The organism is Streptomyces pluripotens, from assembly GCF_000802245.2.
GTDB classification, from domain to species: Bacteria; Actinomycetota; Actinomycetes; order Streptomycetales; family Streptomycetaceae; genus Streptomyces; species Streptomyces pluripotens.
In genome coordinates this window covers 2,527,919-2,989,291 of sequence record NZ_CP021080.1, presented here as the reverse complement: position 1 = coordinate 2,989,291, position 461,373 = coordinate 2,527,919, and the positions used below count along the sequence as shown (strand labels likewise).

Below are 461,373 nucleotides of genomic sequence, written 5' to 3'. Positions count from 1 at the left end.
ACCCGGACCAGCCGCTGGGCTCGCTGGACGAGGTGAGGCCGCGGTACGACAGGGCCGAGGCGTGGATCAACACGCAGGTGCCCGCCGACCAGCGGACCATCGTGCGTGACGAACCCGACGCCGAACTGCTGAAGTCCCTCGACGAGGCGTCCGGGCAGTCGGTGCGGCTGCTGCTCGACGGGCTCGCCGAGCACTGGTCGCTGGATGGGCTGACCCACCTGGTGTACGGCGTGCCGAAGGTCCAGGCCGGGTTCCCCGCCGATGCGACGCCGAAGGAGTTGCCGCCGGAGATCAAGACGGCTCAGCGTTCGTTCTTCGCGCTCCTCTACCACCTGCTGGTGGGCCGGGACACCGGGCCCCGGCTGCCCACGCTGCTGCTGGCGGTCGGGCAGGACCGGGTGCGGGCCCTGCTCGGGGGGTAGGACCGCACGACGACCCATATGCACCCCTGCGGATCCGCGTGAATCCACAGGGGTGCGTGCCGACTGGCGCGGACCGGCGCCGACCGGCATGGCATGACATGCATCCGCATGCAGAAGGGGCCCTCTTCCGGGGCCCCTTCTGCATGCGGTGGTCAGGTCCTGTCATGCGGGTTCAGGCGATGTGGTCTTCCTGCAGCTCCGCCGTGTGGCGGTTGGTGAAGCGGTTGACCATCCGTTCGGCTTCGCGGTGGGGGAGCGTCATGCCGAAGGTGGCCTCCACGTCGCCGCCGAACTGGCCGGCGGTCGGGTAGCTGCCGTCTATCGACTTGCGGAAGACCTGGTAGTAGGCCTCCTCATCCGGTTCCGGCTCCTGGGGGCCGCTGCCCCCACCGAGTTCCCGGGTGCGGTTCGGGCCCACCGGGATGGGGAAGCTTCCGGTCTCCTCGGGGAAGGGCTGCTGGAACTGCTCGGGAGGCTGCTCCTCGTACCACTCCTCGTACTGCTCCTCGGGCTCGTACTGCGGGTCCGGGGGCGGCTCGTAGGCGGGGTCGTAGCCGCCGTGGTACTCGATCTCGCGCTGAGCCTGGAACCAGGGGCTCTCCTCGTCCACGGGAGGCTCGGGATACTGCTCAGCGGGGGCCGCGGCCGACTGCGCGTCGGGTGCCGGTGCCACGGCACGGCCGTGCGCGGCGGCGGGGGCCACGGCGGCCACGGGTGGTGTGGGGGGCAGGAGGGCCGGCTCGATTCCCGCTGCCGCCAACCCCGCGGGAGCCGTTTCCGCCAGCGGCACGCCGTACCTCGCCAGGCGCAGTGGCATCAGGGACTCCACCGGGGCCTTGCGGCGCCAGGCCCGGCCGAAGCGGGAGCGCAGGCGTGCCTGGTAGACGAGGCGTTCTTGCTCCAGCTTGATGACCTGGTCGTAGGAGCGCAGTTCCCACAGCTTCATGCGGCGCCAGAGGAGGAACGTCGGCAGCGGGGAGAGCAGCCAGCGGGTGATGCGGACACCCTCCATGTGCTTGTCGGCCGTGATGTCAGCGATCCGGCCGACGGCGTGGCGGGCCGCTTCGACGGCGACGACGAACAGGACCGGGATCACCGCGTGCATGCCCACACCCAGCGGGTCCGGCCAGGCGGCGGCTCCGTTGAAGGCGATCGTCGCCGCCGTCAGGAGCCAGGCCGTCTGGCGGAGCAGCGGGAACGGGATGCGGATCCAGGTCAGGAGCAGGTCCAGGGACAGCAGGACGCAGATGCCCGCATCGATGCCGATCGGGAACACATAGGAGAAGGCCCCGAAGCCCTTCTTGATGGCCAACTCACGGACGGCCGCGTACGAACCGGCGAAGCCGATGCCGGCGATGATCAACGCGCCGGTCACGACAACGCCGACGAGAACGCGGTGCATCCGGGTCAGCTGCAGTGGCGCGGCCACTCGTACTCCCCTCCCCTTGCGTGTTGTTGCGCGCAACAGAGTGGCACACGTGTGTGGGGAACGTGCTGCCGGTAGGGGCTTCCGATGTCCCGTTGAGACCTTCCGGTCAGCCCTTCTTGGTGGCCGACGCGGACGCGGACGCGCTGGGCGAGGGGGACTTCGACGCCGTCTGGGACGGGGTGGCGGAGGAGGTCGACGGTGAACTCGCCTGTGTGCCCTTGCCGTTGGCGGCCAACACCGCGGACACCGCGTCCTGCGCGGCCTTCTTCGCCGCCTTGGACAGGTCGTCGGGGTCGGGCGACTTGTCGCCCGCGAGCCCGGCACCGTTGTAGTCGAGCGTGACGACGACGTTCTCCAGGCGGACGACGACCTTCTGGTCCTTGAAGTCGCCTTCCTTCCGCTTCTCGTGGTAACGCACCAGGTAGGCCTCGTCGCCCATCCCGCTCACCGACTGCTTGCTGGACTTCGAGTCGCTGGCCGTGCTCTCGGCCTTGTCGATCTGCTGGTTGAGGAACGTGCGGGCCTGCTCGTTGGCGGAGCCGGTGACGACGCCCGACTCGAAACGCAGCAGGGAGACGCTCAACCAGCGAAACTGGGAACCCTTGACGCCGTTGTCGTCCAGGCTGCTCCAGGAACAGGAGGAACGCGACGACGGGTCGTCGATCTTCCCCTTCTTGCCCGACTTAGCGCCCTTGGGTACCAGATCGACCAGGGTCTTCTTCGGCAGTGCCGAGCACGGATCGGGGAGCTTCTTGTACACGGCGGGCTGCAGGGTCGGGGACGCGCTCGCCGACGGCTGTGCGCTGCTTGCCGCGGGCTGCGGGGTGGCCTTGCCGGTGTCCTTGGCCTTGGGGTCGCCCGAGCCCGAAGAGCATGCGGCGGTGATCAGCAACGCGGGAACGGCCGCCGCGCAGACAAGGGCACGGCGAAGGTGCTCGGCTCGCCGGTCACTTCCCCACCGCCTGAACAGCGTGGGAGGTACCCCCTGGGCACGGTCGTCTCGCTGGGCTGCTCGCTGCATGGTTCCTTCACTCATGACTCGAATGATCGTGCGGGTTCCTGCGGGGCCACGGTACGCGGTGAAGGAGCGGTGCGTTTTCGGTTCGGGCGCTTTGCGGGGGGGGGCGGTGGCGGGGCCCACACCCCTCAACCGTTGAGTGCGTCGGCCAGTTGGGAGGCCAGATCACGGGCCCTGTCCTGCAATTCCTTGCTGTTCGGAACCGTTCCGGTGGCCGTCGGCTGCTCCTCGTACTGGATGGTGACGATGACGTTGGACGTGCGGAACACCACAGTCACCGTCCGCTGTGCGGCCGTCGGACCGGAGGTGCCGAGCTGGTCGTCGAGGTACGCCTCGTCACCGAGATCGGAGAGGGCGCGAGGCTGGAGGTCGGCTGGGAGGGCACCGGAGGATGAGCCGGAGGGGGACCCGGAGGCCGGGGCGGAAGCGGGGGCGGAGGCCGGTGCCGAGGCGGTGCCGGAGGAGGCCGGGTGCGAGGGAGCCGCCGTGTCGCTCGCGGTGCCGGTGGAGGCCGCAGCGGTGGTCGGGGACGGGGGCGTTGCCGAGCCGCTGCCCGGATGGGGCAGGCCGGCGGCCGTTTCCTCGTGCTGGAACAGCTTCTGCGCCTCGTCGTCGTCGCTGACCGTGTTGTCGTACGACACCACGCGCTCGAAGTCGATGGAGAGGCGGTCGGTGGCGTGGGCGGACTCGACCTTCCAGCGGCAGCCGACCTTGCGGTCGGTGTCGTAGGTCAGTGCGGCCTTGCCCCGGTAGGCCTTGTCCCGCTGGTCAGGGTCGGAGATCTGGGCGATGCCCGGTAGCAGTGAGTCGAGGGCGTCGTGGTCGACCGCACCGCAGGGTTCGGGCAGGGTGCGGTACTTGCCGGGCTGTGCGGCGGCTGCGGTCGTGCCGCCGTCGCCCGGATTGGCGTCGTCCGTCGAGCCGTCGCCCCCGGTGCCGCTCGTACAGCCGGCCAGTAGTACCGCGAGGAGGGCGGCGGTACCGGTTGCGTACGCCTTCCGCTGCACGGTCGGGCTCCTCTCGACGGTGGGTGGTCCAGGGCGGCAGTTCGCCTGGTGCTCCAGTGTCCCCGCTGGTTATTCGCTTGCTCCGGCGGGGCGCCCCCCGGAGACAATGTGTATCGCACGCATCGCCGCGACCGCTGGCCCGTGGTGCCTTTTCGGCGGACTCGTCATTGATTTTGCGTTGTGCTGTTTTTGATCCTTTGTTATTGCTTTCGGGGGAATGGGGAAGTCGTGTCGTACGTGGAGATGCCGGGTGCCCGGGTACCGATCCGGATGTGGACGGACCCCGCGGCCGTCGAGGACGTGGCTCTTCGTCAGCTCCAGAACGTGGCCACCCTGCCGTGGATCAAGGGCCTGGCCGTGATGCCGGACGTGCACTACGGCAAGGGCGCGACGGTCGGGTCGGTCATCGCGATGCGGGGCGCGGTGTGCCCGGCCGCGGTCGGCGTGGACATCGGGTGCGGGATGTCGGCGGTGAGGACGTCGCTGACGGCCAACGACCTGCCCGGGGACCTGTCGAGGTTGCGGTCGAAGATCGAGCAGGCGATTCCGGTGGGGCGGGGGATGCACGCGGACCCGGTTGAGCCCGGGCGGTTCCACGGGCTGGCCACCAGCGGGTGGGACGGGTTCTGGGAGCGGTTCGGCGGGATCGCCGAAGCAGTCCGGTTCCGTCGGGAGCGTGCCACGAAGCAGATGGGCACGCTGGGCAGCGGCAACCATTTCATCGAGGTCTGCACGGACACGGACGGTTCCGTCTGGCTGATGCTGCACTCCGGCTCCCGGAACATCGGCAAGGAACTCGCCGACCACCACATCGGCGTGGCCCAGAAGCTCCCGCACAACCAGGACCTGATCGACCGCGACCTCGCCGTCTTCGTCACGGACACCCCGCAGATGGCGGCCTACCGCAACGACCTGTTCTGGGCTCAGGAGTACGCCACGTACAACCGCATGCTCATGATGGCGCTCCTGAAGGACGTGGTCCGTAAGGAGTTCAAGAAGGCGAAACCGGTCTTCGAGCCGGAGATCTCCTGCCACCACAACTACGTGGCGGAGGAGAGGTACGACGGCGTGGACCTGCTCGTGACCCGCAAGGGTGCGATCCGGGCGGGTTCGGGTGACTACGGGATCATCCCGGGCTCGATGGGCACGGGGTCGTACATCGTCAAGGGCCTCGGCAACGAGCACGCGTTCAACTCGGCCTCGCACGGTGCCGGTCGGCGGATGAGCCGCAACGCGGCCAAGCGGCGCTTCTCGACGAAGGACCTCCAGGAGCAGACGCGGGGCGTGGAGTGCCGCAAGGACTCCGGCGTCGTGGACGAGATCCCGGGTGCCTACAAGTCGATCGACCAGGTCATCGACCAGCAGCGGGACCTGGTCGAAGTGGTGGCGAAGCTGAAGCAGGTCGTCTGTGTGAAGGGCTAGTGCCGCGACGGGGCGAACGTCGCCTGTTGCGGCACTAGGTCTACCGACCCGCGCCGGTTCGCGGCCGGGCGGTGCTACTTCGCGTGACGGACGGCGTAGATCATGACGAACGCCACGAAGTGGATGCCGAAGAGGAAGTAGGCCAGGAAGTACCAGACCTTGCGTTCGTCCTTCGTCTCCTGGGCCAGACGGCGCTTCTCCAGATCGGGGTCGGGACCCGCGGTGAGGTCCCGGTTCGCCGGAGAGTCGTTCTCGGACATCACAGCTCCCTGTGGACCTTGGTGTTGGAGGCTTGTGCGCGCGGGCGCAGGACGAGCAGGTCGACGTTGACGTGGCTCGGGCGGGTGACCGCCCAGGTGATCGTCTCGGCCACGTCGTCCGCGGTGAGGGGCTCGGCGACGCCTTGGTAGACCTTGGCCGCCTGCTGAGCGTCCCCGCCGAAGCGGGTCAGGGCGAACTCGTCCGTCTTGACCATGCCGGGCGCGATCTCGATGACGCGCACCGGCCGGCCGACGATCTCCAGACGGAGGGTCTCGGCGAGCACATGGGCGCCGTGCTTGGCGGCGACGTAGCCCGCGCCACCCTCGTAGGTACCGTGGCCGGCGGTGGAGGACACCACGACGATCACGCCGTCGCCGCTCGCCACCAGCTTGGGGAGCAGCGCCTGGGTGAGGTTCAGGGTGCCGATGACGTTGGTCTCGTACATCGTGCGCCAGTCCGCCGGGTCGCCGGTGGCCACCGGGTCCGCGCCGAGGGCGCCGCCCGCGTTGTTGACCAGGACACCGATCGTCGTGAAGGCGGTCGCGAACTCGTCCACGGCCGTGCGGTCGGTCACGTCCAGCTGGTACGCCACCGCGGAATGGCCCGCCTTGGTCAGCTCCTCGGCCAGGGCCTCGATACGGTCCTTGCGGCGGGCGGTGAGAACGACGCGGTAGCCGGACTCGGCGAGCTGCCGGGCCGTTGCGGCGCCGATGCCGCTGCTCGCACCGGTGACGACGGCGATGCGGGATGCGGCGGACGGGACTGCGGTGGCCATGGACTGCTCCTGGGGTCGGTCCGGGGACGGTCCCGTCCAGCGTATGCGAGCCTCAGGCTCCGTTCCGCGGCGCCCACATGATCACGGCCATCCCCGCCAGACAGATGAGCGCCCCGGCGATGTCCCAGCGGTCGGGCCGGTAGCCGTCGGCGACCACGCCCCACAGGATCGATCCGGCCACGAAGACCCCTCCATAAGCGGCGAGGACGCGCCCGAAGTGGGCGTCCGGCTGGAAGGTCGCGACGAACCCGTACGCGCCGAGGGCGAGCACTCCGCCGGCGGCCCAGAGCCAGCCGCGCTGCTCGCGCACCCCCTGCCACACCAGCCAGGCGCCGCCGATCTCGAAGAGGGCTGCGAGGAGGAAGAGGGCGGCGGAGCGGAGGACCGGCATGTCGCCAGCCTCGCATGCCCGGACGCGGCCGCTGCGACCGCGCCGGGAGCCCGTCACCTGTTGGAAGGCGCCTGGCGAGCGACTCGCGTGGCATACATCCGTACAACACACGGGGAACCCGATGGTGAGACGGCGAGGAGTGGTGAGCGGCGTGCGGATGCGGACACGGGTGTGGTCGGCGGTGTTGCTCGGGGTGCTGCCGGGGATCTGCGGCGGCGCCGTTCTGGGGTCGGGGCCCGCCGTGGCCGCTCCCCTGCCCGAAGCGGACCTGGCGTTCCACGGGTCGGCGGTGATGGACGGGGACCGGGTGGAGGTGCGGCTGACCCCGCGCAACAACGGACCTGCCGCGGTCGCCGACGCCACCGTCCGGCTGCGCTGGTCGGCAGTGCTGGCGGACCGGCAGCAGTTGCCCGCCGGGTGCGTCCGGGAGGACGACCGGACGGTGCTGTGCGGAACCGGGGCGCTGGCCGCCGACGGGGCGGGGGAGCAGGTGCGCGTGGCGGTACGGCTCAGGGAGCGGCCGTCGGAGGTGATGCTGGAGGTGGACACCGCGTGGAACGGGGGCGTGCTGGACAAGGACCGGTCGAACGACCGGCTGACGGTGCTCGTCCTGGCCACCGGGGACGCGTACGCGTTCTGAGCCGGGCCGGTCGCTTCTGAGCCGGGCCGGTCGGGTCGGGTTCACCACGGTGGCGTCCGCGACCCGCGCCTACCTGGGCGGTGGGGTCCGCACGCGTTCTTCACCGTGCCGGGCCGGCCCGGGAACCGGCCGGACGCGGCAAAGAGGACGGCAGGGGCCGACCCGGGTTGCCCCTGTGACGGTGAGAGGCCGGTAAAAAGGCCGATCGTACGCCCGCCCGCCCCGACCGGACCGCCGCGGGCCTTGGCAGACTGGAGGCGTGCCCCAGACTGTGCTGCTCGCCGAAGACGACCGTGCCATCCGCAATGCCCTTGAGCGTGCCCTGACCCTGGAGGGGTACGAGGTCACGGCGGTCGCCGACGGCGTCGAGGCACTGGCGCAGGCCCACCGGACCTCGCCGGACGTCCTCGTGCTCGATGTGATGATGCCGGGCATCGACGGCCTGCAGGTCTGCCGGGTGCTGCGTGCCGAGGGCGACCGGACCCCGATCCTCATGCTCACCGCGCTCGTGGAGACGGCCGACCGCATCGCGGGCCTGGACGCCGGAGCCGACGACTACGTGGTCAAGCCCTTCGACGTCGAGGAGGTCTTCGCCCGGCTACGCGCCCTGTTGCGCCGCACCAGCCCGGTTCCCGGGGCGAGCGGCGGTGAGTCCGGTCGGACGGACGCCCAGGTCTCCGGCCGGCAGCTGGAGGCCGCAGGCGTCCGCATGGACCTGCAGGCGCGCCGGGCCTGGCGCGGCACGCGGGAGCTGGAGCTGACCCGTACCGAGTTCGAGCTGCTGGAGCTGCTGGTACGCAACGCGGGCATCGTGCTCGACCACTCCACGATCTACGACCGGATCTGGGGCTACGACTTCGGCCCCGGCTCCAAGAACCTCGCCGTGTACGTCGGCTACCTGCGCCGCAAGCTGGACGAGCGCGGGGCCACGCAGCTCATCCACACCGTGCGGGGCGTGGGCTACGTGCTGCGGGAGGACTGAGTGCGCCGCCTGCCGCGGCTGCCGGTCCTGCACCGGCCCAAGCTCGTCTCCCTGCGCACCACCTTCGCCGTCTCCTTCGCGGCCGTCACCGCGGCCGTCACCATCCTCGTCGGCATCCTGTCCTACGGATCCGCGGCGCGCCTGGTCCGCGTCGACCAGCAGTCGGTGTTCACCCAGGTCGTACAGGACGTGCGGGACGAGGTGCGGCAGCACCAGATGGGCCCGGAGGACTTCTCGTCGGCGCGTCCCGGGCACGACCTGGTGCGGCCGGCCCGCACCGATGTGCAGGTGCTGGGCGCGCGGGGGCAGATCGTGGACCACGGCAGACCCGTGCTGCCCGTCACCGCCCAGGACACGTCCATGGCCACCGCACGGCCTGCCGGGGCGGTCGTCCAGTACAAGGACGTACCAGTCGACGAGGACGTGTTCCGCATCGCCACCGTCTCGCTCGGCGGCGGGCGCGGGGCGGTCCAGGTGGCGCAGGAGTTCAGCGACACCGAGGATCTCCTGCACGCGCTGCAGCAGCGCACGCTCATCCTGATGTCGGCGGTCGTGGTGGCCGCCGGGCTGTTCGGCTGGTGGCTGGCCCGGCGGATCACACGGCGGCTGGTGATCCTCACCTCCGCCGCCGAGAACGTGGCCCGCACCCGGCAGCTGGGCATCGAGGTGCCGGTTGCGGGACTGGACGAGGTGGGGCGCCTCGGCCGTGCCTTCGACCGCATGCTGGGGCGCCTCGCGCAGTCGGAGGAGGACCAGCGCAGGCTGGTCCAGGACGCGGGGCACGAACTGCGGACGCCCTTGACGTCGCTACGCACCAACATCTCCCTGCTGCGGCGGATCGACGAACTGCCGCCGGCGACACGGGAGGAACTGGTCGCCGACCTGACCCAGGAGGCCCGCGAACTGACCGACCTGGTCAACGAGCTGGTCGACCTGGCCGCCGGGCAGTCCGACAGCGAGCCGCCGCAGCGGGTGGACCTGGCCGACATCGCAGAAGACGTGGTCGGCCTGGCCAAGCGCCGCACCGGCCGGCAGATCGTGCTGCGCGCCAGCGGTGACACGACGGCCGAGGGGCGGTCCGGAATGCTCCAGCGGGCCATGTCCAATCTGGTGGAGAACGCGGCCAAGTTCGATCGGGGCGGTGAGGCGCCGATCGAGGTTAGGGTCACCGGCCCGGCGCGGCCGGGCACCGTGCGCGTGGAGGTGTTGGACCGGGGCCCCGGCATCGCCGACTGCGACCTGATGCGCATATTCGACCGTTTCTACCGGGCCGCCGACGCGCGCTCCCTGCCAGGGTCCGGCCTCGGGTTGTCCATCGTGCGCGAGGTCGCCCTGGCGCACGGCGGAGCGCCGTTCGCCTCCCGGCGGGAGGGCGGCGGGGCGGTCATCGGCTTCACGGTGGGCGGGGCCGCCACGGAGAGCGCGGGCGTGCGCGGCGGGGGCTGACGTCCCCGTGCGGATACCCCGAGCCGTGCGGGCGGCCCGGGCCGACGGCGTGCAACGACCCCGGGGGCCGGGTGTCCACGCCGGTTACGACCGGCCCCCCATCCCGGGGAGCGTGAGGAACCCCTCCGCGCGGGCGCTCGCCAGGCCGATCCGCGGAATGTCGCTGCTCTTGGCGAAGAGCAGGAAGCGGGGCTCCCAGACCGGCCGGTACTTGGCGTTGGCCCGGTAGAGGGACTCGATCTGCCACCAGCGGGAGAAGAAGGTCAGGATCGAGCGCCACAGGCGCAGGACGGGGCCCGCGCCGAGGCGGGCTCCGCGTTCGAAGACGGAACGGAACATCGCGAAGTTGAGGGAGACGCGCTGGATGCCCATCTCCTTCGCGCGGAGCAGGAGTTCCACGACCATGTACTCCATCAGGCCGTTCTCGCAGTCGCGGTCGCGGCGCATCAGGTCCAGTGAGAGGCCCTGTTCGCCCCAGGGGACGAAGCTGAGCAGGGCGCGGGGGGCGCCGTTCGCGTCCAGGCACTCCAGCATGACGCAGCGGCCGTCGCCCGGGTCGCCGAGGCGGCCGAGAGCCATGGAGAAGCCCCGCTCGGTCGCGCCGTCGCGCCAGTGGTCGGCGTGGTCGACGAGCAGAGCCATCTCCTGGTCGGGGATGTCCTCGTGGCGGCGGATGCGAACGGTGTAGCCGGCCCGTTTGACCCGGTTGTGGGCCTGGCGGACCACGCGCATGGCGCGGCCTTCGAGGGTGAAGTCGGCGAGGTCGACGAGTGCCTCGTCGCCGAGTTCGAGGGCGTCCAGGCCGTGGCGGGCGTAGATCGTGCCCGCTTCCTCGCTCGCACCCATGACGGCGGGTGTCCAGGCGTGCCGGCGTGCCTCGGCGAGCCAGGCGTCGATGGCGCCGGGCCAGGCCTCGGGGTCGCCGATGGGATCGCCGGAGGCGAGGCTGACACCGCTGACGACGCGGTAGGTGACGGCGGCCTTGCCGCTGGGGGAGAAAATGACGGCCTTGTCGCGGCGCAGGGCGAAGTAGCCCAGGGAGTCGCGGTCGCCGTGCCGGTCGAGGAGGGACCGCAGCCGCTCCTCGTCCTGTGGGGAGAGCAGGCACTCCCCGCGCGGGGCGCGGAAGCAGGCGTAGAGGACGAGGAGGAAGACCGCGGCGATCAGGATGTTGACGATCACATCCGCCCAACGGGGGGCGTCCACCGTGGACGCGTGGTCAGCGAGCGGGCCGACGCTGATTCCGCGCACCAGGGTGTAGGCGATCTCGTCGGTGAGGGAGGCACCGGGGAGCTTGTTGGTCGCGTGGACCAGGAAGGTGCCCAGGGTGCCGCTGACGAGTGTGCCGCCCGCACCGACGGCGAGGGCCAGGCGCGGGTTGTAACGGTCCCCGATGGCTTCGAACTCACGCCGGCCGATGAGCAGGGCGGCGACGAACAGGCCGGTGAGGGAGGCGGAGAGCCAGTTGAAGGGGTGTTCGCGGAAGGGGGCGCGGGTGAGGGCCACGGCGTAGAGGCAGAACAGGGGGCCGGCCAGGAGGAGGTTGAAGACCCAGGCGGCCCGTTTGCGCCGGCGCATCACCACCGCCAGGAACAGTGCGAGCGCCGCCGAGACCAGTCCGGCGGTGGCCAGGTAGGGGGTGAAGAACTCGCCCGCGTTGTGCTCGTGCACTTCCTCGCGGAAGGGGAGCGACATGACCCCCACGAGGTTCAGGACCACCATGAGCCGCAGGTACCACACGGTGGCCGCGGCGGCGCGGCTACGCAGCCGACTGCCGCCGGCCGGGCGGAAGCGGGTCGGGAGCAGGCGGATGCTGCGGCGGGGGTTGTGCCGAGCGGGCACCTGTGAGGAGATCAGGGTCGGCTGTCTCGCAGGCATGGTGACTGGTCACCTTGGAAGAAGGGGACGGGGCAAGGCAGACCCTACATCTTGTAGGACAGCATGGACACGGGATGCACACAGTCGGTGCACAGCATCCCATCCGTCAATCGGCGGTGCGGCGCCGGGCCGCCGCCAGCAGCCAGGCGAGGTTGCCCGCGGCCGCTCCGGCCGCCACTGCGGCGACGATCACCCCCGCGGTGGCCAGGCCGTCGCTGAACAGGTGCGGGCGTCGGTCGAGGCTGTGCAATCCGAAGCCGCACAGCTCGTACACGCCGACGGCGGCGATGGCGAGGCTGACGGCCAGGAGGGTCAGCGTCGGCGCGAGGCTGCGTACGCAGACGGGTTCGCCGGGTCCGGTTTCGGTGTCCTGCACGAGTCCCCCGTGAACAGTCGTATGAGTCGTGTGCGTCATCTGGAAAGCTGCGTGAAGCGGCGGAGCGGGTATGCGATGGGCGCGTGGATGGCCCTGCGGCTGTCGGCGGTTGGGAACCTACAATACGTAGGGTTGGTCGGGGGGTGTCGTGCGGATCTCCATCAGCGTGGACAGGGAAGGCGTCACCGGACTCGTCGACGCCGACGACGTCCAGCCGGGCGGCCGGGACTACGAGCGTGGCCGCTCCATGATGGCCGAGGGCGTGAACGCCGCCGTGCGCGGCACGCTGGCGGGGAGGGGTGCTGTCGGCAGCTGGGTTCAGCCGGTTCGGTCGGCCGTTCCGGCCCGGCCGGTGCGGCGGGCGTAGGCGCGGGCCGCCCGTGCGCGGTCACCGCACCGGGTGGAGCACCAGTGGCGGCGGCCGTGGCGGAGCAGGTAGCGGTTGCACGGGGGTGAGCCGCAGGCGGTGAGGCGCGCGGCGTCGGCTCCGGTGAGCAACTCGGCGGCGTCGGCGGCGAGGACGGCCAGGGCGTGCTCGACGATCTGGGTGGTGGGGTGGGCCGCGGCCCGGTACAGCCCGCGGTCTGGGGCCCAGTGCAGCAGGGAGGCGGCCGGGGCGTGGGTGAGTGCGTCGTTCAGGGCGGTCAGGGCATCACTCGGGGCGGGCCGTCCCTCGACCTGGGAGGCGAGCACCCTGCGGATGTGTCCGCGCAGGGTGCGCAGCCGGTCCGCGCAGGTCTGGTGCAGATCGGTGTCGGTGGGAGCGAGTGCACGGTCCACCAGCCAGCGTTGCGCTTCGCCGGGCGTGCCCAGGAGGTCGGCCGATTGGCCGCCGGGCAGGGTGATGGCGCTGTTGGCGAGGTCGAGGGCGGGGTACTGCTCCGCGCCGGGCGCGAGGGGGAGGGGCGGCTCATCGCTCTCTTTCACAAGTCTCATGGTACGGCTTGCGCTCATCCGTGAGGAAGGACTAGCGTCTCTCACGGATGAAAACACTTCTATCCATGAGGTGAAGGGTTGTGGCTGCTGTGTCTCCCGGGTCTTCCGGCTCTTCCGGCTCTTTTGGGTCCGTCGCCGGTGAGCGGATCCCCGTCCGTGTCCTCGGCGGTCCCACCGTGCTCATCGAGTACGGCGGAGTCCGCTTCCTCACCGATCCGACCTTCGACGGCCCCGGCGACTACCCCTCGCCCAGCGGCCGGACCCTGACCAAGACGGCCCCGCCCCGGATGACCCCCGCCGAACTCGGCCCAGTGGACATCGTCCTGCTCTCCCACGACCAGCACGCCGACAACCTCGACCACTCGGGCCGGTCCCTGCTCACCCGCGTGCCCCGCACCTTCACCACACCCGCGGCTGCGGAGCGCCTTGGCGGCACCACCGAGCCGCTCACCCCCTGGCAGTCCGTCGACTTGCCCCGCCCCGACGGCGGTGTGGTCACCGTGACCGCCGCCCCCGCCCTGCACGGCCCGGAAGGTTGCGAACCGCTCGTCGGTGAGGTCACCGGCTTCCTGCTCACCTCCGCCGACCTGCCCGGCGTCTACGTCAGCGGCGACAACGCCTCCCTGCGCATCGTCGAGGAGATCGCCGCCCGGTGTGCCCCCGTGGACACCGCTGTCCTCTTCGCCGGCGCACCCCGCATGCCGGTCCTCGACGACGCCCTCCTGGTGCTCGACGGCAGCGGCACAGCGAGCGCCGCTCGACTCCTCGGTGCCCGCCGGGTGGTCCCGGCCCACTGCGACAGCTGGGCCCATTTCACGGAGACCCGGGAGGACGTGGTGCGGGCGTTCCAGGAGGCGGGCCTGGCGGACCGCCTGCAACGGGACTGACCGTGGCTGCCCTCAAGCCGGGTGCGGACCCGCTCCCGCGGTACGTCCCGCCCTCGCCCCGACCCCGAGGACGTCGAGCATCGCCCGGGTGGCCGGGCTGGGGTTGAACCGGCTCCAGGCCAGGTACTCGACGCGATGCGGCCCGTCGGCCACCGGCACCAGTGAGAGTCCGGGATCCCCGGCGGCCAGTGGCCGGATGAACGCCGACGGCAGCAGTGCGACGCCGAGTCCGCGCGCGATCAGTCGGGTGATCAACTCGACGACGCCCGCCTCGTACGCGACCTCGCGGACCAAGCCGGCGGCGGCGAACGCCTGATCGGACTGGGTGCGGCCGGGTGTCCCGGCCGCGAAGTCCACGAACAACTCTTCGGCGATATCCCGCAGTTCGACCCGGGGTGCGCTCGCCAGTCGGTGTCCGGCCGGCACCACCAGTACGTGTTCGTCGTGATCGAGCACGACGGTTTCCACGCCGAGCGGCGGTTCGCCCTCCGGCAGGCCGAGGAAGGCGATGTCCAGCTCGCCGTTCCGGATCGCCGCCGTCAGCTCGTCGCTGCGTCCGGACCGGAGCACGACATGGACGTCCGGATGCGCGGCGCGGTACCGCTGCAGCAGCTCGGGTACGTCGATGGCGGCCGTGGTCACGATCACGCCGACGGCGAGTCGGCCGCGTACCGCGCCGGTCGCGGCGGCGGCATCGGCGACCGCGCGATCGGCGGCAGCGAGGCACTCGCGCGCGCCGTCGAGGAACGCCGCTCCGGCGCTGGTCAGTTCGACGCGGCGGCTCGACCGGGCGAACAGCCTGACCCCGAGCTCCCGCTCCAGGGCGGCGATCCGGTGGCTGAGTGAAGACTGCACCACCGAGCAGCGCTCGGCGGCGCGGGTGAAGTTGCGGGTCTCGGCGACGGCGACGACGTACCGCATCTGCTGCATATCCATCCGGACAATGGTTCTCTTTCATAGTTGCCATCGCAACCATGCTTTGGAGACATGGACGCCTGCTGGCGAGACTGCATGCCATGCAGATGCGTCCCATCAACTCCCCGACCGGGCGGTCGCCGGGCCCGTCGCGGACCTCGTCCGCGCAGCAGGTGGCGACCGTAGGGCTGACCGCTCTCGCCCCCGTCTCCTGGGGCACCACCTACGCCGTGACCACTCAGCTGTTGCCGCCCGGGCATCCGTTGTTCGCAGGTCTGATGCGCGCCCTGCCCGCCGGGCTGCTCGCGCTGGCGATCAGCCGGGTGCTGCCGAGCCGCGACTGGTGGTGGAAAGCTGCCCTCCTGGGCATGCTCAACATCGGTGTCTTCTTCCCCCTGCTGTTCCTGGCTGCCGAACGGCTTCCCGGTGGTGTCGCCGCCACCCTCGGCGCTGTCCAGCCGTTGCTGGTCGCGGGGCTGGGTGTCGTGGTGCTCCGCGACCGGCCGACCACCTGGCGGCTGATCTGGGGCGTGATCGGCGTGGTCGGCGTCGGTTGCGTGGTGCTCGGGCCGGCCGCCCGGCTCGACACCGTCGGGATACTCGCCGGCCTCGGCGGTACGGCCACCATGGCCGGCGGGGTGGTCCTCACCAAGCGCTGGGGTCGTCCCCCAGGGGTCGGCCCACTGACCCTCGCCGGCTGGCAACTGACCTTCGGCGGCCTGCTGCTGCTTCCGCTCGCCCTCGCGGTCGAGGGAGTGCCGCAGGGGATCGATGCCGGATCGGCCGTCGGCTACCTGTGGCTCGGCAGCATGGGCGGGCTGATCGCGTACACCCTGTGGTTCCGCGGGATCGGAAAGCTGCCGGTAGGTGCATCGGCACCGTTGGTGCTGCTGTCTCCGCTGGTCGCGACCATCCTCGGCGTCGTACTGGGCGAATCCCTGGGCCTGCTGCAGTGCCTCGGGTTCGCCCTCGCCCTGACCGCATTGCTCGCGGCGCAGTTCAACCGGCCGAAGCCGTCCGACCGCAGGACGTCGGACGGGCCGCGGGTGAGTGGAGCGGGCGGAGGGCGGCCCTCAGGGGAGTGGGTGCGGGGAGAGCGGATACCAGAAGGACGGAGCACGTGACAGTGGAGTCGGGAACGGCGCACTCGACGGCGCCACATTCAGCAAGGGCGGATTGGGGGACGGTGGAATCAGTGGCGGTGGAATCAGTGGCTGTCGGTTCGAGGACGCCCCGTTCAGGGAGAGCGGATTGGAGGGAGCTGGGCACGAGCCTGACGATCGCCGTGCTCGGCGCGACCGGGATGGTCGGCAGCCGGGTGATCGACGAGGCCCGTACTCGCGGACACCGGGTGCTGGCCCTGTCCCGGAAGCCCGCGAACCTGGACGCGGGCCCGGACCTGACGGCCATCGCCGTCGACGCGCGTGACCCGGCCGCCGTACGCGAGGCGTTCGCCGGCTCCGCCGCCGGCGGCGCCGTCCCGGACGCCATCGTGCTGACGGTACGGACCGAACCGGTCGATCAGGCGTTCCTGATCGGCGTCACCCGTACTGCGCTGGACGTCTCTGCGGAACTGGGGGCCCGTCTCCTCGTGGTCGGCGGCGCCGGCACGTTGCGCAGCCCCGGCGGCCAGGAACTGCTGGTCGCCGACGACCCGGTGTACGTGCCCGCCCAGTGGAGGGCCGTCGCCACCGCGGGGATCGCCCAACTGCGCACCTGCCAGGCGCACGCCGGCGCTGACTGGGCTTACCTAAGTCCGCCGGCGCTACTGGAACCGGGTGCGCGGACCGGCCGCTACCTGCGGGGCGGCGACACCCTGCTCACCGGTACCGACGGTCGATCCTGGATCAGTGCCGAGGACTTGGCCGTCGCAGCGGTCGACGAGATCGAGACACCCGGCCCCGACCGCCACCTCACCGTCGTCCACCGGGGCGAGGGCTGAGGACCGGCCGGAACTCCACTCACACCGCGGCCGCGTGGTCAGACTGCCGCGGCAGGGCGCGGCTCGCCCTGGAAGACCTGGCGGGCGTGCCCATCGCGGAGCGACATTGACGATGGGGGTATCCATCACCACGACGACGATGCTGGCGCAACAGATCGCCAGCACCAGGGTCTTGCGGCGCGGGCTCAACTCGGGGGCCGCGGCTGGAGACAGCACTGATGGAGTCATGGCCACGACGCTAGGGTTTGGAGCGTGCTCGAAACCAAACCGCAGTCAGCATCCGATGCCGTCGGGCCGAAGGCGCGCTTCAGCACCCTGCCCGCGGAAGGCGTGACCATCGCCGAGGCAGCCCGCCTCACCGGAGTGAGCGTGCACACACTCCGGTACTACGAGCGTGCCGGCCTGGTCATCAGTCCCGTTGACCGCACCAGCGGTGGCCGGCGCCGGTACCGGGAGCTGGACCTCAAATGGATCGTCATCTGCACCAAGCTGCGCGCCACCGGCATGCCCATCAGGGGCATCCGTGAGTACGCCGAACTGGTCGCCGCCGGACCGGGCAACGAGGCGGAACGCCTGGCCCTCCTGGAGGCCCACCGTGCCGACGTGCTGGCCAAGCTGGCGGAGATGCAGGAGAACCTGAAGCTCATCGACCGCAAGATCGACGTCTACAAAGGCAGCCTTGCCGCCGGTGACGCCGACCGGCTCTGGGCACCCGTCATGGGCACGGCCGACCGGCGCCGAGGCGCCAGATAGGCGACGCCCACCGCCCTGCCCCTTGAGGCCAGGCCACATCCAGGGCACATGAGCCGGGGAAACGACGCCGACCACTGGACTCTCCGTGGCGGAGGCGTCCTCATCGAGCGCGCTCGATGAGGACGAGGTCCGCTTCAAGGGCCGGTTCGAGGGCTCGAAGGACTCGAAGGAGGGGAGGAGCGGTGCCCGGCTGCACCCGCCGGCGGCGGTGCACGAGCATCTGGCCGACGGGCACAGCCGTGAGCGGGCGTCGCCCGGTCTCCCACCCCGCGACCGTGTCCGGCGAGACCTCCACCTGCTCGGCGACCTCCTCCTGCGTGGAGCCGGGCTGCTTCCGTATGACCCGGAAGACGCACCCCGAGATGAAGCCCGCACGGGGGGCGTGGCCGCATTCCCTGACCGCCGGTCAGGGCGTGTCGTGAGCTCGGCCGCAGAGGAGTCCCGTTCCCGGAGGTTCGCGGCAAACCACCTGTACGCGCGGTCACTTCGGAGGCTGAGCACGGATTTCCCCGGCCTGGTTGCACGATGCAGGGGCCCGGGCCCGGGCCCGGGCCCGGGCCTGGGCCTGGGCCTGGGCTATGGACCCTCCCTGGCCCCGGGCTCACCGTTTCCCAGGCTCATGTGCCCTGGACGTGCCCTCGCGCGTGCCGCTGTCCGTCGCGGTCGTCACGCCTCTCGCTCGGCGTCGATCTCCGCGATCAGGGCCTCGATCCGCTTCCTGATCTCGTCGCGGATCGGGCGGACGGCCTCGACGCCCTTGCCCGCCGGGTCCTCCAGGGCCCAGTCGAGGTACCTCTTGCCGGGGAAGATCGGGCAGGCGTCGCCGCAGCCCATGGTGATGACGTAGTCAGACCCCTGGACGGCCTCGGTCGTGAGGATCTTGGGCTGCTGGTCGGCGATGTCGATGCCGACCTCACTCATCGCCTCGACCGCGGCCGGGTTGACCTGGTCTGCGGGCACGGAGCCGGCGGAGCGGACCTCGATCCGGTCACCCGCGAGGTGGGAGAGGAAGCCGGCGGCCATCTGCGAACGCCCGGCGTTGTGGATACAGACGAACAGCACGGAGGCGAGCGGGCTGGAGGGCATCGGTTCTTCCTTCGTCAGTAGATCAGCCCAGGCTGGTATCAGCCAGGAATGATGTGAAAGTATCAGTCCATGCTGACGTCAGTCGACACTGATCTGTTGCGGGTCCTCGCGGACCCGCTCCGCCTCCAGATCGTCACCCTGCTTGCCGAGGAGACGCTCTGCACGACGCACCTGATCGAGGAGACGGGGGCCAAGCAGACCAACCTCTCCAACCATCTGAAGGTGCTGCGTGAGGCGGGGGTCGTGGAGACGGAGCCGTGCGGCCGGTTCACCTACTACCGACTCAAGCCCGACGTCATCGCCTCGCTTGCCGGTCAGTTCGCCGACCTCGCGGAGACCGCGCGTGCCACCGCCGAGCACCGCGTGAAGCGGTCCTGCCCTTGATCCCCCGCCTTGACGGCGACACCTGCACCGAGGAGTTCCTGTTGACCGCCACCGAGGCCACCCAGCACGGCAGAACGGGGGAATCCCCCATAGCCCCCGCCGCCGAGCCGCAGCCCGCTCCGGGCGCGACTCCGCCCCGGCGTCCTCCGCTGCTCGCCAAGGCCGCCGCCGAACTGGTCGGCGCGGCGGCGCTCGTCGCGATCGTGGTCGGCTCCGGCATCCAGGCCACGGAACTGACCAAGGACGTGGGGCTGCAACTGCTGGCCAACTCCACGGCCACCGTCTTCGGGCTCGGCGTCCTGATCGCCCTGTTCGGCCCCGTCTCCGGTGCGCACTTCAACCCGGCCGTCACCCTGGCCGAGTGGTGGACGGCCCGACGCGGCGGCCCCGGCGTCACGCTGCGCGAGGCGGCGGTATACGTCCCTGCTCAGATCGTCGGTGCGGTCGCGGGCTCGGTGCTGGCCGATGCGATGTTCGGCGAACCGCTCGTGAAGTGGTCCACCCACGACCGATCCGCCGGGCATCTCCTGCTGGGCGAGGTGGTCGCGACCGCCGGACTGATCCTGCTGATCTTCGGCCTGGCCCGCACCGACCGCCTGCGCTTCGCGCCGGTGGCCGTGGCTTCGTACATCGGTGCTGCGTACTGGTTCACCTCGTCCACATCCTTCGCCAATCCAGCGGTGACCATTGGCCGCGCCTTCACCGACACCTTCGCCGGCATTGCGCCGGCTTCGGTCGCGGGGTTCATCGGCATGCAGCTTGTCGGAGTTGTGGTCGGACTGGCGCTGGTGGCGCTCGTGTTCATGCCCGGCCGGGAAGTCACCGAATGACGCGGACGGCTCCGGTCGTGGTGATCGGGGGTGGCCAGGCCGGGCTTGCCGCCGGCTATCACCTGCGCCGCCTGGGCGTCGACTTCGTCATCCTCGACGCCCAGGCCGCTCCGGGAGGCGCCTGGCAGCACGCCTGGGACTCGCTTCGCCTGTTCTCCCCGGCCGCGTACTCTTCCCTGCCCGGTCGCCTCATGCCACCGCAGAACGGTGCGACCTACCCCGACGCGCAGCACGTGGTGGAGTACCTCGCCGACTACGAGAAGCGGTACGAGTTGCCCGTTGAGCGGCCCGTACGCGTCCTTGGCATCCACCGGGACAGTCGACTGCTGCGGGTGGAGACCGCCTCCGGCACCTGGCCGGCGGCAGCGGTGATCAGTGCCACCGGCACCTGGTGGCGCCCCTTCCTGCCCGCGATCGCAGGCCGCGGAGACTTCGGCGGCCGTCAACTGCACACCGTCGACTACCAGCGACCGCAGGATTTCGCGGGCCGCCGTGTGATCGTGGTCGGCGGCGGCAACTCCGGCGCCCAGATTGCCGCCGACCTCGCCTACGACACCCAGCTGACCTGGGTCACGCAGCGGGCTCTCCGTTTCCTCCCCGACGACGTCGACGGACGCGTTCTGTTCGACGTGGCGACCGCCCGCCGGCGGACCCTCGACGAAGGACGCACGGACACAGGCGGTGTCGCCTCACTCGGGGACGTCGTCGCCGTACCGCCGGTCCGAGAAGCCCGCGACCGGGGCCTGCTCAGGTCGGCGCCGATGTTCACGCGGCTCACTCCCACTGGGCTCGAATGGGCCGACGGCACGTGCGCCGAGGCAGACGCGATCATCTGGTGCACCGGCTTTCGGCCGGCGCTGTCCCACCTGGCGCCGCTCCGGCTGCGGGATTGCCGTGGTCACATCGCTGTCGAAGGCACGCGTGCCGTGGACGAGCCACGCCTGCACCTGCTCGGTTACGGCGACTGGACCGGGCCGGCCTCGGCCACGCTGATCGGGGTCGGGCGGCCGGCTCGGGAAGCCGCTCGTGACATCGCTGCCTCGCTCGGGTAGGTGCCAAGTCCTCCACGGTCAGTGACATTTCGTGTGCGTTCCTGGGCGGGGCGTCAAACAGGGCGGTGGCGCACGTAAGGACCCACAGCCCTCGGTGTGGACCGCCGCCGTCACCGTGGACGGCGACTTCCACGACCGGGCGTACTCCCGGGGGCGAGGTCAGGCCTCCGCCGGCGCGATGGTCAGCAACGTGCCCATCGCGGCCAGCGCGGATGGCTCGACCCGGTAGTACACCCAGGTGCCGCGCCGCTCGGAGGTCAGCAGGCCGGCCTCCTTGAGCTTCTTCAGGTGGTGGGAGACGGTCGGCTGGGAGACGCCCACGTCGGAGATGTCGCACACGCACGCCTCGCCGCCCTCGTGCGAGGCCACCGCTGAGAAGAGCCGCAGCCGCACCGGGTCGCCCAGCGCCTTGAACATCCGCGCGGCCGTCTCGGCCTCGTCCGCGGTGAAGCGGCGCTCGGTGAGCGGCGGGCAGCACGGCGCCACGGCGTCGGAGTGGGGCTCGACCAGCGGCAGCACCTTGGTGTTCGACATGCATCTATGTTGACACATGTCGAACCAGGCGAGCGAGGGGTCTCGGTCGACGGGTGGGGGTGCGGGGTTTGTTTCGATGAATGTCTATGTTGACGCTCATCGAATCAGGTGCCATGCTGACCGCATAAGCCATCGACAAACGTCGAAACGAAGAGGGAACCGTGAACGCATCCGCCACTGGCCAGTTGCCCGTTGTCGTCATCGGCGCAGGCCCCGTCGGCCTCGCTGCCGCCGCCCACCTCGTTGAGCGCGGCCTCGAACCGCTGGTCCTGGAGGCCGGCCCCTCCGCCGGCACCGCCGTGCGCGACTGGGCACACGTGCGACTGTTCTCCCCGTGGGAGGAGGTCATCGATCCAGCGGCTGAGAAGCTCCTCGCCGCCGTCGGCTGGATGCGCCCCGACGGCGCGACGTACCCCAGCGGCGGTGAGTGGGCCGAGCAGTACCTGCAGCCGCTCGCCGGCGTCCTCGGCGACAAGATCCGCTACGGCGCCACCGTGACGGGTGTCGCCCGCGCCGGCCGTGACCGCATTGTCGACGCCGGCCGCGACGAGCAGCCCTTCACCGTGCACATCGAGCTGGCGGGCGGTCGCGAGGAGCGCATCGCCGCCCGCGCTGTGATCGACGCCTCCGGCACCTGGTCCATCCCCGGTCCGATGGGCGCCGATGGGCTCCCCGCCCTCGGCGAGAGAGCGGCGGCCAACCGCATCTCCTACCGCGTGCCCGACCTGCGGGACCCGGGGGTTCGGGCCCGGTACGCGGGCAAGCGCACCGCGGTCATCGGCTCCGGCGCATCCGCCTTCACCGCGCTGGCCTACCTTGCCGACCTGGCCAAGGAGGAGCCCGGCACACGTATGGCATGGGTCCTGCGGCGCGGTATCGGCGCGAACACCTTCGGCGGCGGTGAGGCCGACCAACTCCCCGCCCGAGGCGCCCTGGGCCTGCGTGCCAAGGCGGCCGTCGACGACGGCCACGCGAGTGCGGTGACCGGCTTCCGCACACAGGCTGTGGAACGTGACGGCGACCGGCTCGTCCTGGTCGCCGAGGACGGCCGCCGCCTGGACCCGGTCGACGAGGTCATCGTGCTGACCGGTTTCCGCCCCGACCTGTCGTTCCTCTCCGAGGTCCGTCTCGGCCTCGACGAACGCCTCCAGGCCCCGACCGCACTGGCCCCGCTGATCGACCCGAACGTCCACTCCTGTGGCACCGTTTACCCGCACGGCGTCAACGAGCTCGCCCACCCGGAGCAGGACGTCTACCTGGTCGGCATGAAGTCCTACGGCCGAGCGCCCACGTTCCTCGCGATGACCGGCTACGAGCAGGTCCGCTCCATCGCCGCCGCGATCGCCGGCGACCGCGATGCCGCCGAGCGTGTCGAGCTGACCCTGCCGGAGAGCGGTGTGTGTGGTGGTGCCGGCCTCTACGACGACCCCGACGTCGCCCAGGTCGGCGAAGGCGGTGGCTGCTGCGGCGCCCCGGCCACCCTCCAGATCGGCGTCGGCGTTCCGGCCGCCTCCTCCGGCGGCTGCTGAACTCCCCGCCCAGCCAAGGAGACAGGTGTCCCCCACTCTCGCCCGGCCCAGATCACCGTCGTGGTGTGGCAGGCCAGGAAGAGCCTCGATGGTGTGTACGACGCCGGGAGGGGAAAACCATCGGCGTCATCACGGAGTACTGCCACAACCAGCGAGGAAACACGTGTCCAGCATGGGCGAAGCTCTCACCGCATCCGAGCAGAGGCAGGAGCAGGCGGCACTGTGTCGTCTTCTCCTGCACTACACCGCATGTCCTGTCGCGCCGTATGCGTGGCTGCCCGCCTTGGCCGGAGGGGCTGCGGGTGGCTGTGCATTGCGGTGAAGGGACGGAAGGGATCGACTTCCTGTACGAGCTGCCGTTCGGGATGGTGCCTGCGGCGGTCCCGGGCGTGCTCGCTCAGGTAGTGAACGGCTTGCAGCTGTACTCCAGCTCCGAGGTGAAGGAGGTGATGGGTATGCATCATGTGCGCCTGGACGGGGAGAAGATGCCGCCTGTGCCCCTGGGGCAGGAGGCGCAGGCCGTGGAGGTGCTGCGGCAGTTGGCTGAGGTGTATGACGAGGGCGAGCCGTTCCTGCTCGGATTCCTGATGCGTTCGGCGTCTACACTCCGCCTCTACATCAACTCGCCTGAACGTGAAGTGTGGGGGGTGGATGTGCCGTTGCCGCGTACGGGGCCCAGCTTGTTGGGGGCTGTCCAGTCTCCGGGGTACCTGGATAATCCCCATCTGCATCGACCGTCCGATGACCCGCACGCCGACGTTCTCATTGACCTGACCGAGTACTGATGTAGAGCTCAGCGCCCGCATGAAGGAGCTCCCGCCGGTCGAAGTCACCCTGCCCTGGGCCAAGCCGGACGGCGGGCCGAAGACCTTCCGCTTTCTCTTCGCCGACGAGAAGGGGCGGGCCCACGACGCACGATCGTGCCAGGGCCCGGCTCTGGGTGGGTACGGCGCTGAACAAGGAGGGCGACAACGAGTACGCGACCGGCGTCATGATCGAGGCCACCCGCTCCTTCGAGGACCTAGGCGAGCCGGAGGACTGGTCGGTCGCCCACCAAAAGCTGGCCCTGGCTCACCGAGGCGCTGGCGACCTGAAGTAGGCCCTGCACCGCATCGACATCGCGCGCACCACCGGCACGGTCGACTCCCCCGATGCAGCGGGTGCGGCTGGACACCGCCTACGGGCACATCCTTCTGTCGGACGCGGCGGCCCGGAATGATGGGCTGTCCGACCTCGATCAGGCGGCGCAGGTGGCTCGGCAGTACGGGCTGAGCCACCAGCTGCGCAGCATCGAGAGCATCCGAAGAGGCCAGCAGGGATGAGCCAGGGAGTGCCAGTGCCGCAGCACGAGCAGCGCCAGATCACCGACGAGCAGTTCCACGACGCGACGCTGATCTGGAACTACCACCAGATGGGCCACGAGCAGCGGCCCTGCTCGGCAGCGATCGGCCTCGGCAGCCACGACCTGGGCGTGGCCACCACAGCCGCCGACCTCTACCGTGCCGGCCTCTTCCCGGTCGTGGTCTTCAGCGGCGGCAACAGCCCCACCACCCGCGCCCGCTTCCCGCGCGGCGAGGCCGTCCACTATCGCGAGCATGCCCTGAGCCTGGGCGTTCCGGACGAAGCAATCCTGGTCGAGTCGAAGGCGGCCAACACCGGCCAGAACATCACCTTCTCCCGCGAGCTGCTGGCCGAGGCCGGCATCGCGGTCGAGTCGCTGCTGCTGATCTCCAAGCCGTACATGGAGCGCCGTTCGTACGCGACCTGCCGCAAGCTGTGGCCCGAGGCAGAGGTTGTCTGTGCCTCAGAGCCGCTGGAACTGGACGACTACATCAAGTCCATCGGCGACGAGAAGCTCGTCGTCGACATGCTTGTCGGGGACCTGCAACGGGTGATCGAGTACCCGAAGCTCGGCTTCGCCGTCGAGCAGCACGTACCGGGGGATGTGTATGACGCGTACGAGCGTCTCCTGGGAGCCGGCTTCGACAGCCGCCTCATCAGCACCTGAGTTGTCCCATGTCCGCTCGTCGGGCGGGGTGTGCGCGATCCACCAGCCGAACCTGTTCCCACGGCTGTCCACGTTGGCGAAGCTCTTCGCCGCCGACCGATGGATCGTCCTGACCGACGTGCAGTTCGCCCGGCGCGATTTCCAGCACCGCGCCCGATTGGCCGCCTTGGACGATCCTGGTCGGCAGCAGTGGCCCACGCTCCCGACGCACCTTCCACATGGGCGCCCGACGCTGATCAGCCAGGCGCGGCCCAAGACCTTCCGGCTGCTTTTCGTCGACGAGAAGGGCCGGGCCTACAACCGCAGCGTCTTCAACATGGGTGCCTGGAAGCGAGCCCTGGCCGCCGCCGGCGTGATCCCTCCGTGCGAGCGCGGGGCGAGGTACCTCCAAGAGGCCCCGGAAGACGGCATGCACGCGCCCTCCGGCACGCGTACGCCTCTGTGCTCCTGGACGCGGGGGAGAGCATCAAGGCGCTCTCCGAGCACCTCGGCCACCCGGACCCGGGCTTCACGCTCCGGACGTACACACACCTGCTGCCGTCCAGCGAGACCCGCACCCGCAAGACGATCGACGACGCCTTCACAGGCGCGCCGCCGTCGGAAACCGGAGAGCCCCAGGGCACATCACCGCCCCCAGCAAAACCAATGTGCCCTCGCCGCCTGAAGGCTCCTCCCAGGCACGGAAGGGGCGAGGCCCCGAAGACCCCGCTCGACCCCCAAGAAACCCCGCTCAGGGCCACACCAGGCAGTAGGGCTGGTGCCCCGCCTCGTGCAGCCGGTGTGAGAAGTCCTGCCACTCGTGCAGCGACTGGTGACGGGAGGGCGCTGGCCTCGGATTTCGCAGGGAAATGTGCGTTGACCTGGGAAAACTCCTCTCGGAAGTTCTCATGGTTCAACGCCTCTTCCCAGGCTCATGTGCCCTGGATGTGCCCTCGTGGCCTGCGGCCTTCCCTGGTCATCGGTCGGGGGCCGAGAGCAGGCGGGCCAGGGTGGGAATCACCGTACGCAGGTCACCGGCGTCCACCGCAGTCGTTGCCGCCGCCCAAGCCGCTGCTGAGGCGTTGAACGCCACGCTCAGTCCGACGGACGCGAACAGCGGCAGGTCGGACCTGCTGTCACCGATGGCGCCGCACGCGTGAGGGGCCAGGCCCAGGTCCCGTGCCCAAGCGGACACCATCTCACTCTCAAACCAGTCCCGCCCTTCGTGGCGCAGGTTCACGCAAAGACCGGTGCGACAAGCCGCGGCTCGATGTGACGGGACATCCGCGATCCAGATGGTTCAGATGGGCCGAGACTGGGTCGCTGGGCAGACCCATGGCGAGAGCGATGTGGCGCCGACGAGAATGACTGGATGGATCATCGTTTCGTCGGTATCCCGGAGTTGACGGACGTTCCGCGCGTTGCTGTTGTCGTCGACGTGATGCGGGCCTTCACCGTGGCTGCCTGGGCGTTTTCGCGGGGTGCAGAGAAGATCGTCCTGGCCCCGTCCGACGCCGAGGCGCTGGCCTTGAAGGAGAATTGCTCGGGCTGGCTGGCCCTGAAGGACGGTGCCCCAGCAACGGGCTTCGACACGGTGAACTCGCCCGGTCTGATCAGGTCACTCGATCTGGCCGGTCGCACTCTGGTGCAGAAGACGACGGCCGGAACCGTCGGCGCGCTGGCCGTTTCGAGCGCGCCGCTGGTTCTGTGCGCGAGTTTCGTCGTGGCCGGTGCGACAGCGCGCTTTCTGAAGATGGATGGTTCCGGGCCGGTGACGTTCGTGATCACCGGCGACGATGGCCAGGCCGCTGAGGACCTGGCCTGCGCTGAATACATCGGTCAGCGTCTCGCCGGAGTCGATGCTGAGGCAGCCCCGTTTCTCCACCGTGCGAGAACCTCCTGGGCAGCCACCGATCTCGACGACGGGGTTCGACGTGGATACCAGGGCGTTCACCCCGACGATGTCGACCTGTGCCTGCAGGTGGACAGGTTCCCCTTCACAATGGTCGCTAGTCAGGAAGATTCCCTGACGGTGCTGCGTCCCGTTGCGCTGCCTGAGGAGTCAGCCGGAGCCAGCTGACCTGCTGCCCGGACTGGTCGACATCTGCCAGGTCAGTCCAGAAGGTGCTGTCCCGACTATTGCTCGTATGCCCAGGCCCTGCCGGTCTGCCGGTACTCCTCCACGGGGATCGGGGCGACGCCGGTGCGCATGCGGGCGGTGTAGAGCAGGCCGTCGAGGTGGTCGATCTCGTGGTGGATGAGGCGGGCGAGGCCGCGTTCGTACACGGTGGTGATGGTCTCGCCGGTCAGGGTCGTGGTCTCGACGGTGATCTTCAGGGGGCGGGGGACGAGGCCGCGGACGTCGAAGAAGCTCAGGCAGCCCTCGTACTGCTCGTCCAGTTCGTCGGAGCGGTCGGTGATCTTCGGGTTGAGCAGGATGACGGCGGGTGTGTCGCCGGGCGGCTGGACGACGGCGGCGGTGCGGCCGATGCCGATCTGCGGGGCGGCGATGCCCATGCCCTTGGCGAAGGGGTGGACCTGGCCGATCCGTTCCATCGCGGCGAACAGTTCGTCGGTGATGCGCTCGGCCTCGTCGCGCTCGGCGGGCAGGGTGAAGGCGCGGGCCGGTTCGGCCAGGATGCCGGCGCCGTGCTGGACGACTCCGAGGTCGCGCATCTGTTGGCTGGGCCGCACGTCAATCACCTGAAGTCCCCTTGTTCCGTGTTGTGTTCGGGCCGTGCCCGGAACCTCCACTCAAGACGGTACCGAGCGTGGAGGGCGGGCGTGGTCGTGATCCAGGTGAATTGCCTCAGTTCACCGTCGTCGCTGCGGACGGGCGGGGTCCGCAGGGGTGAGGCTTCCGCGGTCATGGAGGTCTCGGTGCCCCACACGACGGGGTCGAGGGCGGCGGGGAAGGCGAGCTGGACTTCGAGTTGTTCGGTGGGCAGGCGGACGGCCCGCTGGAACCAGTTGCCCCATTTGTCGTCGCCGACGGTGTAGGCGTACTCGATCCACACGGACTCGCCGGGGTAGAGCGGGAAGCGGCCGTGTTCGTTGTCGAACAGCAGCCAGACCTCCTTGAAGGCGTCGCGGTCGTGCTTGGCCTGCCAGCGCATCGCCTCGCCGCGGCAGGTGGCGGTGAGGGCGAGTTCGTCCCAGGTCAGCGGGTGGACGCGGTAGTGGGCGTTGGACTGCTCGGGGTCGCCGGGGTAGCGGTCGACGGAGACGCGGATCAGGTAGCGGGTCACCGGGTCGTCGCCGGTGTTCCGCAGGAGCCGTCTCATGGTGAGCCGGTAGGAGTGGCCGTCGTACTGGAGGCGGGCGGCGTCGTGTTCGACGACGAGGGCGGACCCGGTGGCGTACGGCTGCTCGGGCCTGCGCTGGGCCGGTGGGGTCGTGGGTTGGCGCCTGGATTTCGTGCGGGCCTGCTCGTAGTCGCACCAGCGCCGCCAAATCGCCTTCCCGGCGTTCAGGTGCTCGTCGGCGAGCCTGGCGAACTCCTCGGTGGGCTTGTGGCGGCCGGACTCGACGTGGCTGACGTAGGACGGGTCGAAGCCCATGGCCAGCGCTAATGCCCGCTTGGACATGCCGCGTACTTCCCGCCATCTGGCTACCTCGGCCGCGAAGTCCTCGGCCGCCTGCTCGACGGTGATCTCTTCGCTGTGCGCGTCCATCGAAAGACCTGCCCCGCGTCATGGTCAGTGAGCATGAATGAACCGTGAGTGATCCAAGTTCATCATCCCGTCACGGTGTGCGTCGCCGTTTTCCTTCCCTCAGTTGCCCGGATCGACCCCCGGGCGGATGAGGGAGGCGAAGCAACCATGCGCGTGCTGTACCTGCTCAACATCTCCAACCCCGACCGGTTGTCGGCGGATTCGGGGTGGATCTTCGCGGATCTGCTGGCCCCGTCCCTGGCCGACGCCGGGGCGGAAGTGACCGTTGCGGCCCCGGCTGCGGCCGGGGATGCCCGCTGCGGATTCCACCGGACGAAGGTGCCCGGAACGAAGTACCGGGCCCGGTTCTCCGCGGACATCGACGAGTTGGTGGCCCTGATCGGTTCGGAGAAGCCGGATGTGGTGGTGGCCAACCAGATCGAGGAGGCCCCGGCTGTCCGCACGGCTCTGCTGGAGGCCGGGTCGGATGCGCTGCTGGCCGGGTACTGCCACTACCTGCCGTTCTCGTTCGCGGGCGGTGGGCAGATGCTGCTCGACCCGTCGCTGGACGACGCGGGGCTCGGGCGGCCTGTGCTGCTGGCGTTCGCCGCGGGCCTGGCCGCGTGCGACCGGGTGATGGTCCACTCCGCCACGGCCACCTCGTGGGTGTCGGCCGCCGCTGCCCGGATGACGGTGGACCTGGGCGACCGGCTGCGGGTGGTGCCCGCACCGCGTGACGAGCGTCTGGTCCGCGATCCCGCCACGGTTCAGGCTGCCTCCGGCACGGTCGGCGCCATCGGTGTCTACAACCACCGGCTGTACGCGCACTACGGCACCGAGCAGTTCGTGGACCTGGCCCGCCGACTCAGTGACTCCGGTGCGGTGCGGCTGCGGGTGATGGACCTGTTCGGGCAGCGCCGGGCCGAGCGCAAGGGTCTGGACGACAGCCCCGAGAAGATGCGCGAGAGGCTCGCCGCGCTGCCGCACGTGCAGGTCGTCTCCGACCGGGCCGACCGCGTCCGCTACAAGAACCTGCTGGCCGGCGCCCGCTTCGGCATCGCCCCATTCAGGCCCGGCTGCCCATGGTCGATGAGCGTGATCGACTGCCAGGGCATGGGCCTTCCGGTCATCTCGCCCCGCCTGGGCTGGCTCGCTGAGCACGTCGACCCGGAGCTGTGCTTCTCCACCCCGGCCGAGGCCGTCGCCCTGGCCGAGCGATTGGCCACGGACGACGAGTTCCACGCCGTCCACGCCAAGCGGGCGCACGCCTCCACTGCCGACTTTGCCCCCGCCCTGGTCGCTGCCCGCTACCTGGAGGCGATCTCGTGACCGGCTTCGACGCCGTGTTCCTGTCGTACGACGAGCCGATGGCCAACTCCCTGCACTCCCGGCTCCAGCGGACGATGGGCGGCACCGTCAAGCGCCTGCACGGGGTCCACGGGATGCGCCGGGCCTACCGGCTGTGCGCCGAGGTCGTCGAGCGCGAGCAGTTCTTCCTCGCCGACGGAGACTTCGCCATCGACACCGACTTCGATCCGGCCACCGTCGAACTGCTGGAGGAGGGCGTCTCCATGCGGGTGTGGCGGGCGGTCAACCCGGTCAACGGTCTGACCTACGGCTACGGCGGCTTGAAGCTGATCCGCCGCAGTGCTCTGCGGGATATGGGCGAGGCCGTGGACGTACTTGCCGCTCTGCCCGGGCGGATCGAATTCACCGAGCACGCTGCCGGGATCACGCGGTTCAACCAGAGCCCCTTCCACACCTGGAAGGCCGGTTTCCGCGAGTGCGCGATGCTCGCCCGCGGCAGCGAGCACAGCATGGCCGACGACGACGCCCACCAGCGTGTCGATGCCTGGATGCTCAGCCGCAGCGGCGAGTTCGCCGCCTACGCCGCTGCCGGGGCCAGGGAGGGCGTCTCCTTCGCCCGCCAGGCCGCGCGTGACCCGCAGCAGTTCGACCACCTCAACGACCCCACCTGGCTGCGGGAGAGGTTCACCGCCGCCCACGGGGACCAGGCGGTGTCCGGATGACCGGCCCGCTCGTACTCATCGAGCCGTACGCGAACCGCCTGGGCGGGCACCACCAGCGCACGCTGGTGGCCCTCGCCCAGGCCCGGCCCGGCAGCCTCGTCATCGCACCGCACGGGATCGCCTCCGAGGTGGTACGTACCTTGCGCGAGGCGGACGCCGGGCTGGTGACCGCACCGGCCGGGGCGGCGGCAACCGTGCTGGGGGCCTTCGCCCGGCTGGCGGCCGGGCTCTCCTCGGCCGGGCAGCGGGTCCTCTGTTCGCGCCGCTGGCCTGGCCGTCTGCGGAGGGTGCCGCACCAGATCACCCTCCTCGCCCGCTGCCTGGCCGAGGCGTCCGCCCTGCGGTCCGCTCGTCGGTTGGAGCCCGGCGCCGACGCGGTGGTGATCCTGACCGCGAGCGAGGCCCTGCACGGGGCCGCCGCCCTCCTCGGCGGGCAGCCGCACCTGCGGTTCGTCCACGAGGCGGTCACCACTGAGGACGCCGTGGTGCGGCTGCTGGGCCGGCTCGCCCGCCGGGGCGAGCAAAGGGTGATCGCCGTGTACCCGACGCAGGCTGTTGGCGATCAGTTCGCCGCGACCTTCGCTGACCTGCCCGCGGTGGTGGGTGCCTTCGCGGTCGATGACGGCCGCTGCCTGAGCGACGCCGAACGCGACGGAGGCCGGGCCGCGTTCGACATCCCCGCCTCTGAGGCCGTGGTGTGCCTGGTCGGCGGCTGGTGGCCCTACAAGGACATCGCCGTCGTCGACGCCGCCCTGGACCGGCTCAAGGAGCCCCTGCACCTGGTGGTCACCGGTTCCCCGCTCGACGAGGCCGTCGTTGAGCGATGGCGGTCCCTGCCCGATCTGCGGGTGCACACCGTGCCCGGTCCGGTCAGCGAGTCAGTGCTGCGGCTCGTGTACGCCGCCGCCGACGCCGCTCTCGTCGCCCGCCGTCCCGGGACCGGAAAGGAGTCCGGACTCGTCATGGACGCCGCCCGCCTCGACATCCCCCTGGTCATCTCCGAACACGACGACGCCCTCACCGCCCGCCTGCACGGCCAGCCCTGGGCCCTGACGTTCCCCGCCGGCGACCCGGACGCCCTCGCGGACGCCCTGCACACCGTCATCCGCCAGCCACCCCCACTGCCCGGACCGGCGGCCCCGGGCCTGTTCGGGATGCGGTCGGCCGCCGAGCAGGCCGACTTCCTCACCCGCACCTTCGCTCCCCTGCGCACGAAGGAGTCCTGAATGCCGAGCACGCCTCCCGCGCTGATCGCCGTCGTCGGCCCCGTCGAGCCGCCGCTGCTGGCCGCCTGGGCCCGCCACTACCGGTGGCTGGGCGTCGAACGGTTCCTGATTGCCTTCCACCTCCCCGACCACGTACCCGACCGGCAACGACATGAGCTCCAGGCCGCCGCCCGCGAGCTGGGCATCATCCCCACCGGCACCAGCACCAGCACCGGCCCGTGGCACGAGCACACCAACACCCAGCTCCGCGACGCCCTGCGGCACCGGGCCGGTCCCGGCTGGCACCTGCTGGCCGACGCCGACGAGTTCCAGCAGTACCCCGCCCCGCTGAACGAGGTGATCGCCCAGGCCGACAAGTCCGGACACCGGGTGGTGGGCGGTCTGATGCTCGACCGCGTCGCCGCGAGCGGACGCCTGACCGGCTGGCGGCCCGAAGGCGGCCTCGATCTCGCCTATCCCCTCGGCGGCCACCTCACCCACCGGCTTCTGCACGGTGACCCGAGGAAGATCGTCCTCGCCCGCCACGACGTCACCGTCTCCTCCGGCAACCACCGCTCTCCGGGCCACCGGCCCGACGCGGACCGCATCTGCGCAGTTCACCATTTCAAGTGGCGCTCGGGCGTCCTGGACGACCTTCGCCGACGGGTCCAGCACTTCACCACCGGCACCTGGCAGGAGCACACCCCGGCCGTCCGCGACGAGGCCGGACGCCTGCTGGCCCACGTCGGCCAGCACGGCGGCGTGATCAACACCAGCGATCCGCGGTTCGCCTTCCGCCGGGCAAGTCTGGACCGGATGCCCTTCAGCTGGCCCTCCGAGGCCCGCAACATCTTCACCACCTGGCGTCCGCATGCCCACAGCGGCCAGGATTGACAGGCAACGCTCGCACGCGCGGACAGCATGTCGCGGAAGGAAGCCCCCCGTGCCACTCGCCGTACTCCTGGCCGGTCTCACCGGCTCCGGAAAGACCACCGTCGCCCAGGCCCTGGCCGCCCGCGGCTACCTGAGGCTGTCCGTGGACGAAGAGGTCCACCGCCTCCACGGCCGGTACGGCGTGGACTACCCCGAGCACACCTACTTCGAGCGCGAACGGCCCGTGGTCGAAGCGACCCGGGACCGGTTCATCAAGGAGATCGAGGCCGGCAACGACGTCGTCCTGGACCACGGCCTGTGGCGCCGTGCCGAGCGCGACGTCTGGCGGCAGGCCGCCCGCGAAGCGGGTGGCCTGCCCGTTGTGGTCTACCTCCCCGCCGACCGCGACGAGCTGCTGCGGCGCCTGGCCGAGCGCAACGCACGCGAGGACGCCAACGCGCTGACCGTCACCCCCGAAGCCCTGGACGACTTTTTCGCCCGCTTCGCCCCTCCGGCCGACGACGAGGACGTGATCGTCTACACCGGCGACCTGGACGTGCTGGTGACGGCACTCACCGAGGCCCGGGGGCGGTAAGGCCGCCAGCGCCGTCTTTGTGGGCGGGCTCGCGGACCATGGCCCGCACGGCGCCGCGCAGGGCGCGGGCGTGCTGGTCTCGGCCTGGATGCGGGAGCGAGTGGCGCGCTCGAACGCCTCGGCTGCCTGACGGAGTTGGGGCTGAACTGCCTGGGGTGCGCGAAGGGGCAGGGCGTCGAGGGCTTCACCGAAGGCAGCCACGTGGGCTTGGGCCGCTGTGTCTTCACTGTGCTCAGGCGATGGGGGATGCGTTCCGCGGCGGCGGTGGCCTGGTGCCACGGGTTGGTCTTGCGCGGGACTGGTTGCGGTTCGGTGGCGTCGAGGCGCTTGCGGATCTTGGGAAAGGACAGGTCTGGGGAGAGCTCGGAGCCGGAGTACCAGACCGGCTGCTGCTTGCCGTTCGTGTCGTTGGCCATGGCGACCGTGTAGCCGCGGACGTCCCCGGACGGGAAGTGCTTGATGTCGAGGAGGATGCCGTTGGTGTGCTGGAGAAGGTGGACGAACTCCTCGGTGCTGGTGGCGGCGGCCACGGCGGTACGGAGCGTGGTGCGCAGGCGTTCGCGGGCGGTGCGCTTGGCCTTCTCCTGCTCGGCACGGGTAGGGCGCTTGGCGGCGGTGCGGTCTCCTCGCATGATCTGGTGCAGGCCGTACTCCTTCTCGATGGCTGCGAGTTCGCGGTCGGCGGTGAGGTAGTCGTTCCAGTGGCGGGCGGTGCGTAGGTCGGGACGGACCTTGGTGGCGGCGATGTGGATGTGGTCCGGTGCGTGCCGTACGGCGACCCAGCGGCAGCCGTCGGGATCACCGTCGGGGGCGATGCCGGTGGCGGCGACGACACGGCGGGCGATGTCGGCCCACTCCTCGTCGCTGAGGTGGCGGTCGGTCTCGGCGGCGCGGATCGAGCAGTGCCACACATGCTGCTTCGGTGCGCGGCCGAGGCGCTCGGCTTGCTTGACGTGCAGGTCGAGGCCGGCGACGAGGAGTTTCTTGGTGGCGTTGAAGTCGGCGGTGCGGCCGGGGTCGGGGGCGAAGCCGTCCCAGGAGGCGACCAGGTGGGGGTCGGTGTGGTCCTTGGCCTTCCTGGTGTCGTACAGGTAGCGGATCAGGCCGGCGGCAAGCTCGCCTTCGGCTGCGGCCTGCGTCAGGGCGAGGTGTTCGGCTTCGCAGCCGAGGACATCGACTTCAAGGGCGGCTGGATCCACGTCAACCGCCAGGTGCGGCTCGTCGGCACAAAGCCCGTCTTCGCCCTGCCCGAGGGCAACAGGATCCGGTCCGTGCCCCTGTCGGCTCAGCTCGCCTCGGCCCTCAAGGCTCACATGAAGGAGTTCCCGCCCGTCGAGGTCACCCTCCCGTGGGCCAGGCCGGGCAGTGAGCCGAAGACCTTCTGCCTTCTCTTCGTCGACACGAAGAGCTGGGCGTACAACCGCAGCGTCTTCAACATGGGTGACTGGAAGCGCGCCTTGGCCGCCGCCGGCGTGATCCCTCCCCGCGAGCGCGGTGCGCGCTACCTCCGGGCGGCCCCGGAGGACGGCATGCACGCCCTCCGGCACGCGTACGCCTCTGTGCTCCTGGACGCGGGGGAGAGCATCAAGGCGCTCTCCGAGTACCTCGGCCACTCGGACCCGGGCTTCACGCTGCGGACGTACACGCACCTGCTGCCGTCCAGCGAGATCCGCATCCGCAAGGCGATCGACGACGCCTTCACGGAAACGGAAGCGGAAACGGGAGCCGAGGCGGAGGAGGGAGTGGAAGACGACGGCGGCCCGCCCGCAACCCAGGGCACATCACCACCCCCGGCAAAGCCGATGTGCCCTCAATGTGCCCTGGCCGCCTGACGCCCCCGCCCCGGCACCAAAAAGGGCGAGGCCCGAAGACCCCGCCCAAGCCCCAAGAAACCCCAGCTCAGGGCCACACAAGGCAATACGGCTGATGCCCCGCCTCATGCAACCGGTGGCTGAAGTCCTGCCACTCGTGCAGCAGTTGGTAGACGTTGAACGCGTCCCGCGGGCCACCCCGGTCGGGGACCGTCGACCAGATGAAGGCCGCCGCTCCGACCGCCTCCTCGCCGATGCCGCGCAGGGGGTCGACGACCGTCATGGGGAGTCTGACGACCGCGTAGTCGGGGTGCAGGACGACCAGTTCGAGGGGCGGCACCCTGTGCAGGGGCACACCCTCGATGCCGGTCAGCACCATCGCGGCCATCGTCTCTGGCTTGATCTTGGTGAACATGCCGTTCATGCCCAACTCGTCGCCGCCGAGTTCCTCGGGGCGCATCGAGATGGGGACGCGGGCCGCGGTCGCGCCGTCCGGCGCGCCGAAGTACTTGTACGTCACCCCCACCCGGCCACCATTCCCGCTCCCCGCCCGCAGGCGGTCCACCCGTTCTTCCACCCGGTAGTCCAGCCGGCGTTCGACCGGCCGGTCCGCCTGCCGGTCAAGCGGTCGGTCCGCCCGCCGGTCAACAGGCCGGTCCGCCTGCTGGTCCAGAGAGCGGTCCAGTTGCCGGTCGATCTGCCGGTCGATCTGCCGGTCGTGTCGCTCGGGGTCGCTCGGTACACCCTGTGCCTGACGTGAGTCAGTCTGACGTGCTTCGGTCGCTTCCTCCGCGTCGCGCCGGTGCCTTCCCCGCCGGGCACGCCGAGGACCCAGGTCGTCAGTCCCCTCGCCCAGTCCGCCACCGCGATGCATATCTCCACCCGACTGCTTTTCTAGGACGCGTGGCCCCCGCCGCGCAACCCGATCATCGTGTCAGTGACCTCCCCCACGGCCGCACGCCGAAACGTGCGGTGGAACAACAGTCCGGGGGGATCTTCCCGGTCTCTGATCATTACGTGCGTATGAGCTGTGTGTATCAGCTCTCAGTCTCGCAGATGGCGGATGGCGCCGTTTTGATCTCGAGGCCGACCGCTGCCCCGCCGGGGCGCGGCCTACCCTGAGGAGGTCACCCCGCAACCGGAGTCCGAGAAAGCCGGAGAAGCCGCACGTCATGAGTGCCCTGAGCGAAACGCCCTATCCCTACGATGCGCCCGGCTCCCAGGCGCTCTTCGACCGTGCCTCCGTCGTCACGCCCGGCGGCGTGAATTCGCCGGTGCGCGCCTTCCGCGCCGTCGGCGGCACCCCCCGCTTCATGGCGTCGGGGAAGGGGGCCTATCTCACCGACGTCGACGGCCGCGAATACGTCGATCTCGTGTGCTCCTGGGGGCCGATGATCCTCGGCCACTCACACCCGGAGGTCCTCGCCGCGGTCCAGGAGGCCGTCGCACGCGGTACGTCCTTCGGCACGCCGGGCGAGGGCGAGGTCGCGCTCGCCGAGGAGATCGTCGACCGGGTGCAGCCGGTGGAGCAGGTGCGGCTCGTCAGCAGCGGGACCGAGGCGACGATGTCGGCCATCCGGCTCGCCCGCGGGTTCACGCAGCGGTCCAAGGTCATCAAGTTCGCCGGGTGCTACCACGGGCACGTGGACTCGCTGCTCGCGGCGGCCGGCAGTGGTGTGGCCACCTTCGCGCTGCCCGATACGCCTGGTGTCACCGGTGCCCAGGCCAGAGACACGATCGTGTTGCCGTACAACGATCTGGAAGCCGTGCAGGAGGCCTTCCACCGGCACCCGGGGGAGATCGCCTGCGTGATCACGGAGGCCTCGCCCGGGAACATGGGTGTGGTGCCGCCGGCCCCCGGGTTCAACCAGGGGCTCAGGGACGCCTGCCGGAAGAACGGTGCCCTGTACATCTCCGACGAGGTCATGACCGGGTTCCGGACCAGCCGGAGCGGCTGGTTCGGGGTCGACGGCGTCGCGCCCGACCTCATGACCTTCGGGAAGGTCATGGGTGGTGGGTTCCCCGCGGCAGCGTTCGGCGGCCGGGCCGACGTCATGGCCCACCTCGCGCCCGCCGGGCCGGTGTACCAGGCCGGCACGCTGTCCGGGAACCCGATCGCCACCGCCGCCGGGCTCGCCCAACTGCGGCTGCTCGACGAGGCGGCCTACGACAAGGTCGACGCCGTCTCCGCGCAGATCCAGTCCCTGGTCACCGAGGCGCTGAGCAAGGAGGGGGTCGCGCACCGGCTGCAGACCGCCTCCAACATGTTCTCGGTGTTCTTCACCGACCGGCAGGTGCGCACCTACGAGGACGCCAAGCGCCAGGAGTCCTTCCGCTTCACCGCGTTCTTCCACTCGCTGCTGTCGAACGGCGTCTATCTGCCGCCGTCGTCCTTCGAGTCCTGGTTCGTGTCCACGGCCCACGACGAGCGGGCCATCCAGATGATCGCCGACGCCCTTCCGGCGGCGGCCCGGGCGGCTGCGGAGGCCACGGCGTGAGCAACAGCACCGACAAGAAGGACGTCACCGTCGTCCACGTCATGCGCCACGGTGAGGTGGACAACCCGGACGGCATCCTCTACGGGCGACTGCCCGGGTACCACCTCTCCGAACTGGGCCGGAAGATGGCCGATCGGGTCGCCGAGCACCTGGCCTCACGGGACGTGACCTACGTCGCCGCCTCTCCGCTGGAGCGGGCGCAGGAGACCGCCACTCCGATCGCCAAGACGCACGGTCTCGACCTGGGCACCGACGAGCGGTTGATCGAGGCCGCCAACGTCTTCCAGGGCAAGACCTTCGGGGTCGGCGACGGCGCGCTGCGCAAGCCGGACAACTGGAAGCACCTCGTCAATCCGTTCCGGCCGTCCTGGGGCGAGCCGTACATCGACCAGGTCGTACGGATGGTGGGCGCGCTGAATTCGGCCAAGGACCAGGCGCGTGGGCACGAGGCGGTGCTGGTCAGCCATCAGCTGCCGATCTGGATCGTGCGGTCGTACGTGGAGCGGCGGCGACTGTGGCACGACCCGCGCAGGCGGCAGTGCACGCTGGCCTCCCTGACGACCTTCACCTACCAGGGTGACCAGATCGTGTCGGTCGGTTACAGCGAGCCCGCCATCGATCTCGTGCCGGCCCATCTGCGCGCAGGCGCCAAGCAGCAGAAGGGCAAGGGTGCGGCCCAGGGCAAGGCCTTCGGCGCCTGAGCAAGGGGCCTGACGGCCCGTTTGGCATGACTCAAGACCTCTTACCGGGAGTACTACGAAAAACATAAGAAATAGCGGAACCTCCCCGATCGTCGCGTCCCTCTGAGTGAGTGACCACCAGTAGGTACGACGATCGGGGATTTCCATGCGCACCGTCTCCCGGACCTTCTCCAGGAGGGGCGTACTCGGCCTCGGGGCGGGCGCGGTGGCCGCCGGTCTCGTCGGCTGCGACAGCTCCCAACCGTCGGACGGCGCCGGGCGCCCGGACGGTGCCGGTCAGGGCAAGGGTGGGCGCGGGGGCGCGAGCAGTGCGCATCCGGCCCGGCCCATCGGCGACGGCTCCACCTCCTTCACGGGCAGGCAGCCGCATCAGCCGGCCAAGCCCGAGCCGCTGGAGCCGGGCCAGACCCCGCCGCAGTTCGTGGTCTTCTCCTGGGACGGCGCCGGCGAGGTCGGCAACGGCCTCTTCCCGCGCTTCCTGGACCTCGCCAAGGAGCACGGTGCGAGCATGACCTTCTTCCTCTCAGGGCTGTACCTGCTGCCCGAGTCGAAGAAGCGGCTGTACAACCCCCCGAACAACCCGCGTGGCGCCTCCGACATCGGCTACCTCACCGACGAACACATCAAGGCCACGCTGGCCAATGTGCACCGGGCCTGGTCGGAGGGCCATGAGATCGGCACCCACTTCAACGGGCACTTCTGTTCCGGTCACGGCACGGTGGCCAACTGGACCCCGCAGCAGTGGAAGAGCGAGATCCAGCAGGCGAAGGCGTTCGTGAAGCAGTGGCGGACCAACACCGGCTGGACCGAGCTGCCTTCGCTGCCGTTCGACTACGACAAGGAGCTGGTCGGCGGCCGTACGCCCTGTCTGCTCGGCCAGAACAACCTGCTGCCCACCGCGCGCGAGCTGGGCTGGCGCTACGACGCCTCCTCGCCGGGCGGCCGGCAGGTGTGGCCGGCGAAGCGGCTCGGCATCTGGGACCTGCCGCTGCAGCAGATCCCTTTCCCGGGGCACTCCTTCGAGGTCCTGTCGATGGACTACAACATGCTCGCCAACCAGTCCGTGAACTCCACCAAGGCACCCCCCGCCAACTACCCGGGTTGGCGGAAGCAGTCCGCGGCGTCGTACATCGCCGGCTTCGAGCGGGCATACAGGACAAATCGCGCACCGTTCTTCATCGGCAACCACTTCGAACAGTGGAACGGCGGCATCTACATGGACTCCGTCGAGGAGGCCTTCCAGCACATCGCGCGGGAGAAGGAGAAGGGTGCCGATGTGCGGCTGGTCTCCTTCCGCCAGTTCGTGGACTGGATGGACGCGCAGAAGCCCGAGGTGCTCGCCAGGCTGCGCACACTGGAGGTCGGGCAGCGGCCCGCGGGAGGGTGGAAGGAATTCCTGCACGGCGCCGGAGCCTCCGGTGGGGGGTCGGCTTCCTAAGGCGCCCCGAGTGTCCCCGCATGCCGCCCGAGAGTCTGAAATGTCCTGTGTAAATACGCCCTGAAATGCGGTTTTCCGCCCGGCAGGGGGGCGCGCGAGATCGTCGGAACAGGCATGCGAAACTTTTCACATGAGTACCCGAAGCCGCGCCGTCCTGCTCAGCGCCGTGGCCGCCGTCGCGGCCCTGACCATGTCCGCGTGCGGTAAGGGCGGCACCTCCGGCGGCGGTGGCCACACCGGATTCGTCACCGGCGACAACGGCATCGACACGGCCCCCGTGGGCCAACGCGCCACCGCCCCCGACCTGTCCGGCAAGACCATCGACGGCAAGACCGCCGACGTGGCCGACTACAAGGGCAAGGTCATCGTCGTCAACGTCTGGGGTTCGTGGTGCGGGCCGTGCCGGGAGGAGGCGAAGTACTTCTCCAAGGTCTCCAAGGAGTACCAGGACAAGGGCGTGCAGTTCGTCGGCATCAACACCCGCGACACCAGCACCACCCCCGCGGTCGCCTTCGAGAAGGACAACGGGATCACCTACCCCAGCCTGTACGACCCGACCGGCAAGCTGATGCTCCGCTTCAAGAAGGGCACGCTCAACCCGCAGCTGATCCCCTCCACGCTCATCATCGACCGGCACGGGAAGATCGCCGCGCGGGCGCTGCAGCCGCTCGACGACACGGCCCTGCTGAAGATGCTCAAGCCGGTCCTCGCGGAGAAGTGACGTGAGTGCACTGCTGACGCTCGCGGCACAGAACGAGACCGTGCTCCACGGAGCCCTGCTGGTTGCCGTGCCGGTGGCCCTGCTGGGTGGGCTCGTCTCCTTCTTCTCGCCCTGTGTCCTCCCGCTGGTCCCCGGCTACCTCTCCTACGTCACCGGAATCGCCGGGACCGACCTGGGCGAGGCCAAACGGGGACGCATGGTCGCCGGGGCCACCCTGTTCGTGGTCGGGTTCAGCGCCGTCTTCGTCTCCGGCGGGGCCCTGTTCGGCTTCTTCGGCTCGACCCTGCAGGAGTACAAGGACCCACTGGGCAAGGTGCTCGGCGTGCTCATGATCCTCATGGGCGCGTTCTTCATGGGGCTCATGCCCTGGTTCACCCAGCGCGAGTTCCGCTTCCACAAGCGGCCGACCGCGGGCCTGATGGGGGCGCCCGTCATCGGCGCCCTCTTCGGCATCGGCTGGACTCCCTGCCTCGGCCCGACCCTGTCCTCGGTGAACTTCCTCTCCTGGCACGAGGCGAGCGCCGGGCGCGGCGCCCTGCTGGCGGTGGTCTACTGCCTCGGCCTCGGAGTGCCCTTCGTCCTCACTGCGGTCGCGTTCCGCAGGGCGCTCGGCGCCTTCGGCTGGATCAAGCGCCACTATGTCTGGGTGATGCGCATCGGCGGCACGATGATGATCGTGACCGGTGCGCTGCTGCTGACCGGTGCCTGGGACAGCCTGGTACAGCAGATGCAGACCTGGTCCGACGGCTTCGATGTGGGGATCTGACCGATGAGCAAGACCACGGCCGACAACTCCCCGAGTGGAGCCGAGGACCAGGAGCAGGAGGAACTGGGAGCTGCGGGCTCACAGCTGTCCACCGCGCCGCGGGAGGAACCGGTAAGTACGCCCGGCCTCGGCGTCATCGGCTGGGTCCGTTGGTTCTGGCGGCAACTGACCTCGATGCGGGTCGCACTGCTGCTCCTCCTGCTGCTCTCGCTCGGCGCGATCCCGGGTTCACTGATCCCGCAGACCGGCGCCGACATCAACAAGGTCCAGGCCTTCCGCGACGCCCACAAGACGCTGGCGCCGATCTACGACAAACTCGGTCTGTTCCACGTCTACAGCTCGGTGTGGTTCTCCGCCGTCTACATCCTGCTGTTCGTCTCCCTCATCGGCTGCATCGTCCCGCGCACCTGGCAGTTCGTCGGCCAGTTGCGCGGCCGTCCGCCGGGCGCGCCCAAGCGGTTGGACCGGCTGCCCGCCTACACCACCTGGCGCACCACCGCAGACCCGGAACAGATCCGCGAGGCTGCGCTCGCCCTGCTCAAGAAGCGCCGCTTCCGCGCCCACGCGGCCGGTGACGCGGTCGCGGCCGAGAAGGGCTACGTGCGCGAGTTGGGCAACCTGGTCTTCCACGTCGCCCTGATCGTGCTGCTGGTCGCCTTCGCCTCGGGCCAGATGTACAAGTCCGACGGCACCAAGCTGATGGTGGAGGGCGACGGCTTCTCCAACGCGCTGCCGATGTACGACGACTTCAAATCCGGCAGCCTGTTCCGGAACGACGACCTCGTGCCGTTCAGCTTCGACCTGAAGGACTTCAGGGCCACCTACGAAGTGACCGGCCCCAACCGCGGCACCGCGCGCACCTTCGAGGCGAAGATCGCCTACAGCAAGGGCGCGTACGGCAAGGAGCGGCCGACCACCATCAAGGTCAACGAGCCGTTGAAGATCGACGACGCCAAGGTCTACCTCGTCAGCCACGGCTACGCGCCCGTCATCACCGTTCGCGACGCCAAGGGCAAGGTCGTCTACCACGATGCCGTGCCGCTGCTGCCCCTCGACGGCAACGTCACCTCGCAGGGTGTCATCAAGGTCATGGACGGCTACCGCAACGCCCAGGGGAAGAAGGAGCAGCTCGGCATCAAGGCGTTCTTCCTGCCGACCTACGGCGGTGGCGACTCGGTGCTCTCGGAGTTCCCGGCGCTGCTGAACCCGGTGCTCCACCTGGAGCCGTACCACGGCAGCCTCGGCGTCGACGCGGGCATCCCGCAGAGTGTCTACCAGCTCGACAAGACCCATATGAAGGACTACAAGGACGCCAAGGGCAAGCAGTTGCTGGCGAACCTGCGGCCGGGGCAGACCATGAAGCTGCCGGGCGGCGCGGGGTCCGTGACCTTCGGGAAGACCGTCAAGGAATGGGCCGGCTTCGAGATCGTCCAGGAGCCGGGCAGCGGCTGGGCGCTCGGCGGTGCCCTCGCCGCGATCTTCGGTCTGGCCGCGTCCCTGTTCATCCAGCGCCGCCGGGTGTGGGTGCGGGCGGTGCGCGGCGCCGACGGCGTCACGGTGGTCGAGATGGCCGGGCTCGGCCGCAGCGAGTCCGCCAAGGTGCCCGAGGAGCTGGGCGACCTCGCCGGAACCCTCTACGACCAGGCGCCGGGGGCAGTCGACCCCGACGACCCCTCAGCGTCCAACGAAGCATCCCCCGCCTCCCAAGTCGTACCTGCCGAAGGGGCTGAGAAGTGACTCTCGCCGCCGCAACCGAGCTCGCCGCCGCGACCAACGAACACCTGGCGAGCATCAGCAACACGCTGATCTACTCGTCCATGGCCGTCTACACACTGGCCTTCTTCGCCTATATCGCCGAGTGGCTGCTCGGCAGCCGCAGCAAGGTCGGCCGAACGGCCGCCGCGCTCACCGCCGACAGTGCTCAGCGGGCGAGCGGTCCCGCGGTCACCGTGAATCGGGCCGGCGGGACTGCCGTGCTGGAGCGGCCCAAGGTGGTCGTCCGCTCGACGTCCGGCGCGCGGGACGTGCCGGACGGGCCCGGTGCGCACGGCGGGGACGCGCAGGGCGACCTCTACGGGCGCATCGCCGTCTCGCTCACCGTGCTCGCCTTCCTGGTGGAGCTGGGCGGCGTCGCCGCCCGCGCGGCCTCGGTGGAACGGGCGCCGTGGGGCAACATGTACGAGTTCAACATCACCTTCTCCACGGTCGCCGTCGCTGTGTACCTCACGCTGCTGGCGCTGAAGAAGAACGTGCGCTGGCTCGGACTGTTCCTGATCACCACGGTCCTGCTCGACCTCGGTCTCGCCGTCACCGTCCTGTACACCGCGAGCGACCAGCTGGTTCCCGCGCTGCACTCGTACTGGCTGTACATCCACGTCTCCACCGCGATCTTCTGCGGTGCGGTGTTCTACGTCGGTGCGGTCGCCACGATCCTGTACTTGTTCAAGGACTCGTACGAGACCAAGCTGCAGGCCGGTGGCAAGCCCGGCTCCTTCGCGACCTCCGTCCTGGAGCGGCTGCCCGCTTCCGCGTCCCTCGACAAGTTCGCCTACCGGGTCAACGCGGCCGTCTTCCCGCTGTGGACGTTCACGATCATCGCGGGCGCGATCTGGGCCGGTGATGCCTGGGGCCGCTACTGGAACTGGGACCCGAAGGAGACCTGGTCCTTCATCACCTGGGTCGCCTACGCCTGTTACCTGCACGCCCGCGCCACGGCCGGCTGGAAGGGGCGCAAGGCCGCCTATCTGGCGATGATCGCCTTTGGTTGCTGGCTTTTCAACTATTACGGCGTCAACATCTTCGTGAACGGCAAGCACTCCTACGCGGGCGTGTGAGCGCCCGGTCGGTGACACTGGTGCCATGAGCGGTTCCATCGAACAGGGCACCAGCCAGACGCACGGGAACACGCACATACTCCACTTTCTGGTGCGCATCCCGCGCCGCATGGAAGACGTCTGGTCGGCGGTGGCCACCCCCGAGGGGCTCGGGGAATGGTTCACCGCCGTCGACGTTCTCGAACCCCGGCTCGACGGCCCGGTCGTTCTGCGCGATCTGGGCGCCGGGCGGATCACCGCCTGGGACGTGGACCGGGTCGCGGAGTACACGGTGGGGGAGGGCGGCCGGATCCGGTTCCACCTGGAGCGGGACGGCGACGCGGCGAGCGTGCTGCGCTTCACCCGGGAGTTCCAGGGGGAGAGCGCGGGTGAGTCGGAGTCCCACTGGCGGACCAGATTCGAACGGTTGATCGAGAAGATGGGGTCTGTGTAATCCAGACCGTCGCGGTCCCGGGCCCGGGACGATGGCGGGCCCCCGTTCCGGTCAGCGGTGCGGAAAGGGGAGCCGGTTCCGGTCGGGGCGGGTGACGTCCACCGGATCACGGCAGGGCCGGGCCGCCGCGTGCCACCGAGGCGATGTGGTCCCGCAGTCGCTCGGCGTACAGCCCAAGGTTCTTCGCCGCCGTGTCCGTGTCCGGGTACCGGCTCGCCAGCCACAGGCCTTCGGGCAGCCGGTTCACCCACACGCACACCTGGTCCCCGTACGACACCCGCAGCAGCGCGTGCGCCTTCAGCTCCGCCCACCGCTCGGCGCCGGGGATGGCCCGGGCGTCGAGGTAGGAGACGATCGAGTAGAGGTCCGGTGAGGTCGGCCGGAAGTCCGCGCCGAGCAGGCTCAGCACCCGAGCCAACGGCATCCGGGCCAGGGAACGGTTCGCCCGCAGCTCGGCGCGCACCGCCCGCAGGGTGTCCGGGAAATCGGGGGAGCGACCCACGGGCACCTCGATGGGTGCGCCACCCACGTACCACCCCACCGAGTCGCCCCATCGGGACTTCATCCGGGTGTGGAACGGCACCACCGTCCGGTACACGGGTTGTCCGCCCAGCTCGTGGACGGTGAGCGCGGTCGCGGCCAGCAGGCCGGCCAGGCTGCCGCCGTAGGGCCTGCAGTACGCCTCGAAGGCCGCTGCCTCGTCGGCGTCCGCCAGTGGCTCGCACAGCATCCGCTGGCGGGGCAGCCGGCCGCCCGGCTCCAGGCCCAGGTCGACCGGGAAGCCCGGCAGTTTCCCGTCGCAGCGGCGGATGAACTCGCGCCAGCGGCCCACGATCGCGTGCCGGTCGTCGATGCCGTCGGCGTCCGCCCGCTCGATCTGGCAGAAATCGACGTAACTGGCCGCCGGGACACGGCAGTCGGGTTCGGCCCCGGTCAGCCCCGTCGTGTACAGATCGTGGATCTCGGCGGCGATGCGGTGCAGTGAATAGGCGTCGACGTTGCTGTGGTCGAAGGCCATGTACACGCTGGCTCCGTCGTCCCGTACCACGGCCGTGTAGATCAGGTTCGGCCAGCGCAGTGCGTCCGCGACCGCGTCGAAGCGGTCCTGGAGGTGCCGGACGAGGTCGTCCGCGTCGGAGAAGTCGCCGACCACCTCCCGGCACAGGGACACGTCGGCGGGGTCGAGCGTGAACCGGCGCAGTTCGTCGCCCGAGCGGCCGGTCCAGCGGAAGCCGCTGCGCAGCGTCTCGTGCCGCACCGTCCAGGCACGCAGCGCCTCCTGCAGCAGATCGAGGTCGACCGGACCCGGCAGGTCGAAGGCGGAGCCGAGCCACGTCGGCACGAACAGGCCGTCGTCCCGGACGCACTTGGCCGTCCTGATGTGCGACTCCTGGATGTAGGCGGGTGGCCGGGAGTCCTCCGGCAGCGCCGCTGCCGTCGCGACGGTTGCCGGGCTCAGCGTCCACTCGACGAGCCGTCCCGGCCGGACGTCGCAGCGCTGGATGTCAGTGATTCGCACGCGTCTCCCATCGCAGAGGGGGCTCTTGGATGCGGGCCCCCTCAAGGCAATGGCGTGAGACGCGGCCGGGATGTGCCCGGCCGGTTCATTTCAACGGAACGGATGGCAGGCCGAACGCGGAAGTGATTAACCGATGGTGACCGGCCCGGCGACCGCCGGCCGGCACACACCGGCGCGACGGGGACTACGCGCCGATGTCCTCGTGCCACAGGGCCGGGTTGCGCCCGATGAAGTCACGCATCATCTCCACGCACTCCGGATCGTCCAGGAGCACGATCCGCACCCCGTGCCGGGCCAGCCAGTCGTGGCCGCCCCGGAACGTCCTGGCCTCACCGATCACCACGTGCGAGATGCCGAACTGGCGGACCAGACCGCTGCAGTACCAGCAGGGGGAGAGGGTGGTGACCATGGTCGTGCCGCGGTAGGTGCGCTGCCGCCCCGCCGCGCGGAAGGCGGCCGTCTCCGCGTGCATCGAGGGGTCGTCGTCCTGGACGCGGCGGTTGTGGCCGCGGCCGAGCAGGGCACCGTCGGCGCCGTAGAGCGCGGCGCCGATCGGGATGCCGCCCTCGGCGAGTCCGGTGCGGGCCTCTTCGACGGCGGTGGCGAGCCAGGTACGGGCCTGCTGTTCTTCCACGGTCCCACTCTGCGGTGAGCGGAGTGTCGTGGCAATGTCCGTGGCCGAAGCTCCACGGGTCAGTCGTGGCTCTTCGAGTCGTCGCCCTTGTCCCCCGTGCCCCCTTCGTCCCCGGCGTTCCCCATGCGCCCCTTGGGCCCGCCGTCCTGCCGGTTCTCCGTGTTCAGGGACTTGAGGAACTCGGGGTTGTCATCGGGAGCGACCCAGTTCTCGGCGGCGTCGCGATGCCACTCCGAGGGGGTGGAGCCATCCGCCGGGGCGAGTCGCGCCCTGCCCGTCAGCAACCAGGCGACCGGGCCGACCAGGACCTCACCGAACAGCAGGATGATGATCACCCATCCCAGCTTCGGCAGGTGGCGCACCTCTTCCTCAGGGGTGTTCAGACAGTCCACGAAGGCGTAGATCCACAGTGCCAGGACCAGCAGGAACGGCAGATACCTGAGCATGCGTGTGCGCTCTCCCGACGATGTGAGACGGCCCCGGTGATCGGGCCAGGTTAGCGGGTGGCCGTGACGGGCTGTCCTGGAACGGGGGAAACGGAGAGGGCTCGGTGCGCGTCCCGGCCGCCCCGGTGACGGGGCCGGGGCAGTGGGTGGCCGATACTGTGACACATGGCTTACGACGATCTTCGCTCCCTGCTGCGGGCGCTGGAGCGCGAGGGAGACCTCAAGCGCATCAAGGCCGAGGTCGACCCCTCTCTGGAAGTCGGGGAGATCGTCGACCGGGTGCAGAAGTCCGGTGGACCGGCGCTGCTCTTCGAGAACGTCAAGGGGTCCGCGATGCCCCTGGCGATGAACGTCTTCGGCACCGACCGTCGGCTGCTGAAGGCGCTGGGCCTGACGTCGTACGGCGAGATCTCCGAAAAGATCGGCGGTCTGCTGCGGCCCGAGCTGCCGCACGGTTTCGTCGGCGTGCGCGAGGCCTTCGGGAAACTGGGCGCGATGGCCCACGTGCCACCGAAGAAGGTGAAACCCGACAGCGCACCCGTGCAGGAGGTCGTCCTGCACGGCGACGAGGTCGACCTGGAGCGGTTGCCGGCCCTGTTCACCTGGCCGAAGGACGGTGGCTCCTTCTTCAATCTGGGCCTCACCCACACCAAGGACCCCGAGAGCGGCATCCGCAACCTCGGCCTGTACCGACTGCAGCGCCACGACAAGCGCACCATCGGCATGCACTGGCAGATCCACAAGGACAGCCGCAACCACTACCAGGTGGCGGCCCGGCGCGGTGAGCGCCTCCCGGTCGCGATCGCCTTCGGCTGTCCCCCCGCCGTCACCTACGCTTCCACCGCCCCGCTGCCGGGAGACATCGACGAGTACCTCTTCGCGGGGTTCATCGCGGGCAAGCGGATCGAGATGGTCGACTGCAAGACGGTCCCGCTGCAGGTGCCCGCGAACGCCGAGGTGGTCCTGGAGGGCTGGCTGGAACCGGGCGAGATGCTGCCCGAGGGTCCCTTCGGCGACCACACCGGTTTCTACACCCCGCAGGAGCCGTTCCCGGCGCTGAAGATCGACTGTGTGACGATGCGCAGGCGTCCGTTGCTCCAGTCGATCGTCGTGGGCCGCCCACCGACGGAGGACGGCCCGCTCGGCCGCGCCACCGAACGCTTCTTCCTCCCCCTGCTGAAGATCATCGTTCCGGACATCGTGGACTACCACCTCCCCGAGGCGGGCGGCTTCCATAACTGTGCGATCGTCTCGATCGACAAGAAGTATCCGAAGCACGCGCAGAAGGTGATGCACGCGGTGTGGGGGGCACACATGATGTCCCTGACCAAGCTCATCGTGGTCGTGGACGCCGACTGCGACGTCCACGACCTGCACGAGGTCGCGTGGCGGGCCCTCGGCAACACGGACTACGCCCGTGACCTCACGGTCGTCGAAGGCCCCGTCGACCACCTCGACCACGCTTCCTACCAGCAGTTCTGGGGCGGCAAGGCGGGGATCGACGCCACGCGGAAATGGCCGGAGGAGGGCTACACACGCGACGGGGGCTGGCCGGACATGGTGGAGTCGGACCCCGGCACGGCCGAACGGGTGACCCGGCGCTGGAAGGAGTACGGACTGTGAGGGACGTCGACATGGTGGGGTGCGGCAGCGCGGGGACGGGGTTCCCCCGCCGCGGGTGTGAACCGGGGTACGGCCGGTGAGCAGCGCCTCCGCAGCGATTCCGCAGCCCGGTCGCACCAAGGCCTTCCTACGCCTGGTGATGATCGAGCACTCCGTCTTCGCCCTGCCCTTCGCCTACATCGCCTCCCTCACCGCGATGTACGAAACGGACCGGCACATCCACTGGGGCCGGCTGCTGCTGGTCACCGTCTGCATGGTCGGGCTGCGCACGTTCGCGATGGCGGTCAACCGGATCATCGACCGCGAGATCGACGCCCGTAACCCCCGGACGGCGCACCGCGAACTCGTGACCGGTGCGATGACCGTCCGTCACGCCTGGACCGGTGCCCTGATCGCCCTGGTGGTCTTCCTGGGCGCTGCCGCCCTGCTCAACCCGCTGTGCCTCGCCCTGGCGCCGGTCGCGGTGATCCCGATGGTGGTCTACCCCTACGGCAAGCGGTTCACCAACTTCCCGCAGGCCATCCTGGGGCTCGCCCAGGCCATGGGGCCCATCGGCGGCTGGCTCGCGATCTCCGGCTCCTGGTCCTGGGAAGCAGTGATCCTCGGACTCGCCGTGGGCGTCTGGATCGGCGGCTTCGACCTGATCTACGCCTGTCAGGACGTCGAGGCCGACCGCGAGATCGGCGTCCTGTCGGTCCCGGCCCGATTCGGCGTCCCGGCGGCCATCTGGGGTGCCCGAGCCTGCCACACGGTCACGACGGCCTTGTTCGTCTGGTACGCCCTGATCACTGGAGCCGGTGCCTTCTTCTGGTTGGGCCTGGTGGTCGTCGCGGGCGCGTTCGTCTACGAGCACCGCATCGTGCGCCCCCACGATCTATCCCGCCTGAACCGGGCGTTCTTCTCGGTCAACGGCTTCATCGGCATTGCACTGTTCGTGTGCGCGTTGCTGGACCTCCTGCTCCGCGGACTGACCCTCTGAAACACGGTGCGGCCCACCCCGTGCCGTGCCCCGCTCCCCTTCCTGTCCCCTTCCTGTCCCCTTCCTGTCCCTCTCCTGCCCCGGGCACCCCGACCAGGACGGGCCCGGGGCGGGGCGGTTGCCCAGGCCAGGCCGTGCGTGCCCGCGGGGACGGGTGGCCGAGGGCGACGGGTGGCCGTGGAGGCGGACAGGGTGCCTTCCGCTGGACACCGGCCGTCCTCTGGTGGCCCCCGGGGCCGCCGACCGGTCCTGAACCCGCGCCGACCCCCCGGTACGCTCAAGGTGTGAACGCAGGAGAAACGCAGCGCGCGCCTTGGATCGTGGGGGTGTCCGGAGCTTCCGGGACGCCATATGCGGCGGCTGTGCTGCGGGCCCTGCTGGGGGCGGGGGAGGCGGTGGACCTGGTGGTCAGCCGGGCCTCGCGGCTGACGCTGCTGGACGAGACCGGGATCTCGTTCCGGGACGCCCACTGGCAGGACGACCTGCGGCAATGGTTGGCGCAGGGGGCCGACGGCAAGCCCGGAACCTTCGACGTGGACGTCAGCGGGGTGCGGTACTGGGCCGCGGGAGACCTCGCCGCCGGCCCGTCCTCGGGGTCGTACCCGGCGAAGGGGATGCTCATCGTGCCCGCCTCCACGGCCTGCGTGGCCGGGGTGGCGCTCGGCCTGTCCAAGGATCTGCTGCAGCGGGCGGCGAGCGTCACGCTGAAGGAGCGCCGGTCGCTGGTCGTCGCGGTGCGGGAGACCCCCCTCGACGGCCGGACACTGCGACACCTCGTGGCGCTGGACGATGCCGGTGCCACCGTCGTCCCGGCCTCTCCCGCCTTCTACGCGGGAGCCACCCACATCCAGGATCTGGTCGACTTCGTGGCCGGGCGGGTCCTGGACGCGGCGGGCGTGGGGCACGGGCTGTACCGACGGTGGCGGGGTGAACTGGGCGGCGGGAGGCCGGACCGGTAGCGCCCGGCAGGACAGGCGGCGCTGCCCGTCCTCACTCAGGAACTCTTCAGCAACTCAGGAACTCTTCAGCGGAAGGCTTTGAACGCATGGACGCGGTGGACAGGCAACTCATCCAGGCCCTGAGGGAGAACGGCCGGGCCTCCTACGCGGAGCTGGGACGCCTCGTCGGTCTGTCGGGGCCCAGTGTCACCGACCGCATCAACCGGCTGGAGGCGGCCGGTGTCATCACCGGTTACCGCGCCACGGTGGACGCGGCCTCGCTCGGTCTCGGCGTCACCGCGCTGATCGGCATTTCGCTCTCCGACGCCGCTGACCACGAGGACGTGGCCCAGCGGTTGCGGGACCTGTCGGAGATCGAGGACTGCTGGTTCATCGCCGGTGACGACTCCTTCATGCTCAAGGCCCGGGCGGCGGACGTGGACGGTCTGGAGAAGATCATCCGACGGCTCAGCGGAACCAAGGGAGTCTCCCGGACCCGCACCACCATCGTGCTCTCCACCAAGTGGGAGAACCGGGTCGGAGAACTGCCGGACGAGGTGTAGCGATACCGTTGGTCAGGCTGTCGTGGAAAGGTGTTGGCATGGACGTCGGGCTCAAGCGCGAGCTGGAGGAGAAGGTCCGCTCCGGTGAGCGGCTGACCCGCGAGGACGGCATCGCCCTGTACGAGTCGGACGACCTGGCCTGGCTGGGCGGCCTGGCCCACGAGGTGCGGCGCCGTAAGAACGGCGATGTCGTGCACTTCAACGTCAACCGGCACCTCAACATGACCAATGTGTGCACGGCCTCCTGCGCCTACTGCTCGTTCCAGCGCAAGCCGGGCGAGAAGGACGCGTACACGATGCGCATCGAGGAGGCCGTCAGGCTCGCCAAGACGATGGAGTCGGAGAACCTCACCGAGCTGCACATCGTCAACGGCCTGCACCCCAACCTGCCGTGGCGCTACTACCCACGATCGCTGCGGGAACTGAAGGCCGCCCTCCCGGGCGTCTCCCTGAAGGCCTTCACCGCGACGGAGATCCACCACTTCGAGACGATCTCCGGGCTGAGTGCGAGCGAGATCCTGGACGAATTGATCGACGCGGGCCTTGAGTCCCTCACCGGTGGTGGCGCCGAGATCTTCGACTGGGAGGTCCGACAGCACATCGTGGACCACCGAACCCACTGGGAGGACTGGTCCCGTATCCACCGTCTGGCGCACGAGAAGGGGCTCAAGACCCCGTGCACCATGCTCTACGGTCACATCGAGGAGCCCCGGCACCGCGTCGACCACGTGCTGCGGCTGCGTGAGCTGCAGGATGAGACCGGTGGTTTCCAGGTCTTCATCCCACTGCGTTACCAGCACGACTTCGTGGACATGAAGGACGGCAAGATCCGCAACCGGCTCCAGGCCCGGACCCGGATGGCGACCGGCGCCGAGGCACTGAAGACCTTCGCCGTCTCCCGGCTGCTGTTCGACAACGTCCCGCACGTGAAGGTGTTCTGGGTGATGCACGGTGTGCAGACTGCCCAGCTGGCCCTCCAGCACGGTGCCGACGACATGGACGGCTCGGTCGTCGAATACAAGATCACACACGACGCGGACAACTACGGCACCCCGAACAAGCTGACCCGCGAGGACCTGCTGGAGCTGATCCGGGACGCCGGCTTCCGCCCGGTGGAGCGCAACACCCGCTACGAGGTCATCCGGGAGTACGACGGCCCGGACCCCCTGCGCCGGGAGTCGCCGCAGCCGATGCGGGTGTGAGCGAGCGGAGGTGCCCGCCGTCGAGGACGCTGGGTTCCCTCGGCCGAGCCGTGCGGGCACCGGATCTGACCCGCAAGACGCCGGGCCTGCGCGAGCCGACCGCGCGCGGGCCCTGGCCTGTGGTCGGCCCGTGGCGGCCGAGCCCCGACCGAAGGCGGCCGGTGACACCCTCTGGTAAGGGATAACATTCGACAATGCCGCTTACCTTCACCCTGGATCCCGCCATCACCCCGGTTCTGCGAGACGGCATCCTCGATCTGTGGGCGGACGTTTCCAACGCGGGCGGTGCCGTGGGCTTCGTACCCCCGGTGTCCAGGGAGGAGATCCGGCCGGAGCTGCTGCGTCACTTCGTCCAGCTGGCCGAGGGACGTTGTCGACTGCTCGTCGGGCACGACGAGAGCGGTGAAGTGGCCGCGACTGCCTTCCTCACCCGCAACGCACACCGGCTGATGACCCACTGGTTGTGGCTGTACACGGTGATGGTGCACCCGCGGCACCAGGGCAAGGGCTACGGCCGCGACCTGCTGGCCGCTGCCGCGGACGCGGCCCGGGGCATCGACGGCATCGAGGCGATACGGCTGACCTGTCGGGGCGGGCTCGGCCTGGAGCGCTTCTACGCGTCCTGCGGCTACAAGGAGGTCGGCCGGGTGCCCGGCGCCATCCGTGTCGCCCCGGGTGACGACCGCGAGGACGTCATCATGCTGCTCCCCCTCGGCTGACCCCCCTGCATGATCGCCTGTCGGTCGTGCTTCACTGGATGACGACCCTTTTTGGAATCGGACGAGTGGATTGAGATGCTCCGCTACACGCTGATGCGCCTCGGCATCTACGTCGGCTGCCTCGTGGTCGTCTGGGGAGCCGTCTACTCCGGCATCTTCCCGCGCGGTTTCGGCAACTCCAACTTCCTCTGGGTCCTCTTGCTCGCCCTGGTCCTCTCGGCACCGATCAGCTGGGTCGTGCTACGCAAGGAACGGGACCGGGCCTCGGTGCAGATCGTGGGCAAGGTCGACCGGATGAAGGCCAACCTGGAGGCCAACCGCAACCAGGAGGACGCCGTGGACGACTCCGCGCGGGCACAGGGTGGGGCGACCTCGCCCAGCTAGTCCTACCGCAACTGGTCTCGCCGCCCTGGAGGCGTCAGGGCCAGGTGGTTGCCGAGGGCGGTGCAGGAGCCTCAGCCGCTCGACGCCGCCGCACGAAGTCTCCGTGCGTGCGGCTGCGTGGCCGCCTTGACGGACCAGATGGCCGAAGTCGCGGGTGTCCCCATTCCGTTGCTCTGTCCACACCACGGTTCCGGCAGGATGCCTCCACCCGCGCTCCCCGGGGTAGTCGGTGAGCGGAGCACGCCACAGGTCCGCCCTGGATGCCGTCCCCACCGGTGGTGCTGGGGCGGCCCGGCACCGGGCGGCGATGCGGTTGATCCGGTCCGGACCGGTCGTGGACTGCGATCCGGCCACCGGTAGCGCCGCCGTGATCAGCCGTGCGCCCTGCCCCTTCTCCGACCAACAGGCCGACCAGGCCACCACCGTGACCTGCCCCCTGTAGCCCGCCCCGCTCCTGCAGCCAGCGCGCCTGGCCGAGTCCGAGGGCGAGATCCACGGCGCCCGACCGCAGGACGTGGCCGATGCCGCCGGGGACATCACCTGGTTCTCGGCGTCACCTGGCTCTCAGTGTCTGGCCCCAACTTTCGCGCGGCACGTCCCACATTGCCTACTCGGGAGTAAAGTTACCGGAGGTAAGTCCGTGTCGCGAGTGAGGAGCCGAGGGTGAGAGCCCGTTGCCGCCACACCGCCTCCGAGGGTGCGCACCTCTGGCCCCGGTCGCCCACCGGACCCGCACGAGCCGCCCACCGCAGGCCCGGACGAACGCCTGCCTGACCGCCGGTACCCCCCTTTCTGCGGCCCGCCGCCGGTGAACACCCGGGTGTGTGAGGCGCGTACGTCATGCAGCAAGCAGTGCATCACCCACACCGCTGCACGTTCGAGGAGCCGCCCGTGCCCACTCCGTACCCGAACACCCCCGCCTCCTCCGGCGCACCCGTCAGCGGCACCGACTACGACGGCCGCCCGGTCCTGGTGGAGCCCGAGGTCCGGCGGCTGGACGGGGTCGTGCGGGAGGCGTCCGTCCCGCCGTTCGCGCTGCGGGTGGCCCGTGGATCGCTCGCCGACCTGCCGTTCGAGAACGCCGGAACGGCTCCCGGCGCGGTCGTGTTCGGCCGCCGGACGCCCGACGGCCGCTGGACGGACGTGACGGCCGCACGGTTCGCCGAGCAGGTGCTGGCGGTGGCCAAAGGGCTGATCGCCGAGGGGCTGCTGCCGGGCGACCGGATCGCCGTCATGGCCCGCACCCGGTACGAGTGGACACTGCTCGACTTCGCCGCCTGGGCCGCCGGCCTGGTCACGGTGCCCGTCTACCCGACCTCCTCGATCTTCCAGACCCGCTGGATCCTGCACGACTCCGGCGCGGTCGCCCTGATCACGGAGACCGCCGCCCAGGCCTCGGCCATCGGCCCCGAACTGCAGCGGCTGCCAGACCTGCGCCACCTGTGGGTGATGGACGAGGGGCACGTGGAACAGCTGGCCGAAGTGGGCGTGCGGGTGCCGGACGGTGAAGTGGGCGTACGCCGGGGAATGTCCGGCCCCGACACGCTCGCCACGCTCATCTACACCTCAGGTACCACCGGCCGCCCCAAGGGCTGTGCCCTCTCGCACGGCAACTTCTTCGCCGAGGTCGACAACGCCATCGAACTGCTCTACCCGGTCTTCAAGGCGCAGGACGAGGAGCCCTCGGTACTGCTGTTCCTGCCGATGTCGCACGTCTTCGGGCGGATGGTGGCCATCGCCTGCGTCCGGTCCGGAGTCCGCCTGGGCCACGCACCGAGCCTGGCGGCCGAGGACCTCCTGCCGGATCTGGCCGCTTTCCAACCGACCTGCCTGCTGACCATCCCCTACATGCTGGAGAAGGTCTACAACTCCGCGCGGGCCACGGCGGAGGCGTCCGGCCGGGCAGCGGTCTTCGACCGCGCCGCGGCCGTGGCCCGCCGGTACGGCGAGGCGGTCGAGATGCGGCAGACCGGCACCGGCCCGGGACCGGGCCGCGCCCTCAGGACTGCCCGCGCCTTCTACGACCCGCTCGTCTACCGCCGGATCCGCACCGCCATGGGCGGCAGGGTCCGTCACGCGGTCTGCGGTGGCTCCCCGCTCGGCCGGCAGCTGGCCGCGTTCTACGCCGGTGCCGGCATCGAGATCTTCGAGGGGTACGGCCTGACGGAGACCACGGCCGCGTCGACCGTCACCCCGCCGCTGAGGCCGAGACTGGGTACGGTCGGTTGGCCGTTGCCCGGCACCCGGGTGCGGATAGCGGCCGACGGCGAGATCCTCGTCGCCGGCGACCACGTCCTGCGCGGTTACTGGGACCCGCAGGCAGGCGGAGTCGTGCCCGCCACGCGTGATGGCTGGCTGCCCACCGGCGACCTCGGAGCATTGGACGACGAGGGATACCTCACCATCACCGGCCGCAAGAAGGAACTCCTGATCACAGCGGGCGGCAAATCGGTGGCACCGGCCCCACTGGAGAACTGGCTGCGCCAGCACCCGCTGATCTCCCAGGTGATGCTGGTCGGCGACGGCCGACCGTATGTCGCCGCGCTGATCACCCTGGACCCCGACGGCATCACCCACTGGCGCCGGATGATCGGCAAGCACCCGGTTCCCCCGGAACTCCTCTGCAGGGACGACGAGCTGACGGCGGCTCTGCAGCGGGCCGTGGACGAGGCGAACAAGCTGGTGTCCCGCCCCGAGTCCATCCGCCGCTTCACCGTCCTGGCGACGGACTTCAGGGAGGAACAGGGCCACCTCACCCCCTCGATGAAGCTCCGGCGCGAGCAGATCATGCGGGACTTCGCCCAGGAGGTGGAGGCGCTGTACGACCACTGACGGAGCGGTGTGGGGACGCGTGCGCGCGGGCCTCGCCGTGCCTGCGGGCCTCGCCGTGCCTGCGGGCCTCGGCCGCGGCATGGTCGAAGACCACCGCCCGCCCGGCCGGCCGTCTCCGCCGTGGTTCGGTCGGCACCCGCTCCCCACCGGTCCCGCCTCCGTCCGGACTCAGCGGGGGCGCGGAGCGGGTTGCCGCCTGGGTCGGTCGCGGCCCGTCCACGATCCTGGTACGCCCCCTGAACACAGTCAATCCTTGGGTTTTCTCGTCAAACCCAAGTGCTAGCTTGGGGGTTGTGACCCTGGACGACCTCCGTGTGTTCGTGGCCGTGTGCCGGGCCGGAAGCCTCAGTTCCGTGGCCCGGAACCTCGGCTGTACCCAGTCCGCCGTCAGCCAGCACGTCAAGCGGCTGGAGCGGGAGACGGGCGTGGCCCTGCTGGAGCGCCAACCGCGCGGGGTTGCACCCACCCAGGCCGGCCGGGTACTGGAAGCAGCCGCGGCCGAGGGGATCTCCGGCCTCGACCACGCCGTACGGCACCTGCGCGACCTGATCGACGGGCACAGCGGACACGTTCGCGTCGCCACCGGTGCCACCACGGTCCGTCACTTCATGGCCGACGCCGTCGTCACCTTCCGCAGCCGCCACCCCAAGGTCAACCTCGACTTCCGCACGGTCAGTTCGGGGCGCGGCACCTTCGACGCCCTGGCTGACGGCACCCTCGACCTCGCCTGGATCACGCTCGGCGCGCCGGTCCGGGGCATCGAGCAGCGGATGGTGGTGGAGCTGCCCTGGGTGCTTGCCGTGCGTGCCGACGACCCCTTGGCCGGACGGCCCGTCCTAGACGCCGCCGAGCTGGGCGACGTACGGCTCGTCCGGCTTCCCCCCAACTCAGCTTCCGCGGCCCACCTGGACACCGCCTGCGCGGAATTGGGCGTCCGGTTCAGTTACGACACCAGTGTCGCCGACTGGGACACGGCCCTGATGCTCGCCGAGCTGGGGGTGGGGCGGGCCGTCGTTCCCGCCGTTCCCGGGCTGCCGGTGCCGGGGGAGGGCGAACTGCGTCTCGTCCCCCTCCCCGGCCTGCGGTCTCTCCCCGTCGGCTGGGCCGTCCGCCGCTGGGAGGCACTCAGCCCTCCCGCCCGGGCTTTCGCGGACACGGTCGTGGAGTGCCGGGCCGCCGCCAGCCCTTCAGCCTTCCTTCCGAGCCAGCAGGAAGGCCTGCGGGACTGACTCCGCCAGCGCCTCGTCCGGCTCGCGTACGGTGCTGGAGCGCAGCGCGAATCCGGCCTCGCCCAGCAGCTCCGCCATCTGTTCGGGGCGCCGCCGGTGGAAGTCGAGTGCCACCGGGTGCCCCCACGGGCGGTCGTGGCGGCGGGGCCGCTCACCCACCTGGAAGGCCAGCAGGAGGTGGCCGCTTGGAGCCAGTACGCGGTGGAATCCGGCGAAGAGGGCGGGGAGCTCCTCCAGGGGCGTGTGGATGCTGGAGTACCAGGAGACGACACCTGCGAGCGAACCGTCGGTCAGGGGGAGGTCCAGCATCGAACCCTGTGCGAAGCGCAGCTCCGGGTGTTCGCGGCGGGCGACCGCGAGCATGGACTCGGACAGGTCGAGCCCGAACACGTTCAGACCGAGGGACGCCAGGTAGGCGGCGACCCGGCCGGGGCCGCAGCCGAGGTCGACCACGGTCCCGCCGGGTCCGACCAACTCGGCGTAAGCGACGAGGAGTGCCCGCTCCAGCGGTGTGCGGACGATCACGTCCCGGAAGTGCTCGGCGTAGTCGTCGGCGACGGCGTCGTAGAAGGTGCGGGTGGCGGTCAGGGAGTCCTCGGTCTCGATCACGGTGGGGACGGTAGCGAACCCCGCCGACAGTCGGGGCCCCGCTCCCCACCCCCGTCATCCGTAGCGCCGTCGTCGCCGCACCCGGGGACCGTGTGCTCCCGGTCTCCTGGCCGTCCTGCTCTCCGCATGCCCGCCCGGTGCGCGCGGGGACCGGCATTCCGGGTGGCTGGAGCCCGGGGCCGTACGGGATTCCGGACCCCGCATTCCGGGGATCCCGAGCACCTTGTGGTCACCGAGGAAAAGGTGGCGGCCGGGCCGTGCGGAGAAGGCGTCGGACCGAGGCTGGGAGGACGCATGCCCGTACCGGGGTGCTGTGCCCCGTGGACAGGGGAGCGTGTCGCTGGAACGGCGTTCGTCCCAAGCATGGAGGACATCCGAACAGCAGGTGGACGGAACACCCGGACGGGAAAAGGCAGGAGCCCCGTCGCCGAGCGGCGCGGGGCTCCTTGGGTACTGCACTCAGGTTCTGCGATCAGGTGGCGATCATGCGGTCAGGCAACGATCAGCCAGTGATCAGACGGGGGTGACGTTCTCCGCCTGCGGGCCCTTCGGACCCTGGGTCACGTCGAAGCTCACCTGCTGGTTCTCCTCAAGGGAGCGGAAGCCGGTGGCGTTGATCGCGGAGTAGTGAACGAAGACGTCGGGGCCGCCGCCCTCCTGGGCGATGAAGCCAAAGCCCTTTTCGGCGTTGAACCACTTAACGGTTCCGGTAGCCATAAGCCCTCCTTGGGCTCACAAAGGGTTTGCCCTGCTCCAGAACCTGCAAGTGTGAAACGGTGCTGCACAACTGCATATGTCTGAAAACGACGAGAGCCCGCGGTCACATGCTCCGCAGGCTCTGTACTGCAAGGGAAACCAAACTGCAACTTGCGGCGAGCCTAGCACGCAGGCAGCCGAAAGCAATAGAGGCCAAGATCACTTCACTCGAAGGTTTGAAGGTCCACTGGCCCGTTTGACGGGCGGGGTCGGTCGAGCACCGTACCGCACGGGGGGCTAGTCTCGCGATGTGGACAATTCTCGCACCCGGCCGCGCGTCGGCCACATCCAGTTCCTGAACTGCCTGCCCCTCTACTGGGGGCTCGCGAGAACCGGCACGCTCCTCGACTTCGAGCTGACCAAGGACACCCCGGAGAGGCTCAGCGAGCAGCTCGTGCGCGGCGGTCTCGACATCGGGCCCATCACCCTCGTCGAGTTCCTGCGCAACGCCGACGACCTGGTTGCCTTCCCAGACATCGCCGTCGGCTGCGACGGTCCCGTGATGTCCTGCGTGATCGTCTCCCAGGTACCCCTCGACCAGCTGGACGGCGCCCGGGTCGCCCTCGGCTCGACCTCCCGCACGTCGGTCCGGCTCGCCCAGCTCCTGCTCGCCGACCGGTACGAGGTCCAGCCCTCTTACTACACCTGCCCGCCCGACCTCAGCCTGATGATGCAGGAGGCGGAGGCCGCCGTCCTCATCGGCGACGCCGCGCTGCGCGCCAACCTCCACGACGGACCGCGCTATGGCCTCCAGGTGTACGACCTCGGCACGCTCTGGAAGGAGTGGACCGGCTTGCCGTTCGTCTTCGCAGTGTGGGCGGCCCGTCGGGACTACGCGGAACGCGAGCCGCTCATCACCCGCAAGGTCCACGAGGCCTTCCTCGCCTCCCGCAACCTCTCCCTGGAGGAGGTCAGCAAGGTCGCCGAACAGGCGGCCCGCTGGGAGGCCTTCGACGAGGCGGCCCTGGAGCGGTACTTCACCACCCTCGACTTCAGCTTCGGTCCGCCGCAGCTGGCGGCCGTCGCCGAGTTCGCCCGCCGGGTGGGTCCGACGACGGGCTTCCCGGCGGACGTGAAGGTGGATCTGCTACAGCCGTAGGCGGAGCCGGGAACCCGTTTCCGCCTACCCTGCTGCTGTGTCCTCTGGGGGCCTGAGGGGCCCGTGGAGGGGAGGGCGGGGCGCCGCGCAATCGCTGGGAGGTGCAAAGCCCGCTTCACAGTGGACTCCCCACAAGACAGGAGTTCAGTCAAGAAGACAGAAGTTCAGTCAAGAGCACTGTCGCTACTGAACTTGAAAGAGTGATGTCGGCTCCTTGGAAGGTGGTCACCGCTTGCGGCTGGGGTTCCACTCGTAGGTTCCTGGAGCCGTCTCGACGACTTCGCGGGGCCAGGCCAACCGGACCTGTTCCAGGCGCGCACGGTGCTCGGCTGTCCTGGCCGCGCGGGTGACGTGGCTGAGGCCGGCGGCGAGGTTGCCGATGTCGCGCTTGACCAGGGACCACACATCCTCGGCTGGGTTGAGGTCGGGCGCGTAGGCGGGCAGCTGAACGATGGTAAGGGCCTTGTCGGCCTGGCCCAGCACGATGTTCGTCAGGTTGTTCGGGGACGGACCCGCACCCCAGCACCCGCTGGGTGCGTGGCCGATCGAGCGCCCGTCGCCGGTACCGAAGGTCCGACCGCCGAAGGCTGAGGATGTCGGGTCGTTGCCGAACCTGATGTGATGGTCGTCGTGCCGTTCAAGCGGATTGAGTGCCGCGGACACCTCGGGAGCGGGGTCGAATTTCGCCTTGCCCGCCTAGACGTGATGGGGATCGAGATGAAGATCGGAAGCCTTGCCGACCGTGACCCCAGGCGCCCCTGCGAAGATGACGTCGTCAGCTTTCCTTCCCGAATGCGTGAAGGCGTCGCCGACCCTGGTCGCACCAGAGCGGTGGTCGATGAGTGTCATAGGCCCAGCACTGATGTGATCGGGTTTCAGAGGGTTGACACACGTCGCCAACTTGGGTGCTCCGGCGTCCGCGTTGCTCTGCGAGGCAGGGCCAGCACGGACGCGCTGGTCCTCGTCCGTGGCCCGTTGCTCGCGGACCGCCCCGAGAGCCGCTACGGCTGGCTCTCCAACGAGATCATCGATGCGCAGCTCCCTCTGCTGGTTGCAGACATCGGCCTTGCGCTCTCGGCGTTCCACATGGAGAAGAACCGCACGGAGAAGGCGACCGAAGCGCTCGAAGCGGCGCTGAAGACCGCTCTGGCGGATGAGCGGCTGTGGAACGAACTCCTGCGCGTCGTCCACGCCGCAGGTGACCCGGACCTCCTGCGCTCGCGCGCTGCCGATCTCCTCTCCCGCAGCGGGGTACGCGGGCTCCCGCCGCGCACCGAAGCCCTCCTCGACGAACTCCTGCCCACGTGGCGCGAGGGCGTCACCGCGGCCGGATGAGCGACGAGCTGCTGTGGGCCGCCGCCGCGCTGTGGGGCGCCGTGGCGGGAGCACTGCTCCCCAGGGCCGCCTACCGCTTCGCGGTCCCGGCGGGGGAGGGATGGCGCGACCGGTGCCCGCGGGGACACGCGCTCCGGGGCTGGTTCGGACCGGCGCGCTGCGGTCAGTGCGCACCCGGTGGCTCGGGGGAAGCCGCGTCGCCGGGTGCGCAGGGGACGTCCGGTGCGGACGGGCCGCCGTATGTCCCCTCCGCCCCACTCCTCTCCGCGGTGACCGCACTGGTCTGTGTCGCTTTGGCCGCAGCCACCGGTACCCGCCCCGAGCTGGCGGTCTGGCTGCTGCTCGCCCCGGTCGGTGTGGTGCTGGCAGTCGTGGACTTCCGGGTGCAGCGCCTACCCGACCCGCTGACCCTGCCCCTCGCGGCCGCCGCGCTCGTCCTGCTGGGCCTCGTCGCGCTGCTGCCCGAGCACGCTGGCCACTGGCTCACCGGGCTGTACGGCGCCCTGGCCCTCGGTACCGGCTATTTCGCGCTGTTCCTCATCAATCCGGGTGGAATGGGTTTCGGCGACGTGAAACTGGCCGTGGGGATGGGCGCCGTGCTCGGCTGGTACGGCTGGCCGACCGTGCTGCTCGGCACCTTCGCCGGGTTCCTGTTCGGCGCGCTCTACGGCGGTGTGCTCGTCGTCGTCCGGCGGGCCGGGCGCAAGACGGCCATCCCGTTCGGCCCGTTCCTCATGGCGGGCGCCTACACCGGGCTGCTGCTCGGCGCCTACGCGGCCTGACCTCGGCGGGCCGAAGGGGCTGGCGTAGGCTGGTGCGGTCCGTCCACAACCCTTACGAACCCTGCGAAAGGGACGCCGGTGACCGAGAAGGCCGACCTCCAGTCCGTCCTCGACCGTGCTGCCGCCGGTGGGCGGATCACCCCCGAGGAGGCGCTCGACCTCTACCGGGACGCCCCGCTGCACGCGCTGGGCGCCGCCGCCGACGCCGTACGCCGTCGCAAGTACGCCGGCACCGAGCACATTGCGACGTACATCATCGAGCGCAACATCAACTACACCAACGTGTGTGTCACGGCGTGCAAGTTCTGCGCCTTCTACGCGGCTCCCAAGGACACCGCGAAGGGCTGGACCCGCGACCTCGACGACATCCTGCGCCGTTGCGCGGAGACGGTCGAGCTGGGCGGTACCCAGATCATGTTCCAGGGCGGGCACCACCCGGACTACGGCGTCGAGTACTACGAGAAGCACTTCCGCGCCATCAAGGAGGCCTTCCCGCAGCTGGTGATCCACTCGCTGGGCGCCTCCGAGGTCGAGCACATGGCCCGGATCAGTGGGGTGTCCGTCGAGGAGGCGATCACCCGGATCCACGAGGCGGGCCTCGACTCCTTCGCCGGCGCCGGCGCGGAACTGCTCCCCGAGCGCCCCCGCAAGGCCATCGCGCCCCTGAAGGAGTCCGGCGAGCGCTGGCTGGAGATCATGGAGATCGCGCACGGGCTGGGCGTGGAGTCCACCTCGACCATGCTGATGGGCACCGGGGAGACGAACGCCGAGCGGATCGAGCACCTGCGGATGATCCGCGACGTGCAGGACCGTACGGGCGGCTTCCGCGCGTTCATCCCGTACACCTACCAGCCCGAGAACAACCACTTGAAGGGCCGTACCCAGGCGACCCTCTTCGAGTACCTGCGGATGATCGCGATCGCCCGCCTCTTCCTGGACAACGTCCAGCACATCCAGGGTTCGTGGCTCACCACGGGCAAGGAGGTCGGCCAACTGTCGCTGCACTACGGCGCGGACGACCTCGGTTCGATCATGCTGGAGGAGAACGTGGTCTCCTCGGCCGGTGCCAAGCACCGGTCCAACCGCCTGGAGATCATCGACCTCATCAGGAGGGCGGGCCGGGTCCCCGCGCAGCGCGCCACGACCTACGAGCACCTGGTCGTGCACGACGACCCGGCGAACGACCCCGCCGACGACCGTGTGGTCTCCCACATCTCCTCAACGGCGATCGAGGGTGGCACGGCCCACCCCGAGCTGAAGCTGCTGGCCTCCAACTGAGCTTGCCGTGCTGACGATTCACGCCGACTCCAGGGGCGACGCCCTCGCCGTCGAGGGCGAGGGGATCGCGGCTGCCGGACCCCTGGCGGAACTGGTCGCGGCCCACCCGCGTGCACGCGTGCGCAACTGGCCCGGCATCCTCACGCCGGGGTTCGTCAACCTCTACGGGAACGAACTGCTGGAGGCGACCTACCACCCCGATCCCCGTGAGGCCGACACCCTCGGCACCGAGCCGCTGTCCGGGGACGCGCTCTCCACGATCGTGCTCGACGACGCACGCTGGGGTGCGAGCGCCCGCCGCGGGGTGCAGCGCATGCTCGCCCACGGTACGGTCGCCGTGGCCTGTGAACCGCTGCGCAACCGCGCGGTGCGGGACGCCGTGCGGCGCACCGGCCTGGGGGTGGTGGGCAGGCTCGGGCACCCCGGCGGCAAGCCTTCCCTGGACCCGCTCGCCACCGGCGACCCGGAGCCCATGGTGCCGCCCGCGCGTGAGCCCGGTTCCGCCGCCCGGTTCGCGGTGTTCGACGTCCGCGACGAGGCAGAGCTGGCCGAACGCGGAGCGGGAACGTGCGTGGCGACGGTCGTGGCGGGACGGCTGGTGTTCCGCCGCCGCTGAGACGTCGTCGGCCGGTGGACGGGCGACCGCCGGTCCAGCCGGAGAGCGTCCTCGCGCTGTCGTGCTTCCGGATCGGCTTCGTTCGGCTCGCGAACGGGAGGAGGACGTTGCGGCGCGCAGGAAGCCGAGGCTCCTACCGTGAGACCGGACCACGCTGCAACAATGGGTGGGTGACCCGCGCATCCCTGGACAAGCAGCCGCACGAAGTCGCCTCGATGTTCGACAACGTGGCGGAACGGTACGACCTGACCAACGACGTGCTGTCGCTGGGGCAGGACCGGCGCTGGCGCAAGGAGGTGGCGAGGGCGGTTGACGCGCGTCCCGCGCAGAAGATCCTGGATCTCGCGGCCGGTACGGCCACCTCCTCGCTGCCCTTCGCGCAGACCGGCGCGTACGTCGTCCCCTGCGACTTCTCCCTCGGAATGCTGCAGGTCGGCAAGCGGAAGCACACCTGGTTGCCGTTCACGGCGGGCGACGCGACGAAGCTGCCGTTCAGGGACGACACCTTCGATGCCGTGACGATCTCCTTCGGGCTGCGCAACGTGCAGGACACGGACGCGGCCCTGCGGGAGATGCACCGGGTGACCCGGCCCGGGGGGCGCGTGGTGATCTGCGAGTTCTCGCACCCGGCCTGGGCGCCCTTCCGGACGGTCTACACGGAGTACCTGATGCGGGCGCTGCCGCCGGTGGCGCGCGCGGTGTCCTCGAACCCGGACGCGTACGTCTACCTCGCCGAGTCCATCCGGGCCTGGCCCGACCAGCCCGCCCTCGCCGAACGGTTGCGCAAGGCGGGCTGGTCCAAGGTGGCCTGGCGCAACCTCACCGGCGGCGTGGTCGCGCTGCACCGGGGCTTCAAGGAGGGCTGAGGGCGGGGCGTGTCACTGGTTGATCGTCTCGAAGGCGTCCCCGGGCTCGCCCAGTTCACGCTGCATCCCGCCCGTGGGCGGTCGTGGGATGCGTGGTTCACGCACGCCTCCGCCGCCCTCTCCCTCGCCGAAGTCGAACCACACGTAGACCATCGAGTCCGGCGGCACCTCGGCGCCGGGCTGCGGATACTGGCGTACGACGTAGTCGACCACGGTGCGGTGGAAGTCCGGGCGGTCCGGTGCGTGGAGGAGCAGGCCCCGCGCCCGGGCTGTTTCGCGCGCATCCACAGCCATCAGACCGACCAGGCGTGGAACGCGCACTTCGGGTGTTTCGGGTGTTATACGCACGGATGTCACCCCCAGCGGTACTGGCAGGGTAACTCCCGTGCGGCCCCATCAGGAAGGCGCCGATGTCTTTCTGTGACAGTTGGTTACCGTGCGTGTTCGAGAAGGAGGCGGAAACAGCGCACCGGCTCGTCCAGCGGGGGACGTGTGTAGGTCTCCGCAGGCTCCATGCCGAGCCGCCGGGTCACAGCGATCGACCGCTCGTTGCCCGGTCGCACCATCGCCACCACATTCGGGACGCCGGCCGCCCGTACCCGTTCCAGTGTTTTCCGTGCAGCCGCCGTGACGTACCCCTTGCCCCAGTGCGCCCGGCCGAGCCGCCAGCCGATCTCTATCTCGCCGACCGGGCCCCAGTTGGGCCGCCAAGGTTGGGCGCCGGTGAAGCCGATGACCCCACCCGACTCGTCCAGCAGGGTCCACAAACAGAAACCGCGCTCCGCGTCGTGCCGCCGCTGGCGCGCGGTGAGTTCCTCGTAGACCGACAGCGCCGCCGGTCTGCCGCCCTGGAACTCCATCACCTCGGGGTCGTCGAAGGCCCGGTGCCAGGCGACCGCGTCCTCATGGGTGGGAACGCGCAGCCGTACTACGGGGAGAGGTCCGTTCACGGGGCAGCCCTTCAGCCGGGTGATCAAGTCTGCTGAATAGACTGCCCGTGTCCAGTGCCGGTCGGCACGCAGATTTCGAACCTTGGGGAGATCCCGCCGTGACCGAGCCCCTCTCCGGCCACACCGCCGATGTGATCGTCGTGGGTGCGGGGCCAGCCGGCTCCACGACCGCGTACCACCTCGCCAAGGCCGGTCTAGACGTCCTGCTCCTGGAGAAGACCGAGTTCCCGCGCGAGAAGGTCTGCGGGGACGGTCTCACCCCGCGCGCGGTCAAGCAGCTCGTCGCCATGGGCATCGACGTCTCCGAGGAGGCCGGCTGGCTGCGCAACAAGGGCCTGCGCATCATCGGCGGTGGCGTCCGCCTCCAGCTGGACTGGCCGGAACTCGCCTCCTTCCCGGACTACGGCCTGGTCCGCAAGCGCGACGACTTCGACGAGCAGTTGGCCCGCCAGGCCCAGAAGGCGGGCGCCCGGTTGTACGAACGCTGCAACGTGGGCGCTCCGGTCGTCGACGAACGCACCGGCCGGATCACCGGCGTGAACGCCAGGATCGGCGAGGAGAAGCGCGCGGTCACCTTCCACGCGCCGCTCGTCGTCGCGGCCGACGGCAACTCCACCCGCCTGTCCCTCGCGATGGGCCTGCACCGCCGCGAGGACCGCCCGATGGGCGTTGCGGTGCGGACCTACTTCACCTCCCCGCGCCACGAGGACGACTACCTGGAGTCCTGGCTGGAACTATGGGACCGGCGCGGCCCCCAGGACCGCCTGCTGCCCGGCTACGGCTGGATCTTCGGCATGGGTGACGGCACCTCCAACGTCGGCCTCGGCGTGCTCAACACCTCCGCCGCCTTCAAGGAACTGGACTGGCGCGAGGTCCTCAAGGCTTGGTGCGCGTCCATGCCGCAGGACTGGGGCTACACCCCGGAGAACATGACCGGCCCCATCCGCGGCGCCGCTCTCCCCATGGCCTTCAACCGTCAGCCGCACTACACGCGAGGTCTGCTGCTGGTCGGTGACGCCGGCGGTCTGGTGAACCCCTTCAACGGCGAGGGCATCGCCTACGCCATGGAGTCCGGCCAGATCGCCTCCGACGTCATCGTGCAGGCCCATGCGCGGGCCACGCCTGCCCAGCGCGAGATTGCCCTGCAGCGCTACCCCCGGATCCTCAAGGACACCTACGGCGGCTATTACACCCTCGGCCGGGCCTTCGTGAAGCTCATCGGCAATCCGAAGATCATGCAGATCGCCGCCCAGCGCGGCCTCACCCACCCGATGCTGATGAAGTTCACCCTGAAGCTGCTCGCCAACCTCACCGATCCCACGGGCGGCGACGCGATGGACCGCATCATCAACGGCCTGAGCAAGGTGACTCCGAAGGCGTGAGCCCGTCCTGGGCGCGGCTCAGGATCTCGGCCCCGGCGGCCCGGCGGGCGTACACGTCGTCACGCCGGGCCGTCACCTGCCGGAGCGTTTCCGCCTTCTCCCGCTGGGAGAGCCGGTCCAGATGGACGTACCCGTGCGCGTGGTGGGTTTGGTGGGCGAGACAGCGCGCTGCCGCCTTCGCTCGTGGACGGACCGCGGCCCAGCGGCGTGCGCCTGAGGTGCCAGTCAGGGCGCGGGATGCGTCAGGGGGAGGCAGAGCGGCTCGGGGCGGCGCCGCGGCGTACCGGGAAGCTGCCGGGGCGGCCTGAGAAGACGTCGCGCCGGGCCGAGAAGACGCCAGGGCCGCTGCCCCCGAGCGGCTGCGGCCCTGCGCGCGTGAGAGGGGTGCGGGTGCGCTCAGAGCACCCGCACGGCGCCGGTCGGCGGGTCGTACGACAGCGGGTGCTCGACGACACCGCTGGACGGGTTCTGCGCTCCGATGAACATACCGCCGCCGATGTACACCGCCACGTGGTACGCGCTGCCCGCGCTGCCCCAGTACAGGATGTCGCCCGGCTGCAGGTTGCTCAGCGAGACCTGGTGGCCGGCGGTCGACTGGTTCTGGGAGACCCGCGGCAGGGTGATGCCGACCTGCTTGAACGCCGTCTGCACCAGGCCGGAGCAGTCGTAGGCGGAGGGGCCGGTGGCACCGGACACGTAGGCCTTGCCCAGCTGCGCCTTGACGAAGCTGATGACGGCCGCGGCGGAACCGGTGGCCGTGGAGGTGCTGGTGGGCGCGGAGGTGTGGGTGGAGGTGCCGGCGGACGTGCTGGTGCTGGTGGAGGTGTTCGCCGTGGTGGAGAGCGTCGTCCGCTGTGCGCTGCGCGAAGCGCGTGCGGCGGCCTCCTTGCGGGCGGCCTCCTCGGCCTTCTTCTTGGCCTCCGTCGCCTTCTTCTTGGCCTCCGCGAGGTCTGCCTTGGCCTGCTTCGCGGCCTTTGCGGCAGCCGCGTCACGCTCGGCCTGGAGCTGGTAGTTCGCGGCGGCCTGCTCAGTGGCGTCCGCCGACCTGGCCGCCTGCGCGGCCAGGTCGGCCGTCAGGGTGGGCAGTTCAAGGGTCTGCGTCACCGGCTCGGCAGCGTTCGCCGAACCGGACGCACCGGCGACGGCCAGGGAGCCGAGCACGCCGCCGGTGACTCCGGCCCGCACGGCGAGGGTCGACGCGCTGCGGCGGGGCTTCCGGTGGCTGCGTATGTGAGCGGTGTGGGACATGGGAACAACCGGTACCAGGGGCTGCTTCATATCTTCAAGAAACGTGTGGTGCGCCACAGTTGTTCAATCGAGACCCTGAATCCCGGGCGTGTCACTCTTTATTGACGCCGTAACGGACATTGTGGACGTCGGTGATCAAGCCCTTGATCACGGTCTTTGATCATTACGTCCGAATTGCCCCTCGCCTACCACTGGTTGAGGTCATTGGCCAAGCCCGGTTCTCATGGATCTCTCATCGATGTGGCGGAGGTCACGGAACGGTTACCGGGAGGGCCGCGTCTCGCGTGTGCGGAGCTCGTGAACGCGTGCACGCGCCCGTGCTCGCGTCCACATCTGGGCTCCCCCCTCCTTCTGATGTGTGAATGCGGCCTTTTATCAATGCCGTGCACCTAGGGCCAATTTGCATGCAGCGGAACCTTCTTGATATTGAGACGACCCTTCTGGCCTGCAGTGACAGGCGGAAATGTCACTTCTAGTGATCAACTGAACGCTTCGCGTATGAAGATCACCCATCATCCGACTTCATGATCCTTCGTCAGGTGGTGGAGATCACAAAGCTTGTGGAATACCCCGTGTCGCAGATCACAGAGCGACGGGCATAAGATGCGAGGCAACTGGGCTTGTGACCTGCTTCACATGTTCTCGATCTTCGCCGGGGCGGGCGGAGTTCGTGGGACCAGTGGGGTGGATGTGAGCCCAGTGCAACCGCCAGCAGTCAGTGCCGACTGAGAGGAGCGAGGAGCGGTGAACGCGTATGCGCCCATCCTCGTACTGGGAGCCCTCGGGGCAGGCTTTGCGATCTTCTCCGTGGTCATGGCCACGCTGATCGGTCCGAAGCGGTACAACCGCGCCAAGCTCGAAGCCTACGAGTGCGGCATCGAGCCGACCCCCACGCCGGCCGGCGGCGGGCGCTTCCCCGTCAAGTACTACCTGACGGCGATGCTCTTCATCGTCTTCGACATCGAGATCGTCTTCCTCTATCCCTGGGCCGTCACCTTCGACGCCCTGGGGATCTTCGGGCTCGTGGAGATGCTGCTCTTCGTGCTCACCGTCTTCGTCGCGTACGCGTACGTATGGCGGCGCGGCGGCCTGGAATGGGACTGAGGGGCTTTAGGACATGGGACTCGAAGAGAAACTGCCGAGCGGATTCCTGCTGACCACCGTCGAACAGGCCGCGGGCTGGGTGCGGAAGGCGTCCGTCTTCCCCGCGACCTTCGGCCTCGCCTGTTGTGCCTTCGAACTGATGGCGACGGGGGCGGGCAGGTACGACCTGGCGCGGTTCGGCATGGAGGTCTTCCGCGGATCACCGCGCCAGGCCGACCTGATGATCGTCGCGGGCCGGGTCAGCCAGAAGATGGCGCCCGTCCTGCGGCAGGTCTACGACCAGATGCCCAACCCGAAATGGGTGATTTCCATGGGTGTCTGCGCCTCCTCGGGAGGCATGTTCAACAACTACGCGATCGTCCAGGGCGTCGACCACATCGTTCCCGTCGACATCTACCTTCCGGGCTGCCCGCCACGTCCCGAAATGCTGATGGACGCGATCCTCAAGCTGCACCACAAGATCCAGACCTCGAAGCTCGGGGTCAACGCGGAGGAAGCGGCCCGTGAGGCCGAGGAGGCTGCGCTCAAGGCCCTGCCGACGATCGAGATGAAGGGGCTGCTGAGGTGAGCGACGCGAACGGCACCAACGGCGTGAACGGTTCCGCGAACGGGGTGAACCCCGAGAAGGACCTCTCCGCCTCCAACCTTCCCGGCCGGCGCGGCCAAGGGGGCGAGGAGATCCGCGTCCAGCGTGGCATGTTCGGTGCCAACAACGGCGGCGACACCTCCGGTTACGGCGGGCTGGTCCGCTCGGTCCGGCTCCCGGGAGCGGCGAGCCGCCCCTACGGCGGCCCGCGGTCCGAAGGCGAGTACGGAGAGTTCGATGAGGTCGCCGACGAGTTGGAGGGCGCCCTGGAAGAACAGGGACTCCTCCCGGAGAACGCCATCGAGAAGACGGTCGTCGACCGCGGTGAGCTGACCTTCCACATCGAACGCGAGCACCTCCTCCGCGTGGCCCGCACCCTGCGCGACGACCCGGCGCTGCGCTTCGAACTGTGCACGGGCGTCAGCGGTGTCCACTACCCGCACGACAAGGGGCGCGAGCTGCACGCGGTCTACCACCTGCGCTCGATCACCCACAACCGGCTGATCCGCCTGGAGGTCAGCACCCCCGAAGAAGACCCGCACATTCCGTCGCTGGTCTCCGTGTATCCGACGAACGACTGGCACGAACGCGAGGCCTACGACTTCTTCGGAATCGTCTTCGACGATCACCCGGCCCTGACGCGGATCATCATGCCGGACGACTGGCAGGGCCACCCGCAGCGCAAGGACTACCCCCTCGGCGGCATCCCCGTCGAGTACAAGGGCGCCCAGATCCCGGCTCCGGACCAGCGGAGGTCGTACTCGTGAGCACGCAGTCAGCATCCGCCGCGTCCGAGGCTTCGGGGCGCGAGACCACTGAGGGCACCGTATACACGGTCACCGGCGGCGACTGGGACGAGATCGTCCAGTCCGCGGCCCGGGCTGACGACGAGCGCATCGTCGTCAACATGGGTCCCCAGCACCCCTCCACCCACGGAGTGCTCCGTCTGATCCTGGAGATCGAGGGCGAGACGGTCACCGAGGTCCGCTGCGGCGTCGGCTACCTGCACACCGGCATCGAGAAGAACCTTGAGTTCCGCACGTGGACGCAGGGCACCGCCTTCGTCACGCGCATGGACTACCTGACGTCGTTCTTCAACGAGACCGCCTACTGTCTCGCCGTCGAGAAGCTCCTCGGCATCGAGGACGACATCACCGAGCGAACCAAGATCATTCGGGTGCTCCTGATGGAGCTCAACCGGATGTCCTCCCATCTGGTGTGCGTCGCCACCGGCGGCATGGAGCTGGGCGCCACCACGGTCATGATCTACGGATTCCGTGATCGTGAAATGATTCTCGACATCTTCGAGCTCATCACGGGCCTCAGGATGAACCACGCGTACATCCGCCCCGGTGGACTCGCCCAGGACCTACCGCCCGGTGCGGTGGACCAGATCCGCGAGTTCGTGAAGACGATGAAGAAGAACCTCCCGGAGTACGACAAGCTCGCCACCGGGAATCCCGTCTTCAAAGCGCGCATGCAGGACGTCGCCTACCTCGACCTGGCCGGCTGCATGGCACTCGGGGTCACCGGTCCGATCCTGCGCTCCACCGGCCTGCCGCACGACCTGCGCAAGACACAGCCGTACTGCGACTACGAGACGTACGACTTCGACGTCCCGACCACGGACACCTGCGACGCCTACGGCCGCTTCCTGATCCGCCTGGAAGAGATGCGCCAGTCGCTGAGGATCATCGAGCAGTGCCTGGACCGGCTCCAGCCCGGCCCGGTCATGGTCCCCGACAAGAAGATCGCCTGGCCCGCCCAACTCGCGCTCGGGCCGGACGGACTCGGCAACTCCCTCGACCACATCAAGAAGATCATGGGCACCTCGATGGAGGCCCTGATCCATCACTTCAAGCTGGTCACCGAGGGCTTCCGGGTTCCACCCGGACAGGCCTACACGGCCGTTGAGTCACCCAAGGGCGAACTCGGCGCGCACGTCGTCTCCGACGGCGGCACCCGCCCCTACCGGGTCCACTTCCGTGACCCGTCCTTCACCAACCTGCAGGCCATGGCGGCGATGTGCGAAGGCGGCCAGGTCGCCGATGTGATCGTCGCCGTGGCGTCCATCGACCCCGTGTTGGGAGGCGTCGACCGGTGACCACCTCTTCTTCGGACCGGAGCGTCGGCCTGGGCATGCCCGAACCGCCCGCGCCCGCCTACCCGGACGACGTCAGGGCCCGGCTGGAGGGGGACGCGCACGAGGTGATCGCGCGCTACCCGGACTCCCGGTCCGCCCTGCTGCCGCTGCTCCACCTCGTGCAGTCGCAGGAGGGCCATGTCACGCGCACCGGAATGCGGTTCTGCGCGGACATGCTCGGCTTGACCACGGCCGAGGTCACCGCGGTCGCCACCTTCTACACCATGTACCGGCGCAAGGCGTCTGGCGACTACCAGGTCGGCGTGTGCACCAACACGCTGTGCGCAGTGATGGGCGGCGACGCGATCTTCGAGACCCTCCAGGAGTACCTGGGCGTCGGCAACGGGGAGACCACCGACGACGGCAAGATCACCCTGGAACACATCGAATGCAACGCCGCCTGCGACTTCGCGCCGGTCGTGATGGTCAACTGGGAATTCTTCGACAACCAGACGCCCGGCAGCGCCAAGCACCTGGTCGACGACCTCCGCGCGGGCCGGACCGTGCAGCCCACGCGCGGGGCGCGGCTGTGCACCTTCAAGGAGACCGCCCGGATCCTGGCCGGCTTCCCCGACGAGCGGCCGGGGGCGGTCGAGGAGAGCGGCGGCGCGGGGCCGGCTTCGCTGGTCGGCCTGCGCCTGGCAAGGGGAGAAGCCGCACCCGTGCGCGTGGTGCACCCGCGCGACGGCGATCCGCACGAGGAACCGCAGGACCGGGAGGTGCACGAGCCGCCGCCGGCCGGGCGCCATGGCCGGCAGGAGGTGCCGCAGGAGCCAGCGGCCCCCGACCCCGCCCACCCGTCACCCACCACCCGTGACGCAGGGGCTCCGCCCCGCGGCCTTGACGCGGCAGGGCCTACCGCCGAGGAGGGGGAGTGATGACCGTGGCACCCGAACTCAAGGACACGGGCCCCGAGAAGCTGCTGGCACCCGTGCTGTCGGCCTTCTGGGACGAGGACCGGTCCTGGACCCTGGACGTCTACCAGAGGCACGAGGGGTACGAGGGCCTCCGCAGGGCGCTCGCCATGACACCCGACGACGTGATCGCGTACGTCAAGGACTCCGGGCTGCGAGGCCGCGGCGGCGCAGGATTCCCCACCGGAATGAAGTGGCAGTTCATTCCGCAAGGTGATGGAAAACCACACTATCTAGTCGTCAACGCCGATGAGTCGGAGCCCGGGACCTGCAAGGACATCCCCCTCCTCTTCGCGAACCCGCACAGCCTCATCGAGGGCATCGTGATCGCGTGTCACGCCATCCGGTCGTCGCACGCCTTCATCTATCTGCGCGGTGAAGTCGTCCCCGTACTCCGGCGGTTGCACGAGGCCGTGCGCGAGGCCTACGCGGCGGGCTACCTCGGCGAGAACATCCTCGGCAGCGGACTCGACCTCCACCTCACCGTGCACGCCGGCGCCGGCGCCTACATCTGCGGTGAGGAGACCGCACTGCTCGACTCGCTCGAAGGCCGCCGGGGCCAGCCGAGGCTCCGTCCCCCGTTCCCCGCGGTGGAAGGCCTCTACGCCTGTCCGACTGTGGTGAACAACGTCGAATCGATCGCGTCGGTTCCCGCCATCCTGCAAAACGGCAAGGAATGGTTCAGGTCGATGGGCAGCGAGAAGTCCCCGGGCTTCACGCTCTACTCGCTCAGCGGACACGTCGCCAGCCCCGGCCAGTACGAGGCACCGCTCGGTATCACGCTCCGTCAGCTCCTCGACATGAGCGGTGGCATGCGACATGGCCACCGCCTCAAGTTCTGGACTCCGGGCGGCTCCTCGACCCCCATGTTCACCGACGAGCACCTCGACGTCCCCCTCGACTACGAGGGCGTGGGTGCCGCCGGCTCCATGCTCGGCACCAAGGCCCTGCAGTGCTTCGACGAGACGACCTGCGTGGTGCGGGCCGTGACCCGCTGGACCGAGTTCTACGCGCACGAGTCCTGCGGCAAGTGCACGCCCTGCCGGGAAGGGACGTACTGGCTGGTGCAGTTGCTGCGGGACATCGAGGCGGGCAAGGGCACCATGCCCGACCTCGACAAGCTCGCCGACATCGCCGACAACATCAACGGCAAGTCGTTCTGCGCGCTCGGCGACGGCGCCGCGTCCCCGATCTTCTCCTCGCTGAAGTACTTCCGCGAGGAGTACGAGCAGCACATCACGGGCCGGGGCTGCCCCTTCGACCCGGCCAAGTCGACGGCCTGGGCGGACCGCCCGGAGGTGAACGCATGACCGTGACCACGAGTGCTCCCTCCGGAGGGGGAGAGGCATCGGTCCCGCCGGAAGACCTCGTCACGCTGACGATCGACGGCATCGAGATCAGCGTGCCCAAGGGCACCCTGGTCATCCGGGCCGCCGAACAACTCGGCATCGAGATCCCGCGGTTCTGCGACCACCCCCTCCTCGACCCCGCCGGCGCCTGCCGACAGTGCATCGTCGAGGTCGAGGGCCAGCGCAAGCCGATGGCGTCCTGCACCATCACGTGCACCGACGGCATGGTCGTGAAGACCCAGCTCACCTCACCGGTGGCCGAGAAGGCCCAGCACGGGGTGATGGAGCTGCTGCTCATCAACCACCCGCTGGACTGTCCGGTGTGCGACAAGGGCGGCGAGTGCCCGCTGCAGAACCAGGCCATGTCGCACGGCAACGCGGAGTCGCGTTTCGAAGGCAGGAAACGGACCTACGACAAGCCGGTGGCGATCTCCACGCAGGTCCTCCTCGACCGCGAGCGGTGCGTGCTGTGCGCCCGCTGCACCCGCTTCTCCAACCAGGTCGCGGGCGACCCGATGATCGAACTCATCGAGCGGGGCGCGCTCCAGCAGGTCGGCATCGGAGAGGGCGACCCCTTCGAGTCGTACTTCTCCGGCAACACCATCCAGATCTGCCCCGTCGGCGCCCTGACCTCGGCGGCATATCGTTTCCGCTCCCGCCCCTTCGACCTCGTTTCCTCGCCCTCGGTCTGCGAGCACTGCTCCGGCGGCTGCGCCACCCGCACCGACCACCGGCGCGGCAAGGTCATGCGGCGGCTGGCGTCCAACGACCCCGAGGTCAACGAGGAGTGGATCTGCGACAAGGGACGTTTCGCGTTCCGGTACGCACAGCTCAAGGACCGCCTCGACACCCCGCTGGTCCGCAACGCCGAAGGCGTCCTGGAACCCACCTCCTGGCCGCAGGCACTGGAAGTGGCGGCCCGGGGGCTGGCGGCCGCCCGGTCCCGGGCCGGTGTCCTCATCGGCGGCCGGCTGACCGTCGAGGACGCCTACGCGTACAGCAAGTTCGCTCGCGTGGCGCTCGACACCAACGACATCGACTTCCGGGCGCGCGTGCACAGCGCCGAGGAGGCCGACTTCCTGGCCGCCCGGGTGGCAGGCCGCGGCCGAGACCTCGACGGCAGTGGTGTCACGTACACCAGCCTGGAGAAGGCGCCCACCGTCCTGCTGGTCGGGTTCGAGTCGGAGGAGGAGGCACCGTCCGTCTTCCTGCGGTTGCGCAAGGCCTGGCGCAAACACGGCCAGCAGGTGTTCGCCCTGGCCACGTATGCGACCCGGGGCCTGGAGAAGGCGGGCGGCACGCTGCTGGCGGCGGCTCCGGGCACCGAGACCGAGTGGCTCGACGCCCTCGCGAGCGGCGTCGGTCTGGAAGATCCCGGCGCCCGCGCCGCGCAGGCGCTGCGCGCCGAGGGTGCGGTGATCGTCGCGGGGGAGAGGCTCGCCGGAGTCGCCGGTGGGCTCACCGCCGCCCTGCGCGCCGCCACCGCCACCGGGGCTCAGCTGGTGTGGATCCCGCGCCGAGCCGGCGAGCGCGGCGCCGTCGAGGCGGGAGCGCTGCCCTCGCTGCTGCCGGGTGGCCGTCCGGCGACCGACCCGCGTGCTCGGGAAGAGGTCGCCGCCGCCTGGGGGCTCGCCGAACTCCCGCTGGGGTACGGCCGCGACAGCCGTCAGATCATCGAGGCCGCCGCGGGCGGAGAACTCCCGGCACTCGTCGTCGCCGGTGTGGAGGTGGCCGACCTGCCCGACCCACCGCGTGCCCGGGAGGCCCTGGCGAGCGTCGGCTTCCTGGTGTCGTTGGAGCAGCGGCCCAGCGAAGTCACCGAGCACGCCGACGTCGTCCTGCCGGTGGCCGCGGTCGCCGAGAAGGCGGGTTCCTTCCTCAACTGGGAAGGTAGGGTCCGCTTCTTCGAGGCGGCACTCAAGCCCGACCAGATGACCCGGCGGCTAGCCCCGACCGACGGGCGCGTGCTCCACATGCTGGCCGACACCATGGACGTCCACCTGGGCCTGCCCGATCTGCGTACCACGCGCGCGGAGATCGACCGGCTCGGCCCCTGGGAAGGCCAGCGCGCATCCGACCCCGTGGAGTTCGCGGGCACGCTCGCCCGCCCGGCCGGCGGCGAGGCCGTACTCGCCGGCCACCGGCTGCTGCTCGACCGGGGTGTCCTGCAGGAGGGCGACGAAGCGCTCGCTGGAACCCGGCACACCGCCCACGCGCGCGTGTCGGCCGCGACGGCCGCTGAGGCGGGCGTCGAGGACGGCGGCACCCTCGCGGTCACCGGCCCCGCCGGCACCGTGGGGCTCCCGCTGCAGATCACCGAGATGCCCGACCGGGTGGTGTGGCTCCCGCTGAACTCCGTCGGCGCGGGCGTCGCCTCCGACACCGGCGCACACCCCGGCTCCCTCGTCCGCATCGGCCCGGCGGCAACCGCCGAAGAGGCCCCCAAGGAGGTGGAGGCATGAGCCCGTACCTCGCCGTTGAAGACCTCTCGATGTTCGGCCGCGACCCCTGGTGGCTGGTTGTCGTCAAGGCCGTCTTCTGCTTCGCCTTCCTGATGGTGACCGTGTTGTTCGCCATCGTCTGGGAACGCAAGGTCGTCGCCTGGATGCAGCTGCGCATCGGCCCGAACCGGCACGGCCCCTGGGGCATGCTCCAGTCGCTCGCCGACGGCGTGAAGCTGATGCTCAAGGAAGACATCATCGTCAAGCGCGCGGACAAGGCGGTCTACCTCCTCGCGCCGATCGTCGCGGCCATCCCGGCCTTCATGGCGATCGCCGTGATCCCCTTCGGCCCGGCCGACAACGAGATCTCGATCTTCGGTCAGCGCACCACGATGCAGCTCACCGACCTGCCGATCGCGATGCTCTACATCCTCGCGGTCGCCTCGGTCGGCATCTACGGCATCGTCCTGGCGGGCTGGAGCTCCGGATCGACGTATCCGCTGCTGGGCGGCCTGCGCTCCTGCGCCCAGATGATCTCCTACGAGATCGCCATGGGCGCCGCGTTCGCCTCCGTGTTCCTGTACTCCGGGTCGATGTCGACCTCCACGATCGTCGAACAGCAGCACGACCGCTGGTACATCCTGCTGCTGCCGGTCTCCTTCATCCTCTACATCGTCACGATGGTCGGCGAGACCAACCGCGCCCCCTTCGACATGCCGGAGTCCGAGGGAGACCTGGTCGGCGGCTTCAACACCGAGTACTCGTCGATCAAGTTCGCGATGTTCATGCTCGCCGAGTACGTGAACATGGTGACGGTCTCCGCCGTCTCGACCACCCTGTTCCTCGGCGGCTGGCGCGCCCCGTGGCCGATCAGCGGCTTCTGGGAGGGTGCGAACCACGGTTGGTGGCCGCTGCTGTGGTTCAACGTCAAGGTCCAGTTGCTGCTGTTCTTCTTCATCTGGCTGCGCGGCACGCTCCCGCGGGTGCGCTACGACCAGCTGATGAAGCTCGGCTGGAAGGTCCTCATCCCGGTCTCGGTGACCTGGCTGATGCTCGTCGCGACCGTACGGGCCCTGCGCAACGAGAACTACGACTTCGCCGACATCGCCCTTTACGTCGGCGGTGGTGTCCTGGCCCTGCTGCTGCTCTCCTTCGTCGCCGACATGTTCCGCGAGCGGGCGAAGACGGCCGAGCGAGCCCCTGTGGAGCAACCCGTGTTCGACCCCATGGCGGGTGGATTCCCCGTACCCCCGCTGCCCGGACAGGAGCTGCCGGCGGCGCCGAGGCGCCGGCCGCGGTGGGGAGAGCGGGAGCTGATCGGCAGTGGCGGCCCGGACACCGTCAGTGACGGAACTTCGGATGGAAAGGAGGCGTCCGATGGCTGAGGAGCCCAGGGAGGCCGGGCCGTCGAAGCCCGGCTTCCAGAACCCTGTGGCCGGCTTCGGCGTGACCTTCAAGGCCATGTTCAAGAAGCGGCTGACCGAGCAGTACCCGGAGCAAAAGAAGACCACGGCTCCGCGGTTCCACGGACGGCACCAACTCAACCGCCATCCGGACGGTCTGGAGAAGTGCGTCGGCTGCGAGCTGTGCGCCTGGGCCTGTCCCGCCGACGCCATCTACGTGGAGGGCGCCGACAACACCGACGAGGAACGCTACTCGCCGGGTGAACGGTACGGCCGCGTCTACCAGATCAACTACGCCCGCTGCATCCTGTGCGGCCTGTGCATCGAGGCGTGCCCCACGCGCGCGTTGACGATGACCAACGAGTTCGAACTGGCCGACTCCAGCCGTGCCAACCTCATCTACACCAAGGAGCAGCTGCTCGCAGGTCTCGAAGAGGGCATGGTCGACACCCCGCACGCGATCTTCCCGGGTGCGGACGAACAGGACTACTACCGGGGCCTGGTGACGCAGGCAGCACCCGGCACGGTCCGGCAGGTGGCCGTCTCCAAGGGAGAGGTCCCCGAGGAGACCGCCGCCACCTCCGGTGAGGACGAGCCGGCCCCGGAGAACGCGGGGGAGGTGATCGGCCGATGAGCGCACAGCAGCTTGCCGCCTACACCACCTCCACCGGTGAGGCGTTCCAGTTCTGGGTCCTCGGTACGGTCGCGGTCATCGGCGCCCTGGGCACCGTCTTCATGAAGAAGGCTGTGCACAGTGCGCTCTCGCTCGCCGGAACCATGATCGTCCTGGCGGTGTTCTACCTGGCCAACGGGGCCTACTTCCTCGGCATCGTGCAGATCGTCGTCTACACCGGCGCGATCATGATGTTGTTCCTGTTCGTGGTGATGCTTGTCGGCGTCACGGCTGCGGACTCGCTGAAGGAGACCATCAAGGGCCAGCGCTGGCTGGCCCTTCTGTGTGGGGTCGGCTTCGGCGTCCTGCTGTTCGCCGGCATCGGCAACGCCGCCCTGAAGGAGTTCGACGGCACCGGCCAGGCGAACGCCAACGGCAATGTGCAGGGCCTCGCGTCGCTCATCTTCACCAAGTACGTCTTCGCCTTCGAGATCACCGGCGCACTGCTGATCACGGCCGCCGTCGGCGCCATGGTGCTCACCCACCGCGAGCGCACCGAGCGCGCCAGGAGCCAGCGCGAGCAGGCCGAGCAGCGTGTCCGGGAGGGCGCCTACATTCCGCCGCTGCCCGCCCCCGGCGTCTACGCCCGGCACAACGCCGTGGACATCGCGGGCCTGCTCCCCGACGGCACCCCGTCCGAGCTGACCGTCAACAAGACGCTGCGTGAACGCGGCCAGATCCGTGACGTGTCCGCGGAGGCGCTCAACGACCTACGGGCGCTGGAGCAGCGCTCGCAGGAGCGCCTGGAGCGCACGGAGATCGAACCGGAGACGTTCAAGCGGCCCGAGGAGGCGTCGAAGTGAACCCGGTCAACTACCTCTACCTCGCCGCCCTGTTGTTCACGATCGGAGCGACCGGCGTACTGATCCGGCGCAACGCCATCGTGCTCTTCATGTGCATCGAGCTGATGCTGAACGCCTGCAACCTCGCGTTCGTCACCTTCTCCCGGATGCACGGCAACCTCGACGGCCAGATCATCGCCTTCTTCACGATGGTCGTCGCCGCCGCGGAGGTCGTGGTGGGCCTCGCGATCATCGTGTCGCTGTTCCGTACCCGCCATTCGGCCTCGGTCGACGACGCCAGCCTGATGAAGCTGTAAGGGGTCGGAAGAATCGTGGACAACCTGATCGCGCTGCTCATCGCGGCGCCCCTGCTCGGAGCGGCCGTCCTGCTGCTCGGCGGCCCCCGCCTCGACCGCGTCGGCCACTGGATCGGCACGCTCATGTCGGCGGTCTCCTTCGTGTTCGGTCTGGTCCTCTTCGCCGATCTGCTCGGCAAGGACGCCGGGCACCGCACCCTGATCGAGCACCTGTGGACCTGGATCTCGGTCGGCAGCTTCCAGGCGGACGTCACCTTCCGCCTCGACCAGCTGTCGATGACCTTCGTCCTCCTCATCACCGGCGTCGGTTCGCTGATCCACCTGTACTCGGTCGGGTACATGGAGCACGACGAGCGGCGCCGTCGTTTCTTCGGCTACCTCAACCTGTTCCTCGCAGCGATGCTGCTGCTCGTCCTCGCCGACAACTACCTGCTGCTGTACGTCGGCTGGGAGGGCGTCGGCCTCGCTTCCTACCTGCTGATCGGCTTCTGGCAGCACAAACCCAGCGCCGCGACAGCCGCGAAGAAGGCATTCCTGGTCAACCGTGTCGGCGACATGGGCCTGTCGATCGCGATCATGCTGATGTTCACTACCTTCGGCACCTTCGCCTTCGGCCCGGTCCTCAGCCACACCGGCGACGCGTCCGAGGGTCGGCTCACCGCGATCGCGCTGTTGCTGCTGCTCGCCGCCTGCGGCAAGTCCGCGCAGGTGCCGCTGCAGTCCTGGCTCGGGGACGCCATGGAGGGTCCGACCCCGGTCTCGGCCCTGATCCACGCGGCGACGATGGTGACCGCGGGCGTCTATCTGATCGTCCGTTCCGCCGCCGTCTTCAACGCCGCTCCGGACGCGCAGCTGGCCGTCACCGTCGTCGGTGCGGTCACGCTCTTGTTCGGTGCGATCGTCGGTTGCGCCAAGGACGACATCAAAAAGGCGTTGGCCGGCTCGACCATGTCGCAGATCGGCTACATGATCCTCGCCGCGGGTCTCGGCCCGATCGGCTACGTCTTCGCGATCATGCACTTGGTGACGCACGGCTTCTTCAAGGCCGGACTGTTCCTCGGCGCCGGCTCTGTCATGCACGGCATGAACGACGAGGTCGACATGCGGCGGTACGGCGGCCTCCGCAGGTACATGCCGATCACCTTCATCACCTTCGGTCTCGGCTACCTCGCCATCATCGGCTTCCCGGGCCTGTCCGGCTTCTTCTCCAAGGACAAGATCATTGAGGCGGCCTTCGCCAAGGGAGGCACCGAGGGGTGGATCCTCGGCGGCGCGGCCCTGCTGGGCGCTGCCATCACCGCGTTCTACATGACACGCGTCATGCTGATGACGTTCTTCGGTCAGGAGCGGTGGCGCAGCGCCCCGTCCCCGGCCGGACCGGGCGCGGAGCCCGTCGGCGAGTACGCGGAGCCGCACCCGCACGAGTCGCCCAAGGTCATGACCATCCCCATGGTCGTGCTGGCCGTGGGGTCAGTGGGCGCGGGCTTCTTCTTCAACCTCGGTGACCGCTTCCTGCACTGGCTGGAGCCGGTCACCGGTTACAGCGAGGGCGACTCCCCGGTCGGCGCCGGGGCGATCACGGCCGCGACGATGGCCTGCCTGGTCATCGGAGTCGTCATCGCCTGGGCCCAGTACGGCCGCAAGCCCATTCCGGCCGTCGCTCCGCATGGCTCGCTACTCACCCGGGCAGCCCGTCGCGACCTGCTCCAGGACGACTTCAACCACATCGTCCTGGTGCGCGGCGGTGAGCACCTCACACGCTCCCTGGTGTACGTCGACCACACCCTGGTCGACGGGGTCGTCAACGGCACGGCGGCCGGCTTCGGCGGCCTGTCCGGCCGGTTGCGCCGGCTCCAGAACGGCTTCGCCCGCTCCTACGCGGTCTCGATGTTCGGCGGTGCGGCACTCCTGGTCGCCGCGACCCTGCTGATGAGGGCGGTCTGATACCGATGTCCTTTCCTCTGCTGACAGCGACGGCGGTGCTACCGGCTCTGGGGGCGGTCGCCACGGCCGCCGTCCCGGCCGCCCGGCGCACTGCCGCCAAATGGCTCGCGCTGGTCGCCTCACTCGCCACCCTCGGCCTGGCGATCGCGGTCCTGGTCCGCTTCGACCCTGGCGGCGGCCGTTACCAACTCACCGAGTCCCATCCCTGGATCAAGGCCTTCGGGGTTCGCTACGAGCTGGGCGTCGACGGCATTGCGGTGGTGCTGATCGCCCTGACCGCCCTGCTGATTCCGTTCATCATCCTCGCGGGTTGGCACGATGCCGACCCGCTGGAGACCGGCAGCCGCCGCTGGCGCCCCACTCAGGGCTTCTTCGCGCTGATCCTCGCCGTCGAGGCGATGGTGATCATCTCGTTCGAGGCCACCGACGTCTTCCTCTTCTACATCTTCTTCGAAGCCATGCTCATCCCGATGTACTTCCTCATCGGCGGCTTCGGGGACCGTGCGTACGAGCACGGTGAGGCGGCGGCGGCCACCCAGCGGTCGTACGCGGCGGTCAAGTTCCTGCTCTACAACCTGGTCGGCGGTCTGATCATGCTGGCCGCGGTGATCGGGCTCTACGTGGTGGCCGGGAACTTCTCCCTCCAGCAGATCGCCGAGGCCCGCGCGAGCGGTTCGCTGCACATGGCGACCAGCACCGAACGCTGGTTGTTCCTCGGCTTCTTCTTCGCCTTCGCGGTGAAGGCGCCGCTGTGGCCGCTGCACACCTGGCTGCCCAACGCCATGCAGGAGTCCACCGCCCCGGTCGCCGTCCTCATCACTGCGGTCGTCGACAAAGTGGGCACTTTCGCGATGCTCCGCTTCTGCCTCCAGCTGTTCCCCGGGGCCAGCAAGTGGGCGACGCCGGTCATCCTGGTACTGGCCCTGATCAGCATCGTCTACGGTGCGCTGCTCGCCGTCGGTCAGCGTGACATCAAGCGTCTGGTGGCGTACGCGTCGATCTCGCACTTCGGCTTCATCATCATGGGCGTCTTCGCGATGACCAGCCAGGGGCAGTCCGGTGCCACGCTGTACATGGTCAACCATGGCATCTCCACGGCTGCGCTGATGCTGGTGGCCGGGTTCCTGATCTCCCGGCGCGGCTCGCGGCTCATCGCCGACTACGGCGGCGTGCAGAAGGTGGCCCCGGTACTCGCCGGCACCTTCCTGATCGGTGGCCTCGCCACCCTCTCGCTGCCCGGACTCGCTCCGTTCGTCAGCGAGTTCCTGGTCCTGGTCGGCACGTTCACGCGCTACCCGGTGATCGGCATCGTCGCCACCTTCGGCATCGTCCTCGCCGCGCTCTACACCCTCGTCCTGTACCAGCGGACGATGACGGGCCCGGTGAAGCCCGAGGTCTCGGCGATGCCCGACCTGCGCGCGCGGGAACTCGTGGTCGTCGCCCCGTTGATCGTGCTGCTGATCTTCCTGGGCGTCTATCCGAAGCCCGTCACGGACATCGTCAACCCGGCGGTCAAACAGACCCTGTCCGACGTACACAAGAAGGATCCCCAGCCCGAGGTGGAGGCGGCCAAGTGAGCGCAGTAGCCGTCCACAGCCTGTGGACAACCGCGGCCGGCTCGATCTCGAAGATCGACGCGCCGAAGATCGAATACGGACAATTGTCGCCGACGCTGATCGTCATCGGCGCCGCACTGCTCGGGGTGCTGGTCGAGGCCTTCGTTCCGCGCAAGTCCCGTTATTTCGCACAGGTGTTCGTGTCCGCCGTGGCGCTGTGCGCCGCGTTCGCCGCCGTCGTGGCGCTCGCGGCCGACGGATACGGCACCACCAAGGCGCACATCGCGGCCATGGGGGCGATCGCGGTCGACGGCCCGTCCCTCTTCCTGCAGGGCACGATCCTGCTGGCCGGTCTGGTCGGACTCTTCACGTTCGCCGAGCGGCGGCTGGACCCGGCGGCACACGGCAACCGGGTGGACTCCTTCGCCGCGCAGGCCGCGTCCGTGCCGGGCGGTGACAGCGAGAAGGCCGCGGTCAAGGCCGGTTTCACGACCACGGAGGTCTTCCCGCTGCTGCTCTTCGCGATCGGCGGCATGCTGGTGTTCCCCTCGGCCAACGACCTGCTGACGCTGTTCGTGGCCCTGGAGGTCTTCTCCCTGCCGCTGTACCTGCTGTGCGCGCTGGCCCGCCGCAAGCGGCTGATGTCGCAGGAGGCCGCGGTCAAGTACTTCCTGCTCGGCGCGTTCGCCTCGGCGTTCACCCTGTTCGGCATCGCGCTGTTGTACGGCTACGCGGGCTCGGTGTCGTACGCGCGGATCGCCGAGGTCGTCGACGGCACGGTCCGCACCGTCGATCCGGCACTGGCCAACACCATGGGCAACGACGTACTGCTGCTGATGGGCGCCGCCATGGTCACGATGGGGCTGCTGTTCAAGGTGGGTGCGGTGCCCTTCCACATGTGGACGCCCGACGTCTACCAGGGTGCACCGACCCCGGTGACCGGTTTCATGGCGGCGGCCACGAAGGTCGCGGCGTTCGGGGCGCTGCTGCGCCTGCTGTACGTCGTGCTGCCCGGCATGCGCTGGGACTGGCGTCCGGTCATGTGGGCAGTGGCGATCATCACCATGCTGGGCGGTGCGATCCTCGCCATCACGCAGACCGACATCAAACGGTTGCTGGCGTACTCGTCCATCGCGCACGCCGGGTTCATCCTCGCCGGTGTCATCGCCACGTCCAAGGACGGGGTGTCGTCCGTCCTCTTCTACCTGGCCGCGTACTCCTTCGTCACGATCGGCGCGTTCGCCGTGGTCACGCTGGTGCGCGACGCGGGCGGCGAGGCGACCCACCTGTCGAAGTGGGCGGGGCTCGGCCGCCGGTCGCCGCTGGTGGCGGCCGTGTTCGCGGTGTTCCTGCTGGCCTTCGCCGGCATTCCGCTGACCTCAGGGTTCACCGGGAAGTTCGCCGTGTTCAAGGCGGCGGCGGACGGTGGGGCGGCCCCGTTGGTCGTGATCGGTGTGATCTCCTCGGCGATCGCCGCGTTCTTCTACATCCGTGTCATCGTGCTGATGTTCTTCAGCGAGCCGAGGCCGGAGGGGCCGACCGTGGCCGTGCCCTCGCCCCTGACCATGGCGGCGATCGGCATCGGCGTGGCGGTCACGGTGGTGTTCGGCGTGGCGCCGCAGTACTTCCTGGACCTCGCGGGCCAGGCCGGGGTGTTCGTTCGCTGACGCGCTCTTGGACACGCCGCTGCCCGGCACCCGCCTTCCGGTAGGTGCCGGGCAGCGGCGTGTCCGGCGAGGTCATCGATCACCGTCACGGCGTTCCGTGATCTGCGTCAGGTCGAGGTCCACCGGGAACGGCACGTCCCGCTTCATGCGCGCGCGGAAGACGCCGGTGCCGGTGGAGGCCCGGTGGTCGGCTCCAGCTCGAAGGCGTTGCACTGCGGCAACGGCCCTCTTCGCTGAGGCCCCCCGAAGATGCGCACGAGGACGGTGTCCCCGACGGGGAACGCGGGGGTGATCCTGTGGACAACTCCAGTACGGTCGGTCCGGCCCCCTATCGTGGAGGCAGCGGTCGAGGGACGACGACGGGGGCGAGACGATGGGCGGGACGGGCGGTATCACGGACATGCCAGTGACGGAGAGCGAGGCGCTGGCCACGCTGCACCGGGTCTTCGGATACGAGGTCTTCCGGGGCGAGCAGCAGGCGATCATCGAGCACGTGGTGGCGGGCGGCGACGCCCTCGTCCTCATGCCCACCGGTGGCGGCAAGTCGCTGTGCTACCAGATCCCGGCCCTGGTACGGCCCGGCACCGGCGTGGTGATCTCACCGCTGATCGCGCTGATGCAGGACCAGGTGGACGCCCTGCGCGCCCTGGGCGTGCGGGCCGGATTCATCAACTCCACACAGGACTTCGACGAGCGGCGGATGGTCGAGGCCGAGTTCCTGGCCGGCGAGCTGGACCTGTTGTACCTGGCGCCGGAGCGGCTGCGGGTGGAGGCCACGCTCGACCTGCTCTCCCGCGGCAAGATTTCCCTCTTCGCGATCGACGAGGCGCACTGCGTGTCCCAGTGGGGCCACGACTTCCGCCCCGACTACCTGGCCCTGTCGCTCCTCGGGGAGCGCTGGCCGGACGTCCCGCGGATCGCCCTCACCGCCACGGCCACCCACGCCACCCACCAGGAGATCACCGGGCGGCTCGATCTGCCGACGGCCCGGCACTTCGTCGCCAGCTTCGACCGGCCCAACATCCAGTACCGGATCGTGCCCAAGGCCGACCCCAAGAAGCAGCTGCTCGCCTTCCTCAGGGAGGAGCACGCGGGCGACGCCGGTATCGTGTACTGCCTTTCGCGTAACTCGGTGGAGCGCACCGCGGAGTTCCTCACCGCCAACGGCATCGAGGCGGTCCCGTACCACGCGGGCCTGGACGCGGCCACCCGTGCCGCGCACCAGTCCCGGTTCCTGCGTGAGGACGGCCTGGTCGTGGTGGCGACCATCGCCTTCGGCATGGGCATCGACAAGCCGGACGTGCGCTTCGTCGCCCACCTGGACCTGCCCAAGTCCATCGAGGGCTACTACCAGGAGACCGGCCGCGCGGGCCGTGACGGCCTGCCGTCCACAGCCTGGATGGCGTACGGTCTGAACGACGTCATCCAGCAGCGCAAGCTGATCCAGTCCGGTGAGGGGGACGAGGCGTTCCGCCGCCGGGCCGCCAACCACCTCGACGCCATGCTCGCGCTGTGCGAGACCGCCCGGTGCCGCCGCGGTCAGCTCCTCGCCTATTTCGGCCAGCAGCCCGGTGCGCAGGGCTGCGGCAACTGCGACACCTGCCTCGTCCCGCCGGAGACCTGGGACGGCACGGTCGCCGCGCAGAAGGTGCTGTCGACGGTGGTGCGGCTGCAGCGAGAGCGCGGACAGAAGTTCGGTGCGGTACAGATCATCGACATCCTGCTCGGCAAGCGCACCGCCAAGGTGATCCAGTTCGATCACGACCAGCTGTCCGTCTTCGGGATCGGGCAGGACCTCACCGAGGGCGACTGGCGGGGCACCATCCGCCAGCTGCTGGCCCAGGGACTGCTCGCGGTCGAGGGGGAGTACGGCACGCTGGTGCTCACCGAAGCGAGCGGCTCGGTCCTGCGGCAGGAGCGCGAGGTGCCGCTGCGTAAGGAGCCGAAGAAGCCGGCCGGCTCCAGGTCCCGGACGGCTGGTTCCGCCGGCGGCGACCGCACGGCGAAGACCGCCGTGCCGGAACTGCCCGGCGAACTGCTCCCGGCCTTCGAGGCCTTGCGTGCCTGGCGCGCCGAGCGGGCCCGGGAGCAGGGTGTCCCGGCGTACGTCATCTTCCACGACGCCACTCTGCGGGAGATCATCACCCGGTGGCCGGCGTCGGTGCGCGAGCTGGGCACGGTGAGCGGAGTCGGCGAGAAGAAGCTGGCGACGTACGGGGAAGGGGTCATGGAGGTGCTCGCCTCTCTGCGCGGCTCGGACCCGGCGGGTGGCTCGGGCGTGTCCGGCGGCTCGGACCCGGCGGACATCGGGTCGGCGGACATCGGGTCGGCGGAGGGGGACTGGCCCGAGCCGGAGGACGGGCCGGAGCCGGAGGACTGGGCATAGCCGCACGCGCCGCAGTGCCGGCGTCACTACGGCCGGCCGTGGTGCGCGTCAGGACAGCGCGGTGAGTCCCGGGGCGAACGTGATCAGCAGCGGCAGTAGGGGAGCCAACGCGGCCACGGTCGTGGTGAGCGCCCGGTGGCTACGCAGCAACCGCGGTGGGGGTTCCAACAGGCGGTCCACACGTTCGCCGAGGAGGCGGTGGCTGGAGGCGCAGGAGAGGACGCCCCGGTGCTGGTTCAGTTCGATCAGTGCGAGAGCCGTGGTGAGGTGACCACAACGCCGGGATGCCGCGTCATCGGCCGCTAGCTCGACCAGGCGGTGCGTCTGTTCACAGAAGTGGGTGAAGAGCGGCACGCGCGGGAAGCCCGCGGCGAGCGCGGTCGACAGATGCAGCAGCCAGTCGTGGTGCGCGCGGGCATGACCGCGCTCATGCGTGAGGACGGCGTCCAGCTGACGGTCTGTGAGGCGCTGCAGTGCTCCCGTGGTGACGACCAGCTGCGGGGGATGGCCCGGCATCCACCAGGCGTCCGGGTACTCCTCCTCCAGCACCAGCATCGGCCCGCGCGCCACGGGTAGCCCGGCCGGAAGCTCGGGGGCGCGCTCGCGCAGATGCGCCCGGGCTTGTCCCCGGCTGCGGCGGGCCTCGACGAGTTCCCGGGCCAGCACCGCGGTCGTCCAGGCGGCTCCGCAGGCCAGCAGCCCGGTGAGGGTGGTGGCCCATACCGGCGCGGCGGAGAGGTCGTAAGCGGCGGTGACGGCGGGCGGCGCGGGGGCGAACACATGGTCACGGACGGTGTGGAAGACGGCTGCCGTGCCCAGCACGAGTGAGGCCAGGCAGCACAGCAGGACGGACGCGACGAGGCACTGCCACACCCACAGCGCGACCACGGGTTCCCGCTCGGGCCAGGCGGCCCGGGCCAGCGCGCGCGGCGCCGGCACGGCGGCCGTCAGGGCGACGGCACTTAGCAGGAGCAGGCAGACGGTCATGCCGGGGGTCCGGTTCCTGGTCAAAGGGGGACGTGGGTCTCGGTGGTGCCTGGAGCGCGGCACGCGGATGCGTGTCGCAGATGGTGCGTGTCCCTGCCAGTATGACGAAGACCGGCGCCATGGGGCAGCTGCCGGCGGTGATCCCCAGCTGTGCCGGGGCCTCAGTCCGGTACTGATCGGCGCGGCGAGCCGGGCACGGAGCCGTTCGTACGGCGGGACCGGACCGGTGGCGCGGCCGGCGCGGTGCTCCCGCTCACACCGCCACCGGGGCGTCCTCCGCCAGCAACTCCCGTGTGCAGTCCCGGACCAGGCGGTGGAAGGAGTAGCGGGCCGGCGACTCCTCCCGGATGAGGTTGTTCTCGACCAGCACGTCGAAGTGGTGCTCCACGTCGGCTGCGGGCAGCCCCGTGATGGCGGCGGCGTGCGGAACGTCGTACGAGGAGGACGGGTGAAGGCTGATGAGGCGGCTGAACTTCCTTTCAGATTGGGTGAGTTGGTTGTACGACACCCGCAGTGCAGCCATCAGGTCGCGGTCGGCGGTGCGTAGGCAGCGGGAGCGCTGTGCTGTGTCGGCGAGGCGTTCGACGAGGTCGGCCACCGCCCATGACGGACGGTCGCGCAGCCGGGTCGCGGCGATGCGCAGGGCGAGGGGGAGTCGGCCGCACAGCTCGACCGCTTCGGTGGTCCGCGCGGGGTCGTGGGCGGCGCGCGGCTTGCCGACGATCCGGGTGAAGAGGGTGACGGCGTCGCCATGGGGCAGGACGTCGAGGCAGAGCGGCTGTGCGCCGTCCAGTGCGGTGAGCTTGCGGCGGCTGGTGACCAGCACCAGCGAGCCGCCGGTGCCCGGCAGCAGGGGAGTGACGTGAGCGCTGTCGGCGGCGTCATCGAGGACGATCAGGCAGCGCCGACCCGCCAGGCGCGAACGCCACAGGGCGCTGCGTTCCTCCAGGGTGTCCGGGATCTCCTTGGGGGCGAGTCCGTTTGCCTGGAGGAGCAGGCCGAGGGCGCGTTCGGTCGGCATCGGTGACCGGGTGGCGCTGAACCCGTGCAGGTTGATGAAGTACTGGCCGTCCGGGTAGTGCGGGGTGACACGGTGGGCGAGGTGTACGGCGAGTGTGGTCTTGCCGACGCCGCCCATGCCGTCGATCACGACCATGACCGGTGAACGGCTCTGCTCTCCTCCGGTCACGGCCAGCACGGCGTCCACCTCGGCGGCGCGGCCCGTGAAGTCCACGAGGTCGTACGGCAGGTAGTTGCGGGGGGCGCCGGGTGCCGCCGGGGCGCGGTCCTGCGGGGACTGGGAACGGCTGGTCGCGAGGTCGGAGGTGCCGGCGCCGTGCACGTTCGGCGAGTTGGCGAGGATCGCGGCGTGCAACGCACGCAGTTGGGGGCTCGGTTCGAGGCCGAGCGCGTCCACCAGGAAGCGGCGGCCCTCGTTGTAGACCGCGAGGGCGTCGGCCTGTCGCCCGCTGCGGCACAGCGCGATCATCAGGCTGGCGCGGAGGGAGTCGCGCAGCGGGTATTCGGCGATCAGTGCGTGCAATTCGCCGACCAGGGAACTGGTCTCGCCGATCCGCAGACGGAGCGCCATGAGGTCCTCGATGGCGGTCAGTCGCTGCTCGTTGAGTTTGACGGCAGCGCTGGTGATCGCCGGACACTGGATGCCGGCGAAGGCGTCGCCCCGCCAGAGGTCCACCGCTGCCTGGAGCAGCCGGATGGCCTCGCCGCACCGGCCCTCCCGCTCCGCCACCTTGGCGGCGCGGACGCGGCTGGTGAAGCGGTGGGCGTCGATGGCGTCCTCGCGTACGACGAGCCGGTAGCCGACGTTGACCGTGACCAGGCTGGCGCCGCCGGTGGCGGGGAGGATGCGACGCAGGTCGCGGATCGCGTTGTGGATCTGCGGGCGGGCCGAGGAAGGGGGGTCCTGCCACAGTTCGTCCACGAGCACGTCCACCGGGACGACCCGATTGGCGTTGAGGAGCAGCAGGGCGAGGAGCCGCTGCTGGCGCATGCCCCGGACGGGGATCGGTTCGCCCGATTCACGCGTTTCCAGAGAACCCAGGACCAGGAATTCCATGTCTTCTTCTGCCACCTGACACGCTCACCTTGGTTCGGCACCGGTCACCGGGGCTTCTCAGCTGCCCCAGGTTATGTCGGCGAGGATCTCGTCGGCATGGGCCTCCAGGCCGGTCGCCGCGGTGTGCGTGGCGTTCCTGGTGGGGCTCGCGGAGAAACGGGTGCCCATCGTGAATTTCCTTCTCGTTCACCGGCAATTGCTTGCGCGCCGCCGCTCTGCTCCACGGAGTCGAATGCTCCGGGCTGCTTCGCCGTTCCCTTTCCCGGCGCTGTCCCCACTGTGGGCGACCGTGGTTCCGGAAGGAACGGATTCCGGGTGGACGGAACATGCAGTGACCTAACCCGTCCACCCCGACCTGGGGTGACGTGGAGGTCAGGAGTTCCACCAGGGGCCGGGTACCAGGGCGGCGCCGACGCTGAGGATGGTGTGTCCGTGCAGCTCGGCGTGGCTGCTCAGGGCCCGCGCGACGAGCCGTGCCGCTGATTCCTCGGCGATGGCGAGGCTGCCCGCCAGGAGAAACAGGCCCAGGGTCACCTCCCCCAGAACGCGCCGGTGGACGGAAACGTGCTCCAGCCCGTCCGCCTCCTCGGCGTACGAGGAGATCAGTGCGGCGAGTCGGGAGCGTTCCGGACCTCCGAAAGGGGATCTCAGGCGCACGTGGATGAGATGCATGACTTCATCTTCGATTCACGCTCGGCACGATGGAGGGGCCCGCCCTGGACGCTTTGTGCCATGGCATAAAACGTCATCCCCGTGGCCTTCTCGGGAACACGAATGGTCCAGCCTGCGTACCCGCCCGCACCGACCCGGTATTGATTGAATTCCGAACCGTTGGCTTGAAATCGACCCATCGTCCTGGACCGTTCGCGCTCCAAGGTCAGTAAGCTCAGGGCAACAATTTTTCGAAGATCGTATGTGCGATATGTGGCGGTGTCGTACAGGGGGATCCCATCATGTTGGACGTTTTGGGCCTCGACTCCGAGGCTGAAGCCATCTACCGGGGGATGCTGACCAATCCCCGGGATGGCGTCGCATGTCTGGCGGCCCGGCTGGGCCTGGCTGAGGAAAGGGTCCGGTCCGGTCTGGACCGGCTCAGTGAACTCGCTCTGATCCAGCCGTCGGCCCGCGAGGGAATCGGGTTCCGGGCGATCGGCCCGGAGGCCGCGATGAAGATCCTGCTGGCCCGCCAGCAGGCAGAACTGGTGGCACAACAGATGCGCGTGGAGGCGTCCAGGGCCGCCGCGGCCCAACTGATCGCCGAGTGTTCGTCACTGCGGACGGTCGCCAAGGAGAGCGAATCAGAACAGCTGACCGACCTGGAGGCGATCCGGGAGCGGCTGGCGGAGCTCGCCCAGTTCGCGCAGTACGAGGTCGCCACCTTCGCGCCGGGCGGCGCGCACCTGCCCGACGATCTCGCGACCAGCTGGGCGCCGAACCCCGCGCTGCTCAACCGGGGTGTCCGCACGCGGACCATCTACCTGGACAGCATGCGCAACCACCCGCCCACGCGGGACCACGCCCGTTGGCTGCACGCGCGTGACAGGCAGGTGCGTACCGCGCCCGACCTGCCGATCCGGATGATCATCTTCGACCGGAGCCGGGCGGTGCTGCCCATCGACACCGACGATGCGCGGGCCGGCGGGGTGGTGCTGAGCGGCGCCGGTACGGTCGTCGCCCTGTGCGCCCTGTTCGAGAGCGTGTGGAGTACGGCGACACCGCTGGGGGCCGCCCCGAAGCACGAGGCGAACGGGATGCCGCCGCAGGAGCGCGCCGTCCTCAAGATGCTCGCCCAGGGCTCCACCGACGAGTCCATCGCCAAACGCCTCGGTGTCTCCCCACGCACGGCCCGACGCATCGCGGCGACCCTGATGGAACGCCTGGACGCCCGCAGCCGCTTCGAGGCGGGGGTGCATGCCGTCCAGGACGGCTGGCTCCCCGCCACGCGCTGACCGGAGCGTCCCCACCGGTGCCTACGCTTCCGCTCCGCTCAGGCGGGCCTCCCTGCGGTCGGCGAGGAGAAGCGCCAGAGCAGGCAGCAGGGTGACGGCGTAGATACCGAGGAGCCAAGCGAAGGAGTGGGCGAAGGCGCCCGGCACCAGCCCGTGGAGCCGGCGCGCCGCCTGCTCCAGGAACACCGTCACCACGGCCAGGGCCAACGCGCCGCCGATCCGCTGGATCAGGTTCAGCTGCGAGGAGGCGTCCGGGATGGACTCGGGCCGGATCGACTGGAAGGCCCGGGTCATCGCCGGCACGATCGTCAGACCGGTGCCCAGGCCCCGCACCACCAGACTGGCGCACAGCATGACGTACGACGAGTGGCCGGACAGCGTGGTCAGCGGCGCCGTCGCGAGGATCGTCAGGACGATGCCCGCCAGGACGGTGCCGCCCCCGCCGATGCGCTTCATCAGGACCTGGCACAGCCAGGCGGCCGAGACCACGCCGAGACCGCCCGTGGACATCAACAGGCCCGTGGTCACGGCGCTCTCACCGCGCGCGGTCTCGAAGTACAGCGGGATCAGCATCATCGGTGAGTAGAGGACGAAGCCCAGGCAGAAGATGTTGATGGCGGCCGTGCGGTAGACCCGGTTCGCGAACAGGCGTACGTCCAGCAGCGGGAACCTCGCACGCAGCTCCCGCACGACGAACACGGCACCGCTCGCCACGGCGAGGGCCAGCGGGACCAGGAAGGCCGCCGTGCCCTCCAGGGCATGGCCGGAGAACTCGTGGATGGCCAGCACCATGCACACCGTGCAGGCACCGGAGGACAGCAGGCCCACCACGTCCAGCGGTTTCGCGTTCCCGCCGGCCGGGGTGTCCTTGGGCACCCTCCACAAGGTGACCGCGAGCAGGGCGGCACACAGCGGGATGTTGACGACGTACACGGCGGACCAGCCGCCCGCCTGGACCAGCAGGCCGCCGACGGTGGGGCCGAGGAGCGGGCTGATCAACATGACAGTGCCGTTCAGGCCCTGCACGCGGCCCAACTGTTCACGGGGCACGCCACGGGTCAGCAGGATCGTGGAGACGGGCGTGAGGACACCGGCCGCCGCGCCGGACACGCCCCGCGCGGTGATCAGTTCCGGCAGGGTCTGGCTGAGCGCACAGCTCGCCGAGCCCAGCGCGAACAGCACGGTCGCACCGGCGAAGACACGCCGCACACCGAACCGGGTGGCCAGCCAGCCGGTGGCCGGCATCGTCGCCGCCAGGGCGATCAGATAGGTGGTCACCACCCACTGGACATGGCCGATGTCGCCGAAGCGGACCGTCGTGTCGTGCAGGGACACGTTGACGATCGTGGTGTCGAGCAGGGCGAGGAAGCCGCCGGTGATGGCCGCGGCGAGGGTAATGAGGGTGGGGCCGGAGGGCCCCGACGGCGGACTCGGGGCGTCCTCTTCGGTCTGTTCGGTCAGGGACATGGCTGGGTGTCCTTAGCGGATCGAGGGATCAGAGGGCTGTTACGGCGGTCGGGTGCGGCCGTGAGGTGCGTCAGTGAGGTGCAGCTGGTCGGGTACGCCTTCCCGGCGCGGCTCTCAGAGCGCGTCGGTGAGCGCGCGCTCGACGTCGTCGAGCACCGCCTCGCCTGCCTCGCGCGCGCCCGGGCGTTCGCGGCAGGAGAGCGTCAGCTCGGTCTCGTCACCGATCTGGCAGGTGCTCAGGAACATCTCGGCGTACGGCACGAGCATCGGCAGCGTGTAGAACGCGGTGGCGGTGAAGCCGCCGGTGCTCAGTTCAGCGGTGTCGACCCGGCCGTGGTCAGTGATGATCGCCGTGCACGGGAAGCGGGTCCCGTCCAGTTCCCGGGCCTCCCGCAGGGAGTTGGCGAAGGGGTTGGAGCGCAGGAAGTCCCTGCCGAGCGAGGCGATCTCGCGCTTGCCGAGCAGGGCGCGGACGACCTGGCCGTGCAGCCGTCGCCAGTTGTCCTCACGCCGGATGTCCAATACCAGCTGGGAGGTGAGGTTGGCGGTGGAGCGGATCGTCCGGTCATGGCGGCGCAGGTCCACCGGGATGATCAGCCGGCCCGCATCGGCGGCCAGGTGCCGGGAGAGGGCGGCGGCCACCCGGGCGGTGACCGCGGACGGAGCGGCCCGCACCCGGCGCCGGATCCACAGCGGGGTGCCGTCGGCGGGGCCCTGGCCCAGGATCGCGGGCAGGCCCGTCAGCCGGGCAGGTGGCTCGGCGGGCGGCACCTCGCCCGCCGCGGCACGGAAGTGGGTGTCATCGACCACAGAGTCGGCGCCCACCGGATCCTCCCCGCGCAGCACCCGGAACACATCCGCGATCCACTGCCTCAGCCCTCGGCCGTCGGTGACAATGTGGCTGGCCCGGACGACGAGCCGGGTCGACGGGCCGTCCACCAGGCCGACTTCGCACACCGGCCCGGTACGGACATCGAGGTCGCGGTGGAAGAAGGGGGCATCGGAGTCCGTATGGGGAGGGAGCTCGACGACCGGCGGGATCGGGCCGTCGGCTCGCCAGGAGGCCGCGCGCCGTCGCACCGCGAGGCCCGGGGAGGCGAGGGTCGCGACCCGCACGGCCTCCCGCAGCGCCTCGACCTCGATACGGCCCTCGCCCTCGACGACCATCTGTATCAGCTGCGGAGTACCGGTGGCCGCCGCGTTCAGGTATCCGCGTTCGATCTGCGAGAGACGGCGGGTGTAGGGCCGTGTGGTGCTCGCTGTCTCTGTGTCTGTCATGCCGGCTCCAGGGGCGGGACGGGGGTACGAAGGGCGGGCTCGGTGGGGCTGCGGCGCCACCACCAGCGGACCCGGGCGGCCTCCTCGGCCGCCAGGGCGAGGTGCATGCCGGGGCCGACGACGGTGGAACACACCCGGAATGTGGGGACGTTGGTGAGTCGCCAGCCCGGCTGCCAGTCGGGCAGCCGGACACCGGTGAAGGTCTCCTTGGTGACCCAGGAGGCCTTGATCAGGGCCTCGCACTCCGCGAAGTCCCGGATCACAGCAGGCTCCTGACGACCGAGCAGGTCGCCGAGCCAGCGCATGGCCGCAGGGCGGTCGCGCTCGTCCTGCAGGTCCACGCCGACCTGCGGGCCGGTCGACAGGACGACGGCGCTGTGGTCCTGGCAGTGCGCGACGGAGACGGCGAGACCGTGCGACGGGATGCTCCAGCGCTTGTGGGCGTCCCGGGCGAGATCGCGCGGGACGACCTCGACGCCGTGGACCCGCCGGACCGCCTCGATGATGAGGGAGCGCCCGGAGCCGTTGAGGCGGTGGCCCATCCGATCCCGGGGAAGGTGGGGATGCTTGGTGACGAGGCAGTCGATGGACACCTCGCCACCCGCGTGCCGCACGGGCCGTGCCGGCCCCTCCTGGCCCCGGTGCCACGTCACGAGCCCCGTGGCCCCACCCATCACGCCCCCGCGTCGAATACGGCGGCCGCGTAGCTGCCGCCGTAGGCGAAGCTGGACAGGAGAACGTTGCCGCGCGGCTCCGGGGCGCTCAGGGCCGCCACCAGGCCCAGGGCGCCGGCACTGCCGTAGGTCTCGCCCAGGAGCGCCTTCGGGGTGAGCAGCGGGCGGTCCGCGAGGCCCGCCAGGCGCAGGGCGCGGGACTGGGCGATGTCGACCAGGCTGTATCCGGAGGCCGCGGAGACCACGGTGTCGATCTCGTCCGGCGCCGTCCCTGCCTCGGCCATCGCCGCGCGCAGCGAGCGCGACCAGGCCTCGCCGTCCCGCCCGAGCCGGCCGATGCCCACGGCCTCGCCGGAGGCGCCGTAGCCCCTGACCGCGGCCAGGACCTCTGCGCCGCGGGCGTCGGCCGAGGCCCGGCTCTCCACCAGGATCGCGGCAGCGCCCTCGCTGAGCACCTGTCCGGTACGGCCGCCCGGCACCACGTGCGGGGAGCGGGCGTAGCCGGGGAGGCCGGCCTGCGTGGCAAGGGCCTGCTCGGGGAACTCGTCAGCGATCACGACCATGATGCGCTCGGCCATGCCGCGCGCGATCACCCGGGCGGCGAGCTGGAGCGCGAGCACCGAGCTGGTACCGCCGTTCGCGATGGTCGCCGTGTAGCCGCGGTAGCGGTGGAGCATCGCCACGTGTCCGGCGGCGGCGTTGACGACCGTGTTGGCGAACAGCGCCGGGTTGGCCCCGCTGATGCCCTGCTGGAGGACGCCCTTGTGGAACCGGAGGACGGAGGTGACGGGGCCGTATCCGGTGGCGAAGACGATTCCGGTGCCCTCGGCCTCGGCCCGGGAAGGCTTGCCGTGGCGGCCGTAGAGGTCCGCGACCGCGGCGGCGGCCAGCAGGCTCAACGGGTCCATACGCCGGGCACGGCTCGGGTTGACCCCCCTGGACGCGGACTTGACGTCCACCCGGCCGACCGGGACCTCGCCGACCCCGGCGACGTGCTCCAGACCGGCGAAGACCGGACGCTCCTCGTCCAGGGCCGCGACCAGGTCGGCGGTGGTACCGGCCGAGCCCGCCAGCCCGGCGACGCCGGTGACGACGACTTCGTGGACCTGTTCGGTGCGGCGCGGAGCCGAACCGGGCCTGCCGGGCCGGTTCAGCACGACGGAGGCGTTGTTGCCGCCGAAGGCGAAGGAGTTGGAGATGACCACCTCGGGCCGGGCCGCACGGCCGGTCTCGGGGATGATGTCCAGGCCGGCCGGGGAGTCCATGCCCCGGGTGTTGATGGTCGGCGGCAGTGTGCCCCGGTCGATGGCGAGGGTGCTGACGACGGCCTCCACTGCCCCGGCGGCGCCGAGCGTGTGGCCGACGATGGACTTGGTGGAGCTGGCCGGCGGGATGTCCGTGCCGAACAGCAGCTTCACCGCCTTGGGCTCGGAGGCGTCGTTGGCCGGGGTGCCGGTGCCGTGCAGGTTGAGGTAGTCCACGTCGTCCGGGGTGAGACCGGCGGTCTCCAGGGCCTGGGCCATGGCGGCGCGGGCGCCCTTGCCGCTGGGGTCCGGAGCGGTCTGGTGGTAGCCGTCGCAGGACAGGCCGTAACCGCCGAGCTCCGCGAGGACCCGGGCACCGCGGGCGGCGGCGCGGTCCGACGGCTCCAGCACCATGAACCCGGCCCCCTCCCCGAGGGTCAGGCCCGTGGACGCCGACAACGGCGAGCAGGGCTCCGGGTCGAGCGCACCCAGCGCGCTGAACCCGTACGCCGACAGTGAGGCGAGGGGGTCGACGCCGCCGCAGACCACGTAGTCGACGTCCCCCTTCCACAGCAGCTCGGCCGCGTAGCCGAGCGCCACCGCGCTGGCCGCACAGGCGTTGGAGAGGACCACGCGCGGGCCGCGCAGATCGAACTCGGCAGCGATGTAGTCGCCCACGCAGGACAACTGCGAAGCGGCTGCCTGCTCCGCGTCCAGCTTCCCCTCGTGGACCAGGCCCGCGTGGACCCCCTCCAACGTCGGCATCGCGCCGAGGCTGGAACCCACCACGACGGCGACCCGGTCACGGTCCACGGTGTCGAGGTCGAGGCCGCTGCGCCCCAGGGCCTCCCGGATGGCGGTTGCGGCGAGGCCGTAGCAGCGGTCGAGGTCCTCCGGCTGCTCGCCGGTGACCATCCCCGCCCAATCGGTCAGCAACTCGGAGGTGTCGAAGAGGGTGTTGGTGCGGATGCCGGAGACCCCGGACGAGATGGACGACCAGCACTTCTCGACGTCGTCCCCGGCACCGGTGATCAGCCCCAGGCCCGTGAGGGCGATTCTCGGCGCGGTCATCAGGAGATCCTCGTGCTGAGCGAACGGGCGATGACACGGGGCAGGGTCGCGGTGCGCAGTGGACGCTCGGCGTCCTGCTCGTCCCGGGCGGCGAGTTCGAGGCCGGGAACCCAGAAGGGACCGTCCAGGAGGGCGAGGACCAGCTCCTCCTCCGGGTTGGCGGCGGGCGCCTGCCACAGGACTGTGCCGACCGTCTGCCCGGCCGCGGTCACCTGCGTGCCGGCCGTGAAACGGCTGTCGGCGGGGGCGGCCAGCGCGGCCAGCCTGGCCGCTTCGGTCGTCGGCCTCACCAGGTCCTCGGAGCCGTGGAACTCGCCGATGCGGTTCCAGTCGATCATCCAGGACAGGTCAGCCTGGTTCACCGTGAGATCGGCGAACCCGCAGGCGTAGACGCCCATGCCGGCCTCGGCCTGTACCCGGGCCAGCCCTTCGGTGCCGACCGGTGCACCGCCCTGCTCCTCGACCGCGGCCAGCACGGACGCGTGAGCGGTCCCGGGAGCATCGGTGATCAGCAGGTAGCCGTACTCGCCGGTGGTGCCGACGCGGGCCAGGTGGGCCACGGCGGCCGAGTCCTCGGGTACCGCGGACTCGGTGACCGCGTGCAGGGTCAGACCGGAGATGTCGAAGTCGACGAACTTCGCCGCCACCGACCAGGCCGTCGGCCCCTCGAACGCGGTGGCCCCCCAGCCCTCCGGCTCGATCTCCACCTCGACGCCCGCCGGGCACTCCAGCTCGCCGAGGTACGCCCGCAGTTCGTCGGCGCCGACCCGGGTGCGCGGCAGCAGCCAGGAGTCCTCGCCGATCTCGAAGTGCAGCAGGATCGCGAACGGGGTCCCGTCGGCGTTCAGCGCCAGCACCTCACGGACGGTGTCCGGCTCGACGTAGTCGCTCGACTTGGCCAGGAACAGGTCCAGCAGCTCCGGCCGGTCGTCGCCGGAGATGCGCACCAGCGGGGCCTCGATCCGGTAGGCGCCGACGGAGGTGCGCAGGGTGGCGTAGTCGTCCGCGTGGGTGCGGAGGGCGGCGGCGGTGGTCGTGGTCATGATGTGAGGTTTCCTTTCAAGGACGGTGAGTCGAGAGTCAGCCGGTGTGGACGGCCAGGTGCCAGGAGGTCCCCCGCGCTGCCGGCGAGACACAGCCGATCAGCAGGCCGCTGGAGGTGGTGCGCAGGACGAGTTCCGCGTGCTCGGCGCCCGGCCCGGCGGGCCGGCAGTCCAGCCAGCTGCCGTCGGACAGTCGGACTGAGGCCGAAGCGGCCCACACCTGGCGGAAGTCGGAGGAGGCCAGCTCCCAGCGAGTGCCGGCGGAGTCGAGGACCACGGTGGTCTTCCGCGGGGTGTTCGGGGTGAGCCAGAGGACGATCTCCTCCTCGCCGTCCGGAGCCTGGATGTCGACGCGTACCGGCTCGGCCGGGTCCTCGGGGGCGATGACCTCCCAGCCGATGCGCTCGCGCGGGGCGAACAGGGCGAGCGGGTGCTTCTCCTCCCAGCCGCCTGCCGTCCGCACCCCCCAGCCGAGACCACTGGCGCGGCTGAACCGGCTGTGCTCCGTGGTCACCCACATCCCCGCCGACCAGCGCGGGTTGCAGCCGAAGGCGCGGGTGCGTGGATACGGGCTGCGCAGAACCTTGGTGGTGCCCTCCTTCCACGAGGTGACGCCGGCGGAGGCGGCACTGAGCTCCACCCGGCGGACCGCGCCGCCCTTCGGGGCCGTACGGGAGGTGGCCGCGGTCCGGACGGCTGCCGTGCCGCGGAACTCGGTGCGCAGGCGCGCCACGCCGTCCGCGCCGAGGGTGAGGCCCCGCTCCAGCAGTCCGCTGTGGATCAGCCGGGCCGGTTCGTGCACCGGCATGCCGATCTCGACCGAGGCGCCGTGCCAGGCCAGCCGGGCACCGACGGGCACGGGTTGGGCCGCGGCGACCACCTCGGAGGCGTCCCGGACACCGAGGCCGAGACCGATCGGATGGTGCTGTCCGTCGGGGTGGACGAAGGTGCCCTGACGCAGTCCGACGGACTGGAAGATCCGGCCCGGCTGGTCGGTGAAAGCGAAGACCTGGTGCAGGACGCCCCCTTCGAGGGTGACGGTGCCCACCACCTCCTTGTCCCCGCACCGCTCGGTGACCCGGACCCCGCCTTCGACGGGCACCACGTCCAGATCGCGCGGCTCGCCCTCCCGCCAGCCCGCCGGACGGTTCGCCCGGCAGCTGGGCCAGGTGGAGACGAGCAGCGGCCCGTGGTGGCCGTCGGCCAGCACCCGCAGGGTCCCGTCATCGCCGTCCAGCTCGCACACCAGCCCGTCCGACCCGAACCGGTGCGGTGTCAGCCGCCGCGTGGCGCGCACCTGGTAGGGCGGTTCGGTGAGCCGCAGGGAGCGGGCGGCGCCGTCGGGGCCGGTGACCGCCGCCTCGCGCACCACGCCCCGGTCGACGTCCACGCTCGCGGTGAGCCGGAACTCGCCGAGGGCCAGCTGGTAGTCGACGGTACGGACCCCGTCCACCGGACGGACGTCGGAGCGCAGCTCGCCGTCCCGGGACTCGGTGACGGTGCCGAAGCTGCTCAACTGGCCGAGCGCCGCCCTGACCTCGTCGCCGAGGTCGGCGAAGACGCTGCGCAGGATCAGCGGGATGTAGTTGTGCAGTTCGACGTTGCCGTCCTCGCCGGGCACGGTGTGCCCCACGGACACACAGCCGACCCGCCGGTAGAGCTTGAACGCCACCGAGTTGGCCGGGTTGACGGTGAGCCGCAGCACGAGGCAGCCGGACTGCACCATCCACTCCACGGCCTCGGTGAACAGCCGTCCGGTGATGACGCCGTTGCGGTAGGCGGGGGCCACGAAGAACATGTCGGCGATGAGCTCACCGGCGCGGGCCGAACGCCGGCCAGTGGTGTGGAACAGGCCGAAGGTGCCCACCACACGCCCGTCGTCGACGGCCACGAGGAACCTGTCCGTGTCCCGTTCGGCCAGCTCGCGGTCCAACTCCTCACCGCTGACTCCGCCGGCCACCGGGTTCGGGTTGTCACGGTGGCGGTTGTAGAGCTCAGCGATGCCGTACGCGTCGTCCTGCTGGTACGGGCGGATCGTGATGGACATTCCTCACCTCCTCCTTGTCGGGGTTCTTCGGATTGCTATGAATTGCTGGGATTGTTGGGGAATACCGGGGTTTTTCCGGCTGCGCACCCGCCGGCACTAGGCCTTGCGGCCAGTGGTGACGATCAGGGAGCCGGAGGCGGCGAGCTCGGAGCCGACCTTCGCCCGCACCGACACCTGCCGCAGCGCGCCCAGGCGCTGCCCGAGCTTGGCCTCCAGCGTCAACTGGTCACCGGGGACGACGAGCCGGGAGAACTTCATCGAGCTGATCGACCCGAGGTAGCCGACGCTCTCGGACGGATCACCGGCGGCGGCCTCGCTCTCGGGAGCCTCGATGATCTCGGCGACGTACACCACGGCGACCAGCTGGGCCATGGCCTCGACGATCATCACACCCGGCATGATCGAGTGGTCCGGGTAGTGGCCCGCGAAGAAGGGCTCGTTCACCGAGACGGCCTTGACCCCGAGGCCGGAGACGCCCGGGACGACGTCGTGGGCGCGGTCGATCATCAGCATCGGCCAGCGGTGCGGGAGCATCCGCTTGATGTCGTCGGAGGAGTAGGAGAACTTCTTCTTGGCGGGGGCCTCGGGACGAGCCGTCACCTCAGACCTCGCGGGATTCGACGAAGTCCACCAGGGCGTTGATGGAGCCGAAGGCCTCGAAGTCGTCGTCGCTGATCAGCACGTCGTACTCGTTGTTGACCATGACGACGATCTCCAGGGTGTCCAGCGAGTCCATCTCCAGACCGCGGCCGAACAGCGGCTGGTTGTCGGAGACGACGGCCGGCTCGACGTCCAGGCCCAGCCGGTCGATGATCATCGACTTGACCTTCATGTTCTTCTCCAGGCGCGCCTCGGCCTGGCTGCGGATGTCCTCGAAGGTGGGGACGGACATGAGCGGTTTCCTTTCTGTGGGTGAGTCGCACGGTGGGCTGATGCGACTAGTTCGGGATCATTCCGCCGTCGACGGTGAGCACCTTGCCGGTGATGTAGGAGGCGGCGGGGCTGGCCATGAAGGCCACCGCCTGGGCCACCTCGGAGGCGGCTCCCACCCGACCCATCGGGATGGCCTGGAGGGCTTCCTTCATCTGGGCCGGCGGCACTTTCTTGACCATGTCGGTGTCGATGAAGCCGGGCGCCACCACGTTGACTCGGATGCCGCGCGGGGCCACCTCGTACGACAGGGTCTTGGCCATGGAGATCACCCCGCCCTTGCTGGCTGCGTAGTTGGCCTGCCCGGCCCTGCCGGCGATGCCGCTGGTCGAGGCGATCAGGACGATCGCGCCGCCGCTCGCGTACATCTGTTTGGTGGCCTCGCGGGCGGTGAAGAACGTGCCGGTCAGGTTGGTGGCGATGACCTCCTGCCACTTGGCGCTGCTCATCGCGGCCAGGTGCCCGTCGGCGGTCACACCGGAGTTGAGGACGGCGACGTCCAGGCGGCCCCAGGCCGACTTCAACTCCTTGTACATGGCGGCAACTTGGGCCTCGTCCGAGACGTCGGCCCGAATGGGCAGGGCCTCCCGGCCCAGGGCTCGGATCTGTTCGGCGACCTCCTCCGCCTTCGCGGCCTTGGAGCGGTAGTTGAGCGCGACGTCACAGCCGTGCCCGGCCAGCGCGACCGCGACCGCCGCGCCGATGCCCCGCGAGGCGCCGGTGACCAGGGCCTTGGTGCCCTCGGGGAACAGGGGGCTCATGACGCCCTCCCTGCCATCACGGAGGTCACCCGGTGGCTGCCCGGGTCGAAGCCCTCGACCTCGGTGCCCAGACCCGCCTCGACAGCGGTACTGAGCACGACCTGCGCGACCGCGAGGTCCAGGATGCCCAGGCCGAAGGGCGAGAAGACGATCGTGCGGTCCGTCGCCGGCGGCTCGGAGCGGTCGAGCACGGAGGCGATCTCGGCGTGCACGAACGTCCGGTGCCCCACCTCCTGCTCGGCCCTGTGCAGCGAGGTCTGCTCGCGGATCACGTGCTCGACGTCGTCCACCACGTTGTACGCGCCCAACACCGAGGCCGTGTTCAGGTCGCGCAGCGACAGGTGCAGGACGACCTGGTGGTCGGGGCGGCCGGGGTGCGCGGCCAGGTCCAGCCAGTACGTCGAGTCGGTGGTCGCGATGCTCACCGTCTCGGCGCCCAGCGCGTCGCCGACCTCACCGGTGCGGAACTTCAGCGAGGGGTACTCGTCGGCGAGTTCGGCGGCGAAGACCTCTGCGCGGCCCGGGACCACATCCTGCAGGATCACGGTCTCTAGCTCCGGGTGGGTCAGAGCGAGGAACGCCAGTACGCGCTGGTTGATCGTGCCACAGCCGATGAACCCGGCCGTGTGCACCCGGCGTTCGCCGTGCAGCGCGCCTGCAGCCAGGGCGGCACTGGCCGCCGTACGCGAGGCGGAGATCTGGCTGCCTTCCAGCAGGGCCAGCGGATAGCCGGTGTCGAGGTCGTTGAGGATCTGGACGGAGGAGGCCCGCTGGAGGCCCTGCTCGACGTTCGCCGGGAAGGACGATATCCACTTCAGGCCCATCACGGGCTCCGGGCCGCCCAGATAGGCGGGGAGCGAGATGATGCGGGAGCCGGCCGGCCGCGGCGGGCGCAGGAAACTGGAGAACGGCACCTGCGAGTGGCCCTGGCCGTGCAGCACGTACGCGCTGCGCACGGCTTCGAGGACGGTGGGTTCGAGACCGGTCATGGCGGTGCGGACATCGTCGCGGCCGAGGATTCTCACGGCTCGTTCCTTTCTTGTTCGATGGCGTCGTCGGGGGTGTCGATGTCCGGGAAGTGGGTCTCCACCCAGGCGTCGCAGTAGATGGTGTCGAGGTAGCGGTCACCGCCGTCGGGAAGGACGGCGACGCAGGTCGCGCCCTGTTCGATCCCCGGGGCGGCGCCGAGCAGGGCGGACACGACGGCGCCGGAGGAACCGCCGGCGAGGATGGACTCCCGGGCCAGGAGTCGGCGACAGCCGCGGACGCAGTCGGCGTCGGTGACCTTGACGACCCGGTCCGCGAGGCCCGGCCGCAGTAGCGGGGGCACTACCGCCGCCCCGTGCCCGGGGATCGTGCGTTGGTGCGCCAGCTCCCAGGGCTCGGGCGGACCGAAGATCGCGCTGTTCACCGCGTCCACCGCGACCACCCGGGTGTCCAGGCCGTGGCCCTGGATGTACTCGGCACAGCCGCGCAGGGTGCCGACCGTGCCGGCCGCGAGGAAGAGGTAGTCGGGGGCCTCGGGCAGGGCCTCGCAGATCTCCCGCATGGTGTGGTGGTGGGCGCGGGCGTTGTGCTCGTTGGCGTACTGGTTGGGCCAGTAGGCGTCCGGGACGCTGTCCAGCAGCTCCTGCACCCGGGCGATCCGGGCCGGTAGGTACTCGCCGGTGGCCGGGTCCCGGTCGACCACCTCGACCCGCGCTCCGTAGGCCCGCATGATGGCAACGTTCTGTGCGGTGGTGCGGGGGTCGACCACGCAGATCAGGCGGAGCTGGTGGAAGTTGCACAGCTGGGCGAGGGCGATGCCGAGGTTGCCGGAGGAGGACTCCACCACTGTGGACACACCGGGGAGGAGCTTCCCGGTCTCGATGGCGTGCTCGATCATCGACCGGGCGGCGCGGTCCTTGACGGAGCCGCCGGGGTTGAAGCGCTCGCACTTGGCGTAGACCTGGAACCGGGCGGGTGGGAAGAGTCGGTCGAGGGCGACGAGCGGGGTTCCGCCGATCGTCGCGATGATGTCGGGGTCCCGGGAGCGGACGGCGCGGTTCCGCAGGGCCGCGCCGTCCGAGGCGAGGACGGTCATTCCGGCACCTTTCTGCTGATCTGGAGCCGCAGTTCGCTGACGTAGCGCTCGCCGTCGCCGTCCGGCAGCCAGGAGTCGTCCGGCGCCGGCAGCGGCTCGCTGAGGGCGACGACCGCGTCGGGGTCGAGCCGGCGCGCGGTGCGGACGAGGTTGGCGAAGGACAGCGCCAGCGTGGGGCTGGTGAAGTCGACCAGGGAGGGCTTCGTCTCCTCGGGGAACTTGACGAAGAGCAGGTCGGGCAGGGCGTGCTCGGCCACCCACCGGCGTACGGCCAGGTAGTCGCACTCCCGGTCCGCCTTGTCCGGCAGGGCCACCGAGGCGACCGGCAGCCGCCAGGTCTCCCGGAACAGCACCAGGTCGTCGAGGGTCACGCGCGGGGCGTGCGCCCGGTCGAGGCCGACCTTGAAGGCGTCCGCGGCGATGATCGACACCGGCACTGCGAGCAGCTCGGGGACGCTCCAGGAGCGCCCGTCGGGTGTGGTCGCGGTGACCGTGCCGTCCGTCTCGGAAAGCCGGACCGCCGCCGCCGGGTCCACGCGGGTGCGGTCGTCGTACGGTGCCCGGGTGAAGCCGAGCAGCCGGTCGCCGGCGCCGATCGGCGCGGGGACCATACGGCCGCTGTTGCGCTTCCATTCGACCGGCAACAGCGGCACCAGCCGCCGGGCACCGATCGCCGCGTTGACCTTGTCCCTCAAGGACCCCTGATCAGTGGTCCAGTCGAGGAACGGCAGGTCCAACGTGGCCAGGCAGGCGTGCAGCTCACCGAGGACGGCGGTGTACCGACCGGCGTTGATCGCCGCCACGGATGGCGCCACCACCTGGAGGTCGGGGCTGTGCACGGCGAGATGGGGCGAGCGGACCGGGCCGGTGGCGAAGGTCGCGCGGGCCCGGTCCTCGATGTCCTGGACCCGGATGCGGACCCGGCGCTCGGTGCCGACGTCCAGCACTTCGCGCCACTTCTCCCCGAGTTCGCGGGTCGCGGTGTGCACCGGGGTGGCGTTCGCACCCCAGAACAGGGCGAGCACCTGCGTCCATACGTCGGCGAGCGTGACGTCCCTCCGGCGGGCGGCGGCCTTGCGGACGAACCCGGCTACCTCGGCCTCCACCAGTTCGGCGAGCCGGTTGCCGAACCAGTCGGCCGCGTCCGCGACCAGGGCCAGTGGCCGGCCGATGCCGTCGAGGAAGTCGCGGCCCAGGTCCATCCGGCAGTCCCGGAGGGAGTCCTGGTAGCAGAGGGTGCGCCCGGCGTAGGCCTTGCCTTCCTCGCGGGAGGCCGCCTGACCGGTCGTACGGACGAAGAATTCGTCGAGCCGGTCCAGCGCGCCGACCAACTCCTCGGCGCTGCCCGCGCGGTCGATGTCCGCGCGCAGCCGGTCCACTTCGGTGAGGACGGTGTCGAAGCGGACGAACAGCTCCGGGTCGCCGATCGCGGTCACGCGCCGGCGCAGGACCTCCTCGGCACGTACGTCCACGGGGATGTTGGGGTCCCAGGTCAGAACCCGCTGTCGGAGCAGCCGGTTCAGGGCCTTCTCCACCCGCTCCCGTGCCGTGGCCGGGTCCCAGCCGGTGGCCTGAGTGATGGCCTCGGCACTGCGGTCGCCGTCGGCCAGCCGCAGCACTTCGGCGTCGTCCTCGCGCAGCCGCACGGTACGGCCGCCCTGCATGACGAGTCGGTCACCGTCGAGGTGCACATCGGGGCGGAGCATCGGTGGGAACCACCAGCGGGCGCCCGGCTGCTCGGCCATCCAGTCGGCGAGGGCGGCGACGGTCCAGCGTTCCAGGGAGGTCCGGTCGGCGGCGGTGAGCGCCGGGCCGGCCTCGAAGTCGACGGCCCGCTGCCCCTGGCCGACGGAGATCCAGGCCGCCGGGCCGAAGAAGCCGATGGTCTCGGCCTTGGCACAGTAGCGCAGCCAGTACATGGCGAGGGTGCGCTCGCGCCGACGGCGTTTGGACTCCGGCCCCTTCCCCGCCGCGACCGAGTCGAGGAGGCGGTAGACGGTGCGGTTCTGCCAGGCGATCGCCCGGCGGAACCGGTCGTCGGCGGCCAGCTCGGCCAGCCGCTCGGACTCGGCGGCGGTGTCGGCCCGGTAGGCGGCGCTGAAGGCGTCCTGCCCGTCGGTTCCCACCCGTGCCGCGGCCCGTGCCGCCCGCGGTCCGCCGATCAGGCCGAGTCCGGAGACCGGGAATCCGGCCCCGCGCAGCAGCCCGACGCCCCACACCGTCCAGGGGGAGTCGCCCAGGCGGTACGACGGTCCGAAGGCCGTCCAGTCGAGGGCCCGGGTGGTGTCGAGGGTGCCGGTCATGTTGCCGCCCCCTGCTGGAACGCGGACGCCAGCCGGGAGATCCCCTCGGCAATCCGCTTCTTGGGCACATGGCTGAAGCACAGCCGCAGCGCGTCCGCGTGCTCCCCGCCGAGTCCGAAGTGGCTGCCGGGCACGAAGGAGACCCCCTGCTCGGCCGCCGCCGCGACGAAGGTGCCGGTGTCCACTCCCTCACGGTGGCGCAGCCAGATGTAGAAGCCGCCCTCCGGCCGTTCCCAGGTCCACGGGCCCTGGGTACCGAGTTCGGCTTCCAGCGCGTCGGCCATCAGCGCCGACCGCTCCCGGTAGCTGGCGCGGTAGCCGTCGATCAGCTCCGTCCAGCCGTTGCGGGCGTGGAAGGCGGCCAGCGAGGCCTGGGCCAGCGCGGACGGCGACAGCGCCATCACCTCGGTGGTACGGCGCAGGGCGTGCGCCACCTCCTGCGGCGCCGCGATCCAGCCGCAGCGCAGGCCCGGGGCGAACACCTTGGAGAAGGTCCCGAGGTAGACCACGTGCTCCGGGGCGAGGCCCTGGAGGGTGTCGGCGGTCTGCCCGTCGAAGCCGAGCAGACCGTACGGGTTGTCCTCGACGACCAGGAGGTCCAGCTCCCGTGCCACGGTGAGGAGTTCCTCGCGGCGTGCGAGGGAGAGGGTCGTGCCGGTTGGGTTCTGGAAGGTCGGGTTGCAGTAGAGGAGACGGGCGGTGCGGCCCTCGGCGCGCAGCCGGAGCACCGTCTCGCGCAGGCCGGCCGGGGCGAGGCCGTCGGCGTCCTCCGGTATGGAGCACAGGTCGAGGCCGGCGGTACGGAAGGCCGCTGCAGCCCCCGGGTAGGCAGGGGTCTGGACCAGGACGGTCTGGCCGGGGGCCGCCAGACCGAGGGCCACCGCCATGAGGCCCATCTGGGAGCCGTTGGTCGGAACCAGGTTCTCGGCCGTGGTGGCTGCGCCCTCCCGGGCCATCAGGTCGGTGATCGCCGGGACCAGGGCCTTGGCGACATGCGGGGTGCTGTACTGGAAGGCAAGCTTTCCGCCGAGCCGTACCAGTCGGGAGAGCTGGGCGGAGATCGTCTCCAGCGGAAGGACGTCCAGGTCGGGCAGTCCTCCGGCGAAGGAGATCAGGTCACCGCCTCGCTCGAACAGTTGCGGCATCTCCACCGCGGGTCGGGTGTCGGTCCACATGGCGGTCATCTCGCGGAGTCCGCCGGCAGGTCACCGGACAGCTTTTCCTGCACGGAGTGCCACAGGAGCGCCGAGGTGGTGAGTTTGGGGTCGGCCAGCACCTCGGGGTCGATCTCGACGCCGTACCGTTCCTCCACGGCCATCACCAGGGCGACGGTGTGGAGCGAGTCCACACCGAGATCCACGAGTGGGGTCTCGGCGTCGGTGACCTTGACCGAGCAGATCTGCTCGACGAGCTGGTCAAACTGCGACTGAGTCATGGGCGCTGGTCCTCGTCTGTGTCGTCGGTGCCGTCGGTGTGTTTTGTTCTTCCGGCTGCTCCGGCTGCTCCGGCTGCTCCGGCTGCTCCGGCTGCTCCGGCTGCTCCGGCTGCTCCGGCTGCTCCGGCTGCTCCGGCTGCTCCGGCTGCGCGTCGGCGGCGCTCGGTGCGTCGGGCGCGCGGACCAGCAGCCAGGCCGCCTTGCGGTCCGGCTTGCCGTTCCCGGTCAGCGGTACGGCCTCGATCCGGGTGATCACATCGGGCATCCGGTTCCGGTCCAGGTGCGAGGCCAGCTGAGTGCGCACCTCCTCCGGCGCGAGCGGGGACTGCACGGCCAACTGCAGGTGGCCACCCTCGGAGTCCGGTGCGAAGGCCACCGCCGCGGTCACACCCGGGATCTGCTCGGCGGCGTCCTCGATCTCGGTCAGGCTGAGCCGGATCCCGTTCCGCTTGACCATGTCGTCATCGCGGCCGACGAAGTAGAGCCGCCCGTCCTCGTCGAGGAAGCCCTGGTCGCCGGTGTGCAGTTCCAGTGAGCCGTCGGCTCTGCGGACGTAGCGTTGCTGTGCCTCCATCGGGGTCCGCCAGTAGCCGGCCATCACGGTGCTGCCCCAGACGACGATCTCTCCGGTCCGGCGCGGGCCGAGCTCGACTCCCTCGCCATCGACGATGCGGACCTGGTCGCCGGGGATGGGCCGGCCGACGGAGTCGGGGTGGGCGGCGTACTCGGCGGGGTCGAGGATCGAGACGCGCTTGCACTCGGTCATGCCGTACATCGAGGCGAAGGCCGATCCCGGGAAAACCTCCAGGAGTTGGGCCATGACCGACCGTCCCGGCCGTGCGCCGGTGTTGGTGAACAGGCGCACCGCCACCGGTCGGCGCTGCTTGCTCTGCAGCAGGGTGAGCATCTGGGCCAGGGCGGGCATCAGCGGGACGATCGTCACGCCGTGGCGTTCGATGACGCGCAACAGGCTGACGTCGCCGCCGCGTTCGGCGAGCACCAGGGTGCCGCCGGTCATGTGGCACATCAGGGCCTGGTAGAGCCCGTAGTCGAAGGAGAGCGGCAGACGGCACAGGACCACGTCGTCGGGGCCGTATCCGAGACGGGAGTTGATCGACTCCGCCGCCGCGACCATCGGACGGTGCGGGCAGACCACGCCCTTCGGGCGGCCGGTGGTGCCCGAGGTGTAGATCAGCATGGCCACGTTGTCGGCGGACACGTCGGCGGTGAAGCCGTCGGCGGAGGTGCTTTGGATCTCCTCCCAGGCCTGCTGCACCGTCACGGTGTCTCCGGCCCGTTCTCCCGCGCCGGGCGAGGCGATCGCCAGGGCGGCCGAGCAGTCGTCGACGACATGGCACACCTGCACGTCCGTCAGTCCCGGGTGTACCGGGACGAAAACGGCACCGATGCGGAGGGTGGCGTAGAACAGGGCGAGGAAGGCACGGTGGTTGCCGCCGGTGTAGACGACACGTTCTCCGGGGGTGATGCCCCGGGTGCGCAGCCAGCCGGCCGCCCGGTCGACGGCGGTGCCGAGTTCGGCGTAGCTGAGGGTGCCTTCGGAGTCGATCAGGGCGGGGTGGGCGGCGCGCGGGGCGCGGCTGCGCTCGAAGAGGTCAGACACCTGCACGGATGGGTCCCCCCTCGGCGGACTCGGTCGCCTCGATGCGGGCGAGCGCCTTGCTGATGTCCCGGGCCGAGCCGACCGGGACGACGGAGAGTTCCGGGTACTGGCGTCGGACGATGTTGGCCAGTGTCTTGGCGGGCGGCAGGGACACCGTCACCCCGGGGGCGAATCGGGCCAGGCCGCGCAGGCACAGGTCCCAGCGGACCGGGCGCACCACCTGGTCGACGAGTCGCTGCCGGACCGCCTCGGGTGTGGCGAGCGCCTCGCCGTCGGCGTTGGAGAGCAGGACCGTGCGCGGTGGGGCGAAGTCGATCCCGGCGGCGGCTGCAGCGACGGCCTGCCGTGCGGATTCCATGTATGCGGTGTGGAAAGCGCCCGCGACCGTCAGCGGCTTCACCGTCGCCGAGGGAGGCGGGGCAGCGGCGAGCCGCTGGAGGTCCTCGGTGAGGCCGGCGGCAACGATCTGGCCGGGCCCGTTGAACGTGGCAGCGGTAAGGCCGTGTTCGGCGATCCGGGCGAGCACCGCCGGCTCGTCACCGCCGACCACGGCCGCCATCGAGGTGGGAGCCTCGGCGCAGGCGGCGGCCATCGCCCGGCCGCGCACCGCGGCGAGTCGCACCGCGTCGGTGGGCGTGAGGACTCCGGCGAATGCGGCGGCGGTGAGTTCGCCGACCGAGTGGCCGACCGCCACTGCGGCGCCCTCCGCCACCGCCGTGGCCAGCGCCTGGTGCGCCAGCAGGCCCTGGGCGACCAGGAGGGGCTGGGTGTTCTCGGTTCGGGCGATCTCCGCGGCCGAGGCCTTGGTGCCCAAGTGGGCGAGGTCGCAGTCCGCCGCCTCGGACCAGGCCTGGACGCGCTCGGCGTGGACCGGGTCGCGCAGCCAGCCGGCCAGCATGCCGGGAGTCTGGGACCCTTGACCCGGTGCCATGATTGCGAACATGTGTTCTATCCCCCTTTCGTGTTGAACCCCTCGCACGGCGCGGGGCCGGCGGGCGCGGTGGTCGTGTGACGAGGTGGTGCGCGCTACTGGCGACCGGTGCTCTTCGTGAAGCGGCGGATCGCCGCGAAGGAGAAGCCCGCGAACCAGGCGACGATGTTGACGACGGCGCCGAGCAGGCTGGAGTGCTCACCACTGAAGCTGTAGCCGTCGGTGAGGGCGTAGCGGGCGAGTGTCGAGACGCCGTACATGGGGGTGTACCGCGAGATCTCCAACATGGTGCCGCTGAGCGGGATGAACAGGTTGCCGAGGAAGGCCAGCGCGGTCATGGTCAGGCCCGGCATGTGCAACACGACGTCGGGCTTGAGGGCCAGGCCCAGCAGGATGCCGAGTGCGGCGAAGACGGCGGCCCCGAGCCAGGCGACCAGGAGCGAGGTCACCCAGACCTTGGTGTCTGCCTGCGCACCGGTGAGCCAGCCGAGCACGCCGACGATGGCCACCGGCACGGCGGCCATCACCACCGAGCAGACCACCTTGACCAGGAGGTATCCGGGCGGGGCGAGCGGACTCAGCGCGATCGTGCGCATCCAGCCCACCGACTTCTCCACCGAGATGGTGGCGGACGCACTGGTCGCGGCCATCGCCGCGCCGTACACCGCCAGGCCGATCATCATCCAGGCGGCGAAGTTGCCGTGCGGCAGCGTGCCGTGGGACGGGGCGGTGCGGAACAGCGCGAGGTAGAGGACAGCCGGAAGCAGGAGGGTGAAGATCGTGGTCTGGCGGTTGAAGCGCCGACGCAGCTCGTAGCGGAGGAAGGTGGGGTTCACCCCGCTGAAGGAGGACGAGGAGTGAGGGCGGTCGGTCGGTGCGGTCAGGGTGCTCATCGCGGGCCTTCCTGGGCGCTACGGCCTTGGTTCGTGATGGCCATGAAGGCCTCTTCGAGGCTTCGGGGGGCGACTTCGATCTCGGTGGCGGAGGTCCGGGTGACCAGGAGCCGCAGCAGGGCGTCGGAATCGGTGCAGTCGAAGTAGTAGCGCTCGCCGCGGGCGACACAGGCGCGGACCCCCGGGGAGGCGGCCACCGCGGTGGCGTCCTGCGGGGCGATCAGGGCGGAGACCGTACGACCGCTGATCCGGGCGCGGATCGAGGAGGCGGAGCCGTCGGCGACCACGCGCCCCTCGTCGATCATGAGTACCCGGTCGGCGAACTGGTCGGCCTCCTCCATGTAGTGCGTCGCGAACATGACCGTCATACCGTGCTGGGTGTCCTCGCGGACGGTGGCCCAGAAGTCGCGCCGAGCCGCCACGTCCATGCCGGCGGTCGGCTCGTCGAGCACCAGGAACTCCGGGTTCGACAGCAGCGCCACGGCGAACCGCAGCCGTTGCTGTTCGCCGCCGGAGCACTCGGAGACCCGGCGGTCCCGCAGCCGGGTGATCCCGGCCCTGCCCATCACGGTTTCGGGGTCGGCGCCAGGGTGCAGCGAGCCCAGCATGCGGACAGTGGCTTCGACGGTCAGGTCCGGCAGCAGCCCACCCGACTGCAACACGGCGGCCACCTGCCCGGCGCGCACCGCCTGCCGGGGCGCCTGCCCGAACAGTGTCACGTCTCCCGAGTCCGGCCGGGTCAGGCCCAGCAGCATGTCGATGGTCGTCGTCTTGCCCGCACCGTTCGGCCCGAGGAATGCCAGGACCTCACCGCGCCGGATCCGCAGGTCCAGCCCGTTGACGGCGGTGAACTCCTCGCCCTTGGCGTTGGTGAACCGCTTGACGACCGCGTTGAGTACGGCCACATCGGAGGGCGTCACCCCCCTCGGTGTCGGTCGGGGCTGGGTTTCGGTCATCATCAAGTCCTCACGATTCGGTGGGCGGGCTGGCTCGGCCGCTTTGGCGGGAACCACTGTGTCGCCCCCTGCTATCCCCCCGAACCGCCGCCGCTATCGACTCTCTATCGGCTTCGCGAAGACCGCAGGTGGCGAAGTGGCGGCGGTGGCCATCCCGGCTCCACCGGGGCGCCGTGTGCGGTGGCTGGTCGCTGTCGATTTGGCCGGAAGTGACCGCTTGGCGCGCAATCGGGTCAGCGCACTGGCCTGTGGCTTCGGGGCCGTCATGTCGTCCGGCTTCTCATCCTCTTGGGCGCCCCGCGCACCCCGGTGCTTGGGAAGAGGTGGGGCACGAAGTGCAGAAGGCGGCGGCCGGTTGGGGGCGCGACCCACCGCATCAACAACCGTGAGCGCCTGAGGCCCCGACGTCCCGGGGTGACCGCTCGGCGACCACTGCGCGCACCGGGTGCCGCGCGCCCGCTTCCGGCCTCACGCCCCGATCGGGGCTGTTGCGGGTGGACTTTCGCCGTTACTCGGGCAGGACCGTGGGGCACCGCGCCCAGTGCCTCCGGGCCGGCCGCGCCCGGTTTCCGTGCCTGTGTGACGAACTCGCCTGCTGGCGAGCCGAGTTCGCATCGGATCTGGGTGGTGCGCGCGTGTCGGCGGGGGAGCCGCGCGGGTGCCCGCGCGGCGTCGGGTCCGGATCAGGGACGCCGTCTCCAAGTCCGCAGTGGGTACGAGCCGCGGTGCCCGTCGTCAGCCCAGTTCGGCGGCCAGGTGCCGCACCGTCGGCAGCCGTTCGCCCTCGGCCAGCCGCCGGGGTTGACGGGTGCGGCGAGCTGGGAGCGGATCCGTTTGTACGGCGGGACCGGACTGGTGGTGTCAACCCGCGCGGCAGCGCCGCTCACCGGCCGTCCTTTGGAACGGGCTGGTCCGCCTGCCTGCTGAAACCGCACCTGCTGAGACTGTGCCCAGCGTGGTCCCCTTCGCCGGCCTCCCGCCGGTCCAACGGGTGTGGCGGTCGACGGGCCTGCGGGACGCCGGGCCTTCCGCCCCGCCGGATCCGATGCGAGAGCGTGCTGTTCCGATGCGAGAGCGTGCTGTCGACCATGACGAACCCCGGTGAAGGCACAGGCTCGTACTCACCCCTTGTATCAAGGGGTGAGTACGAGATGCCGCCCGTGCGGGTTTCGTGTCAATCGCTTGTCACGCATGACCGGCGTGAGTCGGGGCGCTCACGGACGGGACGGGATTCACCCCGATACGATTCGCCCGCTGACCTCCCCCAGGCCCACTCGGCGCCCGTCCGCCCCGGGGGCCCACGCCGACAGGGTCACCACGTCCCCGTCCTCCAGGAACGCCCGCTTTCCGTCTGGGAGTTCGAGTGGGTCGCGGCCGTTCCAGGTCAGCTCCAGCAGTGAGCCCCGCTGGCTCTCCTCCGGCCCGCTCACCGTGCCCGAGCCGTACAGGTCACCGGTGCGCAGCGAGGCCCCGTTGACCGTCATGTGGGCGAGCTGCTGGGCAGCGGTCCAGTACATGGTGGAGAACGGCGGCTCCGACACCACATGGCCGTTGATCGCGACGGAGATGTGCAGGTCGTAGCCGCCGGGCTCGGTCTGCGGTGTCGAGTCGTCCAGGTAGGGCAGCAGCGGGTGGGTGCGCTGGGGAGGCGCCACGCGTGCGTGCTCCAGCGCGTCCAGCGGGGTGATCCAGGCCGACACCGAGGTGGCGAAGGACTTGCCGAGGAAGGGGCCGAGAGGGACGTACTCCCAGGCCTGGATGTCCCGCGCGGACCAGTCGTTCAGTAGGCACAGGCCGAAGACGTGTTCCCGGAAGTCGCCGAGCCCGACCTGCTTGCCGAGCTCGGAGGGTGCGCCCACGACGAAGCCGACCTCGGCCTCGATGTCCAACCGGATCGACGGGCCGAAGACGGGCGCGGGGTCGCCCGGACCCTTGCGCTGTCCGGACGGCCGCACGACGTCCGTGCCCGAGGCGATCACCGTGCCGGCGCGGCCGTGGTAGCCGATCGGCAGGTGCTTCCAGTTCGGGGTGAGGGAGTCCTCGGCGTCCGGGCGGAAGATCTGGCCGACGTTGCGGGCGTGGTTCTCCGAGGCGTAGAAGTCGACGTAATCCGCCACCTCGAAGGGCAGGTGCAGGGTCACCTCGGACAGCAAGTAGAACAGCGGTTCGACCGTTTCGCGGTGGGCGGGGTCCGTGACCCAGGCCGTCACGGCGTGCCGCACCTGTGACCATGTCGGGCGGCCGGCAGCCAGCAGGGCGTTCAAGGTGGGGCGCGCGAGCAGCGGATGGTGTGGCGAGCGCAGCGCGGCGGCTGCGGCGCCCGCGTCGAGGACGTATTCCCCGAGCCGGACACCGACCCTGCGCTCCGTGCTGCCCGAGGGCGAGAACACGCCGTAGGGAAGGTTGTGCGGGCCGAAGGGGTCACCCTCGGGGACGTCGAAGGGGGGCATGGGGTACTGCCTCACTCTCATCCGGGCCTGGCATGGCGATACGTTCCATGTGGTTGCGCCACACGTTACGGCCGGGATGCGTGTCTTGGGCAGTGCTCCGGGGTGTGCCCCCGAGGGCGACCGAAAAGGTTGCCGAGGAGTGATCGAAAGATTGCTCGGATAATGACTAAAGAGCTCTTAATGTCCTAATAAGCCTTGTCAGGTGGGGTAGTTCCGACTTAGCGTCCTTTGGGGACGCGGACGGCGTGGGCCCGTTCCCATGAGGGGACACGTGGGGGCCATGGTCAAGAACACCGTCAGCGTGCCGTTCGAGGCCGACCGCGACGTGCCGGGGCTGATCGTCAAATTCGGCGATTACCCGCTGCACCATGGTGGTGTCGGCGCCATCCGCAGCCTCGGCCGACTGGGTGTGCCCATGTACGCCATCACGGAGGACCCGTACACTCCGGCGGCCTCCTCGCGCTATCTCAGTAGGGCGTACGTCTGGCCGACGACCGGCGCGGAGGAGCCGGGCCGCCTGGTCGAGGGCCTGCTGCGCATCGGTCGTCGGATCGGCCGCCCCACCGTCCTGATCCCCACGGACGAAGAGGCCGCCGTGCTGATCGCCGAACACCAGGACGCACTGGCCGGCCCCTTCCTCTTCCTGCGGGTCGAGCCGGCGCTGCCCCGCCGGCTGGCCAGCAAGCAGGGGCTGCACGAACTGTGTGCGGAGCACGGCGTCGCGAGCCCGGCTGCCGCGTTCCCGCGGTCGTACGACGACGTCGCCGCCTTCGCGGAAACGGCCCGTTTCCCGGTGGTGGCCAAGAACCGCGAGGCGTTCCTGCGGCGTGCACGGCCGGCCGTGCACGGCACCACGAGGATCCGCACCCGCGACGGCCTGCTCGCGCTCGCCCGCGACTGGGGTGAGGTACCCGGCGTGATCCTCCAGGAATACCTGCCGCGGGAGGAGGCCGAGGACTGGATCGTGCACGCCTGTTTCGGCGCGGACTGCGAACCGCTGGCGATGTTCACCGGAGTCAAGGTCCGCTCCTGGCCGCCGCACGTTGGCATGACGGCGAACGCGTACGTCGTCGACAACCCGGAACTCGCCGACCTCGCCGCTCGTTTCGTCAAGCAGATCGGCTTCAGCGGCATCGTCGACCTCGATCTGCGTTTCGACCGGCGCGACGGACAGTACAAGCTCCTCGACTTCAACCCGCGCATGGGGGCCCAGTTCAGGCTCTTCGAGAACGAGCCGGGCGTGGACGTCGTCCGTGCCCTGCACCTGCACCTGACCGGCCGCCCGGTTCCGGAGGGAAAACAGCGCACCGGTCACCGCTACATCGTGGAGAACATCGACCTGCCCGCCCTCCTCGCCTACCGCCGTAGCGGCTACACGACACCGCACGCGCCGGCGAAGGCGAGCGGTACGGAGCTGGCCTGGCTCGCGGGTGACGACCCGCTGCCGTTCCTCACGATGCTCGCCCGCTTCGTGCGCCCGGGCGCGAAGCACCTCTACCAACTGTGGCGGACCAACCGCCGGGGCAGTCGCACCTCCATGAAGGAGGCAAGGCCACACAGGTGGCGCACCGCGTCCTGGGGAGGGACTTCGTGATTCGACCGGTAGCAGTCATCGGGGCCGGGCCGTTCGGCCTGTCCACCGCCGCCCATCTGCGGGCGCGCGGCATCCCCGTCCGCGTCTTCGGCGACCCCATGGTGAGCTGGCGGGACCACATGCCCGAGGGGATGCTCCTCAAGTCGACGCCCGCTGCCTCCAGCCTCGACTGCCCGCAGTCCGGTTACACCCTTGCCGATTACTGCGACGCGGCCGGAACCCGCCGTCTGGTGACCGACGAGGACATCATCCCGGTGGAGACCTTCACCGCCTACGGCGAGTGGTTCCAGCAGAAGCTCGTCCCCGGCCTGGAACGGGTCCGTGTCGTCTCGGTGGACCGCGCCGACAACGCGGGCTTCGCGCTCACACTGGAATCGGGGGAGTCGTTCACGGCCCGGGCGGTCGTCGCCGCCACCGGCCTGTCGGGCCTCGCGCATCTCCCCGCCGAGCTGGCCGTGGCGGCGCCCGGCGGACCCGCCCCGACGGGCCCGGTCTCGCACAGCTCCCAGCACCACGACCTCAGCCGCTTCGTGGGCAAGGAGCTGATCGTCGTCGGCGCGGGACAGTCCGCGCTGGAGACGGCGGCGCTCGCCGCCGAGGCGGGCGCCACGGTGCGTGTCGTCTCGCGCGGACGCGGCCGGGTCGCCTTTGGCTCCCCGCCCTGGAAACAGCCCAGGTTCAGGCCCGCGTCCCCGTTCGGACGCGCCTGGTCGCTGTGGGCGTTCAGCTACTACCCGCACCCCTACCGCTACCTGCCCGATGCCACCCGCCACTACCTGGTCCGCCGGGTCCTGGGCCCGCTCGGGGCCTGGTGGCTGCGTGAACGCTTCACGGACCGGGTGCAGGTCCACGAGGTCGAGCGGGTGCTGGGGGCCGAGTCCCGGGACGGCACCCCCGTCCTCACGGTCCGCACGCACGCAGGCCGGACCGAGCGACTCACCGCGGACCACGTCATCGCCGCCACCGGCTACCGCGTTGACATCGCGGCGATGGACTTCCTCGGGTACGAACTGCGCACCCGGCTCGCGGTGAGCCGCGGTACGCCGAAACTGGGACCCGGGTACGTCTCCTCCGTACCGGGCTTGTACTTCACCGGCCTCTCGGCGGCGTCCTCCTACGGCCCGGTGATGCGCTTTGTCTGCGGCACCGAGTTCGCCTCCCCGCGGCTGGCGGAGCACCTGGCCGCAGCCCATGGCTGAAGGCGGCGAAGCCGCCTGGGCCGGGCACGGCTCCCGTTTCGGCGTCTCACCACCCCGCTCACCGACGCGTTCAACCGCAACCTCACCGCCATCGAGGGGCTCGCGGGCCTCACTTGAGGCCGAGCAGTGCGTAAGTGCGCGGCAGAACAGTGAAGTCGGCGGGGCTGCGGTGTCCGTATTCTCTGATCATGGCACCCACCCCCGCATATGCACTGATCGCGACCGACCTGGACGGGACGCTGCTGCGCGGCGACGACACCGTCTCCGACCGGTCTCTCGCCGCGCTCGCCCGGGTGGCGCGGGCCGGAGCCCGGCACCTCGTCGTGACGGGCCGCCCGGCCCCGCGGGTGCGGTCGTTGCTGGCCCAACTCAGCTGCGCGGGCCTCGCGGTGTGCGGGCAGGGGGCCCAGGTCTACGACGCCGGAAACGACTGCCTGCTGTGGTCGGTCCGGCTGGACCGCGAGCTGGCCGAGACGGCGCTCGGCAAGATCGAGGCCGAAGTGGGGCAGGTGTTCGCGGCCGTCGACCAGGACGGTGTGGACGGGCTCACGCTCATCGAACCCGGATATCGGATGCCCCACCCGACCCTGCCCGCGGTGCGGGTCGGACGCCGCGACGACCTGTGGTGCGAACCCATCAGCAAGGTGCTGCTGCGCCATGCCACCTTGTCCGATGACGAGTTGGCGGCCGTGGCGTGCGCGGTGGTGGGCTCGCTGGCGACGGTCACCATGTCGGGGCCGGGAACCGTGGAACTCCAGCCGCGCGGGGTGACCAAGGCGACCGGGCTGGCGCTGGCCGCCGAGCATCTCGGCACTGGTCCCGAACGGGCCTTGGCCTTCGGTGACATGCCCAACGACATCCCGATGTTCGACTGGGCCGCGCACGGGATCGCCATGGCCAACGCCCATCCCGAACTGAAGGCCGTGGCCGACGAGACCACCTCGTCGAACGAGGACGACGGCGTCGCCGTCGTCCTCGAAAGACTCTTCCTCGCCGGCTGAACCAGCTGAACCAGCTGACCGGCTGGCTGGCGCATCAGCGCGACGCTGTCCGACGGGAAGCCGGTGCGCACCGGGTCGTCAGGTGCCGGTGCGCACCGGTCCGTCAGCGGTGGGGCGCCGGTCCGTCAGTGGTGGGGCGCCGGTGGGGCAACGGGGGTGTGCCGGTGGGGCAGCGGCGACGCGCCGCTCTGCCGGCTGTCAGTACGCGCCGTACACGTTGTCGATCGACCCGTACCGCGCGGCCGCGTAGTTGCAGGCGGCGGTGATGTTGGCGACCGGGTCGTAGGGGTCGAACGAGGTGCCGGCCACGTGGTACGCGGCGAAGGTCGGGTCGATGACCTGGAGCAGGCCCTTGGACGGGGTACCCGCGGCGGCGTTGGAGTCCCAGAGGTTGATGGCGCGGGGGTTGCCCGAGGACTCCCGCATGATGTTGCGGTAGATGCCGTTGTAGGTGCCCGGGATGCCCTTCTGGGCCATGATCGCGAGGGACTCACGGATCCAGCCGTCGAGGTTGTTCGGGTACCCGGCGATGGTGGTGGCCGCCGCCGTGGCAGGACCGGTGGCCGCGGAGGCGGACGTGGCGCCGATGAGCGGCACCGCGAGGACGGCGGCGCTGGTGCCGAGCACGGCGAGGGTGCGGACGAGCCGGTTGTTCCGGGAACGGCGGTACTGAGCGGCAGCAGGCATGGGGAAGTTCCTCTCCGACGCCTGCGAGGTGAGCTGTCGGGTTCGGGCGGGGAGGTGCCCGGCCGTGCCCTGGAGGAGGCACGGCTTCACCCCTAGCCGTTCCGGTGCGGCATGTGCCGTCCGGTCAGGCGACTTACCTGGGTCCCCCGCTCCTGCCGTACGAATGAGTTCGTCGATGGGTTACGCGGGCGGCGGCAGGATTCGGCGTCCGCCCGACGGCCGGGAACGTATGCGAGGGCACATGTCGGGAACAAGTGCCGGATTCACACAACGCACTATTTGACCTTGGTCTGCGCGTTATGGGGTGCTTGATCCTTTTCGGCCGTCTGCCCCCAACTCGCCGACGGGTAGAGGGAGAAGGGGCGTCGGCGGCCGGAGTGGGACGATGATGGTGCGTGACTCAACTCACGAAATGGCAAAGTGCAGCAAATCAGACAAGGGGTATTCAGGGTATTCGGGGTGTTCGGGGTATTCGTACCGGATCCGGATCCGGATCCGGGTGAGGGTGGGGTCTGTGATGTGAGGCTCTGGTGGCGGTGTGGGCGTTACTCCACTTATCACACATTTCGCGACAAAGTGAATGTATTGCCGCTAAGTCAACGAATGTCCGTTCTTATCAACCGATCAAAACCATAGCGATCATGATCCAATACCGCCCGGGCTGGACCGGTGGGCGCTATCGGTGATCGAAACCGGACCGGATACGCTGACTTGAGTGAGGGCAGCGACCTATCGACAAACCGTGTAATCGCCAGCAGGCACCAGCAGACAGGAGACCTCTCGTGACCGTCGTCGGGCCGTTCGGGCTGAACGTGCGGGACCAGGCGCTGGAAGCCGATGTCCAGGCCGGATTGGTGGCTGTCGAAGAAGGCTTGCTCGAAGCCACCAAGAGCGAGGTCCCTTTCATCACCGAGGCCGCACAGCACCTCGTGCGGGCCGGCGGGAAGCGGTTCAGGCCGCTGCTCGTCATGCTCGCGGCGCGATTCGGTGACCCGTCCGCGCCGGGCGTGGTGCCGTCCGCGGTCGTCGTGGAGCTGACCCACCTCGCCACGCTCTACCACGACGACGTCATGGACGAAGCGGCCGTGCGACGTGGCGTGGACAGTGTCAACACCCGCTGGGACAACTCCGTCGCGGTCCTCACCGGTGACTTCCTCTTTGCTCGCGCTTCCCAGATCCTCGCCGACCTGGGCCCGGAGGCCGTCCGGGTGCAGGCGCTCGCCTTCGAACGGCTGGTCACCGGTCAGATCCTGGAGACCGCAGGTCCCGTGGACGGCCGCGACCCGGTCGAGCACTACCTGGAGGTGCTCAGCGGCAAGACGGGCGCGCTGGTGGCGGTGTCCTGCCGGTTCGGCGCCATGATGTCCGGCGCCGACGAGCAGGTCGTCGACGTGCTCACCCAGTACGGCGAACGTCTTGGGGTCGCCTTCCAGCTCGCGGACGACGTCCTGGACATCGCCTCCGACTCCCACGAGTCCGGCAAGACCCCCGGCACCGACCTGCGGGAGGGTATCCCGACGCTGCCCGTGCTCCACCTGCGCGAGCAGGCGGCCCGGCTGGGGCTGCCCGAGGACGTCGCCTTGTGCGAACTGCTGGACTCCGACCTCAGCGACGACACCCGGCACTCCGAGGCGCTGGCCGCGCTGCGCGCGCACCCCGCGCTGGAACAGGCCCGCCGGGACACCGTCCGGTACGCGGAGGAGGCGCGGGCCGCCCTGGCGCCGCTGCCGGACTGCGACGCCAAGGCGGCGCTGACGGAGCTGTGCGACGCGGTGGTGCACCGCGCCGGCTGATGGCCCGCGCGGGACGGTGCCGTGCACGACCCCTACGGGACCCCGAGCCGCCACACCTGCGTGTCATACCGCAGGCGTAGACGGAGTTGCCTCCGAGGACTGACGCTTCCTCACGGCCGGTCTGGTCAGATGGAGACCAGGGACATCACCACTCCTCACCGATTCGGGTGAGAATGGCGGCTCAGGTGGACCAGCGTGAGGACGGCCGCCGCCGACAACGGAGGTAAGGCACACATGGCACCGTACGATTCCGACGAAACAGCGGTCGCCGCGAGGGACGAGCACTCGGGCTCCGGTCGGCGCAAGGCCGCCCGGTACGCCGTCCCCGTGGCGGTGGTGGGGGTGGCAGCGGCCACGATCGGACTGGTCCCGGCGCTCGCCGACTCCGGTGACCCCAACCTGCCGAAGATCACCGCGCAGCAGCTCATCGAGAAGATCGCCAAGTCGGACGTCCAGCAGTTGTCCGGCACCGTGAAGATCAACACCGACCTGGGCCTGCCCAACCTCGGAGGCCTGGAGAACAGCATCGCCTCCCGGGTGGCCAAGGGCTCCGGTGACGGCTCCTCTGCCGACCCGCAGTCCAAATTCACCGAACTGCTCTCCGGCACGCACACCCTGCGCGTCGCCGCCGACGGCCCGGACCGGCAGAAGGTGTCACTGCTGGAGCAAGGCGCCGAGTACAGCCTCATCCACGACGGCAAGGACGTGTGGGGCTACGACAGCAAGAGCAACGAGGTCTACCACGGCACCGCGGCCGACTCCGGCAAGCACCACAGGGCCGAGCCCCCCGCCACGCCCAAGGACTTCGCCGACAAGGCGCTGAAGTCGGTGGACGACACCACCTCCGTCACGGTCGACGGCACCGAGCGGATCGCCGGCCGCGATGCCTACCGGCTGCTGATCCGGCCCAAGCAGTCCGGCACCACGGTCGGCGCGATCAGCATCGTCGTGGACGCGAAGACGGGTCTGCCGCTGAAGTTCACGTTGACCCCGAAGAGCGGGGGCGCCGCGGTCGTCGACGCGGGCTTCACCCAGGTCTCCTTCGCCGAGCCGGCCTCCTCCACCTTCGACTTCACCCCACCCGAGGGGGCGAAGGTCACGCAGGAGAAGCAGCGGACCCAGGCACCCCGGCACGAGCGCGGCTCCGGCCGCGAACTGGCCGAGGGCGCCCCGGGGGCCGACGTCCTCGGCAAGGGCTGGACGTCCATCGCCACCTTCGACACCGGTGCCAAGGGAGGCCTGCCGGCCGGCTCCCGGGGCGGTGACCTCGGCGGCTTCCTCGGTTCGCTCGGCGATCCGGTGTCCGGCAAGTTCGGCAAGGGCACTGTCCTCACCACCCGCCTGGTCAACGCGCTGATCACCGACGACGGCAAGGTCTACGCCGGCGCGGTGACCAAGGGCGCCCTGGTGAAGGCGGCCGACGCGGGGAAGTAACCCTTCCCGAGCACGATGAGTCGAGGGGGAGCCGATGGACGCACCGTCCGCCACGGACCGGGAGGGCCCCGGTGGGGAACGCGCCGGCGGGGAGAGGCCGGACAGGGGAGCACCGCGCCCGGAGGCACGGCACCCGGAGGGACCGGGTGCCGAGAGTGCACCGGAGCGCGTCCCGGGACAGACGCAGACGAGCGTCATCGCCACGCGCGGCCTCACCAAGCGCTACCACGGCGGACAACTTGCCGTCGACGGTCTCAACCTGACCGTCCCGGCGGGCAGCGTCTTCGGTTTCCTCGGCCCGAACGGCTCGGGCAAGACCACCACCATCCGCATGCTCATGGGCCTGATCGAGCCGACCGCGGGCACGGTCCGGGTGCTCGGCCTACCCATGCCCCGGGCTGTCCGCACCGTCCTCCCGCAGGTCGGCGCGCTCATCGAAGGCCCAGCGCTGTACGGCTTCCTCTCCGGCCGCGACAACCTGCTGCGCTACGACACCGCCGACCCCACCGCAGACCCACGCACCCGGCGCGCGCGCGTGGCCGCGGCACTGGACCGGGTGGGCCTGACCGCCGCCGCGGGCAAGAGGGCCAAGGCCTACTCGCTCGGCATGAAACAACGCCTGGGGCTGGCCACCGCACTGCTCCAGCCGCGCAGGCTGCTCGTCCTGGACGAGCCGACCAACGGCCTCGACCCGCAGGGGATGCGCGAGATCCGCAGTTTGATCAGGGAACTGGCCGCCGACGGCACGACCGTCTTCCTCTCCTCCCACCTCCTCGACGAGATCGAACAGGTCTGTACCCACGCGGCGGTGATGGCTCATGGCCGGCTCGTCATCCAGGGCGCGGTGGCCGACCTGGCGGCCGGGGCGCGCGGCCGGCTGGTGGTGACCACCCCGGACGCGGCCGAGGCGACCCGGGTGCTCAAGGAGCAGGGCGTCGGGGACGTCACTGCCGACGGCGACCGGGTCACCGGTGAACCGCCCGCGCGGGACCTCGCCGAGGTCACTGCGGCCCTGGTCACGGCGGGCGTCCGGGTCCGGGGCCTTACGCTCGAACGAGCGTCGCTGGAAGACACGTTCGTGGCACTGACGGGGGAGGGATTCGATGTCGCGGGATGAGGCCGTCGGTTCGGCCGGGGCGCGGCGTCCGAGTCCCCTGTGGACCTTCGGGCTGCTGCGCAGCGAACTGGTCATCACCGTCGGCCGCTGGCGCACCCTCGCCCTGCTCGGGGTGCTGGCCGCGGTGCCGGTACTGGTCGGGATCGCGGTGAGGACCGAGACGCGGGGCGGCCCGGGAGCGGGTCGGGGCGGTGGCGCGGGCCCGGCGTTCATCGCGCAGATCACCAACAACGGCCTCTTCCTGGTGTTCACGGCGCTGGCCGCGACCCTGCCGTTCTTCCTCCCGATGGCCGTCGGTGTCGTCGCCGGCGATGCGATCGCGGGCGAGGCGAGTGCGGGCACCCTGCGCTATCTGCTGGTCGCCCCGGCCGGCCGCACCCGTCTGCTGCTCACCAAGTACGCGACCGTGATGGCCTTCTGCGTGCTGGCCACCCTGGTCGTCGCCGTTTCCGCGCTGATCGTCGGCGCGCTGCTCTTCCCGCTCGGCGATCTGACGACCATTTCCGGCACCCGGATCAGCTTCGCCGAAGGGCTGGGGCGGGCCCTGCTGATCGCCCTGGTCGTGGCCGTCTCACTGGTCGGCGTGGCGGCCCTCGGCCTGTTCGTGTCGACCCTCACCCAGAGTGGCATCGCGGCGATGGCGACCACCGTGGGGCTGCTCATCACCGTCCAGATCCTCGATCAGATACCCCAGCTGCACGCGATCCAGCCGTACCTCTTCTCGCACTACTGGCTGTCCTTCGCCGACCTGATGCGCGACCCCGTCTACTGGGACGGCCTGGTCCGGAACCTCGGTCTCCAGGCGCTGTACGCGGGTGTGTTCGGCTCGGCGGCCTGGGCACGGTTCACGACGAAGGACATCAGTGCGTAGGCCCTTTCCGCGCCGCACCGGTGTGCCCCACGGTGTGGCTGGTGCGAGGCTGTGACGTCGCGGTGACGCGGATGGCGGCCGGAGCCGACAGACTGGTCGGCAGGTCGTGGAGCACCGGATCGTGACGCCGGGGGAATGAGGGGAAACCGATGTCTCGACTCAGCTTTGAGAAGCAGCGGGCGCAACGGCCCGCAGCGCATCTGGAGGAAGTCCCCGTCCGGGTGTTCGGCGCGGGAGGCGCGTCGGTGGGCGGGGTGTCCGTTGTGGCGGCGCCGGGCGAGGAGATCCAGCAGGCCGTCTTGAACCACCTCCAGCGCCTGGCCATCAGCCTCGGTGCCCCCATACGCACCACCATCCACGACGACCGCGCGGGCTGGGTCGTGTCCCTGGAGGTCTCGGCGAACGGCTCCAGCCGGGTGCTGGGACAGCCGGTGCGGGTGACTGCGGTACCGGAGGAGCCGGTCACCGTGGAGCCGGCTGTCCTGGCGGGGCCGAGTGCTGCGGGTGCGGTTCTCCCGGCGGGGCCCAGCACGTCGGGTGCGGCGCACCCGTTCACTCCTGCACCGGCCATCGACCTGCCGGTGAGCCGCGTCGACGTGCCGCCGACCGGGACCGAAGCAGGGCTCCACACGACTCCGCCCACCCCCGCCGGGCCCCGGGGTTTCGACGCCGTTGCTGAGGAGGTGCTCGGCGACGGGCCCCTGATCGAGACCGTGGAGGGCGCCGATCTACTGACCGAGCCGATGAGGCAGATCTGCGAGGCCGTCCGCACCGGCCGCATCGAGGCGGCGGCGGACCTCGCCGACCGCACGGTCACCGGGGCGACCGCAGCGCTGGGCCTCCGTCATCCCGAGGTACTGCACCTGCGTGAACTCGTGGCCTACATCGCCTATCTGGCGGACGACCCGGTCCGGGCCTGCGGGCTGTCCCTGGACCTTGCCCGCCTGCGCCGCCGGGCCTGGGGCGCGGAGGTCGCCCACGGCAATGTGCAGAGCGCGGCGACGGCCTGGCGCGCGGTGCGTGACCCCGAGGAGGGGCTGCGACTGGGCCGCGACCTGATCGATCTGTGGACGGACCTCGCCGCGGAACCCGGCCCCGCCGCCGAGGACCCGCGCCCCCTGGAGTCCGCCCGCGCCCGCATGGTCCGCCTGGCCGACCGGGCGGCGCGGGCCAGGCAGCCGTAACCGGCGGGCCCGGCAGGCCGGCCGGGGCCCGGGTGCCTCAGAGACTTCGCTGACCTGACCAACAGCCCTACTCCACAAACGGATTAAAAAATTCACGCTTGAATTTCACTCCATTCTCATGGAGTTGCCGAGTCGCTCCGCGCTGTACCGGCTGGTGGGAGCGGTCTCCGGAGCCGGCCAAAGTCAACGGAACCCTCCACATCAAGTCCGATATCAAGTTCAAGATCTCTGAGTCGGGGTACGGAAAGCACAAGAATGGGGATCTCACGAACTCCCCGTTCGAGGACCCCACCGGATACGGCTATCTGCAAGCGGCCTACAGTCCTCTTGATCCCGGCGTGGCCTGCTGACCGTTCGCCGGGTCACCGCTCATGGCCGCCGCTTACGGTCGGGGCGGCTGTCGGACGGGCTGGTTGTGCGCCGGCCCCCGCGGCGCGCGCCGGTCATGGCCGGGCGGCTTCGGCGTCCGGCTCGGGTCCGCAGGGCAGGGTCGTCGCCTCCGTCCGCGGCACGGCTCGTACCGCTTCGGTGGCCATGGCGGCGCCCGGCGTGCCGGTCTTGCTCGTGAGGGTGCGGGCCGCGCGGCGCGCAGAGCGCAGCGCGTCGCCCGTGAGCAGGATCAGCGCCAGCCAGACCAGCCCGAATCCGGCCCACCGCTCGGGCGGCATGGCCTCACCGAAGTAGAGGACACCGAGCAGGAACTGGAAGGCGGGGGCCAGGTACTGCAGCAGGCCCAGCGTCGACAGGGGCACCCGAATGGCCGCCGCGCCGAAGCAGACCAGCGGCAGCGCGGTGACGATACCGGTGGAGGCGAGCAGCGCGGCGTGCCCGGTGCCTTCGTTCACGAAGCTGCAGTCGCCGTGCGCGGTGAGCCACAGTAGATAGCCGAGTGCGGGCAGGAACTGGATCGCGGTCTCGGCGGCCAGCGATTCCACACCGCCGAGGCCGACCTTCTTCTTCACCAGGCCGTAGGTGGCGAATGAGAAGGCGAGACAGAGCGAGATCCACGGTGGGCGGCCGTAGCCGACGGCCAGGACGACGACGGCGACGAGGCCGGTGCCGACCGCCACCCACTGCACGGGCCGTAGCCGCTCCTTCAGGATGAGCACGCCCATCGCGATGGTGACCAGCGGGTTGATGAAGTAGCCGAGGGAGGCCTCGACGACATGGCCCGAGTTCACGGACCAGATGTAGACGCCCCAGTTCACGGTGATGACAGCTGCGGCCACCGCGACGAGCCCGAGCCTGCGTGGCTGGCGCAGTAGTTCCCCGGCCCAGCCCCAGCGCCGTACGAAGAGCAGGGCGACGGCCACGAACGCCAGGGACCACACCATGCGGTGGGCGAGGATCTCCACTGCCCCGGCGGGTTTCAGCAGCGGCCAGAACAGGGGGACCAGCCCCCACATGCCATAGGCGGCGAAGCCGTTCAGCAGGCCTATTCGCTGCTCACCCTTGGACATCCCGGCCACGGGCTCCTCCTTATTCGCCGCACCCACGCTCGCCGTGCCACGCACGCGGGAACGAAGGTAGCGCCGAGCACCCCCGCGTGTCATGCCCGTATCGCCATACGGTCATGACACGCCGGGGTGGGATGCCGGTCGGAGCGGGCTCAGTCCTTGAGGGCGACCGTGACGGCCTCCGTCAGCGGCGTGGACGGGCGGCCGATCAGGCGGGCCAGGTCGCCGGAGGAGACCACCAGTTCGCCCTTTTCGATCGAGGCGTCCACGCCGGCCAGGAGCGCGGCCAACGGGGCGGGCAGGCCGGCGCCGGCCAGGACGCCGGTGAGCGCCTCGACGGACACCGGGTGGTACGCGATCTCCCTGCCGGTCTGCCGGCCCAGTTCGGCGGCGTACTCGGGGAAGCTCCACGCTTCGTCGCCGCCGAGCTCGTAGGTCGTGTTCTCGTGGCCCTCGCCGGTGAGCACCGCGACCGCGGCTGCGGCGTAGTCGGCGCGAGACGCCGAGGAGACGCGGCCGTCCCCGGCGGCCTGGACGACCGCGCCGTGCTCCAGTACCGGGGCCAGGTTCTCGGTGTAGTTCTCGTGGTACCAGCCGTTGCGCAGCAGCGTGTAGGGCAGGCCGGAGGCGAGCAGCGCCTCCTCGGTGGCCCGGTGGTCGTCCGCCAGCGCGGCCGTCAGGGTGCTCGGGGCGCTCGTGTACGCGAGCAGGGCCACACCGGCCGCCTTCGCCGCGTCGATGACGACCCGGTGCTGCTGCACCCGGCCCTTGTCGAACTCGGTGCCGGAGATCAGCAGGACCCGGTCGCCGGCGGCGAACAGCCTGGCGAAGGTGTCCGGCGTGTTGTAGTCGGCGATGGCGAGTCGTACACCGCGGGCCGCGAAGTCGGCGGCCTTCCCTTCGTCGCGAACGACCGCGGTGATCTGCTCCGCCGGAACCTTCTCCAGTAGCTGCTCGACGACGTGACGGCCGAGGTGTCCGGTGGCTCCGGTGACGACGATGCTCATGATGCGGGACTCCTTGGGTGTGGGACCGGGATGCCGTGTGACACTCACCCTAGAGATGGCGCTAACTTTATGAAAGTACCCACTTTGAAGTAAGGTACTGGCATGGAGGTAAGTGTGAAGCGGATCGTGGACGCCGAGGCCCAGTGCCCGTACCGGCTCGTCCTGGAGCACCTCACCAGCCGCTGGGGCGTCCTCGTCCTCATCGAACTGCTGGAGCGCTCCTACCGGTTCAGTGAGCTGCGCCGGGCCGTCAGTGCCTACGGAGGCCGTGGCGTCAGCGAGAAGATGCTCACCCAGACCCTCCAGACCCTGGAGCGTGACGGCCTGGTCCACCGGGATGCCAAGCCGGTCATCCCACCCCGCGTCGACTACTCGCTCACCGGCCTCGGTCGCGAGGCGGCGGAGGAGGTACGCTCCCTCGCCCGGTGGACCCATGACCGCATGGGCCAGGTGGAGACCGCACGCCAGGCATACGACGAGGCCCGGGACGCTCGGTCCCGGGCCTCGTGAAAACGGCGAAGTGGACTCAGCCGACGACCGTCCACGTGTCGCCGCCGGCCAGTAGCGCGGCCAGGTCGCCCTTGCCCTTCTGCTCCACCGCGGTGTCGAGCTGGTCAGCCATCGCCGTGTCGTACACCGGCCGTTCCACCGAGCGGAAGACGCCGATCGGGGTGTGGTGCAGGGTGTCCGGGTCGGCGAGCCGGGAAAGGGCGAAGGCCGTCGTCGGGGAGGCGGACCGCGCATCGTGGACGAGGATGTCCGCCTCGTTCTCCGGAGTCACCGTCACCACGTCCAGATCGCCGGTGATCCGGTCGCGTACGACGCCGCGCGAGCCGTCGGGACCGAAGCGGATCGGCTGCCCGTGCTCAAGGCGGATCAGCGCCTCCTCGGCCCGCTGCTTGTCCTTCAGGGCGTCGAAGGCGCCGTCGTTGAAGATGTTGCAGTTCTGGTAGATCTCGATCAGAGCCGTGCCCGGATGATCGGCCGCGGCACGCAGCACCCCGGTCAGGTGCCTGCGGTCGGAGTCGATCGTGCGCGCCACGAAGGACGCCTCCGCACCGATCGCCAGCGAGACCGGGTTGAACGGCGCGTCCAGTGAGCCCATCGGCGTCGACTTGGTGATCTTGCCGACCTCGGACGTCGGGGAGTACTGGCCCTTGGTCAGGCCGTAGATCCGGTTGTTGAAGAGAAGAATCTTGATGTTGACGTTGCGGCGCAGGGCGTGGATCAGGTGATTGCCGCCGATGGACAGGGCGTCACCGTCACCGGTGACGACCCACACGCTCAGATCCCGCCGGGACGTGGCCAAGCCGGTGGCGATCGCCGGGGCACGGCCGTGGATGGAGTGCATCCCGTAGGTGTTCATGTAGTACGGGAAGCGGGAGGAACAACCGATCCCTGAGACGAAGACGATGTTCTCCCGGGCCACCCCCAGTTCGGGCATGAACCCCTGGACGGCGGCAAGGATGGCGTAGTCACCACAACCGGGGCACCAGCGCACCTCCTGGTCCGACTTGAAGTCCTTCATCGACTGCTTGCTCTCCGCCTTGGGAACCAGCTGCAGCAGTCCGTTGGTGGCGTCAGTCATCAATGGCCTCCTTCAGCGCCGCGGCGAGCTGTTCCGCCTTGAACGGCATGCCGTTGACCTGGTTGTAGGAGTGGGCGTCGACCAGGTACTTCGCCCGGAGCAGGGTGGCGAGCTGCCCGAGGTTCATCTCCGGGACGACCACCTTGTCGTACTGCTTCAGCACACTTCCGAGGTTGCGCGGGAAGGGGTTGAGGTAGCGCAGGTGGGCCTGCGCGATCGACTCGCCTGCCCGGCGCAGCCGCCGCACCGCGGCCGTCACCGGACCGTACGTCGACCCCCAGCCCAACACCAGCGTCTTCGCGCGGTCGGGGCCCTTGCCGCCCGAAGGCGGTTGAGGACTCCGGGAAGGGTCGTCCACCTCGATGTCCGGGACGTCGATGCCGTCGACCTTCGCCTGGCGGGTGCGGACCATGAAGTCGTGGTTGGCCGGGTCGTAGGAGATGTTGCCCGTGCCGTCCTGCTTCTCGATGCCGCCGATGCGGTGCTCCAGACCGGGCGTGCCCGGGATCGCCCACGGCCGGGCGAGGGTCTGCGGGTCCCGCTGGTACGGCCAGAAGACCTCGGTGCCGTCCTCAAGGGTGTGGTTCGGACCTGAGGCGAACTGCACCCGCAGGTCGGGCAGCTCGTCCAGGTCCGGGATCCGCCACGGCTCGGAGCCGTTGGCCAGATAACCGTCGGAGAGCAGGAAGACCGGGGTACGGTACGTCAGCGCGATCCGGGCCGCCTCCAGCGCCGCGTCGAAGCAGTCCGCCGGAGTGCACGGAGCGATCACCGGAACCGGCGCCTCGCCGTTGCGGCCGTACATCGCCTGCAGCAGGTCAGCCTGCTCGGTCTTGGTCGGTAGACCGGTGGACGGGCCGCCGCGCTGGATGTCGACGATCAGCAGCGGCAGTTCCAGAGAGACCGCCAGACCCACCGTCTCGCTCTTCAATGCGATACCGGGACCACTCGTCGTCGTCACCGCCAGCGAGCCGCCGAAGGCCGCGCCCAGTGCCGCGCCGATGCCCGCGATCTCGTCCTCCGCCTGGAAGGTGCGCACGCCGAAGTTCTTGTGCCGGCTCAGCTCGTGCAGGACGTCCGAGGCCGGCGTGATCGGGTACGAGCCCAGGAACAGCGGCAGATCCGCCTGCCGGGAAGCGGTGATCAAACCGTAGGCCAGGGCCAGGTTGCCGGAGATGTTCCGGTAGGTACCGACCGGGAACGCCTTGGCGGCCGGGGCGACCTCGTAGGAGACGGCGAAGTCCTCCGTCGTTTCGCCGAAGTTCCAGCCCGCCCGGAACGCGGCGATGTTGGCCTGTGCGATGTCCGGCTTGTTGGCGAACTTCGACTTCAGGAACTCCTCGGTGCCCTCGGTGGGCCGGTGGTACATCCAGCTCAGCAGGCCCAGGGCGAACATGTTCTTGCTGCGCTCGGCCTCCTTGCGGGACAGGTCGAACCCCTTCAACGCCTCGACGGTGAGCGTGGTCAGGGGCACCGGGTGGAGGCTGTAGCCGTCGAGTGAGCCGTCCTCCAGCGGCGAGTTGTCGTAGCCCACCTTCTGCAGGGCGCGCTTGGTGAACTCATCCGTGTTGACGATGATCTCGGCCCCGCGCGGTAGATCGCCGACGTTCGCCTTCAGCGCGGCCGGGTTCATCGCGACCAGCACGTTCGGGGCGTCGCCCGGGGTGAGGATGTCGTGGTCGGCGAAGTGGAGCTGGAACGAGGAGACGCCGGGCAGGGTGCCGGCGGGGGCGCGGATCTCGGCGGGGAAGTTCGGGAGGGTGGAGAGGTCGTTGCCGAAGGACGCGGTCTCCGAGGTGAACCGGTCACCGGTGAGCTGCATGCCGTCACCCGAGTCCCCCGCGAACCGGATGATCACCCGGTCCAGGCGCTGCACGTCCTTGGCGTCGCCCGGTTTGCGCTGCTCTCCCACGACGGTTCCGTCGGTCTGCTCCGCTGGGCTGCTGACCTGGCTGGTCACTGAACTGGACCTCCTTCGAGGCGGCTGTCCGGGGTTTGGTCGTCCCACGGACCATCCCAGGATCAACCCTACGTCGGTTAGGGTCGCCTTCCCGAGGCCATCCGGGGAACGGACGGCAATTCGGGGCGGCCTGTCGCGCTGGTTTCCCATGATGTCCCGCAGTACCGCTCAAGCGCCGGTCGAGGGACTTCCCGCGCGTCCTCGGTTCCCTCCTTCCGCACCCTTCCGGGTACCCGTCCTGCTGAGAAGACGGCGCACAGGACGCGGGGGTCGGAAGACGGCAGGGTGCGTACCGCGCGACCGGGGAACCCGGATCCTGGATACGGAGGACGGCATGTCGCATGCGGTGCCCGGTGTTCAGGTTGGCTTCAGCAGCCTTGCCCCTCGCACCCGTGCGACGCCGCCGGACGCTCAAGAGTTCAGATACGTGAGGACCGCGAGAACCCGCCGGTGGTCGCCGTCACTCGGAGCCAGACCGAGTTTGAGGAAGATGTTGCCGACGTGCTTCTCCACGGCGCCGTCACTGACCACCAGTTGCCGGGCGATCGCTGAGTTCGTACGTCCCTCGGCCATCAGCCCGAGCACCTCGCGTTCCCGCGGGGTGAGCCCCGCGAGCACGTCCTGCTTGCGGCTGCGGCCGAGCAACTGCGCGACCACTTCCGGGTCCAGCACCGTGCCCCCCTCGGCCACCCGCACCACCGCGTCGACGAACTCCCTCACCTCGGCGACCCGGTCCTTGAGCAGATAACCCACACCCCGGCTGGAACCGGCCAGCAGTTCGGTGGCGTAGCGCTCTTCCACGTACTGTGACAGCACCAGTACCCCGAGTCCCGGGTGCGCCTTGCGTAGCCGTACCGCCGCTCGCACGCCCTCGTCGGTGTGCGTCGGCGGCATGCGTACGTCCGCCACCACCACGTCGGGCAGCGCGTCCTGGGCGTCCAGGTCGGCGATCTTCTCCACCAGCCTGTCCGCGTCCCCGACGCCTGCCACCACGTCGTGCCCTAGGTCGGTCAGCAGCCGGGTCAGGCCCTCCCTGAGCAGCACTGAATCCTCGGCGATGACCACTCGCACCCTGTTCATCACAGTCTTCTGGCCCCCCACAGCCCGATTCTGCGGCGACGTCCTTCCGCGACGTCCATCTGCGGCGTCCGCCCGTACGGAGGTACAGCATTCCAGCATTCGGGCCGTAGTGCCGTCGTGCCCGGAGAACATCACCGGGGCCATGCCGAGCCGGGCGGACCGACCGGGATCGTCGTCCGCTCGGGTCGGCCGTCACACGGAGGTACGCCAGGGGAGTTCCGCGATCACTCGGGTGGGGCCGCCGACCGGCGAGTCGACGACGAGGACGCCGTCGACGGCGTCCAGACGTCCGGCGAGTCCGGCCAGGCCGGAGCCGTGGGAGACGTCCGCGCCACCTCGGCCGTCGTCCCGGACCTGGATCAGCAGGCGGTTCTCCGAGCGCCACACGTCGACGGAGGCGGAGCGGGCGCGGCTGTGTTTGCTGATGTTCTGCAGCAGTTCGGAGACGGTGAAGTAGGCGATGCCCTCGATGGCCGGGGCCGGTCGGGTCGGCAGGTCGACGTCGACCTTCACCGGTACCGTGCAGCGGGAGGCGACCGAGGACAGGGCCGCGTCCAGGCCGCGGTCGGTCAGTACCGCGGGGTGGATCCCGCGGGCGAGATCGCGCAGTTCCTGAAGGGCCAGCTTCACCTCGCCGTGCGCCTCCTCCACCATCGCCGCCGCGGAGTCGGGGTCCTCCAGCAGCTTCTCCTTGGCCAGACCGAGTCCCATGGCCAGGCTGACCAGCCGGGCCTGTGCCCCGTCGTGCAAGTCCCGCTCGATCCGGCGTAGATCGGCCGCCGCGGTGTCGACCACGATCCCGCGGTCCGACTCCAGCTCCACCACACGTACCGAGAGCAGTGACGGCCCGAGTAGTCCCCGTACCAGCAGCCCGTCCACGGTCGTCAGCGCCCGTACGAGCCATGGTGTGGTCAACGTGAACAGCAGTCCGGCCAGGCCGGCCAGGGCGATCTCGAACGGGTTGTCGAGATAGATGCTGTGGTGTCCGTCCCCGTACAACTGCAGACCGCTCTGTCCGACGTACATCGGGAACACCCAGAACCACAGGGGGTAGGTCAGCAGTGTCCAGCCCAGGGACCAGAAGCTCACCGCCACCGAGAAGGAGAACACCGCCCACGGAAACTGCACCAGCGTGTACAGCATGTTCCGCCAGGATGCGCCGCTCTTGAGGACCGCGCCCATCCAGGTCAGCGCGCCCGGCTGACGTATCCGTAGCGGCTCCGGGGCTGCCACGTCCAGCCGGAGCAGTCCGCGAGCCCGTGCCCGCTCCAGCGCGCCGAAGCCCCGACAGCCAGCGAGCGCCGCCGCCAGCACCGGGACACCGATGAAGGTCACCAGCAGGCCCGCGCCCAGCGACACCATCGTCACTGACCAGGTGAACAGGAGGACGGAGACCGGAAGGCTCAACAGGACGTAGCCGAACTCGCGCCAACTGCGCGGCTCGAACGGCGCCCGCAGCACGGCGGGCAGCGCGTGACCAGTCCCGGTCGCCCGCCCGAACCCCTGCTCGTGTCCCCGTCCGTACTCCCCTCGGTACTCCCGTCGGCACTCCTGCCGGTACTCCGTGGCCATTGAATGTCGCCCCGTCCTCGTTGTCTTCGGCTGTCTCAAGCTCAAGCCGTCTCAGCCATCTCAACCGGCACCAGCCGTCTTCGGCTGTCTCCGGCTGCGTCGCGCGCGTCTGGTCGTGCCCGGCCGTTTCCCCACTGTTCGAACAGCGATCCGGCCGAGTCCCCAGGGTCGTCCGTCACGCCTGGCCGAGCCATGGAGGCCGTCGGCGTCTTGGACCGGGGGTTTCCCCCACCCCCACGGCTCGCGAGGGAGGAGGGCTTCGGACACCCGGAGCCGGGCAACCCCGTGTTCCTCGGGGCGGGGCGGTTGTTCTCGCTCCCCAGAGGGTGCGGTCAGGTGCCCCGGAGGGTGCTGCTACGCCTCCCGGTCCCGCCACGGCAGCTCCGCGGTGACCACCGTCGGGCCGCCGACCGGCGAGTCGACCACGAACAGACCGTCCACCGCGCCCAGCCGCTCCGCCAGTCCGCGCATCCCGCTTCCTGCGTCCAGCTGGGCGCCACCTCGGCCGTCGTCCCGGACCTGGATCAGCAGGCGGTTCTCCGAGCGCCACACGTCGACGGAGGCGGAGCGGGCGCGGCTGTGTTTGCTGATGTTCTGCAGCAGTTCGGAGACGGTGAAGTAGGCGATGCCCTCGATGGCCGGGGCCGGTCGGGTCGGCAGGTCGACGTCGACCTTCACCGGTACCGTGCAGCGGGAGGCGACCGAGGACAGGGCCGCGTCCAGGCCGCGGTCGGTCAGTACCGCGGGGTGGATCCCGCGGGCGAGATCGCGCAGTTCCTGAAGGGCCAGCTTCACCTCGCCGTGCGCCTCCTCCACCATCGCCGCCGCGGAGTCGGGGTCCTCCAGCAGCTTCTCCTTGGCCAGACCGAGTCCCATGGCCAGGCTGACCAGCCGGGCCTGTGCCCCGTCGTGCAAGTCCCGCTCGATCCGGCGTAGATCGGCCGCCGCGGTGTCGACCACGATCCCGCGGTCCGACTCCAACTCGGCGATGCGGCGCTCCAGTTCGTCCGAGGGTGACAGCAGCACGCGCACCATCGCCCGGTCGGCGTTCGCGAGCATCCGTGCGAGATACGGCAACACCGGCCACAGCACGAGCAGCGAGGTCAGTACGGTGCAGAACGTGAGGGTGCCCCAGGGGAGCCGGATCACCCCGTAGAGCAGGGTCCGCCAGCCGACCGGGTCCTTCAACGCCATCCACAGCCGCTGAAGCAGCCCTCCGCCCCTGGCGAGCGGCAGCGGCGTCGGCTCCTCCACCCGCACCCCGAGCAGCGCCCGGGACCGAGCTCGTTCCGCCTTCCCCAGCTGCCGGGCACCCAGCAGGGACAGCGCGAGCAACGGAAGCCCGATCACCGTGAGTGCGAGGGCACCCCCGGTGACCAGCGTGACGATCGCGTAGACGGAGCCGAACACCGCCACCGGCAGGTTCAGTAGCAGATGCGCGATCTCCTGCCAGGTGGTCACGTCGTAGGCTGGCCGCGGCGAGGGCAGATGGTCGATGCCGTCGTGCCGAAGGGCACCGTCGACCCGGCCGGGCGTCGAGCTGGGAGCGGTCATGCCGGCAGCCTGCCGTGCCTGGCCCCCTGCGCGCCATGCGGTATCCCGCCCACGGCCGGCGGGGGAAATCCCCACCACGCCCCACCGTCGCTCCGTCCCCGCGTCTCACGGCGTGACGGGCTGCTTACCGGTTCTTTATCAGGGCCTAGACTCCCGTGCGTACAGATCGCCGAATCACGTTGCATCACAGAGTCCGCCAAGGACACGAGGTCAGGGAGCGAGGGACGAGACGGTGCGGGAGACGTTGGGGGACCCAGCAGCCACCGCCGCGAACGTCATCGCGGCCGGCTATTTCCGGTCCTACTCGGTCGTGGGACTGCTCGCCCTCGTCGGCGTGCTGTTCGTCGTGGTCGCGTTCGGCGCCGGCCGCCTGCTGCGGCCGGTCGTTCCGACCCCCGAGAAACTCCTGACCTACGAGTGCGGCGTCGACCCCGTCGGTGAGGGCTGGGCCCACACCCAGGTCCGCTACTACGTCTACGCCTTCCTCTATGTGATCTTCGCGGTCGATTCGATCTTCCTGTTCCCCTGGGCGACGGTCTTCGCCGCCCCCGGCTACGGCGCGACGACTCTCGTGGAGATGTTCATCTTCCTCGGTTTCCTCGCCGTGGGCCTGCTGTACGCATACAAGAAGGGCGTCCTGGCATGGACGTAAACCCGGACCCCGTTGACCTGCCGGAGCCGAAGCGGCTGGGTGCTCTGGCCCGCCTGGCACCCGAACCGATGAAGGTGGTCCTGAACTGGGGCCGCCGCTATTCGCTCTGGGTCTTCAACTTCGGTCTCGCCTGCTGTGCGATCGAGTTCATCGCCGCGTCGATGGCCCGCCACGACTTCATCCGGCTCGGAGTCATCCCCTTTGCGCCGGGTCCTCGTCAGGCCGACCTGATGGTCGTTTCCGGAACGGTCACCGACAAGATGGCCCCGGCGGTCAAGCGCCTGTACGAGCAGATGCCCGAGCCGAAGTACGTGATCTCTTTCGGGGCCTGCTCCAATTGTGGCGGGCCGTACTGGGACTCGTACTCGGTCACCAAGGGCGTCGACCAGATCATCCCGGTGGACGTGTACGTCCCCGGCTGCCCGCCGCGACCCGAAGCGCTTCTCCAGGGCATCCTCAAACTCCAGGAGAAGATCGCCCGCGAGTCGCTGGGGGAGCGGTACGGCGCCGGTACTGCCCGGCCGTCCGCGGCAGCCCTGCAGAGCGACCTGGTGAAGCCGCCGGCCCCGGCCACTGAGGGGGATGCCCGATGAGCACGGCAGGCTGGCTGCCCGCGCCGACCGAGGAACTCTTCGGTGCTCAAGCCACGGCTGAGGAGTCCTACACCGTCCTGACCGTGGACGTGCCGCCGTCCTCCTGGCTGAGCGCCTTGGAGACGGCCCGTACGGTCTTGTCCTGCACCTACTTCGACTGGCTGAGCGCGGTCGACGAGCCGGGCACCGGTCTTCGGGTGTCCGCCCACGTCGTCGCGCTGCACCCGGTCCGTCGGCTCTTGGTCCGCACAACGGTCCCGTACGGGGCACCGGTTCTGCCGTCGGCCGTCGGCGTCTACGCGGGTGCCGCCTGGCACGAACGCGAGACCCACGAGATGTTCGGCGTCGTCTTCGAGGGCCACCCAGGGTTGGAGCACCTGCTGCTCCCCGAGAACTTCGAGGGGCACCCGCTGCGCAAGGACTTCGTCCTCGCCGCCCGTGTCGCCAAGGCCTGGCCCGGCGCCAAGGAGCCCGGTGAGCCGGCGGCGGGTGGCGCCCACGGCGGCCCCAAACGCCGCCAGACGCTACCCCCGGGCGTGCCCGATCCGAACGAGTGGGGCCCCCTCAAGGGGCAGCTCCCGCCTGCCCCGGCCCGCCCGTCGCGGGCGGCGGGGCGGGCGGCTGGCGAACGGCCCGCCCGCGCGGCCGGGGAGCGCCCGGTCCGGCGCACCCGTACCGCGGCGCAGGGCTCCGCCAGCCAGATGGGCCAGATGGGCCAGACGGGCGGGACTGCCCGGACGGACCAGCCCGGGGAGGGCGCCGCCGCGGGAGCGGCGGGTGCGCAGACCGGAGCCGGGGCCGGTGCGCCGGCCCAGCCGCGTCGGATGAGGAGTGCGAGCGAAGGCTCGGTCAGCCAGACCCCACCGCCGGCCGACGACACGGAGACGCGGAAGCGATCGACAGCCGAGCACGGCACCGACCAGGTGGCAACCGAGGGGGTGGCCGACGAGGCCTCCGCGGCGCACGAGCGCGGCGCCGCGCAGGCGCCGACCGCGCCTGCGCGGCGCGCACGCAGCGTCTCTGAGGGCTCGGCCTCGCAGCGGGCCCGGACTGCCCCGGAACCGGACCGCACCCCCTGGGAACCGGACTCGTTGGAACCGGACTCGGCCGAGCAGGCTGCGGTGGTTGAGCCGACGCACCAAGCCGAGCCGACGCAGTCGGCCGAGTCCGCGCCCGCGGAAGAGAGCGCAGCCGCGCAGCCGCCCCGCGCGGCTCAGCCGAGCACGGTCAGGCGCAGCCTGGACGCCCCGTGGCACCATGCCCGCCCGGCTTTCGGCGAGCCGGAGTCGAAGTCCGAGCCGGAGTCGAAGTCCGAACCGGAGTCCGCGTCGGAGCCGGAGTCCGAGCCGGAGTCCGCGTCGAAGGCTGCACGCGAGCCGGAGCCGGAGTCCGAGCCGGGGGCTGCACGCGAGCCGGAGCCGAAGCCCGAAGCGACGGTTGTGCCGAACACCGAGACACGCTCCGAGGATTCCGCAGGATCCGCGGAATCCGGGAAGCCCCCTGCAGGGCCCGGGGAAACCTCGGTGGCACGCGGGGAACCGCGGAAAACCCGAAGCGAGTCCTCGGAGCCTCGCGCTGAGCCGCGGGAAGCCCCTGCTGGACCTTCGGAGTCCACCGCGGAGTCCCGGGAAACCCCGGGGGAGCCCCGCAAGACCGGGGGGCCCAAGGAACCTGGTAAGCCCGGCAACCCTGGCAAACCCGGCCACTCCAGTAACCCCGGTAACCCCACAGGAGGTCCGCAGTGAACGGCGCGCTGGACGTCGCCCTGCGACTCCTCGTCGTGTTCGTCGTCTTCCTCACCTTTCCCCTGATCGTGGGACAGACCGAGCACAAGGTGATGGCGCACATGCAGGGTCGGCTCGGCCCGATGTATGCCGGCGGATTCCACGGCTGGGCCCAACTCATCGCCGACGGAGTGAAGTTCGCGCAGAAGGAGGACGTGGTTCCGGCAGGCGCCGACCGCCGCGTCTTCCAGATCGCCCCCGCCGTCGCACTGCTGCCCTACCTCCTCGTCCTGCTCGCCATCCCGATCGGCCCGGGCGAAGGCGCCGTCGGTCAGGTCCTGGACGCTGGCGTCTTCTTCGTGCTCGCGGTGATGGGCGTCGGTGTGCTCGGTTCGCTCATGGCCGGCTGGGCCAGCGCGAACAAGTTCTCCCTGCTCGGTGGCCTGCGTACGGCCGCCCAGCTACTCGCCTACGAACTCCCCATGCTGCTGACGGCGGCCTCGGTCGCGATGGCGGCGGGCACGGTCTCACTCCCGGGCATTCTGCACGCCTTCCACTGGTGGTGGGTGCCCTGGCAGATCGTCGGCGCGGTCGTCTTCTTCGTCGCCGGCCTCGCCGAACTGCAGCGCCCTCCGTTCGACATGCCCGTCGCCGACTCGGAGATCATCTTCGGTGCGTACACCGAGTACACGGGCCTGCGCTTCGCGCTGTTCCTGCTCGCCGAGTACGCCGGAATCATCGTCCTGTGCGGGCTGACCACGGTCCTCTTCCTCGGCGGCTGGCACGGCCCCTGGGGTGCCGACGGACTCGGCTGGCTCTGGACGCTGCTGAAGACCGCACTCCTCGCCTTCCTGGTCATCTGGCTGCGGGTCACCTATCCGCGGCTGCGCGAGGACCAGCTCCAGAAATTCTCCTGGACCCTCCTCGTCCCCCTCGCCCTCGCCCAGATCGCCCTCACCGGCATCGTCAAGGTGGTGATCTCCTAGTGGCTGAGTCCCTCCCGCCCACCCGGTCCCGCTTTCCGGGCTCCGGCCTCGCCAAAGGCCTGGCCGTCACCCTGCGCACGATGACGAGGAAGACCGTCACCGAGCAGTACCCGGACGTGCTGCCCGAGCTGCCGCCCCGTACCCGCGGGGTGATCGGCCTGTTCGAGGAGAACTGCACGGTCTGCATGTTGTGCGCCCGTGAGTGCCCCGACTGGTGCATCTACATCGACTCCCACAAGGAGACGGTCCCGCCGGCCGCTCCCGGCGGCCGTGAGCGCAGCCGCAACGTGCTCGACCGGTTCGCCATCGACTTCTCGCTGTGCATGTACTGCGGTATCTGCATCGAGGTGTGTCCTTTCGACGCGTTGTTCTGGTCGCCGGAGTTCGAGTACGCCGAGACCGACATCCACGACCTCACCCACGAGCGGGACAGGCTCCGTGAGTGGATGTGGACCGTCCCGGCCCCGCCCGCCCTGGACCCCGGCGCGGAGGAGCCCAAGGAGATCGCCGCCGCCCGCAAGGCCGCCGAGAAGCTGGCGGCCACACAGGCCGAACCGAAGGAGGACAGGTCGTGAGCCTCGCCGCAGCACAGCACGGTTTCCTGTCCCCGACCGGGGTCGAGATCGCCTTCCTGCTCGTCGGTCTGGTCACCTTCGGCGCCGCCCTCGTCAGCGTCACCACCCGGCAGTTGGTGCACGCAGCCCTGTGGCTCGTGGTCGCCCTCGGCGGTCTCGCCGTGGAGTACCTGCTGCTCACCGCCGAGTTCATCGCCTGGGTCCAGGTCCTGATCTACGTCGGTTCCGTCGTCGTCCTCCTCCTGTTCGGTCTGATGCTCACCAAGGCCCCCATCGGCCGCTCTCCGGATGCTGACTCCGGCAACCGCTGGGCCGCCCTGACCGTTGCGGTCGCCGCCGCCGTCGCCCTGGTCTGGGTGGTGGTGGACGCCTTCCGTGCCACCTGGATCGCACTGGACGGCCCGCCCGCCGGCAGCACCCGAGTCACCGGCGCGAGCCTGTTCCGGCACTGGGTACTGCCCTTCGAGGCACTGTCCGTCCTGCTTCTGGCGGCCCTGGTCGGTGCGATCGTCCTGTCCCGCAAGGCCAAGGCGGGCTCGGACACCCCGGACGCGGTCACCGCCGGTCGGGCGGCGACCGTGGACACACCCGGCGAGAAGGAAGGCGCCCGCTGATGCACCTCGCCTATCCCGCCGTTCTCGCCGCCCTGCTCTTCTGCACCGGCCTGTACGGCGTCCTCGCCCGCCGCAACGCGATCCTGGTCCTGATGTCGGTCGAGCTGATGCTCAACGCAGTCAATCTCAACCTGGTCGCCTTCGATGTATGGCTCAGCCGGGCTGCCGAGGAGACGCTCCACTCCGGCCAGGCGCTGACGCTGTTCACCATCGCCATCGCCGCCGCCGAGATCGGCATCGGCCTCGCGATCGTGCTCGCCGTCTACCGCAACCGCGGCACCTCCGACATCGACAGACTCCGCGACACCACCGAAGGACCCGAGACCGAGCGCCCCGGTGCCCCCGCGGTCGAGAAGGCTGAGGCCACCGCGTGACCACGACCACCCTCGCCGTCCTCGTCCCCCTTCTGCCGTTCCTGGGAGCCACGGCCGGCCTGCTGCTCGGCCGCACCACCCCCGGCTACGTCCGTCCGCTCGCCGTGCTGCCGCCGCTCGCCTCGCTGGTGCTGGCCGCGCTGGTCGCCGTGCGCCAGGGCGGCGGCCAGGCCGTCGACGCCCACACCGAACTGACGCCCACCGGGTCCGTTCCGATCGATCTGGCCCTGCACATCGACGGCTTCGCCGCGCTCGTCGCCATCCTGGTCGCCTTCGTGGCGACCTGTGTGCAGATCTACTCGACGGGCTACCTGCGTGACGACCCGCGCTACCCCTCCTACGCCGCTCTCGTCTCCCTGTTCACCTCCGCGATGCTCCTGGTCGTCTACTCCGGCGACCTGATCGTGCTGCTGGTCGGCTGGGAAGTCATGGGCATCTGCTCCTACTTCCTGGTCGGCCACTACTGGGAGACTCCCGAGGCCCGTGCCGCCTCCCTGAAAGCATTCCTGGTCACCAAACTCGGCGACGTGCCGTTTCTGATCGGCCTGTTCGCGTTGGGCACCGACGCCGGCTCCTTCCGCATCACCCGTGTCCTCGGCACCGTCGCGGCCGGAGGCCTCCACCACCCGACGCTGGTCGCCCTGCTGCTACTCGCGGGTGTGGCCGGCAAGTCGGCGCAGTTCCCGCTGCACACCTGGCTGCCGGACGCGATGGCGGGCCCCACGCCCGTCTCGGCGTTGATCCACGCCGCCACGATGGTCGCCGCCGGCGTCTACTTCATCGCCCGTCTCCTTCCCGTCTTCGAGGCGTCCTCGGCGGCGATGGTGGTCCTCGCCGTCATGGCCGCCGTCACGATGACCGGCTCGGGTCTCGCCGCGCTCGCCCAGGACGACATCAAGCGCGTCCTCGCCTACTCGACGATCGGCCAGCTCGGCTACATGACCGGCGCCCTCTCCGTCGGCGCCCGCGGCGCCGCCGTCTTCCACCTCCTGTCCCACGGCGCCTTCAAGGCGCTGCTCTTCCTCGCCGCCGGTGTGGTCATCCACGCCGCCGGCACCAACTCGCTGGCCGCCATGTCCCGCATGCACGGTCTGCGGGACCGCGTCCCGGACGCCTACTGGACGATGACCGTGGCACTGCTGGCGCTCGCCGCGGTCCCGCCGTTCAGCGGCTTCTTCTCCAAGGAGTCCGTCCTCGGCGCCGCCGAGGACGCGGCCACCGGTCACACCGGGCACGCGCCCGGCGCGGCGGGCTGGCTCGTCCTCGTCGCGGGCCTGGTCACCGCCCTGCTCACCGCCGCCTATGCCACCCGGCTGTGGCTGCTGGCCTTCTGCGGGCGGGGTGCCGAGGCCCCCGACCACGGCCGCCAGCCGCGGACGATGACCGTGGTGCTCTGGGTCCTCGCGGTGCCGTCACTCGCCTTCGGCGGGCTCGCCTACCGGGCGCTGCCCGACTGGTTCGACGGCCGTGATCTGACCCCGACCCTCCTCACCTCGATCCTGGGTACGGGCCTGGCCCTGGTCGGCGGACTGCTCACCTACGGCGCCTGGCAGCGCACCAGCGTGCTCGCCGCCCGCACCCCGCTCGGCGCGGTCGCCGCCCATCCCGAAGGGGACGCCGGACTGGTCGAGGCCGAGGCCATCGCCACCCACAAGCCGGCCTACGGCGACATCGCCTACGCCCCCGATCCGGCGGACCCCGGGCGACTGCTACTCGGTCCGCTGCACCGGCACGCGGCCATGGACTTCCATCTGGACGCCGTGTACGCGGCACTGTTCGTCCGTCCGGTCCAGGCCGGGGCCAGCCTGGTCCGGTTCCTCGACCGTGAGGTCATCGACACCTACGTCCGCGGCGCCGCGGCCCTGCCCCGGCTGCTCGGGGCCGCAGCGCGGCGAGCCCAGACCGGCAATGTGCAGACCTACGTGAGCGCGCTGCTCGCCGGCACCGTCGTCCTGGCGGTCGCCGTCGTCCTCGCCGCCACGGGAGCGTGAGCAGGCGTGATCGATATCAACGAGTCCGTGATGCAGTTCCTTCTGGCGTTCGTCGTCCTCGGCCCGCTCATCGGTGCCGTCGCCGCTCTCCTTCCGTCCCGCCCGTCGTCCGACCACCGCCCTTCGACGAGCCACTCCGCGACGCCCCCTCCCGCCACCAGACTGGAGGGGAAGACACCCGAGCAAGCCGTGCTCCGGCGCGGGGTGACCGCGACCGGCGCGGTTCTCGTCGCCGCGCTCGTCCTCGCGCTCGGCTTCGACCTCGACCATCCGTCGACGATGCAGGCCACGACCGACATCAGCTGGATCCCCGCACTCGATGTGCGGATCCACCTCGGCATCGACGGCATCTCCCTCCCCCTCCTGGTCCTGACCGCGCTGCTGACCTTCCTCTGCGCGCTGTACTCCTACTTCAAGCCGCCGTCGGGCCCGTCCCCGAAGGCGTTCGTCGCGCTGCTGCTCCTCCTCGAAACCGGCACCCTCGCGACCTTCGCTGTCCTCGACCTGCTGCTCTTCTTCCTCGCGTTCGAGACGGTGCTCATCCCCATGTACTTCCTCATCGCCCGCTGGGGCGGCGAGGGCCGGACCCGGGCGGCGTGGAAGTTCATCCTGTTCACGCTGCTCGGCTCCGTCATCATGCTGCTGGGCCTGCTCCTGATCGGGATCAAGGCCGGCACCTTCGACATGGTGGCACTCGCCACTGACAACGGCTCGTCACTGACCACGCCCGTGCAGGTGGCCGCCGTACTGGCGATCGGGATCGGGCTCGCGGTGAAGACGCCGATGTGGCCGCTGCACAGCTGGCTGCCGGAAGCCCACACCGCCGCGCCGACCGTCGGCTCCGTCCTGCTGGCCGGCGTCCTGCTGAAGATGGGCACGTACGGGTTCGTCCGCATCCTGTTGCCGGTCACGCCGAACGGCTTCCACACCTTCGCGCCCTATCTCGCCGCCTTCGCCGTCATCGGGATCATCTACGGATCCCTGGCCTGCCTGGCCCTGGCCAAGCCGGGGGCGAAGGGCGACCTCAAGCGGCTGATCGCCTACTCCTCGGTCGGCCACATGGGCTTCGTCCTGCTCGGCATCGCCACCATGACCCCGACCGGGGTGAACGGCGCGCTCTTCGCCAACATCGCCCACGGCCTCATCACCGGCCTGCTGTTCTTCCTGGTCGGTGGGCTCAGGGACCGAACGGGCAGCACCGACCTCGACACACTCGCCGAGGAGACCGGTGCCGCTCTGTACGGCAGGGCACCGCGCCTCGGCGGGCTGCTCGCCTTCGGCGCGGTCGCTTCGCTCGGTCTGCCCGGACTCGCCGGGTTCTGGGGCGAGATGCTGGCCCTGTTCGGGTCGTTCGAGCCCGCCGCAGGCCTCAGCCGCCCCGCCTACCTGACCTTCATGGCGATCGGCGCGTTCGGCACGTTGCTGACGGCCGCGTACATGCTGATCGTGGTCCGCCGGATCTGTATGGGGGCCGCGGAGCGGGAAGTCCCGGCCCTCGCCGACGTGCACGGGTACGAGTTCGCCGCCTGGACCCCGCTCGTCACCCTCACCGTCGTCGCCGGACTGTGGCCGAAGGTCCTGCTCGGCCTGACCGACCCGGCCGTGCAGCAGCTTCTCGCAGGAGGCACCCGATGAGCGCCCTGGCCCAGCCGCTCGCCCAGTCGGTGGTCCAGTCCGTCGACTGGCTCGCCATCGCTCCGCCCACGATCGCCGCCGCCGTGGGCCTCGTCGTCCTCGTCGCCGACCTGTTCCTGCCCGAGGCCAGGAAGACCGTGCTCGGCTGGATCTCGATCGCGGGCCTGGCCGCGGCGGCCCTGCTGCTCCTGCCGCTCCTCGACGGCGACCGCAGCACCTTCTGCCTGACCGGCCAGGCGCGCGTGTGCAGCTACACCGCCGACCGGTTCACGCTCGTCATCCAGTTCCTGGTCCTCGGCGGCGCGCTGCTGGCGGCCCTGCTGTCCGTCACCAACCTCGACGACGAGCGCCGGCGGCTCCCCGCGGGCGAGTTCTGGTTCCTGCTGTTGTCCTCAGCGGCAGGCGCCGCGCTGCTGCCCGCCTCCCGTGACCTGGCCACCCTGGTCGTGGCCCTGGAGGTCGCCTCGCTGCCCGCCTTCGCCCTCGTCGGCATCCGACACGGCGACAAACGGTCCTCCGAGGCCGCCCTGAAGTTCTTCCTGTCCTCGGTCACCGCCACCGCGGTCAGCCTGATGGGCATCAGCTTCGTCTACGCGTCCACCGGTTCCCTCTACCTCACCCAGATCGCCGAGCGCCTGCCCCACGTCGACGGACAGCTGCACAGCCTCGCCCAGACCGGTGTCGTCCTCACCCTCGTCGGCTTCGCCTTCAAGACGGCCGCCGTGCCCTTCCACTTCTGGGTGCCCGACACCTACGTGGGCGCGCCGCTGCCCGTCGCCGCCTACCTGTCGGTGGTCGGCAAGGCGGTCGGTTTCTCCGGCCTGATCCTCGTCACCGTCGTCGCGTTCCCGTCGTACGCCGACGTCTGGGGGCCCGCGCTCGCCGTCCTGGCCGCCCTCACCATGACCATCGGCAACGTCGGCGCCCTGCGCCAGCAGGCCACGCGCGCGTACAGCGCCGTGCGGTTGCTCGCCTGGTCCTCCGTCGGCCAGGCCGGCTATCTGCTGGTGCCGATCGCCGCCGCCGGTTACGCCGAGGCCCCCCGGAAGGTGATCGGCTCGACACTCGCGTACGCCCTGATGTACGCCGCCGTGAACCTCGGTGCCTTCGCGGTGGCCGCCCTGGTGGGCCGCAGCAGGCCGTTCAACCGGATCAGCGACTACCGGGGCCTGTCCGCCGCCAACCCGCTCACCGCGCTCCTCCTGGCCTTCTTCCTGCTGTGCCTGGCCGGGTTGCCGCCGGGGGTTATCGGCCTGTTCGCCAAGGTCACCGTGTTCTCGGCGGCCGTCGACGCGGGCCTGGGTTGGCTGGCCGTCGTCATGGCCGTCAACGTCGTGATCGCCCTCTTCTACTACCTGCAGTGGACGGCCCTGCTGTTCCGAGCCCCCGAGGGCGAGCCTGCCCGGCACCGTTCTCCGGCCCCCCTCACGGCCGCCATCGCCCTCACCGGCGTGCTCGGTGTCGTCCTGTCCGGAGCACCCGAGCTCATCCTCCGCTTCACAGTCACCGGATTGTTCTGAGGAGCCGGCACGCGCGCGTGGACACCGCTGCCGCCATGCGCGCGCGGCCGAACGTGCACGTCACCCGTACGGCTGAGCCGCACCACCGTCGGCACCGGGGAACTCGCGGTCGTCGCCTGGCGTTGTCAGAAACGGGAGGGTCCACTGGACCAAAGTGTTCCCCAGCTGCACGATTTGGAGGGCGCACGGTGCACCGCCGGCACAACGGGCTCAGGACCGCGGTACTTCTCGGGGGACTGTCCGCACTCATCATCGTCATCGGCAGCTTCTTCGGTCGCACCGGACTGATCATCGCCGTCCTGATCGCCCTCGGCACGAACGCGTACGCGTACTGGAACAGCGACAAGCTGGCGCTGCGCGCGATGCGGGCCCGACCGGTCAGTGAGTTCGAGGCCCCGGCGCTCTACCGGATGGTGCGCGAGCTCTCCACGCAGGCCCGCCAGCCCATGCCCCGGCTGTACATCTCACCGACCGAGGCGCCCAACGCCTTCGCCACGGGCCGCAATCCACGCAATGCGGCCGTCTGCTGCACCGAGGGCATCCTTCGCCTCCTGGACGAGCGCGAACTGCGCGGCGTCATCGGCCACGAGCTGAGCCACGTCTACAACCGGGACATCCTCATCTCCTCGGTTGCCGGAGCCCTCGCCTCGGTGATCATGTTCCTGGTGAACTTCGCCTGGCTCATCCCGGTCGGCCGCTCGGACGACGACGACGGCCCCGGCCTGATCGGGCTGCTGCTCATCATGATCCTGGGCCCGCTCGCCGCCTCCCTGATCCAACTGGCCATCAGCCGCTCCCGGGAGTACGAGGCGGACGCCTCGGGCGCCCAGCTCACCGGCGACCCGCTCGCCCTCGCCAGTGCCCTGCGCAAACTGGAGAGGGGCACACAGCAGCTGCCGCTGCCGCCCGAACCCCGGCTCGAGACTGCGAGTCACATGATGATCGCCAACCCGTTCCGTCCCGGTCAGGGACTAACGAAGATGTTCTCCACCCACCCACCCATGGCGGAGCGCATCACCCGGCTCGAAGAGATGGCAGGTCGTTACCAGTGAAGACCATCCTGAATGTCATTTGGCTCGTCCTGAGCGGCTTCTGGCTATTCCTCGGCTATCTGCTCGCGGGCGTGTTGCTGTGCATCACGATCATCGGCATCCCCTTCGGGATCGCCGCGTTCCGCATCGGCGTCTACGCCCTGTGGCCCTTCGGCTACACCACGGTCGAGCGTCGCGACGCAGGTGCCCCGTCCTGTATCGGCAACGTCCTGTGGCTGGTCCTGGCCGGCTGGTGGCTGGCGCTCACCCACATCGTCACCGGCGTCGCCCTGTGCCTCACGATCATCGGCATCCCGTTCGGCATCGCCAACTTCAAGCTGATCCCGGTCTCCCTGCTGCCGCTGGGCCGCGAGATCGTCCGGACGGACCAGCCGTTCGCGACCCGCTGAGCAGGCCGGCGGGCCCGGAGTCGGTGGAGATCCGGCACGGTGGTGTGAGACTTCGGCCGGAGCCGGAGCCGGAGCCGGAGCCGGAGCCGGAGCCGGACCCGGAGCCGGGGCCGGGGCGATCCGGTGGCTCTGCCTGCCGGTGTGAGGCCCCCGCCGAGTCCGGAGGCTTTGCCGGCGTGGAGACCGGGCAGGCCACGGGAAGCCGCCGGCCTGTCACGTCACGTCTCGTCACGTCACGCGGCGGCGTGCCGCCCTGTCCACCAGCGCTTTGCGGCATAGGCCCCCACGCCCACTGCCAGCACACCCGTTCCCACGGTCACCGAGGCCGCGGGCAGCGCGAACGCCAGCGTGGCGCAGCCCAGCAGGCCCACCACCGGCACCACGCGGGAGGGTGTGGTCCGGCTCAGCGTCCACGCTGACGCGTTGGCGACGGCGTAGTAGACCAGCACGCCGAAGGAGGAGAAACCGATCGCGCCGCGTACGTCCACCGTCGCAGCCAGCACGACGACCACCGCGCCCACGGCCGACTCTGCCCGGTGCGGAACCCGGAACCGCGGGTGCACGGCTGTCAGCGCCCCCGGCAGGTGCCCGTCCCGGGCCATGGCGAGCGTCGTACGGGACACTCCGAGGATCAGTGCGAGCAGCGAACCCATGGCGGCCAGGGCTGCCCCCACCCGCACCACGGGCACCAGCCCCGGTGCCCCGGCCGCCCGGACGGCTTCGGCCAACGGAGCAGCCGCGAGCCCCAGCCGATTCGCGCCGAGGATGCCGAGCACTGCGACGGCCACGCTCGCGTACACCAGCAGGGTGATGCCCAGGGCCAGCGGGATCGCGCGTGGAATCGTCCGCGCCGGCTCGCGGACCTCCTCACCGAGGGTAGCGATCCGCGCGTACCCGGCGAACGCGAAGAACAACAGCCCGGCGGCCTGGAGGACACCGCCGGCGCCTGACGGCAGTCCGATGTCCAGCCGCCCGGCATCGACCCGCCCAGAGGCGAGACAGGCGACCACCACGGCCGCGAGAACAGTCAGTACCACGGTCACGATCACCCGGGTCAGCCATGCCGACTTCTGGATGCCGCCGTAGTTGACGGCGGTCAGAGCCACCACCGCCGCGACCGCCACCGTGTGCGCCTGCCCTGGCCAGACATACGCGCCCACCGTGAGTGCCATGGCCGCGCAGGAGGCCGTCTTGCCGACCACGAACGCCCATCCGGCGAGATACCCCCAGAAGGCGCCCAGCCGCTCCCGCCCGTATACGTACGTGCCGCCCGAGGCCGGATAGTGCGCAGCGAGACGGGCCGAGGACATGGCGTTGCAGTAGGCCACCACGGCGGCGACGGCCAGACCCGGCAGCAGCCCCGACCCGGCCGCGCGCGCGGCGGGCCCGAACGCCGAGAAGACGCCCGCCCCGATCATCGAACCGAGGCCGACGACGACGGCGTCCCGCACTCCGAGGGTGCGTCGCAGTGCAGTGCCGGAGCTTGTCATGTGCCGCACCCTACTGACCGCCGCAACCAGGTGGCGGACCCCTGGCGTCTTCTTCACCGACGCGGTACGAACAAGCGCACGACGCACAGGGTGTCCTCACGGAAAACTCAAGGGCCGAACAGTGCGGGCACAGCATGGAAGGGCAGGCTCACGGCATGAGCATCATCGGTTGGATCATTCTGGGACTGCTGGCCGGGGCCATCGCCAAAGTCCTGCTGCCAGGCCGCGACCCCGGCGGTTTCATCGGCACGACCCTCATCGGCATCGCGGGTGCGTTCATCGGCGGCTGGATCTCGGCCCGCTGGCTGCACCACCCAATCACGAAGAACTTCTACGACGGTGCCACCTGGGCCGCGGCGATCGGCGGTTCCCTGGTGTTGCTGATCATTTACCGCGTCCTCTTTGGTAACTCACGCGACTGAGCGCGGCCCCCGTTATGTTCTTGGCGGTCCTGCAAGAGGACCGCTGGCCTCCGGGCCCGGCATGACTGTGTCCCCCTGTCGAACGGATGACCTGGGGGGTGGTGTCACCGGGCCCGGGAGGTGTTCGTCGGAGACGCTGATGAGAGGTCCGGCCACCGTCCGGTCCGGCGCAATGCCGGGCAGTTCGCGGGCGGCAGGTCTGCATAACGTGGATGCGCGCGTACGACACCGCTGCCGAGGTCGGCACGTTCAACTCCCTGGGAAGGGCGCGATGTTCGACACCGAAGACGTGGGCGTGTTCCTCGGCCTGGACGTCGGCAAGACGACCCACCACGGCCACGCGCTCACGCCGGCCGGCAAGAAGGTCCTCGACAAGCAGCTGCCGAACAGCGAGCCGAAACTGCGGGCCGTGTTCGACAAACTGGCCGCGAAGTTCGGCACCGTGCTGGTGATCGTGGACCAGCCCGCCTCCATCGGCGCCCTGCCCCTGACTGTCGCCCGGGACGCAGGCTGCACCGTCGCCTACCTGCCCGGACTCGCGATGCGGCGGATCGCCGACCTCTACCCGGGCGAAGCCAAGACCGACGCGAAGGACGCCGCGGTCATCGCGGATGCGGCCCGCACCATGCCGCACACCCTGCGCTCGCTGGAGCTCACCGACGAGATCACCGCCGAACTCACGGTCCTCGTCGGCTTCGACCAGGACCTCGCCGCCGAGGCCACCCGCACCAGCAACCGGATACGCGGACTGCTCACCCAGTTCCACCCCAGCCTGGAGCGCGTTCTGGGTCCCCGCCTCGACCACCAGGCCGTCACCTGGCTGCTGGAACGCTACGGTTCCCCGGCCGCACTGCGCAAAGCCGGACGCCGCAGGCTCGTCGAGCTCATCCGGCCCAAGGCCCCGCGCATGGCCCAGCGGCTGATCGACGACGTCTTCGAGGCATTGGACGAGCAGACCGTCGTGGTCCCGGGCACCGGCACCCTCGACATCGTCGTGCCCTCCCTGGCCCGCTCGCTCGCCGCTGTCCACGAACAGCGCCGGGCCCTGGAAGCCCAGATCAACGCCCTGCTGGAGGCCCACCCTCTTTCCAAGGTCCTGACGTCGATGCCCGGCGTCGGCGTCAGGACCGCCGCCGTCCTGCTGGTCACCGTCGGCGACGGCACCAGCTTCCCCACCGCCGCCCACCTGGCCTCCTACGCGGGCCTGGCCCCGGTCACCAAGTCGTCCGGAACGTCGATCCACGGCGAACATGCCCCCAGAGGCGGCAATCGGCAGCTCAAACGCGCGATGTTCCTGTCCGCGTTCGCCGCCCTGCACGACCCCGCCTCCCGCACCTACTACGACAAGCAACGCGACCGCAACAAGACCCACACCCAGGCCCTCCTACGCCTCGCCCGCCAACGCATCAGCGTCCTGTTCGCGATGCTCCGCGACGGCACCTTCTACGAACCCCGCGATCCGAAGGACGTCGAGCTCGCCGCGTGACCCCAGCAACGCCAAACCACCCAAACCCGACACAGGCGCCTTGACGAAAGACATAGAGGCACCCCCCCCCGCAGCGCCGCAGCGGGGATCGCAGAAGGGTGGGCACCCGGCCGCGCGTTCGGCTCCAGGTGCCCACCCTCTCCGCTCATGTCCCTCTGTCCCCGGCCGGAGCCGGACCCCGCCGGGGACCGTGGGAGTCCTAGCGGTAGTTCACGAACTTCCCGCCATGATCGTCTGACCTGGGCAGACGTCAGAATAGGCGCTCTGACCTGCGGTAATCACTTTCGGTGGTTGCCGCAGGTTTTCGTGTTTTTCTGAGGCCATGTGCCCTCGCTGTGCCCCCGCCCGGACGGGGGACGCCGCCGCTCGGTGTTGCGGCGGCATGAGGCGGGAACGCTCATCTGAGGCCGGGTGCCGAGTGCGCCCTGCCCTGCGTCTGTTCCGTTCGCCCCGGGCGCCCGGGTGTCGGGACCTACCATCGGAGTTATAGCAGCCTGAGCAAACGCACTGGGGTGATCGTGAGCAACTGGGCCGACCTTACGAACGGGCAGCGCATCAAGCACCTCCGGGGCTCCGATCTGACGCAGCAGGGACTCGCGGACGCCGCGGGGGTTTCGCTCGCCCTGGTGCAGAAAGCCGAGCAGGACCGCGGCGAGCTGTCGGTGGGTTCGCTGCTCAAATTCGCCCACGCGCTGAACACGGACGTATCCGTGATCCTGGGACAGCAGGCACCGCGCCGGGGCATGGACCAGGGCGACCGCGCCGCCCTGCGCCAACTGTCCGACGCCGTGCACGAGAGCGCCCTCGGCGAGTGGGAAGCCATCGAGGACCCGAGCACCGCCGAGGACTTGAGCGAGGCCCGCGACCGTGCGTGGGACGCCTACTGGGCGAGCGACACGACGAAGGTCAGTAGCTACGCCTCCAAAGTCCTCATGGAAGGACAGGTCCGGTACGCGAGCGCTACGGGCAGCGAGCGCGAGCAGTTGGGATCGATCCTGGCGAGCACCTACCGCGTAGCCGCGTCCTGCTCGAACGGATTCGGGCAACGCGACCTTGCGTTGAGCGCGCTCACGTCGGCGAAGCACCTCGCGCGGGAAGTCGATGACCCCGTGATGACGGCACTGCTGGAGTCCACGCTGTCGTGGATCTACCTGCGCGGCGCCAAGCTGCCGCGCGCCGTCGCCGTGGCCGAGCGGGCGGCACTGGCAATCGAGCCGTCGTTCAGCAACGGGTCATGCCCGTAGTTGCTCGCATACGGGCGGCTGATGATCTCCGCGGCCGTGGCAGCGTCGCGGCGGGAGAACGAGAGCGCGGCCGACGACTACATCTCACAGGCGCACGCCGCAGCGGCGAGGCTCGGACGAGACGAGAAGGTGTACGGGACCAGCTTCGGCCCAACGGCGGCGAAGACCGAGGCGGTTGGAATCCACGTCGCCCTGAAGAACTACGGGCGCGCGCTGAAGCTCGCCAGTCACCCCGACATGAAGAAGCTGCCCAAGTCCATGTCGAAGGTGGCCCGCAACCGCTACAAGCTCGACGTCGCCCTTGCCCAGTGCGCGGCCGGCCTTCACGACCAGGCCGGAGACACGCTGATCGAGGTAGCGCTCGACGCTCCGGAGTGGGTCAAGCATCAGGCGTTGCCGGGCGTCATCGGTAAGCGCCTTGCGAAGGTGTCCACGGCGCGCGTGCGGAACATCAGCGCACTCATCGGCATGCCCTTGATCGCGTGAGTCCTACGGAGCGTAGGAGCGCGAGCCCGCCAACCACGCCCGGTCGTACGCCTCATCACTTCACCGTGGGTGATCGCACGGGCACGATTGATGCATGGTCAGTGTCGAGAGCGGACAGAGGCAGGGGCGGGCGAGGGTCCGCCGAACCGAAGGCGACCTGAGACGGCGACAGGCACTCGCGGACGCGGCAGCGGGCATCAGGCCGGGTGAGGCCGACGTGCCGGCCGAGGCGGCGAAAGTCGAGCGGTTCCGCTGCGTGATCTACCTGTGTGGTGCCCCCAACACGGACATCACGGCGCCTCGCCAGCACCGCGAAGTAGTCCGCCGCGGCGCCTGGTCGCAGGTGTGGGGGAGGACACGCAGGCTCGCAGCCGACGCGCTCGCCGAGGCGTACGACACCGCGCACACGGCGTGGGTTCGCAGTGGCAAGCCCGAGGGCCGCGAACCGGCCCGCGTCACCATTCCCGACGGCGCCAGCCTGCACGACCTACGGCACTTCTACGCGTCGCTCCTCATCAAGCACGGGGAGAACGTCAAGACCGTGCAGAAGCGCCTCGGGCACACCAAGCCGTCGATCACGCTCGACACGTACACGCACCTGTGGCCCGACGAGGAGGACCCAACGAGGGCGGCGGTCGAGGCCGTTCTCGGCGATGTGCCCCCGTTGTGCCCTGCGACGTCTGCCTAACTCCGTCTGTGCAGGTCAGACCGGTTCATCACCGGTAGTTTACGAACTGCAGGGCGAAATCGAAGTCCTTGCCCTTCAGGAGGGCGATCACGGTCTGCAGGTCGTCGCGGCTCTTGGAACTGACCCGCAGTTCGTCACCCTGGACCTGGGCCTTCACACCCTTGGGGCCCTCATCGCGGATGATCTTCGCCACCTTCTTGGCGTTCTCCTGGGAGATGCCCTCCTCAATCGACGCGAAGATCTTGTACTCCTTGCCGGAGAGCTGGGGTTCGCCCGCGTCCAGCGCCTTGAGCGAGATACCGCGCTTGATCAGTTTGGACTGGAAGACGTCGAGGACGGCCTTCACCCGGTCCTCGGAGTTCGCCTCCATGAGGATCTTGTCACCGGACCACGAGATCGAGGCACCCACGCCCTTGAAGTCGTAGCGTTGCGAGATTTCCTTGGCGGCCTGGTTGAGGGCGTTGTCGACCTCCTGCCGCTCGACCTTCGAGACGATGTCGAAACTGGAGTCGGCCATGTCCTGTGGCTCCTTGTATCGGGGTGCGTATCGGGTGCGTGCCGGCGTGCGCGGCGGCGGTCGCCGGTCCGGCAACGTGCCGGGCCGCATCCGCACCAGCCTAGCCACCGGACGCCCCCAGGGGTGGAGATCAACCGGGTGGCGAAGCACCCCTGGGCATCGGGTATTGTTTACGTCGTTGCCAGGGAGCACCGCCCCGAGCGGGACCCATGGCAGCACAACCCGGCGGTGTGCCCGAGCGGCCAAAGGGAGCAGACTGTAAATCTGCCGGCTCAGCCTTCCCAGGTTCGAATCCTGGCGCCGCCACATTAGGGAAGACCCCTCCTGACCAGCCATCATGGTAGGTCAGGAGGGTTTTCTCGTTAGTGATCCCCGTTCGATTCATCATGGACGGGACGCGGGCGCGTCTCACCTCGTACCGCCTGTATCCCACTGTCGATCAGTGTGCGTCCCCCAGGTGTCCCCGGGGGAGAGCGTGATCACTCCGGCTCGTTCCACTCCCGTAGAGCCGCATCGATCCGGCTGTTCGCGCGCTCCAGGGTCTGTTCAAGCACCTTGGCGTACACCTTGTGCAGCACTGCGATGCTGTGGCCGGCGCGGCGGGCGCACTCCATTGCGTCCACGCCGGAACTGAGCCAGAACGACACCCCAGCATGCCGAAGGTCGTAGGGGCGACGGGCCAGCAGTGAGGCTCACGGCCGGCATCATGCCGCTCGAACATCAAGCATCACGTCACGTGGGACAGCCTTCTATGCCTTGACTGATGCGGCCGATCTGGCGGCCTGCTCGATCTTCATGCAGTAGGCGGTGCGGGCGTCCTCATCGATCTGCATCTCGTGTTCGGGGCGCATCCCGGTTCGGCCGTCCACGCCTTCGCGCAGGATGTCGGCGTGCCCGGCGTGCCGGTTGGTCTCGCCGAGGACGTGGACCAGGATGGCGAACAGGTTCGTGTTGGCATAAGGTTCCGGCCACCACGGCACGTGGCCGGGGGCATCGAGGGAGAGCTCGTCGATCGTCGTGTCCGAGTGTTCCCACGTGCGCCGGTAGGACTCGATGATCTGATCGCGCGCCTCGTCCTCAGCAGCCCACAGATCGCTGCCGTCGTGGTCCTGCCACCGGGGCAGCGGTTCCGGAGACGGCCGGTTGAAGACTTCGCCCAAGTACCTGGCCTCGACGCTGGCCACATGTTTGACCAGGCCGAGGAGGTTGGTCCCGGTCACTGTCAAAGGTCGACGGGCGTCATATTCGGACAGGCCGTCGAGTTTCCAGAGCAGCGTCTTGCGGTCCCGCCGCAGTCTCCCGTGCAAGGTGCCCTTAGCGAATTCATCGATCACGCGGCATGAGCCTGCCATGGGTTACTCGTGACCTCAAGATCCAGTACGTGGCCGCACCGACCGGCAGAGCCGAAGCCTGGCCATGGCCACCGCGGCGAGCTACTGAAGAAGCTCGCGGAACTTCAGTTGCCACGTGAGACAGCCTCTGAGGCTCGATCACGATTCAGTCACTCCGGGCCAATGCAGTGCTAGGGCCTGCTATCTAATGGGGGATCGACAGCCGGGGGGATCAAATGGACGTGCTGAGCGCGGGAAGCATGAGAGCGGCGACTGCGGGCACGGTCACACTGGATTCGAGCAAGATCAGCTCTCTCGTAGATCTGAAAACGGTCCTCGTTACTGCTGCTGTCACGCTCGTCCTCACCCCATTGATCTACATGGTGGCGCGTCGCATCAGCATATTCCTGCGGCAGAACGTTCGTATGTGGCTGGAAGCCGCTCTCTTTCGACTCGCCAAGTGGTCACGCAGTTCGCTCGCTAGGCGGGTGAGTCTCAAGGAGTACTGCCGCTACGGACTCGGCAACCCGCATACCCGGTTCCTCCAGGTGCCCGGCCGTGACGAAGCCGGTCACCTAGAGGCTGACCGTGCGTTTGTCTCCTTGAAGCTTGAGAACGGCGCAGCATCTTTTGTGTACTCCGGTGACGTCACCGAGATTCAGGACATGTCCCGGGTGCGGGTAGTTGGCGACCCGGGTTCGGGTAAGTCCTCGTTGGCGAAGAAAATGTTTCGGGACGCATGCCGAGAGGCGGAGGCGATCCGGCCCGGACACCGGTTGCCAATCTTGGTCGAGTTGAAGCGCTTCACCCCGCCGAAGAATGTAAGCAGCGACAAGACCATGGCCAATTGGGCCGTGAAGTTTCTGCGCGACCATGTTGCCAAGGTTCAGGGCTTTGACATGGGTGAGCTGTTCGACTCGTATATCAGGGGCGATGGTCTCTTCCTCATCCTCGACGGACTTGACGAGGTCGCCGGCAGCGACTACCTGCGTGTCGCGGCTACCCTGCGTGCGCTCAGCGGACGGCTTGCCTCCGACAGTCCGCATAACTCCGTCGTCCTCACTATGCGCTCGCAGTTTCACAGCCAGGTCAGCGACCATTTGGAGGCGGACTTTCCGCCGGTCTTCCACGTTCGGCCGTTCTCGCCTGAGGATATCTACGTATTCCTTACGAAATGGCCGCACTATGCTAAGGACAAGCGTGCCGAGATCCTGCGTCTCTACAACAACCTGACAGATCGCCCCACTCTCCGGGAGATGTGCAGTAATCCGCTGGTTCTCGCGATGTACGTCAGCCACGATCAGCATGGCGCCAAGGGCGTGGCAATTGACACCCGAACGGCGTTTTATTCGAAGGTCGTTGAGGAACTCCTTGTCGCTCGGCGTGGCAGGCAGTTGGAAATGCCCGCAAAGAGTCTGCTGCGGGAACAACGGGAAACTATCTTTGGGCGACTTGCCTTTGAGCACATGTGCGACCCGGAACAAGCGGCGAACTCGCTGTCCTGGACGCGTGCGGTGGAGGTCGTGGCGGGCATCTACCGGTGTGGCAAGAAGGAGGCTGAGCAGCGGTTCCGTGACCTCGCAAAGGAGACTGGCTTGGTTTCAGAGGAACGCATTGGAGAGAGCTTTCGTTTCATCCACCTAACTTTCTGTGAGTTCTTCGCTGCCAAAGAGGCCGCAGAGGGTCGTACCCATGGTTGGGCGGAACTCATGACGGCCCACCGTGCCTTCTCCGCGAACCCGGATGCTTTTACGGCTTCCCGCCTTGAAGAGGTCATCCCCTTCGCCTTGGCCTTGCTGCCGAGGGCCCGTCGCGTTGATGCCCTGCGGGAACTGAGCGATTGTGGTGCCGACAGCTTGGTCGTCGGCCGTTGCTTTCTGGAGACCCAGTTGTACGACCACCCGTCGTGGGCGGCCTACGCGGCAGCCGAGTCGACGTTCCTAGCCCAGACTCCGGCTGGTTCCTGGGACGGCGTCTGGCTGCGGAGGCTGCATTTGTTCAACGTCGTACTCAAAGAAGCTGAGGAATGGCTGACCGCGTACGGGCGAAGGCCTCGGATTACACTTGAAAACCTTTTCCGGGACCTGGTCCAGGACGACCGTGAACGACTGATTCAGCTCTTCAGTAGCTACGCTGCCGTCGATGTGCCGGCCGCGATGCGGCTCGCCGCGGCCACGGGGGTGGACCTTGTTGCAGAGCAACCTGGGTTGGTGGTGGCGAACATGTCGTATCCGCCGTTGCGGGCCATGATCCTGGAAATGGTCCAGACAGGATCGAACCCCTCCGATGAGTTGATTCTACTGGTCGCCGAGGCGGGGCTGCGCCATCAGTCAGCGGCGGTGGAATGCGCCGAGGAGGGGGCGCCCGAGTGGCTTACCGACAAGGTGAACACAATTGACGCCCGCCAGGCCTGGTTCAAGCGGGACGTTGTTCTATGGAGAGCCTATCGGCCGTCCTTGTATACGCATTGCCTGAGCTGGTCGGTCGAACTGGCGAGGAAGGGCGCGGTTCGCCATGCTGTCGAGTTCCCAGGAGTGTTGGCTATCTCGGGTGTGCCAGCTCCCGGCAGGTTCGGGGCGGGGTTCTTTTTTTCCTTACCCTTATTCTTTGCGACGCTGGCCTATATTTATTCAGTATGGTTTGTGTTCATTCCGATTCTGTCTTCTTCTGATGTTCATGGCAATGAGTCGGGTTTTTTGGCTCGGATGGGCATCGTCGCCTTGACGATGATCGTGTCCCTATATTCTATGGATCTTTCGCTCGTTCCGCGTCTTCGGTGTGACATTTACGTGGCCTTGGTAAATCTCCCCAAGCGCGGGTCCCGTAATCCTAAGCGGATTCAGAAGGTTCCCTTCGAGACTTTCCTTTTCGATACCCTGCTGATCACCATTCCGGTGCGGATCAGTTCTTTTTGGTTGCGGCATTTCTCCGCACCGCTTCTCGTAGCCTCCCGCAATCTGGAGCGCGAACTCCCCAGGCAACTCCGGCCGCGTAAGCGCCTTTTGCCCCTCTGATCCGGGTGCTGACCAGTTCGTGTGGGGCAGGCGTGGGGCAGCTCCCGGGCCTCCTGGCTGCCGTTCTCACGCGCCTGTTCGATGCGGCGTTCGCCGTGCCGGCACCCCCGTCCAGGCATTTCGCAGACAACCGGAACAGTACGGCCAGGGAATGGCCGGAGCGCGCGGCTACCTCTGCGGTTCCACCCCAGAACTGAGCCACGTGGACACGGCAGCATGGCGAGGCCATATGGGCGCATCGCGAGTAGTGACGCGCACTGAGCGCACGTGAGAGCACGCGTGCGGGCTTTCCGCCCTCACCTCGCCGTACCCGGCGTCCTGGACGGGTCCGCCGCGTTGCGTCCGGAACAGCCGCAAGAAGTGGTGCACCGAGCGGTGACAGTCTGTCGTTTGGATCAGGCCGTGGGAGAGCGGCGGGCGTAAAGCCAGTGGACGCCCTTCACGGCGTAGACGGCGGCCATGAGCGCGAAGCCGGCGATGGTGAGCCAGAACCAGGATTCCGCTACTGCGAGGCTCAGCAGAATGCCGCCGAGGAGCAGCAGGGAGGCGACGATGTCCAGCAGGTCGAGGCGCGCCTTGAAACGCACCGAGGAGTCGGATCCGCGCAGTCGACGGATGGCGGGAATGAGGCCGAGGGCCTGCAGGGCGGCCAGACCGAGAGCGATCCAGACGAACCAGCTGGGTATGTCCACGGCGCGCACTGTATCGCGTCCTCGGGACCCTCGAGTGTCCACCTGCGTGACACCACAGATGAACAACGGCGGGCAAGCGCGGACGCCTGCGGACCATCAGCGCAGGGAGGAGCCACAGCAGGGAGGAGCCACAGCAGGGAGGAGCCACAGCAGCCCAGGACTCCGCCCCACCCCCAAGGTGCTTCGGGACGAACCGAAGGCGGTCGAACGGCCCGGGCAGATAACGCCCTTGAGGGCCTACCGAAGTGCCTCGGCGTGCAGTTGCTTCGCAGTGGCAGAGAGCCGGCGGCGGAGCTTCTCCCGGTTGACGCCGTAGGTTTTGAGGGCGTGGCAGTTGGGACACAGGGCGATCATGTTCCACGGAACGTCAGGGCCACCCTTGGCTAGGTCGTGCACGTGATCGACCTGCAAGATCGGCTTGCCTGCCGTGGTGCGCTCCTTGGGGTGGCCGTCGCACTGGGGATTCTCGCAGCTGTCGTTGCAGCGGCGGAGAACTGCTGCCCGTGCGCTGGGGTCGCGGACGAACCGGTCGGCGAGCGACGGCCTCTTCAGCTGTCCTCGGCGGTTGGCGTTGGCTTCCGCGCTCCGGGAGAGACGTCGGTACGCGTCCTTGTCACTCTCCGCGGTGTCCTGCACTTCGGGGTCCACGTCACTTGGGCGGTAGGTGCCGGTGTCGTCGTGAAGCGCGCCCGTATCAGCGTCCAGTGCCTCCGAAACCTCAGCTGGCCACGTCTCGCGTTCCGGAGAGGGAACGGGGGCCAGGATCCAGAGGAACTCCCGGCGCCACTTCTTGTCTTCTCCGACCCCCCACCGTAGTCGGCGTTGGACGATGACCGCCCAGGTCTCGAAGCTGAACTGCCCCTGATACGGCTTGTGCCAGTAGCGGAGAGGGCGTCCCGTGGCCTGGTATGCGGCCATCAGCTCGTTGCCGTCGGTGATCTGCTGGTCGCCGGAGAGGCCGTCTCCCACGTAGGCGATCCAGTTCGTGTCCGGGATGCGACGGTCGTCGTAGGGCCCCTTTTCGTCCGAGAAGGCACTGAGGATGCCATCGGCGAGGCAGCCGATGCCCGCCATCTTCTGACCGCCGTAGGCGCGCCAGATGGCATCGCGGTCCTTGAAGCTCTCGCCCAGTTGGGGGCGTAGTGCGTCGGCCCACCGGCCAGCGAGTAGTTCGTGCAACCCGAAGTCTCCCAGCAGATCGGGATGCAGCGGGTAGAAGTAGCGCAGGATGAGGCCGGCAGCAGCAGAGGCTGCGGCTTCGGGACGCGACTGCAGCAGAGCGTAGTCGTCTTCACGGAGACCCCCGGCGGGGTCGACCTGGTTCAAGGACTCCACGGTGGGACGCCGCCCACGGCTGGTGAGGGTGAGATCCTCTGCACGGTCCAAGGTCCACAAGTCATCACGCGTGAGTGCCCAAAAGGGGTATCGCGCGCCATCCACGCCGTCATCGACGTGGGCGTACTTCTCCATCAGCGGGGCTACAGCGTCGCGCGTCGTTGACCACGATCGCATGCGTGGGGCGCCGACCACCGCCTGTCCGATCGCCCAGAGCAGAAGCACGGGCCGGTGCAACGCTGTCCCGTCCGTGCGACGTGCAGGACGCACGTCCCCCACGCGTCGGTGAAAGGTCTTGGGCGGCTCCACGACAGTGAAGCCCTCCCGTCTCAACCACGCCACCGCGTGCTTGAGACCGCCACTGAATCCTGGAGTTGAGGGTTTGAGCGCCACACCAAAGTCGTACAGGTGGGCAACACCCGCTATGGCTTTTGAGTCGTACTGCCGCCCCTCGTGAACGAGTAGGTACTTTGCAGCCGCGTGGTAGCCGTACTCGGCACGGAACGCTTCGGGCCCGAGCCGGTCACACTCAGCAATCGCCCGCAGGATCCCCGCGCGCGTGATCTCGGAAGGTGGCATGGGGGACACCGTAGATCAGAGCACTGACATGGATGCCGACTGCTGCTTCGTCAGTTCCGAGCACGGAACTGCTGGGCCGAGCCGCACCTCCTCATGACCCGCCCCTGGGGAGTCTGGCGGTTTCGCCGAGGCGGGCCGATCCGGTGCCGGGGGTGGCTCGTGGCGGCCCGTCAGGCGCGGCTCGACGCCGACTCCGGCTCTGAGGGGAGCGCCGCCGCACGGTGGGGGAGCAGCAGCGGGGTCGCCAGCAGGAACACGCCGGCCAGGCCGATGGCCGTACGCGGGCCGAGCACGCCACCCAACACGCCCCAGACGGCCGTCAGGGCTGCGGTCGAGGCCTTGGTCGTCACCGCCCAGGCGGACAGCATGCGGGTGACCCGGTCGGGCGCGGTGCGCTCCAGGCGGTAGGTGGCGTGGACGGGGTTGAAGACCCCGCAGCAGAAGATGAGCCCGAGTTCGACGCCCATCACCAGCAGCAGTCCTGCGGTGCCTGACCCCGGGAAGGCCAGGCCGACGGGCCAGATCGCCCGCATTGTCCCGGCCATGACCAGGGCCCGGCGCTGCCCGAGCCGGGTGACGAGTGGTCGGGCCAGCCGCGAACCGAGTAGCCCGCCGATCGAGGGCGCGGCGAAGGCGAGGCCGTACTGCCACGGTGCGAACCCGAGTCGGCCGAGCATCAGGACGGCCAGCAGCGGCGAGGCGGCCATCACCAGGCCGTTGAACAAGGCGGTGTGGAGAAACAGCGGACGCAGCGTCGCGTCGGCGAGGATGTGCCGCCAGCCGTCCAGGAGGTCCCGGGCCCGCAGGCGTACGGCCTCCCGGCGCTCGGGCAGTGGCTCGTGCCCGCCCATCGCGCCGATGCCCAGGGCCGAGAGCAGGTAGCTGACCGCGTCGGCGGCCACCGTCGCCACCGGACCGAGCAGCCCGATCGCGGCGCCACCGAGCGGCGGTCCGATGATCGTGGTCGTCCATGCCGTTGACTCGAACCGGGCGTTGGCGACGAGCAGGTCCGCGGCCGGCAGCAGCGTCTTCAGGTGCGCGCCGGAGGCGGCGCGGAAGGTGATGTCGGCCGCCGCGACGACCACCGAGACCAGCAGGAGCTGGAGGAACGTGAGTGCGCCGAGCGCGTACGCGACGGGGACCGTCAGCAGCGCCGCGAACCGCACCAGGTCCATCGCGATCAGCACCGGCCGTTTGCGGCGGAACTCCACCCATGGGCCGAGCGGCACCGCCACGGCCGCGCCCACCGCAGACCCTGCTGAGGAGAGCGCGGCGACCTCGGCCGGTCCGGCGTCAAGTACCCGCACGGCGATCAGCGGGAACGCGCCGAAGGCGAGCCAGGTGCCGAGCGCGCTGGTCCCGTACGCTCCCCAGAGCCACCCGAACCGCCGCCCCAGTCGCTGCCCGCTCCTCACGCCCGACGCCCCCGCTCGTACAACTGATCTGCGATCGGCAGCATCAAAGCGAGCACCGTGAGCAGGGATCAAACAACCACAAGGCCGTCAGTCACAACCCATGGTTGTAGTCGTAGGGTCTCGGTATGGACCTCGACACTGTCCGGACCTTCGTCACCGCCGCCGACGCGGGGCAGTTCCAGGAGGCCGCCGCCGACCTGGAGGTCACCCAGCAAGCCGTCTCCAAGCGCATCGCCACCCTGGAGCGCAACCTCGGGGTGCGGCTGTTCACCCGCACCCCGCGCGGTGCCGAGCTCACCATCGACGGACAGGCGTTCCTGCCCCACGCACGCGAGCTGCTGCGCGTCGCCGAGCGCGCGGTCGCGTCCGTGCGTCCCGGCCGCCGTCCGCTGCGCGTCGACGTGATCGCTTTGCGTGGTGCGGCGTCGGGCCTGATGCGCGGCTTCCACCGCGCGTATCCCGAGACCGACCTCGACGTGGTGACGCTGTTCGACATCGAGGAGGCCGTCACCGCCATCCGCTCCGGTGCGATCGACGCGTCCTTCCGTGCTGTCGTCGCGCCCGGCCGGCCCCTTCCCGAGGACATCGAGTCCGTCCGGGTGCTCGACGAGCCGCTCCAGTTGCTCGCCGGCCCCGCCCACGCGCTGGCGGGCGCCCGGTCGGTGACCGTCGCCCAGCTCTCCGGGCACCGGATCTGGATGCCCGGCATCGCCCCCGGTACCGAGTGGGGCGCCTACTACGACGCCCTCGTCGCCGAGTTCGGCCTCACGATCGAGGCGACCGGCCCCAACTTCGGCTCCGACGCGCTCTTGGACACCATCGCCGACACCCCGGCCCTGGCCACCTTCATGGGCGGGCACACTCGCCTCATCTGGCCGGCCGACCACGGCCTGCGCCGCATCCCGGTGACCGATCCGACGCCCGTCTACCCGCACTCGCTCCTCTGGCACCGCGACAACCCTCACCCGGCGCTGGCCATCCTCCGCGCCCACCTCGCAGCCACAGCGGCCGGCCACGACACCGCCGGGACCTGGGTGCCGGACTGGGTGATTCCGCGCGGAGCGCCGAAGCGTCCGTGATCGACGTGGCCGGATCGGCGGACAGCGGCCCGGGCAGGCGTGGCCATCAGGGTGCGTCCGTCGCGCCGCCCCGAGGTTGCGGCAGCGCGGCCGGATCGGCTGGAGGGTGACCGTCGGTGGCGGTCGGCCGGGAGCAGACGATGTGCGCGCTCACCGAGGCAGGCGTCATGGCGTGCCCGCTGTGCCGACCGGACACCGTGCCGGGCCTTCTCGAATGAACGGTCCGGGTGCGGCTCCGGGCGGTCCGGACGATGCTGGAGCCATGGCCGGGAAACGACCCATCGTCGTGCACCTGCCGTCCCCGACCGGCGGCCGTCGAGTCCGGGTGGACGGCGAGATCCTCGGTCTCGCGCACAACGTGCGAGACCTGGTGGAGTTCCTACGGCGGGCCGGGCTGGAGATCGAACCGGAACAGGTGGCCGACTCGCCGCTGATCGACTGGCGTGGAGTGGGCCCGGAGCGCTGGGAGGCGGAGACCCGGACCTGACTCCGGTGCCGCCCCGCCCTGCTGTGGGCACAGCGGCGTCACGCCCTCCCGACGCAGAACCTGCCCGGTGTGCAGCCGCGGAACCGCCGCCGCAGCGGGCCGCTTCGCGCGCCACGACCCTTCCGGGATGGGGGCAGGGCGCTCGTCTCCGGCGCCGGATCCCGGCAGCAAGCCGCAACCCGGCCCCGTCCAGCCGGCGTTGGACGGCTGTGTCGTGCCGGTCATCGTCAGGCAACTGTCACCGTTCTGAAAACGCCCGGTCCCTGACGGAGCGGCAGCGCGCTGCGCGGGGAGGCCTCGTCCGTCGGCCGACGGCCGGACTCAGTTCCCGGCCACCGACTTCACCGCCACCGGAACCGGCACCGAACCGCCGACGAGCTCCAGGACCAGGCCGGCCGTCGACGACGTGTCCACCAGCTCCGCGAGGACGGCTGCCACATCGTCCCGGGGCACCGCTCCCCGCCCGGTGTGCGCCTCCAGCCGGACCAATCCGGTACCCGCGTCGTTCGTCAGGGAGCCGGGCCGCAGGATCGTCCAGTCCAGTGCTTCCTGCCGGGTGACGTACGCGTCGGCCTCGCCCTTGGCGCGCAGGTACACGTCGAAGACGTCGTCGCCCGGGTGCGCGGGATCCGCGCCCATCGAGGACACCACGACGAAGCGGCGGACCCGCGCGCGGACCGCCGCGTCCGCGAACAGCACCGCCGCGCCGCGGTCCACCGTCTCCTTGCGGCCTACGCCACTGCCCGGACCGGCGCCGGCCGCGAACACGGCCGCGTCCGCACCCTGCAGATGCGCCGCGACCTCCTCCACCGAGGCGGACTCCAGGTCGAGCAGGATCGGTTCGGCTCCGACCGCCCGCAGGTCGTCGCCCTGTTCGGCCTTGCGGATGATGCCCGCGGCCTCGTGCCCGTGCGCGGAGAGCAGGCGCTCCAGCCGCAGCGCGATCTGACCATGACCACCAGCGATAACAATGCGCATGGTTCCGACCGTACGCCCGACGCACCACATCCGCTGCACGAGGTGACCGGCTTGGGCTTGGGCCGCTTCACGAGGGGTCCTTCCGCCCCTGCCGCGGCAGCCCGGCCTCGGTCGCCGCCGCCGAGTTGCAGTACTCGCGGACCGCGCTGGTACGCGCCACGACCCGGCCGCGGTGCACCACGATCCGGCTGTAGGCCAGGGAGAGCGCGCCGGCCAGGTGGTCGCCGCGTACGGCCAGGAGCTCCGCGGGGAATCCCGCCTCCACCCGCACGTCGGCCAGGCCCAGGACCGCGCGGGCCGAGGCGCTCACGACGTCGTAGGCGTCCTGCGGGCGCAGGCCGTGCACGGAGGCGAGGAGGTAGGCCGCTTCCAGGGGGTCGCCGCGGCCGACGGGGTTGGACGCGTCCCGCAGGGCGCCGCTTCCGGCCGTCACCCGCACCCCGGCCGCGTGCAGCAGCCGCACCGGTGCCGCGCCTCGCCGGTCGGCGCTGCCGCAGCCGCCCTGGGGCAGGCACACCACCGCCACGCCGGCCGCCGCGAGCTGGTCCGCCACACGGCAGGCGACCTCGGTGGGCAGGCGCGCGAGACCGGCGCACGGGCCGATCGTCACGCCGGGACGCAACCCCCCCGCCATGGCTGCGAGCCGGGACAACCGGGCCGGGTCGGCGGCGTCCGTGTGCAGGTCCACCGGGCAGCCGTGCTCGGACGCGACCTCCAGGACCGCTTCCACATAGCCCGTGGGGTCCGGATCCAGATCCGGGCAGCCGCCCACCACGGAGGCACCCATCTTCACCGCGTCCCGCAGCATTGCGAGCCCGTCGGCTCCGGCCGCCCCGGTGAGCAGCCTGGGCATCGCCACCGTCGTCAGTTCCGCGAGCCCCCGCAGCGACCGCCGTGCCTGCAGGACCGCACCCAGTGCGCCGAGCCCCTGGACGTCGCCCACGCGCACGTGCGCGCGCACGGCCGTCGCCCCGTGCCCGAGTTGCAGCAGGGTCGCCTCGGTCGCCCGACGCTGGACGTCCTCGGGGGCGTACGACACCGGGCCGGGGCGTTCGCAGGACAGCGCGGTGTCGCCGTGGGCGTGCGGTTCGGCCGGTGCGGGCAGGAGCAGGTAGCCGTTCAGGTCCACGCGTGAGGCGGCTGCCCGCACCGGTCCCGGCGCGAGACTGCCGACCGTGCCCACCGCCTCGATGCGCCCGTCGCTCAGCCGTACGTCCACGGTCCGGCCGTCGGTGAGCCGTGCCCCGCACAGCAGCAGGGAGGCCGGGCGGGCCGGCCCGGACGAACCCGACGGGTTCGACGGCGGGTGGGGCTGCGGCTGGCTGTCGGGCATCGCACTCCAGGTCGGGAGGTCGGGCCGGGGCTGGGGAAAGGGATGCGTGGAGACTCGCGGAAGGGGGCTTCGGGCGAAGGGTCCGGGGAAAGGCTCGGGGAAGGGGTTCGGGGGCGGGACGGGCAGGTACTCCGTGGGGGACGCCGCGGGGGGACTCCGCGGCCGGGACAACCCAAGATCACCCAGAGTGAGTCGAGCCTAGGGCGGCGAGGTACGCGAAGCGCGTAGGAGCGCAATAGTCGTACCGGCGTGGTCCGCCTCAGGGGGTACACGTGTCGACCGCACGCGTGTCACCGCCGCCTGCGGTGACGCCGTGGCGCCCCCGCTCTCTTCGGTGTGTCGGAGACTCAGGAGGCGGCTGGGAAGGCGGCGAACCGGGTCGCACGGGGCGGCCGGATACGGATTTGGGTGAACGGCTGCGGACCGTGTAATGTCTTCATCGCTCGCCCCAATAGCTCAGTCGGCAGAGCGTCTCCATGGTAAGGAGAAGGTCAACGGTTCGATTCCGTTTTGGGGCTCTGATGTGAGAGGTTCCCGCTGCAAGGCGGGACTGAACTCATCAAAGCGGTGTAGCTCAGTCGGTAGAGCAAGCGGCTCATAATCGCTGTGTCACCGGTTCAAGTCCGGTCACCGCTACTAACAGTAGCCGATTGCGGGGTCGGTCCTTCGATCGGCTACTCTTTCTTGCGTTGAATCAGTCCACCCGTTCGTCATAGGAGCACTCACGTGGCTGCCACCGACGTCCGCCCAAAGATCACGCTGGCCTGCGTGGAGTGCAAGGAGCGGAACTACATCACCAAGAAGAACCGGCGTAACAACCCGGACCGTCTTGAGATGAAGAAGCACTGCCCGCGTTGCAACGCGCACACTGCGCACCGCGAAACGCGATAAATAGGCTCGTTCGTGAGGCCGTCCCCTTCCGAGGGGGCGGCCTCACGGCGTTTCGCCGGCCGGGTGGCACTCCCGTGCTCCACTCGTTCGCCGTCCTGCCTCACCGGTTCCATCGGACGATCTCCGACTGGTTTCCGGCTAGTTTGGGCCAACACAGCAGACATCAGGAGGTGCCGGGCCATGGCGCTCGACCAGTCCTTCGTGGGGCGGACCTATCCGCCCACCGCGCCCTATGAGGTGGGCCGGGAGAAGATCCGCGAGTTCGCCGAAGCGGTGGGCGAGACCAACCCGGTGTACACGGACCCGGAGGCCGCGAAGGCGTTCGGCCACTCCGACGTGATCGCCCCGCCGACCTTCGTGTTCTCCATCACCTTCCGTGCCGCCGGAGAGGTCGTCGAGGACCCGCAACTCGGGCTCGACTACAGCCGTGTGGTGCACGGCGACCAGAAGTTCGCGTACAGCCGTCCGGTCCGGGCCGGCGACAGGCTCACGGTCACCTCCACCATCGAGGCGATCAAGTCCCTCGCGGGCAACGACATCCTGGATGTCCGCGGCGAAGTGCACGACGAGGCGGGCGAGCACGTCGTGACGGCCTGGACCAAGCTGGTGGCCCGCGCGGCCGAGGAGGCGTGAGACCTGATGACGGCGAAGATCGCGTACGACGACGTCGAGGTCGGCACGGAACTGCCGACGCGTACCTTCCCGGTGACCCGTGCCACGCTCGTGCGCTACGCCGGTGCCTCCGGGGACTTCAACCCGATCCACTGGAACGAGAAGTTTGCCAAGGACGTCGGCCTGCCCGACGTCATCGCTCACGGCATGTTCACCATGGCCGAGGCGATCAGGGTGGTCACCGACTGGACCGGCGATCCGGGTGCGGTCGTGGAGTACGGCGTCCGCTTCACCAAGCCCGTCGTCGTCCCGAACGACGACCGCGGTGCCTTGATCGAGGTCAGCGGCAAGGTCGCGGCGAAGCTGGACGACAACTCTGTACGGGTGGACCTGACGGCGACCAGCGGCGGTCAGAAAGTGCTGGGCATGTCGCGGGCGGTCGTACGGCTGGCCTGACGGCAGGTCCGGGGGCGGCCCGGAGACTCCGGGCGACGGACCGGTCGTCCCCGGACCTTGACCCCATTAGTGATTGAGTACTAACTTACTTTCATGCCCAGGATGAGCGCACAGGAGCGGCGCGAGAGTGTCATCCGCGCGGCGACCGCCGAGTTCGCACGTGGTGGCTACCACGGCACCTCCACCGAGGCGATCGCCAAGCGGGTCGGCGTCTCGCAGCCGTACCTCTTCCGGCTCTTCCCGGGAAAGAGGGCCATCTTCCTCGCGGCGGCCGAGCGCTGCGTGCAGGACACCGTCCGGACCTTCGAGGAGGCCGCGGAGGGTCTGCAGGGTGAAGAGGCCCTGCACGCCATGGCGGACGCGTACACCACGGTGATCGCCGAACGCCCCGAACGGCTGATGATGCAGATGCAGATGTACGTGGCCGTGGCGGCCGCTGAGCAAGAGGGCGACCACGAGTTCGGCGAGAGCGTACGGGATGGCTGGATGAGGCTGTGGGACACCGTGCGTCTGGCGCTCGGTGCGGACGTCGGCGAGACGACCGACTTCCTGGCGTGCGGGATGCTCATCAACACCCTCGTGGCCATGGGTTTCCCGCCCGAGCACCGGGTGTGGGAGGGGCTCAGCCCGGCGGTGCGGCTCACGGGCCGTTCAGCGGTGTAGCGCGAGCGGACGGGGAAAGCGTCGCCGCTCTTCACGGCCGTGAAAGTTAGTCATCAATTACTAACGATTCAGTCCCCTGGGGGGAACAATGTCAGAGCAGACAGCAGCACCCGGCACCAGCACGCCGCGCGGGGCTGCCGTATGGGCCCTGGTCATCACCAGCGTCGCCGGATTCATGGCGGCCTTGGACAACCTCGTCGTCACCACCGCACTCCCCGCCATCCGCAAGGACCTCGGCGGCGCGCTGGACGATCTGGAGTGGACCGTGAGCGCGTACACGCTCACCTTCGCCGTCCTGCTGATGTCCGGCGCCGCGCTCGGCGACCGCTTCGGACGCCGCCGGCTCTTCATCGCCGGACTCGCCGTCTTCACCGGCGCCTCCGCCGCCGCGGCCATGGCCCCCGGCATCGGCTCCCTGATCGCGGCCCGCGCGGTCCAGGGCGTCGGTGCGGCCGTGATGATGCCGCTCACCCTGACCCTGCTGACCGCGGCCGTGCCCGCCGCCAGGCGCGGCACGGTGTTCGGCATCTGGGGTGCCGTCAACGGGCTCGCCGTCGCCTCCGGACCGCTCATCGGCGGGAGCCTCACCGAGCACGTCTCCTGGCACTGGATCTTCTGGCTGAACGTCCCGCTCGGCCTGGCTGTGCTGCCCCTCGCCCGCCTGCGCCTCGCCGAGTCCTACGGTGCGGGCGCCCGGCTCGACGTCCCCGGCACGCTGCTTGCCAGCGGCGGGCTCTTCGGGATCGTGTACGGCCTGGTCCGGGGGCCGGCCGACGGCTGGACCGACTCCGTGGTGCTGACCGCACTGATCGCGGGCGGAGCACTACTGGTGGGCTTCGTGCACTACAGCTCCCGTGCCGCCCGGCCGATGCTGCCCATGCGGCTGTTCCGCTCCCGTGCCTTCTCCGGGATCAACGCGGCCAGCCTGCTGATGTTCGTCGGGATGTTCGGCTCGATCTTCCTGCTCAGCCAGTACATGCAGGGTGTCCTCGGCTACTCGCCCACCGAGGCCGGCCTCAGAATGCTGCCGTGGACCGGTATGCCGATGCTCGTCGCGCCCGTCGCCGGCATCCTCTCCGACCGCGTCGGCGGCCGGCCGGTCGTCGCCGCGGGCCTGTTCCTGCAGGCCGTCGGCCTCGGCTACATGGCCTGGGTGGCCACCGTGGACGCCTCCTACGCCGTCCAGTTGCCCGCCCTGGTCATCAGCGGCGTCGGCATGGCCCTGTACTTCGCCCCGGCCGCCAACCTGGTCATGTCCAGCGTCCGCCCGCAGGAGCAGGGCATAGCCTCCGGGGCGAACAACGCGCTGCGCGAGGTGGGCGGAGCGCTCGGGATCGCGGTCATGTCGTCGATCTTCTCCGCCCAGGGCGGTTACGGCAGCGCGCAGGACTTCGTGGACGGCCTGCGGCCCGCCCTGGTCACCGGTTCCGCGGTGGTCGTTCTCGCCGCTGTCGCGGCCCTGCTGATACCGGCCCGCCAGAGCAGCGGCCGGTTTGCCGTGGCGGCCGAGCAGGTCCCTGGCCAGGTTCTGGAGCCCACCACCCACTGAGCAGGGATCTTTGCGCGCGGAGCCCGGGGCGCCCACGCCTGTTCGGTCCGTGCCCGGCAGCCCGCCGCAGGGCACCGAGGTGGCACGGCGGCGTCCTCCACGGCATCCGCTTCGTCGGGTTCGCCACCCACCGCCCACCACCCACCGCCCACCACCCACCGCCCACCGCCCACCGCCCACCATCCACCGCCCACCATCCACCATCCACCACCCACGGCCCGCCGGTCGACGCGACCGGCGGGCCGTGGGCCCGTGTGTTCCGCTGCGTCCCGCACCCGCACGCGGGCCACGGCAGGATCACCGCAGGACCACCGCCGCGGGACGGCCGGCAGTGTCGGCCCGCGGGCACGGCAGGCGGACGGCGCTGCCTGAGCCGTCTCGTAGTCTTGGGCCCGTGCAGGTACTCCACGACGCTCCCCTTGCCCCGCTGACCACCTTCCGCCTGGGCGGTCCCGCGCAGCGGCTGGTCACCGCATCCACCGACGCCGAGGTGATTGCCGCGGTCCGAGAGGCCGACCACAGCGGCACGCCGCTGCTGATCATCGGCGGCGGATCGAACCTGGTCATCGGTGACGACGGCTTCGACGGCACTGCCCTGCGCATCGCTACGCGCGGTGTCGGACTGAGCGGCACGACGCTGGAGCTGGCGGCCGGCGAGGTGTGGACGGATGCCGTCGCCCGCGCCGTCGAGGCAGGGCTCGCCGGGGTCGAGTGCCTTGCGGGCATCCCCGGTTCCGCGGGTGCCACGCCGATCCAGAACGTGGGCGCCTACGGTCAGGAGGTCTCCTCGACCATCACCGAGGTCATCGCCTACGACCGGCGGTCCGGCGAGACCGTCACCCTGACGAACGGGGAGTGCGCGTTCGCGTACCGCCACAGTCTCTTCAAGTCCGACCCCGAGCGCTACGTAGTGCTCCGCGTCCGCTTCGAGTTGGAGGACGCGGGCGGGCTGTCCGCACCCGTCAAGTACGCCGAAGCGGCCCGCGCCCTCGGCGTCGAACCCGGCGACCGGGTGCCGCTGGCCGATGCCCGCGAGACCGTGCTCAAGCTGCGCGCGGGCAAGGGCATGGTTCTCGACCCCGAGGACCACGACACCTGGTCGGCGGGGTCCTTCTTCACCAACCCCATCCTCACCGAGGAACAGTTCGCCGCCTTCCGCGCGTGCGTGCGCGAACGGCTCGGGGCGGGCGCCGAGCCGCCCGCCTACCCGGCGGGCGAGGGCCGTACGAAGACCTCAGCCGCCTGGCTGATCGACAAGGCGGGTTTCACCAAGGGCTACGGCACCGGGCCCGCCCGCATCTCCACCAAGCACACGCTCGCGCTCACCAACCGGGGCGGCGCCGGCACCGAGGATCTGCTGGCCCTGGCCCGCGAGGTGGTCGCCGGGGTCCGTGAGGCCTTCGGCATCACCCTGGTCAACGAGCCGGTCACGGTGGGCGTCAGCCTGTAGCAGAGCCCCGCACCGCCGCTCCCGGTCTGCGGTGGAACCCTCCCGTGTGGCTGCCGCACCTGCCCGGGACACGGTTGGAGTGCCTTCACGGTGATCGCATAGGCTCGGCTCCTGTTGTCTCAGGGGAGGGAAACCCGATGCGAGGGGGACGGAGCCGCCGTACGGGCGCTGTCGTGGCCGCGGCGATCACGGCGGGGATGCTCGTCACGGGGTGTGGCCGGCCTGCCGCCGACACCGCCGGCAAGAGTGCTTCGGCACGGATGTACTCGGACGTCCACCAGCTGCCGGAGTCGATCGCGCCCGACGGCACCACCATCCGGGTGGGTTCCCCGCGTGCGAAGACCGTGGTCCGTCTCTTCGAGGACATGCGCTGTCCGGTCTGCAAGGAGTTCGAGACGGGGGGCGGCGGCGAAGCTCTGCGCGAGCTGACGCTGAGCGGCGCGGTCCGCGTCGAGTACACGTTGGCCACGTTCCTCGACGGCCGGCTCAGTGGGCAGGGCTCGGAGAAAGCCGCCAACGCCCTGCGGGCCGCACTGGACGCAGGGAAGTTCACCGAGTACCACGAGGTGCTCTTCGCCCACCAGCCCGAGGAGACCACCGACGGCTACACCGACGCATTCCTGCTCCGCATGGCCTCGAAGGTGAAGGGCCTGCGCAGCGAGAAGTTCGACGCCGCGGTCAAGGGCATGAAGTACCGCGACTACGCGACCGCCTCGCAGAAGGCGTACCAGAGTTCCGGAGCGCCGGGCACGCCGACCATGAAGGTCAACGGCCGGATCGTCGGCCAGGGGCAGTTCAGCAGTCTGTTCGACAAGGACACACTGCCCCAGGTCATCCTCCTCACGGCCCATTCCTGACGGCGGCGCCCGGCGCGGCCGTCAGCCGGCCAGCCAGTCGTCCACGCCCGACAGCAGCTTGGCCCGTACGTCGTCCGCTGCGGCACAGGCGCGGATCGACTGCCGTGCCAGCTCTGCCAGCTGCTCGTCCGTGAAGCCGTGGTGGCGGCGCGCGATCTCGTACTGCGCCGCCAGCCGCGAGCCGAAGAGCAAGGGGTCGTCGGCCCCCAGCGCCATCGGGACACCCGCCTCGAACAGGGTGCGCAGGGGTACGTCCTCCGGTTTGTCGTAGACGCCGAGCGCCACGTTCGACGCCGGGCACACTTCGCAGGTCACGCCCCGGTCGGCGAGCTGCCGCAGCAGTCCCGGGTCCTCCGCCGCCCGCACGCCGTGGCCGATGCGGCTGGCGTGCAGGTCGTCCAGGCAGTCCCGCACTGACACCGGGCCGGTCAGCTCGCCGCCGTGCGGCGCCGCCAGCAGGCCGCCCTCCCGGGCGATGTGGAAGGCGCGGTCGAAGTCCCGGGCCATGCCCCGCCGTTCGTCGTTGGACAGCCCGAAGCCGACTACGCCCCGGTCCGCGTACCGCACCGCCAGCCGGGCCAGCGTGCGCGCGTCCAGCGGGTGTTTCATGCGGTTGGCGGCGACCAGGACGCGCATCCCCAGGCCCGTCTCCCGGGAGGCCGTGTCCACCGCGTCCAGGATGATCTCCAGCGCCGGGATCAAGCCGCCCAGCCGGGGCGCGTACGACGTCGGGTCCACCTGGATCTCCAGCCAGCCGGAACCGTCCCGGACGTCTTCCTCGGCGGCTTCCCGGACCAGGCGCCGGATGTCCTCGGGCGCGCGCAGGCAGGAACGTGCCGCGTCGTACAGGCGCTGGAAACGGAACCAGCCCCGCTCGTCCGTCGCCCGCAGCTTCGGTGGTTCGCCACTGGTCAGGGCCTCTGTCAGCGCGTCGGGCAGGCGTACGCCGTACTTGTCGGCCAGCTCCAGCAGGGTGTCCGGTCGCATCGAGCCGGTGAAGTGCAGGTGCAGATGGGCTTTCGGAAGCTCAGAGAGATCACGTACACGCTCCATCCCAGGATCCTGCCGCACGCACCCGCTGGTCCGGTAGCCGTTTCCACGTTCGTGCTCCCGCCCGCACAAAGAAACAAAGTACCTGGGAACGTTCCCAGGTACTTTGTCCGGAAAGACTGAAAGGTTGGTGCGGGGGAGGGGGTTAGTCCCGTGCTTCCGCGAGCAGCTTCTGCATCCGGCTCACGCCCTCGACCAGGTCCTCGTCACCGAGGGCGTAGGACAGCCGCAGGTAGCCCGGCGTGCCGAAGGCCTCGCCCGGGACCACGGCGACCTCGGCCTCCTCCAGGATCAACGCGGCCAGCTCGACCGTGCTCTGCGGGCGCTTGCCGCGGATCTCCTTGCCGATCAGGGCCTTGACCGACGGGTAGGCGTAGAAGGCCCCCTCGGGCTCCGGGCAGACCACCCCGTCGATCTCGTTGAGCATCCGCACGATGGTCCGGCGGCGCCGGTCGAAGGCCTCGCGCATCTTCGCCACGGCTGCCAGGTCACCGGAGACCGCCGCCAGGGCGGCCACCTGGGCCACGTTGGAGACGTTCGAGGTGGCGTGCGACTGCAGGTTGGTCGCGGCCTTCACGACGTCCTTCGGGCCGATCACCCAGCCCACCCGCCAGCCGGTCATGGCATACGTCTTCGCCACGCCGTTGACCACGATGCACTTGTCGCGCAGCTCGGGCAGGAGCGCCGGCAGGGACACGGACACCGCGTCGCCGTAGACCAGGTGCTCGTAGATCTCGTCGGTGAGCACCCACAGGTCGTGCTCGACGGCCCAGCGGCCGATCGCTTCGGTCTCGGCCTCGGAGTACACCGCGCCGGTCGGGTTGGAGGGGGAGACGAAGAGGACGACCTTGGTCTTCTCCGTGCGTGCCGCCTCCAACTGCTCCACGGTCACCCGGTAGCCGGTCGTCTCGTCCGCGACGACCGGCACCGGGACGCCGCCCGCGAGGCGGATCGACTCCGGGTAGGTCGTCCAGTACGGCGCCGGGACGATGACCTCGTCGCCCGGGTCCAGGATCGCCGCGAAGGCCTCGTAGATGGCTTGCTTGCCGCCGTTGGTGACGAGGATCTGCGAGACGTCGGGCTCCCAGCCGGAGTCGCGCAGCGTCTTCGCGGCGATCGCGGTCTTCAGCTCGGGCAGGCCGCCGGCCGGTGTGTAGCGGTGGTACTTGGGGTTCCTGCAGGCTTCGACGGCCGCCTCGACGATGTAGCCCGGAGTCGGGAAGTCGGGCTCACCGGCGCCGAAGCCGATCACCGGACGTCCGGCGGCCTTCAGGGCCTTGGCCTTGGCGTCCACGGCGAGGGTGGCGGACTCGGAGATCGCGCCGATTCGGGCGGAGACCCGGCGCTCGGTGGGTGTGGTTGCAGCGCTCATGGGCCCATCGTTCCAGACCGGAAACGCGCCCGGCACGCCGGTTTCACTCAGGAGGACCGACCTGGCGGGCCCGCGGGCCCTCGGTGGCGTGAACGGCCCGTCCCGGACACGGCTCCGGCCGGGGCCGGCGGGCGGGCGTCAGCGCGGTCGCCGGGTGTGCGTCCGGCTGCCCGTCCCGGCCCCGACCAGGTCGGACGCGGCCCGGCTGCCGTGGATCGGCCGCGGCGAGGAGCGCGCGGGGCGGCAGCCTCGGGTGCCCGGACCGGCGTCGGACGGAGGGGGAAGGCGGTCCCGCGGGAGGGGGACGGGAACGGATGTCCGGACCTGGCCGTCGACGTGGTCGATCTTCGGGTGTTCCGCCGTCGATCTTCCGTTGCGAGGCACCGCATGGGCGCATTCCGTTCGACGCCGGGCCCTGGACCACGTACACTCTCACCTCGTTGGCCTTCAGCAGCCGCTCTCGAGACGGTGTACACCGAGCACCCGGCCGGATGCGGTACGTTGGGGGGCACACAAAGGGTCGTAGCTCAATTGGTAGAGCACTGGTCTCCAAAACCAGCGGTTGGGGGTTCAAGTCCCTCCGGCCCTGCTACACACACCGCCAGGATGTGTGCGCATGTACGTACAGCATTGCACCGCCGTGCGGCTCAGAAACCGGGCGCGGCACGGCCACGACCCGGGATCAGGTGAGGACAATGACGGACGCCGTGGGCTCCATCGATACGCCTGATGCCCAGGACGAAGTGGCCGAGGGCAAGAAGAAGGCCCGCAAGGGCGGCAAGCGGGCCAAGAAGGGTCCGCTCAAGCGCCTCGCCACCTTCTACCGCCAAATCGTCGCGGAGCTCCGCAAGGTCGTCTGGCCGACGCGCAATCAGCTGACGTCGTACACCACTGTGGTGATCTTCTTCGTCGCCATCATGATCGCCCTGGTGACCGTGATTGACTATGGGCTCAACCACGCGGCCAAGTACGTCTTCGGCTGAGCCGAGAGCGAAGGGCGCCGTGGTACCGGCGCCCGTTTTCGCATGTTCCACCTCTATGTATCCAGGAAGAAGCAGCCACCGTGTCTGATCCGAACCTGAACGACGCCACCGAGCCTCGCGAGAATGCCGCCGAGACGGTGGACGACGAGCTCGACATCGTCGAGGGCGCGGACGAGCAGGACGAGTTCGAGGCTGCCGAGGCCGAGTCGGGCGAGCCGGCCGAGGAGGCCGCTCTGCACGTCGAGGACGAGGGCGACGCGGAAGCCGCCGTCGCGGACGTCGACGCGGAGACCGCCCAGGCAGAGCCTGCCGAGCCCATCGACCCGATCCAGGCGCTGCGCGAGGAACTGCGCACCCTGCCCGGCGAGTGGTACGTCATCCACACGTACGCCGGTTACGAGAACCGCGTGAAGACCAACCTGGAGCAGCGCGCCGTCTCGCTGAACGTCGAGGACTACATCTTCCAGGCCGAGGTGCCGCAGGAAGAGGTCGTCCAGATCAAGAACGGCGACCGTAAGACGATCAAGCAGAACAAGCTGCCGGGCTACGTCCTGGTCCGCATGGACCTGACGAACGAGTCCTGGGGTGTCGTCCGCAACACCCCAGGCGTCACCGGCTTCGTCGGCAACGCCTACGACCCGTACCCGCTGACCCTGGACGAGATCGTCAAGATGCTCGCCCCGGAGGCCGAGGAGAAGGCTGCCCGCGAGGCCGCCGAGGCGGAGGGCAAGCCCGCCCCGCAGCGCAAGGTCGAGGTCCAGGTGCTGGACTTCGAGGTCGGCGACTCGGTCACCGTCACCGACGGCCCGTTCGCCACGCTCCAGGCGACCATCAACGAGATCAACCCCGACTCCAAGAAGGTCAAGGGCCTGGTCGAGATCTTCGGCCGCGAGACGCCGGTCGAGCTGTCCTTCGACCAGATCCAGAAGAACTAGCTTCACGATCGTCCGGATGAGCCTCTGCCCAGCGGTATCCCGTTGGGCAGAGGCTCATCCGCGTGCCGGAGGCCGTCCACCGGGCCGGACGGTCGAGTCCCTGCACGAGCGGTGACCCGTGGTGGCGCCCCCGGCTCCGTTCGGGGCCCCGGCCGGGGTGACGCCTCACCCGTGGCCCAGCACGCTCCGGCAATCGCCGGCCCTTCGGGGAGGCATGACGGGTACATCGGCCGATCGGCGTTTCGGCGAACAGCGAGCGCCGAAGATCGCGACTGCGGGCTTCGACGAGAAGGCCTGCGGCGACCTGGCGGTGTACACGGCCACCCCCGGCTGGTTCACCTGGTGACCGGGCGAGGTCCCCCGGTTTGAGCCCGCTGTGCCAGCGGCGGTGCCCCCGGTGGTGCCCCCGCCGGACACCCGCCCGGCGCCGTGCGGAGAACACCGCGCCGCCCACGTCCCGCTGGCCGGCACGGTGCCGTTCGGGCCGGCCGGACCGGCTTGCGCACGGCGGGTCCGAGACGCATCCGAAGGCCCTGTGCAGACCACCTGACCTGGGCGATTTCTCCTCCAGAGGTGACAGCGGCTATCGTTGTGCGGTATGCCATCTGCGCGATCTTGCCCCCGAGGGGGCAGGTCGAGGCCGCGGACGGTACTCAACCTCTCAGCAAGGACCCGGAGAGAGCATGCCTCCCAAGAAGAAGAAGGTCACGGGGCTCATCAAGCTCCAGATCCAGGCCGGTGCCGCCAACCCGGCTCCGCCGGTCGGCCCGGCGCTGGGTCAGCACGGCGTCAACATCATGGAGTTCTGCAAGGCCTACAACGCCGCGACCGAGTCGCAGCGCGGTTGGGTCATCCCGGTGGAGATCACGGTCTACGAGGACCGTTCCTTCACCTTCGTCACCAAGACGCCGCCGGCCGCGAAGATGATCCTCAAGGCCGCGGGCATCGAGAAGGGCTCCGGCGAGCCGCACAAGACCAAGGTCGCCAAGATCACCGAGGCGCAGGTCCGCGAGATCGCCCAGACCAAGATGCCCGACCTCAACGCGAACGACCTGGACGCGGCGTCGAAGATCATCGCCGGCACCGCGCGCTCCATGGGCGTCACGGTCGAGGGCTGAACCCACCCCCAGCAGTCATGCGGCCTGCCGTAGCCGGCCGCACGTGGCAGGGCCTGCTCGGCCCAAGGACCACGACTCCTTTCAGAACACACAGGAGCAAGTTGTGAGCAAGCGCAGCAAGGCTCTCCGCGCTGCGGACGCCAAGGTCGACCGGGAGAAGCTGTACGCCCCGCTCGAAGCCGTGCGTCTCGCCAAGGAGACCTCCACGACCAAGTTCGACGGCACCGTCGAGGTCGCTTTCCGTCTGGGTGTCGACCCGCGCAAGGCCGACCAGATGGTCCGTGGCACCGTGAACCTTCCGCACGGCACCGGCAAGACCGCCCGGGTCCTGGTCTTCGCGACCGGTGACCGTGCCGAGGCCGCGCGTGCCGCGGGCGCCGACATCGTCGGTGCCGACGAGCTGATCGACGAGGTGGCGAAGGGCCGTCTGGACTTCGACGCCGTCGTCGCCACCCCGGACCTCATGGGCAAGGTCGGCCGTCTCGGCCGCGTCCTCGGCCCGCGTGGTCTGATGCCGAACCCGAAGACCGGCACCGTCACCCCCGACGTGGTCAAGGCCGTCACCGAGATCAAGGGCGGCAAGATCGAGTTCCGCGTCGACAAGCACTCGAACCTCCACTTCATCATCGGCAAGGTGTCGTTCGACGACAGCAAGCTGGTGGAGAACTACGGCGCGGCGCTGGAGGAGATCCTCCGCCTGAAGCCGTCCGCCGCCAAGGGCCGCTACATCAAGAAGGCCGCCATCACCACCACGATGGGCCCCGGCGTCCCGGTCGACCCGAACCGCACCCGCAACCTCCTCGTCGAGGAGGACCCGGCCGCCGTCTGAGCCTCTCGCTCCTTCCGGCCGCCGTACCACGGAGGCGCAAGCAGCCGTGTAACGGACGTGTAAGCAAAGGACGGGCCCCGCAACCTTCCAGGTGCGGGGCCCGTCCTTTTTCCGTACGACCTGTCTTTGTACGACCTTTCGGAAGGCTGTCAGTGGCCTGCGCTACGGTGCAGGCACGCGACATGCATAGGGGTGGGAACAGATGAAGAGCACGACCGCGCGCCGGGTGGCCCTCTCGATCGCGGTGGCCACCGCACTGTCGGGAGTCGCCGCTTGCGGCTCGTCGGACACGGGGAAGACCGGGAAGACCGGGAAGGACGACAAGGCGGCCGGCAAGAGCGTGATCCACGTCAGCCCCATCGCCGCCCTGCGCTCGGCCGAGCAGTCCACCAACAAGGCCGACTCGGCCAAGGTGCGCACCACGATGTCGATCGGCGACGTCATGACGGTGACCGCGAAGGGCGCCGTCAACTGGAGCCACGGTCTCAAGGGCAATCTCACCATGTCCTACACCGGCGGGCAGATGGCCGAGGCGATGAAGAAGCTCGGTACCTCGACGATGGAGGCCCGCTACCTGTCGGACGCGGCGTACGTACGCATGGGCGACACGACCGCCCGGCAGATGGGCGGCAAGCACTGGGTCAAGTACGCCTACGACGACCTCGCCAAGCTCGGCGGCGCCTCCGGTTCGTACATGAAGGACCAGCTTCAGAACGCCACGCCCAACCAGTCCGTGAGGATGCTGCTCGCCTCCCACGACCTCAAGAAGGTCGGCGAGGAGACCGTCACCGGCGTCCGCACCACGCACTACTCGGGCACCGTGAACCTCGCCGACCTCGCGGGCAAGACCAGTAACCTCAGCGCTGACCAGCTCGCTGCCCTCAAGCAGCAGCTGAGCCAGGCCGGCGTCACCACCGACACCGTCGATATCTGGATCAACGACCAGAATCTGCTGATCAAGAAGGCCGAGAAGGCTGACACGCCCAAGGGCGCCATGACCAACACGACCTACTACAGCGACTACGGCGTGAAGGTCACCACCCAGGCGCCCCCGGCCAATGACACCAAGGACTTCACGGACCTGCTCAAGTCCGGTGGCGCCATGTCGGGCGGCACCGGCGCCGGTACCGGCGTCAGCTCCTGAAGGTCGAACCACCGCGGAATCCCTGCCGGGAGCGCCCATGCCCGACGTACACCACCGAGGTGCGGGTGGGCGCCCCACAGGGCCTCAGGGCCGCCTGCGCGCCCTGACGGCCGCGCTCCGGAGCCGCCGCTGAGAGGACGGGGCAGACCGCTCACGGTCCGATTTGCTCGACGGTGCCCCGGTCGCTTACTCTCTTCCGGAAGCCAAAGACCGCTGGTCGTTGCCGCACGCTCGCACGAGGGTGCGGTGGCCGAAGGATCCGCTGAAAAGTGGGCGACCCGCGCAGGTAATCGTGGAAGAACTCCTGGTTCACACGTAAGTGTGAGGCCGGTTGAGTCCGCCCCGTGCGCCTGCGCCGGGGCGTTTCGTTTTGCCCAGTCCTCCTTCGGGTCCGCGCGGTCCGAATCACCCGGAAGGAGGCCGAGGCTCTATGGCGAGGCCCGACAAGGCTGCCGCGGTTGCCGAGCTGACGGACAAGTTCCGCAGCTCCAACGCCGCCGTGCTGACCGAGTACCGCGGTCTCACCGTGGCGCAGATGAAGACGCTGCGCCGTTCTCTCGGTGAGAACGCCCAGTACGCCGTGGTGAAGAACACGCTGACCAAGATCGCGGCCAAGGAGGCCGGGATCGCGCTGGAGGACCAGCTCTTCGCTGGCCCGACGGCTGTCGCCTTCGTCACCGGTGACCCGGTGGAGTCGGCGAAGGGTCTCCGTGACTTCGCCAAGGACAACCCGAATCTCGTCATCAAGGGCGGTGTCCTTGATGGTAAGGCGCTGTCCGCCGACGAGATCAAGAAGCTTGCGGACCTCGAGTCCCGCGAGGTTCTGCTCAGCAAGCTGGCCGGTGCCTTCAAGGCGAAGCAGTCCCAGGCTGCCTCCGTCTTCCAGGCGCTGCCGTCGAAGCTCGTCCGCACGGTGGACGCGCTCCGCGCCAAGCAGGCCGAGCAGGGCGGTGCCGAGTAATTCGGCTCGCTTTCTGACCCGCACCGACGGCGCGGGTCGCAGCGGGCCGACGTACGCCCGCCTTATCCAGTACATCCGGCACCTGCCGATTTGAGTGGAAGGACCGCCATCATGGCGAAGCTCACCCAGGACGAGCTGCTTGCCCAGTTCGAGGAGATGACCCTCATCGAGCTCTCCGAGTTCGTGAAGGCCTTCGAGGAGAAGTTCGACGTCACCGCTGCTGCCGCCGCCCCGGTCGTCGTCGCCGGTGGTGTCGCCGGTGGCGCCGCCGCCGAGGCCGAGGAGGAGAAGGACGAGTTCGACGTCGTCCTCACCGGTGCCGGCGAGAAGAAGATCCAGGTCATCAAGGTCGTGCGTGAGCTGACCTCCCTCGGCCTGAAGGAGGCCAAGGACCTGGTCGACGGCACCCCGAAGCCGGTCCTGGAGAAGGTCAACAAGGAGGCCGCCGAGAAGGCCGCCGAGGCCCTTAAGGGCGCCGGTGCCTCCGTCGAGGTCAAGTAAGACCTTTCCGGGGTCCATCGAACCCCCTTGCGCGCCGATTGCGGTCCGGTAGGGCTGTAACGCGAACGCACCGAAGAGCGATCATCCATCCGGGTGGTCGCTCTTCGGCGTATCCGGCGGGGCCGGCCGCGGTTGCCTTGCACTCGCTACGGCGAGGGGTATGGTGATCTTCGTTGTGTCTCCGGTCGGCCCCGTTTGGGCTGGGGGGCCTTGACGAACCGCACGCAGCGCGCAATTCTCAGGACGCGTCGTCACAAGGATCCGAATCCGAGGCATGGATCGGCGGCGAAGAGGGCAGTATGAACGTGCGTTGAGGGCAGGCATGCCGAGGGCGTTGACAAGAGCGGTGAGCACAGCGAGGGTCCCGGAAAACCCGCACTGGACATCAGTGTGCCAAGTGGCTACACTGACCCTTTGCGCTGCCTGTTAGCTGCCCCCTGCCCGTCACCAGGGGTCTGCCCTCACTTGAGCACCGATGACTGAAGCCCCCATGACCTGGGATTTCCGTCTCTGTGTACGGGAGAGGGACCGGCACGCGCGTAGTGAGTCCGAGCCCTCGGAAGGACCCCCTCTTGGCCGCCTCGCGCAATGCCTCGACCGCGAATATGAACAACGGCGCCAGCACCGCCCCGCTGCGCATCTCCTTTGCAAAGATCAAGGAGCCCCTCGAGGTTCCGAACCTTCTTGCGCTCCAGACCGAGAGCTTTGACTGGCTGCTCGGCAACGACGCGTGGAAGGCTCGCGTCGAGGAGGCTCTGGAGAACGGTCAGGACGTCCCCACCAAGTCCGGTCTGGAGGAGATCTTCGAGGAGATCTCCCCGATCGAGGACTTCTCCGGGTCGATGTCGCTGACGTTCCGGGACCACCGCTTCGAGCCGCCGAAGAACTCCATCGACGAGTGCAAGGAGCGCGACTTCACGTACGCCGCCCCGCTCTTCGTCACCGCCGAGTTCACCAACAACGAGACCGGTGAGATCAAGTCCCAGACCGTCTTCATGGGCGACTTCCCGCTCATGACGAACAAGGGCACTTTCGTCATCAACGGCACCGAGCGTGTCGTGGTGTCGCAGCTGGTCCGTTCTCCCGGTGTCTACTTCGATTCCTCCATCGACAAGACGTCCGACAAGGACATCTTCTCCGCCAAGATCATCCCGTCCCGGGGTGCCTGGCTGGAGATGGAGATCGACAAGCGTGACATGGTCGGTGTGCGCATCGACCGCAAGCGCAAGCAGTCGATCACCGTGCTGCTGAAGGCGCTCGGTTGGACGACCGAGCAGATCCTTGAGGAGTTCGGCGAATACGAGTCCATGCGCGCCACCCTGGAGAAGGACCACACCCAGGGCCAGGACGACGCGCTGCTCGACATCTACCGCAAGCTGCGCCCGGGCGAGCCCCCCACGCGTGAGGCCGCGCAGACGCTGCTGGAGAACCTGTACTTCAACCCCAAGCGCTACGACCTCGCCAAGGTCGGCCGCTACAAGGTCAACAAGAAGCTGGGCACGGACACCCCGCTGGAGGCGGGCATCCTGACGGTCGAGGACATCATCGCCTCGATCAAGTACCTGGTGAAGCTGCACGCCGGTGAGACCGAGACCGCCGCGGACAACGGTGAGACGGTCGTCGTCGAGACCGACGACATCGACCACTTCGGCAACCGCCGCCTGCGCAGCGTCGGCGAGCTCATCCAGAACCAGGTCCGCACGGGCCTGGCCCGCATGGAGCGAGTCGTCCGCGAGCGGATGACGACCCAGGACGTCGAGGCGATCACGCCGCAGACCCTGATCAACATCCGGCCGGTCGTCGCCTCCATCAAGGAGTTCTTCGGCACCAGCCAGCTGTCGCAGTTCATGGACCAGAACAACCCGCTGTCGGGGCTCACCCACAAGCGGCGTCTGTCGGCGCTCGGCCCCGGTGGTCTCTCCCGTGAGCGGGCCGGCTTCGAGGTCCGTGACGTGCACCCGTCGCACTACGGCCGCATGTGCCCGATCGAGACGCCGGAAGGCCCGAACATCGGTCTGATCGGCTCGCTCGCCTCCTACGGCCGGGTCAACGCGTTCGGTTTCGTCGAGACCCCCTACCGCAAGGTCATCGACGGCCAGGTCACCGACGAGGTCGACTACCTGACCGCCGACGAGGAGGACCGCTTCGTCATCGCGCAGGCCAACGCGCCGCTGACCGATGACCTGCGTTTCGCCGAGAACCGCGTCCTGGTCCGCCGCCGTGGCGGCGAGGTCGACTACATCGGCCCCGAGGACGTGGACTACATGGACGTCTCGCCGCGCCAGATGGTGTCGGTCGCGACCGCCATGATCCCGTTCCTTGAGCACGACGACGCCAACCGCGCCCTCATGGGTGCCAACATGATGCGTCAGGCCGTGCCGCTGATTAAGTCCGAGGCGCCGCTCGTCGGCACCGGCATGGAGTACCGCTCCGCGGTCGACGCCGGCGATGTCGTCAAGGCCGAGAAGGACGGTGTGGTCCAGGAGGTCTCCGCGGACTACATCACCACCGCCAACGACGACGGCACGTACATCACGTACCGCCTGGCCAAGTTCTCCCGGTCCAACCAGGGCACCTCGGTCAACCAGAAGGTCATCGTCAACGAGGGCGACCGCGTCATCACCGGCCAGGTACTGGCCGACGGCCCGGCCACCCAGAACGGCGAGATGGCCCTCGGTAAGAACCTGCTCGTGGCGTTCATGCCGTGGGAGGGTCACAACTACGAGGACGCGATCATCCTGTCGCAGCGCCTCGTGCAGGACGACGTCCTCTCCTCGATCCACATCGAGGAGCACGAGGTCGACGCCCGTGACACCAAGCTCGGCCCCGAGGAGATCACCCGGGACATCCCGAACGTCTCCGAGGAGGTCCTCGCCGACCTCGACGAGCGCGGCATCATCCGCATCGGCGCCGAGGTCATCGCCGGCGACATCCTCGTCGGCAAGGTCACCCCGAAGGGGGAGACCGAGCTGACCCCCGAGGAGCGCCTGCTGCGCGCGATCTTCGGTGAGAAGGCCCGTGAGGTCCGTGACACCTCGCTGAAGGTGCCGCACGGCGAGACCGGCAAGGTCATCGGCGTGCGCGTCTTCGACCGCGAGGAGGGCGACGAACTGCCGCCGGGCGTGAACCAGCTGGTCCGCGTCTACGTCGCGCAGAAGCGCAAGATCACCGACGGTGACAAGCTCGCCGGCCGGCACGGCAACAAGGGTGTCATCTCCAAGATTCTGCCGATCGAGGACATGCCGTTCCTGGAGGACGGCACCCCGGTCGACATCATCCTGAACCCGCTGGGTGTGCCGTCCCGAATGAACCCGGGACAGGTCCTGGAGATCCACCTCGGCTGGCTCGCCAGCCAGGGCTGGGACGTCTCCGGTCTGGGCGAGGAGTGGGCGCAGCGCCTGCAGGCCATCAGCGCCGACCAGGTCGCCCCGCGCACCAACGTCGCCACCCCGGTGTTCGACGGTGCCCGTGAGGACGAGCTGGCGGGTCTGCTGGAGCACACCATCCCCAACCGCGACGGCGACCGCATGGTCCTCCCGTCCGGCAAGGCGCGGCTGTTCGACGGCCGGAGCGGCGAGCCGTTCCCGGACCCGATTTCGGTCGGCTACATGTACATCCTGAAGCTGCACCACCTGGTCGACGACAAGCTGCACGCTCGCTCGACCGGTCCCTACTCGATGATCACCCAGCAGCCGCTGGGTGGTAAGGCCCAGTTCGGTGGCCAGCGCTTCGGTGAGATGGAGGTGTGGGCGCTGGAGGCCTACGGCGCCGCGTACGCCCTCCAGGAGCTGCTGACCATCAAGTCCGACGACGTCACCGGCCGCGTGAAGGTCTACGAGGCCATCGTCAAGGGCGAGAACATCCCTGAGCCCGGCATCCCCGAGTCCTTCAAGGTGCTCATCAAGGAGATGCAGTCGCTCTGCCTGAACGTGGAGGTGCTGTCCAGCGACGGTATGTCCATCGAGATGCGTGACACCGACGAAGATGTCTTCCGCGCTGCGGAGGAGCTCGGTATCGACCTGTCCCGGCGCGAGCCGAGCAGCGTCGAAGAGGTCTGACGGGAGTCCGGCGGGGCCCTCACCCACAAGGCCCCGCCGACCCCCAGGCCCCCGTTTCAGACCACAGACTTAACGACCCTGAGAGGGATTGACGCATAGTGCTCGACGTCAACTTCTTCGACGAGCTCCGGATCGGCCTGGCCACCGCTGACGACATCCGTCAGTGGAGCCACGGCGAGGTCAAGAAGCCCGAGACCATCAACTACCGCACCCTGAAGCCCGAGAAGGACGGCCTCTTCTGCGAGAAGATCTTCGGCCCCACCCGGGACTGGGAGTGCTACTGCGGCAAGTACAAGCGCGTCCGCTTCAAGGGCATCATCTGCGAGCGCTGTGGCGTCGAGGTCACGCGCGCCAAGGTGCGTCGTGAGCGGATGGGCCACATCGAACTGGCCGCGCCCGTCACCCACATCTGGTACTTCAAGGGCGTCCCGTCGCGCCTGGGCTACCTGCTCGACCTTGCCCCGAAGGACCTGGAGAAGGTCATCTACTTCGCGGCGTACATGATTACGTACGTCGACGAGGAGCGCCGTACCCGTGACCTGCCCTCGCTTGAGGCGCACGTCTCGGTCGAGCGCCAGCAGATCGAGAACCGCCGTGACTCCGACCTGGAGGCCCGGGCCAAGAAGCTCGAGACCGACCTGGCCGAGCTGGAGGCCGAGGGCGCCAAGGCCGACGTGCGCCGCAAGGTGCGCGAGGGTGCTGAGCGCGAGATGAAGCAGCTGCGCGACCGTGCGCAGCGCGAGATCGACCGCCTCGACGAGGTGTGGAACCGGTTCAAGAACCTCAAGGTCCAGGACCTGGAGGGCGACGAGCTGCTCTACCGCGAGCTGCGGGACCGCTTCGGCACGTACTTCGACGGCTCGATGGGTGCCGCGGCGCTGCAGAAGCGCCTGGAGTCCTTCGACCTAGAGGAGGAGGCCGAGAAGCTCCGCGAGATCATCCGCACCGGCAAGGGGCAGAAGAAGACCCGCGCCCTGAAGCGCCTGAAGGTCGTCTCCGCGTTCCTGCAGACCTCCAACAGCCCCAAGGGCATGGTCCTGGACTGTGTGCCGGTCATCCCGCCGGACCTGCGTCCGATGGTGCAGCTGGACGGTGGCCGCTTCGCGACCTCCGACCTGAACGACCTGTACCGCCGCGTCATCAACCGCAACAACCGCCTGAAGCGCCTCCTCGACCTCGGTGCGCCCGAGATCATCGTGAACAACGAGAAGCGCATGCTCCAGGAGGCCGTCGACGCGCTCTTCGACAACGGCCGTCGCGGTCGCCCGGTCACGGGCCCCGGCAACCGTCCGCTGAAGTCGCTGTCCGACATGCTGAAGGGCAAGCAGGGCCGCTTCCGTCAGAACCTGCTCGGTAAGCGAGTCGACTACTCGGCGCGTTCCGTCATCGTCGTCGGCCCGCAGCTGAAGCTGCACCAGTGCGGTCTGCCGAAGGCGATGGCGCTGGAGCTGTTCAAGCCGTTCGTGATGAAGCGCCTGGTCGACCTGAACCACGCGCAGAACATCAAGAGCGCCAAGCGCATGGTGGAGCGCGGTCGCACGGTCGTGTACGACGTCCTCGAAGAGGTCATCGCCGAGCACCCGGTGCTGCTGAACCGTGCTCCCACCCTGCACCGCCTCGGCATCCAGGCCTTCGAGCCGCAGCTGGTCGAGGGCAAGGCCATCCAGATCCACCCGCTCGTCTGCACCGCGTTCAACGCGGACTTCGACGGTGACCAGATGGCCGTGCACCTGCCGCTGTCCGCGGAGGCGCAGGCCGAGGCCCGCATCCTGATGCTGTCCTCGAACAACATCCTCAAGCCCGCCGACGGCCGTCCGGTGACGATGCCGACCCAGGACATGGTCCTCGGTCTGTTCTTCCTCACCACCGACGGCGAGATGCGGGACATCAAGGGCGAGGGCCGCCCGTTCGCTTCGGTCGCCGAGGCGATCATGGCGTTCGACGCCGGTGAGCTGTCGCTGCAGTCGCGCGTGGACATCCGCTTCCCGGTGGGTACCATCCCGCCGCGCGGCTGGACCCCGCCGGCCCCCGAGGAGGGGGACGACCTCGTCGGGGCAGGGGAGTGGCAGCAGGGTGACAGCTTCCGGCTGAACACCACGCTGGGTCGTGCGCTCTTCAATGAGCTGTTGCCCGAGGACTACCCGTTCGTCGACTACGAGGTCGGCAAGAAGCAGCTCTCCGAGATCGTCAACGACCTCGCCGAGCGCTACCCGAAGGTCATCGTGGCGGCGACGCTCGACAACCTGAAGGCGGCCGGCTTCTACTGGGCCACCCGTTCCGGTGTCACCGTCGCCATCTCCGACGTCGTCGTTCCCGAGGCGAAGAAGGAGATCGTCCGCGGCTACGAGGCGCAGGACGAGAAGGTCCAGAAGCAGTACGAGCGCGGTCTGATCACCAAGGACGAGCGCACGCAGGAGCTCATCGCGATCTGGACCAAGGCGACCAACGAGGTCGCCGAGGCGATGAACGACAACTTCCCGAAGACCAACCCGATCTTCATGATGGTGAACTCGGGTGCCCGAGGCAACATGATGCAGATGCGTCAGATTGCCGGTATGCGTGGTCTGGTGTCGAACGCGAAGAACGAGACGATTCCGCGTCCGATTAAGGCGTCGTTCCGTGAGGGCCTGTCCGTGCTGGAGTACTTCATCTCCACGCACGGTGCCCGTAAGGGTCTGGCGGACACCGCTCTGCGTACCGCTGACTCGGGTTACCTCACCCGTCGTCTGGTGGACGTTTCGCAGGACGTCATCATTCGCGAGGAGGACTGCGGCACCGACCGCGGCCTCAAGCTGCTGATCGCCGACCGGGGCGCGGACGGCGTGCTGCGCAAGACGGAGGACGTCGAGACCTCCGTGTACGCGCGCTGCCTCGCCGAGGACATCGTGGTCGACGGCCAGGTGCTGGCCCCGGCCGGCACCGACCTGGGCGACGTCCTCATCGAGGAGCTCGTCGGCCGTGGCGTCGAGGAGGTCAAGACCCGCTCGGTCCTGACCTGCGAGTCCGCCGTCGGTACCTGCGCGATGTGCTACGGCCGTTCGCTGGCCACCGGCAAGCTGGTCGACATCGGTGAGGCGGTCGGCATCATCGCCGCCCAGTCCATCGGTGAGCCCGGTACCCAGCTGACGATGCGTACCTTCCACACCGGTGGTGTGGCCGGTGACGACATCACCCAGGGTCTGCCGCGTGTCGTCGAGCTCTTCGAGGCCCGTACCCCGAAGGGTGTCGCCCCGATCTCCGAGGCCTCTGGCCGGGTGCGGATCGAGGAGACGGAGAAGACGAAGAAGATCATCGTCACGCCGGACGACGGCAGCGACGAGACGGCCTTCCCGATCTCCAAGCGCGCCAAGGTCCTGGTCCGCGAGGGCGACCACGTCGACGTGGGCCAGCAGCTCACCGTGGGTGCCACCAACCCGCACGACGTGCTGCGCATCCTGGGCCAGCGCGCCGTCCAGGTCCACCTGGTCGGCGAGGTCCAGAAGGTGTACAACTCGCAGGGTGTGTCGATCCACGACAAGCACATCGAGATCATCATCCGGCAGATGCTCCGCCGCGTGACGATCATCGAGTCCGGCGATGCCGAACTGCTGCCCGGCGAGCTGGTCGAGCGCTCGAAGTTCGAGCACGAGAACCGTCGTGTGGTCCAGGAGGGCGGTCACCCGGCCTCCGGTCGTCCGCAGCTGATGGGTATCACCAAGGCCTCGCTGGCGACCGAGTCCTGGCTGTCGGCGGCTTCCTTCCAGGAGACGACCCGAGTCCTGACGGATGCGGCGATCAACGCCAAGTCCGACAGCCTCATCGGCCTCAAGGAGAACGTCATCATCGGTAAGCTCATCCCGGCCGGTACGGGTCTGTCCCGCTACCGCAACATCCGGGTCGAGCCGACCGAGGAGGCCAAGGCCGCGATGTACTCGGCCGTCGGCTACGACGACATCGACTACTCGCCGTTCGGCACCGGCTCCGGCCAGGCCGTTCCGCTGGAGGACTACGACTACGGTCCGTACAACCAGTAAGCGGGCAGCTTGAACTGAAGGGCGGTCACCTCAAGAGGTGGCCGCCCTTCGGCGTGTCCGGGTGCCCGTTCGGGTGATCGCTTCGCATCGGTGAGGTCGTCCGCGCTCCCCGCCGGCCGGTCCGCGAGGGTGCGCCGCATCCGGCCGGGGAGGCAGACGGGGGAGGCGGAGGGGGGAGACAGAGGGGTGCCGAGGGGGCGACTTCAGCGGTCGCACGGAGTCCCGCCGCGGCGGCGGTGCTGCCCGTGCCGGTGACGGAGCGGGGAGCCGTCCGGCGCGCCACGCACTACCGCCGAAGCGGCGGGGCAAGGCGACGGCGGTCGTTGGTGGGGGTCGCGGCGTACGTCACCGTTCCGGTGAACATCGGCACGGACGACCGGGCAGCCGGGGTGCGGAGCAGGCTGGCGCGCCTGTGGCGCGGACACGGGCACCGGTCTGTCCGCGCGCTGTCGAACCCGCGCGCGGAGTCCCGTCGCTCGGCCGTCCGCTCCGGGCGCACCAGGCGTGCCATGAGGGGCTCCGAGGTCGATCCGGAGATCGCGCAGCGTAATCGGGGTTGGCGGTGTCCGCAGACCGGGGTCGCCGGGTCCCATTTGTTTTGACCGCAGCGAATGAGGTAGGTACGCTCAGACCTTGTGCCTGGGGTGTGCCCTGGCTCTCGTGCGTGCCTTCAACCGCATGGCGAGCCGTCACCGGCCACCGTAATCTGCGCCCTTTCCGCCTTGCGGCGGGAGTCTGCGGGATTCGACACACCCGACCGCGTGGGTCGGAGAAGTTCCAGGTTAGCTTTACCCATCGGCACACAGAAACCGGAGAAGTAGTGCCTACGATCCAGCAGCTGGTCCGCAAGGGCCGGCAGGACAAGGTCGAGAAGAACAAGACGCCCGCACTTGAGGGTTCCCCTCAGCGTCGTGGCGTCTGCACGCGTGTGTTCACGACCACCCCGAAGAAGCCGAACTCGGCCCTCCGTAAGGTCGCGCGTGTGCGTCTGACCAGCGGTATCGAGGTCACCGCTTACATTCCGGGTGAGGGACACAACCTGCAGGAGCACTCCATCGTGCTCGTGCGCGGCGGCCGTGTGAAGGACCTGCCGGGTGTTCGTTACAAGATCATCCGTGGCTCCCTCGACACCCAGGGTGTCAAGAACCGCAAGCAGGCCCGCAGCCGTTACGGCGCCAAGAAGGAGAAGTAAGAATGCCTCGTAAGGGCCCCGCCCCGAAGCGCCCGGTCATCATCGACCCGGTCTACGGTTCTCCTCTGGTGACCTCCCTGATCAACAAGGTGCTGCTGAACGGCAAGCGCTCCACCGCCGAGCGCATCGTCTACGGCGCCATGGAGGGCCTGCGCGAGAAGACCGGCAACGACCCGGTCATCACGCTCAAGCGCGCTCTCGAGAACATCAAGCCGACCCTCGAGGTCAAGTCCCGCCGTGTCGGTGGCGCCACCTACCAGGTCCCGGTCGAGGTCAAGCCCGGCCGTGCCAACACCCTGGCGCTGCGCTGGCTGGTCGGTTACTCCCGCGCCCGTCGCGAGAAGACCATGACCGAGCGTCTCCTCAACGAGCTCCTCGACGCCTCCAACGGCCTCGGTGCGGCCGTGAAGAAGCGCGAGGACACCCACAAGATGGCCGAGTCCAACAAGGCCTTCGCGCACTACCGCTGGTAGTCGCTACCCACATCGAGACCGAGAGAAGACTGAAGCCTTATGGCTACCACTTCACTTGACCTGGCCAAGGTGCGCAACATCGGCATCATGGCCCACATCGACGCGGGCAAGACGACCACCACCGAGCGGATCCTGTTCTACACCGGTGTGTCGTACAAGATCGGTGAGGTCCACGACGGCGCTGCCACCATGGACTGGATGGAGCAGGAGCAGGAGCGTGGCATCACGATCACCTCTGCTGCCACCACCTGCCACTGGCCGCTGGAGAACGTCGACCACACCATCAACATCATCGACACCCCGGGGCACGTCGACTTCACCGTCGAGGTGGAGCGCTCCCTGCGCGTGCTCGACGGTGCCGTGACGGTGTTCGACGGCGTCGCCGGTGTCGAGCCCCAGTCCGAGACGGTGTGGCGTCAGGCAGACCGCTACGGCGTTCCGCGTATCTGCTTCGTCAACAAGCTCGACCGGACCGGTGCCGAGTTCCACCGCTGCGTCGACATGATCAGCGACCGTCTGGGCGCGCAGCCGATCGTCATGCAGCTGCCGATCGGTGCCGAGGCGGACTTCAAGGGCGTCGTCGACCTCGTGACGATGAAGGCCCTGGTCTGGTCGGCCGAGGCCACCAAGGGCGAGATGTACGACACCGTCGACATCCCGGCCACGCACACCGAGGCGGCCGAGGAGTGGCGCGGCAAGCTGCTCGAGGCCGTCGCGGAGAACGACGAAGAGATCATGGAGCTGTACCTGGAGGGCGAGGAGCCTTCCGTGGAGCAGCTGTACGCCGCGATCCGTCGTATCACCATCGCGTCCGGCAAGGGCACCGGCACCACCGTGACCCCGGTGTTCTGCGGTACCGCGTTCAAGAACAAGGGCGTCCAGCCCCTGCTCGACGCGGTCGTGCGCTACCTGCCTTCCCCGCTCGACGTCGAGGCCATCGAGGGCCACGACGTCAGGGACGCGGAGCAGGTCGTCGAGCGTAAGCCGTCGGACGAGGAGCCGCTGTCCGCGCTGGCGTTCAAGATCATGAGCGACCCGCACCTCGGCAAGCTCACCTTCGTCCGGGTCTACTCGGGCCGCCTGGTGTCCGGCACGCAGGTGCTGAACTCCGTCAAGGGCAAGAAGGAGCGCATCGGCAAGATCTACCGTATGCACGCCAACAAGCGTGAGGAGATCGAGTCGGTGGGCGCCGGTGACATCGTCGCCGTCATGGGTCTGAAGCAGACCACGACCGGTGAGACGCTGTGCGACGACAAGGCCCCGGTGATCCTGGAGTCCATGGACTTCCCGGCACCGGTCATCCAGGTCGCCATCGAGCCCAAGTCGAAGGGTGACCAGGAGAAGCTGGGCGTCGCGATCCAGCGCCTCGCCGAGGAAGACCCGTCCTTCCAGGTCCACTCGGACGAGGAGACCGGCCAGACCATCATCGGTGGTATGGGCGAGCTGCACCTTGAGGTGCTGGTCGACCGCATGCGCCGTGAGTTCAAGGTCGAGGCCAACGTCGGCAAGCCGCAGGTGGCGTACCGCGAGACGATCCGCAAGACCGTCGAGCGCGTCGACTACACCCACAAGAAGCAGACCGGTGGTACCGGTCAGTTCGCGAAGGTGCAGATCGGCATCGAGCCGCTCGAGGGTGGCGACACCTCCTACGAGTTCGTGAACAAGGTGACCGGTGGTCGCATCCCGAAGGAGTACATCCCTTCGGTCGACGCCGGCTGCCAGGAGGCCATGCAGTTCGGCATCCTCGCCGGTTACGAGATGACCGGCGTGCGCGTCATCCTGCACGACGGCGCCTACCACGAGGTCGACTCCTCCGAGCTCGCCTTCAAGATCGCCGGTTCGCAGGCCTTCAAGGAGGCCGCGCGCAAGGCTTCGCCCGTGCTCCTCGAGCCGATGATGGCCGTAGAGGTCACCACGCCCGAGGACTACATGGGTGAGGTCATCGGCGACATCAACTCCCGCCGTGGCCAGATCCAGGCCATGGAGGAGCGGGCTGGTGCTCGCGTCGTGAAGGGCCTCGTGCCCCTGTCGGAGATGTTCGGCTACGTCGGCGACCTCCGCAGCAAGACGTCGGGTCGCGCAAGCTACTCGATGCAGTTCGACTCCTACGCCGAGGTTCCGCGGAACGTCGCCGAGGAGATCATCGCGAAGGCCAAGGGCGAGTAACGCTCCGCGTTCACACGCCGTAGGCTTGACTCCGGAGCCTCCAGGGGCATTCCACCGCAATCACGGACGGAATGCCCCGGGTTCCGGGCTTTTACAGCAAAGATCACCTGGCGCCGATGAAGTAAGGCGTACAGAACCACTCCACAGGAGGACCCCAGTGGCGAAGGCGAAGTTCGAGCGGACTAAGCCGCACGTCAACATCGGCACCATCGGTCACATCGACCACGGTAAGACGACCCTCACGGCCGCCATTACCAAGGTGCTGCACGACGCGTACCCGGAACTGAACGAGGCCACCCCGTTCGACAACATCGACAAGGCGCCCGAGGAGCGTCAGCGCGGTATCACCATCTCCATCGCGCACGTCGAGTACCAGACTGAGGCGCGTCACTACGCCCACGTCGACTGCCCGGGTCACGCGGACTACATCAAGAACATGATCACCGGTGCCGCCCAGATGGACGGCGCGATCCTGGTGGTCGCCGCCACCGACGGCCCGATGCCGCAGACCAAGGAGCACGTGCTCCTGGCCCGCCAGGTCGGCGTTCCGTACATCGTGGTCGCCCTGAACAAGGCCGACATGGTGGACGACGAGGAGATCCTGGAGCTCGTCGAGCTCGAGGTCCGTGAGCTCCTCACCGAGTACGAGTTCCCCGGCGACGACGTTCCGGTCGTCAAGGTCTCCGCCCTGAAGGCCCTTGAGGGCGAGAAGGAGTGGGTGGACTCCGTCCTCAACCTGATGAAGGCCGTCGACGAGTCGATCCCGCAGCCGGAGCGCGACGTCGACAAGCCGTTCCTCATGCCGATCGAGGACGTCTTCACCATCACCGGTCGCGGTACGGTCGTCACCGGCCGTATCGAGCGCGGTGTCCTCAAGGTGAACGAGGAAGTCGAGATCATCGGCATCAAGGAAGAGAAGACCAAGACCACGGTTACGGGCATCGAGATGTTCCGTAAGCTGCTGGACGAGGGTCAGGCCGGTGAGAACGTCGGTCTGCTGCTCCGTGGCATCAAGCGCGAGGATGTCGAGCGCGGCCAGGTCATCATCAAGCCGGGCACCGTCACCCCGCACACCGAGTTCGAGGCGCAGGCCTACATCCTGTCCAAGGACGAGGGTGGCCGCCACACGCCGTTCTTCAACAACTACCGCCCGCAGTTCTACTTCCGTACGACGGACGTGACCGGCGTGGTGACCCTCCCCGAGGGCACCGAGATGGTCATGCCGGGTGACAACACCGAGATGTCGGTGCAGCTCATCCAGCCCGTCGCCATGGAAGAGGGCCTGAAGTTCGCCATCCGTGAGGGTGGCCGTACCGTGGGCGCCGGCCAGGTCACCAAGATCCTGAAGTAAGTTCGCTTGCTTGAGGGTCACCAACTGACCTGAAGGTCTTCCGACCTGTGAGAGGCCCGTACGACTCCGGTCGTACGGGCCTCTTCGCGTGCTCCGGCGGAGGACCCGCCGGGCCCGGACGCAACGGGCGCAGCGGGCGTGGCGGACGGCGTGGCAGGGGCCGAGGGAGGCTTCGGTGGTGGTTGGCACCGGGCGCGACGGCGCCCCGGCGACGCCTGAGGCCCGGTTGCCCTCCTCCCATGAAGGGTTCACCTCAAACCCGTACCGAATGGATCACGGCTTGTCCACGACGTCGTGCACGGCTTGAGAGCGGGGCGGATGGCGTCCTAGGAATGATCAAGGCCCGGTCATCCGACGAAAGTGAGCCCGTGAGTACTGTCCCGCCACCGGAGAGGCCCGACGAGGAACCCGGCGAGCAGCCGTCCATACCCGATGAGCAATGGGATTCGTTTCTGCGGGACGTCACCGAGGGGACTGGTGGCACCGACGCGCCCAAGGAGCCGTCGGCGCGGGCCAGGGTGGTGGCGCGCAGGCTTCGTGAGGCGGACGACGCAGCGCAGCGGGCCCAGGCGGAGAAGCGGATGACGGGCCGGGTGACAAACCGGTTCAAGGGCCGTCGATGGTGGCTGCCCCGCGGGCGTCGGAGAGCCGCGCAGGCACCGCAGCCGGCGACACCGCCCGGCTGGCGCACCGGACCTGCGTGGCAGGAGATCAACGGAAAGGCCCAACGCCGGCGCCGGCGTTGGGCCGTGGCCGGCGTGGCCCTGGCGGTGGCCACCGCCCTGGTCGCCATCCGCCCCTCGCTCCTGCTGGACCACCTGCCCGGCCATCACACGGCCGGGGCCGACGCCTCCCCGGCACCGCTGCCCGCCGAGACGGCCTTGCCCTCCAGCGCCCCGAGCGCGGCCGGGCAGACCGTGCTGCCCACGCGTGACCATCCCTTCCTCGGCTCGCCGGCCCATGCATGGGCCGATGGCGCCGACGCCATCGAACTGCCACCCGCCAAGGCGGTCGGCGGCATGACCAAGGACGACGTGGCACTCGCCCTGCGCCGCACCAAGGAGTTCCTGGTCGACACCAGCCTGGACCCGGCCGTGCTGCGCGGCGGAGAGCCCACCCGGGCGCTGTCCCTCCTCGACCCGCTGCAGCGGAAGATGATGGCGTGGCTGCGGCAGTCACTGCGTCACGCGGACAAGAAGCACGACCCCATGAACTTCGTCAGCCGCTTCGATCCGAGCGAGGTGCGGCTGGCGGGCAAGGTGGTCAAGGTACGCGGCCATATGACGTTCGCCGCCGGGAAACCCGGTGAGGTGAAGGTGCACGCCGACTACACCTTCGTGTATCCGCTGGTGCGGGCCGGTGGCGGCGACGACCGGGTGACGCGCGCCATCGTCCGCCGCGAGGTGACCGCCACCCTCGCCGATCCGGGCCGCTGGATCGCGACGAAGGGGAAGCTTACGGTCGGGCCCTTCGAGGCCGAAACCTACAACAACGAGTGCGGAATCTACGACGGCTACCTGCACCCCGTCTTCCCCGGCGACTCGCCCACCGGTGCGCCGGCCACCGGAGCCGCCGAGGACCCCTACGACCGCAGCCAGCCCTTGAAGGACCTGTTTGACGAGGGCTGCGGAGACGTCACGCGTACCTGACGGGGGAACGCGTACCTGACGGGGGAATCGGGGCGCTACCGGTACGCGTGCGCGACACCTGCCCGGGTGCCCCGTGGGAACATCCGGGCCCGCCGGGCGAACGGGAACCTCGGCGCTGCGTGGCGCCCTTCCCGCGCCTTCCGTATCTTTGTATTTTTGTCCTGTCGAACATTGGACGGGGGAGTGCGGTTCCCCGGGACCGCGCAGCGGCAGGAGCAGGTGCTCAACGTGGATGAGACGGTGTCGGCGGGAGCAGGCATGCGGCAGTTGCTGCTCGCGCTCGGGGAGCCGGTCATCGATGTGGTCGCCGCGCCCGACGGGCTGGACGTCGACGTCGATGACGTGGCCATCCTGGACGCCGATGAGCAGCCCGACGCCTACCAGGCACACCTGGTGCTCGTCATCGGGGCGCGGGGCGGCAAGGCGCTGGGCATGGCGCGGGCCGCGGCCGAGCAGGGTGCCGCCGTGGTGGTGGTCAAGGTCGATCGCGACGATGACCGCGAGGCGCTGAAGGAACTCGCCGAGGACACGGGTGTCGTGGTGCTCGGCATCCGCCCTGAGGTCCGCTGGGGCACCCTGGACTCCCTGGTCAGACGTGCGGTCGCCGACGCTCGGATGGCCGGGGTGCCGGACCCTGACCAGCCCACCGACCTCTTCGCGCTGGCCGAGACGATCGCCGCCCTCACCGGCGGCAACGTCAGCATCGAGAACAGCGCCAACCGGGTGTTGGCCTACTCCCGCTCCGACGACGAGGTGGACGAACTCAGGCGGCGTTCGATCCTGGGATGGGAAGGCCCGGCCCACTACCTCGCCCTGCTGCGCCAGTGGGGTGTGTACGAACAGCTGCGGGCCGGTGGCCAGGTGGTGTGGGTCGAGGAACGTCCCGAACTGGGAATCCGGCGACGACTGGCGATCGGCATCCGCGTCCACGACCAGTGGTTGGGCACGATCTGGGTGCAGGAGGGCCGGCACAGCCTGTCCGACAGCGCGGAGCAGGCCCTGGCCGGCGCGGCCCGTGCGGCCGCCCTGCTGCTCGTACGGCACCGGACAGGGGCCCGGTCCGACCCGCAGACGGAGGAGGCGTTGCTCGGCCGGCTGCTCGCGGGGCACATAGACCCGCGCTCCTTCGCCACCAGCGTCGGCGTCGAGCTGACGCAGCCGGCTGCGATCGTCGCGTTCGCCCTGAAGGACGACGACACCGGGACGGACCGGCCGGCCTTCGAGCTGCAGCGGGCCGAGATGGCCAGTCTGGTCAGCGTCCACGCGGGTGCGTTCCGCCGGCGGGCCCTGGTGTCCGTCGGCGGCAACCGCGTGTACGTGCTGCTGCCGGGGCTACCGGAGGGGGCCGGCGAGGACATCGTCGTCGGACTGGCGGGCGACATCGTGCGGTCCGCGGGTCAGCGCCTGCACCTGGACGTCCGCGCGGCCGTCGGCTCGGTGGTCGGCGCCTTGGACTCGGTCGTCGAGTCCAAGGCGGAGGCGGACCGGGTCCTGGACATCATCACCCACCATGGCCGACGGCGCGTTGCCACCATCGCCGACGTGCGCTCGGAGGTCCTCGTCGGCGACACGCTCGCGCTGCTGCAGCAGCACCCCCGGCTACGCGACCCCCGGATCACCGCCCTGCTGGGCTACGACCGGGAGCACGACGCCGGGCTCGTCGACTCCGTCCTCACCTACATCGGCGCCCAGTGCAACATGCGGGCGGCGGCCCGTCTGCTGCACGTGCACACCAACACCCTCCGCTACCGGCTGAAGCGCGCGGAGGCGATCAGCGGGATCGATCTGGCCGACCCGCACCAATGCCTCTTCTCGCACCTCCAGCTGCTGCTGGAAACGGAAGCAGTGCCCGTGCGGAACGCCTCGCACGGGCACTGAATCGGGGCCACCGGGGCCGGGGCCGGGCGCCGGCCCGGAGGCTAGCCGACCTCCTCCATGACCGCCTCCGGCGCACGCTCCTCGCCCACGTCACCGGTGTGCAGCGCCTGGCGGAACCGGGCCAGTTCCTGCTTGACGAACGGGGCGAGCAGGTAGAGACCCACGATGTTGACCAGCGCCAGCAGGAAGAGCACCGCGTCGGTGAAGTCCAGCACGCTGCCGAAGGTGAGCACCGAGCCGATCACGATGAAGAGGCAGAAGACCACCTGGTAGATGCGCTCGCTGGTCTTCGTCTTGCCGAACAGGTGAATCCAGGCCTTCTGGCCGTAGTACGACCAGGTGATCATGGTCGAGACCGCGAAGAGGATGACCGCCACGGTGAGGACCTTCGGGAACCACGGCAGCACGGACTCGAAGGCCGAGGAGGTGACCGTGACGCCGTCGGGGGTGGTGCCGTCCGCCGCGTACTGCGCCTTGGCGTGGTTCCAGAAACCGCTGTTGGCGATGACGATCGTCAGCGCGGTCATGGTGCACACGATGACCGTGTCGATGAACGGTCCGATCAGTGCGACCAGGCCCTCGGTCACCGGGTAGCGGGTCTTCACCGCGGAGTGGGCGATGGGCGCCGAGCCCAGGCCGGCCTCGTTGGAGAAGGCGGCGCGGGTGAAGCCCACGATCAGCGCGCCGACGGCACCGCCGACCACACCCTGACCGGTGAAGGCCTCGTGGAAGATCGAACCGAACGCCGCCGGAACGGCCGTGATGTTGGTCAGGATGACGACCAGGCAGGCGCCGCAGTAGATGACGGCCATGCTCGGTACCAGACGGCTGGCCACCTTGCCGATCGACTTGATGCCTCCGATGATCACCGCGCCGACGACGAGGGCCAGCACGACGCCCATGGCCAGTGCCGATCCACTGCCGCCGAGTAGACCGCTGTCACCGCCGGTGACGTTGCGGATCTGGGTGACCGTCTGGTTGGCCTGGAACATGTTGCCGCCGCCGATGCCGAACAGCAGGATCATCACGGCCGCCAGAGCGGCGAGGACCTTGCCGAGGACGCGTCCGCCCGTACCGGGCAGGCGCTCCGCCAGGCCCTTGCTCAGGTACTTCATCGGTCCGCCCGAGTAGGACCCGTCCGCGTGCCGGTCGCGGTAGCGCACGCCCAGCGTGCACTCGACGAACTTCGAGGCCATGCCGAGCAGACCGCACAGCACCATCCAGAAGGTCGCCCCGGCGCCGCCGATGGTGATCGCCACGCCGACGCCCGCGATGTTGCCGAGGCCGACCGTTCCCGACAGGGCCGAGGACAGCGCCTGGAAGTGGGTGATCTCGCCCGGGTCATCGTGCCGGCTGTACCGGCCGCGCAGCAGGTTCAGGGACAGTTTGATGCTGCGCACCTGAATGAAACCGAAATAGACGGTGAAGACCGCCCCGGCCAGTACCAGCCAGGCCACGATCCATGGGAAGGTCGTCCCGAAGACGGTGACCTTTGCGAAGACGAAGTTGCCGAGCCCCTTGGCCAGTGGATCGAACAGCGAATTGATCTTTTCTTCAGTCTGTCCGAGAAAGCCGTGTTCCGCTCCCTGAGCCTGAAAGCGGATTGTGCTGAGGGCAGGCTGCAGCGCTTGAACCTGAGCCATGGGGTTGATCCTTTCCGCCGACCCGCCGACCTGGCGACGCATCGGTGCCGACCGGGCCCGAACTGGGGGACTGTGCTGCCGGGAACCCGTGTGTGAGACCCGAAGCCGTCGGGTTTCGGGAAACCGTAGGGGGTGCCGGTCGACCCAGTTCTCGTAAATGTGGACAAAGAACCGGCCAGTACGCCGTCAAAGTGACGTTCAGCGCTGCGCATGACAGGGCGGACCCTCTCTTCAGAGCACCTCCCGCGTCCGAGCGACTACGGACAGGTGGGGCACCGTGTCCTTATTCACCGCCGTGCCCCAGATCTGTGGACGTCCGGTGATCTGCGGACGGTCCGGGGCAGTGTCGTGGTCCGGGGTGGCGTTGTGGTTCGGGGACGAAGTGACGACAGGGGCCGCTGTCCGGTCGCGCACCACCGCACACCGCTCGGTCGCCCGGGTCGTCGCCCCCCCGTGGCCCAGGCCCCCCGCCGGCTCGCGGTTCGTACGCCGGGGGCCTGGACCCGCTTCCCTCCTCACGCCGCCGGGTGCCGCTGTGGAGCCGGGCCGGTCACAGGCGTTGCCACAGGGCCGGCACGTTCGGCGGTTCCCAGCCGGTCTGGGCCTGGTGGCCCTGGAGGCAGCGGTAGCTGGCACCGCCGTATGTCACCACGTCGCCCGTCTGGTAGACGGTGCCGGCCGCCCAGGTGCCGCTCGGGTCACCAGGATTCCCGGGGCCGCCGGGGCCGCCGGTGGTCGTCACGAGGGTGAGGCCGTATGTCTGCAACAGCGGGTTGATGGGCTGGAAGAAGGTCGTTCCACCGCTGGTGCAGTCGCCGGAGCCGCCGGAGGTGACGCCCTGGGCCTGGCTGCCGGAGAGGTAGGAGCCGCCGGAGTCGCCGGGCTCGGCGCACACCGTGGTCCGGGTGACGCCGGTGACGGTGCCCTCGGAATAGGTCACGCTGGTGTTCAGCTGCTGGATCGTCCCGCAGTGCCAGCCGCTCGTGGAGCCGGAGCGGCACACCGAGGAGCCCACGGGCGCCTGGGCCGACCCGGTTACCTGGACGTCCTGGCCGCCGGCACCGGACACGTACGGGGTCACGGTCCAGCCGCTGTTGACCGCCACCCACGCCATGTCGTTTCCGGGGAAGATCGACGCCTGGAAGCTGCCCTGCGTCGCCTGGTTGTAGCCGGCGGTGGTACTGCCCGCCTGGCCGCAGTGGCCCGCCGTGGCGAATCCCTGTCGGGTGCCGCTGGTGACCGGGAAACCGATCGAACAGCGGGTGTTGCCGTTGATGTAGTACGGGTCCCCGCCCCTGAGGTCGTACAGCGGCCGGGGCCGCTCGGCCGACTTCACGAGGTGGACCATCGACCTGTCGACCCCGGCGGCCTTCACCAGCGCACGGCCCGCCGCCGGCCGTACCACCTGCACCACCAGCTTGTTGCTGGGCACGTCGACGTACCAGACCGGGGCGTCGTCCGTGTTGCGGTGCGCAGCTGCCCGGTCCAGGCGGGCCTTGGCCGCGTCGAGCGCGACCAGGGAGCGGTGCACGACCACGGCCCGGGCGCCCCGGGCCTCGATCGCCGCCACGTCAGCGGAGTCCGTGGTCGCCACGTTCAGTGCGCTGGACTCGGCGCCGTGCACCCAGGCCCCCGCGAAGTCGCTGCCCAGGGCGGCTCGCAGTCGGCCCGCGGTTGCACCCGCCTCAGCCTCGTTCGCCAGCCGGCGTTCGGCCTGCCGCCGGTCCAGACCGAAATCGCGCTCCATGGCGCGCAGCATGGCGGGGGGAGTGTCGACGGTGTGCAGTGTCGCGGCGGCCGAAGGCGCCGACGGCACGTCCGCGGTGGCGGCTGCGGCGCTCGCCGAGCCGCCGGACAGCCCGGTCAGCAGTAGGGCACCCGCCGCCACGGCCGCGTAGCCGGCTCTGGTGGGTCGCTGGAGCATGGGGGATCTCCTTGGTTTCGGTGGGGAGGTGCCGAAACCGTAGGGAGTGTCAACCAGCGGGCATAAGACTTCAGTTGACCCCCCTGTCCAGGGTTATAGAACGGCGGAGACCGTCGGTTGGCGCGGACGGTGCCGCCAGGGGTGTGGTCGGTGTCGCGGGGTGACCGGTGCCACCGGAAGCGCGGGCGGTGTCGCGGGGGAGGCGTGGAACGAGCCGCGGAGGGTGCGGAAGGTGCCGCCGGGGCGCAGCCGCTCGCGGGCGGGGGCGGGGCCGGGGTTGCGGTCATGCCCTGGCTCTCCTCCCTGCCGCCCCGCGCAGGGCCAGCCAGTCCGCGTAGCCGTTGCTGCGGGCCGCCGCACCCGCGTGGGCGCTGCGGGCCTGGGCGAGCACGGTGGCCGCGGTGTCCGCGCGCTGGGCCGCCGGGTGCCAGCCCAGCAGATGACGCCAGACCAGCGGGGTACCGGCCAGCGGGCGGGTGGTGACGCCCGGCGTGGTCGGGAAGGTGGCCCGGCACAGGCCTACCGCCCGGCCCACTTGGACCAAGTGCACACAGGATGCGGTGTCCGTCTCGTACATCCGCAGGGGTGCGAACCCCGCCCGGGCGCAGGCCGCGGTGAAGCAGTCCGCGAAGCAGCCGTCACCGGGCACGCAGGCCCACTCCTCGTGCGTCAGATCGGCCAGCCGTACTTCGCCGTGACGGGCGAGCGGGTGCCCGTCGGCGAGCATGACGAAGACCGGGTCGACGGCGATCTCCTGCCAGGTCAGGTGTGCGGCGCCGGGTGGCGCGGCGGTGCCGCAGGTGCCGGCCACCGCGAAGTCCAGGCGGCCCTCGGTGAGCCGCGTGGCGAGTTCCCGCACCGACCAGGACGCCTGTGTCGTCACCTGGGCCTCGGGTGCGACGTCCGTCAGCAGGGCCACCAGGGCACCCAGTAGCGGGCCGTGGGTGCCGCCCAGTCGCAGCCGCTGTGCGTTGCGCGCGGTGTGCGTGAAGCGGACCGCCTCCTGCTGCAGCTCGGTCACCGCGGGGAGTACGAACCGCGCCCGCTCCAGTACCAGTTCGCCCAGCGCGGTGGCCCGCACCCCGTGCCGTCCACGGTCGAACAGCTCGCCGCCCAAGGCGCGTTCGATCCGTTTGAGCTGCGCGCTCAGCGCGGGTTGCGCCAGCCCGAGGGCCGTGGCCGCCCGGGTGAGACTGCCCGCTTCCGCGATGGCCCGCACAGTCTTCAGATGCCGCAACTCCAGCTCCATGAAGGGAGCTTGCGCGGTGGGCGGCGCGCGGGCAAGGGTTTGGTCCAGACCTGTGCTGCGCCGTCGGCTACGGAGGGGCCGCGGCAGATGGGTACCCGCTCCTCAACGGCGCGGTCCGGGGCGGTCAGTTGCCCGGTGGGCGCAGGTCCCCGCCCATCACCTCCCTGGTCCGCCGCGCTCTGGCCCGGCACCTGGTCCCGGATGTCATCGGGATGCCCCCTTCGTGCGCCGTGCGCCGGCACGCCGTCACTGACTGGGGGATTGCGGTTCTCCAACGCGAGCACCCCCGTCATGAGTAGCACGGACATCGTCCTGGTGCGCCGGCCCACCAGGGCGGCGAAGGCCGAGGTGATGGTCAGGGAGTAGACGACCTTGAACCAGAGCCGTCCGCCGGACCACTGCAGCACGCTGAAAGTGCCGTCCAGGCAGGCTAGTTCGGGTGCCATGTCGTGGGACAGCGGACTGCGGTCGCCGTACAGCACGCGGCGGGAGGGCCATTCCCGCAACAGGAAGGCGGCGATGACGAGGCCCTGGTTGAACCAGTAGCCCGGGGGAGCACCACTGATGGGGAGGCGGCGTGGTGGTGCTCGTGGTCGACGTGGTCTGTCCGTTGGTTCCGCTGGTCAGACCGATGAGACCCGTGGTGAGGCCGATATCACCGAGGAGCTTCGGAGCGAAGACCGCGTTGTTCGTGCAATAGCCGAATGTGCCCTTGCAGCTGTGGGCGAGCTGGTATTTGTTGCCCTTCCCTTTGTCGTGCTCGTAGCTTTCCTTGCGGCCCTTGTGATCCTTGTGGTGCCCCTTTTCGTCCCCGTCGTGTGCCGGGGACGGCGTGGCGCTTTGGGCGGCGTGTGCCGCCCAGGGGTGTTCCCGTCCCATGGCCTGCGAGGCGGCCGTTGTGCCCACCGAGACGGTGAGTGCGGAGGCTCCCACGAGCAGGGCTCGCATGGCCCGCATGACGCTCCCTTCCCTGCTTTCCGTGCGGGGCGAAGACGCCCGCGCCTTCGGGTGGAATGAGAGCAAGGCGGGAGTGTGTGAATCGAATCAATCGACCGCGATGTGTCTCTCGCGAAAAGGAAATGCGCCGAAGGTGTGACATCTTGTCGCACCGGTCGGGCGCCCTTTTGTGTGGTAATTGCGAGGTGAATTATCTCGGAATGAGTTCTTGTCGGCAACCTGATGGGTGTGGAGCGGGATGTCGTGGCGGGCAGTAGGACGGTGACCCGGCATCAGGCAGAAGTCGGTCAGTGGGAGATCCCGGGAAGCGGAGCGGGCGCAGCCGCGGTGATCACGTGGAAGTTGCGTCCCGTGAACGTCGAGCGAGTCCGTGCAGCGGATCCTGAGGCTCCTCGGTTCGAGGCGCGGACGCGCCCGGGTTGGGGGTGCCGGGATGCCGAGTCGCTCATGCGCCCCGTGGTGCCATACAACGGCCATTCGAATGAATTTACGTATGTAGAACGCGAGTCAGGCCTTACATCGCATAAATCCACCAACCTGATGATCTTAGTCGGAGTTGTGGCAAACTCCGTCCAGCGACGACGCGAGGCGGGAGTCACCATGCCACCAGGCCAGCCAGCCTTCGGCGAGGAATTACGCCGGAGAAGGTACGAGTCCGACCAGTCCCTGGCCCAACTGGCCAAGAAAGTGCACATCTCGCGGTCGTACCTGAGCAAGATCGAAGGTGGGAAGGCGAAGCCAGGTGGCAAGCTCGCCCGATTGCTGGACAGCAGGCTGAATGCGGGTGGACAACTCGTCGCGCTGTTGGCCCCGCCGCCGCAGCGCAGCACGCCCGCCCCCGAGCCCACCGGTTCCGGCGCGTGGTCGCTGCGGCTGCACGCCGATGGGGCGAGCGACTTCACCTCCGGCGATCCCGCCACCCTCGCGGCCGGGGGTCCACCCTCCGTGGTGGCCCACTGCGTCATCGCCCCGGGCCTCCCCGAGGAGACGCCGGTGGAGGAAGCACTCCCGGTGTTTCAGACCCTGTTCCACGAGTACCGCCGGCTCGGCCAGTGCTGCGGTCCGGCCGTCGTGATCCCGCTGAGCGGCGCGGCGACCGCCGCCCTGCGCGGCCTGGTGCACGGTGCGCCGCCCGCACAGCGTGGGGTCGTTCTGCGGCTCGCCGCGCGTTTCGCCGAGTACACGGGGTGGATGTGGCAGGAGGCTGGCGACGACCGGGCCGCCCGATGCTGGACCGATCAGACGGTCCAGCTGGCCGAGGCCGGCGGGGACCGCGAACTGGCCGCGTACGCGCTGCTGCGCCAGGCCGAACTCGCCCTCTATCAGGGCGACTCACTGGCCACCGTGGAACTCGCGCGGGCCGCCACCGCACGGGCCCATGGTCGACGCCTCAGGGAACTGGCCGCGCAGCGCGAGGCCCAGGGGCACGCCCTCCTGGGCGACGAGAACGCCTGCCGTCGCGCGCTGGACCGCGGTGCCGAACTCGCGGGCGGATCCGGACTGCAGGGTGACGGCAGCCCCGCCCTCGGTGGCACGCATCTCCCTGACCTCACCGCGTTCGTCAGGGCGTGGTGCCTTCACGAACTCGGCGACCCCGAGGCGGCTGTCGCCCTGCTCGACACCGGTCGGGAGTCCATCGCGCCGTACGCCGTGCGCGCCCGCGCCCGCCACGACGCACGCCTGGCCCTGGCCCTGGCGGGCGCCGGACGCGTCGAACGCGCCTGTGAGGTAGCCGAGTCGGTGGCCCGGGACGTCATGGCGACCGACTCGGCCACCGTCCGGTCCGACGTGCGACAGCTTCGGTCGGCGCTGACCACGCGGAGCAAACATCCCGCGGTGCGCGACGCCCTTCCCATCATCGCCGCGAGCCTGCGGGGCGCTCCGGGGGCCGGGACCGGGCATCGTTAGCGGCTGGCCGGGCCGGGGTCGCTGACCGGGCTGGGGCCGCTGACTGGATGGAGTCGCCGACGGACGTAGTAGCCGACCGGACGGCTAAGGAGGCGGCTCCGTAGAGAACGTGCGGCCCACCATCGCCTCGTCCCGCCTGCTCCCTCCCGGACCGCTTGTGTCCTGTTGCCTACGGAAGTGTCCACAGGCAACACATTGACCGCCCGCAAGGCGGCTGAAAATGCTGGATTCACCCACCACTCTGACCCGGCCGGTGCGCCGGGCGCGTCCGGCGCACGCCCCTTCCCAGCCATCACAGAGCCAGCCATCACAGAGCCAGCCATCGCAGAGCGAGCCATCACAGAGCGAGGAACCACATGGCCCCCCTCATTTTCGTCAACTTCCGACGCCGCGACACCCGGGAAACCGGGCCGCACATCGACACCGCGCTCCAGCGTGAGTTCGGCGCGCACAACGTGTTCCGGGACCAGCGCAGCATCGCGAAGAGCGCCGACTTCCGTGAGGAGATCGAGCGGAAGCTGAGGAAGTGCGACATCTTGCTCGCGGTCATCGGCCACCGATGGGCGTCGGTGACGGACGACGCGGGCCGCCGCCTCATCGACGACGAGGAGGACTGGGTCCACCAGGAGATCGCCCGCGCCTTTGAGTGGAAACTGTCCGTCCTGCCCGTTCTGGTCGACGGCGCCGACCTGCCGGACAAGAACGCCCTTCCGGGCGACATCGCGGAACTGGCGAATCGTCAGGCCGTCCATTTCCGCCCGCATCAGGAGCACATCGACTTTCCGCCCCTCTTCGAAGCGATCCGTGAAGCGGTCCCCGACCTCCGGACCGCGCGCCGGGGCGACACGGACGACCCGGACCGCAGGAACGGGGGAACGACGGTCAGGTTCGACCGGATCGACCGCATCGACCGCGCCTCGATGGCCTTCGGCGGCAGCAACAACCGCCTGACCACCAACAACTACGCCTCCGAACCCGAGGAAGACGACTAGGAACGCCTGTGAGCACGACAGCAGACCCGGCGGACAACGCCTTCGACGGCGGCGCTCCCACCCCGAGGGCGGACGCCCCGCACCCCGACAACGACCGCACCGACGCGGCCGCGTCCCGGTTCGCCGAGCCGGACGACGGCGCAGCCCGCACGGCCTTCGGCGAGCCCCCGGACGGCGGAGAGGGCGGTGCTGCCCGACGCCCGGACGGGGACCGGGACTCCGGTGCCGCACCAGAAGCACAGGACGGGCGCGACGAGCGGGACACCCGGTACGACCAGGAGGAAACGGGCCGCCCGGGCCCTTCCCGTCCCCGGGATCCCTCCCGAGCGCAGGAGCAGCCGCCCCGGACCGCCCAGGACGACGACGACAACGCCCCCGAGCCCCTGTCCCACGAGCGGTTCGACTTCATCGTGGGCCAGTCCTCCCGCAACGCGAGCGTGTACGGCGGTCACGGCAACGTGGCCGTCGCGTTCAACCTCAGCACCGGCGCGGTCCGGGCGACCGCCGAGTTCCAGCAGACGCCCCTCGGCGCCCGGGACACGGCCTGGCGCCACCGCCTGTACCAGCGGCCCCCGGGCCTCGACCGGCTGGCCTCCGGACTGGCCGACACCCACCTCGCCGTCCTGCTCGGGCAGCGGGGCAGCGGGCGGGACACCACGGCCCGGGTCGCACTGGCCGATGCGTGCGGCGGGAGCGACCGTCTCAGCGTCCTGCACAGCGCGGGAACGGGGCTGGCCCAGGCCCTGGTCGAGCGCGCCGACCAGCACCTCACCCGTGGCCACGGCGTCATACTGGACCTGGGGACCGAAGAGCCGGGACCGGCCGTACTGGAGGCCCTGAGCCTGCGGGCCCGCGAGCGCGGGGCCTACGTGGGGCTGATCGTCGAGAGCACCGGGGCCGACGCCCAGCCCCCGTACGCCTTCCGGCATCCCCGACCCGCTCTGAAGAAGGTTCTGGAAGCGCACCTGCGGTGGGCACTGGAGACGCGGCGCGCCGAGGGGTGCCCCGACGGGGACGGCTGCACGCACCAGAGCGAGCAGGAGTTCCTGAAGCAGGTCCTCGAAGATCCGCGCGTGGACAGGGAACTCGGGGCCACCCTGCCGGTGCGCAAGGCCGTGCCCCTGGCTGCGACGCTCGCCACGTACCTCCACCGGGACGCGGAGGAACTCGGCGAGGCCTTCGGCGCATGGCGCGATCGGCTGCGTCCCGTGGTCAGGAGTTTCCTGGGCCTGACCAGCCCGGCGTCCGACTCGGCAGCGACCGCGGCCCACGATCCGCCCTGGCAGGCGCTGCGCATCGCCTACATCCTCTGCGACGAGCTGGCACTGTCCGACTTCATCCGGGCGAGCACCCTGCTCGCCGACGAGGTCCTGCGCGCCGAGAACCGGGACGAGACACCCGTCCGGCCCGTCTTCGAGATGGACCTCGATCAGTTGGTCCCGCCCGGCATGGGTGTCGCCGCCGAACCGGATGCCGCGCTGTCCGACAACCCCCGCCGTGTTCGGCTCGCGGAGCCCGAACTGGTTCCGGTCGTCATCGAGGTCATCTGGCACGGCCTGGGATGGCTCCGGGAGCCGCTGCTGGGATGGCTGCGGCGACTGGCCGCCGACCAGTTGGAGCGGGTGCGGTCACGAGCCGCGGTCATCGCCGGCCTGCTGCTGCGCCACGACTTCGACAGCGTGTACCGGGACCTCGTACGGGACTGGGCGCGCAGCAGCTCGGTCAGGGACCGGCAGAACGCCGCCCTGGCCATGGCGGCGGCGATGGCGGCCGACGACCCGTGGTTGACGGAACGGGTCAACCGCCAGGTCGCCGACTGGGCCACGAGCCCTAGACGCTGGTTGCAGGACAGCGCAGCCCGGGCCTACGGCACGCCGGTGGGCACCCGGAACGTACCGGCCACCCTGCAAGCCCTGCAGGCGCTGGGCGGCAGAGCCGCGCTCGCCCGTTACGTCTCCGTCGCCTACGCGGCCGCCGCACTCTTCCTCACGGCCGACGGCGCCGATCCGATCGCGGACGCGCTCGGACGGTGGATCTGCGCGGACAACGACCACCTGCCCCGGCACGCCGTGCGGACCCTGCTCGTCCTCGGCCCGTACGCCGTCGGACCCGAGTTGCCGTCCCGGCCGAAGCTCGTGGACCTGGCGATGGGCGATCCCCGGCGCAGGCAGGCGCTGGTGCTGTTGTGGCAGCGCGCGCTGATCGACCCGGCGCACTCCGGACAGGCGTGGCAGCTGGTGAGGCAGTGGCTGCTGGCCGCCGACGAGGACGAGGACCTGGCGGTGTTCCTGGACGAGTTCATGGAGCAGGTCTGCGTCCCCCGGCTCGTCAGCCGGGCACGCTTCCACCTCGGCCGCTGGGCACGGCAGCACCCGAAGGCCAGCTGCGTGGCCCGGATCCTGCGCAGGCTCGGCCGGGAGTGAGCCGGGGCTTCCCGCCGCATCGACCACCACGGCGGTGACCACGATCGGAACCACGACCACGCGCCCGGAACCACGACCACGACAGGGCCACAACACGGCCACAGCGACGACGACGGCGACCGCAGCCGGCAACACGACACCCGACAGACAGATCAACCCGCAGGAGGACCACCCATGGGACGACGGCCCAAGGGCCTGTTCGCCACGGTACGCGAGGCCATACGCGCGTGGTGGCGTTCGAGGTACGACAACGCCACCGAGGAGGACACGGACGCCGCCTGGCCCGACACGGACCAGTCCGAGACGGCGGCCCCGCGCAAGAAGGTGTTCGTGCAGTCGCTCGTGCAGAAGACGCCGCTCTCCGTGGCGGCCCAGGACGGCGTGTTCTCCTTCGAGGTCTTCCCCGTCTTCCGCTGGAGCAGCAGGGAGATGTCACGGGACACGCTGACGACGCGTGTGCGTCAGCACGAGGAGGCCGCACGCGACGAACTGCTCCGGGTCGCCTGGTCGGCCGCGCGCGCATGCGACCCTGCCGACCCGGTCGCCGCCGAGCACGCGATCAACGCGCGACTGGCGACCGACGGCAACTGGTGCTTCGACGACGCCCAGGGCTTTATCCGCTGCACTCCTTCGGTCCGGGTGCGGATGGACCCGGCCGTACGCGAGCACGTACTGCCGTACCGCTTGGACGCACTGACGCTCAGGGAGACGGAGGAGGTGGGTGGGCTCAGGGCGGAGCGGACGCGGAAGCTCACCGAGGCTTGGCTGAAGGTGATCAGCGAGCTGGAACTCCTCGGCGAGTTGGACGCGCACCAGCGGCGCCTGCTGGTCCCGTTCGGCGCCGCACTCGCCGACCCGGACTTCCGCAAGGTCATGGAGGCGCTGCGCCGGGAACGCCGTACGAGCACCGAGGCGCTGGTGGCGGCCCTGAAGGGCGCCCGAGGCGATCACCAGGAGGCCGGCCTGTACGAGTTCGCCGACGCCTACGACAAGGCGCTCAGCGCGTTCTGCCGAGAGATGGGGCTCAGCCCCTTCTCCTGGGTCGACGACGCCGTCGCCCCCGACGGGTCGGCCCGATGAGCGCCGGACAGCAGACACGGGCGCCGCACCGCCGTACGCCTCGGGCGCCCGCCACTGTCCGTGCGGTCGGCGTCCTGGCCGCCGTCAGCACGCTGGTCGGGCTGCTCACCGGCTGTGAAGCGGACGAGCCGAGGGCCGGCTGCGCCTGGATGGAGACACAGGCGCCGGCCGTCGAAGCCGGCAGCACCGTGATCCTGGTGGACGGCTCGGCGTCCGTACGCGGTACCAAGCGCCCCGACTACGGCCAAGCGGTCAAAGCCGTGCTCCAAGAGAGGGTCGAGGCGGGCGACACCTTCTCCCTCGGCACCTTCGGCGGTGCTTCGGGAGACATCAACTGGGCCTACCGGAAGCGGTCGGCCAACTGGAAGGCAAGCGCGAAGAACCCCGCCAACCAGGGCGGCCACCGGGACGCCGCGGTCGGCTGTCTCGCCGACGACGTCACCGCCGCCCAGCGTGCGGTGCCCGCCGACGGCGGTACCGACATCCTCGCCGCCCTGGCGGCCGGCATCGGGCTGTTCGACAAGGTCAAGGGCCCACGGCGGCTGCTGGTCCTGAGCGACGGACTGTCCACCACCGGCTGCGCCGACCTGCGCGCGGCGCAGTTCGGCTCGGAGCAGGAGATCAAGGCCATCGCGTCGGTGTGCGCCGCCAAGGGCGCGTACTCGGAACTCCCCGACCTGCACGGAATCGGGGTCACGTTCGTGGCCCTCGGCCACTCGGCCGGCGGCCAGCCGTCCGCGAACCGCGCCCAACGCACGTGGCTCGGCCGGCTGTGGACGACCCTGTGCGTCCGCGGGGGCGGTGCCGCCGCGTCCTGCACCAGCAGCGACACGCCTGTCGACACGGCTTCCTCCGCCACGCTCGGACAGACTCGTGCGGGGGCACCTCCCTCGGCCTCCACCGCGTCCGTCCCGGCCGACCCGTTGGTGTCGTACGGCAACGGCCACTCCCGGACGTACCCGCTGCCGGGCGCCGCCCTGTTCGACACCTTGTCGGCGCGGGTGCGCCCCTCGGCCGTGCCCGCGCTCACCGACATCGCCGACCGGGCCCGCACCACACCGGGACTCGACCGCGTCGAGGTCGAGGGGTACGTCGATCCGCGAGGTGGATCCGACAACAACCAGTCGCTCTCCCAGAGCCGGGCGGACGCCGTGGGCGAGGTCCTCGTCGAGCATGGGGTGCCCCAGTCCCGGGTGAAGGCGTACGGCCGGGGCGTGTCACCGGGCTGCCCCCAGGACGTGGCCACCGACAGCATGTCCCGCGGGCAGCGGCTGCAGTGCGACCGCCGCGTGGACATTCGCATCATCCGGAAGTGAGGTCGGACAGCCAGCCATGAACGTGAACGGCAGCAACGGATCGGAGCGGGCGGACCCGCGTGAGGCGCCAATACCCTGCCCCAAGTCCCTCCTCCCCCTCATCGACCAGAACGGGCACCGCCCGGCCGGACGCACGCCCGCACGCCCGGTGGACGCCGTGGACAGCCGGGAGTGCGCCCTGCTGATGCGCGCCTTCGCCCAGGCCAACACCGGCCTGGCCAAGGCGCAGACGCCGCTCGGCGAGCTGGGCACCGAACTTCTGAGGACGTTCCAGTCGGCGCAGTCGGCGATCGACGCGGTGGAGCGGCTCACGGTCGGCCGGTCGGCGGGTGAGGCGCGGTGCCAGGTGGGAGCCGTACGGGCCCGGCACGCAGCGGACGGACCGGAGAGCCTGCGCGGCAGCCGGCGGCCGTGGGCATGGCTCCAGTGGGTCATGCTCGCCTTCAGCGCGCTGTTCGACCTGCCCTTCGTCGGTGAGGCCATGACCCGGCTCCTGGACGTCGCCCCCAAGGGCTTCTGGGGCATCACGGTCTACGGGTTCTGCTACCTGGCCGCGCTCGGGGTGTCCTGCCTCCAGTTCGCCCTGGCATCCCTGCTCGCCCGGTCGCTCTTCCGGCAGCGGGTCCGGGCCGGCCGCCGTACCCAACGCGTACGGCTCGGCCCCCGGGCGCTCTGGCGGCACTGGTGGCGGCTGGACGGGCCCCGGGTCGAGACCCGGCGGCCCGACGACCTGCCCTGGGCCGGCCTGACCCTGCCGGTGCTCGCCAACGTGCTGCTCATCGGTCTGCTCGCCGCGACCGCCCACAGCCGGGCGAAGGAGAGTCACCAGGTCACCGCGACCTTCGGGGAGAACGGCTACCTCATGGCGGTGTTCCTCATCGTCGCACTCGGCCTCGCCACCGTGGCGACCACCGTCCTCGCACACAATCCGTACGCGGAGAGCGACAGCGCGGCGAAGGACGCCCTGTCCGCCGTCGAGGCGGAAGTGAAGGCGTTGGTGCCCGAGGCGAGGGGGCGGCTCGCCGCGCACAAGGCGTCCTGGCACCGGCTGTTCGCCGCCGTGCACCAGGCCACGGTGGACGCGCAGCGTGTCGTGGACGACGCCTGCGCCCTGATCGTCGAGGAACGCGCCGAGACCGGCCTGGCCGGCACCCTGGACATGCCGCTGCGGGACTACGCGTGGCCCGCCGAGCAGGACCGCAGCGAGGACGGCGGCGGGACCGACCGCCCACGGCCCCCGTTGCGGCAGCTGGATCCCCTGGACCACTACCGCAACGGACTGCTGGGCCGGTACGCGCCGGACGTGCTGGAGGACCTGCTGGAGGACATCGTCGGAGAGCTGACCATCCAGTTCGAGCTGGGGGACATGGAAGCGCCGACGGCCCTGCTGCCACCGCCCGCGGGCGAACCGCCGACAACCCCACCGCCGCCCCCGGCCGAAGAGCCGCCCTCCCCACCCGCACCCGCCGGATGACCGGGCACCCCCCGCTCGGCGAGCAGGACCTGAAGCACCTGGAGCTCCTGCAGAGCGTGATCTCCCGGCTCGGCAACAACTCGTTCCTGGTCAAGGGCTGGTGCATCACGCTCAACAGCGTGCTGGTCGCCGCCGGCAACCGCAGCCCCGCCTGGACGGCCATCCTGGTGGCCGTCACCGTGACGGTCGGCTTCTGGTTGCTCGACGGTTACTACCTCCGCCAGGAACGGCTGTTCCGCACCTTGTACGAGAGGATCGTCGCCGGCCGGGACGACCCGCCACCCGTGTTCACGATGGACGCCCAGCGGTACGGCGGCTCGGTCACCTGGCTTGGTGTGCTGTTGTCGCGGCCCCTGCTGTTCTGTTATGGAGTGCTCGCCACCGCCGACAGCATGCTGATCCTCTTCTTGGGTTGACCGCTTCGTGTGTGCGGGTTCACCGGCTGGCCGGGCGTGCCGTCCCAGCCCGTCGCTCGTGGCCGGGCCGACCGGGGCCGGAGCCACGCTCGGCCCCCGCCCCGGTCTGGGTCTGCGGGGCTGCCGTCCAGGGCAGCTGGATCCCGTCCCCCGGCCGCCGTGGCACCACATGGATGTGCAGATGCAGCACCGTCTGGGTGGCGGCGGTACCCCGCGAAGTGATCACGTTGCAGTCGCCGACCTCCGCGGCGAGTTCGGCGGCATGCCGCATCGTGAGGGCGGAGACGACCGGGTCGGCCGCCACGTCCGGCACATGAGTCTTGGGGAGAACGAGCACATGCCCTGGTGTGACACCCCCGCCGCGAGGCCGGATCGCCAGCACGTCCGCCCACTCGCGCACCACGCGCGCGGGTGCGACACCCCGCACGATGTGGCAGAACGGGCAGCCCGCCCCGAAGCGCCGGTCGAGGCCGGGCATGCCGTCCATCATGCGGCGGTCCTCGACGTACCGGGGCATGAATCCTCCAAGTGTCGATCGCCTTATATCGGTGCGCCTCGTCACCGTACGACCACTGCGCTCGGAACTCGGCACCGACGGTCAGCCCGGCGCACACCGTGCCCCGTCGCGTCCACGCGGTCGGGCACGTCGTCGTGGCGGTCGCGGACCGGCGAGGGCCGCCGGGTTCGAGGAGGATCTCGGGGGGAGCCGGGCCGGCCGGGTTCGCGCAGCGGGAGTTGGGGAACCGGATTGGGTGCGGCGAGATCGAGCGGCGGGTGACCCCTCGGACGGCTCGGCGGGAGATCCTGACGTATGCGTCGGTGAATTCCCGGCACCCGTGCGCCGGCGCGCCCCCCCACGGTTCCTTACCGGTTCGCCGGGTCCCCCGAGGGCGGTCTGCCTCCGTCCGGGCGTTCACCGGTTTGATCCGCAGGCGGTGCGGGGTACTGTCATCCACTCGATTGGCCAGCCCCCTGCCCCCTATGGCAGACTGTCCGAGTTGCTCGGTCGAGTGTTGATGCTGCACGTCTCCCGCCGGGAGGACCGGAAGCGAGTCCCACAGTACTCGTCGTCCTAACTGCCTCAGGGCAGCACTGGGACGGACGTACGGGAATCTTCCGGGAAGTGTGGGCGCGGCACCGGCCAGGCACCCGGTGGGCTTTCCGTCCCCGGCTTGCGGTTCCGGAAGGGCCGTGTGCATTCCCCGCAGGGATGTTCGAACAAGGGGCATCTGTGTCAGCGGGAGCGCGACACGCCCGACCGCGTGGGTCGGAGAGCAGGGGCCGCCGGGTTCCGGAGCGTAAGAGAGACAGGACTACTGAGTAGCCATGGCGGGACAGAAGATCCGCATCCGGCTCAAGGCCTACGACCACGAGGTCATCGACTCCTCGGCGAAGAAGATCGTCGAGACGGTGACCCGCACTGGTGCGTCGGTCGCGGGCCCGGTGCCGCTGCCCACTGAGAAGAACGTGTACTGCGTCATCAAGTCGCCGCACAAGTACAAGGACTCGCGCGAGCACTTCGAGATGCGCACGCACAAGCGCCTGATCGACATCCTCGACCCGACCCCCAAGACCGTTGACTCTCTGATGCGACTCGACCTGCCGGCCGGTGTCGACATCGAGATCAAGCTCTGAGGCCCGGTGATCTGAGAGATGACTAAGCAGATCAAGGGCATCCTGGGCGAGAAGCTCGGCATGACACAGGTGTGGGACGAGAACAACCGCGTTGTTCCGGTCACCGTTGTCAAGGCCGGCCCCAACGTCGTCACCCAGGTCCGTACGAACGACACTGACGGCTACGAGTCGGTCCAGATCGCCTTCGGCGAGATCGACCCGCGCAAGGTGAACAAGCCCCTCAAGGGCCACTTCGCCAAGGCCGACGTCACCCCGCGTCGTCACCTCGTCGAGATCCGCACGTCGGATGCCTCCGAGTACACGCTCGGCCAGGAGATCACCGCTGAGGTGTTCGAGGCCGGTACCAAGGTCGACGTCACCGGCAAGAGCAAGGGCAAGGGCTTCGCCGGTGTCATGAAGCGCCACAACTTCGGTGGCCTCGGCGCCGGTCACGGCACCCAGCGCAAGCACCGCTCCCCCGGTTCCATCGGTGGCTGTGCCACCCCGGGCCGTGTGTTCAAGGGCCTCCGCATGGCGGGTCGCATGGGCAACGAGCGGGTCACCACCCAGAACCTGACCGTCCACGCCGTTGACGCGGAGAAGGGTCTGCTGCTCATCAAGGGCGCGGTTCCCGGTCCGAACGGCGGCCTCGTCCTGGTCCGCACCGCGGCCAAGGGGGCCTGAGGTAACCGATGAGCACTGTTGACATCCTTTCGCCGGCGGGCGACAAGGCCGGTTCCGTCGAGCTCCCCGCGGAGATCTTCGACGCCAAGGTCAGCGTTCCGCTGATCCACCAGGTCGTCGTCGCACAGCTGGCCGCTGCCCGCCAGGGCACGCACAAGACCAAGACGCGTGGCGAGGTCCGTGGTGGCGGCAAGAAGCCGTACCGCCAGAAGGGCACCGGTCGCGCCCGTCAGGGTTCGACCCGCGCGCCGCAGTTCGCCGGTGGTGGCGTTGTGCACGGTCCCGTGCCGCGCGACTACTCGCAGCGCACCCCCAAGAAGATGAAGGCCGCCGCCCTGCGCGGTGCCCTCACCGACCGGGCGCGTCACAACCGCATCCACGTCGTCTCCGGCGTGGTCGAGGGCGAGACCCCCAGCACCAAGGCCGCCAAGAGCCTGTTCGGCAAGATCAGCGAGCGTAAGAACCTGCTGCTCGTCGTCGACCGCTCCGACGAGGCCGCGTGGCTGTCCGCCCGCAACCTGCCCCAGGTCCACATCCTGGAGCCGGGCCAGCTGAACACGTACGACGTTCTCGTCTCGGACGACGTGGTCTTCACCCAGGCCGCTTTCGAGTCCTTCGTCGCCGGCCCGAAGAAGGCCAACGACACTGAAGGGAGCGAGGTCTGATGGCTATCCGTCACCCCGCTATCGCCTCGAAGGCCGCCAAGGCCGCCAAGGCCGCGCGCGTCGCCAAGGCGCGTCGCCACGCTGCCGAGGGCAAGAACACCGTCGAGACCCCGCTGAGCAAGGCGTACACGGACCCCCGTGACGTCCTGCTGAAGCCGGTGGTCTCCGAGAAGAGCTACGCGCTCCTCGACGAGAACAAGTACACGTTCGTCGTGGACCCGCGTGCCAACAAGACCCAGATCAAGGAGGCCGTCCAGGCGGTCTTCGACGTCAAGGTCACCGGGGTCAACACGATCAACCGTCAGGGCAAGCGCAAGCGGACCCGCACCGGTTTCGGCCAGCGTGCCGCGACCAAGCGCGCGATCGTGACCCTTGCCGAGGGCGACCGTATCGACATCTTCGGCGGTCCGACCGCGTAAGCGGTCGGGATCGTCCAGATTTCGGAAATCACTTCCGAGGACTGAGAGACAATGGGTATCCGCAAGTACAAGCCGACGACTCCTGGCCGTCGTGGCGCCAGCGTCGCCGACTTCGTCGAGGTCACGCGGTCCACGCCGGAGAAGTCGCTGGTCCGTCCCCTGCACAGCAAGGGCGGCCGTAACAACACCGGTCGTGTGACCGTTCGCCACCAGGGTGGCGGACACAAGCGCGCCTACCGCGTGATCGACTTCCGTCGTCACGACAAGGACGGCGTGCCGGCGAAGGTCGCGCACATCGAGTACGACCCCAACCGCACCGCGCGCATCGCGCTCCTGCACTACGTGGACGGCGAGAAGCGCTACATCCTCGCGCCGCGTGGCCTGAACCAGGGCGACCGCGTCGAGAACGGTCCCGGGGCCGACATCAAGCCGGGCAACAACCTCGCCCTGCGCAACATCCCGGTCGGTACCACCCTGCACGCCATCGAGCTGCGTCCGGGCGGCGGCGCCAAGTTCGCCCGCTCGGCCGGTGCCTCCGTGCAGCTGCTCGCGAAGGAGGGCTCCATGGCCCACCTGCGCATGCCGTCCGGTGAAATCCGCCTGGTCGACGTCCGCTGCCGCGCCACCGTCGGTGAGGTCGGCAACGCCGAGCAGAGCAACATCAACTGGGGCAAGGCGGGCCGCAAGCGGTGGCTGGGCGTTCGCCCGACCGTCCGTGGTGTGGTCATGAACCCGGTCGACCACCCGCACGGTGGTGGTGAGGGCCGGACCTCCGGTGGCCGCCACCCCGTGTCCCCGTGGGGCAAGAAGGAAGGCCGTACTCGTTCGCCCAAGAAGGCGTCGAACAAGTACATCGTCCGCCGCCGCAAGACGAACAAGAAGCGCTAAGGACGGGTTGAGATGCCTCGTAGCTTGAAGAAGGGGCCCTTCGTCGACGACCACCTGATGAAGAAGGTGGACTCGCAGAACGAAGCCGGCACCAAGAACGTCATCAAGACCTGGTCCCGTCGCTCGATGATCGTCCCGGCCATGCTCGGCCACACGATCGCGGTGCACAACGGCAAGACCCACATCCCGGTGTTCGTCACCGAGTCGATGGTCGGCCACAAGCTCGGCGAGTTCTCGCCGACCCGCACCTTCCGGGGCCATGTCAAGGAAGACCGGAAGTCGAAGCGCCGCTAACAGCGGATCGCATTCAGACACGTAAGTAACTCTGAAGGGACAACCATGGAAGCCAGGGCCCAGGCGCGGTACATCCGCGTCACGCCCATGAAGGCCCGCCGTGTGGTGGACCTCATCCGTGGCATGGACGCCACGGAGGCCCAGGCCGTCCTGCGATTCGCTCCGCAGGCCGCCTCCGTGCCGGTCGGCAAGGTGCTGGACAGCGCCATCGCCAACGCCGCGCACAACTACGACCACACCGACGTCGACAGCCTCGTCGTTTCCGAGGCCTACGTCGACGAGGGCCCGACCCTGAAGCGGTTCCGTCCGCGTGCCCAGGGCCGTGCCTACCGGATCCGCAAGCGGACCAGCCACATCACCGTGGTCGTCAGCAGCAAGGAAGGAACCCGGTAATGGGCCAGAAGGTAAACCCGCATGGGTTCCGACTCGGTGTCACGACCGACTTCAAGTCGCGTTGGTACGCCGACAAGCTGTACAAGGACTACGTCAAGGAAGACGTCGCCATCCGTCGGATGATGACGTCCGGCATGGAGCGCGCCGGCATCTCCAAGGTGGAGATCGAGCGCACCCGTGACCGCGTCCGCGTGGACATCCACACCGCTCGCCCGGGCATCGTCATCGGCCGCCGCGGCGCCGAGGCCGACCGCATCCGCGGTGACCTGGAGAAGCTGACCGGCAAGCAGGTCCAGCTGAACATCCTCGAGGTCAAGAACCCGGAGACGGACGCTCAGCTGGTGGCCCAGGCCGTCGCCGAGCAGCTGTCCTCCCGCGTCTCCTTCCGTCGGGCCATGCGCAAGAGCATGCAGTCCGCCATGAAGGCCGGCGCCAAGGGCATCAAGATCCAGTGTGGTGGCCGTCTCGGCGGCGCCGAGATGTCCCGCTCGGAGTTCTACCGCGAGGGCCGCGTGCCCCTGCACACCCTCCGCGCGAACGTGGACTACGGCTTCTTCGAGGCCAAGACGACCTTCGGCCGTATCGGTGTGAAGGTCTGGATCTACAAGGGCGACGTCAAGAACATCGCCGAGGTCCGCGCCGAGAACGCCGCTGCCCGTGCGGGTAACCGCCCGGCGCGCGGTGGCTCCGACCGCCCGGCCCGTGGTGGCCGCGGTGGCGAGCGGCGCGGTCGCAAGCCGCAGCAGTCTGCCGGCGCCGAGGCCCCCAAGGCCGAGGCTCCCAAGGCCGAGGCTCCGGCTGAGAGCACCGGAACGGAGGCCTGACCGACATGCTGATCCCCCGTAGGGTCAAGCACCGCAAGCAGCACCACCCGAAGCGCAACGGTATGTCCAAGGGTGGCACGCAGGTTGCGTTCGGCGAGTACGGCATCCAGGCGCTGACCCCGGCGTACGTCACGAACCGCCAGATCGAGGCGGCTCGTATCGCCATGACCCGTCACATCAAGCGTGGCGGCAAGGTCTGGATCAACATCTACCCGGACCGCCCGCTGACGAAGAAGCCCGCCGAGACCCGCATGGGTTCCGGTAAGGGCTCCCCGGAGTGGTGGGTGGCCAACGTCAAGCCCGGACGCGTGATGTTCGAGCTGTCGTACCCCAACGAGAAGATCGCCCGTGAGGCGCTGACCCGTGCGGCCCACAAGCTGCCGATGAAGTGCCGGATCGTCAAGCGCGAGGCAGGTGAAGCGTGATGTCGGCCGGTACCAAGGCGTCCGAGCTGCGCGAGCTGGGCAACGAGGAGCTTCTGGCGAAGCTCCGCGAGGCCAAGGAAGAGCTGTTCAACCTCCGCTTCCAGGCGGCCACGGGTCAGCTCGAAAACCACGGCCGTCTCAGGGCGGTCCGCAAGGACATCGCCCGGATCTACACCCTCATGCGTGAGCGTGAGCTCGGCATCGAGACGGTGGAGAACGCCTGATGAGCGAGAGCAACGTGACTGAGAACAAGGAAGCTCGCGGTTTCCGTAAGACCCGTGAGGGTCTGGTCGTCAGCGACAAGATGGACAAGACCGTCGTCGTCGCCGTCGAGGACCGCGTCAAGCACGCGCTGTACGGCAAGGTCATCCGCCGTACCAACAAGCTCAAGGCGCACGACGAGCAGAACGCCGCGGGCGTCGGCGACCGTGTCCTCCTCATGGAGACCCGGCCGCTGTCCGCGACGAAGCGCTGGCGCGTCGTCGAGATCCTCGAGAAGGCCAAGTAATTCTCCTGCGGGGCATCCCTCGCAGGACAGTTCCGCCAGGCTCCGGGGGACCGCTCGGGTGAGCGGCCCCCCGGGGAACCGGCAGACATTCAGGAGATAGACGTGATCCAGCAGGAGTCGCGACTGCGCGTCGCCGACAACACTGGTGCGAAGGAGATCCTTTGCATCCGTGTGCTCGGTGGCTCCGGTCGCCGCTACGCGGGCATCGGTGACGTCATCGTCGCCACCGTCAAGGACGCGATCCCCGGTGGCAACGTGAAGAAGGGTGACGTCGTCAAGGCGGTCATCGTTCGCACCGTCAAGGAGCGCCGCCGTCCGGACGGCTCGTACATCCGCTTCGACGAGAACGCCGCCGTCATTCTGAAGAACGACGGCGACCCTCGCGGCACCCGTATCTTCGGCCCGGTCGGCCGTGAGCTGCGCGAGAAGAAGTTCATGAAGATCATCTCGCTCGCGCCGGAGGTGCTGTAAGCATGAAGATCAAGAAGGGCGACCTGGTCCAGGTCATCACCGGCAAGGACAAGGGCAAGCAGGGCAAGGTCATTGCCGCTTACCCGCGCGAGGAGCGTGTCCTGGTCGAGGGTGTCAACCGGGTCAAGAAGCACACCAAGGCCGGTCCGACCGCTAGCGGTTCCCAGGCCGGTGGCATCGTCACGACCGAGGCGCCGATCCACGTCTCCAACGTCCAGCTGGTCGTGGAGAAGGACGGCGAGAAGGTCGTCACGCGTGTCGGCTACCGCTTCGACGAAGAGGGCAACAAGATCCGCGTTGCCAAGCGGACGGGTGAGGACATCTGATGGCTACCACCACCACTCCGCGTCTGAAGCAGAAGTACCGCGAGGAGATCGCGGGCAAGCTGCGTGACGAGTTCAAGTACGAGAACGTCATGCAGGTTCCCGGCCTCGTCAAGATCGTGGTCAACATGGGTGTCGGCGACGCCGCCCGTGACTCGAAGCTGATCGAAGGTGCGATCCGCGACCTGACCACCATCACCGGTCAGAAGCCGGCCGTCACCAAGGCCCGCAAGTCCATCGCGCAGTTCAAGCTGCGCGAGGGTCAGCCGATCGGTGCCCATGTCACGCTCCGTGGCGACCGCATGTGGGAGTTCCTGGACCGCACCCTGTCGCTCGCGCTGCCGCGCATCCGCGACTTCCGCGGCCTGTCCCCGAAGCAGTTCGACGGCCGTGGCAACTACACCTTCGGTCTCACGGAGCAGGTCATGTTCCACGAGATCGACCAGGACAAGATCGACCGCGTCCGGGGTATGGACATCACCGTGGTGACCACGGCGACCAACGACGAAGAGGGCCGCGCCCTGCTCCGTCACCTCGGCTTCCCGTTCAAGGAGGCGTGAGCGAGATGGCGAAGAAGGCTCTCATCGCGAAGGCTGCTCGCAAGCCCAAGTTCGGTGTGCGTGGCTACACCCGCTGCCAGCGCTGTGGCCGTCCGCACTCCGTCTACCGCAAGTTCGGCCTCTGCCGCGTGTGCCTTCGTGAGATGGCTCACCGTGGCGAGCTGCCGGGCGTGACCAAGAGCTCCTGGTAATCCCGGTAATTCGGGATTCCTGGACCTCTCGGTAAGCAACCGGGACGGCAGGGGCGCCTCCCCTCATGGCTTAGGCTTGGAGGGTTGGGCCTCTGCCGCCCTGAACGACTTACTACGCCGTAGGTCCCCGCACCGCACCCGTCCCGTCTCACGTACGGGGAGAGGGATGGCGCATATAGGAAACCCCGGCGAGAAAGGCCACAGGCCAATTCATGACCATGACTGATCCGATCGCAGACATGCTCACGCGTCTGCGGAACGCGAACTCGGCTTACCACGACTCGGTGTCGATGCCGCACTCCAAGATCAAGTCGCACATCGCGGAGATCCTCCAGCAGGAGGGCTTCATCACGGGCTGGAAGGTCGAGGACGCCGAGGTCGGCAAGGACCTCGTCCTGGAGCTGAAGTTCGGCCCCAACCGTGAGCGCTCCATCGCGGGCATCAAGCGGATCTCCAAGCCCGGTCTCCGGGTCTACGCGAAGTCCACCAACCTGCCGAAGGTGCTCGGCGGCCTGGGCGTGGCGATCATCTCCACGTCCCACGGGCTCCTCACCGACAAGCAGGCCGGCAAGAAGGGCGTGGGTGGGGAAGTCCTCGCCTACGTCTGGTAGCAGAAGGGAACGGAGGAAACAGCTATGTCGCGCATCGGCAAGCTCCCCATCGCGGTTCCCGCCGGCGTGGACGTCACCATCGACGGCCGTACGGTCGCGGTCAAGGGCCCCAGGGGCTCGCTGACCCACACCGTCGCGGCGCCGATCGACATCGCCAAGGGCGAGGACGGCACCCTGCAGGTGACCCGCCCCAACGACGAGCGTCAGAGCAAGGCCCTGCACGGCCTGTCCCGCACGCTGGTGGCGAACATGATCACCGGCGTGACCCAGGGTTACGTGAAGAAGCTCGAGATCAGCGGTGTCGGTTACCGAGTGACCGCCAAGGGCTCGAACCTGGAGTTCGCGCTCGGCTACAGCCACCCGATCCTGGTCGAGGCCCCCGAGGGCATCTCCTTCAAGGTGGAGTCCCCGACCCGTTTCTCGGTCGAGGGCATCGACAAGCAGAAGGTCGGCGAGGTTGCGGCCAACATCCGCAAGCTGCGCAAGCCCGACCCGTACAAGGCCAAGGGCGTCAAGTACGAGGGCGAAGTCATCCGCCGCAAGGTCGGAAAGGCGGGTAAGTAAGCCATGGCATACGGGCAGAAGATCCTCAAGGGCGACGCCTACAAGCGCGCCGCGATCAAGCGCCGCCACATCCGGATCCGCAAGCGGATCTCCGGTACCGCGGAGCGTCCCCGTCTGGTCGTGACCCGCTCCAACCGCCACATCGTGGCGCAGGTGATCGACGACCTGAAGGGCCACACCCTGGCGTCGGCGTCCACCCTGGACAGCTCGATCCGCGGTGCCGAGGGCGACAAGTCCGCGCAGGCCAAGCAGGTCGGCGCCCTGGTCGCCGAGCGTGCCAAGGCCGCCGGTGTCGAGGCCGTCGTGTTCGACCGTGGTGGCAACCAGTACGCCGGGCGCATCGCTGCCCTGGCGGACGCCGCCCGCGAGGCCGGGCTCAGGTTCTGAGCCGCCGTAGCTAGCGGAATAGAGAGAGGTAAATCCAATGGCTGGACCCCAGCGCCGCGGTGGCGGTGCCGGTGGCGGCGAGCGGCGGGACCGGAAGGGCCGTGACGGCGGCGCTGCTGCCGCCGAGAAGACCGCGTACGTTGAGCGCGTTGTCGCGATCAACCGCGTCGCCAAGGTTGTGAAGGGTGGTCGTCGCTTCAGCTTCACCGCGCTGGTCGTGGTGGGCGACGGTGACGGCACCGTGGGTGTCGGTTACGGCAAGGCCAAGGAGGTGCCGGCCGCCATCGCCAAGGGCGTTGAGGAGGCCAAGAAGCACTTCTTCAAGGTCCCCCGGATCCAGGGCACCATCCCGCACCCCATCCAGGGTGAGAAGGCTGCCGGCGTCGTGCTGCTCAAGCCCGCGTCCCCCGGTACCGGTGTTATCGCCGGTGGTCCGGTGCGCGCCGTGCTGGAGTGCGCCGGTATCCACGACGTGCTGTCGAAGTCGCTCGGCTCCGACAACGCCATCAACATCGTGCACGCGACCGTGGAGGCCCTGAAGGGCCTGCAGCGTCCCGAGGAGATCGCGGCCCGCCGTGGTCTGCCCCTGGAGGACGTCGCTCCCGCGGCTCTGCTGCGTGCGCGTGCCGGGGCGGGTGCGTAATCATGGCGCAGCTCAAGATTACGCAGGTCAAGTCCTACATCGGCAGCAAGCAGAACCACCGTGACACCCTGCGGTCGCTTGGTCTCAAGGGGATCAACACCGTGGTCGTCAAGGAGGACCGTCCCGAGTTCCGCGGCATGGTGCACACCGTCCGCCACCTCGTGTCGGTCGAGGAGGTCGACTGATCATGGCGGAGCAGAACCCGCTGAAGATCCACAACCTCCGTCCCGCCCCGGGCGCCAAGACCGCCAAGACCCGTGTCGGTCGTGGTGAGGCGTCGAAGGGTAAGACGGCCGGTCGTGGTACCAAGGGCACCAAGGCCCGCTACCAGGTTCCGGAGCGCTTCGAGGGTGGCCAGATGCCGCTGCACATGCGCCTCCCGAAGCTGAAGGGCTTCAAGAACCCGTTCAAGACCGAGTACCAGGTCGTGAACCTCGACAAGCTGGCCGCGCTCTACCCGCAGGGTGGCGAGGTCACCGTCCAGGACCTCGTGGCCAAGGGCGCCGTTCGCAAGAACAGCCTTGTCAAGGTTCTTGGCCAGGGCGAGATCTCCGTGGCGCTGCAGGTGACGGTGGACGCCGTCTCCGGCTCCGCCAAGGAGAAGATCACCGCCGCCGGCGGTACGGTCACCGAGCTGGTCTGAGTCCTTCGGGCGCCTCGATGACGTGAACGATCCCGACCGGGGATACCCCACAAATGGGGTATCCCCGGTTGGTCGTTCCTAGGGCGGTGCCATCGCCGGTAAGGTGGCCTGCACTGCCCACTTTCACCGGGTGGTCCCCATGGGGCACCCTGAGCGGCAGTTGACCGTTATCCATGTCGTTGTTTCATTGGAACCTCAAGACCGTCACCCTTGACGCAGTTGCGCGGGGGTCGCAGGAGGCACCGTGCTCACCGCGTTCGCCCGGGCGTTCAGGACGCCCGACCTGCGCAAGAAGCTGCTCTTCACGCTGGGCATCATCGTGGTCTACCGGGTCGGTACCCACATTCCGATCCCCGGCGTCAACTACAAGGCCGTCCAGCAGTGCGTGACCGAGGCGTCGGGTAACCAGGGCCTGTTCGGCCTCGTGAACATGTTCAGCGGCGGTGCGCTGCTGCAGATCACGGTCTTCGCGCTCGGCATCATGCCGTACATCACGGCCAGCATCATCCTTCAACTGCTGACCGTGGTCATCCCGCGCCTGGAAGCCCTGAAGAAGGAGGGCCAGGCCGGCACGGCGAAGATCACGCAGTACACCCGCTACCTGACCGTGGCGCTCGCCATCCTGCAGGGCACCGGCCTGGTCGCCACCGCCCGCAGTGGTGCGCTGTTCAGCGGCTGCTCGGTCGCCGGCAGCATCGTCCCGGACCAGGCGATCTTCACGACGATCACCATGGTCATCTGCATGACCGCCGGTACGGCCGTCGTGATGTGGCTCGGTGAGCTGATCACCGACCGCGGTATCGGCAACGGCATGTCGATCCTGATGTTCATCTCGATCGCCGCTACCTTCCCGTCCGCGGTGTGGGCCATCAAGAAGCAGGGCACCCTGGCCGGCGGTTGGATCGAGTTCGGCACCGTCATCGCCGTCGGACTGGTCATGGTCGGCCTGGTCGTCTTCGTCGAGCAGGCCCAGCGCCGCATCCCGGTGCAGTACGCGAAGCGCATGATCGGCCGTCGTTCCTACGGTGGTACGTCCACGTACATCCCGCTCAAGGTGAACCAGGCGGGTGTGATTCCCGTCATCTTCGCCTCGTCGCTGCTCTACATCCCGGCGCTCGTGGCGCAGTTCGCGGGGGGCAACTCGGGCTGGAAGCGGTGGGTCACCCAGAACCTGACCAAGGGCGACCACCCGATTTACATCACTCTGTACTTCTTGCTCATCGTTTTCTTCGCGTTCTTCTACGTGGCGATCTCCTTCAACCCCGAGGAAGTCGCCGACAACATGAAGAAGTATGGTGGCTTCATCCCGGGCATCCGGGCTGGCCGACCGACCGCTGAGTACCTGAGCTACGTGCTCAACCGGATCACCTGGCCGGGTTCGCTGTATCTGGGTGTGATCGCTCTCGTACCGACAATGGCGTTGGTCGGCTTCAATGCAAGCCAGAACTTCCCGTTCGGGGGAACCAGCATCCTGATCATCGTGGGTGTCGGTCTCGAAACGGTGAAGCAGATCGAGAGCCAGCTCCAGCAGCGCAATTACGAAGGGTTCCTCCGCTGATGCGTATCGTCCTCGTCGGGCCGCCCGGTGCCGGTAAGGGAACGCAAGCCGTCCGTCTCGCTGAGAAGCTGGCCGTCCCACACATCTCCACGGGTGACCTGTTCCGGGCCAACATCAGCCAACAGACCGAGCTGGGCAAGCTCGCGAAGTCCTACATGGACGCCGGTAACCTCGTCCCCGACGAGGTCACCATCGCGATGGCCAAGGACCGCATGGAGCAGCCGGACGCCGAGGGCGGGTTCCTGCTGGACGGCTTCCCGCGCAACGTCTCGCAGGCGGAGGCGTTGGACGAGTTGCTGGAGACCGAGGGCATCGCGCTGGACGCAGTCCTGGACCTGGAGGTCCCCGAGGACGAGGTGGTCAAGCGGATCGCCGGCCGGCGTGTGTGCCGCAAGGAGCCCTCGCACGTGTTCCACGTCTCGTACAGCCCGCCGAAGAAGGAGGGCGTGTGCGACGTCTGCGGCGGTGAGCTGTACCAGCGCGACGACGACTCCGAGGGCACCGTCCGCAAGCGGCTTGAGGTCTACCACACGCAGACCGAGCCGATCATCGACTACTACAAGGCGCAGGGGCTGGTCGTGACGATCTCCTCCCTGGGCCCGGTGGACGAGATCACGCAGCGGGCGTTGGAAGCCCTCAAGCGGGAGAAGGCCGAGAAGTAGTCTTCCGGTCCTTCCGGCCGCGGTGCCCTCCCCCGGACTCCAGTCCGGGGACCCTCTGGGCGCCGCGGCCGTAGTGTTGTACAGGTAACCCAGCCAGCATGAGTGACGGAGAGCGCAGGCCCCCATGGTGCAGATCAAGACCCCCGAGCAGATCGCCAAGATGCGTGCGGCGGGCCTGGTCGTAGCGGCCATCCACACGGCCACGCGTGAAGCCGCCGTCCCCGGCGCGAGCACGAAGGACCTGGACGAGGTCGCCCGGAAGGTTCTGGCCGAGCACGGCGCCAAGTCGAACTTCCTCGGTTACGGCGGTTTCCCGGCGACGATCTGCACCTCGGTCAACGACGTCGTCGTCCACGGCATCCCGTCCGAGGACGTCGTCCTCAAGGACGGCGACATGATCTCCATCGACTGCGGCGCGATCATCGAGGGGTGGCACGGTGACGCCGCCTACACGGCCTTCGTCGGTTCCGGCCACGCCCCGGAGCTGATCGAGCTGTCCCGGGTGACCGAGGAGTCGATGTGGGCCGGCATCGCGGCCATGAAGCAGGGCAACCGGCTGGTCGACATCTCCCGCGCCGTGGAGACCTACATCCGCCGCCAGCCCAAGCCCGGTGGCGGGCGCTACGGCATCATCGAGGACTACGGCGGCCACGGCATCGGCACCGAGATGCACATGGACCCGCACCTGCTGAACTACGTTGAGCGCCGCCGCGGCAAGGGCCCCAAGCTGGTCCCCGGTTTCTGCCTGGCGATCGAGCCGATGGTCTCCCTGGGCACCCCGAGGACAAAGGTCCTCGAAGACGACTGGACGGTCATCACCACTGACGGCACGTGGTCCTCCCACTGGGAGCACTCGGTCGCCCTGACGGAGCAGGGCCCGCTGGTCCTGACGGCCGTGGACGGGGGCAAGGCGAAGCTGGCGGAGTACGGGATCGCCGCGGCGCCGGACCCGCTCGCATAGCGACGTCCTGCGTGGGGAAGACTGCCTCGATTCGCCTTTCCGGGTGCGCCGTCGTAGACTGACTCGTCGGCTCTTGTGCACCCGCATGTCCGCATGCACCCGTAAGGGAAAGCCTGGGAGTCGATCTAGGAAGTCGATTCGAAGGACAAAGCGTGGCCAAGAAACAGGGTGCCATCGAGATCGAGGGCACTGTCGTCGAGTCTCTGCCGAACGCCATGTTCAGGGTTGAGCTCCAGAACGGCCACCAGGTCCTGGCCCACATCAGCGGCAAGATGCGGATGCACTACATCCGTATCCTCCCTGACGACCGGGTCGTGGTGGAGTTGTCTCCGTACGACCTGACACGTGGCCGGATCGTCTACCGATACAAGTAGATCTTGCCCGCGCCCCGGCCCGCCCGGGGCGATGGCACTGACCCGGAGAACCTCACCCAATGAAGGTCAAGCCGAGCGTCAAGAAGATCTGCGACAAGTGCAGGGTGATCCGCCGTCACGGCCGGGTCATGGTCATCTGCGAGAACCCGCGCCACAAGCAGCGCCAGGGCTGACGCACGACCACACACCCTCTGCACAGCCATCGCAGAGATTCGCGCGACGCGAGCTGAATATGTTCATACGCAGGACCCAAGCCGTCGCGAGCGGCTTGACACCCCCGGTCGGAGGCCGGGGACCCGGTTCGTACCTAGTACGGCGGCCGGGAACCGGTTCTGCGGAAGACCTCCGAAGAATCACCAGGAGCCATTGAATGGCACGCGTTTCCGGTGTTGACATCCCGCGCGACAAGCGCGTGGAGGTCGCCCTCACCTACGTGTTCGGCATCGGCCGGACCCTCTCGCAGGAGACGCTGGCTGCGACCGGCGTCGACCCGAACACCCGCGTTCGCGACCTCTCCGAGGAGCAGCTCGTCGCGATCCGCGAGTACGTCGACAACAACATCAAGACCGAGGGTGACCTCCGTCGCGAGATCCAGGCCGACATCCGCCGCAAGGTCGAGATCGGTTGCTACCAGGGTCTGCGTCACCGTCGCGGTCTGCCCGTCCGCGGTCAGCGCACCAGCACCAACGCCCGCACCCGCAAGGGGCCGCGTCGCGCCATCGCCGGCAAGAAGAAGCCGGGCAAGAAGTAGTCCGCAGCGGATACCCGTCCACGGTCTTCGCTGTAGGACCGACCACCTCCCTAGGAGTTAGTAGATGCCCCCCAAGGGTCGTCAGGGCGCTGCCAAGAAGGTGCGCCGCAAGGAAAAGAAGAACGTCGCTCACGGCCACGCGCACATCAAGAGCACGTTCAACAACACGATCGTCTCCATCACGGACCCGTCCGGCAACGTGATCTCCTGGGCCTCCGCCGGCCACGTCGGCTTCAAGGGCTCCCGGAAGTCCACGCCGTTCGCCGCGCAGATGGCCGCCGAGTCGGCCGCCCGCCGCGCCCAGGAGCACGGCATGCGCAAGGTCGACGTGTTCGTCAAGGGTCCGGGTTCCGGTCGTGAGACCGCGATCCGCTCCCTGCAGGCGACGGGTCTCGAGGTCGGCTCCATCCAGGACGTCACCCCGACCCCGCACAACGGCTGCCGTCCGCCGAAGCGTCGTCGCGTCTGACGCACGGCGGATCCGGGTATACGGGCGGTACCTCCTCGCAAGGGGGGCGTACCGCCCGTACCCTTGCAGTACCCGCACTTCCCACGGGTGCGGTTTTTGTCGGACGTCAAATAGCGGGCGTCCACGAATGAAGGATCTGATCCACACATGCTGATCGCTCAGCGTCCCTCGTTGACCGAAGAGGTCGTCGACGAGTTCCGCTCCCGGTTCGTGATCGAGCCGCTGGAGCCGGGCTTCGGTTACACCCTCGGCAACTCCCTCCGTCGTACCCTCCTGTCTTCGATCCCGGGTGCCGCCGTCACCTCGATCCGGATCGACGGTGTCCTGCACGAGTTCACCACCGTGCCGGGTGTCAAGGAAGACGTCACCGACCTGATCCTCAACATCAAGCAGCTCGTCGTCTCCTCGGAGCACGACGAGCCGGTCGTGATGTACCTGCGCAAGCAGGGCCCGGGTCTGGTCACCGCCGCCGACATCGCGCCCCCGGCCGGCGTCGAGGTGCACAACCCCGACCTGGTCCTCGCCACGCTCAACGGCAAGGGCAAGCTGGAGATGGAGCTGACGGTCGAGCGTGGCCGCGGTTACGTTTCGGCTGTCCAGAACAAGCAGGTCGGCCAGGAGATCGGCCGCATCCCGGTCGACTCGATCTACAGCCCCGTGCTGAAGGTCACCTACAAGGTCGAGGCCACGCGTGTTGAGCAGCGCACCGACTTCGACAAGCTGATCGTCGACGTCGAGACCAAGCAGGCGATGCGTCCGCGCGACGCCATGGCCTCCGCCGGCAAGACCCTGGTGGAGCTGTTCGGCCTCGCCCGCGAGCTGAACATCGACGCCGAGGGCATCGACATGGGTCCGTCCCCGACGGACGCCGCGCTCGCCGCCGATCTGGCGCTGCCGATCGAGGAGCTGGAGCTCACCGTTCGGTCGTACAACTGCCTCAAGCGCGAGGGCATCCACTCCGTGGGTGAGCTGGTCGCGCGTTCCGAGGCCGACCTCCTCGACATCCGCAACTTCGGTGCGAAGTCGATCGACGAGGTCAAGGCGAAGCTGGCCGGCATGGGCCTGGCCCTGAAGGACAGCCCGCCCGGATTCGACCCGACCGCCGCCGCGGACGCCTTCGGCGCCGACGACGACACGGACGCGGGTTTCGTGGAGACCGAGCAGTACTGATCGGTACCCCTTCCGGGGGCCTCACCGAGGCCCCCGGATCTCCGACGGGCAACCGCTCGCTCGGATACTGACCCCGGTACCTGACACGGCCGGGGCAGACACACAGGAGAAGAAACAATGCCGAAGCCCACCAAGGGTGCCCGTCTGGGCGGCAGCGCCGCGCACGAGAAGCTGCTCCTCGCGAACCTCGCGAAGGCGCTCTTCGAGCACGGCCGCATCACCACCACCGAGGCGAAGGCCCGCCGCCTACGCCCGTACGCCGAGCGTCTGGTCACCAAGGCGAAGAAGGGCGACCTTCACAACCGCCGTCAGGTGCTCCAGGTCATCACGGACAAGAGCATCGTCCACACGCTCTTCACCGAGATCGGCCCGCGTTACGAGAACCGTCCGGGTGGTTACACCCGCATCACCAAGATCGGTAACCGCCGCGGCGACAACGCCCCCATGGCTGTCATCGAGCTGGTCGAGGCGCTGACGGTGCAGCAGAAGGCCGTGGGTGAGGCCGAGGCCGCCACCAAGCGCGCGGTCAAGGAGGCCGAGGAGGTCAAGGCGGAGGAGACCGCCGAGGCTCCGGCCGAGGAGGCCGCCGCCGAGGAGTCCAAGGACGCCTGAGGCCCTGCCTGACGCTGGAAGCGGGTTCGCCCTTCGGGGCGGGCCCGCTTTCACGTTTCTGCACACGGGTCTGCCCTGAGAGGATCCCTACGTGAGTGACGAAGTACAGCCCGGGCATCTACGCATCCGCCTCGACGTCTCCTACGACGGCACCGACTTCCACGGCTGGGCCAAACAAGCCGGCGGCAAGCGGACCGTGCAGGGGGAGATCGAGGATGCGCTGCGTACCGTGACGCGGTCGAGGGAGAAGACGTACGAGCTGACCGTGGCAGGGCGGACGGACGCCGGCGTGCACGCACGCGGGCAAGTCGCCCATGTCGACCTGCCGGTGGAGCTGTGGGCCGAACACCGCGAGAAGCTGTTGAAGCGGCTCGCCGGACGGCTGGCGAAGGACGTGCGGGTGTGGCGGCTCACCGAGGCCCCTGCGGGCTTCAACGCCCGGTTCTCGGCGATCTGGAGGCGGTATGCGTACCGAGTGACGGACAACCCCGGCGGTGTCGATCCCCTGCTGCGCAACCACATCCTCTGGCACGACTGGCCCCTCGACGTCGACGCCATGAACGAGGCCGCGCGGGGGCTGCTGGGGGAGCACGACTTCGCCGCCTACTGCAAGAAGCGGGAGGGAGCGACCACCATCCGCACACTGCAGGAGCTGAGCCTTCAGCGAGGGCCGGACGGCATCATCACCGCCACGGTCCGAGCCGATGCGTTCTGCCACAACATGGTGCGCTCGCTGATCGGCGCCCTGCTGTTCGTCGGGGACGGCCACCGCACGCCGAAGTGGCCCGGAAAGGTGTTGGCCGCGGGGGTGCGGGACTCCGCCGTGCACGTCGTACGGCCGCACGGGCTGACCCTGGAGGAGGTGGGCTACCCCGCCGACGACCTGCTGGCCGCGCGCAACAAGGAGGCGCGGAACAAGCGCTCGCTGCCGTCGGCGGGATGCTGCGGCCGGGCCTGAGCAGGCCGGGCGAAACCCGCTGAGGTCCACCCGCACCCGGAAGCGGTGCTGGGGGCTGTGTGGCCGGGCGCGATGGTGCCGCCGATGACTGACGGCACACGCCGCGGCACTTCCTGCGGAGCGGACGTCAGCGGTTCGCCGCCGCGGAGGCCTGGGCCTCGCCCCGGCGGTGGATCTGGTTGGCGGTGAACTGGGCCAGGTCGTCGCCGGTGCGGAAGACCTGGGTGTCCTTGGTGGTCACGTTCTTGCCGCTGGTGAACCCGGAGATCGTGAAGTAGGCGTAGCGGCCGTAGGCGTTCGCGGTCGTGCGGCAGATCGCGGCGTCGCAGAAGTTCTTGACGCCCTTGCCGGGGAGCGAGTGCACGATGCTCTTCTTGCCGGCGGCCTGTGTCTTGGCCTTCTCGGCCTCGGCGGCTGTGTTGAAGACGGCGACGCCGACGGTGACGGCGACGGGGCCTTCGGCGTAGGTCACCCGTATCAGTCGGGTGCAGCCATGGGCGGTGAGGACCTTCGGCAGGGCGCCGCCGACGGCCGAGGCGCAGTTCACGGTGTCGGCCGTGGCGCCCTTCTTGTACACCGTGTCACCCATGGTCAGCTGACTGCCCGGGAAGAGGGTGCCGGGCCCGAGGGGGGCGGTGTCCTTCGTGACACTGGATATGAAGTCCTTGGGATCCAGTGGCGGCGGGGCACTGGTCGGCGCGAAGGACGGCGCCGCGGTGGTCGAGGCGGGCAGCGACGCGCTCACGGGCAGATTGGTGGGGTTGCCGGAGGGGCCGTGTGTGCCGTTGGTCGAGACGACGGTCATGGCGACGGCCGCGCCGATCGCGATCGTGGCGAACGTGCCGCCGCCGATGAACAGCAGTTTCCGGCGCTTGTTCCGGGCTTCCGAGGCCTCCGCGAGCGCGGCCCAGTCCGGGGTTCCGTCATCGCTGCCGCTGCTCCAGGACTGCTGGGATTGAGGTTTCCAGGGATCCCACTGAGACTGGGGTCCCCCCTGCCCGTAACTCATGGGGCGCATCTTAGACGGGGCGCGCGGGGGCCTGGAGCGCGTCCGCCCGCATGCCGCGTTTGTCCGCCGGCTGTCTATCGGCATGCCTCGTTTTGACCCGTCCGGGGGCGCCCGGGTAACCTGCTTCTTCGTTGTGTATTGGCTTGCTCATTCTCACGGGACGGGCCCTTACACCGGTCCGCCGGGCCGATGACCAGCGATTCCACGCATGCGGTTTGCGTCGCCGCCGTGGGGTCAAGGCTGTCGTGATCGTTTCGGTGGCCTTGTTTAGGACCATTCACTCGAAGCGAAGGCTACGAACCGTGCGTACGTACAGCCCCAAGCCCGGCGATGTGACGCGCCAGTGGCACGTCATCGACGCTCAGGACGTTGTCCTGGGCCGTCTCGCCACCACCGCAGCGACCCTCCTCCGGGGCAAGCACAAGCCGATCTACGCGCCGCACGTCGACGCTGGTGACTTCGTCATCATCATCAACGCCGACAAGGTGCACCTGTCCGGCAACAAGCGGACCCAGAAGATGGCGTACCGCCACTCCGGCTACCCGGGTGGTCTGCGCTCCGTCCGCTATGACGAGCTGCTGGACAAGAACCCCGAGAAGGCCATCGAGAAGGCCGTCAAGGGCATGCTCCCGAAGAACTCCCTGGGCCGTCAGATGCTCTCGAAGCTGAAGGTCTACAAGGGTGACCAGCACCCGCACGCTGCCCAGCAGCCGGTGCCGTTCGAGATCACCCAGGTCGCGCAGTAAGTCCGGCCACCCCCTAAGACTGAAGAGAATCTGAGGAGAATCGTGGCCGAGACCACTGCCGAGCAGCCGCTCGAAGAGCTTGACATCGACAGCTACACCACCGAGTCCGAGGTTCCGGTGGAGGGTGAGTACACCTCCGAGTCCCTCGCCTCGCACTTCGGTGAGCCCCAGCCGGCCGCCGGCCTGGGCCGCCGCAAGAACGCCATTGCCCGCGTCCGGATCGTTCCGGGCACCGGCAAGTGGAAGATCAACGGGCGTACCCTTGAGGACTACTTCCCGAACAAGGTGCACCAGCAGGAAGTCAACGAGCCCTTCAAGGTGCTCGAACTTGAGGGTCGCTACGACGTCATCGCCCGCATCGCCGGTGGCGGTGTCTCCGGTCAGGCCGGTGCGCTCCGTCTCGGTGTCGCCCGCGCGCTGAACGAGGCGGACGTCGACAACAACCGTGGCCCGCTGAAGAAGGCCGGCTTCCTCCGCCGCGACGACCGTGCGGTCGAGCGCAAGAAGGCCGGTCTGAAGAAGGCTCGCAAGGCCCCGCAGTACAGCAAGCGCTAACCAGGAGCTGCTGCTCGTACCCCGAACGCCCCGGCGGCACGCCACATGTGCCGCCGGGGCGTTCGTTTATTCCAGCCAAGGGCGTATAACGACACAAGACGCTCAAAGGCTTGTGTGATCGGATGCCGGGGCGCCTGCCCATCAGACGCGGCGCCTGTCAGCTTCCGACAGCAACGCATCCTCAGGAGGACAAGTGGGACGACTCTTCGGCACGGACGGCGTGCGCGGTGTCGCCAACGCGGATCTGACGGCCGAGATGGCGCTCGGCCTCTCCGTCGCCGCGGCGCACGTGCTGGCCGAGGCGGGCACCTTCGAGGGCCACAAGGCGACAGCGGTGGTCGGACGGGATCCGCGCGCGTCCGGGGAGTTCTTGGAAGCGGCCATGGTCGCGGGCCTGGCCAGCGCGGGCGTGAACGTGCTCCGGGTCGGCGTGCTGCCGACGCCGGCGGTCGCCTACCTCACCGGCGCGCTCGGCGCCGACCTGGGGGTGATGCTCTCCGCCAGTCACAACGCCATGCCGGACAACGGCATCAAGTTCTTCGCCCGCGGCGGCCACAAGCTCGCCGATGAGCTGGAGGACAGGATCGAGGCGGTGTACGAGTCCCACCGCCACGGCGAGCCCTGGGAACGGCCGACCGGCGCCGGGGTCGGCCGCGTGCGGTCGTACGACGAGGGCTTCGAGCAGTACGTCGGCCATCTGCTCACCGTCCTCCCGAACCGGCTCGACGGTTTGAAGATCGTCCTGGACGAAGCGCACGGTGCGGCCTCGGGGGTCTCGCCGGAGGCGTTCTCCCGGGCGGGTGCGCAGGTCATCACGATCGGTGCCGAACCGGACGGACTGAACATCAACGACGGCTGCGGCTCGACCCATCTGGGCAAGCTCAAGGCTGCAGTAGTCGAGCACGGTGCGGACTTCGGCATCGCGCACGACGGTGACGCCGACCGCTGCCTGGCCGTTGACCACACCGGCGAGGAGGTCGACGGCGACCAGATCCTGTCGGTGCTCGCCCTGGCGATGCGGGAACGCTCCGAGCTGCGGGCCGACACCGTGGTGGCCACGGTGATGTCGAACCTCGGGTTCACACTGGCCATGGAACGAGCGGGCATCCGGCTCGTGCAGACGGCCGTGGGCGACCGGTACGTGCTGGAGGCGATGAAGGAGCACGGCTTCGCCCTGGGCGGCGAGCAGTCCGGGCACGTGATCATCCTCGACCATGCGACGACCGGTGACGGCACGCTGACCGGCCTGCTCCTGGCGGCGCGGGTCGCGGAGAGCGGTCGTACGCTGCGGGAGCTGGTCTCGGTGATGGAGCGGCTGCCGCAGGTACTGATCAACGTGCCCGACGTGGACAAGTCACGGGTGAAGACCTCGGCTGACCTGGCCACCGCGGTCAGCGAGGCGGAGCGGGAGCTGGGCGAGACCGGGCGGGTGCTGCTGCGGCCGTCGGGTACGGAGCCGCTGGTCCGGGTGATGGTCGAGGCCGCGGACATCGAGCAGGCCCGGTCGGTTGCCGGACGACTGGCCGACGCGGTGAAGTCGGCACTGGGATAGCGGCCCCAGGCACTCTTGCTGCCCCGGCCGGGAGGTTCCCGCGGTCCGGCCCGGAAGCGGTTCCCAGCCGGACCGCTTCCGGGCCGGTGCCGTGAGGGCACCCGGCTCGGGCGGATCGGCACTCGGCGCCGTCGGTGCGGCCGGGACGCCCCGGCGAGCGCACCGGGACGTTCCCGGACGTCGGCGGTGCCGCCGTCCGCCGGCGCGACTACAGCTTGCGTAGCCTCAGCCGCTGCACCTTGTGGTCCGCTCCCTTGCGCACGATGAGGGTGGCGCGGCCACGGGTCGGGGCGATGTTCTCGACCAGATTGGGCTTGTTGATTGTTCGCCACAGTGTGCGGGCGTAGTCGAGAGCCTCCTCCTCGGAGACCTGGGTGTACTTGCGGAAGTACGAGTCGGGGTTCTGGAAGGCCGTCTGGCGCAGTTTCCTGAAGCGGTTGAGGTACCAGCGCTCGATGTCTTCGGCGCTCGCGTCGACGTACACGCTGAAGTCGAAGTAGTCCGCGAGGCCTACCCGGGTGCGGCCGTCCTTGCCGGGCAGGGCGGGCTGGAGGACGTTCAGGCCCTCGACGATCAGGATGTCCGGGCGGCGGACCGTCAGTCGCCGGTCGGCGACGATGTCGTAGATCAGGTGGGAATAGACGGGCGCCGTCACCTCGTCCTTGCCGGCTTTGATGTCGGCGACGAAGCGGGTGAGGGCCCGGCGGTCGTAGGACTCGGGGAAGCCCTTCCGCGACATCAGGCCGCGGGCCTGGAGCTCCCGGGTGGGTAGGAGGAAGCCGTCCGTGGTCACCAGCTCCACGCGCGGGTGCTCGGGCCAGCGGGAGAGCAGCGCCTGCAACAGGCGGGCAACCGTCGACTTCCCCACCGCGACCGATCCGGCGACCCCTATGACGAACGGGGTGCCGGACTGGGACCCCTGCTCGCCGAGGAACGTGTTCAGCGCTCCCCTGAGTCCATCGGTGGCACCGACGTAGAGGTTGAGGAGCCGGGAAAGCGGGAGGTAGATGTCCCGCACCTCGTCCAGGTCGATGACATCGCCGAGACCGCGCAGCTTCTCGACCTCCTCGGCGGTGAGCGGCAGCGGCGTCTTGTCGCGCAGCGCGCTCCACTCGGTACGGGTGAGGTCCACGTAGGGAGTCGCCTCCGGCCTGTGCCGGTGGGCGCTCCGGGGTATGGAGGAGACCGGTGAGATCACAATCCATTGTTAACGGAATCCGAACGGTACGGCGGGTGGGGTCCGTCACGCGTACCGCCGTGTGTGCTCACCCCGGGTCGTCGTTCTCCGGTCCTTTCGTACGACGGTGGGAATTTCCGATTTCGGGCATGCTTCGGCCCCTTCGGGCCCCCATCGGGCCGTAGGCTGCCGCACATGTGCGGAATCGTGGGATACGTAGGGTCGCAGTCGGCGCTCGATGTCGTGATGGCCGGGCTGAAGCGGCTGGAGTACCGGGGGTACGACTCGGCGGGTGTCGCCGTGTTGGCGGACGGCGGGCTGGCCTTTGCGAAGAAGGCCGGAAAGCTGGTCAACCTGGAGAAGGAACTGGTCGAACGGCCGCTGCCGGCGGGTTCGACGGGCATCGGTCACACGCGTTGGGCGACGCACGGCGGTCCCACGGACACGAACGCCCACCCGCACCTGGACAACGCCGGCCGGGTCGCCGTGGTCCACAACGGCATCATCGAGAACTTCGCGGTCCTGCGGGCGGAGTTGACCGAGCGGGGGCACGAACTGACCTCCGAGACGGACACGGAGGTAGTCGCGCACCTGCTTGCCGAGGAGTTCTCCACCAGTGCTGACCTGGCGGAGGCCATGCGGCTGGTGTGCCGGCGGCTGGAGGGCGCGTTCACGCTGGTCGCGGTACACGCGGACGAGCCGGACGTGGTCGTGGGGGCACGACGGAACTCCCCCCTCGTGGTGGGCGTCGGCGAGGGGGAGGCGTTCCTCGCCTCCGATGTCGCCGCGTTCATCGCCCATACGCGGTCGGCGATCGAGCTGGGCCAGGACCAGGTGGTGGAACTGCGCCGCGACGGCGTGACGGTGACGGGTTTCGACGGCCGCCCGGGCGAGGTCCGTTCCTATCACGTGGACTGGGACGCCTCCGCCGCCGAGAAGGGGGGCTATGACTACTTCATGCTCAAGGAGATCGCCGAACAGCCCAAGGCGGTCGCCGACACGCTGCTCGGGCGCATCGACCCGTCCGGCTCGCTGACCCTGGACGAGGTGCGGATCAGCCCGCCCGAGCTCCGAGAGGTCGACAAGGTCGTCATCGTCGCCTGCGGCACGGCCTTCCACGCCGGACTGATCGCCAAGTACGCCATCGAGCACTTCACGCGCATCCCGTGCGAGGTGGAGCTGGCGAGCGAGTTCCGTTACCGGGACCCGATCCTGGACGGACGTTCCCTGGTGATCGCCATCTCCCAGTCCGGGGAGACCATGGACACCCTCATGGCCCTCCGGCACGCCCGTGAGCAGGGCTCCAAGGTCCTGGCGATCTGCAACACCAACGGTTCGACCATCCCGCGCGAGTCGGACGCGGTGCTGTACACGCACGCCGGCCCCGAGGTCGCCGTCGCCTCCACGAAGGCGTTCTTGACCCAGCTGGTGGCCTGTTACCTGGTCGCGCTGTACCTGGGCCAGGTGCGGGGCACCAAATGGGGCGACGAGATCCAGGCGGCCATCAAGGACCTGTCCCGGATCTCCGAGGACGTCGAGCGGGTCCTGGAGACGATGGAGCCGGTACGGGCCCTGGCACGCACCCTGGCCACCAAGAACACGGTGCTGTTCCTGGGCCGGCACGTGGGGTATCCGGTGGCCCTTGAGGGCGCGTTGAAGCTGAAGGAGCTGGCGTACATGCACGCCGAGGGCTTCGCGGCGGGCGAGCTGAAGCACGGGCCGATCGCGCTGATCGAGGAGGACGTTCCGGTGGTGGTGGTCGTCCCGTCGCCGCGCGGTCGCTCGGTCCTGCACGACAAGATCGTCTCCAACATCCAGGAGATCCGGGCGCGTGGGGCGCGGACCATCGCCATCGCGGAGGAGGGGGACGAAGCCGTCGTCCCCTACGCCGACCACCTGATCCGCGTCCCCGTGACGCCGACGCTGCTGCAGCCGTTGGTGGCCACGGTCCCGCTGCAGGTCTTCGCCTGCGAGCTGGCCACCGCACGAGGAAACGAGGTGGATCAGCCGAGGAACCTGGCGAAGTCGGTGACGGTGGAGTGATGTCCGTCCCGCTGGCCCTCGGCGCGGGGTGCGCCGGGCCGGTCCAGGTCTCGTAGGGCGGGGTCCCGTCCTGTCGGCCTCGGCCGGATCGTGGTGCCGCTGACCGGCCCGGCAGCACGTCTGCCGGGCCGGTCAGCGGTCCTGGACGCCGCGGTCCCGTCCGGGCCGTCGGCCGGCAAGGTGTTCCGGGTCGAGCCGTAGGGCCTGCACCGCGTTGACGCCGACGATGCCGAGCCAGGTGGCCACCAGCCCGGACGTCCCGGTGAGGGGGCTGACGATCGCGGACAGCGGGACCGCCAGGACCAGAGTGATCAGGGCGAAGCCGTAACGCTCGGCCCAGGAACCGGACGGCTTCGGTCGCTGTGTGCCGCGCGCCGCCACTAGGTGCTGCTCAGCCAGGTGCCGCCGTACCTGGCGGTCGACGGCGCCGTCGATCCGCTGTTCGACCTTCTCCAGGAACGAGTCCACCAGCGCCGAGTCGTATGCCTCCCCCAGTTCCCGGCGTGCCCGTATGGTGGCGTCGAGGTCCTTCCTCAGGTCGGGGTCCTTCCCGAGGCCGGCGTTCCGTGGGTCCGATGCGTTCATGCGTCCCACCTTAGGAAGCGGTCGATCTTCGCCGCACTGGGGACAGCCCCCCTGTTCGCGGTGTGGGTCACGGTCAGAACCCCGCAGGTCGGCCACCGTGCCCTGCGGACTCCCCACCCTGGGTTGTATAACGGTATGCAGAAGGACGTCATCTGAATGGACTTCCCGTGTCCGGCAATGCCTCGGCGCTGTACTCTCCCGGGACGTCGAGGACATGCAGAGGGGGAGTACGCCATGAGCGCGACCGACAGCCCTGCGACCCGGTTGCAGGCCCTTTTCGAGGGCCACCGGCTGACGCCGACCCAGCGCCGCATCGCGCACAACATGGTGCGCCGTGCCGCCGACGTACCCTTCCTGTCGAGCGTGGAACTGGCCGAACTGGCCGGGGTCAGCCAGCCTTCGGTGACCCGGTTCGCGGTCGCACTGGGCTTTGACGGCTACCCGGCGCTGCGCAAGCACCTGCGCGAGGTCGTGCCCACCGAGCCGGTCGCCGAAGCCGGCGCCTACAACGAGTACCAGAAGGCCGTTGAGGCCGAGATCGAGAACCTCAGGCACCTCGCGGAGCTGCTCGCCGACCCCCGACCGGTGCAGAGGGCGGGCCGGATCCTCGCATCGTCGCGTGCGCTGCCCGTCTTCGGGCTGCGCGCCGCCGCCTCCCAGGCGCACGGCTTCGCCTATTTCGCCGCCAAGGTCCACCCGGACGTCCGGCTGCTCAACGAGGGCGGAACGATGATCCACGACCGTATCGACGCGGCCGTCCGCGCGGGCGCGACCGCCCTGATGTGCTTCGCACTGCCGCGGCATCCGCGTGAGGTGGTCGACACTCTCGCCCATGCCAAGGACGCCGGCCTGACCGTCGTCACGGTCGCCGACTCCGTGTTCGCGCCGGTCGCCCGGTACTCCGACCTACTGCTGCCCGCCGCCGTCGGCACCGGGCTGGCCTTCGACACCGCGTGCGCACCGATGCTGCTCGGGCGGGTGCTGTTGGAGGCCCTCTGCGACGACCTGCCGGACGCGCAGGCGCGGCTGGAGGAGTTCGATGCGAACGCGGCTGCGCGGGGGCTCTTCGTGGAGTGAAGCGTTGGGCGCGCTCTCAGACTCGTCTCACGTTCTGCCACTAGCTTTGCCCTGGAACGCAGGACGCTTTGCGAACACGTGACACGGGAGGCTGACGTGGCGCGCGGAGGACAGGCACTGGCCCGGGTGGCCGTCGTGGTGAGGGCGGGAGCCGCGCCGATGGTCTGGCTCGGGGTTCTCGCTGCGGGAATCGGTGCCGTGCCGGAGGGGGTGACCGGACGCAGGATCGGTCTCCTGGCCGGGACGGTTCTGTTCGTCGTCGGCGCGGCCGTCGTGGCCCTGGCGCGCCGGGGCCGGTATGCCGCCCTCGCCCGCGGTGCTGTCCGCGCGGGCAAGTACGACATCCTTCAGGACCGGGCCGTGACCGTGCGCAACTGGCGCCGGGGTCACCGCTGGTGGTTGCTCCTGGGCTTCACGGTCGCGCTCGGTGGCTCCTTCGCGGTGCCCGCGGCCGGCGGCCTGCTGTGGGCGGGGTTCGGCACCGGGCTGTGGCTGAAGGCCGCCTGGCTCGGACGGCGCGAGCAGGCTGAAGAGACGCTGCTGTGGGTGTGCGTCGACCGGCTCGACAAGCGCGGTGGGCGCCCGGCGGGCCAGGCCGTGCGGGGCCTGCGCGGTACCGGGATCGCGGCCGGCGACGCGGCCCCGGGCGGGGCCCGCCGCCGTACCGCGGCACTCGTCTGACGCCTGTGTGCGGGTACGTTCGTACGCTCTTGCGTACGGGGTGACTCAGACCTCCAGGTTCTCCTCGATCCGCTTCAGCTGGTGTCGGGCCATCGCCAGATTGGCCCGGCTGGAGTCCAGGACCAGGTAGAGGAACAGACCGTTGCCGCCGCGGCCCTTGAGCAGACGGATCAGGTGGTACTGGTCCGACAGCGTGATCAGGATGTCCTCGATCTCGGTTTTGAGGCCCAGGTGTTCCATGGTGCGCATCTTGGAGCGGATGACGTCCGTGTTGCCGGCAGCGGCCACGTTCAGGTCGAAGGTCTTGCTGCCGCCCATCGTGCCCAGCGCCATCCCGCTGGTGTAGTCGACGAGCGCGACGCCGGTGGCACCCTCGATGTTGGTGAGGGCTTCCTTCAGCGCGATCTCGGTGTTGGCCATGATGATCCTCTCAGCTGTCGGTTGTGGTGTGCGCTTCGCTGGCCGTGGTGCGTGGCCCGCGTGTGGTTCGGGTTCGTGCAGGGGTGGTTCTGGTGACCGGGGGTGCGGCCCGGGCGGTTTCCTCGGCGGCGTCGAGCAGCTTCCCGATCTGGCTGCCGGCACGGCGGCCTTCCAGGTGCAGCCGTCCGACGTTGACCCGGTCCTGGGCGAGCAGGGTCAGTACGGCGGTGCGGCCGGCCGCATAGGTGGCGAGGTAGCCGTACTCGCCGCGCACCAGCAGTTCCCGGAAGCCGCCGTTGCCCGTGGTGTCGGCCAACCGCACGGCGACTCCGAGGGCGGCGGCGGTGAGCGCCGCGACTCCCTCCGCGTCGACGCCCGGGGTGTCGTGGGCGACGACGAGACCGTCGACGCCCGCTGCGAGTGCGCCGGTGAGCTGTGGCACCCGGGTACGCAGCCGACGCAGCTCGCCCAGGACGGCCTGAAGGTCCTCCTCGGACAGCACCAGCTCTCTCCTCTCCTCGGCGGGGCGGTGCCGTTCAAAGCGCCTCAAGCGCATCCCTGAGCCTCTTCAGCAGCGCGATGTCGGGGTTGGTGACCGGGGGTGGGGGCAGGGGCGGGGGAACCGGTGCCCTCGGCGCCGGGATGACGTGCCCGGCCGCCGCGAGTCGACGGACGTCGACCAGCGTGTGGAACGCCTGCCGGCCTAGGTTCCGGGCGATCGCGACGGCCGTGCGGACACCGTCCACACGGTCCAGGACCGCCCGCTGCCGGGGGGTGATCGGTGCGCCGGCGGTCGCCGGGTCGGTGCGGACCAGCGGTGCACCGTCGGTCACCGGGTCGGGCCACAGCCGGTGCAACAGCAGACGGCGACGCAGCGTCTCGCGTTCCAGCGCGAGGAGCGGGACCGAGGGCAGCGGGCCGGTCCGGGGCGCCTCGGCGTAGCGGAAGCGGCCCGGAGTGCTGCTCGGGGCCAGCGCGAAGTACCCCGCGTCGTACACCATGTCTAGGTGGCACAGTTCCAGCGCTCCGGTGGGCAGCAGCCCCCGGGCCAGCAGGAGCTCGGCGGCCTGGAGCGGGCCGGCGCTCCGGGCGGCGGCCCGCTGCCAGGCGGCCGGGGCAAGGGTGCCGTGGGCGGTGAGGAGCACGTCGAGGCCGGGGGAGAGGGAGCTCTCGGCATGGATCACCCGGCCCTCGGCGAGGTGCAGGGTGCCGTGCTCGCGGATGAGGATGCCGGTGGCGCACTCTTCGGCCAGACGCGTCAGCATCGGCGTCAGCGTGCGGGGGGACGTCTTGTCCCGCACCGGTAGCGGCGGTGGAGGGGTACGGACCATGGTCATCCCAGCACCAGCCGCTCTGCCATCTCCCCGAGGCGGATGCGGGCGAGTGCGAGATTGCCCTCCTCGCGGTTGAGCCACAGGTGCAGGAACACACTGCTGTCGAAGGACGTGTCCACGAACCGCAGCAGGTGGTAGCTGTCGCGGTTGCTGACGATCACGTCCTCCACCGGTGGCAGGTCGTCCTCGCCCTTGTTGTCACCGACCGCGAAGGCGCCGTGTTCAGCGGCCATCCGGGCCAGTTCGGAGGCCTCGGTGGCGGTCGTCTCATGGTCGCCGCCGGGGGCGTCTCCGACCGTGCCGAGCGGCAGTCCGCTCGTCCAGTCCACCAGCGCGGCTCCCCGGGCACCGGGCAGGCGCATTGCTTCGAGTAGGCACTCGTCGATTCCGGGCACCGTGGCTCCCCTCATGCCTGGGACTCCGGTTGAGTGACGCAGACACTACGCAACGTGTCTGCCGGGGCAGTCGGGTTTGGCATTTTCCGGTGGAACATGCGTCCGCCGTACTAGTGTTGGTCGGCTGACCCGTGCGTCGAGCGAGTTAAACCATTTGTTCGAGGGGTGCCCGGAGTGCGTCAACGGCTCCTGGGCGGAAGCAAGGTGGTGAGTGCCGACGCGTGCGCCTCGCCGGACTCCGCCACCACTTCCGCGATGGTCTGCGGCTCCCGTACCGTGGCGAACGCGATCCCTCCCGCACCGTCCGGGGCGAAGCCGTACACGCCCGGTCGGGTCAGGGAGTTGTAGGCGTAGTGGTGCGCGAAGTAGTACGCGCCGGTGTCCAGTGCCGCCGCGTAGTCGCCCTGTTCCAGGGCCGGCAGTGCGCGCGCCTCGGCCAACAGGTCGCCCGAGAAGCAGGCGGGGCCGGCCACGTCCTGCACCACCTCCGGCCCCTGCTTCGGCCGCCCTTCGGCGTCGTACGCCGCGATCCGCAGCGGCCATGCGCCGGGTGCGTACACGGTGCGCGTCGCCACCTGCACGCCCGCGTGTGTCACTGCGATCCGCCGGCCACCCGCGCTCTTGGTGTACTCCACCCGCGCCAGCACCGTCCCGTGCTTGGCCAGCAGTGACCGCCCGAACTCGGTCACCAGGCCGTACCGGCCGCCGAACAGGCCCGGTGCGGCCTCGGCCAGCAGCCGTGCGAACTGTGCGTACGTCGGCGCCGTCCGCTCCGAGGTGAAGTTCACCGGCAGCCCGCCGCCGATGTCGAGTGTGTCGACCTGGCGGCGCCCGGCCCGCGTGTTGATCTCCTCCGCGAGCGCGTACGTCTCCGCCACGCCCTGTGCCATCAGCGGGAGCGGGATGCCCTGCGAGCCGGTGTGTGCGTGCAGGCGGGTCAGCCACGGCCGCTGGAGGTATGCCCGCACGACCCACTCGCGTGCTCCCTCGTCCCGCAGTGCCACCCCGAACTTCGAGGTCTCCGTCGCCGTGGAGGTGGCCCCGATCGTGCCGCCGCCGACCTGCGGGTTGATCCGGACGCCGAGCGGGGACCCGGTGGGCGCGGACCGTACCAGGGCGTCCAGTCGGTCCAGCTCCTGCGGATTGTCGGCGTTCACGGCGATGCCCAGGGCCAGTGCCTCGCGCAGCTCCGCCGGGGTCTTGGCGGGTGAGTCCAGCACTGTCCGGGCCGGCGGCACCCCGGCCGCCCGCGCCAGCGCCAGCTCTCCGGGGCTCGCCACCTCCGCGCCGAAGCCTTCCTGGTGCAGCAGCCGCAGCACCGGAACCAGTGGGGTCGCCTTCACTGCGAAGGCGTGCAGCACCGGCGTCCCGGGGGCCGTGACGGCACCGAACGCCGTCCGCAGGGTGGCTGCCGACTCCCGGATGCCGGTCACGTCCAGCAGTCCTGCCACGGCTGCGTCCGGACCCAGCAGGCCTTGTTCGACCGCCGCCCGTACCGCCCGGTCCCGCCGCACGGTGCGACCCGTGTCCGCGTCCCCGGCGTCCTGCTCCCGTTCGTGTGCCACGGCTTCACCGTCCCGTCTCGGTCACCGGTGCTTCCAGCCAAACACTGATTGCGCCCGGACACGGCCGCCCCACGTATTGACTAGTTCTATTCATGGCGACAGGATGTGAATAGAAGAAGTAACAGGAGGAGGCAGACGATGTCGGGACCCCGCCCCGTACGAGCACCGCGCGGCACGGAACTGAGCGCCCTGGGATGGCAGCAGGAAGCCGCCCTGCGGATGTTGCAGAACAACCTCGACCCCGAGGTCGCCGAGCACCCCGACAAGCTCGTCGTCTACGGCGGGACCGGAAAGGCCGCCCGTGACTGGCGTTCCTTCGACGCCATGGTCCGCACGCTCAGGACGCTGAAGCAGGACGAGACCATGCTGGTCCAGTCCGGCCGTCCGGTCGGCGTGATGCAGACCCACGAGTGGGCTCCGCGCGTCCTCATCGCCAACTCCAACCTCGTCGGCGACTGGGCCAACTGGGAGGAGTTCCGCCGTCTGGAGGCCCTCGGGCTGACCATGTACGGCCAGATGACCGCCGGCTCCTGGATCTACATCGGAACCCAGGGCATCCTCCAGGGCACCTATGAGACCTTCGCCGCCGTCGCCGCGAAGAAGTTCAACGGCACCCTGGCCGGCACCATCACGCTCACCGCCGGCCTCGGCGGCATGGGCGGCGCCCAGCCCCTCGCCGTGACCATGAACGACGGCGTCGCCCTCTGCATCGACTGCGATGCGCGCGCCATCGAGCGCCGCATCGAGCACCGCTACCTCGACGTCAGGGCGGACAGCCTGGACCACGCCCTCCAGCTGGCCGTCGAGGCCCGCGACGCCCGCCGTCCGCTGTCCATCGGCGTTCTCGGCAACGCGGCCGAACTGGTCCCGCAGCTCCTCGCGATGAACGCCCCCATCGACATCGTCACCGACCAGACCTCGGCCCATGACCCCCTGGCGTATCTGCCGGTCGGCATCGCCTTCGAGGACATGGCCGACGCCGCCGCCAAGGACCCGGCCGGCTTCACCACCCGGGCGCGTGAGTCCATGGCCAAGCACGTGGAGGCCATGGTCGGCTTCCTGGACGCCGGCGCCGAGGTCTTCGACTACGGCAACTCCATCCGTGGCGAGGCCCAGCTGGCCGGCTACGACCGTGCCTTCGCCTTCCCCGGATTCGTCCCCGCGTACATCCGGCCCCTCTTCTGCGAGGGCAAGGGCCCGTTCCGCTGGGCGGCCCTGTCCGGCGACCCCGCCGACATCGCCAAGACCGACAAGGCGATCCTGGACCTCTTCCCGGAGAACGAGTCCCTGGCCCGCTGGATCAAGATGGCCGGCGAGCGCGTCCACTTCCAGGGCCTGCCCGCGCGCATCTGCTGGCTGGGCTACGGCGAGCGCGACAAGGCCGGCGAGCGCTTCAACGACATGGTGGCGAGCGGTGAACTGGCGGCCCCGCTGGCCATCGGCCGCGATCATCTCGACTGCGGTTCCGTGGCGTCGCCCTACCGTGAGACCGAGGCCATGCTCGACGGGTCCGACGCGATCGCGGACTGGCCGTTGCTGAACGCCATGGTGAACGTGGCTTCGGGCGCCTCCTGGGTGTCCATCCACCACGGTGGCGGCGTCGGCATGGGGCGGTCCATCCACGCCGGGCAGGTGACGGTGGCCGACGGCACGAAGCTGGGCGGCGAGAAGATCCGCCGGGTGCTCACCAACGACCCCGGCATGGGGGTCATCCGGCACGTGGACGCGGGCTACGACACCGCCGAGACCGTCGCCCAGGAACGCGGGGTGCGGGTGCCGATGCGTGAGGGTGACCAGGCGTGACCTTCCACAGCATGTGGGCTGAGCTGCTGCCGATCGGTCGCAGCTCCGCCTCCGGCGGCTACCGGCGCTATGCCTGGACCGCGGCCGACGCCGACTGCCGGGCCTGGTTCACACAGCAGGCGGAGGACCGCGGGCTGGTGTACGAGGTCGACCGGAACGGCAACCAATGGGCCTGGCTGGGGGATCCGGCCGCCGGGGACGCCGTCGTCACCGGGTCGCATTTGGATTCGGTGCCGGACGGTGGCGCCTTCGACGGTCCCCTCGGGGTCGTGTCCTCCTTCGCCGCCCTGGACGAACTGCGCGGCAGGAACGTGCAGTTCACCAAGCCGCTGGCGATCGTCAACTTCGGTGACGAGGAGGGTGCCCGGTTCGGGCTCGCCTGTGTCGGCTCCCGGCTCACCGCCGGACAGCTGACCGTCGAGCAGGCCCACCGGCTCACCGACGGTGACGGGGTCAGCCTGCCGCGGGCCATGGAGGCCGCCGGTTACGACCCCGACGCCATCGGCCCCGACCCCGAGCGGTTGGACCGGATCGGCGCCTTCGTGGAACTCCACGTCGAACAGGGCCGTGCGCTGGACCTGTCCGGCGACCCGGTCGGTATCGCCAGTGCCATCTGGCCGCACGGCCGCTGGCGGTACGACTTCCGGGGGGAGGCCAACCACGCCGGCACCACCCGGCTGGTCGACCGCCGCGACCCGATGCTGTGCTACGCCGAGACCGTGCTCGCCGCCCGCCGCGAGGCCCAGTTCGCCGGTGCCGTCGCCACCTTCGGCAAGATCTCCGTCGAACCGAACGGAGTCAACGCCATCCCGTCGTTGGTGCGCGGCTGGCTCGATTCCCGCGCCGCCGACCAGGAGACCCTGGACACGGTGGTCGCCGGCATCGAGAAGGCGGCCCGGGAGTACGCGGACGCCCACGGCATCGACCTGGACGTCGTCCGGGAGTCCTTCACCCCCGTCGTGGAGTTCGACCACGCGCTGCGTGACGAACTCGGCGACATCCTGGGCGGCGCCGGCGGGGACACCGCACTGAAGGTGCCCGTCCTCGGCACGGGCGCCGGACACGACGCCGGGATCCTCTCCGGGCGCATCCCGACCGCCATGCTGTTCGTGCGCAACCCCACTGGTGTCTCGCACTCCCCGGCCGAGTCCGCGGCCGAGGACGACTGCCTGGCCGGGGTACGCGCGCTCGCAGACGTACTGGAAGGACTGGCCTGCAGGTGACCAAGCGGACCTACTGGCTGGAACACGCCTGGCTCGGTACGACCACCGAACCGGGCGTGGCCGTCACCGTGTCGGCCGGCGGACCGGCCGCGGGCGAGGACGGCCGGATCACGGCCGTCCGCACCGGCGTACCCACCCCGCCGCCCGGCGCGGAGATCCTGCGCGGGCTGACCCTCCCCGGCCTGGCGAACGCCCACAGCCACGCCTTCCACCGGGCGCTGCGCGGTGCCGTCCAGGTCGGCTCCGGGACCTTCTGGACCTGGCGCGAGGTGATGTACTCCGTCGCCGACCGGCTGACTCCGGAGACCTATCACGCCCTCGCCCGCGCGGTGTACGCCGAGATGGCGCTGGCCGGCATCACCTGCGTCGGGGAGTTCCACTATGTGCACCACGCGCCCGGCGGCACCCCCTACGCCGACCCCAACGCCATGGGGGAGGCGCTGATCGAGGCCGCCGCCGAGGCCGGCATCCGGATCACCCTCCTCGACACCTGCTACCTCTCCTCCGGCTTCGGCGAGCCGCCCACCCCCCACCAGCTGCGGTTCTCCGACGGCAGCGCGGAGGCCTGGGCGGAGCGCTGCACAGTTCTCAAGGGGCGGGATCACGCACGGATCGGGGCGGCGATTCACTCCGTACGGGCCGTGCCCGCGGACCAGCTGGCGACGGTGGCGCACTGGGCGGAGGAGCGGCGGGCCCCGCTGCACGTGCACCTCTCGGAGCAGACCGCCGAGAACGACGCCTGCCTCGCCGCGCACGGCCGCACCCCCACCCGGCTGCTCTCCGACCACGGCGTCCTCGGACCGCGTACCACCGGTGTGCACAACACCCATCTCACCGACGAGGACATCGCCCTGCTCGGCGACTCCGGCACCGGCACCTGCATGTGCCCGACGACCGAGCGCGACCTGGCCGACGGCATCGGTCCGGCCGTCGCCCTCCAGCGGGCCGGTTCCCCGCTCTGCCTCGGCTCCGACAGCCACGCCGTGATCGACCTGCTCGAAGAGGCCCGCGCGATGGAGCTGAACGAACGGCTGCGTACCCGCTCCCGGGGCCATTGGACGGCCGCGGCACTGCTGCGCGCGGCTTCGGCGGACGGGCACGCGGCCCTGGGCTGGCAGAACGCGGGAACTCTGGAGCCGGGGGCACTCGCCGACTTCACGACGATCGCCCTCGACTCCGTCAGGACAGCGGGGCCGGTGCCGCGACTCGGTGCGGAGACGGCCGTATTCGCCGCCACCGCGGCGGACGTCCGGCACACGGTCGTCGGCGGGCACCAGATCGTACGGGACGGGGCGCACGCACGTGTTCCGGATGTGCCTTCGGCGCTTGCGGACGCGATCGACGTCCTGCGCGGCTGAACCCCGACGCCCCCCACCCGGCCACCCTTGAGGACACCATGAGCAGCAGCACCGTCGTCACCAACATCGCCGCACTGGTCACCAACGACCCCTCCCTCGGTGACGGTTCCCCCCTCGGTCTGATCCAGGACGCGGCCGTCGTCATCGACGGCGACCGCGTCGCGTGGACCGGTGAATCCAGCAAAGCACCCGCCACTGACAAGCGGATCGACGCGGCCGGCCGGGCGGTGCTGCCCGGCTTCGTCGACTCCCACTCGCACCTGGTCTTCGCCGGGGACCGCACCCAGGAGTTCAACGCCCGGATGTCCGGCCGTTCCTACACGGCGGGCGGCATCCGTACCACGGTGGCGGCCACCCGGGCCGCGAGCGACGGCGAACTGGAGGCGAACCTCACCCACTACCTGGCGGAGGCGCTCCGCCAGGGCACCACCACCTTCGAGACCAAGTCGGGCTACGGCCTGACCGTGGAGGACGAGTCCCGCGCCCTGCGCATCGCGGCGCGGCACACCGACGAGGTGACGTACCTCGGCGCGCACATCGTCCCGCCCGACCACGCCCACGACCCGGCGGCCTATGTCGCCCTGGTCACCGGCGAGATGTTGGACGCCTGCGTGCCGCACGCCCGCTGGATCGACGTGTTCTGCGAGAAGGGCGCCTTCGACGGCGACCAGGCCCGCGCGATCCTCACCGCCGGCCAGGCGAAGGGCCTGCACCCGCGCATCCACGCCAACCAGCTCTCCTACGGCCCCGGCGTCCAACTGGCCGTCGAACTGGACGCGGCCAGCGCCGACCACTGCACCCACCTCACGGACGCGGACGTGGACGCCCTGGCCAACAGCCGTACGGTCGCCACGCTCCTGCCCGGCGCCGAGTTCTCCACCCGGGCCGAGTGGCCGGACGCGCGCCGCCTGCTGGACGCGGGAGCCACGGTCGCCCTGTCCACGGACTGCAACCCCGGCTCGTCCTTCACCTCCTCCGTGCCCTTCTGCATCGCCCTGGCCGTCCGTGACATGCGGATGACACCCGACGAGGCGGTCTGGTCGGCCACGGCGGGCGGTGCGGTGGCCCTGCGGCGCACGGACATCGGCCGCCTCACCCCCGGTGCCTACGCCGACCTGATCCTGCTCGATGCCCCGAGTCACGTGCACCTGGCCTACCGCCCGGGGGTGCCGCTGGTCAGCGGGGTGTGGCGGCGGGGCCAGCGGATGCTCTGAGCAGCCGCGCGGGGCATGTCCAGTCACTTCGTCCACCGGGCCGGGCCGTCGCCGTGGTCGGTCACATCGCCCTGACCGGTTACGCCGCCCCGGCCCGCCACTGCTGGTCCTGGCTGCCGTCCAGCGGCCGCAGGGCCACTCCGTACCGGCCAGCCGGTGCCACGGCCGTCTCGATGGCGATGTCCGGGCGGATCGTGCCGTCGACATCGACGGTGAAGCGGAGGTTCTCGCCGTTTCTGCCGTAGACCGAGTCGCACCCCCAGATTCCGAGGCCCCGGTCCACCGAGCCCCTGCTGTCCAGGCAGAAGCCGTCGTCGGCCGCCGAGCGGAGCACGCCCAGGTACGTGTCGACACGCCAACGCTGGGTGCGCGAGGAGGAGCAGGGCGCGGTGATCACGTCGTTGCCCTGGGACAGGTCACCGTCGCGGATGTCCAGGCAGCGGCCCGTGGCGACGTTCACCACCTGGGCGTACGAAGTGCCCGGCTGCGCGGGCGAGGGCGCCGGGGCGGGAGTCCCCCGATGGGGCGGTGGCGGCCGGTGCGTGACGGGGGCGGGGGAACGGGCCCCGGAGGTGGTTGACGGGGCCGGGGAGGACGGCGGGGAGGACGACGGGGAAGGAGCCGCGGAAGCGGACGGGGGGACGTCGGGGGACGGGGCGATGGAGACCGTCGCCGTCACTGTCACGCGGGGAGGCGCGGGCGTCGTCGCCGCCGACTGCTGGTCCGAGCGGTGTACCGGGACGAGCAGGAACCCCAGCAGCGGGGTCAGAGCCACGCCCAGGGCCGCCGAGGCCAGGAGGACACGGCGTCGGGGTGGCCGCCCCGTGCCCTCTCCCGTCGCGTCGGCGGCCACCGGGGGTGCCTCCCAGTGCATGTACGCCGCACCGCTCCACGGCAGCAGGCCCTCCGCGAGCGTCTGCCGCGGGGCGTCCCGCAGCGCTCGTAGGTCCTCGAACGCGGCTGTGCAGTGCGGACAGCGCGCCATGTGGGCGTCCAGGTCGGTGCTGTGGCGCGGGGCGTCCGGCCGTACCGCTTCCTCGATCAGCCTGCGGAAGTCGGCGCAGCGGGGGTCGTCCGACCGGTTCAGGCGGTGCGTGAGGCAGGCCTGGGCCAGGGCTTTGAGGGCCTGCGGCGTGCCGTGGGCCACGTCTGCGCGGCTCAGGCCGAGGAAGGCGGCGGTCCGCTCCGGCGGCTCCTCCTCCAGCACGCCGTACCAGATCAGGCCCTGGGTGCGGGACGGCAGTGACTGGAATGCGGGGAGGAGAGGCGGGGGTGGGCCGTCGGGCAGGCCCGCCAGGTTCAGCACCAGCAGTAGACCCGGATCGACACTCGCCGAGCGTTCGTCGTGTGCCCAGCCGGCTGCCGACTTCGCGGTGAGGAGCAGGAGCCGGTGGCGCAGCGGGACGTTCGGCTCCACACCGCGGGCCGATTCCCTGGCCACGCGGGTGATGGCCTCCGCCGCCAGCCTGTGCGCCGCGGCCTCGCCCGCGGCGCACAGCCGCGCATAGGCGAGGACCGCCGGGTGGTGCCGCCTGCGTAGCTCCTGCAGCGCGGGGTACGCCGTCGCCGTGGGGGACCGCAGGAGTTCGGTCAACCGCGCGTCCGGTACGTCCTCGTGGCCCCCGTCCGCTGCGGCCCGGTCCCCCTGAGCCATCGTTCTTCCTCCTCGCGACACCGCGGGGCCGTGTCCGAGCGGCCCCGGTCCGGCCTACTAGCCGGTTCGGGGGCCCCATAGTGGTGGAGGAGGACGCCCTGGGAAAGAGGTTTCCGTCGGTAACCGCGCGGTGGACGGCCCAGGGGCCCGGTTCGGTCGGATGGGTGCGGGTCGGGCCCCGCGGGCACAGTGACGCGGCCCGGCGCCGACGGCTGGGCCGCTTCGACGGGTTCACGAGGGAACCCGGAGGTCCGCCGCGGGGCAGGCTGTGCGGGCCGCGAAGGTCACTCCTCCAGGGTCAGCCCCTTGCGTAGTCGTACCAGGGTGCGTGAGAGCAGCCTCGACACGTGCATCTGGGAGATGCCCAGCTCTTCGCCGATCTCCGACTGCGTCATGTTCGCCACGAACCGCAGCGAAAGGATTTTCCGGTCCCGGGTCGCGAGCTCGGCGATCAGGGGCTTGAGTGACTCGATGTACTCGATGCCCTCCAGTCCGTGGTCCTCGTACCCGATGCGGTCCGCGAGCGCGCCCTCGGATTCGTCTTCCTCGGGCTGTGCGTCCAGCGAGGAGGCGGTGTAGGCGTTCGACGCCGCCATGCCCTCGACGACCTCGTCCTTGGAGAGTCCGAGGTGCTCGGCGAGTTCCGCGACCGTCGGCGCGCGGTCCAGTTGCTGGGACAGCACGTCCCCGGCCTTGGCCAGGTCCAGGCGCAGCTCCTGCAGCCGGCGCGGGACGCGCACGGACCACGAGGTGTCGCGGAAGAAACGCTTGATCTCGCCGATGATGGTCGGCATGGCGAAGGTGGGGAACTCGACGCCCCGGGAGAGCTCGAAGCGGTCGATCGCCTTGATCAGGCCGATCGTGCCGACCTGGATGATGTCTTCCATCGGCTCGCTGCGGGAGCGGAAACGCGAGGCGGCGAACTTGACGAGCGCGAGGTTGAGCTCGACGAGCGTGTTGCGGACGTACGAATACTCGTGCGTCCCTTCCTCCAACGACTCCAGGCGCTCGAAGAGCGTCTTGGACAGGGCCCGCGCATCGACCGCGCCGATCTCGTCGTAAGGGGGGATCTCCTGGAGTCCCTCGAACGGGTCGAGGGGGTCGATGGGATGATCCAGTTGTTCCGGTGGGAGTGTCGACGTCGCGACCCGGGTATGCGATGCGTCGAGCCGGGGTGACATGGGTGTCCTCCATCGTTTTCGGCATATGGCTGCCGAAGCCAATACGTGCACTGCGGTGTGCGGCGCCTCCAAAGCCGGCGTGTAGCGGTACGTGTCTTTACTAGCCCTACCCGCTTCTTTGAAGCCGCCGCAAGTGCGTTCTGTGGCTCTATGACCTATTTCATTGAGGTTCTTCGGGTGTCGGAGTGCGGAAGGAAGGCGTAATGTTCGAGGGCATCAACAGCCACGACCTCGGGAGAGAGACGGCATGGACCACGGGATGGTCGGCAGCGCACAGTCGGGCCGGCTTCTGGTGGAGGTGCGGGAAGAGGGCTCCAGCGCCGTTCTGACACCAGTGGGTGAGCTTGATCACCACACCGCCGATCTTTTGCGTGAACCCCTCGACGACTTTCTGGCCAAGGGCTTCGCGCGGCTCGTCGTGGACTGCTCGCGTCTGGAGTTCTGCGACTCCACGGGGCTGAACGTCCTGCTCGGAGCCCGCTTGAAAGCGGAGGCTGCCGGGGGTGGGGTCCATCTGGCAGGGATGTTGCCGGTGGTCGCCAGGGTGTTTGAGATCACCGGAGCCGAGGCGGTCTTCACCGTCCACGACTCCGTGGAGGCGGCGCTGGCCGGCGGCGTCGACTGAGTCTGTGTCCCGGCTGTCCGCGAGCCGGTCCGTCACGCCGAGTGCGGGGGTGTTCCGCCGGGCCGGCTGGGCAGGAGAGGGCAGAGGGCAAGCTGCCAGTGGCACGCCCGGCCGTCGGACCGTCCTGGGAGCACGGAGCCATCTGAGCGGACGTTTGTGCGATGGGCGTGCGTGCGGGAGACTCCGGCGGACGGCGGACCACGGACCATGGGCCGCGGACTTGCAGAGTGTCCAGCACTGGCCGGTGTCGGACTTTTGAATCGTGAACTGGTGAATCGGTGAGGTGAAGCGCTGATGAGCACCACCCGGCCTTGCTCGCCGGGCGACCGCGGCCCGGAGCCCAGCGGTGCTTCCGGGGCGTCCGAGGGGGGTGCGCCGGCTTCCGGCGCTTCCGCGGGGGCAGTCGCGCCGTCCGTGCCGTCCGGGCCTGCCGACGGCGCCCGGGAAGCAGAGGGCGGGCAGGTCCGCAGACTCGTTCTGGAGGGCGAGAGCGGGGTCGTCCCGCTCGCCCGCGACTTCACCCGTCAGGCGTTGTACGCGTGGGGCTGGCTGCCCGCCACCACCGCAGACCAGCGGGCTGCCGCCGAGGACGTGCTGCTCGTCGTGTCCGAACTGGTCACCAACGCGTGCCTGCACGCCGAGGGGCCCGACGAACTGGTCCTCTCCTGCGACAACAAGGTGATTCGCCTGGAGGTCTCCGACCGCGGCGTCGGCCAGCCAGCTCCCCGCACCCCGCACCGTGCCGGTCGCCCCGGCGGCCACGGCATGTTCATCGTGCAGCGGCTGTGCCTCGACTGGGGGGTGGTCCGGCCCCCCGGCCGTTCCGGCAAGACCGTCTGGGCGGAACTGGGCGCTCCGGCGTAGCGGTCCCCCCGGGGCCGAGCTCCTGTCGCGTCCGGGTGCCGAGTTCCTGGCGCGTCCCGGGTGATCCGGCATCCGCGCTCCAAGGGCGGCACCGGCGCGGCTGCGTCGCCCCACGAGCACCTCGCCGCACACCTCGGATCGCGTCAACTCCGGCGTGTGCCGCGTCTTCCTTCCTCACGGACCCAGGCGTACCTTGTCGGCCACATCTGATGCGCCGTCAGTCATCGTGTCGTCGTCGACCGCCGTGAAATGAATGGGGTGGACCGATCGTGTCGTACCCGAGACGAACCGCCGCGCTCGCGTCCGCCGCCCTGGCCGGCTCTGTGGTGCTGCTGGCCGCACCGGCCGCCCACGCCGACGTCGTCGACGTCGACTACCACTGTCAGACGCCGATCGGTGTGAAGAGCGCCGTGTCACCCATCGACATCAAGGGCGTCAAGGGCGTCAGAGGCTACAAGATCACCATGTCTTGGCAGAAGGGCGTCTCCTCCAGCCCGGTGGAGCTGGGCAAGGGGGCGATGAGCCCGAGTGCCACCATCGAACTGGGCGGTGTCGGCAGCGGCACGCTCGAAGTCAGCGGCCCCCCGAACGCGGCCGCGATCCCCGCCGACACCCCCATCAAAATCAGCGACTTGAGCGGCACCTACACACCGAAGAAGTCCGGCAAGGTCACCTTCACGGCAGGCACACTCACCATCAAGGCGCTCGGCACGACGACGACCTGCACACCGACCAACAATCCCAAGCCGTCCCTGATCCTGGACGTGACGGCGGCTGGAGGCTCGTCCCCCTCCGGCGGCTCCAGCTCTTCCGGTTCCTCCGGTTCCTCCGGTTCCTCCGGTTCTTCTGGTTCTTCCGGTAATACCACCGCTGCTTCCTCGTCCTCGGGCGGTTCCTCCTCCGGCGGCCAGCTCCCGCAGACCGGCCCCGAGGACTCCACGGTCGCCCTCGGCACGCTCGGCGGCACGGTCGTCCTCGTCGGTGCGGCGGGCGTGCTGTGGCTGACCCGGCGCGGCCAGGCCGCACGCCGCTGAATCATCCGGTCGTACTGCTGGAGCCGCCCATGCCGTCCGCCGTACGCGTCCTCGGCGTGCACTCGCTCACGCCACTCCTCCTGCTCACGCCGCCCGTGCCGCCCTCCGCCGCCGCGCCCACGGGCGGACGGTCCCTCACGCCGACCGGCGGAGGACGCCCCGAGCGTTACGCCGAGGGCATGCCCGGAACGGTCCTGTGGGACTCCGCGGCCGTTGCCGGGCTCCTCGTACGGCGGCGCCCACGCGGTACGGGGCGCACCGAAGAAGCCGGCCACCCATGCGAGCAGATCGAGTCGAGGGGAGTGGGGTCGTGAAGCGGACCGCTGCGCGGGTAGTGGTGGCCACGCTGGCCACCGTGCTGCTCCTGCTGCGGCCCGTGAGCCCGGCCGGCGCGGCGGACCGGCCCGCCGTGACATTGTCGGCGGCCACCGCAGGGACGGGAGGTTCGGTCACCGTCAGTGGCACCGGATGGCGGCCGCACACCCTGCTGATGCTGCTGATCTGCGGGCGGGCCACACCGTCCCGAGGCGTCATCGGCGGCACCAACTCCTGTGCCAATGCCGACGGCCGGGCCGTAACCGCTGACGCCCGGGGGGCCTTTCGCCGGAAACTGCCGGTCGTCGAACCGCCCGTACCCTGCCCCTGCGTGGTGCACGTGGCCACGGTCACCGGGGCGAAGGCGGGGGCGGACGCCGTCCTACAGGTTGCCGGACATCCCGTCGCCCCACTGCCCGCTGAGCGCTCCGGCGGTCGTCTGGTGGCGCTCTCCGCCGCCCGGCTGACCGGCTCCGGTGGCCTGCTGACCTGGTTCGGGGCACCCCCCGGCCGGACGCTCGTCCTCACCGTCGGCAATACCGGCTCCGGCGCGGTCAAGGACCCCGTCTTCCAGGTCGGCACCGCGCACGGTGTCTTCGCCCCGCAGTGGGACGACCGGCAGTGGCACGGCACCCTGGAGCCCGGCCGGAAGGCGCAGATCAAGCTGCCGGTCGAGCTGTCGGCCGGGGCGCACGGCGACTACACCGTGTCCCTGAGGTACGACGGCCGGATCCTCGCCGAACAGGCGTGGGGCGTGGCCCGTCCGTGGGGCGTGACCCTGTTCTGGCTCCTGCTCTGCCTGGTAGTACCAGCCGCGCTGTTCCGCGCCGGGATGGCCCTGGTGGACCGGGTACGGCCACACCCTCCGGGCGGTGTCCGCCACCGGCGCCTGTCCCGGCCACCGATGAGCCTCGCACCGCGGGTGCGGGTGCGGCGCGCCCGCACCCTTGAGACCGCCCCGCCCCCCACGGCTCCGGCCCTGCCGTGGTTCACCCCGGATTCCGCTCCGGCTGCTGCGGCTGGCCGGAATCCCGCACCGCCCGGCGAGGCCCCGACGAGTCCCACCACTCCCACCACCAAGGGGCCCACGTGAGCAGGCTGAGGAGGGGTACCGCGGCGCAGGCCGGCACGACAGAGTCCGTCGGCCCGGTCGAGTTCGCCGGCTTCACCGGCACCCACGAGCCCGGTGCGAGCGGCAGTGCGGCCCTTCCCCCGGCGTCCGGACGGTCAAGGAGCTCGACACGACCACGACATGCACCCCGCCCGGACACAGGTCTCGCGCCGCCGGTACGGCGAGGGCCGCCGCACCTGGGGTGCGGCGGCCCTCGCCGTATGCAGGGCGGTGTGTCAGTGCACCTCGCCCATCTGCGTCTTGACCTTCCGGCGGTACATCCACACCGCGAATCCGGCGAGGGCTGCGAGGAGCGCCTCCCCGAAGACGGCGCCCTTGCCGCTCAAGTCGACCCCGGCGACGGCCGGGTTGGACAGCAGGCTGGTGATGGAGTCGCCGGCGGTGACCGCGAGGAACCACACACCCATCATCTGGCTGGCGTACTTGGCCGGGGCCATCTTCGTCGTCACCGACAGGCCGACCGGCGACAGGCACAGCTCGCCGACGGTCTGGATGAAGTAGACGCCGACCAGCCACATCGGGCTGACTGTGGTGCCGTTCACCGCCATGGCCAGCGGGATCACGAAGAAGAAGAACGACATGCCGATCAGGACCAGGCCCATCGCGAACTTCACGATGGTGCTGGGCTCCTTGCCCCTGCGGTTCAGCCACACCCAGAACCAGGCGAAGACCGGGGCCAGCGCCATGATGAACAGCGGGTTCAGCGACTGGTACCACGAGGACGGGAAGTCAAAGCCCAGCAGCGAGCTGGACGTCTTGCCCTCGCCGAACGCCTGGACCGTGGACGCACCCTGGTCGTAGATCATCCAGAACACGGCGGCCGCGACGAAGAACCAGATGTAGCCGGTCATCTTCGACTGCTCGGTCCTTGAGAGGTCCTTGTCCCGCTTGATGCGCAGCAGCACGCCCGCCGGTACGACCAGACCGATGATGGTCAGCGGGATCATCGCCCAGTTCAGGGTGAAGTGACCGGAGACACCGACGATGCCGTAGAAGACGGTCGCGATGATCAAAGAGGTCAGGCCCTTGCGCAGCCAGGAGGTCCGCTCCTCGGTGTTCAGCGGCTTCGGGACGACGTTGCTCTTCGGGCTCAGGTGGCGGGTGCCGAGCAGGAACGCGGCCAGGCCGATCGCCATGCCGACCGCGGCCATGCCGAAGCCGAGGTGCCAGCTGATCTCCTGGCCGACGGTGCCGATGGCCAGCGGGGCAAAGAAGGCGCCCGCGTTGATGCCCATGTAGAAGATCGTGAAGCCACCGTCGCGACGCGGGTCGTTCGGACCGTCGTACAGGTGGCCCACCATCGTGGAGATGTTGGCCTTGAGCAGGCCCGAACCGGCCGCGACCAGTGCCAGACCCGCGAAGAACGGTGCCTGGCCGCCGGGCAGGGCCAGCACGATGTGGCCCGACATGATCGTGACGGCCGCGACGGCCACCGTCTTGCGCGGGCCCCAGATGCGGTCGCCGAGCCAGCCGCCGGGCATGGCGAGCAGGTACACCATCGCCGAGTAGACGGAGACGATCACCGTGGCGGTGGCCACGTCCATGGCCAGGCCGCCGCCCATGCTGTCCTTACCGGCGTTGGGGCCGCCAGAGAGCAGGTAGACGGTGAGCAGGGCCTTCATGCCGTAGTAGGAGAAGCGCTCCCACATCTCGGTCATGAAGAGGGTGGCCAGTCCGCGGGGGTGGCCGAAGAAGGTCTTCTCGGAACCGGGGGTGCCCGGGCGGACCGAGTCCTTCGTCAGGCTGGACGCCATGGTCGTTCCTTGCTGGTCGGGACGCGCGTTGGAGCGCTGCGCGCCCGGTGGGGGGCGGCCGGCACCGGCAGGTCGGTCGTCCACCCCCACGCCCAGGGGGAGTCCGCTCCGGATCGCGGAGCGGCGGACGGCGACCACCGGGATCCACGCCCCGTGACGCGTCACTGCGTCCGGAGCCCGGCCAGAGGTCATTCCTTTCGAGGCTGATCTTGGTCAGCCCGCACACAAAAGAGACCTTCAGCGACAATGCCCGCTGAAGGTCCTCAGGGTGCTACAGGCGTTCAGGTCACCATACGGCAGGACAGTGCCGGATATGGAAGGACTTGAGACACGGATCACAGGTGTCGATGGAACCGTGAGGGTGAATTCGAAGGTATCCCCTCCGATCGCATCTTCAGACCAATGGTTCGTACCAGTAGGTCGCGAAGGTAAGAATCCCTGGAGCCGATCACGCTCCGGCAGTGGACGCGGGCGGTCTACCATCACTTCATGACCCGTGTACTGCTCGCCGAGGATGACGCGTCCATCTCGGAGCCGCTGGCCCGCGCCCTTCGCCGGGAAGGTTACGAGGTCGAGGTGCGCGAGGACGGACCCACCGCGCTCGACGCCGGAATGCAGGGCGGCGTCGATCTGGTCGTACTGGACCTGGGCCTGCCCGGTATGGACGGCCTGGAGGTCGCCCGCCGGCTGCGCGCCGACGGCCACACGGTGCCGATCCTCATCTTGACCGCACGGGCCGACGAGGTGGACACCGTCGTCGGCCTGGACGCGGGCGCCGACGACTACGTGACCAAGCCCTTCCGGCTCGCCGAACTACTCGCCCGCGTACGGGCCTTGCTGCGGCGCGGCGCCGCCGAGCCGCAGCAGCCGCCGGCCACGCATGGGGTGCGGATCGACGTCGAGTCGCACCGTGCGTGGATGGGGGACGAGGAACTCCAGCTCACAGCCAAGGAGTTCGACCTGCTGCGGGTGCTGGTGCGCGACGCCGGACGGGTGGTGACCCGCGACCAGTTGATGCGCGAGGTCTGGGACACCACGTGGTGGTCCTCCACCAAGACGCTCGACATGCACATCTCCTGGCTGCGCAAGAAGCTGGGCGACGATGCGGCCAACCCCCGGTACATCGCGACGGTGCGGGGAGTCGGTTTCCGGTTCGAGAAGAGCTGAGCCCGCCCGGGCCCAGCGATCACCCCAAGTGACGGAACATGCGCCGACGTCTCATCCAGTCCACCCTCGCCGTGGTCCTCGTGGTGATCGCCGTATTCGGCGTGTCCCTCGTGATCGTCGAGACCCGGACCATCAGCAACAGCGCCCAGGCACGAGTGGAGTCCGAGGCACTACGGCTGGCCAGCATCGTGGACAGCCGGGTCCTCGCCTCGGAAAAGGTCAACGCGGACGTGCTGCGCAACCCGGTCAGCAAGGACCAGTACGCGGTGATCCGGATGCCTGGCAGGGCCCCGATCGAGATCGGCACCAAACCGCAGGGCGACGTCATCCGCTCCACGCAGATGGGCGAGGAGGGCGAGACGGTCACCGTGCAGGAGCCGCGCTCCGCGGTGACCCGCGAGGTCGGCCGGACCCTGCTGATCATCGGCCTGGTCGCTTTGCTCGCGGTGGTCGCGGCCGTGCTGCTCGCCGTACGGCAGGCCAACCGACTCGCCTCCCCGCTGACCGACCTCGCCGAGACCGCCGAACGGCTCGGATCCGGCGACCCGCGCCCCCGGCACAAGCGGTACGGCGTCCCCGAGCTGGACCGGGTCGCCGACGTACTGGACTCGTCCGCCGAACGGATCGCGCGCATGCTGACGGCCGAGCGGCGCCTGGCAGCCGACGCCTCCCACCAGCTCCGGACACCGCTGACCGCGCTGTCCATGCGTCTGGAGGAGATCACCCTCACCGACGACCCGGACACCGTGAAGGAAGAGGCGAACGTCGCGCTCACGCAGGTCGAGCGGCTGACGGACGTGGTGGAGCGGCTGCTGACCAACTCGCGCGACCCGCGCACGGGCTCCGCGGTCTCCTTCGACCTGGACGAGGTCATCCAGCAGCAGCTCGCCGAGTGGCGGCCGGCCTACCGCAACGTTGGCCGGGCCATCGTCAGCTCCGGCAAGCGGCATCTGCAGGCCGTCGGCACCCCGGGCGCCGTCGCCCAGGTGCTGGCGGCGCTGATCGAGAACTCCCTCATGCACGGTGGCGGCACGGTCGCCCTGCGCACCCGGGTCACCGGCAACCAGGCCGTGATCGAGGTCACCGACGAGGGGCCCGGAGTTCCGGCCGACCTCGGCGCCCGCATCTTCGAGCGCACGATCAGCGGCCGGAACTCCACGGGAATCGGCCTGGCCGTCGCCCGTGACCTCGCGGAGGCCGACGGGGGGCGTCTGGAACTGCTCCAGGCCCAGCCACCGGTGTTCGGCCTCTTCCTCTCGCGCACACCCCCGGTCCACAGGCCGGACGAGAGCCGGCCCACGGTTCGCTGACCCGGCCGTGATCCGTAGGCGCTGGTGCCGGGGACGGCGCCCGCGCCCGGGGGACTGCGGCCTGGCCTACGGTACGCGCTGGGCGGACCGCGACCCCTCTGGCTGGGGGCCCGGTCCGCGCGCCTCGGCCGCCAGGATCGACTCAGCCGACCGGGGCGGCAGCGCCCGGAACACCCAGGTGCGGTACGACCAGAACCGGAACAGGGTCGCGATGCCGATGCCGAGGAACTTGAAGATGTTGTTCTGCAGCGGGCTGTCCCACCCGAAACCGTAGGTCGCCAGGTACAACACACCGTTCTCGATCACTAGTCCGACCGCGCTGAACAGCAGGAACAGGGTGAGTTCCCGGGAGCGGCGGCCCTTGTCGCGGTCCCGGTACGTCCAGTAGCGGAAGCCGACGTAGTTGAAGGCGATCGCGACGACCGTCGCGATGATGCCGGCGCGCACCACGGGCAGGTCGGACACATGCCGGACCAGGTTGAACACGCCGAGGTTGACAAGGACGCCGGCACCGCCGACGGCGCCGAACTTGGCCACCTCGTGAACGAGCCTTTGCAGCCCCGAGGAACGAGGTTCCATGGCTGTGCAGCTCCCGTCGGTAGATTTCGTCAACCCGGCCATGCTATCCAGGCGGGCCCGTCGTTGCCTGCGGGCTAGGCCACAGCCGGGAAACGGGTTGGAAAGAGGCCGGAAAACAGCGGGTAAGAGACTGTGCTGGGGACGCGATCCGGTCACCCCGGTGTGGCCGATACGCTAGGGGGGTGACGTTCCCGGTAGTCGGCATGGTTGGCGGGGGGCAGCTCGCGCGTATGACGCACGAGGCAGGCATCCCGTTGGGCATCAGGTTCAAGCTTCTCAGTGACACTCCCCAGGATTCCGCGGCGCAGGTGGTGAGCGACGTCGTCATCGGCGACTACCGCGACCTGGACACGCTGCGCGAGTTCGCGCACGGATGCGACGTGATCACCTTCGATCACGAACACGTACCCACCGAGCACCTCCGGGCCCTGGAGGCGGACGGCATCCCCGTGCGCCCGGGGCCCGACGCGCTCGTGCACGCCCAGGACAAGGGGGTGATGCGCGCCAGGCTCGACGCGATCGGCATCCCGTGTCCGCGGCACCGGATCGTGACCGACCCGCAGGACGTGGCCGCGTTCGCGCGCGAGGGTCTCCCCGAGCACGCCGGGGGTGATGGTTTCCCGGTCGTACTCAAGACCGTCCGCGGCGGTTACGACGGCAAGGGCGTGTGGGTCGTCGGCTCCGTAGCGGAGGCCGCCGAGCCGTTCAAGGCGGGCGTGCCGGTCCTCGCCGAGGAGAAGGTCGACTATCTCCGCGAGCTTGCCGCGAACGTCGTCCGTTCCCCGCACGGCCAGGCCGTCGCCTATCCGGTGGTCGAGTCCCAGCAGGTGAACGGTGTCTGCGACACCGTGATCGCGCCCGCCCCCGACCTGGACGAGGCCCTGGCGCTCAAGGCCGAGGAGATGGCTCTGACCATCGCCAAGGAATTGGGGGTCGTCGGTCATCTCGCCGTGGAGCTGTTCCAGACCCGTGACGGCCGCGTCCTCGTCAACGAACTGGCGATGCGTCCGCACAACTCGGGACACTGGACCCAGGACGGCGCGGCCACCTCGCAGTTCGCCAACCACGTCCGCGCGGTCCTCGACCTGCCGCTCGGCGACCCGCGTCCCCGGGCCAGGTGGACGGTGATGGTCAACGTTCTCGGCGGCGATTACCCGGACATGTACTCCGCCTACGTGCACTGCATGGCGCGCGACCCCAAGCTCAAGATCCACATGTACGGCAAGGACGTGAAGCCCGGCCGTAAGGTCGGACACGTCAACACCTACGGCGACGACCTGGACGACGTGCTGGAGCGCGCCCGCCACGCAGCCGGTTACCTGAGAGGCACAATCACCGAATGAGCCCAGTCGTTGGCATCGTGATGGGGTCGGACTCCGACTGGCCCGTGATGGAGGCCGCCGCCAAGGCCCTCGACGAGTTCGAGATCGCCTACGAGGTCGACGTCGTCTCCGCGCACCGTATGCCTCGCGAGATGATCGCGTACGGCGAACAGGCCGCTGACCGCGGACTGAAGGCGATCATCGCCGGTGCGGGGGGCGCCGCCCACCTGCCCGGTATGCTCGCCTCGGTCACCCCGCTGCCGGTCATCGGCGTGCCCGTGCCGCTGAAGTACCTGGACGGCATGGACTCCCTGCTGTCGATCGTGCAGATGCCGGCCGGCGTCCCGGTTGCCACGGTCTCCGTCGCCGGTGCCCGCAACGCCGGCCTCCTCGCAGCCCGCATGCTCGCCGCGCACGACGAGGACCTGCTGCAGCGGATGCGCGACTTCCAGCAGGACCTCAATGACCAGGCCACCGAGAAGGGCAAGCGGCTGCGCTCCCGGGTCGAGGGCGCAGGCGGCGGCTTCGGCTTCGGGAAGTGACGCCCGTGACCTCGTTGGACGAAGCCCGCACGCTGCTGCGTGAGTTCCCGGTCGTCGACGGCCACAACGACCTGCCGTGGGCGCTGCGCGAACAGGTCCGCTACGACCTCGACGCCCGTGACATCGCCGGCCACCAGAAGGCCCATCTGCACACCGACATCCCTCGGTTGCGTGAGGGCGGCGTCGGCGCCCAGTACTGGTCGGTGTACGTGCGATCGGACCTGCCGGACGCGGTGCCGGCCACGCTGGAGCAGATCGACTGCGTACGCCAGCTGATCGCCCGCTACCCGGCCGATCTGGTGCCCGCGCGGACCGCCGCCGATATGGAGGCGGCCCGAGCGGAAGGTCGTATCGCTTCCCTGATGGGTGCCGAGGGTGGCCACTCCATCGCCAACTCCCTCGGCACGCTGCGCGGCCTTCACGCTCTCGGGGTGCGCTACATGACGCTCACCCACAACGACAACGTCGACTGGGCGGACTCCGCCACCGACGAGCCGAGGACGGGCGGCCTGTCCGCTTTCGGCCGCGAGGTCGTCCGGGAGATGAACCGGCTGGGCATGCTCGTCGACCTCTCCCACGTGGCCGCGACGACGATGCGGGACGCGCTGGACGCCACGACAGCGCCGGTGATCTTCTCGCACTCGTCCTCGCGGGCGGTGTGCGACCACCCCCGCAACATCCCCGACGACGTCCTGGAGCGGCTCCCCGCCAACGGGGGTGTGGCGATGGTGACGTTCGTGCCCAAGTTCGTGCTCCAGGCGGCCGTGGACTGGACGGCGGCAGCCGACGAGAACATGCGTGCCCATGGCCTGCACCACCTGGACACCAGCCCCGAGGCGATGAAGATCCACCGCGCCTTCGAGGAGCGCAACCCGCGTCCGATCGCCACGGTGTCGACGGTGGCGGACCATCTGGACCACATGCGTGAGGTGGCCGGTGTTGACCACCTGGGCATTGGCGGCGACTTCGACGGCACCGCGTTCACCCCGGACGGCCTGAACGACGTCTCCGGCTACCCCAACCTGATCGCGGAACTGCTGGACCGCGGCTGGTCCAAGGCCGACCTGGCCAAGCTCACCTGGCAGAACTCGGTACGGGTGCTGGGCGCGGCGGAGGACGTGGCCCACGACCTCCAGGCGACGCGGGCGCCGTCCAACGCCACCATCGAGTCGCTGGACGGCTGAGCAGCCCCCTGCGGTGGTACCGGACGTCGCACCGACCGGTACGACGTCCGGTACCACCGCAGGATGGGACGGCCGTAGCCGACCACAAGCGCGAGCCAGGCTCGCCGCCTCAAGGCCCGCCCGTTGCCACGACTGACGTGTCCCGGCCGCCTGCGGGCCCGAAGCAGTCACGTCAGCCCCCGCACGAGGTGATCCGCACAGCCGCCGAGTCCCGGCCCGGGTACCCCCGAACGCCCCACTCACCAGGCAGTTTCCGTCCTCTCCGTGCGACCGTGGCGATACGCGAGCCCCTTGCGCAGCCTCACCACGACGCAGCCTCACCACGACGCAGCTCACGACCGACGTAGCTCACGACGACGTACGGAGCCCGCCATGGCCGACCTCCAGGACGACATCCCCACCACGACCGAGGTCGGCCAGGACGACGACCTGCCGGACGACCCCTTCCGCACGCAGCCGTGCGAGGGGACCGGCGAGGCCCTGGAGCAGGCGCACGCCCTGCTCGCCGCCCATCCGGTGGCCGACGGCTACAGCGGCCTGCCATGGGCGCTGAGGCACCTTCCCTGGTACGACCTGGAGCTGGGCGAGGCCGCCGTCGACACGGATGTGCCCCGGATGCGGGAGGGGCACGTCGGCGCTCTGTTCTGGTCACTCCACTTGCCCGAGGGGCCCGGCGACAGCCGGGCGGTCGCCGCGACCTTGGAGCAGCTGGACCTGGCCCGCAAGGTCATCGAGGCTCACCCCGAGGGGCTGCGTCTGGTGCGCACCGCCGGGCAGGTCATCGACGCCCGCAACTGCGGCCGGGTCGCCGTGGTGCTGGGCCCTGCCGACGGTGCCGCGCTCGACGACTCCCTGAGCGTCCTGCGCATGCTGCACGCCCTCGGCCTGCGGGTACTCACCCTGACGGGCGCGGCCTGGACGGGGAAGACGGGGCTGACCCGGTTCGGCGAGGAGGTCGTACGCGAGATCAACCGGCTCGGCGTCCTCGCCGACGTCTCCGGTGCGTCGGCGGCCACTGTCGAACGGACCGTCGCCCTGTCCAAGACCCCCGTGCTGTGCACCCGTTCCGCCGCTCATGCACTGCGCCCGCACCCGGAGAACCTGCCCGACGACCTGCTCGCCGGACTCGGCGCGGCCAAGGGGCTGTGCATGGTGCCGCTGACCGCCGAGCAGGTCGGCCCGACCGTTCGGGATGTCGCCGACCACCTTGACCATGTCCGCGAGGTGGCCGGTCCGGAGTGCGTCGGCCTGTCCGGCACCTACGACTCCGGTGCCGTCCACCCCCGCGACCTCGCCGACGCCTCCCGCTACCCCCACCTGATCGCCGAACTGCTCCGGCGCGGTTGGTCTGAGACCGAACTCTCCCTGTTGACCTGGGGCAATGTGCAGCGGGTGCTGCGCAGCGCTGACTTCACCGCCCGGGCCGCGCAGCACCGCCGGGACGCCTCGGCGGCGAGAACCGCGGGCCCCGCCACGTCCAACCCCGGCTGACTCGGGGGCGACGGGTCCGGTGCCCGGTGCCGCGGAGGCCCGGCCGGTCCGCGTCACCGTGCGCTCCCCTTAGGACGTGTCAGCCGGTGCAGAGACAGAACGGGTGCCCGGCCGGATCGGCGTAGACCCGGAAGCTGCGCTCGCGATCCTCGGTGTCAAGGGGCCGTGCCCCCAGCGCCAGTACCCCTTTCTCTGCCGTGTCCAGGTCCTCCACCACAAGATCGAGGTGACACTGCTGAGAGGCGTCCGGGGCGGGCCACCGGGGCGGCACGAAGCCGGGCGCACGCTGGAAGGCCAGCGTCTGCCCGCCCGGCACCCTCAGGTCCACCCACGCACCTTCTCCCTCTGGTGCCTGATCTTGCCCCTGGTGCTTCTCCACAGTGCCACCCAGCACCCCGGCGTAGAAGCCGGCCAGCGCAACGGGATCGGGACAGTCCAGGACGACGGCATCGAGCGTGGCGAGAGCCATGAATACCTCCTCGTGTTACCTGTGAATCCAGGTAACAGGTAACGGTTACCGCATGATGCCGTACAAGAGGTAACGGCTCAACCGAATTCCGGGAGGTAACTTGCGGGCATGAGCGAGAGAACAGCTGCCCCCGGCGGCCTGGCGCTGATCGAGTCCCTGGTGAACACGCTGGACATCGAGACCGGACGTGACTCGCTCGACACCGCCGACGGCAGGGCGCGCATCGGGCTCACCGAGGACGAACTGGGCGGGGCGCGGGAACTGCGGGAGTCACTGCGAGCCACGCTGCTCGCGCACGCCGGGCACCCGCCGCACCGTTCGGTCACCCCGCTCGGCACCCTGCTGGCAGACGCTCCGCTGCACGTGTCCGTCGACGAGCGCGACGGCTCCGCGGCCCTCACCCCCGCCGATGCGCGCTCGCTGTCCTCCCGGGTCGCCGCCGCCGTTGCCGAGGCCCTGGTGGACGGCACCTGGGTCAGGCTGAAGGCCTGCGAGGCCGAGACCTGCCACTGGGCGTACTACGACCGCAGCCCCGCCGGACGAGGCCGCTGGTGTTCGATGCGCGTGTGCGGAGCCCGCGAGAAGATGCGCCGGTACCGGGCGAAGGGGCCATGACGCACAGCGATGTGGTGCAGAATGCGGGCAGACGCCGGTTCGGCCGACTGAGCCTCGGCCGAACCGACGTCGTTGGGCGGTGCGCTATGCGGTGGGGCGGCCCATCGCCCGGTACGTCCAGCCCCCCAGCCGCCACAGCTGCGGGTCGAGGGTGTTGCGTCCGTCCAGGAGCAGCCGGGCCGCCGCCACCTCGCCGAGCGCCGCCGGGTCCAGCTCACGGAACTCCCGCCACTCCGTCAGGTGCAGTACGACATCGGCGCCCCGGACCGCCTCCAGCGCCGAGCCGGCGTACGCGAGGGTCGGGAAGACCTTGCGGGCGTTGTCCATGCCCTTCGGGTCGTACACGGTCACCTGACCGCCCTGCAGATGGATCTGACCAGCCACGTTCAGCGCGGGCGAGTCGCGGACGTCGTCCGAGTCGGGCTTGAAGGTGGCACCGAGCACCGCCACCCGCTTGCCGAGGAAGGAACCGCCGCCGAGCGCGTCCCGCGTCATCTCCACCATCTGGCCGCGCCGGCGCATGTTGATGGAGTCGATCTCCCTGAGGAAGGTCAGCGCCTGGTCCGCGCCCAGCTCACCGGCCCGTGCCATGAACGCCCGGATGTCCTTGGGCAGGCACCCGCCGCCGAACCCGATCCCCGCGCGCAGGAACTTCTTCCCGATCCGGTCGTCGTACCCGATGGCCTCGGCCAGCTTCGCCACGTCCCCGCCCGCGGCCTCGCACACCTCCGCCATCGCGTTGATGAAGGAGATCTTGGTCGCGAGGAACGAGTTCGCGGAGGTCTTCACCAGTTCGGCGGTCGGGAAGTCGGTCACGACGAACGGCGTGCCCTCACCGATCGGGCCGGCGTACACCGTGCGCAGCAGCTTCTCGGCCCGCTCGCTGCGCACCCCGGCCACGATCCGGTCCGGGTGCAGCGTGTCCTGAACGGCGAAGCCCTCCCGCAGGAACTCCGGGTTCCAGGCCAACTCGGCATCGGCGCCGGCCGGCGCGTGCTCGGCCAGATAGGCGGCCAGCCGGTCGGCCGAGCCCACCGGCACGGTCGACTTGCCGACCACCAGGGCCGGACCGTGGAGATGCGGGGCGAGCGAGGCGACCGCGGCGTCGACGTACGACATGTCACAGGCGTACTCGCCGTGCTTCTGCGGGGTGTTCACGCATACGAAGTGCACCTCGCCGAAGGCTCCGGCCTCGGCCCAGTCCGTGGTGAACCGCAGCCGCCCGGTGGACCCCTCGAAACCGGTGACGTGCCTGCGCAGCAACTCCTCCAGCCCCGGTTCGAACATCGGGGTCTCGCCGCGCTCCAGCATGGCGATCTTCTCCGGCACGATGTCCAGACCCAGCACCTCGAAGCCGAGCTCGGCCATGGCCGCGGCGTGTGTGGCGCCAAGATAGCCGGTGCCGATCACGGTGATCTTCAGGCTCATGGGTGCACTCCAGCTCGGGGACTCTGCGACGCGGTGCCTGAGCATATCCGGGCCCTTCAGCGGGCAACTTCCCCGCTGTCGCCAAGCTCACGTAGGCGTCTTCGGGCCAGAGCTCTAAAATTTGAGTTACTTAACGGTAGTTAGCGTGTATATCACTGCGTCATTGGAGCGTGAGAGACCTTGGCCGGATCGGCTGACTTCGACCTGTACCGCCCCGCCGAGGAGCACGACATGCTCCGCGACGCCGTCCGCTCCCTGGTCGAGGCGAAGATCGCGCCGCACGCCGCGGCGGTGGATGAGGAGGCCCGCTTCCCGCAGGAGGCCCTCGACGCCCTCGTGGCCAATGACCTGCACGCCGTGCACGTCCCCGAGGAGTACGGCGGCGCCGGCGCCGACGCGCTCGCCACGGTCATCGTGATCGAGGAGGTGGCCCGTGCCTGCGTGTCCTCCTCCCTGATCCCGGCCGTGAACAAGCTGGGCTCGCTTCCGGTGATCCTCTCCGGTTCCGAAGACTTGAAGAAGAAGTACCTCGCCCCGCTCGCCGAGGGCGACGCCATGTTCTCCTACTGCCTCTCCGAGCCGGAGGCGGGTTCGGACGCGGTCGGCATGAAGACCAAGGCCGTCCGTGACGGCGACCACTGGGTCCTCAACGGCGTGAAGCGCTGGATCACCAACGCGGGCGTCTCCGAGTACTACACGGTCATGGCCGTGACCGACCCCTCCAAGCGCTCGAAGGGCATCTCCGCCTTCGTCGTCGAGAAGTCGGACCAGGGCGTCTCCTTCGGTGCCCCGGAGAAGAAGCTCGGCATCAAGGGCTCCCCGACCCGCGAGGTCTACTTCGATAACGTCCGCATCCCCGCCGACCGGATGATCGGTGAGGAGGGCACCGGCTTCGCCACGGCGATGAAGACCCTGGACCACACCCGCATCACCATCGCCGCCCAGGCGCTCGGTGTCGCGCAGGGCGCCTTCGACTACGCCAAGGGCTACGTCCAGGAGCGCAAGCAGTTCGGCAAGCCGATCGCCGACTTCCAGGGCATCCAGTTCATGCTCGCCGACATGGCCATGAAGATCGAGGCCGCCCGCCAGCTGACCTACGCGGCCGCCGCCAAGTCCGAGCGCGGTGACTCGGACCTGACCTTCCAGGGCGCGGCGGCCAAGTGCTTCGCCTCGGACGTGGCGATGGAGGTCACCACGGACGCCGTCCAACTCCTCGGCGGATACGGCTACACCCGCGACTACCCGGTGGAGCGCATGATGCGCGATGCCAAGATCACGCAGATCTACGAGGGCACGAACCAAGTGCAGCGCATCGTGATGGCAAGGAACCTTCCCTAGCAGGGTTTTTGCAGGTCAGCAATCCAGCGCACCTTCGGTGCGCGCCGGGGGCGTGGTAAATGCCGTGGCGCGCGCCGGGGGTGCTTCTGTCTGCCCTGACGTGGACTGATGGGGTACGGGACGCTGAGCTGGTTCGTTCCGGCCGAAACCGAAGCCTCTGTGATGCCGGTGAGCTCGCAGGTCAGCATGGTGCTGGGGACCGCCCACGGGAACCGTGGAGTGTTGCTGCGAAGCACGTGCGTCAGAATTCCTGATCCGCCCTGGTCCTCCCGGAACGACGCACCCGGCTGTCCGGCGAGGGAGGGAGCAAGGCCGTGGATGTGCTGCACGAACGCTGCGCCGGCCTCGACATCAGCAAGAAGGACGCCAAGGCGTGTGTCCGCACCCCGAGTACCAAGCGGCGGGGATCCTTCACGACCCAGACCACGACATGGGGGTCGACGACGAATGCGGTCCTGGCCCTGCGGGATCACCTGCTTGCCGCGCGGGTGACGCTGGTGGTCATCGAGGCGACCTCGGACTACTGGAAGCCCTTCTACTACCTGCTGGCCGAGGACTTGAACGTGATCCTGGTCAACGCGCGGCAGGTCAAGAACCTCCCCGGCCGCAAGACGGACGTCTCGGACGCGGCCTGGCTGGCCCAGCTCGGCGCCCACGGCCTGGTGAGGCCCTCCTTCGTGCCGCCCGAGCCGGTCCGTGAACTCCGGGACCTGACCCGGGCCCGGACCACCGCCACCCGTGAACGCGGCCGGGTGGTCCAGCGGCTGGAGAAGCTGCTGGAGGACACCGGCATCAAACTCTCCGCGGTCGCCTCCGACATCATGGGCGTCTCCGGCCGGGCCATGCTCGAAGCCCTCATCGCCGGAGAACACGATCCGCAACTCCTCGCAGACCTGGCCAAGCGCAGGCTCCGCAACAAGATCCCTGAACTGACCGAGGCCCTGACCGGGCGCTTCCGCGAGCATCACGCGTTCCTAACCCGCCTGCATCTGGACCAGTACGACCAGCTCACCGCCATGATCGAGCAACTGGACGAGCGGATCGAGGAGGCGATGGCCCCCTTTCGAGGCGCCCTGGACCTGCTCGACACCATCCCCGGGATCAACCGGGCGGTCGCCGAAGTGATCATCGCTGAGACCGGCGGAGACATGAGCCGGTTCGCCTCCGCCCGTCACCTCGCCTCCTGGGCCGGGGTCTGTCCCGGCCACCACGAGTCCGCCGGCCGCACCAAGAAGACCAAGGTCCGGCCCGGCAACCCATATCTCAAAGGCGCCCTCGGCCTGGCAGCGTTCGGCGCGGTGAGAACCAAAGACACCTACCTGCAGGCCCGCTACAAGCGGCTGACCGCACGCCGCGGCCCGCTCAGGGCACTGGTCGCCGTCGAGCACTCGATCATCACCGCGATCTGGCACATGCTCACCGACAACGTCGCCTATCAGGAACTCGGCGGCACCTACTTCACCCAACGCGATCCAGAACGCGCCACCCGCCGGGCCATCAACCAGCTCAACCAGCTCGGCTACACCGTCACCCTCAACCCGAGGGAGACCGCGGCCTGACCGACAGGGCAAGACACCCGGCGGCCCATCGCGACCACCGGGCACCCAGCCCTGCCCACACCCACCCTGAACAGGTTCTATTTACGCGTCAGAAGCTGTTTCGAAGGTCCGGAGGGACACTCCTTGGCCTTCTGTCTGTTGCGGCCCGATCAGGGCCGTTCCTGGGCGTCATGCTGGGGGAATCCTGGGCAGACGCCGGACTGAAAACAGCCGCTGACCTGCACAAACAACACAGCCCCCGGCATGACGCCGGGGGCTGTCGAGGCCCACGACCGGCCGCGGGGAGCGCTCCGGAGCATTGACAGGGCGCTGGGCGAAGTCCGCGTCCGAACCCATGGGTCGAACTGTTCTCTGTGGCGCCGCGCCCCTCGTCGAGGACCTCCACGGTCAGCTCCTCGTCCTCGTAGCCGACGGCCACCCGGCAACGCCCCGTGCCCGCGTGACGGACCACGTTGGTCAGCGCCTCCTGCACGATACGGTAGGCGGACAGGCCGATGTCGGCGGGCAAGGGCCGCTGCTTCCCGCTGAAGCGCACGTCGACGCGCACCCCCGCGTCCGCGGTCGCCTCCGCGAGCCCTTCGATGTCCGCCGGACCTGGCGAGGGCGCGAGAGGTGCCTGCCCCGAGGCCACAGACTCGGGGTCGGCTTGACGCAGCGCCACCAGCGTGCGCCGGAGGCCCGATTGGTCGTCGTGCGGCGCCGTGACGTGTGAACTTCAGGCATGCGGATCCCCGCGCGGACGTCGTCTCCGTCGGTCCGGCCACCGGGCTGCCCGGTCACGTACCCCGGTCACCGGGCTCCCGGGCCACTGGGCTTCGGCCACCAGGCTGCCCGGGGCGCCGGGCTCCGGTCACCAGGTGAACCCCTTCTGGACCGTCATACAGGCGTCCTTCTTGTCACCGGGGAGCACCGCTGCCGAGGACGGGGCCGTGGTCGGCTCCTTGGCCGCCTTGTAGGCGGTGCCGGTGCGCCAGTCGGCGCCCACGATCAGCGTGACGCCCGAGACGTCGGTCGACTTGCGGACCTGCTTCAGCGGGACCCCGAGCCCCTCGGCCACCGCCTGGGCGTCCCCCTCCAGGTCGGCGCTGGGGAAGAGGACGGAGGTCCTGGTCTCGGCGGCGGCCGTGGCGTCCACCGTGACCTCGGTGAAGCCCTTGCTCCGCAGGATCTGCGCGACCGCGCCGGCCCGCTGCGGCGCCGGCGCCTGACCGTCCGCTCCGGTGCCGTTGCGGACCTGTACCGCGATCCGGTCGTCCGGTGCGGCCGGATCCTTCGACTTCTGCTCGGCCTTGTGCTTCGTGCCGCGTCCGTCCAACGGGATGTCGTCACGCACCATGGAGATGAGCTGGTCGGCGTCGTGGGTCGGCACCAGGCGGTTGTGGTCCCGTGACCACTGCTCGGTGGGCAGCGTCGTCATCGTGATGCGCTTGGTGGGTACCTTCTTGAACTCTTCGGACAGGTCGTACAGCTTCTTGATCGTCCCCAGGTCCTCGTCGACCTTCAGTGACTTCGTCGCTGTCTCCGCGAGGTCGCGCATCTTGCCTGGGTTGCTCAGGGTCGCGTTCTCCCGCAGCTGGCGCACCATCGCGTTCATGTACATGTGCTGTGCGTGGGTGCGGCCGAGGTCGGTGCCGTCCTCGAAGCCGTAACGGGTGCGCAGCCACTCCAGGGCCTGCTCGCCCTTGACGTACGTGGTGCCCTTCTTCAATTTCAGGCCAGAGCCGTGGCCCTCGGAGGTGTGCGACCAGACGTTCTGTTTGACACAGACCGGGACGCCGCCGATGGCGTCCGCCATCGAGACCACGCCGGAGAAGTCGACCATCATGAAGTGGTCGATGTGGATGTGGGTGAGCTTCTGCCAGGTGGCTACGGTGCAGCCCGGGCCGCCGCGGCCCAGTGACTCGTTCGCCATGGCCAGGGAGAGTGCCGGGTACTGCTTGCCGGTGTGCGGGTCGGTGCACTTGGGGATGGGGATCATCGTGTCGCGCGGCAGGCTGACCACGGACATGTTGGTGCGGTCTGCCGAGACGTGTACCAGCATCTGCACGTCTGCCAGCGGTGGGCGGCCCACGTCCGCTTTGGAGCCGCCGAGTTTCAGGTCTTCCTTGGTGTTCCGGCTGTCCGAGCCGATCAGCAGGACGTTCAGCGGCGTCTGGCCGGCGGCGTTCGGGGTCGCCTTGGGCACGTCGGTGTCGCCGAGGTTCAGTTTGTCCTTCTGAATGTTGGCGTTGAGATGCTCGTAGTACAGATAGCCCGCGCCTGCGGTGCCGAGTATGACGACTGCCAGGGTTATCGCCGACCAGCGCAGTATCCGGCGTCTGGGGCGCGGCGGCCCGGAGCCTGCGCCGCGCCGGTGCCCGCTGCTCCGCCGTTGGCCGTTCCCCCCGTGGTCGGTTTCGCTGCTGGTACCGCGTCCGCCGGCGCGCCGGGCGCGCGGTACAACCCCCTCTTCCTCCACGCTGCTGCGTGCCATCTTCCGTCCTCCCGCCCTCGGCACCGTTCACCGCGGCTTCGTTGCGCGCCAGTTCCTCCTCGGCGGAGGCCGGAGGCGCTCTGTCGGTTGTCTTTCGGCCGTGCACCGTGTGCTGTGGCGGCTGGGCACGGGCCGCAGCGCGGGGTGGCCCGGCCGTGTGCCGTGGCGCCGCCTCGTCCTTGCGTTCAGTGAGACGCGGAACGGGGCCCCGACGTCACGACGCGCACCGCACTTTGCCGAGTGTCGGCCTCCCGGCGCCGGCTGCGGACTCGTCGGGACGCGAGACGCCCTGACTGCACTCGGTCAATGCTGGGGTGAGGTGCGGCCCACCGGGGGTCCGGGCCGACCGACTTCCCGTCGGGTGACGCCGGCCGGTGTGCGTATCCGCTGGTCCGCTGCTGGGGCTTCCCTGCTCCGACGGGTCGATGTGGTTCCCCCGCCCACGGCCTTGCGTGTCCATGATCGCTTCGTCCTCCGTCGGGATCACGCGGTGAGCCGTCCCCCAAGACGCTTGGTTCGGTCGGGCGGTGCGCGGCGCCGTGACCGTTCGCACCGGACGGCACACTATCCGGACAGTTCAGCGCCTGATCAGGGCGGTGACAAACCCCACTCCCGTACAACCGGTTGATTCGCCCCATATCTAGGGAATCAAGATCGCCCCTTTGTTCCGGCTTTACCCTCAAGGGAGTTCGTCTCCCGGAAGGCCGGGCCACGTGCGGCAGCCTGACTCCCGTGTTCCCGGCGTTCCGCCATCGTCCCGGACGGACCCGGAGGCCTTCGAGGCCGTCGAGCGGCTCATGTGGGCTGGCCGGACGGACGCCTCCGCTGCGGGTTTCGACCGGTTGTGCGCTTGTCCGGCGCCCGAACTGCCGGACGCGGCACGGGCGTCGGACGGTACGCGGGTCCTTGACGTGGGCGCGGGGATGGGTACGGCCCCCCTGGTGGCCCAGGGGGGCGCGCTGGTCCGGGCAGCAGACGTAGATGCGGCCGATGGTGGTCGGGCGCATCGGCGCGCGGCTGCGGCCGAAGTCGCCGCGCTGCCCGAACTTCTCTTCTTAGGCGGTGAGTTCGATGCCGTGGCCGGCATCTTCGTACGGAACCGTGTGACGGTGCTCGCCTGCGCGGTTCGCTGGTGACGCTGCCTGCCGCGGCACTAGGTACCGGAGACCGTGACCTTCTGGTCCTGTTTCAGCTCGTTCACCAGCGTCTTCACCTTCGCCTTGTCCCAGACGAGATTGCCGCCCGTGGATCCGGAGATCGGCATGTTCATCGATGTGCCATCACCGCTGTTCACGCTCTTCATCGCCCAGAACATCGAGGTCAGGTCCCACAGCGACATGTCCTTGTCGACGATCAGGGAGTCCAGGCCGGCGCCCAGAGTCGGGTAGAGCTTGAACGGGTTGAGTACCGTCGACGGGGTGGCCACCTGGTGGGCCAGGGCCGCCAGGAACTTCTGCTGGTTCTTCGTGCGCTGCAGGTCGGACGCTGCGAACGCGTGCCGGGTCCGGACGAAGGCCAGGGCCTGCGCGCCGTTCAGGGTCTGCTTGCCGGCCTTGAAGTCGGCGCCCGACCACTTGTCCTTGAAGCCCTTGTCGATGGTGATCTCCACACCGCCCACCGCGTCCACGATGTCCGCGAAACCCTGGAAGCCGATCTCCACGTAGTGGTCGATGTGCAGTCCGGTGTTGTACTCGACCGTGCGGACCAGCAGCGTCGGCCCGTCCTCGGCGTAGGCGGCGTTCAGCTTCACGTGCCGACCCTGGGCCGGGTAGACCTTCCCGGAGGTGGACCCCTTGTACGACGGGATCACCACGTCTGAGTCGCGCGGGAGCGAGACCAGCGTGTCGCCGTTGTCGCCGACGTGCAGGATCATCATCGAGTCCGTGCGCTTGCCCTGAGCGGATCCGGTGTGCAACTTCTTCTCGTCCGCCTTGGACATGCCCTCGCGGCTGTCCGAGCCGACGATCAGGTAGTTCGTGCCCGAACCCGAGCCGGGCCGGTCGATCACCTTCGACAGGTCGACGTCGCGGCGCAGTTTGGAATCGGCCCAGAAGTACGTCGCGACGGACGTGACGACCAGCACGGTCGCCAGGGTGATCGCCGTCCACTTGGCGCGGCGCCGCCAGTTCGGCGCCGGACGCGGCGCCCGGGTGGGCCCACCCTCGGGGCCGCCCGGCCCACGGCCGCCGGGGGTGCCGTAGACCTGGCCCGTGTTGTAGCCGCTGTCGTAGCCGTCGGAGCCGGTGTGCTCGTCGTGTCCGCGGCCGTCGGTGTACGACGGTTGCTGCGGGACACCGGACCCGTACGGCGGCGCCGAGGAACCGGGGCCGCCGTGCGCGGAGCGCTGCCCCGGCGGTACCGCCGGGCCGCGCCGGACCTGACGCATGACGCGGGCACCCTCCGGCTGCGCGCCGGCACTGCCGCGTCCGTACTGGGGGCCGCGGTTGTCGCCGGGTCCCCCCTCGGGCCAGTCATTCATGCGCCCCAGTGTGCAGGGCGCCGCTGTGTGCCCCACAAGGGTTGTCGGAGAATCAGAGCGGCGCTGTTGCGAAGCTGACACAAATTCCGCGAATGCCGCTTCGGCATAGGGTGGGGGCATGACAGACCAGGCCGCGGACAGGGAAACGCATACCGAACCGGATATCCCGGGCAAGCCCACGTCCGCCTCGCGCACCACCCTCAGCCACATCATGACCCACAACGACACCAACCTGCTGGGGACGGTGCACGGCGGTGTGATCATGAAGCTCGTCGACGACGCCGCGGGTGCGGTGGCCGGCCGCCATTCCGGCGGTCCCGCCGTCACCGCGTTCATGGACGAGATGGCATTCCTGGAGCCGGTCCGTGTCGGCGACCTGGTCCATGTGAAGGCCCAGGTGAACTGGACCGGCCGGACCTCCATGGAGATCGGGGTCCGGGTCCTCGCCGAGCGCTGGAACGAATCCGCCCCGCCCACCCGGGTCGGCTCGGCCTACCTGGTCTTCGCGGCCGTCGACGCCGACGGCACACCGCGGCGGGTACCGCCGGTGATCCCGGAGACCGACCGAGACCGCCGCCGCTATCAGGAGGCCCAGATCCGGCGCACCCACCGCCTGGCCCGCCGCCGCGCCATCCGCGAGCTGCGTGAGAAGCGGGCCGCGGAGGGGTTCGAGGACTGAAGCCCGGCGGCCGACCCGCTCACGTGCTCCCTGAGCACACCACCTCGTTGCCCCGTACCACGCTCGGTTCCGGCTGCGCCGGGTCCTCGAACCGCACCTTCCGCACCTTCGTGAAGTCCACCCCGACGGTCACCTTCATCAGTGGCCCCCGGCCCGGTACCGGGTGCAGTTCACTGCCCGGCAGCGCCGCGGCCAGGGAGCGGGCGGAGCGGTCCCAACGGGGGTCGTAGGAGATCACCGTGCGCTTGACGTCGTGGGCCGCGGCGGTCACCGGTTGGTGGGTGACGGCGAAACCGGCCGCCCCGAGCGCCGTGTCGATCTGCCTGGCCAGCCCGGCCGTGCCCGTGCCGTTCTCCACCTGCACCCGGATCTGTCGCGGATCCACCTCCACCTCCGCCGCCGTGGACGCTGGGCCGCGCCGCCGGTGCTCCACGCTGAGCGGCTTGTCGTCGCGCAAGGCCCGGAAGAGCCGCTCCGCCTTGGGCTGGTCCCACTTCAGCGTCGAGCCGATGCCTTTGACCGGGTAGTTCATCTGCCCGATCGGAACGGTGGTGAACTCGGAGGAGGACGGGGAGAAGTTCCGCATCGCGCGGCCGAGATCGAGCAGTTCGTCGGTGCCGAAACCCTCGTCGGCGCGGACCGAGCCGAGCACGGCCCGGGCCACGTCCCGGAACCTGATGGGGTTCAGCAGTACCCCGGAGGAAGTCGCCTTCTCGATCAGCGCGGCCAGGAACCGCTGCTGTCGCTTCATCCGGCTCAGATCGCTCGTCCCGTCGGTGTGCCGGGCGCGCACGTACTGCAGGGCCTGGCCGCCCATGAGCGTGTGCGTGCCGGGGGCGAGGTCGAGTCCGGTGTAGGAGTCCTTCAGTGGTTTCGTCGTACAGATCCGCACCCCGCCGAGCACGTCCACGGTCTTCATGAAACTGGTGAAGTCGACCTCCAGGTAGTGGTCGATCTTCAGGTGGGTCATGCTCTCGACCGTACGGATGGTCAGCTGCGGGCCGCCCTCCGCGTAGGCCGCGTTCAACTTGACCGGGTGCGGGCCGTGTCGCTGCCCGGATTTCGGGTCGACGTGCGCGGGCAGCTGGGCGTAGGAGTCGCGCGGCAGGCTCACCACGCTGGCCCGCTCCCGGTTCTCCGAGATGTGCACGATCATCATCGTGTCCGTGCAGTGGCAGGGGGCACCACCGAGCCGGTAGGCGCGCCGCTCCTGCTCGCTGATCTTGTCCCGGCCGTCGGTACCGACCAGCAGCACGTTCATGCCGTGGCCGGCCCGCGGCCGGTTCTTCATGTCCTTGAAGGCGTCGACCCGGGCGATGCCAGCGTCCAGGCTGGTGACGACCGCGTGCCCGATCCCGGCGGAGGCGAGCACCACGACGGACAGCGTGGTGACCGCCCGCATGGCCCACCGGGGCCGCCGGGGCGGCCGGACGGGCAGCGTCGGCTGCTGGGGTGCACGCGGCCCCCGTCGGGGCGGCTGCGGGCGGCGCTGTGGCCGGGCTGGAGACCGAGGCGGACTGGGCAAGGGGGACACCTCCGGACGAGGCCGCACGTGGATCCGTGAGCACCGTAGGCCGATACGATCTCCAGCCCGCCGTTCAGCCCCGGCGGCGCGCACCGGTGTCCCCCGTTCGCGGTAACGTGACCCTCTTATGAACGCCAAGCCCGACGTGCGGCTCCCCGCTGTATCCGTGATCATGCCCGTCCTCAACGAGGAGCGGCATCTACGCAGGGCCGTCCAAGCGATCCTCGCGCAGGAGTACGCCGGCGAGATGGAGGTCGTCATCGCCCTCGGTCCATCCACGGACCGCACGGACGAGATCGCCGCCGAGTTGGTCGCCGAGACCGCTGCCGACGAGAACAAGCGTGTGCACACCGTGCCGAACCCGACCGGCCGCACGCCCGCCGCGCTGAATGCGGCCATCAAGGCGTCCCGGCATCCGATCGTGGTCCGCGTCGACGGCCACGGCATGCTCTCACCGAACTACATCGACACCGCCGTGCGGCTCCTGGAGGAGACCGGCGCGCAGAACGTCGGCGGCATCATGCACGCCGAGGGGGAGAACGACTGGGAGCACGCGGTCGCCGCCGCGATGACCTCGAAGATCGGTGTGGGCAACGCCGCCTTCCACACCGGAGGCGAGGCCGCACCAGCCGAGACGGTGTACCTCGGCGTCTTCCGCCGCGAGGCACTGGAACAACAGGGTGGATACAACGAGGAGTTCATCCGTGCCCAGGACTGGGAGCTGAACTTCCGCATCCGCGAGGCGGGCGGCCTGATCTGGTTCTCGCCGGAGCTGAGGGTGTCGTACCGGCCACGGCCCTCGGTCCGGGCACTGGCCAAGCAGTACAAGGACTACGGCCGCTGGCGGCACGTCGTTGCGCGCTACCACTCGGGCTCCATCAATCTGCGCTACCTCGCCCCGCCGGTGGCGGTGTGCGCGATGGCCGCGGGCCTCGTGGTGGGCGCGGCGCTGACTCCGTGGGGCTTCGTCATTCCCGGCGGCTACCTGGCTGCGATCGCCGCGGGCTCGGTCCCGGCAGGCAGGGGACTGCCACTGAAGTCCCGGCTGCAGATTCCGGTGGCCCTGGCCACCATGCACATGTCGTGGGGCTGGGGTTTCTTGACCAGTCCGAAGTCACTGGCGAAGAAGGTCATCGCCGCTCGGCGACCGGCGGTGACCGCCTCTGACCGGCCCCGCCTGACCTCGGTCTGACCTCGGCCGGCCCGACGACCTTCAGCAGCTACTCCCGGGCACACGGGCCCTCCCCGCGGGGAAGAGTCCGTGTGCCCGGGGGCCTAGCTCGCGCACTGGACCGTGTCCGCCGTGGACTTGTCGACGCTCGGCGCCTTCTTCGGCGCGGTGAGGGAGACACCCGCGCCCTTGAAGTCCTTGCCCAGGGTCAGCGTCATCGCGGGCAGCCCCTGGGAGTTGGTCACGCTCTTCCCGGGCTTCAGGGCGGTTCCGGGCAACCCCATGAGGGCGGCCAGCTCCCGGGCCTGGGACGCCTGATCGGGCGCGTATTCCAAGGTTGTCTTGCTCAGTGCCTTCGGCGCGTTGCCCGCGTTCTCCGACTTGAGCACGCCTTCCTTGTTCTGCAGCCACTGCAGGGTCTCCTGCGCGCTGCCCGCCGGCGCGCCGCCGTTCAGGACGCGCACCCGCACCTCGGAGGGCGCGGACCTGCTGCCCTTCAGACGGGCGGCCGCAGCGTCCTTGGCCGCCTTCTTCTTCTTTTTCACCTCGGTGAAGGAGACGTCGTTGTTGATCGCGTTGAAGACCGCGGGAGCCGTGTTCGGGTTGATGATCACCGTCTTGTGGACAGTGCCGTCGGCCGGGTTGTCGAGCACGGGCACCGTCATGAAGGAGATGTTCTTCGGCGGCACCTTCTTCAGTTCCAGTGCGATGTCCTTGAGCGTGCTCACGGAACCGATGCCCTTGTCGACGGTCAGCGCCTTGGTGGCCGCCTCCGCCAGGTTGATCAGCTTCGTGGGACTGGTGAGGGTGTCGCTGGAGGACATCTTGCGCATCAGCGAGGCCATGAACTGCTGCTGCACCTTGATGCGGTCGAGGTCGCCCTGGTTGCCCCAGCTGTGCCGGGTACGGACGAAGGCGAGGGCCTGCTCGCCCTGGACCTTGTGCTTGCCCGCGGACAGTTTGAGGTGCGAGTCCTTGTCGTCCACGGCGTGCTTGAGGCACACGTCGACGCCGCCGACCGCCGTCGTCAGCGTCTTCACGGCGTTGAAGTCCACCATCATGAAGTGGTCGACCGTGATCCCGGTGACCTCGTCGACGGTTCGCATGGTGCAGCCGGGGTCGCGCCCCTCCTGCCCGAGGCTGACGTTGAAGCGGGTGTTGTCGGTGCCGGGGATGACCTTCTCGCTGCCGTCCGGCTGCTTCGTCGGGCAGTCCGGCACGTTCACGATGAGGTCGCGCGGAATGCTCAGCGCGGTGGCGTTCGTCCGGTCCTTGGAGACGTGCAGCAGGATGGTGGTGTCGGCATGGCCGACGCTGTTGCGGTCGCCGTAGCCCCCGTTCCCCTTGCCGGTGCGCTTGTCCGTGCCGATGATCAGGATGTTGAAGGCCTCGTCCTTGCTGAAGCCACTCTTGCCCGCGCTGCCGATGTCCGTCGTGGTGACGTTTCCCTCGAGGTGCTTGAGGTAGAGGTAGCCGGCCGTGCCGATCGCGACCAGGACGAACGCCGTGCCACCCGCGGTCCAGGCCAGAATCTTCTTGACCTTCGACTTCTTCTTCACCGGCCGTCGGCCGCGCCGCCCTGGCGGCGGCTCGGGCTCGGTGCTCCGGCGGCGCCGTGACGGTGGCACGACGTCCGTGCCGCGCGTCCGCCTCGTCTCGCGCGCCTGCGGTGTCCGGCTCGCCGCCGCGTCGCCGCGGGTGCGGGCCGCGCCGCCGGTGTCCTGGGGAGCCGGTCGCCGTGGCCCGGGAACCGGTGACTGCGGTGCGGAAGCGGGCAATCGCAGTTCGTATTCACCGGTGTTCGGATTGAGTACCCATTGGTCGGCGGGATCGATGTTGTCCGCCCGCCCACGGCCTTGCGCGTCCACGATTGTCCGAATCCTCCGTCGGGGCCACGCGGCGCCTTCCCCCTCAAAGGCGCTCGGGTCTCAGTGGTTCAGTGCACGGCCCCGGGACGGACCTCGCGGCCGGGTGCACTGGACCGCTCACACTATCCGCCCAGTTCAGCGTCAAGCGACGCCCATGACAAATTCCGCCTCCCTACAACTGGGCAATCCCCCTCATATTCCTGAACGGGAGTTCGTTGTCTTTGCGCTTGCCTTACTCGCAGTCGCGCTCGGCGGCGGTGCTCCCGCGGAACGTCGGGACGGGCGAAGGGTGCGATCGGCCGTCGGCCGACGGGGAGTCCTTGTGCTCTTCCGGTGGCAGATCCCGCGTCACCGCCAGCGGCCGGTCGGCCCGCAGCCGTGCGAACAGCCGCTGGGCATCCGGTTCCACGAGCTGGTCACGGTTGGTGTCGTGTGCGTACGACGTCCTCGGCACGGTCAGGAACTGCACGCGTGCGGTGGGGATGTCGCGCAGGCCGCGCACCAACTGGTACAAGCCACGCAGACTCGCCAATTCCGGATCGGTGGTCAGCGAGGAGGTCGCTGCGTCCAGCACCGGAAACAGCTTCACCGGGTTCAGCAGGACGTCATTGCTCTGCACCTTGTCGACGAGCGCGCCGAGGAATCGCTGTTGGCGTTCCATCCGTTCGGTGTCGCTGCCGTTCCCGAGCGACTTGCGGGCCCGTACATAGCCGAGCGCCTGTTCTCCGTCGAGCGTGACCTTCCCCGCGGAAAGCTTCAGCTTGGCCGCTTTGTCGTCGACGGGCTCCTTCAGGCACACCTGCACTCCGTCGACGGCGTCCACCATCTCCTTGAACCCGCTGAAGTCGAGAACCACGTGGTGGTCTATCCGAATGTCCGTCAGTTTTTCGGCGGTCCGGATCGTGCACGCCGAACCACCCACCTGGAAGGCGTGGTTGAACATCGCGTACACCGGCTCGCTGCGACGGCCGTCCGCCCGTCGGCAGTCGGGGATGTCCACCATCAGGTCCCGGGGCAGTGAAACGGCGGTGGCGCTGGTCCGGTCAGCGGCCAGATGCAGCAGGATCGTGGTGTCCGACCGCTCGCTTCCCAGGTCCCGCCCGTACTTCGCGTTGCCGTCCCCGGAGCGGGTGTCGGACCCGATCAACAGGATGTTCTGCGCGCCCCGTACCAGCTCGGTGGGCCGCTCCCGCTCGTAGCGGGCGAGTTCGGCGGCGGCTGCTTCGTCCGCGGTGATGTTGGCACTGAGCTTGGCGTAGACGGCCCATCCCGCCCCGGCAGCCACCACGAGAACTCCGGTGGCTCCCAGCGCCATGCCTCTCGCCCAGCGCCGCCGGCGCCGCCGTGTGAGGCCCGCGCCGGTGGCCGAGGCTCCCAGGCCGGGACCGAGGGGCCTGCCTGCGGTGTCGGTCACGGTGCGGGCCCCCTCACGGTGTACGAGCGTCACGTCCTGCTCTTACGACCATGGCGGGGCAGGGGGAGTCGGGCGCCCTGTGTTACTCCAAGTGGGGGACCGTCCTGCCCTGCGGGAGGGATCTCACCGCCGTACCGAAGTCACCCTCTCGCTCTCGATCCGCTTGGCCAGACCCTCCTCGCCCAGCCGGTCGAGGTTCCGGCACAACACCACGGATCCCCCGGAGGCCAACGGCGCGTACAAGCCCGCGCTGAGGCCGTCCCAGGTGTCGTACGGCAGCCCCGTCAGGACCCTGGAATCCGGTCCGGTCAGCTCCAGCGAAGGCGCGTCCGCCAAGGCCTGCTCGACGATCTGGCCCCCGCTGAATTCCCGGCCGCCGACGACGAGGGCCGGCTCTGCCGCCGTCACCCTGGCGAACGGAACGAACCGGTCACCTTGCCCCGGTACTTCCACGGCGTAGTCGGCGAACCCGGCCGGAGACTGCGGGAAGCGCCCGCCCAGCGGCCGTAGCGCCAGCGCCACTCGCTCACCGGCGCAGGCCAGTGCGGCGTCCAGCGAATCCGGCCCGCTGACGACGAGGTCGGCTGCTGCTGGATCCCCGTCGACCTCGGCGATCGCCCCCACCGAGGAGCAGGCCAGCAGCCACACCGCCGTCTGCCAGTGCGCGGGGAGCAGCAGCGCGACCCGGTCGCCGGGACTGGCACAGAGGTCGCCCTGCAGGAGGTTGGCGGTCTTGGCCACCCAATTGGCGAAGGTGGCCACGGACAGTTCGACGCGTTCGCCCGTGGCGTCGTCGTAGAAGGTCACCAGGGGGCGGCCGGGGTCTGCAGCAAGCGCGGAAGTCAGCAGGTCGGCGGGGGTGCGGTCGGTGGCGTTCACCTGGGACAGGTTACGCGCGGACGGGCTCGCGCGCCGGGTGGCGGGGCCACCAGTTCGGCGGAACGGGTTCCGACGACCCGTCAGTTCACCGTTGGACAGATTTATATGACTATGTTCAAGATCACGGGTATGGGTGGATTCCTCACTTCCTCGATCGGCGTCACCTGCGTCACCTGTGTCGCGGTCCTCGCCCTCCCGTCGGCGCATCCCGCGACGGCTGCGCCCGCGGCGCCCGCCGCCTCCGCGGTGTCCGGGGCCCCTGCGGCGTCCGGGGCGCCCGCGTGGAGGGGACCGGTCGCCGTCGTCGGCGAACCGGCCGGAGCCGTCGCCACCGGGTACCCGGATGAGGCCGTCGCAGCCGGTCTCCGGGCCGGGGCCGTCGTTCACGCTCACCCGGTCGGGGCGGGCATCCCGGGCAGCACCCGTTCGCTGCCCCTCGGCCCGCTCCCGGGTGTCCGCACCCTTGGCCGTCACCTCCGCGGCGCGCCCCCGCAACAGGGGGTGTACCGCACCGGTACCGGACGTTTCTCGCTGGTCGGGCTCGTCTGGGACGACCCCGACGCCGAGTTGCACGGTCGGGCCCAGGTGCGTACCCGGTCCGTCGCGACGGGGAAGTGGTCGGGCTGGCAGGACGTGGAGACGCACAACGCTGACCACGGCGCCGACCCGGGCGCGGCGGAACACGTCCCGGGGCGCCTGCACGGGGCCACCGCGCCGCTGTGGGTCGGAGAGTCGGATGGCGTGGATGTCCGGGTCCGTGCGGACGCCGCCGCTCCCCGGGACAGCCGTGCCGGAAGACCGCGATCCACGCTGCCACTGCCGTCGGGGCTGCGCCTGGAACTCGTCGACCCCGGCAAACAGACACCGGCCGGGGACGCGCCTGCCGATGTGCCACGCACCGGACTGCGCACGGTCGAGGCTGAGACCGCCTCTTCGGCCGGTACCGACCCCGTCCGCTCCGGTGCCACCGAGATCCCCGAACTGAACAGGCGGGACACCGAGCTGGAACTCGTCCGGCTCCAAGGGCCGGTGCGGGCGAAGCGGTACATCGGGCCGCGTCCGCGGATCGTCACGCGCCGGGGCTGGGGCGCGGACGAATCACTGCGCGAACGCGGGTTCGTCTACACAAAGACGGTCAAGGCGGTGTTCGTGCACCACACAGCCACGGGCAACAAGTACACCTGCTCCCAGGCCGCTTCGGTCATCCGCAGTATCTACCGCTACCACGTCACGAGCATGGGCTGGCGGGACATCGGCTACAACTTCCTCGTGGACAAGTGCGGAACCATCTACGAGGGCCGGGCTGGAGGCGTGGCGAGAGCGGTTCTGGGCGCGCACACCCTGGGGTTCAACACCGACAGCATGGGCATCGCCGTGATCGGCACGTACGGCGTGACCAGACCGTCGAGCGCGGTGGTGGAGGCCGTTGCCCGGCTCACCGCCTGGAAGCTCGGGCTCTATGGAGCGAATCCGCGCGGAAAGACACATCTCACATCGGGAGGTGGCAATGTGTACCCCAAGGGGAAGAACGTACGACTGGACGTGATCTCCGGTCATCGGGACGGTTTCGCCACCGAGTGCCCCGGCAAGTGGCTCTACGCCAAGCTCGGTACCACCCGTTCCAGCGCGGCGCGCTACCAGGGGCGCTGAGACCGGGGCGCACGTTCACCGCCGTCGGCGGGACGGGCGGGGGCGGCTCGGAGGGAACACCGCGTACCGATCCCGTGGGACACCGTGGCCATCGAGGGCGCCGTCGCACGGTCTGCATACACTGACCAGCCGAAATGAGAAGTGAAGTGACGAGCGGTTCGGCCGGTCCCGGCAGGAAGCAGAGACGACAGGTGACAGAAGCGATCCTCCTGGTCGGCGGCAAGGGAACCCGGCTGCGCCCGCTCACGGTGCACACGCCCAAGCCCATGGTCCCGGCGGCCGGGGTGCCGTTCCTCACCCATCAGCTGGCGAGGGCGAAAGCGGCGGGTGTGGATCACATCGTCCTCGCGACCAGCTATCTGGCCGAGGTCTTCGAGCCCCACTTCGGTGACGGCTCCGCGTTGGGCCTGCACATCGAGTACGTCACCGAGGAGGAGCCCCTCGGCACGGGCGGCGCGATCCGCAACGTGGCCTCCCGTCTGCACTCCGGCCCCGACGACCCCGTACTGATCTTCAACGGTGACATCCTGACGGGCTTGGACATCAGGGCGCTCGTCCACACGCACGAGTCGACGGGCGCGGACGTCTCCCTGCACCTGACGAAGGTGACCGACCCGCGCGCCTACGGTCTCGTGCCCACGGATGGCACCGGCCGTGTTCTGGCTTTCCTGGAGAAGCCCCAGACCCCCGAGGAGATCGTCACCGACCAGATCAACGCGGGCGCGTACGTCTTCCGGCGCTCGGTCATCGACACGATCCCGGTGGGCCGTGCGGTGTCCGTGGAACGCGAGACCTTCCCTGAACTCCTGTCGGCCGGTGCCCACCTGCAGGGCATGGTCGACTCCACGTACTGGCTGGACCTCGGCACCCCTGCGGCCTTCGTCCGCGGCTCGGCCGACCTCGTGCTCGGCCGCGCCCCCTCTCCGGCCGTCCCCGGCCGCCGCGGAGACCGGCTCGTCCTGCCCACGGCCACGGTCGCCCCGGACGCCAAGCTGACGGGCGGCACCGTGGTCGGTGAGGGCGCGTTCGTGGCGGAGGGTGCCCTGGTCTTCGGTTCGACCATCCTTCCCGGAGCCGTCATCGAACCCGGCGCCGTCGTCACCGACTCCCTCGTCGGCACCCGGGCCCGCGTCGGTGAACGTTCCGTCCTCACCGGCGCGTTCATCGGAGACGGTGCGATCGTGGGCGCCGACAACGAGCTGCGCGATGGCGTACGGGTGTGGTGTGACGCCTGCATACCCGCGGGGGCGGTGCGGTTCTCCTCTGATCAGTAACGTTCCGGGCCCGTGGCGTTTCGGGCGGGCCGGAAGAGCTCCGGCGCCCGCGCCGCACACCGGCAGTGGGCCGGAAGGGGGTCGTGCCGCCGCGGACCTGGATGCCTCACAGCGTTCCGATGTCCATCCGGGGCATCTTCGGCGCCCTGCGGGCGGGCACCTTTCCGCTCAGCAGGATCAGCCGAGCCGCCCGGTGCCGCTGCCCCGCATACGGCTCCAACAACCGAAGCATCACCGCATCGTCGGCATGCCGGTCTCCTGCCAGAGCCCACCCCACGATTCCCGGCAGGTGCAGATCCCCGACCGTCACGGCGTCCGGCGCCCCATGGGAGCGCTGCACGACCTCCGCCGACGTCCACGGCCCGACCCCAGGTACGACCTCCAACCGTGCCTGAGCCTCGGCAGGGGCCATCTCCACCGTCTGCTCCAGCCGGCCGGCGACCCGTACAGCCCGCAGAATCGTCGAAGCCCGCTTGTCGTCGACTCCGGCCCGGTGCCATTCCCAGGAGGGGATCAGCGCCCAGGTCCGCGGCGCGGGCATCACCCACATCGGCCGATCGCCCGCCCCGGCAGGCCCCGGTGCCGGCTCCCCGAACCTCCCCACGAGCAACCGCCACGCCCGGTACGCCTCGTCGGTCGTGACCTTCTGCTCCAGCACCGACGGGATCAGGGACTCCAGCACCCGCCCGGTGCAGGTCAGCCGCAGGCCAGGCCGCCGGTGCTGGGCCAACGCCACCACCCGGTGCCTGGGCACGAACACGTCCGGGGCGTCGGCCGCACCGAGCAATTCGGGCAGCCGGTCCAACAGCCACTCGGCCCCGGGCCCCCACGCCTCGCTGAACACCTCACCGCCGTACGTGCCCACCCGTAGCGTGCCGGGCCCGGTGGGCGTGCGGCTGGTGCGCCACACGGAGCCGTCCGCAGTGGCCCGGAACGTCGGATCGGCCGGTCCACGCCGCAGTGGCCCGAGCACCAGGCCGAGATCGAGCGGCCCGTCCGGCACCCACCGCCGCACCCGCGTCGGGGCCGTCTGCCGTGGTATCCCGGCAGCGGCTCGCGCGGGTACGCCGACGTCCCCGCCGCGCACGGTCGTGCGCGTGGGACGAGGGGCGAAACGTCCTGCCACTGGTGGGCTCCTGGGGATGCTGGGGCTGGTGTGGAGGAGCGGTCTGCCGGGGGTCGGCTGCCGGATCGTCTTCCGTGATGGTCCGCGAGGGGCGTCCTATGAGACTAGGCGAGGTCGGCCTGCCGCGTGGGAGGTGTGCGGCGGGCGGGCCGCCGGAAGTCGGTCGGGGAGCCTCACCGCACCTCGACGAATGCCCCGGGGTCCCGCTCAGCCCTTGGCCTCGGCTCCTCGGCCGGGTGTCCGACCGCCACCGCACCCATGGGGTCCCAGCCGGGCGGCAGCTCCAGCACCTCGCGGACCACGTCCCGGCAGAACATCGTGGACGACACCCAGGCCGAGCCCAGCCGTTCCCCGGCCAGCGCGACTAGGAGGTTCTGCACGCCGGCGCCCATCGAGACCACGAACATCTCCCGCTCGGCGCCGTCCCGCCGGGCATCCCCGTAGCGGTGCGAGCCGTCCATGACGAGACACGGTACGACCAGGTACGGGGCGTTGCGCAGCACATCCCCGCGTCGGATCCGCTTGGTGATGGACCCTTCGTCCCTGCCGTCCCTGCGCAGGTCGGCTCTCCACGCGTCCTGCATCGCGTCCAGCAGCCGGGTCCGGGACTCAGCCGACTCCAGCAGCACGAACCGCCAAGGAGTGGTGTGGTGCGGGGCGGGAGCAGTGACCGCCGCCGCTACCGCGCGCCGGATCGCGCCAGGGTCCACCGGCTCGCTGGTGAAGGACCGTACGGTGCGCCGCTGGGTCACGGCCCCGCGGACCGCCTCGGACGTACCCAGCCGGAACATGTCGTCGCGTGCGGAGCGCACCAGGGCCCGTGCGCCCCCGCCGTACTCACTGCCCCCACCACTGCGTTCGTCGTGTTCGTCGCGTTCGTCGTGTTCGTCACGACGACGGTCCACGAGAGGGGACAGTCCGCGCACGATGGCCACCGGTCGCCCGGTGGCCTTTCCCTTGACCAGGTCACCCGCGGCGGCCAGCTCGTCCGCCGTGGCCACGACGGTCGCGCTGAGCGGATTGCCGTACGCGTCACTGCCCCCGCGTAGATCGTCCAGCACACGCACCCCGGCGGCGCCGATCGCCACGTCCGTGAGCCCCGCGCGCCAGGGTCGCCCGAAGGTGTCGGTGACGACGACGCCGACGTTGACGCCGAGTATGTCGCGCAGCCCGTCCCGGATCGTCTGCGCGGACGCGTCCGGGTCTTCGGGCAGCAACAGCACCGTGCCGGCGGGGGTATTGGATGCGTCGACCCCGGCAGCGGCCATGATCAGACCCTGCCGGTTCTCCACGATGCGCAGTGTGCCGCGGCGGGCCACGACCCGGACCGTCTCCGCGTCGATGGCCGCTTCGCGATCTGCCGCCCGCACGACCCGGCCCTCGGCCTTGGAGACGATCTTGGAGGTGACGAGCAGTACGTCCCCGTCGGCCAGCTCCGGCTCGGTGGCGGCGATCAGCTTGGCGAGGTCGTCGCCCGGCTGCACCTCGGGGATACCGGACAGGGCCCGGACCGTGTACTGCGGCATCTCCTCGCTCATGCCTCCCGCACCTCCTCGGCCAGCGCCAGCGCCTCCCGCGCCATCTGCGCGGCGGCGTCCACGTCCGTCATCATCAGCGGTACCGCCTTGCAGCGGATGCCGTCCGCCTCGACCTGCTCGACCACGGCCGCGTCCACGGTGTCGACCAGCCAGCCGTCCAGCAGCCCGGAGCCGTAGTGTTCGGCGACCGCGGCGGCTGTGGACCGCACGCCGACCGCGGCGAGTACCTTGTCGGCCATTCCGCGCACGGGCGCGTCCCCGACGATGGGGGACAGGCCGATCACGGGCGTCCCCGCTTCCGCGATGGCCTCCCGGACACCGGGCACGGCGAGGATCGTGCCGATGGAGACGATCGGGTTGGACGGCGGGAAGAGGATGACGTCGGCCTCGGCGATGGCCTCCAGGACACCCGGTGCGGGCTTGGCCTGTTCGGCACCGACCGGGACGACCGCCTCAGCCGGGACGGAGGCGCGCATCCGCACCCAGTACTCCTGGAAGTGGACGGCCTTGCGTTCGCCGTCGGTGTCGACCGCTACGTGGGTCTCCACACGGTCGTCGGTCATCGGGATCAGCCTCACACCCGGCTTCCAGCGGTCACACAGCGCCTCGGTGACCGCGCTCAGCGGATAGCCGGCCGTCAGCATCTGTGTCCGCACGATGTGCGTGGCGAAGTCGCGGTCGCCGAGCCCGAACCACTCGGGGCCGGCGCCGTAGGCCGCCAGCTCCTGCTTGAGGTGGAACGTCTCGTCGGCCCGTCCCCAGCCCTGCTCCTCGTTGATGCCGCCGCCCAGCGTGTACATCACCGTGTCCAGGTCCGGGCAGACCTTCAGCCCGAAGAGGTGGATGTCGTCGCCGGTGTTGCCGATCACCGTGACGTCCGCGTCCGGCACGGCCCGCTTCAGGCCGCGTAGGAACCGGGCACCACCGATGCCGCCTGCCAGAACCACAATGCGCATGCGCCAAGTCTTGCAGGCGGGTACGACAACGTGTCAGGCAGCCGGTGGGTCACACGGCGGATCGCGCAGACGTCGGGTCGCGCACGCGGCGAACGGGGTGCGCGGCCAGTGGATCAGACGCGCGCCTCGCAGCGCTGGGCGGCGTGCATCGGCATCTCGGTCAGGCCCGGGTAGTACACGTGCAGGCTGACGGCCGGCTCCAGCGCATCGTTGAGGACTTCGTGGACGTACCCCGGGGCGAACACCCGTTGGGCTCCCGCCGCCAAGGTACGCGCGCCGCGCCGGGTGTGCTCGGTGAGGGAGCCCTCCAGGACGGTGAGCACCCCGGAGGAGCGGCCGTGGTCGTGCCGTCCACTGCCCTGTCCCGGTACCCAGGACAACAGCCAGACCTCGTAGCCGGGGCCGGTGCGCAGCCGGTGGTACCAGCGGGCGGTGGCGTCGTAGCGGACGTGGTGCGCCCACTGGGAGCGGTCGTTGGCGATCGAGCGGGCCATTCCGGCGAACTCGGCCACGGTGGCCGGATGCTCACGCGGCGGTTGCAGCAGGTGTGGCACTTCGAGGATGTCGCCGGCGATCTGGAGGTCGTTGTCGCTGTTCATGGGTGCGGTGGTCCTCGGCGGGAGAAGGGGTGGGGCTGGAGCTGGGGCGCGTACGCGTACCGTCCGCCTGGGTCACGGGCGGGATGCCCCCGGGTGAGGGGTCACCAAGAGACGGGCGCGGCCGAGCCGGGATGGACTCGGAAACAGCCGGAGCGGATGTGGCTCAACAGCTGGAACAGCAACAACAGCTACAGCGCGCGCGGGCGGCACCGTGGGACCCGGCGGTGCGGGTGGTGGTGGCCAAGTTCGCGAGCATGCCCCTTAGCACACCGGCTCACACCCGTGATGTCAACTTGATGCCCGGTATGTGGGACATGTTTCACCTCATCCGGTTCATATCCCAGGTGAACGGTTTGCTCATCGGAGCGCAAGGACACATGGCGCACAACCGGGCGCGCACAGCCGCGCGGAACGCTATCGAACGCCAGGGCGTCCTTCTTCGTACAGAGATCCGGACGGGGTCTCGTGCGGGAAGCCGAACAGAGGGTGCTGACCCTTCGGGTCGCCTGGGTGTCGGAGTTTATGGCGATTTGAACACTTTCCGCATGGCCTTGGTTCCGCAGAGTGAATAACGGGCCCAATAGCAGATCTCGGCTTGACTCGCCCGGAGCAGCACACTTGTAATTTCACTCGTGTCGTTCGGCCGAAATCGGTAACGGCCACGCACGGGGACGCGAAAGACAGACGAGGGGCGCACATGACCGAGCTGGTGCAGCAACTGCTGGTCGACGACGCGGACGAGGAACTCGGCTGGCAGGAGCGCGCACTGTGCGCCCAGACCGACCCCGAGTCCTTCTTCCCGGAGAAGGGCGGCTCCACCAGAGAGGCGAAGAAGGTCTGCCTCGCCTGCGAGGTCCGCTCCGAGTGCCTCGAATACGCCCTCGCCAACGACGAGCGCTTCGGTATCTGGGGCGGCCTGTCCGAGCGGGAGCGCCGCAGGCTCAAGAAGGCCGCTGTCTGACTCACCGCGCCCGTCCGGAACGCATGCGCGGTACACACCCTTACGGCGTCCGGGCCGCACACGCACACATGAAAACGTCACGAACGGCCCGTCGCCCGTGGGTTATCCACAGGCGGCGGGCCGCCGCTACGGTCAGCCGATAGTGTGGGCGCTCGTCCGAGACGCTCCGTCGCCCCCTCGACACATGAGAAGGCGCAGGCGTCCACCGCAGTCCATCGAACCGGGGCCCGTACCTCGATGTCCGTGCACAGTCATACGGCGGCCCAGAGCGACGCCGTCACCGCGGCGTTTGACCCGTCCCGCCCACCCGAGTTCCCGCGTCATGTGGTGACCGCGGTCCTCGTCTCCCACGACGGTGCCCGCTGGCTGCCGGACGCACTGGCCGGCCTGCTCGCCCAGGAGCGCCCCGTCCAGTGCGCGATGGCCGCCGACACCGGCAGCGCGGACGACTCCGCCCAACTCCTCACCGCCGCCCTCGGCGAAGGCAATGTGCTGCACCTCGCCCGCCGCACCGGCTTCGGCCAGGCCGTCTCCGAGGTGAGCCGCACCGCTTCGGTCCTCACCGCGGAGGAACTGCCGTACCTCAAGCGCCCCAGTGGTTGGGACCCCGTCACGCGCACCTGGCGCGACGACGCCTACGACATGCCCGAACTGCCGTACGGCGAGCCCATCCAGTGGCTCTGGCTGCTGCACGACGACTGCGCACCCGAACCCGATGCCCTCGCCCAGCTGCTGCGGGTCGTCGACAACGAACTCGAACTGGGACGCGACGACGTGGCGGTCGTCGGCCCCAAGCTGCGTGGCTGGTACGACCGACGCCAGCTGCTGGAGGTCGGCGTCTCCATCGCCAGCTCCGGCCGCCGCTGGACCGGCCTGGACCGCCGGGAACAGGACCAGGGCCAGCACGACCACATCCGTACCGTGCTGTCCGTCTCCACCGCCGGCATGTTGATCCGCCGCGATGTCTTCGAGCAGCTCGGCGGCTTCGACCGCCGGCTGCCCCTGATGCGCGACGACGTCGACCTGTGCTGGCGCGCCCACACCGCAGGCCACCGCGTCCTGATCGCCCCCGAGGCCGTCGTCCGACACGCCGAGGCCGCCTCCCGTGAACGCCGCACCGTCGACTGCGCCGGCCGTACCGCCGCCTCTCCGCACAAGGTCGACAAGGCGGGCGCTGTCTACACCCTGCTCGTCAACACCCGTATCGCCGTCCTGCCCTGGGTGCTGCTGCGGCTCGTCCTCGGCACCCTCCTCAGGACCATCGCCTACCTCGTCGGCAAGGTCCCGGGCCAGGCCGTCGACGAGATCCGCGGCCTGCTGAGCACCCTGCTGCGGCCCGAGCGGATCATCGCCGCCCGGCGACGCCGCGGCCGGGCACAGATCGACAAGGGCGAACTGCGCCAGCTCTTCCCACCGCCCGGCGCCACCATCCGCGCCACCGTGGAACAGGTCGCCGGCAACCTCGGCAGCGGCTCCGACACGGACATGCCCATGGCAGGCCGGCACGGCGGCGGGGTGGAGTCCGGGCCCGGCGCCGAGGACGCCGACTTCCTGGAGATCGAGCAGTTCGCCCGGCTCAAGCGGATCGCCCGCAGACCCGGCCCCGTTCTCTTCTTCGCCCTGCTGCTGGTCTCCCTCGTCGCCTGCCGCGCCCTGCTCGGCGGCGGAGCGCTCGCGGGCGGCGCCCTGCTGCCCGCCCCGGCCGGCCCCGCCGACCTGTGGTCCCGTTACCTGGATGCCTGGCACCCGGTCGGAGCCGGCGGCACTTCCTCCGCACCGCCCTACCTCGCGATCGTCGCGACACTCGCCTCGATCCTGTTCGGCTCCACCGGACTCGCGGTCACCGTTCTGCTCGTCTGCTCGGTGCCGCTCGCCGGATTCACCGCCTACTTCGCCTCCCGGCCCCTCGTCACCTCCCGCTTGCTGCGCGCCTGGGCGGCCACCGCCTACGCTTTCCTGCCCGCCACCGCCGGTGCCCTGGCCGGCGGCCGCATCGGCACTGCCGTCCTCGCCGTGCTGCTGCCGCTCATGGCACGCGCGGGCATCGCCGCGAGCGGCCTCGCGAGCCGCACCGGCGCACGCGGCACCTGGCGCGCCACCTGGGCGTACGCGCTGCTGCTGACCGTCACCACCGCGTTCACACCGATCGTCTGGCCCCTCGCGCTGATTCTCGGCCTCGGCATGCTCGTGCTGCGCCGCTCCGAACCGGTCGCGTACGGCCTGCGCTTCATCGCCCAGCTCGGTACCCCGCTGCTGGTGCTCGCGCCCTGGTCGCTGACCCTGCTCCCGACCGGCTTCTTCCAGGAAGCGGGCCTGGAGTACGGTCCCTCGACCGCCTCCGCGCTCGACCTGCTCGGTGCCGCCCCCGGCGGCCCCGGCACCGTCCACGGCCTGATGCTCATCGGCATCGTGCTCGCCGCGCTCGCCGCACTCCTTCGCTCCGAGCGGCAGTCGGCCATCCGTACCGCCTGGGCCGTCGCCCTGATCGGCCTCGTCCTTGCCGTCCTGTCCAATAAGTCGGCCTGGGCCGGACCGGCCACCCTCGTCTACGGCATCGCCCTGCTCGCCGCCTCCGTCCTCGGCGCCGATGGCGCACGCGCACGCGTGGCCGAGCAGAGCTTCGGCTGGCGCCAGCCCGTCGCCGCCCTGATCGCCTTCGCCTCGGCCGCCGGTCCGCTACTCGTCGCCGCCGGCTGGATGATCCGCGGCGCCGACAGCCCCCTGGAGCGCCGCGACCCGGTTCAGGTGCCGGCGTTCGTCGCCGAGGACTCCGCCGGCGGCGACCAGGCGCGCACCCTCATCCTCGACAGCGACTCCGCCGCACGCGTGCGCTACACCCTGGTCCGCGGTTCCGGCGCCCGCATGGGGGACGCCGAACTGGCCGCCGCCGATGGCGGGAACCCGCGCCTCGACAAGGTCGTCGCCAACCTCGTCGCCGGTTCCGGCGCCGACCAGGCCAACGAACTCGGCGGGTTCGCCGTGCGCTACGTCCTCGTCCACAAGGGTGCGCCCCGTGAGATCGCCCGTGTCCTCGACGCCACGCCCGGCCTGGCCCGGCTGAGCCAACAGGACGGCAGTGCCCTGTGGCGCGTCGGCCAGGAGGTCTCCCGCGCCACCATCGTGCCTGCTGGGGGCTCGGGCCAGGTCCAGCCGGTCACCGCGGGGCCGGTGGAGATCCACACGACCATTTCCTCCGGCCCGGCCGGCCGCATCTTGCGCCTCGCTGACAGCGTCGCCGAGGGCTGGAGCGCCACCCTCGACGGCAAGCCACTCACCCGCACCACGGTCGACGGCTGGGCCCAGGGCTTCCGGCTCCCCTCGGCCGGCGGCAAGCTAGCCGTCACCTACGACGCCCCCTTCGCCCGCACCGCCTGGTTGTGGACCCAGGGTGCGCTCGCGGTCATTCTGATCGTCCTCGCCCTGCCCGGCCGCCGCCGGGACGTCGACGACGACCTCCCCGATCCGCAGCCGCTACCCGCCCAGGCCGCCGCGGGCGAGGGGCGCCGCGCCCGCCGTCTGCGCGCCCAGGCCGAGGAACCGCTCGCCGGGGAGCAGTCCGGCGGCGCGCCGCCCGAGCCCCCGGCCGCCGTACCCCACCAGCAGCCCTACGACACGCTGACCCCCCAGGGCGAGCCAGACCCTGCCTGGGCAAGCGACCCGACCACGTACACCAGCGCACCCGGGTACGCCGGCTACGGCGCTGACCAGTACCGCGGCACCGACGCCAGCCAGTACCAGGCCTCCGGCTACGACCAGCAGGGGTACCCGCACGACCCCTACCAGGCGGCCCAGTACGACCCCTACGCCTACAGCGGTGCCGCGGACCAGTCGCCGTACGACCCGGCGGCCTATCAGCAGGCTTACGCCCCGGGGTACGACCCCGCCCAGCAGGACCATGACCTGGGGTACGACCCCGCCCAGCAGGGTTACGACCCGGCTGAGCACCCCCACGGCACCGGCAGCGAGCGCCCCGACGGGAGTCAGCAGTGAACCGCACCACCCTGTCTCTGATCGCCGGCACCACTGCCCTCGCCGCCGTCACCGCGTTTGCCGCGTTCGACACACCGGCCGCGTCTGACGTTTCCGCCCCGAGAGCTGCCGCCCAACTACCGGTGGCGCGCACCAGCTTGCTGTGTCCGGCACCGAGCATCTCGGACGTCGCGGAGACGTCGTACACGTCGTTCACACCGGTCACGAAGGGCACCACGGACAGCGGAAAGGCCCGGCTCCAACCCGCAGTCGGGCAGTCGGCGGACGCCACGGGCGGCTCCCAGAAGGACCAGAAGGGCAAGTCCACCAAGAAGACGGCGGACCAGCCGGTGCTCACGCCGAAGGCACCCGGCACGCCGGCCACCGGTGACACCTCCGGCGCCGACGCGCCTGCGCTCGTCGGCACTGCCGAGGGGAAGTTCGCGCCCGGCTGGACCGTCCAGGAGACCACCGAGGTCGCCGTGGGCACCGGCCGCGGTCTCCAGGGCGTCAACTGCACGGCCGGGGACACCGAGTTCTGGTTCCCCGGTGCCAGCACTGCCCCCAGCCGCACCGACTACGTGCACCTGACCAACCCCGACGACTCCGCGGCCGTCGTCGACATCGAGCTGTACGGCAAGGACGGCGTGATCAAGTCCCCGCTGGGGGAGGACCTCACCGTCAAGCCGCATGCGAGCGAGCCGATCCTGCTCTCCACGCTCACCGATGAACACCAGACCGACCTGACCGTGCACGTCAGCGTGCGCAGCGGGCGGGTCGGAGCGGCGGTGCAGGCCCTGGACGACAAGGCTGGTGGGGACTGGCTGGCTGCAGCCGCTGACCCGGCCGGCAGCCTGGTCCTTCCCGGCATCCCCAAGGACGCCACCGACGTCCGCCTGGTCGCCTTCACGCCCAGGGACGATGACGCCGACCTGAAGGTCCGTCTGGCCTCGCCGGACGGCCTGATCACCCCGGCGGGGAATGAGACCGTGCACGTCAAGTCCGGCATGACGACCGCGGTCGACCTGGGCGACGTCACCCGCGGGGAGGCCGGCTCCCTGGTCCTCACCCCCACCGACCGGACGGTTCCGGTGGTCGCGGCACTGCGCGTCGTCCGTGGCAAGGGCAGTAACCAGGAGACGGCCTTCATCCCGGCCACCGTTCCGGTCGGCACGCGCGCGACTGCGGCCGACAACAGTGCCAAGGGCACGACCCTCGCCCTGACCGCGCCCACCGCCACCGCCACGGTCAAGGTCACCGCCTCGGCGGGCAGTGAGGGCGGCACCGCTGTGACGAAGACCTACACGATCAAGTCCGGCACCACCCAGAACATCGACGCCCCGACGCCGTCCGGACTGAAGGGCACCTACGCCTTGACCGTGGAATCGGTCTCCGGAGGCCCCGTCTACGCCTCCCGCATGTTGGCGGCCACCGAGGCTGGTGTCCCCGGCTTCACCATTCAGACCCTCCCGGACGACCGGGCCATGGTCGCGGTACCGAAGACGGACGAGGACGTGTCGGTGGTGCAGAACTAGGGGGCAGCGTTCGCCGTCAAGCGGCACCCGGCCAGCGGGGCCCGGCCGCGGTCCGGGGCTCTGCCGTCGCCGGTCACGTGCGTCCGCTGCGGCGCCTAGTCCTCTCCGTACCGGGGATCCACCGTCTCCGGTGTGAGCCCGAGCAACTCCGCCACCTGCTCCACCACCACCTCGTGCACCAGAGCGGCCCGTTCGTCCCGCCCCTTGGTCCGGAGCTCCACAGGCCGCCGGTACACGACTACCCGAGCCCGGCGTCCGTCCCGCGCGGGGACGACTCCACCGAGCGGTACGGCCTCATCGCTCCACGCCGCCCGGTTCCCCTGCCCCTCCAGCCGGGGTACCTCCAGCACGAGGAAATCGATCTCTGCCAGCTGCGGCCATCGCCGCTCAAGGCGCTCCACGGAGTCCCGTACCAGATCCGCGAACACCTCGGCACGGCTGGCCGCCAACGGCACCTGAGGCGGTGCGATAGGCCCCCGCATGCCTCGCCCGTGGCGATCACGGCGGCGGGGCCCGGAGCCGGTGGTGCGGGGCGGTACACGGTTGTCCATCACTGGCGAAGCCTAGTCCCCGAGCGTTCGTCCCGCCCGGATCCGGGCGGGCAACCGGCCATCGGTATGCCCGTGTCGGAGGATGTCCGTTCAAGCCAAGGTCTGGCTCATTTCCGTAACCCTCCAAGACCACCTGACTCAAGGCGTTTGACGGTGTTTGCACCAACCCATGACCGACTAGAGTGACGCCCATGACTCGCCGAGACCCCGTCCGTGCAGGTCAGCGGGGCCGGTTCGAAGGGGTGTGTGGGGCGTTTCACAGCACGACACGGTGGAGTGACCTGGTGGAGAGTCGTCGCGGCCCGCTCAAGAGTGCGGTACCGTCCAACGTCGTGAGCCCTGTACGTCGCTGTTCGCGCACCGCCTGCGGCCGACCCGCCGTCGCGACGCTGACGTACGTCTACGCCGACTCGACCGCAGTCCTCGGCCCCCTCGCCACCTACGCCGAACCCCACTGCTACGACCTGTGTGCCGAGCACTCCGAGCGCCTCACCGCGCCGCGCGGCTGGGAAGTCGTGCGCCTCCTCGACGGTTCCGCTCCCGCGCGGCCCAGCGGGGACGATCTGGAAGCGCTTGCCAACGCGGTGCGCGAGGCGGCCCGCCCCCAGGAGCGGGCGGCCGAGGCGGGCGGCGGGGCCCGCACGGCGGACCCGATGGAGGGCGCCCGCCGCGGCCATCTGCGGGTCCTGCGCTCCCCGGACAACTGAGCAGCACCGTTACTGCTGAGGGTCCAGGGGCCGTCTGTCCGACCTCTGCCCACCTTCTCCTTACTTCCGGCGGGTAGTTTGTGGGCAACCACAGGACTTTCAGGAGGGTCTGGCCGTGACTGCTGATCTGTCGCAGATCGTGAAGGCGTACGACGTACGCGGAGTGGTCCCGGACCAGTGGGACGAGTCATTGGCCGAACTGTTCGGTGCGGCCTTCACGGAGGTGACGGGCGCGACAGCGATCGTCGTCGGCCACGACATGCGGCCCTCGTCCCCCGGTCTCTCCCGCGCCTTCGCGCGCGGCGCCGCGTACCGTGGCGCGGACGTCACCGAGATCGGATTGTGTTCCACGGACCAGCTGTACTACGCCTCGGGCGCACTGAACCTGCCCGGCGCGATGTTCACGGCCTCCCACAACCCGGCCCAGTACAACGGCATCAAGATGTGTCGCGCGGGAGCCGCCCCGGTCGGCCAGGACACCGGCCTCTCGCAGATCCGCGAACTGGTCGAGAAGTGGTTGGCGTCGGGTGCCCCGGAGCCGGTCGCCGAGCCCGGGAACCTCGCCACCCGCGAGACGCTGGAGGACTACGCGGCACATCTGCGCTCCCTGGTCGACCTCACCGCCATCCGTCCGCTCAAGGTCGTGGTCGACGCGGGCAACGGCATGGGCGGACACACGGTGCCCACGGTCTTCGCCGGTCTGCCTCTGACCCTGGTTCCGATGTACTTCGAACTGGACGGCACCTTCCCGAACCACGAAGCCAACCCGCTCGACCCGGCCAACCTCGTGGACCTTCAGAAGCGGGTCCCGGCTGAGGGCGCCGACCTCGGCATCGCTTTCGACGGTGACGCGGACCGCTGCTTCGTCGTCGACGAGCACGGCGATCCGGTCTCCCCGTCCGCGGTTACCGCGCTGGTCGCCGCGCGCGAGTTGGCCCGCAACGGCGGCAAGGGCACGATCATCCACAACCTCATCACCTCCCGCACCGTCCCGGAGGTTGTGCGGGAGAACGGTGGCGCCCCGGTCCGCACCCGTGTCGGGCACTCCTTCATCAAGGCCGAGATGGCCCGCACCGGCGCCATCTTCGGCGGGGAGCACTCCGCCCACTACTACTTCAGGGACTTCTGGAACGCCGACACGGGCATGCTGGCCGCCCTGCACATCCTCGCGGCCCTCGGTGGCCAGGACGGCCCGCTGTCCACCCTGGTCGCCCAGTACGACCGTTACACGGGTTCCGGCGAGATCAACTCCACCGTCGCCGACCAGACCGCCCGCCTCGCCGCGATCCGTGCCGCGTACGAGGGCCGCGCGGACGTCACCCTCGACGACCTCGACGGCCTCACGGTCGCCGCAGCCGACTGGTGGTTCAACGTCCGCCCCTCCAACACGGAGCCGCTGCTCCGCCTGAACGCGGAGGCCGAGGACGAGGCGACGATGACCAGGATCAGGGACGAGGCCCTGGCGATCATCAGGGCCTGAGCCACGTCCCCCGGTCCGTCCCCCCACTTGTGCACCCCGGCCGGGCGGGCACTCACCGGCTCCTCCCTCCGGCGGCGTGCCGACCAGAGCGCACGGCCCGGACCGCAGGTCCGCCGGGACCGGCGCCGGACGTACCGGCGGGCGGGGCCCATGGGGCTCGGGAACCGGGCAGTGTCCGGGCCAACCGAGCCCGGGCAGCCCCCGCCGGCGGTACGCTGACCAGGCACATCCATACAAGGCCAACACTCCTTTGAAGGGACAGCCCATGCCGCTCGAAGCCGGCCTCCTGGAGATCCTCGCCTGCCCGGCCTGCCACGCCCCCCTCAAGGAACAGGACACCGAGCTGATCTGCACGGGTGAGGACTGCGGCCTGGCCTACCCCGTGCGTGACGGCATCCCGGTCCTCCTCGTCGACGAGGCCCGCCAGCCGGAGTGACGAGGCCGTTCGCGCCGTAGCGACGAGGCAACTGCCCCGCGCTCACCCCTCTTCACAGGATCCCGGCGATCGGAGGCTGCCGCCCATGCTGGACGAATCGCTGCTCGACACCCCGGAGGGCCTCGCCGAGGCCGACCGCCGAGGCCTGCTGCGTGGCGCGGCGGAAGCCGGTGCCCGCGTCCGTACCGCCGCCCGGCACGCCGTCGAGGCCGGTATCGGCGACCTCAAGCCCGACGGCCGCCCCCGCGCCGTCCTGATCGCGGGCCCGGGTGCCGCCGCCACCCACACCGCCGATCTCCTCGGCACGCTGGCCGGTGCCGGCAGCCCGATGGTCCGCCTCGCCCCCAGCGGTGTCGCCCCGGCCGCGGGCGCCCTGCGCTGGGAACTGCCCGGCTGGACGGGTTCCGTGGACCTGCTGCTGATCGCTACGCCGGATGGCAGCGAACCCAGTCTCTCCCTCCTCGCCGACCAGGCCTACCGCCGCGGCTGCACGGTCGTCGCCGTGGCCCCCGCACACACCCCGCTCGCCGAGGCGGTCGCCGGTGCGCACGGCCTGTTCGTACCGATGGCGACTTCACCGTACGACCAGGAGGAACCGCTCGCCGCATCCTCCCCAGGCGTGTTCTGGGCGCTGCTGACCCCGCTGCTGGCCCTGTTGGACCGCATCGGCCTGCTAGGCGCCCGGCCAGACGCGCTGGAGAAGATCGCCGACCGCCTGGACCACGTCGCCGAGCGCTGCGGGCCCGCCATCGCGACTTACAGCAACCCCGCCAAGACCCTCGCCGCCGAACTCGCCGACGCACTTCCCGTGGTGTGGACGGAGGGCCCTTCCGCTGGCCCGGCGGGCCGCCGGTTCGCCGCAGCCCTCGCCGAACTCGCCGGCCGGCCCTCCCTCGTCGCCGAACTCCCCGAGGCCCTGGCCGAGCACAGTGCCCTGCTGGCCGGTCCGCTGGCCGCCAGCGCTGACCCGGAGGACTTCTTCCGCGACCGCGTGGAGGAGCCGCCCGCGTTGCACGCGCGCGTGGTGCTGCTCCGCGACCGTCCGATCGGTGGCCTCACCGCCGCCCCCGCCGCCCGTGATCTGGCCCTGAGCCACGACACCCCGATCAGCGAACTCGAACCCGAGGAAGGCGGCGAACTGGAGAGCCTCGCGGAACTGATCGCCATCACGGATTTCGCCGCCGTTTACCTGGCGCTCGCTTCCAGGGCCTGATCTGGCTCCGGGCCACCCAACCCGCGGTCACCACCGGTTGCACCACCGCCGCCTTGACCGGCGCTCGGGGCCGGCACACGCACCGGCTCTGGCCGAGCAGCGTACGTACGGAGACAGAGAAGACACATGGACCGCCTCGACAACGCCATCCGCCCCTACGCCTGGGGTTCCCCCACCGCCATACCGCACCTCCTCGGCGTCGAGCCGACCGGCGAACCGCAGGCGGAGATGTGGATGGGCGCGCACCCGGGCGCGCCCTCGCGCACCGCACGCGGGACGCTCGTCGAGGTGATCGAGGCCGACCCGGAGCACGAGCTCGGCGCTCGTGCGGTCGCCAAGTTCGGCCCCCGCCTGCCGTTCCTGCTCAAGATCCTCGCCGCCGGAGCACCCCTGTCCCTCCAGGTGCACCCCAACCTGAAGCAGGCCGGGGAGGGATACGCCGAAGAGGAGCGGCGCGGGATCCCCGCAAACGCCCCGCACCGCAACTACAAGGACGCCAACCACAAACCCGAACTGATCTGCGCGCTCACTGAGCTTGACGGCCTGTGCGGCTTCCGGGACCCCGTCCTGACCGCCGAACTGCTCGACGGACTCGGTGTCGACTCCCTCAAGCCGTACGTCGACCTGTTGCACGCCCACCCCGAAGACGCGGCCCTGCGCGAGGTTCTCACCGCGATCCTCACCGCCGACCGGGAGGAGATGGCCCACACGGTCGCCGAGGCCGTAGCCGCCTGCACCCGCCTAGGCGGCGACTACGCCCCCTACGCCTACCTCGCCCACCACCACCCGGGCGACCCCGGTGTCATCGCGGCGATGCTGCTCAACCTCGTCCGCCTCCAGCCAGGCGAGGCGCTCTTCCTCGGCGCGGGCATCCCACACGCCTACCTCAGCGGTCTCGGTGTGGAGATCATGGCCAACTCCGACAACGTGTTGCGCTGCGGACTGACCCCGAAGCACATCGACGTCCCCGAACTCCTGCGCGTCGTCCGCTTCGAAGCGGACGACGCGGCCGTGCTGCGCCCTGAGGCCTCCCCGGAGGGCGAGGAGGTCTACGACACACCGATCGACGAGTTCCGCCTCTCCCGGTGGGTCCTGCCCGAAGGGGGCGCCGCCCATGACGTCACCCGGGACACCCCGCAGATCCTGCTCTGCACGGCCGGTTCCGTCCTGGCGGGTGAACACGAACTGTCTCCTGGCCAGTCGGTGTTCGTCCCGGCGGGAGAGCGGGCGGAAGTCTCGGGTGCGGGCACCGTCTTCCGGGCCACTGTGATCGTATGACCGGAGGTGTGGACATCTGATGCGCCGGGGCCCGGCCGGGCTGCAAGAATGACCCACCGGCAAAGGCCGGGCAAAGCCGGGCACCCGCCTGGACGACACGTTCGTCCCACGGCGACAGAGGCGAAGGGACAACGCGACACATGAGCGCGTCAGGCGGCACCAAGGCGATCGTGGCGGCACTCGGCGCCAACCTCGCGATCGCGGCATCGAAGTTCGTGGCGTTCGCGTTCAGCGGCTCCTCCTCGATGCTCGCCGAGGGCGTCCACTCGCTCGCCGACTCCGGCAACCAGTTCCTGCTGTTGATCGGGGGCAAGCGCGCCCGCCGTGAGGCCACCCCGCAACACCCCTTCGGCTACGGTCGCGAGCGTTTCATCTACGCCTTCCTCGTCTCCATCGTCCTCTTCTCGGTCGGCGGTATGTTCGCCATCTACGAGGGCTACGAGAAGATTCGCCACCCGCACGAACTCAACCACTGGTACTGGCCGGTGGGCGTCCTCGCCTTCGCGGCCCTCGCCGAGGGATTCTCTTTCCGCACGGCCATCAAGGAGTCCAACGAACTGCGCGGCTCGCTCTCCTGGGCGCAGTTCATCCGTCGGGCCAAGGCCCCCGAACTGCCCGTCGTGCTGCTGGAGGACTTCGGCGCGCTCATCGGTCTGGTCCTCGCCCTCGGCGGTGTCGGCCTCTCCGTGCTCACCGGCGACGGCATCTGGGACGGCATCGGCACCATGTGCATCGGTGTCCTCCTGGTCCTCATCGCCCTCGTCCTGGCAGCCGAGACCAAGTCGCTGCTGCTCGGCGAGGGCGCGGGAACCGGCGAGGTGCGAAAGATCCAAGAGGCGATCGTCGACGGCGATACCGTCACCCGTGTCATCCACCTGCGCACGCTGCACCTCGGCCCCGAGGAACTGCTGGTCGCCGCCAAGATCGCCGTCCAGCACGATGACACGGCCGCCGAGGTGGCGAACGCCATCAACGCCGCTGAGGCCCGCATCCGTGCCGCTGTTCCCATCGCCCGCGTCATCTATCTGGAACCCGACATCTACAGCGAGGTCGAGGCGGCGAGGGGCCCAGACCCCGAGGCGACCCCCGGCGGCCCGAATCCACAAACCGCCGGGCACTGAGTTCCCGGCCCGGGTGCCTCCCGCCACGGGGCGGGGCCCCAAGACCGGTGCGGACCGGGTCATGATGACGAGCGGCCGTCGCCGGTGCCCCCCGCGCGCCCGCCGTAGCCCTCCTGACCAGCGCTGTGAGGCTGGCTCGCCGCTTCCGACCGGCGCCCAACGGGGGGACCGGACCGCGTGCGGCGGCACCGAACCGGACCGGGTCTGGCTTGAAGCGTGCGAAGACGGACTGGGGAGGACCGGGTCCTGCGGTGTAGCTTGGAACAGAGCCAGACGTCGCTGCTGATGGCGGTCGGGCGGTTCCGCGTGGACCGGCCGAGGGAGAGAGGGCCTCCGACGGACTGCGCTGCGCGTACGCGGGCATGCCAGTGTCCTGATGCGGGCACCCCTGTGCCCGCCGCCGCGCAGACCAGCCGTACCCACCTCGCCCCGATCCCGAGGAGCAGCTTGCAATGACGACTGTCGACAACCGACAGGACTTCAAGGTCGCCGATCTGTCGCTGGCCGAGTTCGGCCGTAAGGAGATCACTCTCGCCGAGCACGAGATGCCGGGTCTGATGGCGCTCCGTGAGGAGCATGCCGGGGCGCGGCCGCTGGCCGGGGCCCGGATCACCGGTTCGCTGCATATGACGGTGCAGACGGCGGTTTTGATCGAGACCCTGGTCGCGCTCGGTGCGGAGGTGCGCTGGGCGTCGTGCAACATCTTCTCCACGCAGGACCACGCCGCCGCGGCTGTTGCGGTCGGTCCGCAGGGGACGCCAAAGGAGCCGCAGGGCGTTCCAGTGTTCGCTTGGAAGGGCGAGACGCTAGAGGAGTACTGGTGGTGCACGGAGCAGGCGCTGACCTGGCCGGGTAGTGCCACGAGTGGTCCGAACATGATCCTGGACGACGGCGGGGACGCCACTCTGCTCGTCCACAAGGGTGTGGAGTACGAGAAGGCCGGTGAGGTGCCGGCGGTGGAGTCCGCGGAGTCGGACGAGCACCGTGTCATCCTCCGGTTGCTGCACCGCACCCTGGGGGAGAATCCGCAGAAGTGGACGCAGTTGGCGTCGGAGATCCGTGGTGTGACGGAGGAGACCACGACGGGTGTCCACCGTTTGTATGAGATGCAGCGTGAGGGTTCTCTGCTGTTCCCGGCGATCAATGTCAATGACGCGGTGACGAAGTCGAAGTTCGACAACAAGTACGGTTGCCGACATTCGCTGGTCGACGGCATCAACCGGGCCACCGATGTTCTGATCGGCGGTAAGACGGCGGTGGTGTGCGGTTACGGCGACGTGGGCAAGGGGTGTGCGGAGTCGCTGCGCGGACAGGGCGCGCGGGTGATCGTGACCGAGATCGACCCGATCTGTGCGCTGCAGGCAGCGATGGACGGTTACCAGGTCACGACCCTCGACGAGGTTGTCGAGACGGCCGACATCTTCATCACGACGACCGGGAACAAGGACATCATCCTTGCCGCGGACATGACGCGGATGAAGCACCAGGCGATCGTGGGCAATATCGGTCACTTCGACAACGAGATCGATATGGCGGGCCTGGCCGCTGTTCCGGGGATCGTCAAGGACGAGGTCAAGCCGCAGGTGCACACCTGGACGTTCCCGGACGGTAAGAAGATCATCGTGCTGTCGGAGGGCCGTCTGCTCAACCTGGGCAACGCCACCGGTCATCCCTCGTTCGTGATGTCCAATTCCTTCGCGGACCAGACGCTGGCCCAGATCGAGCTGTTCACCAAGCCGGATGCTTATCCGATCGGCGTGTACACGCTGCCCAAGCACCTGGACGAGAAGGTGGCTCGGCTCCACTTGGACGCCCTGGGTGTGAAGCTCACCCGACTGCGTCCGGAGCAGGCGGCGTACATCGGCGTGGAGGTCGAGGGCCCGTACAAGCCCGACCACTACCGCTACTGAACCGCACCCCGCGTTTCACGCAGGTCCTCCGAGGCAGGCCCCCGCACCCCCGTGTCGGGGGCCTGCCCCTTTGGCGGACCGGATCCTCACAGACGCCGGACCGACTGGCCGGAGCGACCCGACCTGCCCGTCACGATTCAGGACCCTCATGCCCCGCGGCCGTTATTCGCTCCATGATCCGCACGATCGCACTCCCCTCGCAGAAGAACACTTTCAGTGCGCCCCGGGCCCGTCCGGCTGGCGCTATGTCTCCCAGGTGACCTCCCCCGCCGGCGACCATCGTGGCTCGGTCGACCTCTCTCTCGACGACCTGGGGCGCCCCATCCGGCTTGAACTCCATGCAGGCGATTGGCAGGTGCGCGGTGCCGCCCTCGACGGTGTCACCTGGGTGCGCACCGACCCCGACGGCACTCATGCAACCGAAGGCACTGTGCGCGCCCACGCCTTCACCGGAACGTCCCCCGCTTTTCTCGTGGCCACCGCCCGCCTCCTGCGTCTCACCCCTTTCTCCGCCGCGACCCGTGTCCGGCTGGTGTCCTTCACGGACCCGGTCCTCGCCCCTCGCACCGTGGACCAGTCCTGGGCTCTGGTGGACAGCGAAACACATGCCACTGACAGCGGCCCCCTGACCGTGGACGAATACCAGGTCACAGCCCTGGACACGGGCGAACGGCACAGCGTCCACCTGACCGGCGACGTCGTTCTGGCCGCGCCCGGGATCGAACTTGAGGAGCTGCAGTCGCCGCCGTCGAGATTCGGCTGAGTCCCGCGGACCCCCTCTTGCCCCTCAGCGAGAGCGATGCCGGGATCGCCCGGCACGCACACCGTGGCCACCCACTGAGTACAGCGGGTGACGGCAACCACCACTGGTCGCGCTCCCGGCATCAGGCACCGTCAGACCGGCGGTGCGAAGCCCGTGGCGGGGCGGTCAGCCGGCACAACGTCCCGCTGGGACACCGCCGGTGTGATCGGTGACTCCGGTTGTGGTGCCACCGGTGCGTGGAGGGTTTGCGACCGGGGGAGCGATTCCGGCTGCCGGGCCGAGCCGTCGGCCTGTTCGGGGTGCACGGAACCCTGCGGCGCTGCCCCGGCCGGAGGCTGATACCCGGCCGGCGTGGAAGGGGGCTGCGTCACCGGCGGGGCGAAAACGCCGCCGTGGAACGCCTGCCGGGCCTCCCGGGACTGCCGTTCGTGCACCACGGCCGCCAGGAAGGCAGCCGGGGGGATTCCCGGTGGCACTGCGGCCCCCGTACGGGCCGCTAGATCGGTCGCGAGTTGCTGTGCCAGACCCGCGGAAACCTGGGGATCGAGCTGCTGCGTCCGCGTCAGGTACTGCCGGACGGCCAGCCACAGCCCGTCCGGGACCGCCGACAGATCCAGTCCGGCGAACCTGCCGGCAAGCCACGGCGGCGGAGGTGGGACGAAACCGGTCCGTGCGGCGGGTATCCGCTCGTGTACGACCAGGGTGCCCGCAAACACATCCCCGAGCCGGCGCCCTCGCTCCGACACCAGGGAGGCGATGCAGGCCACCACTCCGAACGTCATCAGGATCTCGACCACACCGATCGCACCCCGCACCAATGCGTGCCGGAACCGGATCGGTCCGCCGTCGTCGCGCACCACTCGCAGCCCGAACGCCAGCTTCCCCAGGGAACGTCCGTGGCTGAGCGTCTCCACCGCGATGGGGCCGCCGATGAGTACCAGCAGGAAGCTCGCGATGGACAGTGCCGTCTGTGCGGCTCTGTCCAGAGACGAGGTCGTCGCCACCAGCACCAAAGTCACGAAGATGTAGGCGACCACGGTCGCCACCAGATCGAGCAGCACGGCCAGCGTTCTGCTCGGCAGTCTTGCGGGGCGCAGTTCGAGCGCCACCGCCTCGCCCGTCACCAGCTCACTCACGCTTGCCGTCCTTCCCTGGTCCGCCGCGTGAACAGCAAGTCTGCCAAGCTGTGGGCACACCCCGCTGCAGTGCGACAAGCTGATAGCGATCACGCGCACCTACGACGAGCAGTTGGCGACCAGCCGAGGAGCAGGCAGACCGATGGACCTGGACGTCTTCGTCTCCGTACACCGTGCTGAATGGGACCGCCTCGATGCCCTGCTCCGGCGTCGGCGCCGGCTCAGCGGAACCGAGGCCGACGAACTCGTCGCCCTCTACCAGCGCACCGCCACCCACCTCTCCCTCATCCAGTCCAGCGCTCCGGATCCCCAACTGACGGGGCGACTCAGCCAACTCGTGGCACGCGCGCGCAGCGTGGTCACCGGAACCCGCCGCGCGTCATGGCACGACGTCACGCACTTCCTGGGACAGAGCTTCCCGGCCGCCGTCTACCGCGCACGCCACTGGTGGGTACCCACTGCTCTCGTCTCCACGGTCATCGCGATCCTCCTGGGCTGGTGGATCGGTACCCACCCGGAGGTGCAGTCGTCCATTGCGGCCCCCAGTCAGCTGCGCGAGCTGACCCGTCCCGGCGGTGAGTACGAGACCTACTACTCCAGCCATCCGGCAGCCGCCTTCGCCGCGCAGGTGTGGACGAACAATGCCCAGGCGGCAGCCATGTGCCTGGTCCTGGGCATCTTCCTGGGCCTGCCCGTCCTGCTGATCCTCTTCGAGAACATGCTCAACCTGGGTGTCGGCTTCGGCCTCATGTCCTCGGCCGGGCGTCTCGACACCTTCCTGGGACTGGTTCTTCCGCACGGCCTGCTCGAACTCACCGCGGTCTTCGTGGCCGCTGGTACGGGGCTGCGCCTGGGCTGGACGCTCATCGATCCCGGCCCCCGCGCCCGGCGCACCGCTCTCGCCGAGGAAGGCCGGGCGGCGATCGCCATGGCCATCGGACTGGCCCTGGTGTTGTTCGTCTCGGGCGCCATCGAAGGCTTCGTCACCCCGTCTGGACTGCCGACCTGGGCCCGCATCGGCATCGGGGTCCTGGCCGAGCTGGCCTTCCTCGCCTACGTCTTCGTGCTGGGCGGTCGTGCGGCACGCGAGGGCGAGACAGGTGACGTGGAATCTGCGGAGCGCAGCGCCTCCGTGCCGACGGCCGCCTGATGTGCGTTCCACCCCTGTGAGCTGCTACTCTTCACTTCGTTCCGCAAGAACCGTTGACACGGGTGGCGCGGGGAGGTAGATTCAAACAGTTGCCTGGAAGTGGACACATCCACTGGCAGCCACTAGAATCTACTTCGCTATCTAAGAAATCGCGAGACGCATTTCGAAGAAGCACCTTTTCCGATCTACTCAAGAATGAGCGGCCGGTCAGACCGGCCAGGAACTTCTGATAGAGTCGGGAACGCCGGAAAGGGAAACGCGGAAGCGGGAACCTGGAAAGCACCGAGGAAATCGGATCGGAAAGATCTGATAGAGTCGGAAACACCGAAGGGAAGCGCCCGGAGGAAAGCCCGAGAGGGTGAGTACGAAGGAAGCGTCCGTTCCTTGAGAACTCAACAGCGTGCCAAAAGTCAACGCCAGATATGTTGATACCCCGTCTACCGGATCATTCCGGTGGCGAGGTTCCTTTGAAAAACACACAGCGAGGACGCTGTGAACGGTCGGGGTTATTTCCCCTGATTGTTCCGCTCTCGTGGTGTTCACCCCGATGACGGGGAAAGCATTCACGGAGAGTTTGATCCTGGCTCAGGACGAACGCTGGCGGCGTGCTTAACACATGCAAGTCGAACGATGAACCTCCTTCGGGAGGGGATTAGTGGCGAACGGGTGAGTAACACGTGGGCAATCTGCCCTGCACTCTGGGACAAGCCCTGGAAACGGGGTCTAATACCGGATATGAGTTCCTACCGCATGGTGGGGGCTGGAAAGCTCCGGCGGTGCAGGATGAGCCCGCGGCCTATCAGCTTGTTGGTGAGGTAATGGCTCACCAAGGCGACGACGGGTAGCCGGCCTGAGAGGGCGACCGGCCACACTGGGACTGAGACACGGCCCAGACTCCTACGGGAGGCAGCAGTGGGGAATATTGCACAATGGGCGCAAGCCTGATGCAGCGACGCCGCGTGAGGGATGACGGCCTTCGGGTTGTAAACCTCTTTCAGCAGGGAAGAAGCGAAAGTGACGGTACCTGCAGAAGAAGCGCCGGCTAACTACGTGCCAGCAGCCGCGGTAATACGTAGGGCGCAAGCGTTGTCCGGAATTATTGGGCGTAAAGAGCTCGTAGGCGGCTTGTCGCGTCGGTTGTGAAAGCCCGGGGCTTAACCCCGGGTCTGCAGTCGATACGGGCAGGCTAGAGTTCGGTAGGGGAGATCGGAATTCCTGGTGTAGCGGTGAAATGCGCAGATATCAGGAGGAACACCGGTGGCGAAGGCGGATCTCTGGGCCGATACTGACGCTGAGGAGCGAAAGCGTGGGGAGCGAACAGGATTAGATACCCTGGTAGTCCACGCCGTAAACGGTGGGCACTAGGTGTGGGCAACATTCCACGTTGTCCGTGCCGCAGCTAACGCATTAAGTGCCCCGCCTGGGGAGTACGGCCGCAAGGCTAAAACTCAAAGGAATTGACGGGGGCCCGCACAAGCGGCGGAGCATGTGGCTTAATTCGACGCAACGCGAAGAACCTTACCAAGGCTTGACATACACCGGAAACATCCAGAGATGGGTGCCCCCTTGTGGTCGGTGTACAGGTGGTGCATGGCTGTCGTCAGCTCGTGTCGTGAGATGTTGGGTTAAGTCCCGCAACGAGCGCAACCCTTGTCCCGTGTTGCCAGCAGGCCCTTGTGGTGCTGGGGACTCACGGGAGACCGCCGGGGTCAACTCGGAGGAAGGTGGGGACGACGTCAAGTCATCATGCCCCTTATGTCTTGGGCTGCACACGTGCTACAATGGCCGGTACAATGAGCTGCGATACCGTGAGGTGGAGCGAATCTCAAAAAGCCGGTCTCAGTTCGGATTGGGGTCTGCAACTCGACCCCATGAAGTCGGAGTCGCTAGTAATCGCAGATCAGCATTGCTGCGGTGAATACGTTCCCGGGCCTTGTACACACCGCCCGTCACGTCACGAAAGTCGGTAACACCCGAAGCCGGTGGCCCAACCCCTTGTGGGAGGGAGCTGTCGAAGGTGGGACTGGCGATTGGGACGAAGTCGTAACAAGGTAGCCGTACCGGAAGGTGCGGCTGGATCACCTCCTTTCTAAGGAGCATTTCTAGCCGGGTTTTTGCCTGGTTCAGAGGCCAGTACATCAGCGAGTGTCTGATGCTGGTTGCTCATGGGTGGAACGTTGACTATTCGGCACAGTGGGTCTGTATGGGATCGCTAGTACTGCTTCGGCGTGGAACGTGATGGTCATTGGCTGGCTGTGTCGGGCATGCTGTTGGGTGTCTGAGGGAATGATTTTCCTCGGTTGCCGGTCCCAGTGTACTTGGGCTCCTTGTGGGGGTTCGGGGTGATGGGTGGCTGGTCGTTGTTTGAGAACTGCACAGTGGACGCGAGCATCTGTGGCCAAGTTTTTAAGGGCGCACGGTGGATGCCTTGGCACCAGGAACCGATGAAGGACGTGGGAGGCCGCGATAGTCCCCGGGGAGTCGTCAACCAGGCTTTGATCCGGGGGTTTCCGAATGGGGAAACCCGGCAGTCGTCATGGGCTGTCACCCGCTGCTGAACACATAGGCAGTGTGGAGGGAACGAGGGGAAGTGAAACATCTCAGTACCCTCAGGAAGAGAAAACAACCGTGATTCCGGGAGTAGTGGCGAGCGAAACTGGATGAGGCTAAACCGTATGCGTGTGAGACCCGGCAGGGGTTGCGTATACGGGGTTGTGGGAGTGAGCTTCAGTCGTCTGCCGGCGGCTGGGTGAGTCAGAAACCGTTGCGGTAGGCGAAGGGCATGCGAAAGGCCCGGCGTAGAGGGTAAGACCCCCGTAGCTGAAATCGTGACGGCTTGCTTGTTCATTTCCCAAGTAGCACGGGGCCCGAGAAATCCCGTGTGAATCTGGCGGGACCACCCGCTAAGCCTAAATATTCCCTGGTGACCGATAGCGGATAGTACCGTGAGGGAATGGTGAAAAGTACCCCGGGAGGGGAGTGAAATAGTACCTGAAACCGTGTGCCTACAAGCCGTGGGAGCGTCGGAAGCACTTTGGTGTTTCTCGTGACTGCGTGCCTTTTGAAGAATGAGCCTGCGAGTTTGCGGTGTGTTGCGAGGTTAACCCGTGTGGGGAAGCCGTAGCGAAAGCGAGTCCGAATAGGGCGGTGGAGTAGCACGCTCAAGACCCGAAGCGGAGTGATCTAGCCATGGGCAGGTTGAAGCGGAGGTAAGACTTCGTGGAGGACCGAACCCACCAGGGTTGAAAACCTGGGGGATGACCTGTGGTTAGGGGTGAAAGGCCAATCAAACTCCGTGATAGCTGGTTCTCCCCGAAATGCATTTAGGTGCAGCGTCGTGTGTTTCTTGCCGGAGGTAGAGCACTGGATAGGCGATGGGCCCTACCGGGTTACTGACCTTAGCCAAACTCCGAATGCCGGTAAGTGAGAGCGCGGCAGTGAGACTGTGGGGGATAAGCTCCATGGTCGAGAGGGAAACAGCCCAGAGCATCGACTAAGGCCCCTAAGCGTACGCTAAGTGGGAAAGGATGTGGAGTCGCAGAGACAACCAGGAGGTTGGCTTAGAAGCAGCCACCCTTGAAAGAGTGCGTAATAGCTCACTGGTCTAGTGATTCCGCGCCGACAATGTAGCGGGGCTCAAGCGTACCGCCGAAGTCGTGTCATTGCAGTATGTACTCCTAACGGAGGCTGTGATGGGTAGGGGAGCGTCGTCTGCCGGGTGAAGCGGCACTGGAAGGTAGTCGTGGACGGTTGACGAGTGAGAATGCAGGCATGAGTAGCGATACAAACGTGAGAAACGTTTGCGCCGATTGACTAAGGGTTCCTGGGTCAAGCTGATCTGCCCAGGGTAAGTCGGGACCTAAGGCGAGGCCGACAGGCGTAGTCGATGGATAACCGGTTGATATTCCGGTACCCGCTGTGAAGCGAAAAACATTGAATCCAGTGATGCTAAGCCCGTGAAACCGCCCGTTGTCGGCTTTGCCGTCAGGGGGAGTGGTGGAGCCGGTGATCCGAGCTGGTAGTAGGTGAGTGATGGGGTGACGCAGGAAGGTAGTCCATCCCGGGCGGTGGTTGTCCCGGGGTAAGGGTGTAGGCCGTGAGGTAGGTAAATCCGCCTTGCATGTGGTTGAGACCTGATGCCGAGCCGATTGTGGCGAAGTGGATGATCCTATGCTGTCGAGAAAAGCCTCTAGCGAGTTTTATGGCGGCCCGTACCCTAAACCGACTCAGGTGGTCAGGTAGAGAATACCGAGGCGTTCGGGTGAACTATGGTTAAGGAACTCGGCAAAATGCCCCCGTAACTTCGGGAGAAGGGGGGCCATTTCTGGTGAGGGGATTTACTTCCTGAGCTGGGGGTGGCCGCAGAGACCAGCGAGAAGCGACTGTTTACTAAAAACACAGGTCCGTGCGAAGCCGTAAGGCGATGTATACGGACTGACGCCTGCCCGGTGCTGGAACGTTAAGGGGACCGGTTAGCTCACTTTCGGGTGGGCGAAGCTGAGAACTTAAGCGCCAGTAAACGGCGGTGGTAACTATAACCATCCTAAGGTAGCGAAATTCCTTGTCGGGTAAGTTCCGACCTGCACGAATGGCGTAACGACTTCTCGACTGTCTCAACCATAGGCCCGGTGAAATTGCACTACGAGTAAAGATGCTCGTTTCGCGCAGCAGGACGGAAAGACCCCGGGACCTTTACTACAGTTTGATATTGGTGTTCGGTTCGGCTTGTGTAGGATAGCTGGGAGACTTTGAAGCGGGCACGCCAGTGTTTGTGGAGTCGTCGTTGAAATACCAGTCTGGTCGTGCTGGATGTCTAACCTGGGTCCGTGATCCGGATCAGGGACAGTGTCTGATGGGTAGTTTAACTGGGGCGGTTGCCTCCTAAAGAGTAACGGAGGCGCCCAAAGGTTCCCTCAGCCTGGTTGGCAATCAGGTGTTGAGTGTAAGTGCACAAGGGAGCTTGACTGTGAGACCGACGGGTCGAGCAGGGACGAAAGTCGGGACTAGTGATCCGGCGGTGGCTTGTGGAAGCGCCGTCGCTCAACGGATAAAAGGTACCCCGGGGATAACAGGCTGATCTTCCCCAAGAGTCCATATCGACGGGATGGTTTGGCACCTCGATGTCGGCTCGTCGCATCCTGGGGCTGGAGTCGGTCCCAAGGGTTGGGCTGTTCGCCCATTAAAGCGGTACGCGAGCTGGGTTTAGAACGTCGTGAGACAGTTCGGTCCCTATCCGCTGTGCGCGTAGGAGTCTTGAGAAGGGCTGTCCCTAGTACGAGAGGACCGGGACGGACGAACCTCTGGTGTGCCAGTTGTTCTGCCAAGGGCATGGCTGGTTGGCTACGTTCGGGAGGGATAACCGCTGAAAGCATCTAAGCGGGAAGCCTGCTTCGAGATGAGGACTCCCACCCACTTGATGGGGTAAGGCTCCCAGTAGACGACTGGGTTGATAGGCCAGATATGGAAGCCGGGTAACCGGTGGAGTTGACTGGTACTAATAGGCCGAGGGCTTGTCCATTGATGCTCGCGTCCACTGTGTTGGTTCTGAAACCACGAACAGCCTTCGGTTGTTGATTGTTTCATAGTGTTTCGGTGGTCATAGCGTGAGGGAAACGCCCGGTTACATTTCGAACCCGGAAGCTAAGCCTCACAGCGCCGATGGTACTGCAGGGGGGACCCTGTGGGAGAGTAGGACACCGCCGAACAGTTTTTGAGAAAACCCCCGCACCCTTCCGGTGCGGGGGTTTTCTGCGTTTGGAAGACGCCGCGGGCCCCGAAGGGGCGGCGGAACACCACAGCTCGGTACGTTCAAAGGCGGCCCGCCGCCTTGAGTGCCAGATAGGCGTCCGCCAGGGTCGGCGCCAGCACCTCCGGGGTCGCGTCCACCACCGTCACTCCATGACGACGGAGCTGTTCCGCGGTGCGCCGTCGCTCGCTCTGATCCTGGGCCGCCGCTGCGGCCTCGTACACCGCTCCCGCGTCGCCCCGGGCCTTCGCCATCCGCGCGACGTGCGGATCCGCCACTGAGGCGACGAGGACGGTATGGCGCTGAGTGAGTCGCGGCAAGACGGGGAGCAGACCCTGTTCCACCGGCGCAGGGTCGAGTGCTGTCAGCAGCACGATCAGAGAGCTGCGCGGTGCAGTACGGAGGACTGCCGCGGTCAGACCACGGGCGTCGGTTTCGACGAGCGCCGGCTCCAGCGGGGCCATTGCGTTGACCACGGACGGCAGAACGTCACGTGCGGACCGGCCCTGGACCAGTGCACGCACCCGGCGGTCGTAGGCCAGCAGATCCACACGATCACCGGCGCGGGAGGCGAGTGCTGCCAGGAGCAGGGCGGCGTCCATGGAGGCGTCCAGCCGCGGGGCGTCGCCCACCCGGCCGGCCGAGGTGCGGCCGGTGTCCAAGACCAGGAGGATGTGGCGGTCGCGTTCAGGGCGCCAGGTCCGCACGGCGACGGCGGACTGCCGGGCGGTGGCCCGCCAGTCGATGGAGCGGGTGTCGTCGCCGGGGACGTACTCGCGCAGGCTGTCGAACTCCGTTCCCTCACCGCGGGTCAGCAAGCTTGTACGGCCGTCGAGTTCGCGCAATCGGGTGAGTTTCGACGGGAGATGCTTGCGGCTGGTGAAGGGGGGCAGGACTCGTACTGTCCAGGGCACCTTGTGGGAGCCCTGGCGGGAGAAGAGCCGGAGAGGACCGTAGGAGCGGATCGTCACGCGGTCGGCGTGGTGGTCGCCGCGCCGGGTGGGACGGAGTCGAGTCGTCACACGTCGGCGTTCACCCGGGGGCACGGACAGACCGTGGCGGGAGGCCTCCGTCTCGGTGGCGGGCTGCCAGCTGCTGGGCGGCCACGCGTCCCGAAGATGTGCTCGCAGGAGGCGGCGGGAGGGATTGGTGACGGTGAGGGTGACGTCGGCGGTTTCGCCGAGGCGGGCGGAGGCGTCGCCGGAACGGGTCAGCAGGAGACGTCGTACGGGCGCGGCGAGCGCGTAGTCGCAGGCGCAGGCCAGGGCCAGAGGGCCGTTGACCGCGAGGATGCCCGTCCAGCCTGGTTCCAGGATGCCGACGGGAATCGAGCCGAGGGCCGCGAGGAGGGCGGCGCGTCCGGTGAGCGCCATCAGCGGGGAACCGGGACGTGGGCGAGGACGGCGTTGATGACGGAGTCGGCCGTCACGCCCTCCATCTCGGCCTCAGGGCGCAACTGCACACGGTGGCGCAAGGTGGGGAGCGCCAGTGCCTTCACATCGTCGGGGATCACATAATCGCGGCCCGTCAGCCACGCCCAGGCTCGTGAGGTGGCGAGGAGGGCGGTGGCTCCGCGCGGGGAGACACCCAGGGCGAGCGAGGGCGACTCGCGGGTGGCGCGGCAGATGTCCACAACATAGCCGGTGATCTCGGGAGACACGGTCGTCTTGGCGACCACGGCGCGGGCCGCTTCGAGGTCGGCGGGACCAGCGACGGGGCGAATCCCCGCGGCGCGCAGATCGCGCGGGCTGAATCCCGAGGCATGGCGGTTGAGAACGTCGATCTCCTCCTGCCGAGAGGGCAGCGGGATCGTCAGCTTGAGGAGGAACCGGTCCAACTGCGCCTCGGGGAGCGGGTAGGTGCCCTCGTACTCGACCGGGTTCTGGGTCGCGGCGACCAGGAAAGGCTCGGGGAGCCGGCGCGGAGTGCCGTCGACCGTGACCTGGCGTTCCTCCATGGCCTCCAGGAGGGATGACTGGGTCTTGGGCGGGGTCCGGTTGATCTCGTCCGCGAGCAGGAGGTTGGTGAAGACCGGACCCGGCTGGAAGGAGAATGCAGCGGTGCGGGTGTCGTAGACGAGGGAGCCCGTGACGTCACTCGGCATCAGGTCGGGCGTGAACTGGACCCGCTTGGTGTCGAGTTCGAGGGCGGACGCGAGTGCGCGGACGAGCAACGTCTTGGCGACGCCGGGAACTCCTTCAAGGAGGACGTGTCCACGGCAAAGGAGGGCGACGACGAGACCGGTCACGGCGGGGTCCTGGCCGACCACGGCTTTGGCGATCTCGGAGCGCAGGGCTTCCAGAGAGGCACGGGCGGTGTCCGCGTCCCCAGTTCGACCGGCGTTGTCAGTGGTCGGGTCCATCATGAACGGCGTACCTCTCTTTCGAGGGCGTCGAGTTGGTCGGTCAATGCGATGAGGGCCGCGTCGTCGCCGGGCGGCGGTCCGAAGAGCAGGGAGTGCAGGGCCGTCCCGCCACCGGAGAGGTGCGCGGACAGCGCGGGTAGCAGGGCCTCGGGACTGTGTGCCCGGGTGACGGGGATCCCGACCAAGGGGGCGAGGCGGGTGCGGGTGCTGGAGCGAAGAGCGGCGGCCGCCCGGTCGCGGGCATTGGCCTTGCGGTAGAGGCGGGCGCGGCCTTCGGTGGTCTCGGAGGCGCGGATCGCGACGGGAAGTCTCTCGGTCACGAGGGGACCGAAGCGCCGTGCCCGCCAGAAGGCCGCGAGGGCCGCTGCGATGAACAACTGCAGGGTGCCCCAGAGCCAACCCGAGGGAAGCAGGTCGAGGAAGTCCTTCCGATCGCCCGTATCGGTGGCGGCGGAGTCGGAGAGTGAGGGGAGGTACCACACGAGATGGGGGCGGGAGCCGAGGAGCTGGAGGGCGAGCGAGGCGTTGCCCTGCTTGTCGAGACGGTCGTTGTAGAGGATGTCGGGCGCGCCGAGGACGACGGTGTCGCCGCCTCCGGACGCCGCCGGGATGCGCACCAGGGTGGCGAGGCGCTCGCTGGGGTAGCAGGAGTCGGCGTCGAGGTGGGTGGTGGTGTAGCGGATGCCGCCGGTGTCGGCGGTGCCCGCACGGCGGGCCTCGGGCAGGGTGCAGCCGGGAGCGAGTGTGGAGTGGACGCTGTCGGCGGGGTCCGCGATCACGCCGGGGGCGAGCTGCTCGACGGACGGGCTGCCTGCCGCGACGAGGACCGTGCGCCCCCCAGAGGTCTCGGTCGCCTCGTGCAACCGGGTCTGCTGGCCGCTGGTCAGGAGATCCGGGACGGCGACGAGGAGAGTGGTGTCGGGGCCGGTTGCTGCGCGGGCGGCGCCGAGCGTGGTGACCACGCGGGTGGACACACCGCGGTCGGCCAGAAGCTGGGCGACGGCTCGGCTGCCGTAGGGGTCGGCGGAACGCGGGTCCAGTGTTCCGTGCCGCGTGGTGGAGCGTACGGCCGCCATGGCGATGGCCGCGGCCAGGATCAGTACGGCGGCGAGGACGAAACCCCGGGCACGGGTCCACAGCCGGCGGGCCGTGGGCGCGGTGGAAGTGCTCGGTCGCGCGGAGGCTTCGGTGCTCACTCGGCGGCCCCCCGGTGGGTGCTGGGGGCCGAGCCGGCCGTCTCGCCCACGACGACGGGCCTGGTGCGTTCGAGGTCGCGGTCCAACTCGGCGACGCGCCGGTACGGCTCCTCACTCATGCTGCGGCCGCCGTATGTGACGTCGTCGAACTCTGCGGCGGCTGCACGCAGCCGGTCCGTGTGCGCGGGCAGGGCGCGGCCGGCCTCGGCGGCGGCCTCGTCCGCCGTGCGGCCGGGGCGGGCGTCGAGCAGGGCCCGTTCCTCCAGGGAGCGGACGATGGCTCGCATACGTTCCTGGACGGCCTGGTTCCAGTGCCCCTGCGCCGCGTGCGCCTCGCTGGCCGAGCGGTGCTCGGCGGCGCTGCGGGGGCGGTCGTCGAACAGGACGGCCGAGGAGGCGGGTTGGCGTCTCGGGACGCCCAGGCGCCACCAGAGGGCCGTCAGTACGGCGACGACGGCCAGGACGACGACGAGCAAGCCGACCGTGCCGCCGGGTGTCGCCGAGCTGGCGGTGCTGAACAGCTTGTCGAGCCAGTGCCAGAACGCGTTCAGGGTGCGCTCGAACAGACCGGGGTCGTTCTCGTGGTACATCCGTTTGGCCAGCTCGTGCCGGGCCGCATCCTGCGCGGGATCACGCGGAATGGTGACGGGCGGCAGGTTTCCCGAGCCGTCCGCCGCTGGGACGGCGTTGCCCGCCGCGCGCAACAGGCCTCTGACAGCCGTGCCGACGGTGCCCGGTTGGGCCGCCGTGAGTATTCCCCCCGTGACGCTCACCGCATCAGCTCCCCGGGATGGTACCGGCGGCGCTGCCGGCCCCCTGCGCGCCGGCGGCCCGGGCCAGTTCGAGGTCGAGGGCCTCGCGGCGGATCCGTTGGTCGATGTAGAGGAGCACCGTGACGCCTGCACTGATCGGGAGGGTGAGCGTGGTGCCGACCACCGAGCCGATCCCGCGGATGATCAGAAACGTCCAGCTGAGGTGCCCACCGCTGGCGCCGAGCAGGTTGCCGATGCTGTCGCCGCTCACGGCTGCCCCGATGAAGGTGAACGGGATGCCAACCAGCGATGCGACGATGTTCGTGATGAGCCCGGTGAGCAGCATGATGCCGAAGATCCGCCACCAGGAGCCGCGCACCAGCTTGGCGGAGCGGCTCAGGGCCTTCAGGATCGACTGCCGTTCCAGTATCAGGACGGGCGTGGCCAGGTAGAAGCGGATCATCAGCCAGCCCGCGACGATCAGGGCGGCGACGATACCCAGGGCCAGTAGTGCCGCCCCGGCTCCGTTGCCGCTCCCGGCGAACATGATGATGAGCCCCGGCAGCGCCCCGACGAACACCACACCGCCGACGATCAGAGCAAGCAGGACGAGCATGCCGAACAGCTTGGGGATCTGCGGGCGGGCTTCGCGCCAGGCCTCGACGGCGGTGATCGGTCTGCCGAGGACGGCCCGGCTGGTGATGGTCGTCAGCAGAGCGGTTGCGACGATGACGGCGACCATGGAGATCGCGGCGACTATGCCGGTGCCGATCATGGAGGCGCGCAGGGCGTGGAAGACTTCGTCCGGGGTGGCACTGCGGTCGTTGAACGTCGACGTGGTGACGGCGTCGTTCATGATCAGTCCCTGTACGAGGACCAGACTGGTGTCCACGACGAGGGCGACCGCAACCGAGACAGCGAGCACCGTGCGCCAGTAGGTGCGCATGGTGGAGACGGCACCGTCGAGGATTTCACCGACGCCCAGCGGGCGCAACGGGATCACACCGGGCTTGGCAGCGGGTGGCGGACCGCCCCACCCGCTGCCCCAGGCACCGTATCCGCCGGGGCCCGCGGGAGGGCCGCCGTAACCTCCGGGGCCCGGGCCGCCGGGCTGCTGGCCACCCCAGCCCGGTCCGGAAGGCGGCCGTGGCGGCGGAGCCTGGGGTGTGGGGGCACCGGTGGGCGCGGACCACTGACCAGGCGGGGGCTGCTCCTTCGACCACTTCACGCCTGGGCCCTGTGGGATCGGGCCCGGCTGCTGCGCCGGTTCTGTAGGGCCGGGGTGGTCGGCGGGGCCGGATGCACCGGGTTCCCGCCCCTCGGACGACGGGGCGGATCCGGGCGAGGCCCAGCCCGGAGTGTCTGTCATCGAAGCTCCTTCTCGGTGCCCGTGCGCGATCGCGGCGGCAGGTGGGCAGCCATCGTCCCATGGGGTGGTCACCAGGCGATCGGCCGCGGTACAGGCTGGGCTCCTTCAATTGTCCGCCGGATCCGGGGCAGACTGGCCGCATGGCTGATCAGCAGGCGCGAACCGGTGGGGACAAGCGTCCGAGGCGGATACCGGCGATCCGATGGGAGGAACCTCCCGAAGGCCCCGTACTGGTCCTTCTGGACCAGACACGGCTCCCGGCCGAAGAGGTTGAGTTGGTGTGCACGGACGCACCGGCACTGGTGGAGGCGATCCGTTCGCTCGCCGTGCGCGGGGCGCCGCTGCTCGGGATCGCGGGGGCATACGGCGTCGCGCTTGCCGCGGTGCGCGGCTTCGACGTGGCCGAGGCCGCGGGAGCGCTGGAAGGCGCCCGTCCCACCGCGGTCAACCTGTCCGTCGGTGTGCGCCGGGCCCAGGCTGCACACCGGGCGGTGCTGGCCCGCACCGGCGACCCGGCCGCAGCCGCCGCGGCTGCGCTGGCCGCGGCGCGGACGGTGCACGCCGACGACGCCGAGGCCAGTGCCCGGATGGCCGCCCACGGTCTGGCGCTGCTGGACGAACTGCTGCCTGGCGGCGGGCTTCGGATCCTCACCCACTGCAACAGCGGATCGCTGGTGTCGGGCGGGGAGGGCACGGCCTTCGCGGTGGCGCTCGCGGCACACCGCAAAGGCCGGCTGCAGCGGCTGTGGGTGGACGAAACACGTCCGTTGCTGCAGGGCGCTCGCCTGACGGCGTACGAAGCGGCCCGCAATGGCATGGCGTACACCCTGCTCACCGACAACGCGGCGGGTTCCCTGTTCGCAGCGGGTGAGGTGGACGCGGTGCTGATCGGGGCGGACCGGATCGCGGCTGACGGCTCGGTGGCGAACAAAGTCGGGAGCTATCCACTCGCCGTACTCGCCCGCTACCACCATGTGCCGTTCATCGCGGTGGCCCCGGTGACGACGGTCGATCCGGACACCCCCGACGGCGCGTCCATTGACATCGAGCAGCGCCCTGGCGCAGAAGTCACCGAGGCCACGCCACCTCAGGTGTCGACGCCGAGAGCGGGAGGCGGGATTCCTATGGCGCCTCTGGGAACTCAGGCGTATAATCCGGCGTTCGACGTGACGCCACCCGAGCTGGTGACGGCCATCGTCACCGAGAAAGGGGTCGTTTCGCCCGTGACGGCCGAGGCTCTGGTGCAACTCCGCACCAGGTCACCGCAGGTGACGAACGACTGATGGGAAGTCCCCTCGGGAACGGCCCCTCCAGCTGGGATGACGCCCGGAAGGCGAGATTGCGGCGCCCGGCGGTCCCGGCGACGGGGACCGGTGTCGTTCTCCGCGCTGCACGGGACCGTCGTCGTCGCGTCGCCGCGGAAGGCTCTGCCGAGCCGGCCGCACGGTCCCGTTGCGCCTACGCTGGGCAGCCGGCATCAGCCGTGGGCGGCGACGCCGACAGGCCGACGCAGACAGTAACGGCCGAGTGCGACTATCGTCACGGCCCAGTGACCCTGCTCACCTGCACCTTCACCACCGTTATGAGAATGGGATGATGTCGTTTATGAAGGGACGAGTCCTTGTCGTCGACGACGACACCGCACTGGCCGAGATGCTCGGCATCGTGTTGCGTGGTGAAGGTTTTGAGCCGTCTTTCGTAGCTGACGGCGACAAGGCGCTGGCCGCTTTCCGTGAGACCAAGCCCGACCTGGTGCTGCTCGATCTGATGCTGCCCGGCCGGGACGGTATCGAGGTGTGCCGTCTGGTCAGGGCGGAATCCGGGGTGCCGATCGTGATGCTCACCGCCAAGAGCGACACCGTCGATGTCGTGGTCGGCCTGGAGTCGGGCGCTGACGACTACATCGTCAAACCGTTCAAGCCGAAGGAACTGGTGGCCCGGATCCGGGCGCGGCTGCGGCGGTCCGAGGAGCCGGCGCCGGAGCAGCTGACCATCGGCGACCTGGTCATCGACGTGGCCGGGCACTCGGTGAAGCGGGACGGGCAGTCGATCGCGCTGACCCCGCTGGAGTTCGACCTGCTGGTGGCGCTCGCGCGCAAGCCGTGGCAGGTGTTCACCCGTGAGGTGCTGCTCGAACAGGTGTGGGGCTATCGCCACGCCGCTGACACGCGGCTCGTCAATGTGCATGTCCAGCGGTTGCGTTCCAAGGTCGAGAAGGATCCGGAGCGGCCGGAGATCGTGGTGACCGTACGTGGTGTCGGGTACAAGGCCGGACCGAGCTGACGTGTCCGGGGACAGTGCCGCTTCGGCTCCCGGCAGGTCCGGGGCCCGTCCGGGGCGGCCTGTCGGCCGGGCGTCGGCGGGTGCGCGCTTCAGCCGCCTCTTCGAGGGCGGGCTACTCCAGGGCGGAGTGCAGGGCAGCCCGGTCCTGCGGCTGTTCCTGCGCTGGGTGCGTCGACCACTGCTTCCGGTCATGCGGCTGTGGCGGCGCAACATCCAGCTCAAGGTCGTCGCCACGACCCTGCTGATGTCGCTGGGTGTCGTCCTGCTGCTCGGCTTCGTAGTGATCGGGCAGGTGCGCAACGGCCTGCTGGATGCGAAGGTGCGGGCTTCCCAGAGCCAGGCGACCGGTGGTTTCGCGGTGGCCAGGACGAAGGCCGACGAGGCGGCCGGCGGCGCCGGAAACGGCGGGGCCACCGCGGCGACGGGCACCGGTGACACCACCTCGACCGCGGACGGACGGCAGTCCCAGAACGTCATCCAATGGATGAGTGACCTCGTGGAGTCGCTGTCCAGCGGCGGCGCCGGCGCGTTCGACGTGGTGACGCTGCCCGTGGGCGACGACAGTGGTGGCGGACGCAGCCCCCGTGGCTCCGGCAACGTCGACCCGACGTCGAGCGTGCCCGCCGACCTTCGTGAGCGGGTCAACAGCGGCACCACGGCCGCGCAGAGCTACACGCGGATCGTCTACTACAACGGCAAGGAATCCCAGCCGGGGCTCGTCATCGGCAAGCAGGTGAACGACCCCAACGGGCACCCCTACGAGCTGTACTACCTCTTCCCGTTCACGCAGGAGGAGAAGTCCCTGAGCCTGGTCAAGGGCACCCTCGCGACCGCCGGGCTGTTCGTCGTGGTCCTGCTCGGCGCCATCGCCTGGCTGGTGGTGCGGCAGGTGGTGACGCCCGTGCGGATGGCGGCCGGCATCGCCGAGCGGCTGTCCGCCGGACGGCTCCAGGAGCGGATGAAGGTCACTGGCGAGGACGACATCGCGCGCCTCGGCGAGGCCTTCAACAAGATGGCGCAGAACCTCCAGCTCCAGATCCAGCAGCTGGAGGATCTGTCGCGAATGCAGCGCCGGTTCGTGTCGGACGTCTCGCACGAGCTGCGGACCCCGCTGACGACCGTCCGCATGGCGGCGGACGTCATCCACGAGGCGCGCGAGGACTTCGACCCGGTGACCGCTCGATCAGCTGAGCTGCTCGCCGACCAGCTGGACCGGTTCGAGTCGCTGCTCGGGGACCTGCTGGAGATAAGCCGCTTCGACGCGGGTGCAGCGGCGCTGGAGGCCGAGCCGATAGACCTCAGGGAGGTCGTGCGGCGTGTGGTCACCGGTGCAGAACCCCTCGCCGAGCGCAAGGGGACGCACATACGCGTGACCGGCGACCAGCAGCCGGTCGTCGCCGAGGCGGACGCCCGGCGTGTGGAACGGGTGCTGCGCAACCTCGTCGTCAACGCGGTCGAGCACGGCGAGGGCAAGGACGTCATCGTCAAGCTCGCCGCGGCGGGCGGCGCGGTCGCTGTCGCGGTACGCGACTACGGCGTCGGGCTCAAGCCGGGCGAGGCAACCCGTGTCTTCAGCCGCTTCTGGCGGGCGGACCCGGCGCGCGCGCGTACCACCGGAGGCACCGGGCTCGGGTTGTCGATCGCCCTGGAGGACGCGCGGCTGCATGGCGGCTGGCTGCAGGCCTGGGGCGAGCCGGGCGGCGGTTCGCAGTTCCGGCTGACACTGCCGAGGACCGCGGACGAGCCGCTGCGGGGCTCGCCGATACCGCTGGAGCCCAGGGACTCACGCCGGAACCAGGGCCTCGACGAGACCGGACGGCCCGGCGGAGCAGGGGAGAAGAAGGCCACCGTTCCGGTGCAGCAGGCCGCCGCGCAGAGGCCGTCCCTGCCGCCGCGCGCCCCCATCTCCCCGCGGCTGGCCTCCGTCACCCCCGCCGCCGACCCGACCGCCCTGCCCGGCAACGGCATCGGCGCGCGCGTGGTGCCGCGGCCCGCCGGTGGTGCGCTCCACCACGACCAGCCCGCCGAAGACCCGGTGCCCGGTACGGGCGCCGCCGGGCAGGAGAGTTCGACCGAGGATGCAACCGAGCCTGGGGAGGCATTTCGTGGGCGCTGACCGCAAGGGGGGCGCCCAGCGGCGGCCGGGGCGCGCGGTGGTGTACGCCGCCCTCGGAGCCGTCCTACTGGCCGGTTGCGCTTCGATGCCCGACAGCGGCGGCCTGCGGGACGTGGAGTCCACGCCGCGGCAGGAGACCGGGGTCCGGGTGTTCGCCATGCCGCCGGCTGAGAACGCCACCCCGGGCGAGATCATGCAGGGCTTTCTGGAGGCCCTGACCAGCGACGATCCGGAATACGACACCGCTCGCAAATACCTGACGGCCGACGCGGTGCGCACCTGGCGGCCGAAGCGGTCGACCACGGTCCTGGCGAACGGGCCGAGCATAGAGAGCACCTGCCAGCCGGGGGGCCGGGAGGAAACCAGCAGCGTCACCTGCCTTCTGGCGGGCAACAGGGTCGCCACGGTCGACGCGCAGCAGGCGTACCAGCCCGCCACCGGGTCCTACCGCGAGAAGCTCCATCTGACGAAGGACCCCAAGAACGGGCAGTGGCGCATCGATAGGCTGCCCGACGGGGTCGTCATGGGCAAGTCGGACTTCCAGCGGAACTACATGTCCGTCAACAAGTACTACTTCGCCTCCAACACGGCGGTCGGTCCGAACAGGCAGCCGGTGGCGGTGGCCGATCCGGTGTTCGTGCGCAGCAAGGTGGACCCGATGACCCAGGTGGTCCGCTCACTACTGAAGGGCCCCAGTACCTGGCTCGGCCCCGTCGTCAGGTCCAGCTTCCCCTCCGGTACCGCACTACAGAGGGACGTGTCGGGCCTGACACCGGACGACCAGAACCGGCTGACCGTGCCCCTGAACCTCAAGGCGTCCCAGGTCGCAGCTGCCAAATGCACCGAGATGGCGGCGCAGACCCTGTTCACCCTGCGGAACCTGGCGCCGACACTGGAGTCCGTCGAGTTGCGGGGGACCGGCGGTGTGCGGCTGTGCGACCTGACCGCCGAGCACGCCGAGTCCGCCGCCTGGCACGGGGCGTCCAAGCACCCCGAGTACCTGTACTTCCTCGACGGAAAGCGCAGGCTGGTGCGGATCCCGACCGGGAGCACCGGCACCAGCGCCTTTCCGGTGCCGGGTCCGCTGGGCGAGGGCCTGAGGGCGCTGCAGTCCGTGGCGGTGTCGCGGGATGAGCACACCGCGGCCGGGGTCGGCAACGACGGTGGTTCGTTGTACGTGACGTCGCTGGCGTCGGGCGGTTCGCTCGGGCCGGCACGGGTGAGCAGCAGCGGTCCGACACCCGCAGAACGCCTGACCACACCCAGCTGGGACGCCCGCGGTGACCTGTGGGTGGCCGATCGCGACCCGAAGCACCAGCGGCTGAAGGTCCTGGAACACGGTGTCACCGAGCCTGAGGACGTGGCCGTCCCGGACTTGCCCGGCCGCATCAAGCAAGCGCGGGTGGCGGCCGACGGGGTGCGGATCGCGTTGGTCGTGGAGAAGGACGGCAAGCAGTCTCTGCTGATCGGCCGGATCCAGCGTGACGACGGGACCGGGCAGGGCATCTCGGTGGTCGAACTGCGGTCGGCCGCCCCCGACCTGGAACAGGTCAGCGCCATCTCCTGGGCCGGGGACAGCAGGCTGCTCGTTGTCGGCCAGGAGCAAGGTGGCGTGCAGCAGCTTCGGTACGTCCAGGTCGACGGTTCCACGCTGGACGGTCCGGCTCCCGGGGCGCTCACCGGGGTCAAGGCGATCGCCGCGTCCGAGGACGAGCGGGTGCCGCTGGTGGCCTGCTCGGGGGACGGAATCGTACGGCTCCCGTCCGGGACGCAGTGGCAGAAGGTGGACAAGGACGGGACGGCACCGGTCTACCCGGGCTAATGCTGCAACAAGCAACGTTCGCCCCGTCGCGTAAACGTCGCCTGCCGCGGCCCTAGCGGCGGCTTGCAGGCCCTTCCCCCACACGGTGCCTCGGCCACTGGTTCGTACGGTGCGGGTGCCCGACCCGGCAGAGCTGTCCGTTTCTCCGCGCCTCGTCCTTCCTGGGCACTTGCCCACTCCCGCCCTCCCGCGCGGGGACGGAGGGGGGAGGGGAGAGCTCGGGGTTGTCCACAGGACGTTGTCCACAGGGGTGGTCAGTCGTCGTCGACGTTGGCACAGTGATGGCCATGCGGAGGTGGTGGCAGGACCTCACCGACCTGGTGCTACCAACCGACTGCGCGGGCTGCGGGGCACCTCGTACGGCCCTCTGTCCGTCGTGCCGGGTCACCCTGGAGGACGGCCCGCCGCAGCGGGTGCGACCGGTTCCGGAGCTGGCCGGGCTACCGGTGGTGTACGCGGTGGCTCCGTATGCGGAGGAAGTGCGGGCGCTCCTCCTCGCCCACAAGGAGCGGGGCGCGCTGACCCTCGCGGGAGCACTGGGTCCGGCTCTGGCAGGGGCTGTACGGGCCGGGCTCGGCCTGGGCATTTCCGGTGCCGGTCGTGGCAGCGGCGGACTGGTGGGATCGAGCAGGCGAGCGCCTGTCCTGCTCGTGCCGGTGCCCTCAGCCCGATGGGCCGTGCGGGCACGCGGACACGATCCGGTGCGGCGGATGGCGCTGGTGGCCGCCGGGGAGCTGCGGCGCACGGGTACGCCTGCCCGTGTGGCGGCCGTGTTGCGCCAGCGGCGGGCCGTAGCTGACCAAGCGCGGCTCGACGCGGCACACCGTCTGCGGAACCTCGCGGGCGCGCTGGAGGTGACGACGAGCGGTGGCAGGCTGCTCGACAGGGGCCGGATCGTGCTCGTCGACGACCTGATCACGACGGGTGCCACTCTCGCCGAGGCGGCGCGTGCTGTGCGGGCGGTGGCCGAATCGGGCTATGACAGCGGTGGGAGGAGGCATGAGAAGGGATGTGGAGTGAGACACGTCGTGTACGGGGCCGTACGTCGGGAAGGAAGGGGGGAACGGCGGATGGGAGCGCACCCGGAGAAGGAGAAATGGGTGCATCGTGCACCAGAAAAGGCGGCGGCGAACGCCGTCGGGCAGGCGCTCCTTGCCGCAGTGATCGCCGCTCCGCGGGATTCTTTCGAAAGAAACAGGAACTGACCACTGAGTTGCATCGTTGCAGCTAGCGAGAGGGGGAATTCACCTGAACGGAGGTACGTCGCGGTAGAGGGTGACGACATCCGTCCGGGCGAGATATGTTCGGTTGTGAGGAAAGGCGCAGGCCACACCTCTCGTATCCGAATGCTGTGCTGCGGGTTTTGCGCAATCACCCGCGGCGGTGGGATGGAGATCGCGCCCATGGGGGAGGAGGAGGTGGAAGTCACCGAGTCCGAGGTCCGGTCACACCGGACCTGGTGCAAAAGGGAGAGGCTCCGCCGACGTAGCGGAGCGATCCGGGAACGGAGTTCTGCGTGGACATCGTCGTCAAAGGCCGCAAGACCGAGGTGCCCGAGCGGTTCCGCAAGCACGTGGCCGAGAAGCTGAAGCTGGAGAAGATCCAGAAGCTCGATGGCAAGGTGATCAGCCTCGACGTCGAGGTGTCCAAGGAGCCCAACCCCCGACAGGCCGACCGTTGTGACCGAGTGGAGATCACGCTCCGCTCCCGCGGTCCGGTGATCCGGGCGGAGGCAGCGGCCAGCGATCCGTACGCGGCACTTGACCTGGCTGCGGAGAAGCTGGATGCCCGGCTGCGCAAGCAGCACGACAAGCGGTTCTCACGCCGTGGCGCACGACGGATCTCGGCGGCCGAGGTCCCCGACCACGTTCCGGGCGCTGCGACGCTCAACGGCAACGGCCTCCCCGTCCAGGAAGAGGCGGCGGACGGAGTGCCGACCAAGAAGATCGGCTCGCTGGAGGTCAAGGGAGACGGCCCCCTCGTTGTCCGCGAGAAGACCCACGTCACCTCCCCGATGAGTCTCGACCAGGCCCTCTACGAGATGGAGCTGGTCGGCCACGACTTCTACCTGTTCATCGACTCCGAGTCGAAGGAACCGAGCGTCGTCTACCGGCGGCATGCGTACGACTACGGTGTGATCCACCTCAGCACGGACCCGATGGTCGCTGAGGCGCGCCCCCCCGCGGCTGGTGGCACACCCGGCAGCTGACCCACCCGGCCCAAGCTGAGCCGGTGCCCCTGGAGCGCGTGTGCGCCCCCAGGGGCACCGGCGTGCGACCGCTTCGTGTCCCGCAGGTCACTTACGTGGCAGCTGGGCATGAAATCATGGTCGCACCGGCCCAACCAGTGGGCCGCTGCCTTGGGTTGGCGATGGTGGCACAGGACCACAGGCCACAGCCTTCAGGGGGAGGAACGATGGCGGACACCTTCGGACCGATGCGGGACGATGACACCGGCGGCGTCGGCGGTATGGGCCCGGGCGAGGGCTCTTCACGCCAGGAGCCGATCAGAGTCCTGGTCGTTGACGATCATGCCCTCTTCCGGCGGGGACTGGAGATCGTGCTCGCGGCCGAGGAGGACATCCAAGTCGTCGGCGAGGCGGGCGACGGCGCCGAGGCCGTCGGCAAGGCCGCCGATCTACTGCCCGACATCGTGTTGATGGACGTTCGCATGCCCAAGCGGGGCGGGATCGAGGCCTGCACCTCCATCAAGGAGGTCGCTCCCAGCGCGAAGATCATCATGCTGACCATCAGCGACGAGGAGGCCGACCTCTACGACGCGATCAAGGCGGGTGCGACCGGATACCTCCTCAAGGAGATTTCCACGGACGAGGTGGCCACCGCCATCCGGGCCGTGGCCGACGGACAGTCGCAGATCAGTCCCTCGATGGCGTCGAAACTCCTCACCGAATTCAAGTCGATGATCCAGCGCACCGACGAACGGCGCCTGGTGCCGGCGCCACGGCTGACCGACCGGGAGCTGGAAGTCCTCAAACTCGTCGCCACGGGGATGAACAACCGGGACATCGCCAAGGAACTGTTCATCTCCGAGAACACGGTGAAGAACCACGTCCGCAACATCCTGGAGAAGCTGCAGCTGCACTCCAGGATGGAGGCCGTGGTCTACGCGATGCGGGAGAAGATCCTGGAGATCCGGTAGCGAATCTCCGCCATCCGGGCGCCGGTCAGGCGAGGACGCGGGCGAGCTCCCTCGTCAGGGGCTCGCGGAGGCCGGGGGCATTGACCCGCTCCACACGCACGTCCGTGCAGTTCACCCAGCTCGCCGCTTCGATCAACGCCTGGGCCGCCGCCGGAACGGCCTTGGGGCCGTCCAGGGTGACCTGCTTGGCCACCAGGGTGCGACCCTCGCGGGCCGGGTCGACCCGGCCGACCAGCTGGCCACCGGCGAGCAGTGGCATCGCGAAGTAGCCGTGAACCCGCTTGGGCTTGGGAACGTAGGCCTCCAGGCGGTGGGTGAACCCGAAGATCCGCTCCGTGCGCGCCCGCTCCCAGATCAGCGAGTCGAACGGCGACAGCAGCGTGGTGCGATGCCGGCCGCGCAGGGGTGCAGCCAGGGCCGCCGGGTCAGCCCAGGCCGGCCTGCCCCAGCCCTCGACCTCGACCGGCACCAGGCCCGAGTCGGCGATCACCGCGTCGACCTGCTCGCCCTTGAGACGGTGGTAGTCGGCGATGTCCGCCCGCGTGCCGACGCCCAGGAACTCACCGGCCAGCCGTACCAGACGGCGCAGGCACTCGGCGTCGTCCAGCTGGTCGTGGAGCAGAACCTGTGGGATCGCGCGCTCGGCTAGGTCGTACACCCGCTTCCAGCCGCGGCGCTCGACGCACACCACCTCGCCGTACATCAGTGCGCGTTCCACCGCGACCTTGGTACCGGACCAGTCCCACCAATCGTTCGTCTTCTTCGCGCCGCCCAGCTCCGTGGCGGTCAGCGGGCCCTGAGCGCGCAACTGCTTGATGACCTGCTCGTAGGCGCCGTCCGGGAGTTCGTGGTTCCAGTGTGGGCGGCCCCGGTAGGCGCGGCGGCGGAAGGCGAAGTGCGGCCACTCCTCGACGGGGAGGATGCACGCGGCGTGCGACCAGTACTCGAAGGCGTGGGTGCCCTTCCAGTACGCGGCTTCGACGGTTCTGCGGCCGACCGCGCCAAGCCGGGCGTACGGCACCAGCTCGTGGGAGCGGGCGAGCACCGAAATCGTGTCGAGCTGGACCGCGCCGAGGTGGCGCAGCACCCCGCGGACACCCGCCCGTCGGTCGGGCGCACCAAGGAAACCCTGCGCCCGCAGGGCGATACGGCGGGCGTCGTCCGTGGTGAGCGTGGTGGTGGGGCGCGGCAGGGCAGTCATGCCCCGGACGATAGAGGGTGCCACTGACATTGAGGCTGATGCCCAGGTACCGGCGGTCCTGGCCCGGTGCCGACTGAGGGCCGCGGTGAGCCGAGTTCCGCCTCGGCCGTGGTCAGGAAGGGGCGGGTAGGTAAGGGGCCGTGGACGGAAGACCCAGGTCCGAGGGGAGCAGGGAGCCGACCCAGCAGTCCCGTCGTACCCCCTTGTTGCTCATCCCCGAGCGCAGGGTGCCCTCGATGGTGAAGCCGGCGCGTTCGGCCACCGCGCGGGAGGCGAGGTTGCCGACCTCGGCACGCCATTCGACCCGGTCGACGCCGGCCTTGGTGAAGACCCACCGGCACGCGGTGCGCGTGGCCTCCGTGATGTAGCCGTGGCCGCGGTGTTCCCTGGCCGCCCAGAACCCCACCTCGGCCGTGCCCGGGGCCTGCCTGGTGAGACCGAGCATGCCGGCCAGCTCGCCGCTGGTGAGGAAGACTCCGAAGGTGAACGCCGAATCCTGCGACCAGCCGTCGGGGACCAGTTGCTCGGTGAAGCTGCGGGAGTGTTCGGGCCGGTACGGTGAGGGGACGACGGTCCAGCGCTGGATGTCAGGGTCCTGGGCGGCCTCGTACACCGCATCGGTGTCGTCCGGGCCGACGGTGCGCAACACGAGACGGCCGGTGGTGAGCGTGACGGGTTCCATCGGCTGATTCTGTTCGGGCCGTCGCCGGGAGACCACCGGTTTTCCCGGGGTGTGACCGTCTGATCACATGTCGTGAGGTTCCCCGAACCGGTGCGGCACTATCCGTGTGTCCCGTCCGTTGTCCCGGATGAAGCAGCCGTCGGGTCGCCGGGCCTCCCGGCGCGGCCGGGTCCTCGCATACGATGGCGGTTGCTCAGTACGTCACAAGGAAAACCGACCGTCCCAGGCCCGACCGGCAAGGAGACCAGCCCCCGTGTCCGTCCTCTCGAAGATCATGCGTGCAGGCGAAGGCAAGATCCTGCGCAAGCTGCACCGCATCGCGGACCAGGTCAACTCCATCGAAGAGGACTTCCTGGACCTCTCCGACGCCGAGCTGCGGGCCCTCACCGACGAGTACAAGCAGCGGTACGCGGACGGTGAGTCCCTGGACGACCTGCTCCCCGAGGCGTTCGCCACCGTCCGTGAGGCCGCCAAGCGTGTCCTCGGTCAGCGTCACTACGACGTGCAGTTGATGGGTGGTGCCGCGCTCCACCTCGGCTATGTGGCCGAGATGAAGACGGGTGAGGGCAAGACCCTCGTCGGTACGCTGCCCGCGTACCTGAACGCCCTGTCCGGTGAGGGTGTCCACCTCATCACGGTCAACGACTACCTGGCCGAGCGCGACTCCGAGATGATGGGTCGCGTCCACAAGTTCCTGGGCCTGAACGTCGGCTGCATCCTGGCCAACATGACGCCGGCGCAGCGCCGCGAGCAGTACGGGTGCGACATCACCTACGGCACGAACAACGAGTTCGGTTTCGACTACCTGCGCGACAACATGGCGTGGTCGCAGGACGAGCTGGTCCAGCGCGGCCACAACTTCGCCATCGTCGACGAGGTCGACTCCATCCTCGTCGACGAGGCCCGTACGCCGCTGATCATCTCCGGCCCCGCCGACCAGGCCACCAAGTGGTACGGCGACTTCGCCAAGCTCGTCACCCGGCTCAAGAAGGGTGAGGCAGGCAACCCGCTCAAGGGCGTCGAGGAAACCGGCGACTACGACGTCGACGAGAAGAAGCGCACGGTCGCCATCCACGAAGCCGGTGTCAGCAAGGTCGAGGACTGGCTGGGCATCGACAACCTCTACGAGTCGGTGAACACCCCGCTCGTGGGCTATCTGAACAACGCCATCAAGGCCAAGGAGCTCTTCAAGCTCGACAAGGACTACGTCGTCATCGACGGCGAGGTCATGATCGTCGACGAGCACACCGGCCGTATCCTCGCCGGTCGCCGCTACAACGAGGGCATGCACCAGGCGATCGAGGCGAAGGAAGGGGTGGACATCAAGGACGAGAACCAGACGCTCGCCACGATCACCCTGCAGAACTTCTTCCGCCTCTACAACAAGCTCTCCGGCATGACCGGTACGGCGATGACCGAGGCCGCCGAGTTCCACCAGATCTACAAGCTCGGCGTGGTCCCGATCCCGACCAACCGGCCGATGGTCCGCAAGGACCAGGCCGACCTGATCTACCGCACCGAGGTAGCCAAGTTCGAGGCGGTCGTCGACGACATCGCCGAGAAGCACGAGAAGGGCCAGCCGATCCTCGTCGGCACCACGTCCGTCGAGAAGTCGGAGTACCTGTCGCAGCAGCTGAGCAAGCGCGGCATCCAGCACGAGGTGCTCAACGCCAAGCACCACGAGCGTGAGGCGTCGATCGTCGCCCAGGCCGGCCGCAAGGGCGCTGTGACCGTGGCCACCAACATGGCTGGCCGTGGTACCGACATCAAGCTCGGTGGCAACCCCGAGGACCTCGCCGAGGCGGAGCTGCGGCAGCGCGGCCTCGACCCCGAGGAGCACATCGAGGAATGGGCCGCGGCGCTGCCCGCCGCCCTGGAGAAGGCCGAGGAAGCGGTCAAGGCCGAGAAGGACGAGGTCGAGTCGAGCGGCGGTCTCTACGTGCTCGGCACCGAGCGGCACGAGTCGCGGCGCATCGACAACCAGCTGCGCGGTCGTTCCGGCCGTCAGGGTGACCCAGGTGAGTCCCGCTTCTACCTGTCGCTGGGTGACGACCTCATGCGTCTGTTCAAGGCGCAGATGGTCGAGCGCGTGATGTCCATGGCGAACGTGCCGGACGACGTGCCGATCGAGAACAAGATGGTCACCCGCGCGATCGCGTCCGCGCAGTCGCAGGTCGAGCAGCAGAACTTCGAGACCCGTAAGAACGTCCTGAAGTACGACGAGGTGCTCAACCGGCAGCGCGAGGTCATCTACGGCGAGCGCAGGCGCGTTCTGGAGGGCGAGGACCTGCACGAGCAGATCCAGCACTTCACGGACGACACGATCGACGCGTACGTCGCCGCGGAGACCGCCGAGGGCTTCCCCGAGGACTGGGACCTGGACCGGCTGTGGGGTGCCTTCAAACAGCTCTACCCGGTGAAGGTCACCGTCGAGGAACTGGAGGAGGCTGCCGGCGACCGGGCCGGGCTGACCGCCGAGTTCATCTCCGAGTCCATCAAGGACGACATCCAGGAGCAGTACAAGGCCCGCGAGGAGCAGCTCGGCTCCGAGATCATGCGTGAACTGGAGCGCCGGGTGGTGCTGTCGGTCCTGGACCGCAAGTGGCGCGAGCACCTCTACGAGATGGACTACCTCCAGGAGGGCATCGGCCTGCGCGCGATGGCGCAGAAGGACCCGCTGGTCGAGTACCAGCGTGAGGGCTTCGACATGTTCACCGCCATGATGGAGGGCATCAAGGAGGAGTCCGTCGGCTACCTGTTCAACCTGGAGGTCCAGGTCGAGCAGCAGGTCGAGGAGGTTCCGGTCGAGGAACCGCAGCCGGTGGGCGAGGGCGTGCAGGACACGGTGCCGGCGCAGGCGGGGGCCCGCCCCGAGATCCGTGCCAAGGGGCTGGACGCACCGCAGCGGCGCGAGCTGCACTTCTCCGCGCCGACGGTGGACGGCGAGGGTGGCGTCGTCGAGCGTGACCTGGACGACGACGAGCCGGTGCGGTCCGAGTCGGACGGGCTCACGCGCGCGGAGCGGCGCCGGCAGGCCAAGGGCGGGCGGCGTCGTAAGAAGTAGCGCGGTCCGGCGGTCCGCCGGCCGCCGAGCAGGAACGTGCGGGCCGGGTCTCCTTGTGGAGCCCGGCCCGTTCCGGTGGGTGCAGGTGTCCGCCGGGTCCTTCGTCAGCCGTCCACCGGGCCGCGCGGCCTCGTGCCGCCCGTTTCCACGGCTGTGCAGCGCCAGCGGAGGTCAGCGCCCTGCTCCAGCCGGAAGGCCAGGGCCCGCAGCCGGGTGCCCGCGGCGATGCGGGCGAAGGCCTCGATGGCACCGGCGCGCGGGATGAAGTAGCCGATGTCCTGGACGACGGGGCGGGCGCCGCGGGTGCGCAGGGGACCGAGCGCGGCGAGGCGGACCAGATCGTCGTAGGCGCGACCCGCGGTGTGGCGCAGCATCCAGTGGACGGGGCGCTGGCCGCTCAGCACGGCCAGCAGGCGGTCCGCGAAGAGATCCGTGGGCCTGGGCTGCTCCACGGCGGTCCAGGCCGCCTCAGGGCGGCCTGGACGTTCGGTGGTCGTCCGGGCCGCGTCCGGGCGGGCGGCAGCGGGTGTGGGCTGCCGGGTGGCGGTGCGGACGGAGGCGACCCGGGCCGGTGCGCGCGGCGGTGCGCCGCTGGGACGGCGGGTGTCGTGGCGGGTCGGCGGGCGGTGGCGCGGGCGTGACCGGGCGGTGCGGCTCATGACCTTGTTCATGGGAGACCCCGTTCGGCGGGCCCGGGTGGTACCGGGCGGCAACTCGCTGGCTGGGGATCTTGTACGGGCGCGAACGAGGAAGCCGCAAGGAAGGCGGGCAGGACACGCTGGCGCCGAGAACTTCACCTATCCGGGGGAAGGACGGCGGCGGGGGCCGCCCGGGGGAGCGGTCGCGCCGGGTGAGGCGCACGGCGTGGAGTAGACGCCTCCCCGGATGCGGTCAGGGGCCCGAAAGGGGACGGCGCACGTATCCTGAAGCCCTCCGGGAAGCAGGCCGGCAGGCCTTCCCGGGTGCCAATGGAGCCCCAGACCAGGAATGAGCGGCCGAGCATGCGCGTCTACGTCCCCCTGACCCTCCCCGGTCTCGCCGAGGCGCACGAGACGGGGGAGCTGGGGAGCGGCACCTTCACCGCGTACGCCGTCACGCCCGCGTTGCGCGAGTGGTACCTCTCCGACGACGTCGAGGAGCTGGAGTACGCGGCGCTCAGCCGGGCCGCCCTGGCCTCGCTGCGGCTGCTGGCCGCCGAGCCGGGTGCGGCGCGGCGGCGGGTCGTGGTCGCCGTGGACGTAACCGAGGACACCGCCACGGCCGGTCCGGATCGGGGGCTCGACCCGGTGGCGCTCGGCGAGGTGACCGTGACCGCGAGCGTGCCGCTCGTGAAGGCGGCCGCCGTGCACGTGGACGCCGACGACGCGGAGGCGGACGTGTCCGCGGCGGCGGACGCGCTCCGGGCGGCTGCCGGTGGGGACGACGATGCGCAGTACGTCGTGGACGGGGCGGACGACCACGAACTGCTCTGGTACGCCACGCAGGAGATCCCCCACCTGGTCGGGCGCGGCTGAGCAGGGCTGCTGCCCAGACCGGTGGTGACCGGCGCCGGTGGTGACCACCGCCGCCGGTGAATGTCGGTGGTGACGGGTACGGTCTTGGACATGGGGATGCAGGTAAGCGCGCACATCGTCTGGGACTGGAACGGGACCCTGTTCCACGACAATGACGCGATCATCGGGGCGACGAATGCGGCCTTCGCCGAGCTGGGGCTCGCGCCGATCACGCTGGAGCAGTACCGGTCGCTGTACTGCGTGCCGGTGCCGAAGTTCTACGAGCGGTTGCTCGGCCGGCTGCCGAGCGATGCCGAGTGGGAACTGATGGACGATGTCTTCCACCGGCACTACGCCGAGCACCGGGTGCGGTGCGGCCTGGCCGAGGGCGCGGCGGAGCTGCTCGAAGAGTGGCGCTCGGCAGGGCACAGCCAGTCGCTGCTGAGCATGTACGTGCACGAGGAACTCGTGCCGCTGGTGCGCGGCTTCGGCATAGAGGCGCACTTCGTACGGGTCGAGGGGCGTACGGGACCCTCCGGCGGGAGCAAGGCCGAACACATGGTCCGGCACCTGCGCGCACTGGCCGGATCGGCCGAGCCCGCGCGCACGGTGGTGATCGGGGACGCGGCCGACGACGCGGTCGCGGCACAGCACGCGGGGGTGCGGGCCGTGCTGTACACCGGGGGGTCGCACAGCCGGGCCAGCCTGGAGGAGGCCGGGGTACCGGTGGTGGACACGCTGGCCGACGCGGTGGCGCGCGCGCAGCGGATGGCGGCGTGAGTAGGGTCCCCGGGTGCGGTGCCGCCGCAGGCACGGGCGGCCCCGCCCGCCCGTGCCTGCGGGCGGGGCCGCTCAGTTCACCGGTGCCTTCGAGCGCAGCACGGTGAGGAACTCGCGCATCCACGCGGGATGATCAGGCCAGGCGCGGGACGAGACGAGGGTGCCGTCGACGACCGTCTCCGTGTCCTGGAAGCCCGCTCCGGCCGCCTGCATGTCCGGCTCCAGCGCCGGGTAGGCGGTGACCCGGCGACCGCGCAGGCCGTCCATCGCGGCGGTGATCAGGGGGCCGTGGCAGATCTGGGCGACTGGCTTGTCGGAGTCGAAGAACCCCTTGACGATCTTGCGGAGTTCGGGGTCGTTGCGCAGGTACTCGGGAGCCCGGCCGCCGGGGATGACGAGGGCCGCGTACTCGCCCGGGTCCACTTCGGAGAAGGCAAGGTCGGCGGGCCAGGTGTAGCCGGGCTTCTCGGTGTAGGTGTCGTGGCCGGGTTCGACGTCGTGGACGACGAATCGGAGGGTTTTGCGGGAGGGGGCCGCGATGTGGACCTCGTAGCCTTCCTCGCGTAGGCGCTGGTAAGGGTAGAGGACTTCCAGGGACTCCGCTGCGTCTCCGGTGACGATGAGGATCTTCGCGGGCATGTCGGCTCCTCTGGGCTGACTCCACCGGACCCCTGGAGAGAAGTCCGGGCGGAGCGCACTGGCTCACTGTCCTGCGCAACGTGCCCCCGCCAGGCTCGTCTGCCAAGAGGGCCCGTCACCTTTTTCAGAGTGTCCTGCCGGAGGGCGGGACGGCGCGACCGGATGAGGCACCTGCGCCGTGACCGGCCTGGGGGTAGCTGATGGTGACCGGAAGGGGTACTCGGTCAGGGCCGGGGTCCGATGTTCACACTGGGCCGGACGGCACATCGGGCATGGCTGGATATGTCACCCGCCCCCGCCTTGGCGCTGTGCAGAACGTCAAAGTTCACCCCCTGGTTTTGTACACATACGGCTCATGACGGGTCCGGGGTGAGGAGCGATAGCCTTGTGGCGTGATCAGCGCGATATCTCGCGGGGGCGCTTCTGCTCCTGCCTTGCGCCCGGGTTGCACGGAGCACCTCCGTGACCGGGCGGCGGTCGCTGGTCTTCGTGGGCGGGAGGGGGCCGCAGGAGCTCCCACGACGCCGGGGACGGCCCGGGACGCGGCGGTGCCGAGCGCAGCGTCGCACCCGGTAGGTACGTCGAGAACGGCCGAAGTCCCCCCGCTCATCTCACCTCGCGGCGTTGCGCCGGAACGGACCGGACACCCCGGGCCGTGGCGTTGCCCCGGAGGGGAAGAGACCGTACTTCCTTCTACGTCACGCAACGGCGCGCGACAGGAGTCAGAGGACAATGCAGACCAAGCTGGACGAAGCCAAGGCCGAGTTGCTCGAACGGGCCGCCCGGGTAGCTGAGAACAGCCCGGTCGGGGGGCACCTACCGACCGGGACGACGAGCGAGGGCACCCCCGGCTCCCCGGACGGCGAGTCGGTGCTCGCGTTCCTCCAGCGCTACTACCTGCACACCGCCCCCGAAGACCTCACTGGCCGTGACCCGGTCGACGCGTTCGGTGCGGCGGTCTCGCACTACCGCCTCGCCGAGAACCGGCCCCAGGGCACCGCGAACGTCCGGGTGTACACCCCGACCGTGGAAGAGAACGGCTGGACCTGCAGCCACACCGTGGTGGAAGTCGTCACCGATGACATGCCCTTTTTGGTCGACTCGGTCACCAACGAGCTGACCCGCCAGGGGCGCGGCATCCATGTCGTCATCCACCCGCAGTTCGTCGTCCGGCGCGATCTGACCGGCAAACTGATCGAGGTAGTGCCGGCCCAGCCCACCGGCGCCCTTCCGCACGACGCGCACGTCGAGTCGTGGATCCACGTCGAGATCGACCGGGAGACCGACCGTTCCGACCTGAAGCAGATCTCCGCCGACCTGCTGCGCGTCCTGTCCGACGCCCGCGAGGCCGTCGAGGACTGGGAGAAGATGCGGGACGCGGCGATCCGGATCGCCGACGGCCTGGAGGACGAGGCCCTCCCCGGCGACCTGCCCCGGCCCGAGGTCGAGGAAGCCCGCGAGTTGCTGCGCTGGTTGTCCGCCGATCACTTCACCTTCCTCGGCTACCGCGAGTACCAGTTGCGCGACGACGACACGCTCGCCGCCGTGCCCGGCACCGGCCTCGGCATCCTGCGCTCCGACCCGCACCACGCCAAGGACGACCAGCACCCGGTCAGCCCCTCCTTCGAGCGGCTCCCGGCCGACGCCCGCGCCAAGGCGCGCGAGCACAAGCTCTTGGTGCTGACCAAGGCCAACAGTCGGGCCACCGTGCACCGGCCGTCGTACTTGGACTACGTCGGGGTCAAGAAGTTCGACGCGGACGGCAACGTCGTCGGCGAGCGCCGCTTCCTGGGCCTGTTCTCCTCCGCCGCGTACACCGAGTCCGTGCGCCGCGTGCCGGTGATCCGCCGCAAGGTCGACGAGGTCCTGGCCCGCGCCGGGTTCTCGCCGCACAGCCACGACGGCCGTGACCTGCTCCAGATCCTGGAGACCTACCCGCGCGACGAGCTGTTCCAGACGTCGGCCCCCGAACTCCAGTCCATCGCCACGTCCGTGCTGTACCTGCAGGAGCGGCGGCGGCTCAGGCTCTACCTGCGCCAGGACGAGTACGGACGCTACTACTCGGCCCTCGTCTACCTCCCCCGGGACCGTTACACCACCGGTGTCCGGTTGCGCATCATCGACATCCTGAAGGAAGAACTCGGCGGCATCAGCGTCGACTTCACCGCCTGGAACACCGAGTCGATCCTCTCCAGGCTGCACTTCGTCGTCCGTGTCCCACCGGGCACCGAGCTGTCCGAGCTGTCGGACACCGACAAGGAACGCATCGAGTTCCGCCTGGTGGAGGCGGCCCGCTCGTGGACCGACGCCTTCGCCGAGGCACTGACCGCCGAGTGCGGCGAGGAGTACGCGGCCGAGGTGCTGCGCCGCTACAACCACGCCTTCCCCGAGGGCTACAAGGCCGACCACCCTCCCCGCGCCGCGGTCGCCGACCTCGTCCACCTGGAGCAGCTCGGCGAGGAGAAGCCCTTCTCGCTCAGCCTGTACGAGCCGGTGGGAGCCGCGCCCGACGAACGCCGCTTCAAGATCTACCAGAAGGGCGGCTTGGTCTCCCTGTCCCACGTGCTGCCGGTGTTGACCCGCCTCGGCGTCGAGGTCACCGACGAGCGGCCGTACGAGCTGCGCTGCGTCGACCGCAGCACCTCCTGGATCTACGACTTCGGTCTGCGTATGCCCAAGGCGCCCGGCGGCGGCAACGGCGACTACGCGGGTGACGACGGCCGTACGCGGTTCCAGGAAGCCTTCGCCGCGGCCTGGACCGGCAAGGCGGAGAACGACGGCTTCAACGCCCTCGTGCTGAGCGCCGGGCTGACCTGGCGGCAGGCGATGGTCCTGCGCGCCTACGCCAAGTACCTTCGGCAGGCCGGCTCGACCTTCTCGCAGGACTACATGGAGGACACCCTCCGTAACAACGTCCACACCACCCGGCTCCTCATCTCGCTGTTCGAGGCGCGGATGTCCCCGGAGCGGCAGAGCGCGGGCCTGGAGCTGATCGACGCCCTCCTCGAAGAGGTCGACGCGGCCCTGGACCAGGTCGCCTCGCTCGACGAGGACCGCATCCTGCGGTCCTTCCTGACCGTCATCAAGGCGACGCTGCGCACGAACTTCTTCCAGGAGGCGACCGGCGGCAAGCCGCACGACTACGTCTCCATGAAGTTCGACCCGCAGGCCATCCCCGACCTGCCCGCGCCGCGCCCGGCGTACGAGATCTGGGTGTACTCCCCACGCGTGGAGGGCGTCCACCTGCGCTTCGGCAAGGTCGCGCGCGGAGGCTTGCGCTGGTCCGACCGGCGTGAGGACTTCCGCACCGAGATCCTGGGCCTGGTCAAGGCACAGATGGTGAAGAACACGGTCATCGTGCCGGTCGGCGCCAAGGGCGGCTTCGTCGCCAAGCAGCTGCCGGACCCTGCCCAGGACCGTGACGCCTGGCTGGCCGAGGGCATCGCCAGCTACCGGACCTTCATCTCGGCGCTGCTCGACATCACCGACAACATGGTCGCCGGCGAGGTGGTGCCGCCGCAGGACGTCGTCCGGCACGACGGCGACGACACCTACCTGGTGGTCGCCGCCGACAAGGGCACCGCCACGTTCTCCGACATCGCCAACGAGGTCGCGAACCAGTACACCTTCTGGCTGGGCGACGCCTTCGCCTCCGGTGGCAGTGCCGGCTACGACCACAAGGGCATGGGCATCACCGCGCGCGGTGCCTGGGAGTCCGTCAAGCGGCACTTCCGTGAGCTGGGTGTCGACACGCAGAGCGAGGACTTCGCGGTCGTCGGCATCGGCGACATGTCCGGTGACGTGTTCGGCAATGGCATGCTGCTCTCCGAGCACATCCAGCTGGTCGCCGCCTTCGACCACCGGCACATCTTCATCGACCCCACCCCGGACGCGGCCGTGTCCTACGCGGAGCGCCGCCGTCTGTTCGAGCTGCCCCGCTCCAGCTGGGCCGACTACAACACCGAGCTGCTGTCGGCGGGCGGCGGGATCTTCCCGCGCAGTGCGAAGTCCATTCAGCTCAACAGCCACATCCGTGAGGCCCTGGGGATCGAGAAGAAGATCTCCAAGATGACTCCGGCCGACCTGATGAAGACGATCCTGCAGGCGCCGGTGGACCTGCTGTGGAACGGCGGCATCGGCACGTACGTCAAGTCGTCCGGCGAGTCCAACCCGGACGTCGGCGACAAGGCCAACGACGCCATCCGCGTCGACGGCAAGGACCTGCGGGTGAAGGTCGTCGGCGAGGGCGGCAACCTGGGCCTGACCCAACTCGGCCGCATCGAGTTCGCGATGCAGGGCGGGAAGATCAACACCGACGCGATCGACAACAGCGCCGGTGTGGACACCTCTGACCACGAGGTGAACATCAAGATCTTGCTGAACGGTCTGGTCGCGGACGGCGACATGACCGTCAAGCAGCGCAACAAGCTGCTCGCTGAGATGACCGACGAGGTCGGCGCGCTGGTCCTGCGCAACAACTACGCGCAGAACACCGCCCTCGCCAACGCGCTGTTCCAGGCCAAGGACATGCTCCACGCCCAGCAGCGGTTCCTCCGCCACCTGGTGCGCGAAGGCCACCTGGACCGGGCGCTGGAGTTCCTGCCGGCCGACCGGCAGATTCGCGAACGCCTCACCCAGGGCCTCGGTCTGAGCGGCCCGGAAACGGCCGTCGTGCTGGCGTACACGAAGATCACGGTCGCGGAGGAACTGCTGCACACCTCGCTGCCGGACGACCCGTACCTGCGCGGCCTGCTGCACGCCTACTTCCCGACCCAGTTGCGTGACCGGTTCGCCGACGCCATCGACCACCACCCGCTGCGCCGGGAGATCACCACGACCGTCCTGGTCAACGACACGGTCAACACGGGCGGTACCACGTACCTGCACCGTCTGCGCGAGGAGACCGGTGCCTCACTGGAGGAGATCGTCCGCGCCCAGACCGCGGCCCGTGTGATCTTCAGCTCGGCGCCGGTGTGGGACGCGGTCGAGGCGCTGGACAACAAGGTCGACGCGGCCGTCCAGACCCGCATCCGGCTGCACTCCCGCCGTCAGGTCGAGCGCGGCACCCGCTGGCTGCTCAACAACCGGCCGCAGCCGCTGCAGCTGGCCGAGACGGTCGAGTTCTTCGCCGAGCGGGTCGAGCAGGTCTGGCAGGAGCTGCCGAAGCTGCTGCGCGGCGCGGACCTGGAGTGGTACCAGCACGTGTACGACGAGCTGTCCGCGGCCGGCGTCCCGGACGAACTCGCCACCCGGGTGGCCGGTTTCTCCTCCGCCTTCCCGACGCTCGACATCGTCTCGGTGGCCGACCGCATGGGCAGGGAGCCGCTGGATGTCGCGGAGGTCTACTACGACCTCGCGGACCGGTTGAACATCACCCAACTGATGGACCGCATCATCGAGCTGCCCCGCACCGACCGCTGGCAGTCCATGGCCCGTGCCTCCATCCGCGAGGACCTGTACTCGGCCCATGCGGCGCTCACCGCAGACGTGCTCGCGGCGGGCAACGGCACCTCGACCCCGGAACACCGCTTCCAGGCTTGGGAAGTGAAGAACCAGGCGATCCTGACCCGGGCGCGTACCACCCTGGAGGAGATCCGCGGTTCGGACTCCTTCGACCTCGCCAACCTGTCGGTGGCGATGCGCACGATGCGGACGCTGCTGCGTACACATTCGTAGCCGTACGGCACCGAAGGCGCCCTGAACCCGTCTTGGTCCAGGGCGCCTTCGTGCTTCCCACCTCTGCCGTTTCTTGCCGACTCTTAGGAGAAAACGTGCGGCGAATTTACCGTTTCCTGCTGGTCGGTGCGCTTCCGATAGGGTCTGCCGTGTGATCGTGAACCTCATCGAGAATCGTTCTCCTGTCCACCGACCCGGAGTGTTCCCGCAGGATGCATGCCGCGCCGCCTGACACCGAGCCGGTGAGCCGCACGGCACAACCCGGCGGCGCGCGGGCCGGTCGTGTGCTGCCGCAGGCAGCAGCCGCGCTCGTGCTGGTCCTGCTCCTCCTGGTGGTTGTCCGGCTGCCGTGGGCGGGCGACCTCGGCATGCACGCGGCCACGATCCAGCGACTGCGGCACAGCCTGCCGCATCCCGGCAACCCGCTGGTCGACGCCGACACGCCGAGCCCCTACTACTCGCCCTGGATGTTGCTGCTCGGCAGCCTCGCCAGATTGACCGGCCTGTCGGTGTTCGTGATCCTGCGCATGGGGGCCCTCGTCGGACTCGGGCTGCTGGTCACGGGAGTGTGGCGGTACGTCCGCACTCTGAGCGGCCATCGTGCCGCACCCGCGCTGGCGCTGCTGAGCCTGGTCTTCCTGTGGGGGACGGTCGCCTTCAACTGGAGCGGGTTCCTGGGCCTCAACTCCCTGGCACTGACGGTGTCGTACCCCAGCGTGTTCGCGCTCGGGCTCACCTTCCACTTCTGGGCGTGGCTGACGCGCACGGTAGGGGGCGAGGCCGGGTGGGGGAGATGGCTGTCGCTGGGCACGCTGTGGGCGTTGATCCTGCTGTGCCACCAGTTCACGGGGGTCGTGGCGTCGCTCGGTGCGCTGGCCGTACTGATCTCCGCGCGGCCGGGCCGGGTGGTGCTGGCGCGGCTCGGCGCCGCGTTGGCGTTCGCCGCGGTCCTGCTCTGGCTGTGGCCGTACTACGACTTCTTCGCGCTGTTCTCCGCGAGCGCCGACCTGGAGGCCATCCACCAGCCGTTGTACCAGGACCTGATGGGGCGCTTCGGGCTGGTTCTGCTCGGGGTGGTGGCCCTGGCCCTGCGCGCTCGGCGCGACCGCCGGGATCCCCTGGTGCTCTTCTTCGTGCTCGGCGCGCTGGTGTTCGCCGCGGGCGGGTTGACGGGCCATTATTCGTGGGGCCGGGCGCTACCCGCCGCGTTGATCCCGGCTCAGATCGCGGCTGCGCTGGAAGCCGTGTCGGCCGGACGGCGGGCAGTGCGGGCGGGATGGGCGTGTGCGCTGCTGGTCGCACTGGCGGTGGGGGCCTGGGCACAGGCCGGGACGCTCGGGTACGTGGTCAAGCGGAGTGCGTTGCCCGGGGCGGTCGCGGCCAAGTACCGGACGCCGTGGGTGGGGTACCAGTGGATCACACCGTGGGTGAAGTACGGGGACGTGGTGATGGCGCGGACGTATGCGTCCCGGCAGATTCCGGCGTACGGCCCGTACACGGTGGCACCGGGGTATCCCGATGTGTTCCTGCCGGACGCGGGGCGCCGGGAGACCGCGATGGAGCGGTACTTCGCGGCGGGGACGAGCGTGCAGGACCGGCGCGGGATTCTCCGGGAGTACCGGGTGCAGTGGGTCGTGGGAGGCCGGTCCACGGCAGGCCCGGGGCTGCACAGAGTGGCTGCCGGGCCGGACGGACAGGTGCTGTATCGCGTGGAGCCCTGAGCCCGCAACGGACCGGGGGCGGACCAGCGCCGGCGGGCCGCCCGTGCCGGCCTGGGGCTCGCCCCGCTCCGAGGGTGCGTGGGCTCGCCCCACTCCGAAAACGCACTGGCTCCCCCGCTCCAGGAGCGGGGGAGCCAGTGCCCGCGGCCAGCGCCGCCTGACTATCGCGGTTACCGGGACCCTTGCAGATGGCCCGGACTTCTCACCTCATCAGACTCGCCATCAGCCGCGCTGCCCTCCGTACCCTCGGCCGGGCCACCGTGTGCACGACCGGCCGGATCACCTGGGCCGTGACACCGACCGGGCGCCAGCGGATCTGGAGACGGCCTGGAGTGCGGTTCTCCGGCTCGATGGTGACGTCGTGCGGGGTCGCGCCCGAGCGGTAGTCGACGCGTGTGGTGACGGCCGGGAAGTCCAGCGGGGCCAGCAGCAGCCCGGAGTTGGACAGGCCCTGTTGTTGCAGGCGGACCAGCGGATGGCGGACGCCCTCGAAGCCCTGGAAGGGGAGGGGCGCCGAGGCCAGGTCCAGTCGGACGGTCCCTTCGAAGACGCCGGGGCGGATCGGGTCAAGGCGGAAGGGCACCGTCATACGGCGTCTGCCAGGGGACAGCAGCAGGCCGGCGCGCTGCGGCCCGACGGGCAGGCGGAGGCCCGGATCGTAGGTGCGGATGGTGAGGGTCAGACAGGCCCCGGTGCCCGGGGTCAGTTCCGTGATCTCGTGCCGGAACTGGGCGGTGGGGAAGGGACGCGTGTCCAGCTCCAGGTCGGAGACGTCCAGTTCGCGACGGGCCGGGCCGGTGCCGGGGACGCTGTCGCCCCAATACGGCACGCCGGTGCTGTCGGTGGTGACCTGCCTCGGTGCCACCCCGTGGCCGAGGCCGCGTGCGGCGAGTTGTGCGTCGGCCAGGCGGCCGTCCCGCAGCAGTTGCAACACGACCCGTTCGGATCGGGGCAGACGGGCGTACGCCCCGGGCGACAGGGTCTCGAGGTAGGGGTTCGTGGCCTCGGCGAAGGAGTGCAGCCACTCCTCGTCCCGGTAGGGCAGGTCGCCCGCGTACATCCGGAAGTCGTGCTTGAGGAACTTGAAGTCCTTGTCCTCCCGCAATCCGGCGTGTCCGCTGCTCACGAGGAAGTCGTCGATCAGGTGCTGCACGTGGACGCGGTCGCGGACGTTGGAGAGTTTGTGCCGCTGGTTGGAGATGGAGGCGGAGGCCGCTGCTGCGAAGGGCTCGATGTACCAGACGTAGACCGGGTCCGGGATGATGGTGAACGCCTTCGCCAGGCAGTACGCCTGCGCCGAGAACAGCTGGTCCTCGTAATGGATGCCCTCGGGGAAGCGGAGCTGGTGGCGGTCCAGGAACGAGCGGGCGTACATCTTGCTCGTGGACAGGTGCTCGAACAGCAGCCTCGGGTCCGCCTCGATGCCGTCCAGCGTGCGGCGCTCGGCGACCAGGTGGGGCATCCACGTCGAGCGGCGGCCGGTGTCCACCCGGACGCGGCGCACCGCACCCATCGTGAAGTCCACCTCCCGCTCCTGGTGGGCAGCCAACAACAACTCCACTGCTCGCGAAGGGAGCTCGTCGTCACTGTCGAGGAACATCAGGTACGGCGCGCGGGCGATCTCGATGGCCCGGTTGCGTGGGGCGCTGCAGCCACCGCTGTTCTCCGGCAGACGGAGGTAGCGGATGCGGTCGTCCTGTGCCGCCAGCTCCCGTGCCACGGAAGGCGTGTCGTCCGTGGAGTGGTCGTCGCTGATGACGATCTCGATGTTGGCGTGGGTCTGCGCGCGCAGGGACGCGACCGCACGGGGCAGGCGGGCCGCGTCGTTGTAGACGATCACCGTGACGGTGACGTCGGGGGCCGTCATGCCGTGGCCTCCTCGGGGGTCGGGGCGGGGGTCCGGTCCTCCAGCGGGATCACCGGTGGCAGTGAGGTCTCCGGTTCGCCCAGGAACACCCGCCGTACGACCCGTTCGGCGGCGCGGCCGTCGTCGTACTCGCAGAACCGGCGACGGAAGGCGTTCCGCGCCTTTGCCGCGCTTTCGTCGCGCCAGGCACCGGAGAGGAAGATCTCGGTCAGTTCCTCCTGAGTGCGGGCGACTTGGCCGGGGTGCTCCGCCATCAGGTCGAAGTAGACGCCCCGGGTCGTTCGGTAGGTCTCCCAGTCGTCGGCGTAGACGACGATCGGGCGGTCCAGGTTGGCGTAGTCGAACATGATCGACGAGTAGTCCGTGACCAGCGTGTCGGCGGCCAGGCACAACTCCTCGACGGGGTCGTAGGAGGAGACGTCGATGATCCGACCGGAGCGGCGCAGACCGGTCAGCGGAGAGGCGGCGCCGCCGTAGAAGTAATGGGCCCGGACCAGCAGGACCGTGTCGTCGCCGAGACGGTCGGCGAGGGCGGCGAGGTCGAGACGAGGGGCGAAGCCGGCCTCGTAGTCGCGGTGGGTGGGGGCGTACAGGACGGCCGTCTTGCCCGGTGCGATGCCGAGGCGGGCGCGCGCCGCACGGACGTCGGCCGCCGTGGCCCGGTAGAAGACGTCGTTACGTGGGTAGCCGTAGTCCAGGGAGGTGTAGCGGGCCGGGTAGGCGCGCTCCCACATCCGGGTGGAGTGACTGTTGGCGCTGACGCTGTAGTCCCACCTGTCGATGCGCGCCAGCAGGGCGGCGAAGTCCAGGCCCTTGGCGGCGGCCGGATGGTCCATCTGGTCCAGGCCCATGCGCTTCAGCGGGGTGCCGTGGTGGGTCTGGAGGTGGACCTGGTCAGGGCGTTTGACCACTGCGTTGGGGAAGTTGACGTTGTTGGTCAGGTACTTGGCGGTGGCCAGAGTCTCCCAGTAGCGGCGAGTGCCCGGGATGACGTGGTCCGTGCCGGGCGGCAGCAGGGCCGCGTTCTCCTTGTTCACCACCCACACCTGGTGGATGTGCGGGGCGAGCTGGGCCAGTTCGGCGGCGATCGCGGCCGGGTTGCAGGCCACTCCGCGTTCCCAGTAGGCGGTGAACACCGCCAGCTCCGGGTTCACCGGGCGGTCCAGGGCACGGCGGTACTGGTGGTCGCGGACCTTCGCACCCAGTTGGCGTTTACGCGACCGGACGGCCTTGCGGGCCCCGCGGCGGGTGCGGTTGGCGGACTGGAAGGCCCGGTACTTGGTGTAGGCGCCCTCCTCCAGCAGGGCGTGGCGCACACCTTCCAGACCCGCCGGGTGCTGGTGGCCTTCGGGGCGCCAGCGGACCGCCGCCAGGGAGGACCGCCGGAAGAACTCGCGGGCCACCGGTGCGGGCAGGTCCTCGCGGGCGAAGGTGCGGATCAGGTGGCGCACCATCAGGTCGTACAGCACCGCGCGGGGTGCGCGCCGGTCCTTGGTCAGCGGGAACAGGGACTCGTAGCGGTCGATGAGCGCGAGTCGGTCCGCGGGGGTGAGTGGCGGCAGGCTCTCTGGGCGCAGCACGCGGTTTTCGTAGGCCACTTGGTTCAGGCTGGCGACGCGGTCGGCGTGCAGCAGGGCCGCGTAGGCGGCCTGTGCTTCGTCGTCGCTGCTCAGCTGGTGCTCGTGCGCCTGCCAGAACGCGGTGCGCAGGACGCGGTTGCCGAGCAGCGGGGTGATCCGCAGCAGGTCGGCGGCCTCGTCCAGGGGGAGGGCCGTCCGGCCGACGGCGGCGAGGAAACGGCCGTCGCGGGAGGGGGCGGTAGCGGTCTGCCAGGTGGTGGTGACGTGGTCCAGGAGGAGGACGTCGACGGTGGAGGCCTGTTCACCGAGTTCGTCTTCATGGGTGTCGTCGGGGCCGTGGACTTCGTCGAGTTCGGCGATCCGTTCGGCGATCAGGCGGGGCGCGCCGGCCGGCAGGCCGTCCTTGGCGTGCACGAAGTGCAGCCAGCGGCCGGAGGCCCGGGCCGCGCCGGCCGCCCGGGCCTCCGCGTCACCGGTGCCCTCCGGAAGGGGGACGACGATCGTCTCGGGGGCGTGGCCCTCGGCTGTCTCCCGCGCCCAGTCACCGACCGCGGCGACGACCACCTCGACACCGGGGAGCGGGCGTGCCTCCAGGGAGTCGAGTAGTTCGGTGAGATGCCCCTGTGCGTTCGGTCCGTGAACGATGACGCTGAGGTGGGGCATCGCAGGGGACTCCTTAGGCTAGTCGGCTTGGGGTGCCTTTCGTAACATAATGTCACTGAATGAATGAAAGGGATAATCAAACCTGGGGTAAGAAACCCGGATGGAGCCGGGCTTACGAAGGAAGAGGGATCTTCGGCGCGTCCGGTTGCGGTGGGGGTCCGCCGGCCGCGGTTTTCTTTCCGGGGGCGGACTTCTTCGGGGCCGGCTTCTTGTCGCCGGTGAAGGCCTCGTACTCCTTCAGGACCTCCTCCGTCGGCCCGTCCATGCGCAGTTCGCCGCGTTCCAGCCACAGCACCCGCTCGCACGTGTCACGGATCGACTTGTTGTTGTGGCTGACCAGGAAGACCGTGCCGGCGTGCTCGCGCAACTCGCGGATGCGCCGCTCCGAACGTTTCTGGAAGGAGCGGTCTCCGGTGGCGAGCGCCTCGTCGATCAGCAGGACGTCGTGGTCCTTGGCGGCGGCGATGGAGAAGCGCAGACGGGCGGCCATGCCGGAGGAGTAGGTGCGCATCGGTAGCGTGATGAAGTCGCCCTTCTCGTTGATCCCGGAGAAGTCGACGATGTCCTGGTAGCGCTCCTTGACCTGCTCCCGGGACATGCCCATGGCCAGTCCGCCGAGGAAGACGTTCCGCTCGCCGGTGAGGTCGTTCATCAGGGCGGCGTTCACGCCCAGGAGGGAGGGCTGGCCGTTCGTGTAGATGTGTCCGCTCTCCACCGGGAGCAGTCCGGCGATTGCCTTGAGCAGGGTCGATTTGCCGGAACCGTTCGTCCCGATGAGCCCGATCGCCTCGCCCCGGTAGGCGACGAACGACACCTTCTTCACCGCGTGCACCCGGCGTACGCCCGCTGCCTTCTCCGCCTGCTTGCGGCGCAGGATGCGGTTGAGGGCGGCGGTGGCGGTGCCGCGTCCGGCCCCGGTGCCGTTGACCCGGTACACGATGTCGACGTCGTCGGCGACGATGGTGGGGGCCTTCTCGCCCTTGTCGCTGGTTCCGGACCTGTTGGACGACCCGGACTGCCCGGTCGTCCCGCTGTTGTGCTCAGCCACGGCCGTACGTCTCCTCAGCCTTCCAGAAGTAGATGAAGCCGCCGATCCCGGAGAGCAGGGCCCATCCGGTGGCCACCACCCACACGTGCGGGGGCAGGGAGCTGGAGTGGAAGCTGTCGATCAGTGCGAACCGCATGAGGTCGATGTAGACGGCGGCCGGGTTGATCTGCAGCAGCACGGTGACCACGTGCGGCAGGTGATCGCTATGGGTGATCTTGTCGATGCTCCACATCACGCCGGACACGTACATCCAGGTGCGCAGGACGAAGGGCATCAGCTGCGCGATGTCCGGAGTCTTGGCGCCCAGCCGCGCCATGATCATCGACATTCCGGCGTTGAAGGTGAACTGCAGAACGAGCGCCGGGACCGCCAGGACCCAGGAGGCGGCGACGGGGACGCCGAAACTGAGCAGGATGACGATCAGCGCAGCCATCGAGAACAGCAGCTGCTGCAGTTGCTGGAGTGCGAAGGAGATCGGCAGGGCAGCGCGTGGGAAGTGCAGGGCGCGGACCAGGCCGAGGTTGCCGGCGATCGCCCGGGTGCCCGCCATGATCGAGCTCTGGGTGAACGTCCAGATGAACACGCCCGTGACCAGGAACGGCACATAGTCGGGTACGTGGCGCTTGGTGCCGAGCAGTACGCCGAAGATGAAGTAGTAGACCGCCGCGTTCAACAGCGGGGTCATGACCTGCCACACCTGTCCGAGCTTCGCCTGGCTGTACTGCGCGGTGAGTTTGGCGGTGGCGAAGGCGGTGATGAAGTGGCGCCGGGCCCACAGTTGACGGACGTACTCCGGCAGGGAGGGGCGGGCCCCGCTGACCGACAGGCCGTGCCGGGCGGCCAGCGCTGTGAGGTCGTGACCGGTCGGGGGTCGGACAGGGGTCTGGGTCGGGGGCGGTGTGTGGAGGACCTGGCTCACATCCGCTGCTTTCGCTCGGGGGGAGGGGGTGCCGCGTCCGGCTGCGTCCGGCCGCGTCCGTGGTCCGTCGCCCGGCGTTTCCTCGTGCTTTCCCTATCGTTTTCTTACGTCGGGACGGGACCGTATCGTCGCAACGCGAGCGTAGGCCCAATACGCGTCGGAACGCAACCGTTTCGTCGTGACGCCCTATGCTGTCGGCATGACGACGAACGCCGAGGAGCCGCCGCGTCCGCGCCGCCGGACCCCCGCCGGGGCGGCCGTGCTGCGGGAGGACGTGACCGAGGCCATCCGGGCGGCCGTCTTCGAGGAACTCGCGGCCGTCGGCTACGCGCGTATGTCCATCGAGGGGATCGCCCGCCGGGCCGGCGTCGGCAAGACGGCGGTGTACCGTCGTTGGCGCTCCAAACTGCACCTGGTCCTGGACGTCGTCTCGGCGATGGCGGTACTGGGTCTCCCGGTGCCCGACACGGGCTCCCTGGAGGGTGACCTCCGCCTGCTCTACGAGGTCACGGCCCGCGCGCTCCGCCACCCCGTGGCTTCCCAGATCATCCCCGATCTCCAGGCCGAGGCGGCCCGCAACCCCGACATCGCCGAGGCCCTCCAGAAGGCTCTGCGGGATGGCCAGGAGGGCGTGGCGAGCAAGATCGTGGCGGCGGCCGAGGGGCGGGGCGAGATCCAGCAGGGCATCGACCCGGACCTGGCCCTGGACCTGATCTCCGGCCCGTTGTACTGGCGCTCGGTGGTGATCCGCGCACCGAAGCTGCCGAAGGGGTACCTGGAGAAACTGGCGAGGGCGACCGCGGGGGCGCTGCGGGCGGTGTGACTCCGGCCGCAGCGCCCGCCCCTGGCCCGCCAGGAAGGTCGTGGTGCCGGCGCGCGCAGTGCGCGCGCCGGCGATCGCTCCGCATCCGAGGGCCGGGCACGGGCCGTCCGGGCACCGGAGGGACGCGGGCCGCCGTGCCCGGGGCGAGGGCTCCCCTATGACCGTGCCGCCCCCGGATGCGTGCGCACCCAGCCCTCCCAGGCCGACGTGATCATGTCCTGGACGTCGTACTTGGCGTGCCAGCCCAGTTCCGTGGCGATGCGGTCGGCGGAGGCGACGACGCGGGCGGGATCGCCGGGGCGGCGGGGTGTGACGACCGGAGGGCGGTTGTAGCCGGTGACCCCGTTGATCCGGTCGATCATCTCGCGGACGGAGACGCCTTCGCCGCGGCCGATGTTGAGGGTCAGGTCGGTGCCGGGGGAGGAGCTGAGGGCACGGGCCACGGTCACATGGGCCTCGGCCAGGTCCACCACGTGGATGTAGTCGCGGACGCAGGTGCCGTCGGGGGTCGGGTAGTCGTCGCCGAAGATGCGCGGCGGGGCGCCCTCGGTCAGCTTCTCGAAGACCATGGGGATCAGGTTGAACACCCCGGTGTCGGCGAGTTCTGGGGCGGCCGCGCCGGCCACGTTGAAGTAGCGCAGAGACGCGGTGGACAGCCCTGCTGCCCGGCCCGCAGCACGGACGAGCCACTCGCCGGCCAGTTTCGTCTCGCCGTAGGGGGACAGGGGACGACAGGGGGTTTCCTCCGTGACCAGGTCGACGTCCGGCATGCCGTAGACGGCGGCCGAGGAGGAGAAGAGGAAAGACGGGACCTCCGCCGTGGTCACCGCCTCCAGGAGGACCCGCAGCCCTTCGACGTTCTCGTGGTAGTAGTGCAGTGGGCGATCCACCGACTCGCCTACCTGCTTCTTCGCCGCCAGGTGGACGACCCCGGTGATGTCGTGGTCGGCGAGCGTGCGGGCCACCCGGTCGGCGTCCAGTGTCGAGCCCCGGACCAGCGGGACCTCCGCCGGCACCCGCTCGGCGACGCCGGTGGACAGATCGTCGTAGACGACCGTGCGTTCGCCCGCTTCGGTCATCGCCCGGACGATGTGCGCCCCGATGTATCCGGCGCCGCCGGTGATCAGCCAGGTCATGTGCGACTGTCTCCTCTTACCTTCGTCAGCCTGCCGGCTTGTCGTTCGCCGGTCGGCCCATGTCTTCAGTGAAGCAGCCGGCGCAGCCGGCCGCGGACCACCTTGACAACTCCGTGCAGCCCCGTCGCCATGCGCAGGGCCAGTGCCCCGGAGTGCGTCGCGTACGGCTGCACCAGCAGCACGCCGTGCCGGACGCTGGGGACGGCGTGCCGGCGCAGCCGGTCGGCGCCGGCCAGCGCGTGTGCCGTGACGTCCCGGTGCGTGCCGTCCGCGAAGCGGAGCGTCAGGTGCAGGTCCCAGGTGCCTTCACCGAACGCGGCCAGGACGACGGGCACCTCGGCCGACCAGGTGTCTGCGTCGGAGGCCGTGAGGGTGGTCGTCATGTGGGCGGTCGTCCGGTCGCCCTCCCGTGAGCGCCAGTGCAGTTCCAGCTCGCGCGGGCCCGCCTCGGCCACCCTGCCGTACAGCTCGTGCAGCCGCAGGCACAGCAGTGAGGTGCGTGCGCGTGGACGCACCTGCGCCTCCACCGTGAGCGGCAGAGCCCCGGTGGGGCGGGTCTGCAGCGGGGCCAGGGTGACCTGCGGCAGGTCCGTGGACCAGACGGGCACACCGTCGGGGGTACGGGCGTGGGGCGGGAGCAGCCGTGCCGGGCGGGCGGCCAGTTCGCGCAGGCGGGGCAGGTCGCGTGGCTCGGGGGAGGCCAGGATGACCTGGGCGATCAGGCGGCCGGGGGCGGCGGGGTTCAGTTCCCAGTCGGTGGCGTCGTAGCGTGCGAGGTATTCGCGGGTGTGCGCCCACCACTCGCGTTGGTAGTGAGCGTCGCGCAGGCCCAGCTCGCGTGTGTACATGCGCACCTCGTGGTCGAGGAACTTGGCCCGGGCGGCCCGCGCCAGCTCCTTCTGCCCGGCGCCCAGCAGGATGTCGTACGCCAGCGTGCACGCCTCGACGCGCGCTTTCCAGTTGGCTATGCGCCCCCGGTCAAGGGAGAGCGACAACTGCTCGGCGGACCGGCGCACGTGCCACACGTACACGGTGTCCGGTACGAGTGCGATGCGCGGTCCCGCGGCCAGGACGCGTGCGGTGAAGACGAAGTCCTCGTAGAGGAAGCGGCCCTCGGGGAAGCGGATGCCGTGCGCGCGCAGGAAGCCGGTGCGGTACAGCTTGTTGACACACAGTGTGTCGTGGACCAGTCGGGGGCGCTGGGAGGGATGGGCGAGGACGGCGTGGGCCGCGTAGAGGGAGGCCTGCCACGGCTGTTCGCGGCCCGAGGGCAGTTCCCGGCGCACGCACAGTCCGCTCGTTACTTCGGCACCGGCCTGTGTGGCCGCCGCCAGCAGCGCGTCCACCGCACCCGGCGGCAGCACGTCGTCGCTGTCCAAGAACATCACGTACGGTGCCGTCACCGCGTCGATCCCGGTGTTGCGCGGGCTGCCGCAGCCGCCGCTGTTCTCCTCCCGGCGGACCACCCGCACCCTGGGCTCGCCGGCGGCCAGCCGGGTGAGTAGTTCGGCACTGTCGTCGGTGGAGCAGTCGTCCACCGCGATCACCTCGGTGACCGCGGGTCCCTGGGCGAGCGCGGAACGCACCGCATCGCCCACGTGGGCACGGTCGTTGTAGCCGATGACGACGACGGCGACGGCAGCGGCCTCGACCTGATGGTCGGACGGCTGGTCTGACGGGTCTGGATGCATGGGGTCCACGGGCCGGAAGCGTAGGAATGCGGGGTAATAGTCCGTTAGGAGATGCTTAGTGGTCGATTCAGAAGACGGTGGGAAACAGGGCGGGGTTGCGTGGTTGGCGCGTTCTTTCCGGAGGATGTCCGGGTGGACTGCCACAGCCGGACGAACGACAGCGCGGCGGCGGCTGCCAGCAGCGCGTTGCGGCCCAGCATCAACAGGCAGCCGGTCCAGGTTCCCGCGATCACCTCGCGGTAGCACATCGGGAACGCCACCGTGCTCAGCGCGGAAGCCGCCAGGACCAGCAGGGCCACCGGGCGCTGGCCGGTGTGCCGCGAGGTGAGGCACACGGCGGCGAGGCCCAGCAGCCAGATCAGGTACTGCGGGCTGATGACCCGGCTGGTGACCGTGAACAGCAGCACCGCGCACAGGGCCGCGTCATACGGCGTGGCCTCGCTCCAGCGCCTGGCGCGCAGCCGCCACAGCACCAGCAGCCCGAAGGCCAGTCCCGTGAGTGCGAGCGAGGCGGTCGCGACGACGTGCACGTACGGGCCGACCAGTTCGATCGCGCCGTACTGGTAGCGGGGCCGGCCGGACCAGCCGGCGTGCCGTGCGAGGTTGAGCGCCGTGCCGCCGAGCGACTCGATCTGCACCCCGCGCCCGCTCTGTTCCCGAAGGAAGGACAGCGGATCGGTGAAACAGAAGGAGAGCAGGCAGAGGCAGGCGGTTCCGGTGATCGCCGCCCACCCCCATGCCGTGCGGGTTGTCCGCCCCCGGGGCGTGCCGAGCAGCAGCAGCGCCGGCCACACCTTCACCAGCGCGCCCAACGCCGCGAACGCCCCGCCCGCGCGCGGGGAACGCGACGCCCGCAGCAGGGACAGCACGGCCAGGGCGGTGACCTGGACGTCGTACCGGGCGAGCGGGATGTGCAGCAGCAGCGGCAGCCCGCCCGTCCACAGGGCCGCACCGCGCAGGCTCCGTCCGGGACGGGTGCCGGTGCGGACCAGCGTTGCGGCGGTCAGCGCGTCCACGGCCAGGGTCAGCACCACGAACGCTTGGAAGTACGTCACTCCCGGCAGCAGGCCCGGTGCCAGGAGCACCGCGCCAGCGCCCGGAGGGTACTGCCACAGCGCGTCGTGGGTCGGGAAGGCGCCGTGCGCGAGGACGCCGTACCAGTGGTGGTATAGCCGCCACACCTCCCGGGTCACCGAGCCCCCGCCCAGCAGGGGGGCGCTGTCGTGGACCAACAGCCAGAGCATCAGGGTGCGGGTGGCGAGCCAGAGGGCGGTGAGGGCGAGGACCGGGCCGGAGGTGACACGGTGACGGTTCATCGCATGGGAGCCTAAGCGGTGCGGATGGTGTATCCACGCCGATACGCCGTCAATGACCGGCAAAGGCTGACTAATCGCAAAAGATCGGTCCATGGTGAACGTCGGGCTTCGTGTGAAACCGCAGCCGCGGAAACCGCAGGTGCAGATTCCGTCCTTGCGGAGGGTGCAGTCATGGAAACCGCGGTCGCATCGGGCGGTCGCCGTGTACGCGCCCGCGCTGGTGATGCTCGGGCTGGGCCTATGGGGGCTCGACCGGGGTGGGATGTGGCGCGACGAGGCCGTCAGCTTCCAGGTCGCGCGCCGCACGGTGCCGCAGATCTGGCAGCTGTTGCACGATGTGGACGCGGTGCACGGTCTGTACTACCTCCTCGTGCACGCCGTGCTCGCCGTCCATCCGGGCGAGGTGGTCCTCCGGCTGCCGTCGGTGTGCGCGGCGGCGGTGACGGCCGGCCTAGTGGGCGCTCTCGGTAGCCGACTGGTCCGGCCGCGCGTCGGCCTGTGGGCCGGCCTGCTCTACGCCGTCGCCCCGATGGCGGGCCACTACGCCCAGGAGGGTCGTTCCTACGCCCTGGTGGCGGCCGGCGCCACCGGCGCCACGCTGCTGTTCGTACGATCTGCGCAGGGGGGTTCGTGGTGGGCGTACGGAGCCGTCCTCGGCGTCACCTGCTGGCTGCACGAGTTCGCGGTGCTGCTGCTGCTCGCCCACGCGGTGTCGCTGGTGCTCGCCCGGGCCGGTGCGCGGGTGTGGCGGGGCTGGGGGTGCGCGGCGGGCGCGGTCGTGCTCGCCCTGCTGCCACTGGTCCTGGTGTCGCGGACCCAGGCGGCCCAGGTGGCATGGCTGCGCAGGCCCACGGTGGCCACCGCGGAGGGACTGCTGCGGGGGTTTCTGGGGCCGACGGCAGGGGTGTACTGGGTGTGTCTGGGGCTCGCCGTGGCGGGGCTGGCGGGACTGGCCGGGCGGCCGGGGGAGGTCACCTGCGCCAGGGTGGCTCTGCCGCTGGCGGTGGTGCCGCCCTTGGTGCTGATGCTGGTGTCACAGTTCTCGCCGCTGTACGTCGACCGGTACGTGCTGTACGCACTGGGCGGGGCCGTGCTGCTGGTGGCTGCAGGAGCGGATGCGGTGGCCGGGGCGGTGGCGCGGTCGGCCGCCCGCGGTACGCGAGGGGACTGCCTGCCGTGGCGCGGCCCCCTTTCGCGGTCCTGGCTCGTCACCCTCGCCGGGGTGCTGGCCGCAGCCGTCTCCCTTCTGCACCAGCTGCCGCTGCTGCGCGCGGACCGCAACCCCGGCACCCGGCCCGACGATCTCGCAGCCGTCTCCCGGGTTGCCGGGAGGGAGCTGAGCCCCGGGGACCCGGTGCTGTTCCTACCGGCGCACACGCGCAATGTGGCCCTCACGTACCCGGGGGCGTTCCGCGGAGTCCGGGACGTGGCCCTGGTGGAGGGAGCACGCGCCTCGGGGACGCTGTACGGGCGTGAGGTCGGGCCCGGCGAACTGCGCCGCAGACTGGCCGGGTTGGACCGGGTGTGGGTCGTGGCCGACCTGGACCTGGTCACCGGCCGCTGGATCCCGGGCAGCCGCACCGAGCGCGCCAAACTCGCAGTGCTAAACCAGGAGTTCTGGGAGCGGGAGGACACGGCGCGGAACGGGGTGACCGTCCGGCTCTACGTCCGCCGGGTCAGCGAACGTCCCGCGCCTGTGCCGATGCTGCCGCGTCCAGGGCGGTGGTGAGCTGGTCGAGCCGTGTGCGGAGCTCGGCGATCTCCTCCAGGTCGAAGCCGGTCGCCGCCACGATCCGCCGTGGTACTTCCAGGGCGCGATCGCGCAATGCGATGCCCTCCTCAGTGGGCCGCACCCGAACCGACCGCTCGTCGTGCGCGCTGCGCTCGCGTCGTACGAGGCCGGCCCCTTCCAACCGCTTGATCAGCGGGGACAGCGTGCCGGAATCGAGCCGCAGGTGCTCGCCGAGCTTCTTGACGGGCAGGTCGCCCTCTTCCCACAGCACCAGCATGACCAGGTACTGCGGGTAGGTGAGCCCGAGGTCCTTGAGGATCACTCGGTAGACGCCGTTGAAGGCGCGGGACGCCGCGTGCAGGGAGAAGCAGATCTGGCGGTCCAGACGGAGCCAGCCGACATCGCCCGGGGGCGTACCGGAGGGGGTGGCAGGAGGCGGCGTGGCGGTCATACGTCCAGGATAGCTCTTGCGAGCCATTTAGTTGTGCACAATTTAATTGTGTGCTCTACTTATGGTCGTGCGGTGGCGGGAACAGGGGCCACCGTGATCTCCGACTTCATGAGGGATGGTCTTCCATGGATGCGCTCTACACCGCTGTCGCCACCGCCACCCACGGCCGCGAGGGCCGTGCCGTCTCCTCCGACGGCAAGATCGACCTCGCCCTGGCCATGCCGGTGGAACTGGGCGGCACCGGCCAGGGCACCAACCCGGAGCAGCTCTTCGCTGCCGGTTACGCCGCCTGTTTCGGTAGTGCCCTCGGGCTCGTCGGACGGCAGGCGAAGGTGGACGTCAGCGACGCTGCGGTGACCGCCGAGGTCGGCATCGGCAAGCAGGGCGAGGGTTTCGGGCTGAAGGTGACCCTGCGCGTCGAACTGCCCGGCACCGTGGACGAGCCGACCGGCCGCAAGCTGGTCGAGACCGCCCACCAGGTCTGCCCGTACTCCAACGCCACCCGCGGCAACATCGACGTCGAGCTCGTCATCGAGTGACCGTCAGCCTCCTGCAGGGGCCGGTTCCCCCAGGGATGCCGTTGGTCCCGGGACCGGCCCCTGCCACCCGGCTCTACGCCGATGCCGGCACCTCCCGGCCGGAGGACTGGCCCGGGATCCGTGCGACCCCCACCGGGGGCATCGCCTCTCCCAGCAACAGCGTCCGCACCACGCGCTCGGCGGCCCGCCCGTCATCGAACTCGCAGAACCGGTCCCGGAAGTCCGCCCGTAGCCGCGCCGACTCCTCGTCCCGCCACGAGCCCGAGGCGAACAGCCAGGCCAGCTCCCGGTAGGAACGGGCGACCTGACCCGGCGGGTCGGCCGTGATGTCGACATACGCACCACGGCTCGCCACGAATGCGGGCCAGTCATCGGCATAGAGCACGATCGGCCGGTCCAGGACGGCGTAGTCGAACATCACGGCCGAGTAGTCGGTGACCAGCACGTCGGCGGCGAGCAGTACCTCCTCGACACGGGGTTCGTCGGTCGCGTCGACCACGATCCCGCGCCGGGCCTGCTCCGTGAGGCCCATGCCCCGTGCGGGACCGCCGGCCAGCGACGGATGGAGCCGGACCACGAGCGTGAACCCCTCACCGAGGTCGGCCGCGAACCTGGCCAGGTCGAGCCGGTCCACGTGGCCGCCCCTGCGGTAGTCCCGGCGGGTCGGTGCGTACAGCACGACCTTGTTGCCCTCGGGGATGCCGTGCCGTTGCCTGAAGTCACCGCGATCACGGCTGACCAGCACGTCATTGCGGGGGCTGCCGGTGCGCGCCGAGGTGAAGTGGCACGGGTAGGCCCGCTCCCAGACCAGCTCGGAGTGGCGGTTGGCGACCAGACTGAGGTCCCAGCGGTCGGCCCGGCGCAGCATCTGCGGCACGTCCAAGCCGAGCCGGGCTCCCGGCTTGTCCAGCAGGTCGACGCCCATGTACTTGAGCGGGGTGCCCTGATGGGTGTGGATGTGCACGCTGCCCGGCCGCTTGGCCAGTGCACCGGGCCAGTTGACGTCGTTGACGAAGAACTTCGCCCGGGCGGTGACCTCCAGATAGCGCCGCGAACCCACGATCACGTGCTCCACGTCGGGCGGCAGCTGTCCGGCGGTCTCCGTGTCCCGGACCACCCACACCCCGCGCAGCTGCGGGGCGATCTCCCGCGCCGTGTGGTAAACGGCCGCAGGATCGCCCAGTACACCCCGGTGCGAGGAGGCCGAGTACACCACGAGGTTCTCGTCCAGGGAGCGCCGCGCGTGCAGTGACGCCCAGCCGGTGCGGGCCCGTGCGGCCACGGCTCGGCGTGCCTCGCCCGTCCGCCGGGTCACCTCCCTCCTGGCCCGCGCCGACTGCCGCTTGAGCCGGTATCCCGTCCAGGAACCCTCCAGCACGGCGGCCTCGCCGACGACCACGGCGCCCTCGGGCTTGTGACGACGGAACATCTCCGCCGTGCGTCGGAAGAACTCCGCCTTGTCGGCGGGCGGCAGCCGGTCCGGTTTGGCGAGGATGTCCAGGCAGTGCTCGGCCATCTTGCGGTGCAGATACGGCTGCCACCGGGCCAGCTTGGGCCGCAGTGCCACAAAGGCGAAGACCCGCTCGTACTGATCGTGGATGTCGAAGTGCTTGCGACTGGTGGTGGACAGGATGTTGCCCTGCCGACGCTGCCGGTAGTGCAAGCAGATCCGGTCCAGGGCGGCGATCCGTCGGGCGCCGAGCATGACCGGGAAGGTCCAGGGGGTGTCCTCGTAGTAGCCGGGTGGGAACGTGAAGCCGTGCTCCGTCACGAACTCCCGCCGGTAGGCCTTGTTCCACACCACCATCAGCAGGTCCAGGATCTGCGGATACACCGAGACATCGAACGTGTCCGCCCCCGCCTCGGCGAGGAGGTGTGCCAGCACGTTGCGCCGGGTGCCGCCCCACCAGTAGGTGCGCGCGTAGTCGAACACCAATACATCGGGGCCGTCGCGGCCGTCGCGGCCGTCGCGGCCGTCGGGGTCGCTGGTGCCGGAGGTCTCCGCCAGGCGGTCGGCGATGGCCCGCAGCGCACCCGGGGTGAGGGTGTCGTCGCTGTCAAGGAAGAGCAGGTAGTCGCCGGTGGCCTGGGCGAGTCCCGCGTTGCGGGCCAGGCCGAGGCCCACGTTCTGCGGCAGGTGCAGCACCCGTACCCGGGTGTCCCGCCCGGCGTACTCGTCGAGGATCGCGCCGCAGCCGTCCGGAGAGCGGTCGTCCACGGCGATCAGCTCGAAGTCGTCGAAGGACTGCGCCAGCACCGAGTCCAGGCACTCACGCAGGAAGCCCTGAACCTTGAAGCAGGGCACGATCACACTGAAGCGGGGCACGGCGGGTCAGCTCCTCACGAGGGTCGCGGCGGCGGGGGCGGGGATGCGCTCCGCGAGCGGGATCACGGCCGGCACCACCTCCGGCGGTTCGTCGAGCAGCACCCGTCGCACGACGCGCTCGGCGGCCTGTCCGTCGTCGAACTCGCAGAACCGCTCCCGGAACGCGGTCCGCAGCGCACGGGCCTCCGGGCCCGCGTACGAGCCGTCCCGGAAGACGGCGGCCAGTTCCTGGGGCGTGCGGACGACGAGTCCGGGCGGTTCGGCCGTCAGATCGAAATAGACGCCCCGGGTCTCCCGGTAGACCTCCCAGTCGTCGGCGTACACGACGATCGGCCGGTCCAGGTTGGCGTAGTCGAACATGATCGACGAATAGTCGGTGACCAGCGCGTCCGCGGCCAGGGCCACGTCCTCGGCACAGCGGTGCGCGGTCACGTCGATGATCCGGCCGGTCCGGCCGGTGCCCCCGGCCCGGCCCTGGTCGTAGAAGTAGTGGGCCCGCAGCAGCACCACGATGTCCTCGCCGGCCGCCTCGCAGAACGCCTCCAGGTCCAGGCCGGTCTCGAAGCCGGTGTGGTGGTCGCGGTGGGTCGGTGCGTACAGCACGGCCGTCTTGCCCTCGGGGACGCCCAGCTCCCGCCGGACCCGGGCGACGTCCTTGGCGGTGGCCGTGTAGTAGACGTCGTTGCGCGGATAGCCGTACTCCAGGTGCTCGTACGAGCCGGGGAAGGCGCGTTCCCACGTCTGGGTGGAATGCCGGTTGGCGGAGAGGTTGAAGTCCCAGCGGTCGACCCGGCCCAGCAGCTTGGCGAAGCTGCCGGACCGTGCGGCCACCACCGGGTACGTCGACTGGTCCACGCCCATCTTCTTCAGCGGCGTGCCGTGCTGGGTCTGCAGGTGCACGCTGCCGGGCCGCTTGACGATTCCCTCTGCGAAGTTGGCGTTGTTGACGAGGTACTTGGCGCGGGCCAGTACCTCCCAGTAACGGCGGGAGCCGATCACCGCGTACTCGACGTCAGCCGGCACGGTGTGCGCCTGGTCGGCCTCCACCAGGAACACCGAGCGGATGTGCGGGGCGAGTTCGCGGGCCTTGGCGTGGATCGCGGCCGGGTTGCAGGCGTAGCCGCGGCCCCAGTACGCGCAGTACACCGCGAGGCCGGGGTCGAGCGGGCGGCGCAGGTCCCGGGCGTAGCGCAGCCGGCTCCGCAGCGTGCGGGGGCGCGGCAGCCGCTCGCCGGAGTGTGCGGCTGCCCGGTTGGCGCCGCGCAGCGCGCGGAAAGCGGTGTACGCGCCCGTCGCCAGCAACCGGTGCTGCACGCCCAGGCTGCCGCCCGGCGTCCGGTGGCCCGCCGGCCGGTGCTTCCGGTAGAGGCGGCCGGCCCGGCGGAAGAACGCCCGGTGCCCGGAGGGCAACCGTTCCGGGTGCGACACCGTCTTCAACACCACCGCGAACAATTGCTCGAACAGTGGCCCGGTCCGCTCGACGGGCAGCCCGCGTTCGGCCGCTCGCGTCAGCACCAGCTCCACCTGGTCGAGCAGAGCGTGCTGGTGTGCTCCGGGCAGGTTGAGCCGGCTGCCCTGCCGGCGTAGCCGGTGTCGTACGACGACCCGGCGTAGCACTGCGATGCGTCCGGCGGCGAGCGTGGCCAGTCCGCCCCAGCCAAGGTCGGTGAAGTGACCCTCTGGGAAGGTGAGTTCGTGCTCGGCGAGGAAGGCGCGGCGGTAGACGGCGCTCCATGCGGGCACCTGCACGCCGGTCAGCCCGGGCAGGTCGGCGGGTGTGAAGGCACCCTTCGGAGCCTTGGCGAGCAGGGGCCCGGCCGGGTTGCCCGGTTCGCCCTCCCACCAGGGGGTGCGCTCGTGCTCGACGTACAGCACGTCCACGCCGGCGGTCTCGGTCAGGCGGGCGTCCAGCGCCGCGAGCGCGCCCGGCAGCAGCAGGTCGTCGCCGTCGAGGAAGAGGACGTACGCGCCGGTCGCCGCCCGCATCCCCGCGTTGCGTGCCCCGCTCAGACCGGCGGACGGCGGCGAGTGGACGGGGATCACCCGACAGTCCCGCTCGGCGTATCCGGCGGCGATCTCCCCCGGGGCCCCGACTGCGCTCGAACAGGGGGGACCCCCCGCGACCGGAGCCTCGGGGGCGTCGCAGACCGGGATCAGCTGCAGGTCGCCGAAGGACTGGTCGAGGACCGAATCCAGCGCCTGGGACAGCCGGCCGGCGACCCCATGGGACGGGACGATAATGCTGAAGCGGGGCATTCTGTTCTCTCTGTCGTCTTGCGGACGCGGCCGGGCCGTCCCGCCGGACGCCAGGTGGACGGCCGGCTCGGGGTGGGCCGGGTCGAGCCGAGGGGCATGGGAACTCCCGGAGAGATCAACGGTGTTCAGCGGCTCTCGGTGACGGGGAGAGGGCCGGAAGGTTGTGGCACGGTGGCCAGTGGGGTACGTGCCCGCGCGGACGCGGACGCGGCCGAGGGCACCGGCTTCCGCTCGGCGAGCGGCACGATCTCCGGCACCCCCGCCGGTTCGCCCAGCACGACGTGCCGTACGACCCGTTCGGCAGCGCGCCCGTCGTCGTAGGGGCAGAACCGTTCCCGGAACGCGGCCCGCAGCTGCGCGGAGCGCGAACCGCGCCAGTGGCCGGTGGTGAAGATGTCGATCAGCTCGTCCTCGCTCCGGGCGACCGCTCCGGGCGGGAAGTCACGCAGGTCGAAGTAGGTGCCGCGCGCCGCCTCGTACGCCTCCCAGTCCTCGGTGTGCACGACGACCGGCCGGTCCAGGTTGACGTAGTCGAACATGAGCGGCGCGTAGTCGGTGAGCAGTGCGTCCGAAGCCAGGCAGAGGGACTCCACACTCGGGTGGCCGCTGACGTCGACGATCCGGGCGCCCGGGCCGGGGGAACCGGGGCACCCGGGGTGGGCGCGGGCCAGGACCATGAAGCGCGGGCCGAGACGGCGCAGGATACGCTCCAGGTCCAGCAGCGGGCGCTGGGTGCGGCGGTGGTCGCGGTACGTGGGCGCGTACAGGATCGCGACCGTGCCCTCGGGCACGCCCAGCGACTCGCGCAGCCGCGCCACCTCCGCCGAGGTCGCCCGCTGGAAGACGTCGTTGCGCGGCAAACCGTACTCCAGCGTGGTGTAACGGCCAGGGAACACCCGCTCCCAGGTGAGGGTGGAGTGTCGGTTGCCGGACACGACGTAGTCCCACCGGTCGACGTCGTGCAACAGCTCCTCGAAGTCGGTGTTCCGGGCCGCTGCCGGACGCTCTTGCAGGTCGAGGCCCAGGTGCCCCAGCGGGGTGCCGGGGTGGGTCCGGACGAAGAGCTGCCTGGGACGCTTGCGCAGCCGGCGGTCGAAGCCGGTGGCGCCGATCAGGTACCTGGACCGGGCCAGTGCCGTCCAGTAGGCGGCCGTGCCCGGGCGGAGCTGGCGCGGCCCCGGCGGGACGGCATGCTGCTGTTCGGGGCGGGCGATCCACGCGGTGCGGATGCGCGGGGCGTGCCTGTGGAACGCCTCCACCAGTGCCCCCTGGTCACAGCTCCCCCAAGAGGCGGTGAACACCGCCCGGTCGGGGTGCAACGGCAGTCGCAGCTGGATGAGGTAGTGCAGTCGCAGCACACCGGACCGCAGGGCGCGGGCGAGTTCCCCGGCCGACTTCAGCGCCCGGCGGCGGACGGCCGAGGCCAGCCGGAGCGCCCGGAACGTGCGATGCAGGCCGAAGCGGACCAAGGCGTGCCGCAGCGGGACCCTGGTACCGGGGACGCGGTAGCGGCGGTAGTGGGCGCGGGACCGGCGCAGGAACTCGCCGTGGCTGCCGCGGGGCAGCCGGTCCCGCCTGGTGTACACGACCGCGCAGTGGTCGACCATCCGCCGGAACAACTCCGCTCGCCACTGCGCGAGTTCCGGCCGCTCTGCGATATATGCGAACACCCGGTCGTACTGCTCGAAGAGGTCGAAGTGCCTACGGCTGACGGTGCCGAGGATGCTGCCCTGCCGGCGCTGCCGGTAGTACACGCACACCCGGTCCAGGGTGGCGATCGACTCCGCCGTCATCAGCACCGGGAAGGTCCACGGGGCGTCCTCGTAGTAGCCGGGTGGGAACGTGAAGCCGTGCTCCGTCACGAACTCCCGCCGGTACGCCTTGTTCCAGGCCACCATCAACACCCTGAGCAGCCCTGGCCGGTCCTCGAGGCGGAACGGTGCGGGACCTTCCTGGGCGAGTTGGGCGGCGAGCTGGTTGCGGACCGTCCGGCCGTCCCAGTAGGTGCGCGCGTAGTCGTACACCAGGACGTCCGGCTCGCCGGTCTCCTTCAGCCGGTCCGCGATGGCCCCCAGGGCGTCCGGCGTCAGGGTGTCATCGCTGTCCAGGAAGAGCAGGTAGTCACCGCTGGCCCGTTCTGCGCCGGCGTTCCGGGCGCGGCCCAGACCCTGGTTCTCCGCCAGGTGCACGGGCTTCACGCGCGCGTCCCGGGCCGCGTACTCGTCGATGATCGTGCCGCAGGCGTCGGGTGAGTAGTCGTCCACGGCGATCAGTTCGAGATCGGGATACGACTGCGAGAGCACCGAGTCCAGGCATTCGGCCAGGTACGCCTGGACCATGTACGCGGGGACGATGACACTGAACCTGGGCAAGGGGCATCCATGAGTCGGTCGGTGCGGGCGTTCTGCCCGGGAACGGCCGGCGGAGCGACTTGGTTACGGCTCGTACGGCATTCGGGCTACACCGGGCGCACGCGTAAGGGGCGGCCCGCCCAGCGCCCGCCCCTCTGAAAGTGCCTGTACGCGTGACTACTTGACCGCGCCTGCCATCACCCCGGACACGAACTGCCGCTGGAATACGAAGAACACGGCCAGTGGTACCACCATGGAGATGAACGCGCCGGGTGCCAGCACGTCGATGTTGTTGCCGAACTGCCTCACCTGGCTCTGCAGTGCGACCGTGATCGGCTGGGTGCCCGCCTTGGTGAACACCAGCGCTACCAGCATGTCGTTCCACACCCACAGGAACTGGAAGATGCCCAGGCTCGCGATCGCCGGTCCGCCGAGCGGCATCACCACCCGTGCGAACAACCGGAGTTCACCGGCGCCGTCCAGCCGGGCCGCCTCCAGCAGTTCCCGCGGGATCTCCGCGAAGAAGTTCCGCAGCAGAAACACCGCGAACGGCAGCCCGAAGCCGGTGTGGAACAGGACCACACCGAGGATGGTCCCGAACAGCCCGATCTTCCCGAACAGTTCGGCGATCGGAATGAGCGCCACCTGGACCGGCACCACCAGCAGACTCACCACGCCCAGGAACCACCAGTCCCGGCCGGGGAACTCCATCCAGGCGAACGCGTATCCCGCGAGGGAGCCGATCGCGACGACCAGCACGGTCGCCGGCACCGTGATCAGCACGGTGTTCCCCAGGGAGTGGGTGATGTCGCTGTTCTCCAGCAGCTTCTGGTAGCTGTCGACGGTGAGCTGGGACGGCTTGGTGAACACCGTCCACCAGCCGCTCGCGCTCATGTCCTTCGGGGAGCGCAGCGAGGAGACCAGCAGGCCGATGGTCGGCACCAGCCAGAACAGGCCCACGACGATCAGGATCACGCGGACCAGCCCGCCGCTCAGCTTCTCGGCGATCTTCGAGCCGAGCGTCTGTCGGCCCCGCACCGACGTGTCCGCCGGGGCTGTCGTCCCGACACCCGGTGAGGAGGTCGCCGTCATCGCCGTGCCTCCCGCCTGAGCCGCCGGATGTTGAACAGCATCACCGGGACGACCAGCAGCAGCAGGAACACCGCGATCGCGCTCGCGACTCCCGGACGACCCTCCGAGAAGCCCTTGCGGTACAGCTCCAGGGCGAGCACGTTCGCGTCGTCCTGGGAGGAGCCCGGCGCGATGATGTAGACGAGGTCGAACACCTTCAGCACGTTGATCATCAGCGTGACGGTGACGACCGCCAGGACCGGAGCGAGGAGCGGCACGGTGACCTTGCGGAACACCTGCCACTCGTTCGCGCCGTCCACCCGCGCGGCCTCCAGCAGCTCTCGGGGTACGCCCGCCAACCCGGCTGCGATCAGCACCATCGCGAAGCCCGCCCACATCCACACGTACGCCCCGATGACCGCCGGGGTGACCAACGTCGGGCCGAGCCACTCGACACCGTTGTACGGCTGTCTGAAGTTGCTCGCCGGCAGCCTCAGCCGGGCACCGTCGGCGGACGCCGGCAAGGTGAAGGTGCCGTCCGCGGCGGCTTTCGCGGTGGCGACCACCGTGCCGTCCTTCACCGCCTCGATCCGCATTCCGGCGTAGCCCAGTTCGGACGGATCGGGAGTGCCGAGCCTGCCCACGCCTTTGCCACGGGTGAAGTCCTGCCAGGTGGTGCCGGTGACCTTCCCCGGCTCCGGCCTGGCAGTGGCGGCCCGCTTCGCGCCGTCCGGCATCTGGTCCGGGGCCACACCGACGAGGGGGAGGGAGACGGGCTGATCGGCATGGACGGTGGCCTTGGTGAGGAATCCCCCGTGGTCCGGTTCGAGGGGTGAGTTCCGACCCGGGTGGGCCTTCGGGAACGCCGACGACGGGGCGAAGGTGTCGTGGACGCTCACCCATACCGCGTTGGCGACACCCTTGTCCGGGTCCTGGTCGTACACCATCCGGAAGATGATCCCGGCCGCCAGCATGGAGATCGCCATCGGCATGAAGACGACCAGCTTGAACGCGGTTCCCCACCGCACCCGTTCGGTCAGCACCGCGAAGATCAGGCCGAGCGCGGTGGAGACCGCGGGTGCGAACACCACCCAGATGACGTTGTTCTTCAGGGCGGTACGGATGCCGTCGTCGGTGAAGAGCGTCCGGTAGTTGTCCACGCCGGCGAAGCCACGGCCCGAGGCATCGAAGAAACTGCGGACGGCGGAGTACCCGATGGGGTAGACCACGAGCGCGCCGAGCAGCACCAGGGCGGGCAGCAGGAACAGGGCCACCACCGTTCTGCGGGTGCCGGTCACACTCCTGCGGCTCTTGCGGTTCCTGCGACGGTCGTGGCTGCTGGACGCGGCGGGGCCCGGTGGGGCCCCGGCCGGTACTGCCGACCCCATGGCCGGATCAGCTCCCGCTTCCGTACGCCGCCGCAGCGTCCTTCTCCAGCTTCGCCTGGGCGCCCGCGACGTCCCCCGGGTTCTTCAGGAAGTCCTGCAGGTCCTTCCACTCGCCCTTGCCGGGGGTGCCGCCGAAGGCTTGCGGTGCCTGGTCGGACATGTCGAAGCGGAAGTCGTCGCCGGATGCGATCAGCGCCTTGGCGATCTTCTGTTGCACCGGGTTCGGGTACGCCGAGAGCGGCACGTTCTTGTTCGGGGAGAGGTAGCCACCCAGCTTCGCCTGGATGGTCGCCGCGTCCGGGGAGGCGAGGAAGGTCACCAGTGCCTGCGCCGCCTTGGAGTCCTTGAAGATCACCGCAGCGTCTCCGCCGGAGACCACGGGAGCGGTGGAGCCGACGGCAGGGAACGGGAACACCTTCGCGTCCGTGCCCACCTTCGCCTTGGTCTCACCGATGTTGACCTGTACGAAGTCGCCCTCGTAGACCATCGCGGACTTCGGTTGGTCACCTCCGGTGAAGGTCTGGGTCACCGACTTGGTGAACTCGGTCTGCAGCGCGCCGTCCTGGCCGCCCGCCAGATACTCCTTCTTCCCCCAGATCTGGGCCAGCGTGGTCAGTGCCCGCTTCACCGAGGGATCGGTCCACTTGATCTTGTGCTGGGCGAGCTGGTCGTACTTCTCCGGTCCCGCCTGGGACAGGTAGACGTTCTCGAACCAGTCGGTCAGCGGCCAGCCGTCGGCGCCGGCCACCGAGAAGGGGGTGACCCCGGAGTCGTACACCGCCTGTGACGTGGTCAGCAGATCCTGCCAGGTCTTGGGCTCCTTGGCGCCCGCATTCTTGAAGACTTTGGCGTTGTACCAGATCAGCGACTTGTTGGCGGCCTTGTAGTAGACGCCGTACTGCTTGCCATCGACCTTGCCGATGTCCTGCCAGCCCTGCGAGTAGTTCTTCCGCAGCTCCTTCAGAGCCTCAGGCCCGATGGGCTTGGCCCAGTGATGGTGCACGGCCTGCTTGATGGCGCCGGGCTGCGGAAGCAGGGCCACGTCGGGCGGCTGGCCGCCCGCGATCTTCGAGCCGAGGAAGTTGATGATCGGGTCCTGGGCGGGTACGAAGGTGACCTTCGCGCCCGTGCGCTTCTCGAACTCGGCGAGGACCTGCTTGAAGTTCTTCTGTTCCTGGCCGGTCCAGACGGCGGCGATCTCCAGGTTCGTGCCGTCCAGCTTGGGCAGGGTGACGGTCGAGCCGCTGGCGGTCGGCCCGCCGGCCTTTCCCGAGCTGTTCGAGTGGTCTTTGTTGTTGTCGCCTCCGCTGGAGCAGGCGGTGAGCGCGAGGGCTCCCGTGAGCAGTGCGGCCAGTGTGATGACGGCCCTGTCGGTCCGGATGGTGCTGCTCTTGGTGCGCATCACTTCCCCGTTCGTCGTTCTCCGTTGAACGTCGTGGAGCGTCGTGGAGCGTCGTGGAGCGTCAGAACTGTGTCCGTGCGGTCCGGTGTACGCCGGGCCGCTCAGGGCGGGCAAGAGCGCCTGCGGCGTCAACCCGCCCATCGTGACCGGCTCGTGACCGGGTGTGTATGCGTGCGGGTTCCGCTCAGAGCAAGGAGGGCACCTCTGCCGCCGACACCTGTCGCGCCGCGCGCTCCACCGCGCTTGCCAACAGGGCCAGGTCGGTGGGGCCGTTGCCCAGTTCCCGTACGGGCCGGCGGGCCGGTGGGTCGCCCATGCGCTGCCAGTCCACCGGGACGACGGTGGGCCGTTGGGTTGCGGTACGCGGGATGCGGCCCGTCACCCGGCCGCCCTGGAAAGGGGCGCTCTGCCCGTCCGGGTACGTCAACCATCCACGCCCGGGGGCCGGTTCTCCCCCGGATTCGCTGCTCCCCTCGAACCGGGATGTGCCTCCGGTCGTCGGCTTCGGGGAGTCCAGCACGATCCGCAGTCCGGCCCGGCGGGCCGGCTCCGTCTCCGCCGTGGGCCCGCCGGGCCCGGTGGCCGCGACCAGGTGCACACCGAGCCGCTCGCCCTCTCGGGCCACCGACTCCAGGGCCCGCATCACCGACCCCGCGGCGGGTCGGCCCGGTGAGCCGAGCGGTGGGGAGACCAGCATGTCGAGGTCGTCGACGACGACCACGAGCCGGGGCAACGGCGGTACGGCCGCGGCGCTGTGCCGGGCACCGCGAGGCCGCAGCCGCAGGGTGGAACTGGGCGGGGTGTCTATGTCACCGGTGGCGGGTGTGCGCTGGGCACCGATTCGACCCGGCAACTGCCGCCCCGCGTGCCACTCGGCGAAGTCCGTACGGCCCAGCAACTCCGCCCGCCGCTTCAGTTCGGCGCTCAGCGACTGTGCGAACTCCCGCATGCGTACCGGGTCGCTGGCGACCAGGTGGGTGGTGACATGCGGTACGTCGGTGCAGACGCGCAGGCCCTCACCCTGTCCGGCGTCCGTGCCGACGCCGTCCCGGCCGTCGACCAGCACCATGCTCAGGTGGTCCGGCCGCTCGGCGGCGGCTAGTGAGGCGACCACGGCCCGCAGCAGTTCGGTACGGCCGCTGCCGGCCGGCCCCTCGATCAGTAGATGGGGGCCGTCGGCCACCAGGTCGGCGGTAAGCGGCCCGTGCGGTCCGACCCCCAGCACCGCCCGCGCCCGCCCGCCCAGCGACTCCGGGTCGTCGGCCGCGTCCGCCCAACGGGCCATCAGTGACGCGGGCGTGGCCCGCGCCAGCCCCAGCTCGTCCAACAACCGCGCTGACCGCGGCAGTGGCGTGACCGCGCGAGGGCGCCGCCCGCCGACCGGGTCGCCGTCCGGCCGCAGTGGCGCCAGTGCCCGTGCGAACCGTTCGGCCCAGGCGGCGGAGACGGCGTCGACAGCGGCGAGCGTGCCGGGGCCGAGGGGGCCGCCGGGTGCGACGCGCAGCAGGTGCAGCGCGGTCGCGACGTCCCCGCTGAGCAGCGCCACGGCACCGCAGTGCCGGAACGTCGGGGTCACCGCGCACGCGGCCTCGTACGTCCGCATCACGGAGGACGCGGGCGAGGCGGGCTCGGTCTCGGCGAGACACACCACATGGATCCCGGCCCGCGGCCCCGCCACGGCCAGCCGAGCGAGGGTCTCCTGCAGGGCGGCTCCGCCGGGATCGCCGTCCACGACGACGACGGTGTACGGCCCCTCGAAACCGCCGCCGACACCGGGATCGGCATCGTGCCTGGCCCAGGAGGGGCGGCGGGTGGGGGCGGCGTTCGCCGTCGTCGTCGTGGACGGCGCGGGAGGACGTGCAGTGCCGGGCATGCCGGGCCGGTGGGCGTCGGAACCGGACCGGTCGGCGAGCGACTCGGCCACTGCGCCGGGGGCCGGGGTGCCGGGAACCCCGGGAGCCGGGGCGTGCGCGGGCTTGCCGGGGGGCGAGGAGTGGCCGGGGGCGCCGGAGGGAGCGTGCTGCGCGGGGCGTCCGGCCGTGCCGGAGGCCTGGGTCTGGGCGGGGATGCCCGGTGTTCCCGGCGAAGAGCCGAGGGCGGGCGGGGTGGGTGTGGTCGTGCGGGGGCCCCGGCCCGGGGCGTCGGGGGTTCTCGTGGGTGAGTCGTGGGCGGACGGGGCCGCCGCATCCGTGGCCGGAGTCCGTCCCGGCGCGGCTGGTGCCGGGAGGCGGGCGGGGTGGGCCGTGCTCCTACCCGCCGTCGCGTGGTCCTCGACCCGGCGGAGCAACTCCTGGGCGCGGGCCGCCGCCTGTTCGCGGTCATAGGCCAGCAGCAGGCGACAGTCCTGGCCACGCCCCGGCCGGACGTGCGGCAGCCAACCCAGCCAGGACCACTCGGCCGTCCGCTCCTGCACCGGACGCGAACGGTCCGCGCTGATCAGCACGATCTCCAGCAGATCGGGGGAGTGCAGTGCAGCGAGTTGGGCCAACACCGCGCGGGCCAGCCCGGACAGTCGGGGGCGCGGACCGGCCAGACCCAGTGCGCCGCCCTCGCGCAGCGCGGCGGTCACCGGTACCGCGGGCAGGAGGCCCGAACCGTCCGGTGCACTCCGGTCGGCCGTGCCGAGTCGTATGGTCAGCATCTCCGGGTGGCCTGGCCCACGCTCCCACAGCCGGGGCCCGGGGCCCAGAGCCGTCAGTAGCAGCGTGGCCGGGTCCGGCCAGACCTCCGGTCGCTGCGGGGCACCGGCGGTCGGCGCCCCTCCGGGACGGGGCGCCGCGGCGTCGTACGCCTCCCGGCCGCCCGGCTGTTCCCCCCGTCCGCCGGCCAGCCGTCGTGCCCACGAGCCGAGCCCGCGCCGTCGTGCGCCGTGCGGGGCGCCGTCGCCGTCGCCTGACGTGCCCTTGCGGCCGTGCCCCCGCGCGTCCTCGCCCGGGTGCGCGCCGTCCAGCCCGCCGATGCCGGAGCGCCCGGCGTGGGTGTCCCCACCGGACGCTGCCCCGGACGCTGCAGGGCCCGGCCCCGTACCCCGGTGCTCGATACCGGGTGCCCCGGCCTGTCCCGGCACCGCTGACCGCTCCCCGCGCCGGTGCTCCCGAGCGCTCGTGCCGCCGGTGGAGGTGCTCCGGCCGACGGAGTCGTAGGCGTGATGAACCGCCCCCGGGACACCCTCCGCCCCGGGGGCCGGATTCCCCCGCGCGTACCCCGCCGCCCCGGCTCCCGGGTCCGCTCCCGCAGCCCCGGGGGCCGTTCCCGCAGCCCCGGGGGCCGTTCCCGCGGGCCTCGCGCTGCGTCCGGCAGCTCCCGGGCCGGGCGACGCGGTCCGGGTCCCGTCGACGCCACCCGCGCTCGTCGGCGGCGCTCCTGCCCCACCGGGGACTGGGGTCCCACGGCGGAAGCGTGCGTCATCCGGAGTCCCGTCGCCCCCCGAGGCCTCCGGGAACGTTTCCGCGGACGCAGCGTCCCCCAGGGCAACCCGCACCCGCCCCTCCCCATCCGGCACCGTCCGCAGCCGGGCCCCTGGACCCCCGGACGGAGTAACGCGCAACGCGGATTCGCCGATCCTCAGTACCGCCCCCGCAGGAAACCTCACCGGACGGTCGGCCACCCGGACACCGTTGAGGGTCGTGCCGTTCGTGGATCCCAGGTCGGTCACCGAGACGCGGCCGTCGGCGCCGACCGTGACCGCGCAATGCAGCCGGGAGACGTCCGGGTCGTCCAGCGGGACGTCGGCGTCGGTGGAGCGGCCCACGGTGATCCGGCCGCCGTGCAGCAGGTGCACCCCGCCGGCATCCGGGCCCGCCACCGCGTGCAGCCGGGTCGGGGCGTCGTCCATCTCGGGGTGGGGTTCGGGAGCCGCCGGAGCGCCCAGGGACAGCAGGGCCCCGTCGACCAGCGGGGGCTCGCCGAGGATGCGGCGGCGGAGGTCCAGGCGGTCGGTGCCCGAGTAGAGGACCACGGGCGCGCCGCCGGTGTCCCGGGCCGTGCCGCCCTCTCCGGTGAGCGCTCCGGCCAGCCCCGAGGCGACCGCGGCCAGGTCCGTGCCCGCGGGCGCCGTGACCAGCACATCCCGGCTTGCGGCGCGGCCCCGCTGCGCGGACGGGCCCACCGGGTCTACGACGGTCAGCCGGATCTGCATCGGCGTCAGCGGTCCCTTCTGCGCGGGTCTGCGCGGGCGCGGACTTCCCCCCACCCCACACGAGCACGTCGACCTGTACTGGGAGGCATCCTCGCACCTGTCACAGGCGACGCGCCCAGGACCCGGGCATAAGTGATCTTGATTGGTCGGCTCTGCCCCCAAAAGTGCCTGACCGGTGGCGCACCGGCGATCACTTGAGATCGGTCACGTCCGGGCCGTGGCAACCAGGGGGCCGCGGTGAGCGTCTTTCCTTCGAACATGCTCGGGAATGCTTGCGTAGCGCTCTGACGGCCGGCACTAAAGTGGGTCGGAACACCGGAACACCGGACCGCAGGCAAGCAAGCATCAGCAAGCAGCAGGGAGCGCGGACGTGCGGCCAGTCGGCAGCAAATACCTGCTTGAGGAGCCGCTCGGACGCGGCGCCACAGGCACCGTCTGGCGTGCCCGCATGGGGGTCCCCCCTGGCACGCAGCCTGTCGGAACTCCCTGGGGGAGCGAGACCGGCGGAGCCGGTGCGACCGCGCCCGGTGGGACCGGAGAGACCGTCGCGATCAAGGTCCTCAAGGAGGAACTGGCGAGCGACCCCGACATCGTGATGCGCTTTCTGCGTGAGCGCTCCGTGCTGCTCCGCCTCACCCATCCGAACATCGTCCAGGTCCGTGACCTGGTAGTCGAGGGTGATCTGCTGGCGCTGGTCATGGATCTTGTCGACGGCCCCGACCTGCACCGCTACCTGCGCGAGAACGGCCCCCTCACCCCGGTTGCCGCCGCCCTGCTGACCGCGCAGATCGCCGACGCGCTCGCCGCGAGCCATGCCGACGGCGTTGTCCACCGCGATCTGAAGCCGGCCAACGTCCTGCTGAGGCAGCAGGACGGTCAGATGCATCCGATGCTGACCGACTTCGGCATCGCCCGCCTCGCCGACTCCCCGGGGCTCACCCGTACCCATGAGTTCGTGGGTACGCCTGCGTACGTGGCACCGGAGTCCGCCGAGGGCCGCCCGCAGACCTCCGCCGTCGACGTCTACGGCGCCGGCATCCTCCTGTACGAGCTGGCCACCGGCCGCCCGCCGTTCTCCGGCGGCACCGCTCTGGAGGTGCTCCACCAGCACCTCAGCGCCGAGCCGCGACGTCCTTCCACGGTTCCGGACCCGCTGTGGACGGTCATAGAACGCTGTCTGCGCAAGAACCCGGACGAGCGGCCGAGCGCTGTGAACCTCGCGCGCGGGTTGCGGGTCGTCGCCGAGGGCGTCGGCGTCCACGCGAATGCCGCCCAGATCGCCGCTGCCGAGGGCGTCGGCGCCCTGCTCGCCCCGGACCCGGCCCCGACCGCCGCCCCCGGCGCCGCCGACCCCACCCAGGTGCTGCCGGCGAACGCGCCCCAGGGGGCGTACGACCCGAACGCCGCCACCAGTTTCCTGCCGCACGCCGGTGGCCCGGCCGGCGCGGCGGACTCCACCGCCGTGCTGCCGAGCACCGGAGCCGCCGACCCGACGGCCGTCCTGCCGCCGGTGCCCCCGGACCAGCAGGGGTACCCGGGGCAGCCTGGCCAGCAGGGAACGCAGGGGCAGCAGCCCGAGCAGCCACATCCTTGGCAGAACCAGCTGCGCGCCGCGCGCGACCGTAACGAGCAGACGCAGATCCAATACCTCGACCCGGACGAGGACCCGCTGCGCCGCCGCCCCCAGCGGCAGGTGGCCCGGCCTCAGCAGCAGCCGACCCAGGCCCCGCGGGCCGGCTCGCAGCAGCCCCCGTCGCGCGGTCGGCAGCGCCCGCCGGCGGGCTACGCCCCGCAGCAGCAACCTCAGCAGTACGCCCCGCAGCAGTACGCCGCCCCGCAGCAGCAACCTCAGCAGTACGCTCCCCAGCAGCCCCAGCGGTACGCGCCCCCCGCGCAACCGGAGCCGCAGCGGCCCGCGCGCGAGCCCCGCCCGCCCAGGCAGCGCAGCGCCAACCCGATGAAGATCCCCGGGCTCGGCTGTCTCAAGGGCTGCCTGTTCACGATCGTCATCCTGATCGTGGCGGGCTGGCTGATCTGGGACCTCACCCCGCTGCACACCTGGGTCGGACAGGGCAGGGGCTACTGGAACCAGCTGAGCGACTGGGCCGGGAAAGTGAGCCAATGGGCCAAAGATCTGGGCAATTCCCTGGGTAACTGATCACGGTTTTGGGGATTTGTCGATATCTGGCGGGTGATTTCCGTCCCCGCCGTGAAGATTCGCTCGTCGGACGCGTACTTTTAACGACAACACGCGTCTGTAGGAGCAGTCTTGGCACGGAAGATCGGCAGCCGGTACACCGCGCACCAGATCCTGGGGCGGGGCAGCGCCGGGACGGTGTGGCTCGGCGAGGGGCCGGAGGGCCCCGTCGCCATCAAGTTGCTGCGCGAGGACCTCGCTTCCGACCAGGAGCTCGTCGGGCGCTTCGTCCAGGAGCGCACCGCGCTGCTCGGCTTGGAGCACCCGCGTATCGTCTCCGTGCGTGATCTGGTCGTCGACGGCAACGACCTGGCCCTGGTCATGGACCTGGTCCGCGGCACGGACCTGCGTACCCGCCTGGAACGTGAACGGCGGCTCGCCCCCGAGTCGGCCGTGGCGATCGTCACCGACGTCGCCGACGCGCTGGCCGCGGCCCATGCGGCCGGAGTCGTCCACCGGGACGTCAAGCCCGAGAACGTGCTGCTGGACATGCGGGGGCCGCTCGGTCCCGGTGGTGCCCACCCGGCGCTCCTCACCGACTTCGGCGTCGCCAAGCTGATCGACTCGCCCAAGCGGACACGGGCCACGAAGATCATCGGCACTCCGGACTACCTGGCCCCGGAGATCGTCGAAGGCCTGCCGCCGCGCGCCTCCGTGGACATCTACGCCCTGGCGACCGTCCTGTACGAGTTGCTCGCCGGCTTCACCCCGTTCGGCGGCGGACACCCCGGCGCGGTCCTGCGCCGGCACGTCACCGAGACGGTCGTACCGCTGCCCGGCATCCCCGAGGAACTGTGGCAGTTGATCGTGCAGTGCCTGGCCAAGGCCCCGGCCTCCCGGCTGCGCGCATCGGAACTGGCTGCCCGGCTGCGCGAGCAGTTGCCGATGCTGGCCGGAATGCCGCCACTGGACGTGGACGAGCCGGACCCTGCCGAGGAGGCGGCGGAGGAACCGGAGCCATCTGCCCCGCCGGTTCCGCCGAGGGACGAGCAGGTACGGCGGCGGGGGGCCGTGTCGCTGGTTCCCGCCGCCAAACCGGACTCCAACCGGGACACCCACACGTCGATGCGGGTGCCGGCGCCGGACGAGCTTGCCGGCGGAGCCCATGGCACAGCACGCGCCCCTCGGGCCTCCGGAGCCCCGCGGCCCGGCTCGGCCCGGCACCGGGCTGCCGTGCGCCGACGTCGGATCACGCTGGGAGTGGCCGGGGTCGCGGTGGCCGCTGCCGTGGGGGTGGGGGCCTGGTGGGCCACGTCCAGCGACGAGCAGCCGCAGCAGGACACCCACAGCACGTCGGCCCCTTGAGCCCCCGGGCCCTGCCGCCTGGCCCCTCGTTTCCCACCCGTCCACCGGCCCGGCTGTCTCGCTTGGCCGGGAGGCGGGCCGGACGGCTTGCCGTAGCCGTTACGCTGGAGGCGTGGCAGTCGTCGATGTATCCGAAGAGCTGAAGTCCCTCTCCTCGACCATGGAGTCGATCGAGGCCGTACTGGACCTCGATGCGATGAGGGCAGAAATCGCCGTGCTTGAGGAGCAGGCGGCGGCGCCGTCCCTGTGGGACAACCCGGACGAGGCGCAGAAGATCACCAGCAAGCTCTCCCACCTCCAGGCCGAGGTCAGGAAGGCGGAGGCGCTGCGCGGGCGGATCGACGATCTCGCCGTGCTCTTCGAGATGGCGGAGGAGGAGGACGACCCGGACACCCGCGCCGAGGCCGAATCCGAGCTGGTCGCCGTGAAGAAGGCGCTGGACGAGATGGAGGTCCGCACGCTCCTGAGCGGTGAGTACGACGCCCGCGAGGCGGTCGTGAACATCCGCGCCGAGGCCGGCGGTGTGGACGCCGCCGACTTCGCCGAGAAGCTGCAGCGCATGTACCTGCGCTGGGCGGAACAGCGCGGCTACAAGACCGAGGTCTACGAGACGTCGTACGCCGAAGAGGCGGGCATCAAGTCGACCACCTTCGCCGTGCAGGTGCCGTACGCCTACGGCACCCTCTCCGTCGAGCAGGGCACGCACCGACTCGTGCGCATTTCCCCCTTCGACAACCAGGGCCGCCGCCAGACCTCCTTCGCGGGCGTGGAAGTGCTCCCCGTCGTCGAGCAGTCCGACCATGTCGAGATCGACGAGTCCGACCTGCGGATCGACGTGTACCGGTCCTCCGGCCCGGGTGGTCAGGGCGTCAACACGACCGACTCCGCGGTGCGCATCACCCACATCCCCACCGGGATCGTGGTCTCCTGCCAGAACGAGCGGTCGCAGATTCAGAACAAGGCCACCGCGATGAACGTCCTCCAGGCCAAGCTGCTGGAGCGGCGCCGGCAGGAGGAGCAGGCCAAGATGGACGCGCTCAAGGGCGACGGCGGCAACTCCTGGGGCAACCAGATGCGGTCCTACGTGCTGCATCCGTACCAGATGGTCAAGGACCTGCGCACCGAGTACGAGGTGGGTAATCCGGAGGCCGTGTTCAACGGCGAGATCGACGGGTTCCTGGAAGCCGGTATTCGTTGGCGCAAGCAGCAGGAGAAGTGACTTTGTCGATATGACAACTGCCGCCCCCTGAGCGGCAGTTGTCGTTTCTCTGGGTTTTGCGTCACACTCTCAGGCTCCTAATCCCTGCAACCACTCCCGTATCGGGCATTTAGCCCGCAATGCCCTTGACGTTGCTTTGAAAAATCGGAAGGGTGAAGCACGGCATGCGTACTTACGGGGCGCATGTGAACCGGGGGAATGAGCTGAAGCTTGAATTCGTCACAGCTGCCTCCGTCGAACACGGCAAGCCCCATGCGCCGCCTCATTGACGAACAGCTACTGGGGGTAGCAACTACATGACGAAGAAGACGCGGATCCGGGTCGCGCGGATAGCCGCGGGTGCCGTGATCGCGGCCGGTGCCTCACTGATGGTGGCCGGTGTCGCCGCGGCCGACGGTAACGGCGGCGACCCCACCTGTGACATTGCCACCAACCCGGACTGCCCGGGTGATGGTGGCACGGGCGCCAATGATGGTGGCACGGGCGCCAATGATGGTGGCACGGGCGGGGGGCGCAATGATGGTGGCACGGGCGCCAATGATGGTGGCACGGGCGCCAATGATGGTGGCACGGGCGCCAATGATGGTGGCACGGGCGCCAATGATGGTGGGACCGGCGCCAATGATGGTGGCACGGGCGCCAATGATGGTGGGACCGGCGCCAATGATGGTGGCACGGGCGCCAATGATGGTGGGACCGGCGCCAATGATGGTGGCACGGGCGCCAATGATGGTGGGACCGGCGCCAATGATGGTGGCACGGGCGCCAATGATGGTGGGACCGGCGCCAATGATGGTGGCACGGGCGCCAATGATGGTGGGACCGGCGCCAATGATGGTGGGACCGGCAGCAGCGACGATGGTTCCACCACCGGGGGTTCGACGTCCGGTGGTTCCAGCACCGGCGGCAGCACGTCCGGTGGTTCCACCACGGGAGGCAGCACCACCGGCGGCAACCACACCACCCCCAAGGGGGGCGGCAACCACAACGTTCCCCAGGAGGAGGGCACCTCGGCCCTCACCGACACCGGTTCGGACACCGCGTCCCAGGCCGGAGGCAAGCAGCTCGCCGAGACCGGTGCCGGCCAGACCACGTTCCTGGTCGTTGGCGCCGCGACGATGATCGCCGGCGGCGTCGGCTTCCGCATCCTGCCGCGCCTCGTCGGCGGTCGGGGCGGCACCGCCGCCTGAGCGTAGTCGTGCGGTCGCGCAACGCGCCGTTCACGTGCTGAAGGGCCTGGAGCTTGATGCTCCGGGCCCTTTCGCAACTCTCCGGCGCAGGCTTCCGCTCCGCCGGCTCCCCGCTTGCCTCACACGGTCTGGTGCGCCAGCAGTGCCACAGCGGCGATCAGCACCGCCAGCAGCCCGATCAGCGCCATCGGATTCAGACCTGCGAAGAAACCCTGCTGCTGCAGTCGCTCGCGGTTGGCGCGGCACACCGGGCACCGGCCTTCACTCACGGGCGCCGCGCAGTTTGCGCACACCAACCGGTCGTACGTCATGCGCTCGCCCTCCTTGCCCCGGCCATCACACCTACAACGCGCGCTGGAACGAGAACGTTCCCCCTCCACTGTGCCAGGTTCCCGCGGAGCTTGCGCAGGGTGCCGGAGGAGAGAGCGGAAACGAGAGGCGGTACAAAAACGTACAAGTCTTGCCCAACCTCACCCTGCGACTGCACGTGCACACCTGGTATCGCGTAGGGTCACGCTCATCTACCCCCGGCGACCCGTGGTGCACCGTGATCCGATTCGACAACGTCTCCAAGGTCTACCCCAAGCAGACCCACCCAGCCCTGAGGGATGTCTCCCTGGAGGTGGAAAAGGGCGAGTTCGTGTTCCTGGTGGGTTCCTCCGGCTCCGGGAAGTCCACCTTCCTGCGGCTCATCCTCCGCGAGGAGCGGTGCAGCCACGGCCAGGTGCACGTGTTGGGCAAGGACCTCGCGCGCCTCTCCAACTGGAAGGTGCCGCAGATGCGCCGCCAGCTGGGGACGGTGTTCCAGGACTTCCGGCTCCTGCCGAACAAGACCGTCGCCGAGAATGTGGCCTTCGCACAGGAGGTCATCGGCAAGTCCCGCGGCGAGATCCGCAAGTCCGTTCCACAGGTGCTTGACCTCGTCGGGCTTGGCGGCAAGGAGGACCGGCGACCCGGCGAACTCTCCGGTGGCGAACAGCAGCGCGTCGCCATCGCGCGGGCCTTCGTCAACCGGCCCAAGCTGCTCATCGCCGACGAGCCCACCGGCAACCTCGACCCGCAGACCTCCGTCGGCATCATGAAGCTGCTCGACCGCATCAACCGGACGGGCACCACGGTCATCATGGCGACGCACGACCAGAACATCGTGGACCAGATGCGCAAGCGCGTCATCGAGCTGGAGAAGGGCCGTCTCGTCCGCGACCAGGCCCGCGGCGTCTACGGCTACCAGCACTGAAGCAAGTTCACGACGGAAAGGCTTGACCAGACGCCATGCGCGCCCAGTTCGTCCTGTCGGAGATCGGTGTGGGTCTCCGCCGCAATCTGACGATGACCTTCGCCGTCATCGTCTCCGTAGCCCTCTCCCTCGCCCTCTTCGGTGGCTCGCTGCTGATGAGCGACCAGGTCAGCACCATGAAGGGCTACTGGTACGACAAGGTCAACGTCTCGATCTTCCTGTGCAACAAGCACGACGCCGAGTCGGACGCCAACTGCGCCAAGGGCGCGGTCACCGAGGACCAGAAGAAGCAGATCCTCGTCGACCTCAAGAAGATGCCCGTCGTCGAGAGGGTGTCGTACGAGTCACAGGACCAGGCCTACAAGCACTACAAGGAGCAGTTCGGCAACTCTCCGCTGGCCGGCTCGCTGACGCCGGACCAGATGCAGGAGTCGTACCGGATCAAGCTCAAGGACCCGCAGAAGTACCAGGTGATCGCCTCCGCGTTCAACGGGCGGGCCGGCGTGCAGTCGGTGCAGGACCAGAAGGGGATCCTGGACAACCTCTTCCAGCTGCTGAACCTGATGAACCGGGCGGCGCTCGGCGTGATGGCGCTGATGCTGCTGGTCGCCCTGCTGCTGATCGTCAACACCGTGCGCGTGTCGGCGTTCAGCCGCCGCCGAGAGACCGGGATCATGCGTCTGGTCGGCGCGTCGGGCTTCTACATCCAGGCGCCGTTCATCGCCGAGGCGGCCGTCGCCGGTCTGATCGGCGGCAGCCTCGCTTGTGTGTTCCTGGTGGTCGGCCGGTACTTCACCATCGACCACGGCATGGCCCTGTCCAGCAAGCTCACGCTCATCAACTTCGTCGGCTGGGACGCAGTGTTGACCAAGCTGCCGCTGATCCTCGCCACGAGCGTGCTGATGCCCTCCCTGGCGGCGTTCTTCGCTCTGCGCAAGTACCTGAAGGTGTGACACATGCCAAGACAGCCGTACGGGCATACGGCCGTGCGGCCCTTCACCGTGTCCTAGACTCACCGCCATGTCAGGCCGTGACCTGTTCTGCCAGCCCCGTCGCATCCGCCACGGGGCCACCCTGACATTGGTCTTCTTCGGCGTGCTGGTCGCCGGCGCCGTCACCGGCTCCCTCCCGGAACACGCTCACCCCGTGCGCCGGGCCGCCCCCGGCCCGGCGCGCCCGGACAGCGCGGCCGCCCGGCACGAAGCGGTCCAGCGGGCCGCCGCCGAGGCGATGGCCGATGGCAAGTCCCCGATGGAGGCCGCCGAGCGTGCCGTCAGCCGCAGTGGGGACCGGTGGGGCGCCGTCTACTCCGAGGGCGAGTACGAGGAGTTCCAGGAAGCCCTCGACGGCCGGTACACCGGCGTCGGGCTGTGGGCGCGCCGCGAGCGGGACGGCCGGATCGAGGTGACCAAGGTGCAGCCCGACTCACCCGCGGCCGCCGCCGGGATCCGCAGGGGAGACCGACTGCGCAGCGTCGACGGCGGCGGAGTCGACGGCCGGCCGGTCACCGAGGTGGTCTCCTTACTGCGCGGCGACGCCGAGGACGCCCCGGCCGGTACGACGGTCACCCTCGGCCTGCAGCGCGGCACCCGCGCCTGGACCGAGAAATTGCGCCGGGCCAAGTTGTCCACCGATTCGGTGACCGCCCGCAGGCTGCCCGGCGGGGGCACCGTCATCAAGATCGCCGCGTTCACCCGAGGCTCCGCCGCCGCCGTCCGCGCGGCCCTGCGTGCAGCCCCGGCCGGCGGCGGGATCATCCTCGACCTGCGCGGCAACTCCGGTGGCCTGGTGACCGAGGCCGTGGAAACCGCCTCCGCCTTCCTGGACGGCGGCCTGGTCGCCACCTACGACGCCGACGGTGCCCAGTGCGTCCTGCACGCCGATCCCGGCGGCGAAACCACCCGGCCCCTCGTCACCCTGGTCGACGGGGGCACCATGAGTGCGGCCGAGATGCTCACCGGTGCTCTTCAGGACCGGGGCCGCGCGGTGGTGATCGGCTCCCGCACCTTCGGCAAGGGTTCCGTCCAGATGCCGACGAAACTCCCCGACGGCTCGGTGGCGGAGCTGACCGTCGGCCACTACCGGACCCCCTCCGGACACGTCGTGGACGGTCGCGGGATCACCCCCGACCTGGAGGCGGGCCTGCAGGTGCTGCAACGCGCCGAGACGGTCCTCAGCGGCCTCGGCAACGCCTCATAGTTCCCTGTGTCCGCGCCCTCTCCTGCGCTTCCGCCGATTAATACGCTTCCCCCGCACCCCCTCCGTGGTGCGAAAATGGTCGGCACTATGGCTAAGGAAAAAGGGCGCAAGCTGATCGCGCAGAACAAGAAGGCGCGGCACGACTACCACATCCTCGACACCTATGAGGCGGGCCTGGTCCTCATGGGCACCGAGGTGAAGTCGCTGCGTCAGGGGCGCGCCTCGCTGGTCGACGGCTTCGTACAGTTGGACGGTCACGAGGCGTGGTTGCACAACGTGCACGTCCCCGAGTACAGCCAGGGCACCTGGACCAACCACAGTGCCCGCCGCAAGCGGAAGCTGCTGCTGCACCGTGACGAGATCGACAAGCTGGAGTCCAAGTCCCAGGAGACGGGTCACACCATCGTGCCCCTCGCCCTGTACTTCAAGGACGGCCGTGCCAAGGTCGAGATCGCACTCGCCAAGGGAAAGAAGGAGTACGACAAGCGCCAGACCCTGCGGGAGAAGCAGGACCGGCGGGAGGCGGACCGGGCGGTAGCGGCGGCGCGGCGCAAGCAGCGGGCGTAGTTTTCGCCGATACGGGCCAGGCCCAGCCGTACTCCGGGTGTCCTGCAGGGCGGGACCCGCGCCGTCCGTGATACTCGGGGCATGATCAGCGGGGTTCGTGCCCATGTCCTTCCGCCCTCCCAGCGGCGTTCCCTGGAAGAGCTGTCGGACGATCTCGACCTGTCGTCCGGAGACACCACGGCCAAGCGGTCGGCCTTCTGGACGATGCTGGTCCTGTCGTCGGTGATCGCGGCCGGGGGGGTGCTGACGGACTCGACGGCCACCGTGATCGGCGCAATGATCATCGCGCCGCTCTCCACACCGATCATGGGCATCGCTCTGGGATCGGTACGGCGCCGCCGCACTGGAGCGGCCCTGGTCGTCCTCTTCGCGTGCCTGGCGGTGATCGCCGTCGGGATGCTGTTCTCGGTGGTCCTGCCCGGCGACTACGACCTGGTCTCCAACAGCCAGATCGCCTCGCGCACCTCGCCGGGACTGATGGACCTGGTCGCCGCGCTGGCGACGGGTTTCGCCGGTGCGGTGGCGCTGGCCCGCCGGGACGTCGCCGCGGTGCTGCCCGGGGTCGCGATCGCCATCTCCCTCGTGCCGCCGCTGGTGGTGGCCGGGGTGTGCCTGGGAAAACTGTCGGGCTGGCTGGCCCTGGGCTCGCTGCTGTTGTTCGTGTCCAACCTCTTCGCACTGGTCTTCGGCGGCATGGTGGTCTTCGCTACCCTCGGCTACGGGGCGGAGGCCGACAAGAAGGCTGGCCGACCGGCCCGCGTCGCCTACATCGCCATGGGCATGCTGTTCGTGATCGTCTTCGTGCCGCTGGCCGCGAACACCACGCTCACCCTGCTGATCGACATCTGGACCGGTCGGGCCAAGACTGCGGCGACCCAGTGGCTGGCCGGCGAGCCGGGCGCCTCCGTCACGAGTGTGGACGCGGCTTCGCGCACGCTGTACATCCACGTTCGGGTACCCGGGAGTCTCCCACCGATCAAGGGCCTGCTGGACCGGCTCGACGGCGAGGTCCCGGACGGCGTGCCCGTCGTGGTGGACGCCACCCGCGGCAATCGCATCGCCATCGGCAGGGTGGGCCAGTGAGGGCCACGCCGCAGATCTGGCCGCCGCCCACCCCGTCCGGTGCCGGGCGGGTGATACGCGGGAATACGCTGGCAACGGCATGTGTTGGTCACGTACGATGGAACCGCACCGCAAGGCCGGTGCGAGTGCGTGTCCCCGCGCGGGGACACGGATTGAAAAATCAACATGGGGATGATCGGTTTCGACAGCGGCTGTCGAAGCAGGGGAAGCGTGTCGAGGAAGCGGCCATGATCTCGTAAACCACAGGCCGAAAACAATAATCGCCAACACCAAGCGCGATTCCTCCCAGTTCGCCCTCGCTGCCTGATAAGCGGCTAGCGAACCTCTCAAGGGAGTGTCAGCCCGGGGCTGTTCCCGACCCGGATCCTGGCATCAGCTAGGGGACTAAACCTTGATCCCGGTCACGGGGTGAAAAGGGAAACCACACAGTGACTGAGCCCGTCGGAGACTTGTTCGCGTGATCTCCGGGGCCGAGAAAAGCACAGCGGACTGCACACGGAGAAGCCCTGATTCCGCACCGTTGGACGCGGGTTCGATTCCCGCCATCTCCACGATCGGGAGGTCCATGAGCCTCCTTGACCCATGTGGGCAAGGCCCCGTCGCTTCGAGCGGCGGGGCCTTTGCCGTGCCCCTACGGGTGCTGAAGGCGTCGGACGACAGGATCCACTGGGGGATTTCGGTCCGTCCGGACTCGTCGCGCGGTTCGTCGGGCGACGGGGTGCCCTGCCACGGCGGAGGGGCACCTGCTGCGACCTCCCCGTGGTACACGGATGTCCCCGTCACGCACGGGCCGGGCACACGGACCGCGTGGTCGAGCCGATCAGCAGGGCCGCGACCGCCGCGGCGGCCGGAACCGCGAAGGCGGACGCGGGAGACAGGCGCTCAGCCGCCCAGCCGCCCAGCCGCCCACCGCCGAGCCGCAGGCGATGCCGGCGAGCAGTCCGGTCACCACCAGGCTCATGCCCTCGTTGAGCCGGTCGGCCGGGGTGCGCCGCTGCACCAGGTTCATCGCCGTCACCATGGTCGGCGCGGTCGCCATGCCTGCGGCCAGCAGTGCGACCGCCAGCACGACGAGGGAGCCGGTGGTCATGGCCGCCAGCCACGGCAGGGTCATCAGCCCGGCCATCCCGGCCAGGCACCGGGACAGCTGAGGGCCGGCCGGCCTCAGCGCCCCGTACCCCAGCCCCGCCGCACAGGAGCCGGCCGCTTGCAGCGCGAGCATGGCACCGGCCGCGGCCCGGTGTCCTTGTGCGTCGGCGTAGGCGATCGTGACGACTTCCATCGCACCGAACACCGCACCGGTGGCCGTGAAACACACCAGTAGGGGCGGGACGCCGGGGCTGCGCAGCGGCGACGGCGCCTTCGAACGGGCCCGCCGCGGTGGCTCGGTCGCCCGCTGTGCGGCGAACAGCAGCATTCCGCCCAGCAGCAGTACCGCCCCGGTGAGCGTGCCCGCTTCCGGGAAGAACGCGCCGGTCAGGAACGACGCGAGTACCGGACCGAGCATGAAGCACAGCTCGTCAGCCGCCTGTTCGAAGGAGTTCGCGGTGTGCAGTGCACCCGGATCGTCGCGCAGCAGATGGGCCCAGCGGGCGCGGGAGAGGCCGCCGATGTTGGGGGTGGCCGCGGTGGCCGTGTAGGCGGCGAACAGGGTCCAGTCGGGGGCGCCGCAGTGTACGCACAGGAGCAGCGCGAGACTGCCGAGCACGGAGGCGAAGGTGGCCGGCACGGCGACCCGGGCCTGCCCGTGCCGGTCGACGAGCCGGGCGAGCCAGGGCCCGGCCAGGGCGGTAGCGGCGAGTCCGGTCGCGGTGACGGCACCGGCGAGGGAGTATGCGCCACGGGCACCGGCGATCATCACGACGGCGCTCACGCTGAACATGCCCATGGGGAGACGGGCGAGGAGATTGCCAAGGGTGAAGGCACGGGTGCCGGGCAGGGAGAACAAGTGCCGGTAACCCCTTGCCGGTGCCCCTCCGTTCGGTGTGCGCCGCTCTGTTCCGGAGCGGTGGGGCACGGCGTCCTGAGTGGTTCGGTGCGGTCTGGCGTCCTGGGTGATCTGGTGCGGCATGGAGCAACGCTCACCCGGAACCGAGCACGGCGTCCAACACCTTCCCGGGCCCGATTGACGCACCGGTGTTGTAGGTTCGCCGTCATGTCCGGGCCCGCTCACATAGACCCTCGCCTGCTGCGTGCCTTCGTCGCCGTGGCCGAGGACCTGCACTTCACGCGCGCCGCGGCACGCCTGTACGTTGCCCAGCAGGTGCTCAGCAGGGACGTACGGAGGCTGGAACGAGAACTGGGCAGGGAACTGTTCGTGCGGACCACCCGGCAGGTCACGCTGACGTCGGACGGTGAGCGCCTGCTGCCGCACGCTCGCCGTGTCCTCTCCGCCCAGGACGACCTGCTCGCCGCGTTCGCCGCCGGCCAGGCCCGTCCGCTGCTGGTGGACCTCAACTCGCCGGGCCTGGGTACCGGTCGCCGGGTGCTGCACCGGGCCCGGGAGCTCGCCCCCGGCTGTGAGCTGATGGCCCGTTACGAGAGCGGCCTCACCTCAGCCGCCGTCGAACTGCTGGCCGGCCGCCTGGACGTCTCCTTCGGTCGTTTCGCCGGGCTTGACCAGGCGCTGCGGTCCGGTCTGGAACAGCAGCCGGTGCGTTACGAACCGATGGCCGTCATCCTGCCGGAGGGCCACCCGCTGGCCGCCCTGCCCGAGGTGCCGGTGGCCGCGCTGGCCCGGGAAGCGGTGTACGCCGGCTCCGGGAACCCGGGCACCGGGGAGTGGACCGACCTGGCCCGTCACCTCTTCGAGGGGCACGGCATCCGACTCGCCGACCCCCTACCGTTGGCGATCGGCGACGAGGAGTTCGAGCGGCTCATGGCCAAGAGTCGGCATCCGGTGCTGGCCGTGGTGGACTTCCCGGACATGCCGCGCGCGGTACGGCGTCCGCTCGTCGACCCCGTCCCCGTGTCGCCCGTCTCCCTGGTCTGGCGGAAGGGGTTGGTCCATCCCGGACTGGACGCGCTGCGCAGGGCGGCCGCCGAGATCGCGCGATCCGAGGAGTGGCTGCGGTGGCCCGACGACGGATGGCTTCCGGCCAGTGATCACCGGGTGATGAGTGGCCGTGCATGACACGGGCCGCGTATCGAACCCCCCGTGCGGGAAGGCCCGCACGGGGAATGACGTGAACCGCGAACACCGACTCAGCGTCCTGGAAGAGTGCGTGCAACAACGGCAGTCGCCCCCGTGAGCCCTGCACGGAATGCTGCGGTGACCGGTATTGCCGTGGGGAATGGTGGGCACCCGAATCGATCGAGGAGAACAGGCACCCATGACACAGCCCCCGCAGGACGGTCCCTCCCACCCCTACCCGGCGCCAGGGTCCGGCCCGTACGGCGACCAGCCTTCGAACGGTCAGCAGCAGCCGGGTCCGTACGGTCAGCAGCCCCAGCAGCCCCAGCAGCCCGGGCCCTACGGTCCGCCGCAGCCGCCGTACGGTGGGCAACCCGGCCCGTACGGTCAGCAGCAGCCGGGTCCGTACGGTCAGCAGCCCCAGCAGCCCCAGCAGCCCGGGCCCTACGGTCCGCCGCAGCCGCCGTACGGTGGGCAACCCGGCCCGTACGGTCAGCAGCAGCCGTTCGGTCAGCCGCCCTATCCGCCGCAGCCTCCTGCGGGCGACCCCGGGAAGAAGAAGCGACTCGCGCTGGTCGTAGGTTCACTCGCCGCGGCGGCCGTTCTCATAGCCGGCGGGGTGTACCTCGCGACGAGTCGCGGGGGCGGTGGCGGGCCCCTGGCCGACGAGAGCCCGTCGGCATCGGCAAGCGCGTCGGAATCCGCTTCGCCGGTGCAGTCCGCCTCGCCGGTGGAGACCGAGGACCCCGTGGACGAGCCCAGTGCCGACAACACCTGGGGCGACGAAACCAGCCGGTCCGCCGCCCCCGCCACAGGCTTCGTGGGCCAGTGGCAGGACTCCGGAGGCAAGACCCTCACCATCGGCGAGAAGTACGCGTCGGGTGACTACAAGGGCAAGAACTCCGTCAACCTCATTGATCCGGGTGGTGACGGCATCCTCCTGGGCCTGGGGCTGGAACACGACAACGGCACCATGCGCATCGCCCTCAAGCCGATCAGCAGCAAGAAGGCGAGCGACCTGCGCGCGGCGACGCTCACGCGTTCGGGCGACGACGTGAAGGTCGACTGGGACAAGGGCGGCACCGACACCCTCGCTTGGAACGGCGACTGACGTGACCGCCTGCGGCTGACGCGACCGCCTTCGCGACCGCCCGAGACCTCTCATCCCGTCCCCCCGCGGGGTGAGAGCAACGTTCCCTTCTGGTCACTCGCAGCCACAGGCCGGAAACGCGCCCTCCCTACCTTCGGGACCCAACGGCAGCACGACACCTGGGCACCGGAGCACCGTGGAGGCATGAGATGACAGTTCCGAGCACCGCCGGCGCACCCCACAAGGGGGCCCGCTGGATCGCACAGTGGGATCCCGAGGACGAGACCTTCTGGGAGCTCCAGGGCAAGCGGATCGCCCGGCGAAACCTGGCCTTCTCGGTGATCTCCGAGCACATCGGGTTCTCCGTCTGGAGCATGTACTCGGTGCTGGCCCTCTTCATGGGGTCCGCGTACGGGATCGACCCGGCCGGCAAGTTCTTCCTGGTCGCCGTCGCCTCGCTGGTGGGCGGAGTCCTGCGCGTCCCCTACGGCTTCGCCGTGGCCCGGTTCGGCGGCCGGAACTGGACCATCTTCAGCGCGGGTCTGCTGCTGGTCCCGACCGTGGCGCTGCTGGTGGTGATGGAACCCGGAACCTCGTACGCCACGTTCATGGCCGTCGCGGTCCTCACCGGCGTGGGCGGGGCGAACTTCGCCTCCTCGATGACCAACATCAACAACTTCTACCCGCTGCGCCTCAAAGGCTGGGCCCTCGGCATGAACGCGGGCGGCGGAAACATCGGCGTCGCCGTGGTCCAGCTGGTGGCTTTGCTGGTCATCGGCGTCGCCGGAGCCAGCCATCCGCGGGTGCTGCTGGCGGTCTACATCCCGCTGATCGTTCTCGCGACCGTGCTGAGCGCATGGAACATGGACAACCTCGCGCCGGTGCGCAACGACACCGGTGCGGCCAAGGAGGCCGTGAGCGACAGCCACACCTGGATCATGTCCTTCCTCTACATCGGCACCTTCGGCTCCTTCATCGGCTACAGCTTCGCCTTCGGGCTCGTGCTGCAGAGCCAGTTCGGTCGTACCCCCCTGCAGGCCGCCTCGCTCACCTTCATCGGCCCGTTGCTGGGATCGCTGATCCGACCCGTCGGCGGGCAGTTGGCCGACCGGCTGGGCGGAGCCAAGATCACCCTGTGGAACTTCGGGCTGATGGCGGTGGCGTCGGCGGTCATCGTCCTCGCCTCGGTGCAGAAGTCGCTGCCGTTGTTCATCGGCGGATTCATCGCCCTGTTCGTCCTCACCGGCGTGGGCAACGGCTCCACGTACAAGATGATCCCGGGCATCTTCCGGGCCAAGGCCGCGGCCACGGGCATGGTGGGCGAGGAGGCGGCCGTGTACGCACGACGCCTGTCCGGTGCCGCCATGGCCCTGATCGGTGCCGTGGGCGCGCTCGGCGGCCTCGGCATCAACCTGGCGCTGCGCCAGTCCTTCCTCTCGGTAGGCTCCGGCACCGGAGCATTCGTCGCCTTCCTCCTCTACTACTCCGTCTGCTTCGCGGTCACCTGGGCCGTATACCTTCGCCGACCGGCTTTCGACCAGGTCCAGGCCGGTGCCTCGGCCGAGACGAAGCCGCAGCTCAACTACGCGGAAGTGTGACGTAACACCGGTGACATCAACCCGAACCGAGCCTGTCACGCGCCGTTGACAGGCTCGATCGGCGTTCCGGTCAGCTAGGAGAGCCCCATGTACGACGAAGAGCAGCACCCCGGACGTCCGGAACTCGGGCCGCTCACGGGATTCACCGTAGGTGTGACCGCCGCGCGCCGGGCCGACGAACTGGGCGCCCTGCTCCAGCGGCGCGGCGCCGCCGTCCTGCACGCGCCCGCCCTGCGGATCGTGCCGCTCGCCGACGACGGTGAACTCCTCGCCGCCACCGAGGAGATCATCGACCAGCCACCAGAGGTGGTCGTGGCGACCACCGCGATCGGCTTCCGCGGCTGGGTGGAGGCCGCCGACGGCTGGGGGCTCGGTGAGCAGTTGCTCGACCGGCTGCGGGGGATCGAACTGCTGGCCCGGGGCCCCAAGGTCAAGGGCGCCATCCGAGCGGCCGGACTGACCGAGGAGTGGTCGCCTTCGTCGGAGTCCATGGCGGAGGTGCTCGGCCGCCTCCTGGAGGAGGGGGTCGACGGCCGCCGTATCGCGGTGCAGTTGCACGGCGAACCGCTGCCGGGATTCGTGGAGTCGCTGCGGGCAGGGGGAGCGCAAGTGGTCCCGGTCCCGGTCTACCGCTGGATGCCCCCGGAGGACGTCACCCCCCTGGACCGACTCTTGGACGGGGCCGTCTCCCGAGGTCTGGACGCCCTCACCTTCACCAGCGCCCCCGCCGCGGCTTCTTTCCTCTCGCGCGCCGAGGACCGGGGCCTGCTGGCCGAGCTGCTGGCCGCCCTGTCCCAGGATGTCCTGCCGGCCTGCGTCGGTCCGGTCACGGCCCTGCCGCTGCAGGCGCGCGGGGTGGACACGGTTCAGCCGGACCGCTTCCGCCTCGGCCCGCTCGTCCAGCTCCTGTGCCGGGAACTCCCGGCCCGTGCCCGCGCGCTGCCCATCGCCGGCCACCGGGTGGAGATCCGGGGCCACGCGGTCCTGGTGGACGACGTCCTGAAGCCGGTGCCCCCAGCCGGGATGTCCTTGCTGCGGGCCCTGTCCCGGCGGCCGGGTTGGGTCGTGTCCCGGGCCGACCTCCTCCGGGCCCTGCCGGGCGCCGGCCGCGATGAACACGCCGTGGAGACGGCCATGGCCCGCCTGCGTACCGCGCTGGGCACGCCGAAACTGATCCAGACGGTGGTGAAGCGGGGGTACCGGCTGGCGCTGGACCCGGCGGCGGACGCGAAGTACGCGGACGCGTAGTCGCCTCGGCGCCAGCCGCCGTACCGCCCGCGGGGCCTCGTCGGCTCTGCCCGCTCTGCCGGTGCGGCACTCGGCGGGGCTTCCTCACCCGGCGTCGTACACCTGCTCCGGTGTACGCCGGGGAGTGGCCGGGCCCTGCGGGCCGTACCCGAGACGGATCAGCATCTGCGCGTGCCCCGTGACGTTCGGTACCGGGGTCAGGTCGTGGCGCAGGTCGGGCCACTCCATCGGCTGGTGGAGCAGAGAAGCCCGCACACCGTGCGTCGTGGCCGCCAGTAGGACGTGCTCCAGCGCCTGCCCGGCGCGCAACCAGTCGCTGCGGCGGTCGTGCCCGGTGGTCAGCAGGGCTACCGACGGGAGGGACTCGAAGGGCTTGGCGGGGAGCCGCTCGGTGTGCCGCTGTGCGGTGAAGTCCCGCATGGGCAGCTGTTCCTGTGCGTCCTGGAGTCCCAACGCGGCTCGCGGCATGCCGGTGTCGGCGGCGTCGTAGGGGTCGCGGTGTACCCACCGGCGGCTTTCCGCGGCCCGTTCGGGGTCGGTGCGGTTGCGGTGCTCGGCCTCCCCGGTCAGGCGCAGCAGACGTGCCGTCTCGGCGGGCCCGGGAAAGGTGAGCGAAGCGCCTTCCGCATGGGCGGCTTCGGTGAGTTCGGTTTGAACGTGCGACGGAAGCGGCCTGCGGGAGAAGGGGAACCTGCTGCTGTGGCGGTGCCGGATCGCCGGGTAGAGGCCGGCGAGGTGCCGCGTCGGGCGGCGGAGGGGCCCGGACAGCCGGAGCGTGGCGAGCAATCCCGGATCCCCGGGATCCGGCAGCAGACGGACGACGGGTGTCCGACCGAAGTGGGCTGCCGCGACGCGGAGGTTGAAGACGCAGGCGCCGACGGACAGGTGCAGGGCCCGGCCGACCGGATCCGCGTGGCGCAGGGCGCGTTCCGGGACGGCGTGCACCTCCAGTGCGGCGGACTCCGGAGCGAGCCGGAAGCGCCACGGCTGGGTGTTGCAGACCGAGGGCGCGGCCACGGCCGCCGGGATGCAGGCCTCCAGGGTCGCGGCGTCGAGGGCCGCGGCGTCGAGGGGCGCGGCGTCGAGGGTCGCGGTACGCATGATGGCTTCCTCCCGTGCAGAAAGGTGTGTGTGACAAGCGTGAGAGCATCGCGGCCTCATCGTGAGGGGCCGGACGGTCCTTTCACCGGGCCGGTCAGGGCACGGTCGATCACCGCACGCGTGCGGCACCGCAGCGCACCGACGCCGGTGGCACCCTGGCCGGGCCCACCAGCCCGACATTCTGTCCCGTCGGCCCCGGGGTGCACTCGGGTGGTGAAGTCCGAGCATCCCGCACGGACTTGCCCAACTCGTGCTGTCGTCACCCACCGATGTTCCGACAGCCTCGCCCACGGTCTGTCTTGACGGGGCCGGCCTGCGGGGGGCCGCTGGTCCCCCGCAGGAGGACCAGCGGCCCCTGACCCGCAGCGGCCCTGAACGCCACGCTGGGACAGGGTTTTTCGGTCCAGGAGGAGGAGATCATGTCCCGCACCATCACCGTAGGTATCGACGGCTCGCCCGAGAGCCGGGCCGCCGCCGAATGGGCGGGCCGCGAGGCGGCGCTACGCGGACTGCCGGTGAGACTGGTTCAGGTGTGGGAGCCCGTACCGGATCCCGTGGCGCAGGCTCCGCTGCTCGGAGCGGAGACCCACCAGCACGGGACCGAGGGGATCCTCAAGGAGGCCGCCGAGGGCCTGCGGCTGCGGCACCCCGGCATCGAGGTGACCACCGAGCAGCTGACCGGACGGCCCGCCGAGGCCCTCGCCCGTGTCGCGCGGGAAGCCGAACTGCTCGTCCTCGGCTCGCGTGGGCTCGGCGGGATCGGCGGCTTCCTGATCGGCTCGGTCGGCCTCTCGGCGGTGGCGCACACCGAACGGCCCGTCGTGCTGGTGCGCGCCGGTGAGCAGGCCGCGGACGAGCACGAGACGGACGCGGCAGCCGGCGCCGCCTCCACCGGCGACTCCTTCCGCCCCGTGGTCCTCGGACTCGACGTCGGTCGTCCCCATGACGCGCTCATCGGCTTCGCCTTCGAGGCCGCCGCGCGCCGCAACGCCCCGCTGCGCGTCGTGCACGGCTCCAACCCGCCGCCCTACTACGTCTACGGCGCGGCTCTGGAGCCCGCGGTGGAGCAGGCACTCGAGCAGCGCGACGCCGCCATGCTGACCGAGGAACTCAGCCCCTGGCGGGAGAAGTTCCCGGACGTGGAGGTCGTTGAGGAGCCCGGCTACGGCAGTCCCTCCGTCCGCCTGATCGACGCCTCCCGCGAGGCTTCCCTGGTGGTCGTGGGCCGTCGTGTCCGCGAGGGCGCCCTCGGCGCCCACATCGGCAGCGTCACGCACGCCGTGCTGCACCACGCCACCGCCCCGGTCGCGGTCATCGCGCACGCCTGACCCGTTCGTGCGGGACGGACCCCCGCCCCCGGCCGCTCAGCGGCTCGCCGTGCAGCCGGGGCGGGGCTGTGGAACACGCGGTGGGTGCCCAAGGCCGGCGAACGGTGTGTGTCCCGGGAGGTCCGGCGCCGGGGACACCTCGCGGTACGGCCCCAAGCCGCGGTAGGCGGGCACCCGGCGGTGCACACCAGGTCATCGCCCTGGTCGCGGCACGCCCCCGCCCCTGCGGCCTCGCCGGACGGTCCCGGACCATCGGCATCCCCCTACCGAAAAGGAGTTCACCCTCATGAGCGTACGTGTCGGCATCAACGGTTTCGGCCGCATCGGCCGCGCCTACCTGCGTGCCGCCCTGGACCGCGCCGAGGCGGGCACCCAGGACATCAGGGTGGTCGCGATCAACGATGTCGCGCCCCCGGCCACCCTGGCCCACCTGCTGGAGTACGACTCGACTTTCGGGCGCATCGGACGCGAGGTCCTCCACGACGACAGCTCGATCATCATCGACGGCACGCGCATCGACGTCACGAGCGAGCGCGATCCCTCGGCCCTGCGCTGGTCCGACTGGGGCGCCGACACGGTCATCGAGTCCACCGGACGCTTCCGCGACCGTGACTCCGCCGCCTTGCACCTGAAGGCCGGAGCCCACACCGTGCTGCTGTCGGCTCCCGGTAAGGACATGGACGCCACCATTGTGATGGGCGTCAACGACACCACCTACGACCGCCACCGCCACCAGGTCGTCTCGGCCGCCTCGTGCACCACCAACTGCCTCGCGCCGATGGTCAAGGTGCTCGACGAGACCTTCGGCATCGAGCGGGGTCTGCTGACCACCGTCCACGGCTACACCAACGACCAGAACCTGCTCGACGGCCCGCACAAGGACCTGCGCCGGGCCCGCTCGGCGGCCCTGAGCATCATCCCGACCAGCACCGGTGCCGCCCGTGCTGTCGGCCTCGTGCTGCCGCAACTGTCCGGCGCGCTGGACGGGACCGCGGTGCGCGTGCCGGTCGCGGACGGCTCTCTCACCGACCTCACGGTGGTGCTGGACCACGAGGTCACGGCCGACGAGATCAACGCCGCCTTCGCCGCTGCCGCCGTGGGTCCGCTGAACGGCATCCTGCGCGTGGCGACGGCCCCGATCGTCTCCCGCGACGTCATAGGCGACCCCGCCTCCTGCGTCTTCGACCCGGCCCTGACCCAGGCCAACGGCACCCTTGCCAAGGTCTTCGGCTGGTACGACAACGAGTGGGGCTACACCAACCGGCTGCTCGACCTGACGGCACTGGTCGCCGATGCCTGACGCACGCAGCAGCGGGCCCCGATGCCACGGCACCGGGGCCCGCTGCTGCGTGCGTCAGCAGTGTGTGAGGCGGCCGGTCGGCCGGTCCGCTGTGGCCGGTCGGCGCCGCCCTCAGCGCAGGGTCGAGCCTGCCGCCTGCTCGCGGGCCGCCTGGGTCTGGGTGGCGATGACGGCGGCCTGGATGCGGCGTTCGACGCCCAGCTTGGCCAGCAGGCGCGAGATGTGGTTCTTGACTGTCTTTTCGGCGAGGTAGAGCCGCTGACCGATCTGGCGGTTGGTCAACCCCTCGCCGATCAGCGCGAGGATCTCCCGTTCGCGCTCCGTGAGCTGGGGGAAGTCCGGCGTCTCCGGCTCGGCGTCGCGGCGCAGCCGGGACATCAGCCGGGTGGTGGCACCAGGGTCGAGCAGGGACTGCCCCGAGGCGACCGTGCGCACGGCGGAGACCAGGTCGGTGCCGTTGATCTGCTTGAGCACGTATCCGGCGGCGCCGGCCATGATCGAGTCGAGCAGTGCTTCCTCGTCGTCGAAGGAAGTGAGCATCAGACAGGCCAGATCCGGCATCCGGGAACGCAGCTCGCGGCAGACACCGACGCCGTCCCCGTCGGGCAGGCGCATGTCCAGGACCGCGACGTCCGGACGTACCGCCGGGACGCGTGCGAGCGCCTGTTCGACCGTGGCGGCCTCGCCCACCACGGTCAGGTCGGGTTCGGCGTCCAGCAGGTCGTGCACACCGCGCCGGACGACCTCGTGGTCGTCCAGCAGGAACACCTTGACCGGGGAGACCGCCCGGCCCACCGCGTCGTCTGTCATCGCTTCTCCGTATGTCTGGATCCACCGCAGGAAACGGCCGGGTTGGGCCTCTGGCAGTCTGCCACACGCTCCTGACACGCACCGCGGGGCCCGACGGCTCCTTTCCCGTACGGGCGGTCCGACGAGACGCACGGCGGGCCCGGAGAAGATCCTCGTCGCGGGTGGCCCGCGCGGGTTCAGCCGCGCCGGGAGTCGTTGTTGCCGCGCCGCCGGGAGGTACGGCCGGTCCATACGGGTTCGACCTCGGCCCACGAACGCTGCCAGGCGGTGCAGGCGCGCCGGTTCAGGCTGCCCAGCCGGAGGCCGAGACCGCTGGCGACGAGCGCGGACAGGAGGCCGAGGACGAGCAGACCCAAGCACACTGCGCTGGCTATCAGTTCGGTCGTGCGGGGCGGGGCGGTCGAGAGCCTGCCGGTGTCTTTGACCCAGAGCTTGACGGTGGAGCCCGACGTGGCGTGCCGGGACACCTCCAGTGTGCCGGTGTGGCGCCGCCCGGGCGGGTAGATCCACGTGGCGGTGGCCTGGTAGCGAACGGCCGTCCCGTGGTCGGCGTCAGTCGTGGCCAGGGCGGGGGTGAGCAGGACCGCGTCGGTGCGGTGCAGGTGGGAGGCTGCTGCTGCGGCGTCTCGTTCGGCCGAGCCGAAGTCGGCCCAGGCGGACGCGGCACCGACCAGTGTCGCCAGGCCGAGTGCGAGTGCGGCGAGGAGCAGTGCGCGGCTGCGGGCCCGGTCCACGGGGCGGGTCAGTTCGTTCCGCTCGGTGCCGAGGGCCCGGCGCAGGTGGCGGCCCACGGCCTGGGTGAGGCGGGTGCGGCGTGTGCTGGGCATCGGGACATCCTTTCCGGACGGGTGCGCGGTCGGGAACCGGCGGGTCCGGGTCCGGGGCGCCGGGTGAACCTGTCAGTCGTGCGCGGGGAGAACTCTGCCGACGTGGACCCCGGCGGGCCCAGGGACCGGCTGGGCCGACCGGTGGGCCGCTGGTCCCGGGGCATCGACCGACAGCCGTCGGCATCCGGCCGCTGGGCCCGTGCCGTCGGGCTCCTGTAAACCCGTAGCCCAGGCACCTCGTGGGGACCCCCGGACCGTGGAGAAAGGGACCGCCGGGCGGTGCGGACAGGCCCATCGGACCCTGCTCTGCCCTCGCTCGCCGTCGGAGGATCTTCACCGTGGGAGACGGACGCAACGGTGCCGTTCGTCCCGCCGGCTACCGCGAAGGAGTGTCCGATGTCCGCACCCGACCGTGGAAAACCCTTGCCGGGGACAGCGCATGATGGCGCGTCAGGCAAGCGGCACGGCTCCGGGCTGCTGACTGCGGCCAGGGCCGCACCGGTGGCTGGCGGTGCCGTCGGCACCGGGGTGTCCCCGCGCCCGTCCGCCGGGACCGTACGGGCCCGTCTCGCCCGCCGCCTGGTGCGCCTCGTCGCCACCCTGGGGAGGGTGTGATGCGAGTGGACCCGCCCGAGGGGGCGTTGCGGCCCAGGACAGAGGCCGAGACCACCGCCGACGCCGAGGCCGCCGCTTTCGTGGAGCGCACCGGCCGCCCCGCCGCCGGTTCGCCGGACGACGTCCTCGGCACCCTCCTGGGCATCACCGGCACTACGGCACCACCGGCACCATTCGGCACGACCGGCACCTCCGTCCGTGCGGCGACGGCGACCTGCGATACGGGACCAACGGCCCTCCCACCCGGATCTTCGGCCCTGGTCCCCGCAGTCCGCCACGCACGAGTCTGAAGCCACCCGGAAAGGAATCCTCATGAACCGTGTGCAGACCCGGCCCGCTACCGACGTCGTCGTGGAGACCCGCGGCCCCGTCTCGCTGGCCGCACCCGACTACGCCCGCGCGAAGCTGACCGCCGTGCTGGAGCGGCTGGACGAACCGGTCCTCGCCGCACGGGTGAAGCTCACCCAGGAGACCAACCACGCGATGGACCGGCCGTCCCTCGCGCAGGCCGTGGTGAACCTCAACGGACGGCCGGTGCGGGCCCACGTGGCGGCTCCCACCATGCAGGAGGCCGTCGACCTGCTCCACGCCCGGTTGGCCGCCCGCCTCGCCCGCGTGCGCCACCACTGGGACCGCCACCGTCACCACGGCACGCAGTCGGTTGAGCCCGGCACCTGGCACGACGGCGCCGGGCACGAACACCGGCCGCAGCACCAGGCCCGGAGCATCGAGGAACGCCGGGTCGTGCGGCACAAGAGCTACAGTCTGGCGCGTCAGACCCGTGGGGCCGCGGTGTTCGAACTGGAGGCGATGGACTACGACTTCCACCTGTTCACCGATGCGGCGACCGGCTCCGACAGTGTCGTCTACCGGGATCCCGGCACGGGAGGTCACCGGGTGGCGAGCACCGGCCCGGCGCCCGAGGCCGAGCCCGGCCTGTCCGTGAGCACCGCGGGGGTACCGGAACTCAGTGTCGCCGGTGCGGCCTCGCGCCTTGAGCTGACCGGCCGGCCGTTCGTCTTCTTCACCGACGCCGAAACCGGACGTGGGAACATCCTGTACCACCGCTACGACGGCCACTACGGCCTCATCACGCCCGCGCAGTAAGGCACGGGCGCGGACCGGCGGACCGGCGCCGTGCGGACGGTTGCACGTCCCCGATGCCGGCCGCCGGGGGCCCAGCGGCAGATCAGGACGAGCTGTCCCCGTCGGCCGTGAGCGGGACGTGCCAGCGCAGGCGAGTGCCGCCCGACGGCGCGCTGGTCACCTCGAAGCCGCCGCGCAACTTCTCCGCGCGGCGGCGCATGTTGGTCAGCCCGCTGCTGCGGGTGACGGACGGGTCGATGCCGCGGCCGTCGTCGGTCACCTCCAGGAGCAGGACGTCGTCGGCGTGCACGGCGACCGTCACCGCAGAGGCGTGCGCGTGACGCGCGGCGTTCGACAGGGCCTCACGTAGGACGGCCAGGAGGTGGGCAGCGGTCTCGGCGGGCAGGGCGGCGTCGACCCGCCCGTGGAACTCGACGGTGGGCGCGAATCCGAGCCGGTCCCGTGCGGAGGTGGCCTCTTCGAGGACCTGGGCGCGCAGGCTCGCCGTTCTGCGGACGGGCTGGTTCAGATTGAAGATGGCGCCGCGCAATTCCTGGATGGTGGCGTCGAGTTCACCGATGACGGAGGCGATCCGCTTGGCCGCTTCCGGGTTGCCGGTGCGGGTGGCGACGCTCTGCAGTGCGAGGCCGGCGCCGAACACCCGCTGGATCACCATGTCGTGCAGGTCGTGCGCGATGCGTTCGCGCTCGACCATCACCTCGCGTTCGGCACGGGCGGCGGTCAGCTCGGCCTGGACGGCGAGTTGGTGGGTGATGTCCCGGGCAGCGACGGCGAGGCCGGTCAGGGTGCCGTCGGCATTGCGCATCGCCGAGACGGTGACGGCGACGTCGACCTCGCTGCCGTCGGCGCGGCACCAACGGCCGTGGTGGGGCTTGGCGTGCCGACCGGAGCGGACCTGCTCCACCGCGGTGCTGAAGGCCGCGCGTGCTGCTGCGGGCATCAGCACGTTGACCGGCTGACCGGTCATGTCCTGCGCGGTATGGCCGAACAGTCGCTCCGCACCCGGGTTCCAGGTCTGGATCGCGCCGTCCGCGTCCAGCGCGACCAGTGCGTCGTCGGACGAGGCCACGATGGCCGCGAGTCGGGCCTCCGCGCTCCGGGCGTTCTCCAGTTCGGTGTGCAGGGCGATCAGGCCCCGGTTGGTGTCCTCCAGCTCCTGGCGCAGCTCGTCGATCAGCTGTGCCTGCTGTGCGGACTGCTCGGTGGTGGCGTGGGACCGGGTGACGTTCGTGCCCCCCATACCAGACCGTCCTTCGTTCAGGTGTTCGCGCGTGCGGCCCATCATGGCATGCCGGCTTTGTCGTGGACCACGAGTACCGTGGCGTCGTCGTTGGTGCGGCCGTGGTCGCGGTGCAGCACTGCGGCCACGATCGCCGGATGGTGGCCGAGCAGGCCCGGATGGTCCGCGAGGCCCCAGCCGGAGCGGATTCCGTCGGAAACCAGGATCAGGGCGGAGCCCGGCTCCCACGGTACGTGCTGGAGGCGGGTGGAAGGTAGGGGGAGGTGCGTGCCGAGGGTGCCGGGGCGGTCCAGCAGGTGCACGTTGCGGCTGCCGGTGAGGACCCGTCCGGTGATGTTGCCCACGCCGGCGTAGACGAGTTCCCCGCGCGTGGGGTCGATCACGCACATGCCCAGGACACCGCCCCGGGTTGTCCGCATCGCCTCGTGGGCGTGCTGGATGAAGCGTTCCGGCGACGTGAGCGGGCTGCGCTCGAACACCTCGACCGCGGCGCGAGCCGCGACCGCGGCGGCGGGGCCGTGCCCGAGCCCGTCGACGACCAGCGCCGCCAGCGTCTGGTCCGCCGTGACGGCCCAGGAGTCGCCGGACTCACCGTCGCCGCCGTAGGGGATGTTGACGCCGCCGAAACGCCAGCGGCCGTGGTCGGCGGGGGCGGGGCCACCGACGCGGGCGTAGACAACCGTGCCACGGCGGGTGGAGTAGCAATCGAACTCGGCGGCCTGACGGCGTACGACGCTCAGACCCGCGTGCATGCCGCGCCCGCGGTGCGGGGCGGGGTCCGGCGGGGAGGGGGTCGGCCGGGCGTCGAGGACGCCGAGGGGCAGGCCGGGGCCGTGATCGACGGAGATCAGCTCGACGCCGTCGCCGGCCCTGCGGGCCAGGACGTAGCCGCCGGGAACGGCGTGGCGCAGCAGGTTGGTACCCAGCTCCGTGGCCACCAGCTCGGCCACGCCGGGGCGCACTCCGTGCTGGGTGGCCGCCAGTCTCGCCACGGAACGGCGCAGGGCGCCGACGTCCTCCTCGGCGGCGACGCCGTGACGGCGGTGCGCGTGCTCGCTCACACCGCCACGCTCCTCTCGGCGCCGCCGCTTCGCGTCCGGGCGCCTCCGCAGGGCTCCGCGCCGCACCGACCGGAGACGCGGCTCAGCGCTGCCACTTGACGATCACCACCGTCGTACCGGTGCCCGGGGACGAGGTGAGGGTCATGTCATCGACCAGGCGTTTCGCACCCGGTAGGCCGAGTCCCATGCTGCCGCGGGTGCTGAAGCCGTCGGTCATGGCCGCGTCGATGTCGGCGATGCCGGGCCCGTCGTCGGCGAACGTCGCCCGGACCCCTCGCCGTCCGCCGCGACGTACCTGCTCGACGTGGACCCGCCCGCGTCTGTCGGTCGCGTAGTTGAGGATGTTGCGGGCCAGCTCGCTGCCCGCCGTGATCAGCTTGGTCGTATCGACGAGGTTGAGTCCCACCTCTTCCGCCTCGGTGCGCAACACCTTGCGGACCCGGATGAGGTCGGACTCGTCGATGATGCCGAAATCCACGGGCTCCCGGCCTGCGTCCAGCTCGGTCCGCACGGTCAGTCCGTTCCCGCGTCGGTGCGGCGCAGCCGTTGCAACAGCGCCAGTCCCTGCTCGGCGTTGAGCGCGGTGTCCAGATGGCCCATGGGCACACCCAGTTCCACCAGCGTGATCGCCACGGCGGGCTGGATGCCCACTACCGCGGCATGCGCGCCCAACAGTCGGACCATGGCCACGATGCGGGCCAGCACCCGGGCGATGAAGGAGTCGACCACGCTCAGCCGGCTGACGTCGATGAGCATGCCGGTCGCGGCGGTACGGGCCACCTCCCGGGTCAGCTGTTCCTCGATCCGGATGACCGTGGTGTCGTCCAAGTCGCCCTGCAACGCCACCAGCAGCGTGTCACCGATCTTCATGACCGGAACCACGTCGTCATTCACCGCGGCCCCCGTTCGCCAGGGCGCGGGCGGCCGTCTCAGCCGTACCGTCGCGTTCGGCCAGCACCTTCAGGGCCAGTTGCAGGGCGTCCTGCAGCGTGCTGCGCGAGCGCAGCCGGCCCATGTCGATGCCGAGGTGCACCATGGACTGCGCGGTTTCCGGCCGCATTCCGCTCATGATGCTCACCGTGCCCATCAGCGCCGCCGCCTGCACCGTCTTCAGCAGGTGCTGGGCGACCTGGGTGTCAATGGTGGGTACGCCGCTGATGTCGAGGATGGCCACCTCGGCCTGGGTCTGGGCGATCTTCTCCAGCAGGCCCTCGGTCAGCCGGGTGGCCCGCAGGGTGTCCAGCGTGCCGATGATCGGCAGGGCCAGCACCTTGTCCCACACCTGGATCACCGGAGTGGACAGTTCCAGGATCTCGTCGCGCTGCCGCTGCAACCGCTGTTCGGTCTCGCGGCGCTCGGTGGCGTCCCGGATCGCCGCGACGACGAGCGTTCCCTCGGGCGTCTGCAGCGGGCTGAGGCTGATCTCGGTGGGGAACTCGCTTCCGTCCCGGCGCAGCCCGTACAGCTCCAGTTCCGAGCCCATCGCGCGGCGCCGGGGGGCGGACGTGTATCCGGCACGGTGGCCGAAGTGCCGGTCACGGAACCGGGACGGCACCAGCACCTCGATTTCCCGGCCGGCCAGTTCTCCCCGCTCGTATCCGAACAGATCCTCGGTCTGCTCGTTGACCAGCACGATCCGGCCGTCCTGGCCGACGATCACCATCGCGTCCGGGGCCGACTGGAGCAGGCCGTGGAAGAGTGACTCGGCCCGCGCGCTCTCCGTGACGTCCCGCAAGGTCTCCACGAAGCCGGTCACCGAGCCGTTCTCACCGCGCACCGGGGTCAGCGTGACCCGGGCCAGGAAGCGTTCGCCCCCCTTGCGTACCCGCCAGCCCTGGTACTCCTGCCGTCCTTCCCGGCGGGCGGCCTCCAGTTCCTGTTCCGCCAGTCCGGCGCGACGCTCCTCCTCGGTGTGCAGCACCGATACCGGCCGGCCCACTGCCTCGTGTCCGGCGTACCCCGTCATCGCCTGGGCGGTACGGCTCCACCGGACCACCTCGCCGCTGGGACCCAGCTTGATGACGGCATGGTCGGTGACCGCGTCCAGCATCGCCTCCAGATCGCGCAGGCTCGCCTGCGGATCCCGGCCGTCCTCCGATGGCGCCGTCATGCCCAGCCCCTGCCTTCCGTCGTGATCAGATCCCGCCCCGGGCTCGTAGGCCGGCGGCGCCCGTGCCCCCGCGTGGCCGATGTTACCCGGTCGTATTGCGGTGGCACGGGTGTACTCCCTGCCGACCGGACACCACCCGGCTCCGCGCGCCGCGGTGTCAGCGGGGGCGGGGCCCGGTGGCCCGGGTGCGCAGGGGGTCGGTCAGAGCCACTGAACACGGGAGCGGTCAGCGTCGGCGAGTGACTGACTTCACGTCGTGCGTGCTCTGCTGCCGCAACCCCTTCCCGATGGGCCCGGACCCGCACCGCCCATCCGGCTCCGGGCCCATCGGTCCTGCCGGCGGGACCGATGGGCCGCTGATCCGCCCGCGCGTGTGCCCGATCCTGGATGCGCCTTCCGATCCAGGAGCCGCTCCTCCTCCCGCACCTCGCCCGGTGGAACGTCCACCCGCCGGCCGGACCGTCTCCCTCCCCATCCGACCATCCGAAACCCGACGCCGATGACCGACGGAGTCCTCATGCCCGAGCTGGTACACCACGACAGCACTGCACTGACCGACGAGGAATTGCGCAGTCTGGACGCGCATTGGAGGGCGGCCAACTATGTGGCCGTGGGTCAGATCTACCTCATGGCCAATCCGTTGTTGCGTGAGCCGTTGAGGCCGGAGCACATCAAGCCGCGGTTGCTTGGTCACTGGGGTACTTCGCCGGGGTTGAACCTCGTGTACACCCACCTCAATCGTGTGATCAAGGCGCGTGGAGTGGACGCGTTGTGTGTGTGGGGGCCGGGTCATGGTGGTCCGGCTGTTCTGGCGGGTTCCTGGTTGGAGGGGACGTATAGCGAGACCTATCCGGATGTGGCTCGGGATGCGGCCGGTATGGGGCGGTTGTTCCGGCAGTTCTCCTTCCCGGGTGGGGTGCCCAGTCATGTGGCGCCCCAGACGCCGGGTTCGATCCACGAGGGCGGTGAGTTGGGGTACTCCCTCGCGCACGCCTACGGTGCTGCCTTCGACCATCCGGGTCTGCTGGTGACCTGTGTGATCGGTGACGGTGAGGCGGAGACGGGGCCGTTGGCCGCGTCCTGGCATTCCAACAAGTTCCTCGATCCCGTGCGTGATGGCGCTGTTCTGCCGGTCCTGCACCTCAACGGCTACAAGATCGCCAATCCGACCGTGCTCTCCCGGCTTCCCGAGGCCGAGCTCGATGCGTTGCTGCGCGGGTACGGTCACGAGCCGATCCATGTCACCGGCGACGACCCGGCGACCGTGCACCGGGCCATGGCGGCGGCTTTCGACGAAGCCCTCGACCGCATCGCGCTGGTGCAGCGCACGGCCCGCGAGGGCGGGGGCGCCGAGCGGCCCCATTGGCCGATGATCGTGCTGCGCACACCGAAGGGCTGGACCGGCCCGGCGGAGGTGGACGGGGTACCGGTGGAGGGCACCTGGCGCGCCCACCAGGTCCCGTTGGCCGGGGTGCGGGAGAACCCGGAGCACCTGCGCCAACTGGAGCAGTGGTTGCGCTCGTACCGGCCCGAGGAGTTGTTCGGCGCTGATGGCCGGCCCGCCGCGGAGGTCCTGGCGTGTGTGCCCGAGGGTGCCAAACGGCTCGGTGCCACCGCGTACGCCAACGGCGGTCTCCTCGTGCGGGACCTGCCCCTGCCGGCGTTGGACCGGTTCGCGGTGCCGGTGGACAAGCCCGGCACGACCCTGCACGAGCCGACCCGGGTCCTGGGAGACCTCCTCGAACAGGTCATGAAGGACACCTCGACCCGCCGGGACTTCCGCCTCGTGGGCCCCGACGAGACCGCCTCCAACCGACTGCAAGCCGTCTTCGACGCCAGCGGCAAGGCCTGGCAGGCCCAAACCCTCCCGGTCGACGAGCACCTCGACCGACACGGCCGGGTACTGGAGATCCTCTCCGAACACACCTGCCAGGGCTGGCTGGAGGGCTACCTCCTGACCGGCCGACACGGACTGTTCTCCTGCTACGAGGCGTTCGTACACATCGTCGACTCGATGGTCAACCAGCACATCAAATGGCTCAAGACCTCCAGAGAACTCCCATGGCGCGCCCCCATCGCCTCCCTGAACTACCTTCTGACCTCGCACGTCTGGCGCCAGGACCACAACGGCTTCTCCCACCAGGATCCCGGCTTCGTCGACCACGTCCTGAACAAGAGCCCCGACGTCGTCCGCGTCTACCTACCGCCGGACGCCAACACCCTGCTCTCCGTCGCCGACCACGTCCTGCGCAGCCGGGACTACGTCAACGTCGTCGTAGCCGGCAAACAACCCAGCTTCGACTGGCTGACCATGGACCAAGCCCGCGCCCACTGCGCCCGCGGCGCCGGCATCTGGGACTGGGCCGGCTCACCGAACACCGACGAGCCGGACGTCGTCCTCGCCTGCGCCGGAGACGTGCCCACGCTGGAAGTACTGGCCGCGGCCCAACTGCTGCGCCGGCACCTGCCCGACCTCGCCGTCCGTGTGGTCAACGTGGTCGACATGACCCGGTTGATGCCGCACGAGGAACACCCGCACGGTATGACCGACGCCGAATACGACGGTCTGTTCACCACGGACAAGCCGGTGATCTTCGCCTACCACGGGTACCCGTGGCTGATCCACCGCCTGGCCTACCGCCGTACCGGGCACAAGAACCTGCACGTGCGCGGTTACAAGGAGTCGGGAACCACGACCACGCCGTTCGACATGGTGGTCCGCAACGACCTCGACCGCTACCGCCTGGTCATGGACGTCATCGACCGCGTGCCCGGCCTCGCCGTCCGTGCCGCCGCCGTACGCCAGGAGATGGCCGACGCCCGCACCCGCCACCACAGCTGGATCCGCGCCCACGGCACCGACATGCCGGAAGTCGCCGACTGGAGCTGGGACGGCTGAGGCCCGGCCCTCCTTCGGGACCCGGTCCGCCGGGTCCGCCGCCGTCCGGGCCGGTACGAGGGGTTCCGGCGGCCTCTTTTGGCGGGCAATGTGAGAGGAGAGCGACGTGACGGTTCCCCCGCAGGGGGACCGCACGGTTCCCACCGGTTCCTGCCTAGGCGGTGACAGGCAACATGGCCCTGCGTACGGCCACCACGCCCCCGTACGGGCTGCGGTTCGATGCCGGGCGGCTCTGCCTGGATCTCCTGGCCACCGCGCATCCCGCCGAACGCCTCGACTCGGTCGAGGCGTTGGGCGCGTGGATCATCGGCGCCGGACTCGTTCCGCCTGGTACGCCACTTGCCCGTGCCGATGCTTCCTGGGCGGTGGGGTTCCGTGAACTACGCAGCTGCATCGGTCAGTTGGTGCGTGCGTTTGTGACGGCCGGGGACTCGCCGTCGTGCGACCGTGCGCTCGCCCGGCTCAATGAGGTCGCCCGCGCCGCGCCCCCCGCCCTGCGTGCGGTGCGCGGCGAGGACGGCCCGCTGGTGCGGGAGCTGGTCGGTCCACCGGAGTGTGCTGGGCTGCTCGCCGTCGTCGCCCGGGACGCCGTGGAGCTGCTGACCGATCCCGTGGCGCGGGCGGCCGTACGGGAGTGCGAGGGGGACGAGTGTCCGCTCGTGTACCTGGACACCTCGCGGGGGCGACGCCGGCGCTGGTGCTCCAGTGAGGTGTGCGGGAACCGGGAGCGGGTGGCCCGGCACCGGCGCCGGGCGGCGCTCGCGCAGGCCTGAGTGTCCGGTACGGCCCATCTGCCGGATTCACTCCCGCGCGGTGGTGGAGTGATTTGCGTAACACGGGGTTTGTCACGAGCCTGGCCCGGTCAGCTCGGCCGCCCTCGGCGATGTGTCGGAAATGTAAAGATCATGCGGTGAGAATGTGGGTGCATGTCCCGCTCGTCTCCTCGGCCTCCAGAAATCTGTCACTCCGGTTTGAACGCCGTACCGCTCCTGTCCGTACAGGTGGGCGAGCGACCGACTGGGGGAACCCCCGGACACCGGAGGTGGGCGTGCGCAAGGATGCGGCCGTGGCCAATGAACGTGGATCGAGGGCCCGACATCGCATGTCTTCACAGCCCTCGGAACCTGACGAGGAGCTGATGCGTGCCCTGTACCGGGAGCACGCCGGCCCCCTGCTCGCGTATGTCCTGCGGCTGGTCGCAGGCGATCGGCAGCGCGCCGAGGACGTCGTGCAGGAAACGCTCATCCGTGCCTGGAAGAACGCCGGTCAGCTCAATCGGGCGACCGGTTCGGTACGCCCCTGGCTGGTGACGGTCGCGCGCCGCATCGTCATCGACGGCCACCGCAGCCGGCAGGCCCGGCCGCAGGAGGTCGATCCGTCGCCGCTGGAGGTCATCCCCGCGGAGGACGAGATCGACAAGGCGCTGTGGCTGATGACGCTGTCGGACGCGCTCGACGACCTGACCCCGGCCCACCGGGAGGTACTCGTCGAGACGTACTTCAAGGGGCGTACGGTCAATGAGGCGGCCCAGACGCTGGGCATTCCCAGCGGCACGGTGCGGTCTCGGGTGTTTTATGCCCTGCGGTCGATGAAGCTGGCACTGGAGGAGCGGGGGGTGACGGCGTGATGAGCAGTGGATACGGGGGTATGCAAGGATTCGGGGCGGGTGGTCCGGGTATGTCTGGACCCATGAACCCCGGTCAGGGATCTTCGGTGCCGAACGAGCACGAGACCGTCGGCGCCTACGCCCTCGGGATCCTCGACGATGCCGAGGCAACCGCCTTCGAAGCCCATCTCGCCGGCTGCGAGTGGTGCGCCCAGCAGCTGGACGAGTTGGCCGGTATGGAGCCCATGTTGGCCGCACTCGCGGACCTGCCGGGCTCCGGCAGCACACCGGCGATCGGTGAGTCGCTGTCCGCCAGGCCCAGCCCACGGCTGGCGGAGAAGCTGGTGGACGAGGTCGCCGAGCACCGTGCCCAGAAGCGCCGGCGCGGCTTCTACATGATCGCAGCGGCGGCTGCGCTGATCATCGCCGGCCCGCTGGCCGCGGTCGCGGTCAACAGCGGCTCCGACGGCGGGGGTAGCCAGGTCACCGCGTCCTCGGCCCAGACCGCCTTCGAAGCCATGCCCGAGAAGAAGTCGGCCACGGATCCGACGTCCGGATTGAGCGCGACCGTGGGCATGACGCAGAAGGACTGGGGTACCCAGGCGGTCCTGGAGCTGAAGAACGCCAAGGGGCCGCTGCGGTGCTCCCTGGTGCTCGTGGCGAAGAACGGGCAGCGTGTGACGATGTCCTCCTGGTCCGTGCCGAAATGGGGCTACGGCATCCCGAACGCCAAGCGCGAGGAGGCCAAGAAGCCGCTGTACATCGGCGGCGCCGCGGCCTTCACGCCGAACGAGATCGACCACTTCGAGGTCGTGACCTTCGAGGGCAAGAAGCTCGTACAGGTGCAGGCATAGGCGCCGTAGCCTCCCAGGCCCCCTTTCGCGTACGGTTGACGGCTGCCCAGCACGTCAGAAGGGGGCCCGGTGGCCGCACAGGTTCAACAGTCCGCGGTCGGCCCGGTACACGGCGCACACGACTCCGTCCGTGACCGGGAGATCAGCGTCGAACAGGAACACCTGGACCGGGTGTACCAGCGGCTGGAGGAGAAGATCCACGAGGCCGAGTTCCTGATGAACGACGCGGCCAAGCGTGGACAGGTCGGCACCCCGGGCGCACTGGCCGAGCGGGACGCCCAGGTCTTCCGGGCCGGCATCCACCTGAACCGGCTCAACAACGAGTTCGAGGACTTCCTCTTCGGGCGGATCGACCTGCTGCTCGGCAAGGACGGCAAGAAGGGGCCCGACGGGGCTTACACGGCGGTGGAGCCGGCCGAGGGCGCGGTGCGGGACGACAACACCGCCGACATCGCCGAAACCCTGCACATCGGGCGGATCGGTGTGCTGGACGCGGAGTACGCGCCGCTGGTCATCGACTGGCGGGCGCCCGCCGCCGCACCCTTCTACCGGGCCACACCGGTGGAGCCGGGGCGGGTCGTACGGCGCCGGGTCATCCGCTCCAAGGGGCGCCGGGTGCTTGGCGTCGAGGACGACCTGATGCGGCCCGAGCTGACCGCCCGCCTCGACGGACACGAACTGCCGGTGATCGGTGACGGCGCCCTCATGGCCGCCCTCGGTCGGGCACGCAGCCACACCATGCGGGACATCGTCTCCTCCATCCAGGCCGAGCAGGACCTGGTCATCCGCGCCCCCGCCGCCTCCGTCACCTACGTGGAGGGCGGCCCGGGCACCGGCAAGACGGCCGTGGCCCTGCACCGGGCCGCCTATCTGCTCTACCAGGACCGGCGCCGGTACGCCGGCGGCATCCTCATCGTCTCGCCGACCCCGCTGCTCGTTGCCTACACCGAGGGCGTACTGCCCTCGCTCGGCGAGGAGGGCCAGGTCGTCATCCGCGCGATCGGCTCACTGGCCGCGGATACCGCCGGGGCGGAGGCCACGCTGTACGACTCCCCGTCGGTGGCCCGGGCCAAGGGCTCGTACCGGATGCTGAAAGTGCTGCGGAAGGCAGCGCGGGGCGCTCTGGAGCTGAACGATTCGCCTGACCGGCTCCGCGTCGTCGCCTTCGGACGCCGCCTCGAACTGGAGGCCGACCAGCTGGAACACATCCGGCGGACCGCCCTCGGCGGCACCGCGCCGGTCAACCTGCTCCGTCCGCGCGCCCGCAGACTGCTCCTGGACGCGCTGTGGGAGAGATCCGGTTCCGCCGCCCGGCACACCGACCCGGAACTGGCCGCGGAGCTGCGTTCCTCCTTCGACGAGGACATCACGGGCGAGGACGCCTTCCTCGCCTTCCTGGACGCCTGGTGGCCCGAGCTGAGCCCGAAGGCGGTGCTCCGCGCCATGGCCGACGAGAAGCGGCTCGGCCGCTGGGCCCGCCGGACGCTCAACCCGGGAGAGGTCCGCAGGGTCGCCCGCTCGCTCAAGCGGGACGGCCACTCGGTGCACGACATCGCCATGCTGGACGAACTGCAGGCGATCCTCGGTGCCCCGGCCCGCCCGAAGAAGCGGCGTGAGCTCGACCCGCTGGACCAGCTCACCGGCCTCGAGGAACTGATGCCGGTGCGGCAGGAAACCCAACGGGAGCGGGCCGAGCGCCTTGCGCAGGAGCGCACCGAGTACGCGCACGTCATCGTGGACGAGGCGCAGGACCTGACGCCGATGCAGTGGCGCATGGTCGGCCGCCGCGGTCGGCACGCCACCTGGACGGTCGTCGGTGACCCGGCCCAGTCCTCCTGGTCCGACCCGGACGAGGCGGCCGAGGCCCGCGACGAAGCACTCGGCACCCGACCCCGGCGCCGTTTCCAGCTCACGGTGAACTACCGCAATCCGGCCGAGATCGCCGAGCTCGCCGCCAAGGTGCTCGCCTTGGCCATGCCCGGCTCCGAGGCGCCGTCGGCCGTGCGGTCGACGGGGGTCGAGCCGCGCTTCACCGTCGTGCGGGACTCACTGGAGCGGACCGTGCGTGCCGAGGCCGAGCGGCTCCTGGACCTGGTGGACGGCACGGTCGGGGTGGTCGTGGCGATGAACCGGCGCGAGGAGGCCCGCCACTGGCTGGCCGGGCTCGGCGACCGGGTGGTCGCCCTCGGCAGTCTGGAGGCCAAGGGGCTGGAGTACGACGCCACGGTGGTCGTCTCGCCCGCGGAGATCGCTGATGAGTCCCCGGCCGGCCTGCGTGTGCTGTACGTGGCTCTGACCCGGGCCACCCAGCAGCTGACGGTGGTCTCTGGGGAGCGGGACGTGCCGGACGCGGCCGGAGTGCCCGACCTGCTGCGAGACTGAATTTCCGGTCACCTGCCGCACGGGAATGGCCCTGCGGCGCCGGTTTGTTAGCCTTGGTGTGGCACCGGCCCGATCCAAGCCCCCGGGCCCAACCTTTGTCGCCGCGAGCGACCACTTGCCGCGAGGCGAGCATGGCGGGTCGGTGTCGTACACGTGCGGGAGGCCCGCGTCACATGTGACGCGGGCCTCCTTTTCTGCGTACCGATCCCCTTCCACCCTCCGATCGCATCTCGTATGGTGGAAATTGTTTTCCGAAAAGATGAGAACTGTGCACCGGCGGAACGGGCCCCGTCACCAAAACGTCCGTAACCCGGGGCGACTACCACGTACTGAGCGGTAGGTGCGACGATCGGACGGCACAACCCGCGACACGGTGAAAGCAGAGGAAGTCGGCCATGGCAACGGCGCCCAGCGTCTCCTACTCGATGACCATCCGGTTGGAGGTGCCCGCGAGCGGAACGGCCGTCTCGCAGCTCACCACCGCCGTGGAGTCCTCCGGAGGCTCGGTGACCGGCCTCGACGTCACTGCCTCCGGCCACGAGAAGCTCCGCATCGACGTCACCATCGCGGCCACCTCCACGGCCCATGCCGAGGAGATCGTCGAGGAACTGCGCGGCATCGAGGGCGTCACACTGGGCAAGGTCTCCGACCGGACCTTCCTCATGCACCTCGGCGGCAAGATCGAGATGGCGTCGAAGCACCCCATCCGCAACCGTGACGACCTGTCCATGGTCTACACCCCGGGTGTGGCGCGCGTCTGCATGGCCATCGCCGAGAACCCCGAGGACGCCCGTCGCCTCACCATCAAGCGCAACTCCGTTGCGGTCGTGACGGACGGCTCCGCCGTGTTGGGCCTCGGCAACATCGGCCCCAAGGCCGCGCTGCCCGTCATGGAGGGCAAGGCGGCCCTGTTCAAGCGGTTCGCCGGCATCGACGCCTGGCCGATCTGCCTGGACACCCAGGACACCGACGCCATCGTGGAGATCGTCAAGGCGATCGCCCCCGGGTTCGCCGGCATCAACCTGGAGGACATCTCCGCGCCCCGCTGCTTCGAGATCGAGGCCCGGCTGCGCGAGGCCCTCGACATCCCCGTCTTCCACGACGACCAGCACGGCACCGCGATCGTCGTCCTCGCCGCGCTGACCAACGCCCTGCGCGTCGCGGACAAGGCGATCGAGGACATCCGGGTCGTCATGTCCGGTGCCGGCGCCGCCGGTACGGCCATCCTCAAGCTGCTGCTTGCGGCTGGGGTGAAGAACGCCGTCGTCGCCGACATCCACGGTGTCGTCCACGCCGGCCGTGAGGACCTGGTGGACGCCCCGGCCGACTCGCCGCTGCGTTGGATCGCCGACAACACCAACCCCGAGGGCCTGACCGGCACCCTCAAGGAGGCGGTGCACGGGGCCGACGTCTTCATCGGCGTCTCCGCTCCGAACGTCATCGATGGCGCCGACGTGGCCGCCATGGCCGGTGACGCCATCGTGTTCGCGCTCGCGAACCCCGACCCTGAGGTGGATCCGGCAATCGCACGCCAGACCGCGGCGGTTGTGGCCACCGGCCGCTCCGACTTCCCGAACCAGATCAACAACGTGCTGGTCTTCCCGGGTGTCTTCCGCGGCCTGCTGGACGCCCAGTCCCGCACCGTCAACACCGAGATGATGCTCGCCGCCGCGAAGGCGCTGGCCGACGTGGTGACCCAGGACGAGTTGAACCCGAACTACATCATCCCGAGCGTCTTCAACGACAAGGTCGCGGGTGCCGTCGCCGGCGCGGTCCGCGAGGCCGCCAAAGCGGCCGGGACGACTGCCTAGACGTGCCGCGCCGCACCGGTGGGGGCTGTGACGATCACCACGGCCTCCTCCCGCACCGGCGCGTCGCGGAACCATGCGGTGCCGGGCGCGCTCTAGGGTGACGGCCGAGCACCGCTCTTCGTGTGACTCCCCAGGGTGTTCTCACGACTCCTGCGGGTGCCGGATTGGCTTTCCCGCTGCAGGTAGGGGCAGGATGCGTCCCTGGGCGCGAGCGCATCGGCATCGCAGTGCCTCGGGCGGCTTTCGTCGCGCGGCACACCCCAACGGCAAGAAAGACACGGGAGTAACAACATGAACCGCAGTGAGCTGGTGGCCGCGCTGGCCGACCGCGCCGAGGTGACCCGCAAGGACGCCGACGCCGTGCTGGCCGCGTTCGCCGAGACCGTCGGCGAGATCGTCGCCAAGGGCGACGAGAAGGTCACCATCCCCGGCTTCCTGACCTTCGAGCGCACCCACCGTGCCGCTCGCACCGCGCGCAACCCGCAGACCGGCGAGCCCATCAACATCCCCGCCGGCTACAGCGTGAAGGTCACCGCGGGCAGCAAGCTCAAGGAAGCGGCCAAGGGCAAGTAAGCGTTCCACCGGGAGCGCCGTGGGCGACTGCGGCCGCCGCCGGCGGCAGACCGCGCAGGTGCCCACGCCCCTTCCGGGAGCGTCCGCGGAGGACGCGGAGGACGCGGAGGACGCGGAGGACGACGACGGGGCGGCCCCCCTTTCACCAGGGGGGCCGCCCCGTTCGGCGTGGAGACGGCCGGCGGAGCACCGGCGCGCGGAGGCCTAGCCGAGCGCCTTACCAGGCAACTCGACCTTGGCACCGAGCTCCATCAGCTTCTCCATGAAGTTCTCGTAGCCGCGGTTGATGAGGTCGATGCCGTGGACGCGTGAGGTGCCTTCGGCGGCGAGGGCCGCGATGAGGTAGGAGAAACCGCCGCGCAGATCGGGGATGACGAGGTCGGCACCCTGCAGCCTGGTCGGTCCCGAGACGACCGCGGAGTGCAGGAAGTTGCGCTGCCCGAAACGGCAGTCGGAACCGCCGAGGCATTCGCGGTACAGCTGGATGTGGGCACCCATCTGGTTGAGCGCGGAGGTGAAGCCGAGCCGGGACTCGTACACCGTCTCGTGGATGATGGACAGACCGGTGGCCTGGGTGAGGGCCACCACCAGCGGCTGCTGCCAGTCGGTCTGGAAGCCGGGGTGCACGTCCGTTTCGAGGGCGATGGACTTCAACTGCCCACCGGGATGCCAGAAACGGATGCCCTCGTCGTCGATCTCGAAGGCACCACCCACCTTGCGGTAGGTGTTCAGGAACGTCATCATCGAGCGCTGCTGGGCGCCGCGGACGTAGATGTTGCCGCTGGTTGCGAGCGCCGCCGACGCCCAGGACGCGGCCTCCAAGCGGTCGGAGAGGGCACGGTGGGTGTAGCCGCCGAGCTTGTCCACGCCGGTGATGCGGATCGTGCGGTCGGTGTCCATCGCGATGATCGCGCCCATCTTCTGCAGCACGCAGATGAGGTCCTCGATCTCCGGTTCGACGGCCGCGTTGGACAACTCCGTGACGCCCTCGGCGAGCACGGCGGTCAGCAGCACCTGCTCGGTCGCGCCGACGGACGGGTACGGCAGTCGGATCTTCGTACCGCGCAGCCGGTGCGGAGCCTCCAGGTACTGGCCGTCCGCGCGCTTCTCGATGGTCGCGCCGAACTGCCGCAGCACGTCGAAGTGGAAGTCGATGGGCCGGCCGCCGATGTCGCAACCGCCGAGGCCCGGGATGAACGCGTGCCCGAGCCGGTGCAGAAGAGGTCCGCAGAAGAGGATCGGGATGCGGCTGGAGCCGGCATGGGCATCGATGTCGGCCACATTGGCGCTCTCGACGTGCGTCGGGTCGAGCACCAGTTCGCCGGGCTCCTCACCTGGACGAACCGTCACCCCGTGCAACTGGAGCAGACCGCGCACGACCCGCACGTCACGGATGTCGGGAACGTTGCGCAGTCGGCTCGGCGCGCTGCCCAGCAGGGCGGCGACCATGGCCTTCGGTACGAGGTTCTTCGCACCGCGGACCCGGATCTCACCCTCCAGCGGGGTTCCGCCGTGGACAAGCAGGACATCGTCGTTGACGGTCATGTATCTCGCGTTCCGATGAGATGGGCAGGAGCCGGCCGATCACTGTGCGCGGGGGCCGGAGAGACAGGGTAATCGCCGATCACCCCCAGTCCGTAAGCCCAAGTACCGCCCAGATGCGTCATAGCTGTGTCACAACACGAAACGTGCACAATCGGGCACATGGGGTCACCGGGTGGGGGCGTGCGCCCGCCCCGTTCCGGTGCGCTCTGAGCCGCCTTCGCCTCCGCACTCCTCATTGGCTCCCCACGGGAGGGAAAGATGCGAGATCATGTCTGGCATGACCGAGGTGTCCTCGCTCACAGGGCGGCTGCTCGTGGCCGCGCCCGCTCTGGCGGACCCGAACTTCGACCGCGCGGTGGTGCTCCTTCTCGACCACGACGAGGAGGGTTCCCTCGGTGTCGTCCTCAACCGCCCCACCCCGGTGGACGTGGGTGACATCCTGGAGGACTGGGCCGATCTCGCCGGCGAGCCAGGCGTCGTCTTCCAGGGCGGTCCCGTCTCGTTGGACTCGGCGCTCGGCGTCGCGGTCATCCCGGGTGGTGCCGACGGCGACCGCGTGCCCCTCGGCTGGCGCCGGGTGCACGGAGCGATCGGCCTGGTCGACCTGGAGGCCCCGCCGGAACTGCTCGCCTCAGCGCTGGGTTCCCTGCGGATCTTCGCCGGGTACGCCGGCTGGGGCCCCGGCCAGCTGGAGGACGAGCTGGTCGAAGGCGCCTGGTACGTGGTCGAGTCCGAGCCGGGCGACGTCTCCTCCCCGTCCCCCGAGAGGCTCTGGCGCGAAGTCCTGCGCCGCCAGCGCAACGAGCTGGCGATGGTGGCCACGTATCCGGACGACCCTTCGCTCAACTGATGCGGGGGAGCTTCAGTACCCTGGGCGGTATGAGCACTCTTGAGCCCGAGCGCGGGACTGGTACGGGGACCCTCGTAGAGCCGACACCACAGGTGTCCCACGGCGACGGCGACCACGAGCGCTTCGCCCACTACGTCCAGAAGGACAAGATCATGGCGAGCGCCCTCGACGGCACCCCCGTCGTGGCGCTGTGCGGCAAGGTCTGGGTGCCGGGCCGTGACCCGAAGAAGTACCCCGTGTGCCCGATGTGCAAGGAGATCTACGAGTCCATGGGCAGCGGCGGTGATGAGGGGAGCGACCAGTAGCGGTTTCCCGCCGCCCGGTCTGCATCAGGCCTCCAGGACGTGTGCGCGTCCCGGGGGCCTTCCTTGTTCCCCGCCGTTCCCCGTTCCCCGCCGTTCCCCGCCGTTCCCCGCCGTTCCCCGCCGTTCCCCGACACGGCCTTCCGGCCGGGGATGGTCGAGACCTCTTGTCGGCCCGCTCGCCCAGCCCTTAGCCTGCGCAGTGTTGTGCGACGTTGCGCACTGTAAATAAGCCGTTGCATGCTGTGCAACGGATTCTTCGGTGGAGCGCGGCTGGTGGACGGTGACGCCCGGTCCCTGTCCCGGGGCCGGCGGAACGGCAAAGGACTGGACATGGTGGACGCGGTGGATCTGATTCCCGCACCGGCGAGCATCGTCTGGAACTCGCCCGGCTGCGTGAACCTGGACGGCGGAACGGCGCTTCAGGCCCTGCCGGGCACGGAGGGTGTTGCGCGCTGGCTGCGGGCCACGGTCGGCGCGGCGACCGGTCTGCCGCTCCCGGAGGCGCCCGGCCGCCCCGACCGCGTGGTGCTGGCCATCGACCCGGATCTGCCGTCCGAGGGCTACCGTGTCGTACTCGGCGACCGTCCGTTCCGCATCGAGGGCGGCAGCGCCGCCGGTGTCTTCTGGGGAGCCCAGACCTTCCGGCAGCTGCTCGGCCCCGACGCGTTCCGCCGGGCTCCGGTGCGGCCGGGGCGCCGCTGGGAGCTGCCTGCCGTCACCGTCCAGGACGTCCCCCGTTTCCGCTGGCGGGGCCTCATGCTCGACGTTGCACGCCACTTCATGCCCAAGGAAGGCGTGCTGCGCTACCTCGATCTGATGGCCGCGCACAAACTCAACGTCTTCCACTTCCACCTGACGGACGACCAGGGCTGGCGGATCGACATCAAGCGGTACCCGAAACTGGCCGAAATCGCCTCCTGGCGGGCGCGGACGAGGGTCGGTCACCGGGCCTCACCGCTGTGGGAGGAGAAACCGCACGGGGGTTACTACACCCAGGACGACATCCGGGAGATCGTGGCCTATGCCGCCGAGCGCCACATCACCGTCGTGCCGGAGATCGACGTGCCGGGACACTCGCAGGCCGCCATCGCCGCGTACCCGGAACTCGGCAACACCGATGTCATCGACACCACCGGCCTATCCGTCTGGGACGACTGGGGGATCTCGCCCCATGTGCTGGCTCCCGTCGACGCCACTGTGCGGTTCTACGAGGGTGTGCTGACGGAGGTGTTGGAACTCTTCCCGTCGGAGTTCGTGCACATCGGCGGCGACGAATGCCGCAAGGAGCAGTGGAGTGAGTCCGTGGCCGCCAAGACCCGCATCGCGGACCTCGGGCTGGCCGACGAGGACCAGCTGCAGTCCTGGTTCATCGGCCACTTCGACGCGTGGTTGTCCGCGCGCGGACGCCGGCTCATCGGCTGGGACGAGATCCTGGAGGGCGGTCTCGCGAAGGGGGCTGCCGTGTCCTCCTGGCGCGGCTACGGGGGAGGGGTCGCCGCCGCGCGGGCCGGCCATGACGTGGTCATGTGTCCGGAACAGTACGTGTATCTGGACCACCGTCAGGACCCGGGCGAGGAAGAGCCGGTGCCGATCGGTTTCGTGCGCACCCTGCAGGACGTCTACCGGTTCGAACCGGTCCCGACCGCGCTCACCGAGGAGGAGGCCGCACGCGTGCTGGGTACCCAGGCGAACGTGTGGACCGAGGCGATGGAGGACCTTGCGCGCGTTGACTACCAGACCTTCCCGCGGCTCGCGGCCTTCGCCGAGGTGGCCTGGAGCCGGTTGCCGGCCCCCGCCGAACGTGACTTCGCGGACTTCGAGCGCCGCATGGCCGCCCATTACGGGCGGCTTGACGCCCTCGGCGTCGCCTACCGGCCGCCCACCGGACCCCGGCCGTGGCAGCGGCGCCCCGGCGTGCTCGGCCGCCCGATCGAGGGACCGCCCCCGAACAGGTAATGGAAAAAAGCCACCAGCTGTCACCGAAGAGTGTCAATCGGTTCTCACCGGTGATGCCGTGAGAAAAGCAACCATCTCCCCGGTGAGGTGGGCGAATGCCTCCTTGCGGACCCCCGCGTTCGGGCCCTGCGAAGATGTGCCAGAGTTGCCACGTCCGCCCCGTGAGCACGTACCGTACGGCCACACAGGTGGACCAGGGGCAGTGGGAAGGGGCAGCCGGTTTGACCACGCACACACCGCAGGCGGCGCAGGCCGTCACGCTGCCCACGACGCTGGACGAAGCCGTGGCGGCGTTGGCCGCCACGCCTGCCGCGGTCCCGGTCGCGGGTGGCACCGACCTGATGGCCGCCGTCAACTCCGGTCAGCTCAGGCCCGCTGCTCTGGTGGGTCTCGGGCGAATCAGCGAGATCCGCGGCTGGCAGTACCAGGACGGGCACGCCCTGCTCGGGGCGGGCCTCACACACGCCCGCATGGGTCGCCCCGACTTCGCGGCCCTGATTCCGGCACTGGCCGCCGCCGCGCGCGCCGCGGGGCCACCGCACATCCGCAATGCCGGCACCCTGGGGGGCAACATCGCCTCGGCGGCCCCCGCCGGAGACGCCCTGCCGGTGCTGGCCGCCCTGGAGGCGACGCTGATCGTCGCCGGTCCGGGTGGAACCCGCCGGGAGCTCCCCGTGTCGCACCTGCTGGCCGGTGTGGAGATGCTGCGCGGCGGCGAACTCATCGGCTACGTGCGAGTGCCGCTGCTGCACGCCCCGCAGGTCTTCCTGAAGGCGACCGGACGCACCGGCCCGGGCCGCGCGATGGCCTCCGTCGCCCTCGTGCTGGACCCTGCCCGGCGCGGAGTGCGCTGCGCGGTCGGGGCCGTGGCGCCGATGCCGCTGCGGCCACTGCAGGCCGAACAGTGGGTCGCACGGCTCATCGACTGGGACAACGACCGTGCGCTCGTTCCCGAGGCACTGAACGCCTTCGGTGAGTACGTGGCCGCGGCCTGCATCCCCGATCCGGCACCCGGGCCCGACGGCTCGGTGCCCACGCTTCCGCCCGCCGTACTGCACCTGCGGCGCACCGTCGCCGCGCTGGCCCGACGAGCACTGGGGAGGGCACTGTCGTGACCGAAGACCAGCACGGAGGCGGCACGCCCCAGGGCGGCGGACGCTGGAACCCGCTGCCCCAGGGCGAGTACGACGACGGCGCCACCGCCTTCGTGGAGCTACCCGAGGGCGGCATCGACGCCCTGCTGTCCGGCGACAGCCCCCTGGCTGCGCCCGGTCAGGGCTATGTGCCGCCGGAGATAACGGCCGCTCCGGGTGCCGGCGACCCCACCGCCACGGGGACGTGGACGGCGCCCGCGGACGGCGCCCAGTGGCCCGGCCCGGACGCCACGACCCAGTCGCAGGGCACGGACGACCGGTTCACCTACCAGCCCGGCGCCACCCAGCAGTGGACCTTCGAGGAGCCCGCCGCCTCGGCCGCCCCCGGGCACGACGTCACCGGGCAGTGGTCCATTCCGGTCGCCGGTGGTGATCTTCCCGACGAGTCGGGCGAGTTCACCGCGACGTCCCTGGCCGACCAGTGGGGCAGCACCCCGCCAGCCACCCTGCCCGGCGGCGCACCCGCGCCCTGGGCGACGGACGGCGCGGACCTGTCCTGGGGGCAGTCCGCGGACCCGGAGGGCCCCGCCCGGCCGGCCGGTCCCCGGCCCGGCCCCACCGGCGTTCAGCCCACCGGTGCGGTTCCGGCTGCGACATCCGCCGGTTCGACGGCGGAACAGGGTGGGGCGGAGGAGCCTTACGGATCCCAGGGGGACACCGGGTACCCCGAGACGGCGTCCGCCGGGCACGCGGACGGCGGGTACGCGGACGCGGGACACACCGGGGTCGGGCACGGGCCTGCCGGTCACGACGCCACAGCGACCGGGACGGCCACCACTGCCGTGCCGGACGGGCGCTCCGAGCCCGTGCCGCGGGGCACCGCCGCAGACACGGCCGTGGAGCCGGACGCTCAGGGTCCCGTGGAGGTCACCGAAGGCCCCGCCGACAGTCCGGCGACCCGCCAGGAGGACACCAGCCGGGAGGGTGCGCCGCAGGTCGTTCCAGCGCCGGACACGCAGGGTCAGGCGGCCACCGACACCGCGGACACCACGGCCGGCTCCGCGGCACCGGCGCACCCGGCCGGACCGTCCGTACCGGAACGCGCGGCCGCTGTGACCACGCCGACCACGCCCGCTGGTGTTCCCGAGGGCGCTGCCGAGAGCAGTCCCGAAGGCCACCAAGTCACCGAAGGCCCCGAAGGTTCTGAAGGCCCCGAAGGTTCTGAACGTGAAGGGGCCGCAGGGACAGCGGTTCCGCACGAGGGGCCCGCCGAGGATCCGGCCGCCCCGCCGTTCCCGGCGCACGACGACCATCCCCTCGCCTCCTTCGTCCTGCGGGTCAACGGCACCGACCGCCCGGTCACCGATGCCTGGATCGGCGAGTCCCTCCTGTACGTCCTGCGGGAGCGACTCGGCCTCGCCGGCGCCAAGGACGGTTGCTCGCAGGGCGAGTGCGGGGCCTGCAACGTGCAGGTCGACGGGCGCCTGGTGGCCTCCTGCCTGGTCCCGGCGGCCACCGTGGCGGGGAGCGAGGTGCGGACCGTCGAGGGCCTGGCCGCTGACGGGCACCCCTCCGACGTGCAGCGCGCGCTCGCCCGGTGCGGTGCCGTCCAGTGCGGCTTCTGCGTGCCCGGCATGGCGATGACCGTGCACGACCTGCTGGAGGGCAACCCCGCACCGACCGCGCTGGAGGCCCGCCAGGCCTTGTGCGGAAACCTGTGCCGGTGCTCGGGCTACCGGGGGGTGCTGGAGGCGGTCAAGGAAGTCGTCGCCGAACGCGAGGCAGCGCACGTCAGCACCGAGCCGGACGCGGACGGGGCACGCATCCCGCACCAGGCGGGCCCGGGCTCCGGCGGCGTCAATCCGTCGGTGTTCGAGACACCGGGAGAGGCCGGCGTGGTCCAGGCCGTTCCCGACGGTTACGGGGACGCCCAGTACGGCGGCGCCCAGTACGCCGACGAGCAGTACGGTGAGTCCGGCGGGTACGGCGACGTCCCGGACCCCTACGGCACCCCGGGACCGCACGACCGGCACTACGGCCAGGACGGAGGCCAGGCGTGAGCAACGAAGCCGGCACCGCGACCACCGCCGCGGAATCCGCCCCCGAGGCCGAGCCGCTGCCGCACGGCCTCGGCGCCTCCCTGCCGCACGCCGACGCCCGCGCCAAGACCGAGGGTGCCTTCCCGTACGCGGCCGACCTGTGGGCCGAGGGCCTGCTGTGGGCGGCCGTGCTGCGCTCCCCGCACGCACGTGCGCGCATCGTGTCCATCGACACCACCCATGCGCGCGAGATGCCCGGTGTGCACGCCGTCATCACCCACGAGGACGTGCCCGGCACGCCCCGCCACGGCCGGGGCACCCCCGACCGGCCGGTGTTCGCCGCCGAGGCCGTACGCCACCACGGCGAACCCATCGCGGCCGTGGCCGCGGACCACCCGGACACCGCGCGGATGGCGGCCGCGGCCGTCATCGTCGAGTACGAGGTACTCGATCCGGTCACCGATCCCGAACAGGCCTTTGAGGCCGAGCCGTTGCACCCGGACGGCAACCTGATCCGGCACATCCCGCTGCATCACGGCGACCCGGAGGCGGTCGGCGAGGTGGTGGTCGAGGGCCTGTACCGCATCGGCCGCCAGGACCCGGCCCCGATCGGCGCCGAAGCCGGCCTCGCCGTGCCCCGCCCGGACGGCGGGGTGGAGCTGTACCTCGCCTCCACCGACCCGCACACCGACCGCAACACGGCCGCGGCTTGCTTCGGCCTGTCCCCGGATCGGGTGAAGATCGTGGTCACCGGGGTGCCCGGCGCCACCGCCGACCGGGAGGACCAGGGCTTCCAGTTGCCGCTCGGCCTGCTGGCGCTGAAGACCGGCTGCCCGGTGAAGCTCACGGCGACCCGCGAGGAGTCCTTCCTCGGTCACGTCCACCGCCATCCCACCCTGCTGCGCTACCGCCACCACGCGGACGCCGAGGGCAGGCTGGTGAAGGTCGAGGCGCAGATCCTGCTCGACGCGGGCGCGTACGCCGACACCTCGTCCGAAGCCCTGGTCGCGGCCGTCTCGTTCGCCTGCGGCCCGTACGTCGTCCCGAACGCCTTCATCGAGGGCTGGGCCGTCCGTACCAACAACCCGCCCTCGGGCCACGTACGCGGCGAGGGCGCCATGCAGGTGTGCGCCGCCTACGAGGCGCAGATGGACAAACTGGCGAAGAAGCTGGGCCTGGACACGGCCGAGTTGCGTCTGCGCAACGTCCTCGCGACCGGTGACGTCCTGCCGATCGGTCAGACGGTTACCTGCCCCGCGCCGGTCGCCGAACTCCTGCAGGCAGTGCGGGACTTCCCGCTTCCCGCGTTGCCGAAGGAGGCGCCGGAGGAGGAGTGGTTGCTGCCCGGCGGTCCCGAGGGGGTGGGCGAGCCAAGCGCGGTGCGCCGGGGCGTCGGCTACGGCCTGGGCATGGTGCACATGCTCGGCGCCGAGGGTGCCGACGAGGTGTCCACGGCGACGGTGAAGGTGCACGACGGCGTCGCGACCGTGCTCTGCGCGGCCGTGGAGACGGGACAGGGCTTCACCACCCTGGCCCGGCAGATCGTCCAGGATACCCTCGGTGTCGAAGAGGTCCACGTGGCCGCGGTGGACACCGACCAGCCACCGGCCGGCCCGGGCTGCCGAGGCCGCCACACCTGGGTGTCGGGCGGTGCGGTGGAGCGGGCGGCCAAGATGGTGCGCACCCAGCTTCTCCAGCCCCTGGCCCACAAGTTCGGCATGTCCACCGAACTGCTGCAGATCGCGGACGGCAAGATCACTTCCTACGACGGTGTGCTGTCGACGACCGTCACCGAGGCGATGGAGGGCAAGGAGCTCTGGGCCACGGCCCAGTGCCGTCCGCACCCCACCGAGCCGCTGAACTCCTCCGGTCAGGGCGATGCCTTCGTAGGTCTGGCCTTCTGCGCGATCCGGGCCGTGGTGGACGTCGACATCGAGTTGGGTGCGGTCCGGGTGGTGGAACTGGCGGTGGCGCAGGACGTGGGCAGGGTGCTGAACCCCGCCCAGCTGGCCGCCCGCATCGAGGCGGGCATCGCCCAGGGCGTCGGTATCGCGCTCACCGAGAACCTCCGTACTCCGCGCGGATTGGTCCGCCACCCCGATCTGACCGGGTATGCCCTCCCGACGGCCCTGGACGTGCCGGACATCCGGATCGTGAAACTGGTCGAGGAACGGGATGTGGTCGCCCCCTTCGGCGCCAAGCCAGCCAGCGCGGTTCCGGTGGTGACGGCACCGGCGGCGATCGCCTCAGCCGTCCGGGCGGCCACCGGCCGCCCGGTCAACCGACTCCCGATCCGTCCACAGGCAGCGGTGGTGACGACGCAGTGAGCACTCCTCCCGACGAGCCGCGCTACGAACCCCCGCCCAGCGTAGGCAAGTTGTTCCTGTGGATCCTGCTGTTCCTGGGGGCGGCCCTGGCCGTGGTGCTGGGCGGTATCTACCTCACCTGACACCGGCGGAACGGGCCCGGGTCGCCCGGCGTCCTTTCCGGCGGGGGCCGTTGTCAGTGGGACGCCGTAGTGTGCCAAGCGGTGGGGGCGTCTACCCCGGCGGATCGTCCGTGTCTGCGCACTCACGCAGGTGACGTCGCCGCAGTCTGCGGACCGGCACCGGTGCGACTGACACCGGTACGACTCGCACAGGCACCGACGGGGAAGAGCGCGGGGGAGCAATGAGCACGATGGACGCCGGGAGCCAGGCGATCACGCTGACCGAGGCGGAGCTGGGCCGCCGCGTCACGCACGCGCCGACGCGGAGTCTGCTGATGGGCGCCGGGCTGCCCGCCCGGACCGATGTGCTGACGTTCTCGCCCTTGCGTACGCGCGGCCTGCGTACCCTGGCCGAAACCGCGGACGGCCCCTTCCACCTGGCGGAGGAACTGCGCAGCCGCCTGGTGATAGGCGAACTCCTCAACCCCGTCGGCATGGAGCACGAGTCGATCCTGCTCGACGGCGCCACAGGCGAGATCACGACCGCCTTCCTCTTCGAACCGTCCGACCCCCGCCCCTTCGCTCCGTCCTTGGAGATGCTCCTGCGCTTCGCCGCGGTCACCGAGGAACTGACGGGCCTGCGGGGTCGTTTCGCGTCCCTGGCAGGTCGGTACGGCCCCAGGACGGCGGCCGAGGCATCCCGTCGGCTCCTCGCGCTCTTCGCCGAGAGCGCGGACGGCGAGGTTCCGCCGTACTGGAAGGCGGCGGCCCTGATCCGTCCGCTCGCCCTCGTCGCGGGTCCCGGCACGGCTTCCGGCCTCGCCCTGGACGTACCCGCCCGCGTCCTGGAACAGGAGTTCGGTCACGGTCGAGTGGTCCGCTTCGAGGAGGTCGACTTCCCCGCCACGCTCACCCATGAGCCGACGCGCCGCTTCCTGCGCGGGACGGGACTGCCGGAGGAGGCGGTCCTCTTCCACGCCGACACGGACCTTCCGCTGCCGACCCTGCGGGAGTACTTCGCGCAGGACCGCGTCGCCCACCCGCCGGCCGTACTCCCGGCCCACTGCGACCACTTGATCCGGCTGGGGCACCTGGTCGAGGAGAACAGCCTGGTGCTCGACGGCAGAACCGGCGCGGTGCTGACCTTCAGCGAACCGGAGGCAGCGCTCCACCCCCTCAACACCGACGTCTCCACCCTGGCCTTCACGCTCTGGCTCCTGCACCACGAGCGCACCATCGACGAGCACATGAACCACGAACTGACGACGGACGCCTACGACCAGTTGGCCGCCGCCATGATCCGCACGCTGACCGCCGTCGACCCCACGGGAACCCTTCCGGGCACGGACTGGCACTACTGGACGCACCTCTTCCAGGACGAGGCGGGCGGGGTCCTCTAGGCAGCCTCCGGACGAACGAACGAACGGAGGTGCGGGGTGACGAACGGTGACAAACGGAAGGTGGGCGTAGGTCGAACGCGTCTCTGTACGAACAAGTGGCATCCGTGTTGTATGACCGCATGCGAAGATCCACACCCTGGACCCGCCGTTGGGGTGCTGCTGCCCTGCTCTCCGCGACCGCGACTGCCCTGCTGCCCCTCCTGCGCTACGGAGCTCCCCTCCCCCGCCGGGACATCCTGACCGCCTTCGCCGTGGCACTCCTGTGCGGGCTGGGCTGGGTGGTGGCGACCTGGCGGGCACCGTTGACCGGCCTTTCCCTGGCGAAACCCGAAGCGGACGTCGTCATTCCCGTGCCGGGCAAAATACCCCGCACACCGTTGACCGCCCTGGGCGGCACCCTGGCGGCGGCACTCGCCGTGTACGCGGTGTTCTCGGCCCAACTCGTGGCCATGCAGCCGGACGGTCGCCAGGCCCGTACGATCGCAGCGCTCCAGGACGCGGGCGCCCGGGTGACGACGGCCACCGTCACCGAGGTTTGGGCGCAGGAGGAGTCGGCGGTGAGCGTCTCGGGCGGGGAGGGCACCCCGCATTACTGGTATGCGTCCTTCGCCGCGACGCTGCCCGACGGCACCATGCTGTCCGTGGACCGCGGCATCGTCGCCGGTCTTCCGTTCCGCGACACGAAGGTGTCGATCCTCTACGCCCCCGGGCGCCTGGAGCTGGGCGGCTGGGTGGACGACAGTGCCGACATCGCCGTGTACACGCGCAGTTGGGGGCCGCCGCTCGACTTCCAGGCGTTCTGGACCGTGCTCATGGGCGCTTTCGCCCTGACCGCCGTCGTGATCGTCAGCCTGTGGAACCGCGGTGGTCGTCGTTTGCTGCGGGAGGATGCGGCGGCGGGCCGGGTGTACGCGGTGCGGGTGGACACGCTGACGGCGGTGCGCAAGGAGCACGTCACCGTCGGCTCCCGGCCGGGCACCACCAGAACAGTGGTCCGGCGCTCCCTGCGAGCGTCGACCGAGTGCGGAGACCTGAAGCTAGGGGTGCCTTCGTACGACATCCCCCTCCTCGCCGCGGACTTCGGCGCGGGCGGCGGCCGGCTGCTGTTCGCCCGGCGCTGGCGCATGGACAACGCCGACGAGGTGCCCGGCGTCTTCGTTGCCCCCGACGGCCGGATGTTCCCTTTCAGGACCGGCTCGAAGCATGTCGAACGCCTCGCCCGCAAGGACGTCCTGCACCCCTCGGACCCGTCCGTCGCGGCCCGGTACTGGTCCATGTCCTGCCGTACGTCTCCTGCCCGCCGCCTTCTGATCGTCGCCTTGTACGCACTCGCGGCCGCCTCCGCCGTCCCCCTTCTCGTCGGCACGCAGTCCTACGGCCTGGGCTGGCTGCTGTTCTTGCTGATGGCCACGGCAGGCGTCCTCGGCCCGTGCCTGGCCGGACTCGCGCCTCCGGCGGTGGAACACCCGGTCTGGGAGCGCCAAAGGACCGTGGACCCGCGGGTGACGACGTAGGCGTACCCGCGGCGAGGGTCCGGCGCTTCAGGGCTCAGCGCGAGAAGACGGTAGTGCACTTCGGTCCGGACGTCCCACAGCTCGGCGCCCATGGTCCGGCGCCGCAGCGCCGGGAGGCCGAGCCGCAGCCACGTGCAGAAGCCGAGCGCTCCGGCCGCGATCGCGATCAGGACGGCAACGCCTCCCTGGACCCACCCCAAGGTGTCAGAGACCGTGGCAGGAATCGAACCCGCGTAACTCGCTTTGCGGGTTTGTCCGTGCTGGTCAGGGCAGGGTCCGGGGTCGTTCAGAGGGGTTCAATCCCATGCGGACGGCACCGCTGGCGGGGCTGAGCGAACGGTCCTGGACGGCCGCGTACGGCTACGAACGTGGGTGATGCTGAAGGATGCCTTGGATGTCCTGGAGCCAGCGACGCAGTGGGACGCCCTCCGGTGGGTAGATCTGGAGTCCCAGGATCTGTGCCGCCTGATCGAGTTCGCTGTCAGAGGTCACGAGTTCGGTGAAGGAGCGAATCTCTTCGGCTGCCTCGGCGAACATCTCCGGAGGGTTTCCGGTGAAGTAGTCGTCGAGGGCCTCTCTGTGTGAGGCGTAGAACCTGGAGAAGTCTTGGTGGAAGTATCCAGCCAGCAGGTGTCCGAGCTCGGGGAACTGCCTGCGCCACTCCCAGTCGGTCTGGGGGACGTCGGAGCGCTGGTAGGTGCCGCCGTTGCGGATGCGTTCCAGATGGGTCCGGGCGATCCCGAGACACTGCTCGACCGTGCGGCCTTCCAGCGGTTCGACGTGCGGAAGGATGTCCACGTCGTCGGCGATCTCATCGCTGAACAGGCCGACCTGCAGCAGGTCGTCGATTTCGCCGATCACCTCGTCGAGCAGCCCGGGCGCGCGGAGCGCCTGACGTACGTACGCCTGCAGGGCAGGGCCTGGTGTCTCAGCGGTGTCCGTGAACGTGTTGCCGGCGAAAGCGTAGGAGTTGAGTAGCTCATGGAGTTGAGTAGCTCATGGAGCTGGGGGAAGCGTTCGTCCCTCTCCATGAAGTCCTCAGTGATGTCCTTGGACTGGGGCACGGGCGGTCCTTGCTCTCAGGCTTTCGGGTATGCGGTGTGGACGCGGTAGCCGCTTGGCATGTCGGGATCGCGGCGTAGGAGAACGAAGACCTTGTGTACATTCGTGCTCCAGCTTCTTGACCGCGTGGTGCACTGTGTCGGCGTACTGGTCAAGGGCCTTGGCTATGTCGCGGGCGCCGTCGATCATGTCCTGGAGCCAGCCATGGCCCTCGTAGTAGTAGCGGCGCCAGTACGGGTCGTCGAAGGCTGATATCGCCTCGCCCTTGTTGTGCGTGATGATGCCGCGGGCTGTCTTGTTCGCGGCGGCCGTCACGTCTTCCAGGTCGTCGGCGAAGTGGCGCCACGCCTTGGCCGCGTCGCGTAGACCGCTCTCGTCGGCGTCCGGCCACCACATGCCGGTCATGTCCTGGACGATCTGTTTGGCCTTGTCGGCCGCGCTCACCGGCCGGTCCCACGGGTGTCGTGCGGGGTGGTGTCGATCTTGCTGAACATCGAGCGGACGAGCTGTTCGTTGGCGATGTGACCGTCGGCCATGTCCGCCATCGCGTCGTGGATGCTCTGCAGGCCCTGGGCGAGGATGTCGGCGGCGTTCTCCATCTTCTTCACGAGCGGGCCGTAGTGGCCGTGGAACTGGGTGCCCTGCTCGTCGTCACCCCAAGGTGAACCGGCCGCTGCCAGTCCGGTCTTGAGCTTGGTGAGGGCCTTGGCCAGGTCGGTGCTGTGCGTGTGGAAATGCGGAGCCGTCGCCTTGAGGTCGTGGATTTTGATGTCGAGTATCTTGCCGTCGCCCGTTTCGCCCATGGCGGCCTCTCCTCCCCCTGAGTCGGCTGTTCGACCCATCGACGCTAGTTGATCGACAGAGTGCGCAACTGCAACATCAGTTATGAGGGTGCAAAGTTGCGGTCAAAGAAGATAATGCGTGAGAGAAGGCACGCCGTGATCCCCGACGAAGCCGCGCAGGTGATCACCAGCTTCTACTTCGCCCCACAGGGCGACGAGACCTGGCCGGTGTCTCCATCTCCTGGTTCCTGTCCCTGCTGCCGGTCGACGCCAAGGTCCTCTTCAACAACCAGGAAGCCATCGAGGTCGGCGACTACGAAGGCCATGTTGTGTCCGCCTCCATGGGGCTGCGGCCGATCACGGAAGCCCTCATCTTGCGCCTGGCCGAACATCTCGCCTGACACCGGGCCTGTCAGGGCTCCAGTCCGTCAGGTTTGCTTGGGGCAGGCAGGGAGGAGCGCACAACGACTGGCGCTCCGCGGCGCGGCATGTCAACGTACGACGCCTTGCCGTAGATCCATGCCGTGTCCGTGGCGGCGCCCCTGTATCCGCATCACCCCATTGAGCCCCTCCGTCCGCAGGACGCCGACCCGCGCCCTGAACTCGCCACCGTGCCCATGCTCCTCCGTGTCCTGGGCCGGGTCATCGAATCAGATGATGGGGGGAGCCGGGCACCTCCACGAGCATGCGGGTCCGGTACCTGCACGTGCCGGACGCCATGCTCAAAGACGGCTCGGAAGATCGCCGAGGCCGTCTGGGGGAGTCCCGGAGGCACCCGCTGTGGACAAGAACCGGGACAACGGGGACTGAGGACAACGTCGAAGGGCCCCACTGCGCGGTGGGGCCCTTCGACGTACTGCCTGCCCGGTGAGAGTCATGGCGGAGGATACGAGATTCGAACTCGCGAGGGGTTGCCGCCCGACACGCTTTCCAAGCGAGCCCCTCAACCACTCGGGCACACGGTCCGGTGTGCGGGATGTGACCCTGGACGGAGACGAGAAGGTGTTCAAGGGGGTGCCACCCGCCGTGGGTCTACCGCACGGCGGTGGCGGGTTCGTGCGGGTCGTAGGACCGAGGTCTCACGACCGATGAGCCTCTCGACAGGGGTGTATTCATGTTTCGGGCCTTACTCTGTCGGTCATGAGCACCCTCAAGCCCCGTGCCGCCAGCGCCGCGCACCAAGCTGACGAACAGGGCGGTGGTGTACTGAGCCGGCCGTACCGGGCACTCAGCGTCGGGATCGTCTCCGTCGTGCTGCTGATCGCCTTCGAGGCGACGGCCGTCGGCACTGCGATGCCCGTCGCCGCGCGGGACCTGGACGGCGTGGCGCTGTACGCGTTCGCCTTCTCCGGGTACTTCACGACCAGCCTGTCCGGGATGGTGCTGGCTGGGCAGTGGTCCGACCGGCGGGGACCGCTCGGGGCGCTCACCACGGGGATCGGGGCCTTCGCCGCCGGCCTGGTCGTCGCCGGGACGGCGCGGGTCATGTGGGTGTTCATTCTCGGCCGGGCCGTGCAAGGACTCGGAGGCGGACTGGTCATCGTCGCCCTGTACGTCGTCGTCGGCCGCGCCTACCCGGAACGGCTGCGGCCAGCGATCATGGCGGCCTTCGCGGCGAGCTGGGTGGTCCCCTCGGTCGTCGGCCCCCTGGCCTCCGGCGCCGTCACCGAGCAGTTCGGCTGGCGCTGGGTGTTCCTCGGCATTCCGGTTCTCGTCGTGTTCCCGCTCGCCCTCGCCCTGCCCCGGATCCGGCAGCGGACTTCCGGGCCGGTCGGTGCGGAGGCGGGCGCGGCCTCCTTCGACCGCCGGCGCATCCGGCTCGCCCTCGCCGTCTCGCTGGGGGCCGGCTTCCTCCAGTACGCCGCCCAGGACCTGCGCCCGCTCTCCCTGCTTCCCGGCTTGGCCGGGGCCGCCCTGCTCGTGCCCGCCATACGCGGGCTCCTCCCGCACGGTACCTACCGGGCGGCCCGCGGGCTGCCCTCCGTCGTGCTGCTGCGTGGACTGTCCGCCGGTTCCTTCGTCGCCGCCGAGTCCTTCGTCCCGCTGATGCTGGTCACCCAGCGCGGTCTGTCGCCGACACTCGCCGGGCTCTCGCTGGCGGCCGGTGGCGCCACCTGGGCGCTGGGCTCCTGGGTGCAGTCCCGGCCACGCGTGATGCCCTACCGGGAACCGCTGATGACGCTCGGGATGGTGCTGGTCGCCGTCGCGATCGTGGCCGCGCCGGCCGTGCTGCTGCACTCCGTGCCCGTGTGGACCGTCGCCGTCGCCTGGGGTTTCGGCTGCTTCGGCATGGGGTTGGTGATCTCCTCCACCAGCGTGCTGCTTCTCCGGTTGTCCGCCCCGGAGGAGGCCGGCGCCAACTCCGCCGCCCTCCAGATCTCCGACGCCCTCTCCAACGTGGTCCTCCTCTGCGTGACCGGTGCGGCCTTCGCCGCCTTGGGGGGAGGCAGCCCGGTGGACGGCTCTGCTGCCACGGCCGGTGCAGCCCATCCCGCAGCCCATCCCGCAGCTTTCGCGGCCGTCTTCCTGCCGATGGCGGGGGTGGCGTTGGTGGGGGCATGGGTGACGCGGCGGTTGCGGGAGGATGCGCCCGGTACGCGGTCTGCGCCCGCCCGTGCCTGAAGGTGCGTCCGCTGGAGGCGGGCTGAGGCGCCGACGAGGCCGAGTGCGCCGTGCCGGACGTCTGTCGGGGCGGATCCGGACGCCCTAGGGACCGCAGCGCGGTTGCTGTGCTCCGCAAGCCGACTGTCCGACTGTGATGTGGGTCCCACCCGTGTCCGTCCCCGTCTCGTCCGGGCGTTGACGGGAGGGCGGCGCCGGTAGGGTGGCCCGGTTGTCATACGTGGCCGAGCCGTTCTAGTCCTTGCTATGGAGACCGTGACTACCACCGCCGCTTCCTCCACGCACTCCCACCACCTCTCGCCCGCCTTCCCGGGCAGGGCCCCCTGGGGCACCGCCAGCAAGCTGCGTGCCTGGCAGCAGGGGGCGATGGAGAAGTACATCCAGGAGCAGCCGCGTGATTTCCTCGCCGTCGCCACCCCGGGTGCCGGCAAGACGACCTTCGCCCTGACGCTGGCCTCCTGGCTGCTGCACCACCACGTCGTGCAGCAGGTGACCGTGGTCGCGCCGACCGAGCACCTGAAGAAGCAGTGGGCCGAGGCCGCCGCGCGGATAGGGATCAAGCTCGATCCCGAGTACAGCGCGGGACCTCTCGGCCGCGAGTACGACGGCGTAGCCGTCACCTACGCGGGCGTCGGCGTACGGCCCATGCTGCACCGGAACCGGGTGGAGCAGCGCAAGACACTCGTCATCCTCGACGAGATCCATCACGCTGGTGACTCGAAATCGTGGGGCGAGGCGTGCCTGGAGGCCTTCGAGCCGGCCACCCGACGGCTCGCGCTGACCGGTACCCCGTTCCGATCCGACACCAACCCCATCCCCTTCGTGACGTACGCGGAGGGGCAGGACGGGATCCGGCGGTCCGCCGCTGATTACACCTACGGTTACGGCAACGCCCTGGCTGACCATGTCGTGCGGCCGGTCATCTTCCTCTCCTACAGCGGCAACATGCGCTGGCGGACCAAGGCCGGCGACGAGATCGCTGCCCGGCTCGGGGAGCCGATGACCAAGGACGCGGTCAGCCAGGCCTGGCGCACCGCGCTCGATCCGCGCGGCGAGTGGATGCCCAGTGTGCTGCGTGCGGCCGACCAGCGGCTGACCGAAGTCAGGAAGGCCATCCCGGACGCGGGCGCCCTGGTGATCGCCTCCGACCAGGAATCCGCCCGCGCCTACGCCAAGCTCATCCGGGAGATCACCGGCAGCAGGGCGACACTGGTGCTGTCCGACGATGCCGGCGCCTCGAAGAAGATCGACGAGTTCAGCGCGAGCACCGAGCGGTGGATGGTCGCCGTGCGCATGGTGTCCGAGGGCGTCGACGTACCGCGGCTCGCGGTCGGCGTGTACGCGACGACCATCTCGACCCCCCTCTTCTTCGCGCAGGCCGTCGGGCGTTTCGTACGGTCCAGGCGGCGTGGTGAGACCGCTTCCGTGTTCCTGCCGACCGTGCCCGACTTGCTGACCTTCGCCAACGAGATGGAGAAGGAGCGGGACCACGTCCTCGACAAGCCGAAGAAGGAGGGCGAGGAGGACCCGTACGCCGAATCCGAGAAGGAGCTGGAGGAGGCGAACAAGCAGCAGGACGAGGACACCGGCGAGCAGGACATGCTGCCCTTCGAGGCGTTGGAGTCCGACGCGGTCTTCGACCGGGTGCTCTACGACGGCGCCGAGTTCGGCATGCAGGCCCACCCGGGCAGCGAGGAGGAGCAGGACTACCTGGGGATTCCGGGACTGCTGGAGCCCGAGCAGGTACAGATGCTGCTGCACAAACGGCAGGCCCGGCAGATCGCACACAGCCGCAAGAAGCCGGACTCCGAGGCCGACCTGCTGGAGCTGCCCGCAGAGCGGCGGCCGGTGGTCAGCCACAAGGAAATGATGGAGCTGCGCAAGCAGCTCAACACCATGGTGAGCGCCTACGTCCACCAGAGCGGCAAGCCGCACGGGGTGATCCACACCGAGCTGCGCCGGGTGTGCGGCGGACCGCCGAGCGCGGAAGCGACGGCGGGACAGCTGCGGCAGCGGATCGCCAAGGTGCAGGAGTGGGCCACCCGCATGAGGTGACTCCCCGGCGCAGTGTGCGTATCCGGACGAATGCAGGCAGGCCGGATCTTGCCTTGCCCGGATTCTGGACGAAGGCTTCCGCTCAGCGAACTGCCTTCGCTAGTGTCCCGCTACGCACACGCCCCGTGGCAGCGCCGCCGCGGAGCGCAGCCGTGAAGCGACTCTGCCCGCAGCCGTCGGGCCGTCCTGCCGATCGGCGGCCTCTGAAGGGCGTCGCCGACGGGACTCGGTGGCGCGTTCGCCGCTCAGGGGCCGTCGGCCTCACCACCGAAGGAGTGGGCGTCGTGACCGCGGAGACCTCTCAGACGCTCGACCGGGGACTACGCGTCCTCAAGCTGCTGGCCGATACGGACCATGGGCTGACCGTCACCGAGTTGTCCACCAGACTGGGCGTGAACCGCACCGTGGTGTACCGGTTGCTGGCCACGCTGGAACAGCACGCCCTGGTACGCCGTGACCTGGGCGGCCGGGCCCGGGTAGGGCTCGGGGTGCTGGGGCTCGGACGCCAGGTGCATCCACTGGTGCGGGAAGCCGCGCTGCCCGCGCTGCGGTCGCTCGCCGAGGACATAGGTGCCACGGCGCATCTGACGCTGGTGGACGGGACCGAGGCGTTGGCCGTGGCCGTGGTCGAGCCGACGTGGACGGACTACCACGTGGCCTACCGGGCCGGATTCCGGCACCCCCTGGACCGGGGCGCGGCCGGCAAGGCGATCCTCGCGGCCCGGCAGTCGCCCACCGCCGATCCCTGGTGCTCGCTCACGCACGGGGAACTGGAGGCGGGCGCGAGCGGGGCCGCGGCTCCCCTGGTCGGTGTGACCGGGGTCGAGGGCAGCGTGGGCGTGGTGATGCTCGCGGACTCCGTACCGGAGCGGGTGGGGCCCCGGGTGGTGGAGGCGGCACGGGAGGTCGCCGAGGCGCTGCGCTGACCGCTGGTCGCGGCCAGCGGGCCGTCGCCCGACGTCGACGGGTGCCGCCGCGCCCTCCCCACCGCGCGGTGGGGAGGGCGCGGCGGCATGCGCAGGACGTACACCGGTCGTGCACCCCGCCTCGCTCCTCGCCCCGCCTCGCTCCTCGCCCCAGCCGCGCCCGGGGATCCGGCGCCGCTGCACGGGGGAGGGACAGGACCGCGCCCGGTACGGACGGTCGCCGCAGAGGACGGGACGGGAGGCGGCCGCTCAGGACGCGACGGGCATCACGTTAGATTGATTCCGTGCTCTCACGTCTCACACGCTCCCAGGCCGTAGCCATCTGCGCCCTCCCCGTCGTGGCCCTGCTCGCCACGGCCGCGTTCGCACCGCTGCCGTTCTCGGTGGCGCAGCCCGGGATGACGGCCAACGTGCTCGGCGCGAACAAGGGCACCCAGGTGATCACCATCTCCGGTGCGCCGACCCGGAAGACCAGCGGGCAACTGCGGATGACCACGATCGAGGCCACCGGGCCGAACGCCCAGGTGTCCCTCGGTGACGTGCTCGGGAACTGGTTCCGCACCGACCGGGCCGTCATGCCGCGCGATGCCGTCTACCCCAGCGGCGACAGCCTCAAGGAGATCGAGCGGCACAACGCGGAACAGATGCAGCAGTCCCAGGACGCGGCGACCCGGGCGGCGCTGAAGTATCTGGACCTGAGCGGGGACAAGGTCAAGGTCCGGCTGAGCCTTGCGGACGTGGGCGGGCCCAGCGCGGGGCTGCTGTTCACCCTGGGGATCATCGACAAGTTGGACGGCGACGGCAGCGGCGGTGACCTCACCGGCGGCCGTGACATCGCCGGTACGGGCACGATCGACGCTGCCGGCAAGGTCGGTCCGGTCGGCGGTGTGGCCCTCAAGACGCAGGCTGCCCGGCGGGACGGAGCCACCGTCTTCCTGGTGCCGAAGGCGGAGTGTTCCGATGCCAAGGCGGAGCTACCGAAGGGGCTGCGGCTGATTCCCGTGACCACCCTGAAGGGCGCGGTCGACTCGCTGGTGGCGCTGGAGAAGGGGAAGGGCCCGGTTCCGGTCTGTTAGGCGTGGTGCCGGTGGGCTCAGGCCGTCGCCGGGACCGGCCCGGGGGCGGAGGCGAGGCGCAGGCCGAGTTCGACCAGGGTCCAGCCGACGCGAGTGCGCAGTTCGACCGGGGGCTTCGCCGCGGCGGCGATCCGGTGGGCGTCGGCCTGGGCGAGCAGGTCGGCGGTGTGCAGGCGGGCGAGCTGGGATTCGGTGTGCATGGTGATTCCTCTCAGTCCGTCTCGATGGGGAACAGGTGCGTGTGAATCCGTACGTGCTCGGCTCCGGGGGCGCCCTGGTCGGGAACGCGGTTCCGGTAGTCGTCGATCAGGGCGTGCATCTTGGCGATGAGCTCGGCGGCCAGATCCGGCGTGAGGCGTAGCGTCGCGTCGCTCATGTCGGAGGAGGAGCGGTTCCAGGGCTCGGGCCAGTCGGCGCGGGTGTTGAGCCAGGCGGCGAGATCGCGTGCGTGGGTGCTCGCGACCTCCTGTAGGAACACCTCGGCGAGACCGCGGACCTCGGGGCCGGCCTCCTCGAATTCGTCGCTGTCGAAGGCGATCCCCTGGTCCACCGCCCGCCACCAGCGCTCCCGCCCCTTGCCGTGCTCCGGGGCGTCCTCGACGAAGCCGTGTGCGGCGAGCTGGCGCAGGTGGTAACTGGTCGCCCCACTGGACTCGCCGAGCCGTGCCGCGAGGTGGGACGCGGTGGCCGGGCCGTTGTGCCGCAGGGCGTCCAGTAGTTGCATCCGCAGTGGATGGGCGAGCCCCCGCAGTGAGCGGGCGTCCAGCCGGCGGTGTTTCGGTGCGTCGTGCTCCTCCGTCATGCGTACAAAGATTGCTATGCAAAAGGCTCTTTGCAACGCTTCTTTTGCATGGATTTCTTTGCAGCCGTGTCGTGGTACCGACCGCCGGGTGCCCCCACCTACTTCACGAGCCCCTGCTCCTTCATCCAGTTCAGCGCCACTTGGTGCGGGTCCTGCCCGTCGACGTCCACCTCGGCGTTCAGCTTCTGGGCCACCGTGTTGTTCAGCCTTGCGGTGACCGGTGCCAGCACCTCGGCGATGGCCGGCCACTTCTCCAGCGCCTTGGAGTTGATCTCGGGAGCCGCGTTGTAGTTGGGGAAGAAGTGCTTGTCGTCGGCCATCACGGTCAGGTTCATCGACTGGATCCGCCCGTCGGTGGTGAACACCTCCCCGTAGGTGCAACTTCCCTTCGCCACCTGGGTGTAGATGATTCCGGTGTCCATCTGCGTGATGTTCCGCGCCGGGATGCTCATCCCGTACGCCTTCTCCATGCCCGGCAGCCCGTCGGCTCGGTTGGCGAACTCGCTCTCCACGCACAGGGTGACGGCGCTCGGGTCCTTCGCCGCCAGCGCGGCCACGTCGGACAGCGTCTTCGTGCCGTACTTCTTGAAGTTGGCCTCGTTCATGGCCAGGGCGTAGGTGTTGTTCAGCTGGGAGGGGGGCAGCCAGGTGATCCCGTTCTTCCGGTCGGCGTCGCGCACCGCCTCCCACTGCTTCTGGGGGTCCGGGATCGGTTTGCTGTTGCCCAGGTAGGTGATCCAGGCGGTACCCGTGTACTCGTACATACCGTCCGCGGTCCCGCTCTTGACCGCCTCCCGCGCTCCGATGGAACCCTGGATGCCGGTCCGGTCCAGGACGTCCGCGCCGGCCGCCTCGAAGGCGATCCCCATCATCGCGCCGAGGATCAGTTGCTCGGTGAACTCCTTCGAGGTGACGGTGAGATGGGCGCCCTTGAGGGGCTCGCCCTTGCCGACGATACCGGGCTTGACGTCGTCGACCATGGGGGAGCCGCTGGTCAGGCCGCAGCCGGACGCCAGGACCAGCAGCGCGGCCAGTGACAGACGGGTTCGCCGTCTCACGTCTCCACCTCCAGCCCGCGCGGGCGCAGCATGACCTCTGCCAGTGAGGCCAGCCAGTCGACCAGCAGGGCGAGCGCGATGGTGAGCACGGAACCCAGCACCAGGACCGGCATGCGCTGGGTGGTGATGCCGGTGGTGATCAGCACGCCGAGGCCACCCCCGCCGCCGAAGGTGGCCAGGGTCGCCGTGCCGACGTTCAGGACCAGGGCGGTGCGGATGCCCGCGAGGATCAGCGGAACGGCGAGGGGGAGTTCCACGCGGGTGAGGACGCCCAGCGGGGACATGCCGATACCGCGCGCCGCCTCCAGCAGGCTCGGGTCGTTGGCCTTCAGGCCCGTGATCGTGTTGGCCAGCACGGGCAGGACAGCGTAGATCACAATGCCGATCAGGGCTGCCTTCGTGCCCGTTCCGAGCCAGATCACCAGCAGCGCCAGCAGACCGATCGCCGGGGTCGCCTGCCCCATGTTGGCGATGGCCATGGCCACCGGGGTGGCCTTCCGGAACGTGCTGCGTGTCAGCAGGATGCCCAGGGGGATCGCGATGATCAGCACGAAGAACGTGGAGATCACCACCAGTTTCACCTGCTGCCACAGGGCCTTGGAGACCTGGCCGTTCGACAGCGCGTTCTTGGAGATCGTGTCGAGGTCGGCCTGCTGGAACCACAGCCAGGTGGCGAGCAGGACGGCCACCAGGAAGGCGGGCAGAAAGGTCAGCCGCTGCCAGGTCAGGCGGCGTGTGCGCGGGCGCTCCGGGAGCGGGGCCGGCTGCTCCGCCTCGTCGCCGGGCGGGACGTGCAGTCCGGCCTCGTGATCGCCTTCGGAGTGCTGTTGCCGTGGAGCGGTGTTCACGCCTTGGCCTCCCCTCCGACGCCCTCCTGCTCGAAGTGCGTCTGCTGGGCCCGGGTCTCCTCCAGTTCGTGCTGGTGCTCGATGGCCTCCAGTCGGTCCGCCTCCAGCAGTTCGTGCACGGAGTTCATCAGCGTCTCCATGTCCACGACCCCGGTGAACTCGCCGCGCCGTCCGGTCACGGCGACCCGGCCGGCGTTGTCCATCAGCACCGCTTCCAGGGCGTCGCGCAGGGTCGCGTCCCGGGTCACGGTGTCGCTCACCAGGGTGCCCGCGCGGGCCAGCGAGCCGCGGGCCCGCATCAGGTCGCCGCGTCGGAGCCACTTGTAGGGACGGCCGCGCCGGTCGAGGAGGAGGAGTTCGGTGGTCTTGCCGGCCCGCAACTGATCGAAGATCTGCTGCAGCGGGGTGTCCACGGAGACCGTCGGGCACTCCTGGATCTCCACGTCCCGCACCCGGGTCAGATTGAGCCGCTTCAGGGCGGCGCCCGCGCCGACGAAGCCGGAGACGAAGTCGTCCGCCGGGTTGGTGAGGATCGCCTCCGGGGTGTCGAACTGGGCGATGTGCGAGTGTTCACGCAGCACCGCGATCCGGTCACCGAGCTTGATCGCCTCGTCGAAGTCGTGGGTGACGAAGACGATCGTCTTGTGCAGCTCGTGCTGGAGCCGGATCAGTTCGTCCTGGAGGTGGTCCCGGGTGATCGGGTCGACCGCGCCGAACGGCTCGTCCATCAGCAGCACCGGTGGGTCGGCGGCGAGCGCCCGGGCCACGCCGACCCGCTGCTGCTGACCGCCGGAGAGCTGGCGCGGATAGCGGCCGTGGAACTCGCCCGGGTCCAGACCCACCAGGTCGAGCATCTCCTCCACCCGGTCCCGGATGCGTGCCTTGGACCAGCCGAGCATCTTCGGTACCAGGGCGATGTTCTGGGCGACCGTCATGTGCGGGAACAGGCCCGAGGCCTGGATGGCGTACCCGACCTTGCGGCGCAGCTTCACCGGGTCGATGTGGGTGACGTCCTCGCCGTCGATGCGGATGCGCCCGCCAGTCGGCTCGATCAGCCGGTTGATCATTTTCAGGGTGGTGGACTTCCCGCACCCCGAGGGTCCGACGAAGATCACCGTCTCCCCGGGCTTGATCTCCATGCTGACGTTGTCCACGGCCGGCATGGGGTTGCCCGGGTACTGCTTGGTCAGGTTCTCCAGCTCGATCGCGGCGCCGTGGCTGCCGTGGACGTCGTGGGAGCTCGTCTCAGACACGGATCCCCCTGGAAATGGTCAACCGTCCGATCAGGACGTACACGGCGTCGAACGCGAGGGCGAGGATGACGATCCCGATCGTGCCCGCGAGTACCTGGTTCAGGGCGTTCTTGCTGCCCAGCGAGCCGATGCCGCGGAAGATCTCGTTGCCGAGACCGGGGCCGGAGGCGTAGGCGGCGATCGCCGCGATGCCCATCAGCATCTGGGTGGCGATGCGGATGCCGGTCAGGATCGGTGGCCAGGCCAGCGGCAGCTCCACCCGTACCAGTTGGCCCGACCGGGACATCCCGATGCCGCGGGCGGCGTCCACCAGCGTGGCGTCGACCCCGCGCAGTCCCACGATCGCGTTCCGGACGATGGGCAGCAGCCCGTACAGGGTCAGTGCGATCACCGTCGGGGGCACGCCCAGGCCCACCATCGGGATCAGCAGACCGATCAAAGCCAGGGAGGGGATGGTGAGGATGGCGGAGGTCGAGACGGTGGCGAGGCTGCCGGCCCACTCGCTGCGGTAGGTGACGATCCCGATCAGCACGCCGATGACGGTCGCCACGACCACGCACTGGAAGACCGCGCTGGCGTGCTGGTAGGCGTCCGTGAGCAACTGCTGATGGCGATCGCTCACGTACTGCCAGAAGTTCACGTACGCTCACCCCCTGGTCGGCTGGGTTCCTTCCCGGTCTTCCGAGGCCTGCTCCACGAGCGGGATGATCCGCAGCGGAACGGGGTTCTCCATGACGATCGCGGTGGAGGCCCGGACAATGCCATCAAAACCGACAACCCGGTCGATCACTCGCTGAAGATCGGCATTGGAGCGGGCCACCAGTCGGCACAACATGTCCCCGCCGCCCGTGGTGGTCAGCAGTTCCAGCACTTCCGGCACGGTGGTCAAGTGCGCACGGACGTCAGCCCCTTGGCCCTGCCGGATCTGCAGCGTGGCGAACGCGGTGACCGGGTACCCGAGGGCGGCCGGGTCTACCTGCGGGCCGAATCCGCGGATGACTCCGTTTGACTGAAGCCGGTCGAGCCGCGCCTGCACCGTGCCCCGCGCGACCCCGAGCCGCCGGGACATCTCCAGCACCCCGATGCGCGGTTCCTCGGCCAGCAACACGATGATGCGCCCGTCCAGACGATCGATCCCCATCCGAGGCCTCCCAAGGTGGTCATCCTGTACAGAAATGCTGTTGAACCGGCCATACTGCTCTACATATTGTCCAGTGATTACGGAAACTATTGCGCACCTTGCAGAGTGGGGTCACGCTTCCGCCATGACGCAGACCACACACCACACCCCTGACACGACCGCCCGGCAGGCCGACCCCTTCCCGGTCAAGGGAATGGACGCGGTCGTCTTCGCCGTGGGCAACGCCAAGCAGGCGGCGCACTACTACTCCACCGCCTTCGGCATGAAGCTGGTCGCGTACTCCGGACCGGAGACCGGCAGCCGCGAGACCGCCAGTTACGTGCTGGAGAACGGCTCCGCTCGCTTCGTGTTCACCTCGGTGATCAAAGCGAGCACGCCCTGGGGCCACTTCCTGGCCGAGCACGTGACCGAACACGGCGATGGCGTCATCGACCTGGCCATCGAGGTGCCCGACGTGCGCGCCGCGCACGCCTACGCGATCGAACACGGCGCCCGCTCGGTGGCTGAGCCGCACGAGGTGAAGGACGAGCACGGCACGGTCGTCCTCGCCGCGATCGCCACCTACGGCAAGACCCGCCACACCCTCGTCGACCGCTCCGGCTACGACGGCCCCTACCTGCCCGGATATGCCGTCGCGCAACCGAAGGTCGCGCCTCCCGCCCAGCGCACCTTCCAGGCCATCGACCACTGCGTCGGCAACGTGGAACTCGGCCGCATGAACGAATGGGTGGCGTTCTACAACAAGGTCATGGGCTTCACGAACATGAAGGAGTTCGTGGGCGACGACATCGCCACCGAGTACAGCGCGCTGATGTCGAAGGTCGTCGCGGACGGCACCCTCAAGGTCAAGTTCCCGATCAACGAGCCCGCGATCGCCAAGAAGAAGTCCCAGATCGACGAGTACCTGGAGTTCTACGGCGGCGCCGGCGTCCAGCACATCGCGCTCAACACCAACGACATCGTGCAGACGGTCCGCACCATGCGTGCGGCCGGGGTGGAGTTCCTGGACACCCCCGACAGCTACTACGACACCCTCGGCGAGTGGGTCGGTGACACCCGCGTGCCGATCGAGACCCTGCGCGAGCTGAAGATCCTCGCCGACCGTGACGAGGACGGGTACCTGCTGCAGATCTTCACCAAGCCCGTCCAGGACCGGCCGACCGTCTTCTTCGAACTCATCGAACGGCACGGCTCGATGGGCTTCGGCAAGGGCAACTTCAAGGCACTGTTCGAGGCGATCGAACGCGAGCAGGCCAAGCGGGGCAACCTGTGAGCCGTACCCGGTGAGCTCACGGCACCGGTAGGAACCGGTGCCACACCCCGTCCCAGCCACGGCAGTGGCCGGGACGGGCCCGTCCCAGGGCAGTGCGGCGGCGAGCGGTCCGCGACCCCGCCCCACGCCAGAACGGTGAAGCCGGGGGCCTATCGGGAGGTCCCCGTGGGCAGCGGCTCGTCGGGTGCGTCGCCCAGCGCCCCGAGGGCGGCTCGGGCCGCCGGCACCCGCAGCGGCGAGAAGTACGGGTTGATCCGCAGCGCCTGGCGCAGGTGCCGTCGTGCCGGACCGTACAGCGCCAGCTCCTTCTCGATCACTCCCCGGTGGAACGCGTACGGTGCACTGAGCACCCCGCCGCCCTTCGCCCGGTCCGTCGCCGCGTCCGCATAGGTCAGTGCCTCCTTGTCGTCACCGGCCCGGTGCAACGCCCAGCCGAGCGCGTCGGCCACCTCGGCGCCCGGCTGCCGTCGCCACTCGGCCCGCAGCCGCCGTACGGCATCCTGCGCGTCCCCGTGGTCCGCCTCGAACCGCCCGATCAGCAGTTCCTGGTCGACCCCGCCCGCCACCGCCCGGCGCACCAGCTCCTCCATCCGGTCGTACTGCGCCCGGGCCTGCCTGGCCATGCCGAGCGACTCGTACAACTCGCCCAGCTCCAAGGCGTCCGGTGCTCGCGGGTCCTGGGAAAGGGCGGACCGGTACGCCGCCAGCGCCTGCGCGGTACGGCCCAGCGCGGCCAGTGTCCGCCCTCGCCCGGCAGCCGCGGCCGGGGTTGTGGCGTCAAGACGCAGGGCCGCCTCGAAGTGCCGCAGCGCATCTTGGAGGTCCCCGCGTTCCCAGGCAAGCTGCCCGAGCCCGGTCAGCCGGGCGGCCTGCTCGGTGGGGGTGCCGGCCGCAGCCGCCGCATCGGTCAGCTGGGCCGCCGCGTCCTCGCGCCAGCCCCGGTCCCGGTACACCACCGCGGCTTGCGCCATGACGGCGGACCGCGTCGCCGTCCCGGTGCGCAGCGCCAGCAGCTTCTCCAGCGTCCGCCGGACCGCCGTGTGGTCGCCGAGCCCGGCATAGGCGTCGATCAACGGCGGAAATACCGTCCAGCGTTTCGGAGCCAGCTTCAGCGCCTGCTCGCCGTACCGTTTCGCCGCCGGGAAGTCCCGACGCGCGACCGCCAGCGCAGCCAGCCCCTCCAGCGCCGCAGTGTCCCCGCCGATCCGCTTGCCCCGCAGCTCAAGCGAGGTCCGCAGGGCCCGCTCCGCCTTCGGGTACTCCGCCGCGTCGGCCGTCCTGCGCCCCCGTTCGACGTACGCGGCACCCAGCACCGCCCAGGCACGGGCGTCCCGTGGCTGCGCCCGTACCCGCTGTTCCTGCTGCTCGATGAGCGCCGTCAACCGGGGCAGTGCGGCCGGGACCCCCGAGGCGACGGCGGTCAGTGCCTGCGTCCGAGGGGCCTCGGCGGGCGGTCGGGCCGGCTCGTGCGCCTGCTCCCGGGGCACCAGCATGAGCACCGCGCCCGCGACGGCCCCACCCGCCAGTGCGGTGAGCAGCACCCGTCGCAGCACTCGCCGCCGGCGGCGGTGCGCAGGGGGCTGCTCGGCGATCAGGGACGTGCCCGGCACGCACGGTCGGTGGTCCATGGCGCTCACTGTGCGTCAACACGACCAGTACGTCCGTGCGGCCCAAGGACGGCACGGACGGGGTTCACACCGATGGCCGTGAGTGCGACCCTGTGATCATGAGCCGTATCGAAGCGCCTCGCGACGAGGCAGTGACGAACCTCACCGACCGGCTCCTGGCCGGCCTGCCCACCGAGGCCGTTCTGACCGACCCCGGCATCACGGCCTCCTACGCCCACGACATGGCGAGCTTCTGCCCGGCGGGCGCGCCGGCCGTCGTCGTGCTGCCGCGCACCGTGGAACAGGTGCAGCACGTGATGCGCACCGCAACCGAGCTGCGCGTGCCCGTGGTCCCGCAGGGCGCCCGCAGCGGACTGTCCGGCGGCGCCAACGCCGCCGACGGCTGCATCGTGCTGTCCCTCACCAAGATGGACCGCATCCTGGAGATCAGCCCCGTTGACCGGATCGCCGTGGTCGAACCCGGGGTGATCAACGCGGCCCTCTCCCGTGCCGTCGAAGAACACGGCCTGTACTACCCGCCGGACCCCTCCAGCTGGGAGATGTGCACGATCGGCGGCAACATCGGAACGGCCTCCGGCGGCCTGTGCTGTGTCAAGTACGGCGTGACCGCCGAGTACGTCCTCGGTCTGGACGTGGTCCTCGCCGACGGCCGTCTCCTGACCACCGGCCGCCGCACGGCCAAGGGCGTCGCGGGCTACGACCTCACCCGGCTGTTCGTCGGCTCCGAGGGCTCCCTCGGCATCGTCGTCCGAGCCGTCCTGGCGCTCAAACCCAAGCCGCCGAGGCAGCTGGTGCTGGCCGCCGAGTTCGCCTCCGCCGCCGACGCCTGTGACGCCGTGTGCCGGATCATGGCGGAAGGCCACCTGCCATCCCTCCTCGAACTGATGGACCGTACGACCGTCAAGGCCGTCAACGACCTCGCCCGTATGGGGCTCCCCGAGACCACGGAGGCGCTGCTGCTCGCCGCGTTCGACACCCTGGACCCGGCCGCCGACCTCGCCGCCGTCGGTGCCCTGTGCGAGGCGGCGGGCGCCACCCAGGTCGTCCCGGCTGAGGACGCGGCCGAGTCCGAGCTGCTGCTCCAGGCCCGGCGGCTCGCGCTGCCCGCGCTGGAGGCGGTCACGGGCACGACGATGATCGACGACGTGTGTGTGCCGCGCTCCCGGCTCGGAGCGATGATCGAGGGAACCGAGCGGATCGCCGAGGAGTACGGCCTGACCATCGGGCTGTGTGCGCACGCCGGTGACGGCAACACCCACCCCGTCGTCTGTTTCGACGCCGGTGACCCCGATGAGTCCCGGCGGGCCCGCGAGTCCTTCGACGAGATCATGGCCCTCGGCCTGGAGCTGGGCGGCACCATCACCGGCGAACACGGCGTCGGCGTCCTGAAGAAGGAGTGGCTGGCCCGGGAACTCGGCCCGGTCGGGCTGGAGATGCAGCGGGCGGTGAAACAGGCCTTCGACCCGCTGGGCATCCTCAACCCCGGCAAGCTCTTCTGACGCCTTCCCCGCGGCTGTCCTCTTCCTGTTCCTGGTGCCCCCTTTCCGGCAGTGCACGCTCATTGGGCCAGCAGTTGGTCGAGCGCGTCGTCGATGCCCAACTGGCCGCCCTCCGACCCCGGTGGCACCGCGCGCAGCGTCCGCTCCAGCCAGGCCGACACCTGCGGGGTGGGCGCCTCCAACAGGGCGTCCCCGTCCGGTGAGCTCAGCGCCATCAGCACCACGCTGCGCCCACCGACCTTCGTGGGCCACGCCCGCACGTCCCCGTGTCCGCAGGGCCGGAACACGCCCTCCACCAACAGGTCTCGGGCGAATGTCCAGTTGACGGGGTACTCGGAGTTGATGTGGAAGGTGATGTGGACGGCGTACGGATCGTCGGACCGGTAGCTGAGCCGGGCCGGGACCGGGATGCTCCGCTCCGGCGACAGGATGAGCTTCAACTCTAGTTCCCGCTCCACGACGGTGTGTTGCATGACCTGTGTTTCCTTTCCTCGTCCAGCGTGTCGGGGCCGTTCGTCACGGGCCCGCACCAGGGGAGAGGCGGCACCGGCCGGGCCATTACGCGGGTTCCGGGAGATTTTTTGCCTGCATCCGCCGACACCTGTCGGCCGAACGGAAGGAGGTCAAAGGGGGGAGCCGGTCGTCGTCCCTCGTGCGGGTGAACGGAGGACGATTCCCAGGATCATGTGAGCAGTGGGCAGGACATGATCGGAGGCGGCAGGAGGGCCCATGGGCACGACGGGGGGAGGGGCTCTGCCGGTAGCACCGGGACAACGGGACCACCCGCGCACTGCGGTGACCGAACGAACGGGGGACGGGCCGTGTGGTCTGCCGTCGGCCACCTCGTCTCCTGCCTGCCCGGTGCGCCGCGGATCCGTTCGGGGCCCGTGCCGCGATCCGATCAGCGAATTCCGCATGGTCCAGGGGGAGTCGAACGCCTTCACGGACTGGAGGGGGCCGTGCGCACCCCGTGCCTGCCCCGGTGCCCATGGGGCCGGAGCGCCGACGATGGGGGTTTGCTGGCGTCATCGGTCAACACCGGCCACAACCGCGGGAGCGGTCTGATAGATGTGGGGGATCCCATCCCACCCCCGAGCAGATACGGGACGACGGACCATGAGCGCCCCAACCCCGGCCCCAGGTGACGACAGGCCCCGCGAGGGCTACTACCCGGACCCGTCCATCCCCGGTTACGTCCGCTACTGGAACGGCGCCTCCTGGGTGCCCGGCACCAGCCGCCCGGCGCCGAAGGACGGCGAACCGCTCACTCCACCGCTCGGCGTCCGCCCGGCGGCCCCGGCCGTGGAGGAGACCGGCCCGCACTTCTTCGACGAGGATCCGCAGCCGCGCTCCGCCGCCGGGGGAAACGCCGGCGCAACCCCCTGGGGAGCCGATCCGCGCGTTCCCGCTTCAGCCCAGCCGGCCGGCCACGCCGACCGCATCGGCGGCATGGCGGCGGTCCCGCCCGCGGAAGGCGACGCCCGCGATGCCGATGGCACGTTCATCTTGCGTCGTCCGGTGCCGGGCCCCGCGGCCATCACGGACGACGGCACCCCGGCGTTCCGCCCGGCGCCGGGACCGGACGGCCGGGAAGGCCTGGGGGCGCAGGTCGACCGTGCCGCAGACCTGGGTACCGGACCCGCGGGCACGGCCTTCGACGGGCAAGGAGCCGGCGGGCAGAGGTCCGGCCCGGGGGCCGGGGGCGGCTCGGGGTTCGGCGTGCCCGGCTCCGGCCGGGGGGCCGGTTTCGCCGCGCAGGGCTCGGGCGCCGCCGCCCCGGCGTCCTCCGCCACGCCCGCATCGTCCTCCGCTGCCGCGTCTTCTTCCGCCTTCCCGTCCGGCTCTCCTTCCGCCGCGTCCTCCGCCCCGGCCGTGGGCCCCGGTTTCAGCGCCGGAAAGGCTGCCGCTGCGCGTGCCGCCGCACCGGCCCCCCAGGTAGCCCAGCCCACCCGTAGACAGCCGCCCCAAGGCCGCCGGACGGCCTCGGCCGCCCCGCCGGCCGCAGGTCCCTCGGTGCCGCAGCAGGCCGGTCCGGCGCAGACCGGTGCCCCTGGTACTCCGCTGACCAGTGGCTCCGGCGGCGGTCAGGCCTCCTGGGCGCAGCAGGTGCACCAACTGGCCGGAGGAGCGGACGAGCCGCCTGTGGCACCGTGGAAGCCGCCGGTGGAGGACCCGTTCCAGGCCGCCGCGCGTCGCCAGGCCGAGGCCCGGCCCGCGGGACTCGGCAAGCGGTTCACCGCGCGGCTGATCGACAGCCTGGCCGTGGGCGCCATGACGGCGGCCGCGGCCGTGCCCCTGGGCGCGCGGGCCGTTGACCACGTTCAGCAGAAGATCGACACGGCCAGGGCGTCCGGCCGTACCGTCACCGTCTGGTTGCTCGACGGCACGACCGGAACCAGCATCGGGATCGTCCTCGCCGTCCTCTTGCTCTCCGGCGCGCTGTACGAGGTGCTGCCCACCGTCAAGTGGGGCCGCACCCTCGGCAAGAAACTGTGCGGACTTCAGGTACGGGACATCGAGGCGCACGAGCCTCCGACCTTCGGCCCGGCTCTGCGCCGCTGGTTGGTCTACAGCGTCCCCGGGTTGCTCGGAATCGGGATCGTGGGCGTGCTGTGGTGCCTGTTCGACCGCCCCTGGCACCAGTGCTGGCACGACAAGGCGGCCCACACGTTCGTCGCGGACTGACGGACTGACGGCTGACGGACTGACGGGCAGCGGGCACACGTACTCCGTACGGCCGTCTGCCGGGTGCGGAGCCGGGGCGTTCGGGGTCCACTCGGGCCATGAGCAGCGAACCGCCTTCCGGCACCGGACCGCAGCCCCCCGAAGACGACCCGCTGAGGAAGCGGCCCCCGTCGGACCAGGGGGCGGGATCGCCGTACGACACCCCGTACGGTGGCGCCCAGCAGCCCCCGCCGCCCGGCGGCGGCCAGCCCCCGCCCCCGCCCGAGGGCTGGCCTCCTCCGCCCGGCGGTCAACCTCCTCCGCCCGGCGGCCAGCAACCTCCTCCCTACGGGGGCGGTCCGTACGGCGGCAGCCCCTATGGAGGCGGTGCCGGCGGATACCCCAGTGACCCCCTGGCGGGGATGGCCCCGCTCGCCGACAGCGGCAAGCGGACGCTCGCACGGATCGTCGACATGGTCCTCGTCGGTATTGTCGTCTGGCTGCTCACCTGGGCGTTCGGCGTGCGTGAGTACAACGTCAACGGCAACAGCGTCGAGGTCGGCAGATCCGTCGCACAGTCCTTCATCGCGGCTGTCCTCTATACCGCCTACGACACCTACATGATCAGCAAGACCGGCCAGACCCTCGGCAAGAAGTGGCTCAACATGCGGGTGGCCAACCTGGACGATGGCGCCACCCCTTCGGTGCAGACCTCGCTGATCCGCGCCCTGGTGCTCTGGGTGCCGTTCGCCTTCTGTTGCGCCTGTATCTGGACGGCCATCGCAGGTGGTTGGAGCTTCTTCGACAAGCCGTACAAACAGGGCCTGCACGACAAGGCGGCCAAGACGGTGGTGGTCAGCACCCGTTGAACAGGAGCGAGTGATGGGCACCCATACGAGAGCGGTGGGTTTCCGCGGCGTGACGGGTGGCCCGCCGCTCTCATGCGTTCCGGGTCACAGCGCCGTGGTCACCGGCTCCTCCCTGGGCGTGGCCTCAGCGGACTCGGTCTCAGCGGACTCGGCCTCAGCGGACTCGGCCTCCGCGGACTCGGCCTCCGCAGGGGCGGTGTGCGCCTTGGGCAGCGGCGCCGTCATCGCGACGAGCAGTCCCAGGGTCAGGGCCGACACGGCGATGACGGCGATTCCAAGGCCCGTACTCGCCCGGGACAGCAGCAGCATGGCGAACGTCGAGAGGATCACGGTGCAGGAACCGTAGGCGAGCTGTGCGGCGGTCGGACGAGGCATGGCAATCGTGTCCTCGGAAGTCTTCGCGGGTTTCGGAGGGTTCGGGGGGTGCCGTTCGACTCTCTTCGCGTGCATGCCCGAACAGGATGTCCGGTAAGCGTGACCTAACCCACGCTACTGGTGCACGGGGGGCGCACAGAGTCACGGGGTCCGGTAAGCGGACGAACCGCTGCGCGGAGGGACGGGTGACGCAGCGTTCGTAAAGCGGACTTCCGCTCCGCATAGTGCACTTGTCCTGAGCAAGTCAAGATCTTGTTTTTTCTTCTAAACCTCTAGTCAAATTACGTCACTTGAACACGCGTTGAACGTGCGCGCACGGAACCCCCCATGACCCGGGACCCCCTGTCCGTGCGCGCGGCGCGGGGGAGGAACTCAAGTGACCAGCAGATCCTGGACGTTCAGAGCGGCCACGATCGGTGTGACGATCGCGGCGGCTTCCGCCACGTTCGCCACCTTCGCCGTGGCAGAGGCGAGCACCATGGCCGGGCAGGCCGTCGTGAACCGACACGACCCGGCCCCGGTGAAGCAGCAGAAGCACGACCTCGACGGCCCGCTGAGCAAGACACGGGAAGCCCAGCGTCAGGAAGCCCTGAACCAGCTCATCTCAGGCAAGGCCAAGGCGCAGGAGCGCCACGGCTCCAAGGTCGTCAAGCTCAAGAGCCGCAGGGGCCGGAGCAAGTACGTCGAGCTGAGCCGTGAGAAGACCGACAAGATCTTCACCATCCTGGTGGAGTTCGGCGACAAGTCCGATCCCCGGTACGGCGGTACCGCGGGCCCGCTGCACAACACGATCCCGGCGCCGGACCGTCGAAAGGACAACTCGACGGCTTGGCAGAAGGACTACGACCAGAAGCACTACCAGGACCTCTACTTCGGCACCGGCAGGAGGACCGAGTCGCTGAAGAAGTACTACGAGAAGCAGTCCTCGGGCCGCTACTCGGTCGACGGAGAGGTCTCCGACTGGGTCAAGGTTCCCTACAACGAGGCCCGCTACGGCAACAACGCCTGCGGCCAGACCAACTGCACGAGTGTGTGGAACGTCGTCCGTGACGGCCTGAACGCCTGGGTCGCCCAGCAGAAGGCGGCGGGGCGTACCGACGCGGACATCAAGAAGGACCTTGCCAAGTACGACCAGTGGGACCGCTACGACTACGACGGCGACGGCAACTTCAACGAGCCCGACGGTTACATCGACCACTTCCAGATCGTGCACGCCGGTGAGGACGAGTCCGCGGGCGGCGGTGCCCAGGGCAAGGACGCGATCTGGGCCCACCGCTGGTACGCCTTCGGTACCGACGCCGGTGCCACCGGCCCCGAGGACAACAAGCTCGGCGGCACGCAGGTCGGCGACACCGGCATCTGGGTCGGCGACTACACCATCCAGCCGGAGAACGGCGGTCTCGGTGTCTTCGCCCACGAGTACGGTCACGACCTCGGCCTGCCGGACGAGTACGACACCGACGGCGGCGACAACTCCACGGGTTTCTGGACCCTGATGTCCTCCGGCTCCTGGCTCGGCACCGGTCGCAAGTCCATCGGTGACCTGCCCGGGGACATGAACGCCTGGGACAAGCTGCAGCTGGGCTGGCTCAACTACGACACGGCCAAGGCCGGCAAGCAGTCCACGCACAAGCTGGGTGTCGCCGAGTACAACACCTGGGACAAGCAGGCCCTCTTGGTCACCCTGCCGGACAAGGCGGTCACCACCACGATCGTGAAGCCGGCACAGGGCTCGACCCAGTGGTGGAGCGGCAGCGGCAACGATCTGAAGAACACGTTGACCAGGTCCGTGGACCTGACCGGCAAATCGTCGGCGACCCTCGACCTGGACGGCTGGTGGGCCATCGAGGACGGCTACGACTACCTGTACACCGAGGTGTCCGCCGACGGCGGCGCCAACTGGACCGCCCTGGACGGCACGGCCGACGGTCAGGCCATCCCGCGTGACGGCAGCGGCAAGCCGGCGCTGTCCGGCTTCTCGCAGACGCACAAGCAACTGTCGTACTCCCTCGACGCCTACGCGGGTAAGAAGATCGACCTGCGCTTCCGCTACGCCACCGACGGCGGGGTCGCGGAGAGCGGCTTCACGGCCGACGAGATCGCCGTGACCGCCGACGGCGCACCGGTCTTCTCGGACGACGCCGAGTCGGCCGACACCGCCTGGACGGCTGCTGGTTTCTCCCGCATCGGTGAGTCCTTCACCAAGGACTACAAGCAGTACTACATCGCCGAGAACCGGCAGTACGTGTCCTACGACAAGACCCTCAGGACGGGCCCGTACAACTTCGGCTCCGCGTCGCGTCCGGACTGGGTGGAGCACTACCCGTACCAGAACGGTCTGCTGATCTGGAAGTGGGACACCTCCCAGGCGGACAACAACACCAATGTCAACGACCACCCGGGCACCGGGCTGATCCTGCCGGTCGACTCGCATCCGAAGGCGCTCAAGTGGTCGGACGGCACGCTGATGCGCAACCGCATCCAGGCCTACGACTCCCCGTTCAGCCGCTACCGCACGCAGGGCATGAGGCTGCACAAGGCCGACTCCGTGACCAGGATCAAGGGCTCCAGGGGCGTCCGGGTCTTCAACGACCACACGCACACCTACTACGACCCGTCGAACCCGGCGGCCGGCGTGAAAGTCACTGACACCAACACCAAGATCGCCATCGTCAAGGAGGCCAGGAACGGCTCCACGATGCTGATCAAGGTCGGCCCCGCGGTGAAGTAGTCGGCATAGCAGCAGGTCAGAGGCGTATCGGCGGGAGCCCCTTGGCGGGCTGCCGCCGATCGTGTTTAGGTGCGTCCTGTGGACCGCTTATTGACACCGACCGAAACGGGGATGTGACCGCATGGCCGCAGGAGGCTTCTGCAAGCTACCGAACGGGACAGTGGTGGTGGCCCTGAATCTGCCCAGCCCGGCCGGTGGCCCGGCCGGTGGCCCGGCCGGAGTGCGGGTACTGGTGCACGCCCACAACCGCGCCCGGGCTCTCACCCGGCTGCGCAACCTGGGGTTGCGTGCGGTGTATCTGCGAGGCAACGCGGCGCCTCCGACACCGGACGAGATCACGGCAGTGCTGCACCACCCGGACGGCCTGATATGGCGTACGGCCCCCGACAACGGTGTCACGGTGAACGAGCTGTGGCGTCCGATCCGGGCGCTGCTGCGCCGGACGGCGGTGGTGCAGCAGCCGGCGCGGTAGGCGCGGTGTCCGGACCCTGAGGCCGACCGCTCACCACCGTGGCCTTGGCCGCTCAATCCGCCGGACCCCTGCGGTCACGACATTCTGGGGGTGTGTCGAAGTCCCGCACCGCACCTACGGTGCACAGGACCCTCGACACACCCCTGGCACTAGCCGCTGACCACGGGCTTGCCGGTCAGTGCCACGCCCGCCTCCCTCAGCTCCTCCAGTGCCCGCTCGGTCGTCTCGGCGGCGACTCCTGCGGTCAGGTCCAGGAGCACCTGGGTGCTGAAGCCCTCCCGTACCGCGTCCAGCGCGGTCGCCCGCACGCAGTGGTCGGTGGCGATGCCGACCACGTCGACTTCGTCGACATGGCGGGCGCGGAGCCATTCGGCCAGCGGGACGCCGTTCTCGTCGGTGCCCTCGAAGCCGCTGTAGGCCGCCGAGTGAGCCCCTTTGTCGAACACCGCGTCCACCGCCCCGGAGGCGACGGCCGGGGCGAAGTTCGGGTGGAAGCCCACGCCCTCCGTGCCCGCGACGCAGTGCGCGGGCCAGGAGCGGACGTAGTCGGGGTTGTCCGCGAAGTGGCCGCCGGGGGCGATGTGGTGGTCACGGGTGGCCACTACGTGGCGGTAGCCGGTACCCGCCGCCTGGCCGATCAGCTCGGTGATGGCGGCGGCCACGTCCGCGCCGCCGGCCACCGGGAGGCTGCCTCCCTCGCAGAAGTCGTTCTGCACGTCTACGACGATCAAGGCGCGGCGCATGGTGGATGTCCTTCGACTGTTGGCTGAGTAACTGAGCCTAGAGACTTGCGGGCCGGTGCGGGAGGGGGACGTTTGGCGCGGCGGTCGAGGGGGCGGGGTCCCGCTCTAGCTACCCGAGCCGTCGTGCAGGTACTCCGTCGGAATAACGGGTTCCCCCCGGGACAGCTGGGTAGCGGACAGGGGTAGATTCGCGCGGGCGGCGATGTGACGGTTCCGCGGCACGTCCAGCGGCTCCCGGGCGACCACCTCACCGCCCTTGACCAGCTGTACCAACAGCTGCCGACCGGCCAGCCGGTCCGGGACCGCACCGGTGCCTACGACCTCGGCCTCGGCCACCCCGTCCGCGTCCAGGCGGCGGGCCGCCCACTTGCGGCCCCCCACGGAGGTCTTGCCGCCGCTGGACTTCTTCGCGACGGGCACCAGCAAGGCCCCGGGGTCGCTGCTCCCGGCGCGGGCGACCAGCTTGTAGACCATGGCGGCGGTCGGGTGCCCGGAGCCGGTCGCCAGCTGGGTGCCGACTCCGTACGCGTCGACGGGTGCGGCGGCCAGGGAGGCGATCGCATACTCGTCCAGATCCGAGGTCACGATGATCTTCGTGCGGGTCGCGCCCAGCTCGTCCAGTTGCTGCCGTACCCGGTGGGCCACCAGCAGCAGGTCACCGGAGTCGATGCGGACCGCGCCCAGCTCGGGCCCGGCCACCTCCACCGCCGTGCGGACGGCAGTGGCGACGTCGTAGGTGTCGACCAAGAGGGTCGTCCCGCGTCCGAGGGTGTTCACCTGGGCCTGAAAGGCATCCCGCTCGCGGTCGTGGAGCAGGGTGAAGGCGTGCGCGGAGGTGCCGACGGTCGGGATGCCGTAGCGGAAGCCGGCCGCCAGGTCGGACGTGGTCGCGAAGCCGCCGACGTACGCGGCCCGGGCGGTGGCCACGGCGGCCAGTTCGTGGGTGCGGCGCGCACCCATCTCGATCAGCGGGCGGCCACCGGCGGCGGAGGCCATGCGGGAGGCGGCCGCGGCGATCGCGGAGTCGTGGTTGAGGATGGAGAGGATCACGGTCTCCAGCAGCACGCACTCGGCGAAGCTGCCCTCGACCCGCATGACCGGAGAGCCCGGGAAGTACACCTCGCCCTCGGGGTAGCCCCAGATGTCACCGCTGAAGCGGTAGCCGGCGAGCCACGTCAGGGTCGCCTCGTCGACGATCTCCCGATCACGCAGGAAACCGAGGATGTCCGCGTCGAAGCGGAAGTTCTCCACCGCGTCCAGGACGCGCCCGGTGCCGCCCAGCACGCCGTAACGGCGGCCGTTGGGCAGCCGCCGGGTGAAGACCTCGAACACGCTCCGCCGTTCGGCCGTACCGGCCTTCAGAGCGGCCTGCAGCATCGTCAGCTCGTATTGGTCCGTGAAGAGCGCCGTCGAGGGAACTTCCACCGGCAGTCCAAGGTCCGCTACGTCCACCAAACTTCACCTAGCCCATGATCTCCGGGTCCCCCCGTCAGACGGCCGGGGGCCGGGGGCTGTCCCCCGGCATGTGGAGTACGGCAACGGATGCTACCCCCATTTCGTCAGTGTGACGATTTAGGTGGCCCGTGGCAGCATGGGCACTGTGACGTCACCCGCGCCCCTGGAGATCGAACGCACCGAGTCGGCGGAGGAGGCCTTCGCCGTACCCGAGCCCGACGTCCCTTGGATCACGATCGTCCACAATGACCCGGTTAACCTCATGAGCTATGTGACGTACGTCTTCCAGTCGTACTTCGGCTACCCCAAGGACAAGGCCACCAAGCTCATGCTCGACGTCCACCACAAGGGCCGGGCGGTCGTCTCCAGCGGTACGCGCGAGGAGATGGAACGCGACGTGCAGGCGATGCACGGCTACGGTCTGTGGGCCACCCTCCAGCAGGACCGGAAGTAGCGAACCCACTCATATGCCTGGACATTTCGAACCGCTTCCCGGCGGCGGCGCCGCCGTCGCCCTCGACGACGTTGAGATCTCCATCATCCGGTCGCTGGCCGTCCAGCTCCTGGAACTCATCGGTCCCGGCCCCGGCGCGGACGCCCCCGACGACCCGCTCGCCGAACTGTTCGCCGAGGGCCCGAGCGAGCCCCCCGCCGATCCGGTCCTGCGCCGGCTCTTCCCGGACGCCTACAGCGACCCGGGAAAGGCCCCGGGCTCGCCTGCCGAGGCCGAGGAGTGGCGTGCCTACTCCGCCGAGTTCCGCCGGTACACCGAGAACGACCTCAGGGCGGGCAAGCGGGAGAACGCGCTCGCCGTGATCCGCACCCTGGACGCGCTCGCACCGGTGGACGAGGGAGGGGCGGTGCTCAAGCTGTCCCCGGAGGAGTCGCGGCAGTGGCTCGGTGCCCTCAATGACCTCCGTCTGGCGATCGGCTCCCGGCTGGAGATCACCGACGAGAACGACACCGATCTGCTCTATCGACTCCCCGATGATGATCCGCGCAAGCCGATGGTCATGGCCTACCTCTGGCTGGGTGGGCTCCAGGAGACGCTCGTCACCACGTTCACGCCCTGAGAATGAGCTGAGGGTGCCCTGAAGGGTGTGCCGGGGGTGCCCTGAAGGGTGTGCCGGGGGTGCCCTGAGCGTGCGGATTCGACGTTCGCTCAGCGGACGCTCAAATCCGGATAACGATCTCATCACCGCTCTGGCTTGATCTGCCGCATTTGGGCGTTCTTTGTCTGCTTTTCCCTGTGTGGTGTGCCACATTTCGCGCCTGCAATCGATAGGGCGGCCGTGATAGATCTTCACGACCGCCCGGCCGACGCCACCCATGTCCGGCCGGGTGCGCCACCGAGCCGACGACCGTCGGCCAGGCACGGGCGGGATCGCGAACCCCGCCCAGCTCCAGCAGTCCGGGGGGATCGACACCAGATCCGGGGCCGACGAAGGGCCCGGGTCGGCATGGAGAAAGGCGCACCAACACATGACCTCAGCGCAGGTCGACCAGCAGCGCGACGGCAATGCGGCCGTACGGGCGGAGCACGGCGAGGGCGGCGAGGGGTACCACCGCGGGCTCGGCTCCCGGCAGATCCAAATGATCGCCATCGGCGGTGCCATCGGCACCGGCCTGTTCCTCGGTGCGGGCAAGGGCATTTCCAAGGCGGGCCCCAGTCTGATTCTGGCGTACGCCATCGCGGGCCTCGTCATCTTCCTGATCATGCGGGCGCTCGGTGAACTGCTGATGTACCGCCCGGTGTCGGGTTCGTTCTCCGAGTACGCGCGCGAGTTCATCGGTCCCTTCGCGGGTTTCGTGACCGGGTGGACGTACTGGCTGTTCTGGGTGGTCACGGGCATCACCGAGGTGACCGCGGCGGCGGCCTACATGACCTACTGGTTCGACGTCCCGCAGTGGGTCTCGGCCCTGGTCTTCACGATCGTCCTCTACGGCGCCAACCTGATCTCCGTGAAGCTCTTCGGTGAGCTGGAGTTCTGGTTCTCCATGGTCAAGGTCACCGCGATCATCGGCATGATCCTGATCTGCGCCGGCATCCTGACCCTCGGCTTCTCCGACGCCGGCGACACCGCTTCGGTGAGCCACCTGTGGAGCGACGGCGGCTTCTTCCCGCACGGCGTCGGCAGCACCCTGATGACCTTGCAGATGGTGATGTTCGCCTTCCTCGCCGTCGAGCTGGTCGGTGTGACCGCGGGGGAGTCCAAGGACCCCGAGAAGGTACTGCCCAGGGCGATCAACACCGTTCCGTGGCGTATCGCCGTCTTCTACGTCGGCGCGCTGATCATGATCCTTTCGGTGGTGCCGTGGACGAGCTTCCACCCGGGCGTGAGTCCCTTCGTGGCGGCCTTCCAGAAGATGGGCCTGGCCGCGGGGGCGGGCATCGTCAACTTCGTGGTCCTCACGGCCGCGCTGTCTTCCTGCAACTCGGGCATGTACTCCACCGGGCGCATGCTGCGCGACCTCGCCCTCAACAGCCAGGGTCCGGGGCTCTTCACCAAGCTGACGCGCAGTGGTACCCCGCTTGTCGGTACGACGTTCTCCGCCGCGCTGATGCTGGTGGGCGTCTGGATCAACTACCAGTGGCCGGGCAAGGCGTTCGACTACGTGGTGTCCTTCGCGACCATCTCCGGCATGTGGGCCTGGATTGTCATCCTGGTCTGCCAGATCCGGTACCGGGCGAAGGCCGACCGCGGGGAACTGCCCCGCTCGGGCTTCCGCGCGCCGGGTGCCCCGTACACCAGCGTGTTGGCGCTGCTCTTCATCGGTATGGTGATCGTGATGATGGGTATCGACAAGGATGCCCGTGTCTCGCTGTACTGCGCGCCGCTGTGGGCGGTGATCCTCGGTGTCGCTTACTGGGCGCTGAAGCGCCGCAACCCTGAGGCTGCGGCCTTCCGCAAGCGCTGACATCTGGCCAGGACCCCCTCCCGGGACGTCCGGCCGCCGGGAGCACTCGTGGCGCCCCCGGCCGCCGCCGCTCAGGACGTCCAGCATGTGGGCCGCCCCGTACCACTCCGCGGTACGGGGCGGCCCCGCTGCTTATCCTGACCCCCATGCTGACCATCACCCAGGCCCTGTACGACCAGATCGTCGCCCACGCGCGCGAGGACCACCCCGACGAGGCGTGCGGCGTGGTGGCGGGCCCCGCGGGCTCCGGCCGCCCCGAGCGCTTCATCCCGATGCTCAACGCGGCTCGCTCGCCCACCTTCTACGAGTTCGACTCGCAAGACCTGCTCAAGCTGTACCGGGACATGGACGACCGCGACGAGGAGCCGGTGGTCATCTACCACTCCCACACCGCTACCGAGGCCTACCCCTCCCGCACCGACATCTCCTACGCCAACGAGCCCGGAGCCCACTACGTCCTGGTCTCCACGGCGGATGCCGACAGTGCTGGCGAGTTCCAGTTCCGCTCGTTCCGGATCGTGGCGGGTGAGGTCGCCGAGGAGCCGGTCAAGGTCGTGGAGGCCTACTGATCTCACTCCATGGTGGGGATCCGTCCGTCATGTGGGATCACATTCCGGGGCCCATGCCGGGAATCGATACGATGAGCCCATGGTTCAGTACGACGTGAGCGAGAAGACGCCGGGCATGCTGCTCGTGGCGCGGCTGCACGTCGACCTGTGCAGGCTGAACAGCGCCATCTGTTGACGTTCCCAGCCGCCGTACGGCCGTAGCCGCGGCGCTGTCCCGGCGCTGCCGAAGCCCGGGGACCTCCATCGCGATCGCGCGCCCCCGACCCGACGACACCTTCCGACAGGAGCCCTCAACCATGGCCATCGAGGTCCGCATCCCCACCATCCTCCGCCAGTACACCGACGGCCGGAAGGCGGTCGAAGGCACCGGGGAGACCCTCGCCGAGCTGTTCGCCGACCTCGAAACCCGGCACGCGGGCATCCAGGCCCGCATCGTGGACGGTGCGCAACTGCGCCGTTTCGTCAACGTCTACCTCAACGACGAGGACGTCCGCTTCCTGGACGGCATCAGCACCAAGCTGTCCGACGGCGACAACGTGACGATCCTGCCGGCCGTGGCCGGCGGTATGGCCTGATCAGCGATGCGCTACGACTCCCCACTGGCCGCGGTGGGCAACACGCCCCTGGTACGCCTGCCGCGGCTGTCGCTGTCCGCCGACGTCCGCATCTGGGCCAAGTTGGAGGACCGCAATCCGACCGGGTCGGTCAAGGACCGTCCCGCTCTGCACATGATCGAGCAGGCGGAGAAGGACGGCCGGCTGACCCCGGGCTGCACGATCCTGGAGCCCACCTCCGGCAACACCGGCATCTCCCTGGCCATGGCGGCCAAGCTCAAGGGCTACCGCATGGTGTGCGTGATGCCGGAGAACACCTCTCAAGAGCGCCGGGACCTGCTGGGCATGTGGGGCGCGGAGATCATCTCCTCCCCGGCCGCGGGCGGCTCCAACACGGCCGTCCGCGTCGCCAAGGAACTGGCCGCCGAGCACCCCGACTGGGTGAT

405 protein-coding genes, 4 tRNA genes, 3 rRNA genes, 1 other RNA gene, 9 pseudogenes and 1 riboswitch (2 of these 423 only partly in view) are annotated in these 461,373 nt (G+C 69.7%); of the genes and pseudogenes, 271 read left to right on the top strand and 151 right to left on the bottom strand.

Annotated features, from left to right (window positions below; translation table 11 throughout):
• Positions 1-422, top strand: the final stretch of a protein-coding gene (lysS, locus tag LK06_RS13350; protein WP_039650987.1) for a lysine--tRNA ligase. It extends 1,318 nt beyond the left edge of the window; 422 of the gene's 1,740 nt are visible here — the last part of the coding sequence; its start codon lies beyond the left edge, outside the window; its stop codon occupies positions 420-422.
• 172 nt (positions 423-594) lie between these two features.
• Here lysS and LK06_RS13345 read toward each other — a convergent pair whose 3' ends face one another.
• The 3 genes from LK06_RS13345 to LK06_RS13335 all read right to left on the bottom strand — a co-directional run bounded on the left by LK06_RS13345 (position 595) and on the right by LK06_RS13335 (position 3,876).
• Positions 595-1,824, bottom strand: coding sequence for a DUF2637 domain-containing protein (locus LK06_RS13345; RefSeq protein WP_039651150.1), 1,230 nt, complete (start codon positions 1,822-1,824; stop codon positions 595-597).
• Between the two features lie 133 nt (positions 1,825-1,957).
• Positions 1,958-2,887, bottom strand: coding sequence for a DUF3558 family protein (locus LK06_RS13340; protein WP_174673862.1), 930 nt, complete (start codon positions 2,885-2,887; stop codon positions 1,958-1,960).
• Positions 2,888-2,997: 110 nt separating this feature from the next.
• Positions 2,998-3,876, bottom strand: coding sequence for a hypothetical protein (locus LK06_RS13335; RefSeq protein WP_039650989.1), 879 nt, complete (start codon positions 3,874-3,876; stop codon positions 2,998-3,000).
• Positions 3,877-4,104: 228 nt separating this feature from the next.
• Between LK06_RS13335 and LK06_RS13330 the strand changes: the two genes are divergently transcribed.
• Positions 4,105-5,298 (top strand): RtcB family protein, encoded by a 1,194-nt coding sequence (locus LK06_RS13330; RefSeq protein WP_039650990.1) that lies wholly within the window; start codon positions 4,105-4,107, stop codon positions 5,296-5,298.
• A 74-nt stretch (positions 5,299-5,372) separates the two neighbouring features.
• Here the strand turns inward: LK06_RS13330 and LK06_RS13325 are convergent, their stop codons facing one another.
• From LK06_RS13325 to LK06_RS13315, 3 genes are read right to left on the bottom strand one after another with little or no spacing between them, the layout of a single operon-like run.
• A complete protein-coding gene (locus LK06_RS13325) occupies positions 5,373-5,558 on the bottom strand; it encodes a hypothetical protein (protein ID WP_039650992.1) in 186 nt (61 codons plus the stop codon).
• Positions 5,558-6,334, bottom strand: a complete 777-nt coding sequence (locus LK06_RS13320) for an SDR family NAD(P)-dependent oxidoreductase (RefSeq protein WP_039650994.1) — start codon at positions 6,332-6,334, stop codon at positions 5,558-5,560. Before LK06_RS13320 ends, LK06_RS13325 begins: the two co-directional genes overlap by 1 nt.
• 52 nt (positions 6,335-6,386) lie before the next feature.
• Complete coding sequence (locus LK06_RS13315) at positions 6,387-6,725, bottom strand: YnfA family protein (RefSeq protein ID WP_039650996.1); 339 nt, start codon at positions 6,723-6,725, stop codon at positions 6,387-6,389.
• Positions 6,726-6,882: 157 nt separating this feature from the next.
• Between LK06_RS13315 and LK06_RS13310 the strand changes: the two genes are divergently transcribed.
• From LK06_RS13310 to LK06_RS13300, 3 genes are all read left to right on the top strand, one after another.
• A complete protein-coding gene (locus tag LK06_RS13310; RefSeq protein WP_043431936.1) occupies positions 6,883-7,365 on the top strand; it encodes a hypothetical protein in 483 nt (160 codons plus the stop codon).
• Positions 7,366-7,624: 259 nt separating this feature from the next.
• Complete coding sequence (locus LK06_RS13305) at positions 7,625-8,347, top strand: response regulator transcription factor (RefSeq protein ID WP_039650997.1); 723 nt, start codon at positions 7,625-7,627, stop codon at positions 8,345-8,347.
• Positions 8,348-9,793, top strand: a complete 1,446-nt coding sequence (locus LK06_RS13300; protein ID WP_174673861.1) for a sensor histidine kinase — start codon at positions 8,348-8,350, stop codon at positions 9,791-9,793. It abuts the gene before it with no gap.
• 84 nt (positions 9,794-9,877) lie between these two features.
• On the opposite strand, the gene LK06_RS13295 is transcribed toward LK06_RS13300, so the two are convergent.
• Positions 9,878-11,671, bottom strand: a complete 1,794-nt coding sequence (locus LK06_RS13295) for a phosphatidylglycerol lysyltransferase domain-containing protein (protein ID WP_052269834.1) — start codon at positions 11,669-11,671, stop codon at positions 9,878-9,880.
• Positions 11,672-11,777: 106 nt separating this feature from the next.
• A complete protein-coding gene (locus LK06_RS13290) occupies positions 11,778-12,047 on the bottom strand; it encodes a hypothetical protein (RefSeq protein ID WP_039650999.1) in 270 nt (89 codons plus the stop codon).
• A 148-nt stretch (positions 12,048-12,195) separates the two neighbouring features.
• On the opposite strand from LK06_RS13290, the gene LK06_RS13285 reads away from it, so the two are divergent.
• Complete coding sequence (locus LK06_RS13285; protein ID WP_039651001.1) at positions 12,196-12,414, top strand: M55 family metallopeptidase; 219 nt, start codon at positions 12,196-12,198, stop codon at positions 12,412-12,414.
• Here LK06_RS13285 and LK06_RS13280 read toward each other — a convergent pair.
• A complete protein-coding gene (locus tag LK06_RS13280; RefSeq protein ID WP_043431902.1) occupies positions 12,366-12,983 on the bottom strand; it encodes a CGNR zinc finger domain-containing protein in 618 nt (205 codons plus the stop codon). The two genes, LK06_RS13285 and LK06_RS13280, sit on opposite strands and share 49 nt — an antisense overlap.
• A gap of 89 nt (positions 12,984-13,072) precedes the next feature.
• Between LK06_RS13280 and LK06_RS13275 the strand changes: the two genes are divergently transcribed.
• The gene (locus LK06_RS13275) at positions 13,073-13,870 is read left to right on the top strand and encodes an MBL fold metallo-hydrolase (protein ID WP_174673985.1); all 798 of its coding nucleotides are present in this window, start codon (positions 13,073-13,075) and stop codon (positions 13,868-13,870) included.
• Between the two features lie 12 nt (positions 13,871-13,882).
• Here LK06_RS13275 and LK06_RS13270 read toward each other — a convergent pair whose 3' ends face one another.
• On the bottom strand, positions 13,883-14,806 hold the full coding sequence (locus LK06_RS13270) for a LysR family transcriptional regulator (protein WP_039651005.1): 924 nt from the start codon (positions 14,804-14,806) through the stop codon (positions 13,883-13,885).
• An 86-nt stretch (positions 14,807-14,892) separates the two neighbouring features.
• Between LK06_RS13270 and LK06_RS13265 the strand changes: the two genes are divergently transcribed.
• The 3 genes from LK06_RS13265 (at position 14,893) to LK06_RS13255 (ending at position 17,480) form a co-directional block, all read left to right on the top strand.
• Complete coding sequence (locus LK06_RS13265) at positions 14,893-15,909, top strand: EamA family transporter (protein WP_078858685.1); 1,017 nt, start codon at positions 14,893-14,895, stop codon at positions 15,907-15,909.
• Positions 15,910-16,070: 161 nt separating this feature from the next.
• A complete protein-coding gene (locus tag LK06_RS13260; protein ID WP_234367606.1) occupies positions 16,071-16,727 on the top strand; it encodes an NAD(P)-dependent oxidoreductase in 657 nt (218 codons plus the stop codon).
• 252 nt (positions 16,728-16,979) lie between these two features.
• On the top strand, positions 16,980-17,480 hold the full coding sequence (locus LK06_RS13255; RefSeq protein WP_052269835.1) for a MerR family transcriptional regulator: 501 nt from the start codon (positions 16,980-16,982) through the stop codon (positions 17,478-17,480).
• Between the two features lie 100 nt (positions 17,481-17,580).
• Here the strand turns inward: LK06_RS13255 and LK06_RS13250 are convergent, their stop codons facing one another.
• Together LK06_RS13250 and LK06_RS13245 are read right to left on the bottom strand one after the other, a co-directional pair.
• A complete protein-coding gene (locus tag LK06_RS13250; protein ID WP_234367605.1) occupies positions 17,581-17,820 on the bottom strand; it encodes a helix-turn-helix domain-containing protein in 240 nt (79 codons plus the stop codon).
• 326 nt (positions 17,821-18,146) lie between these two features.
• On the bottom strand, positions 18,147-18,566 hold the full coding sequence (locus LK06_RS13245) for an arsenate reductase ArsC (protein WP_039651009.1): 420 nt from the start codon (positions 18,564-18,566) through the stop codon (positions 18,147-18,149).
• A 69-nt stretch (positions 18,567-18,635) separates the two neighbouring features.
• On the opposite strand from LK06_RS13245, the gene LK06_RS13240 reads away from it, so the two are divergent.
• The 3 genes from LK06_RS13240 to LK06_RS13230 are packed head-to-tail and all read left to right on the top strand — an operon-like array spanning position 18,636 to position 20,832.
• Positions 18,636-18,950, top strand: coding sequence for an ArsR/SmtB family transcription factor (locus tag LK06_RS13240; RefSeq protein WP_039651011.1), 315 nt, complete (start codon positions 18,636-18,638; stop codon positions 18,948-18,950).
• Positions 18,951-18,991: 41 nt separating this feature from the next.
• Positions 18,992-19,780 (top strand): aquaporin, encoded by a 789-nt coding sequence (locus LK06_RS13235; protein WP_039651166.1) that lies wholly within the window; start codon positions 18,992-18,994, stop codon positions 19,778-19,780.
• On the top strand, positions 19,777-20,832 hold the full coding sequence (locus LK06_RS13230) for an ArsO family NAD(P)H-dependent flavin-containing monooxygenase (RefSeq protein ID WP_039651013.1): 1,056 nt from the start codon (positions 19,777-19,779) through the stop codon (positions 20,830-20,832). The genes LK06_RS13235 and LK06_RS13230 overlap by 4 nt, the downstream gene beginning before the upstream one ends.
• Before the next feature lie 159 nt (positions 20,833-20,991).
• Here the strand turns inward: LK06_RS13230 and LK06_RS13225 are convergent, their stop codons facing one another.
• The gene (locus LK06_RS13225; protein WP_039651014.1) at positions 20,992-21,366 is read right to left on the bottom strand and encodes an ArsR/SmtB family transcription factor; all 375 of its coding nucleotides are present in this window, start codon (positions 21,364-21,366) and stop codon (positions 20,992-20,994) included.
• Positions 21,367-21,527: 161 nt separating this feature from the next.
• Between LK06_RS13225 and LK06_RS13220 the strand changes: the two genes are divergently transcribed.
• The 5 genes and pseudogenes from LK06_RS13220 to LK06_RS35245 form a co-directional block, all read left to right on the top strand.
• Positions 21,528-22,895, top strand: coding sequence for an FAD-dependent oxidoreductase (locus LK06_RS13220; RefSeq protein WP_039651016.1), 1,368 nt, complete (start codon positions 21,528-21,530; stop codon positions 22,893-22,895).
• A gap of 302 nt (positions 22,896-23,197) precedes the next feature.
• On the top strand, positions 23,198-23,680 hold the full coding sequence (locus LK06_RS13215) for a hypothetical protein (RefSeq protein ID WP_043431905.1): 483 nt from the start codon (positions 23,198-23,200) through the stop codon (positions 23,678-23,680).
• 131 nt (positions 23,681-23,811) lie between these two features.
• Positions 23,812-24,217, top strand: a pseudogene (locus LK06_RS34315) (hypothetical protein); the annotation flags it as partial.
• Positions 24,214-24,903: a YdcF family protein gene (locus tag LK06_RS13210; protein ID WP_052318814.1), complete on the top strand. Its 690-nt coding sequence runs from the start codon at positions 24,214-24,216 to the stop codon at positions 24,901-24,903. The pseudogene LK06_RS34315 and the gene LK06_RS13210, both read left to right, overlap by 4 nt.
• Positions 24,839-25,560, top strand: a pseudogene (locus LK06_RS35245) (WbqC family protein); the annotation flags it as partial. The gene LK06_RS13210 and the pseudogene LK06_RS35245, both read left to right, overlap by 65 nt.
• Before the next feature lie 298 nt (positions 25,561-25,858).
• Here LK06_RS35245 and LK06_RS13190 read toward each other — a convergent pair.
• The gene (locus LK06_RS13190; RefSeq protein ID WP_052318815.1) at positions 25,859-26,080 is read right to left on the bottom strand and encodes an HAD hydrolase family protein; all 222 of its coding nucleotides are present in this window, start codon (positions 26,078-26,080) and stop codon (positions 25,859-25,861) included.
• A 174-nt stretch (positions 26,081-26,254) separates the two neighbouring features.
• Here LK06_RS13190 and LK06_RS13185 point away from each other — a divergent pair, with 174 nt between their 5' ends.
• Positions 26,255-26,962, top strand: a complete 708-nt coding sequence (locus LK06_RS13185) for a 2-phosphosulfolactate phosphatase (RefSeq protein ID WP_043431912.1) — start codon at positions 26,255-26,257, stop codon at positions 26,960-26,962.
• Positions 26,963-27,018: 56 nt separating this feature from the next.
• Here the strand turns inward: LK06_RS13185 and LK06_RS34055 are convergent, their stop codons facing one another.
• Together LK06_RS34055 and LK06_RS34050 are read right to left on the bottom strand one after the other, a co-directional pair.
• The gene (locus tag LK06_RS34055) at positions 27,019-27,576 is read right to left on the bottom strand and encodes a peptide deformylase (RefSeq protein ID WP_234367402.1); all 558 of its coding nucleotides are present in this window, start codon (positions 27,574-27,576) and stop codon (positions 27,019-27,021) included.
• Positions 27,577-27,581: 5 nt separating this feature from the next.
• Entirely contained in the window at positions 27,582-28,556 is a 975-nt protein-coding gene (locus LK06_RS34050; protein ID WP_078858679.1) for a helix-turn-helix domain-containing protein, read from the bottom strand.
• A gap of 147 nt (positions 28,557-28,703) precedes the next feature.
• On the opposite strand from LK06_RS34050, the gene LK06_RS13170 reads away from it, so the two are divergent.
• Genes LK06_RS13170 through LK06_RS13150 form a run of 5 tightly spaced genes read left to right on the top strand, consistent with a single transcriptional unit; the run spans position 28,704 to position 33,238 of the window.
• On the top strand, positions 28,704-29,864 hold the full coding sequence (locus tag LK06_RS13170) for a glycosyltransferase (protein ID WP_043431914.1): 1,161 nt from the start codon (positions 28,704-28,706) through the stop codon (positions 29,862-29,864).
• Entirely contained in the window at positions 29,861-30,565 is a 705-nt protein-coding gene (locus LK06_RS13165) for a hypothetical protein (RefSeq protein WP_043431917.1), read from the top strand. The genes LK06_RS13170 and LK06_RS13165 overlap by 4 nt, the downstream gene beginning before the upstream one ends.
• Complete coding sequence (locus LK06_RS13160) at positions 30,562-31,791, top strand: glycosyltransferase (RefSeq protein WP_043431918.1); 1,230 nt, start codon at positions 30,562-30,564, stop codon at positions 31,789-31,791. The genes LK06_RS13165 and LK06_RS13160 overlap by 4 nt, the downstream gene beginning before the upstream one ends.
• Positions 31,792-32,664, top strand: coding sequence for a glycosyltransferase family 2 protein (locus LK06_RS13155; RefSeq protein ID WP_043431921.1), 873 nt, complete (start codon positions 31,792-31,794; stop codon positions 32,662-32,664).
• Between the two features lie 49 nt (positions 32,665-32,713).
• Positions 32,714-33,238, top strand: coding sequence for a P-loop nucleotide/nucleoside kinase family protein (locus LK06_RS13150; RefSeq protein ID WP_043431922.1), 525 nt, complete (start codon positions 32,714-32,716; stop codon positions 33,236-33,238).
• A 7-nt stretch (positions 33,239-33,245) separates the two neighbouring features.
• Here LK06_RS13150 and LK06_RS13145 read toward each other — a convergent pair.
• Positions 33,246-34,380: pseudogene (locus tag LK06_RS13145) on the bottom strand (relaxase/mobilization nuclease domain-containing protein); the annotation flags it as partial.
• Between LK06_RS13145 and LK06_RS13140 the strand changes: the two are divergent.
• Positions 34,339-35,070 (top strand): annotated as a pseudogene (locus tag LK06_RS13140) (tyrosine-type recombinase/integrase); the annotation flags it as partial. The pseudogenes LK06_RS13145 and LK06_RS13140 sit on opposite strands and share 42 nt — an antisense overlap.
• 67 nt (positions 35,071-35,137) lie before the next feature.
• Here LK06_RS13140 and LK06_RS34305 read toward each other — a convergent pair.
• On the bottom strand, positions 35,138-35,638 hold the full coding sequence (locus LK06_RS34305; protein ID WP_234367603.1) for a hypothetical protein: 501 nt from the start codon (positions 35,636-35,638) through the stop codon (positions 35,138-35,140).
• A gap of 592 nt (positions 35,639-36,230) precedes the next feature.
• Here LK06_RS34305 and hemL point away from each other — a divergent pair.
• From hemL to LK06_RS13090, 8 genes are all read left to right on the top strand, one after another.
• On the top strand, positions 36,231-37,547 hold the full coding sequence (gene hemL / locus LK06_RS13125; RefSeq protein WP_039651171.1) for a glutamate-1-semialdehyde 2,1-aminomutase: 1,317 nt from the start codon (positions 36,231-36,233) through the stop codon (positions 37,545-37,547).
• A gap of 41 nt (positions 37,548-37,588) precedes the next feature.
• Positions 37,589-38,248 carry a histidine phosphatase family protein gene (locus LK06_RS13120; RefSeq protein ID WP_234367602.1) on the top strand — a complete coding sequence of 220 codons (660 nt, stop codon included), beginning with the start codon at positions 37,589-37,591 and terminating at the stop codon, positions 38,246-38,248.
• 145 nt (positions 38,249-38,393) lie between these two features.
• Positions 38,394-39,686, top strand: coding sequence for a polysaccharide deacetylase family protein (locus LK06_RS13115; RefSeq protein WP_039651022.1), 1,293 nt, complete (start codon positions 38,394-38,396; stop codon positions 39,684-39,686).
• A gap of 130 nt (positions 39,687-39,816) precedes the next feature.
• Positions 39,817-40,407 (top strand): TlpA family protein disulfide reductase, encoded by a 591-nt coding sequence (locus tag LK06_RS13110; protein ID WP_174673859.1) that lies wholly within the window; start codon positions 39,817-39,819, stop codon positions 40,405-40,407.
• A 1-nt stretch (position 40,408) separates the two neighbouring features.
• Complete coding sequence (locus LK06_RS13105; RefSeq protein ID WP_039651024.1) at positions 40,409-41,173, top strand: cytochrome c biogenesis CcdA family protein; 765 nt, start codon at positions 40,409-40,411, stop codon at positions 41,171-41,173.
• A 3-nt stretch (positions 41,174-41,176) separates the two neighbouring features.
• On the top strand, positions 41,177-42,910 hold the full coding sequence (resB, locus tag LK06_RS13100; RefSeq protein WP_039651026.1) for a cytochrome c biogenesis protein ResB: 1,734 nt from the start codon (positions 41,177-41,179) through the stop codon (positions 42,908-42,910).
• On the top strand, positions 42,907-44,007 hold the full coding sequence (gene ccsB / locus LK06_RS13095; RefSeq protein ID WP_039651028.1) for a c-type cytochrome biogenesis protein CcsB: 1,101 nt from the start codon (positions 42,907-42,909) through the stop codon (positions 44,005-44,007). Before resB ends, ccsB begins: the two co-directional genes overlap by 4 nt.
• A 25-nt stretch (positions 44,008-44,032) precedes the next feature.
• A complete protein-coding gene (locus tag LK06_RS13090) occupies positions 44,033-44,440 on the top strand; it encodes an SRPBCC family protein (protein ID WP_039651030.1) in 408 nt (135 codons plus the stop codon).
• Positions 44,441-44,546: 106 nt separating this feature from the next.
• Here the strand turns inward: LK06_RS13090 and LK06_RS13085 are convergent, their stop codons facing one another.
• From LK06_RS13085 to LK06_RS13075, 3 genes are all read right to left on the bottom strand, one after another.
• Positions 44,547-45,959, bottom strand: coding sequence for a condensation domain-containing protein (locus LK06_RS13085; protein WP_039651031.1), 1,413 nt, complete (start codon positions 45,957-45,959; stop codon positions 44,547-44,549).
• A gap of 184 nt (positions 45,960-46,143) precedes the next feature.
• Complete coding sequence (locus LK06_RS13080) at positions 46,144-46,593, bottom strand: nucleoside deaminase (RefSeq protein ID WP_039651033.1); 450 nt, start codon at positions 46,591-46,593, stop codon at positions 46,144-46,146.
• Between the two features lie 59 nt (positions 46,594-46,652).
• A complete protein-coding gene (locus LK06_RS13075; protein ID WP_078858681.1) occupies positions 46,653-47,039 on the bottom strand; it encodes a PLD nuclease N-terminal domain-containing protein in 387 nt (128 codons plus the stop codon).
• Positions 47,040-47,204: 165 nt separating this feature from the next.
• Between LK06_RS13075 and LK06_RS13070 the strand changes: the two genes are divergently transcribed.
• The 10 genes from LK06_RS13070 (at position 47,205) to LK06_RS13025 (ending at position 57,508) form a co-directional block, all read left to right on the top strand.
• Positions 47,205-48,662, top strand: coding sequence for a menaquinone biosynthesis decarboxylase (locus tag LK06_RS13070; protein WP_039651035.1), 1,458 nt, complete (start codon positions 47,205-47,207; stop codon positions 48,660-48,662).
• Positions 48,663-48,738: 76 nt separating this feature from the next.
• The gene (mqnP, locus tag LK06_RS13065; protein WP_039651037.1) at positions 48,739-49,641 is read left to right on the top strand and encodes a menaquinone biosynthesis prenyltransferase MqnP; all 903 of its coding nucleotides are present in this window, start codon (positions 48,739-48,741) and stop codon (positions 49,639-49,641) included.
• A 284-nt stretch (positions 49,642-49,925) separates the two neighbouring features.
• Positions 49,926-50,600 (top strand): UbiX family flavin prenyltransferase, encoded by a 675-nt coding sequence (locus tag LK06_RS13060; protein WP_039651039.1) that lies wholly within the window; start codon positions 49,926-49,928, stop codon positions 50,598-50,600.
• 86 nt (positions 50,601-50,686) lie between these two features.
• Positions 50,687-51,142 (top strand): Lrp/AsnC family transcriptional regulator, encoded by a 456-nt coding sequence (locus LK06_RS13055; protein WP_039651041.1) that lies wholly within the window; start codon positions 50,687-50,689, stop codon positions 51,140-51,142.
• 38 nt (positions 51,143-51,180) lie between these two features.
• A complete protein-coding gene (mqnE, locus tag LK06_RS13050) occupies positions 51,181-52,344 on the top strand; it encodes an aminofutalosine synthase MqnE (RefSeq protein WP_039651043.1) in 1,164 nt (387 codons plus the stop codon).
• A 194-nt stretch (positions 52,345-52,538) separates the two neighbouring features.
• Entirely contained in the window at positions 52,539-53,063 is a 525-nt protein-coding gene (locus LK06_RS13045) for a GNAT family N-acetyltransferase (protein WP_039651045.1), read from the top strand.
• A gap of 75 nt (positions 53,064-53,138) precedes the next feature.
• Positions 53,139-53,447 carry a DUF4229 domain-containing protein gene (locus LK06_RS13040; RefSeq protein WP_039651047.1) on the top strand — a complete coding sequence of 103 codons (309 nt, stop codon included), beginning with the start codon at positions 53,139-53,141 and terminating at the stop codon, positions 53,445-53,447.
• Positions 53,448-53,676: 229 nt separating this feature from the next.
• The gene (locus LK06_RS13035; RefSeq protein ID WP_039651049.1) at positions 53,677-53,889 is read left to right on the top strand and encodes a hypothetical protein; all 213 of its coding nucleotides are present in this window, start codon (positions 53,677-53,679) and stop codon (positions 53,887-53,889) included.
• A gap of 449 nt (positions 53,890-54,338) precedes the next feature.
• Positions 54,339-56,279 (top strand): AMP-dependent synthetase/ligase, encoded by a 1,941-nt coding sequence (locus LK06_RS13030; protein WP_039651051.1) that lies wholly within the window; start codon positions 54,339-54,341, stop codon positions 56,277-56,279.
• A gap of 293 nt (positions 56,280-56,572) precedes the next feature.
• Positions 56,573-57,508, top strand: coding sequence for a LysR family transcriptional regulator (locus LK06_RS13025; protein ID WP_039651053.1), 936 nt, complete (start codon positions 56,573-56,575; stop codon positions 57,506-57,508).
• Here the strand turns inward: LK06_RS13025 and LK06_RS13020 are convergent.
• On the bottom strand, positions 57,467-58,117 hold the full coding sequence (locus LK06_RS13020; protein ID WP_374208087.1) for a class I SAM-dependent methyltransferase: 651 nt from the start codon (positions 58,115-58,117) through the stop codon (positions 57,467-57,469). The two genes, LK06_RS13025 and LK06_RS13020, sit on opposite strands and share 42 nt — an antisense overlap.
• A gap of 513 nt (positions 58,118-58,630) precedes the next feature.
• On the bottom strand, positions 58,631-58,834 hold the full coding sequence (locus tag LK06_RS13015; RefSeq protein ID WP_004984723.1) for a cold-shock protein: 204 nt from the start codon (positions 58,832-58,834) through the stop codon (positions 58,631-58,633).
• 289 nt (positions 58,835-59,123) lie between these two features.
• Between LK06_RS13015 and LK06_RS13010 the strand changes: the two genes are divergently transcribed.
• On the top strand, positions 59,124-59,972 hold the full coding sequence (locus tag LK06_RS13010; RefSeq protein ID WP_043404610.1) for a menaquinone biosynthetic enzyme MqnA/MqnD family protein: 849 nt from the start codon (positions 59,124-59,126) through the stop codon (positions 59,970-59,972).
• A gap of 225 nt (positions 59,973-60,197) precedes the next feature.
• Here LK06_RS13010 and LK06_RS35240 read toward each other — a convergent pair.
• Together LK06_RS35240 and LK06_RS35235 are read right to left on the bottom strand one after the other, a co-directional pair.
• Positions 60,198-60,431: pseudogene (locus LK06_RS35240) on the bottom strand (transposase); the annotation flags it as partial.
• Between the two features lie 237 nt (positions 60,432-60,668).
• Entirely contained in the window at positions 60,669-60,872 is a 204-nt protein-coding gene (locus tag LK06_RS35235; RefSeq protein WP_159025293.1) for an alpha/beta hydrolase, read from the bottom strand.
• Between the two features lie 24 nt (positions 60,873-60,896).
• On the opposite strand from LK06_RS35235, the pseudogene LK06_RS33130 reads away from it, so the two are divergent.
• The 5 genes and pseudogenes from LK06_RS33130 to LK06_RS12980 all read left to right on the top strand — a co-directional run.
• Positions 60,897-61,307, top strand: a pseudogene (locus LK06_RS33130) (hypothetical protein); the annotation flags it as partial.
• Positions 61,304-62,089, top strand: coding sequence for a prepilin peptidase (locus LK06_RS12995; RefSeq protein WP_039651063.1), 786 nt, complete (start codon positions 61,304-61,306; stop codon positions 62,087-62,089). The pseudogene LK06_RS33130 and the gene LK06_RS12995, both read left to right, overlap by 4 nt.
• A 78-nt stretch (positions 62,090-62,167) precedes the next feature.
• Positions 62,168-63,367, top strand: a complete 1,200-nt coding sequence (gene mqnC / locus LK06_RS12990; protein ID WP_039651065.1) for a cyclic dehypoxanthinyl futalosine synthase — start codon at positions 62,168-62,170, stop codon at positions 63,365-63,367.
• 7 nt (positions 63,368-63,374) lie between these two features.
• Positions 63,375-63,983 (top strand): hypothetical protein, encoded by a 609-nt coding sequence (locus LK06_RS12985; RefSeq protein ID WP_039651066.1) that lies wholly within the window; start codon positions 63,375-63,377, stop codon positions 63,981-63,983.
• A 170-nt stretch (positions 63,984-64,153) separates the two neighbouring features.
• Positions 64,154-64,849: a demethylmenaquinone methyltransferase gene (locus tag LK06_RS12980; RefSeq protein WP_039651067.1), complete on the top strand. Its 696-nt coding sequence runs from the start codon at positions 64,154-64,156 to the stop codon at positions 64,847-64,849.
• A 12-nt stretch (positions 64,850-64,861) separates the two neighbouring features.
• Here the strand turns inward: LK06_RS12980 and LK06_RS12975 are convergent, their stop codons facing one another.
• Both LK06_RS12975 and LK06_RS12970 read right to left on the bottom strand, forming a co-directional pair.
• Positions 64,862-65,197 (bottom strand): PASTA domain-containing protein, encoded by a 336-nt coding sequence (locus LK06_RS12975; RefSeq protein WP_071659236.1) that lies wholly within the window; start codon positions 65,195-65,197, stop codon positions 64,862-64,864.
• 83 nt (positions 65,198-65,280) lie between these two features.
• Positions 65,281-65,799 carry a GNAT family N-acetyltransferase gene (locus tag LK06_RS12970; RefSeq protein WP_039651181.1) on the bottom strand — a complete coding sequence of 173 codons (519 nt, stop codon included), beginning with the start codon at positions 65,797-65,799 and terminating at the stop codon, positions 65,281-65,283.
• Between the two features lie 98 nt (positions 65,800-65,897).
• Here LK06_RS12970 and LK06_RS12965 point away from each other — a divergent pair, with 98 nt between their 5' ends.
• On the top strand, positions 65,898-67,181 hold the full coding sequence (locus tag LK06_RS12965; RefSeq protein WP_039651069.1) for a geranylgeranyl reductase family protein: 1,284 nt from the start codon (positions 65,898-65,900) through the stop codon (positions 67,179-67,181).
• A 396-nt stretch (positions 67,182-67,577) separates the two neighbouring features.
• On the opposite strand, the gene LK06_RS12960 is transcribed toward LK06_RS12965, so the two are convergent.
• Positions 67,578-68,429, bottom strand: coding sequence for a C40 family peptidase (locus LK06_RS12960; protein WP_086083317.1), 852 nt, complete (start codon positions 68,427-68,429; stop codon positions 67,578-67,580).
• Between the two features lie 744 nt (positions 68,430-69,173).
• On the opposite strand from LK06_RS12960, the gene LK06_RS12955 reads away from it, so the two are divergent.
• From LK06_RS12955 to recQ, 15 genes are all read left to right on the top strand, one after another.
• Positions 69,174-69,533, top strand: a complete 360-nt coding sequence (locus LK06_RS12955; protein WP_039651071.1) for an NADH-quinone oxidoreductase subunit A — start codon at positions 69,174-69,176, stop codon at positions 69,531-69,533.
• A 13-nt stretch (positions 69,534-69,546) separates the two neighbouring features.
• Positions 69,547-70,101, top strand: coding sequence for a NuoB/complex I 20 kDa subunit family protein (locus LK06_RS12950; protein WP_039651073.1), 555 nt, complete (start codon positions 69,547-69,549; stop codon positions 70,099-70,101).
• Positions 70,098-70,886 carry an NADH-quinone oxidoreductase subunit C gene (locus LK06_RS12945; RefSeq protein ID WP_039651075.1) on the top strand — a complete coding sequence of 263 codons (789 nt, stop codon included), beginning with the start codon at positions 70,098-70,100 and terminating at the stop codon, positions 70,884-70,886. Before LK06_RS12950 ends, LK06_RS12945 begins: the two co-directional genes overlap by 4 nt.
• Entirely contained in the window at positions 70,883-72,223 is a 1,341-nt protein-coding gene (locus tag LK06_RS12940; RefSeq protein WP_039651077.1) for an NADH-quinone oxidoreductase subunit D, read from the top strand. The genes LK06_RS12945 and LK06_RS12940 overlap by 4 nt, the downstream gene beginning before the upstream one ends.
• A complete protein-coding gene (gene nuoE / locus LK06_RS12935) occupies positions 72,220-73,140 on the top strand; it encodes an NADH-quinone oxidoreductase subunit NuoE (protein WP_039651079.1) in 921 nt (306 codons plus the stop codon). The genes LK06_RS12940 and nuoE overlap by 4 nt, the downstream gene beginning before the upstream one ends.
• Positions 73,137-74,486: an NADH-quinone oxidoreductase subunit NuoF gene (gene nuoF, locus LK06_RS12930; RefSeq protein WP_174673858.1), complete on the top strand. Its 1,350-nt coding sequence runs from the start codon at positions 73,137-73,139 to the stop codon at positions 74,484-74,486. Before nuoE ends, nuoF begins: the two co-directional genes overlap by 4 nt.
• Positions 74,483-76,987 carry an NADH-quinone oxidoreductase subunit G gene (locus LK06_RS12925; protein ID WP_043431924.1) on the top strand — a complete coding sequence of 835 codons (2,505 nt, stop codon included), beginning with the start codon at positions 74,483-74,485 and terminating at the stop codon, positions 76,985-76,987. Before nuoF ends, LK06_RS12925 begins: the two co-directional genes overlap by 4 nt.
• Positions 76,984-78,351 carry an NADH-quinone oxidoreductase subunit NuoH gene (nuoH, locus tag LK06_RS12920; protein WP_039651085.1) on the top strand — a complete coding sequence of 456 codons (1,368 nt, stop codon included), beginning with the start codon at positions 76,984-76,986 and terminating at the stop codon, positions 78,349-78,351. The genes LK06_RS12925 and nuoH overlap by 4 nt, the downstream gene beginning before the upstream one ends.
• Complete coding sequence (gene nuoI, locus LK06_RS12915) at positions 78,344-79,003, top strand: NADH-quinone oxidoreductase subunit NuoI (RefSeq protein WP_039651087.1); 660 nt, start codon at positions 78,344-78,346, stop codon at positions 79,001-79,003. Before nuoH ends, nuoI begins: the two co-directional genes overlap by 8 nt.
• Positions 79,000-79,845, top strand: coding sequence for an NADH-quinone oxidoreductase subunit J (locus tag LK06_RS12910; protein ID WP_039651089.1), 846 nt, complete (start codon positions 79,000-79,002; stop codon positions 79,843-79,845). The genes nuoI and LK06_RS12910 overlap by 4 nt, the downstream gene beginning before the upstream one ends.
• The gene (gene nuoK / locus LK06_RS12905) at positions 79,842-80,141 is read left to right on the top strand and encodes an NADH-quinone oxidoreductase subunit NuoK (RefSeq protein ID WP_039651090.1); all 300 of its coding nucleotides are present in this window, start codon (positions 79,842-79,844) and stop codon (positions 80,139-80,141) included. The genes LK06_RS12910 and nuoK (LK06_RS12905) overlap by 4 nt, the downstream gene beginning before the upstream one ends.
• A gap of 15 nt (positions 80,142-80,156) precedes the next feature.
• A complete protein-coding gene (gene nuoL, locus LK06_RS12900; protein WP_039651092.1) occupies positions 80,157-82,085 on the top strand; it encodes an NADH-quinone oxidoreductase subunit L in 1,929 nt (642 codons plus the stop codon).
• Between the two features lie 5 nt (positions 82,086-82,090).
• Positions 82,091-83,662, top strand: a complete 1,572-nt coding sequence (locus LK06_RS12895) for an NADH-quinone oxidoreductase subunit M (RefSeq protein WP_039651093.1) — start codon at positions 82,091-82,093, stop codon at positions 83,660-83,662.
• Positions 83,659-85,308, top strand: coding sequence for an NADH-quinone oxidoreductase subunit NuoN (gene nuoN / locus LK06_RS12890; RefSeq protein WP_039651095.1), 1,650 nt, complete (start codon positions 83,659-83,661; stop codon positions 85,306-85,308). Before LK06_RS12895 ends, nuoN begins: the two co-directional genes overlap by 4 nt.
• Before the next feature lie 373 nt (positions 85,309-85,681).
• Positions 85,682-87,694, top strand: a complete 2,013-nt coding sequence (recQ, locus tag LK06_RS12885; RefSeq protein ID WP_039651096.1) for a DNA helicase RecQ — start codon at positions 85,682-85,684, stop codon at positions 87,692-87,694.
• Positions 87,695-87,742: 48 nt separating this feature from the next.
• On the opposite strand, the gene LK06_RS12880 is transcribed toward recQ, so the two are convergent.
• The 3 genes from LK06_RS12880 to LK06_RS12870 form a co-directional block, all read right to left on the bottom strand.
• Positions 87,743-88,681, bottom strand: a complete 939-nt coding sequence (locus LK06_RS12880; protein WP_039651098.1) for a M56 family metallopeptidase — start codon at positions 88,679-88,681, stop codon at positions 87,743-87,745.
• Positions 88,682-88,934: 253 nt separating this feature from the next.
• Complete coding sequence (locus LK06_RS12875) at positions 88,935-90,773, bottom strand: AfsR/SARP family transcriptional regulator (RefSeq protein WP_234367401.1); 1,839 nt, start codon at positions 90,771-90,773, stop codon at positions 88,935-88,937.
• Between the two features lie 357 nt (positions 90,774-91,130).
• Positions 91,131-91,430, bottom strand: a complete 300-nt coding sequence (locus LK06_RS12870; RefSeq protein WP_052269839.1) for a hypothetical protein — start codon at positions 91,428-91,430, stop codon at positions 91,131-91,133.
• A 281-nt stretch (positions 91,431-91,711) separates the two neighbouring features.
• Between LK06_RS12870 and LK06_RS12865 the strand changes: the two genes are divergently transcribed.
• Positions 91,712-92,707, top strand: coding sequence for a LuxR C-terminal-related transcriptional regulator (locus LK06_RS12865; RefSeq protein WP_039651100.1), 996 nt, complete (start codon positions 91,712-91,714; stop codon positions 92,705-92,707).
• A gap of 21 nt (positions 92,708-92,728) precedes the next feature.
• Here LK06_RS12865 and LK06_RS12860 read toward each other — a convergent pair whose 3' ends face one another.
• The 19 genes from LK06_RS12860 to fahA form a co-directional block, all read right to left on the bottom strand.
• Positions 92,729-94,174 carry a DHA2 family efflux MFS transporter permease subunit gene (locus LK06_RS12860; protein WP_052269840.1) on the bottom strand — a complete coding sequence of 482 codons (1,446 nt, stop codon included), beginning with the start codon at positions 94,172-94,174 and terminating at the stop codon, positions 92,729-92,731.
• A gap of 114 nt (positions 94,175-94,288) precedes the next feature.
• On the bottom strand, positions 94,289-95,452 hold the full coding sequence (locus LK06_RS12855) for a hypothetical protein (protein ID WP_039651102.1): 1,164 nt from the start codon (positions 95,450-95,452) through the stop codon (positions 94,289-94,291).
• Positions 95,449-96,045 carry a 4'-phosphopantetheinyl transferase family protein gene (locus tag LK06_RS12850; protein ID WP_174673857.1) on the bottom strand — a complete coding sequence of 199 codons (597 nt, stop codon included), beginning with the start codon at positions 96,043-96,045 and terminating at the stop codon, positions 95,449-95,451. The genes LK06_RS12855 and LK06_RS12850 overlap by 4 nt, the downstream gene beginning before the upstream one ends.
• A gap of 80 nt (positions 96,046-96,125) precedes the next feature.
• Positions 96,126-98,441, bottom strand: coding sequence for a beta-ketoacyl-[acyl-carrier-protein] synthase family protein (locus LK06_RS12845; protein WP_039651103.1), 2,316 nt, complete (start codon positions 98,439-98,441; stop codon positions 96,126-96,128).
• Positions 98,441-99,484, bottom strand: a complete 1,044-nt coding sequence (locus LK06_RS12840; RefSeq protein WP_039651105.1) for an aminomethyltransferase family protein — start codon at positions 99,482-99,484, stop codon at positions 98,441-98,443. The genes LK06_RS12845 and LK06_RS12840 overlap by 1 nt, the downstream gene beginning before the upstream one ends.
• A 37-nt stretch (positions 99,485-99,521) precedes the next feature.
• The gene (locus LK06_RS12835; protein ID WP_039651107.1) at positions 99,522-101,531 is read right to left on the bottom strand and encodes a GNAT family N-acetyltransferase; all 2,010 of its coding nucleotides are present in this window, start codon (positions 101,529-101,531) and stop codon (positions 99,522-99,524) included.
• A gap of 96 nt (positions 101,532-101,627) precedes the next feature.
• Complete coding sequence (fabZ, locus tag LK06_RS12830; protein ID WP_039651109.1) at positions 101,628-102,131, bottom strand: 3-hydroxyacyl-ACP dehydratase FabZ; 504 nt, start codon at positions 102,129-102,131, stop codon at positions 101,628-101,630.
• 1 nt (position 102,132) lies between these two features.
• A complete protein-coding gene (locus tag LK06_RS12825) occupies positions 102,133-102,423 on the bottom strand; it encodes an acyl carrier protein (protein WP_039651111.1) in 291 nt (96 codons plus the stop codon).
• A gap of 46 nt (positions 102,424-102,469) precedes the next feature.
• The gene (gene fabG, locus LK06_RS12820; protein ID WP_039651112.1) at positions 102,470-103,222 is read right to left on the bottom strand and encodes a 3-oxoacyl-ACP reductase FabG; all 753 of its coding nucleotides are present in this window, start codon (positions 103,220-103,222) and stop codon (positions 102,470-102,472) included.
• Positions 103,219-104,247 carry a 2,3-diaminopropionate biosynthesis protein SbnB gene (gene sbnB, locus LK06_RS12815; protein ID WP_043431926.1) on the bottom strand — a complete coding sequence of 343 codons (1,029 nt, stop codon included), beginning with the start codon at positions 104,245-104,247 and terminating at the stop codon, positions 103,219-103,221. The genes fabG and sbnB overlap by 4 nt, the downstream gene beginning before the upstream one ends.
• On the bottom strand, positions 104,244-105,305 hold the full coding sequence (gene sbnA, locus LK06_RS12810) for a 2,3-diaminopropionate biosynthesis protein SbnA (protein WP_078858682.1): 1,062 nt from the start codon (positions 105,303-105,305) through the stop codon (positions 104,244-104,246). The genes sbnB and sbnA overlap by 4 nt, the downstream gene beginning before the upstream one ends.
• Positions 105,302-107,608, bottom strand: a complete 2,307-nt coding sequence (locus LK06_RS12805) for a lantibiotic dehydratase (protein ID WP_043431928.1) — start codon at positions 107,606-107,608, stop codon at positions 105,302-105,304. Before LK06_RS12805 ends, sbnA begins: the two co-directional genes overlap by 4 nt.
• Positions 107,605-108,792 carry an aminotransferase-like domain-containing protein gene (locus LK06_RS12800; RefSeq protein WP_039651117.1) on the bottom strand — a complete coding sequence of 396 codons (1,188 nt, stop codon included), beginning with the start codon at positions 108,790-108,792 and terminating at the stop codon, positions 107,605-107,607. The genes LK06_RS12805 and LK06_RS12800 overlap by 4 nt, the downstream gene beginning before the upstream one ends.
• The gene (locus tag LK06_RS12795; RefSeq protein ID WP_039651119.1) at positions 108,789-109,043 is read right to left on the bottom strand and encodes an acyl carrier protein; all 255 of its coding nucleotides are present in this window, start codon (positions 109,041-109,043) and stop codon (positions 108,789-108,791) included. The genes LK06_RS12800 and LK06_RS12795 overlap by 4 nt, the downstream gene beginning before the upstream one ends.
• Positions 109,024-110,670, bottom strand: a complete 1,647-nt coding sequence (locus LK06_RS12790) for a class I adenylate-forming enzyme family protein (protein WP_078858683.1) — start codon at positions 110,668-110,670, stop codon at positions 109,024-109,026. The genes LK06_RS12795 and LK06_RS12790 overlap by 20 nt, the downstream gene beginning before the upstream one ends.
• Positions 110,657-111,607, bottom strand: coding sequence for an ACP S-malonyltransferase (locus tag LK06_RS12785; RefSeq protein WP_039651122.1), 951 nt, complete (start codon positions 111,605-111,607; stop codon positions 110,657-110,659). Before LK06_RS12785 ends, LK06_RS12790 begins: the two co-directional genes overlap by 14 nt.
• A gap of 83 nt (positions 111,608-111,690) precedes the next feature.
• Positions 111,691-112,488, bottom strand: coding sequence for an ABC transporter permease (locus LK06_RS12780; RefSeq protein ID WP_039651124.1), 798 nt, complete (start codon positions 112,486-112,488; stop codon positions 111,691-111,693).
• Entirely contained in the window at positions 112,485-113,408 is a 924-nt protein-coding gene (locus LK06_RS12775; RefSeq protein ID WP_234367400.1) for an ABC transporter ATP-binding protein, read from the bottom strand. The genes LK06_RS12780 and LK06_RS12775 overlap by 4 nt, the downstream gene beginning before the upstream one ends.
• Positions 113,409-114,676: 1,268 nt before the next feature.
• Entirely contained in the window at positions 114,677-115,894 is a 1,218-nt protein-coding gene (gene fahA, locus LK06_RS12770) for a fumarylacetoacetase (RefSeq protein ID WP_039651128.1), read from the bottom strand.
• Positions 115,895-116,174: 280 nt separating this feature from the next.
• On the opposite strand from fahA, the gene LK06_RS12765 reads away from it, so the two are divergent.
• The 3 genes from LK06_RS12765 (at position 116,175) to LK06_RS12755 (ending at position 119,688) form a co-directional block, all read left to right on the top strand.
• Entirely contained in the window at positions 116,175-117,488 is a 1,314-nt protein-coding gene (locus tag LK06_RS12765; RefSeq protein WP_052269841.1) for a carboxylate--amine ligase, read from the top strand.
• The gene (locus LK06_RS12760; RefSeq protein WP_039651201.1) at positions 117,485-118,687 is read left to right on the top strand and encodes an FAD-dependent oxidoreductase; all 1,203 of its coding nucleotides are present in this window, start codon (positions 117,485-117,487) and stop codon (positions 118,685-118,687) included. Before LK06_RS12765 ends, LK06_RS12760 begins: the two co-directional genes overlap by 4 nt.
• 188 nt (positions 118,688-118,875) lie before the next feature.
• Positions 118,876-119,688 (top strand): HAD family hydrolase, encoded by an 813-nt coding sequence (locus LK06_RS12755; RefSeq protein WP_039651129.1) that lies wholly within the window; start codon positions 118,876-118,878, stop codon positions 119,686-119,688.
• Between the two features lie 198 nt (positions 119,689-119,886).
• Here LK06_RS12755 and LK06_RS12750 read toward each other — a convergent pair whose 3' ends face one another.
• Positions 119,887-120,375 (bottom strand): transglycosylase SLT domain-containing protein, encoded by a 489-nt coding sequence (locus LK06_RS12750; RefSeq protein ID WP_039651131.1) that lies wholly within the window; start codon positions 120,373-120,375, stop codon positions 119,887-119,889.
• A 3-nt stretch (positions 120,376-120,378) separates the two neighbouring features.
• A riboswitch (cyclic di-AMP (ydaO/yuaA leader) is annotated at positions 120,379-120,560 on the bottom strand.
• 597 nt (positions 120,561-121,157) lie between these two features.
• On the opposite strand from LK06_RS12750, the gene LK06_RS12745 reads away from it, so the two are divergent.
• From LK06_RS12745 to LK06_RS12725, 5 genes are all read left to right on the top strand, one after another.
• Positions 121,158-122,168, top strand: a complete 1,011-nt coding sequence (locus LK06_RS12745) for a polyprenyl synthetase family protein (protein ID WP_039651132.1) — start codon at positions 121,158-121,160, stop codon at positions 122,166-122,168.
• Positions 122,169-122,402: 234 nt separating this feature from the next.
• Positions 122,403-123,602 (top strand): LolA family protein, encoded by a 1,200-nt coding sequence (locus tag LK06_RS12740; protein ID WP_039651134.1) that lies wholly within the window; start codon positions 122,403-122,405, stop codon positions 123,600-123,602.
• Between the two features lie 34 nt (positions 123,603-123,636).
• The gene (locus LK06_RS12735; RefSeq protein ID WP_039651136.1) at positions 123,637-124,719 is read left to right on the top strand and encodes an ABC transporter ATP-binding protein; all 1,083 of its coding nucleotides are present in this window, start codon (positions 123,637-123,639) and stop codon (positions 124,717-124,719) included.
• On the top strand, positions 124,706-125,590 hold the full coding sequence (locus LK06_RS12730) for an ABC transporter permease (protein WP_039651137.1): 885 nt from the start codon (positions 124,706-124,708) through the stop codon (positions 125,588-125,590). Before LK06_RS12735 ends, LK06_RS12730 begins: the two co-directional genes overlap by 14 nt.
• A 149-nt stretch (positions 125,591-125,739) precedes the next feature.
• Positions 125,740-126,774 carry a hypothetical protein gene (locus tag LK06_RS12725; protein WP_174673856.1) on the top strand — a complete coding sequence of 345 codons (1,035 nt, stop codon included), beginning with the start codon at positions 125,740-125,742 and terminating at the stop codon, positions 126,772-126,774.
• Positions 126,775-127,217: 443 nt separating this feature from the next.
• Here the strand turns inward: LK06_RS12725 and rarD are convergent, their stop codons facing one another.
• Together rarD and LK06_RS12715 are read right to left on the bottom strand one after the other, a co-directional pair.
• Entirely contained in the window at positions 127,218-128,243 is a 1,026-nt protein-coding gene (gene rarD, locus LK06_RS12720) for an EamA family transporter RarD (protein WP_078858684.1), read from the bottom strand.
• A 140-nt stretch (positions 128,244-128,383) separates the two neighbouring features.
• The gene (locus LK06_RS12715) at positions 128,384-129,238 is read right to left on the bottom strand and encodes an SDR family oxidoreductase (protein WP_043431930.1); all 855 of its coding nucleotides are present in this window, start codon (positions 129,236-129,238) and stop codon (positions 128,384-128,386) included.
• A 102-nt stretch (positions 129,239-129,340) separates the two neighbouring features.
• Here LK06_RS12715 and LK06_RS12710 point away from each other — a divergent pair, with 102 nt between their 5' ends.
• Positions 129,341-129,748, top strand: coding sequence for a winged helix-turn-helix transcriptional regulator (locus LK06_RS12710; protein ID WP_039651141.1), 408 nt, complete (start codon positions 129,341-129,343; stop codon positions 129,746-129,748).
• A gap of 16 nt (positions 129,749-129,764) precedes the next feature.
• Here the strand turns inward: LK06_RS12710 and LK06_RS12705 are convergent, their stop codons facing one another.
• From LK06_RS12705 to LK06_RS12685, 5 genes are all read right to left on the bottom strand, one after another.
• On the bottom strand, positions 129,765-130,826 hold the full coding sequence (locus LK06_RS12705; RefSeq protein ID WP_039651143.1) for a 2-oxoacid:ferredoxin oxidoreductase subunit beta: 1,062 nt from the start codon (positions 130,824-130,826) through the stop codon (positions 129,765-129,767).
• Positions 130,819-132,786: a 2-oxoacid:acceptor oxidoreductase subunit alpha gene (locus LK06_RS12700; protein WP_039651144.1), complete on the bottom strand. Its 1,968-nt coding sequence runs from the start codon at positions 132,784-132,786 to the stop codon at positions 130,819-130,821. The genes LK06_RS12705 and LK06_RS12700 overlap by 8 nt, the downstream gene beginning before the upstream one ends.
• A 411-nt stretch (positions 132,787-133,197) precedes the next feature.
• Complete coding sequence (locus LK06_RS12695; protein ID WP_078858689.1) at positions 133,198-133,866, bottom strand: response regulator transcription factor; 669 nt, start codon at positions 133,864-133,866, stop codon at positions 133,198-133,200.
• A 192-nt stretch (positions 133,867-134,058) separates the two neighbouring features.
• A complete protein-coding gene (locus LK06_RS12690; RefSeq protein WP_086083315.1) occupies positions 134,059-135,438 on the bottom strand; it encodes a sensor histidine kinase in 1,380 nt (459 codons plus the stop codon).
• 354 nt (positions 135,439-135,792) lie between these two features.
• Positions 135,793-136,992 (bottom strand): sensor histidine kinase, encoded by a 1,200-nt coding sequence (locus LK06_RS12685; RefSeq protein WP_086083313.1) that lies wholly within the window; start codon positions 136,990-136,992, stop codon positions 135,793-135,795.
• A gap of 232 nt (positions 136,993-137,224) precedes the next feature.
• On the opposite strand from LK06_RS12685, the gene LK06_RS12680 reads away from it, so the two are divergent.
• The 12 genes from LK06_RS12680 to LK06_RS12625 all read left to right on the top strand — a co-directional run bounded on the left by LK06_RS12680 (position 137,225) and on the right by LK06_RS12625 (position 149,097).
• Positions 137,225-137,644, top strand: coding sequence for an NADH-quinone oxidoreductase subunit A (locus LK06_RS12680; protein WP_039656317.1), 420 nt, complete (start codon positions 137,225-137,227; stop codon positions 137,642-137,644).
• On the top strand, positions 137,635-138,237 hold the full coding sequence (locus LK06_RS12675) for an NADH-quinone oxidoreductase subunit B (protein WP_039656315.1): 603 nt from the start codon (positions 137,635-137,637) through the stop codon (positions 138,235-138,237). The genes LK06_RS12680 and LK06_RS12675 overlap by 10 nt, the downstream gene beginning before the upstream one ends.
• Positions 138,234-139,982, top strand: a complete 1,749-nt coding sequence (locus LK06_RS12670) for an NADH-quinone oxidoreductase subunit C (RefSeq protein ID WP_063891017.1) — start codon at positions 138,234-138,236, stop codon at positions 139,980-139,982. The genes LK06_RS12675 and LK06_RS12670 overlap by 4 nt, the downstream gene beginning before the upstream one ends.
• Complete coding sequence (locus LK06_RS12665) at positions 139,979-140,947, top strand: complex I subunit 1/NuoH family protein (protein WP_039656314.1); 969 nt, start codon at positions 139,979-139,981, stop codon at positions 140,945-140,947. Before LK06_RS12670 ends, LK06_RS12665 begins: the two co-directional genes overlap by 4 nt.
• Before the next feature lie 80 nt (positions 140,948-141,027).
• Entirely contained in the window at positions 141,028-141,522 is a 495-nt protein-coding gene (locus LK06_RS12660) for a 4Fe-4S binding protein (protein WP_052270212.1), read from the top strand.
• Positions 141,519-142,136: an NADH-quinone oxidoreductase subunit J family protein gene (locus tag LK06_RS12655; protein ID WP_039656312.1), complete on the top strand. Its 618-nt coding sequence runs from the start codon at positions 141,519-141,521 to the stop codon at positions 142,134-142,136. The genes LK06_RS12660 and LK06_RS12655 overlap by 4 nt, the downstream gene beginning before the upstream one ends.
• Complete coding sequence (gene nuoK, locus LK06_RS12650; protein WP_039656311.1) at positions 142,136-142,510, top strand: NADH-quinone oxidoreductase subunit NuoK; 375 nt, start codon at positions 142,136-142,138, stop codon at positions 142,508-142,510. The genes LK06_RS12655 and nuoK (LK06_RS12650) overlap by 1 nt, the downstream gene beginning before the upstream one ends.
• Positions 142,507-144,501, top strand: a complete 1,995-nt coding sequence (locus LK06_RS12645; RefSeq protein ID WP_043431933.1) for an NADH-quinone oxidoreductase subunit 5 family protein — start codon at positions 142,507-142,509, stop codon at positions 144,499-144,501. Before nuoK (LK06_RS12650) ends, LK06_RS12645 begins: the two co-directional genes overlap by 4 nt.
• A 6-nt stretch (positions 144,502-144,507) precedes the next feature.
• The gene (locus tag LK06_RS12640) at positions 144,508-146,136 is read left to right on the top strand and encodes an NADH-quinone oxidoreductase subunit M (protein ID WP_043408851.1); all 1,629 of its coding nucleotides are present in this window, start codon (positions 144,508-144,510) and stop codon (positions 146,134-146,136) included.
• Positions 146,133-147,656, top strand: a complete 1,524-nt coding sequence (locus LK06_RS12635) for an NADH-quinone oxidoreductase subunit N (protein ID WP_039656304.1) — start codon at positions 146,133-146,135, stop codon at positions 147,654-147,656. The genes LK06_RS12640 and LK06_RS12635 overlap by 4 nt, the downstream gene beginning before the upstream one ends.
• A gap of 188 nt (positions 147,657-147,844) precedes the next feature.
• Complete coding sequence (gene htpX, locus LK06_RS12630) at positions 147,845-148,708, top strand: zinc metalloprotease HtpX (protein ID WP_039656302.1); 864 nt, start codon at positions 147,845-147,847, stop codon at positions 148,706-148,708.
• Positions 148,705-149,097: a YccF domain-containing protein gene (locus LK06_RS12625; protein WP_039656300.1), complete on the top strand. Its 393-nt coding sequence runs from the start codon at positions 148,705-148,707 to the stop codon at positions 149,095-149,097. Before htpX ends, LK06_RS12625 begins: the two co-directional genes overlap by 4 nt.
• 233 nt (positions 149,098-149,330) lie before the next feature.
• On the opposite strand, the gene LK06_RS12620 is transcribed toward LK06_RS12625, so the two are convergent.
• Complete coding sequence (locus tag LK06_RS12620; protein WP_039656298.1) at positions 149,331-150,587, bottom strand: APC family permease; 1,257 nt, start codon at positions 150,585-150,587, stop codon at positions 149,331-149,333.
• Between the two features lie 155 nt (positions 150,588-150,742).
• Between LK06_RS12620 and LK06_RS12615 the strand changes: the two genes are divergently transcribed.
• The 4 genes and pseudogenes from LK06_RS12615 (at position 150,743) to LK06_RS12600 (ending at position 154,913) form a co-directional block, all read left to right on the top strand.
• Positions 150,743-151,009, top strand: a complete 267-nt coding sequence (locus tag LK06_RS12615) for a GlsB/YeaQ/YmgE family stress response membrane protein (protein WP_039656352.1) — start codon at positions 150,743-150,745, stop codon at positions 151,007-151,009.
• 271 nt (positions 151,010-151,280) lie between these two features.
• Complete coding sequence (locus LK06_RS12610; protein ID WP_039658118.1) at positions 151,281-152,495, top strand: IS110 family RNA-guided transposase; 1,215 nt, start codon at positions 151,281-151,283, stop codon at positions 152,493-152,495.
• A 518-nt stretch (positions 152,496-153,013) separates the two neighbouring features.
• Positions 153,014-154,225 (top strand): annotated as a pseudogene (locus tag LK06_RS12605) (helix-turn-helix domain-containing protein).
• A gap of 94 nt (positions 154,226-154,319) precedes the next feature.
• The gene (locus tag LK06_RS12600) at positions 154,320-154,913 is read left to right on the top strand and encodes a tyrosine-type recombinase/integrase (RefSeq protein ID WP_234367399.1); all 594 of its coding nucleotides are present in this window, start codon (positions 154,320-154,322) and stop codon (positions 154,911-154,913) included.
• A 28-nt stretch (positions 154,914-154,941) separates the two neighbouring features.
• Here the strand turns inward: LK06_RS12600 and LK06_RS12595 are convergent, their stop codons facing one another.
• Positions 154,942-155,430 (bottom strand): YajQ family cyclic di-GMP-binding protein, encoded by a 489-nt coding sequence (locus LK06_RS12595; RefSeq protein ID WP_039656297.1) that lies wholly within the window; start codon positions 155,428-155,430, stop codon positions 154,942-154,944.
• Positions 155,431-155,654: 224 nt separating this feature from the next.
• On the opposite strand from LK06_RS12595, the gene LK06_RS12590 reads away from it, so the two are divergent.
• Positions 155,655-155,736, top strand: a tRNA-Tyr gene (locus LK06_RS12590).
• 173 nt (positions 155,737-155,909) lie between these two features.
• Here LK06_RS12590 and LK06_RS12585 read toward each other — a convergent pair.
• Positions 155,910-156,122, bottom strand: a pseudogene (locus LK06_RS12585) (site-specific integrase); the annotation flags it as partial.
• 57 nt (positions 156,123-156,179) lie between these two features.
• Positions 156,180-156,764: a DinB family protein gene (locus LK06_RS12580; protein ID WP_039656295.1), complete on the bottom strand. Its 585-nt coding sequence runs from the start codon at positions 156,762-156,764 to the stop codon at positions 156,180-156,182.
• A 233-nt stretch (positions 156,765-156,997) separates the two neighbouring features.
• On the opposite strand from LK06_RS12580, the gene LK06_RS12575 reads away from it, so the two are divergent.
• Positions 156,998-159,775: an NACHT domain-containing protein gene (locus LK06_RS12575; RefSeq protein WP_039656293.1), complete on the top strand. Its 2,778-nt coding sequence runs from the start codon at positions 156,998-157,000 to the stop codon at positions 159,773-159,775.
• 395 nt (positions 159,776-160,170) lie between these two features.
• Here LK06_RS12575 and LK06_RS12565 read toward each other — a convergent pair whose 3' ends face one another.
• The 3 genes from LK06_RS12565 to LK06_RS12555 form a co-directional block, all read right to left on the bottom strand.
• Positions 160,171-160,467, bottom strand: a complete 297-nt coding sequence (locus LK06_RS12565) for a hypothetical protein (protein ID WP_043432843.1) — start codon at positions 160,465-160,467, stop codon at positions 160,171-160,173.
• Positions 160,468-160,704: 237 nt separating this feature from the next.
• Positions 160,705-162,381 (bottom strand): HNH endonuclease signature motif containing protein, encoded by a 1,677-nt coding sequence (locus LK06_RS35445; RefSeq protein ID WP_039656291.1) that lies wholly within the window; start codon positions 162,379-162,381, stop codon positions 160,705-160,707.
• A gap of 170 nt (positions 162,382-162,551) precedes the next feature.
• The gene (locus tag LK06_RS12555; RefSeq protein ID WP_043432837.1) at positions 162,552-163,796 is read right to left on the bottom strand and encodes an MFS transporter; all 1,245 of its coding nucleotides are present in this window, start codon (positions 163,794-163,796) and stop codon (positions 162,552-162,554) included.
• 125 nt (positions 163,797-163,921) lie between these two features.
• Here LK06_RS12555 and LK06_RS12550 point away from each other — a divergent pair, with 125 nt between their 5' ends.
• From LK06_RS12550 to LK06_RS12545, 3 genes are all read left to right on the top strand, one after another.
• The gene (locus LK06_RS12550; protein WP_043432836.1) at positions 163,922-164,875 is read left to right on the top strand and encodes a LysR family transcriptional regulator; all 954 of its coding nucleotides are present in this window, start codon (positions 163,922-163,924) and stop codon (positions 164,873-164,875) included.
• 116 nt (positions 164,876-164,991) lie between these two features.
• Positions 164,992-165,093 carry a DUF6233 domain-containing protein gene (locus LK06_RS34285; protein WP_267886164.1) on the top strand — a complete coding sequence of 34 codons (102 nt, stop codon included), beginning with the start codon at positions 164,992-164,994 and terminating at the stop codon, positions 165,091-165,093.
• Between the two features lie 44 nt (positions 165,094-165,137).
• Positions 165,138-165,362: a hypothetical protein gene (locus tag LK06_RS12545; RefSeq protein WP_174673855.1), complete on the top strand. Its 225-nt coding sequence runs from the start codon at positions 165,138-165,140 to the stop codon at positions 165,360-165,362.
• Between the two features lie 321 nt (positions 165,363-165,683).
• Here LK06_RS12545 and LK06_RS12535 read toward each other — a convergent pair whose 3' ends face one another.
• A complete protein-coding gene (locus tag LK06_RS12535) occupies positions 165,684-166,340 on the bottom strand; it encodes an NAD(P)H-binding protein (protein WP_039656286.1) in 657 nt (218 codons plus the stop codon).
• A 67-nt stretch (positions 166,341-166,407) separates the two neighbouring features.
• The gene (locus LK06_RS12530) at positions 166,408-167,673 is read right to left on the bottom strand and encodes an amidohydrolase family protein (protein WP_043432833.1); all 1,266 of its coding nucleotides are present in this window, start codon (positions 167,671-167,673) and stop codon (positions 166,408-166,410) included.
• Positions 167,674-168,118: 445 nt separating this feature from the next.
• On the opposite strand from LK06_RS12530, the gene LK06_RS12525 reads away from it, so the two are divergent.
• The 9 genes from LK06_RS12525 (at position 168,119) to LK06_RS12485 (ending at position 174,151) form a co-directional block, all read left to right on the top strand.
• A tRNA-Thr gene (locus LK06_RS12525) sits at positions 168,119-168,191 on the top strand.
• 45 nt (positions 168,192-168,236) lie between these two features.
• Positions 168,237-168,309 (top strand) — tRNA-Met (locus LK06_RS12520).
• A gap of 90 nt (positions 168,310-168,399) precedes the next feature.
• Positions 168,400-168,564, top strand: a complete 165-nt coding sequence (gene rpmG / locus LK06_RS12515) for a 50S ribosomal protein L33 (RefSeq protein ID WP_003948671.1) — start codon at positions 168,400-168,402, stop codon at positions 168,562-168,564.
• 180 nt (positions 168,565-168,744) lie between these two features.
• Positions 168,745-169,197, top strand: coding sequence for a MaoC family dehydratase N-terminal domain-containing protein (locus LK06_RS12510; RefSeq protein WP_039656281.1), 453 nt, complete (start codon positions 168,745-168,747; stop codon positions 169,195-169,197).
• Positions 169,198-169,203: 6 nt separating this feature from the next.
• On the top strand, positions 169,204-169,632 hold the full coding sequence (locus LK06_RS12505) for a MaoC family dehydratase (RefSeq protein WP_039656279.1): 429 nt from the start codon (positions 169,204-169,206) through the stop codon (positions 169,630-169,632).
• A gap of 93 nt (positions 169,633-169,725) precedes the next feature.
• Complete coding sequence (locus LK06_RS12500) at positions 169,726-170,295, top strand: TetR/AcrR family transcriptional regulator (RefSeq protein ID WP_174673854.1); 570 nt, start codon at positions 169,726-169,728, stop codon at positions 170,293-170,295.
• A gap of 88 nt (positions 170,296-170,383) precedes the next feature.
• Positions 170,384-171,844: a DHA2 family efflux MFS transporter permease subunit gene (locus tag LK06_RS12495; protein ID WP_071659364.1), complete on the top strand. Its 1,461-nt coding sequence runs from the start codon at positions 170,384-170,386 to the stop codon at positions 171,842-171,844.
• Positions 171,845-172,238: 394 nt separating this feature from the next.
• Positions 172,239-173,294, top strand: coding sequence for a UDP-N-acetylmuramate dehydrogenase (locus LK06_RS12490; protein WP_039656275.1), 1,056 nt, complete (start codon positions 172,239-172,241; stop codon positions 173,292-173,294).
• Between the two features lie 137 nt (positions 173,295-173,431).
• On the top strand, positions 173,432-174,151 hold the full coding sequence (locus tag LK06_RS12485) for a DsbA family protein (RefSeq protein ID WP_052270210.1): 720 nt from the start codon (positions 173,432-173,434) through the stop codon (positions 174,149-174,151).
• Between the two features lie 21 nt (positions 174,152-174,172).
• Here the strand turns inward: LK06_RS12485 and LK06_RS12480 are convergent, their stop codons facing one another.
• Positions 174,173-175,204 carry an adenosine deaminase gene (locus LK06_RS12480; RefSeq protein WP_039656274.1) on the bottom strand — a complete coding sequence of 344 codons (1,032 nt, stop codon included), beginning with the start codon at positions 175,202-175,204 and terminating at the stop codon, positions 174,173-174,175.
• A gap of 142 nt (positions 175,205-175,346) precedes the next feature.
• The gene (locus LK06_RS12475) at positions 175,347-176,573 is read right to left on the bottom strand and encodes a pyridoxal phosphate-dependent aminotransferase (RefSeq protein WP_039656272.1); all 1,227 of its coding nucleotides are present in this window, start codon (positions 176,571-176,573) and stop codon (positions 175,347-175,349) included.
• 516 nt (positions 176,574-177,089) lie between these two features.
• Here LK06_RS12475 and LK06_RS12470 point away from each other — a divergent pair.
• The 17 genes from LK06_RS12470 (at position 177,090) to LK06_RS12390 (ending at position 199,824) form a co-directional block, all read left to right on the top strand.
• A tRNA-Trp gene (locus LK06_RS12470) sits at positions 177,090-177,162 on the top strand.
• 106 nt (positions 177,163-177,268) lie between these two features.
• Positions 177,269-177,556 (top strand): preprotein translocase subunit SecE, encoded by a 288-nt coding sequence (gene secE, locus LK06_RS12465; protein ID WP_039656270.1) that lies wholly within the window; start codon positions 177,269-177,271, stop codon positions 177,554-177,556.
• Positions 177,557-177,636: 80 nt separating this feature from the next.
• Complete coding sequence (gene nusG, locus LK06_RS12460) at positions 177,637-178,491, top strand: transcription termination/antitermination protein NusG (RefSeq protein ID WP_039656268.1); 855 nt, start codon at positions 177,637-177,639, stop codon at positions 178,489-178,491.
• Between the two features lie 214 nt (positions 178,492-178,705).
• Positions 178,706-178,837: a hypothetical protein gene (locus tag LK06_RS34855; RefSeq protein ID WP_267886163.1), complete on the top strand. Its 132-nt coding sequence runs from the start codon at positions 178,706-178,708 to the stop codon at positions 178,835-178,837.
• A 337-nt stretch (positions 178,838-179,174) separates the two neighbouring features.
• On the top strand, positions 179,175-179,609 hold the full coding sequence (gene rplK / locus LK06_RS12455; protein ID WP_039656267.1) for a 50S ribosomal protein L11: 435 nt from the start codon (positions 179,175-179,177) through the stop codon (positions 179,607-179,609).
• A 103-nt stretch (positions 179,610-179,712) separates the two neighbouring features.
• Positions 179,713-180,438 carry a 50S ribosomal protein L1 gene (gene rplA / locus LK06_RS12450; RefSeq protein ID WP_039656265.1) on the top strand — a complete coding sequence of 242 codons (726 nt, stop codon included), beginning with the start codon at positions 179,713-179,715 and terminating at the stop codon, positions 180,436-180,438.
• 202 nt (positions 180,439-180,640) lie between these two features.
• Positions 180,641-181,582 (top strand): SCO4651 family lipoprotein, encoded by a 942-nt coding sequence (locus LK06_RS12445; protein ID WP_039656263.1) that lies wholly within the window; start codon positions 180,641-180,643, stop codon positions 181,580-181,582.
• A 430-nt stretch (positions 181,583-182,012) separates the two neighbouring features.
• The gene (gene rplJ, locus LK06_RS12440; protein ID WP_039656261.1) at positions 182,013-182,543 is read left to right on the top strand and encodes a 50S ribosomal protein L10; all 531 of its coding nucleotides are present in this window, start codon (positions 182,013-182,015) and stop codon (positions 182,541-182,543) included.
• Positions 182,544-182,654: 111 nt separating this feature from the next.
• On the top strand, positions 182,655-183,044 hold the full coding sequence (rplL, locus tag LK06_RS12435; RefSeq protein WP_039656259.1) for a 50S ribosomal protein L7/L12: 390 nt from the start codon (positions 182,655-182,657) through the stop codon (positions 183,042-183,044).
• A 572-nt stretch (positions 183,045-183,616) separates the two neighbouring features.
• Positions 183,617-187,102 carry a DNA-directed RNA polymerase subunit beta gene (gene rpoB, locus LK06_RS12425; protein WP_039656258.1) on the top strand — a complete coding sequence of 1,162 codons (3,486 nt, stop codon included), beginning with the start codon at positions 183,617-183,619 and terminating at the stop codon, positions 187,100-187,102.
• Between the two features lie 98 nt (positions 187,103-187,200).
• Positions 187,201-191,115: a DNA-directed RNA polymerase subunit beta' gene (locus LK06_RS12420; RefSeq protein ID WP_039656257.1), complete on the top strand. Its 3,915-nt coding sequence runs from the start codon at positions 187,201-187,203 to the stop codon at positions 191,113-191,115.
• 820 nt (positions 191,116-191,935) lie between these two features.
• Entirely contained in the window at positions 191,936-192,307 is a 372-nt protein-coding gene (gene rpsL, locus LK06_RS12415) for a 30S ribosomal protein S12 (RefSeq protein ID WP_003948652.1), read from the top strand.
• Between the two features lie 2 nt (positions 192,308-192,309).
• Positions 192,310-192,780, top strand: coding sequence for a 30S ribosomal protein S7 (rpsG, locus tag LK06_RS12410; RefSeq protein WP_003998848.1), 471 nt, complete (start codon positions 192,310-192,312; stop codon positions 192,778-192,780).
• A 39-nt stretch (positions 192,781-192,819) separates the two neighbouring features.
• The gene (fusA, locus tag LK06_RS12405) at positions 192,820-194,946 is read left to right on the top strand and encodes an elongation factor G (protein WP_039656256.1); all 2,127 of its coding nucleotides are present in this window, start codon (positions 192,820-192,822) and stop codon (positions 194,944-194,946) included.
• A 157-nt stretch (positions 194,947-195,103) separates the two neighbouring features.
• Complete coding sequence (gene tuf, locus LK06_RS12400) at positions 195,104-196,297, top strand: elongation factor Tu (RefSeq protein ID WP_039656254.1); 1,194 nt, start codon at positions 195,104-195,106, stop codon at positions 196,295-196,297.
• Between the two features lie 368 nt (positions 196,298-196,665).
• The gene (locus tag LK06_RS12395) at positions 196,666-197,946 is read left to right on the top strand and encodes a hypothetical protein (protein ID WP_039656343.1); all 1,281 of its coding nucleotides are present in this window, start codon (positions 196,666-196,668) and stop codon (positions 197,944-197,946) included.
• A gap of 228 nt (positions 197,947-198,174) precedes the next feature.
• Positions 198,175-199,824, top strand: a complete 1,650-nt coding sequence (locus LK06_RS12390; RefSeq protein ID WP_234367398.1) for a PucR family transcriptional regulator — start codon at positions 198,175-198,177, stop codon at positions 199,822-199,824.
• A 41-nt stretch (positions 199,825-199,865) separates the two neighbouring features.
• Here LK06_RS12390 and LK06_RS12385 read toward each other — a convergent pair whose 3' ends face one another.
• The 4 genes from LK06_RS12385 to LK06_RS12365 all read right to left on the bottom strand — a co-directional run bounded on the left by LK06_RS12385 (position 199,866) and on the right by LK06_RS12365 (position 205,122).
• Positions 199,866-201,467 carry an alanine/glycine:cation symporter family protein gene (locus LK06_RS12385; protein WP_039656253.1) on the bottom strand — a complete coding sequence of 534 codons (1,602 nt, stop codon included), beginning with the start codon at positions 201,465-201,467 and terminating at the stop codon, positions 199,866-199,868.
• 550 nt (positions 201,468-202,017) lie between these two features.
• On the bottom strand, positions 202,018-203,391 hold the full coding sequence (locus tag LK06_RS12375; RefSeq protein WP_086083311.1) for a carbohydrate-binding protein: 1,374 nt from the start codon (positions 203,389-203,391) through the stop codon (positions 202,018-202,020).
• 283 nt (positions 203,392-203,674) lie between these two features.
• A complete protein-coding gene (locus LK06_RS12370) occupies positions 203,675-204,640 on the bottom strand; it encodes a LysR family transcriptional regulator (protein WP_052318875.1) in 966 nt (321 codons plus the stop codon).
• The gene (locus tag LK06_RS12365; protein WP_043432829.1) at positions 204,616-205,122 is read right to left on the bottom strand and encodes a hypothetical protein; all 507 of its coding nucleotides are present in this window, start codon (positions 205,120-205,122) and stop codon (positions 204,616-204,618) included. The genes LK06_RS12370 and LK06_RS12365 overlap by 25 nt, the downstream gene beginning before the upstream one ends.
• Before the next feature lie 697 nt (positions 205,123-205,819).
• On the opposite strand from LK06_RS12365, the gene LK06_RS12360 reads away from it, so the two are divergent.
• From LK06_RS12360 to LK06_RS12330, 7 genes are all read left to right on the top strand, one after another.
• Positions 205,820-207,505, top strand: coding sequence for a helix-turn-helix domain-containing protein (locus tag LK06_RS12360; RefSeq protein WP_078858766.1), 1,686 nt, complete (start codon positions 205,820-205,822; stop codon positions 207,503-207,505).
• A 356-nt stretch (positions 207,506-207,861) separates the two neighbouring features.
• Positions 207,862-208,497 carry a toll/interleukin-1 receptor domain-containing protein gene (locus tag LK06_RS12355; RefSeq protein WP_052270208.1) on the top strand — a complete coding sequence of 212 codons (636 nt, stop codon included), beginning with the start codon at positions 207,862-207,864 and terminating at the stop codon, positions 208,495-208,497.
• An 8-nt stretch (positions 208,498-208,505) separates the two neighbouring features.
• The gene (locus tag LK06_RS12350; protein WP_043405853.1) at positions 208,506-210,920 is read left to right on the top strand and encodes a hypothetical protein; all 2,415 of its coding nucleotides are present in this window, start codon (positions 208,506-208,508) and stop codon (positions 210,918-210,920) included.
• Positions 210,921-211,094: 174 nt separating this feature from the next.
• The gene (locus LK06_RS33125) at positions 211,095-212,000 is read left to right on the top strand and encodes a hypothetical protein (protein ID WP_052270207.1); all 906 of its coding nucleotides are present in this window, start codon (positions 211,095-211,097) and stop codon (positions 211,998-212,000) included.
• Positions 211,997-213,316 carry an OmpA family protein gene (locus LK06_RS12340; RefSeq protein WP_052318874.1) on the top strand — a complete coding sequence of 440 codons (1,320 nt, stop codon included), beginning with the start codon at positions 211,997-211,999 and terminating at the stop codon, positions 213,314-213,316. Before LK06_RS33125 ends, LK06_RS12340 begins: the two co-directional genes overlap by 4 nt.
• 16 nt (positions 213,317-213,332) lie before the next feature.
• Positions 213,333-214,790: a hypothetical protein gene (locus LK06_RS12335; RefSeq protein ID WP_043405850.1), complete on the top strand. Its 1,458-nt coding sequence runs from the start codon at positions 213,333-213,335 to the stop codon at positions 214,788-214,790.
• A complete protein-coding gene (locus tag LK06_RS12330; protein WP_039656240.1) occupies positions 214,787-215,206 on the top strand; it encodes a hypothetical protein in 420 nt (139 codons plus the stop codon). Before LK06_RS12335 ends, LK06_RS12330 begins: the two co-directional genes overlap by 4 nt.
• A gap of 19 nt (positions 215,207-215,225) precedes the next feature.
• Here the strand turns inward: LK06_RS12330 and LK06_RS12325 are convergent, their stop codons facing one another.
• Positions 215,226-215,723, bottom strand: a complete 498-nt coding sequence (locus LK06_RS12325) for an HIT family protein (RefSeq protein WP_063891029.1) — start codon at positions 215,721-215,723, stop codon at positions 215,226-215,228.
• Positions 215,724-216,532: 809 nt separating this feature from the next.
• Here LK06_RS12325 and rpsJ point away from each other — a divergent pair.
• The 31 genes from rpsJ (at position 216,533) to truA (ending at position 233,828) form a co-directional block, all read left to right on the top strand.
• Positions 216,533-216,841 carry a 30S ribosomal protein S10 gene (gene rpsJ, locus LK06_RS12320; RefSeq protein WP_003948644.1) on the top strand — a complete coding sequence of 103 codons (309 nt, stop codon included), beginning with the start codon at positions 216,533-216,535 and terminating at the stop codon, positions 216,839-216,841.
• Between the two features lie 18 nt (positions 216,842-216,859).
• Positions 216,860-217,504, top strand: a complete 645-nt coding sequence (gene rplC / locus LK06_RS12315) for a 50S ribosomal protein L3 (RefSeq protein WP_039656238.1) — start codon at positions 216,860-216,862, stop codon at positions 217,502-217,504.
• Positions 217,505-217,512: 8 nt separating this feature from the next.
• Positions 217,513-218,169 (top strand): 50S ribosomal protein L4, encoded by a 657-nt coding sequence (gene rplD, locus LK06_RS12310; protein WP_039656237.1) that lies wholly within the window; start codon positions 217,513-217,515, stop codon positions 218,167-218,169.
• A complete protein-coding gene (rplW, locus tag LK06_RS12305) occupies positions 218,169-218,588 on the top strand; it encodes a 50S ribosomal protein L23 (RefSeq protein WP_039656235.1) in 420 nt (139 codons plus the stop codon). Before rplD ends, rplW begins: the two co-directional genes overlap by 1 nt.
• A 51-nt stretch (positions 218,589-218,639) precedes the next feature.
• A complete protein-coding gene (gene rplB, locus LK06_RS12300) occupies positions 218,640-219,476 on the top strand; it encodes a 50S ribosomal protein L2 (protein WP_039656233.1) in 837 nt (278 codons plus the stop codon).
• A gap of 12 nt (positions 219,477-219,488) precedes the next feature.
• The gene (gene rpsS, locus LK06_RS12295) at positions 219,489-219,770 is read left to right on the top strand and encodes a 30S ribosomal protein S19 (RefSeq protein WP_039656232.1); all 282 of its coding nucleotides are present in this window, start codon (positions 219,489-219,491) and stop codon (positions 219,768-219,770) included.
• Between the two features lie 45 nt (positions 219,771-219,815).
• Positions 219,816-220,163 (top strand): 50S ribosomal protein L22, encoded by a 348-nt coding sequence (gene rplV / locus LK06_RS12290; protein ID WP_039656230.1) that lies wholly within the window; start codon positions 219,816-219,818, stop codon positions 220,161-220,163.
• The gene (gene rpsC, locus LK06_RS12285; RefSeq protein ID WP_039656228.1) at positions 220,163-220,987 is read left to right on the top strand and encodes a 30S ribosomal protein S3; all 825 of its coding nucleotides are present in this window, start codon (positions 220,163-220,165) and stop codon (positions 220,985-220,987) included. The genes rplV and rpsC overlap by 1 nt, the downstream gene beginning before the upstream one ends.
• A 5-nt stretch (positions 220,988-220,992) precedes the next feature.
• On the top strand, positions 220,993-221,412 hold the full coding sequence (gene rplP / locus LK06_RS12280; RefSeq protein ID WP_029380975.1) for a 50S ribosomal protein L16: 420 nt from the start codon (positions 220,993-220,995) through the stop codon (positions 221,410-221,412).
• Entirely contained in the window at positions 221,412-221,636 is a 225-nt protein-coding gene (gene rpmC / locus LK06_RS12275) for a 50S ribosomal protein L29 (RefSeq protein WP_039656224.1), read from the top strand. The genes rplP and rpmC overlap by 1 nt, the downstream gene beginning before the upstream one ends.
• Positions 221,636-221,920, top strand: a complete 285-nt coding sequence (gene rpsQ, locus LK06_RS12270) for a 30S ribosomal protein S17 (RefSeq protein ID WP_039656223.1) — start codon at positions 221,636-221,638, stop codon at positions 221,918-221,920. Before rpmC ends, rpsQ begins: the two co-directional genes overlap by 1 nt.
• 102 nt (positions 221,921-222,022) lie before the next feature.
• The gene (rplN, locus tag LK06_RS12265; RefSeq protein WP_003998823.1) at positions 222,023-222,391 is read left to right on the top strand and encodes a 50S ribosomal protein L14; all 369 of its coding nucleotides are present in this window, start codon (positions 222,023-222,025) and stop codon (positions 222,389-222,391) included.
• Positions 222,392-222,393: 2 nt separating this feature from the next.
• Entirely contained in the window at positions 222,394-222,717 is a 324-nt protein-coding gene (gene rplX, locus LK06_RS12260) for a 50S ribosomal protein L24 (RefSeq protein ID WP_039656221.1), read from the top strand.
• Positions 222,717-223,274 (top strand): 50S ribosomal protein L5, encoded by a 558-nt coding sequence (rplE, locus tag LK06_RS12255; protein ID WP_030345436.1) that lies wholly within the window; start codon positions 222,717-222,719, stop codon positions 223,272-223,274. Before rplX ends, rplE begins: the two co-directional genes overlap by 1 nt.
• A gap of 5 nt (positions 223,275-223,279) precedes the next feature.
• The gene (locus LK06_RS12250; RefSeq protein ID WP_003948630.1) at positions 223,280-223,465 is read left to right on the top strand and encodes a type Z 30S ribosomal protein S14; all 186 of its coding nucleotides are present in this window, start codon (positions 223,280-223,282) and stop codon (positions 223,463-223,465) included.
• Positions 223,466-223,677: 212 nt separating this feature from the next.
• The gene (rpsH, locus tag LK06_RS12240; RefSeq protein ID WP_039656218.1) at positions 223,678-224,076 is read left to right on the top strand and encodes a 30S ribosomal protein S8; all 399 of its coding nucleotides are present in this window, start codon (positions 223,678-223,680) and stop codon (positions 224,074-224,076) included.
• A 24-nt stretch (positions 224,077-224,100) separates the two neighbouring features.
• The gene (gene rplF / locus LK06_RS12235; RefSeq protein ID WP_039656217.1) at positions 224,101-224,640 is read left to right on the top strand and encodes a 50S ribosomal protein L6; all 540 of its coding nucleotides are present in this window, start codon (positions 224,101-224,103) and stop codon (positions 224,638-224,640) included.
• 3 nt (positions 224,641-224,643) lie between these two features.
• Positions 224,644-225,027, top strand: a complete 384-nt coding sequence (rplR, locus tag LK06_RS12230) for a 50S ribosomal protein L18 (RefSeq protein WP_039656215.1) — start codon at positions 224,644-224,646, stop codon at positions 225,025-225,027.
• A gap of 37 nt (positions 225,028-225,064) precedes the next feature.
• Positions 225,065-225,670, top strand: coding sequence for a 30S ribosomal protein S5 (gene rpsE, locus LK06_RS12225; RefSeq protein WP_009190144.1), 606 nt, complete (start codon positions 225,065-225,067; stop codon positions 225,668-225,670).
• A 2-nt stretch (positions 225,671-225,672) separates the two neighbouring features.
• Positions 225,673-225,855, top strand: a complete 183-nt coding sequence (gene rpmD, locus LK06_RS12220; protein ID WP_039656212.1) for a 50S ribosomal protein L30 — start codon at positions 225,673-225,675, stop codon at positions 225,853-225,855.
• Positions 225,856-225,857: 2 nt separating this feature from the next.
• Positions 225,858-226,313 carry a 50S ribosomal protein L15 gene (gene rplO / locus LK06_RS12215; protein WP_039656211.1) on the top strand — a complete coding sequence of 152 codons (456 nt, stop codon included), beginning with the start codon at positions 225,858-225,860 and terminating at the stop codon, positions 226,311-226,313.
• A 244-nt stretch (positions 226,314-226,557) separates the two neighbouring features.
• On the top strand, positions 226,558-227,871 hold the full coding sequence (secY, locus tag LK06_RS12210; protein ID WP_039656209.1) for a preprotein translocase subunit SecY: 1,314 nt from the start codon (positions 226,558-226,560) through the stop codon (positions 227,869-227,871).
• Positions 227,871-228,533, top strand: coding sequence for an adenylate kinase (locus LK06_RS12205; RefSeq protein ID WP_039656207.1), 663 nt, complete (start codon positions 227,871-227,873; stop codon positions 228,531-228,533). Before secY ends, LK06_RS12205 begins: the two co-directional genes overlap by 1 nt.
• Positions 228,534-228,657: 124 nt before the next feature.
• Positions 228,658-229,494 (top strand): type I methionyl aminopeptidase, encoded by an 837-nt coding sequence (map, locus tag LK06_RS12200; protein ID WP_039656206.1) that lies wholly within the window; start codon positions 228,658-228,660, stop codon positions 229,492-229,494.
• Between the two features lie 152 nt (positions 229,495-229,646).
• Positions 229,647-229,868 (top strand): translation initiation factor IF-1, encoded by a 222-nt coding sequence (infA, locus tag LK06_RS12195; protein ID WP_004927214.1) that lies wholly within the window; start codon positions 229,647-229,649, stop codon positions 229,866-229,868.
• Between the two features lie 59 nt (positions 229,869-229,927).
• A complete protein-coding gene (rpmJ, locus tag LK06_RS12190) occupies positions 229,928-230,041 on the top strand; it encodes a 50S ribosomal protein L36 (protein ID WP_003998809.1) in 114 nt (37 codons plus the stop codon).
• 197 nt (positions 230,042-230,238) lie between these two features.
• Complete coding sequence (rpsM, locus tag LK06_RS12185; protein WP_030788235.1) at positions 230,239-230,619, top strand: 30S ribosomal protein S13; 381 nt, start codon at positions 230,239-230,241, stop codon at positions 230,617-230,619.
• Positions 230,620-230,683: 64 nt separating this feature from the next.
• Positions 230,684-231,088, top strand: coding sequence for a 30S ribosomal protein S11 (gene rpsK / locus LK06_RS12180; RefSeq protein WP_003956432.1), 405 nt, complete (start codon positions 230,684-230,686; stop codon positions 231,086-231,088).
• Between the two features lie 147 nt (positions 231,089-231,235).
• Entirely contained in the window at positions 231,236-232,258 is a 1,023-nt protein-coding gene (locus LK06_RS12175; protein WP_015610739.1) for a DNA-directed RNA polymerase subunit alpha, read from the top strand.
• A gap of 117 nt (positions 232,259-232,375) precedes the next feature.
• On the top strand, positions 232,376-232,870 hold the full coding sequence (gene rplQ / locus LK06_RS12170) for a 50S ribosomal protein L17 (RefSeq protein ID WP_043405837.1): 495 nt from the start codon (positions 232,376-232,378) through the stop codon (positions 232,868-232,870).
• Positions 232,871-232,961: 91 nt separating this feature from the next.
• Positions 232,962-233,828, top strand: a complete 867-nt coding sequence (gene truA / locus LK06_RS12165) for a tRNA pseudouridine(38-40) synthase TruA (RefSeq protein WP_039656198.1) — start codon at positions 232,962-232,964, stop codon at positions 233,826-233,828.
• Positions 233,829-233,955: 127 nt separating this feature from the next.
• Here the strand turns inward: truA and LK06_RS12160 are convergent, their stop codons facing one another.
• Complete coding sequence (locus LK06_RS12160; RefSeq protein WP_039656196.1) at positions 233,956-234,837, bottom strand: hypothetical protein; 882 nt, start codon at positions 234,835-234,837, stop codon at positions 233,956-233,958.
• A 302-nt stretch (positions 234,838-235,139) separates the two neighbouring features.
• On the opposite strand from LK06_RS12160, the gene rplM reads away from it, so the two are divergent.
• From rplM to glmM, 3 genes are all read left to right on the top strand, one after another.
• Positions 235,140-235,583, top strand: coding sequence for a 50S ribosomal protein L13 (gene rplM / locus LK06_RS12155; protein ID WP_014674395.1), 444 nt, complete (start codon positions 235,140-235,142; stop codon positions 235,581-235,583).
• A 42-nt stretch (positions 235,584-235,625) separates the two neighbouring features.
• Positions 235,626-236,138 carry a 30S ribosomal protein S9 gene (rpsI, locus tag LK06_RS12150; RefSeq protein WP_039656194.1) on the top strand — a complete coding sequence of 171 codons (513 nt, stop codon included), beginning with the start codon at positions 235,626-235,628 and terminating at the stop codon, positions 236,136-236,138.
• A 193-nt stretch (positions 236,139-236,331) separates the two neighbouring features.
• Positions 236,332-237,690, top strand: a complete 1,359-nt coding sequence (gene glmM, locus LK06_RS12145; protein WP_039656192.1) for a phosphoglucosamine mutase — start codon at positions 236,332-236,334, stop codon at positions 237,688-237,690.
• A gap of 208 nt (positions 237,691-237,898) precedes the next feature.
• Here glmM and coaA read toward each other — a convergent pair whose 3' ends face one another.
• On the bottom strand, positions 237,899-238,888 hold the full coding sequence (gene coaA, locus LK06_RS12140) for a type I pantothenate kinase (RefSeq protein WP_039656191.1): 990 nt from the start codon (positions 238,886-238,888) through the stop codon (positions 237,899-237,901).
• A gap of 174 nt (positions 238,889-239,062) precedes the next feature.
• Between coaA and glmS the strand changes: the two genes are divergently transcribed.
• A complete protein-coding gene (glmS, locus tag LK06_RS12135) occupies positions 239,063-240,910 on the top strand; it encodes a glutamine--fructose-6-phosphate transaminase (isomerizing) (protein WP_071659135.1) in 1,848 nt (615 codons plus the stop codon).
• Between the two features lie 132 nt (positions 240,911-241,042).
• Here glmS and LK06_RS12130 read toward each other — a convergent pair whose 3' ends face one another.
• Positions 241,043-241,495 carry a membrane protein gene (locus LK06_RS12130; RefSeq protein WP_043433034.1) on the bottom strand — a complete coding sequence of 151 codons (453 nt, stop codon included), beginning with the start codon at positions 241,493-241,495 and terminating at the stop codon, positions 241,043-241,045.
• Between the two features lie 234 nt (positions 241,496-241,729).
• Here LK06_RS12130 and LK06_RS12125 point away from each other — a divergent pair, with 234 nt between their 5' ends.
• Positions 241,730-242,572: a MurR/RpiR family transcriptional regulator gene (locus LK06_RS12125; protein ID WP_039656187.1), complete on the top strand. Its 843-nt coding sequence runs from the start codon at positions 241,730-241,732 to the stop codon at positions 242,570-242,572.
• Between the two features lie 96 nt (positions 242,573-242,668).
• A complete protein-coding gene (locus tag LK06_RS12120) occupies positions 242,669-243,253 on the top strand; it encodes a hypothetical protein (protein ID WP_234367397.1) in 585 nt (194 codons plus the stop codon).
• Between the two features lie 45 nt (positions 243,254-243,298).
• Here the strand turns inward: LK06_RS12120 and LK06_RS12115 are convergent, their stop codons facing one another.
• The 5 genes from LK06_RS12115 to LK06_RS12095 all read right to left on the bottom strand — a co-directional run bounded on the left by LK06_RS12115 (position 243,299) and on the right by LK06_RS12095 (position 246,967).
• Complete coding sequence (locus LK06_RS12115) at positions 243,299-243,673, bottom strand: roadblock/LC7 domain-containing protein (protein ID WP_039656186.1); 375 nt, start codon at positions 243,671-243,673, stop codon at positions 243,299-243,301.
• A 10-nt stretch (positions 243,674-243,683) separates the two neighbouring features.
• Entirely contained in the window at positions 243,684-244,229 is a 546-nt protein-coding gene (locus tag LK06_RS12110; RefSeq protein ID WP_374208088.1) for a roadblock/LC7 domain-containing protein, read from the bottom strand.
• Positions 244,210-245,010, bottom strand: a complete 801-nt coding sequence (locus LK06_RS12105; protein WP_043433037.1) for a hypothetical protein — start codon at positions 245,008-245,010, stop codon at positions 244,210-244,212. The genes LK06_RS12110 and LK06_RS12105 overlap by 20 nt, the downstream gene beginning before the upstream one ends.
• Positions 245,007-245,402, bottom strand: coding sequence for a hypothetical protein (locus LK06_RS12100; RefSeq protein WP_071659137.1), 396 nt, complete (start codon positions 245,400-245,402; stop codon positions 245,007-245,009). Before LK06_RS12100 ends, LK06_RS12105 begins: the two co-directional genes overlap by 4 nt.
• 179 nt (positions 245,403-245,581) lie before the next feature.
• Positions 245,582-246,967 (bottom strand): type III PLP-dependent enzyme domain-containing protein, encoded by a 1,386-nt coding sequence (locus LK06_RS12095; protein ID WP_039656178.1) that lies wholly within the window; start codon positions 246,965-246,967, stop codon positions 245,582-245,584.
• Positions 246,968-247,105: 138 nt separating this feature from the next.
• Here LK06_RS12095 and hutU point away from each other — a divergent pair, with 138 nt between their 5' ends.
• The 4 genes from hutU to hutI are packed head-to-tail and all read left to right on the top strand — an operon-like array spanning position 247,106 to position 252,565.
• A complete protein-coding gene (gene hutU, locus LK06_RS12090; protein ID WP_039656176.1) occupies positions 247,106-248,770 on the top strand; it encodes a urocanate hydratase in 1,665 nt (554 codons plus the stop codon).
• Positions 248,767-249,993: an allantoate amidohydrolase gene (locus tag LK06_RS12085; protein ID WP_039656174.1), complete on the top strand. Its 1,227-nt coding sequence runs from the start codon at positions 248,767-248,769 to the stop codon at positions 249,991-249,993. Before hutU ends, LK06_RS12085 begins: the two co-directional genes overlap by 4 nt.
• Entirely contained in the window at positions 249,990-251,351 is a 1,362-nt protein-coding gene (locus tag LK06_RS12080; protein WP_043405822.1) for a formimidoylglutamate deiminase, read from the top strand. The genes LK06_RS12085 and LK06_RS12080 overlap by 4 nt, the downstream gene beginning before the upstream one ends.
• A gap of 38 nt (positions 251,352-251,389) precedes the next feature.
• Positions 251,390-252,565 (top strand): imidazolonepropionase, encoded by a 1,176-nt coding sequence (gene hutI, locus LK06_RS12075; protein ID WP_039656170.1) that lies wholly within the window; start codon positions 251,390-251,392, stop codon positions 252,563-252,565.
• A gap of 79 nt (positions 252,566-252,644) precedes the next feature.
• Here hutI and LK06_RS12070 read toward each other — a convergent pair whose 3' ends face one another.
• Together LK06_RS12070 and LK06_RS12065 are read right to left on the bottom strand one after the other, a co-directional pair.
• The gene (locus tag LK06_RS12070; protein ID WP_043433041.1) at positions 252,645-254,219 is read right to left on the bottom strand and encodes an RICIN domain-containing protein; all 1,575 of its coding nucleotides are present in this window, start codon (positions 254,217-254,219) and stop codon (positions 252,645-252,647) included.
• Positions 254,220-254,503: 284 nt separating this feature from the next.
• The gene (locus LK06_RS12065) at positions 254,504-255,400 is read right to left on the bottom strand and encodes an RNA polymerase sigma factor SigF (protein ID WP_039656167.1); all 897 of its coding nucleotides are present in this window, start codon (positions 255,398-255,400) and stop codon (positions 254,504-254,506) included.
• Between the two features lie 247 nt (positions 255,401-255,647).
• On the opposite strand from LK06_RS12065, the gene LK06_RS12060 reads away from it, so the two are divergent.
• From LK06_RS12060 to LK06_RS12045, 5 genes are all read left to right on the top strand, one after another.
• On the top strand, positions 255,648-256,025 hold the full coding sequence (locus LK06_RS12060; RefSeq protein ID WP_039656165.1) for an STAS domain-containing protein: 378 nt from the start codon (positions 255,648-255,650) through the stop codon (positions 256,023-256,025).
• A 294-nt stretch (positions 256,026-256,319) separates the two neighbouring features.
• Entirely contained in the window at positions 256,320-256,889 is a 570-nt protein-coding gene (locus tag LK06_RS12055; protein ID WP_039656163.1) for an ATP-binding protein, read from the top strand.
• 269 nt (positions 256,890-257,158) lie between these two features.
• Positions 257,159-257,923 (top strand): LPXTG cell wall anchor domain-containing protein, encoded by a 765-nt coding sequence (locus LK06_RS12050; RefSeq protein ID WP_039656161.1) that lies wholly within the window; start codon positions 257,159-257,161, stop codon positions 257,921-257,923.
• A gap of 29 nt (positions 257,924-257,952) precedes the next feature.
• Positions 257,953-258,237, top strand: a complete 285-nt coding sequence (locus LK06_RS33120; RefSeq protein WP_159025204.1) for a hypothetical protein — start codon at positions 257,953-257,955, stop codon at positions 258,235-258,237.
• Positions 258,201-259,331 carry a hypothetical protein gene (locus LK06_RS12045; protein ID WP_039656159.1) on the top strand — a complete coding sequence of 377 codons (1,131 nt, stop codon included), beginning with the start codon at positions 258,201-258,203 and terminating at the stop codon, positions 259,329-259,331. The genes LK06_RS33120 and LK06_RS12045 overlap by 37 nt, the downstream gene beginning before the upstream one ends.
• 254 nt (positions 259,332-259,585) lie before the next feature.
• On the opposite strand, the gene LK06_RS12040 is transcribed toward LK06_RS12045, so the two are convergent.
• Complete coding sequence (locus LK06_RS12040) at positions 259,586-261,124, bottom strand: peptide MFS transporter (protein WP_043433044.1); 1,539 nt, start codon at positions 261,122-261,124, stop codon at positions 259,586-259,588.
• Positions 261,125-261,613: 489 nt separating this feature from the next.
• Between LK06_RS12040 and LK06_RS12035 the strand changes: the two genes are divergently transcribed.
• Positions 261,614-262,291: a response regulator transcription factor gene (locus LK06_RS12035; RefSeq protein WP_020940464.1), complete on the top strand. Its 678-nt coding sequence runs from the start codon at positions 261,614-261,616 to the stop codon at positions 262,289-262,291.
• Between the two features lie 38 nt (positions 262,292-262,329).
• Entirely contained in the window at positions 262,330-263,601 is a 1,272-nt protein-coding gene (locus tag LK06_RS12030) for an ATP-binding protein (protein WP_039656158.1), read from the top strand.
• A 66-nt stretch (positions 263,602-263,667) separates the two neighbouring features.
• Here LK06_RS12030 and LK06_RS12025 read toward each other — a convergent pair whose 3' ends face one another.
• Positions 263,668-264,180: a GtrA family protein gene (locus LK06_RS12025; RefSeq protein ID WP_039656157.1), complete on the bottom strand. Its 513-nt coding sequence runs from the start codon at positions 264,178-264,180 to the stop codon at positions 263,668-263,670.
• Positions 264,181-264,362: 182 nt separating this feature from the next.
• Between LK06_RS12025 and LK06_RS12020 the strand changes: the two genes are divergently transcribed.
• The 4 genes from LK06_RS12020 to LK06_RS12005 all read left to right on the top strand — a co-directional run bounded on the left by LK06_RS12020 (position 264,363) and on the right by LK06_RS12005 (position 268,719).
• On the top strand, positions 264,363-265,523 hold the full coding sequence (locus LK06_RS12020) for a 5-(carboxyamino)imidazole ribonucleotide synthase (RefSeq protein ID WP_039656156.1): 1,161 nt from the start codon (positions 264,363-264,365) through the stop codon (positions 265,521-265,523).
• Positions 265,520-266,044 (top strand): 5-(carboxyamino)imidazole ribonucleotide mutase, encoded by a 525-nt coding sequence (purE, locus tag LK06_RS12015; protein ID WP_071659136.1) that lies wholly within the window; start codon positions 265,520-265,522, stop codon positions 266,042-266,044. Before LK06_RS12020 ends, purE begins: the two co-directional genes overlap by 4 nt.
• 5 nt (positions 266,045-266,049) lie before the next feature.
• Positions 266,050-267,228, top strand: coding sequence for a dipeptidase (locus LK06_RS12010; RefSeq protein WP_043434241.1), 1,179 nt, complete (start codon positions 266,050-266,052; stop codon positions 267,226-267,228).
• Positions 267,229-267,600: 372 nt separating this feature from the next.
• A complete protein-coding gene (locus LK06_RS12005; RefSeq protein WP_039656153.1) occupies positions 267,601-268,719 on the top strand; it encodes a dipeptidase in 1,119 nt (372 codons plus the stop codon).
• A gap of 79 nt (positions 268,720-268,798) precedes the next feature.
• Here the strand turns inward: LK06_RS12005 and LK06_RS12000 are convergent, their stop codons facing one another.
• Entirely contained in the window at positions 268,799-269,188 is a 390-nt protein-coding gene (locus LK06_RS12000; RefSeq protein ID WP_039656151.1) for a VOC family protein, read from the bottom strand.
• A 108-nt stretch (positions 269,189-269,296) separates the two neighbouring features.
• On the opposite strand from LK06_RS12000, the gene LK06_RS11995 reads away from it, so the two are divergent.
• Positions 269,297-269,803, top strand: coding sequence for a CGNR zinc finger domain-containing protein (locus LK06_RS11995; RefSeq protein WP_039656150.1), 507 nt, complete (start codon positions 269,297-269,299; stop codon positions 269,801-269,803).
• A gap of 84 nt (positions 269,804-269,887) precedes the next feature.
• On the opposite strand, the gene LK06_RS11990 is transcribed toward LK06_RS11995, so the two are convergent.
• On the bottom strand, positions 269,888-271,231 hold the full coding sequence (locus LK06_RS11990) for a UDP-glucose dehydrogenase family protein (RefSeq protein ID WP_043410055.1): 1,344 nt from the start codon (positions 271,229-271,231) through the stop codon (positions 269,888-269,890).
• Between the two features lie 180 nt (positions 271,232-271,411).
• Here LK06_RS11990 and LK06_RS11985 point away from each other — a divergent pair, with 180 nt between their 5' ends.
• Entirely contained in the window at positions 271,412-272,569 is a 1,158-nt protein-coding gene (locus LK06_RS11985) for an acyl-CoA dehydrogenase (RefSeq protein WP_039656146.1), read from the top strand.
• Between the two features lie 314 nt (positions 272,570-272,883).
• Positions 272,884-274,128 (top strand): IS110 family RNA-guided transposase, encoded by a 1,245-nt coding sequence (locus tag LK06_RS11980; RefSeq protein ID WP_039658280.1) that lies wholly within the window; start codon positions 272,884-272,886, stop codon positions 274,126-274,128.
• Positions 274,129-274,216: 88 nt separating this feature from the next.
• Here LK06_RS11980 and LK06_RS35050 read toward each other — a convergent pair whose 3' ends face one another.
• Both LK06_RS35050 and LK06_RS11975 read right to left on the bottom strand, forming a co-directional pair.
• On the bottom strand, positions 274,217-274,600 hold the full coding sequence (locus LK06_RS35050; protein WP_324618364.1) for an ATP-binding protein: 384 nt from the start codon (positions 274,598-274,600) through the stop codon (positions 274,217-274,219).
• Positions 274,601-274,978: 378 nt separating this feature from the next.
• A complete protein-coding gene (locus LK06_RS11975) occupies positions 274,979-276,601 on the bottom strand; it encodes an LCP family protein (protein WP_078858970.1) in 1,623 nt (540 codons plus the stop codon).
• A gap of 713 nt (positions 276,602-277,314) precedes the next feature.
• Here LK06_RS11975 and LK06_RS11970 point away from each other — a divergent pair.
• A complete protein-coding gene (locus LK06_RS11970; RefSeq protein ID WP_052318981.1) occupies positions 277,315-277,737 on the top strand; it encodes a hypothetical protein in 423 nt (140 codons plus the stop codon).
• 17 nt (positions 277,738-277,754) lie between these two features.
• Here LK06_RS11970 and LK06_RS11965 read toward each other — a convergent pair whose 3' ends face one another.
• Positions 277,755-279,080: an LCP family protein gene (locus LK06_RS11965; RefSeq protein WP_078858969.1), complete on the bottom strand. Its 1,326-nt coding sequence runs from the start codon at positions 279,078-279,080 to the stop codon at positions 277,755-277,757.
• Positions 279,081-279,198: 118 nt separating this feature from the next.
• On the opposite strand from LK06_RS11965, the gene LK06_RS11960 reads away from it, so the two are divergent.
• On the top strand, positions 279,199-279,759 hold the full coding sequence (locus LK06_RS11960; protein ID WP_039650671.1) for an acyl-CoA thioesterase: 561 nt from the start codon (positions 279,199-279,201) through the stop codon (positions 279,757-279,759).
• A 19-nt stretch (positions 279,760-279,778) separates the two neighbouring features.
• Here the strand turns inward: LK06_RS11960 and LK06_RS11955 are convergent, their stop codons facing one another.
• The gene (locus tag LK06_RS11955) at positions 279,779-281,284 is read right to left on the bottom strand and encodes an LCP family protein (RefSeq protein ID WP_459171082.1); all 1,506 of its coding nucleotides are present in this window, start codon (positions 281,282-281,284) and stop codon (positions 279,779-279,781) included.
• Positions 281,285-281,411: 127 nt separating this feature from the next.
• On the opposite strand from LK06_RS11955, the gene LK06_RS11950 reads away from it, so the two are divergent.
• A complete protein-coding gene (locus LK06_RS11950) occupies positions 281,412-282,476 on the top strand; it encodes a glycosyltransferase family 2 protein (protein ID WP_043434401.1) in 1,065 nt (354 codons plus the stop codon).
• Positions 282,477-282,559: 83 nt separating this feature from the next.
• On the opposite strand, the gene LK06_RS11945 is transcribed toward LK06_RS11950, so the two are convergent.
• The 3 genes from LK06_RS11945 to LK06_RS11935 all read right to left on the bottom strand — a co-directional run bounded on the left by LK06_RS11945 (position 282,560) and on the right by LK06_RS11935 (position 286,616).
• Positions 282,560-284,323, bottom strand: a complete 1,764-nt coding sequence (locus LK06_RS11945) for an LCP family protein (RefSeq protein ID WP_039650665.1) — start codon at positions 284,321-284,323, stop codon at positions 282,560-282,562.
• 232 nt (positions 284,324-284,555) lie between these two features.
• Positions 284,556-285,737 carry an LCP family protein gene (locus LK06_RS11940; protein WP_039650682.1) on the bottom strand — a complete coding sequence of 394 codons (1,182 nt, stop codon included), beginning with the start codon at positions 285,735-285,737 and terminating at the stop codon, positions 284,556-284,558.
• Between the two features lie 123 nt (positions 285,738-285,860).
• Complete coding sequence (locus LK06_RS11935; protein WP_039650663.1) at positions 285,861-286,616, bottom strand: TIGR03089 family protein; 756 nt, start codon at positions 286,614-286,616, stop codon at positions 285,861-285,863.
• A gap of 111 nt (positions 286,617-286,727) precedes the next feature.
• Here LK06_RS11935 and LK06_RS11930 point away from each other — a divergent pair, with 111 nt between their 5' ends.
• Together LK06_RS11930 and manB are read left to right on the top strand one after the other, a co-directional pair.
• Positions 286,728-288,266, top strand: a complete 1,539-nt coding sequence (locus LK06_RS11930) for a peptidoglycan recognition protein family protein (protein ID WP_043406590.1) — start codon at positions 286,728-286,730, stop codon at positions 288,264-288,266.
• A gap of 191 nt (positions 288,267-288,457) precedes the next feature.
• Positions 288,458-289,540, top strand: coding sequence for a mannose-1-phosphate guanylyltransferase (manB, locus tag LK06_RS11925; RefSeq protein WP_039650659.1), 1,083 nt, complete (start codon positions 288,458-288,460; stop codon positions 289,538-289,540).
• Between the two features lie 106 nt (positions 289,541-289,646).
• Here the strand turns inward: manB and LK06_RS11920 are convergent, their stop codons facing one another.
• The 4 genes from LK06_RS11920 to LK06_RS11905 all read right to left on the bottom strand — a co-directional run bounded on the left by LK06_RS11920 (position 289,647) and on the right by LK06_RS11905 (position 293,759).
• Positions 289,647-290,666, bottom strand: coding sequence for a DNA-3-methyladenine glycosylase family protein (locus tag LK06_RS11920; protein ID WP_174673853.1), 1,020 nt, complete (start codon positions 290,664-290,666; stop codon positions 289,647-289,649).
• 173 nt (positions 290,667-290,839) lie between these two features.
• Positions 290,840-292,204 (bottom strand): coenzyme F420-0:L-glutamate ligase, encoded by a 1,365-nt coding sequence (locus tag LK06_RS11915; RefSeq protein WP_043434398.1) that lies wholly within the window; start codon positions 292,202-292,204, stop codon positions 290,840-290,842.
• On the bottom strand, positions 292,201-293,160 hold the full coding sequence (cofD, locus tag LK06_RS11910) for a 2-phospho-L-lactate transferase (protein ID WP_039650655.1): 960 nt from the start codon (positions 293,158-293,160) through the stop codon (positions 292,201-292,203). The genes LK06_RS11915 and cofD overlap by 4 nt, the downstream gene beginning before the upstream one ends.
• 113 nt (positions 293,161-293,273) lie before the next feature.
• Complete coding sequence (locus tag LK06_RS11905; protein WP_039650652.1) at positions 293,274-293,759, bottom strand: cysteine dioxygenase; 486 nt, start codon at positions 293,757-293,759, stop codon at positions 293,274-293,276.
• A 697-nt stretch (positions 293,760-294,456) separates the two neighbouring features.
• On the opposite strand from LK06_RS11905, the gene LK06_RS11895 reads away from it, so the two are divergent.
• The 3 genes from LK06_RS11895 (at position 294,457) to LK06_RS11885 (ending at position 300,224) form a co-directional block, all read left to right on the top strand.
• Complete coding sequence (locus LK06_RS11895; RefSeq protein ID WP_003975777.1) at positions 294,457-294,720, top strand: WhiB family transcriptional regulator; 264 nt, start codon at positions 294,457-294,459, stop codon at positions 294,718-294,720.
• 237 nt (positions 294,721-294,957) lie between these two features.
• A complete protein-coding gene (locus tag LK06_RS11890) occupies positions 294,958-298,710 on the top strand; it encodes a glycosyltransferase (RefSeq protein WP_086083309.1) in 3,753 nt (1,250 codons plus the stop codon).
• Positions 298,707-300,224, top strand: coding sequence for a DUF5719 family protein (locus LK06_RS11885; protein ID WP_043406581.1), 1,518 nt, complete (start codon positions 298,707-298,709; stop codon positions 300,222-300,224). The genes LK06_RS11890 and LK06_RS11885 overlap by 4 nt, the downstream gene beginning before the upstream one ends.
• 95 nt (positions 300,225-300,319) lie before the next feature.
• Here LK06_RS11885 and LK06_RS11880 read toward each other — a convergent pair whose 3' ends face one another.
• Entirely contained in the window at positions 300,320-300,706 is a 387-nt protein-coding gene (locus LK06_RS11880; RefSeq protein WP_039650675.1) for a metallopeptidase family protein, read from the bottom strand.
• Between the two features lie 353 nt (positions 300,707-301,059).
• Between LK06_RS11880 and LK06_RS11875 the strand changes: the two genes are divergently transcribed.
• From LK06_RS11875 to LK06_RS11835, 8 genes are all read left to right on the top strand, one after another.
• The gene (locus LK06_RS11875) at positions 301,060-301,482 is read left to right on the top strand and encodes a DUF3499 domain-containing protein (RefSeq protein ID WP_039650641.1); all 423 of its coding nucleotides are present in this window, start codon (positions 301,060-301,062) and stop codon (positions 301,480-301,482) included.
• Positions 301,483-301,597: 115 nt separating this feature from the next.
• Entirely contained in the window at positions 301,598-302,962 is a 1,365-nt protein-coding gene (locus LK06_RS11870) for a phosphomannomutase/phosphoglucomutase (RefSeq protein WP_039650639.1), read from the top strand.
• Between the two features lie 265 nt (positions 302,963-303,227).
• Positions 303,228-303,398 (top strand): Trm112 family protein, encoded by a 171-nt coding sequence (locus LK06_RS11865; RefSeq protein ID WP_071659337.1) that lies wholly within the window; start codon positions 303,228-303,230, stop codon positions 303,396-303,398.
• An 85-nt stretch (positions 303,399-303,483) separates the two neighbouring features.
• On the top strand, positions 303,484-304,611 hold the full coding sequence (locus LK06_RS11860; protein ID WP_039650638.1) for an SIS domain-containing protein: 1,128 nt from the start codon (positions 303,484-303,486) through the stop codon (positions 304,609-304,611).
• Positions 304,612-304,737: 126 nt separating this feature from the next.
• The gene (gene manA / locus LK06_RS11855; protein WP_039650635.1) at positions 304,738-305,889 is read left to right on the top strand and encodes a mannose-6-phosphate isomerase, class I; all 1,152 of its coding nucleotides are present in this window, start codon (positions 304,738-304,740) and stop codon (positions 305,887-305,889) included.
• A 140-nt stretch (positions 305,890-306,029) separates the two neighbouring features.
• Positions 306,030-307,010: a cation diffusion facilitator family transporter gene (locus tag LK06_RS11850; RefSeq protein ID WP_039650633.1), complete on the top strand. Its 981-nt coding sequence runs from the start codon at positions 306,030-306,032 to the stop codon at positions 307,008-307,010.
• 452 nt (positions 307,011-307,462) lie between these two features.
• Positions 307,463-308,920, top strand: coding sequence for an adenosylhomocysteinase (ahcY, locus tag LK06_RS11840; RefSeq protein ID WP_039650632.1), 1,458 nt, complete (start codon positions 307,463-307,465; stop codon positions 308,918-308,920).
• Between the two features lie 148 nt (positions 308,921-309,068).
• Entirely contained in the window at positions 309,069-309,683 is a 615-nt protein-coding gene (locus LK06_RS11835) for a hypothetical protein (protein ID WP_039650630.1), read from the top strand.
• A 131-nt stretch (positions 309,684-309,814) separates the two neighbouring features.
• Here the strand turns inward: LK06_RS11835 and LK06_RS11830 are convergent, their stop codons facing one another.
• Positions 309,815-310,819 carry an RDD family protein gene (locus LK06_RS11830; protein WP_086083307.1) on the bottom strand — a complete coding sequence of 335 codons (1,005 nt, stop codon included), beginning with the start codon at positions 310,817-310,819 and terminating at the stop codon, positions 309,815-309,817.
• A gap of 142 nt (positions 310,820-310,961) precedes the next feature.
• On the opposite strand from LK06_RS11830, the gene LK06_RS11825 reads away from it, so the two are divergent.
• The 4 genes from LK06_RS11825 (at position 310,962) to rrf (ending at position 317,674) form a co-directional block, all read left to right on the top strand.
• Positions 310,962-311,969: a stage II sporulation protein M gene (locus LK06_RS11825; RefSeq protein ID WP_039650627.1), complete on the top strand. Its 1,008-nt coding sequence runs from the start codon at positions 310,962-310,964 to the stop codon at positions 311,967-311,969.
• A gap of 562 nt (positions 311,970-312,531) precedes the next feature.
• Positions 312,532-314,058 (top strand): 16S ribosomal RNA (locus LK06_RS11815).
• 307 nt (positions 314,059-314,365) lie between these two features.
• Positions 314,366-317,487, top strand: a 23S ribosomal RNA gene (locus tag LK06_RS11810).
• A 70-nt stretch (positions 317,488-317,557) separates the two neighbouring features.
• Positions 317,558-317,674: ribosomal RNA gene (gene rrf / locus LK06_RS11805) — 5S ribosomal RNA — on the top strand.
• Together the 16S, 23S and 5S rRNA genes form the textbook arrangement of a ribosomal RNA operon.
• Before the next feature lie 103 nt (positions 317,675-317,777).
• Here rrf and LK06_RS11800 read toward each other — a convergent pair.
• Genes LK06_RS11800 through LK06_RS11780 form a run of 5 tightly spaced genes read right to left on the bottom strand, consistent with a single transcriptional unit; the run spans position 317,778 to position 323,397 of the window.
• The gene (locus LK06_RS11800; RefSeq protein WP_043407468.1) at positions 317,778-319,088 is read right to left on the bottom strand and encodes a DUF58 domain-containing protein; all 1,311 of its coding nucleotides are present in this window, start codon (positions 319,086-319,088) and stop codon (positions 317,778-317,780) included.
• Entirely contained in the window at positions 319,088-320,077 is a 990-nt protein-coding gene (locus tag LK06_RS11795; RefSeq protein ID WP_086083305.1) for an AAA family ATPase, read from the bottom strand. The genes LK06_RS11800 and LK06_RS11795 overlap by 1 nt, the downstream gene beginning before the upstream one ends.
• A complete protein-coding gene (locus LK06_RS11790; RefSeq protein ID WP_039647884.1) occupies positions 320,077-321,276 on the bottom strand; it encodes a DUF4350 domain-containing protein in 1,200 nt (399 codons plus the stop codon). Before LK06_RS11790 ends, LK06_RS11795 begins: the two co-directional genes overlap by 1 nt.
• Complete coding sequence (locus LK06_RS11785; RefSeq protein ID WP_043433576.1) at positions 321,273-322,049, bottom strand: DUF4129 domain-containing protein; 777 nt, start codon at positions 322,047-322,049, stop codon at positions 321,273-321,275. The genes LK06_RS11790 and LK06_RS11785 overlap by 4 nt, the downstream gene beginning before the upstream one ends.
• A 4-nt stretch (positions 322,050-322,053) precedes the next feature.
• Positions 322,054-323,397 (bottom strand): glycerophosphoryl diester phosphodiesterase membrane domain-containing protein, encoded by a 1,344-nt coding sequence (locus LK06_RS11780; protein ID WP_039647889.1) that lies wholly within the window; start codon positions 323,395-323,397, stop codon positions 322,054-322,056.
• 140 nt (positions 323,398-323,537) lie between these two features.
• Here LK06_RS11780 and mtnA point away from each other — a divergent pair, with 140 nt between their 5' ends.
• The 7 genes from mtnA to LK06_RS11745 all read left to right on the top strand — a co-directional run bounded on the left by mtnA (position 323,538) and on the right by LK06_RS11745 (position 332,777).
• The gene (gene mtnA / locus LK06_RS11775; RefSeq protein WP_043433578.1) at positions 323,538-324,680 is read left to right on the top strand and encodes an S-methyl-5-thioribose-1-phosphate isomerase; all 1,143 of its coding nucleotides are present in this window, start codon (positions 323,538-323,540) and stop codon (positions 324,678-324,680) included.
• A 310-nt stretch (positions 324,681-324,990) separates the two neighbouring features.
• On the top strand, positions 324,991-325,680 hold the full coding sequence (gene mtrA, locus LK06_RS11770; protein WP_199806248.1) for a two-component system response regulator MtrA: 690 nt from the start codon (positions 324,991-324,993) through the stop codon (positions 325,678-325,680).
• 1 nt (position 325,681) lies between these two features.
• The gene (gene mtrB, locus LK06_RS11765; RefSeq protein WP_078858856.1) at positions 325,682-327,796 is read left to right on the top strand and encodes an MtrAB system histidine kinase MtrB; all 2,115 of its coding nucleotides are present in this window, start codon (positions 325,682-325,684) and stop codon (positions 327,794-327,796) included.
• The gene (locus LK06_RS11760; RefSeq protein ID WP_174673852.1) at positions 327,786-329,618 is read left to right on the top strand and encodes an LpqB family beta-propeller domain-containing protein; all 1,833 of its coding nucleotides are present in this window, start codon (positions 327,786-327,788) and stop codon (positions 329,616-329,618) included. Before mtrB ends, LK06_RS11760 begins: the two co-directional genes overlap by 11 nt.
• Positions 329,619-329,905: 287 nt before the next feature.
• A complete protein-coding gene (locus tag LK06_RS11755) occupies positions 329,906-330,823 on the top strand; it encodes a ComF family protein (RefSeq protein ID WP_039647895.1) in 918 nt (305 codons plus the stop codon).
• Between the two features lie 311 nt (positions 330,824-331,134).
• Positions 331,135-331,827: a ribosome hibernation-promoting factor, HPF/YfiA family gene (hpf, locus tag LK06_RS11750; protein WP_039647897.1), complete on the top strand. Its 693-nt coding sequence runs from the start codon at positions 331,135-331,137 to the stop codon at positions 331,825-331,827.
• A gap of 206 nt (positions 331,828-332,033) precedes the next feature.
• The gene (locus tag LK06_RS11745; protein ID WP_039647899.1) at positions 332,034-332,777 is read left to right on the top strand and encodes a response regulator; all 744 of its coding nucleotides are present in this window, start codon (positions 332,034-332,036) and stop codon (positions 332,775-332,777) included.
• 25 nt (positions 332,778-332,802) lie between these two features.
• Here LK06_RS11745 and LK06_RS11740 read toward each other — a convergent pair whose 3' ends face one another.
• The gene (locus tag LK06_RS11740; protein WP_039647901.1) at positions 332,803-333,978 is read right to left on the bottom strand and encodes a winged helix-turn-helix domain-containing protein; all 1,176 of its coding nucleotides are present in this window, start codon (positions 333,976-333,978) and stop codon (positions 332,803-332,805) included.
• A 112-nt stretch (positions 333,979-334,090) separates the two neighbouring features.
• On the bottom strand, positions 334,091-334,660 hold the full coding sequence (locus LK06_RS11735) for a GNAT family N-acetyltransferase (RefSeq protein WP_043433594.1): 570 nt from the start codon (positions 334,658-334,660) through the stop codon (positions 334,091-334,093).
• Positions 334,661-334,913: 253 nt separating this feature from the next.
• Here LK06_RS11735 and secA point away from each other — a divergent pair, with 253 nt between their 5' ends.
• The gene (gene secA, locus LK06_RS11730) at positions 334,914-337,724 is read left to right on the top strand and encodes a preprotein translocase subunit SecA (RefSeq protein ID WP_043433579.1); all 2,811 of its coding nucleotides are present in this window, start codon (positions 334,914-334,916) and stop codon (positions 337,722-337,724) included.
• A gap of 104 nt (positions 337,725-337,828) precedes the next feature.
• Here the strand turns inward: secA and LK06_RS11725 are convergent, their stop codons facing one another.
• Complete coding sequence (locus LK06_RS11725; protein WP_039647905.1) at positions 337,829-338,395, bottom strand: Rv3235 family protein; 567 nt, start codon at positions 338,393-338,395, stop codon at positions 337,829-337,831.
• Positions 338,396-338,725: 330 nt separating this feature from the next.
• On the opposite strand from LK06_RS11725, the gene LK06_RS11720 reads away from it, so the two are divergent.
• Together LK06_RS11720 and LK06_RS11715 are read left to right on the top strand one after the other, a co-directional pair.
• Positions 338,726-339,238, top strand: a complete 513-nt coding sequence (locus LK06_RS11720; protein WP_039647907.1) for a DUF6912 family protein — start codon at positions 338,726-338,728, stop codon at positions 339,236-339,238.
• A 90-nt stretch (positions 339,239-339,328) separates the two neighbouring features.
• Positions 339,329-339,997: an HAD family hydrolase gene (locus LK06_RS11715; protein WP_039647957.1), complete on the top strand. Its 669-nt coding sequence runs from the start codon at positions 339,329-339,331 to the stop codon at positions 339,995-339,997.
• A gap of 72 nt (positions 339,998-340,069) precedes the next feature.
• Here LK06_RS11715 and LK06_RS11710 read toward each other — a convergent pair whose 3' ends face one another.
• Positions 340,070-340,636, bottom strand: a complete 567-nt coding sequence (locus tag LK06_RS11710; protein WP_039647909.1) for a DJ-1/PfpI family protein — start codon at positions 340,634-340,636, stop codon at positions 340,070-340,072.
• A gap of 732 nt (positions 340,637-341,368) precedes the next feature.
• Here LK06_RS11710 and LK06_RS11705 point away from each other — a divergent pair.
• A complete protein-coding gene (locus tag LK06_RS11705) occupies positions 341,369-346,312 on the top strand; it encodes an NAD-glutamate dehydrogenase (RefSeq protein ID WP_039647911.1) in 4,944 nt (1,647 codons plus the stop codon).
• Between the two features lie 212 nt (positions 346,313-346,524).
• Positions 346,525-348,033, top strand: a complete 1,509-nt coding sequence (locus LK06_RS11700) for a hypothetical protein (protein WP_411572768.1) — start codon at positions 346,525-346,527, stop codon at positions 348,031-348,033.
• Between the two features lie 202 nt (positions 348,034-348,235).
• Here the strand turns inward: LK06_RS11700 and LK06_RS11695 are convergent, their stop codons facing one another.
• From LK06_RS11695 to LK06_RS11680, 4 genes are all read right to left on the bottom strand, one after another.
• Positions 348,236-349,900: a glycosyltransferase family 2 protein gene (locus LK06_RS11695; protein ID WP_043433580.1), complete on the bottom strand. Its 1,665-nt coding sequence runs from the start codon at positions 349,898-349,900 to the stop codon at positions 348,236-348,238.
• Positions 349,897-352,143: a CDP-glycerol glycerophosphotransferase family protein gene (locus LK06_RS11690; protein ID WP_043433581.1), complete on the bottom strand. Its 2,247-nt coding sequence runs from the start codon at positions 352,141-352,143 to the stop codon at positions 349,897-349,899. Before LK06_RS11690 ends, LK06_RS11695 begins: the two co-directional genes overlap by 4 nt.
• Before the next feature lie 112 nt (positions 352,144-352,255).
• Positions 352,256-353,104, bottom strand: coding sequence for an ABC transporter ATP-binding protein (locus LK06_RS11685; protein ID WP_039647961.1), 849 nt, complete (start codon positions 353,102-353,104; stop codon positions 352,256-352,258).
• A 79-nt stretch (positions 353,105-353,183) separates the two neighbouring features.
• Positions 353,184-354,110 carry an ABC transporter permease gene (locus LK06_RS11680; RefSeq protein WP_039647917.1) on the bottom strand — a complete coding sequence of 309 codons (927 nt, stop codon included), beginning with the start codon at positions 354,108-354,110 and terminating at the stop codon, positions 353,184-353,186.
• Between the two features lie 199 nt (positions 354,111-354,309).
• Here LK06_RS11680 and LK06_RS11675 point away from each other — a divergent pair, with 199 nt between their 5' ends.
• A complete protein-coding gene (locus tag LK06_RS11675) occupies positions 354,310-354,933 on the top strand; it encodes a TetR/AcrR family transcriptional regulator (protein ID WP_039647919.1) in 624 nt (207 codons plus the stop codon).
• 155 nt (positions 354,934-355,088) lie between these two features.
• On the opposite strand, the gene galE is transcribed toward LK06_RS11675, so the two are convergent.
• The 3 genes from galE to LK06_RS11660 all read right to left on the bottom strand — a co-directional run bounded on the left by galE (position 355,089) and on the right by LK06_RS11660 (position 359,076).
• The gene (galE, locus tag LK06_RS11670) at positions 355,089-356,069 is read right to left on the bottom strand and encodes a UDP-glucose 4-epimerase GalE (RefSeq protein WP_039647921.1); all 981 of its coding nucleotides are present in this window, start codon (positions 356,067-356,069) and stop codon (positions 355,089-355,091) included.
• A 65-nt stretch (positions 356,070-356,134) separates the two neighbouring features.
• On the bottom strand, positions 356,135-357,760 hold the full coding sequence (locus tag LK06_RS11665) for a glycosyltransferase family 2 protein (RefSeq protein WP_052318923.1): 1,626 nt from the start codon (positions 357,758-357,760) through the stop codon (positions 356,135-356,137).
• A 44-nt stretch (positions 357,761-357,804) separates the two neighbouring features.
• Positions 357,805-359,076, bottom strand: a complete 1,272-nt coding sequence (locus tag LK06_RS11660) for a glycosyltransferase family 87 protein (RefSeq protein WP_039647923.1) — start codon at positions 359,074-359,076, stop codon at positions 357,805-357,807.
• A gap of 202 nt (positions 359,077-359,278) precedes the next feature.
• On the opposite strand from LK06_RS11660, the gene LK06_RS11655 reads away from it, so the two are divergent.
• Positions 359,279-360,805 (top strand): glycosyltransferase family 39 protein, encoded by a 1,527-nt coding sequence (locus LK06_RS11655; protein WP_086083303.1) that lies wholly within the window; start codon positions 359,279-359,281, stop codon positions 360,803-360,805.
• On the opposite strand, the gene LK06_RS11650 is transcribed toward LK06_RS11655, so the two are convergent.
• Positions 360,753-361,259 carry a MarR family winged helix-turn-helix transcriptional regulator gene (locus LK06_RS11650; protein ID WP_039647925.1) on the bottom strand — a complete coding sequence of 169 codons (507 nt, stop codon included), beginning with the start codon at positions 361,257-361,259 and terminating at the stop codon, positions 360,753-360,755. The two genes, LK06_RS11655 and LK06_RS11650, sit on opposite strands and share 53 nt — an antisense overlap.
• 125 nt (positions 361,260-361,384) lie before the next feature.
• Between LK06_RS11650 and LK06_RS11645 the strand changes: the two genes are divergently transcribed.
• The gene (locus LK06_RS11645) at positions 361,385-361,798 is read left to right on the top strand and encodes an organic hydroperoxide resistance protein (protein WP_039647926.1); all 414 of its coding nucleotides are present in this window, start codon (positions 361,385-361,387) and stop codon (positions 361,796-361,798) included.
• A gap of 73 nt (positions 361,799-361,871) precedes the next feature.
• On the opposite strand, the gene LK06_RS11640 is transcribed toward LK06_RS11645, so the two are convergent.
• The 7 genes from LK06_RS11640 to LK06_RS11610 all read right to left on the bottom strand — a co-directional run bounded on the left by LK06_RS11640 (position 361,872) and on the right by LK06_RS11610 (position 376,730).
• A complete protein-coding gene (locus LK06_RS11640; protein WP_043407457.1) occupies positions 361,872-364,124 on the bottom strand; it encodes a bifunctional glycosyltransferase/CDP-glycerol:glycerophosphate glycerophosphotransferase in 2,253 nt (750 codons plus the stop codon).
• A 6-nt stretch (positions 364,125-364,130) separates the two neighbouring features.
• The gene (locus LK06_RS11635; RefSeq protein WP_039647930.1) at positions 364,131-366,380 is read right to left on the bottom strand and encodes a bifunctional glycosyltransferase/CDP-glycerol:glycerophosphate glycerophosphotransferase; all 2,250 of its coding nucleotides are present in this window, start codon (positions 366,378-366,380) and stop codon (positions 364,131-364,133) included.
• Positions 366,381-366,505: 125 nt separating this feature from the next.
• Positions 366,506-368,752, bottom strand: coding sequence for a bifunctional glycosyltransferase/CDP-glycerol:glycerophosphate glycerophosphotransferase (locus LK06_RS11630; protein ID WP_043433582.1), 2,247 nt, complete (start codon positions 368,750-368,752; stop codon positions 366,506-366,508).
• 156 nt (positions 368,753-368,908) lie between these two features.
• Complete coding sequence (locus LK06_RS11625; protein ID WP_039647934.1) at positions 368,909-369,823, bottom strand: carbohydrate ABC transporter permease; 915 nt, start codon at positions 369,821-369,823, stop codon at positions 368,909-368,911.
• Entirely contained in the window at positions 369,820-371,190 is a 1,371-nt protein-coding gene (locus LK06_RS11620; RefSeq protein WP_078858857.1) for a carbohydrate ABC transporter permease, read from the bottom strand. The genes LK06_RS11625 and LK06_RS11620 overlap by 4 nt, the downstream gene beginning before the upstream one ends.
• A gap of 7 nt (positions 371,191-371,197) precedes the next feature.
• Positions 371,198-372,592 (bottom strand): ABC transporter substrate-binding protein, encoded by a 1,395-nt coding sequence (locus tag LK06_RS11615; protein WP_039647938.1) that lies wholly within the window; start codon positions 372,590-372,592, stop codon positions 371,198-371,200.
• Positions 372,593-372,776: 184 nt separating this feature from the next.
• Positions 372,777-376,730 carry an FHA domain-containing protein gene (locus tag LK06_RS11610; RefSeq protein ID WP_043433583.1) on the bottom strand — a complete coding sequence of 1,318 codons (3,954 nt, stop codon included), beginning with the start codon at positions 376,728-376,730 and terminating at the stop codon, positions 372,777-372,779.
• A 370-nt stretch (positions 376,731-377,100) separates the two neighbouring features.
• Between LK06_RS11610 and LK06_RS11605 the strand changes: the two genes are divergently transcribed.
• The 4 genes from LK06_RS11605 (at position 377,101) to LK06_RS11590 (ending at position 382,641) form a co-directional block, all read left to right on the top strand.
• Positions 377,101-378,888: a serine/threonine-protein kinase gene (locus LK06_RS11605; RefSeq protein WP_039647943.1), complete on the top strand. Its 1,788-nt coding sequence runs from the start codon at positions 377,101-377,103 to the stop codon at positions 378,886-378,888.
• Positions 378,889-378,999: 111 nt separating this feature from the next.
• Entirely contained in the window at positions 379,000-380,232 is a 1,233-nt protein-coding gene (locus LK06_RS11600) for a serine/threonine-protein kinase (protein WP_039647945.1), read from the top strand.
• Positions 380,233-380,344: 112 nt separating this feature from the next.
• Complete coding sequence (prfB, locus tag LK06_RS11595) at positions 380,345-381,451, top strand: peptide chain release factor 2 (protein WP_039647947.1); 1,107 nt, start codon at positions 380,345-380,347, stop codon at positions 381,449-381,451.
• 296 nt (positions 381,452-381,747) lie between these two features.
• A complete protein-coding gene (locus LK06_RS11590; protein WP_086083301.1) occupies positions 381,748-382,641 on the top strand; it encodes a hypothetical protein in 894 nt (297 codons plus the stop codon).
• Between the two features lie 119 nt (positions 382,642-382,760).
• On the opposite strand, the gene LK06_RS11585 is transcribed toward LK06_RS11590, so the two are convergent.
• Entirely contained in the window at positions 382,761-382,952 is a 192-nt protein-coding gene (locus tag LK06_RS11585) for a hypothetical protein (RefSeq protein WP_039654409.1), read from the bottom strand.
• A 236-nt stretch (positions 382,953-383,188) separates the two neighbouring features.
• Here LK06_RS11585 and ftsE point away from each other — a divergent pair, with 236 nt between their 5' ends.
• From ftsE to ssrA, 6 genes are all read left to right on the top strand, one after another.
• Positions 383,189-383,878, top strand: a complete 690-nt coding sequence (ftsE, locus tag LK06_RS11580) for a cell division ATP-binding protein FtsE (RefSeq protein ID WP_039654410.1) — start codon at positions 383,189-383,191, stop codon at positions 383,876-383,878.
• A gap of 35 nt (positions 383,879-383,913) precedes the next feature.
• On the top strand, positions 383,914-384,831 hold the full coding sequence (ftsX, locus tag LK06_RS11575; RefSeq protein ID WP_039654411.1) for a permease-like cell division protein FtsX: 918 nt from the start codon (positions 383,914-383,916) through the stop codon (positions 384,829-384,831).
• Between the two features lie 67 nt (positions 384,832-384,898).
• Positions 384,899-386,077, top strand: a complete 1,179-nt coding sequence (locus LK06_RS11570) for a S41 family peptidase (RefSeq protein WP_174673851.1) — start codon at positions 384,899-384,901, stop codon at positions 386,075-386,077.
• A gap of 87 nt (positions 386,078-386,164) precedes the next feature.
• Positions 386,165-386,644, top strand: coding sequence for an SsrA-binding protein SmpB (smpB, locus tag LK06_RS11565; protein ID WP_039654412.1), 480 nt, complete (start codon positions 386,165-386,167; stop codon positions 386,642-386,644).
• A gap of 81 nt (positions 386,645-386,725) precedes the next feature.
• The gene (locus LK06_RS11560; RefSeq protein WP_039654413.1) at positions 386,726-387,727 is read left to right on the top strand and encodes a DUF389 domain-containing protein; all 1,002 of its coding nucleotides are present in this window, start codon (positions 386,726-386,728) and stop codon (positions 387,725-387,727) included.
• A gap of 167 nt (positions 387,728-387,894) precedes the next feature.
• Positions 387,895-388,281, top strand: a transfer-messenger RNA (tmRNA) gene (gene ssrA / locus LK06_RS11555).
• Between the two features lie 225 nt (positions 388,282-388,506).
• Here the strand turns inward: ssrA and LK06_RS11550 are convergent.
• A pseudogene (locus tag LK06_RS11550) lies at positions 388,507-389,798 on the bottom strand (MFS transporter).
• Positions 389,799-389,882: 84 nt separating this feature from the next.
• On the opposite strand from LK06_RS11550, the gene LK06_RS11545 reads away from it, so the two are divergent.
• The 4 genes from LK06_RS11545 (at position 389,883) to LK06_RS11530 (ending at position 394,796) form a co-directional block, all read left to right on the top strand.
• Positions 389,883-390,860, top strand: coding sequence for a LysR family transcriptional regulator (locus tag LK06_RS11545; RefSeq protein ID WP_039654415.1), 978 nt, complete (start codon positions 389,883-389,885; stop codon positions 390,858-390,860).
• A 199-nt stretch (positions 390,861-391,059) separates the two neighbouring features.
• Positions 391,060-391,971, top strand: coding sequence for a hypothetical protein (locus LK06_RS33970; protein WP_043433585.1), 912 nt, complete (start codon positions 391,060-391,062; stop codon positions 391,969-391,971).
• 188 nt (positions 391,972-392,159) lie between these two features.
• Positions 392,160-393,548 carry an MFS transporter gene (locus LK06_RS11535; protein ID WP_039654417.1) on the top strand — a complete coding sequence of 463 codons (1,389 nt, stop codon included), beginning with the start codon at positions 392,160-392,162 and terminating at the stop codon, positions 393,546-393,548.
• An 87-nt stretch (positions 393,549-393,635) separates the two neighbouring features.
• Entirely contained in the window at positions 393,636-394,796 is a 1,161-nt protein-coding gene (locus LK06_RS11530; protein ID WP_039654418.1) for a uroporphyrinogen-III synthase, read from the top strand.
• 84 nt (positions 394,797-394,880) lie between these two features.
• Here the strand turns inward: LK06_RS11530 and LK06_RS11525 are convergent, their stop codons facing one another.
• Positions 394,881-395,897, bottom strand: a complete 1,017-nt coding sequence (locus LK06_RS11525) for an Acg family FMN-binding oxidoreductase (protein WP_039654419.1) — start codon at positions 395,895-395,897, stop codon at positions 394,881-394,883.
• Between the two features lie 419 nt (positions 395,898-396,316).
• Here LK06_RS11525 and LK06_RS11520 point away from each other — a divergent pair, with 419 nt between their 5' ends.
• Both LK06_RS11520 and gap read left to right on the top strand, forming a co-directional pair.
• Positions 396,317-397,225: a universal stress protein gene (locus LK06_RS11520; protein WP_039654420.1), complete on the top strand. Its 909-nt coding sequence runs from the start codon at positions 396,317-396,319 to the stop codon at positions 397,223-397,225.
• Between the two features lie 286 nt (positions 397,226-397,511).
• Complete coding sequence (gap, locus tag LK06_RS11515) at positions 397,512-398,525, top strand: type I glyceraldehyde-3-phosphate dehydrogenase (RefSeq protein WP_039654421.1); 1,014 nt, start codon at positions 397,512-397,514, stop codon at positions 398,523-398,525.
• A 111-nt stretch (positions 398,526-398,636) separates the two neighbouring features.
• Here gap and LK06_RS11510 read toward each other — a convergent pair whose 3' ends face one another.
• Together LK06_RS11510 and LK06_RS11505 are read right to left on the bottom strand one after the other, a co-directional pair.
• Positions 398,637-399,335: a response regulator gene (locus LK06_RS11510; protein WP_039654430.1), complete on the bottom strand. Its 699-nt coding sequence runs from the start codon at positions 399,333-399,335 to the stop codon at positions 398,637-398,639.
• Positions 399,336-399,511: 176 nt separating this feature from the next.
• Positions 399,512-400,162, bottom strand: coding sequence for an Rv1733c family protein (locus LK06_RS11505; protein ID WP_052270064.1), 651 nt, complete (start codon positions 400,160-400,162; stop codon positions 399,512-399,514).
• A gap of 396 nt (positions 400,163-400,558) precedes the next feature.
• On the opposite strand from LK06_RS11505, the gene LK06_RS33110 reads away from it, so the two are divergent.
• Genes LK06_RS33110 through LK06_RS11495 form a run of 3 tightly spaced genes read left to right on the top strand, consistent with a single transcriptional unit; the run spans position 400,559 to position 401,884 of the window.
• The gene (locus LK06_RS33110; protein ID WP_039654423.1) at positions 400,559-400,777 is read left to right on the top strand and encodes a hypothetical protein; all 219 of its coding nucleotides are present in this window, start codon (positions 400,559-400,561) and stop codon (positions 400,775-400,777) included.
• Positions 400,777-401,067, top strand: a complete 291-nt coding sequence (locus tag LK06_RS11500; RefSeq protein ID WP_039654424.1) for a hypothetical protein — start codon at positions 400,777-400,779, stop codon at positions 401,065-401,067. The genes LK06_RS33110 and LK06_RS11500 overlap by 1 nt, the downstream gene beginning before the upstream one ends.
• Before the next feature lie 22 nt (positions 401,068-401,089).
• Entirely contained in the window at positions 401,090-401,884 is a 795-nt protein-coding gene (locus LK06_RS11495) for a ribosome hibernation promotion factor (protein WP_039654425.1), read from the top strand.
• An 82-nt stretch (positions 401,885-401,966) separates the two neighbouring features.
• Here LK06_RS11495 and LK06_RS11490 read toward each other — a convergent pair whose 3' ends face one another.
• The 5 genes from LK06_RS11490 to LK06_RS11470 all read right to left on the bottom strand — a co-directional run bounded on the left by LK06_RS11490 (position 401,967) and on the right by LK06_RS11470 (position 406,295).
• Complete coding sequence (locus LK06_RS11490) at positions 401,967-403,124, bottom strand: PAS domain-containing sensor histidine kinase (RefSeq protein WP_039654426.1); 1,158 nt, start codon at positions 403,122-403,124, stop codon at positions 401,967-401,969.
• Positions 403,125-403,165: 41 nt separating this feature from the next.
• Entirely contained in the window at positions 403,166-404,185 is a 1,020-nt protein-coding gene (locus LK06_RS11485; protein WP_039654427.1) for a SpoIIE family protein phosphatase, read from the bottom strand.
• Between the two features lie 82 nt (positions 404,186-404,267).
• Positions 404,268-404,696 carry an ATP-binding protein gene (locus tag LK06_RS11480; protein WP_234367396.1) on the bottom strand — a complete coding sequence of 143 codons (429 nt, stop codon included), beginning with the start codon at positions 404,694-404,696 and terminating at the stop codon, positions 404,268-404,270.
• A gap of 2 nt (positions 404,697-404,698) precedes the next feature.
• Positions 404,699-405,055 carry an STAS domain-containing protein gene (locus LK06_RS11475; RefSeq protein WP_039654432.1) on the bottom strand — a complete coding sequence of 119 codons (357 nt, stop codon included), beginning with the start codon at positions 405,053-405,055 and terminating at the stop codon, positions 404,699-404,701.
• A gap of 16 nt (positions 405,056-405,071) precedes the next feature.
• Complete coding sequence (locus LK06_RS11470; protein WP_039654428.1) at positions 405,072-406,295, bottom strand: PAS domain S-box protein; 1,224 nt, start codon at positions 406,293-406,295, stop codon at positions 405,072-405,074.
• 517 nt (positions 406,296-406,812) lie between these two features.
• On the opposite strand from LK06_RS11470, the gene LK06_RS11465 reads away from it, so the two are divergent.
• The 7 genes from LK06_RS11465 (at position 406,813) to LK06_RS11435 (ending at position 416,420) form a co-directional block, all read left to right on the top strand.
• Positions 406,813-409,194, top strand: coding sequence for a phosphoketolase family protein (locus LK06_RS11465; protein WP_043433587.1), 2,382 nt, complete (start codon positions 406,813-406,815; stop codon positions 409,192-409,194).
• A gap of 173 nt (positions 409,195-409,367) precedes the next feature.
• Positions 409,368-409,967 carry a CGNR zinc finger domain-containing protein gene (locus LK06_RS11460; protein ID WP_039657661.1) on the top strand — a complete coding sequence of 200 codons (600 nt, stop codon included), beginning with the start codon at positions 409,368-409,370 and terminating at the stop codon, positions 409,965-409,967.
• A 269-nt stretch (positions 409,968-410,236) separates the two neighbouring features.
• Positions 410,237-410,821 carry a sigma-70 family RNA polymerase sigma factor gene (locus tag LK06_RS11455; protein WP_037932079.1) on the top strand — a complete coding sequence of 195 codons (585 nt, stop codon included), beginning with the start codon at positions 410,237-410,239 and terminating at the stop codon, positions 410,819-410,821.
• A gap of 50 nt (positions 410,822-410,871) precedes the next feature.
• Positions 410,872-411,654 carry an anti-sigma factor family protein gene (locus LK06_RS11450; RefSeq protein ID WP_275674204.1) on the top strand — a complete coding sequence of 261 codons (783 nt, stop codon included), beginning with the start codon at positions 410,872-410,874 and terminating at the stop codon, positions 411,652-411,654.
• 69 nt (positions 411,655-411,723) lie between these two features.
• Entirely contained in the window at positions 411,724-414,036 is a 2,313-nt protein-coding gene (locus tag LK06_RS11445) for a HelD family protein (protein WP_039657665.1), read from the top strand.
• A gap of 395 nt (positions 414,037-414,431) precedes the next feature.
• Entirely contained in the window at positions 414,432-415,847 is a 1,416-nt protein-coding gene (locus tag LK06_RS11440) for an NAD-dependent malic enzyme (protein WP_039657667.1), read from the top strand.
• A 291-nt stretch (positions 415,848-416,138) separates the two neighbouring features.
• On the top strand, positions 416,139-416,420 hold the full coding sequence (locus LK06_RS11435; RefSeq protein WP_023550134.1) for an HU family DNA-binding protein: 282 nt from the start codon (positions 416,139-416,141) through the stop codon (positions 416,418-416,420).
• A gap of 204 nt (positions 416,421-416,624) precedes the next feature.
• Here the strand turns inward: LK06_RS11435 and murA are convergent, their stop codons facing one another.
• Positions 416,625-417,965 carry a UDP-N-acetylglucosamine 1-carboxyvinyltransferase gene (gene murA, locus LK06_RS11425; protein WP_039657671.1) on the bottom strand — a complete coding sequence of 447 codons (1,341 nt, stop codon included), beginning with the start codon at positions 417,963-417,965 and terminating at the stop codon, positions 416,625-416,627.
• A 277-nt stretch (positions 417,966-418,242) separates the two neighbouring features.
• Here murA and LK06_RS11420 point away from each other — a divergent pair, with 277 nt between their 5' ends.
• The 9 genes from LK06_RS11420 (at position 418,243) to LK06_RS11385 (ending at position 429,551) form a co-directional block, all read left to right on the top strand.
• Positions 418,243-418,815 (top strand): YqgE/AlgH family protein, encoded by a 573-nt coding sequence (locus tag LK06_RS11420; RefSeq protein WP_039657673.1) that lies wholly within the window; start codon positions 418,243-418,245, stop codon positions 418,813-418,815.
• 29 nt (positions 418,816-418,844) lie between these two features.
• On the top strand, positions 418,845-419,120 hold the full coding sequence (locus tag LK06_RS11415; RefSeq protein WP_043409577.1) for a DUF3039 domain-containing protein: 276 nt from the start codon (positions 418,845-418,847) through the stop codon (positions 419,118-419,120).
• Between the two features lie 330 nt (positions 419,121-419,450).
• A complete protein-coding gene (locus LK06_RS11410; RefSeq protein WP_086083677.1) occupies positions 419,451-421,076 on the top strand; it encodes a beta-N-acetylhexosaminidase in 1,626 nt (541 codons plus the stop codon).
• A gap of 221 nt (positions 421,077-421,297) precedes the next feature.
• The gene (locus tag LK06_RS11405) at positions 421,298-422,191 is read left to right on the top strand and encodes an FAD binding domain-containing protein (protein ID WP_039657739.1); all 894 of its coding nucleotides are present in this window, start codon (positions 421,298-421,300) and stop codon (positions 422,189-422,191) included.
• Complete coding sequence (locus LK06_RS11400) at positions 422,188-424,230, top strand: 2Fe-2S iron-sulfur cluster-binding protein (RefSeq protein ID WP_039657676.1); 2,043 nt, start codon at positions 422,188-422,190, stop codon at positions 424,228-424,230. Before LK06_RS11405 ends, LK06_RS11400 begins: the two co-directional genes overlap by 4 nt.
• Positions 424,227-426,536 (top strand): xanthine dehydrogenase family protein molybdopterin-binding subunit, encoded by a 2,310-nt coding sequence (locus tag LK06_RS11395; protein WP_039657678.1) that lies wholly within the window; start codon positions 424,227-424,229, stop codon positions 426,534-426,536. The genes LK06_RS11400 and LK06_RS11395 overlap by 4 nt, the downstream gene beginning before the upstream one ends.
• A complete protein-coding gene (locus LK06_RS34850; RefSeq protein ID WP_267886175.1) occupies positions 426,533-426,658 on the top strand; it encodes a hypothetical protein in 126 nt (41 codons plus the stop codon). The genes LK06_RS11395 and LK06_RS34850 overlap by 4 nt, the downstream gene beginning before the upstream one ends.
• Before the next feature lie 221 nt (positions 426,659-426,879).
• Complete coding sequence (locus LK06_RS11390) at positions 426,880-428,037, top strand: SUKH-4 family immunity protein (RefSeq protein WP_039657679.1); 1,158 nt, start codon at positions 426,880-426,882, stop codon at positions 428,035-428,037.
• 119 nt (positions 428,038-428,156) lie between these two features.
• A complete protein-coding gene (locus tag LK06_RS11385) occupies positions 428,157-429,551 on the top strand; it encodes a hypothetical protein (RefSeq protein ID WP_159025292.1) in 1,395 nt (464 codons plus the stop codon).
• A 360-nt stretch (positions 429,552-429,911) separates the two neighbouring features.
• Here the strand turns inward: LK06_RS11385 and LK06_RS11380 are convergent, their stop codons facing one another.
• The 3 genes from LK06_RS11380 to LK06_RS11370 all read right to left on the bottom strand — a co-directional run bounded on the left by LK06_RS11380 (position 429,912) and on the right by LK06_RS11370 (position 431,416).
• Positions 429,912-430,412: a contact-dependent growth inhibition system immunity protein gene (locus tag LK06_RS11380; RefSeq protein WP_052318922.1), complete on the bottom strand. Its 501-nt coding sequence runs from the start codon at positions 430,410-430,412 to the stop codon at positions 429,912-429,914.
• A gap of 177 nt (positions 430,413-430,589) precedes the next feature.
• Complete coding sequence (locus LK06_RS11375; RefSeq protein WP_043409549.1) at positions 430,590-431,057, bottom strand: WXG100-like domain-containing protein; 468 nt, start codon at positions 431,055-431,057, stop codon at positions 430,590-430,592.
• Entirely contained in the window at positions 431,054-431,416 is a 363-nt protein-coding gene (locus LK06_RS11370; protein ID WP_043409548.1) for a WXG100 family type VII secretion target, read from the bottom strand. Before LK06_RS11370 ends, LK06_RS11375 begins: the two co-directional genes overlap by 4 nt.
• 1,119 nt (positions 431,417-432,535) lie before the next feature.
• On the opposite strand from LK06_RS11370, the gene LK06_RS11355 reads away from it, so the two are divergent.
• From LK06_RS11355 to LK06_RS11340, 4 genes are all read left to right on the top strand, one after another.
• Entirely contained in the window at positions 432,536-434,017 is a 1,482-nt protein-coding gene (locus LK06_RS11355; protein ID WP_039657686.1) for an MFS transporter, read from the top strand.
• Between the two features lie 255 nt (positions 434,018-434,272).
• On the top strand, positions 434,273-436,072 hold the full coding sequence (locus tag LK06_RS11350; protein WP_039657742.1) for a DEAD/DEAH box helicase: 1,800 nt from the start codon (positions 434,273-434,275) through the stop codon (positions 436,070-436,072).
• 284 nt (positions 436,073-436,356) lie between these two features.
• On the top strand, positions 436,357-436,998 hold the full coding sequence (locus tag LK06_RS11345; protein WP_039657688.1) for an IclR family transcriptional regulator: 642 nt from the start codon (positions 436,357-436,359) through the stop codon (positions 436,996-436,998).
• 284 nt (positions 436,999-437,282) lie between these two features.
• Positions 437,283-438,074, top strand: coding sequence for a YlbL family protein (locus tag LK06_RS11340; RefSeq protein ID WP_039657692.1), 792 nt, complete (start codon positions 437,283-437,285; stop codon positions 438,072-438,074).
• Positions 438,075-438,091: 17 nt separating this feature from the next.
• Here the strand turns inward: LK06_RS11340 and LK06_RS11335 are convergent, their stop codons facing one another.
• The 7 genes from LK06_RS11335 to LK06_RS11305 form a co-directional block, all read right to left on the bottom strand.
• On the bottom strand, positions 438,092-438,274 hold the full coding sequence (locus tag LK06_RS11335; RefSeq protein ID WP_039657693.1) for a hypothetical protein: 183 nt from the start codon (positions 438,272-438,274) through the stop codon (positions 438,092-438,094).
• Positions 438,275-438,285: 11 nt separating this feature from the next.
• Positions 438,286-438,876 (bottom strand): ArsR/SmtB family transcription factor, encoded by a 591-nt coding sequence (locus LK06_RS11330; RefSeq protein ID WP_039657695.1) that lies wholly within the window; start codon positions 438,874-438,876, stop codon positions 438,286-438,288.
• Between the two features lie 98 nt (positions 438,877-438,974).
• Positions 438,975-439,934, bottom strand: a complete 960-nt coding sequence (locus LK06_RS11325; RefSeq protein WP_039657697.1) for a glycine betaine ABC transporter substrate-binding protein — start codon at positions 439,932-439,934, stop codon at positions 438,975-438,977.
• The gene (locus tag LK06_RS11320) at positions 439,931-440,731 is read right to left on the bottom strand and encodes an ABC transporter permease (protein ID WP_039657744.1); all 801 of its coding nucleotides are present in this window, start codon (positions 440,729-440,731) and stop codon (positions 439,931-439,933) included. The genes LK06_RS11325 and LK06_RS11320 overlap by 4 nt, the downstream gene beginning before the upstream one ends.
• Before the next feature lie 47 nt (positions 440,732-440,778).
• Complete coding sequence (locus tag LK06_RS11315) at positions 440,779-441,945, bottom strand: betaine/proline/choline family ABC transporter ATP-binding protein (RefSeq protein WP_086083675.1); 1,167 nt, start codon at positions 441,943-441,945, stop codon at positions 440,779-440,781.
• A gap of 82 nt (positions 441,946-442,027) precedes the next feature.
• The gene (locus tag LK06_RS11310; RefSeq protein ID WP_039657700.1) at positions 442,028-442,675 is read right to left on the bottom strand and encodes an ABC transporter permease; all 648 of its coding nucleotides are present in this window, start codon (positions 442,673-442,675) and stop codon (positions 442,028-442,030) included.
• Positions 442,676-442,681: 6 nt separating this feature from the next.
• Positions 442,682-443,176 (bottom strand): Lrp/AsnC family transcriptional regulator, encoded by a 495-nt coding sequence (locus LK06_RS11305; RefSeq protein ID WP_039657702.1) that lies wholly within the window; start codon positions 443,174-443,176, stop codon positions 442,682-442,684.
• Between the two features lie 124 nt (positions 443,177-443,300).
• On the opposite strand from LK06_RS11305, the gene hppD reads away from it, so the two are divergent.
• Complete coding sequence (hppD, locus tag LK06_RS11300; RefSeq protein ID WP_039657704.1) at positions 443,301-444,449, top strand: 4-hydroxyphenylpyruvate dioxygenase; 1,149 nt, start codon at positions 443,301-443,303, stop codon at positions 444,447-444,449.
• Between the two features lie 149 nt (positions 444,450-444,598).
• On the opposite strand, the gene LK06_RS11295 is transcribed toward hppD, so the two are convergent.
• Positions 444,599-446,077 (bottom strand): tetratricopeptide repeat protein, encoded by a 1,479-nt coding sequence (locus tag LK06_RS11295; RefSeq protein ID WP_039657705.1) that lies wholly within the window; start codon positions 446,075-446,077, stop codon positions 444,599-444,601.
• Between the two features lie 92 nt (positions 446,078-446,169).
• Between LK06_RS11295 and LK06_RS11290 the strand changes: the two genes are divergently transcribed.
• The gene (locus LK06_RS11290; RefSeq protein WP_039657707.1) at positions 446,170-447,576 is read left to right on the top strand and encodes an FAD-binding oxidoreductase; all 1,407 of its coding nucleotides are present in this window, start codon (positions 446,170-446,172) and stop codon (positions 447,574-447,576) included.
• A 59-nt stretch (positions 447,577-447,635) separates the two neighbouring features.
• On the opposite strand, the gene LK06_RS11285 is transcribed toward LK06_RS11290, so the two are convergent.
• Positions 447,636-448,049: an SsgA family sporulation/cell division regulator gene (locus LK06_RS11285; RefSeq protein ID WP_039657709.1), complete on the bottom strand. Its 414-nt coding sequence runs from the start codon at positions 448,047-448,049 to the stop codon at positions 447,636-447,638.
• Between the two features lie 643 nt (positions 448,050-448,692).
• Between LK06_RS11285 and LK06_RS11280 the strand changes: the two genes are divergently transcribed.
• Both LK06_RS11280 and LK06_RS11275 read left to right on the top strand, forming a co-directional pair.
• Positions 448,693-450,261: an RDD family protein gene (locus LK06_RS11280; RefSeq protein ID WP_043432701.1), complete on the top strand. Its 1,569-nt coding sequence runs from the start codon at positions 448,693-448,695 to the stop codon at positions 450,259-450,261.
• Positions 450,262-450,359: 98 nt separating this feature from the next.
• Positions 450,360-451,109 (top strand): RDD family protein, encoded by a 750-nt coding sequence (locus LK06_RS11275; RefSeq protein WP_071659243.1) that lies wholly within the window; start codon positions 450,360-450,362, stop codon positions 451,107-451,109.
• A gap of 84 nt (positions 451,110-451,193) precedes the next feature.
• Here the strand turns inward: LK06_RS11275 and LK06_RS11270 are convergent, their stop codons facing one another.
• Positions 451,194-451,484: a hypothetical protein gene (locus LK06_RS11270; RefSeq protein WP_043432704.1), complete on the bottom strand. Its 291-nt coding sequence runs from the start codon at positions 451,482-451,484 to the stop codon at positions 451,194-451,196.
• Positions 451,485-451,860: 376 nt separating this feature from the next.
• Here LK06_RS11270 and LK06_RS11265 point away from each other — a divergent pair, with 376 nt between their 5' ends.
• Complete coding sequence (locus tag LK06_RS11265) at positions 451,861-454,215, top strand: immune inhibitor A domain-containing protein (protein WP_039657717.1); 2,355 nt, start codon at positions 451,861-451,863, stop codon at positions 454,213-454,215.
• Between the two features lie 121 nt (positions 454,216-454,336).
• Entirely contained in the window at positions 454,337-454,687 is a 351-nt protein-coding gene (locus LK06_RS11260) for a hypothetical protein (RefSeq protein ID WP_043432707.1), read from the top strand.
• 149 nt (positions 454,688-454,836) lie between these two features.
• On the opposite strand, the gene LK06_RS11255 is transcribed toward LK06_RS11260, so the two are convergent.
• On the bottom strand, positions 454,837-455,430 hold the full coding sequence (locus LK06_RS11255) for a nicotinamidase (protein WP_039657720.1): 594 nt from the start codon (positions 455,428-455,430) through the stop codon (positions 454,837-454,839).
• A 105-nt stretch (positions 455,431-455,535) separates the two neighbouring features.
• A complete protein-coding gene (locus LK06_RS11250) occupies positions 455,536-456,882 on the bottom strand; it encodes a nicotinate phosphoribosyltransferase (RefSeq protein WP_043409535.1) in 1,347 nt (448 codons plus the stop codon).
• A 139-nt stretch (positions 456,883-457,021) separates the two neighbouring features.
• Between LK06_RS11250 and clpS the strand changes: the two genes are divergently transcribed.
• From clpS to LK06_RS11210, 7 genes are all read left to right on the top strand, one after another.
• Positions 457,022-457,339, top strand: a complete 318-nt coding sequence (clpS, locus tag LK06_RS11245; protein WP_039657746.1) for an ATP-dependent Clp protease adapter ClpS — start codon at positions 457,022-457,024, stop codon at positions 457,337-457,339.
• A 13-nt stretch (positions 457,340-457,352) separates the two neighbouring features.
• A complete protein-coding gene (locus LK06_RS11240; protein WP_039657724.1) occupies positions 457,353-457,958 on the top strand; it encodes a DUF2017 domain-containing protein in 606 nt (201 codons plus the stop codon).
• A gap of 409 nt (positions 457,959-458,367) precedes the next feature.
• The gene (locus LK06_RS11230; RefSeq protein WP_039657726.1) at positions 458,368-459,804 is read left to right on the top strand and encodes an amino acid permease; all 1,437 of its coding nucleotides are present in this window, start codon (positions 458,368-458,370) and stop codon (positions 459,802-459,804) included.
• A 146-nt stretch (positions 459,805-459,950) separates the two neighbouring features.
• Complete coding sequence (locus tag LK06_RS11225; RefSeq protein ID WP_039657727.1) at positions 459,951-460,373, top strand: M67 family metallopeptidase; 423 nt, start codon at positions 459,951-459,953, stop codon at positions 460,371-460,373.
• A 79-nt stretch (positions 460,374-460,452) separates the two neighbouring features.
• Entirely contained in the window at positions 460,453-460,548 is a 96-nt protein-coding gene (locus LK06_RS35045) for a putative leader peptide (RefSeq protein ID WP_324609112.1), read from the top strand.
• A gap of 121 nt (positions 460,549-460,669) precedes the next feature.
• Entirely contained in the window at positions 460,670-460,948 is a 279-nt protein-coding gene (locus LK06_RS11215; protein WP_039657729.1) for a MoaD/ThiS family protein, read from the top strand.
• A gap of 6 nt (positions 460,949-460,954) precedes the next feature.
• Positions 460,955-461,373 carry the start of a PLP-dependent cysteine synthase family protein gene (locus LK06_RS11210; RefSeq protein WP_039657731.1) on the top strand. It continues 532 nt past the right edge of the window, so only the first 419 of its 951 coding nucleotides appear in the window; its start codon is at positions 460,955-460,957; its stop codon lies off the right edge, out of view.

Excerpts from the sequence above, each read along its gene's own strand:
- LK06_RS13115 (WP_039651022.1), top strand. The coding sequence starts at position 38,394 with ATGCGCACCGTCTCCCGGACCTTCTCCAGGAGGGGCGTACTCGGCCTC.
- LK06_RS12005 (WP_039656153.1), top strand. The coding sequence starts at position 267,601 with ATGGCCGACCTCCAGGACGACATCCCCACCACGACCGAGGTCGGCCAG.
- rpsK (WP_003956432.1), top strand. The coding sequence starts at position 230,684 with ATGCCCCCCAAGGGTCGTCAGGGCGCTGCCAAGAAGGTGCGCCGCAAG.
- rpsC (WP_039656228.1), top strand. The coding sequence starts at position 220,163 with ATGGGCCAGAAGGTAAACCCGCATGGGTTCCGACTCGGTGTCACGACC.
- LK06_RS11535 (WP_039654417.1), top strand. The coding sequence starts at position 392,160 with ATGACAGTTCCGAGCACCGCCGGCGCACCCCACAAGGGGGCCCGCTGG.
- LK06_RS12800 (WP_039651117.1), bottom strand. The coding sequence starts at position 108,792 with ATGACCGCCATGTGGACCGACACCCGACCCGCGGTGGAGATGCCGCAA.
- LK06_RS34050 (WP_078858679.1), bottom strand. The coding sequence starts at position 28,556 with ATGGACGCGCACAGCGAAGAGATCACCGTCGAGCAGGCGGCCGAGGAC.
- rplX (WP_039656221.1), top strand. The coding sequence starts at position 222,394 with ATGAAGATCAAGAAGGGCGACCTGGTCCAGGTCATCACCGGCAAGGAC.
- LK06_RS12765 (WP_052269841.1), top strand. The coding sequence starts at position 116,175 with ATGGTCAAGAACACCGTCAGCGTGCCGTTCGAGGCCGACCGCGACGTG.
- LK06_RS12785 (WP_039651122.1), bottom strand. The coding sequence starts at position 111,607 with ATGTTCGCAATCATGGCACCGGGTCAAGGGTCCCAGACTCCCGGCATG.
- LK06_RS11260 (WP_043432707.1), top strand. The coding sequence starts at position 454,337 with ATGGCCGCAGGAGGCTTCTGCAAGCTACCGAACGGGACAGTGGTGGTG.
- rpmD (WP_039656212.1), top strand. The coding sequence starts at position 225,673 with ATGGCGCAGCTCAAGATTACGCAGGTCAAGTCCTACATCGGCAGCAAG.
- LK06_RS12130 (WP_043433034.1), bottom strand. The coding sequence starts at position 241,495 with ATGAACGCATCGGACCCACGGAACGCCGGCCTCGGGAAGGACCCCGAC.
- LK06_RS12860 (WP_052269840.1), bottom strand. The coding sequence starts at position 94,174 with ATGTCCCTGACCGAACAGACCGAAGAGGACGCCCCGAGTCCGCCGTCG.
- purE (WP_071659136.1), top strand. The coding sequence starts at position 265,520 with ATGAGCCCAGTCGTTGGCATCGTGATGGGGTCGGACTCCGACTGGCCC.
- LK06_RS12545 (WP_174673855.1), top strand. The coding sequence starts at position 165,138 with ATGGCCGGGAAACGACCCATCGTCGTGCACCTGCCGTCCCCGACCGGC.
- LK06_RS12475 (WP_039656272.1), bottom strand. The coding sequence starts at position 176,573 with ATGAGCGCTGCAACCACACCCACCGAGCGCCGGGTCTCCGCCCGAATC.
- LK06_RS12805 (WP_043431928.1), bottom strand. The coding sequence starts at position 107,608 with ATGACCGGCACCCTCGACACCACCCGGGCCCTCGACTGGACGGCCTTC.
- fahA (WP_039651128.1), bottom strand. The coding sequence starts at position 115,894 with ATGCCCCCCTTCGACGTCCCCGAGGGTGACCCCTTCGGCCCGCACAAC.
- LK06_RS11915 (WP_043434398.1), bottom strand. The coding sequence starts at position 292,204 with ATGAGCGAGGAGATGCCGCAGTACACGGTCCGGGCCCTGTCCGGTATC.
- mtnA (WP_043433578.1), top strand. The coding sequence starts at position 323,538 with ATGGCTGATCAGCAGGCGCGAACCGGTGGGGACAAGCGTCCGAGGCGG.
- LK06_RS12055 (WP_039656163.1), top strand. The coding sequence starts at position 256,320 with ATGAGCACCACCCGGCCTTGCTCGCCGGGCGACCGCGGCCCGGAGCCC.
- LK06_RS13225 (WP_039651014.1), bottom strand. The coding sequence starts at position 21,366 with ATGTCGAACACCAAGGTGCTGCCGCTGGTCGAGCCCCACTCCGACGCC.
- LK06_RS11860 (WP_039650638.1), top strand. The coding sequence starts at position 303,484 with ATGCTGGACGAATCGCTGCTCGACACCCCGGAGGGCCTCGCCGAGGCC.
- mtrA (WP_199806248.1), top strand. The coding sequence starts at position 324,991 with ATGATGTCGTTTATGAAGGGACGAGTCCTTGTCGTCGACGACGACACC.
- rplK (WP_039656267.1), top strand. The coding sequence starts at position 179,175 with ATGCCTCCCAAGAAGAAGAAGGTCACGGGGCTCATCAAGCTCCAGATC.
- LK06_RS12725 (WP_174673856.1), top strand. The coding sequence starts at position 125,740 with ATGTCTCGACTCAGCTTTGAGAAGCAGCGGGCGCAACGGCCCGCAGCG.
- LK06_RS13015 (WP_004984723.1), bottom strand. The coding sequence starts at position 58,834 with ATGGCTACCGGAACCGTTAAGTGGTTCAACGCCGAAAAGGGCTTTGGC.
- rplB (WP_039656233.1), top strand. The coding sequence starts at position 218,640 with ATGGGTATCCGCAAGTACAAGCCGACGACTCCTGGCCGTCGTGGCGCC.
- LK06_RS11865 (WP_071659337.1), top strand. The coding sequence starts at position 303,228 with ATGCCGCTCGAAGCCGGCCTCCTGGAGATCCTCGCCTGCCCGGCCTGC.
- LK06_RS11475 (WP_039654432.1), bottom strand. The coding sequence starts at position 405,055 with ATGAAGATCGGTGACACGCTGCTGGTGGCGTTGCAGGGCGACTTGGAC.
- LK06_RS12500 (WP_174673854.1), top strand. The coding sequence starts at position 169,726 with ATGCCCAGGATGAGCGCACAGGAGCGGCGCGAGAGTGTCATCCGCGCG.
- LK06_RS13185 (WP_043431912.1), top strand. The coding sequence starts at position 26,255 with ATGGATCATCGTTTCGTCGGTATCCCGGAGTTGACGGACGTTCCGCGC.
- LK06_RS11905 (WP_039650652.1), bottom strand. The coding sequence starts at position 293,759 with ATGAACAGCGACAACGACCTCCAGATCGCCGGCGACATCCTCGAAGTG.
- LK06_RS12110 (WP_374208088.1), bottom strand. The coding sequence starts at position 244,229 with ATGCGCTTGAGGCGCTTTGAACGGCACCGCCCCGCCGAGGAGAGGAGA.
- LK06_RS11975 (WP_078858970.1), bottom strand. The coding sequence starts at position 276,601 with ATGGCACGCAGCAGCGTGGAGGAAGAGGGGGTTGTACCGCGCGCCCGG.
- LK06_RS11490 (WP_039654426.1), bottom strand. The coding sequence starts at position 403,124 with ATGGGGGGCACGAACGTCACCCGGTCCCACGCCACCACCGAGCAGTCC.
- LK06_RS12895 (WP_039651093.1), top strand. The coding sequence starts at position 82,091 with ATGTCCTTTCCTCTGCTGACAGCGACGGCGGTGCTACCGGCTCTGGGG.
- LK06_RS11650 (WP_039647925.1), bottom strand. The coding sequence starts at position 361,259 with ATGACCGCCACGCCGCCTCCTGCCACCCCCTCCGGTACGCCCCCGGGC.
- LK06_RS11520 (WP_039654420.1), top strand. The coding sequence starts at position 396,317 with ATGTCCCGCACCATCACCGTAGGTATCGACGGCTCGCCCGAGAGCCGG.
- LK06_RS11990 (WP_043410055.1), bottom strand. The coding sequence starts at position 271,231 with ATGAGCCTGAAGATCACCGTGATCGGCACCGGCTATCTTGGCGCCACA.
- LK06_RS12115 (WP_039656186.1), bottom strand. The coding sequence starts at position 243,673 with ATGGCCAACACCGAGATCGCGCTGAAGGAAGCCCTCACCAACATCGAG.
- LK06_RS11615 (WP_039647938.1), bottom strand. The coding sequence starts at position 372,592 with ATGCGCACCAAGAGCAGCACCATCCGGACCGACAGGGCCGTCATCACA.
- LK06_RS12375 (WP_086083311.1), bottom strand. The coding sequence starts at position 203,391 with ATGCTCCAGCGACCCACCAGAGCCGGCTACGCGGCCGTGGCGGCGGGT.
- rpsM (WP_030788235.1), top strand. The coding sequence starts at position 230,239 with ATGGCACGCGTTTCCGGTGTTGACATCCCGCGCGACAAGCGCGTGGAG.
- nuoH (WP_039651085.1), top strand. The coding sequence starts at position 76,984 with ATGAGCCCGTACCTCGCCGTTGAAGACCTCTCGATGTTCGGCCGCGAC.
- LK06_RS11385 (WP_159025292.1), top strand. The coding sequence starts at position 428,157 with ATGCGAAGATCCACACCCTGGACCCGCCGTTGGGGTGCTGCTGCCCTG.
- LK06_RS12530 (WP_043432833.1), bottom strand. The coding sequence starts at position 167,673 with ATGCCCGACAGCCAGCCGCAGCCCCACCCGCCGTCGAACCCGTCGGGT.
- LK06_RS11505 (WP_052270064.1), bottom strand. The coding sequence starts at position 400,162 with ATGCCCAGCACACGCCGCACCCGCCTCACCCAGGCCGTGGGCCGCCAC.
- LK06_RS12330 (WP_039656240.1), top strand. The coding sequence starts at position 214,787 with ATGACCGGGCACCCCCCGCTCGGCGAGCAGGACCTGAAGCACCTGGAG.
- LK06_RS12035 (WP_020940464.1), top strand. The coding sequence starts at position 261,614 with ATGACCCGTGTACTGCTCGCCGAGGATGACGCGTCCATCTCGGAGCCG.
- fabG (WP_039651112.1), bottom strand. The coding sequence starts at position 103,222 with ATGAGCCCCCTGTTCCCCGAGGGCACCAAGGCCCTGGTCACCGGCGCC.
- LK06_RS11710 (WP_039647909.1), bottom strand. The coding sequence starts at position 340,636 with ATGCCCGCGAAGATCCTCATCGTCACCGGAGACGCAGCGGAGTCCCTG.
- LK06_RS12360 (WP_078858766.1), top strand. The coding sequence starts at position 205,820 with ATGGGTGTGGAGCGGGATGTCGTGGCGGGCAGTAGGACGGTGACCCGG.
- LK06_RS11715 (WP_039647957.1), top strand. The coding sequence starts at position 339,329 with ATGGGGATGCAGGTAAGCGCGCACATCGTCTGGGACTGGAACGGGACC.
- LK06_RS11230 (WP_039657726.1), top strand. The coding sequence starts at position 458,368 with ATGACCTCAGCGCAGGTCGACCAGCAGCGCGACGGCAATGCGGCCGTA.
- LK06_RS11255 (WP_039657720.1), bottom strand. The coding sequence starts at position 455,430 with ATGCGCCGCGCCTTGATCGTCGTAGACGTGCAGAACGACTTCTGCGAG.
- LK06_RS11410 (WP_086083677.1), top strand. The coding sequence starts at position 419,451 with ATGGTGGACGCGGTGGATCTGATTCCCGCACCGGCGAGCATCGTCTGG.
- LK06_RS11695 (WP_043433580.1), bottom strand. The coding sequence starts at position 349,900 with ATGACGGCCCCCGACGTCACCGTCACGGTGATCGTCTACAACGACGCG.
- LK06_RS11470 (WP_039654428.1), bottom strand. The coding sequence starts at position 406,295 with ATGACGGCGCCATCGGAGGACGGCCGGGATCCGCAGGCGAGCCTGCGC.
- LK06_RS13045 (WP_039651045.1), top strand. The coding sequence starts at position 52,539 with ATGCCGCTTACCTTCACCCTGGATCCCGCCATCACCCCGGTTCTGCGA.
- LK06_RS12865 (WP_039651100.1), top strand. The coding sequence starts at position 91,712 with ATGTTGGACGTTTTGGGCCTCGACTCCGAGGCTGAAGCCATCTACCGG.
- LK06_RS12660 (WP_052270212.1), top strand. The coding sequence starts at position 141,028 with ATGACGAGGAAGACCGTCACCGAGCAGTACCCGGACGTGCTGCCCGAG.
- LK06_RS12685 (WP_086083313.1), bottom strand. The coding sequence starts at position 136,992 with ATGACCGCTCCCAGCTCGACGCCCGGCCGGGTCGACGGTGCCCTTCGG.
- LK06_RS12705 (WP_039651143.1), bottom strand. The coding sequence starts at position 130,826 with ATGACTGACGCCACCAACGGACTGCTGCAGCTGGTTCCCAAGGCGGAG.
- LK06_RS33970 (WP_043433585.1), top strand. The coding sequence starts at position 391,060 with ATGACACAGCCCCCGCAGGACGGTCCCTCCCACCCCTACCCGGCGCCA.
- murA (WP_039657671.1), bottom strand. The coding sequence starts at position 417,965 with ATGACCGTCAACGACGATGTCCTGCTTGTCCACGGCGGAACCCCGCTG.
- LK06_RS13070 (WP_039651035.1), top strand. The coding sequence starts at position 47,205 with ATGGCTTACGACGATCTTCGCTCCCTGCTGCGGGCGCTGGAGCGCGAG.
- LK06_RS12495 (WP_071659364.1), top strand. The coding sequence starts at position 170,384 with ATGTCAGAGCAGACAGCAGCACCCGGCACCAGCACGCCGCGCGGGGCT.
- LK06_RS33120 (WP_159025204.1), top strand. The coding sequence starts at position 257,953 with ATGCCGTCCGCCGTACGCGTCCTCGGCGTGCACTCGCTCACGCCACTC.
- hutI (WP_039656170.1), top strand. The coding sequence starts at position 251,390 with ATGAGCAGCAGCACCGTCGTCACCAACATCGCCGCACTGGTCACCAAC.
- LK06_RS11315 (WP_086083675.1), bottom strand. The coding sequence starts at position 441,945 with ATGCCGGCCGTGGACAACGTCAGCATGGAGATCAAGCCCGGGGAGACG.
- cofD (WP_039650655.1), bottom strand. The coding sequence starts at position 293,160 with ATGCGCATTGTGGTTCTGGCAGGCGGCATCGGTGGTGCCCGGTTCCTA.
- LK06_RS12715 (WP_043431930.1), bottom strand. The coding sequence starts at position 129,238 with ATGAGCATCGTCGTCACCGGAGCCACCGGACACCTCGGCCGTCACGTC.
- LK06_RS13210 (WP_052318814.1), top strand. The coding sequence starts at position 24,214 with ATGAGCCAGGGAGTGCCAGTGCCGCAGCACGAGCAGCGCCAGATCACC.
- LK06_RS11825 (WP_039650627.1), top strand. The coding sequence starts at position 310,962 with ATGGACCTGGACGTCTTCGTCTCCGTACACCGTGCTGAATGGGACCGC.
- LK06_RS11280 (WP_043432701.1), top strand. The coding sequence starts at position 448,693 with ATGAGCGCCCCAACCCCGGCCCCAGGTGACGACAGGCCCCGCGAGGGC.
- LK06_RS11780 (WP_039647889.1), bottom strand. The coding sequence starts at position 323,397 with ATGACAGACACTCCGGGCTGGGCCTCGCCCGGATCCGCCCCGTCGTCC.
- LK06_RS13310 (WP_043431936.1), top strand. The coding sequence starts at position 6,883 with ATGCGGACACGGGTGTGGTCGGCGGTGTTGCTCGGGGTGCTGCCGGGG.
- LK06_RS11800 (WP_043407468.1), bottom strand. The coding sequence starts at position 319,088 with ATGGCGCTCACCGGACGCGCCGCCCTCCTCGCGGCCCTCGGCTCGATT.
- rpsS (WP_039656232.1), top strand. The coding sequence starts at position 219,489 with ATGCCTCGTAGCTTGAAGAAGGGGCCCTTCGTCGACGACCACCTGATG.
- LK06_RS13090 (WP_039651030.1), top strand. The coding sequence starts at position 44,033 with ATGAGCGGTTCCATCGAACAGGGCACCAGCCAGACGCACGGGAACACG.
- LK06_RS12070 (WP_043433041.1), bottom strand. The coding sequence starts at position 254,219 with ATGGCTCAGGGGGACCGGGCCGCAGCGGACGGGGGCCACGAGGACGTA.
- LK06_RS12880 (WP_039651098.1), bottom strand. The coding sequence starts at position 88,681 with ATGACCGTCTGCCTGCTCCTGCTAAGTGCCGTCGCCCTGACGGCCGCC.
- LK06_RS12840 (WP_039651105.1), bottom strand. The coding sequence starts at position 99,484 with ATGACCACGACCACCGCCGCCGCCCTCCGCACCCACGCGGACGACTAC.
- LK06_RS12690 (WP_086083315.1), bottom strand. The coding sequence starts at position 135,438 with ATGGCCACGGAGTACCGGCAGGAGTGCCGACGGGAGTACCGAGGGGAG.
- LK06_RS12125 (WP_039656187.1), top strand. The coding sequence starts at position 241,730 with ATGAGCGCGACCGACAGCCCTGCGACCCGGTTGCAGGCCCTTTTCGAG.
- glmS (WP_071659135.1), top strand. The coding sequence starts at position 239,063 with ATGTGCGGAATCGTGGGATACGTAGGGTCGCAGTCGGCGCTCGATGTC.
- LK06_RS12325 (WP_063891029.1), bottom strand. The coding sequence starts at position 215,723 with ATGCCCCGGTACGTCGAGGACCGCCGCATGATGGACGGCATGCCCGGC.
- ahcY (WP_039650632.1), top strand. The coding sequence starts at position 307,463 with ATGACGACTGTCGACAACCGACAGGACTTCAAGGTCGCCGATCTGTCG.
- mqnE (WP_039651043.1), top strand. The coding sequence starts at position 51,181 with ATGGACGTCGGGCTCAAGCGCGAGCTGGAGGAGAAGGTCCGCTCCGGT.
- LK06_RS13315 (WP_039650996.1), bottom strand. The coding sequence starts at position 6,725 with ATGCCGGTCCTCCGCTCCGCCGCCCTCTTCCTCCTCGCAGCCCTCTTC.
- LK06_RS33125 (WP_052270207.1), top strand. The coding sequence starts at position 211,095 with ATGGGACGACGGCCCAAGGGCCTGTTCGCCACGGTACGCGAGGCCATA.
- LK06_RS11525 (WP_039654419.1), bottom strand. The coding sequence starts at position 395,897 with ATGCGTACCGCGACCCTCGACGCCGCGCCCCTCGACGCCGCGGCCCTC.
- LK06_RS11275 (WP_071659243.1), top strand. The coding sequence starts at position 450,360 with ATGAGCAGCGAACCGCCTTCCGGCACCGGACCGCAGCCCCCCGAAGAC.
- LK06_RS11665 (WP_052318923.1), bottom strand. The coding sequence starts at position 357,760 with ATGCATCCAGACCCGTCAGACCAGCCGTCCGACCATCAGGTCGAGGCC.
- LK06_RS12670 (WP_063891017.1), top strand. The coding sequence starts at position 138,234 with ATGAGCACGGCAGGCTGGCTGCCCGCGCCGACCGAGGAACTCTTCGGT.
- LK06_RS11620 (WP_078858857.1), bottom strand. The coding sequence starts at position 371,190 with ATGGGGTCGGCAGTACCGGCCGGGGCCCCACCGGGCCCCGCCGCGTCC.
- LK06_RS11850 (WP_039650633.1), top strand. The coding sequence starts at position 306,030 with ATGAGCGCGTCAGGCGGCACCAAGGCGATCGTGGCGGCACTCGGCGCC.
- LK06_RS12250 (WP_003948630.1), top strand. The coding sequence starts at position 223,280 with ATGGCGAAGAAGGCTCTCATCGCGAAGGCTGCTCGCAAGCCCAAGTTC.
- LK06_RS11960 (WP_039650671.1), top strand. The coding sequence starts at position 279,199 with ATGACAGACCAGGCCGCGGACAGGGAAACGCATACCGAACCGGATATC.
- LK06_RS11890 (WP_086083309.1), top strand. The coding sequence starts at position 294,958 with ATGTCCGTGCACAGTCATACGGCGGCCCAGAGCGACGCCGTCACCGCG.
- LK06_RS12950 (WP_039651073.1), top strand. The coding sequence starts at position 69,547 with ATGGGACTCGAAGAGAAACTGCCGAGCGGATTCCTGCTGACCACCGTC.
- nuoI (WP_039651087.1), top strand. The coding sequence starts at position 78,344 with ATGGCTGAGGAGCCCAGGGAGGCCGGGCCGTCGAAGCCCGGCTTCCAG.
- resB (WP_039651026.1), top strand. The coding sequence starts at position 41,177 with ATGAGCAAGACCACGGCCGACAACTCCCCGAGTGGAGCCGAGGACCAG.
- LK06_RS12610 (WP_039658118.1), top strand. The coding sequence starts at position 151,281 with ATGTTCGACACCGAAGACGTGGGCGTGTTCCTCGGCCTGGACGTCGGC.
- LK06_RS11420 (WP_039657673.1), top strand. The coding sequence starts at position 418,243 with ATGACCGAGGTGTCCTCGCTCACAGGGCGGCTGCTCGTGGCCGCGCCC.
- LK06_RS13190 (WP_052318815.1), bottom strand. The coding sequence starts at position 26,080 with ATGGTGTCCGCTTGGGCACGGGACCTGGGCCTGGCCCCTCACGCGTGC.
- LK06_RS12505 (WP_039656279.1), top strand. The coding sequence starts at position 169,204 with ATGACGGCGAAGATCGCGTACGACGACGTCGAGGTCGGCACGGAACTG.
- LK06_RS11755 (WP_039647895.1), top strand. The coding sequence starts at position 329,906 with ATGCGGAGGTGGTGGCAGGACCTCACCGACCTGGTGCTACCAACCGAC.
- LK06_RS13110 (WP_174673859.1), top strand. The coding sequence starts at position 39,817 with ATGAGTACCCGAAGCCGCGCCGTCCTGCTCAGCGCCGTGGCCGCCGTC.
- LK06_RS12780 (WP_039651124.1), bottom strand. The coding sequence starts at position 112,488 with ATGAGCACCCTGACCGCACCGACCGACCGCCCTCACTCCTCGTCCTCC.
- LK06_RS12175 (WP_015610739.1), top strand. The coding sequence starts at position 231,236 with ATGCTGATCGCTCAGCGTCCCTCGTTGACCGAAGAGGTCGTCGACGAG.
- hppD (WP_039657704.1), top strand. The coding sequence starts at position 443,301 with ATGACGCAGACCACACACCACACCCCTGACACGACCGCCCGGCAGGCC.
- LK06_RS11510 (WP_039654430.1), bottom strand. The coding sequence starts at position 399,335 with ATGACAGACGACGCGGTGGGCCGGGCGGTCTCCCCGGTCAAGGTGTTC.
- LK06_RS11735 (WP_043433594.1), bottom strand. The coding sequence starts at position 334,660 with ATGGAACCCGTCACGCTCACCACCGGCCGTCTCGTGTTGCGCACCGTC.
- LK06_RS12620 (WP_039656298.1), bottom strand. The coding sequence starts at position 150,587 with ATGACAAGCTCCGGCACTGCACTGCGACGCACCCTCGGAGTGCGGGAC.
- LK06_RS12535 (WP_039656286.1), bottom strand. The coding sequence starts at position 166,340 with ATGCGCATTGTTATCGCTGGTGGTCATGGTCAGATCGCGCTGCGGCTG.
- LK06_RS12550 (WP_043432836.1), top strand. The coding sequence starts at position 163,922 with ATGGACCTCGACACTGTCCGGACCTTCGTCACCGCCGCCGACGCGGGG.
- LK06_RS12730 (WP_039651137.1), top strand. The coding sequence starts at position 124,706 with ATGTCGCGGGATGAGGCCGTCGGTTCGGCCGGGGCGCGGCGTCCGAGT.
- LK06_RS11745 (WP_039647899.1), top strand. The coding sequence starts at position 332,034 with ATGGCGGACACCTTCGGACCGATGCGGGACGATGACACCGGCGGCGTC.
- rplF (WP_039656217.1), top strand. The coding sequence starts at position 224,101 with ATGTCGCGCATCGGCAAGCTCCCCATCGCGGTTCCCGCCGGCGTGGAC.
- LK06_RS13325 (WP_039650992.1), bottom strand. The coding sequence starts at position 5,558 with ATGTCCGAGAACGACTCTCCGGCGAACCGGGACCTCACCGCGGGTCCC.
- LK06_RS11700 (WP_411572768.1), top strand. The coding sequence starts at position 346,525 with ATGCATGCCGCGCCGCCTGACACCGAGCCGGTGAGCCGCACGGCACAA.
- LK06_RS12960 (WP_086083317.1), bottom strand. The coding sequence starts at position 68,429 with ATGTCCCACACCGCTCACATACGCAGCCACCGGAAGCCCCGCCGCAGC.
- LK06_RS12910 (WP_039651089.1), top strand. The coding sequence starts at position 79,000 with ATGAGCGCACAGCAGCTTGCCGCCTACACCACCTCCACCGGTGAGGCG.
- rplP (WP_029380975.1), top strand. The coding sequence starts at position 220,993 with ATGCTGATCCCCCGTAGGGTCAAGCACCGCAAGCAGCACCACCCGAAG.
- rpsQ (WP_039656223.1), top strand. The coding sequence starts at position 221,636 with ATGAGCGAGAGCAACGTGACTGAGAACAAGGAAGCTCGCGGTTTCCGT.
- LK06_RS13345 (WP_039651150.1), bottom strand. The coding sequence starts at position 1,824 with ATGCACCGCGTTCTCGTCGGCGTTGTCGTGACCGGCGCGTTGATCATC.
- LK06_RS12835 (WP_039651107.1), bottom strand. The coding sequence starts at position 101,531 with ATGTCCATCACGATCCGCCCGTACCAGCAGGACGACGCGTACGGCATC.
- rpsG (WP_003998848.1), top strand. The coding sequence starts at position 192,310 with ATGCCTCGTAAGGGCCCCGCCCCGAAGCGCCCGGTCATCATCGACCCG.
- LK06_RS11390 (WP_039657679.1), top strand. The coding sequence starts at position 426,880 with ATGAGCACGATGGACGCCGGGAGCCAGGCGATCACGCTGACCGAGGCG.
- LK06_RS12710 (WP_039651141.1), top strand. The coding sequence starts at position 129,341 with ATGGAGGTAAGTGTGAAGCGGATCGTGGACGCCGAGGCCCAGTGCCCG.
- LK06_RS12030 (WP_039656158.1), top strand. The coding sequence starts at position 262,330 with ATGCGCCGACGTCTCATCCAGTCCACCCTCGCCGTGGTCCTCGTGGTG.
- LK06_RS11295 (WP_039657705.1), bottom strand. The coding sequence starts at position 446,077 with ATGGACCACCGACCGTGCGTGCCGGGCACGTCCCTGATCGCCGAGCAG.
- rpsJ (WP_003948644.1), top strand. The coding sequence starts at position 216,533 with ATGGCGGGACAGAAGATCCGCATCCGGCTCAAGGCCTACGACCACGAG.
- LK06_RS12735 (WP_039651136.1), top strand. The coding sequence starts at position 123,637 with ATGGACGCACCGTCCGCCACGGACCGGGAGGGCCCCGGTGGGGAACGC.
- LK06_RS12160 (WP_039656196.1), bottom strand. The coding sequence starts at position 234,837 with ATGAGTTACGGGCAGGGGGGACCCCAGTCTCAGTGGGATCCCTGGAAA.
- LK06_RS12600 (WP_234367399.1), top strand. The coding sequence starts at position 154,320 with ATGGTCAGTGTCGAGAGCGGACAGAGGCAGGGGCGGGCGAGGGTCCGC.
- LK06_RS12040 (WP_043433044.1), bottom strand. The coding sequence starts at position 261,124 with ATGGCGTCCAGCCTGACGAAGGACTCGGTCCGCCCGGGCACCCCCGGT.
- LK06_RS12795 (WP_039651119.1), bottom strand. The coding sequence starts at position 109,043 with ATGACTCAGTCGCAGTTTGACCAGCTCGTCGAGCAGATCTGCTCGGTC.
- LK06_RS12480 (WP_039656274.1), bottom strand. The coding sequence starts at position 175,204 with ATGGAGCGTGTACGTGATCTCTCTGAGCTTCCGAAAGCCCATCTGCAC.
- LK06_RS11450 (WP_275674204.1), top strand. The coding sequence starts at position 410,872 with ATGTCTGGACCCATGAACCCCGGTCAGGGATCTTCGGTGCCGAACGAG.
- LK06_RS13295 (WP_052269834.1), bottom strand. The coding sequence starts at position 11,671 with ATGCCTGCGAGACAGCCGACCCTGATCTCCTCACAGGTGCCCGCTCGG.
- LK06_RS13230 (WP_039651013.1), top strand. The coding sequence starts at position 19,777 with ATGACGCGGACGGCTCCGGTCGTGGTGATCGGGGGTGGCCAGGCCGGG.
- manA (WP_039650635.1), top strand. The coding sequence starts at position 304,738 with ATGGACCGCCTCGACAACGCCATCCGCCCCTACGCCTGGGGTTCCCCC.
- LK06_RS11215 (WP_039657729.1), top strand. The coding sequence starts at position 460,670 with ATGGCCATCGAGGTCCGCATCCCCACCATCCTCCGCCAGTACACCGAC.
- hutU (WP_039656176.1), top strand. The coding sequence starts at position 247,106 with ATGTCGGGACCCCGCCCCGTACGAGCACCGCGCGGCACGGAACTGAGC.
- LK06_RS11415 (WP_043409577.1), top strand. The coding sequence starts at position 418,845 with ATGAGCACTCTTGAGCCCGAGCGCGGGACTGGTACGGGGACCCTCGTA.
- LK06_RS12615 (WP_039656352.1), top strand. The coding sequence starts at position 150,743 with ATGAGCATCATCGGTTGGATCATTCTGGGACTGCTGGCCGGGGCCATC.
- rplC (WP_039656238.1), top strand. The coding sequence starts at position 216,860 with ATGACTAAGCAGATCAAGGGCATCCTGGGCGAGAAGCTCGGCATGACA.
- rplV (WP_039656230.1), top strand. The coding sequence starts at position 219,816 with ATGGAAGCCAGGGCCCAGGCGCGGTACATCCGCGTCACGCCCATGAAG.
- LK06_RS12925 (WP_043431924.1), top strand. The coding sequence starts at position 74,483 with ATGACCGTGACCACGAGTGCTCCCTCCGGAGGGGGAGAGGCATCGGTC.
- rplJ (WP_039656261.1), top strand. The coding sequence starts at position 182,013 with ATGGCGAGGCCCGACAAGGCTGCCGCGGTTGCCGAGCTGACGGACAAG.
- LK06_RS12995 (WP_039651063.1), top strand. The coding sequence starts at position 61,304 with ATGAGCGACGAGCTGCTGTGGGCCGCCGCCGCGCTGTGGGGCGCCGTG.
- rplO (WP_039656211.1), top strand. The coding sequence starts at position 225,858 with ATGGCGGAGCAGAACCCGCTGAAGATCCACAACCTCCGTCCCGCCCCG.
- LK06_RS11465 (WP_043433587.1), top strand. The coding sequence starts at position 406,813 with ATGCCCGAGCTGGTACACCACGACAGCACTGCACTGACCGACGAGGAA.
- rpmC (WP_039656224.1), top strand. The coding sequence starts at position 221,412 with ATGTCGGCCGGTACCAAGGCGTCCGAGCTGCGCGAGCTGGGCAACGAG.
- LK06_RS12695 (WP_078858689.1), bottom strand. The coding sequence starts at position 133,866 with ATGAACAGGGTGCGAGTGGTCATCGCCGAGGATTCAGTGCTGCTCAGG.
- LK06_RS13270 (WP_039651005.1), bottom strand. The coding sequence starts at position 14,806 with ATGGATATGCAGCAGATGCGGTACGTCGTCGCCGTCGCCGAGACCCGC.
- LK06_RS11370 (WP_043409548.1), bottom strand. The coding sequence starts at position 431,416 with ATGGGCGAAACGGGCGACGGCAAGATACTCGACATCAAAATCCACGAC.
- LK06_RS12105 (WP_043433037.1), bottom strand. The coding sequence starts at position 245,010 with ATGACCATGGTCCGTACCCCTCCACCGCCGCTACCGGTGCGGGACAAG.
- LK06_RS11660 (WP_039647923.1), bottom strand. The coding sequence starts at position 359,076 with ATGAACCGTCACCGTGTCACCTCCGGCCCGGTCCTCGCCCTCACCGCC.
- LK06_RS11440 (WP_039657667.1), top strand. The coding sequence starts at position 414,432 with ATGGCAACGGCGCCCAGCGTCTCCTACTCGATGACCATCCGGTTGGAG.
- LK06_RS11305 (WP_039657702.1), bottom strand. The coding sequence starts at position 443,176 with ATGGGGATCGATCGTCTGGACGGGCGCATCATCGTGTTGCTGGCCGAG.
- LK06_RS12445 (WP_039656263.1), top strand. The coding sequence starts at position 180,641 with ATGAAGAGCACGACCGCGCGCCGGGTGGCCCTCTCGATCGCGGTGGCC.
- LK06_RS11740 (WP_039647901.1), bottom strand. The coding sequence starts at position 333,978 with ATGACTGCCCTGCCGCGCCCCACCACCACGCTCACCACGGACGACGCC.
- LK06_RS11335 (WP_039657693.1), bottom strand. The coding sequence starts at position 438,274 with ATGCACACCGAATCCCAGCTCGCCCGCCTGCACACCGCCGACCTGCTC.
- sbnA (WP_078858682.1), bottom strand. The coding sequence starts at position 105,305 with ATGACCGTCCTCGCCTCGGACGGCGCGGCCCTGCGGAACCGCGCCGTC.
- LK06_RS11355 (WP_039657686.1), top strand. The coding sequence starts at position 432,536 with ATGAGCACCCTCAAGCCCCGTGCCGCCAGCGCCGCGCACCAAGCTGAC.
- LK06_RS11720 (WP_039647907.1), top strand. The coding sequence starts at position 338,726 with ATGCGCGTCTACGTCCCCCTGACCCTCCCCGGTCTCGCCGAGGCGCAC.
- LK06_RS11530 (WP_039654418.1), top strand. The coding sequence starts at position 393,636 with ATGTACGACGAAGAGCAGCACCCCGGACGTCCGGAACTCGGGCCGCTC.
- LK06_RS11570 (WP_174673851.1), top strand. The coding sequence starts at position 384,899 with ATGTCAGGCCGTGACCTGTTCTGCCAGCCCCGTCGCATCCGCCACGGG.
- rplW (WP_039656235.1), top strand. The coding sequence starts at position 218,169 with ATGGCTATCCGTCACCCCGCTATCGCCTCGAAGGCCGCCAAGGCCGCC.
- LK06_RS13040 (WP_039651047.1), top strand. The coding sequence starts at position 53,139 with ATGCTCCGCTACACGCTGATGCGCCTCGGCATCTACGTCGGCTGCCTC.
- fusA (WP_039656256.1), top strand. The coding sequence starts at position 192,820 with ATGGCTACCACTTCACTTGACCTGGCCAAGGTGCGCAACATCGGCATC.
- LK06_RS11225 (WP_039657727.1), top strand. The coding sequence starts at position 459,951 with ATGCTGACCATCACCCAGGCCCTGTACGACCAGATCGTCGCCCACGCG.
- LK06_RS35045 (WP_324609112.1), top strand. The coding sequence starts at position 460,453 with ATGGTTCAGTACGACGTGAGCGAGAAGACGCCGGGCATGCTGCTCGTG.
- LK06_RS11690 (WP_043433581.1), bottom strand. The coding sequence starts at position 352,143 with ATGCCCCACCTCAGCGTCATCGTTCACGGACCGAACGCACAGGGGCAT.
- LK06_RS13055 (WP_039651041.1), top strand. The coding sequence starts at position 50,687 with ATGGACGCGGTGGACAGGCAACTCATCCAGGCCCTGAGGGAGAACGGC.
- LK06_RS35445 (WP_039656291.1), bottom strand. The coding sequence starts at position 162,381 with ATGCCACCTTCCGAGATCACGCGCGCGGGGATCCTGCGGGCGATTGCT.
- rplR (WP_039656215.1), top strand. The coding sequence starts at position 224,644 with ATGGCATACGGGCAGAAGATCCTCAAGGGCGACGCCTACAAGCGCGCC.
- LK06_RS11705 (WP_039647911.1), top strand. The coding sequence starts at position 341,369 with ATGCAGACCAAGCTGGACGAAGCCAAGGCCGAGTTGCTCGAACGGGCC.
- LK06_RS11835 (WP_039650630.1), top strand. The coding sequence starts at position 309,069 with ATGCCCCGCGGCCGTTATTCGCTCCATGATCCGCACGATCGCACTCCC.
- LK06_RS34855 (WP_267886163.1), top strand. The coding sequence starts at position 178,706 with ATGACGGGTACATCGGCCGATCGGCGTTTCGGCGAACAGCGAGCGCCG.
- LK06_RS13075 (WP_078858681.1), bottom strand. The coding sequence starts at position 47,039 with ATGCTCAGGTATCTGCCGTTCCTGCTGGTCCTGGCACTGTGGATCTAC.
- LK06_RS12825 (WP_039651111.1), bottom strand. The coding sequence starts at position 102,423 with ATGTCCGTCCCCACCTTCGAGGACATCCGCAGCCAGGCCGAGGCGCGC.
- clpS (WP_039657746.1), top strand. The coding sequence starts at position 457,022 with ATGGGCACTGTGACGTCACCCGCGCCCCTGGAGATCGAACGCACCGAG.
- rplQ (WP_043405837.1), top strand. The coding sequence starts at position 232,376 with ATGCCGAAGCCCACCAAGGGTGCCCGTCTGGGCGGCAGCGCCGCGCAC.
- rplL (WP_039656259.1), top strand. The coding sequence starts at position 182,655 with ATGGCGAAGCTCACCCAGGACGAGCTGCTTGCCCAGTTCGAGGAGATG.
- LK06_RS12755 (WP_039651129.1), top strand. The coding sequence starts at position 118,876 with ATGGCACCCACCCCCGCATATGCACTGATCGCGACCGACCTGGACGGG.
- LK06_RS12205 (WP_039656207.1), top strand. The coding sequence starts at position 227,871 with ATGCGTATCGTCCTCGTCGGGCCGCCCGGTGCCGGTAAGGGAACGCAA.
- LK06_RS12740 (WP_039651134.1), top strand. The coding sequence starts at position 122,403 with ATGGCACCGTACGATTCCGACGAAACAGCGGTCGCCGCGAGGGACGAG.
- LK06_RS13170 (WP_043431914.1), top strand. The coding sequence starts at position 28,704 with ATGCGCGTGCTGTACCTGCTCAACATCTCCAACCCCGACCGGTTGTCG.
- LK06_RS12045 (WP_039656159.1), top strand. The coding sequence starts at position 258,201 with ATGCGAGCAGATCGAGTCGAGGGGAGTGGGGTCGTGAAGCGGACCGCT.
- LK06_RS11675 (WP_039647919.1), top strand. The coding sequence starts at position 354,310 with ATGACGACGAACGCCGAGGAGCCGCCGCGTCCGCGCCGCCGGACCCCC.
- LK06_RS12485 (WP_052270210.1), top strand. The coding sequence starts at position 173,432 with ATGCGAGGGGGACGGAGCCGCCGTACGGGCGCTGTCGTGGCCGCGGCG.
- LK06_RS11930 (WP_043406590.1), top strand. The coding sequence starts at position 286,728 with ATGTTCAAGATCACGGGTATGGGTGGATTCCTCACTTCCTCGATCGGC.
- LK06_RS12060 (WP_039656165.1), top strand. The coding sequence starts at position 255,648 with ATGGACCACGGGATGGTCGGCAGCGCACAGTCGGGCCGGCTTCTGGTG.
- LK06_RS11610 (WP_043433583.1), bottom strand. The coding sequence starts at position 376,730 with ATGCAGATCCGGCTGACCGTCGTAGACCCGGTGGGCCCGTCCGCGCAG.
- LK06_RS11435 (WP_023550134.1), top strand. The coding sequence starts at position 416,139 with ATGAACCGCAGTGAGCTGGTGGCCGCGCTGGCCGACCGCGCCGAGGTG.
- LK06_RS13245 (WP_039651009.1), bottom strand. The coding sequence starts at position 18,566 with ATGCCCTCCAGCCCGCTCGCCTCCGTGCTGTTCGTCTGTATCCACAAC.
- LK06_RS11270 (WP_043432704.1), bottom strand. The coding sequence starts at position 451,484 with ATGCCTCGTCCGACCGCCGCACAGCTCGCCTACGGTTCCTGCACCGTG.
- LK06_RS11725 (WP_039647905.1), bottom strand. The coding sequence starts at position 338,395 with ATGAACAAGGTCATGAGCCGCACCGCCCGGTCACGCCCGCGCCACCGC.
- LK06_RS12855 (WP_039651102.1), bottom strand. The coding sequence starts at position 95,452 with ATGACAGACACAGAGACAGCGAGCACCACACGGCCCTACACCCGCCGT.
- LK06_RS11965 (WP_078858969.1), bottom strand. The coding sequence starts at position 279,080 with ATGAATGACTGGCCCGAGGGGGGACCCGGCGACAACCGCGGCCCCCAG.
- LK06_RS11285 (WP_039657709.1), bottom strand. The coding sequence starts at position 448,049 with ATGCAACACACCGTCGTGGAGCGGGAACTAGAGTTGAAGCTCATCCTG.
- LK06_RS11795 (WP_086083305.1), bottom strand. The coding sequence starts at position 320,077 with ATGGACCCGACCACTGACAACGCCGGTCGAACTGGGGACGCGGACACC.
- LK06_RS13155 (WP_043431921.1), top strand. The coding sequence starts at position 31,792 with ATGCCGAGCACGCCTCCCGCGCTGATCGCCGTCGTCGGCCCCGTCGAG.
- LK06_RS11330 (WP_039657695.1), bottom strand. The coding sequence starts at position 438,876 with ATGACGGAGGAGCACGACGCACCGAAACACCGCCGGCTGGACGCCCGC.
- LK06_RS11590 (WP_086083301.1), top strand. The coding sequence starts at position 381,748 with ATGACGAAGAAGACGCGGATCCGGGTCGCGCGGATAGCCGCGGGTGCC.
- LK06_RS11495 (WP_039654425.1), top strand. The coding sequence starts at position 401,090 with ATGAACCGTGTGCAGACCCGGCCCGCTACCGACGTCGTCGTGGAGACC.
- LK06_RS12870 (WP_052269839.1), bottom strand. The coding sequence starts at position 91,430 with ATGCATCTCATCCACGTGCGCCTGAGATCCCCTTTCGGAGGTCCGGAA.
- map (WP_039656206.1), top strand. The coding sequence starts at position 228,658 with ATGGTGCAGATCAAGACCCCCGAGCAGATCGCCAAGATGCGTGCGGCG.
- LK06_RS11880 (WP_039650675.1), bottom strand. The coding sequence starts at position 300,706 with ATGCGGGGGCCTATCGCACCGCCTCAGGTGCCGTTGGCGGCCAGCCGT.
- LK06_RS11625 (WP_039647934.1), bottom strand. The coding sequence starts at position 369,823 with ATGACGGCGACCTCCTCACCGGGTGTCGGGACGACAGCCCCGGCGGAC.
- LK06_RS12845 (WP_039651103.1), bottom strand. The coding sequence starts at position 98,441 with ATGACCGCGCCGAGAATCGCCCTCACGGGCCTGGGGCTGATCACCGGT.
- rpsH (WP_039656218.1), top strand. The coding sequence starts at position 223,678 with ATGACCATGACTGATCCGATCGCAGACATGCTCACGCGTCTGCGGAAC.
- LK06_RS13120 (WP_234367602.1), top strand. The coding sequence starts at position 37,589 with ATGCGCCACGGTGAGGTGGACAACCCGGACGGCATCCTCTACGGGCGA.
- LK06_RS11560 (WP_039654413.1), top strand. The coding sequence starts at position 386,726 with ATGATCAGCGGGGTTCGTGCCCATGTCCTTCCGCCCTCCCAGCGGCGT.
- LK06_RS12355 (WP_052270208.1), top strand. The coding sequence starts at position 207,862 with ATGGCCCCCCTCATTTTCGTCAACTTCCGACGCCGCGACACCCGGGAA.
- LK06_RS13265 (WP_078858685.1), top strand. The coding sequence starts at position 14,893 with ATGCGTCCCATCAACTCCCCGACCGGGCGGTCGCCGGGCCCGTCGCGG.
- LK06_RS12510 (WP_039656281.1), top strand. The coding sequence starts at position 168,745 with ATGGCGCTCGACCAGTCCTTCGTGGGGCGGACCTATCCGCCCACCGCG.
- rplD (WP_039656237.1), top strand. The coding sequence starts at position 217,513 with ATGAGCACTGTTGACATCCTTTCGCCGGCGGGCGACAAGGCCGGTTCC.
- LK06_RS11585 (WP_039654409.1), bottom strand. The coding sequence starts at position 382,952 with ATGACGTACGACCGGTTGGTGTGCGCAAACTGCGCGGCGCCCGTGAGT.
- smpB (WP_039654412.1), top strand. The coding sequence starts at position 386,165 with ATGGCTAAGGAAAAAGGGCGCAAGCTGATCGCGCAGAACAAGAAGGCG.
- rpmJ (WP_003998809.1), top strand. The coding sequence starts at position 229,928 with ATGAAGGTCAAGCCGAGCGTCAAGAAGATCTGCGACAAGTGCAGGGTG.
- LK06_RS33110 (WP_039654423.1), top strand. The coding sequence starts at position 400,559 with ATGTCCGCACCCGACCGTGGAAAACCCTTGCCGGGGACAGCGCATGAT.
- LK06_RS12065 (WP_039656167.1), bottom strand. The coding sequence starts at position 255,400 with ATGTCACCCCGGCTCGACGCATCGCATACCCGGGTCGCGACGTCGACA.
- LK06_RS12340 (WP_052318874.1), top strand. The coding sequence starts at position 211,997 with ATGAGCGCCGGACAGCAGACACGGGCGCCGCACCGCCGTACGCCTCGG.
- LK06_RS11545 (WP_039654415.1), top strand. The coding sequence starts at position 389,883 with ATGTCCGGGCCCGCTCACATAGACCCTCGCCTGCTGCGTGCCTTCGTC.
- LK06_RS12595 (WP_039656297.1), bottom strand. The coding sequence starts at position 155,430 with ATGGCCGACTCCAGTTTCGACATCGTCTCGAAGGTCGAGCGGCAGGAG.
- LK06_RS12635 (WP_039656304.1), top strand. The coding sequence starts at position 146,133 with ATGAGCGCCCTGGCCCAGCCGCTCGCCCAGTCGGTGGTCCAGTCCGTC.
- LK06_RS12335 (WP_043405850.1), top strand. The coding sequence starts at position 213,333 with ATGAACGTGAACGGCAGCAACGGATCGGAGCGGGCGGACCCGCGTGAG.
- LK06_RS13320 (WP_039650994.1), bottom strand. The coding sequence starts at position 6,334 with ATGGCCACCGCAGTCCCGTCCGCCGCATCCCGCATCGCCGTCGTCACC.
- LK06_RS11995 (WP_039656150.1), top strand. The coding sequence starts at position 269,297 with ATGAGCGAGAGAACAGCTGCCCCCGGCGGCCTGGCGCTGATCGAGTCC.
- LK06_RS11635 (WP_039647930.1), bottom strand. The coding sequence starts at position 366,380 with ATGCCCCGCTTCAGCATTATCGTCCCGTCCCATGGGGTCGCCGGCCGG.
- LK06_RS12675 (WP_039656315.1), top strand. The coding sequence starts at position 137,635 with ATGGACGTAAACCCGGACCCCGTTGACCTGCCGGAGCCGAAGCGGCTG.
- LK06_RS12750 (WP_039651131.1), bottom strand. The coding sequence starts at position 120,375 with ATGCCTGCTGCCGCTCAGTACCGCCGTTCCCGGAACAACCGGCTCGTC.
- LK06_RS13240 (WP_039651011.1), top strand. The coding sequence starts at position 18,636 with ATGCTGACGTCAGTCGACACTGATCTGTTGCGGGTCCTCGCGGACCCG.
- ftsX (WP_039654411.1), top strand. The coding sequence starts at position 383,914 with ATGCGCGCCCAGTTCGTCCTGTCGGAGATCGGTGTGGGTCTCCGCCGC.
- LK06_RS11500 (WP_039654424.1), top strand. The coding sequence starts at position 400,777 with ATGCGAGTGGACCCGCCCGAGGGGGCGTTGCGGCCCAGGACAGAGGCC.
- LK06_RS13340 (WP_174673862.1), bottom strand. The coding sequence starts at position 2,887 with ATGAGTGAAGGAACCATGCAGCGAGCAGCCCAGCGAGACGACCGTGCC.
- LK06_RS12385 (WP_039656253.1), bottom strand. The coding sequence starts at position 201,467 with ATGGCTCAGGTTCAAGCGCTGCAGCCTGCCCTCAGCACAATCCGCTTT.
- gap (WP_039654421.1), top strand. The coding sequence starts at position 397,512 with ATGAGCGTACGTGTCGGCATCAACGGTTTCGGCCGCATCGGCCGCGCC.
- LK06_RS11950 (WP_043434401.1), top strand. The coding sequence starts at position 281,412 with ATGAACGCCAAGCCCGACGTGCGGCTCCCCGCTGTATCCGTGATCATG.
- rpsE (WP_009190144.1), top strand. The coding sequence starts at position 225,065 with ATGGCTGGACCCCAGCGCCGCGGTGGCGGTGCCGGTGGCGGCGAGCGG.
- galE (WP_039647921.1), bottom strand. The coding sequence starts at position 356,069 with ATGACCTGGCTGATCACCGGCGGCGCCGGATACATCGGGGCGCACATC.
- LK06_RS11645 (WP_039647926.1), top strand. The coding sequence starts at position 361,385 with ATGGATGCGCTCTACACCGCTGTCGCCACCGCCACCCACGGCCGCGAG.
- LK06_RS11460 (WP_039657661.1), top strand. The coding sequence starts at position 409,368 with ATGGCCCTGCGTACGGCCACCACGCCCCCGTACGGGCTGCGGTTCGAT.
- LK06_RS12000 (WP_039656151.1), bottom strand. The coding sequence starts at position 269,188 with ATGGCTCTCGCCACGCTCGATGCCGTCGTCCTGGACTGTCCCGATCCC.
- recQ (WP_039651096.1), top strand. The coding sequence starts at position 85,682 with ATGGGCGGGACGGGCGGTATCACGGACATGCCAGTGACGGAGAGCGAG.
- LK06_RS13280 (WP_043431902.1), bottom strand. The coding sequence starts at position 12,983 with ATGAGACTTGTGAAAGAGAGCGATGAGCCGCCCCTCCCCCTCGCGCCC.
- LK06_RS12025 (WP_039656157.1), bottom strand. The coding sequence starts at position 264,180 with ATGGAACCTCGTTCCTCGGGGCTGCAAAGGCTCGTTCACGAGGTGGCC.
- LK06_RS12575 (WP_039656293.1), top strand. The coding sequence starts at position 156,998 with ATGGACGTGCTGAGCGCGGGAAGCATGAGAGCGGCGACTGCGGGCACG.
- nuoK (WP_039656311.1), top strand. The coding sequence starts at position 142,136 with ATGCACCTCGCCTATCCCGCCGTTCTCGCCGCCCTGCTCTTCTGCACC.
- LK06_RS11895 (WP_003975777.1), top strand. The coding sequence starts at position 294,457 with ATGACCGAGCTGGTGCAGCAACTGCTGGTCGACGACGCGGACGAGGAA.
- LK06_RS11240 (WP_039657724.1), top strand. The coding sequence starts at position 457,353 with ATGCCTGGACATTTCGAACCGCTTCCCGGCGGCGGCGCCGCCGTCGCC.
- LK06_RS12370 (WP_052318875.1), bottom strand. The coding sequence starts at position 204,640 with ATGGAGCTGGAGTTGCGGCATCTGAAGACTGTGCGGGCCATCGCGGAA.
- secE (WP_039656270.1), top strand. The coding sequence starts at position 177,269 with ATGACGGACGCCGTGGGCTCCATCGATACGCCTGATGCCCAGGACGAA.
- rplE (WP_030345436.1), top strand. The coding sequence starts at position 222,717 with ATGGCTACCACCACCACTCCGCGTCTGAAGCAGAAGTACCGCGAGGAG.
- LK06_RS13160 (WP_043431918.1), top strand. The coding sequence starts at position 30,562 with ATGACCGGCCCGCTCGTACTCATCGAGCCGTACGCGAACCGCCTGGGC.